The following is a 461373-nucleotide window of genomic DNA, read 5'->3' on the forward strand; positions in this document are numbered from 1 at the left end:
CTTTAAATCCGGCAGGCAACAATTGAGCAACCAATGAAGGGAAAGCTGCATCGGCTGTACTCATTGTGAAAGGAACGCCATTGATGGTCACCCCGTTCTTCTGCATGGCAAAAGCAATCATACCCGGGATAAGGAATAGGAATACCGGAGTTAGTTTCAAGTAAGCACCGAAGATAGTACCACGACGAGCCTGTTGCTCATTTTTACCTGATAATACGCGTTGAACGATGAACTGGTCGGTACACCAGTACCAGAAACCGATGATCGAAGAACCGATCAAAGCTCCCAGCCAGGGGAAATCCGGGTCGCGGTTGTCACGGATCAGATTCACCATCGTATCTCCGTATTCGTTAGCCGGGGTCAGGCTACAAGCTGCCAGGACCTGATCCCATCCGCCAACGGCTTTTAATCCAAGTACAAGAATTACCAAGGAGCCCAGAAGTAAAATAGGAGTTTGTAATACAGAGGTGTAAAGAACCGATTTCATACCTCCTACAACTGTATAAAGGGCTGTCAGTACAACCAATCCGATAGCTGCGATCCAGAAGAAATCGATTCCCCAGAGTTCCTGGATACCGAATACTTCTTTAAACACCAGACCTCCGGCATATACCGTAACGGCCACCTTGGTCAGTACATAACTGACCAGCGAGATAAGCGAGAGGATGGTGCGTGATTCTTTGTTATAACGTTTCTCAAGAAATTCGGGCATGGTCAATACCATACTTCGTTCGTAGAAAGGTACGAATACCCAACCGAGGATAAGGATCATCCACCCCTGGATTTCCCAGTGTGCCATCGCCATACCGCTGGAAGCTCCTGCTCCGGCAAGGCCGATAAGGTGTTCTGAACCGATGTTTGATGCGAAAATGGAAGCTCCGATCGCTAGCCAAGTGGCATCACGACCTGCAAGGAAGTAGTCGCCGGAGCTGTCTTGTTTTTGTTTAAATACCCATACAATAATCCCAATTAGAGCTAAAGCGAATAGCCCTATTACAATATAATCTAATGTTACCATAATAGTGTCTTACATGATATACCCGTTGTTTTTACAACGGGATTTTGTCAATTCTGCGTATGTGCCGACCACCTTCGAACGGGGTGTTCAGAAAGGTTTCGACAGTGTGAGTGGCTTCCTCTTGACTGATAAATCTACCGGGCATGACAAGTATATTGGCATCGTTATGCTCGCGAGCTAGTTTCGCGATATCTTCCTGCCAGCACAATGCGGCCCGTATTCCCTGGTGTTTGTTTAAAGTCATTGCAATACCGTTTCCTGATCCGCAAATAGCTATTCCGGGATATACTTCCCCAGCTTCTAATGCATAAGCCAACGGATGAGCGAAATCCGGATAATCACAACTTTCTGTTGAACAGGTTCCGAAATCTTTATAGGTTATCCCTTTAGAATCCAGTAATTGTTTTACAAACTCTTTTAATTCGTAACCTGCGTGGTCACAACATAAACCTAGTGTTTTCATCTTTATCTGTTAGAGGTTAATAAAAAGGGATATAGAGAATCCCTTTTTATTAATGGTTTCTTATGCTAATAATTCTTTTACCTGATTGTATACATTCTTTCCTGTGAAGCCCAATTTTTCGTCCAGAACCTTGTAAGGAGCGGAGAAGCCGAATGACTCGAGCCCCCATACCTTACCGTTTGCTCCAACCAATCCTTCCAGATTGACAGGCAGACCGGCTGTCAGACCAAATACTTTACTTCCTGTAGGAATAACAGATTCCTGGTATTCCTTGCTCTGGTTGCGGAACAACCCTTCGGAAGGAACGGATACGACGCGAACCTTTACGCCATCGGCACGAAGCAATGCAGCTCCTTCTTCCAACGTAGAGACTTCCGAACCGGAAGCTACCAGAATAACATCTGGGTTTGCGTCGCTTTCTACAATATAGGCACCCTTTTCAGCCTGCAAAGCTTCGTCGTAACGATTTTCTTTGGCGGGCAGGTCAGTAATGTTCTGACGGGAAAGAATCAAAGCGGTAGGAGTGGCTGTGTTTTCCATAGCCATCTTCCATGCAACGGTCGTTTCGATGACATCGGCCGGACGGAGAACCAGCATAGAGTTGTGTCCCTTATGGTTCTTCAGTTTTTCCATCAGGCGGATCTGTGCTTCCTGTTCAACCGGTTCGTGAGTAGGTCCGTCTTCACCAACACGGAAAGCATCGTGCGACCAGATAAACTTAACCGGTTGCTCCATCAATGCTGCCATACGAATTGCAGGCTTCATATAATCGGAGAATACGAAGAAAGTACCGCAAGCTACGATCACGCCACCGTGTAATGACATACCGATACATACACAAGCCATGGTCAGTTCCGAAACACCGGCCTGGAAGAAGGCACCACTGAAATCACCTTTTCTGAATGAATGTGTTTTCTTCAGGAAACCGTCGGTCTTATCCGAGTTGGAAAGGTCGGCAGAAGAACATACCATATTTTCAACCTTTGTTGCCAATACGCCTAATACTGTGGCGGAAGCGGCACGAGTTGCCTGGTTTGCTTTCTGTTCGATAGCTGCCCAGTCCAGTTCCGGAGCTTTACCTGAGAACCAGAATGCCATCTTTTCAGCCAGTTCTGGATTTGCTTTAGCCCATACTTCTTTAGCGGCATAACGTTCGGCTACGATAGCTTCCAGTTCTTTTGCACGTTTTGCATATAGTTCGGCAACATCCGTGAATACGGCGAACGGATTCTTTGGATCACCTCCCAGGTTCTTGATTGTCTCTTCGATAGATGCACCGGCTGCAGACAGAGGCTGACCGTGAGTGGATACTTTATTTTCGTAACTACTGTCGTCGGCTCCGCGGGCACCTTTACCCATAATGGTATTACCGATGATCAAAGTAGGACGGTTGGCTTCTGCTTTTGCTTCATCCAGTGCCTTACGGATTTCATTTACGTCATTTCCGTTGATGCTGATTACTTTCCATCCCCATGCTTCGTACTTCATGGCAACATTTTCAGCTGTTACTTCTTCTACGGTGGTAGAAAGCTGGATGTTGTTGGAGTCGTAAAACATGATCAGGTTATCGAGTCCGAGTGTTCCGGCAACACGTCCGGCACCTTGCGAGATCTCTTCCTGGATGCCACCATCGGATATATATGCATAAATAGTCTGGTTCATTACATCTCCCAGGCGGGCTTTCAGGAACTTGGCGGCAATAGCAGCACCCACTGCGTATGTGTGGCCTTGTCCCAGCGGACCTGAAGTATTTTCGATACCCCGCTTGATGTCTACTTCAGGATGACCCGGAGTAGGGCTTCCCCACTGGCGGAACTGTGACAGTTCTTCCATGGTGAATTTGCCAGTAAGAGCGAGGGCTGAATAAAGCATGGGCGACATATGTCCCGGGTCCTGGAAGTAGCGATCCCTGCCTTCCCATTCCGGGTTCTTAGGATCATAGACCAAATACTCTGAGAATAGTACATTAATAAAATCTGCACCACCCATTGCACCACCCGGATGACCGGAATTAGCCTTTTCTACCATTGACGCTGCCAGGACGCGGATATTGTCCGCTGCTCTGTTCATTACTTTAATATCGTTCATTTTGATGAATTAGTTTAATTTTTGTACAAAGATAGGGAATCTCTTCATATAGACCGCCATATCATACAAACAATTCATTTTCTGTAAAGTTCCCTAACTTGCGATATTTCTCATAGAGAGCTAGATAGGCCTGGTGATTCTCGTGATTCGGATAATATTCTTTCGCGAATCCTTGTCCCATAGCTTGCTGAGCGTCTTCTATTTTAGCGTATACACCGGCAGCTACTGCGGCGAACATAGAGGCACCGAAGGCACAGGCTTGTTCTGCTTTGGCTACTTTGATCGGCATATTCAGTACGTCTGCCAACGTTTGCATGACGAACGGTGATTTCAGGGAGATACCACCAATACCGATCACACTTTCGATCTTGATACCGTTTTCCAGGAAGCGGTCTACAATAGCTTTCGATCCGAATGCGGTTGCTTCAACCAGTGCACGGAAGATAAGCGGAGCAGAGCTTGCCAGATTCAGGCCTGTTATCGTTCCTTTGACCAGTTGGCTGGCATCAGGTGTGCGGCGCCCGTTCATCCAGTCTACAGCTAGAATGGTACTTTCGCTTACCGGAACTTTGGCTGCTTCCTCGGAAAGAATGGGTATAATCTTACCGGCTGTTTCTTCAATCAGCTTAGCTTTTGTCTCTTCGTCGATCAGGCTACTTTTAGACAGGATATTTTCGACTGGCCATGCCAATACATTTTTGAACCAGGCATAGATATCGCCGAATCCGGATTGTCCGGCTTCCAGTCCGATCATACCGGGGATAACGGAACCATCTACCTGTCCGCAGATGCCGGGAACCAGTTTATCGCCCATCTCTTCATAAGAGGATACCATGATGTCACAGGTAGAAGTACCGATTACACGGACAAATGTGCGTGGAGTAATTTCAGCACCTACTGCACCCATATGGCAGTCGAATGCCCCTACGGCTACGGCTACATTGGTTGTTAGCCCCAGGCGTTTAGCCCATTCTTCTGTCAGGTGACCTATGGAAATGTCACTGGTATATGTCTTTTCAAACAGGTGACTGCGGAAACCGGCCAGTAGCGGTTCGAGTGTTGTCAGGAACTCTTCGGAAGGAAGACCATCCCATTTTTCTAACCACATAGCTTTGTGTCCGGCTGCACAACGACTGCGATACACTTCTTCCGGTTTGTTCTTTCCTGTGATCAGGGCCGGTAACCAGTCGCAATGTTCGATCCAGGCATAAGCCGCTTTGCGGATGCTTTCATCTTCACGAAGTACATGTGCCATCTTGGCCCATACCCATTCGGAGGAGTAAATACCTCCTTCATAGGCAGTATAATCGATGCCCCAGCGTTTTGCCAGTTCATTGATTTCTGCAGCTTCTTTAATCGCTGTATGGTCTTTCCAAAGTACGAACATGGCATTCGGATTTTCTGCAAACTCAGGCAGAAGGGCGAGGGGAGTACCTTCTTTATCTGTCAGGACGGGGGTACTACCCGTTGTATCGAAGGCAATACCCACTACTTTTTCAGCAGTACCTGCCGGACATTTAGCCAATGACTCTTTTATGGTAGTTTCCAGTCCTTCAATATAATCCAACGGATGCTGGCGGTAACGATTTTTGAGTGGATCGCAGTATTTGCCTTCCATCCAGCGCGAATAATATTTAACGGCGGAAGCTAACTCTTCACCTGTGGCTGCGTTTACGACTACGGCGCGACAAGAGTCGCTACCGTAATCCAAACCTATTACATATCTTTCGTTAGCCATGATTTAAGATTGTAAAGCGCGGTTCAACATATAATACAGGTCGTTGTACTGCAATTCTTTCTTGAAAGAGGAAATAGTTGTATCCTTGTCGATAACTACCATTTCGATACCGGCTATGTCGGCATAATCTTCCAGGTATTCTACAGTCAGGTCGTATGAGAAACTGGTGTGGTGTGTTCCACCGGCCAGAATCCAGGCAGCAGCTCCAATTTCGAGGTTGGGCTGTGGAATCCACAAAGCACTGGCTACCGGAAGTTTGGGAAGCGGCTTGCTCTTGATGCAGTCAACTTTATTTACGATGAGGCGGAAACGGTTGCCCATGTCTACGATGGTTGCAGCTACTCCTTCACCTGGTTTGCTGGTGAATACAAGGCGTGCTGTTTCGCTATCGATACCGATACTCAGGCGGTGTACTTCCAGTTTCGGCTTCTGTTCTGCGATAAGCGGACAGATTTCCAACATGTGAGCTTGCAGGATAGCACTCTGTTCGCCGTCGAAATTCAGGGTATAGTCTTCAAGGAAAGAACAACCTTTCGGCATACCTTGGCTCATGAACCACATGGTACGGAACAAAGCAGCAGTTTTCCAGTCACCTTCTGCGCCGAAACCATATCCTTCTGCCATCAGACGCTGTGAGGCCAGTCCGGGAATCTGATCAAAATTACCCAGGTCGTCGAAATTGGTGGTAAATGCTTTGGCTCCTTTCTCTTTCAGGATACGACGGATAGCGATTTCTGCTTTAGCTGAATTCCAAATCTTTGTATAGGCTTCTGTTTTTTCATCTTCCAATTCGGGAGCGTGATCGTACTCTGCAAAATATTGCTGAACGAGTGCACGTGTGTCTTTGTCATCTACTGCATTGTAGTATTCCATAACGTCATTGATTGGGCAATAGTCGACGTGATAACCTAACTTTAGTTCGGCTTCTACCTTGTCGCCATCTGTCACGGCTACATTGTTCATCTGGTCGCCAAAGCGGATGATCAGCATATCCTGTGCATCTGCCCATGCAGCAGCAACGCGCATCCATACAGCGATACGAGCCTGTGCTTTTTCATCTTGCCAGTGACCGACTACCACTTTGCGGTTTTTACGCATGCGGCTTACCATATGGCCGAATTCGCGATCACCGTGGGCGGATTGGTTCAGGTTCATGAAGTCCATATCCATGGTTTCCCAGGGAATTTCTTTGTTGAACTGTGTGTGGAAATGCAATAACGGTTTTTTCAGCTCCTGTAATCCGTGTATCCACATTTTAGCCGGAGAGAAAGTGTGCATCCAGGTGATGACACCTACGCACTTATCGTCGTTGTTGGCAGCTTTGAAAGCAGCAGTAACTTCTTTGGCAGAGTTAACAGTGCCTTTGTAGACTACTTTGATGGGAAGGTTTCCGGAATCATTCAATCCCTTTACCATTTCATTGGAATGTGCATCCACTTGTACGACTGCGTCGCCTCCGTACAGAAGCTGGGCTCCTGTAACGAACCATACTTCTAAATCTTTAAAATTCATGGTTTGTTGATTTAATAGTTATAATGATTGATTGTTTATTTTTGTCCGTAGTAAGCATTAGGACCGTGTTTACGGTAAAAATGCTTAGTTATCAGATGTTTGTTCATTGTAAGTCCGGGATTGATGCCATAGGAGATATAAGCCATCTTGGCTACCTGTTCCATTACGACCGCATTATGTACGGCGTCATCGGCATTCTTTCCCCAGGAAAACGGACCGTGGTTCTCAACCAGTACCCCAGGTATGTGAACCGGATTTAAATTGTTAAATCGTTCAACGATCACATTTCCGGTTTCTTTTTCATATTCACCTTCAATCTCTTGCTGTGTCATCTGGCGTGTACAAGGGATTGCATCACTGAAATAGTCAGCATGCGTTGTGCCTATATTAGGAATGTCCCGTCCGGCCTGTGCCCAGGATGTTGCGTAGGTGGAATGTGTATGTACGATGCCTCCGATTTCTGGAAAGGCATTATATAATACTAAATGAGTAGGAGTGTCAGACGACGGTTTTAGAGTTCCCTCCAGAATATTACCCTGTAAATCGAGAACAACCATATCACTGGTTTTCATTGTTTCATAAGAAACCCCAGATGGTTTGATCACAACCAAACCTTTTTCGCGGTCAATTGCGCTCACATTTCCCCAGGTAAAAATGACTAATCCATGTTTTACCAGATCTAAGTTAGCTTTGAAAACCTTTTCTTTTAATTCTTCAACCATTACCGTTATTGTTTTGTGGTTTATTATATACTTAATATATAGTTTGTATATAATAATAAGTATAGATATATACACTTATTATTGATGGTGTAAAAGTAACACCTTATTCGGATAATGGTACAAAAAAAGCTATGTTTTAAAACATAGCTTGTGACTTTTTAAGAGTATACTTAACAAGTAAAGGGAAAAATATTTCTATTCTTCTTTATTATAAGGAGAAATAGAATCCTTGGTCAAGCAACCGATCATATTTTTCTTTGTTGAACATATAATAGAAAGCGCCTCTTTTGGAACTTTTTTTGTCTTTCTCGTCAAGTTTCTCAAGGATATCCATAGAGTTGAGTTTCTTGCGGAAATTACGTTTATCCAGTGGAGTCTGGTAAATAGCTTCATACAAACTTTGAAGCTGGGGTAGGGTGAATTTCTCAGGAAGAAGATTAAAACCGACCGGACGGGTAGCAGCTTTTCTCTTCAGGCGAGCCAGCGTGTCGGTAATCATTTGGTTATGGTCAAAGATCAGATTGGGTACTTCGCTGAGCTTTGTCCATTCGGCATTATGTTCTTTCAATAATTCCGGGTTGAAGTCATTCATATTGACTAATGAATAGTATGCTACGGAGATAACCCGTTCCCCTAAGTCGCGGGTAACATCTCCGTAGGCACCTACCTGTTCCATAAAAAGATTATCGATACCGGAGCATTCGGTAAGTACGCGTGAAGCCGCTTCGCCGATGCTTTCGCCGGATTTGATAAAACCGCCCATCAGAGACCACTGTCCTTGTAGTGGCTCAAAATTCCGTTTGTAAAGTAAAACATTGAGTTCACTATTATTAAACCCCAGGATGATACAATCTACTGAAACAAAAAATTTGACTTCGTTCTGATAAAATGCGGCTGTCATGATTTTATGGATATTGAATTAATTTATTAAGCGAGTTTGCGTGCACCGTCGCTGATTACTACTTCGTATACTTTAGGTTCGTGACCGAATTTCTTTGTATAAGAATCGAAAGCTTCTTTGATAAATGCATCATGCAATTCGTCTTTTACAAGGTTGATAGTACAACCTCCGAAGCCACCACCCATTACACGTGAACCTGTTACGCCACATTTCTTGGCAACATCGTTCAGGAAGTCCAACTCTTCGCAGCTTACTTCGTATAGCTTGCTCATTCCATGATGAGTTTCATACATTTTCAGACCTACAGTTTCGTAGTCACCTTTTTCCAAAGCTTCGCAAACGTCGAGTACGCGCTGTACTTCTTCGATCACGTATTCGGCACGCATATAATCTTCTGCGCTGATATCGCCTTTCACTTCGTTCAGCATGTCCATTGTTGCGTCACGCAGGAATTCTACTTCTGGGTGATTGCGACGGATGGCAGCTGCTGCATTTTCACAAGACTGGCGACGTTTGTTATAAGCAGAAGATGCCAGTTCGTGTTTTACAACAGAGTCCAGCAAAACCAGTTTATAACCAACCGGATTGAATGGGAAATATTTATATTCTAAAGAACGGCAATCTAAACGAATTAAGCTTCCTTCTTTACCGAATACGGAAGCGAACTGGTCCATAATACCGCAGTTAACACCACAATAGTTGTGTTCTGTAGATTGACCGATCTTAGCTAATTCGAATTTGTCAATGCCTAGAGAGAAAAGATCATTCAATGCGAATGCGTAAGTGCTTTCTAAAGCGGCAGATGAAGACATTCCGGCACCCAGAGGTACATCACCGGCAAATACAGTATCGAATCCCTGGATTTGACCGCCACGTTTGATGATCTCACGGCATACACCGAAAATGTATCTAGCCCAGCTTGCTTTTGGTGCATCTTCTTCGTTCAATCCGAATTCAGCATAGTCATTCAGGTCGATAGAGAATGCGCGAACTTTACCTGTGCCGTTCGGCTTGATCTCTGCGATCATACCTTTGTCGATAGCACCAGGAAATACGAAACCGCCATTATAGTCTGTGTGTTCACCGATCAGGTTAATACGACCAGGAGAAGCATATACACTACCTTCTGTATTAAATAACTCTTGAAATTTATCTCTGATTTTTTTCTGCATGATATTATTACTTTTAAAGGTTATATAAAAGATGAAGAAATTATCCGACCACAAATATAGTTAGATAATTTCTTCAATCATAAATTTTACACTTATTTTTTATTTAACAGGAATATCTGTATTTACATTTTTACATCCGATCAATGCATAGAACAACAGGTAAGCCAAGGCAATGATAATTACTACGAAACTTGCCATAAATCCAACAGAGTCGGATACTGCACCCTGAAGTAATGGTAACAAACCACCACCGCAAACCAATACCATAAAGAGACCGGAAGCAGCTTCTGTATATTTACCCAAACCTTCAACTGCCAGGTTAAAAATGCCACCCCACATGATAGAAGTACAAAGTCCGCAAAGCGCAAAGAACATGATGCTGATAGGAACCTGTGCCATACCGAATGAGATATCGCTCATAAATACCGGCATACTTACGTGTGTTGTAATCGGGCAGACGAATGCTAAAGCGATAAAAATTAGTCCTAAGGTAGAAGCAAAAGTAAGCATTTGTTTACTTGAGAACTTAGCACCCAGTGATGCACCTACTAAACGGCCGATCAACATAAGGAACCAGTAAGTACCTACAACAGATCCTGCGATAGTAGAGTCGATAGCCAGACCACCGCCAGCTTCCGGAGTCATCATAAACAGACCTGCGAAGTGAGGGATACCAACTTCAATACCAACATATACGAAAATAGCCAAAGCGCCCAGTTTGAAGTGACGGAATGATAAAGGACTGTGAGTATCTTTCACATCTTTCTTAGCAATAGACAAGTTCGGTTCCGGAATGTTCATGATGAACAATACCAGGAATGCAATAGCGAAGATAGCCATAGCGATATACAATGCCGGCAATGCTTTTGCAATCGTACGTTCTTCTACAACTGTACCCATCAGGTAACCAACCAATACAGGAACGATAGTAGCTGACAAAGAGTTCAGTGAACCACCCATCTGGATCAACTGATTACCTTTCTTACCACCACCACCTAATGTGTTCAACATCGGGTTAACTACTGTATTCAACATACACATAGAGAAGCCTGAAACGAATGCACCGGTTACATAAACGGCAAATCCCATTGTAGAGGAGAGAGCCTGAATACCTACACCTACGAAACCAACAACGATCGCGATCAATGCTGTTTTCTTATAACCGATCTTCTGTAATAACAGACCGGAAGGGATACCCATAAAGGCGTAAGCGATAAAGTTAGCAGCAAAACCCAGCGTAGCTTGCAAGTTAGTTGCTCCGAATTCGCTCTGCACAATTGCACCGAAAGGTGCCGGCAGACCGGTAACGAAAGAGATCATTGCGAATAATGCGAACATCATCGCAATGGGGAGTGCATAATTCTTCTTTTTTGTAGATTCCATTTCTTTTGATTATTTAGATTATTAATGAATCGAGTTTACTATTCAGCAGAGAACTTGTAGATCGTTTTGCTTTTGAATACTTCTCCCGGACGAAGAACTGTCGACGGGTATTCCGAATGATTAGGACTGTCGGGATAATGTTGTGTTTCCAGGCAGAGAGCAGCTCTTGCCGGATAGCGTTGTCCGTTCTTTCCTTCAAAATTGCCGGTCATCCAGTTTCCTGTATATAATTGTACGCCCGGTTCAGTAGTATAGGTTTCCATAATGATACCGGTTTTGGGAGATGAACAGCGGGCGCAGAATCCCAGTTCTCCCTGTTCTTTATTTAATATAAAGGTATGGTCGTAACCTCTTGCCCAGGTTAACTGGTCGATCGGCTCGTCGATACGCGCACCAACCAGATAGGGGGTACGGAAATCCATCGGTGTACCTTCCACTTTCTCCGGGACACCGAAAGGGATTGCTGTATCATCTGTCGGCAGATAATAGTCGGCGTTGATTGTCAGGGTATGATCTGCCACTGAAGGATCACCTGCTCCCGAAAGGTTGAAATAGGAGTGGTTGGTCAGATTCAGAACGGTAGGTTTGTCTGTTACTGCCTGATACATGATAACGACTTCATTGTCATTTGTCAGGTGATAAGTAACGGTGGTCTGAAGTGTTCCGGGGAAACCTTCTTCTCCGTCGACCGAAGTGTATTTCAGTTCAACGGTTTGATCGTCGGTCTGGTTCAGGTCCCAAACAACAGAATTGAATCCTTTAATTCCGCCATGAAGGCTGTTCGGGCCATTATTTATCGCCAGTTTATCGTACACAACACCATCCAGAGTGAATGTACCTTTGGCGATACGGTTTCCGTAACGTCCACAGATAGCTCCGAAATAGGGCTCTTCAGAGACCAGATATTCATCGAGGGAATTGTGTCCGGTGACTACATCGGTTAACTTGCCGGACCGATCCGGTACCATAAGCGATACAATTTTTGCACCGTAGTTGGTAATGGTAAGTTCTGCACCTTTTTTATTGGTCAGGATACATAGCATCGTCTCCTTTCCGTCTATAAGCTTGCTGAAGTTTGCTACAGTCAAGCCAGACAGCGTACTCTTGTTCTTCATGTATGTAATGTTATCAAAATTGCGTGTAAAATTAGCCTACTTCTTCGTAATGTAGACGCATGAAAAGATGTTATAGAGCATAAAATAGCTTTTTATCCACCAAATAGGTGTATTTGTCCACCTTATGTATGGGTAATTAGTGTATATTTGCAACTAAATAAATCTTTTATTTCACAGAAAAACACTTGATATGAGAAGAAGCATGAAAAACGCTATCTCCCTGTTCCTCTTAAGCATGGGGGTAAGCAGTCTGATGGCACAGACTAGTGAGTTCAAAATAGACGTGCAGCAAACGGGTGCGTCTATCCAATCCACCATGTACGGTATCTTTTTTGAAGATATCAACTTCGGAGCGGATGGAGGATTGTATGCAGAGTTGATTAAGAACCGTTCTTTTGAGTTTGAAAATCCTTTCGGGGGCTGGGTTCCTTTTGGAAATGTAACAGTACAGACCAAATCTCCTTGTTTTGACAAGAATCCGCATTATGTACGGCTTTCTTATAATAAAGAATTAACCGGTACCGGACTGGATAACGAAGGTTTTAAAGGTATTGGCATTAAGGCAGGGGAGAAGTATGACTTTTCTTTCTATGCCCGTACGGTAACTAACGGTCCGATCAAGTTTCGTATAAATCTGGTAAATAGTGGGCATGACATTTATGAAACAAAGGAAGTTGAGATAAACGGCAAAGATTGGAAAAAGTATTCCGTTGTCCTGACTCCTGAGGCAACAGAAGCCCATTCCCGTTTACGTATCACGATGCTTACACAGGGAACGGCTGATCTCGAACATATATCTTTATTTCCTCAGAAAACATTCAATAACCGTCCGAACGGTATGCGTGCCGATCTTGCACAGGCATTGAAAGATCTTAAACCGGGTGTATTCCGCTTCCCTGGAGGTTGTATCGTGGAAGGAACGAACCTGGCCACTCGTTATCAGTGGAAAAATACGGTTGGTCCGGTTGAAAACCGACCGATCAATATCAATCGTTGGAATTATACATTTCCTCATAAGAAGTTCTCCGATTATTATCAGTCTTATGGTTTAGGTTTCTTTGAATATTTCCAGTTGAGTGAGGATATCGGTGCCGAGCCACTTCCTGTATTGAACTGCGGTCTTTCTTGTCAGTATGAAAATGATGATCCGAAAGAAAACTGTCCGGTCGATAAATTGCAACCTTATATTGACGATGCACTTGACCTGATCGAGTTTGCCAACGGTCCTGTGACTTCTAAATGGGGAAAACTGCGTGCCGATATGGGACATCCGGTTCCTTTCAACCTGAAGTTTATAGCTATTGGTAATGAGCAGTGGGGTACTTTGTTTACCGAACGCCTGGAACCTTTCGTAAAGGCTATTCGTGCCAAATATCCGGATATCAAAGTTATTGGTAGTTCTGGTCCACAAGCGGAAGGGGAAGATTTCGACTTCTTGTGGCCTGAAATGAAGCGGATGAAAGTCGATTTGGTAGATGAACATTTTTACCGTTCTCCCGAATGGTTTCTGAATGGTGCCAAACGCTATGATTCATACGATCGTAATGGTCCTAAGGTTTTTGCTGGTGAATATGCCTGTCATCCGAACAATCGCGAGAATAGTTTCCTGACAGCATTGGCTGAGGCGGCTTTTATGACTGGTTTTGAGCGTAATGCGGATGTTGTACATATCTGTACTTATGCACCTCTGTTTGCCCATGTGGATGCCTGGCAATGGCGTCCGGATTTGATCTGGTTCGATAATCTTTCTTTGGTGAAGACACCTAATTATTATGTACAGCAACTTTACGGTCATAATGTCGGTACGAATGTTGTGCCTTTGACTATGCAGAACGAACCAGTTACTGGACAAAATGATCTGTATGCAACAGCAGCAGTCGATAAGAAGACAAATGAGTTGATCATTAAGATCGCCAATACTGGCATTCAAAACAGAAAAGTGAAACTGGATTTAAACGGCCTTTCCGGTGGAAAACATAAAGGTACAGTAACCGTACTTCACGCCTCTGACCTGGAAGCTAAAAATACGATCTGCAAACCGGACCAGGTAGTGCCTGTTGTTTCAGAAATTGAACTGGAAGCTCCGGCAGCAGAAGTAGTACTTCGCCCGTTAAGTTTCTCTGTTTATCGCATTGCGTTTTGATATTCCTATTTATATGGTGCAGGTTTCTTCGGATTCCTGTACCATAATTTGATTTGAATAACCTCCAATTAACCTGTCCTTTTTTTGTAAATGCCGATCTTTGTTGCGTACTTTGCGTAAAAGGTATTATTTCAATCAGATAAATTATGGCAAAGCTTTATCCTATCGGTATACAGAATTTTGAGAGTCTTCGTGAGGACGGATATATCTATGTTGACAAAACAGAGCTGGTTTATCAATTAGTGAAAACTGGACGCTATTATTTACTAAATCGCCCACGCCGTTTTGGTAAAAGTTTGCTTATTTCTACCCTGGAAGCTTATTTTCTGGGAAAAAAGGAGTTGTTTAAAGACTTGGCTATCGAAAAGCTGGAAAAGGATTGGTTGGAATATCCTGTACTTCATTTGGATTTGAACGCCGAAAAATTCGGCAGTCCTGAGCGTCTGGATGCTTTGTTAAGTAATCAGTTGACTCAGTGGGAAGAACTTTATGGTCATGGACCGGATGAAACAACACTTTCACTGCGCTTTAAAGGAGTAATTCGCAGAGCAGCCAAGCAGACCGGTCAACGCGTTGTAATCCTGATTGACGAATACGACAAGCCGATGTTGCAGGCATTGGAAAATGATGAACTGCAAGAAAAATTCCGTGATACTTTGATGGCTTTTTATGGTGTGATGAAGAGTATGGACGGGGATATCAAATTTGCTTTTTTGACCGGTGTAACCAAGTTCGGGAAAGTAAGTGTATTTAGTGATCTGAATAATCTGATGGATATATCAATGGACGATCGTAATGCGAACATTTGTGGTATAACGGAACCGGAGATACATGCTTATTTTAAAGATGATTTGCATGAATTAGCTCGCGTACAGAATATGGATTATGATCAGGTTTGTATAGCATTGAGAGAATTTTATGACGGATATCATTTTACGGAGAATTCGAAAGGAATTTATAATCCTTTCAGTTTGCTTAATACCTTTAAGTATTTACAATTCGGTAGCTATTGGTTTGAAACAGGTACACCAACCTATTTGGTGAAATTGTTAAAGCACTCTCATTATAACCTGTATAACATGGCGCATATGGAAACGGATGCCGATGTTTTGAATAGCATTGACTCCACATCAGTTAATCCAATCCCTGTGATTTATCAGAATGGATATCTTACAATCAAAGGATATGATCGTGAATTTGGTATTTATCGTCTGGGATTTCCTAATCGTGAAGTGGAGGAGGGCTTTATGAAATATCTGCTTCCTTTCTATGCTAATACGGATAAAGTCGATTCTTCTTTCCATATTCAGAAGTTTGTTCGTGAGATACGTTCCGGCGATTATAATTCCTTCTTTCGCCGTTTGCAAAGTCTTTTTGCTGATACTCCTTACGAGTTGGTTCGTGATTTGGAGTTACATTACCAAAATGTCCTGTTTATTGTGTTCAAGTTGATTGGCTTCTATGTAAAAGCAGAATATCATACTTCGGAAGGCCGTATTGACTTGGTTTTACAAACGGATCGTTTCATTTACCTGATGGAATTCAAACTGAATGGAACAGCTGACGACGCTCTGCGGCAAATCAATGAAAAAGGCTATGCGCTTCCTTTTGCAGCCGATCCCCGTCAATTATTTAAGATAGGAGTGAATTTTAGTGCAAAGACACGCAATATAGAGGAGTGGAAAATAGAATCTAAATAATGACTTATGAAAGTTGGAATTATCAGATGTATGCAGACAGAAGATTACTGTCCGGGTACAACAGACTTTAAGGTGATCAGAGAAAGAAAAGGGGCGTTTGAAGGTATAACAGAAGATATAGAAATTGTCGGTTTCTGCAATTGTGGAGGGTGTCCTGCAAAGAAATCTGTACTAAGGGCAAGAGAGCTTGTGAAAAGAGGTGCCGATACTATTGCATTTGCCTCGTGTATTCAGAAAGGTACTCCATTAGGTTACCCATGCCCTTTCGCCAAGAAAATGAAAATGTTAATTGAGAATGATTTACCTGAGGGTATTCGTTTTTTAGATTATACTCACTAGGCTTAAAGTTCATAATAAATACGAAACTGACGTTTTGACAAACTGTTAATTCATCTATCTTTTCTTTGCCATGTATAAGGGCTAAAGAGAGTTCAAAAACATTTATTCCCTTAATCCGGAGTTCAGTAATGACGGATTGAGGGAGTTTCTTTTGGGAGGAGATATTTGAGAGGAGAAAAATATAATCATTGCAATGTTTTTAGAGCTAGTGACAGGAAAAAGATAAAATCTGCTGCAATTTGTCAATTGAAAATGAACTGTTCAGAAAAAGTATCTAGCTTTCCGAAAAGCACGTAAACCTGTTTTTAGAGTATAATCTGAAGAAAATCCCCCCCATATTTTGTAGTGTTAAAATTTTCATCACAATGATTGTCCCACTTCATTGTGATGAGTGCGTGAAGTCATTGTGATGACTCTGTCGGGAGATTGTGATGATAGGGAAGAATCATTGCAATGATTTCCGAAAGGAGAGGTTATGAAGGGTGGAAAACAGGGTGATAAGGCGGGTTTTTCTTCCGGAACAGCTGTTTGAGTGAAAACGGCTGTTAGCCTGATCGGTAAAAATCGAACATTCTGAAAGTTATGAATGTTTATCTTTATCTTTTTGATTAATCCGAATAAAATGGAGGAAGAGTTATGAAGAAAAGAGATTTTTATGGACAGATGCTGTTGCAGGAAGAGGATAAACGTTCCTGTGGCGATGAAAGTACGGCTGATCTGTATCGGGCAGTGCGTAATCATTTTATATGTTTCTCGGGTGGTAAGGAATTGTGTCTGAAAGAAGTGACACCGGCTTTGGTTGAGGCGTTTTTGAAATGGTTGCGTGAAAAAGGGTTGCGTGTCAATACGGTGAACAGTTACATGAGTAACCTTCGGGCGATGTATAACCGAGCCCGTCGGGAGTCGAAGGAGAAAAGGGGAGAGTCGCCTTTTGCCGGGATTCACCTCAGACGGGAGGAGACGCACAAGCGTGCTGTGCCGGTGGAAGTGATAAAGGAAATAGCTGCTCTGGATTTGAAGAGTGAGCCGAAGAAACAGCTTGCTATCGATCTGGCACTATTTTCGTTTATGGCTTGCGGTATTCCTTTTGTGGATATCGTGCATCTGACGGGTGAGAATCTGGTGGAGAACGGTACGGTATTGCAATACCACCGGCAGAAGACGGGAGCCTTTATCCAGATGGAAGTGACTTCGGGGATGCAGATGCTGCTCGACCGGTATAAAGACGAAGAGAGGCGTTACCTTTTTCCGGTATTGCCGGAAGATGCGACCCACGAACAGTATAAAAGCTGTCTGGCGACGGAAAACCGTTACCTGAAAGAAATCAGTGTGATGCTGGATTTGCCGGAAACGTTGACGACCTATTCGTTCCGTCATGCCTGGGCTTCGGAGGCGTACCGCCTGCATGTCGCTATCGGCGTGATCAGCCAGGCACTGGGGCATACGTCGGAAAAAACGACCCGTATCTATTTGCAGAAGTTTGACGTATCGGAAATAGCCAAAGCAAACCGGCAGGTTTCCGAAGCGGTCGGCAGCTGTTTGCGGGTGGGGTAAACCTTATTTATATAATAAGGGTAAACATCCTCTTTCTATCTTACAATCAGTGTCTTATAAATAAGAAAAATCCTGAATTGTAATGAAGTACGTAGCAAACGTAAGAAGAAAAAAATGAAAAAACAAGGAGTGTAGGGTGTTTTCTTAAAAAACGCATATTTATTTTACTAAATTTCACAAGTTAACCTATTTTTTAGCCATATAATATGAATTTCATTACAAGATGGTATAAAACAGGCCCGGACTGCCATCGTTTTTAAATCTGTTAAGAGAAAACTGCTATTTCCGCAGTTCCGTTTCTTCCTCCAAAAAGACTCAAAAAGACATCAATCCTTCATTTTTTACCCTAAAAACTCCCAAAGGAGGTTCTTCGGGAAAGGGCTTTTTTTACCCTCTACCCTTATTATATAAATAAGGTGAACATTTACAGAGAGTTAGTGATAATCATAGTCACTGTTCAATATTGAACAAACTGGTATTATATGTTAATATGTATAGGATAAAAGGTCCACACCGGAAAATACAGGTAAGAACAATCTTCCTGTTGCTGCTTTGCTTCCTTTTGAGGATGGAAACGGATGCCCAGACTACGACCTATTATAAGGCTGAATCGTTCCTATTCTCTTTCCGTCAGGACAACGACCTGTTCCTTGCCGACTACGGAGACAACGCTTATCAACTGGAACGGATGGGCGGTTTACTCGATGTATCCCGCGATCAAATCCTGAAAGGTGATTGCCATTTGTTGATCGTCTCGCATGTGAATGCCTATGAATACGAAGATACAGAGGTGGTGAACGAAGCCTCACTGCGTGCAGGTCGTATCCGCGCCTACCTGAAAACCCGTTTCGATATTCCCCACGATTGTGTTGCCTTCTATATCGACCGTAGCGGAAACTATCGCGACCAGGTACATGTCTATAAAGTTTATAAACCACTTCCGTGGTTTGCGAACATTTCGATTCATTACAGTGAAAGCCGTTACCCTGTAGCGGTAGAGGCTGCCATGGGTGAATATGGGGCAGTCCCTTATGTAGACCTGTACCGTCGTGGTGAGACAGGAGGTTACGACCGTGAAGTGTACCGTATCGACGATCCTCTTTTCGACCGAACGGAACTGGAAGATTACCGTCTGGCTTCCGTAACGGATACGGTACGCCATAGTAAACGGATAGAAGAGCCGGACATTGCTTTAGCCACCACTGTAACAACGAGGGAAACTGTGCGGAAGGTGACAAAGTATAAAGAGACAACCGGGAAAACAATTGTTTCCGAGAAAACCGGATTGCAAGCAGATAATAAAGAACAGACGGAGAAAGACCGGAAAAGACAGTCAACTGAATCTGTAAGGACGGAAGAAACTCCGGTGAAACAAAGCCCTGTATATCTGGGGGTAAAAACGAACCTTCTTCCCTGGTGTGGCGTAGCCCCGTCGATTCGTTTAGGAACCGGTGAAACGAAAATAGAAACGGGTGCATTTATGCCGAACCTGGAAGTGGAGTGCAGTTTCGCCGGTCGTTGGTCGGTAGCCTTGTCGGGCATGTATTCCGACTTTGCCTATAAAGACAAGACGCGCGATCACTGGGCTGTATCCGAAATTTCCCTCGAACCCAGCGTCTGGCTATCTCCTTCGGGAAGGTTTACCGGATTGAATACCGGCTTGTTTGCCGAATACGGAGATTTCGATGTACGTGGAAGCGCGATCGACTTGTCGGAAGATATGCTTTACGGGCGGACGGGTTGTTTCTGGTCGGCAGGTCTGTCGATGGGTTATCGCTTCTCTCTGGTTGGTGGTTTTGGAGTAGATATGTGTGTCCGTGCCGGTTACCGCAGTGTTTTCAGTGGGAAGAAATACCGATATGATCCGCTTGATAACCGTAATTATCTGGAAACCCGTTTTGCATCCACCGGATTTATGGTCGGTTTAAAGATCAGTTTATCCTATCGTTTTCAAATCAGATAAAAGGAGGTGAGGATATGGAAAGATATAAAAATAAAAGAGGTATAAGATATAAAGGATATAGGATGATGCAGGTAGCCGTTTGGGTGATCGGTATCGTCTGGATTATGATGATTTCATCCTGTGCCTACCGTATGACGGATGAAGATTGGGAGAAGAACGGAAAGGTACGTTTGCTGCTTCGAAGGTCAAACAGTGGTTGCCCGGATAATATGACCTGGTATTTCTACCCGGAAGATTCGGAAAGTCCGCTCATGCGTACAGGGGACGTTTCGGGATATGAGGGTACGTTGCCTTTGGGGCGTTACCGGGTAGCCGTCTGTAATACGGGTTGTACGGGTGTCACGCTTGAAATGGAGAAGGGGTATGAGGAAGCCTGCGGAAGGGCGAAACAACTCTCTTCCTTAAAATCAAGCTCCGTACAGATCGCCTGTCCGGGTAGTCTGTATGGTACAGGTCTGGAACAGATTGAGGTAGTCGGAGGGGAAACGGTAGCAAAGGAGTTGACTCCGGCAAACCTTGTCCGTACTTTGGAAATGAATATAAAAGTCACAGGAGGGGATAAGGGGGATGTCGTTCCTACGGTATTGTCCGGAAGGTTGACCGGTGTATCGTCACGGGTTCATATACCTTCCGGCAAGCCGCTGTTCGATACGCCTGCTTTTATGACGTTCGAGCCGGAAGAGGTCAGTCCGGGTGTGTATGCCTCTTCCCTGAGCTTATTCGGTTTATCCCCGGGTGAGGAAGAGGAGGGAAGCGACGAACCCGTCGACCTTTCCCTTACGATGACATTGGCAGATGGAAAGGAAATCACTTCATCGACGGATATAACGGAAGAAGTAAAAGATGCGTTCACCGCAACTGTCACGACACATGTGATACTTGACCTGGTTGTCCGCTATGATGAAATAAGCGGTTTGACGATCACGCTGACGGACTGGAAACCGGGCAGTGACGGTTCGGGTGTGGTAACTCCCTGAAACGAAATGAAAATGAGAACAATAGTAACAATAAAAACACTGGTATAAAATGAAAACAGGAAAATTATTGATCATGAGTCTGTTAGTGGCTGCTTTCTTAGGTGGTTGCACGAACACGGAAGAGCCGGTGACGGATGGAACAGCGCAGGCAATAGAAGTGAATGCCGGAATAGCGGAGTCTACCCGTGCAGTGATCAGCGGCGGTTATACGAATGACCTTGAAGTCTCGTTCGCCCGTCTGGATAGCCCCGGAACAACGGGTGCTCAATGGAATACCCCGGTTATCGATGCGGTTCGTACAGGAGGTACAGGTAACACGGTTCTTACATTTGAACCGGAGCAAACCTATCTGACGGAAGAAGGCGAGTCCGTCCTGATCGGTTACTATCCACGCAGGGCATTGAACAGTGGAACCGCCAACCCGGTCAGTGTCACTTACACTATTACCGGTGAGGAGGATATAATGGCAACAGGAGTGCAGACCGGTTCGCTGGTGAATAAGTTCGAGACTTTCACCTTCAGCCATCTGCTTACCCAATTGCAGTTTAAATGTACGGGTTCTACCGGAGCGATCGCAAAATGGACGGCGATAACTTCCATTAAAGTAAAGAATGTAGCAACAGGATTGAAACTATCGCTCGATAAAACCAAGGGGGCTCAACTGACGGCAACAGGAACAGCCGACCAAACGCTAACGGTTAAAAACTGTCCGTCTACAGTTTCGGCTTTGGATGCCGAAAAACCATCGACCGGCTATCTGTTGCTTTACCCGGCAGCGAATATGGGAACAGAAGATTTACCTGTCAGTTTAGAGGTGAAAGGAACTTATGACGGAAATCCCAAAACATTGAACGTCGCCGTCTCCAATATCAGTGAAGGCGTGAAAGCCGGTTATTCGCACCTTATCACGCTCACCTTTACGGAGGACGGCAAAATAGCAGTAGAAACCGGTATCTCCCAGTGGCAACCGGGTAATAACGGCAGTACTATCATTACCCCCAAAGAGTAACCTTTCCCCTCTTCGAGAGGGGGCAGGGGGTATGTAATTTAAAAAACAAGACAACTATCAAAATCATGAATAACTTCATAGTCATAGCATTCATATCCATCGCCATCCTTCCGGGCCTCGCCGCCTGTTCAGACAGCAATCCTACTCCGGAGCCGGTTCCGGAAACAGCGGTCTGCCTGGAAGGGGCGATCGGACAATCAACGCGCGGAGTGATCGGTTCCGGCTATGAACAGGATTTAGAGGTTTGCTTTGCCCGTCAGGATGAAACGGTCGTCACGACAGAAAGTTATGGTATGTGGAACATGTATGAGGCAGTACGAACAGGCGGTAAGGGGAACCGTCCGATCGTGTTTGCCGAGTCCCAGTCATACCCGGAGGATGGTCGTCATATCCGCCTGCACGGCTATTATCCGGCAAAGGGTGAAGCGGAAGCTGTGGCAGGAACGGGCAAAGTAACCTTTAGCGTTGACAGAACAACTGATATTATGTCAACGGGAATACTGACGGGTAGCGGGTATGCACCGATACAAACCTGTACGTTCCGTCATTTACTGACACAGGTACGTTTGGTTTGTTACAGTGACCGATCCGATAGCTGGGGAACGATAAAAACGATCGAAGTGCTAGACGTACATACACGGCAGGAACTGGATTTGAAACAGGGAACTCCCCATTTGGATGATATATCGTCAGATGATGGAATAAAAAATATCCCGGTACAGGATATAGCAAACTTGCCGATCCCGGAGGTAACAGCCGACGAAGACCTTCCCGAACCGCAAGGATATCTCTTGCTCCCGGTTTCCCCGGTGGACGGAACTGCAGAACACCCGTTGCACCTTCGGATAACAACAACGAAAGACGGCAGGGGAACCGAACATGAAACGGTTTCGGAAGTCTCTTTCCATATAGAAGGGGGTTTCCAGACAGGTAAAAGCCATGTCGTAACACTCTTCTTTACGGATAAAAGCCAGATACAGACTACATCTGTCAGTGTGGAAGCCTGGACGGATCATGAACAGGAGGATATGCCGATATAAAATATTACATAGAAACACTTTAAAACGAAGGAAAATGAAAACAACTAAGACAATGTGGGTTATGTTGATAGCCCTTCTGACAGCGACAAGCTGCTCGGAAACAGAAACAGAAATCGACCCTGAACCGGGTAGTGGCGGTCAGGTAGCTTTGGGTATCACTCCCAACCTGAAAGTGGATGCGGGAACCAGGGCGGAAACGAAATCGGTGGTAAGCGGTGGAGCAATCACCTATCCGGTAGACCAATACGCCAGTTCCGATTATGCGCCGGGATTGGGCGTATGGGTTACCAATAGCGGAGCAACCGGTTGGTACACTCCCGACGGAACAGAGTATGAAGGCCACCATGTCTGGTATATGGGTGACGAAACAGGAAAGAACTGGATTTCGGTCAAGGATAAGAAAGATACTTATAAATTAACGAAAGAAGTCCCTTATTATCTGACCAAAACGGTCGGAAAGGTTTATGCTTATTATCCTTATGATGCAACTCTAACAACTACCCTTTCTTCCATAAGTAGTGAATCCGACCTTAAAATCCCAGTAAAGGTCCTTGCCAGCGGTGAGATAGATGCCTCTACAGACAATGCTAAAAGACGTTGGGTAGATGGTAAGTGGTCACCTGTAAGTAATAAAACTCCGGAAAACTTGTCGTTGTCGACCGAGAAGGATTACCTGTATTTTGCCGCAACAGAAGGCCGTTATGTCAACAATGGACGTGCGGACGGACAAACCCCTGTAACACCGGATGCCGATCCGGATAATAACAATGCAGACAACCCCGGTTATAAGATCAATCTGGATATGCATCATGGGATGGCGATGATCTCTTTCCGTGTGTACGATGGCGGGCACTTAAGCGATAACGATGTGAAGTTTACAAAGTTTGAGGTAAAGAACCATACCGGTGGTACGAACCTGTTTAAGACCGGCAACGGAAAGATGGCACTGAAAGACGGGGCAATCACGGAAACGTCTACCACTACCGGTATGGCACGTACGATAACTAATTATATATTGATGAGACAGATAGAAGAAGGAGGGACTGAAGGTGCACATGCTTTCATTGCTGCCGGAAGCGGTTCGTCTGCTATAAAAGGTACATTCGTTTCCAGGACAGTCAGCGCGGTTATTTATCCGATTGAAACTTTTGGAGACAATGAAATCGATGTGGAGATCACGTTGCAGGAAGGGTCGAAAACGGCAGTCGTTTATCCGATCACCTTGCCCGGAAACAGTTGGGATGCCGGAAGCAATTACATCTATACGTTTTCGGCCGGACGTAACAAGCTGACGATAATGGATGTAACGGTAGAAGCCTGGGCTGAAAGTGAGCAGGAAGAAATACCGTTGTAATTAACTTATATTAAAGACAAAGCCCATGAAACAGAACTTATACATATTACCGGTTATACTCCTGTTGCTGTGTATCGGTTGTACCGAGGCGGATATCGTTTCGCCCGGGCCCGGTGGTGGTGAAAGGGAAGAAGGTGTTCCTCTAGGTATCAGGGACCTGGGCTTGTCATTGGAAGTAGAATCCCGGAGTGTCGTTACAGGGGGTCCGGGGGAGGAAGACAAGAATCCGAACCCGCTCACCTCTGTTGCGGTATGCGTTACCAAACAAAATAGCAGCGGTGCTGTCAGTTTCTATGAAAGCAGTGTCCGGGGTCAGTTATTTACATACAATGCCGTGGCTACACCGCCTGTCTGGGAGTTGGCGGAAGGAGAAGAACCGCTTTACCTCTATACGGAAAAAGGGACTGTTTATGCTTATGCCCCGTCCGAGAAAAGCGTTTCGCTTTCGGGAACTCCGAAAGTGCCGTTGATGAGTGGTGTCAAGGTATTGGACAAGCAGAAGTTTTACTTCTATGACGGCGGTCAGCCGGTGGATGCCGCGACCGATGTGCAATGGGAAACCGACCAGGACGATTACCTCTACTGCATGGCGGCGGAGCTATTAATAAAGAACTGGAGGAGGAGATACAACAACTGCCTAATATAGTCTACTCGACTTATGGCATGACAGAAACACTTTCACACATTGCCTTACGAAGATTGAACGGAGCAGAAGCCTCACAGGTTTNTATGCGTGGTATCGGGAGCGTGACAGGAACGGGAGAGAACCCAAAAACACCTGTTCAGGCATTCGGGTTGGTTGTTCCGGTGACGGGTGCCGGTGTCACATTGGAACTGACGCTGGATGACGGGCGTATCTTTACGATGAAGCCGTCTGAGAGTAGCGGAACGGATCCCGGCACGTTTACTGCCAAATGGGAAAAGGGATATAATTATATCTATAATATCCGTATGCAGGCGCAGGGTATCGAACTGACGGATATACAGGTGGCAGGCTGGAATGATGGCGGTGAATATGATATACCGGTAGAATAATGGAACATACATAAAACATTATAACATGAAACGATATTTGATCTATCTGATAGGGTTACTGTTTTGTGGATTGCTGATCGGTTGCACAGCCGGTCCGGTGGAGGATATGCCGGAAACGGCGCAGCTGGTGGCAATCAGTTTCGGGAAGCCCGACCTGGGTATCCCGGTCGTCCTGACCCGTGCAGATGAAACGGTAACGCCAGCCCCGGAACCGGCCTTCTTACCCGCAGGTGCGACCGTGCGTATCAGCGGCTATCTGAGAGGAGAGGCGGGTACGTCTACCTCTCCTGTATCTTTTGCAACGGCTGCCCCTTCGTTTGAAGTGACCTATGTGGTGGAAGCGGACGGTTCTTTATCTCCCTGTGTGGTGGATGATACCGGAACGGAGCTTCCCGGAAATGCCGGAGAACTGATCGTAAGGGGAGGTGTCTATGATTTTTATGCCGTTTCCCCAGCCCGAAAGCCGGTGAAAGATGCCGATAATCGTTATACAATGACCGCTCTTCCTCATAAGGAAGACATAATGACCTCTTTTGCCCGTGAGGTTACGATCTCGCGTACTTCGCGTGTGGTGGAGCTGGAAACCTTCCGCAGGCAATGTGCGCTTCTGGTGTTCAATGTCGCCCCTTCGCCGGGTAACGCACTCGCGTTTGAACAACTATTCGGAACGAAGCTGGTATTGAGCAATATCTCTTCTTCCGGTGCCGGTCTGATCATCGGTGCCGATACGGGAATATCCCCGACCGGCGGTGAAGGCGGTGCGGAGACGGAGGTGTTATTCGGTAGCGACGAGTTTGTTCCTGTGGAAGAAGGTTCCGATCCGAAGAATATGAAACTGAACAAGGCGAAAGGAGTTATCCTTCCTAAAAACGACCTGCCTTTCGAGGTGGAGATCAGCGTACAGAGGGATAACGAGACAGCCACCCTGAAAGCGACCGTCGACAAACGGATCACTTTCGATGCGGGCAAACGGTATGTATTTACCCTGGAAGTAAGGAACGACGAAAGCCGTTTGAATCTGAGGGTATTGGCATGGAACGCCGTTCCTTTTTCCGACGGAAATGTGGGAGGTCCCGATAAACCTTATCCTGACCCCGATATCCATCAGGGGATTGGTGTCGTGATGACTGTGGCAAGTTGGAAGAATATCATCTGGAGCGGAAACGGAGAAGTCGGAAACGGAGAATAATGTAAGAAACAATACGACAATGAAACGGATGAGTGAAATAAAGAACGGACTTCGGTTTAGCCTGTTTGTCTGGGCTGTCTTTTATTTTTTATCAGGTTGCACGCAGACGGAAGTGGTGGATGAACCGCAGTTGCCTAAAGGAGGTAAAGAAGTTCAGGCGACGTTTCACCTGAATGTGCTGGCGAACCGGGACTCTCAGACACGTAGCATCGCGTTTACAGCCGATGGTACGATTGAAACGGACTCCATTCCGGTAAATCCGAAAGATACAGTTAAGACCAAGGCGGCCGACCAGTTGCCCGAAGGGGAGGATAGCCGGATCGCTCATCTATGGATCGGTCAGTATGATGCGGATGGCAATTGTATCTTCAACCAGTATTTTTCTGTAATAACCGGTAACGAGGTGGATGTCCGTTTGAAAGATAGCGGAGGCAAGGAACATCATATCTGGTTTGTAGCGAATACCTGTGACCTGAAAAAGATCGAAACCGAAGCGGCTTTGCAGAAACATGTGTTGACGTATTCATCAGAAGGAGACGGTCTGCCTTCAAACCGATTGTGCGAGATGGTGGGTTCATGGAGTGGTCCTATCGATGTGGGAGGTGTAGAAAATATCCATGTGGATTTGACGCGGTTGGCGGCAAAAATATCATTTGCCTATCTGATCGGAGGAACAGACTTCTCATTTACTCCAACGTCGGTGACATTGAACTCCGTACCGGACAGATATCAGATCAAAGCTCCGGTAAATCAGTTGACGGCCGATATGATTTATAAAACATATAACGGAACTGCCGGTAAGGACGGTGCTACGATGTATTGGTACTTGCCTGAGAATATGGCCGGTACGGTAAGCGGTGAGAATGCTGTCAAGTCAGATAAGAAGAAAACGGGTAAAGGGGTGACGAATGCCACTTATATAGAACTGACCGGTCAGGCGGTGCAGTCCGGAGTGACTTATGAGAATGTCCGTTTCCGTTTTTATCCGGGCAGCAATGAGAATAATTACGATATCGAACGTAACTCTCATTATACGATGAATGTCACATTGGCGGGTATAGATATAACCGACGAACGTATCACGGTGGGTACGATTCCTCCGGTCGAGATCACTCCGGGGAATATGCCTGCGGGGGTAGGCGGTGAAAAGGAGTTACAGATCACGGCTCGTCCGGGACAGCCATGGATGATTAAATTGCCGGACTGGCTGTCGGCACAGGTAAAAGATAAAAATCTTACAGTACCCGTAAGTGGTAGTATTTCCTATCAAGGCCCTGCTCAACTACTGTTTAAGGCGGAAACAGCCAATCCCAAAGCGGAAACCCGTACTTTTTCTTTTCCTCTTACTATAACGGGTGAAGAACAAACGATAGAGATTGTACAGGACGGTTCGACTTTGGAGGCTGGCGGTTCGATATCTCTTGGTGCCGTTTCCGGTTCGGAGGGCAGTTCTACTTTTACGGCAACGAAAGGTTTGCCGTGGCGTGCTGTCCTGTCGGATGGAAGTTGGTTGACCTGGGCATCAACCAATCCGGGAATCGGCGGTGATGCGGCCACAGGTGAAAGCCAGAATTTGATAGTAAAAGCTACGGCCAGTAATCCGTATGCAAAGGGACGCTCGGTAAATATAACGGTGGAAGGAGGGGAGTCGATCGGAAGTGTGGATTATCACAATCTTCAAAAGAATATATCGGTTAAACAGGCAGCTTCTACGATACAAGGGTCAGAAGTAGAGGTGGAGCCGGAAGCGGCCAATGCTCAATCATCATCCTTTATCGCTACCCCCGGCTTAGTTTGGGTAGCAAAGGTGACGAATGGTGATTGGATCTCTTTTTCGGGGGCAACATCAGGCAGTCCCACAACAGGAAGTGCCCAGAGTGTTTCATTTGATGTAATGGTGAATCCGACAGCCTCCCAACGGAGCGGTGCGATCACAGTTCGGGCAGGTGATGAAACCGAAGGTCCGACAGGTGTGATAACGATAAAGCAGAAAGCTTCATCGCTAACAGCTTCCGGTGACAAAACAACATTGGAAGCAACAGCCGATGACAGTGGTGCACTAACGTATCAGGCAACTAAAGGATTACCTTTGTCTATTACCCATCCTGAGTGGTTAACTCTGATAACACCCAAATCGGAAACTGCGACCGGTGGTGAACAGATACTTGAATATAGAACAAGCAATCTGAATTTAAACGGTACAAACAATAAAGGTAACATATCGGTAACAGCCGGAGAAATGACTGCAAATGTGGCGGTCGAACAAGAAGCATCCGTTTTTAGCACTACCAATGGAGCAGCGACAATATCCGCGACCGGAGGAAACACTAGTGGTTCTGTTACTGCTACTACCGGTTTGGCATGGACTATATCTCCAGAAGCACATAATGGCATAACCGTGAGTCCGACCAGTGGTACCGGTAATAAAGATTTAACTTTTACAGGAACTGCTAATACCGGTGCTATACGTACGGGAACATTTAATGTAACGGTTACGGGTGCAAGTCCTGCACGTACGATATCAGTCAGTGCTACACAGGCGGCAGGAGAAGTTTATATCGGAGCTTATATAGGTGATCTTCATGTTTGTAAGACAGATGATGGATATTGTAATTGGGGTACAGCGAATAGTAATTGTAACAATTCGACAAAGGAAGGGTTTGATGATTGGCGTTTGCCTACACTATCGGAGATGCAAACTATGTATACAAATATAGGTAAGTTACAGTCTGTAAAAGGGTTCAAAGCACTAGATACGATCAATTATTATTGGAGTGGCACGTCCGCCGCAAGTGGCAAACACTATATATTGTTTTTCAAAGGGGGAGGCACCTCTAGCTACAGCGACCACGGCAAATATAATGTTCGTTGCGTCAGGGACAAAAAATAGGTGTACCCAGCCAATTTGTCAATAAATGATGGTCTGTATACCGAGGTTTGGAGGGCGATAGAATACCCCTATGACAGAGAGTGCAGAAAATGGTTCATCGGTAAAGAGTGTTCAAGCACATTTACCAAACCGTGCTCCGGTGCTTCCCCGGAATGTGGGAGGTGTAAGAAAGAAGAAAAAAGAAACCCTGCCCGGGGAGCGGTCGGGCGGTTTTAATAAACTAAATAAACTACTATTATGGCAGACATAAAGACAAATTATGTATGGTCGTTCGATCTCATAGAGAACACAATGACCAAAGATGTCAAGGAAGATTTCGTAGCCTCTGTGCGTACGCAGAAGTCGATGACGATAGATGATATCGCCAGTCAGATTGCGTTGGAACGTACGGAGTATCGGATCGACACCATCAAAAATATCCATACGCTGATCGACGAGAAAATCCGTCAATTGGTGTGTTCGGGTTATACGGTGGTGACAAATTCGGCGCAATACGCTCCTTCGCTTCCCGGTGTTTTCACCGGCGATAAAGGGGTAATCGATCCGAATGTAAATAAATGTGCGGTCAACCTCACCCCATCGCAAGCCTTGCGTGCGGAGGTGGCGAAGGTTGAACCGAAGTTCTCCGGCACCGTCCGTCGTATGGGTGGTGCCCGTATCTCGCTGGTGCTCGACGTGGCAACCGGCAAGACCGACGGCACGATCACACCGGGTGGCATGCTGGACGTGACAGGCACCAAGATCCGCAGCATCAATGCCGATGGTACCGGCCTGGGTACGGTGAAACTGCTTAAAGCCTCCGGCCAGTCGGTGGCCGCCAGCTTCACCCAACTGGGTATCAACGACCCGAGCCGCCTGATGTTCACCCTTCCGGCAGACCTTGCCAATGGCGAATACCAGTTGGTCATTGAAACTTGGTTTAGTACCACCAGCACGTTGCTAAAGGAAATGCGCACCTTGGCTTATCCGCTGCCGCTTGTTGTCGGTAGTGGTGGCAGTGGCGGCGACGACCGTCCCGAAATCGAGTAATCCTCCTCATGGAGCATGAGCCGTTCCCCTCATGCTTTGTGAGCCGAGGCACTCATGTTACGTGAGGCGAAGCGCTCATAGGGCATGAGGCTATCGGTTCATATACTATGAGTAGGACGCACTTTTTTATGTCTTCATAAATTTAGTATAACAAACAGATCATTATGAACAAAGCAGATTTTATCAGCAAACTGGCTGTGGAGATGAATACTTCGCAGCAGCAATCACGTGAATTTATGAAAGCTTTTCAGGTAGTGTTAACAAAAGCAATGAAACAAGATACTCCTGTTATGCTTCAAGGTTTCGGTGCTTTTACTCCATGGTCGCAAAAAGAGCGTATCGGCCGTAATCCCCATACCGGTATCTCTTGTGCAATACCGGCACGTACGAGTGTCAAGTTTAAACCAGGAAAGTTTTTACTCAAAGAGTTAAACTCTTGAAAAGGCAAGTACACAGAGGGTAGTGGTACAGGATTTTAATTTGCAGGATTTTAATGTACGATCGAAACGGATTCCATTCCGGCAAGTCCGAAAGATACGGTTAAGACAAAAGCGACCGACTGAAAGGCAGCGGTGAGAGAACCGTGTCAGGTGAATATATAAGAACAGATAAAAGCGATCTTTGATATATTGAGGGTTTGAAGAAAAATAGTAAGGTAAGCTGTAAGTGATATCGATTGGAATTGATTACATTTGCATGTGAACGATTAATCGTATTGCCTTATGAAAGATAATTACATCCGTTTCGACTGGGCCATAAAGAGGCTTCTGCGGCAAAAAGCCAATTTCGGAGTGCTGGAAGGTTTACTGACCGTGCTGCTGGATGAAAAGGTGGAGATCATCGAACTGCTGGAAAGCGAAGGCAACCAGCAAACCCTTGACGACAAATTCAACCGGGTAGACATCAAGGCTAAAAACAGCAAAGGAGAGATCATCATTGTGGAGGTGCAGAACACTCGTGAACTGACTTTCCTGGAACGTATCCTCTATGGTGTGGCAAAAGCCATTACCGAGCATATCTCTTTGGGTGATAGTTATTACGAGGTGAAGAAAATCTACTCCGTAAATATTCTTTACTTCGATATCGGCAAGGGAAACGATTATCTGTATCATGGGCAGAATATCTTTACCGGCGTACATACCGGTGATCGTCTGGAAGTGAGTGTAAAGGAAAAAGATGTCCTGGTGCATAAGCTGCCGGCGGAAATTTTTCCGGAGTACTTTCTGATTCGTGTGAACGAGTTCAACCAGGTGGCTGTCACTCCGTTGGAGGAATGGATAGAATATTTGAAAGACGGAACCATCCGTGCCGATACCACCGCTCCCGGTTTGAAGGAGGCTCGTGAAAAGTTACTCTATCACAATATGAGCGACGAGGAACGCCGCGCCTACGACGAACACCTCAGCGATATCATGATACAAAATGATGCGTTGGACGGAGCCAAGTTGGAAGGCCGGATGGAAGGACGTATGGAAGGTGAACTTCTTAAACAAAGAGAGATCGCAACCAACATGAAGCAGTTAGGTGCGGATATTCAGTTTATTTCGCAGGTAACCGGTTTGACTGCCGAAGAAATAGGTAAACTGTAACATACTGTAGAAGACTATTTATCTTTAAACCCTCAATATCTCAAACAGAGAGATATTGAGGGCTTTTTTATGCCCTCACAAAGAAAGTAAAGTTAAAAACGATAATGATAACATTTTAAACAACTGATTATGAACAAAGTAAAATTAGTAAACGAATTAGCGGAAAAGATGAATATCATGCAAGAGCAGTCGCGCCAATTTGTCAATGTCTTTCAGAAAATATTAATGGAAGTGATCAAGCAGGAGACTCCTGTCATGCCCTAAGTCTGTATTTGATTTCCCTCAATAGATTATTCATTCAACGCCTATCAGAAATACCCATGAAGAAGCAAAACAAATTAGAAGCATTATTCCCCAATGGGAAAGTGCCGGACGCAAAAGCCTTTAACCGAAGCCTCGACAAAATGTCGAAAGAAGGTCGTAACCATTTCCATGAAAAGATCTACAAAATAGCCTTCACCGTCTGGTGCACCTTACCTAAGAAGCATCAGAAATTTATCCGGGAAGTAATCATCCACGACCGCCAGTCATACGTCGATTTTATAATACAAAGAACCGTCATGTCCTGCCTCCGTTGTCCCCTCCGTTACCCTGTTTTGTTTATCCGAATGCTCCACCTAACCGAAATTGTCGAACGTACCGCACAAACCTCTGTAAATCACATCGCAATGTCCGTCCTGATCTGCTTTCAAATTTGTGGCAAGATCGGTACGCTTGCCGGACATCTTGGCAAAGATGAGATTGCCTATGAAGAGGCATTAGTGTTGGTGGGGAAGATGACGATTGTAGAGTTTTGCAGGGGATAGGTAATTATTGAGATTTTCTTTGTCTGATTTTGTATTGATTGTGCTTTTTTCATATATTTACCGCAAAATATACGGAGATTATGAGCGCTATCTATATTTGGCAACAGACAGAATGGCCTAATTTTACTTGGGATGATACAAAGTTATCCTATAAATTAGGGAAGGTACGAGGACTACAAGGTAAGCTTGTTGGCAAAATGAGTGCGTTAGGCTTTGATCTGAAGAATAGTGCGATGCTTGATACATTGACTGCTGATATTACCAAATCTTCAGAAATAGAAGGGGAAATATTGAATAGTGATCAGGTACGTTCTTCTGTTGCTCGTCATTTGGGCATAGAAACTGAAGGGTTACCTGAGGCAGATCGTTATGTCGATGGAGTAGTACAACTAATGATGGATGCTACTCAAAATTATATGAATCCGTTGACTGATGAACGTCTTTTTAATTGGCACGCTGCGTTGTTTCCGACAGGTAGAAGTGGTATATATAAAATTACGGTTGCAGATTGGAGACAAGGGGTAGAACCTATGCAGGTTATATCAGGACCGATGGGTAAAGAGAAAGTTCATTATCAAGCTCCAGATTCGGATAATATACCTTTCCAAATGAAATTGTTTTTGGAGTGGGCGAATGATAATCAGAAGATTGATCCGGTTTTAAAAGCTGCTATTGCTCATTTATGGTTTGTAACTATCCATCCATTCGATGATAGAAACGGACGTATAGCTCGTACAATCATGGATTTATTTTTGGCTCGTGCCGATGAAATGCCACATCGTTTTTATAGTATGTCTACAGAGATACGTAAGCAGCGTAAAGGTTATTATGAGATATTGGAGAAAACACAAAAAGGCGGTTTAGATATAACCGGCTGGCTTGAGTGGTTTCTCGATTGTCTGGAAGCGGCATTGATCAATACAGAAAAATCAATCAGTACAGTTTTACAGAAAGCAGCTTTCTGGGATAAGTATCGATTAGTCCCCATGAATGAACGACAAATAAAAATGGTAAATTTGCTTTGGGATGGTTTTGATGGAAAATTGACATCCTCTAAATGGGGTAAAATCACAAAATGTTCAGCTGATACGGCTTTGCGTGATATACAGGATTTGATAACGAAAGGTGTGTTACGTAAAACGGATGAAGGCGGAAGAAGTACTAATTATGAACTTGTAATATGATAGTTTGCGGGGATTAATATTTGTATTTGCCGTATAGTATGCGGAGATTAGTTGCCGTATTCTCCGCATATGGAATATGACTACCCAAAAGTACATTAGTTAAACTTATTTCGTATCTAACCTGTTCCTATGAAAAACGTTTATCATGGAAAAGTTCAGTTTTGTATTTTTGATTCGTGAAGACACTTGCTGGAATCAGTTGTTTTCACATGTGGATAATTTGAAAAAGTCATCAGACGAAGTTGGGAACATCGCTGTTGTTGCTGTAGGAACTGCTTTACTTTCTTGTTTGCGATTCACGAATTTGGAAACTATCAAAGAAACTATATCACGCCTGTCGTATGAGGGTACACAATTTTATTTATGTATAAATACGATGTCTCGCTATGGTATCCGGGAAGACATGTTACTTCCTCAGATAGCCATTGCCCATGAAGGTGGCCTTTTGAAAGTCGCAAAACTGGAATCAATGGGCTATCATCAGATTGTTTTATAAAAACTCTTGCAATATATCGAAGAGTTTTGTTTTATCGATAGGCTTCATCAGATATTCATTGCAACCGGCGGTCAAAGCTGCTTGGCGGTCTGCATCGAATGCGTGAGCTGTGAGGGCTATAATCGGTAGTTTGGTGTTGAACTGCCGGATCTTCTCTGTTGCTATCAATCCATTCATAATAGGCATTTTCATGTCTATCAGCAGTAAATCGATAGGCTGACTTTTGATAATATCCATAGCTTCCTGCCCGTTTTTAGCCCGGATCAAGTCATAATCTTTCTTTAAGATAGTCGAAACCAATAAGTAATTGCTTTCGATATCCTCTGCTATCAGAATCGTTTTCCGTTCGTTTGAAATGGATGATTTGTTTGAAACCGGGACGGCTTTTTTCTCCGTTTGAAGCTGTTTTTCCTGGTGTATCTCCGTTTCACAAGGCAGAAAGGCCCAAAACAAAGAACCCTGACCAAACGTTGATTCAAAGCCGACGTTACCACCCATCGCTTCGGCAATGGCTTTGCAGATGGATAGTCCTAATCCTGTGCCTTGAGCAAATTCGTCCAACTTTTCGAAACGCTGGAACAGTTTATTCTTCTTTTCATCGGGAATACCGATGCCACTGTCTCTCACATAGAGGCGAATGCCATTCTCTACCACCTCGTATCCCATTTCGATAAATCCTTTTGGGGTATATTTGATCGCATTGGTGACGTAGTTGGTTATGATTTGGGTGACACGGTTCCGGTCCAGATTAACTTTGCAATCCGGGTAGGGATTATGAGAAAGCAATCGTACATATGAATTTGTTATCCGCTGCTTCATCGAGATGACCAGGTCCTCGAAGTAGGTTGAGATATCGAATTTGTCATACTTTAATTCAACAGTTCCGGATTCGATTTTCGATAAGTCCAGGATGTCGCTGATTAGTTTCAGCAACAGTTCGTTGTTGATATTGATGATTTTGATGTATTCGGCTTTCTCTTCCGGCTCGGTTGTCTCCATCAACAGATCGGAAAATCCGACGATAGCGTTCAATGGAGTCCGTATTTCGTGACTCATATTGGCAAGGAATGCAGACTTGAGTTTGTCGGACTGTTCTGCAAGGGTCTTGGCATGTTTCAGTTCCTGTATCATATTTTCCCGTTCGGTTACATCGTCCATGCGGATGACAATACCATCTGCTGTCCCGTCTTCTTTGAAAACGGGGGTACAGAAAATTTCAAGGGTATGTCCGTTTTCAAACGTGTTCTGCATCTGTTCCGTTTGTCGGGAAAGGATTGCTTGTTGCATAACGCAATCCTCGCAAGGGGAAGTAAGCCCGTAAGACTCATAACAGTGGCTTCCTTTTTTGTAAGCTTCGTAGGTGAGGCTGGCCGAACAGTTGGCGACGTTTTCCCATTGTACGATATAGTCCGTGGTGATATAGACCAGGCCGGAGTAGGTATTGTTGAGTATAAGCTCGTTTTGTTGGATGAGGCCGTTCAGTTTCTTTTCGTTTTCCCGCATCATCGTCAATTCATTCTGCTTGTGCTTGTCGATGCTGATGGTCATACCGAACATAAATGTATAAGGACCTTCGTCGCGTTGGGTTGTTTCGACTAATCCTTGTGTCTGCCACCAGTTATAGGTGCCGTTATTATTCAGGTCGGCACGGTACTCTACGTTCCACTTTTCGTTTTCATGGGTTATTGCATGTCGGAAAGAGTCCAGGAAGAGTTTTCGGTCGTCGGGATGGACGAAGCTGATGAATTTTTTTAGAGAATCGTGCAATACGGGGTTAATTATGAGATTATTGGAACCTTCGCCAAAACTGAACTGATCTTTATCCGGCTCGTAGAACCAGGTATGGGCGTTCATTATTTCCATGGACAGGTCGAGCATCTTAGTCCGTCGTTTAAGGTCGTTTTGCAGACTCTGGTCCCAACGGACAGTAAGCAACATACGTTTGCCACTGTCGAATATAACACTTTTACGGACGAGTGTGTCGAAACTCCGGCCGTCCTTCAATTCGATATGTTCCAATCCGTTGTAGGGGTTGCCGGTGGCGAATACTTCCTTGTCGGTCTTTTCGATGCGGCTGACACGTTTAGCCTCCATCACATCGTGAATCGTTTTATCGACACTGATTCCGAACAACCGCTGACTCTCATCATTACAGAATACATAACGCGAATTATCTTCTATATCTTTGATTTGTATGCAAGCCGGAATACTGTTGAGGATGTTGTCCTGTAATTGTTTTTTCTCTTCGAGTTGCCTGGTAGCACGTACTGTCTCGGTTACGTTCTGTACGATAAACAGATAATTTTCGAGTTGTCCGCGAGCATCTGTAATGGGGCGGCCGATACATTCTATGTGAATGTTGCCATCCTGAGCTGTCGTATAGTAACTGGAATCTTTTACTGTTTCAAAACTGTATGGAAAGGAACAGCGGATATCACCACCTTCCATCACTACTTTTTTTACTTTGTCAGGGAGGTTTGGATTGCCATTAATATTTACGCCGCTGATGTCAAAAGTCTCTTTGGGGATACCGAATATCTTGAAATCTGTGTCGTTAAGGAATTGCATCTTACCGTCCGGTGAGTATATCTCAACGCCTACTGGCAACGTATTCACGATGGTGGTCATCTGATTGTATAAGGATTCGTATTTTTGCTGGAGCAACCAGCTTTCGGCTGTATTTTCGAGTTTTCCGTATTCCTTTGTCTCTATCTGGTTTCGTTTGATTACGATATCGGTGATGTCGCGTATTTCGTTGAGTATCTGCCCGTCGGATAATTTGCTGATCGTCGATTCTAGGTAGTTGTCGAGGATTTTGAAATGGTATTTTACCGGAACTCCTGTCGTGGAAACGGATTCGAATGCGTCGTTCAGCATTGAACAAGCCTGATGGAATGGTGAAGTGGGGTCATTGGCATACATGAGAATATTCGTACCGAGGATATCGTCAACCGATTTGCCTGCCAGTATTTTTAGTGAGAGGTTGAAGATACCGATTATATTTTTGTCCTTATCCAGAAGTATCATCGATTGTGGCAAAGCCTTTATTATGGTTTTGTAAAATTTCAACTCTTCTTCTTGGGTGTAATCCTGAATGAATTTCATGGCTTATGTGTATTGTACATGGCAAAGGTAATATAATTCATCATCTTTCAACTAAAAAGTAACCGAAAAGTCATGATATACATTCGACATAGAGAAAACCAACTGAATACGGCTCTTACATTCTCCGGAAATGCTAAAGAAACGATAGTGGGGGATACCAAAAACTGGTTTTGTTTGATGGCATTCGTTAGATACTCCTTGTAATTGACTAAAATGAGCAATAAATCGTTATCTTTGCCCCGAAATTATAAATATTCACGTTTTGGGAGCAATTCTTAAATTTATACTGGCTTAATATTAGCCTCATAAACCGCAGGCTGATAATTCTTTCGTTTGAGTAGTCCTACTCGAACAGGTTTCTTATTTAATTTTTTTCATTCACAGCATTGAACTTTAAGGGCATAGGCCTTTGATGTGGTTGTTTATGGTGACTTCTGAGTTTGCTATAACTGTAATGCTGTGGATCATAATCAAATATTTCAAAGAATATCAAGCACAGTATAAAGAATGGAAACTGAATATATATGGGAGATAAAGCCTAAAAATACTCCTGCCTTAAAAAGAAAATGTAATCACTGTAATTGCGACCGGTTTTATTGTAGTAACAAATTCAGAATGAATGCGCAAAAAAGGAATATCGATGTCTGGTTGATTTATAGATGCATAGAATGTGATAGTACATATAACCTAACGATTTTGTCACGCACAAAACCTGAACAGATAAAGAAAGAGCTATTTCGTAAGTTTTCGGAAAACGATGAAGAACTTGCGTGGGAGTATGCTTTTTCTTCCGAAACAGGGCGAAAAAATAGTGTCGAGTTAGATTATAGCAGTGTCGAATATGAGATATTGCATGACGATATTTCGATAAATGATATCTTGAACGCGGATGATGAGTTTGTAACATTCAAGATTCAAACCCGTTTTGAGTTTGGGTTAAAGTTATCTTCTGTCATTCGAATTTGTTTAGGGTTGTCTGCAAATCAGTTAAATCGGCTGATAGAGGCAAAAGCGATATTCAGTCCTGAGGGTTATCCGCTAAAGAAACATAAAGTAAAGGATGGAGATGTTGTGCTGGTAAACAAACATATTGCGGGAATGTTTTAATTTTGTAGTGATATAGAAAAGTATTTTAATCAAATAAGTCAGCATTATGAATTTAGAAGAAGTCCTCAATTACCGCCGTTCGGTACGGGCATATGATAAAGAAAAACCGATGGATCCGGAAAGGGTGAAGCATTGTCTGGAACTGGCGACATTGGCTCCCAACAGTTCGAATATGCAGTTGTGGGAGTTTTACCATATTACGGAGCCCGAATTGTTGGCGGAAGTTTCAAGAGCTTGTCTCGACCAGAAAGCGGCTTCGACTGCTTCGCAAATCGTTGTTTTCGTTGTACGGCGGGATTTGTACAAGAAACATGCTCGGTTCGTTCTCGATTTCGAACGGGAGAATATTCGCCGGAACAGTCCGAAAGAACGTCAGGATAAACGTATCAAAGACCGGGAATTGTACTACGGGAAATTGATGCCGTTTGTTTATGCCCGGTTTTTCGGGGTTTTGGGGTTGTTCAGGAAGCTGCTGGCTAATACTATCAGTATCTTTCGTCCGATGATGCTCGAAGTATCCGAGAATGATGTGCGTGTGGTTGCCCATAAATCGTGTGCACTTGCTGCCCAGACATTTATGATTGCGATGGCAAACGAAGGGTATGATACTTGTCCTTTAGAAGGACTGGATAACCGGCGGCTGAAAAAGGCACTGAAGTTACCTCACGGGGCTGAAATAAATATGGCTATTCCCTGCGGAATACGAGACGGAAATAAAGGAATCTGGGGAGAACGGTGCAGGCTGCCGTTTGAGGATGTTTATCGGAGGGTTTGAGGTTACTCGTTTACTGATAAACCTCTTTATTTCTAAATAAATACTTGATGGAGACTGTCTTATTCGTTGAATGGATAGTCTTCGTCTTGTCATAACAAAAAACGCTTCATAAGATCTATTAATTCTTTATCTGATATAGTATCCTGATCGGCTTTATCGTAAATATAGAGTAAAGTGATTACTCCGTCTTCTACACTGACAATTGCTGTGTGGGTAATCACTCTGGCTCCATGACTTTTACCTTTTCCTTTGGAGGCAATAGACATACGGACTTTGTGAAGTCCGTTTCCTAAGTCGGCACCGAGGGTGGGATTTTGCTCAAGCTCTTTTACTAGTGCTGCCAGATCGCTTTTTAGTGAATGGTATTTTTTACTCAAGCGTTTGAACTCTTTGTCAAACTCTATATATGTGTCTATCCTATATTTCATTGAGTAACTCATTTACATCTTTGAACATACCCTTAGTCTCTTTTCCATCCTTGCGAGCTTTAATGGCTAATAATCCATTTTTTATACTATCCAGCATCTCTTCCTTGGTTGGCTCCCGGTCTTCCTGGTCAACATTGGAGGCCGCTTGTTTCATACGGCGGATAGAAGTTAAAGCTTTTTTGACGAGTGCTTCATCATCGAGGATAGTGGCAATTTCCTGTAAGAGGGTAAGTCTTAATTCTACTGCTGTCATATATAACTCCTTTCTATTAAATAAATCTTCTCGCAAAGATATACTTTTTTAAGGATGATATATAGGTAAATACAATTAAATTACTTGAACTGCTCCTGATTTAGAGAGTAATATTTTCCTTTTAAGCGGAGAAGTTCTTCATGATTTCCCCGTTCTACGATCTGTCCGTGTTCGAGTACCAGGATCACGTCTGCGTTTCTGATGGTAGAGAGGCGGTGGGCGATGATCAGGCTGGTGCGTCCTTGCATCAGTTGGTCGAGGCCTTTCTGGATGAGTATCTCGCTACGGGTGTCGATATTGCTGGTTGCTTCGTCCAATAATAGGATAGGAGGGTCGGCAATAGCGGCACGGGCGATATTGAGCAACTGACGTTGTCCCTGGCTGAGGTTGGCACCGTCGTTTTCCAGCAGGGTATCATATCCCTGGGGCAGACGTTTGATGAAAGAATGGGCAGCAGTCAGTTTGGCTGCTTGTATAACTTCTTCATCGGTCGCGTCCAGACGTCCGAAGCGGATATTTTCGCGGACAGTTCCTGTGAACAGGTGAGTGTCTTGTAAAACGATCGCCATGGATTGGCGCAGGCTGTTTCGTTTGATCAGTTGTATCGGGTGACCGTCTACGGCAATTTCGCCCGACTGGATATCGAAGAAACGGGGGAGCATGTTCAGTATGGTTGTCTTCCCGGCTCCGGTGGCACCGACTAATGCTATTTTACAACCGGCAGAGGCATGGAGCGAGATACCTTTCAGGATTGTTTTCTCCGGTTTGTAAATAGAAAGTACGAAAAAGGATTAAGTTATTGAAAACCAGCCGTTGAGTTAGGCTGCTTATCGTAATAGGTTACGAATAAGTTATATACAGAATGTTTAGGATTTCTGTGCTTTGCATAACTTCAAATAACTCTATGCAAATATACATCAAAAATCGGATATAGCAAAAAAAATCGCTATATTTCGTGAACCTAAATACGTGATTATATGGAAACTTCGATTTTTGAAGATGCAGTAAAGGCATACGCCAGATATTGCAAGAAGAACGGCTACCTTTTCAGCCAGCCGAACGAAAGTCTGTCCGCCGTAGGACGTAAATACGTCCACTTGGAAAACACGAACGGGAAATTGGGCAAATATGAAATTGCCACAGGAAAGATCATCGCAAAGTAAAAAGTCAGTTTCGATTTTCCGGCTATAACGAAGCCGCAGATATATAATCCCTCGTTTCTATGGAGCGAGGGATTTTTTATGCGCTCCTCAAAGCGCATTTTCAGGATTGGCAGCCCAATCCCTTTTCTTGCAGAATAGCGCTGGGCGCTATCTTTACTTTCTCGAATCTGCCTAATAATTCGTTTACCTCCATTAAAGGCAGTCCTCCAATCGCATCAGTCATTTCGTTCTTCAGGTGCAAAGGTGCTTACGAGGTCTTCACGGACGTACAAGGTCGAGCCTTGAGGTTTGGCAAAAAATCTTCCCTGCGCCCGCTGGTTGCGAGGTATTTTATGCCAAAACCTTGTACGTCCTAACCTCTACACCGAAAAGCCCCTGAAACGAAACGACCGACGCGACCGAAAGACGCATCAAAAAAAATGTCGGATAAACGAGCGGCAGATTAGGATAAGAAACTCACTCCCTCGGCTCTCAAATCCGCATCAAATCGAAAAAAGGAGGTCAAAGATGAAAGCAGTATTGAAAATAGCATTTTGGATGGTTTTGGCGATGTTTGTCAGCAGTATGTTCGGCGGCAGCCTTTGGGCATGGTCGATAGGTCTGTGGCTCTGCAAAGAGGTTGTTTTGGGCATCATCCGCTTTCTGTTCGGGTGCATCATTTTCCTGCTCTCTGCGGTTGCTTTCTTCGGTTTTCTCTTTTGGTTATTAACACTCTAATTACAAAGCATTATGAACGTAACGATTGAAAATTTCTTTTGTCCCTATTGCGACGAAGCAACGGAAGCATATTTCCGGCTGATAAACACCATCCTATTTGCCGAAGACGAAAACAGTTTGCGGCAAGGTATCGAACGACTGAAAGGCCAAATACCGCTCGACGACTATTTCGTGTACGGTTTCGGCGCACATCATCTTTGGGTACACCAGCGCAAGGCCAGCGACCGGACAAAATATTTTGAGTATCGGTTTTTGAAAGCGGAGTTTTAACCCTCAAACGAATAGCACAATGAAAACAGAAATGAATGTAAACGGCGTATCGGTTTGTCCGACAGGAGAAGAACGCCACGAGTATTTTACCCTCACTCTTTCTGCCCGCAAGAAGAAGCGTCTTTGCCAATACGATTACCGGCACACAGACGGCGAATTGTATTCATGCGTGGCTCCGACATTGGAGGATTGCAGGGCTAAACGGGATATATGGTTGAATAATAAATAGACGAAATAATGGAAACTAACGCAGTAAATTACCGGACAATGATAGTAACCTTTGCGGAACCGATCCGCACATTGGATAACTTTTTCGACGACGTGGAAGCATGGGGCGCCGCCTCGCTCAAAGAGTGGATCGACTGCTATGAAAGCACGCGCTTCACGCAGACAGGCGAGCGTATGGCGGTTATCACCTCCGAATACAACATGGAGTGTGTGAAAGAGTGGCTGGAACGCTATATGCCCATCGACAACCTCTTTTCGGCCTAACCCGAAAGAACGCCAACAAAGTATTAACCCACACATTCAGAAGATATGAAACCCATACAGGAATATACCAGAGAAGAGAAATTAGAGGCGATATTGGAATATAGCCCGTGCCGTATAGAGCGTAACGCAGTATTGCGTTACCTCTTGGCCGTGCGTCGGGACAACGCCGAGCAGGTCGCCTATTTCGAGGGCTTCGGCGACAGCGTCCGCAAGATTATCCTTAACGTGCGGACATACGAACGCGGACTGCTTTTCGGCTATACGGCCAAACAATTCGACGAGTACGGATGGATACGCGGGATGCTTCCTATTGTGGAACGTATCGAGTTAGATATACTCAATACAATCCTTATCGGGCAGTCGATAGACGGCACGTATGCCGTAACGGTCAATTGGAGTACGGGCGGCGCAGGCGGCGGCAGTCATCCGTCGGTTTGGGACGAACCGATAACAGACTATAAAGAGGCTGTAAAGCAAGGTATCGCCGAGTTGGAGAAACAGTACGCTTACGCGATGGCGAACAGCTCCGACGGCTGCAACTACAATGCCTCGAAGATACGCAAACTCATGGCGAAACTCAAAGAGGTCAAACGGCAGTATTTAGAACCGAAACAGCTATCCCTGTTCGAGTGTGCATAGCATGACAAAATAAAGACCTCCGACGGCATTGCGCAATCGGAGGTCTTTTTCACGTTTCCCCATCGGGTTATCACAGCTTCAATTTTTCCATATCCGCCCACATCCGGCTCTTTTCCCCTTTGACCGCCGCAAGGTTCTCAAATACGATTTGTTTGGGCAGCACCTTGTGGCAAAAGTAGCTCGAACTGAAATATACGGCGTTCTTTTCCGAGTAGTTTATCCGTTTGTCGAACAGAAGCATCTGCAACTCCCGCTCCTTGAAAAATCGGCACGGTGCGCTGCTGTTCAGCCATAAATTCGTCAGGAGCAGTGCGAACGGCTTGCCCAGCGTGAGGCAGCGTTCCACGATCTGCTGCTTGCGGCTGAACGGCGGATTGGAAACGATGATGTCCCACTGCTGCGGCTCATACTCGAAAAAGTCCTGCCCCGTGAAGATATGCGAATACACGACCTCATATCCGGCCTCTTTCAGTGCGATGACAAATTCGCTGTTTGCGGTATCGAACGGACACCAAATAACCGCATTTCGGGGCAGGTACTTGATAATCGGCAGCACCGCATGACGCGGTGTGTACTGTTCATCACCTTCGGGATTATTCTTACCTCCAGCATATATCATCTACACCTCCTCCTTTTCTTCGTTTTCATTGTTGAAGTCGAACGTGAGCTGCACGCACTGCCCGAAATTGTCCTCGACATAAATGTCGATGGTCTGCTGGTCGGACGATGCGGAGGTATAGTAGAGGCGGAACACCTCGCGGTCGAGCGGATAGCGGTCGTTGGGCAGGAACACCGTGCCGTCGTCCATGCGGAGCGTGCCTTTGCCGTCGGGTTGGAAATAGCGGATTGTGTACCGCGCCTCGTCGTAGCGTCCCTCGCGGCGGAGCGTGCAGCGAATTTCGGCGGTTTCCCCGCGCACGATTTTCGTTTGCACGGGCATCGTTTCGAGGGTGAACGGATATGCCTGCTGAATATCCACCTCGTTATCGCAGGAAGAGAGCAGGCAGGCTATTATCCCGATGAAAAGGGAAAGCCCTAATCTTGAAATATTGATACTTTTGTTCATAACCTAAATTTTACAGTTTTGTTATTCATTGTTTTCTCCTGCACTTTCTTTTGCAGGTGTTCATTGAGGTCTTTGCAGCCTGCATAAACCCCTGAACAGTCTATGACTTTATCTTTGTAGCGGGCACGCAGCGCCTCGATGGTCTTTCGTCCGGCTTCGTCATTGTCCAGATAGCAGTTGATTTTCTTATAGCCGTCCAGATACCGGAATGACTTGGCCAGATTGCCGACCGAATTAAGCACCAGCGCGTCGCTGTCTTTGGTCATTCCGAGCGTCGCGGCGGAGAGGAAGTCGAAGAACCCCTCGAATACGTTGCAGGCATCCGTCGGTGCGTCCTGCCGCGCCACGAGGGAGATGTCCTTCGGGGGTATGCACCCCTTGAACAGCTTGCTGCGGAGTTCCCATCCTCCCGACACGTTCGGAAAGCCGATGGCGAAATAGGGCTTCCCGTGTACACGGTAACTGACCTGCCGACAGTGGCGGGCGGCCACGTCAGCGGGAATGCCCCGCTGCGCGAGATACCCTTTCAACGCATCGTACATCAGTGCCTTTTGTTCGACCTCCTGAAATGCAGGCTCGGCGGCACGCTCCTTTGCTGGTCGCGGCGCGGGGAGCGGCACGAAATTCCCTCCCGTCGTGTCCGAAATATACTTGGCCTGCGTGAGAAAATCCGTGCTGCGGATCAGCTCCCCGGCAAGGGTGAAAATATCCCCTCCACGTCCAGCCCCGAAGTCGAACCAAATATTCCTGTCCGTATTGACCTTGAACGACGGCGTCTTTTCCTCGCGGTAAGGAGCGTTGTACCACAGCTCGTTTCGTTTCTGCGTGGCCGGATGATACCCCAACCGTTGCAGAAAGGTTTCCAAAGGCAACTGCCGCATTTCCTCAATCGTCATAAAAGGCGTCAGTTGATGATGAACTTGACACCAATGCCGTATTGTGTATGGAAATGCCCCGTAGAGCCGCCCCACAAGCAGCGCTCGCGCACGTTCACGAGCAGCGCTATCCGGTCGGTGATGTAGCTTTCCAATTCCAGCGAAATCGCACCCCCGTACACGAAAGCGTCCTTATCCGCGAGGCGCGAGCCGTCGAACAGCACCTTGTCGCCCCAATTCACGGTTTCATATCCGGCGAGCGCCGAACCGCCGAGATAGAGGAAGAAAATCTTTCGCGCGTCGGAGAGGAAATTGTAGTAGAAGCCGCCCTCCGCCGTGAACTGCGCCGAAGGGATGCGGCTCTCCTTATAGGGGTTGTAGCGTTGCAGGTACTCGCCGCCGAACACCCACTTGTTGCCGCCTTTGGTATAGGTCGAGAGCGCCGCCCCGAAATAATACCCCGCGTCGGCACGGTTCGCGTGCGAGTAGAACCCGTCAGCCATGCCCGTTTTCAGCTCGATGCCCCGCATCTTGGGGAGGCATCGTTGGGCGTCTGCCCGCCCCGTAAAGAGGGCGAGCGACGCTACAAGGATGATTAGAAACCGCTTCATCGTTATTTCACTTTGAGTTCGTTAATGACATTCGCCCGCACGAGGTCTTCGTTCTCGACGACGAACGACTGATGACGGCCTCCGTTCTTTTCGTTCAGCTCCACGACCAGACATTTGTCATCGGGGATGGTGAATTTCGCCATTGTGAAGACGGTGCGTTCGTCCGTCTTTCCGGCCACGCGCGTAGCGTAGTTGTGGGCACGCAGCGGGAAGATCACCTGCTCTTGGATTGCCGTGCGCTTGGCGACCTTTTGATCGACGATTTTGAACGTGATAAAGTCCACGTCGAACGGCACATTGGAGCCGTTGCGAATCTGCGTATGGAAATACAGCAGGCCGTTGTGGGTATAGATACCTTTGAGGAGGTACTGAATCCCGAAGCGTTTGCAGCCGATATGCTTCACTTCCCGCTTGTTCTGCTTGTAGATGGACTGCATGATAAGACGCACGAGCATCGGGCTTTCGCTGCCCAGCTCCGAGAGGTAAACCTCCATTGCGTTGTTGGGGCGGTTCACGGCGCTGCCGTCGTGGATGAAGTCGCACATCTCGACATTCAGGAGCAGCGGTTCATCGGCATATTTCACATTGAACGTGTAGAACGAGCCGTCCTCGGTAATGACCGACATGTTGGTTTCCGTCCGGAAATTCCTTACCGTCGCCTTTACGCGGATGACGTTCTCCGCGCCGTCGGCCTTGCCCGCTATCAGGTTGGGCGAACCCAGATCGACGTAGCGCACCGCCGCCGGAAAAATGACGTGGACGGTCTTGTCGTAGGTAACCTCCAGCCCGTGCGGGGGTATCATGCGGTCGAAGGTGAGTTTCTTCGTGAGGCCGTGATAGAGGTCGCCGTCCTGCTCCGAAAGCGGATAGACCTCTTTCTGCAAGGTCAGCCCCTCGGTCGGTTCCGCAGTTTCTTCGGCCTGCACCTGTGCCGCCGCGTTCTGCTCGTTCGTTACTTCCTGCGCGTTTACCGCGCCCATGCCCAGCGTGAGGGCAAACATCATTACAAAATACTTTTTCATTTTACTGTGGATTTAGTGGTTTGTGGGGTTCGGAAACCCCGGTTGTTATTCATTGTTTTTCGTTAATTCTCCGGTTGGTAAAGCATGACTTTATACCCGGCTTTCAGATGCACTTTGACGGTGCGCATCTTCTTTGCGATATATTGGCTCGCGCCCTGAATGACACCTTTCCCCAAATCGGAGGCAAGCTGCGCCCCGGCATCGGTGGAGATGTTGATGCTCGAACCGAGCGACGAACCCATATTGGCGGCCACCTCCTTGACGGCGCTGACCTCCATCGAATTGGGGATGAAGATACCCTCCTGACCGTCGCTGTCGTACACGGCGAGTTCAACGGGAATAATCGTACCCTTATATTCGAGCGAGGTAATCTCCACGCCGAGGCGTTCGCCCTGCACACGTGCCGCTCCCACGACGACCGTATTTCGGGGGATACGTGTTCCGGCTACTTCCATTGGCTCCAGCAGCCGCAGGCGCACGGCCTGCCCGTCGGTGATGGTCTGGTCGGCATGTACGCACGCCGCGATGGTATTCTTATCGTCCGTCTGTACGTTCCCGATAGCCGTGTTGAAACCGTAGTTCCGCTCTCCGCTGTTGGCCGCGATAAACTCCGCGCTGGTCATCGGCTGCGTGAGCGCCGATACTACCTGCGTCGTTACCTGCTGCACGGGCATCGCCAGCGCCTTGCCGTTGCGTGTCGCCCCGTTGCGCTTCTTCTCGGCATACGCCCGCGTGTCATCGCTCGCGGACACCTGTCCCGTGCCGCCCTGTCCTGCGGGCATGTACTTCGCGGCCAGCTCGTAGGACTTTTCCAGCAGGGCGACCTGATCGTCGAGCGACGTGCCGGACGGTTCCGCCTGTCGTGTCATCATTGCCTCCAGCTCCTCGACGCGCTCGCGCAACTCCTCCTTTTCGGGATCGTCGGCGGGCTTCTCGTAGAAACTGCCCAGCGTGCGGTTGATGTCGTGGTAGGCCGACGCGGAAGATTGGATCGTCTGCCGGGAGCTGCCGCCGCCGTGAGAACGGGCGGGCTGCTCCGGTTCGGGGTTCAGCAGGTCGAAGTCGCCGCCCCCGTCCTCCGCGTCTTCCTTGCCGTCCGAAAACAGCGAGGCGAGGTCGTGCATCTGTGAGCGGCGTTCCTGCTGCTTTTCCTCCATCTGCGCCTGCTCGTAGGCGGTACGCTTGTCGGCGATGATGCCCGATTCTGCGGGCAGCGGCATTTCGGTATTGAAGCCGACGCCTTGCTGCTGTTCGGCTTTCTCCTTATCGGAGGGCGCGAAAATCAGCCACATCGACCCCGCGAAAAGCAGCCCCATCAGCGGGTACACGAGCATTTTTTTACGTTTCTGCCGCTGCGCTTCGGTCAGCGGCTTTTCAGGCTTCGCCTCTTTCGGGGAGGCCGTCGGATTTTTGTTCTGTTCCTTCTGTTCCATAATCGTAATACTTATAAAGGTTGATACTGTCCTGCTTTTGGGGCAGGTCTAACTGTTGGATATGTTCGATCTCTATCTGCCGTCCGTTCTCCCTGCCGATTTCGTAGAGCGCCGTCCCGAACGTGAAGAGGGCGCAGGCGGTGAAAAAGGCAAAGATTACGAGGACGACGGCGAGTTTCGTGCGTTGCGGCAGCGCCTCCAGCTTTTGACGCAGCCGTTCGTCCTGCCTGTCCGTCCATGCGTTTACACGCGCGATTATCTTTCTCATGGGCTTATCGTTTCAATGTTTGCAAATCGCGGTTTTCCAGAATGGTGAACCCCTCGATGGTGAACCCGTTGGGGTTGTCGTCCGAACGCGAGGCGTTCAATAGGCGGCACGATGTCCGCAGGCTCCGTTCCGTAACATTACTCTCGCGGATAATCATTTGCCGCGCGTAGGTGCTGACCTCGTAGGGATAGCGGTCGAAATTGCAGACAACAGAATCGACCTGCAACACTTGGTTGATGTTGCCCGCGATGACGCGGTTGTAGTAGCCTTTCTCGGCGAAGTCCACGTAGTAATTGTAGGCGCTTTTGTCCGCCAGCAGCAGGGCACGTTTCACATTGTGTTCGATGGCGCTCTTTTCGGGCGAGAGTGAGAAGAACAACTCGTGAAAGCGGCGGACGTGTTCGCGTGCCTCCGCAGGGCGGTTCTGCGACAAATCCTGCGAGAGCGCGAGCATCAGCGATTTGCCCCCGTCCAGCACATAGATCTTCTCGCGCTGCCGCTCGGCGAAGCGGTAAGCGCTGAAAACCGAATAGACGGAGACGGCGGCGCACAGCGAGATGAAGACGATCCCGAACAGGCGTATCTGCCTGAACGACGTTTCGATATTTTTCAATGACTTAAATTCCATCATGTTACATTTATAGGGTTATTTACGTTTGAATAATTTTCCGGCGGTATGGTTCCATGCAGCCCTGCCCATGCTTGCGCCCGCTCTTCCGGCACGTCCGGCGGCATTACCAACGGCAGCACCCGCCACTCCTCCGGCAAGTCCGGCTCCTCGTCCGGCAAGCTGCGTAACGGCGCGTCCGTAGCTGCCCGAACCTCCGGCTTGGATAATCCACCCGGCGACGGTCGGAATCGTGAAATACCCGATAATGCCGATAATCAGGAACACGATATAGACGCCGTTGGAGGCTTCGAGTGAGAAATTCGGATTGTTCTGCAACTCCGAGATGTCGTTTTGCAGCATCAGCACTTGGATTTTCGCCAATATGGTGCTGAACAGGTCGGCGACGGGAAGCCACAGGTATATCTGCACATAGCGGCATATCCACTGCGTGAGCGTGGAATGAAAGCCGTCCCAGACGGAGATAGCAAAGGCTATCGGGCCGAGGATGGAAAGGACAATCAGAAAGAACGTCCGCAGCGTGTCAATCAGCAGCGCGGCAGCGGCGAACAACAGCTCCAGCACCTCGCGGAAAAAGTCGCGGATGGATTTCTTCATGTTATACATACCGCGTTCGATATACATTCCGGCCATCGTAATCATATCGCCCGGCGACCATCCCAGCTCTTCGAGTTGTCGGTCGAACTCCTCGTTGCTGACAAGGTAGGCCGTTTCGGGGTTGCGCATCATCGCTTCGTATTCGAGCTTGTCTTTCTGTGCCCGGTATTCGTTCATGTCCATCGTCTGCGTTTCGAGCATCCGGTGCGTACCCTGCACGACGGGGCTTAATACCCCGTTAATCGTGCCCAGCACAATGGTCGGAAAGAACATGATACAGAAGCCCACGGCGAAAGGTCGCAACAGGGGATACACGTCGATGGCCTCGGCGCGGGCGAGCGACTGCCACACGCGCACCGCCACATAGAAGAGTGCGCCCAGCCCCGCGATACCTTTTGCCACGCCCGCCATGTCCGCACAGAGGGGCGTCATCTCTTGATAAAGCGAACGCAGGATCGTATGCAGGTTGTCAAATTCGATTGCTAACATCATAATCGTTTCGTTTTGAGGTTACCAATAGCGCTCGCTGCCGTTGCCGTACAAGGCAAGCACCCTGTCCATGTCGTTCTTCTTTTTCGCCCGCAGGTAGCTCACCGAGATATTCTTGTTGGTGTAATAGCTCACGAGGTTGCGGTAACGCTTCATCGAGTTGTAGCACCTGTCCACCACGTCCATGCGCTCCTTGTCGGTCATCGAGAGCGTGGTGATGTTCACCACGTCTTTCATTTCCGTCAGTACGCCGTTGCTTTCCTCCAGCAGTTTGGTATAGCCGAAGGCGATGGCCGAAAGCTCTTCGGGCGTATAATTCTCATCGCGCAGCATTTTCTGGAAGCTGTTCACGTAGATGTCCGATACCTCGCCGACCATCAGGATCACTTCGCGCACCTTGCGGGCGTCTTTGACGAGGTTATTTACCTTTTTCAGTGCGTCGTAATATTTCTTACCCTGTTCGTATATCTTGACGGTTTCCTGAAAATTGCTGACCATATTGGTCGCTGTTTTCGAGGTGTGGATGATGTTCTTCGAGGCATTGATGATGCCCTGCGCAAGATTGCCCGGATCGCTGACAACCCATTGCGCCCGCGCCGTGCCCGCAAGGAGCAGGCACGCGCTGAAAAGTAGGATGATTCTATGTTTCATACTCTTGTGGATTTAGTGGTTTGTTTACTGCTTCTCGCTGGCACGGGTATAGTCGCCGTGCGGCGAGAAGGTCAGCACGTCCGCCGCCTCGTTGTAGGCGATGTCGATGCGGTAGCCCGTGTTGATAAAGAGGTTGCCGTTCTCCTCGCGCAGCAGGTAGGTCGCGGGCTTCAAACGGCGCGAGAGGCCGCTGCGTTTGAATACCGTAACTTTGTAGGCATCGCCCTCGCGGAAAATCAGCACGTCGGGTTTCCCTGCGACGCTTACCCAATTGCCGCACAACTTGCGGCAGTCCGTTTCCTTGACTTCGGTGCAGGCTTGCAGCATCAGAGCCGCCACGCCCACCAGATAGCTGCTCAACGTGAGCAGCCGTTCTTTGCTTATACTCATAACTTTCTTGTTTTAATGATGATTACTGTTTGTTTCTGCGACGCTCGGCCAACTGCCGGATCGCCGCCTCGATGTCCCCGCCCAGCTTCTCGGCCAGCGCGTAAACCTCCATCTTTTCGGTTTCCTCCGTCGTGAACGCCAGATATTCCTCGGCACTCACCTCCGTAGCGTACACCGCCGACTGCGTACCGCCCAGCCCGATCCACACCTCTTTATAGAGCCGCGAGGGGTGGTTGGCCATGTTGATCGAAAGGATTTGCCCCTTTTCCTTGTCGGTCAGTCCCAAAAGCGCCTGTATCGCGTCGAACTTGTTGATATACTTGCGCTGGTCGAGCAGGATTTTGCAATCCGAGTTGTTGATGATACTTTCCTTGACAATCGGCGAGGCGATGATGTCGTCCACCTCCTGCGTAACCACGACGGCCTCGCCGTAGAACTTGCGGACGGTCTTGTACAAATATTTTATGTAGGAGGCCATATTCGCCGAGGCGATGGCCTTCCATGCCTCCTCGATCAATATCATCTTGCGGATGCCTTTAAGCCTGCGCATCTTATTGATGAACAGCTCCATAATGATAATCGTCGTTACCGGAAAGAGGATGGGATGATCCTTAATGGCGTCGATCTCGAAGACGATGAACCGCTTTTGCAGCAGGTCTAACTGCTTGTTGCTGTTCAGCAGGTAGTCGTACTCCCCGCCCCGGTAGTACGGCTCCAGCACATTGAGGAAATTGGCGAGGTCGAAGTCCTTTTCGCGCACCTTTTTCTCCTCCAGCACGGTGCGGTAGTCGCTCCTGACAAATTCGTAAAAGGTGTTGAACGACGGCTCGACGTCCGCCTCCCGCTTGATGCGCTCGATGTAGAGCGCCACAGCATTCGAGAGGGCGACTTCCTCGGAGCGCGTGGCAGGCTCGGTGTCCTTTTTCCACAGCGTGAGCAGCAGCGTTTTGATACTCTCGCGTTTCTCGATGTCGAAGACCTTATCGTCGGTGTAGAACGGATTGAACGCGATGGGGCTTTCGTCCGTATAGGTGAAATAAATCCCGTCCTCGCCTCCGGTCTTGCGGCGGATCATCTCGCACAAACCCTGATAGGAGTTTCCCGTGTCGATCAGTACGACGTGCGTTCCCTGCTCGTAGTATTGCCTTACCATGTGGTTCGTGAAAAAAGACTTTCCCGAACCGCTCGGCCCCAAGATGAACTTGTTGCGGTTGGTTATCACGCCTTTTTTCATCGGCAGGTCGCTGATGTCCAGATGCAGCGGTTTGCCCGTGAGCCTATCGACCATCTTGATGCCGAACGGCGAGAGCGAGGAGCGGTAGTTCGTTTCCTCGGTAAAGAGGCAGACCGCCTGCTCGATGAACGTGTAGAAGCTCTCCTCGGCGGGGAAGTCGCCCGCGCCGCCCGGTATGGCCGCCCAGAACAGCGTCGGGCAGTCCACAGTGTTGTGGCGCGGGGTACATTCCATCGCCGCGAGCTGGCTGCCCGTGTCGTTCTTGATATGCTTCAGCTCCTCGCGGTCGTCTGACCACGCCATGACGTTGAAATGGGCACGCACGGAGGTTAGGCCGAGGCTGTGCGCTTCGTTCAGGTACTCGTCGATCCACTCCTTGTTGATTTGGTTGGAACGCGAGTAGCGCGAAAGCGACTGCATATTGCGGGCGCTTTTCTCGAAACGCTGCAAATTATCCTCGCTGTTGTCGATTAGCAAATACTGATTGTAAATATGGTTACAGGGCAGCAGCAGGCCGACGGGCGAGGCGAACGACAGGCGGCAGTCGCTCCGGTCGGTGGAGAGCTTCTCGTAGCGGGTGTCCGTCGCCACGCCCGACGGCAGGTCTTCCGCGTCGGAAAGCGTGTGCAGGCACAGGATGTTGTCGCCGATGCGCATCTCCTCCGCCGAGAGGGAGATGTCCTGCAAGCAGGCGGTGTTCTCCAATGAAAGAGAAAAGTATTTCTCAACCAATCCCGCACTCGTGGCCGTGCCGGTAATCTCGTCGGAGGTAAGGCGGCGCAGGCGGATGAAGCCGCAGTCGTTCATAATGCGCTCGAACTGCTCCGTCGCCTCGATGAACTTGGCCGCAGCGTCCTTGTCGCGGATCTCCTTCGGAATGATGTGCCCACGGCACAAGGTGCTGAAATTGCTCTGCTGGCGGCTCCGCTCTTTGGTGGTTTTCGTCAGGTACAGGTAGCACGAGTGGTTCAGATACGGGCGCTCGTTGAAATGCCGCTCGAACGAACGCGACAGGAAACTCATGTCGTCCTTTTGCAGCTCCGGGCGGTACTGCTCGCGCACGAACCAATCCTGCTTGTGGACGATGCTGTAATCGGGCAAGACCTTGATGGCCTTGCACCATGCCGAATGGATGGCCTCGTACTCGGCGGAGGTTACGGTGTACAGCTCCGGCAATTCGACCTCGAAGGCCACTGTGATGTCTGCATCTTTCGAGAGGATGCAGCCGTGTTCGACGGCCAGCAGCGGAAATTTCGATTCGAGCGTCGATGCTTTAAGTATGTTTCTCATTCTTCTCTTTTTTACGGGTAAATAATCGGGCGATGCGGCGACGGTTGATCAGGTAGCGCGGGTGGCTGCGCACGGCTCCCAGCTTCATCAGTCCGTGTTCCCCGTACCGGGCGTTCAGGGCGAATGTCTGCCAGACCAGAACGGACGCAGAAATCACCCCGAAGCCGATACAGAACCATTGGTTGATACCAACCATGTACATGATGACGAAGAGGACGAACAGCACGAGCAACCCTCCTGCGAAGATGAAAAGGTATTGTGCCTTTAATCCCTTGAACTCAACCGAGCGGCCGATCCCCTTGTTGATAGGGTACTCTGCCATAACTCGCCGTATTACAGGAAGAATGAACGGAGGATAGTCGCGGCCACGATAAGGAAGATACACGCTCCGAACCACGAAGCGGCGGTTTTCGACGTGTCCGGATCGCCCGACGAAAACTTCCCGTACACCTTGACGCCCCCGATCAGACCGACCACCGCGCCGATGGCGTAGATCAATTTTGTGTCGAGTAGGTCAGCCCCATTGCTGGGGCTTTCCCCTCTAAGAACCGTGCATGAGAGTTTCCCCTCACACGGCTCAAGCAACGCATTACCATTCTTACTGAAGGAATAGTTCTGCCTCATTTCCTACTAATTTTATTAGGGTTAAACTTCTTGTTCTTGCATGAACTGTGTATGAGAATCTTGAACGGTTTGCCGTTGACAGTCTCCTTGATAGTCGTCCATCTTCGTTCATCGTCAATAATCTCTCCACAGATTGGGCAACGCATTTCTTGGTGAATCCAAATCATACGCAGCAGGTCATCAATCTCACGTAGTTGGTTCTCCGTGTTCTTTGACTTGCGCCGTGCATAGTAAGGAGCATCGGCAGGGTCGTATGGATTAGTATTGGTTCTGACACGCACGTACTTCAATATGGGAGTGTCCGCCAGCCTTTTAAGACTTAAAGTCGTTTCCTTACCCGACTTCTTGTTCTTGGTTATAGTGGCGAAGCACCATTCACGTCCATGCAATTGTTTGAAATACCTGTCTTTAATCCAATGTTTGCCCTTTTTCGGATGCCTGCGTCTTGCCCATTGCCAAAGCGTCTTGTACACCTCGTAGTCCACACGTGAGAATGCTTTCGATGATGCCCCGTAACGGTAATAGTTTGCCCATCCGGGAATCATGTGGTTAAGCATCCTTATAAGTGAGGAAGCCTTTGCCGACTTGTTGCTCTTGATTTTCGTACGAACCTTGTCACAGAAATTCTTCATCGCGTCCTTTGACGGCTTAGTCAGAAGTTTTCCGTTTGACTTGTATTCCCTGATGTTGAAGCCGAGGAAATCAAAGCCCTCACTGATATGAGTAATCCTTGTCTTTTCTTCCGACAACATCAGTCCACGTTCTGCCATAAACTGCCGTATAAGGGGCAGGATAACATCCTCAATTGTTTCCTTATCCTTTGCAGTGACAATAAAGTCATCAGCATAGCGCACGAGATTGATTTTGGGCTTAATCCATTTACGTCCGTCTGCGGTAGGTTGCCAATAGGGTTTCACCGCCTTTTGGACAAGGGATTGTAGCCCGTCAAGAGTCATGTTGGCAAGGGTTGGGGAGATTATGCCTCCTTGTGGAGTTCCCTCCTCGGTCGGAAAAAGACTTCCATTGAATACATAACCACTTTTGAGCCATTTTCTCAGCACCCCCTTATCCATAGGGATATTGTTAAGAAGCCATTCATGGCTGATGTGGTCGAAGCATCCTTTGATGTCTCCCTCCAAAATCCATTTGGGGGCAACATCCCTTGAAAGGACATTGTGACACTGGGCTATTGCATCTTGGCAGCTGCGATATTTACGGAAGCCGTAGGAGTGTTGGTCGCCTGTCGTTTCCGCAATAGGGTCGAGAGCCATCAGATAGAGAGCCTGCATCGCACGGTCTTTCATCGTAGGGATTCCCAAGGGGCGTTTCTTCCCGTTCTTCTTCGGTATTTCCACACGGCGCAGGGGCATCGGTTGATAGCCACGGCGTTTGAGTGTGTCAATAGCTTTGACTTTTGCCGCATCGGACGACCACCTTACATGGTCAACTCCTGCGGTGTCTTTACCCTTATTAGTAGTAACCCGGACTACGGCAAGATAGCGACCGTAGAACGAGTGGGTCAACAGCCATTGCAAGGACTTGACCTTGCCGTGTCTGCCTTCCCTTTGAGCCTTTACAATACGTGCTTGCAGCTTCCGAACATACTCCTCTGCCTTGTGTCGGTCAATGCTTTTCCAACGTTCGGTATCAGAGAGGACCATATTTTCAGGCGCACACTTTTCTTTCGATTTGTTCATTTGCTTTCCTTTCTTTAGAAGTTCTATAAGTTTATTGTAAAGAGTTACCTTGTGGAAGTGGGCACACTTTCGTGTCGGATGATGTGGCTCCCTGCCATACATGGCAATGAGGTCAATCCGTATCCGCTCCATTACAGAGCGGCATTCGCTTTTTCCACGTTCCTATACCCGCACCCCATATAGGCTTGCCTTGCGGCTCGCTTACCTCCTCAAAGAGGGGGAGAGATACGGGCTTACCACGTTCCATGCAAGTGACGATAATGGGTTAGGTCTGTCCTATCCACCGGCAGTCATTATGTCCGTGCAACCCCACCTGGACAGGGAGTTGACCGACTGCGCACCTTTTGGTTCAAGCCTACAGCCTCGCTTTTGGAGCGAAGCCCTCAACATCATTTGGCTTGTTCTTCGTAACGATGTTTATCGGACATTCACATTGGTTGACCATACCATCAAGTCTCGCCCCTCGGCAGAACGATGTTATCTGCCTTAACCTCCACTCACGCTTCGGTCTATTCCTTTCGGAAAGGGTACTTTGTCAGAGCAGCTTCGCACAAAGAGATTACTCGCAATGCACGTACTCTCAGACTACTGCAAACGGAATTGCAGGTGTAATCAATGAATTAAATCATAGTCACACAATCACTTACACGGCTTTTACGTGTCACACGGCCGGGTCGAAATAGCTGGTTACCATACTTGTAGCCTCGTTGATACCGCTAAGGCCGTTGCCCTGTGCAAAGGCCGAAGATGCAGCCAGAAGAAGGGCTGCCGAGAAAAGAAGATGTTTCTTATTCATAAATTGTTTCGGATTGTGCCGGACGGTTGGATAGGCCGCCCGGCGGGTTGATACTGATTTTTTACTCTGTGGATTTAGTGGTCTGCATTTTCGGGGGTGCAGCTACCCATACTCTTTTTCTTTCATTGTTCGTTACTCTTTTAATCGTTATACAAAATCCCGAATGTCGAAGCCTGCAAAGCCGTCCGGCATTTCGGCTATGGTTTGGGGCTGGGCTGCCACAGCAGGCGGCGGACTTAAATAGTAGTCCATCAACCCCGAAATTTTCTCCCCGATGTCGGCGGAGCCGCTGACCAATCGGTCGAAAAGCTCCGTACCTCCAATCTGGCCGAAAACCTGTCCCGCCAGCCTGCGTTCGGCATCCGAGGCCGAGGCGTTGCCTGCGGTCTTCACCGCTTCGGCAATCTCCTCGAAGCTCGCACCCGAAGCGTATCCCTGACGGCCTGCGGCCAGCGGCATTTCCTCCTCGTCCTCCGGATAGTCGTCGTCCTCGTATTCGAGCGGAACGTCGGGAATTTCCAGATGCTCGAAAGCCTCGTCCAGCTTCTCGTCGGGAATGCGTGCCGAGGGGCTGTTTGCGGTTTCGGGGGCAAATGTAGGCGCATTTTCCATCGGTTTTTCACTTTCCGATTCCGTGGCAGCGTGTGGCGTCGGAATGGCAGTGTTTGGCGTTTTCGGCATCCGAAAGGTGCTTTTGCCTACAATGTCCATCGGCTCCTGCGGCCTTTCCGTCGGGAGCGCGGACGTACCCGACGGGGACTTTCCCGCCTCGCGTTTCTCCCAGCAGAGGTAGGCGGCCAGCCATACCCCGTAGCCGACAAGAAGGCATACTAACAGCGTTTCCATAGGTCAAAAGATAGATTGGTTATGTTCATTATACAATTCTGTTATCTCACTCTGAAAAGAGGAGAAATGATGCGCCAGCACGTTGTCGATGTAGCTAAATAGCGACACTTCGTCCTTGCCGATTACCCGCAAAATAAGCTGTATGCGTTCGTGATACTCTTTGCGGATATAAACTGTCTTGCCCATCCTTGCAGGTATAGTCGCTTCTTTGAGAAAGAGCGCCCCGTAATCCTGCTCTTTACTTCTGTTTTTTCGGCGGCGAGGCTCCTCCCGCTGCTCTTCCGGCGGCATGGGTTCGGGAACTGCCGTTTCCGCGTCGGTCGAGCTTTCCGTCGCCCGTGCTGCGGGCGGGATTGTCAGGTCGTCCTGCCGGAACGAGTTGATGATGAAATTCTCATCTATCCCTTCGATATTCGTTTTTTTCGCCATGTTCCTATCGCTTTATGATTTTCAGAATTTCATCGACAAGCGCATTGAGGTTACTGCCCCGCACGAGAGTTTTATCCGCCGGAAAGAGCGTCGAGCGGAATACCGCCTTGCGTTCCGTGGCGGCCTCCTTGCGAAACCGCTTGCTGTCCGGCAGGTAAGTTTGCAGGATCGGAAGTGCCAGCTCCGCACAGATTTTCTCGTAGGCAGCGTAAAGCTCCGTTTTCTCCCGTCCGTCCACCATGTTCCACACCAGATACAACCCTTTGATATTGGTTTTCCCCGTGCTTATCATGTGTTCGTTGATAACGGCGGCGAACTGCATGGAGCTTGTCATAACAACACGGTCAGCAGCGATGGGACAGAAGATATAGTCCATCGAGGCGATGGTCTTTACCACACTCGGATTGTTGATCGTTCCCGGCAGGTCGAAAAAAACGAAATCCAGAGGCGCTCCCGAATCGGTAAGCCGTGCTGCGGCATCCGGTGCATCGTCCGGTTTGCTGCACAGCACCGGATAGGCTTTCTTGTCGAGACGCTTGAATTGCTCGTAGGCCAGCGCTTTGTAATGGTCGTCTTTCATCGTCATATCCATATCGCGCTTACGCATATCGTGGATGCTGTACTGCGGAAAGTCGCAATCGACAACTGCCACGTTGTAACCTTTGACATAGTGCAGGTAGCTTGCGACCAGCACCGTGAGCGTTGTTTTTCCGGCTCCTCCTTTCTGCGTGGAGAAAGCTACATAAATTGGTTCGTTCATACTGACATACATTTTAATCGTTATACATTGGTTTATCCGTTGCTTCAAACATTTGTCCTTCCGTCGTTACCAACCGACGGACGTTTCTATCCCTGTACGTTGGTTTGTTTTGCCCAACAGCCCAACATTGGTTGGTTGCGACATTGGTACATCGGTTCTTATTTGCCGCCGCACCGACGTATGCAGGTTGTGCCGTCGGTTCATTCGTTTGTCGGTTCTTTAATACCGACAAACATTTCTACCTACCATCCGCCCGCCATACCTTCCGACGTTGGTTCGTACCGCAAATAAACAAGGAAAAAATATCGCTTGTATCGGCTGCGGCGCAGGTGGCAGCTTGTGGCGTCGAGATGGCAGCCTTTGGCGTTTTCGGCCTCTGAAATCCGGCTCCGAAAGCCTCTACATTTGCACCCAAGCGACAGGGCGCACCACGCGGCTTCATGCTGCGGTCGGATCGGTTCCTCCCGCAATCCGTCTTCGGACGGATTTTTATGTTCTCCAGAACATAGCAAGGTGTGTATCGAGTAACTCGATACTTTTCGGGTTACTCCCGAAAACCTTGCCCTTGCAGGGGGCTGGGCTGTCCCTCCGAAGTCGGGCAGCCAGAAAACGGAACCTGCGGTAGGCATCCGCGTGGTGGCTTATGTCGCGCAACCCACTAAATCCACAGGATATGAAAAGTAAGACAGGAAATGTCGGGGGCAAACCGCCCAAACCCGACAAAGCCGCGCACCCGGTCATGGTGCGCTTCACGGACGAGGAATACGCCCGTTTTCTCGCCTTGTACGAGCAGTCGGGCGTGTATGCGAAAGCGGTTTTTATCAAAGCCCGCGTCTTCGGCGCGGAGTTTCGCGTGCTGAAAGTCGATAAAACGCTCGTCGATTATTACACGAAACTATCCTCCCTGCACGCCCAATACCGTGCCGTCGGGGTGAATTACAACCAGACCGTAAAGGAATTGAAAAGCCGCTTTTCAGAGAAAAAAGCGATGGCGCTGCTTTACAAATTGGAAAAAATGACGGTGGAACTTGCCGATTTAAGCCGCCAAATTCTCGCCTTAACCCACGAATTTCAGCAGCAATGGTTGCCAAAATTAACGTAGGAAGCTCCCTTATCGGGGCGTTGGCATACAACGGCGAAAAGGTGAACGAGGGACAGGGACGACTGCTGGCGACCAACAAAATCTTCGACGAGGGGACGGGCAAGCTCGACATCCGGCAGGCGGCGCAGGATTTTGCCCGTTACCTTCCGGAGCTGGTGCGCACGGCAAAGCCCGTCGTGCATATCTCCCTGAACCCGCATCCCGACGACCGCCTCACCGATGCGGAGTTGACGACCATCGCCGAGGAGTACCTCGCCCGGCTCGGTTACGCCAACCAGCCCTATGCCATATTCAAGCACGAGGACATCGACCGCCACCACCTGCACATCGTAACGCTATGCGTGGACGAAAAGGGGAAGAAGATCGGCGACAGCTTCCTGCACCGCCGCAGCAAGAATATCACCCGCGCGTTGGAACAGCAGTACGGTCTGCACCCCGCCGAACGCAAGCGGCAGACGCAGCACGAACCCCTGCGCCGCGTGGATGCAGCAGCGGGCGACGTGAAGAAGCAGATCGGAAACGTACTGAAAGGCATATCCGGCAGGTATCGGTTTCAGTCGCTCGGCGAATACCGCGCTCTGCTCTCCCTTTACCATGTAACCGTTGAGGAGTGCCGGGGCGAGGTGCTGGGACGTGAATATCACGGTTTCGTGTACTCCGCACTCGACACGCAGGGCGAGAAGGTCGGCACGCCGATTAAAGCCTCCCGCTTCGGCAAGCGGTACGGCTTCGAGGCGTTCGAGCGGTGGTGCGCCGTAAGCAAGGAGCAGATGAAGGAGCGGAAGATCGGCGACATGACAAAGGGGACGGCACTCGCCGTCCTGCGCCGCACGAAAGACCGAACAGAGTTTGTCGCGGCACTCAAAGCCAAAGGCGTGGACGTCATCCTGCGTGAAACCGACACGGGGCGCATATACGGCGCTACATTCATCGACCATCGCACGGGCTGCGTCGTGAACGGCTCGCGCATGGGCAAGGAGCTTTCCGCAAACGCCTTGCAGGAACATTTCGCACCTCCCGCTCCGGGTATTCCTCTGCCTATCGACTTGCCGCAACCCTCGGCAGAAACGACGGACAAGCTCCCGCAGTCCGCAGGCCATGAAGAGCTGCCGGACGCATTGGGGCTGTTCGCGGTGGATACGGGCGGAGCGGATGCCGAAGAGCAGGCATTCATGCGCGAGATGCAGCGACGAAATAAGAAAAAGAAAAAACAACGTAAAATCTAACCATTATGCAACAAGAAGATGACCTTCGGGCATTGGCGAAAATCATGGATTTTCTGCGTGCCGTAAGTATTTTATTAGTAGTAATGAATATCTATTGGTATTGCTACGAAGCAATACTCGCGTGGGGCGTGAACATCGGCGTGGTGGATAAAATTCTGATGAATTTTAACCGTACCGCCCACCTGTTCCACTCCATACTCTATACGAAACTCTTTGCCGTCGTGCTGCTCGCCCTCTCGTGCTTGGGAACGACGGGCATTAAGGACGAAAAAATTACGTGGCCGCGCATCGGCACGGCACTTACGGCGGGCTTCGTGCTGTTCTTCCTGAATTGGTGGCTGCTCGACCTGCCCCTGCCGCTCCTTGCCACGACGCTGCTCTACATCGCAACGATGGCGGCGGGTTATGTCTGCCTGCTGATGGGTGGCTTGTGGGTGAGCCGCCTTTTGAAGAACAACCTGATGGACGATCCGTTCAACAACGAGAACGAATCGTTCCAGCAGGAAACGCGCCTGCTCACGAACGAATATTCGGTGAACCTGCGCACACGCTTTTATTACCGCAAGCGGTGGAACGACGGCTGGATCAATATTCTTTTGCCGCAGCGTGCGTCCATCGTGTTGGGCACGCCCGGCAGCGGGAAAAGTTTCGCAGTGGTCAATTCCTACATCAAGCAGCAGATTGAAAAAGGGTACTCGATGTATATTTACGATTTCAAATTCCCCGATCTCTCAACGATTGCTTACAACCACCTGCTGAACCATCTGGACGGGTATAAGGTGAAGCCGAAATTCTATGTGATAAATTTTGACGACCCGCGCCGCTCGCATCGCTGCAACCCCATCCACCCCGACTTTATGGAGGATATTACGGACGCTTACGAGAGCGCCTATACCATCATGCTCAACCTCAATAAAACGTGGGTGCAGAAGCAGGGCGACTTCTTCGTAGAATCGCCTATAATTCTCTTTGCAGCAATCATTTGGTATCTCAAAATCTACCAGAACGGAAAGTATTGCACCTTCCCGCACGCCATCGAGTTTCTGAACCGCAGGTACGAGGATATTTTCCCGATTTTATCCTCTTATCCCGAACTCGAAAACTACCTCTCGCCCTTTATGGATGCGTGGCTCGGAGGTGCGGCGGAACAGTTGCAAGGCCAGATCGCGTCGGCCAAAATCCCGCTCTCGCGCATGATTTCGCCCCAGCTTTACTGGGTGATGTCGGACAGCGAATTTACGCTCGATATAAACAACCCGCAGGAGCCGAAAATCTTGGTCGTGGGCAACAATCCCGACCGTCAGAACATTTACGGCGCGGCGCTCGGTCTGTACAATTCGCGTATCGTGAAACTCGTCAATAAGAAAGGAAAACTCAAATCCTCCATTATCATCGACGAGCTGCCGACCATCTATTTCAAGGGTTTGGATAACCTGATAGCGACAGCGCGAAGCAACAAGGTCGCCGTGCTGTTAGGCTTTCAGGACTTCTCGCAGTTAGTCCGCGATTACGGGGACAAGGAGGCCAAAGTCGTGATGAACACCGTCGGCAATATCTTCTCCGGTCAGGTGGTCGGCGAAACGGCCAAAACGCTCTCCGAGCGTTTCGGCAAGGTCTTGCAGAAGCGGCAGAGCATAAGCATCAACCGCAACGACAAGTCCACCTCCATCAACACGCAGATGGATTCGCTCATCCCGCCCTCGAAGATTTCGGGACTTACGCAGGGAATGTTCGTCGGCTCCGTAGCCGATACGTTCGACGAGCGTATCGAGCAGAAGATTTTTCACTGCGAGATTGTCGTGGACGCCGAGCAGGTGAAGCGCGAGGAAAAAGCCTACAAGCCCATTCCGGTCATTACGGACTTTACCGATGAAGAGGGCAACGACCGCATGAAGGAGCAGATACAGGAGAACTACAACCGCATCAAAGCCGACGTGCGGCAGATTGTCGCCGACGAGCTGGAGCGCATACAGAACGATCCGGCGCTGGCGCATCTGTTGCAGCAGAAATAGGCGGACACAAAAAGGGCGGTAACTGCAAATTACCGCCCTTTTCATATATATAATGTATAGGCTATCGGCGTTGTTGCTCCCGCACATCGTCCCGCTGCATCCGCAGGTTCAGGCGTTCGCGCAGCTTGTCGAGAAAGTACGTCCGGCTCTCGTTCTTGCGGCGCTTCATATCCAGATAGGCGTCGTAGCAATGTCGGTCTTTAATTTCCCGACCGAGCAGCGAGCCGAAAAAAGCCGCCAGCTCTTTGATGTCGTTCCGTCCGTCGTTGATGCTGCCCATCTCGTCGAGGGCGTAGATAATTTCAATCAGCTCGACAAGGCTGCCCGTCCAGCGGAAAGGGGTTGTTTGGGATTGGGTTTTCGGGGTGGATAGTGGTGGCACTTGGGTGGAAGCGTGTTTCAACATCCGCCGGATAAACGACAGGGCTTTGCGGACATGGTAAACCTGCCCGTCGCCTGCCGAAGACAGTTTTTCATGCAGGCAGCACAGCTCGATCTCCGTGTAGGCGAGCGTTGGAAACAGCCGCCGTCCGTCGGAGGACGCAGCAAAGCAAAAGGTGAGAACCTCGTTTATAAACTCGTTGTAGGCCGCTTGCAGGTCGGGGCATCCGGCATCGTTATTTATCAGTCGGAAAAACTCGGTTTCCGTCAATATAAGGAAATCCATTCTTTTCTGTTTTAGGTCGTTATACTTCATTTAACTCTGTGCGCACGTTAAATAAAGGACAAACCCTATTCCGGCAGAACGGATTTTAAGAGGGCAATAATATATTTAATTGATTGTCTGTAAAATATCTGCCGATATTATTTTTTGCAGGTTTCAGGCAACGCAGGCAAAGTGTAAGGTAATCTTACAGAGTGTAAGGCGGATTTACATATTTACCGCCCTTTACGGCTGTATATCCGGCAGACGGCACGCCCCGATAGGGAATGTTCCGCCTGCATTTCCCACTCTTTCGTATCGACCAATTCGGAAAAAGCGTAGCCTTTGCCGACCTCGGCGGGCGAGGTATAGACAATCAGCTCATCCGCCAGATGGTACAGAAGCAAACCTTTAATCAAATCCGCCGTTTGCGGCGTGGCTTCTGCCAGGTAGATGCTGGCATCGCACGCCTTTCGTTTTTCGGCAAGCAGCAAGAGCAGGGAATCGTTCGTATGCAGCAGCATATCCGCCTTTTTTCGTAGTGCGGAAAGCGAGTGTTTTCCCTCGAAAGGCCAGCGGCGTTTGATTGTATCCGGCGGCAGCAGATAGCCGTCGGACGATACTGTTGCAGTTATTTGTATTTTCATGTTACCTCTTGTCTGATAGTGGAACGTATATAACCAAACAATGTTCCAAGAGGTCAAAAAAGTAGCGTGGTACTCACGCTACTCCAAGCAAGGCTCTGGTATGCCCAAGTAAGAATATACGCGAGCCCACGCTATGTTAAAACATAGCATAAGCCTCACGCAATCTGTTCTTACTTTGCTCAATTTACCAGATTTAGCTTGGAACGTCTTGCGAACTTATGTCTTATATCTTGATAGGAAACCCTGTTTCCCGTCTATTTTTCAATTTCGTTTTCAAAGATACATCTTTCCCTCCAATCTTTCTAAAAAACAGCTATTTTTCCATATCTATCCCGTATTTTTTCATCTTTTCATACAAGGTCGGACGGCTGATTTGCAGCAGCCCCGCCGCCAATGCCTTGTTGTATTTGGCCGCCTCCAGCGCTTTGACGATGCGCTCGCGCTCCTCGCTTTCTTCCCGCAGGGCAAAGCCTTTCGCGGCTGCGGCCTCCGTCAGATACAGCTCATCCAGACCGATGGTGTCCTTTGTGGCGAGCAGCACGGCACTGCGGACGGCATTTTTCAGCTCCCGCACGTTCCCCGGCCAGCCGTAGGCTTGCAGCCTCTTGCGTGCCTCGGCACTGAAACCCGTAATGTTCCGGTTCAGCTCTTCGGCGTATCGTTGCAGAAAGAACTCGGCCAGCGGCAAAATATCCTCCCGGCATTCCCGCAGGGGCGGAACCGCGACCGAAAATTCATTCAGGCGGTGAAACAAATCCTCCCGGAAGCGTCCCTCGCCGATTGCCTTTTCGATGTTCTCGTTCGTCGCGGCGACGATGCGCACGTCGCACGGCATTTCCCGCTTGCCGCCCACAGGACGGTAACAGCGTTCCTGCAACGCCCGAAGCAGAAGCACCTGCACCTCGTAGGGCAGGTTGCCGATTTCGTCCAGAAAGAGCGTGCCGCCCTCCGCTTCGTGGAATACGCCCGTTTTGTTTCCCGTCGCGCCCGTGAATGCGCCTTTGACGTGCCCGAAGAACTCCGAGGCCGCCAGCTCTCTGGAGATAGCCCCGCAATCGACGGCCACGAACGGTTTGTCCGCACGCGGGCTGGCCGTGTGGATCAGTCGGGCGATGTGTTCCTTGCCCGTACCGTTTTCGCCCCGGACAAGCACCGAAAGATCGGTCGCGGCAACCAGCTCCGCACGGCGCACAAGCTCGCGGACGGCCTCGCTCTCGCGGCGGAAAATCTTTTGCCCTCGCCTGCGTGCCGCCTCTTTGCGCCGCAGCAGTCCCTCCAGCATGGTATAGAGCGTTTCGGGCAAGAACGGCTTGGGCAGGTAGTCTTCCGCGCCCAGCTTCATGGCTCGCACGGCGGACGGCACTTCGGCGTGCTGCGTCATGACGATAAAGGGAATGCGGCAGCGCTGTTCGTTCATCCACTCCAGCAGTCCGATCCCGTCGCCGTCGGGCAGGCGCATATCCGAGAGGATTATGTCGGCATCCGTATCGGCAAGGGCTTTGTGGGCGGCGGCAAGCGTGGAAACGCACTCCACCTGCATCCGTTTCCGCTCCAGCCAATTCCGCAGCACCCGGCAGAGTACGAGGTCATCTTCGACAATCAGGATTTTACGCATAGCCGCCCTCCTTCAACTCCGCTTCGATTTGTTCGACCAGCCGTTTGCCCGTGTCGGCAATCCGGTCGGCGATGCTGCGGAGCGTGTCGCACGACGGATTGTCCGAGGATAAGGCGCTGCGCAGTTCGAGCAGCGCACTGTCGATCCGTAACGCCTCCCAAAGCGGCGAGAGGTGGTGCAGCAGTGCGGCGAGGGCTTCGGTGTCGCAATGCTCCGAAGCCGCTGCAAGCGCTTCCATGTTCTTCCGCGTTTCCCGAACCAGCAGCGCGAACATTTCCCGTTTGTCCTGCTCGTTGGTCAGAAGCATCGAGAAGTCGGCCACAGCAGTCTGTTCCGTCGCCTGCCCTGCGGTGCAGCGCGATACCACTGTCGCCAGCTCCGCACGCGAGAACGGTTTGAAAAGGCATCCGGCGAATCCGGCGCGGATGAACTCCTCCTCGCTGCGTTCCGCACGGGCGGTCATCGCCACGACGGGAACGGCTTTCGCCGCCGGGAGGTTCGAGGAGCGCAGCAGCTCCAGCAACCCGAAGCCGCTCATTCCGGGCATGACAATATCCGTCAGGATCAAATCGTAACGGCGGGTACGCATCCCCTCCAGCAGCTCGCGGGCGCTGCGGAAGCCGTCGGCGTAGATCTCGTTCCGGTCGAACATGCGTACCGTCATGGCCAGCAGTACGGCGTCGTTATCCACGACGGCAACCTGCAAATGCCGGACGCACGGCAGCGCCGATGGCGTCTGCGAAGCGTCGCCCGTGTCCTTGCAGAGCGGAAGCGGCAGGCGGACGGTGAAACGGCTCCCTTTGCCGGGACTGCTCGCAACCTCCAGCGTGCCGTTCAGCAGACTGACCAGCGCCAGCGTGATGGACAGTCCCAGCCCGAAGCCCTGCACCTCCGATTTGTCGAGCCGCTCGAAAGGCTGGAAGATGGCCTCCGTTTCCGCTTCGGTCATTCCTGCGCCCGTATCTTCGACCGTTACCGTAAGCTCGTCGGAGGCGTAGTGCATATTCAGGCGCACCGAACCCTGTGCGGTGAACTTGACCGCATTGGAGAGCAGGTTGGCGATGATTTCCAGCGTCCGTTCCCGATCTCCCGTAACGACGATGTCGCCGCCGTCGTAGTCCGTCGAGAACGCCAACTGTTTTTTCGCGGCAAGCGGGGCATATTCGCCCGTCAGGATGTCCGCCAGAGGTTGCAGGCGGAACGGCTTGTTTTCCGGCTGCTCCTTGCCTGTTTCCAGACGGTAGAAGCCCAGCAGCGTATTCAAAAGACCGAGCATCCGTTCGGACGATTGCAGGATGGCGTCGCTGTAACGGCGGCGGTTCTCCTTGTGTCGTTCGTCCGGCAGCAGCTCCGCATAGCCGCTGATAGCGGCCAAAGGCGCACGCAGGTCGTGGCTGATGGTGAGCATCATATTTTTGCGGGCGGAGAGCAGCTCTTCGTTTTCCCGTATGGTACGTTCCAGCCGCCTCCTGTTTTGAAGCCTTTCCCGCAAATCCCGATGAAGCAAATAATAGAAAAGAAAGGCAAACGCAAAGGCCGCCATACTCAACACAGAGATTGTCCGAATGATACGCTCGCGCCCCAGCAGACAGGCCGTTGTTGCCTCCTCTTTCAATTTAAGGTCGGTACGGCTGAACTCGGAAATCAGGCGGCTGATCTCACGGTTGAGATAACGGTTCTTATCGCCCAGACTATCGACGAGTGCAAACAGACGCTCCGTTTGTGCCGATTGCCTCCGGTCTATTTCCGAAGCTAAAGAACGCAGCGAGGCGGTCGTCTGCATTTCGTTTTGCTGCAAAATTTCCTCGCTGCGTTCTTTACTCCGGTTCCCGGCTTTCTTCCGGTTTCGGAACAAACCTCGCAGTCCGCCGCTCTTTTTAAGCTCTTCTTCATAGGCTGTCTGTAACTGTTCCTGCTGTCGGCGCGTTTGCCGAATAAGGCCGGGCAGACGTTCCCGGATAAGGGTATTCGACACCCTTTTGAGTGTGTGCCAGCTTTCCAACATGGAAAGCATGTGCATTTCTTTGACATCCAACAGAGAAAGAACGGCATCTATCCGTTCCTGCTGTTCGTTGGATTGGGATTGCGATTTGAGCTGCTCCAAGTGTACAGCCACCGTATCCTTTTGGGCGCGATAACGGGTTATTTCTTCATCCTCCCACGTGATAAGCTGCTCGCCCAAAAGTGAAAGGTCGAGAATTTCGACGGCTATCGCTTCGGTTTGGCGATGTTGTGCCAGCAATCTTTCCACTTGTGCATCCATTACTGCCATACTATCCTTTTCCCGGTAGGCGAGATAGAGGACAACCAAGAACAGCAGGACAAGCGAAACGTAGCCTGCGATGATCTTTATTCGTATAGTCAGTAATGGGTTATTCATAATAATTTATTGATTGTTGATTTTACCTAATAATGAATTTTTGCTATTTTCGATAACTTCTTCATGATGAAAATAAGCGCCGTAATTCACACCGTGTGTGTCACAATAATTACAGATAGCTTGGTCGTTGGCAATTAACTCTGCACGGACGTACTTCGTGTATATTTTCTCATACATGGGATAAAGAGCAGGATAATTGTCGTGTACATACTGCATGATAACAGGCTTGTATCCGCCACGTAAATTCAAATCCTCGAACCAATACTCGTCGATAAAGTTACTGCTGCGTTCGATAATGGCTTGCCAATCCGTGATTCCGATAAAAATGGGAGACATAAACAGAATTGTATAGATTCCTTCTTCGTGAAATCTGCGCAAGGTATCGAAACGCTCCCCAATCGTACTGCCCGAATCCATATCCGCTCTGAATCGTTCATCGGTAGTATTGACCGACATCGCTACACACAGATGCTTTATGCGTTTAAGCAGGTCGAGGTCGCGCAATATCAGTTTGTTTTTGGTCGAAATCTGTAGATAACAATCGCTATTTACCAACTGCTCCAGTATGGAACGGGTAATACCGTATTGCGCTTCAAAAGGGTTATATGGATCGGTAGCCGTACTCATGAACACATTTTTACCTGATATTTTCTTGAGGTCTATTTTCTTAGCGCATCTTTTCACATCCAGAAACTCACCCCACGGTTCCGGATGATTCGTAAACCGCTTCATGAACGAGGCATAACAATACTTGCAACCGTGAGGGCAACCTATATATGGATTGATGGCATACTGACCGATTTTGGTGGCTGTCAGCAGGCTTTTCGTTTCTTTTTCCGCTACAATCATTCCATTATGATTTATAAATTCAGATAATAAAGCTCTTTTGGCTCCCTTCTTTTACAATATCGCCGGGCTTGACATGTCCTATCATAAGCGGCGAAGACGGATCGTGGAGCTTGTAGTTCTCTATCGCTAACTCCGGTCTTTTGTTGGCATAACAATATTTGCAACCGTTCAGGCAGGTGTTGTAAGCTCCTATGTCGCGGGAAGGCATGCAACTGCATCCGATGCGGGTTCCTTTATGCGCCATTTTCCGGAACTGACACCCCAGCGCATTTCCCAGATTAGCAGTAGTCATACAACCGGAAATTTCGATGCCATATTGACGGTAACTTTCCACTGTTCCGCAGGTTTGTATGCGCAGTCCGTACCGGACGGCTATTTGTCCCATACCCTGCGCCAATGCTTGCTTGTCCTCATCGGTCAGCGGAATCAGCTCCGGCATATTAACATCCAACCTTTTATACATTTCAACGAAGCTAAAAATGCAAAAGCTCACGTAAGGAGCGATTCGGGACGCTATGTAGTCAAAGGTTTCCAAATGTCTGTCTATCGTGTAATACTTTGTAAGCAGCACCGGATCGTAACGCCACGCAATTTTCCCGCATCCCACTTTTTCCGATAATTCTATTAGTGTCCGGACACTTTCGTCGATGTCGGGCACATTGGGTTCGATGTCCTTGCCGTAAGCGGTTATGGTATAATGGCAAAACACATTGAACCGTTCTGTGATGCGGTGAATGCGGGATAATATGGGCTGATAGTTTTTAGAACAAAATACGACACAATCGACTACATCGGGAGCAAGTATGTATTTTGTAATATGATTGGGGAATAAAGGGTTACGCGAAAAGACGTACCCCTCCTCAAAACGCTTCAACAGCCAGTCGCTGTAATAATTGACGGTATCTGTCCGTCCCCCTGTATTTATAATCATGTCTTATGCAATATCTAAATTTTTTATATCTTCTCTTTTCTTACTCTGTGTCACCAGATAGACTCCGACAAATACCAACACTGCCGACAACAGTTTTTGCGTCGAGAATGTGTCCTGACCAATCGCAATTGCAATGATGGAAGCGATAATGGGTTGCACGTAATTGTACATGCTGACTGTGGTCGGGCGAATATATTTCAACGCCATCGGAATAAGCATGAATGCGACGAATGTGGCTCCGAACAGCAGATAGAAAAGTGCGCACAGTTCCGTCCTGTTGAAAGTCGTTCGGTGAAAGGTAGGAACATACTGCACGTACTTGACGCAAAACGGAGCCAATGTCAGTGCCGAGAACAGGAACATCCACTTCATAATCGTCACGGACGAATATCGTCCGGACAACGGTTTGGACAAGACCAAATAAACAGAGTACATCAACTGGTTCAGCAACATCAGCATATCTCCCCACAGACTATTGCCTCCATTGGTCGTTTGCGTAGAACTGAACACCAACATCAGACCGCCGCTTATACCCAAAACTACACCTAATGATTTTTTCTTGGTAATCGGCTCTTTCAGCACGGCGGCGGCCAACAGCAACACGAAAATAGGCACTGCCGTAGCAATAATAGAGGCATCAACAGGTGAAGATTTTTTCAGTCCGACAACGAATAACCATTGGTTGATGCCTACACCGCAAAGGGCGCAAACAAGGAGCAACATTAAATCTTTCGGCAGAACTTTTTCTTTTGGCATGAAAAAGGACACAAGCCAAAACATCACGCAGGCGAAAACCGCCCGCATGATGGTGATTGCTTCCGGTGGCACATTCGATGCCAACAGAAATTTGAAAATCGGCATGCTGACACCGAACAGAATGTTGGCCGACAATATAAAAATGTGTCCTTTCATCCTCATTGTTTACCAGACGTTGTGATGTATCCTGTCCCCGACGTTAATCTCTTTCTGCTTGCAGATGTGCGCGTTCTCGGCAGGATAACCGATTGCGAGAAAGCAAGTGAACTCGTATCCTTCAGGGGCATGGATGGCTTGCTTTACGTGTTCCGGCTCGTTACCGATGGGGATGCGGAATGCGCATGCCAGCCCTTCCGCCGTCGCCGCCAGCAGGATGTTCTCGACTGCCGCCCACGCGGAAGCGAAATAGTTCAGCGAACTCTGATCCACCGGATGGCACAGAGGGGCATTCATTTGCCGGAAAAATGGTAGGACAAGGCAGTCGCTTTCGATAAGCATCCGTTGCTGTTTGGGCAGGGCACTGACGAACATAGCGTGTTCGTCTTTGTCCATTACATCTGCTGCGGCTTCGAGCCCGGCCTGCTGAATATTTTTGGTGTTTTCCGCCACAGGCGAGATGATGCGGGAAATGTTTTCCTGTCCGCGCACCACGATAAACTCGAACTGGCGTAAGTGGTCGTTGGTCGGTGCTTTGAAAGCGGCTGACAGAATCTTGTCCAATACTTCGTCCGATACTTTTCGATTGGAAAAATCACGGATGGTTCTTCTTTTCTCTAATACTTCGTAGAAATCCATAACAATACGTTTTTAAGTTATATTTCTTGTTGTCGATGGCAAAGTTACGGTGCTTTCTTGTTTTGTATTTGTGTTATCATTTCTTATATTTGTCGTATATTTGCATTGAAACAAATTTGAGCTTTACTTTTATGGAAGATACCGCCATTCCTTATGAATTACCCGAAGTGGAGAATCACTCGTTTTTCTTTATCGACCAGCGAGTGGAAACAAGCATTGAAGCAAAATTGCACCGACACGATGCGTGGGAGTTGTATTACGTCGTTCACGGGTACGGTAACCGGATGGCAGGCGATACGTTGCAGCCCTTTGCGGCAGGCGACGTAGCTTTGATCCCGCCGTCCATGCTTCATCGTTGGGAGTATGCGCCCGATTCTGCCGATACGGATGGTTGCGTCCGTTATTTGATGGTGGCTTTCAGTCATTCGTTGGTGGAGCGGTGCATGGAGGTGTTTCCCGAATTGAGGAATAGATTGGTGGGAGTAATATTTCCGACCGATGCGTTGAAGTTCGGAACGGAAAGCTCACGAGTTATTCGTAAGATATTGACCGGAATGAAAGGTATGGACGAGTTAGGACGCTTGAGTGCGATGTTCTGCCTGCTGCCTGTCATCTTTACTTCGTCAGATCATACGTTTGCCGGACGGCCGATGCGTATCGAACGGGACGTGCGGCGGATGCAGCAGATTGCGGCATACGTGATGGCCCACTACGTCCATGCCATTTCTTTGGATGATATTGCAGCAGAAGTGGGAATGAACCGTTCGGCATTCTGTTCTTACTTCAAACGATGCAAAGGGATGACCTTCTCGCAGTTCGTCACCCAGTATCGTCTGAATACCGCTTGCGAGCTACTGAAACATTCGCAAAAGGGGGTATCCGAGATTTGCTATACGGTCGGTTTTAACGACCTGCCTCATTTCGTGCGGGTGTTCACGAATGCAATGGGGATGTCGCCGTCCAAGTATAGGAAGCAATTCAGATAGTTAGACAATCTCGACGGCTTTAACAAGCCTAACCGCACGCATTTATTAGATGTAAAAGCTCCCCCGAAATAATAAGGGAGAGCTTTCGGGCATACGATTTTACATGACGTTATATCTTAAACCCTTTGGATTGATTTTGCCCGCTATCGGATGTTTGCGGCCTGACGAAATGGATATGCTCCCGAATAAATGACGAGGTGTCTGCGGCTTGGGGTATATCCTCCTTCGGTGTCCGCATCCCGGCATTCGGGGATGTTCCCTCCGTGGGCGTAACTCCCTGCTGTCCGCTGACCGTTTGCCTTGTTTGCTCGTCGCCTTGTTCCTGCCCGGCTTCGGGTTTGGGCGGAGTGAGCGTCAGTTGTATTTTCCGCTCCAGCGCTGCGACCTCCGCTTTCAGAGCCTTCAACTCGTCCTCCTTCTTCCATACGCCGCCGACCGTTTCCTGTAAAATCGGAATATCGCGTTCGTATTCCACATTCTTCTCACGGTACTGCTCCACGAGCTTGGGTATGCGTTCCAGCGCGTTCAGAAAGTTCATAGCCGCCGCTTTGGTGTCCGACATGGCTATCAGTCCGTTGTTGTAGGTGTATCTGAATGCGCCCTCCACGAAGAAACGGTTTTGCTTGACCTCCTTGCCGTCTTTCAGGAGCGGTTCGGTCTTGACGAGCAGCGGGAAGCCGTACAGCTCGCCGATACGCACGTACTCGCCGCTCGTCGTGGCGTTCTTGGCTATTTCCTGCAAGCGCGTTCCGACGCTCTTGTGGTCGGTGGCCTCCAGCCCGTCGAGCCGCACGGCGTTGAGCTTGTTGCCCTCCTTGTCCGTCTGTACGCGGGAGAGGAACACATCGTAATCGGCTGACATCTTGGTGATGCAGTCGTTGTTGTGCGCCAGCGTCTTGGTGTACTCCTCCAATTTCCATACGGAGCTGCTCTTGGCCTTGTGGAACGTCTTGCGCTCGCTTTCCAGCGCCGCCACTTTCTTCTCCAGACGGGCTTTGTCGAGCAAATCCGTATTGCCGGAGAGAATCGCCATGTATTCCGAGAAATTCATGCCCGACTTCTCATCCATCGCGCCCTCGTCAATCGTTCTCGCACCCATCGCGCCGCTTTTGAGCTGCGAGATGAACGTCTGCTTGCAGTGCAGCAGGTTGAATTTATAGCTGTCGAGCGACTTTTCCACGGCGTAGATAATCACATCCACCTTGTCGCCCGCGAACAGTTTGGCGATCTCGTTGCCCTTACGCACGGCACGTCCGTCGCGCTGCGCGAGGTCGGAAGGCCGCCACGGGGTGTCGAGGTGATGCACCGCGACGGCTCGCTTCTGGGCGTTTACGCCCGTTCCGAGCATGGACGTGGAGCCGAAGATTACCCGCACCCGTCCGTCGTTCATCGCGTCGATAACGGCTTTGCGGGCGTTCTCGTTCTTGCACTCCTGAATGAAACGTATTTCGGAGGAGGGGATGCCGTAATCCTCCACGAGCTTGCGTTTAATCTCGCTATATACGTTCCATTGTCCCGGCTGGAACGTCCCCAAATCCGAGAAAACGAACTGCGTGCCTTTCTGCGCGTCGTACTTGTGGTAATACTCCGCTATCGTCGCCGCACAGTGGCTCGCCTTGTTGTCGGGGTGGTCTTCATACAGGTCGGGATCAATCAATCGCATGTCGAGCGCCATTTTCCGGGCATAGTCCGTTGCAATCAGCATCTTGGCTTTCTCTTCCGTTTCGGAGAGCGGCTGCCGCCCCAATATCGTCGCGTCGCCAGTTTGCGCGAACTCCATCAACTTCTCAATGAACTCCTCCTGCTGCGGCGTCGGGGGAATATTGTGGAGCTTCTCGTTCTTGTCGGGACGATCCACGCCCACATCCTCCGCCGTGCGGTAGTCGGTAATCTCGGAGTAGAACGCCGCCAGCTCCGGCACTTTGATAAAGTAGCGGAAACGCTCTTTCTGTACGATGTTGTTTGTTACTGAGAACTCGAAGTCCACGCTTTTCTTGGCGAAAATCGCCGCCCACGCATCGAAGCAGTTGATGTTCTGCCGTTCCAGCTCTTGCGGACGCAGGTATTTGAACAGCAGGTACAGCTCCGTGAGCGAGTTGCTGATGGTCGTGCCCGACAGGAACGTCGCGCCCAAATCCTTGCCCGTGCGCTCCTGAATGGTGCGGATGGCGTAAAGCATATTGAGCGCCTTTTGGCTGCCGTCCTGATTGCCCAGCCCGGCCACGCGGTCGTGGCGTGTGTTGAACATCAGGTTCTTGAATTGGTGGCTCTCGTCCACGAAAATATGGTCGATGCCCATTTGCTTGAAGTCCACCACGTCGTCCGTGCGTGTCTTGATGGCGTGCGCGATGTTCTCCAGCTTGACGGAAAGGTTGATTTTCCGCTTTTCCAATCCCCGCAGCATTGCCCGCGAAATATCCTTGCCCTGACTGCGCAGCACCTCCAGATTCTCTTCCACGGTGTCCAGCTCCGCTTGCAGGATGCGCTGCTGCATTTCGGGCGACTGCGGTATCTTGCCGAACTGGTCGTGCGACATGATGACACAGTCGTAATCGTTGTTTTTGATGTTGTTGAAGAACCGCACACGGTTGGCGGGCGAAAAATCCTTTTCCGAAGCGTAGAGAATCTTGGCATTCGGATAGGCCGTGCGGTAACACTCGGCAATCTCCGCGACGTTGGCTTTCAATCCGATTATCATCGGCTTGTGCGCCAGCCCCAACCGCTTCATTTCGTGCGCCGCAACGCACATAATCAGCGTTTTCCCCGTTCCGACCTCGTGATCGCAAATCCCGCCTCCGTTCTGTTTGAGCATCCAGATACAATCCTTTTGGCTCTGATATACGTCCTTGATATTGAAGCGTTTTTCGAGTGCTTTCAGGTCGAGGTCGGGGAACGATTGGTGCGAGCCGTCATACATTGGACGGACGAAGCAGTTGAACTTGCGGTTATACATGTCCGTTAGCCGCTGCTGAAACTCCGGCGACTGCTCCGCGAGCCATTCGACGAAACCGTTTCGTATCTCGTCGATTTTGGCGTTGGCAAGCTGTATGCCCTCGCTGTCGCGTACTTTGATGTCGTTGCCGTGTTCGTCTTTGCCCACGCTCTTGGTCATATCGGGGACGGTATTGACAAGGGCGTGTTTCATCAGGGCGATACCGTCGTAGGAGCGGTAATACCCCTTTACGCAGTATTGGTCGGAGATTTTGGCGTTTTTCACACCGCATTTCACCGAATACTCGTCCATGCTCTCCGAGTAGCCGACGCTGACCTCCGTGTCGAACAGGTAGGAGGCATAGGCCGCATAGATGCCCGTAGGTATCCATCGCTCGCCGAGGTTGAAGTCCAGCTCGTCGAACGATATAGGACGCGGGGCGGCTTCCTGCAAAGCGGTGAGGGCTTCTTTTTCCCGCTCGCCGTGCGGGTTCCCCTGCATCCATCGCTCGATGCGCTCCGCTTTCTCGACGACGTTGCCCGCGATGAAACGGTCTTTGATCTCGTAGCCTCCCGCCAGCGGATTGTAGAAGATGCGGCCTTTCAGCTCGTCGATCAGCTCCTCGCGGCTGTTGTCCGAGAGCGCCTCCATGTAGTCGAGGTTCACCTCGCCGTAGCGGTTGAGCGAAGCGGCGAGCGCTTCTTCGGGCGTATCGACGTGTGTTACCTGATTGAGTGAGAAAGCAACCGGATGGTCGAAAATGTCGGCTTTGACGAACTGCCCGTTTTCCGCCCGCTCCAGCGCGAGGATGTCGCGCCCCGAAGCGTCCATCATCAGGAGCTTCACATTGGCTTTGGCGTTGAGCGGGCCGTACCGCTTCACGAACTCGTCGTAGCGGGCGTTCAGGCTCTCGCGCATCGTCTTGTTTTCCTCGTGCTTGTCCGCTTCGTAGGTATAGAGCCGCTCGTAGATGTCGCGCACGGGAATATAGGCTGCTATTTTCTCCCGTTGCGCCTTTTCCAAATCGAGCGGGTGGAACGTCGCCCCGTAACGGGTAACGTCTTTCAGGTAGCCGATTTGATAACGTGCCCCGACGGTGTTTACTTTGACGAATGCCCCCTCGCGGTGGTGCGGTTCCAACAATCCCTCGAAAGGCCGGGGCTGCATCTCCTCCTCGTGCTTGCGCTGCTGCTCCTCTGCCGTGAGCTTCGCTTCATCCTCGCGTATCTGCCGCTCCACTTGGTCAATGCGTCGGTTCGCCTCCTCGCGGACAGCATTTTCCACAGGATAGACGGATGCGGAAGCATCGGCGGCTGTCTGCTGCTGCGTTTCGCTTTTGGCGGCGGGCATGTCGAACAACGACGGCTGCCGGGGTTGCACCAGCTTGGGGCGGTTATTCCGGCGGCGGGGCTTTCCGCCCGTCTGGGCGATGCGCCGTTCCTCCTCGGTGAAGCCGAACAGGTCGTAAAGGCTCATTACGGGAGGCTCTATTTCGGGTTTTTCTTCTTTCGGCGGTGCGGCAGGTGCGGCATTTTCTGCCGTCGTTTGTGCAGGCCGCGCCGTTTCCTCCACGACGGTCGCCTCCCCGATACGTTCGGTTTGCGCTGGCTGCTCATCCCACAGCGTCCGCTGCCCGCCCGCGAGCATCCCGTTCGCTGCCGATTGCTCCTGCGGTGTCGGCTCCTCCTGCAAGGTCGGCTCCGGGGTTACGGTTTCCGCCTGCCGCCTCCGTCGGATGCTTTCGAGCGTCCCCGTAACATTCATGTAGCGCCCCATGTCGAGGTGTTTGTAGAAATCCTCCGAGAGCATCCGCCGCAGATCTGCCGCGATACCCTCCGCGCCGCCCTCGTGCAGATAGACCATTGCAGGCTTGCCGTAGGGATCGGTGTCCTGCATGGCTTTCGTATGGACGATACGCGCCTTGTCGAGAAAAAGACCATTGACGATGATGCCCGTTTCCTGCCTTACAGAGCCGAAAAATTTGTGATCCTGTTCTGTGAAGCGTTCTTTTCGGGTGTTCTTTTGCAGGATGATAAGGTCGCTGCCGACCTCCGTTCCGGCGTTGTCGGTAAAAAGGTTGTTCGGCAGTCGTATGACCGATACGGGATCGGCATGACGGAGCATCTCGCGGCGTACCTCCTCATTCTGCGGGGAGTTGAGTACCCCTTGCGAGGTGATGAACGCCACGATACCGCCGTCGCGGACGGCATCCAGCCCTTTGAGGAAAAAGTAGTTGTGGATGGTTTTGGCCGCCGTGCGTCGTCCGGGCGCGTCGCTTGCGGAAAACGCCGGATCGAAGACCGCCACATCCCCGAACGGAATGTTGGAGGCCGCCACGTCGAAATAGTCGTTAAAGGGCTTCTCGATGCGCTCGAAGCCCTCCACCCGTATTTTCTTGTCGGGATAGAGGCACGCGAGAATCTTGCCCGTGAGCAGGTCTTTTTCAAAGGCCATCACGTCCGCAGCGGCATTTTTACGGGCAAATGCCTCGACGAACGCCCCATGTCCGGCGGAGGGTTCGAGCATCCGCAGCGGACGGACGTGGTAGTCGTGCAGCACGTCGGCCAAAGCCTCCGTAACCGCTGACGGGGTATAGAACGCCGTCAGCACGGAGCTTTTCAGGCTGTCGATATAACGCTTGTACTCGGTGTCGCTGTTGCTGTTCTCGCGGATCAGTCGGTGCAGCTCCGCCGTCATCGGGAACAGGTCGAGGTCGGATTTCGCCCACTGCACGGCATCGGTCAGGTCGGAGGCCGGGTTGAGAATACATTTCAACCCGCCGAAACCGCAATAGCGGGCAAGCCGCTCCCGCTCTTGGGGAGTGGCCGCCCGCTGTGCCTTGCCTAACTCAAACGCCGTGCGTATCGCCTCGATGTTGTCCCGCAGCTTGGCTTTACGGTTAAATGCCATCTTCTTCCAGCAGGATTTGGATAGCCCCCGTCAGCTCCGTATAGAGCTGCTCGTATTCGGGCGAGTAGGCGAAATCGTCCGAGAGCGGGTATTGGTAGAATATGCCCTCCAGCGAGGGCTGCAATTTCAGGGCGGCGGCAGGGGCTTCGCTCTGCGCCACCTCGTCGGCGAACTCGTTCCAGAGTACCTCGATGATGGTGTCGTACTTGGAAAAGTGAAGCCCCTCCAGCAACGCGGCCATCGCCAGTTCGTGCGCCCCTTCGGGCAGATACCCTTCGAGGCGGGATTGTTCGTACACGTCGGCGGCATGGTCGGCGCGGCTGTCGATAAAGGCCGCGTTCCCCGCCTTGTCGGGGTGGTTCTCTTTCAGGTAGGATAACAGGTAAAGCCCGTAGTAGGACAACTCCGTAGGCTTATCTTTCTTATTCATAAATTCTGTGGATTTAGTGGATTGTAAAAACGGATAGACGAAAAAAGGCACTCAACGTCCCCGTCGAGTGCCACCACTAAATCCACAGAGAATAAATCGGTATCGACGCAGAATCCGCGAGAACAATCTACTTCTGTGAACTTAGTGGCGAATATAGGCATTATTTCTTTCTCTTGGCGCGTTTGTTATCGTTTTTCACCTCCGGGAACTCGAAAACGGTGTTGAAATCCCCGTCGAACGCGACAACAGCCGAGAACGCCTTGCCCTGCTTGCTGTTGAAGCCCTTGATTACTCCGGTGCGCCCTTCGGTCAGCAGCTCCGTAATCTCCGCATCGGTGAGCGTCTTTCCGGCTTTCACGCGGAACACGGGCAGAGCGCACGCGGCGTTGTCGCAGCGCACGACCTTTCCGAAGAACTGCATCCGTCCGGTCTTGCACTTGGGGCAGACACACTCCGAAGCGGTGTGCGTAAAGAGTTTTTCGGAGGTCAGCAGCTCCGAGGTAATCTCGGCGGTGTACTCCTCGATCTCCTTGCGGAACGCTTCGGCACGCAGCTCGCCCCGCTCGATTTTGGCGAGCGCCGCTTCCCATGCCCCCGTCATCTCGACGTCGGCGATACGCATCTGCTTGACGACCGAATAGAGCGCCAGCCCTTTTTCCGTGGGCACGAGCGACTTTTTCTGCCGCACCATGTACTCCCGTGAAAAAAGAGTTTCGATGATGGCAGCGCGGGTGGCAGGTGTACCAATACCGCACTCTTTGAGCGACTGCCGCACCTCTTCGTCCTCGACCTCCTTACCTGCGGTTTCCATCGCCGCGAGCAACGAGGCTTCGGTGTGCAGCGGCTTGGGCTTGGTCTTACCTTCGGTCATCGAGCAGCCTGCGACGGTCAGCGTCGTACCCTCCGTCCATTCGGGCAGCAGGGTATCTTCCAACTCCTCGTTGTACACAGCCCGCCATCCCGCCTGACGGACGATAGCGCCTTTCGTGGTGTATTCCACGCCTGCACACTCCGCCGTAACGGTGGTTACGTCCTTGATGCACCGCTCCGAGAACGCCTCCAGCATACGCCCGACAATCATGTCGTAGATGGTCTGCTCGTCGGCGGAGAGCAGCTTCGGTTTCACCTCCGTCGGCAGCAGGGCGTGGTGGTCGGTAATCTTCGTATCGTCCACGCTCCGGCGTGTCGGGGCTTCGCCCAGCAGGGCAAGACGGCTGCCCCACGTCGGGTTGTTTTTCAGCGTCAGCAGCAGGGCGGGGATTTCCGCGAACACGTCTTCGGGAATGTAGCGGCTTCCTGTGCGGGGATAGGTGATAAGTTTCGCTTCGTAGAGCTTCTGCGCGATGGAGAGCGTCTTGTCCGCCGAGAAGCCGTGCTTGGTGTTCGCCTCCTTTTGCAGCGTTGTCAGGTCGTACAGCAGGGGCGTATCCTGCACCGTTTCCTTGCGTTCGACTTTCGTTACCGTCGCCGCGCCCTGCGCTTTGAGCGACTGATAGGCGGCCTCGGCAGCGGCTTTCTCTTTCCATTTTTCGGCGGAGGAGAATTTCACGACCGCATCGGCCTCGATGCCCGGCGTGGCGAAATGTACCTGAAAGACATCCTCCGGTGTGAAGCGCTTGTTCTCCCAATAACGGGAGCAGACCATCGCCAGCGCGGGTGTCTGCACACGCCCCAGCGAGTACGTGCCGCGTCCGGCGGCCAGCGTGATGGCTTGCGTGGCGTTGATGCCCACCAGCCAATCGGCCTCGCTGCGGGCTTTGGCCGCGTAGTAGAGGTTGTCGTATCGGTTGCCGCTTTCGAGCCGCTCCAGCCCCTCGCGGATGGCCTTGTCCGTGAGCGAGCTGATCCAGAGGCGGTCGAACGGCGTGGCGCAGCCGATGTATTCGTACAGGTAGCGGAAGATCAACTCGCCCTCGCGTCCCGCATCCGTTGCCACGATGATACGCTCGCTCTGGCGGAACAACTGCCCGATAATCTTGATTTGTGCCGCCACGTCGCTGTCCGGCTTGTAGCCCTTTTCGGTCTTGACCTGACGCGGCACGAGCTGGAACACGGGCGGGATAATCGGCAGGTTGTCGCGGTGGAATCCCTTGATGCCGTAGCCCTCCGGCATGGCGGGCTGTACCAGATGCCCGAAAGCCCATGTTACGTTATAGCCGTTTCCCGTGTAGTAGCCGGCCTCTCTTTTCGTCGCTTTCACGATACGGGCGATTTCACGCGCCACGCTCGGTTTTTCTGCAAGAATTGTTTTCATACTGAATGGATTTATTTAATGTGGATTTAGTGGTAGGGGTAAGAACCCCGTTTTTTTATATTTCGCGTTCGTTTTCCCGCTCTATGGCCTGCCAATCGACGCGCCGCCGGATGCAGCCGCCCACGACGGAAATAAGGCAGAAGAGCACAAGGAGGATAAATGCTGCCATAGCTACATGTGCATCCGGGGTTTGTTCGCATTCTGCTGCCTGCGCTGCTGCTCCTCGTTGGCGGGTGCTGCCTGCCCCCGTTGCAGCGGCTCGCCGATATGCTTGGTCGCCTCGTCGGTTTTGCCTTCGGAATTGACGGCAACCTGCGTTCGGGAGGCATTGTCGGGCTTCACCTCGTAGATTTGCGACTGCTCCGGCCTTTTGCGGCTGAAATCGTACTTTGCCTTTTCGTGGTTCGGACGCACGTAGGCGTTGAACTTTTGGCCTTTCTTGTCGGTCATGCCCTCTATGTACACCCATTTGTTCTGCTCCCAGCCTGCTTTATACTCCGGTTTGACCTCCACGCCGAGCAGGGTTTTACCGATCCGCAGACGACGCTGCTGCGGCGCACCGTCAGGCGCTTGCGTCTGCTCCTGTCGCTGCGCTTTCTTCTGACCGCCGAAATGAAAGTCCAGCCCCCGTTTGTCGGCATTGATTTGAAGCGTGGCGTTGAACTTCTTGCCGCTCTTGGCCGTCATGCCCTCCACATAGACGCCTTTTCCTTCGGCCAGCGCCTCTTTCTGTTCTTTGGTAAGCAGCACGCCTTTCACCTCGTCGGGGATGCGGATGGCCTTGACGGGAACGGATACCGTCTCGTTGGTAATCCGGTCGATGCTGATAAAGGAGGGAATAAGCTCACCCGTGGCAGGATCGACGACCTCGGCTATTCGTCCGAGGTTGCCCGTCTTTTTCAGATTTTCCTGATCCTCCGGCGTGAACTTCACATTCCGGTATTCGTCGAGGTTCGGCTCGCGGCGGATCGGGTGCGGAACAATCGACACCGTGCCGTCGGGATTCTCACGCAGCGACAACCGCGCCTGCATCGGCACGCGCACGCCGCCGAAATCGGGGTTGCACTCCACAAGCTGCGACTTGCCGTAATGACGCATACGCTCCAGATCACCCGACTGCTCCAATGCTGCGAGGTCGATGCCCCAGCGTTCGGCAACCTCCGCCCGGTCGAGGCGGCTGTCGTCGATGGGTTTGTAGCCTTTGTCGTTGGCCTGCTCCTCGGCAGGCGACTGTTCGGCCTGCTGCGTCGTTTCGTCGGCCTGTTGTTCCGTTTCTTCGGCGGGGGCAGGTTGCGCCTCGCCCTCCTGCGGCGTCTGTTGCTGCTCGGCGGCCTGCTCGTACTTGGTCGTATCGACCTTGTGCGGGGCGAGCAGCTCTTTGTTCTGCTCCGGGTTCTTCAGCAGCTCTTTCAGCACCTCGATGACCTTGTCCGCTCCCTCCGCCGCGACGCGGTAAAAGCCGAAGCGCTTCGGCTCCTTGCATTGGCGGTAGAAGTTTGCGAAAAAGTTATCCAGCACGTCGCCGTGGCGGTCGAAACGCAGAAAATCCTGCGCGTTCTCCGCTTTGGCGGCTTTCATGTTCGGCGTGCCGTCGCGTTTCAATCCCGCGACAACGCCGATCTCGCCTGTCTTCTCGTCCCTGACGATCAGAACATCCTGTTCTTTCTTTTTTTGTTCCATAATCTGTTGTAATTATATGATTGCATCTATCTGATGCCCTGCGAATTTAAGGATAGGATACGCCGCTGCACCTGTTTCCGCCCTGTGTGGCAGCTTGTGGCGTCCGTTTGGCAGCCTTTGGCGTTCAACCTCCTCTCTTCTCGACCTTGCGGCAGCCCGCGAACTCGTCGAAATGATTTTTCAGGAACTCCTGCACGTCCGATTCCTTGTAATAGATTTTATGCCATAGCATCTGGTAGCGCAGCGTGCCTGAACTCCGGTAGCGTTGCAGCGAGCGTTTGCTCGCCTGCAAGAGCTGGCACAAGTCCTGATTATCCAACAGCCGCTCGCCGTCCAAATATTTCACCTCCTTGACTTCCTTGCCCGTAAGCGAGGCGAGCAGCCGTTCGTGGCGGTCGAAGCGTTCCATGATCCGCTCCATCCACATCTCGAAAATTTCCGTTTCCAGCAATCCCATACGCTTACCCTTTCTTCTTTTGACCGCCCGTGCGCAGCAGGTAGTTTCGTTTGAAGTCCTCGATCCGTTGCGGGTTGCCGTCGATAACCGATTCCTCGACCAGCCGTTCCACTTCCGAGAGGCGGTAGCGGCACGCACCCCGGAAAATCGCGTATTCGATACGCTTGCTGTCCCGAAGCCGTTGCAGCGTGCGGCGGCTGATGCCCAGCAGCGACATGACCTGCTCGCGGTTCAACCACATCTCCGGCATATCCTTCTTTTTCGTGCGCTCACTCTCGCGGACATACCCCGCGATACGGTCTATCTTTTCTACCAGCTCTTTATAAGCGGTGCTTTCCATCGTGATGATTTCCATAACCTTTGCTTTTTGTTACACGGGCAAAGGTGGCGTATTGCGGCGGGGTGCTTTCCATTGTCGTTACCGACACGGGAAAGATTTTCAGCGGATTGAAGAAAGGCGGGGAAGCCAGATTGTGCCAAACGGACGCCACAAGCTGCCACAAAACCGGAAAGGGAAGCACGGGGCACGGCTTTGCTTACATTTGCCCCAAAACCTCAAAAAAGCAAGAATATGGAAATAGTAATTATCGAGAAGAAAACCTTTGAAGCGCTCCTTTCCGGTGTGGAAACACTTACCGGAAAAGTCGGCGCTTTATGCCGCCGATGCAGCGACAAACGGATGCAAAAGTGGCTCGACGGCGAGGACGTATGCCGCCTGCTGCGCATAAGCCCCCGCACCCTGCAAACGCTGCGCGATAACCGGATAATCGGGTGTACGCAGGTAAACCGCAAGTTCTATTACAAGCCGGAGGAGGTCGAACGGGTTTTACCCGTTATCGGTCGTTTCCGCACCGAGAGGGATAACATCCCCTGATTAAAGAAGCAAACCACTAAATCCACAGAAAGATGAATGACAATAATGTAATTACGGCGGATGACGAACGCATCGCAGCGGCGCTGTATGCCTTACAGAAAGGTGCAAAGAATGTGAGTAAACTCATGGAGAACTTTCATCCGCCGCTTGACGGCGAAAGGTATTTAACCGACAAGGAAGTGTCGGAAAGGCTTAAAGTAAGCCGCCGCACCTTGCAGGAGTATCGCAACGAGAGGAAAATACCCTTTATCCTCTTTGGCGGAAAAGTCCTGTACCGTGAAACGGACATCGAAAAAATGCTTGCGGAAAATTACCGCGACGCTATCCGCTAAAAACGACAACGGGCAAGCTCCAAAAGCCTGCCCGTTGTTTATTCGGTTTAGTTGAGAAATCCCTCCTTATATTGAATGATAATCGGAGCGGCTGTCCGAGTGGGGGCGACAGCTTTCCGTGTCAGCCATTTGCGGAAGATAGAAGTATTGCGCGTATCCAACCGGAACGCGAGGGCGGTGATAACCTCCATGTTATAAACGTCTGCACCGTTGCCGTTTTCCAGAGTGATATATTTGCAGACCTCATAATCATTCAAAACATCTATTTTTAGAACCCCTTTTATTCCCGCCATTACCGCTCCGGCGGTCGCTCCGAACAATTCGCTAATTTCCGTTACCGTCATCCAGACCTCGCTGCCCGTTACCGTAACACAATTCTCACTGATTGATATATAATCTCTTTTCATAGCCTTTCCGATTAGATAACTGCGTTTGCATATTCATTTATATTCTCCAGACAAAGCGACAGATTTTCCATATCATGCTTCATCTTTTCTTTGGTTACTTTGGCGTAAATTTGTGTCGTTTTGATGCTCTTGTGCCCCAATATCGAACTGACCGTTTCGATAGGCACATGATTGGAAAGGCAGATTTCCGTTGCCATCGTGTGGCGTGATACGTGCCACGTAAGATGTTTGGTAATGCCGCACCGTTTGGCTATCGGATTTTGGATATTATAAAGGCACACGCTATAACTCGGTACGGGGAAAAGTTTCCCTTCCGGTGCGAGGTCTTTATATTTCTCGATAAGTTTCAACGGAATATCCAGCAAACGGATGTTGGAAACTACTCCTGTTTTTTGTCGGGCGAGGTTTATCCATAAATGCCCGTCGGAAGAGCGGTACAAGTCGTCTTCTGAAAGATTGAATAAATCTATGTAAGCAAGCCCCGTGAATATACAGAACAGGTACAAATCGCGGATTAGCTCTTGGTTGGCGTTTCTCATCGGCGTAGTCAGCAGCAGATGAATTTCATCCTTGTCCAGACACAACGGAAGGGTTTCCTCTTTCTTTACTTCGTAATCGTGAAACGGATCGCGCGTGAGCCAACCGTTATTGATTGCAATAGATACCATTGTACGGAGCGGACATGTATAAATCCATACGGTATTGTTGCAGCAATGCTTATCTACACGCAGGAACATATCGAAGTCCTTAATAAAAGCGGGGGTTAATTCTTTCAGAGCTATATCGCTCAAATGATAACGCTGGTGCAAAAATTCTTTCAGGTGTTTATAAACCGTTTGATACTTTTGGTAACTCGATTTCGATTTCATCCCGGCATTAAAGTATTTCTCATAATCTTCGTTATGCTTCTCGAAGATTTTAAGCAGGGTGTTTTGGCGGTGTTCAAGACCTGAAAACGCATTCTTTACCTTTTCAGCCGTGACGAAATTATCACGATCCATAATTTCCTGATAATGCGCATTGATTTTTACCCGTATCTTATCCAACATACGGTTTGTCTCCAGCGCAGCCGTGCTGCGACCTGTTGCACGTCCGGTCTTCGTGTCCCATAACTTGGCGTCAATGGAAAGTTTACAACTGAATTGGGTTTGCGTACCGTCCACTGTGATGCGTCCCATGATAGGGGTTGTACCGTCTTGCTTTACTGCCTGTCTTTTCAGATAGAAAATCGTTGAAAATGTACTCTTCATAACTCTACTTTTTTTAGGTTTCAAAATAAGTTTATGTAGAGTTATCAGCCGTTACGCAAAATATTGAGAATCACAGAATAAAAATCGGATTTGTAACTTTTTTCAGGCTATTCGCCCAAAATCATTACTTTTGCACCGACTTGGAGCCGCTCCGCTTTGTGAAAACCGCTCATTTTTAACCGCTTCCCTTTGCCTCTTTCACAACCCTGTAACCAGCCATAGGTTACAAATTGGTTACGCAGCTTCGGTTTTACTTGGCTTTTTTGCGGCTTCACTTGGCTTTGCATCCCCTTCACCTAAATCCCTAAACTCGCTGTTATTCAGTTCTATTACTCTAAATTTCTCAATCCCACTTTTTTTATGTACTTTTGTATCCGAAATAAACGTCTTTCATGGAAACATCTCCCTGTACCTGCTGTAAAGCGATGGCTTCGGGGGAGTCCGGTGTTTCCGGTGCTTCGTCGATCACTTCGAAGATACGTTCGGCTCCGGCAATGGCTGCCTGGATACTGTTGTAAAGGCTGGCCAATTCATTGATCGGACGTCCGAACTGGCGGGAATATTGTAGGAAGGCTGCAAGACCGCCGACATCAAAACCACGAAAGATGGCGAGTAGGGCACCTACAATCGTGATAAAGACGTAATTCAATGTGTTCAGGTTTTGCATGACGGGCATCATCATACCGGAATAGAACTGAGCTTTCTCCGATTTGCCTTTCAGGTCGTCATTGAGCGTATCGAAGTCGGACTGTACTTTCTTTTCGTGTCCGAATACTTTGATCACCTTCTGGCCGCTTATCATTTCTTCGATATAACCGTTCAGGGTACCGATAGACTCCTGCTGGGCTTTGAAGTATTTGCGGCTTCGCTGAACGATCCCTTTGGCAAAGAGAAACATAAGTGGAACGGTGATCAGAGTTACCAGAGTAAGTATCGGACTGATATATAACATCAGGCAGAAGATACCGATCAGGGTGAGAGCGCTCGACAACATATCCGACAGGCTGTCGGTCAGTGCATCACTGATCTTGTCTATGTCATTCGTGTAACGGCTCATCAAGTCGCCGTGCTGGTGTGTGTCGAAATATTTGACCGGCAGATGTTCCATCTTTTGGAAAAGGTCGGCACGCATACGGGTAACGGTGCGCTGACCTATTTTATTCAGCAGGATATATTGGATATAGACGGCGGCGACTCCTGTCAGGTAAATGGCGGCAAGGATAGCTAATACCCTGATCAATCCGTGAAAGTCTCCGGGAAGGATATAATCATTGATAATCGGACGCAACATGTATGACCCCAATAGATTAGCCACGATACTGACAATGATCAGAAAGCCGATCACGAACAACAGCCGCTTGTCGCAGGACAGGTACGAAATCAGCCGGAAGAAAGTTTTCTTTCCTTCCCGGGGCTTTGCATTCTCTTTTAAATGATCTCCGTGTGCCATATCCTATAATAATACTTGTTGTGAATGATAGATTTCCTGATAAACGGTAGATGTTTCGATCAATTCATCCGGAGTTCCTATGGCGTTGATCTCGCCGTCTTCGAGTACGATCACCCGGTCGGCCGATTGCATCGTATTGATCCGCTGGGTGATGATAAATACAGTCGTGTCGTGTAACAACGCATTCAGGTTATTCCGTATTTTCAGTTCTGTTTCCGTATCGACAGCACTCGTACTGTCATCCAGGATCAGTATCTTAGGTTTACGGAGCAACGCACGGGCGATGCAGATACGCTGTTTCTGTCCGCCGGAAAGATTGATGCCTCCGCGCCCCAGCAACGTATTGTAACCGTCCGTGAAGGACTGGATAAAATCGTGTGCTTCGGCGGCACGGGTGGCTTCTTCTATCTCTTCCATCGATGCGTCGGGTTTTCCCCATTTGAGGTTCTCGACGATCGTTCCGGTGAATAGTTCGTTTTTTTGAAGGACCATGCCGATCCCCTGGTGAAGTTCATCCAGGTTATAGTCTTTTATCGGGATATTGTCAATCCGGATTTCTCCGGCGGTAACATCGTATAACCGTGGTATCAGTTGTACCAGGGAGCTTTTGGCAGAGCCGGTAGCACCGACCAGCGCAATCGTTTCGCCGGGTTCGGCCCGGAAGCTGATATGCTGTAGAATGTCATTTTCTCCACCGATGTAACGGAAACTGACATCATTAAATGTCACTTCTCCTTTCTCTACCCGGTGTTTGTTTTGAAGTCCTTCCCGGGTGTTTGTCAGGGAGGGTTCCGTATCGAGCACTTCCATGATCCGTTTAGAGGAAGCGGAAGCGCGGGAGTACGACATAATGACCATTGAGAGCATCATCAATGACATCAGTACCTGGAAAACGTAATTGACGAATGAGATCAGTTCGCCTACCTTCAGTTCGCCGTCCATCACCTTTTGTCCGCCCAGCCAGAGGATGGACAGTATGGATAAATTCATGACTAACTGCATGACCGGAAAGATGGAAACGACGATGTTGGAGGCACGGATCACCATATCGCGCAGTTCTTCGCTGCTTTTGACGAATTTATCCGTCTCAAAATCTTCCCTGACAAAAGATTTGACGACACGGATATTGATGAGGTTTTCCCTGACCACGCCATTCAGTTGGTCTACTTTCTGCTGGACTTTCAGGAAATAAGGAAATCCTTTACTCAGGATCAGGTATACACTTCCTCCGAGGATCGGGATAGCTGCTATCAGGACCAATGCCAGTTGTTTATTGATGCTGACGACAAAGAAAACGGCCATAACAAGCATCAGTGGAGAGCGTAATAAAAGTCTCATCGACATCAGTACGATCTGTTGTATGCGGGATATATCGCTAGTAAGCCTTGTGACAAGCGAAGCTGAACTGAATTTGTCGATATCGAAAAAGGATAGTTGTTGTATTTTATTGAAGAGTGTTCCCCGTAGATCTGTACCGAAGCCGATTCCGATGCGGGAGGAAATGTAAGTATTCACAATACTGACTAATAATCCCCCGACGGATACTAACACCATATAGGTCCCGATCCGGGTAATAACCGACAGGTCACGCGGCATGACCCCGTTGTCAATGATTTCAGCCATGAACATCGGCTGAACCGTTTCACACAGCACAGTGATCAGTACAAGAAGCGGGCTGATCAACAATCCCACTTTATATCGTTTAAGAATTTGCCAGTATTTTCCCATATCGTCGTTACAAAGATAGAACATAATTGGGAAATGATATGTTCAACGTGTTAAATACACTTTTATCCACCACAAAAAGCAATATATCCACCTCTTCGTAAAGTGTTCGTTCTACATTTGCTCTCGTTAAACACGATACCAATAATTTAATAGACATGAATACACAACGAAGTTTGTTAGCCGGGTTATTGCTTTTTGCGGCAATCCCATTTATCTCCGCGCAGGAGAAAGCTCAGATGGTTGTTAATGCCGATCTGGGAACTGAAACGATCAGCCGACATATCTACGGACAGTTTTCCGAACATTTGGGAAGATGTATCTATGATGGCCTTTGGGTAGGGGAAGACTCTAAGATTCCTAATACGAACGGAGTGAGGAACGATATTATCGCCGCCCTTAAACATATTAATATACCTAATCTGCGCTGGCCGGGCGGTTGTTTTGCCGACGAATACCACTGGCGTGACGGTATCGGTCCACGTAGCCAGCGTCCGAAAATGGTCAATACCCATTGGGGAGGCGTTACAGAAGATAACAGTTTCGGAACACACGAATTCCTGAATCTTTGTGAGGAACTGGGAACAGAACCTTATATCTGTGGAAACATGGGTAGCGGTTCCGTAGAGGAAATGTCGAAGTGGGTAGAATATATCACTTTCGACGGAGAAAGCCCGATGGCTAAACTACGCAAACAAAACGGACGTGAGAAACCGTGGAAGGTACAGTTCTGGGGTGTAGGAAACGAAAACTGGGGTTGTGGTGGAAATATGTCCCCCGAAGGATATGCTGAAAACTACCGTCGCTATGCCACCTATTGCCGTAATTACGGAACCAATCATCTGTTTAAGATTGCCGGTGGTCCGAATGTGGACGACTATAACTGGACAAGTACTTTAATGAAGAATATCCCCGGTCATATGATGAACGGTATCTCATTACATTATTATACGTTTGCCGATAGCTGGACCAACAAAGGGAATGCCACCGGATTTGATGATAACGAATATTTCCGTACAATCGAAAATGCTGCACATATCGAAGAATTGATCGAACGACATACCGCGATTATGGACCAGTACGATCCGGAAAAACGTTTAGGTCTAGTCATCGACGAATGGGGGGCCTGGTATAATGTAGAACCGGGAACAAACCCGGGCTTCCTTTATCAGCAAAACACATTGCGTGATGCTTTATTGGCTGGTGTTTCCCTGAATATCTTCCATAAACATTGCGACCGGGTGAAGATGGCGAATATCGCCCAGATGGTAAACGTATTGCAGGCAATGATCCTGACAGAAGGCGAAAAGATAGTCTTGACACCGACATACCATGTCTTCGATATGTATAAAGTACATCAGGATGCCACCTTGCTTCCGATCGAAGTAAAATGCAGCGAATATGAACGTCTTGGACGTAGCCTTCCGGCAGTCAGCGCATCCGCTTCAAAAGATAAAAACGGAGCGATCCATATTTCACTCGTTAATATAGACCCGGCAAACGATATCGAACTGTCTTGTGCCGTACGTGGAACGAATGCTGCAAATGTAAGTAATGCACAGATCATTACAGGAGAGAATGTACGTGCGTGCAATACATTCGATAAACCGGAGAATGTGCGTTTGACAAACTTCAAAGGGGCAAAATACAAAAACGGGGAATTGACCGTGAAGATTCCTGCCAAATCGCTGGTAACTATCGAATTGAAATAATTTAAACACGTATAATCTATGTGTAAAACAATTATTAAGGCAGCCATTTTAATGGCTGCTGCAACCCTTGTTGTCTCCGGATGCAACTTCGGCAGGCAGCCGATAACACCGGAAAAGAACCCTAATCCGTGGAAAGACGATTACACATCTGTCTCCGCCATGAAGGATTACCGTTCGTGGGGTACTTATAACGTACACGATCCGGCAGGTCGAAAGATAGGGGATACGTTTTATCTCTATTCGACTGATGCCATTTTCCGGGAGAACAAGGAAGAGGCCAAAGAGGCAGGCGTTCCGCTCGGATACATTCAGGTGCGTAAGTCGACGGACCTGGTGAACTGGGAATTTGCCGGTTGGGCTTTCCCGGAAATTCCGGCAGAGGCGGTAGAACATGTCAGAAGTAACGCCGGGGGAGAAGGGGCAACCAATATCTGGGCACCTTATCTGGTTGAGTATAAAGATAAGTTTCGCCTGTATTACTGTGTCTCGGCTTTTGCCAAATCGGTGTCCTATCTGGGGATGGCTGAGGCATCTTCGCCGGAAGGTCCCTGGGAACTGAAAGGTTGTGTAGTGAAAACAGACTCCACTTCTGTCATGAATGCGATCGACCCAAGCGTCATCATAACTGAGAATGGGGAACATTGGATGGTATACGGCTCCTATTTCGGAGGCCTTTATGAATTGCAACTGGATCCGGAAACCGGACTGGCTATGCGTAGCGGAGATCAGGGACATTGTATCGCCCGCCGGGCAAATGGCAAAAAGGATAATATTGAAGCTCCGGAAATAATCTATAACCCGGAATTGAAAAAGTATTACCTGTTCGTCTCCTACGATCCGTTGATGACAACCTATAATATCCGTGTCGGTCGTTCGGATAAGCCGGAAGGTCCTTTCTTCGACCTGTTTGGCAAAGAGATGAGTGAAGAAACCAATAACTATCCGGTTCTGACGCACCCGTATCGTTTCGACAACCATCCGGGATGGGCAGGTACGGCACATTGTGGTGTCATTAATGATAACGGTCGTTATTTCCTGATGCACCAGGGACGCCTTAGCCCGGCTAACCAGTTGATGGATCTCCACGTTCGTGAAATATTCTGGACCAAAGACGGCTGGCCTGTTGTATCGCCGGAAAGATATGCCGGTATCCCGCAACAGGATTTCATAAAGGACGATTTCGTGGGCGAATGGGAAATGATCCTGATCCGCGACAGCAAATACGAACGTCAGCTCTGGGCCGGGCAGATCCTGTGGGGGGAAGGGGAACTGCACGATAATGAAGTGAATGTCTCTGTCCATTATACTTTTACGCCGGATGGGAAAATTACCGGCGAGCAGGAGGGACGCTGGACATACACGCCGGAAACCGGTCTGAATATCCGCCTGGGAGAAGATGAAATGCAAGGACTTATACCACATATAGGACAAGACTGGGAGAATGAAATGAAAACGATCCTGTTTACGGGATTAGACTCCCACGGCTTCTCTGTCTGGGGGAAACGAGTCGTATCAAATCAGAATGAGTTAAGTATGAAGTAACCTTAAAACAAAAAGTTTTTATGAATTATCAATTTATTAAGAGTAAACAGCTACCCAAGTTACCGGTAGTCCTCTTGTTTTTATTGGCCTTTAGCTTCCGGCTTATGGCGCAGACAAATGTGGTAACAGGAACCGTGACCGATCCGACCGGGGAGCCATTGATCGGTGTGAATGTGGTCGTAAAAGACAATCCGAATGTCGGTACGATTACAGATATGGACGGTGCATTCTCTTTGGAAGTAGGGAATGGTAAAGTCCTTGTATTCTCTTATATCGGTTATGCGCCGCAGGAAGTATCCATTGCAGGAAAGAAAAATATCCAGGTACAATTGAAAGAAGATAGCGAAGCGCTGGAAGAGGTGGTCGTTGTCGGTTACGGTACCCAGAAAAAGGGCTCATTGACCGGGGCTATCAGCAGTGTTAGATCGGAAGAACTGACACGTACTACGACTCCTACGACGGCCGGTGCGCTGGTCGGTAAGACGCCGGGTATTTCCGCCCGCCAGGCCGACGGTCGCCCGGGTGCGAGTGCAGCTATCCAGATCCGTAACATGGGTACACCGTTGTATGTGATCGACGGGATACAATGTGAAGAAGGACAGTTCAACAATATCGACGTAAACGATATCGAAAGCATCACGATCCTGAAGGACGCTTCCGCCGCCATCTACGGTTTGCGTGCAGCCAACGGTGTTGTGTTGGTGACAACCAAATCCGGTAAACGGGGTGAAAAGAACCAGATATCAGCTAATGCCTATTACGGTATCCAGAACTTCATGCGTTATCCGGAAGTGGCCAACGCTTCACAGTTTTACGAAGGACGCATGCAGGCCGACCTGAATACCTATGGATCGACTGCCCGCACTATGGAAGAGCTTAACCTGTGGCGTCAGGGACAGGGCGAATACTCCAGCTTCGACTGGCAGAAATTCATCACCAACAAGAACGCTCCGGTGTGGTATGGTAATGTAAGTGCTACCGGTGGTTCCGAAAGGATCAATTACCATTTTGGTGTATCCCACCTCGACCAGAAAGCTATGATTAACGGGTTTAATTTTGCCCGTACCAACCTTCAGAGCAATATCGAAGCGAACATCACTAAATCATTGAAGATAGGAGCCCGCCTGAGCGGCCGTATCGAAGAACGCCATAACGTAGGTGTGCCGGGGCTGGACGATTACTGGCAGCCATATTACGCCATGTTCCAGAACTGGCCGACACAGCATGCTTATGCCAACGATAATCCGGATTACGTAAACGCCACCCGTAATAATGCTACCGGAGCTGCTATTTTCGACAGAGATATTACCGGTTATACGGATGATATCTGGAAATCGGCCACCGCCAACGTTTATGCGGAATGGCAGAGCCCGATTGAAGGCCTGAAGGCAAAAGTGGCCTATAACTACTGGATTGCCCGCAACGACCAAGAACAGTTCGAGTATACCTATAATGTTTACACCTACGATAAAACGAATGACACGTATAACGAAATCGCCGGTAACCAGAATCCCTGGCGTCGCCGTGTGAAAGACGAAAAGGTAGAACAAACTTTCCAGGCTCAGATGAACTACGACCATACCTTCGCTGAAAAACACCATGTATCCGGTGTGTTAGGTGTGGAAACATTCGAAAAGACCAGAGACTGGTTGCAATATAACACTTTGCCGACCAATAATTATATTCCCCTGACAAACGGTATCGCCGATATGCAGTCGATGGAAACCAAGATGACGACCGCCCGCCGTGCCGGTATGGTGTTCCGTGCCGCTTACGACTATTCCAGCACTTACTTTGCAGAGTTCAGCGGACGTTATGACGGTTCTTATCTCTTCCAGAAAGGCAACCGCTGGGGCTTTTTCCCTGCTGTTTCGGCCGGTTGGAGACTGTCGGAAGAATCTTTTATGGAAGGCGTAAAGGCCGCTACCAAACTGTCAAACCTGAAGATACGTGCTTCCTGGGGACAGATGGGTGATGATAAGTTGGATGTAGATGACGACGGCGACGGATACCTCGACGACATCGTCTCTCCCTATTCTTTCCTGAACGGATACACTTACGGATCGGGCAACGCCGTGTTGAACGGGAACGCCATGACCGGTGTCGTTTACCGCGGTATTCCTATTACTACTTTGTCGTGGATCAAATCGACCTTGATTAATATCGGTGTGGATTACGGATTTCTGAATGACCGCCTGAGCGGTACGTTCGAAGTCTTCCAGCGTAAACGTACGGGATTGCCGGCCTTGCGTTATGATGTACTGGTTCCTACCGAAGTCGGTTTCTCACTGGCTAAGGAGAATTTGAATTCGGATTACCATAAAGGATTGGAGCTGGGTATTACCTGGCGCGACAGAGTGCGCGACCTGAATTATTCTATCGGTGGTAACTTCACCTTGGCTCGTAAAATGACGGGTGAATCTTACAAACCACGTTTCGGTTCAAGTTGGGACGAATACCGTAACTCTACCGAAAACCGTTGGGCAAACACCAACTGGGGATTCGAAGTAGAAGGACGTTTCCAGAGCTACGAACAGATACAAAATTATACAGTCGACAACGACGGACAAGGAAACTCGACCATGCTTCCGGGTGACCTGATCTTTAAAGACCAGAACGGTGACGGTGTGATCAACGACCTCGACCAGCGTCCGATCGGCTACGGTTTGTCGCAGTTGCCTTACATCAACTTCGGTTTGAATACCTCTTTCGAATGGAAAGGTATCGACCTCAAAGCCGACTTTGCCGGGGCTGCCGGACAATCTTATCACATGTGCTGGGAAGTCGCTTACCCGTTCCAGGGGGATGGAAACTCGACTGCTTATCTATTGACAGACTCCTGGCACCGTGCTGATCCGACAGATGCGAACAGCGAATGGATCGCCGGAAAATTCCCGGCTACACGCTATGCCGGAAACAATGTAAGTTTCAACAAATACTCCAGTTTCTGGATGCACAATACCTATTACATCAAATTGCGTACGTTGGAGTTGGGTTATACCTTGCCGAAGTCTATCAGCAACAAGTTCTTTGTTGATCGTCTGCGTATCTATGCAAACGCTTACAACCTGTTCAGCATCGACAACCTGAGTCAGTATCAGTTGGACCCCGAAATCCAGTCTAACAGCGCATTGGTTACACCTAACCTGCGTACGTTCTCATTTGGTTTTAATCTTAACTTCTAATTAATTGAATAGTATGAAAAAGAATTTATTATATCTCTTCGGTTCCGCCCTGTTGGCTTGTTCGATGGCAAGCTGCGACGAATGGCTGGGCAATACGGAACCTTCCGACTTCCTGACCGACGAACAGGTTTGGAATGACAACACAATGGTAAAAGGCGTTCTGGCCAATCTTTATAACGACGTTTATATGAACGGTTCGATGGACAACGATGTGAATTATTCTTTGTTCGACGACATGATGTGGTGCGGCCTGATGAACCAGGACGTGGAAACGGCCCGCAACCAGATGGTGGCCTATCCCTACGACTCCCTGCGTTATTACAATTACGAATATATTTATAAGATCAACCAGGGTATCGAGAAGTTGAAGGCTTCGACTTTGGACGAAAATACGGTAAAGGTCTTCGACGGGGAATTTCGTTTTATCCGTGCCTATACTTATTTCGATATGAACCGCCGTATGGGTGGTGTTCCTCTGGTAACGGAAACGATGGAATATACGCCGGGTATGGATGTTACCGAATTGCAGATCCCGCGTTCTTCGGAAGCTGAGGTCTACAACTATGTCTACGATGAATGTATGGATATTAAGGAAGCGTTGGCAGCCAACAATACCAGTGTACATGTGGCTCAGGCGAACAAGTATGCCGCCCTGGCTTTGGCCAGCCGTTCGATGTTGTACGCCGGTTCCATCGCAAAGTATAATGCATCCATGACGAATCCGATATCTTCTTCTTTACAAAGTGGGGTGGTCGGTATGACAGGGGAGGACCCAACCTCTTATTACCAGAAGGCGTTGGCTACTGCCGAAGAGATCATCAACGACGGAGTATTCCGCCTGCAAAGCGCTTCTTCTGCCGACGATTTTTATAAAGCGGTCTGCAATAAAGACAATAATACGGAAGTGATCTGGAGTAAAGATTATTCGGCCAGCAAATTCCATTCCTTTTCTTTTGCCAATATCGCCCAGTCGATGAATGAGGATAACGATAACGGTTCGGACCTCTGTCCGACGTTGGGACTGGTTGAGACCTACGGGCTCCTCGACGGAACGGAAGCCAAACTGGCCGACAAGGATGCTAACGGAAGATATATTGCTTATGATAAAGTCGGCGATATATTTAAAGGACGCGACTACCGTTTGCAGGGAACTTGCCTGCTGCCGGGTCAGTCTTTCAAAGGGGCTGTTCTGGACGTGCAGGCCGGAGTTGCCATCTATCAGAACGACGGTTCGTATCTCCTGGTTGAAGGTTCGGAGCCTAACAGTACGTATGACGCTGCCGACAACCATCCGAATGCCGACGGAGGTAAATTTGTGGGTAAAGACGGTCCTTTGAACCGTGCCACTTATACGAATACGGGGTTCAACCTGCGTAAGTTTGTAGACGAAACAGTCGGTTCGTCTGCCCGTGGACAGGGGTCGTATATCTGGTATGTTTATTTCCGTATGGGTGAGGTCTATTTGAATGCTGCTGAAGCTGCCATGGAACTGGGACAGACGGATAAGGCTTTGAGATATGCGAATGCCGTTCGCGAACGTGCCGGCCTCGGTAGCAATTCCTGGAAGGCGGAAGACCTGACCATCGACAATATCCTGAAAGAACGCCGGCGTGAAATGGCGATGGAAGATCATCGTGTATGGGATTTGAAGCGTTTGCGTAAGGCACATACCTTATGGAATGGCGTGCAGTCGACGAATACGATGTTGTATGCTTTATATCCTTACCGCGTGATCGGAGGTCCTGATAACGGCAAGTATATTTTCGATCGCCACGTAGCCAACCGTTTCAAGGCCCCGCGTAACTTTCGGGTAGGTAACTATTACTCTTCTTTCTCGCAGGATGCTTTGAACAAAAATCCGAAACTGGTACAAAATCCGAACTACAATTAATTAAAGATGACAATATATATGAAAAAGATAGCTTTATTCCTATTCGCGGCCCTGGCTGCCGTATTCACCTCCTGCGAATACGACAACTTCGATGCCCCAAACACAACGCTGACCGGACGGATGGTTTACGACGGACAGCCTGTCAACGTAAAGAACAACCAGGTGAGTTTCCGCCTTTACGAACCGGGTTGGGAATTGTCGGCCAGCACTTATCTGACGGTGCAGGTGGCACAGGACGGTACGTTTAGTGCCAGTGTTTACACCGGCAAGACGTATAAGTTGATCCGTGTCGAGAATGTCGGCCCGTGGACGAACCCGACGGCTTCCGACACCATCACGGTGGAGAATTGCCGTAGCGGGGAGACGGTAGATATTCCGGTCACACCTTATTATCTGTTGGAGAATGCCGCTATAACCTGCAATAACAAGGTGGTTTCGGCTACTTGCAACGTACGTGAAATCACCGGGGGCAAGGCGATCGAGTTTGTTGGCCTTTACGCCGGCCGCAATGTGATTGTGGACGATACCTACAATTTCGGATCGGGTACCGGCTCGGTTACTACACCGGCCCAGGCTGGTAATCCGGTTTCACTGAGTCTCGACTTAAGTAGTTTGTCTGTCAACTCTACGTCCGGCTCTTTGCCTTCAAGCGGATTTATCTATGCCCGTATGGGGTTGAAGATAGAGGGGATCGATGCGATGGTTTATACGGAACCGTTTAAGGTTGGGATTTAGAAAAAATAGAACCTAAATAACAGACCTCGTAGGGGCGGGTTCTAAACCCGCCCAATATCGACAGGATGTAATCATTGTCACAACGGGCAGGTTTGGAACCTGCCCCTACAAGGACGGTCATACTGGTTCACATCTGAAAGGAACTGAACCCTTCAAAAACAAAAATCCCGGAACAGCCGCAAAAGGCGTTCCGGGATTTTTCATTTATTCAATTACCGGGCGATCATCGTCATCCCCTTTCTTTTTCTTCTCGTTCCGCGTCTGGCGGGCTGCAAGCGTGGAGAGTTGATAGTCGATCAATTTATTCATTTTGCTGATCATGTCTGCATAATCTTCTTCACCGTTCACTTCGACCAGTGCGTTGACGCGGCGTACGAAGTCGCGATATGCCTTGTCGGTAGCATCCCGCGTTGCTTTCGAGGCGCCCGTCTGTATGGCGGCCTGCGCAGCGTTACGGTCGGAGAAAGCGGTGATGAATTGTTTGTTGAGGTTCTCCAGATGGTCGACCCACTCTTTGATACCGATAGCCGACAGGCGGTCGTGAACGATTTCCGCCGACTCGATCACCGGACGGTCGTCGTCGTCCGACGGATTATCGTATGCCTTTAGTTCCTGGACGAGGTTTTCGATCACACCGTTTTCTTCCAGATACCCTAGTGCCGTAGGGTTACCGTATTTTTTGATGATGTCGTACACGGCCTTTGCGATGGCTGCTTTGTCCGGGTCGAAATGGTTCAACATGGCGCGGACGGCAGCAGACATACCGGAGTAGGCCTGGTCACGCAGGGCGTCGAGGTTGGTCAGTCCGGCTGTTGCTGGATCTTTACCGCCGGGTTTGAGGGCTTCGTCAAATTGGGCGAAGGTACTCGTGTAGGCCGTGTTCACCGGGATTACTTTGGCGTCGGTACATTTGCTTGTTTCAATGATCATCAGTTTGTGAAAACCGTAGTCTTCTTCCTGACGGAGGCGGTTAACGTCTAAATACTTAATTGTGCTCATGATATTTTGTTTTATATAAGATTTATAATCTATAGAGAACATCCGAAAGCTTGTCTTTTTTAAAAGTAACGCTCTCGGTGGTAGCCGAAAGCTTGTCTTTTTTAAAAGTAACGCTCTCGGTGGTAGCCGAAAGCTTGTCTTTTTCAAAAGTAACGCTCTCGGTGGTAGCCGGAAGCCTGCTTTTTTCAAAAGTAATGCTCTCGGTGGTAGCCGGAAGCATTAATTATCTTGCTGTCACCGTCAAATGTAGCTATTTTATCAAGAAATAAACCATATTCCTTAATAAATAATCTCCCGACAACGGAAAATAATCATTATTTCCCCTCCAACCGATAGGAATAATCCTCTATATGTGTATATTTGTCATTTAAATAGAATACTGTTAATCAAGAACTACTATATGTATAAACAAAAAACCATCAGCTGCCTGTTATTTCTCCTGTCGTTATTGGCAGTGGAAGGGCATGCCGAGTTAAATCCCGAAGCCTATAATTTCTCCTACCTGACGTCCGACAACGGCCTGGCCCAGAACACGGTCGATTACATCTATAAAGACACCCGCGGCTTCATGTGGTTCGCCACTTGGAACGGGCTGAACCGTTTCGACGGTTACGAATTTGTCCGCTACGATACCCGTTCGGGGAAAAATTCCCTCAACAGCCTTTTCGTCCGCACCCTTATCGAGGACGACCGCCATAACCTTTGGGTCGGCACCGAAGAGGGTGTCAATGTGATCGACCTTAATACCGGCGAAGTCCGCAATTACGATTACTCCCGTTTCGCCTCCAACCCCCTGTTTTCGTCCACTATCAATGCTTTTGTGAAGGATAATGACGGCCGGATATGGGTCGGTTTCGATAAAGGTCTGGCCATCGTCACGCTGAATGAACTGGGTGATCCGGAGGCCATCGAAATGATCCGCGAAGGGCAAGATGAAAACGTAAAAGCCCTCTGCCGCGATGATGAAGGCACCGTCTGGGTCGGCTACGGGAACGGCACAGTCGGCACGGTAAAGAAACTGTCGGAAAACTCTTTCCAACTGGCCCCCGTCTCTTTCCGGCAACCCGCGTCGCCCATCGAGGAGATCCTGTCCCTCTGTCCCGACGGCGACACGATATGGGTGGGGACTGCAACCGGCCTGCTTTGCTACAATAAAAAAACAGCCCGGAGCCGCTTCTACACCAACGACCCTTCCGACCCTCGCTCGCTTATCCAGGATTATGTCATGGATATCATCCCGGACAACGACAACAATATCATCATAGCTACCTACAAAGGCCTCTGCATCTATCAAAAGTCGACCGACGACTTCCTGCAAATTGCCAGCGACCCGGAGAGAAGCAACGGCCTGAACAATAATTTCATCAACTCGCTTTTCCTCGACCCCGGTGGAATCCTCTGGATCGGAACCGAAAAAGGGGGAGTGAATAAGATGATCCGTAAAGAAGTCATGTTCGAACTCTACCGCCACGACCGCAAGCAGCCTGCCTCGCTCTCCGCCAACCCCGTCAATGCCATCTACGAGGACAGTCGTCGTACCCTCTGGGTCGGCACTGTCGAAGGCGGATTGAACAAACGGAACCCGGATAAAAAGACCTTCACCCATTTCCGGCACGAACGCGGCCGGGCGTCTTCGTTGTCGCACGATGCCGTCTGCTTCATCACCGAGGGTGACGGATACCTCTGGATCGCCACCTGGGGAGGAGGTATCAACCGGATGAAGCTGACCGACGAAGGACGTTTCGAACCGGCCGCTTCCTTTGTCAACGAGGGCACGTTCGCCAGCGCCTTTATCTCCTGGATGGAGTACGACGATGTCCTGAACGGCCTGTGGGTAGCCACGCCGAAAGGCCTCGACTATTACGACATGGCCGACCGTAAGGTGATAAACGTATTAAGCTCCTTCGAACCCGACGGCCGGCCGACTCCCGTGTCGGGCATTTGCCTCGACAGTTCCCGCCGCCTGTGGATCGGGACCGAACGCGGCCTCCACTGTTTCGACCTCAACCGCTCGGACGTCAAACTGGGGCGCATCGTCTCGGAACGTTGCCGCGTGATGTCCTCCGAACGCAAACTTCCCCGCAACGAAAAGGTGAACTGCATCTTCGAAGCCGCCGATCAAACCATCTGGATCGGAACCTACGGCAACGGCCTTTTCCGTCTGACCGGCCGCGAAGACAATCGTTACGTCTTCCGCAATTACGGCACCGATACGGGCTTGTCGGACAACGTGATTTACGGTATAGAAGAAGACCGGCTGGGGACGCTTTGGCTGAGTACCAACCGCGGCCTGTCGAGTTTCAGCCCGGAGAAGGAGCGTGCCACGGCCTATTACGTCACCGATGGCCTGCCGAATAACCAGTTCTATTGGGTCGCTTCGGAGCATACCTCGGAGGGGAAGATAATGTTCGGCAATGTAGGTGGTGTCGTGGCATTCGACCCGGTGGTCAGCCAGCCCGATACCTCCAGCCTGGCTGTCACGATCGTGGGCGGACGTCTTTACAACGAGCCGGTCAACCCGCGTGCCTTGTCAGATGTCTGGCGACTGCGCGAACAGGACAAGTCCATCTCCGTTGAGTTCGCCTCCTTATATTATATCTCGTCCGAAAAGATACGTTACGCCTACCGCCTGGAAGGTTTCGATACGGACTGGACCGAGGTGGAGGCAAACCGGCGCTTTGCCAGCTACACGAATCTTCCCGCCGGGAAATATGTCTTTCAGGTGAAATGTACGAATCCCGCCGGCGAATGGTCCGATAAAATAACGGAAATGAAAATCCAGGTCGTCCCGCCTTTCTATAAAGAGAAGTGGTTCCTGGCCGCCATGCTGGTCATCGTGATCCTACTGGTCTACTATTTCAACGAAATGCGTATCAACAACCTTCGCCGCCAGAAAGATGAACTCGAACAGAAGGTGGAAGAAAGAACCCGGCAGATCGCCGCCCAGAAAGATGAGATCCTCGCCCGCACAAAAGACCTGGAAGAGTCGGATCGCCAGCTCCAGCAGGCCACTCAGGACAAGATCAACTTCTTTACCAACATCACCCACGAATTCCGTACCCCGCTGACCCTGATACTCGGCCCCATCGAACAGGCCCTGACCCTGAGCCGGAATCCGAAGGTGATCGACCAGCTGACCCTGGTACGGAAGAACTCGAAATACCTGCTCTCCCTCGTCAACCAACTGATGGATTTCCGTAAAGCAGACGCCGGAAGCATGAAGGTGAACAAGACGCCGGGTAACTTCACGGACTTTATCGAGTCGATCGTCCTGCCTTTCAAGCCTCTCGCTCAATCGCGCAACATACGGATCGATGAGGGATACCGGATCACGCAGCCCTGTTTCAGTTTCGATCCCGACCTGATACAAAAGATCCTGGTCAATCTTCTGTCGAACGCCGTCAAGTTCACTCCTGACAACGGATATATCCGTTTATCGGCTGCTTTACTGTCGAGTAAAGCAGCCGATAAACGGCAAACAATCTGCAAATATCTTTATATCTCGGTAGGGGATACCGGAGCCGGCATTCCGGATGATGTAAAGGAACTGGTTTTTGAACGTTTCTATCAGGCGGACAACCAGAATACATACCCGGTCTACGGGCAAAGCGGTACGGGTATCGGCCTCTTCCTCTGTAAGCAGATCGTGGAGCTACTGAACGGTTCCATCCGGATAAAGGACAACCCGTTGGGTGGAACGACCTTCCGCATCTTATTGCCTCTCTCGGCCGAAGAGATGGATGTCGAGATCAACAGTGAATATTACGTATCCCCGGAAGTCTACGACCGCTCCGTCGAAGCCGAAGACGACTCCGATCCTGTAGACCAGGACAAACCTCTGCTTTTGATTGCCGAGGACAATCCCGATATGCGTGCTTTCATTAAGTCGATCCTGGACGACCGGTTTGCCGTCATCGAAGCCTCTAACGGCGAATCGGCTCTGAAAAAGACACTCAAATATCTGCCCAATTTCATCCTGTCCGATATAATGATGCCTGTCATGGACGGCCTTGAATTCTGTAAAAAGGTGAAGAACAACTTTACCACTTCCCATATCCCGGTCTTGCTGCTTACGGCCAAAACTTCGACGGATGTCCGTATCGAAGGATACAAAGTGGGAGCGGACGGCTATATCGCCAAGCCTTTTGATGCGGAGTTGCTCGTCGCCCGTATCAACAACATGCTCGAAAGTAAGAACCGCCTGCATAAGGCTTTTGGAAGCAGCCTCGATGTAAAGACGCTCGATATCCAGGAAGAGTCGCAAGACCGTAAATTCCTCGACAAGCTGATGGAAGTGATACAGGAAAACTACCAGGATGCCACCTTCGATGTGGCGGAACTGATAGAGAAGATGCACGTAAGTAAAAGCCTGCTTCATAAAAAACTGCAGTCGCTGGTCGGGCAGTCTGCCGTAAAAGTCATTCGTTCCTACCGTCTCACGAAAGCGAAAGAACTGATGGAGTCGAAAGAGAGAGTGCAGGTTTCTATCTCTGAAGTGGCTTACGAGGTTGGCTTCAATGATCCGAAATATTTTACCCGTTGCTTTACCAAGCATTACGGTATGAGCCCAAGTGAGTTTTTGAGTAACTGATCGTTTCGAGTAGCTTTTGTATGGTGATAAAGAAAATATCATTACATTTGTCTTCTAAAATATTATGAACGTTAATTAAAATAACATGCAAAACACAAACTCTTCTTCTAAGGGGTATCTATTTCCCCTGGTGGTAATCGGCATCCTGTTCTTTATGATCGGATTCGCCCTCGGTATTAACGGATTGATCATTCCGTTCCTGCGTACAGCCTTGGATCTGACAACAGCTGAATCTTATCTGGTATTGGCTGCAACCTTCTCTACCTTTATTATATTCGGATATCCAAGTGGTTTGGTGATCAAAGCGATCGGATATAAAAAGACGATGATTCTTTCTTTCCTGTTCTTTGCTGTGGGATTGTATTTGTTTATTCCTTCGGCAGAAAACCAGAGCTTCGCCATGTTCCTGTTGGCTTCTTTCATCAGTGGTATCGGTAATACCATGTTGCAGGCGGCCGTAAATCCTTACATCACGATCTTAGGCCCGTTGGATAGCGCGGCTACCCGTATGAGTATGATGGGTATCGCTAATAAGGCTGCCTGGGCGATCGCTCCGATTTTCCTGGGTATCTTCCTGAACCTGGGTGATGTGAAATTGGAAGATATCAAACTTCCGTTCTACTTCATTTCCGGTATCTTTGTATTGCTGGGTATTCTGGTCGCTTTTGTTCCGCTGCCTGAAGTAAAAGCCGAAGGTGAAGACGAAAACGACGAGGCCGCAGCTTCCTCATATGCCGCTAATAAGACAAGCATCTGGCAGTTCCCGCACTTGCTTCTTGGCTTGGTATCACTACTGTTCTACGTGGGTGTCGAAACCTTGGCGATGGCTAGTATCGTGGACTATGCTACTTCTTTAAACTTGCCCGATCCGCAGGTGTATACATCTTACACAGTGATTGGCATGGTGATCGGTTATCTGGTCGGCGTATTCTTTATCCCTAAATATATTTCACAGGAACGGGCGATGTTTATTTGCGCGATTATCGGTCTGGTCAGTTCTTTACTGATCGTTCTGACTCCGATGAATATATCGATCTGGTTCGTGGCTGTCTTAGGTTTGGCCAACTCGTTGATGTGGCCGGCTTTGTGGCCGATGGCAATGAAAGACCTGGGTAAATTCACCAAGACGGGTTCTTCCCTGTTGGTTATGGCAATCGTGGGTGGAGCCGTATTCCCTCTGTTGTTCGGTTGGTTAGCTGACGAATTTGGAAATATGCAGCAGGCTTACTGGATCTGCTTCCCGGCTTATCTGATGATTTTCTATTATGCTTTGAGTGGACATAAGATTCGCGTTTAAGTCGAATAAGATATAAAGAAGAAGGCCGTTTCGGGATCGTCCGACTACGGCCTTTTCATTATTATATATGGTTCTCCGCCAATACTTCCGCAAATGGCTTGTTTGTCAGCTTGCTTTCTATCCAGGAAAGTATATCGAATGTTTTGAGTAATTGTTTCTCGTATTTATCTTGCTTGATCTTTGTGATTTCTTTCTGGAACTGCATCCATAATTTGCTTTGTGATTTTTGGTAGGCCGGCAACGGATAAGCCATGACAAAGCGAAACAGCAACTTCTCCGTTTGATAGCTTTGCCGTTCATAGCGTATATTCCGTTTGATAGAATTGATTTCGTTCTCAAAGAAGTTATAGTCACCCAACTCTGCCTGTATAAGCAAGTTTATCAATCGGGCTGTCTTATAGGATGGCAATGCATAAAACAATTTCCCGGAACTGAATATTTTCTTCATACTTTTACGTGCCCTGTCGGTATTTCCCAGGCACAGGTGAAGGATGGCTATATTCAGGTACACTTTGAGTTGTGTCTCCAATCTGAGCAGACCGATCTTCTTGACCAGACTGTCTTCATATTTACCGAATAATATCAGGGCAGCTTCAAACTTACCCGTATTTATCAGGCTGGCCTGCTCATATAAATAAATGTAAGCACTTATTTCTAAAAGAAACTCTGTCGCATAGTCGCCTTGCCGTATTTTTTCCAGCCGTTCGATGAAGAAAGGCATCTCTTTATACAGGCCGGCCATGTGAAGGCTGTCCAAGACGCCTAGTATCGCACTGAGGTAGTAAATAGGCGGATTTAAAATCAGGTGCTGGTTGGACTCGAAGAGGGTGATAAGCTCCTGGTAGAAGCGGATCGCAGATTTGTAATTACCGATATTCAGATAGTAGGTGGCCTGAAACAAAAGATGTAGTTTCTTGGCTTCAAAGCCTTTGTAGGAGCTGTTCGCTATTAAATTCAGCTCACTTAATATCAGGTCGTTCAGATTGTCCTTTTGTTTATCGGAGCGGATGTATCCTTTATAAGTGATCCGGTACTTTAGAATATCATACAATTGCAGGTGAAGATTGGTATTTCTTGAATACTTCATTGTATCGTTGATCTTCATCTGTTTGTTAACCAGTTCACGTTCGGACAATCCTTTAAAACCGAGTGTACTGAGATATTTGAGTTCGGTCCGGCGGATCAGGAGCAGGAGAGGGTCATTCTCATAAGTTGTCGCCAGGTTCTTGGCTTTATCCAACTGATTGAAGGCAGCCTCGAAAAGTTCTCTTTCAAAGAGAATCTCCGCCTTGGTGATATGGTTGAAGATGGCTGCCTGTACATTCTCCTTTTTCCGTAAATGAACCAGGCAATCCATGATTACCCGCGAAAGATGCTTGGCTGCCATTTCGAAACTGTTCTTGCCTTGTTGCTGGCAGAAGAGGGGATAGATTTCTTCTGTGGGAGTGCCTTTATTTATCAGGTCAAACAGGAAAAGATAGTTCTTTTCTCCATTCTGTAAATTAGCATATAAGCGGAAATATCGTTTTTCCGCTTTCGTGAGTGATTGGATAAGTAGGATCAGGTGATCCGGATTTGTGTATTTCATATCTGTATCGGATTATCCTTGGTAGAATTCAGTGTTATATCGTACAACGAAATTAAACAAAGTTTTCAAAATGTATGGGAAGATACCTCTTTTTCTGTTATAGTTACTATAATTATAAACATAACATTTGTTAATGATGTTGTTGGTTGTATAGTGCTACTTTATAGCTGTTTATACATTATTGACGGCTAAGAATAATCGATTTGGGTTTATCTGTAGAAAGAAATTATTCATGGTACAATAGAGATTATAAAGTTATATTTGTATCGCTTCATTGCAGACTTTAAATTTTATAGATATGAACACAGAACAGTTAGACCGTCATAATATCCTGGTAGTGGGTAGTAGCAATACGGATATGGTTATTAAAGCCGGACATCTTCCCCGCCCGGGAGAAACCATTCTGGGTGGAACTTTCTTTATGAATCCCGGAGGAAAGGGTGCAAACCAGGCCGTTTCCATTGCCCGTCTGGGAGCTTCCGTTACTTTCATTTGTAAGACGGGCAGTGATATTTTCGGGCATCAGTCCCAGATGCTTTTTGAAGAGGAAGGCATCAATACTTCTTATATCTTTTCTGACTCCGAACATCCTTCCGGAGTCGCTTTAATTACAGTAGACGATCATGCCGAAAACTGTATTGTGGTTGCTTCCGGAGCAAATGCCAATTTGTTGCCTTCCGATCTGGCAAAAGCAGAAGAGGCGATCGACCAGGCCGATATCGTCTTGATGCAACTGGAGATCCCGATGGAAACCGTGGAATATGTGGCGGAAATAGCTTATCGAAAGAATAAAAAAGTAATCCTGAATCCGGCACCTGCACATCCGTTATCTCCCTCGTTGTTGAAGCATCTATATATGATTACCCCGAACGAAACAGAAGCTGAAATGATTTCCGGAGTCAGGATAACCGACCAGGAATCGGCTATTGAGGCAGCCCGTGTACTTTCGGGGATGGGTGTCCAGAATGTTATAATCACCCTGGGTTCAAAAGGAGCTTTAGTGTATTGTAACGAAGGGGTTGAACTTGTGCCGGCCTTGAATGTAGAAGCAGTAGACACCACTGCAGCGGGTGATGTTTTTAACGGGGCTTTGACCGTTGCTTTGTCAGAAGGACGAAACCAGATGGAAGCTGTCCGTTTTGCTTGTAAAGCTTCAGCAATCTCTGTAACCCGGGTTGGGGCACAGTCTTCTGTCCCTTACCGGAGTGAAGTCGATATATTTGAGTAAAATAATAATCTGCTTATTATGAAAAATCTGATTGTACCTATTTTATCCGGCTGTTTGTTCCTGCTAGGGACTGTAGCCTGTTCGGAACGGCCGTCTGCAGGAAAACAAGTCGTTTTACCATCGGAAATATCCATTACGAAAGAGAAATTGATGGATAAGATCAAAGGAGGATGGGCCGGACAAACGATCGGTTGTACGTATGGAGGGCCGACGGAGTTCCGCTATAACGGGACGATGATACAGGATTATGTCCCTATTGTCTGGCCGGACGGTTATATCAAATGGTGGTATGAAAACAGTCCCGGTCTGTATGATGATGTCTATATGGATCTGACCTTTGTAGATGTCTTCGACCGCTTAGGGTTGGATGCACCGGTCGACTCTTTTGCAATGGCATTTGCAAAAGCCGGATATATGTTGTGGCATGCCAACCAGGCTGCACGTTATAACATATTGCATGGAATTATGCCGCCGGCTTCCGGGCATTGGCTGAATAACCCGCATGCAGACGATCTGGATTATCAGATCGAAGCCGATTATGCCGGCCTGATGTCACCGGGAATGCCGAATACCGCATCTGAAATTTCGGATAAGATCGGCCATATTATGAATTATGGCGACGGCTGGTATGGCGGTGTCTATGTGGGTGCCATGTATTCACTTGCATTTATTTCGGATGATATCGGATTTATTGTTACCGAAGCCCTTAAAACGATACCTAAGGAGAGCCGTTACTATCAATGTATGAACGATGTGATCCGTTGGCATAAGGAATTTCCGGATGATTGGAAACGGACTTGGTTCGAATGCGAAAAGAAATGGAGTGAAGATATAGGTTGTCCGGACGGCGTTTTTGTTCCGTTCAATATTGATGCGGTGATCAACAGTGCCTATATTGTGATCGGCCTGTTGTATGGCGAAGGTGACTTCTATAAAACAATGGATATTGCTACCCGTTGCGGGCAGGATTCCGATTGTAATCCGGCTTCTGCCGCAGGTATTTTGGGTACGGTATTGGGATACAGTAAAATTCCTGACTATTGGCTGAAGAATCTGAAAGAAGTAGAAGATATGGATTTCGCCTATACAACGATTTCACTAAATAAAGCTTACCGGATGAGTTTCGATCAGGCTTTGCAGGTAGTTGAACGGAATGGAGGAAAGGTAGAAGGAGACCAGGTTCTCATTTCCTGCCAGCAACCTGTCCCTGTAAAATTAGAGAAAGCTTTTGACGGCATGTATCCCGTAGATCGCATTGGCGTCAATAAGCGTGTTGTTGATGTCGGAAATGTCGCATTTGAAGGAACCGGCATTGTCTTTAAAGGGCATGTGCAGTCGAACAACGATGAATATGTGGCCCGTGTGGAAATGTATATAGATGGAGAGTTGGTAGAAACAGCCAACCTACCAGCCTCGTATATTACCCGCCGTCATGAATTGTTCTGGAAATATCAGTTACCGAAGGAACAACATACTGTTTCTTTTAAGTGGCTGAATCCACAGTCGGATGCATCCGTTAACTTCGGAGAAGCGATCGTTTATTCCGACACCCCATTAAGTATTAACCATCAATAAATCATATCATGAAACAATCTTTTTTGTTAATCTGTTTATTATCCCTGCTGGTTGCCTGTAACGGGACAGCAAAGAAAACAGCGCAAGAAGCCGCTGTGCAACCCGTGAATTTGATCCTGGATACCGATCTGGGACCTGATTATGACGATGTGGGAGCAATGGCTGTTATGCATGCACTGGCCGACAGTGGTTATGTGAACATACTCGCAACCTTATCATCTAATCATGATGAATCGGTTATTCCTTGTATAGATGTATTGAATACGTATTTCAACCGTCCGGATATTATACTCGGGGCACCTAAAAGCGAGGGAGGCGTTACAATGACTTCCGGCCATAAAATAAAATGGACGGAGGTTTTGCCAACCAAGTATCCTCATAAAACAAAGAAAACATCAGACGCTCCGGATGCTGTTCAGGTATACCGGAAGATACTGAGTTCGCAACCGGATAATAGTGTGGTGATTTGTACGGTTGGTTTCTTTACCAACCTGAAAGACCTGTTACTCTCTGCTGGTGACGAGTATAGTCCGTTATCGGGAAAAGAACTGGTGGAGAAAAAGGTAAAACGCCTGGTGTCGATGGCTGGCTTTTTTCCTCAGGGGCGGGAGTTTAACGTGTATTGTGATACACCGGCCTCTAAAGTTGTAGCCGAACAGTGGCCTACGGAAATTGTTTTTAGCGGTTTTGAGATCGGTGATGTTATATTAACCGGGAAGAAGTTGGTGGCTTCCGATATTGATAATAGCCCGGTGAAGGATACTTATGCCCAATGTTTTGCAGAAGGAGATCCGGATGGACGACAGAGTTGGGATCATACTGCTGTGTTAGTGGCAGTGAAAGGTTACGAGCCTTATTTTGATGTGGAAAGAGGTACTTTCAGTATTATCGATAATGAAGGTACTAACTCCTGGACACCGGATGCCGCAGGTAAGCATCTTCGCCTGATTGAAAAGCTGCCTCCTGCACAGATGGTTGGGATAATTGAAAATTATATGATGCATCAACCGTCCTCTAAATAAAATTGTGTTATGTTTATAGTTAATAGTTATTCATTAGCGATCGTCTTCTGTGTGATCACCATGCTTTGCTGGGGTTCATGGGGTAATACGCAGAAGCTCGCATCCCGGACGTGGAGATATGAGTTCTTTTACTGGGATTATGTATTAGGCGTTCTTTTGTTTTCTATCCTTTCTGCTTTTACTTTAGGCAGTTTTGGAGCAGAAGGACGAAGTTTCTTACCGGATCTGGCACAAGCGGATGTTCTCAATATCGGTAGTGCATTTCTTGGTGGTATCATCTTTAACGCGTCCAATATTTTACTGTCTGCCGCTATTGCTATTTGTGGCATGTCGGTAGCGTTTCCTGTCGGGGTCGGTTTGGCACTGGTCCTGGGAGTCTTGATCAATTATTTTGGAGCGGCTAAAGGGGAACCTATGTACATCTTTGCCGGAGTCGCTTTGATAACGGTTGCTATTATACTGAATGGGCTTGCCTATAAAAAGGCATTGGTGGGTTCGAAGAAAGTGTCGGGGAAAGGCTTGTTTATCTCTGTTGCCGCCGGAGTGATTATGGCATTCTTCTATCGTTTTGTAGCCGCTTCAATGGATCTGGATAATTTTGCCAATCCGGCAGCGGGAAAATTAACACCTTATACGGCCGTCTTTATCTTTGCCTTAGGTGTTTTTGCAAGCAACTTCCTGTTCAATACAATTGCAATGAAGAAACCTGTCGAAGGGGATCCCGTTTCTATTTCCGGTTACTTCAAAGGAGATATGAAGACTCACCTGGTAGGTGTTTTAGGCGGTGTTATCTGGTGTATTGGGCAATCATTTAGCCTGATTGCTTCAGGAAAAGCCGGGGCTGCCATATCTTATGGATTAGGGCAAGGAGCTACTTTAGTTTCTGCTTTATGGGGAATTCTGATCTGGCATGAGTTTAAGGGTGCTCCCAAATCTTCGAATTATCTGAATTTGGGTATGTTCATTTTATTTGTCATGGGGTTGGGTTTCCTTATTTACGCGGGAGCTTGATTTATATTCTATCTGTGAATACAGAGGGGATAAAGGGTGTTTTTACAGCCCCTTTATCCCCTTTTTATTAGGGAATACAGAAAATTTCAGGAAAAAGCCGTACATTTGTCTTAGTTTCTTGTTTATTGGGTATAGTATATAACTAAAAAAACAGGTCTATGAAAGAAGAAGGTGATGTATTTAAGAAATTCCGGGACTCTTTTAGTAAGATGGACGGACATTTCCATATATTAGAACAGCGTGTACCGGTCGAACTTCAGATGGAGTATTTCAAATATTCCGAACAGGTTCGAAAAGGCAAAGTGAAGCAGGATTTGGATGATATGGATTATACAGCCTTCCGTGAAAGTCTGTCTGATCCTGAGTCGACAACCGATCATAAGAGATATGTATTATCCATGTTGGCAACTTCCCGCCAGGTAAAAGCATACCGGATGCTGGAAGATTATGTGCAACATCCGGATGAAGATGTAAGTAACTGGGCTTATATGGCTTTAATGGAAAGTCGTATTTCGTTGGAGTCGGAGTTATCGGACGAGAAACAAATATATATTTCTACCGGTTTGGGTGGAAGAGGTGAGAAACTTCGTTTTTATGTTTTGATACTATCGAAGGACAGGACTTCTTTCCTCGATTATCAGCGTAAGGTGATAGAGCGTGAATTTGCCTATTTCTTACCAAAAGAAGATTGTGAGATCGAACGTCTGACAATCGGCGAACAGTATGTTGAACTGGTATTTTTAATACCGGTACGTGCAGACATCAAGTTAACTCTCGACAGGGTTATCAATGAATGTAATCAGTACGGTGATTTCCTTTCGGATATATTTACGATCACAAACGTAAAAGAACTGACGCATCAGGAAATTACTGATATTATAAATAAGAATGGAAACAGTAAAACAAGCCATTAAGTATGGTGTGGTAGGAGTGAGCAACACCTTGATAACAATGGCCGTTATCTGGGTGATGATGAAACTCTTCGGATGTCGGGAAGGTTTATCTAATTTAACGGGATATGTAGCGGGATTGCTGAATAGTTTCATCTGGAACAAGCAATGGACTTTCAAGGGAAGTTCTACCGGATGGACGAAAGGTGCAATCCGCTTTGGTATTGCGTTTGCGGTATGTTATGTCCTGCAATACGGGCTGGTGCTTCTATTAAATTCCCAGTTAACGATCGACCATTACTACAACCATTTAATAGGAATGGTTTTCTATACAGCGATCAATTTTTTAATAAACAAGTTTTATACCTTTAAGGCTTAACGGAAATGAAGAAGCTCGCAGTCATAGTTCCCTGCTACAACGAGGAGTTGGTTATCGGCGAATCATATCGTCGTACGAGAGAGGCTTTACAGTCGCTCCCTATCGCAACAGAGATTATATATATAAATGATGGAAGCCGGGATAGAACCCGTGAGTTGCTGGATGAGATAGCAGCTTCCGATCCTCAGGTAAAAGTGATCCATTTTTCCCGTAATTTCGGTCATCAGCCGGCAGTGACGGCTGGTATAAACCATTGTGATGCAGATCTTGCAGTTATTTTGGATGCCGATATGCAGGACCCTCCCGAGTTGATTGCCGGGATATTAGAGTTGCAGGAAAAGGAGAATGCGAACGTAGTCTATTGTGTCCGTAAGTCACGCGAAGGCGAAAGCTTTTTCAAGAAAGTTACCTCAAAGGCTTTCTACCGTTTGCTGAATTACATGAGCGACGTTAGTTTCCCCTTGGATACTGGTGACTTCCGTATGATCGACCGTAAGATCATGGACCAGTTCGACCGTTTTCAGGAAAGAGGTAAATATATCCGCGGATTGATTAGCTGGCTGGGTTATAAGCAAGTTCCGTTCTATTATGAACGAGAAGCCCGTATAGCCGGTGAAACCAAATATCCTTTCAGCAAAATGTGGAAGTTTGCATCGACCGCCATGCTCTATTTCTCTAAAAAGCCACTTCGACTGGCAACCAGCCTTGGGTTTATAGCAGTGGTAGTCGGAATAGTCCTGGCAGCGTGGTTCACCTTAGGTAAAATATATGGCTTTAGCAATGCTGAAAGCGGTTGGACCTCTATTATGACCTCTGTTATTTTCTTTGGAGGAGTGCAGTTGCTGACAGTAGGCGTATTGGGACAATATGTAGGTATCTTGTTCGATGAGATCAAGGCGCGTCCTGAGTATATTATTGACGAAAAGAAAAACTTCAGATAGATGCTTTTTAGATTTCCTTCGGATGTAATTCTATTTTCATCCGAAGGAAATTTTATTTTCTCCCGGAAGGGTTGAAATCAGTCCATAAACACTTTCCGGTAAATATGACAATAAGGGGTTTCACCTTTCTTGTCGTAATAATGCTGATGATAATCTTCCCCGACCCAGAACCTCTCGGCAGGTTCCAATGCTGTCGCAACCTTGTAACCCATGCCGGATAATTTCCCAATGTATTTATCGGCCATCTCTTTTTGTTCATCGCTGCAATAGAAGATAACAGAACGATACTGGCTTCCTATGTCCGGGCCCTGGCCACCGACCTGCGTGAAATCGTGTGTCTCGAAATAGAGGCGGAGTAGTTGTTCGAAACTGGTCTGTGCAGGATCGAAAATTACTTCAACCGTTTCTACATGTCCGGTAGTTCCGGTTTTCACTTCCGGGTAGGAAGGGTTATTCAGCGTCCCGCCCATATAACCCACGTGGGTGCTTTCTACGCCTTTTACTTTTCCTAGATGATATTGTGTTCCCCAGAAACAACCGGAAGCAAAATATGCTGTTTCTTTATGGAATTTATTCTCTAACATAATTCTTACTTTGGGTTTAAATTATTCTGTTTATATTTGTGCAAATATAATCTTTTATTTTGCAATGGATAGCAAGAAATCACTGAGCCCTGCACAAAAAACCGTGGTGGGTGTTCAATTCCTCTTTGTAGCCTTTGGTGCAACAGTTCTGGTTCCTCTACTGGTCGGTATGGATCCTTCTACTGCCCTTTTTACTGCCGGACTGGGTACATTGATCTTTCATTTGGTAACTAAAGGAAAAGTTCCGATCTTCTTAGGAAGTAGCTTTGCATTCGTTGCTCCGATTATTAAAGCGACCGAACTTTACGGATTGCCGGGAACCATGTCCGGCCTGGTGGCTGTCGGTGCTGTTTATGGACTTATGAGCCTGTTGGTTAAATGGAGAGGGATCGGGTTTATAAAGACTCTTTTTCCTCCCGTTGTAATAGGACCTGTTATCATCCTGATAGGTTTGTCACTGGCCGGCTCCGGTGTCGATATGGCGAAAGAGCATTGGCCGTTGGCGTTGATCGCCTTGTTTACGGCTGTCCTGGCATCATTGTTAGGGCGCGGGATGATTAAACTGATACCCATCTTTTGTGGAATTATTGTCGGATATGTTGCCGCCTGCCTTTTCAAGGTGGTCGACTTTGAGCCGATCATCACTGCTCCCTGGTTTGCTTTACCACAATTCGTAAAGCCGGAGCTGTCATGGGAAGCAGTGATTTTTATGATACCGGTAACAATCGCTCCGATCATAGAACATATAGGTGACGTATATGCCATCAACGAAGTAACCGGTAAAGACTTTGTAAAAGATCCCGGCTTACATAAAACAATGCTTGGCGACGGTTTAGCCTGTATTGCTGCCGGTCTGATCGGTGGCCCACCGGTAACTACCTATTCGGAAGTAACCGGTGCTATCTCGCTGACGAAAATAACAGATCCGACCGTTATCCGTATTGCGGCAGTGGCGGGAATTGTGTTTTCTGTATTTGGAAAGGTAAGTGCATTTCTTAAGTCGATCCCGCCTGCTGTATTGGGTGGTATCATGTTGCTTCTATTTGGGACGATTGCGGCTGTCGGTATAAACAGCCTGATACAGAATCGGATCAATCTGGGCGATACACGCAACCTGATACTTGTTTCTCTGATATTGACATTCGGGATAGGAGGTGCGGCATTTGAGTTTGGTGGATTTACAATGGCCGGGATCGGTTTGTCGGCTTTATTGGGTGTAGTACTGAATTTAGTCTTACCCGGCAGGAGTAAATAAAGTAGGTGGACTTCCATATTATATCCATCTCTTAACGCTTCAAACTCTTTGAATCTTCCTTAAAATGTATACCTTTGTGCCGCTTTTTATGTAAGGAAGCGGTTATATGTTTAACTTGTAAGGAATAAGGGAAAAGTCTATGCAAAAGTCCGACTGCATCATCAGTGTGGAACATGTGTCTAAATTCTTCGGAGACAAGGCTGTACTGAATGATGTGAATTTGTTTGTCCGCAAGGGCGAGTTTGTAACTATATTGGGACCTTCCGGATGTGGTAAGACCACTTTATTGCGTCTGATTGCCGGATTTCAGACTGCTTCAGAGGGAGAGATCTCAATAGCAGGAAAAGAGATTACACAAACACCGCCGCATCAACGTCCGGTAAATACCGTGTTTCAGAAATATGCGCTGTTCCCTCACCTGAACGTTTTTAATAATATCGCTTTCGGCTTGAAACTAAAAAAACTGTCTGCCGCAGTGATTGAAAAGAAGGTAAAACAAGCTCTTAAGATGGTAGGCATGACTGATTACGAATATCGCGATGTAGACTCTCTTTCCGGAGGCCAGCAGCAACGTGTTGCCATTGCCCGCGCCATTGTAAACGAGCCTGAAGTATTGCTGCTTGACGAACCCTTGGCTGCCCTCGACCTGAAAATGCGTAAGGACATGCAGATGGAGTTGAAAGAAATGCATAAATCCCTCGGTATAACCTTCGTCTATGTTACCCACGACCAGGAAGAAGCTTTGACGTTGAGTGATACCATTGTTGTTATGAGTGAAGGTCGCATCCAGCAGATCGGAACTCCTATCGATATCTATAACGAACCTATCAATTCGTTCGTAGCCGACTTCATCGGTGAAAGTAATATCCTGAACGGATTGATGATCAAAGATAAACAAGTTTCCTTTGCCGGTCACGATTTTGAATGTGTCGACGAAGGTTTCGGCGAACAAGCTCCGGTCGACGTCGTGATCCGTCCTGAAGATATTTATATTTTCGACCCCTCGGATGCAGCTATGCTGACCGGAACAGTTACTTCCTCTATCTTTAAAGGCGTCCATTATGAAATGATGGTGCAGACTCCCGAAGGGTATGAATTCATGGTGCAGGATTACCACTGCTTCGATGCAGGCCAGGAAGTAGGTCTACTGGTGAAACCTTTCGATATCCACGTCATGAAGAAAGAACGTGTATGCAATACCTTCGAAGGAAAGCTGGTCGACCCGACCCATGTGGAGTTCTTAGGCAGTACTTTCGAATGCAAGGAAGTGGCCGGTATCGATCCTGATACACCGGTAAAGGTGGAAGTCGATTTCTGTCATGTTATACTGGAAGATAATGAGGAAGACGGTAAACTGACCGGTGAAGTGAAATTTATCCTCTATAAAGGCAACCATTATCATCTGACCGTGTTTACAGACTGGGACGAAGATATTTTTGTCGATACGACAGACGTCTGGGATGACGGCGACCGCGTCGGTATCCGGATTGCCCCTGAGAACATTCGTATTATTCACAACTAAAAGGAAGGGAAGTGATAAATAAAATCTCCGTATTCTTTTTGCGTCGCAGGAACTGGACAATTCCTTACGCATTATTTCTGGCAGTATTCGTAGTTATGCCGTTGCTCCTGATCGTCCTGTATGCTTTTACAGATGCCGAAGGAGCGTTTACTTTTGCTAATTTCCGTAAATTCATGATGCATCCCGAAGCATTGAATACCTTCATTTATTCTATTGGGATCGCTATTATTACCACCTTGGTTTGCCTTATACTGGGTTATCCGGCAGCCTATATACTTAGTCAGGCACGTTTTAACACCTCCCGTACGATGGTGGTATTGTTTATCCTGCCGATGTGGGTAAACATCCTGATCCGTACGCTGGCAACAGTCGCCCTGTTCGACTTCCTGAACCTTCCGTTGGGAGAGGGGGCGTTGATCTTCGGTATGGTGTATAACTTCCTGCCTTTTATGATCTATCCGATTTACAATACGTTGCAGAAGATGGATCGCAGCCTGATTGAAGCCGCCCAGGATTTAGGGGCAAATCCATTTCAGGTCTTTATGAAAACAATCTTTCCTTTGTCTATGCCCGGTGTGATGAGCGGTATCGTGATGGTGTTTATGCCGACCGTATCTACTTTCGCTATCGCCGAGTTGCTGACAATGAACAATATCAAACTGTTCGGTTCGACCGTACAGGAAAGTATCAACAACGGAATGTGGAACTATGGAGCCGCTCTGTCTCTTATCATGCTCTTATTGATCGGAGTTACCATCTTGTTTACCAACGAAGAGGATAATGCTTCTAATGAAGGAGGAGGTGTGATATGATGACGAAAATAATGGCTAAAGCCTATCTGTGGTTACTTCTTTTGCTCCTTTATTCCCCGATCCTGATCATTATGATCTTCTCTTTTACCGAGGCAAAAGTATTGGGTAACTGGACGGGATTTTCAACAAAGTTGTATAGTTCGTTGTTTACCGGAGGTGTGCAACGTTCGCTGGTCGGTGCCTTGTGGAATACATTCGCCATTGCCATGCTGGCCGCGTCTATCTCCACTCTGCTAGGGAGCATTGCAGCAATAGGTATCTTTAATTTGAGAAGCCGCCCGCGTCAGGTCATGAACTTCACGAATGCCATACCGATGATGAATGCGGATATTATAACCGGGGTTTCCCTTTTCCTGCTGTTCGTCAGCTTCGGTGTATCGCAGGGATTTACTACGGTGGTACTGGCACATATCACGTTCTGTACTCCTTATGTGGTATTGAGTGTGATGCCCCGTCTCAAAAAAATGAACCAGAATGTATATGAGGCAGCCCTCGATCTGGGAGCAACCCCGTTCCAGGCTTTACGTAAGGTGATCCTGCCGGAGATCCGTCCGGGAATGATCAGCGGATTTATCCTGGCGTTCACGCTTTCGATCGACGATTTTGCCGTTACGATCTTTACCATTGGTAACGAAGGGCTCGAAACGCTGTCTACGTTCATTTATGCGGATGCCCGGAAGGGAGGTCTTACACCGGAGTTACGCCCGCTTTCCACCATTATCTTCATCACCGTACTGGTGCTATTAATTGTGATTAACAAGCGTGCCGATAAAGCCGGTAAGTAACATCAAAGAGGAATAGAAGAATGAAAAGACTAATTAAAATAGTATGTGTGCTGGTTGCTTTTCTGGGTGTCTTATCTTCTTGTGCCCGGACAGATAAGGAACGCAGTAAGATATTAAAGATATACAACTGGGCCGATTATATCGACGAAGAAATACTGGTCGAATTTCCTGAGTGGTATAAGGAGCAGACCGGAGAAGACATCCGGATCATCTACCAGGTATTCGATATCAATGAGATCATGCTCACCAAGATAGAGCGTGGTCACGAAGATTTTGACCTTATATGCCCTTCTGAATACATCATCGAACGTATGTTGAAAAAGAAGTTGTTGCTTCCTATCGACCGGAACTTTGGTAAGACGCCGGATTATCTGGACAACATATCTCCTTATATCCAGGAGCAGCTGAATAAGCTGAGCCAACCGGGTATGGAAACTACCGATTATGTGGTTCCTTATATGTGGGGTACGGCCGGTTTATTGTATAACAAAAAGTTTGTTACCCAGGATGAGGTGATGACCTGGGATTGCCTCTGGAATCCGAAGTATAAGAACAAGATCCTGATGAAAGACAGTTATCGCGATGCCTACGGTACTGCCATCATCTACGCCCATGCCAAGGAACTGGCTGACGGAACTATTACGGTAGAGCAACTGATGAACGATAACTCACCCGAAGCGATCGCTATCGCCGAGGAGTGGCTGAAACGCATGAAACCCAATATCGCCGGATGGGAAGCCGACTTTGGAAAGGAAATGATGACCAAAAACAAAGCGTGGCTTAATCTGACCTGGAGTGGTGATGCCGTATGGGCAATGGAAGAAGCAGAAGCGGTGGGAGTGGAGCTGGGCTATGAAGTTCCGTTGGAAGGTAGCAATATTTGGTACGATGGCTGGGCGATCCCCAAGTATGCACGCAATGTGAAAGCGGCAAGCTATTTCCTCGATTTCCTTTGTCGTCCCGATATAGCCTTGCGTAATATGGATGCAAATGGGTATGTAAGTGCCGTTGCAACCCCTGAAATACTGGAAGCGAAAATAGATACGACGATCGAAGAGTTCTCCGATCTGAGTTATTTCTTCGGTCCCGGCAACGATAGTATTCAGATCAACCAGGTACAATATCCGGACCGTAAAGTGGTGGAACGTTGCGCCATGATCCGTGATTTCGGTGATGAAACCGAACTTGTACTTGAGATGTGGAGTCGTGTGAAAGGCGATAACCTGAATACAGGTATTGTCTTATTGATTTTTGCGGTATTCGGACTCCTGTTTGTTTGGGTGGTCTATCGCAGGATACGTGATTATAAACAAAAACAGCGTTACCGTCGACGTCGCCGGCGCTGGTAATTATTAGTTGAAGCATGGAAGGAATAAAAAACCTGATTATAGACTTTGGAGGGGTGATTATCAATCTGACCCGCAACCGTTGTGTAGAGGCGTTCGAAAACTTTGGTGTGCCCGACGTCCGCGACCGGATATTGAATAGTAAAGACCTCTTTATGCAGATAGAGATGGGTACAATCTCTTCGGCCGAGTTCCGGGATGGTATTCGCCATCTTACCAGTCAGCATCTTACCGACGAACAGATCGATGCCGCCTGGATTGCTATGCTCGACGATGTACCTGCCTATAAGCTGGATCTATTGATGGAACTCCGCGCTAAGTACAACACGATGCTACTCAGCAATACGAACGAGATTCATTGGCTCTGGGCCGAGAAAAATAGTTTTGCCTACAACGGACATCATGCCAAAGACTTTTTCAATAAGATCTATCTTTCATACGAACTGAATATGGTCAAACCCAATGCCGATATTTTCGAATATGTATTAAAGGATGCCAGTCTCGATCCGGCAGAAACCCTGTTCATAGACGATGCTACAGCCAATTGCCGTACAGCCGAGTCATTAGGTATCCGCACTTATGCTCCCCAGCCTCGGGAAGACTGGTCGCATCTTTTTAAGTAAATAATTCCTGTGCAGTTGCTCGAAAGGCTATGAAGCTTTTTTAGACGGTTCTGACATAGTAGTGATAAGCTGCCAGCACTATTGTATCGGTTGGCTACCATAACTAAGGTAGTAAGCTGGCACAATAGTGCTGGTATTTTATATATCCTTTACTTTTAGGATATTGTATGATGTTCCTATATCATACACATCTGTTCCGTCTACTTTCTTGATATATTTTACTACGCGGATAGTGACAGGCAGGATCAATACTTCATAGAGTGATTTCAGTACGGCTTGTGTCCCTATCATAATAAGTAATTCTGTCGGGGGGATCAGTCCGAGGAAAGCTATCGGGAAGAAAATCAGCGAGTCGGCACTCTCTCCGGCCAGTGTCGATGCGATAGCACGTAGTGAGAAATTTTTTCCTTTTGAAGCGATCTTCATCTTGCTCATCACATACGCGTTCAGGAATGAACCGACCAGGAAAGCGATCAGGCTTGCTATGGCGATACGCGGCGCCATCCCGAAAACGAAGTTGAAGCCTTCTTCTCCTTCCCAGAATGGGGCGGCAGGCAACATTACAGCCAGTTGTGCAAATCCAATAACGAGGAAGTTGGACGCAAAACCACTCCAGATAATCAGACGTGCTTTCTTAAAGCCCCAGACTTCGGCAATACAGTCGTTAATGATGTAGGAAATCGGGAATACTATTAGTCCGGCTGTGGCGGTGATACCAAATACCTGAACAACTTTGGTCTCCAAAAGGTTGGAAGCAACCAGGCATATATTAAACAGGATGCCCAGTAGCATGAAGGGGATTGAAACAGTCGTCTTCTGCATAATTCTTGTTTTTTACGAGGTTTATCAAGCACTCGGGAAAGCATAAACTTTCCTTATCATGTCTCTTTATTATTTCGGCCGCAAAGATAAAGAGAATATTTGAAAGACCGAGGGAAAGATTCTTTTTTTAAAACCGATGGGCATAAGTCAGGCCTATTGCATGCTTGTAGTTTACCGGATCGTACACATTAAATATATGATAACGGTAGTATAATTGCAGCGAATTCTGTTTATCTATCTTGTAATCGCTTCCGGCAGAAAAACGGATACGATCGGTATGCATTTGTCCCTGATAGCCTGTGTCGTTGAATATTTCGGCATAGGCGAAGGGAGATAAACCTGTTTTCCGGATCTTATAAGAGAGTGTAAGCATGGTCCGGAGATAGTTCTTGGGATGCTGTGAACCCGTTTTGTACGTACTTTGAAACCGTTCACGAAGCGACAGGGAGAAGTTGCCGATAGGATAATTGCCCGAAACATAAATGTAATAGCGGTTGCGTAGTTCTTCAGATGCCTTATACTGGCAGAGCAACATATAAGCGATACCGGTTTTCAGATAGCGGTTGAACGTGTAGTTCACTTCTCCGGTGGTCAGGAACCATTCGGCTTGCCGGAAATTACTCTTCGGACGTATATCTTCTTCAAATAAGAAAGAAAAGTGACGGTATATTTTCCCGGACAGGCTGACCTTGAATGCCATCCCTGCTCCGTCCATTGCAGCTAGGGGAGAATATCCTGTCGATATCAATAGAAAGCATAGTATAAAGCAACAATTTCGTTTGAAATAGTTTTTCATGGAACTTAGAATGTGTTTTTAGTTTAGTATCTCTGCAAAGATAATGATAAAACCACTATTTTTGTTGTCATTGTAACTTAATAAAAGAAATTCATAGTATGAAAGACATGAAGAAATGGCTTGTAATAGCCATGTGTACATTGGCGACATCCCCACTTTTTAGCCAGCAGAACGACTGGGCGCAGTTCGGGCGTTATGCAGAAGCGAATAAATCGGTGCAGACACCTACGCGGGTCGTCTTTATGGGAAACTCTATCACGGACGGTTGGTGGAATACCGACTCCTTATTTTTCAAAAACAACCGTTACATAGGCCGGGGAATAGGAGGGCAGACTACTGCACAAATGCTGGTCCGGTTCCGTGCCGATGTAATAAACCTGCAACCTAAAGCAGTGGTAATCCTGGCGGGTACTAATGATATCGCCCAGAATAACGGGTATATCTCACCCGAAAATATCCTGGGTAATATTATCTCGATGGCGGAACTGGCTAAAGCCAATAATATAGATGTAGTTCTCTGTTCCATCTTACCTGCTTACGAATATGGCTGGCGTAAAGGACTTGAACCTGCCGACAAGATCATTGCCCTGAATAAGATGATCAAAGAATATGCCGATAAGAACAATCTGACTTATGTGGATTATCATTCAGCCCTGAAAGATGAGCGTAACGGTCTTCCGGAAAAGTATTCGAAAGATGGCGTGCATCCCACAATGGATGGGTATGTGATTATGGAAAAACTGATCTCGGCCGCTCTTGAAAAGTATTAAAAGTAGTTGGTTACTCTGCCTTTCTTCGGGCAGAGTAACTTGCAAATATACACAGTCGTTTACGATTGCCTGTCGGGGTAATCAAAAACAATCAATCAATGAATAAAAATGATGTTCAGGTCAGGAGAACTACTTCTGACGATTTTAATGATGTAATGCAGGTAGAAACGCTCGCTTTCGGTAGTGCGAAAGAAGCGGAATGGGTTGCGGAAGTCCTGGCTGATGCGAATGAACCTTATCTCTCCTTATTAGCTCTTTATGAGGGAGAAGCAGTCGGTCATATCCTGTTTACACGGGGAATACCGGATGAGGACAAAGAGGCTTCATCGGTATATATACTCGCTCCGCTGGCTATAAAACCGGCATACCAGAAACAAGGAATTGGCGGCCTGCTTATCGAAACGGGACTTCAGTATCTGAGGGAGTCAGGTGTTCGACTTGTCCTGGTTTTGGGACATAAAGAGTATTACCCTCGTCATGGATTTAAAGGAGACGCAGAAGGAGCCGGTTACTTTCCGCCTTATCCGCTTCCCCGTGAGTATGCTGACTATTGGATGTACCAATACCTGACACCCGATGTGGAGAGTATTCCCAAAGGTCGTATCGGGTGTACTGCCGCCCTGGACAAACCGCAACATTGGCGGGAGTAGGAAGAAAGTCGATACCGCCTGCTGGAAAAAGAATATGTATATTTGCCATCCTAATCGGAAATAAATGTATAAGATAGAAAAAGGAACAGCGGCGGATATCGACGAACTGGAGCAGTTGTATAATGAGTTGAACGACCATTTGGAAGCAACAATCAATTATCCCGGCTGGATAAAAGGTATTTATCCGGTCCGGGAGGATGCGGTGAAAGGTATAGGATGCGGGGCACTGTTCGTTCTGCGGATAGAAGGACGGATAGCGGGGAGTATTATTTTAAGTCATGAACCCGAAGAAGCATACACCCAGATCCGTTGGGAGATAGAAGCGGATTATGCAGATATCCTGGTCATCCATACCTTCGTCGTACATCCTTTATTTATGAAACAAGGCGTTGGTTCCGCTTTGCTCCGTTTTGCGGAGCAATACGGAAGACAGGAAGGAATGAAAGCAATCCGTCTGGATGTCTCCATACATAACGCACCCGCTATTGCCGCATATGAAAAGCACGGGTATCGTTATGTGGGAACTGTCGACCTGGGATTGAATTATCCGCACCTGGTATGGTTCAGGCTGTATGAACAGCTTTTATAGTTCAATCTCCAACACCGCCGGACAATGATCCGAGTGCACTGCATCATTCAGGATATAGGCATCCTTCAATAGCGGTTTGACCGGCTCGCTGACCATACAGTAGTCGATGCGCCATCCTTTATTGTTCTTGCGGGCACTGAAGCGGTAGCTCCACCAGGTATATTGCTGCTTATCCGGGTTCAGAAAACGGAATGTGTCGATAAAACCGGCATCCAGAAAACGGGTCATCCATTCACGTTCTTCGGGAAGGAAGCCGCTATTGGTTGCATTACGTACCGGATCGTGAATGTCTATCGGTTCGTGGCAAATATTATAGTCGCCGCAAAGGATCAGTTTCTTTCGTGTTTTTTGCAGTTCGACCACATAGTTCTGAAAATCTTCCAGCCACTCCATCTTGAAAGCCTGGCGTTCATCACCGCTTGTACCCGAAGGATGATAGACACTTACGACAGAGGTGTCGCCATAGTCTGCCCGTATAAAGCGACCTTCATTGTCATACTTTTCGATACCCATACCGATTTCTACATGATCGGGTTCCCGGCGGGTAAGGATGGCAACACCGCTATACCCCTTCTTTTGTGCACTGAACAGATAAGGTGTGTAACCCAGTCCTTCAAATGCTTCGGTAGGAAATTGCTCGGGTTGAAGTTTGGTTTCCTGAATACAGAGCACATCCGGTTGTTCCTGCATTAACCATTCGGGCAGTCCCTTGGTTACGGCTGCGCGAAGTCCGTTTACGTTATATGTGATGATCTTCATATAATCTGTTTTATGATTGTTTATATGAATTCAAAGATACAATTTAACAAGCTGATGTACTAATTTTACCAAATAAATCTCTTGCCGGGTCTATCCTTTTCCCAGAAAATGGGTATCCAGATACTGTGTGAATTTGTCCTTATACTGATTACCGATAGGAATATATACGTCTTTTCCAAAGATAATACGGTTGTTTGCCACAGCTGTGATCTTGGAGAGGTTGACCATATAAGAACGGTGTACCCGCATGAACTTTTCGGGCGGTAGTTTATCCTCCAGTACCTTCATACTAAGGAGAGACATCACCGGTTTCTGGTCTTCTGAGAATATCCGCACATATTCATTCTGGCTTTCTATATACAGGATCTTACTCATATCGATACGTATCATCTTGTAATCCGCTTTGATATACAGATCGTTGTTTACAGAAACAGTCTCTTCGCCCGATGTGGAAACGACCGGAGCCGATTGAACGGGAGCGTTCAGCAATTCCATTTGCCGGAGGGCTTTGTTGGCAGATTTCAGAAAATCGTTGTATCCGAAAGGTTTCAATAGATAGTCGAGCGCATCTACCCGGAAACTTTCAACAGCATATTCCGAATAAGCGGTAGTGAAAATAATAAGCGGCTTTTTGACCAGTGACTTGACAAAGTCCATCCCGTTCAGATCCGGCATATTTATATCTGCAAAGATCAGGTCGACGGGGTGGGTGGCTATCACATCTAATGCTTCAAGTGCACTTGGACAAGCCTTTACAAGTTGCAGGAAAGGTACTTTCCCGATATAACCGGTTATCTGTGCCAGTGCCAGCGGTTCATCGTCGATAGCAATACATCTTATTATCATAATTGTATGGGTATTATCAGTAAGACACGATATTCATTCTCTTCACTTTTGATATCCAGCGTATAGTTATTATCATAAAGCAGGCGAAGGCGTTTTTTGACGTTTTCGAGTCCGATGCCTTTATGTTGTTCGCCGGCATTGTTGAAACTGCTGTTTACTACCAGGCATTCCAGTTCATTCTCTTTTATCTCCATATATAGACGGATAAACGATTTCTGTTGGTAGCTGATGCCATGCTTGAATGCATTTTCAAGGAACGAGATAAATAACAACGGCGGGATCTGTATGTTCGGAACCTCTTCAGGCAGGGATATCCGGATATCGACCTGATCGGTATACCGTAGTTTCATCAGTCCGACATAGTTATTCAGAAAACGGATCTCCTTTTCTAGTGGTAATGTAGGCAAGGCAGCGTCATACAAGACGTAGCGCATCATCTTGGAAAGTTCGAGAACGGTCTCTTTGGCTTTCTCTGTATCCAGGTCGATCAGGGCATGAATATTATTCAACGTATTCATGAAGAAATGCGGGTTGATCTGATGTTTCAGATATTCCAGTTCTGTTTGAAGCGTATGCTTTTCGAGTTCCTTCATCCGGTGTTCGTCACGTATGGATTTAAAGAGGAATTTGATTGCCACATTCAGCCCCAACACCAGGATGGCGATCAGGATGTGGTTGACCATCGGTGAGATCATGCCCGGCATCCGCCACATAGGAGGATGTTCCGGTTGACGGGGCGGTTCTTTCCTGTCGGGGAACTGATGTATCCTTTCGTTCATCGGCGGACGTTCCATCCTGAATTCACGGGGTGGCCATTTATCCGGGTTATCCGGTCGTTTTAACTTCATAAACGGATTCAGGGCAAAGATCAGGCAGACCGTTAATGCAGTAAATAACAGATACAACCACGATTTTTTCCGTATCAATAGGAGAGGGATAAGCACATAGTTGTTGATAATAAAAAGAATGAAGAAAGGAGCGATGATCTTCCAGGCACGAAAAATATCGTTCCAGTTGATCGTCTCTCCGTTATATTTATGTTCCAGTACAGGCGAGCTCCATATCACTACCCATATAATCAGGTAGATCAGGTTCTCCAGGAGCCTTTGCCGTTGTTCTTGTTTTTCCATTCCGGTCAGAATTTATATGAATATCCCAGGCCTATCATGTGTTTACCATTCCCTTCGTCGTCATCTTTAAAGTTAATATACCGGTAATACAGTTGCAGGGAGTTTCGTTTATTCAGTTTATACTTGCTGCCAGCCGTATATCTCAGTTTATTCATTTTATTCCCTTGCGGATCGTTCAGCGTATTATATAATTCGACAGATGCGTAAGGTTCAAATTTGCAATTCCGGATATCGTATTCCACTTCGAGCCGGCTGCGGAGATATAATTTCGGATTGGCCCGCTTATTTGTCTCTTTGATCCCGACACGATATGTACTTTGAAATCGCTCCCGTAAAGATACGGTAAAGCGGTCAAAACGATACGAACCGGTGGCATAAAAATAATAACGGTGACGCACTTCCCAACCTTTCGTCTCATGATTATAATTGATCAGATTATAGGCGCCTCCCAGTTTGAGAAACTTCCAGGGCTTGTAACTTAAGTCGAGTGTGGTAGAGAAGCGGTCTGTTTCGCTCAGGTTGTCACGCAGGCGGAACTCTTCTTCCAGCGACAGATTCAGACCCGGGACAATCTTCTTCGTTACATCGACACTCAGTGACGAACCGAAGTCATTCTGGGCCCGGAGAGAAGAGCCGGCCAGCAGGCATAAAGCGAATAGTTTTACTTTCAGATATTTCATAAGGCAGTAGTTTTAACAGGTTTTATTCCCCTTCCCGCGGGAAACGGGTTAATGTATCGACTGTATTGATCTCCTGTGAATCGGATTCATAATAGACTTTGATAAAAGCGGCATCACGCAGGAAATCGATATGCCCGATCTCTATCTTTTGTATATCCAATCCGGTACGACTGCGGAGGTCGGAGAGGAGTTCATCCCTTTTTTCCGGTACGATCAACTGTATCTTATCGTATAAGATCAGTTTGCAGGAAACATGCTTCAACCAGCGTTCGCTTTCCAGTAGCCAGGTGACGAGAAGAAAGATACAGTTTGTCGCAATAAGCTCTGCGAAACTGATCTGTACAGCCAATGCATTGATAACGGAAAGGGCGATGATGATGAACAGGTAAGTCATCTCCCGGATAGGCACCGACTCTGTGCGGTAGCGTATAATCCCGAAGATGGCAAATATACCCAGTGCAAAACCAATCTTTAGCTTCACACTTCCCATCAGGATAATAAGGAAAAACACACTGACATTGATCAGCGAGAAAGTGAAATAATAATCCCTCCGTCTGCTTTTGGGATAATAAAAGAAATGGATGATCAGACCGACCACCACGAAGTTAAAGAGGAAGCGGAGTATCAGTTGTGTAAATGCATCCGTATCCATGACGGGGCTTCCCATCAACTGTGCTTCTTCTGCAATATCAAAGAATGTATCCATATGAATAATTGGCTAGTTTATTTATTTGAGTTAGTTTCTTCTTGAAGCGGTTCCGCTTAACAGCCGGGTTAGTCAGTAATATACCTAAACAGTATTTGCTGATGCTGACCGGATGAATACGCAACCGGGAAAGATATTCTTTTGCACGGGAGGGTATATTACCATCCTGCTTAAGTTCGATGATGACCAATCCCGGTAGCGATTGTTCTATACCGGTGGCGAGGTTACGGAAACAAAGTCCGGTATCGATCGTAAGCCGTTCTGTCTTCTCCCGGTTTACAAGGGTGATACGGTCGAACTGGTTTTCCACCTGTAATACCAGTTCCTGTAGTTTGAAACAAGCATGTTTGCAAAGGAATTTTTCTGCATCTGCCGTCTGGTAAGGGTTCATCCGGGGAAGAGGCATCCGTACTTTCCGGGTTCTACCTTTGTTGTTCTTATCTTTTATTTCGAGAAAGGTCAGGCTGGAGTCCGTGTAAGACCGCATGCGTATTTTCTCACGGGTACGGCGTCCGTTCTGGTGAGCCAGGTACATGGCCAGTCCGGGAGTATCCAGATAGATCGTTTGGTACGGGCTGATCCGTTTACCATTTATTTCCTGTATATAATAGTCTTTCTGCAACTGTTCCAGAAATAAAACCAACTGTTCGGTGGTAGTTGTGTATTTTGTATCTGTCCGGTTCATCAGCCGGACACCTTCCATCTCGGCCAGCGAGATGGAAGGGAAACCGTTCAGGATGGAGTTGATAACCTTTTCTTTCATTTTGCTTTTCAGACTAATAGATATACTTATTACATTTTGGTTTCAAAAATAGAAAGGCTTTTATTGGATAAGAAAAATAATCAGTGAAATGGGGTTTTTATCCCATGAAGGAGGAGAGTGACATTACTGTATGGGTATGGTGACACTACTATGTAGATGCGATGATACAACTATACGGATGTGGTGACACTACTGTGTGGATATAGTAGCATAAAACAGGGTATCTCTCTTTTCACTGATAAAAACCTCTTGTTTACAGATACTTTTTGGTGAGGCTGGGAAGGGAGGTTATTTTTGGAGATAAAAACGAAAGGATTATGATAAAGTATAATATTGTAAGTAGCTACTTGTTTTTATTTTCCCTGATCATATCGATATTGTCATTACCGTCTTGCAGTACGGATGATATCTCTTCCGGTGAAGAAACAAAGACAGTACCCGATGATGAGAAAGACTCGGTCGATAACTCTTCTTTTTCTACTACGGTCACTATTTCTTTTGACAATATCGTGACGGTTTCCAATCCGATGGCAGATAATGGTGTATCTGTCCAGGTCGACAACGGACAGGTAACAGTCGTTTCGACAGCAGAAGAGATAGAATATATCCTCTCCGGAACAACTGCCAACGGCATGGTAAAGATATATAGTGATTATAAATTCAAGCTGACATTCAACGGTGTCTCCATTACGAATCCTTCCGGCCCGGCTGTCAATATCCAATCACACAAACGTGTATTCGTTCAGTTGAATGATAATACTCAGAATATATTGACCGACGGCTCTTCTTATGATACGAACGGAAGCGAGGACCAAAAAGCTGCCTTCTTCAGTGAAGGGCAACTGATCTTCAACGGCAATGGTTCCCTGACTGTCAACGGTAATAATAAACATGCCATTTGCAGCGACGATTATGTACGGATCTATGAAGGAAACTTCCTGCTGACCAGCAAGGTATCTGATGGCATTCATACAAACGATGCTGTCATAATCGATGGCGGAACACTGGTTATCAATGCAACAAAAGACGCCATAGAATGTGAAGAGGGTTATATCCTTATCCAGGACGGTAATATTACGATTGTCAGCGGCGACGAAGGAATCACCACCTCTTACGAAGGCTCCGACTCTTCCATTAATCCTTATATGGATATCAATGGAGGAACGATCGATATAACCACCACAGGAACTTCCGCGAAAGGAATAAAGAGCCTCGGCAACCTGACTATCAACGGAGGTAACATAAAGGTTAAGACCTCCCTCCGTGAAGCGGAAGGTATCGAAAGCAAACGCGAACTGGTCATTAACGACGGTTATATCATTGTCGAAGCCTACGACGACTGTATCAATGCTGCTACCTCTATCATTATCAATGGCGGAGAAATCTACTGTTATAGTGCTGCAAACGACGGTATAGATTCGAACGGTACATTGACGATTACCGGAGGTACTGTTATCGCCATCGGAACTTCTTCGCCGGAAGATGGATTCGACTGCGACCAGAATACCTTTAAAATTACCGGAGGAACCATTATCGGCGTAGGTGGAGGAACCAGTACACCGACATCCAAGGAATGTACGCAATCTTCTTTAGTCTATGGTGGAAGTGGAACACAGAACACATTGTTACATATCAGCGCAGCCGACGGAACAGACGTCCTGACCTTCCGCATACCACGTACACTTCAGCAAATGACCCTTTTGTTCAGTAGCCCATCACTGGCAAGCGGAGCAAGCTATACTCTGCAAACCGGAGGAACAGCGACAGGTGGAACCGACTTCTACGGACTTTACACCGGTGCCACCTATTCCGGAGGTACCCAGGCCGCTACCTTTACAACGAGTTCGATGATGACAACCGTTGGTTCTGTCTCCGGTGGAATAGGTGGAGGCGGAATGGGTGGTGGAGGAGGCAGACCCGGCGGCTGGTAAAAAAACTTCCGTTTTGTATACTATGAAAGCAAATGAATGATACTTTTGTAGCGGCAAAAAGAAAATAACACTAGAATAGTTCAGAATGGAAGATATCAGTTTTGAAGCCCGCGTGCTTCATACGCCTTACGAAAAGCCGAATGCTTACAACGCTTTATCCATGCCGGTATATAACACAGCCTCTTACGAATTCGATACGGCCTCCCGCGAAGCCTGCTTTGCATTTATGAACCGTCTGCGACTGATCCGCCGTGCAACCAACCTGTTCGATAATAAGACACTGGCTATCCATCCGGCAAGTACCATCTATGGCAGTTTTTCGGAAGAACAGCGTCAGAGCATGGATATCAGCCAGCAGACCATCCGTTTGTCGGTTGGTTTGGAGTCGGTGAACGATCTGTGTAAAGATATCGAACAAGCTTTAGCTACTGGCAAATGAGAACCTTTATTATAGCCGATAACCAGGATATTACTAAAGCCGGCATCTTATACCTGACAGATAAGATGCCGGAGATTGGTCTTGCGACTGAAGCGGCCGATAAGAAAGAACTGCTTCAGCTACTGATCCGGTATCCCGAAGCAATCGTTCTACTCGATTATACCTTATTCGACTTGAACGGGGCAGAAGAGTTGATCATCCTGCAAGCCAGATTCAGGAAAGTCTCCTGGATTCTATTCAGTGATGAATTAAGCGAAGATTTCATCCGCCGGATTGTCTTCAGTAGCGAAGCATTCAATATTTTGTTGAAAGATTCTTCTTTGGAAGAAATCTCCGGGGGTATTCTTTCTGCCTTTCATTCGCAGCAATTTCTTTGTAGCCGGATCAGGAGTTTACTTTCCGATAAACAAGTCGTATATGAACAAAAAGTACATCCGATACTAACCTCCACCGAAAGAGAAGTGCTGAAAGCCATTGCTTTAGGTAAGACAACCAAAGAGATTGCAGCCGAACGTTTTTCAAGTATCCACACCATTACCACCCATCGAAAAAACATTTTTCGCAAGCTGGAAGTCAACAATATACATGAAGCCACACGATATGCTCTCCGCGCCGGAATTATAGATTCTGCCGAATATTATATATAGAGTAATTTATTTCACTATCTTTACACCGTCATTAGTTGTCATACTATGGTTTATAAGTCCTGATGAACATTTTCCTAAATATGGCTGTTAATTTCATATATTATCAATTTTAAATAAGTACTCATGAATAGAGCAGAACTCATTACAGCCCTGGCTGAAAGAAGCGGGTTGCAAAAACAGAAAGCAAGCAAGGTGTTAGAAGCCTACATGGAGATCGTAACAGAAGTATTAACAGAGAATGAAGAACTGACCCTGATTGGTTTTGGAACCTTATCCCCAAGACCACAAACCAGCCGCATGGCTCGTAATCCAAAAACAGGTGAACCTGTTATGATCGAAGCTAGAAGAACCGTTAAGTTCAAACCTGGCAAGTTCTTATTGGAAGCTATGAACGGAAAGAAATGAAATAGCTGAATTAACAGAAAGAGGCTATCTCGGAAGTAAGACATAACGTTTAGCGTGTCAATTTCATCAGGACAATGACACTACAAGCTTACTTTGGGGACAGTCTCTTTTTGTTGACTATCCGTTATCCTGAAATTATACCATATCCTCCCCGGTCTTGACAATCTCTACCTTCAACGTCTTGTGGAAAGGAGTAAAGCGGGCGACCACCATAACGACAATAGCAAAAATCAATACATATCCGATAATCGTTTTCAATGCAAGCAGCAGACTCTGCGATTGCAGGATCGTGTAAAGGCTATTACTTGCCAGTTGGGTTGCATCCGTCATATTATGTCCCTGAGCCAATGCACTGTTCAATGACTGGTTATATTGCTGTGCCGCTAACGGATTCTGCATACTCATATTTTCCGAGAGGATAGCCATCCCTTGCAACTGTACGCGATAAAGCATATTATTAAAGAAAGAAGATGCCAACGCCGGAGCCAGTACAGACCGGCAGGCTATCAGAAAAAAGGCATTATATATCATCAGTTTGGGATTCATATCTTCCACCGCGTAGACACCGAAAGCGATAAACAGAATCATCATACCCATTCCACGGAGGAACATGGGAAGGTACAGCATCTCGTATGTTCCGTTAGGCATGATCCCGAAATAAAGAATACCTAGATAAATTACATAGCATAACATACCTCCGGATATCAGTATCCTGAAACGCCACCGTTGCCAGTGGAACCACCAGAAACAGATCACTGCCCCACATATAAATCCCGGCAACATCCATAGGTTGAGGAAGTTGGCATGTACACTATCCACCCGGATAATACTATTCATATAACTGGTGACCAGCGAACTGGTAGAAGAAAAGAACATGACCAGCATCATATAGAAATACCCGATCAAAGCCTTGCTGCTATTCAGTACTTCCAACCGGATATAAGGATTTTTCTTTGTCTTTTGCCGGAACAGGAATAGCCAGATCAATACCGGAATGGCAATCGCATACACCGTGATTTTTATCGATGAAAACCAGTCGAGCGTTTTGCCGTAAGTAGCAGAGTAAATGGTGAAAAGCAGGATAGAAGCCATCAGTAGGATACTTTTCCAATCGATTTCCCTGAACGGAAAGTTGATAGGACGCCGTGCATACCGGAAAAACATCAAGACAAAAGAGATAGCAACCAGCAACAGTAAAATAACGAAATAGTACATATATTGCCACTGATAATAATAGGCCAGTTGTGCCGTCACCGCCATCGAAACCTGTCCGGCAGAGAATACGATCGGATAGAAGTAAGCATAAAACTCACTACGGACATTCTTCGGACTGAACAGCGGGCGGATCATCAGAATAATTTCCAACATGGCAAAAGCTTTCAGGAAACCGATAAAGAAACTGCATACAATAATAATATCCATCTGGTTGACCTGTGCGCAAATAAAACTGAGTATCACCTGCAATAAGAGGTCGATCAATAGGATCGTCTTGGTCGTCACCACCGGTCGCACCTTCGGTATAAGCGGATAAGCTACCGCCATCCCTGCCGAGGTGGCATAGTATGCCATACTGATATCTTCACTCAACACCCCCAGTGTACCGGATACCTCGGTGATTGTTCCGGTATAGGCACCATTGATAAGGATGATCGGAAGCATCACGACAAAAGCCGTGACAATACCCAACCACCGGGGAACCCAGGGACAGATCGGAACACTGAGAAGGGATTGAGAGGACATATAGTAATTAATAATGAATAATTAATAATTGATGGTGGGGGGCATGGGAGTTTTTAATCCCTTTTCAACGCTTCCGTTTCCACCATCATCCCGGCACGAAGCAAGTTCATATCTTCGGAAGATATATCCATTAGGTCGATCCGTACGGGAATACGCTGCTGTATCTTTACAAAATTACCGGCGGAATTATCTGTCGGCACCAGCGAATATTTCGATCCGGTAGCTTCGGAGATTGCCGTTACTTTCCCGTGAAAGATGCGGTTGTCGACAGCGTCTACCTTGATGCGTACTTCCTGCCCGATATAAATATGGCTGATCTGCGTTTCTTTATAGTTTGCCGTTATCCATTTGTCGTCGCCACGCACCAGGTTACTCAATGTCTGTCCGGCCTGCACCAGTTGACCGGTTTCCAGTGTGCGACGGCCCATATATCCGGTTGCAGGAGCAACGTTTCATCCAGTCCAAGGATGACATCCATTTGCTGGGAGACGATGGCTATATTGTCGTCTGCCTCTCGGTAGGCCAGTTGATCGTTGGTCAGTTGCAGTTCGCTGCGCAACTCGTCATTACGGGTGACGATCCCTTCCTTCTTCAAGCGGCGGATATCCTCCAGGCGGCGTGTCGACTCTTCCACATTCCGGGCAAATACATCCTTTTGTTTATACAAGCTGAAAAGATCCATATACCGGCTGAGCAGAAGCAGCTTAATCTCGGCTTCATTATTGGTCGAGTTCAGGGCGGCGATCTGTTTTTCCAATGAGGAACGTTCGATCGTATAATGTATTTTTCCTCCCCGGTAGATCGGTTGCGTAACTTCTACATTATAATTATGCGACCAATCCGGCATATCCGGATGTACGGGTTGCGAAAGTCCTTTCCGGAAGACGGTCGGCTGTCCGATATATCCTGTAGTTGCCCCGATATGGATGTCCGGTAAGCTCGATGTTTGTGCCGTCTTTTCCTTGTCGGCAGCGATCACCTCCTGCATGCGGGTGGCTTTCAGTTGCAAACTATTCTCTGTGCCCAGCCGGAATAATTCATCGAGGGTAAGAGAATAAGCCTGTTGGGAACGGGTCGCAACAGGCTTCAGAATAAACAGTAACAATAATAAACTATATCTTATCGAATATCTCATTCAGCTTAGTCAATTGCTTCATACACGATTCCATGTGACGGGGATTCATTCGTTCGCCTATCTGGTCATACATATCTTTCAACATCGATTTTATGCGTCTGGCCATTTCTTCTCCTTCGGGAGTGAGGAAGATCAGTTTATTCCTCCGGTCGTTGGAGTCTTCCTGCCGGATCACCCAGTTTTTCTTTTCCAGGTTATTGATCAGGTTGGTCAGGCAGGCTTTATCTTTAGCTGTCTTTTCAGCCAGTGTTTGTTGGCTGACTCCTTGTTCTTTCCACAGGCAGTGCATGATTTGCAGCATTTCGAAAGTCATATCGATATTATTCTGCTTGAGCAACCGTTGGATCGTTTGCCGGAAAGTCATTCGTGTTTTTAGAACCAAAAGGTTGAGTTCGTGGGCTAATTCGCCATTTGCTGTCATACTTGTTCTCTTTGTTGGCGCAAAGGTATGTATTTCTTTTGAAATTGGTTTAATGTTTGACTATTTATTTTTATATGAAGGCCGGAAAACAAAGACTATTTGATGACGTTTCCGAATCAGACCGCAGATAGTCGTCACTACTCGCGCAGGGAATAAAAAATAGCCGCGCAGGGAATTACAACTACCTGCGCGGCTAATGACGACTACTATAAACCGATGATTTACTATTCTTTATTATAAGGGATATTCCTCAAATGCATACAACACCGTCGACAGATACCGTTCCCCTGTGTCTGGCAATAAGGCCACGATTGTCTTGCCTGCATTCTCCGGTAGTTCGGCCAGCTTCAACGCTGCATATACTGCTGCGCCGGAAGAGATTCCGACGAGTAAACCTTCCGTCTGTGCCAACTCACGGCTGGTGCGGATTGCATCGTCATTCTCTACCTGTATGATTTCATCTACAAACTTGCCGTTATAAGTTTTAGGGATGAAGCCGGCACCGATACCCTGTATCTTGTGCGGACCGGGCTTGCCTCCCGAAAGAACCGGTGAGTCGCTGGGTTCTACGGCAACGATCTTTACATTCGGGTTATGTGCTTTCAACCCTTCTCCAACACCACTGACTGTACCGCCTGTGCCTACACCGGCAACGAAGATGTCGACTTTACCATCCGTATCCCGCCAGATCTCCTGTGCAGTTGTCTTTATATGTACAGCAGGGTTTGCCGGATTTTCGAATTGTTGAAGGATAACAGATCCCGGTGTTTCGTCACGCAAGGCTTCCGCTTTGGCAATAGCACCTTTCATGCCTTCTGCTCCGGAGGTGAGGACGAGGTGTGCACCGAGTGCTTTCAGCAGGTTACGTCGTTCCAGGCTCATCGTCTCCGGCATGGTAAGTACCAGTTTGTATCCTTTAGCAGCTGAAACAAAAGCCAGGCCGACACCCGTATTGCCACTGGTCGGTTCGATAATGGTGGCTCCCGGCGTGAGGATGCCTTTTTCTTCGGCATCTTCAATCATTGCCAGGGCGATGCGGTCTTTCACACTGCCTGCCGGGTTGAAGTATTCTAGCTTTCCGATCAGTTTAGCATTTAAACCTTTATTTGCATTGAAATTGGAGAACTCTAACAAGGGAGTATTACCCACTAAGTCAGTTAGTTTTTGTGCTACGTTTGCCATATTCTTTCTAATTTTAGTTGTTCTTTATTTATACAACAAAGATAAGCATTGAATTGGTTGCCGGACATACCATAAAGAGGGTATATTTTATTTTTGTTTATTAACGATAAAAATAATTCTCTTATCTTTGTACTATTCTGAATGAAACAGATGGAAGAAAACGAACTTATTTTATTACTAAAACAGAGTAGCAAGGAGGCTTTCACGACTTTATATAAAAAGTACTGGAAGCAGGTGTACAATTTCAGCCGGCTTTACCTGACGAGTCAGAGTGTGGCGGAAGAAGTTGTACAGGAGGTTTTTATAAAGGTATGGGAATCGCGCGACTTCCTGCGTGAGGAAGAAAATTTCAAAGGATTATTATTCATTATCACCCGTAATCTTATCTTTAATATTCATCGAAAGAATGTAAATGAAGATTTCTATAAAATAACTGTCCTTTCCGCTATGGAAAGTTCGTATGATATAGAAGAAGAGATAGAAGCAAAGAACCTGAGCGAATATATCGATCTATTGATTGCCGAGTTGCCGCCACGTCGCCGTGAAATCTTTAATCTGAGCAGGAAAGAGAATAAAGCTTATAAGGAAATAGCGCTTTTATTGAATATATCGGAGAAGACCGTTGAGAATCAAATAAGCGAGGCACTCAAATATCTTAGGAAGAATATCGTTTTACTATCTCTGTTCGTATAGGACAAAACCATCCCCCTTTTTATTTTCTGAAAAAAAATTGCGACCGGATAGGGGGAACCTATCTGTTCGGGTGTATTTATTATAAAGCGAGTAATAGAGATGGATCAGAAGGATACAAAATATATATTGAAAAAACTTATGCAGGATGCATTGGCTGAGGAAGAGCAGGCTGCCCTGAACGACCGGAAGACCGTGAAGGGACAAATGTTCAGCCAATGGGAAAATGCTCCTGACGCTGTCAGCTCTGATCGGGCCGACGGGCGACAGATATGGTACCATATCTGTCGGAGGCTTTCGAATAAAGCCTCCGACAGGAGATTTTTATACTATAAATTTTATAGTATAGCAGCTTCTTTGTTATTATTGCTGGCAGTAGGAAGCATGGCTTTCTATATAATCGGCAATAAGAAAGAGGTTGCGATGTATATCGTAACTTCAGGTATTCAGAATATGCAGTCGGTTTCTTTGCCTGATGGTACGTTTGTGCAACTGGGTCCCGGTAGCAGATTAACTTATCCCGCCAACTTTACCGGAGAAACCCGCGAAATACAGTTAAGTGGACAGGCTTTCTTTGATGTCTACAGGAATCCAGCCAAGCCGTTCATCGTACATACTTCCAATATGCAGATAGAGGCATTGGGTACAGCCTTCGAAATCTTCGATTACGAAATAGAGAATAAATCGGAAACGGTTCTACTGAACGGTAGTGTTCGTATCAATCTGAATCGTCCCACAGGAGATATGAAGGAATTTATCCTATCGCCGGATGAAAAGATCGTACATGATAGATGGGCCGATTCGACTTACATCCAGCCTGTAGATGCCGACAAATATACCGCCTGGCGTAAGCAGAAGATACTCAGTTTTGAGAATGAAAAACTATCGATGATCATCCCGCGCCTCGAACAATGGTACGGACGCAAGGTCATGTGCCAGCAGGATTTAGCAGATAAATACCGTTTTACGTTCAAAGTGAGGGACGAATCGTTGGAACGTATTTTATATATAATGGGAGAATCTTCTCCTCTGGGACATCAGAAGACCACTAATGGAAATTTTGTAATAAAGCTTAAATAATTAATAACTTAAATTTATCGCCTATGAACACATGAAGGGGTTAACCTAAAAAAATTGGAAGATACCTGCAAGTACCTTCCAATCCGTGAGTTTTCGAAAAATGCATGTCACAAAGGAGTCGAAGCCAAGGACTTGCATTTAGTATTCATCAAAAACAATACAAAGTTATGAAAAAAAACAATGACAGGGATTGTTGTGTCCCGTTATTTAGAAAAACAATTCGTATTATGAAGATCACAACCTTATTTTCACTTGGTGTGGCCTGTTGTATTTCTGCCTCTACCTACGCGCAGAACTACAAAGTGTCGATCAACAAAAAGAACAGTAGTATCATTGAAATCCTGAAGGATATCGAGAAGAACAGTGAGTTCTCGTTTTTCTTTAACGACAATAATGTAAACGTCAACAGGAAAGCTAGTGTGAAAGCCAAGAACGCCTCTTTGGAAGAGGTGCTTGAGCAAGTATTCGAGAATACCGGATATAATTATCAGATCATAGACCGTCAGGTACTGGTAAAAGCAGACAATTCGGTGAAAGCGATGAATGGTGTTGCCGGTGTGGCACAGCAGAACAAGATGGTAAGCGGTGTCGTTACCGATGCCAGTGGAGACCCTATTATCGGGGCGAACGTCATTATCAAAGGAACTACGACCGGTAGTATCACCGACATCGACGGCAAATTTATGCTTGAAGCCAAAAACGGTGATGTGATCCAGGTTTCTTTTATCGGTTATCTGACGCAGGAAGTTCCTTACAGCGGACAGGCTACATTATCGGTTAATTTGGTGGAAGATACACAGAAGCTGGAAGAAATTGTCGTTGTAGGTTACGGTGTACAGAAGAAAGTGAATATGTCGGGAGCCGTTGCGACAGTCGACAGTAAGGTACTGGAAAGCCGTCCCGTGCAGAACGTATCGTCAGCCCTTCAGGGTATCATGCCCGGTGTGATGGTAACCTCCGGACAAGGGCGTCCGGGACAGGACCAGGCAACGATCCGTGTGCGTGGTGTCGGTACATTGAATACCGCCGACCCGTATATCCTGGTGGACGGTGTCGAAACCGGTACGATGAACTCGGTCGATCCGAACGATATCGAAAGTATCTCCGTATTGAAGGATGCTGCTTCGGCTGCCATCTACGGATCGAAAGCCTCTAACGGGGTTATCCTGATCACGACAAAACGGGGTAAGACCGGTAAGCCGCGTATCTCTTATAACGGTTATGTAGGTGTTCAGAAAGCGACTGAAACGATCGACCGCATGAGCTCTTACGATTATGCCCGTCTTTACAATCAATCCTTGATTAACGAAGGCCTGAACCCGCGTTTCACAGATGCAGAGATCAATTTGTTCCAAAGCGGAACAGATCCTAATTATCCGAATACGGACTGGTATGACGAAGCATATCAGACAGGTGTTCAGCACTCTCATAATGTGAGCATAACAGGTGGTACGGAAACAGCCAAGTACATGGGTTCTGTCGGTTACCTGCATCAGACGGGTATCCTGCCGCATGCCGAACGGCAGCAGTTCAACGGTCGTACCAATATGGATATGAAGCTCAATTCGCGCCTGAATGTACGCCTCAATCTGGCTTATATCAAGAATGACTATACCGACCCGAACTCGTCTTATGCGAGCGGTAGCTCCGACCAGATCATCCGTCAGTTGAATCGTATCGCTCCGTGGATCGTGAATCGTTACGATGACGGTACATACGGTACAATCTCCGATGGTAACCCGATTGCCTGGCTGGATGCAGATCAGACGGTCGACCGTAAGAACCAGAACTTCTCCGGAACGTTGGCTGCCGATTATAAGATTATCGACGGACTGGTTGCCACGGTGACAGGTTCGTATGTAAATAACCAGCAGCATTATAAGGCTTTCCAGAAGTTTATTCAATATAACCCGAACAAAGCGACCGAGCCGAACAAGCTGAACGAAGAGTTCCGCGGCTGGCATCGTGCCTCTTTCGACGCTTTATTGAATTACGACAAACAATTCGGTAAACATGGATTGAAAGCTATGGCCGGATGGCACACTGAAAAGTATGACTATACGGAACATAAGATGGAACGTAAGAACTTCCCGACTAACGACCTGAACGACATGAATGCCGGTGATGCGGCTACTCAGAAGAATGAAGGTTTCTCACGCGAACTGGCTATGATCTCCTGGTTTGGACGTATCAACTACGACTTTATGGGTAAATATATCCTGGAAGCCAATATCCGTGCGGATGCTTCTTCTCGTTTTGCCGACGGTAATCGTTGGGGGTATTTCCCTTCTTTCTCCGGTGCATGGCGTATCAGTGAAGAAGGTTTTATGGAGAATACAAAAGACTGGTTGAACAACCTGAAAGTGCGTGCTTCTTGGGGTAAACTGGGTAACCAGGATGCTTTGACCGATTATTATCCATGGATGAATACCTATAATCTGGATGCAAAGTATCCGTTGGGCGGCTCTTTGCAGTCGGGTTATTATCAGAAGTCTTACAAATTGTCTACCATTTCATGGGAAAAGGCTCGTACATGGGGACTCGGTTTAGACGCAACGATCAATAACAAGATCAATTTTACAATCGATTATTACGACAGAAAGACGACCGGTATCATTATGGATGTTCCGGTTCCGCAGGAATTCGGTCTGGAAGCTTATAAAGATAACGTAGGCGAAATGGTCAACAAAGGTATCGAAATCGTGTTGAGCTACAATAATAAATGGGGTGACTGGTCATTCGGTGCAACCGGTAACTTTGCCTACAATAAGAACGAAGTACTGAACCTGGGTGGTGTGACCGATATGGTCGATCCGAATAATGGTAACAAACTCCGTCGTGTAGGTGAGCGTCTGAACTCGTACCGTGTCTATAAAGCTGACGGATTCTTCAACTCTGACGAGGCTGCTCAGGCTTGGATGGATAAGTACTCAAAACAGGAAGGCTATCCGTTCGGTACCCGCAAGTTTAAAGCTGGTGATTTGATTTACCACGATACGAATAATGATGGTAAAATAACTGCCGACGACCGTATCTTAGGCGGATCGACAGATCCTTCTGTTACATTCGGTTTGAGTTTGAACGCTGGTTTTAAAGGTTTCGACCTTTCCATGATGCTTTCAGGTGCTGCCGGTGTACACCGTTTGATTAATCAGGAAGTGACCGGTTATTTCAATGGTGACGATTCTCACCCTGCAACTGTATGGCTGGATGCCTGGACGCCTGATAATATGGATGCGAAAATGCCTCGTATCGCATATTCCACTACCTCTCCCAGCTTATCGTCAAATGTAATGTCGACTTTCTGGTTACAGAACTCTAGTTACCTGCGTATGAAGAACCTGCAGTTTGGGTATACGATTCCGAAGAATATCCTGAAGTCGGCCGGTATCGAGAACCTGCGCGTGTATTATTCTGTGGAAAATCTGTTTACGATCCATAACATGCTTGTCAGCGTCGATCCGGAAATCTCCAGCGAACGTGCTTCCAGCTTCCCGCTGACTCAGACACATGCTTTCGGTGTGAATATAACATTCTAATAGGAACGATTAGTTATGAATAAAATAAAAGAATATAATATGAAACGCTTATTTATATATATGCTGGCCGGTATGACATTGGCCGGGACGTCCTGTTCAGACTTTTTGGACACAGTACCTAAGGATGCACTCTCACCCGCAACTACCTGGAAGACGGAAGCCGATGCTGAAAAGTTCCTGATCGGCTGTTACGACGGCTGGGGTGATGAAACTGGTATCATGTATTGGGATTGCGGTTCCGATTTCGGTTTCAACTACCATATCCATGAAAATTGGAAGAACATCGGTAACGGCAGTATGACAGCCAGCAACCAGGTGGCAGATTATTATAGTTTCTCATTGATCCGCCGCTGCAACGACTTCCTGATCAATATCGAGCCATTAGAATTTGCAGATGCTGCGAAGAAAAACAATATGATCGGCCAGGTGAAAACGATTCGCGCCTTCCAGTATTTCATAAAGAACTGGTGGTATGGTGGTGTGCCTATCATCGAATCTTATGAGACGGCAGAGGAAGCTAAAGTAGCCCGCAATACGGAAGAAGAAGTAAAGAAATTTATTTACGACGAAATCGATGCAGCCATTCCTCTGTTAAACGATGCACCTGCGGCAAGAGGCTATATCGCCAAAGGAACAGCTATGGCTCTCAAAATGCGGTCGGCCTTGTATTATGGCGACTATCAGCGTGCCAAAGAAGCAGCCAAAGCGATTATGGATCTGGGACAATATGAGTTGGATCCTAGCTTCGACAATCTTTTCACCATAGCAGGACAAGGTTCGAAAGAAATTATCGCAGCCTTCCAGCGTGACGAAAACCTGTATGATAACTGGATGATCGGAACGATGTATAACAATGCAGATGGCGGATGGTCGTCGATGGTTCCGACCCAGAACCTGGTAGATGCCTACGAGATGAGTAATGGTTTGACCAAGGAAGAAGCCGGAAGCGGTTACGACGCTACCCATCCGTATGCCAATCGTGACCCGCGTATGGCCATGACCGTTCTTTTCCCCGGTATGGATTGGGAAGGCGGTATCCTGAATACACTGGACGCCACGATCGACGGAAGTAAGAATCCGAATAACCCGGACGATGCCGATAATGCTTCCAAGACAGGATTGACCTGGGGTAAATATTTGTTGGATAAGTCACAGTATGCCGATATGTGGGCTACGAATGCCTCCGTGATTATCTTCCGGTATGCCGAGGTATTACTGAGTTATGCCGAAGCAGAAAATGAGTTGAATGGCCCGTCTGCTGATGTATATACTATGTTGAATCAGGTTCGTAACCGTGTCGGTATGCCGGATGTAGACCGGAGTAAATATGGCACGCAGGCGAAACTACGTGAATTGATCCGCCGCGAGCGTTCTTCTGAACTGGCAGGTGAAGGTCTTCGCCGTGCCGATATCCTTCGTTGGAAGGACGACAGTGGCAAGATGTTGGCCGAAACACTGATGAACGGTCCGTTGACCCGCGTGTCAGGCACAGTAAATATGAGTGAATCCGATCCTTATAAACGTGCAACAGTCTCCGGCACAAGTCTGATCGAGAACCGTTCGTTTGCTACTCATAACCGTTATCTGCCTATCAAGCAGGATTACTTGGATAAGAATCCGAATCTGAAACAGAATACTGGCTATTAATTAGGTATTAACAACTATATTTGGATTAAGTAAAGGGATATATTGGATTATTTCTGATATATCCCTTCTTTTGTATCGAAAAGACTTGAAGACATGAAAAACATAAACATACTCTATTCTTTTTTCCTGCTTGCCTGCCTGCTTTCGGGATCTGGTTGTAGCGCTGCCTCTTCTGGCCGGCAGGTCTTGGATATGAATACTGACTGGGCTTTCTTCCGGGGTGATGTGAGTGACGGCAGCAGGATCGGTTTGGATGATTCCGGCTGGATGCCTGTCGTACTGCCGCATATCATGCAACTGGAGACGAAGCATTGCGGAGGAAACTCGATATATGACGGGGTCGGTTGGTATCGCCGTTATTTTAAGCTCCCGGAAACAGATAAGGATAAACGGATGGTCGTTTCCTTTGAGGGAGTTATGACAAACTGCGATGTTTATTTGAACGGAAAAAAGATAACGGAACATCATGGTGGTTATATGGGGTTTGTAGCTGATCTGACAGAATATGTCGACTGGAACGGTAATAATGTGCTGGCAGTCCGTGTCTCTGCTGAACATGATCCGCTGACTCCTCCGGGAAAGCCGCAGGATAAGATGGACTTCTATTATTATAGCGGTATATACCGGGATGTCAGAATGGTAATTACTGATAAAATATATATAACCGATCCTTTGCAGGAGGAGATAGTGGCCGGTGGCGGTCAGTTCATTACTTTTCCGGAGGTGACAAAAGAAAGGGCAAGAGTTCACGTCTCCACACATATCCGTAATCAATCGGATAAGAATGAAACGTTGACCTTATTCTCTCAGTTAAAAGATTCTACGGGGTATGTGGTTGCCGCAATGAAGACTCCGGTCGATTTGCAGGGACAGTCGGATGAAACAGTAGCGCAGGATTTGATTGTCGACAATCCCGCCTTATGGCATCCTTACACGCCCCATCTTTATACCTTGCAGACACAAATCCTATCCGGTGAAAAAGTACTGGATGAGACAGAGGAAAAAGTCGGTATCCGTACAATCCGTTACACAGCGGAGGAGGGTTTCTTTATCAACGGAGAAAAACTGTATATGCGCGGAGCCAACCGTCACCAGGCTTTTGCCAATGTCGGTGATGCTGCTTCCAATTCGATGCAGGTACGGGATGCGATCGACCTGAAGCAGGGTGGTTATAATGCCGTCCGTGCCGCCCATTATCCGAGTGATCCGGCTTTTCTGGATGCCTGCGATAAGTATGGCCTGTTGGTTGTCGAATGTATTCCCGGCTGGCAGTTTTATAATCCCGATTCTACGTTTATCAAACGGCTCTATGATGTAGGACGCCGGATGATTCGTCGGGATCGGAATCACCCTTCCGTCGTACTTTGGGAAACGGCGTTGAATGAATCCCGTTATCCGGTTTCATTGGCAAAAGAAATTCAAGAACTGTCCCATGCGGAATATCCGGGTGACCAGATGTACACAGCCGGCGATTACTTCGGGCATGCCGATATGGAACCTTATTACGATGTCTTTTACAAACAGGTATCCAAGTTCCCGAAGGATGGCGATGTGATGAGTAATTATCCCGAAGACTTCATCGTGGTCAAACCCTTGTTTACCCGCGAGTGGGGAGACGGTGTAGGAGAGAAGCCCCGTGTCAGTCTGAAAGAGAATGAAGAAGAACAGATGCGTCAGTGTCGCAGCCGTATCGAACAGTTGAATGGCAAAGGGTATTTCGACTGGTGCATGCTGGATGCCAATCCGCATATGGGTGGGCATTTTGTATGGAGTTACAACGATTATGCACGTGGTAGCCAGGATGAAACGATGTACAGCGGCGTGGTCGACATCAACCGTTATCCGAAGTTCAGTTATTTCATGTTGCAGAGTATGCGCGACAAGTCTGTCTCCCAGCCGGGATTGTATGATGGGCCGATGGTCTTTATCGCGTCCTATAATGCATCAGCCGATTTCACATCTTCTACAACAGATATTACGGTCTTTTCCAATTGCGATGAAGTAAAATTATACCGTAACGATCAATTGATCGGAAAACAGATACGCGAGGAAAGGACACCGCTGTATCGTCCGGTCGTTGAAAAAGGAGGTAGCCCCGTATTCATCTTCAATGCCGGAGAATATGAAGCCGGGACATTGAAAGCCGAAGCCCTTGTGGATGGAAAAGTGGTGGCTACACATCATGTGACGACACCCGAACAGCCGGATCATCTGGTAGTAGATATCAAAACGAATGGAATTATTCCCGTGGCAGACGGTTCGGATATGATCCCTGTCTATTTTAAGGTTTGCGATAAGAATGGCTCTGTGGTATATAATTCGCAACAGGAAATCTGCATTAAGGTATCCGGTGAAGGTGTGTTGATTGGCGATACAATCAGCCGTATCGGTATCAATCCGCAAAAAGTCGAAGGCGGTATCGGTTTTGCCTTTATACGTACGACGAAAAAGGCCGGTAAGATCATTGTGGAAGTTACCGCAGACGGTTTATCAGCCGGTAGGGCGGAGGTTGTGTCGGAACCTTTCCGTAACTCTTATTTGCCGGATGGAGAACATGCGGCATTCAAAGGGCAGGAAGAAGATAATGTAGTCGTGAAACCCTCTTCCTGGCAGAAACGTATATTGGAAAGACCCCGTCTGAAGATCGCTTCCGTTCAGGTAGGCGGCAATCAGAGCGGGTATCCGTCCTCGAATATCATAGATAATGATGATCACACCTGGTGGATCGCAGGCGAAGATAAACTTCCGCAGGTAATCACGCTGACGTTGGATCGTCCGGGCTATGTGGCAGCCAGCCGTATTCTTTTCCAGAAAGACAGTTCTTCCTATAAGCACAAAGTGGAGACGTCACAGGATGGCGAACGCTGGGAACTTTTGTATGAACGGGAATGTACAGGCTGGGAATTCAAACCGATGACTGTCGACCGTGAAATAAAATATCTTCGTCTAACAATTGAAAATGTCTCCGAAGGACGTGCCGGTCTGGGAGAAATCTCTCTTTATTAGTATATAGTCAGCCGGCTGGCACTACTGTATCAGTCGGCTGGTTTAGCCATATCACCTCCATAGCATAGTAGTGTCAGATCACTGCAACTACGCAAACCTTTGCGTAGTTTTTTTTCGTATAAGCGGCTGTACCCAATATATAAAAGTTATACATTTGAAGAATTAAAAGCTTAATTCTTAATACCATGAAACTCTATTCTTTATTTTTATGCGCATCAGCCGCGCTTTTATTAAGCACTCAAAATGCGGATGCCCAGATTACGGAAAGACCACGTCCAGCAGAGTGGGATCACCTGGTTGAGGGTGCACGGTTTATGGATCGTTTTCTTCCTATGCCTGCCGGAAAACTAAGTAGTGACGTATGGGGAGCCCGGAACGTCATTCCCCGGTATGTAGACAACGGGATCGAGGATAATGTCCGTTCCTATTGGGGAGGAAATATCATCAAGGATAATACGGGACAATATCATCTATATGTTTGCGGATGGCCAGAGAACTCTCCCCAGGGACATATGTTCTGGCCTAAATCGACCGTTTATCATGCTGTATGCAATAACTCTATCGGTCCGTTCATAATCAAAGATACCATCGGCCCGGGACATAACCCGGAGGCTTTCCGTTTGAAAGACGGACGCGTGGTAGTCTATGTTATCGACGGCTATTACCTGGCAGACGACCTGAACGGTCCGTGGATCCGCAAGACGTTTGATTTCGACAAACGCGACCGTCCTATTATCGAAGGACTGTCCAATCTTACTTTCTCCCGGCGTGAAGACGGTTCCTTCCTCATGGTCTGCCGTGGGGGCGGTGTATGGATCAGTCAGACCGGGCTTTCCCCTTACAACCAGATTACGGACAAACGGGTATATCCCCCGGTGGAGGGTGCTTTCGAAGACCCTGTCGTTTGGCACGACCATATCCAGTATCACCTGATCGTGAACGACTGGTTGGGACGTATTGCTTTCTATCTGCGTTCGAAGGATGGTGTCAATTGGGTGACTGATCCGGGCGAAGCTTACCTGCCGGGCGTCTCCGTCCATGAGGATGGTAAAGTGGAAGACTGGTTTAAATACGAACGTATCAAAATATTGCAGGATAGCTACGGTCGTGCTATCCAGGCCAACTTTGCCGTGATCGATACCCTGAAACATGAAGACCAGCCGAACGATAACCACAGTTCCAAGAATATCAGTATCCCGTTGACCCCAGGTTTGTTACTGACCGTACTCGATACCAAACCGATCACGGATAAGACGCAAACAATACGTGTAAAGATCGCTGCTGAAGAGGGCTTTGACCCGCAGACGGATATCGATTTCAAATCCTTGCGTTTCGGTGCATCTACAGAAGTGAATTTCGGCAAAGGATGTAAAGTACAAAATACAAAGAAAGAGGGAAAAGACCTGATTGTCACCTTCGATGCCAAAGGTAACGGAATAACAGCCGAAGAGTTCGCCCCTAAGTTACTGGGTAAAACAACTTCTGGTAAACTCCTGTACGGATATGCCCGCCTTCCCTGGGTGAGTTATAATGACCCGATCCTTTCTGCCCGGATGCCCGAATTTATCTCAGACGGACAGGATATAAAAATTGTCGTAGAAAACTTTGGCCAGGTAGCTTCCAAACCGGCTGTCCTGACATTGGAACAATTTCAGGATGGAAACAGGAAGGAGATAGGACAGACAAAGGTCGCCTCTCTTACCCCTTACGGCAAAACGAATGTGACACTTTCCGCTAACACGAAGTTCGAGAAAGGAAAAGCATACGACTTCCTGCTGACCATCCGTACGTCGGATAATGTTGTTTCCACTTACAGCTTTCAAACAACCCCGGTGAAGTAAGCCTATTCCTTCAGTTTCTTCCGTAGGGAACGTGAGTTTCCTGCGGAGGGAATTACAGTTCCCTGCCGAGGAAACTCCAGTTTCCAAGGCATGAAATTATATGGAAACGCCAGTTTCCAAACTGCAAAACTACGAGGAAACTGTAATTGGTTGGTTGTTAGTGTTATATTGTTTAATACCTTTTCTTCAGATATGTATGTATTTTCTTATATGCCGTCGCAATATGAGCTTCCACTGTTTTCTGTGATATTTCCAGTAGTGTTGCGATCTCTTTTTGCTTAAGCCTGTCGGATAGAAACAATCTGAATACCTCCCTGCATTTATCCGGTAATGAATTGATTGCCTTCTGAACAAGTTCCCGTTCCTCCTGATCCAGCAGTTTCGACTCAGGGTTATTATTATCTGAAATTACTTCTACATGATACAGTTCCAGTGGATCTTTATCCGGTTCGTTGGTCCGGCGGATATAATGTAGTGCCTGGTTCTTTACAGAAGTATACAGGTAACTTTCTATATTTTCTATTTGATCTAATGTCTCTCTTTTCTTCCATATAATGAAGAAAACGTCGGAGACAGCCTCCTCTGCCTGCTCTTTCGACGACAGGTAGTAAAATGCATGATGGAACAATTGCTGATAGTACATGTCGAAGAGCAGACGAAAAGCTTTTTCGTCCCCCTTGGCGATATTATCAATCAGGGAAGATTTAGTGTATCCTCTTGTCCTAAAATTCATACGTTTAGAGTTCAGTGGTTTACCTCGATACTAAAGAAAAAAAGTAGTTTTTACAGGAGTAAAGATACGTCTTTTCTTTTAAGTGAAGTTTGTTCTCTCTGTTTTTAATGAAATAATTAACAAGGGTATATTCTTGTATATTAAATGCATATAAGGAGAGTTTTGACGGTAAGCTTCTGTAATTCATAAGGCAGTCTTGTTTGTGTTACCCGGAAATTCCCCGTCCGGATAGAACATAAAGAACATGAGCGTTTGTTGCCTATTGCTTTTTAAGCACGAAACAAATGTATATAAAAAAGCCGAAAAGCCGAAAGGTGTATCTTTAAGCCTGTTATTTTATATCCTATTTCTTTAAATGTTAAAAATGAACTTCCTTATTAGGGTTTTTTCTCAGAGCTGTCATCTATATATGTGAGTGAGATAATTATATAAGTAATAAAGATGTCGAATATAAAAAACAGAAAAGACGAAGAGATAAAAAGACGCATTCAGTTCAAGCCGGTAGAAACAGAACCGGATGTCGTCTACAATAAAATGTGGCAACGGATCATGAACTCTGATACGATTATAATGGGCGTATCATCCGTTTGGAAATATGCATCCATTGCAGTATCCATAGCCTTATTGGTCGTTTCTTCTTTTTTATATAAGATACATACCGAACCCAGACCATTGGCCTATATGGAAGTAGCCTCGATGGTCGGTTCTAAAACCCGGGTTCTTTTGCCGGACAGCACAATCGTCTGGTTGAACGGCAATTCGTATATCCGGTATCCCGAAGTTTTTGATGAGAATACACGGCAAATAGAATTGATAGGGGAAGCGTTTTTTGATGTGACTGAGAATAAGGAAAAACCTTTTATCGTAAACCTGGAAGGCATGCATGTACAGGTGTTGGGTACGGAATTCAATATCCTGGCAGATGCAAACTCAGGTGTGATTGAGACCACGCTGATAGAAGGATCGGTTGCATTATTTAACGAACAAAACAGTAGTCCGACGGCCGACAGGATATTAGTTCCCGGCCAGCAGGCACTGTTTGACAAACAGAGTGGAAGTATCGAAGTTCGTCCCGTCAGGACTTCTTCTTATACTTCGTGGATGACAGGTGACTTCTTTTTTGAAAAAATCACATTCGGAGAGATCCTTAGTGTATTGGAGCGTTCTTTTAGTGTGAAGTTTCATTTGAAAAACGAAGCTATAAAAGAGGTATTCCTAACGGCACAATTTACGCATAAGGAGTCACTGGAGGAAATCTTGTCTATTCTGCAAATCTCAATGCGATATAAGTTTGAGATAAAGGATAGGGATGTGTATATCAGATAAATAATTGTTGAACCTTAAAATCAATTGAAGACCATGAACAGTACGTAAACAACGGTAAAAAAATTGGGAATGCTACCAACATCCCCAATTTATGCTCTAAGCGCAGATCATTTAAGTAAACGGCAACTACCAATTGCCATAAATAATCAACTAGATTTTGCAAATGTATGAATAAACATTTAATTAGAGTGTTTCGTGGGGCAAAAAGCTCTATGAATGAGGGAAATATTTCTCATAAGACACGCGATCAAGTTTTAAGAATTACGAAATTAGCCTTATTGTTCCTCTTTGTTTGTTTATGGGAAACCACAGCAGCATCTTCTTATTCCCAGGTAACAAAATTGAACCTTGAAGTGAACGGAACGATCCTCCAGGTATTGAAATCCATTGAGAACCAGTCGGAATTTACCTTTGTCTATAAGCTGGATGAGGTGAACCTCGATGAGAACGTATCCGTCGATATGAAAAATAAATCTATTAATGAAGTATTGGATGCCCTGTTACGTGACAAATCGTTGGGATACAGGATTACGGACAGGCATATTGTTTTATTTAAAAAAGAAAAGGAAGAAGTAAAACAAGTGTCACAAGACAATTCGATCGTGACTGGAACGATTGTCGATGACTTCGGTGAGCCCATAATCGGTGCCAATGTCCTTGTAAAAGGGGAATCGGGTGTGGGTACGACAACAGATATGAGGGGTAAGTTTTCTTTAGACCTGAAAGATGTCAAATCTCCTGTATTGGTTATTTCTTTTATCGGTTATACTACACTGGAAGTGGTAGTCGGCAGTAAAACGACGCTGAATATAACCTTGAAGGAAGACTCAAAAGCATTGGAAGAAGTAATCGTTATTGGTTATGGTACCAATTCCAAACGTAATCTTACTTCCGCTGTATCTACTGTGGATGCCGAGAAAATCAAGAACGTTCCCGTTCCCAATATCACAGACGCATTGGCCGGACGTGCTGCCGGTTTGATCGTTACCCAGGCGGGGGGTGGTCTTGGTAAAAAGTCTACCATCTCTATTCGTGGTGGTGGAGAACCAATTGTAGTTATCGATGGATTTATTTCTAAATATGAAGATTTTGTCAACTTGAATACAGACGATATCGAGTCGATGTCTGTATTGAAGGATGCCGCTGCTGCCGCTGTATACGGTGCCCGTGCAGGGGATGGTGTATTGGTTGTAAAAACAAAGGGAGGTTTGAAAGGACTTCGCGTTGATTACTCTTTCAACCAAAGCTGGAGTGAGCCTACTTATCTGGAAAAGAAGCTGGGCTCGTATGACAGAGCTCTATTCGATAACACCGTACGTGATTTGTATGGTCTTGAAAGACGTTGGACCGATGAGGAACTGGATAAGTATCGTACCGGTTCTGATCCATACAACTATCCGAACGTAGACTGGCAAAAGTTGATGCTTCGCAATTTTGCACCGGAAAGCAAACACTCTCTGGCAGTGCGTGGTGGTTCCGAGTTTAATAAGTATTACGTCTCCTTTCAGGCTTACGATCAGGGATCGATGTATAAGGGGAGTGCCGAAAGTTACAAGCGTTATAACCTTCGTATGAATGAAACTTCTGAGTTTAAAGACCTGGGATTAACCCTGAACTTCGGTTTAGATGGATATATATCCAATATGAAGACTCCTCGTTCCCAATATTCCAGCGGTTATTGGCATACCTGGGGGCATATTCAGAACAAAAGTCCTATGGAATTGGCACAGAATCAAGATGGACAGATTTATATCGGTTATGACAATCCTTTGGCAGAGATCTCATCCGAGTCGGGATATTTAAAATCAGACTTTAAAATGGTAACCGGACTGTTCAATGCAGACTGGAATGTGAAAGGTGTAGAAGGCTTGAAACTGAAAGTAAGCGGTAATTATCGATTTGGAATGTCCGATTCCAAATCATGGACAAAAACCGCACCGCAGTATGACCTGGAAGGAAATAAAGGGCCTGATTACCCGGTTAGCTTACAGTATAGCACATATAGCTATCGCATGTGGACCATGCAGTATTTTGCAGATTATAGCCGTTCCTTTCTGGATGAAACACATAATGTTTCTGCCACAATCGGTTATGAGCAGAGTTATGCATTTGAACGTGGATTTAACGCTTTGCGTAAGAATTATATATTCATGATCGATCAGATGGGGGCAGGACCCTCCGATACGATGGAAAATGGTGGCAGGGAATTTGAAAGCGGCCGTGCCGGTTTGGTAGCTAGAGCCTCCTACAACTATAAAAAGAAATATTACATTGAAGGTTCTATGCGTCATGACGGTAGCGACTTGTTTCCGAAAGATCGTCGCTGGGGTAACTTTTTCGCTGGTTCACTGGCATGGGCTGTATCCGAAGAGTCTTTCTTTCAACCGTTGAAAGATCGTAATATTCTGAACTTCTTTAAGCTGCGTGCTTCTTACGGACAAACAGGTTTGGACTCCGGAGTTGGTGCTTTTAGTTACTTGACCTCTTACGGACTTAACGAAAGAGGCTATGTATTAGATGGAAAGATCGTTCCGACTTTCAGCGAAGGTGCTTTGATCAGCGATGATATTACCTGGTATACCCGTAATACATTTGATATAGGTTTCGACTTCAATTCACTGGGTGAACGTTTAGCTGGTAGTTTCGACTATTTCTATATGAAAACGACCGGTTACCTGACTTCTCCTTCGAACGTGAGTTATGCCGATCCGCTCGGTCTGGCTCTTCCGAAGGTTAAATCGAATGGGGAGCACCGTCGTGCCGGTTATGAGTTCAACCTTTCCTGGAAAGATCATTTCGGAGATTTCAATTATGAAGTAGGAGCAAACTTTACCTATTTCGACCAGTTGGTATCCAGTGCCTGGGACGAAGATTTGGCAAGCCAGAAAAATCCATATAGACGTTCCGTACAGCAGACTGGAAACTGGGGTAACGGATTTACGAACCTGGGATATTATCAGAGCTCGGATCAGACTTTAAATTTACCTCGTCGCGATGGTTCATCGAACCTGGTTGCCGGTGATATTATCTATAAGGATATGAACGGTGACGGTTTTATCGATGACAACGACCAATGGCGTATCGGTAAAAATAGTTTCCCACGTGGTAACTATGGTATTTATGCCAACCTGTCTTATAAAGGTTTTTCTGCCAATATTCTGTTCCAGGGAGCAACTTCCCGCGATATGTATCTGGATGATGTGGTACGTGGACAGTCGACCGGAGGATATACGATGGTTTATCCTTATCAATTGGATTATTGGATGCCGGATAATACGAGTGCAAAATATCCGAGAATAGCAATGAGCTCCAATGTCAATGGAAGTAACAACTATCAAACCTCTGATTTTTGGTTGGTGAATGGCCGTTATATCCGTTTGAAATCATTACAGTTCGCTTACGACTTCCGTACGAAGCTATTGAAGAATGTGAAGTGGCTTTATAAATGCCAGGTCGTGTTAAGCGGACAGAACCTGTTCACGATTTCTCCTGCAACCAAATATGGCTTCGACCCTGAAAACGGTAGTACCAATAACTACGACTACCCCGTGCAACGTGTGTATGCCGTTAGCGTGAACCTTGGATTTTAATCACTAAATTAAAGAATAGACTTATGAAACTAAAAAATATAGTATCATTAGCATCCTTAGCATTTTTACTTGGAGCAGCTTCCTGTAATGTGTTGGATACTCAGCCCTTTGAAAGTTATGATGAAGCAACCGTATGGGGGGCTAAATCGACGGCTGATGCTTTTGTTACCGGGACGATGAGTGATATAATGTATGGTTATATAAACGGAAACCAGACCAATTGGGAAGAACGAACCAGCAATGCCGTACATTCAAACGGTGGTAACGGAATTGTTCGTGAACAGATCGACCGGTATAATGGTGATGGTGGTTTTGGTGATTTCGGAAGCATTCGCCGTTGTAACCTGATTATTGAAAAAGCAACGGAATATGCAGGACAAGGGCTTTCTGATGCAGAGTCTAAAGATCTGGTTGCAAAAGGTAAGCTGTTGCGTGCATTAACGTATTACCGTCAGGCCCGTACGATGGGACGTTTTGTATGGGTAGACCGTGTATTAGCTCCGGCGGATACCGCCAGTAATGGGCTTATGATGTCTACAACAAAAACAACGACCGAGAGTTATACCTATATCCTGAACGATATAGACGCTGCTATTCCGGATCTTCCAACCTCTGTTAAAGCAGGTGAGTTATCCCGTAATATGGCCTATGCATTCAAGTCGGAGATTGCTTTGCAGGCAGCCGCCTACGAAACCGATGCAACTAAGAAGCGTGAGTGGCTGAAAGCCTCTATTGCGGCTGCTGACGCCGTGGAAGGTGCTTCTCTGGGTACGGATTTCGGTAGTATCTTCAATGAAAAAGACCGTTATTCCAGCGAGATCATTTTTGCAGTTTATCGCGATAAAGCGAATACAAATACGGACGCTATTGCTCCGTTACAGAATGTAATGCCGAATACGAACAACGACAACCTGGTCAAGAACGGTTGCGGTCCGTTGTTCCAGACCAATGGCGGACAACCTTTCATCGGTTGGTTATGGTGGGCACCGACACAGAACCTGGTAGACGGTTACGAAGTGCTAGACGAAGCTACCGGTCAGGGTGTTGCCTGGAACGAATCCACTCAATTCAAGAATAACATTACACTCGTTCAGGGATCGGCTCCGGATTGGGCGATCGACCAGGAAAAAGCGGAAGTGTTGTTCTATGGAAATGCAAAGAGTGACAAGTCGGTCAGTGAGATCATGTACAGCAACCGCGATGCCCGTTTCTACGGAACATTTGCCTATGACGGATGTACCTGGTGGAATGAGGATATTTATACGACGGTAAACGGTAACCTATGGCGTAAATCAAACGGTAATCTGGGTCCTCATATGGGCTTGTCGAATTACTATTGGAAAAAGGGTGTATACAACGTTGAACCCCGTGTGCTGGCCGGTACCCCGACAGACTATCATTATGTAGTAACCCGTTACGGTCGTGTGCTACTGAACAAAGCCGAAGCCATCTTATGGCTGGCGGGAATGGGAGAGGGCAATTATTCGGATGCCGTAGCTCTCTGCAACCAGACTCGTACCGTTCACGCTAAATTACCTGCAAAGCAAATCAATAACCTGCAGGAAGCATGGAACTTCTACAAACAGGAGCGCCGTTGCGAACTGCCGATGGAGAACGATTACTACTGGAGCCTCTTACGTTGGGGTAAGCACGGAGGATATGCCAATAACGGTGTAGCACCGGGTGGAAAGATCGCAGGGTTTACAGAACAACCGACTTACGTAGAGATCACGAAAGACCGTAAATCATTCTATATCGGTAAAGTAACGCATGGCGACCATGATGACCGTCAATTCCGTGAAGACCGTCGTTACTTGTTCCCCATCCCACAAGGACAGATCGACCGTAACGCTAATTTAGGTCCTCAGAATCCGGGTTGGTAATAGATGATTAATCATTAATACAAATGAATTATGAAAAAGAATATGATAAAACTGATGAAGAGTAGCCTGTTGTTAATGCTTGTTCTGGTATGTTCATCTTGCCTGAAAGGAAATATGGACGATCTGCCAGCTTTTGAAGAAGCCAATATCACGGATGTGAAGTTTGACTTTCGTTATAAAGATCCGACAGATGAATGGATCAACGGAGAACCGGTCGTGAAAGTTGTCACTCTGACTGTAGCCGACAAGGTGATCAATGCGGAAGCCGGAACAATCACCTGTACGGTCACTGTACCTCCTGCCGACGGTCCTTTTACGGAAGTGATCCGCAGCACGGTAGCTTTGACCAATCTGGTAGGAAAATTCAACCTTTCCACAGCCGCAATCATTGCCCCGCAGGACGGTGCTCCTACGTTGGGATCACCCGGCGACTTCTCTGCTACACGCAGATATTTGGTAACGGCTGCTAACGGTACGAAGAAAGACTGGACTATCCAGGTCACTGCATTAAATAAGTAAGTATATTTATCCCTTAGATCTGAAATCCTGAGGCTGTCCGCTACCTGTATGGGGACGGACAGCCTTTTCTCTGTAAATAAACGAATGTAAAAATGAAGAAGATGAAAAAGACTCAGATTTGGTTCTTGTGTTTGGTCTGTCTGTTTGTCTGTCCGTCCTTGTTCTCCCAGGGGCTATCCCAGGAGTCGTGGCGGAATATCTCCGGTGAAAAATACGACTGGACAAAGACAATGCGTCCCGAACAACCCTACATGCACCCGTATCATCAGATGCAACTGATGAAGATCATGCTGTCCTATCCCGACGAAAAGGGAGATCCCGTTCTATGTTATACCTTCGAACAAGTCCTGTCGTTGGTCAAACAGATGGATGCTGTTACGCGGGGATTACCGAAGACCCTCTATCTGGTCGGTTGGCAATACAAAGGCCATGACGATAAATACCCAGCCTGGTTTGAAGTGAACAACACCTTGAAAAGAGACTGCGACGCTACCGGACGTGAGTCGTTATTGTGGTTGGTAGAAGAGGCCAGAAAGTACAACACCTACATCAGTGTCCACGTGAATATGACGGATGCCTACGACGACAGCCCCCTTTGGGACGAATACCTGTCGAAAGGTTTCATATCCCGCAATACCGACGGAACCCCGATGCAGATCGGTGTATGGAATGGTCGCAAAGCCTATCAGATTTGTTATAAGAACGAGTGGGAGAGCGGCTATGCCGTCAAACGGATCGACGCTTTACTGGAACTGTTGCCCTTTCTGAAGGATGCCGGATCGGTCATGATCGATGCCTTCTTTGTGCGTGACAATCCCTATGAGAAGATTTCATGGGAAGAGGAAGAAAACTACCAGCGCAGGATATTCCGCTATTTCAGGGGAAAAGGAATCGATGTCACCCACGAAAGCTTTAACCGCCTGCGGGAAGGCAAAGACCTGTTTATCGGTGTGAGTCCCTGGTACCTGTGGTTTGAAGCGACCGAAGCCGATTATATGAAATACCCCGCATACCTGACGACCGGTGGAGCCTCCTACTTATTCGCCAGGCAGTTCCCCGACCTGACTAAAGAACAACTCCAACTGGGCTTCCTTTTCGGTATGAGCGGACGGGGAGAGGATTGTTTCGGTAACCTGGAAAACGGTTCGTTACCCGACGTGAACTGGATCGACAAATACCGTTACCAGTTCTACACCGGAACGCTACCTTATTTCTACCTGAACCGTTACAAGCGGGAGAACCTGACCGGAAAAGGAGAAAACCGTATTGCCCATTACAACGACGATCTGACCGTCTCGCTGAAAGACTCGACCATCACCCACCATAAACGGTTGTTGAGGGATCACGACGATCTCTTTATGCCCGTACTCTGGCGTGCCGGCCGTGAATATATGGCCTATTCCGTCAAGGGGTACGCAGATAAGAGTTGGCAACTACCACCCGACTGGTCGGACGTATACAGCGTGGATATTTATAAAATAACCCCTTCCGGTATCTTCTATAAAACAACGGTTACCTGTGGGGACGGAACCCTTCGCCTTTCCTTAGAACCGGATGAAGCCGTATCCGTATTCCCGTCCACCGGACGTTATAAATCCGATTTGTAATACCTTGTAAAACAAAAACCCATGAAACAATCATTGCTATTTATATTGTTGGCCTGGCTGGGACTGTCGTGCATACAGAACAGTCCGCAAGCCCCATATCCTTACGCCGTAGCCGGTAACCCCTGGAACGAGGCGCTAGGGAATCATCGTGCCGTACTCTCTGTCGATAACCCGGATGAAGCCGTGATGCTTTCCTTCGACTGGCGACGTCCGGACCAGGATGTGGAAAACCGTCGTTTCCTGATCGTTCATGCTGAAACCGGCGATACCATCCCCAACATCCGCCGGATAGCGGTCGACAACGAACAATGCCGACTCGTTTTCGGTCCTGTCAAAGCGAAAGGCACTTACTATTTCTACTATCTGCCTTACCGTGTACAGCCGGGATACGGCAACTATCATCGCGGCTATTATCCGGAGGAAGACGCCCCCGATCCCCAATGGTCGGCAGCTTTCTCGTCTGCTGCGTCACTTCCCCAGGCGACAGTGGTCCGTGTAGAATCGCGTACCGAATTCGATAGTTTCTATCCGATGGAAGTTATTGCCACGGAAAATGAGAAAGCGAGTTACCGTGAACAAAACCCCGGACGCTTCCTCGTCTTTCCCGAAGACCGTACCTTCCCGATACGCATGAAAGCCCATCTCCCTTATAAATGGCTGCAAGATGCAGATCACTCTTCCTTTAAAGGAACGGCCATGCCGAACGAATACTACGCTTTCCAACTTGGTGTATGGGCCGGTAAACAGCCTCTCCAAAGCATCGTCTATGAAACCTCCGGCCTGAAAAGTGGCAATAACATCATCCCCGCAACGGCTATCACCTGTTTTAACACGAGCGGTGTAAACCCGGTAGGAAAGCCCTTCACCAAAGAAGTAAGTGTTGATGCAGATGCCGTTCAGCCTCTCTGGTTTGGTGTAGACCTGCAAGCAGATCAACCCGCAGGCACTTACAAAGGAACAATCGTCCTTATCGACGAAACCGGATATGCCGTCCCTGTCGGTATCGAACTGAAGGTCACCGGCAAACCTTTGGCCGACCGGGGAGACAACGAACCCTGGCGTCATAGCCGTCTACGTTGGCTCAACTCTACCTTGGGCATTACCGATAAACCTACCGTCGGTTATACCGATTTATCGCTCGAGGCGAACAAAGTCTCTTGCCTGGGACGTACCGTCGGCCTAGATATGCAAACCGGTCTGCCGTCTTCTATTGATTCCTGGGGACACGAATTATTGGCTTCTCCCGTACGTTTCATCATCCGGACGGATGCCGGCGATAAGAAACTGAACGGGACCCTTGTGCCGTCCGGACAGTCCGGAGGTAAAATCTCTGCCACCTGGAAGGCTGAAGATGCCGACCTGTTGCTGACATGCCAGGGTACGATGGAGTTCGACGGCTGGATCAACTACGTCTACTCCCTGTCCCCGAAAAAAGATTTACAAATCAAAGATATCCGCCTTGAGATACCTATGCTGACCGATGCAGCTCCTTATTTCATGGGGTTAGGACTACCAGGTCAGGAGACTCCGGTTAACTATGCTGGTGGTTGGGAAACACAAGGTAAGACCGTGCACGACTATGCCGTATCCATCCCTACTTCTAAAAGTACCTCCTGGTTATGGCCTTTCGATAGTTTCTGGTGTGGTTCCGAAAAAGCCGGTATCCATTGCGAATTGCGGGGTGCCACCTACACCGGGCCTTTATTGAACCTATACCGTCCGGCTTATCCCGATAGCTGGTACAACAACGGTAAAGGCGGTTTCCGCATCACCCGTAACGGTAACCAGACCATCGCAACCGCTTATAGCGGCGAACGAACCCTGAAGGCTGGCGAGAACCTCGCGTTCGACTTCGCCCTGCTTATCACCCCGGTAAAAGAGATCAATCCCCGCAGTCAGTTCACCGACCGCTATTACCATAACGGCGGAGCGCCTACACCGGCACAAGAGAATCTCGACGCCGGCATAAAGATCATCAACGTACATCATGCCAACGCGCTGAATCCGTTTATCAACTACCCCTTCATCACAGCCGACAAGATAAAAGATTTCGTTGACGAATGGCACGGCAAGGATTGTAAAGTGAAAATCTATTACACTATCCGCGAACTCACCAATGTTGTCCCTGAGATATGGGCCCTGCGTAGCCTCGGAGACGAGATCCTACAAGGAGGCAACGGTGGAGGTTTCCCCTGGTGCCAGGAACATTATGTGACCGGTTATACTCCCCAGTGGTACCAACACCTCGACGATCAGGATCTGGGTATTGCTGCCGATGCCTCTGTCCTGACCGCTACCGGCGACTCCCGTTGGTACAACTATTATGTCGAAGGACTGGCCTGGCTGGTGAAGCATACCGATATTGACGGCCTTTATCTCGATGATGTCGCTTTCGGTCGCGATATGTTGAAGCGTATGCGTCATGCGATGGACGATGTGAAGCCTGGCTGTATCATCGACCTGCATTCGAATACGGGTTTCTCCCGCGGACCTGCTACCCAGTATGCCGAATATTTCCCGTACGTGGATAAGGTGTGGTTTGGCGAGAGCTTTATGTACGATGAGATGTCGCCTGCCAACTGGCTGGTGGAAGTCTCCGGTATCCCGTTCGGCCTGATGGGAGATATGCTGCACGGCGGTGGAAACAAATGGCTGGGCATGCAGTACGGAATGACCGTTCGCCAACCCTGGGTAACGGAAGGTGTCTCCTGCGATCCCCGTTACATCTGGCAACTATGGGACGACTTCAATATCATGGATGCGCAGATGGTCGGCTTCTGGGAAGACACCCCTGCTGTAACCACTTCCGACAAGGATGTAAAAGTGACGGCTTATGTCAACAAAGGCAAAACGCTCCTTTCGATCGGTAATTACTCCGGTACGAAGAAGCAAGTGAAGCTGGCGATCGATTGGAAACAGCTGGGTCTCGATCCTTCTTCCGTCCGTATGGTCGCTCCGGCTGTTACCGACTTCCAGGAAGCACAGGAGTTTGCACCTGGTGATCCGATCCCTGTCGACCCGAAACGCGGCTGGCTGATCGTTGTATCTGAATAAGGTATTAATAGGAATGCTAATTGGCTCAGATATTGTCAGATATGAACTATCTTTCTTTACAAGGCAACGCCTTGTGCCGCAGGCTTTATTTTGCCGTCGGTTTTAACCGACGGATATAAAAGACAGGAGGCAAAGCCTCTTCCTTTGTGGGCTTAAGCCCCTTTAAAACAGAGACTACTATTATATGTCTAAAGGGGTTAAAACCCACAGAGGAATCCGGCAAAGCCGAGGCATTAATTTATCCGTCTGCTGAAGCAAACGGCAAAAGAGAGCCTGCGGCATGAGGCGGAACCTCATAAAAAGACTCCGTTTTTTCTATTTTATCATATTACTCTATGTAAACAAATTATTTTATGAAAACACTTTTCTATATTCTAACCACCCTGTTCTGTCTATCCTGTAGTACACAGAACAAATTGGATGAAATCACTATCCAACTGGATAAGGAAACCCTGAATCCGGTACGTAATCCCGGTGAAAGGGGGACGCTTCGTATTGCAGGCCATTACACCGACGGTAAAACCAAAGATCTTCCCTTGTCCGATGTCGCCTTGTCCGTCCGTACGGTCAGTGCCAGCGGTAACGTCGAAGTGATTGCTTTATCGGGTGACCAGCTGATCCCTAAAGACGGCGGACTAGCTGAGATCAGCGCTGTCTACCAAAACGACGGAGCAACCTACACAGCCACGAAGCAAGTCGTCGTAGCCCCTTACTACCGTGATTATCACCAGACCCTGGTACTGAAACTCTTTGTCGGCTACGACGGTGAACTGAACGAACCCGATCCAAACAACGTGATCTTCCAGCACGAAGACCCGTCACGCTTGTGCACGTTCGGTAAGGCCCTGGATGTCGTGAAGCGGATAGACAACCTGACACGCGGTATCCCCAAGATCATCTACCTGGTCGGTTGGCAACGGGGTGGTCACGACCACCTGTATCCCGACTGGAGTATCGTCAACCCCAAACTGAAGCGGGAAGAAGATGCCACCGCCCTTGAAAGCCTCCGCTGGCTGATCCGGGAAGCGCGTGCCTACAACACGACCGTCAGCCTGCATATCAATATGGTCGATGCTTTCGAGGAAAGCCCCCTGTGGGATACCTACATCAAAAACGATATCATCGCCCGTGATGTCAACGGCAACCTGAAATCCATCTGGGAATACGTCAAAGGCCATAAAGCCTATCACCTGAGCTATACGAAAGAGTGGGAGAAAGGCTTTGCCAAACCGCGTATCGATCATCTTATCGACATGATCCCCGAACTGAAAGACGGCCACACCATCCATATCGACGCTTTCATGGCCTACTGGCAACCGGAGAACCGTCCGTTAAGCCCCTGGCATGCCAAACCCGAGAACGGAGGCATCGACATACATAAGGAAGTCGAAACCCAACGAAAGATCTTCAAATACTGGCGTGAGAAAGGCTTCGACGTAACAGGCGAAGGTATCTTCTGGGCGCATCCTGCAGGTGAGGGTTTTGTCGGTTTACAACCGATGTCCTGGTGGTTCCCGACGGATATAAACTTCCAGATGCAGATACCCGAAAGGCTGTCTGCCCGCGGACGGACCCACCGTGACGGACAAGGCGATTTCCGTTTCGGTTCGAGCATGCAGGGTGAAGAGATCCTACAAAAAGACCTGGAAAACATGCCGGGTTTCCTGTCGCAGTTCTGCACCATGACATTACCCTGGTATTATCTGAGCCGCCTCGATCGGGTCGCCTTTATCGACGAAGCCCTGTATTACAGCAATGGTGTCGTTGCCCATGTGGAGGATGGAAAGAACGTCATCCGTAAAGGTAATTTCATCCTGCGTGAGAACGATAACCTATTCGTCCCTGCCCTCTGGAACGACAACGAGATCATCGCCTATTCCGGTGACGGATACGAAAGCCGTAACTGGCTGATGCCGGAAGGTTGGGAGATGGTAGGGGCAGTAGATATCTATGCCATCTCCATGAACGGATCGACCTTGAAGCAACCGGCTGTCCCTGTACAGAACGGCCTCTTGATATTGACTCTCGGTAAAGAGGAAGCCGTTTCGATTGTTCCGGCAGGACAGTCACTTACTAGATAAACAGATTAAAATGATATAAAGATGAATAGATTATCAGTAATTCTTATTTGTTTGACAGCCTGTACCTCTTGGGTACAGGCTCAGTTCAACCATGATTACTCCCAGACATGGGTGACGAAAATGGCGTTGGCTTCACTTGACGAGCGTGGAGATTGTATAGTGCGCCTCACTTTTGAGCAAGCACTGGAAATGATCCGCCAGTCGGATAACCTTTCATTGGGTGTGCCGAAGATCGTTTATCTCGTTGGCTGGCAATATAACGGCCATGATGATAAATACCCGGCCTTCTTTGAAGTGAATGAGCACCTGAAACGGGATAGCGATGCCTCCGCCCGTGAGAGCCTGCGCTGGCTGATGCGTGAAGCACGGAAATATAACACCACCGTCAGCCTGCATATCAATATGACCGACGCTTATGACGACAGCCCTTTATGGCCTGAATACGTGGCGAACGACCTGATCTCAAAGAATGCCGACGGCAGCCTGAAAGTGATCGGCGTATATAACGGTCGCAATGCCTACCAGATCAACTACCGCAACGAGTGGGAGTCCGGTTATACCCAGATGCGTATCGACCGCCTGTTGGCTTTGCTGCCCGAGTTGGAAGAAAGTGCGACGATCCATGCCGATGCCTGGATTGCACGTCCGAGTGAAGGACACAACGAAACAGTCATTGTAGAAGCCGAATATCAGAAGAAAGCCGCTGCATACTGGCAGGCCAAAGGAATAGATATCACCAGCGAATGGATGATGGATTACATGATCGGTTGCGTCCCTTACGCCTGGCATTTCAATGCTGCGACCCAGGATGACTATCTGCGTATCCCCGCCAATGTCTATACCGGCACGGGTCTTAACCCGGATATCCGCAGCAACGACCATGACCTCGGATTTCTTTTCGGCACTTCCAGCTATGGCGAGCCCATCTGGAAGATTGCAGAGAATTATTCCTGGCAACCTCCCCTTACGGAAGACTTCATGTTGAAATGTCCGCAATATTTCTACCTGAACAGTCTGAAGCGTCTTTCTGTGGAAGGAGAGGGGAAAAACCGTATCTCCCTGTTCAGCGACCGGGTCAGCGTCTCGCTTTCCGACAGCACGGTCCGGCAAAAAGACCGTCTCCTGCGTAATAAAAACACCCTCTGCATCCCGGCCGTATGGCGTGATGATGAAGGTGTGATCGTCTACAGCCGGGACACGAATGGTAAGACCTCTTTCGATATCCCTTATTTATGGGGCAACCCCAAATCGGCAACCGTCTATAAGGTGACGGCCGAAGGTTTGCAGGAACCCCGGAAGATCCATATAGCTAATGCAAAAATGGTCATCGATATAACTCAGGGGATACCTTATTATGTAATACCTGAGTAAGCGTTTCTATGTTCCGAACCGTGACGTATCCACCGTCTTTACCTTCTTTTCCTTGTAGCCGCCGAAGCTGTAACGGATTGTGAGCAAGATCGAACGGTTGTCCTGGAACAGTTCCATGCGGCTCTTCTGACCCTGCAGATCGATGTGGGTGAGCGGCTTTTGACTGTTCAGCAGGTCGTTGCCTTTGAGGGTCAGGCGGAGCTTCTGTTTGGGAAGCGTCCATACCAGGGCGGCATCCAGGCTGTAGAGCGGATCGATATCGTAAAGGCCCTGTATCACCTTCGTACAGTAATAGCCGGTGAGGTCGAGGGAGAGATTTTTGTCGCGGGTCAGGAAGATCGTGTTGGTCAGCATGGCACGCCCGAAGAGCTTCTTCCGGTCGAAACGGATATCGACCAGCGTCCCTTTGTCGTGGATATTGAAGCCCATCAGCGTCAGCCGCGAACTAAGCACCTCGCCGGCACGGAAAGGAACGACCGCCATCAGTCCGAACATATTGTGCGTATCCAGGTTGATCGTATGGAAGACCGATTGCAGGCGGTCGGGCGACTGGTACGACATCTGTTGTATCTTATCCGGCTGGAAATTGGCGAAGGCTCCAAGCACATACTTGTTTTTGAGGATATAGGTCAGTTGCATCGAATAGTTCAGCTCCGGTTTCAGTTCCGGATTGCCTTTGATCACGCTGTAAACATTCATATAATAAGTATTCGGCGTAGTCGCCCAATAAGAAGGATACTTCCGGTTGCTCGATAGGGCGAACTGCAACATGTTGGAAGGATCGATCCGGTAAACGACCGACAGGGCAGGGAAGAGGTCCGCCTTGTCCCATAACGTACTTTTCTTTCCCGCCGAGTCGATCGAAGCCTTGTAATACCGGACGGTCAGCGAAGCATCCAGTGTCAGCTTCTTTCCGAACGAACGCGAGAAACCGCCGAAAGCGCCGACCGAATGTTCCCTCTGTGTCAGGTCGAATGTCCCTTCGCGCTCTTCCGTGTTGTCGAGCAGCGCTTCCGCCTTGTTGTCCGTCCCCGACAACGAAGCCTCCAGCCCGTAGGACAGTTTCCACTTGTTCGCAGTAACGACGAAATGGTTCAGGTAGATATTGGCCCGTTGCGTCTGCTGGCGGCTTTCGTTGCGCCTGTCCTGGTCGGTGTCGTCTTCAAAATTGTTGACCAGTTCCTGCAACGATTTATCTTTGTAGAAGGTATAGTCGATACCTGCGTTCAGGTTCTTATGGCCGTTGTAGTCGATCCGTGCACTGTGCAGGGAGGTCGGCCCGGTCGTCCGGCTGGCGGTGTTTACCGTTTCGATGCCTGTGAACTCCGTCCGTCCTCCCCGGTGGGAAGCGGGGCCATCCTGTACATACCGTCCCGTGTAGGAGATCGAGAGCTTGTCCTTGTTGTCGAAGTCATATTCGAAAGCACCCCGCAAGTTGTGGGCGATGCTTTTGTTTTCCGACCAGTTCTTTTGCAGGATATCGTACCGCTGTCCGTCGACGGTCGGTTCCGCATGCATATCTTCCGTCGAGCGGCTGTGTCGGTAACCCGTCGAGTAGGAGAAGTCCGTCGTATATTTCTTTCCCGTGTACGACAGGTTCACCCTTCCCGAAGGAGAGAAATAGTACCCCTGTTCCCCCGTCAGCGATACTTCCCCTTTCAGGATATCCTTCAGGCTCTTGTCGTTTTCGATGACCAGGTTGATGGAGGCACCCTGTACACCGTATTGTGGCGGAGTACTGTACATCACCTCCACCTTTTTCACCTTATCGGAAGAGGTCGACTTCAGCATGTCGGCCAGCTGTTCCGGTGTCATGCTGCTTTTGCGGCCGTTGATGATGATCGTCGTGCCCGATGTGCCGAGCAGCGAGATATTGTCGCCTTTCTTTTCTACGCCCGGCAGTTCGCCCAGGACATCGAACGCATTGTCCACCGGTTTACTTTTCATCAGGTTGGGAATGTCGTACTGGAGTTTTCCTTCGGTCATCTTCACCAGCGGGCGTTCGGCTTTGACGAATATCTCCGGCAGTTCCAGTGTGATGCTGTCGTTCACCAGGATCGTACCTTTACCGTCAGTCTGCTTTTGCGCCGATAACCGGGTGGGCAGCGGGAGCAAGTTGGCTATCAATAACAGGTAATAGATTCTTTTCATGTTCTTGTGCTTTTCGTGATTTTTATACGAAAGGTAGAAAGGGCGCTGAACAGTTCCAAAAAACGCCTGCATTTGGTAAGACTAAATAACATTCGTCCGAAACTGTGTTATTTTGGTTTAAAGCGGCAGGCGGCAAGCCGGAGAATCCCTATATTTGTTTGCATGAAATCATCCATGAAATATATCATTGCACTGGTGATCGTGTCGTTATCCGGGATATTCGCCTACCAGTTGTTTTGGATCGACCGGCTGTACCATTCCCGCCAGCAGCAGAACAGGGAATATATCATCGAAGCAATCCGCAATGCCGACCATATCGAGCTGTTCAGCCGTGCCGACACCATCAGCCGGTTGGCGAACAAGCGTCGTGAAACTTTCTCGCAGGCCGACGACCGGGGAGGTATCGCCCTGACTACCCGTTTCCGCGATAAGGACTTGATGCCGGAGACCGTCCGGATTGTCGAGAAAAAAGCCGGACTCCCTTATGTGCCCGAAGTGGATGAAGAATTGAAGAAAGTACTCGAAAGTGCCAAGGTCAGGGTAGGTGATGATTTCAGTTCGCTGGGCCAGCTGGGGTTGCAGATGCAACGCAGCCTCCACGAGGTGATCGATACGATCTTTCCCGTCGACCTGGCGAAGTTCGACAGCCTGCTGACGGCCGGTCTCCGGGAGAAAAACCTGCACCTCCGCCATTTCACGGAGATACGGTCGCTTACCGACAGTACGGTGGTCACCTCTTCCGTCCCCACTGGGGAAGACCCGGCGCATTACGACCGTTATACCTGGGAGTATACCACCTATCATCCGAAAGCCTATTATGTCTATGTGGAACCGACCCGGCTGGCTTCGCTGGCGGGAATGACAGGTATTCTGGTCTCTTCGTTCCTGATCCTATTGATCCTGGTATTGTCGTTCGCCTACATGATCTGGTTCCTGATTCATCAGAAGACAGTGGAGCAACTGAAAGACGACTTCACCCATAACGTGACGCATGAGTTGAAGACACCCATCGCCATATCTTATGCCGCCATCGAGTCGATCATCCATTATAACCTCCTGGGAAATAAGGAGAAGGCCGACAAATACCTCCACCTCTGCCACGAGGAACTGGAACGGCTGGGCGGAATGGTCGAACAGATCCTGACCCTTAGCCTGGAGAAACGGAAAGAGATCCGCCTGGTGATGGAGGATATCTCGTTGAATGCCCTGATCGGCAAGATACTGGAACAGCAGAAGATCAAGTCGTCACGCCCTTACCGCATCCGTGTGGAGTCTGTCCCGGAGGAAATAACCCTGAGAGCCGACCGCGTACATTTGTACAGTATCATCAGCAACCTGGTGGATAATGCCGTCAAATATGCGGACAAGGAACCGGAGATAACGATACGGGTGGAGGCTGCCGGAGGAAAGGTACAGCTGCGTGTGCAGGACAATGGCCCCGGTATTCCTGAAGAGTACCGCCGGCATCTTTTCGATAAGTTCTACCGGTTGCCTTCCAGCCGCCATTCGCAGGTGAAGGGCTACGGTATCGGACTCTTTTATGTGAAGACAATGGTGGAGAAGCATGGCGGGACGGTCACCGTAGAGAGCGTGTCCGGCCAGGGTTCCTGTTTTATAGTTACATTACCGCAATAACCCCAAGCTTATGGATATCTTATTAGTAGAAGACGAAGTCTCCCTGGCCATGATCGTCAAAGACGCATTGGAAGAGGAAGGCTACGAAGTGGCGGTAGCCCGCGACGGACTGGATGGNAGTACCGCCGGCATCTTTTCGATAAGTTCTACCGGTTGCCTTCCAGCCGCCATTCGCAGGTGAAGGGCTACGGTATCGGACTCTTTTATGTGAAGACAATGGTGGAGAAGCATGGCGGGACGGTCACCGTAGAGAGCGTGTCCGGCCAGGGTTCCTGTTTTATAGTTACATTACCGCAATAACCCCAAGCTTATGGATATCTTATTAGTAGAAGACGAAGTCTCCCTGGCCATGATCGTCAAAGACGCATTGGAAGAGGAAGGCTACGAAGTGGCGGTAGCCCGCGACGGACTGGATGGGATAGAGCATTATTTCAAAGAGCATCCGGCACTGATTATTGCCGATGTGATGATGCCGGAGGTGGATGGTTTCGAGATGGTGCACCGCATCCGCCGGATGGATAAGGAGGTGCCTGTCCTGTTCCTTAGTGCCCGTTCGTCGGTAGACGATATCGTGCAAGGGTTCGAATTGGGGGCGAACGACTACCTGCGGAAGCCTTTCAGCCTGCGTGAACTGATTGTCCGGGTGAAGGCATTGATCGTTAAAAGTAAAGCTGAGCCTGTCGCTGTCGCGTATCACGAAATCGGGTTGTACACGTTTTATCCGTCTACGCAGACGTTGGAGGCAGGCGGTGAATCGGTCGAGCTTTCCTTCAAGGAGTCGGAGTTGCTCCGGTTGCTTTGCGAGAGCGGGAATCTTCCGGTCAACACCAAGGATATCCTATTGGAACTCTGGGGAAACGATAGTTTCTACAATGCCCGCAGCATGCATGTGTTCGTCACGAAGCTCCGGCATAAACTGGAAAAAGACCCCCGGATCAAGATACTGAATGTCCGGGGGATCGGGTATAAGCTGATCAGATGACAAGCTCTATGGGGGACAGCTAGGATACGAACATCTTATACAGATAACCGATAATAGCCGTTCCGATCAGTGCCTGCCCCATCAGCTTGTCGGAGCGGATGGAGGGGGACGGCTCTTCTTCTTCGGCTGCGCCATCGACAGGATGGCTCCCACTGCTGCCATCGCTACTTCCGTCTCCTTCAGGATCAGGGCTGTCAGGGCGATGAGTGTCAGGAACGGGGTGGCCCGGATGGCAGTGCCTCCCGTTTTTCTTTCCGGGAAAGATGATCTTGACGACGGAAAGGAGGAAATCGAAGATTACTTTGAGTGTTGACATACGCTTGGTGTATTTATGGGTTGATGAATAAGTTGTTTGCAAGCCTGCCGGCTGACTGTCGTTGGTGCGAACAGGTTGTTGTACCATTTGGCTTCGTTTATTTCGACCAGACGTTGAAGGCTGGCGGCGATGGAGCACAGCATTTTACGGTAGGCAGCCCGGTTGTCACCGTTCACCTCGCTGATATAGCGGCTGTAAGCTATCTCGGAGGCATAGGCGTTGGGCTTTTGGCTGACGTTGGCCGCTGCCGGGTAGGCGGTACGGATCAGGCGGGCGAAGTCGAAGATGCTTTCGCGTGTCGAACGGTATTTGCGGAAACAGAGTCCGCCCTCGCTGAGTTCCACCTTGCCACCATGCCAGTATTCGTTTTTAGGGCCGTAGCCGGTGATGCCGAACAGGTTGTTATGTTCCTTGGCGAGTACGCTTTCGCCCCAGCCCGATTCGATGGCCGCCTGTGCCAGGATAACGATGGGGTTGATCTGGTATTTCCCGCCTGCCTTCGAAGCATCGGACAGATAGAGGTGGATAAATTCTTGTTTTGTCATGATCGGATGAATTTGTATGAAGATATTTCTTTTATCCTTTGATTATTAACTTGTAAATGACTATCTTTATGCATCATTGAACAAGTAAAACGAAGAGTTATGTCTGACGAAAAACAAAAGATCGAACGTGTGTGGGGATATCAGGAACTAGCCCTGTTGTACTTCCCCGACAGCAAGCCCGAATGTGCTTCCGTGCAGCTCCGGCGCTGGATCAAATTGAGTGACGAGTTGACTTCCCGGCTGACGGCTTGTGGCTGGAAACCGGGAAGGAAGGTGTTGACCCCCAAACAGGCGACCTGTATTTTCGATCATTTGGGGGAACCTTGACTGCTCTTGGCTATTCGATCACCGGTATGACTACTCGATCACCGGCCTGTCGTCTTCGTCCTCCTTCGGTGTAGTCGTGCCGGAGGAGTAACGTTCCGTCTTGAAGTTTTCAGACAGCTGCACCAGCTGTTTGCCGGGGCGGAACAGGATACGACGACGTTTGATCAGATTGGCGGAAAATTCTTTCTCCGTCATAGCTCCCTGGCTGCCCAACGAAGCCTGGAAATACCCCAGGTCGCCAACCTGTATGGTCTGCCCGTCCGGTAATTTCTCTCTTAACACATGCAACACCCCGTCGAGCACCAGCTTCACGTCACCCGGCGTAGCCGCCGAACGGTCTGCTATGATTTCACACAATTTGTCGGTGTCACACATCCCTGTCGAGCTGCTTACCGCATAAAATAACTTAGCATCTTCTGCCGCATCCTTACTCATGTCCTTTCTCTGGACTAAACGATATTTTACTGCCATGATTAGAAAGTTTTAATGGTGAATAACTTTGTTGTCTGTTGTAATATTACAATACAAAGCTACGACACGCGGCAAGCGGGCAGTTCGCGATTGTCGGCAGAGGTTTGTGAAGGTATGTGGTTGTTTGGATTCTGTTATTTAATGCGTTTAATCAGCTTTTGGGGTTCCCGACGGGTATCCCAGATATCCGCTATTTGTATGATATTTCTGTCTGTTATATAATATATCAGTTTGAAATGATCTTGTATGAGAAGCCCCCGATATCCTCGTTGCCGGTCCTGAAGCAATGGTTCAGGAGGACCTAGTAATGGATTTTTCAATAATAAGGTTTCATATTCACCTATTTTCCGGTAAAAAAGTATCGCAATACGTTCTCCGAACATATCGACGCATTGAATAATAATCCTATCTAATTCCTTTAAGGCTTTGCGTGACCAGTTTATTTGCATAACCAAGCGTATTTCTTTTCCATTATGTCATGCATCTGCTGACTTGTATAAGTCTGGCCTGTGTCAATATCATTTTCAGCTTCATCAATACGGGCGTTAATCGCTTCCATCGTATAAGGAAGAACATCTTCTGCCACACCAGAAACGACGGGCCTGGCTAATCTCCTCAAATAACCAAGTGCTTCATTAAGCAAAGACTTATCTTCAATATGAAGAATTTCGCGTATGAGCTCGGTGCGTAGATCGTTAACGCTTAATCCATAGCTGGCCTGCGGTTCATAGACTGATGAACGGGGAGTTGTTTCATCCGGTTCGGAGTACTTTTTCTTTGTCATAGATTTGGTTCCTTTCTTTATAACGTTATCTTGTTCTACAAAGAAACAATATCTTTTCCTAAAAAGCAAATTCTGTTAGCTTTTACAAATGCACCTTCAGACTGGCCGGATTTTGCCGTGTATCCCAGACTTCTGCAATATATATACGATCTACGTCTATGTAATAGATAAGCTTAAAATGCTTTTCTACTACCAGAGAACGAAAGCTGACGGGAAATCCTTCCAGTGATGGTTCAATAACACCGGCAGTGGGGAATATAGTTAGAGTGCTGGCTGAATGATATAGCCGGTTTATTATTTTTATTGCAATGTATTCGCTTTTTTCTTTGTAAAACTCGAATATACTATCTAATGTAGCCAGCGCCCTTTCTGTCCATATTATTGAAGTTTCCATTGAGGACGCAGGTTAGGAATATCTTCATGATTGTGTATGCGTCCGGCTTTAATATCTTCCAGGGATATAGCCAGATGAGCCTTCAGTTCATCTAAGGAGTATTGGGCAGGCGATGTTTGTCCTATAATTTCACTTAACCCATAAGACGATATAGGTTCATTGACAGATGAACGGGAAGTCGTTTCATCCGGTTCGGAGTACTTTTTCTTTGTCATAGATTTGGTTCCTTTCTTTATAACGTTACCTTGTCCACAAAGGAACTATATCTTTTCCTGAAAAGCAAATTTATTCTTCCATAACCCATTCCTCTATATTTCTGACCTTACTATTGAAGTTCACGCCTATCTTGAACAGCTGGCGTGAATCACTTTGGAAGGGCTGTTCGTAACGGTTCTCTCTGATTTGCTCCAGGGCCTCTGCTGCCGTACCATCTTGTTTGAATTCCATCAGATAGATATATTTATCGGTGGTCAGCACCAGATCCACACGACCACGGTTCGTATGATATTCCACCCGGACATGGAAGCCCATCATCTTGAACACGATATACAATACATTCTGAAAAAACAGTTCTACATTGCGTTGCGGCTCCTGACCAACAATCACCTCATAGGGAGCATCTGCAAAGAAACTCTGCAGGCGGCGGAAAAAGCCGTCTACATTCGCATGCTCTACTTCGGATACAAACTTACGAATTTCAAACGGAGCTTCAGACTCACTTTTATCTGTATAGAAAGGCATCAGATAATTCAAAAAGCCTTCCTCCACTTCCTGATTGGGATAATCCAAAGTATAAAGTCTAAAACGGCTGTCATAATCCTTTATGGTCAGATACCCGCTCTGATAGATGACGGGAATAGGATGGGTACCTTCCGAATCGATGCTGTCGAGTACATCTGCAGTGACTTCTACGCCTTGAATATCTTCCAACCGATAGTTGTGTTTCTTCAGCAGGTAAACCAGATAAGAGGGAGTGCCCGTAGCAAACCAGTAATTGCCGAACGCCATGGAGTCGAACGTATTGAGCAGACTGAACGGATTGTAGATACCGGAGGTGTTGACATTGAAATGATAGCCGTCGTAGCGCTTCTTCATCTCAAGGCATACGGTGTCATAATCCATGCCCTGCGCTTCGGCAAGAAGATGCAGGTCTTTGTCAAAATACTGATATAGTTCCTCGTCTGTGATGCCGCAGATATCGTTATAGTCGCGGCGCATGGATATATCCTTCAGGTTGTTGAGGTCGCTGAACACGCTCACTTTCCCAAACTTCGTAACGCCGGTCAGGAAACCCAGCTTGATATAGCCGTCCATCGTCTTCAATACGCCGTAGAAAGGCTTCAGGGTGTTGCGGAACTCCTTTTGCAGTTCGCTGTTACCGATGGCCTGCAGCATGGGTTTGTCGTATTCGTCCACCAGGATGGCGACACGATGGCCCGTCTTTTCCACCGCCCGCTCTATGACACCGGCAAAACGCAGGGCGATGCTACGTTCCGATTTGTTGGCACCATACAGTTCTTCCCATTTGGCAACGTTCTTTTCCAGTATGTCGTCCAGGCTTCCGGGGGTATCGTATTTACCGATATTCAGGTCGAGGTGAAAGACCGGACGTACCGTCCAGTTCTGTTCCAACTGCTCTATGGCCAAGCCTTCAAACAGTTCACACTTTCCCAGAAAATAAGCTTCGAGGGTAGATATCAGCAGGCTTTTGCCGAAGCGGCGCGGGCGGCTCAGGAAATAGTAACTGCCGGTGGTCACCAACCGATGCACCCATGCTGTCTTGTCCACATAGACATAACCGTCTTTACGCAGTTTCTCGAAGTTCTGTATGCCGATCGGATAGATTCTATTGTCCATATATTCTTATTTTCTGTAAAGCTATAACAAAGGAACAATATCTTTCTCGTAAAAACAAATTAATGTCCTATTTTAGGCGGTAGGCTATCGGTTAAAACCACCTCTCATCCACTGCCGCCGTCCGTTCCGCCTCGCGGGTGATCTGTGAGAGGTGACGGAGCTGACGATGAAGGTCGCGGAAGAGGGTAGGGCGGTCAGCCGGGTCGACGGACTGTATCTGCCGACGCAAACGGCGGCCTTCACCGATGATCTTTTCTTCGTAATACTCCGTGAGAAGTATCCGGAGCATGACCTCGTGCGATAGTGGGATCTGCTCATCCGTCATCCCCTCCGGTACGCCCGGCAATTCGGGGAGGGCCGGAAACAACTCCGGCAGCAACTCTTCCAGGTAACCGGCGAACACCTGCAACTCCTCCGGACACTCCTCCTGCAACGCCAGGCAATGCAGCAAGTCATTGTAATCGCTGTCGGCAAACCGCATATCGTCCGCTTCGAGCATCCCTTCGAGCAAAGGAGCGAGCGACGGCTGTCGCAGGCAATACCCCAGCAGACGGCGTGCCGAATAACAACCCTGTGCGGTCAGATGATGCAGATAGGTACGAAAACCGGCCTTCCCCAGCCGGCGGAACAACTCGTCGGGATCCTCGCCGCCGAGGATGAAGGAAGTACGTACACTGAACTGACGCTGCCGTTCGGCAGCAATCTTTGCGGCAGCCTTCTGTCCGGGCCCGTCGCCGTCGAGCAGAAGATGCAGGCAGGAGGTGTAGCACGAGAGAATCTCCGCCTGCCCGTCGGTCAGCGCTGTCCCACATAAAGCCACCGTGTGACAGAATCCGGCGGCATGCATGGCGAGGACATCCTTATATCCTTCCACCAGAAAAACGAAGCCCTCCTTGCGAATCGCCTCTGTTGCCCGGTGAATCCCATAGAGCGTGCGGCTCTTGTCGAACAGTCCGTTGTTGGCGGTGTTGATGTATTTGGGGGAACTGTCGGCTGCTGCGTCCAGCAGGCCATTGTCGATACGGCGTGCACCGAAACCCGTCAGCACCTTTTCCGCATCGTAGATCGGGAAGACAATGCGGCTGCGCATCGTGCGGAAAGCATCGGGCACAAAGGCCGGAGCCAATCCGACCCCGAAGTCGAGCCAGGTAGGTGACAGCTCACTGTGGCCGGAGGCGCAGGGCCGGAGGGATTGCAGGAATTGTTGGTTGCCGGAGAGAAGATTACACACCCCCTGCCCCCTCTCCAGAGGGGAGGGAGATACTCTTTGTTGATCCTGACTGATAATATTGGAAGCTTTACTGTTAGCCTCCGTTGTAGTGTCAGGAGTAACTTTTCCCCTCTGGGGAGGGGGCAGGGGGTGTGTCACCGATGTAGATCCTGCTGTCGATCCTGCCGTCAAAATCCCTACCGCTTCGGCAAACGAACATTTCTCCATCCCCATCACCAGCGCGATCACATCGCCTCCCGCCCCGCAGGCATGGCATTTGAAAAACTGTTTACCCACATGCAGCATCAGCGACGGATGATGGTCGTCGTGAAACGGGCATAGCATCTTGTAGTTGGCGCCTGCCCGATGCAGGGTGGCATAACGCGCCGCCACGCGTTCGATGGGGTTGGCGGCTTTCAATTGTTCGATATTCATGGTAAATTGTTTAAATAATAAGATAATTGGCCAATAGCCTAATGAAGACAGTGATAAATTCAGTTATTATCAGTTTTGAATGTAGGGGCGTTGGTAGGGGCGGTTCGCGAACCGCCCTTACAGGTGCCGTTGTCTTCAACAAGGCAACGCCTTGTGCCGCAGGCTCTCTTTTGCCGTCTGCTTCAGCTGACGGACTAATAATCAGGAGGCTAAGCCTCTTCCTCTGTGGGCTTAAGCCCCTTTATTAACCGGGGCTTTCTTCCTAAGATGAAAGGGGGTTAAAACCCACAGAGGATCCGGCAAAGCCGGAGCATTTAGATATCCGTTTGCTGAAGCAAACGGCAAAAGAAAGCCTGCGGCATGAGGCTCCGCCTCATAAAAAAGGCTCAAATATGGCTCCTACTTGAAGCTCACCTTTTTCTAAACTGTCCCCTTTTTGTAAGGATAAATCTGCGTCAGGCTGGCGTTATACCGGAAACGCACTTCGCCCGTCGCCCCGTTGCGGTTCTTGGCGATGAACAACTGGCCCACGCCACGCATATCCTCTTTCGTATGCTTGTCGTAATACTCGCGGTACTGCTCCGGACGGTAGACAAACGCGATGCTGTCCGCTATCTGCTCGATCTCGCCCGAGTTACGCAGGTCGCTCATCACCGGGACATGATCCTGACGCGCCTCACAGTTACGGTTCAATTGCGCCAGTACGATACCCGCCACATCCGCCTCCATGATCAGGTTCTTCAGCTTACGGCACACATCGCCCAACGCCAGATCCATCGTGTCCCTCACCTCGCCACGCCCGGCAGGATTCACCTGTATCAGGTTGAGGTAATCCACGATGATCAGGTCGAGCGGCATCCGACGGTGCAGCGCCATCGTCTTCGCCCGGATCTCCTCGAACGTGCAGCCGCTGCAATAGTTCAGGAAAAGCGGCAGGCGATCCAGCTCCTCGGCCGCCGCCTCCAGCTTCGCCCGGTCGTCTTCCGCCAGTTGCTTGAAACGCAGCTTGTCGGGCTCCACGCCGCTCAGCATACAAAGCAGGCGGCTCACCAGTTGCCGTTCCGTCATCTCCAGGCTGAAGAAACAAACCCGCTTCCCTTTGCGTGCCACCGCCAACGCCATGTGGAGCGCCAGCGCCGTCTTCCCCATCGAAGGACGACCCGCCAGCACCAGCTGTTCGCCCCGGTAAAGACCGCCCAGATGACGGTCGAACTCCGCGATGCCCGTCGTCAGTTGCAGCATCTCTCCGGCGGCATGCAAGCTCTGTTCGCGGTAAATCGTATCGAGGATGCGGCGGCTCACCTCCCCGGCGGCATGTGTGGTGCTGCTGACGGCAAAGAAATCCTCCAGCTTCTGAACGCCCTTGTGCACCTGTCCGAGCAGCGACACCACGTCGACCGCCGGTTCGTGCGCCTTGATCGCATGCTCTTTCATATCGGCACATAGCCGGCGCAACACCCAGCAACGCACCACCGCAGCAGCATACGTCCGGATATGCGACGCATTGCGCACCGTCAGCAGATGGTCGGCAATAAATCCCAACCCGTTCAGACGCGCCGCCTGCTCAGGTTCGAGCAGGCGCATTTCGCTTTCGATGCTCAGCATATCGATGTCCGCCTCGCGGTCGTGGAGCGCCGTCATGGCACGGTAGACCAGGCGGTAGTCGGGGTTGGTAAACATATCGGGCAGGAGACGCTCCGCCACGTCGGCAATGGCATTGCTTTGTGCGATAACGGCCAGGATAACGGCACGTTCCATCTCTTCCGTAGCCGGGAGGGGGAGCGGGAACTGTTGTTGTTTGTTTGCTTCTTTTGTCATGATCTGTCTGTTTTTATTTAGGTGAATCGTACGTAAACGGGGCGAAAACTCTCTCTCAGGTAGGCTGGCGGGATGTGCCGGGCCGGTATGGCCGGCGGCAGGTTACCGATGGCAGGTACCTTCATCCAGTCGTCGTAACCCACGATCGTAATGATCGTGAAGCGGGGCAGCCGCTGCACAGCGATCACGCCGTCTGCCACCATATCGTCCAGCAATACACTCAATCGCGACCGCGAGATTTGTGTCTTGTCTTCGATAGTCCGGTAGCTTGTGATCCATTCGCCTCGTTGGCAGTAGACGGTTTGCGAGTGGATGGAGATATCTTCGTCGCGCTTGTTGGCGTGAAACAAGAGGCAGAGGTATAGATTGCCGTACTGGCGGGTGTATGAGTCGTCGGCATACATCTTGCTTAGAATGGTGTTTGGCACTTTGAGGAATCCTCTCAGAAACAGGTCGGTTTTTTTGTTGTTCATGTTTTGCATAACGATATGGTTTTAAAGTTGCTGTTAACAAATATTAGTAGACAATCTTTAAGACAATCTCCGGACGGTCTTTTCTCTTTCTATCGGTTTATATATCAGTCTTTTACAAAGTCGAAAAACGGGCTTCGGAGACAATCGTGAGACGATCTTTGAGACGCTTTTCATTATTATATAAGAATATATATAAGAGAGCAAGATGTTTTTCTAAAATTTTTAACAAATATAACGCCGGTATCCGAAAGCTCGTCTTCCCTGTTTTCAGGAGGTTAAACGCCTTGTTTTCAAAGCGATCCGTAAAAACCGGTCGAAAGGTTTCCTCTCTTCCCGGGATAAATGTTATTTATATTCTTGTTGTTCGTTCTTCTTTTGCTTGATTTCTTTTGTCAGCGCATGGATGGTTCCGTCGACGTATTCCAGTTCCGGCAGGACGGTCTTGAGGCGGCTTCTCATGCCCGAGAGGCTGTATTTCGACAGAAGGATGCAGTTCAGGATTTTTGCCAGTTGTTTGATAGTCATATCTCCCAGCAATCCGCGTCGTCGCAGGGCGCTCATCAGTTCGATCAGTATCTGTGTTTTCTCCGGATTGTCGATGCGTAAATGGGCGGGCAAGACGTCGTGACATCCGCATGGCCCGGCCAGTTCGAGGGCGTAGGTGGCGAAGAAGTTTCTTTTGAAGGCTTCTTCCTGCTCGCTCAACGGTTGGGTTTTGAGCAGGAAGAGGGCGGTTTCGTGCAGCAGTGCGCCGCGGTCGGTGTATGTACTTAAAAAGCGTCGATAGGTTGTGAAGGACTGGATGAGTCTTCGGTTGCAAATACTTTTTTTTCTCATGATTTTTTTATATTGTGGGAAGAGAGGACTACCTATGGTTATTGTGTTTTTTATGAATTATCCCGATGGGTGGTTTCCCTTGCGTGGGCGGGGCTGACATGGTAGTATCACCAGGGTAGCTTGCCTGTGTCGTTACGGTGGGTTAAGCATGCCGTTCGGACGGGATAACCATGCCGGTATCGGGTGGTTGTTTGTTTTGTTAAGTAATAAATCTACGTGTTTGATCAATAAAAACGTGACGACAAATGTATATCGATTTTCCGGAGAGGAAAATCAAGGGGTAGGAGCTGGGGAGGGGGAAGGGGGGAACTAGTCTTTAAAGGACTACGTCATTTTCTTTCTCCTTTAAGCTATGCCTTGAAAAGTAAGCCTGTTTTCTAATATAAAATAAACAATAACAAACAGGTAGATAACAGGTATTTGCTTCACCGGTATTTCCGACCGAAATACGAGTGAGAATCCGTCTGTATGTTACCGAAAAACAACCTTTCAATTCCATATAAAGATAAACGAAAAATGTTTAATTGAAAAATTTTTAAAGCAGAAAATAACTGATGTAGACATTGAATTATGAGACGTTACATCAACAGAAAAAATAATCCGCCATCTCCCTGAAAGGTGAATTAATATTAATATATCAATATATTAGTTTATTAAACCCGATATCTTCTCCATAAAGAAACAGTAATTATCATAGTCCTTTAAAGACTAGGTTCCTGCCCTTTAGAGCATTGAAACTATAAAATGAAACGATAAAACGAATAGCATAAAATGAGAAAACTGATACTTGTATTGAATATATTGGTGATGATGGTTTGCGCCGTTTGGGGGCAAGACGAAGTGTGGAATGGAGAGTCGGCTGATCACCTAAACCCGATCGCGGACAATGAAAATGTCTATCATATTTCTACCGCAGCGCAACTGGCTAAATTGGCGGAGTTGGTGAATGATGGGAACGGTTTTAAAGGCAAGACGGTTATATTGCAAAAGGATATTGTTCTTAATGTGGGCGTGTTGGATAAAGATGGGAATTTGCAAGGCGATGTATCCGAGCTTAATCTTTGGAGGCCGATAGGGAAAAACTATCAAAACTCTTTTAAAGGGACCTTTGATGGGAATAATAAAACGGTGTCGGGGGTTTATATTGATGATGGTGACGATGGAGCTTATCTAGGTTTGTTCGGTTGTCTTGGCGAATACGATGAGCAAGACGGTGAAATAAAGAATGTCGGGGTGGTGGATAGTTATGTGAAGGGGACGGGAAGGTTTCCCTATGTCGGCGGTGTGTGTGGCTATAGCTATGGCTCGATCTCCAATAGCTATAATGCCGGTTCGGTGACGGGAGAGACGGAGAATACGGGGGAGGGGAATACCTCCTCTGCCTATGTCGGCGGTGTGTGTGGCCTTAGCTCTGGTGGCACGATCTCCAATTGTTACAATATCGGTTCGGTGACGGGGGAGGGGAAGGAGGCGAATGGATGGGGCTACGCCTTTGTCGGCGGTGTGTGTGGCTCTAGCTCTGACTATAGTTCAATCTCCAATTGTTATAATGCCGGTTCGGTGACGGGGGAGGCGGAAAGCCTAGTCTCTGTCGGTGGCGTGTGTGGCGATAACAACGGTGAAATCACCGGCTGCTACTATCTTGAGGTGGATGGTGTTCCGGATAAAGGGATTGGGAATGAGGATAATAACGAAGATAAGACTAAGGCAGCTCAACCTCAATCTTTTGCCGAAGCAATGAATGACCTCCTAGTAGGAGATCTAAAGACTCCCTGGATAGGCAAAGCCACAGCAAATGGCGACGATATAACCTTCCCCACCCTTGCACAGGTACCGAAATTAGAGGAAGGCGTTTATCTTATCTCTTCAGCAGAGGAATTGCGCTGGTTTGCAGGGAAAGTGAATGCAAATAATAGCAATCTCGATGGCAAGTTGATACAAGATATTGAGGTGTCGGGGTTGAAGCTAGATGAGGATGGGAAGCCGGATAGTGAGACGATATCTGCTGAGCTGGAGCAGTGGACGCCGATAGGGAAAGACGATGACAAACCTTTTACAGGAACCTTTGATGGGAATGGCTACAAGGTGTTGGGGGTTTATATTAATGATAATACAGATAATGCTTACCTAGGCCTGTTCGGTTATCTTGGCTACGGCGGTAAGATAGAGAATGTCGGGGTGGTGGATAGTTTTGTGAAGGGGACAGGAGCAGAAGCCTCTGTCGGCGGCGTGTGTGGCTTGAACTTTGGCACGATCTCCAATAGCTATAATGCCGGTTCGGTAGAGGGCGGAAATGGTGCCTCTGTGGGCGGTGTGTGTGGCTATAGCGAAGGCTTGATATCAAATAGCTATAATACCGGTTCGATAGAGGGAGGAGAGTCTGCCTCTGTGGGCGGCGTGTGTGGCTATAGCTATGGCTCGATATCAAATAGCTATAATACCGGTTCGATAGAGGGAGGAGAATCTGCCTCTGTCGGCGGCGTGTGTGGCGATAGCGGTGGTTCAGGTAAGATCTCCAATAGCTATAACACCGGTTCAGTAGAGGGTGGAAAGTCTGCCTCTGTCGGCGGTGTGTGTGGCTATGGCGATGACTTTAATTCGATCTCCAATAGCTATAATGTAGGTTCGGTAGAGGGTGGAGAGTCTGCCAAGGTCGGCGGCGTGTGTGGCTATAGCCGTGTCACGATCTCCGATAGCTATAATGTAGGTTCGGTAGAGGGTGGAAAGTCTGCCTTTGTTGGCGGCGTGTGTGGCAGTAGCTTTAGTGGTGCTAACGCTAATGGGAGTGACTGTATCAGCTCGATAACAAATAGCTATAATGCTGGTTCGGTAGAGGGTGGAGACGGTGCCTCTGTCGGCGGCGTGTGTGGCGATAGCGATAGCGGTATATCCTCTTACAACCGCCCCATTATTAGCTTGATAACAAATAGCTATAATGCTGGTTCGGTAACGGGTGGAAGCGAAGCCAAGGTGGGTGGCGTGTGTGGCTATAACGGCGGCGGTATATACGTTGAAGACCTCCCCATTATTAGTTCGATAACAAATAGCTATAATGCTGGTTCGGTAACAGGTGAAGGAGAAGCCAAGGTCGGTGGCGTGTGTGGCTATAACAACGGCGGTGAAATTACCGCCTGCTTCTACCTTGTAGGAACGGCAATGAAAGGGGTTGGGGCTGGCACCGATAGTGGTAATGAGAAAGCCGACCCGAAAACGGCTAAAGATTTGGCTAATGAGATGAATGATAACTTGGAAGACGCTTCTTGGATAGGTTCCGCTAATTATGAAAACGCTACTCTCACTTTGCCATACTTTGAGGGTTGCGAGCCGCCGACAGTGGAGTTGGAGGTTGTGGCTGTGACGGAAGCGATAGACTTCGAAAAGGAGGAAGTGAAGAGTGGCGCAAGTTATGAAGTGGCAACAGACTTATCGTTTTCTTCTCCATTGCCGTCAGGTAAAATTACTTGGGATGACAATTCTACTATCTACGTTCGTAACAAGACTGTTGATCCTAAAGAGATCAGCGATGTCATCGCCCTTTCACGCCCGGCAAGCCCGACACTTTCGGCGGATGAGGAAGAGATAACAGCAACCAGTATTACATTGAAAGCTACTACAGATATAGAAGGTAAGGATATTGAGTATAGGAAAGAGAGTACTGATGAGTCTCCTACCATCGCTTGGCAGCCAAGTCCAACCTTTGGCGATCTTACTCCTGAGACCGAATACATCTTCTATGCCCGTATCCAGGCTACGGAAAGCAGCTTTGCTTCTTTGCCAATCGAGGTGAATATTAAAACAAAAAAAGGCTATACGATCACGATTGATGCTGGTATTACTAATGGTACAGTTAAAACTGATAAGACAATAGCCTCTGAAGGCGAGATTGTCACCCTAACGGTCACCCCTGATAAAGACTACGAGCTGGAAACACTGAATGTGACTGGTACGAATGTTTCCGGTTCCGGCAACGAACGTACTTTTAAGATGCCAGCTAAGGCCGTAACCGTCACGGCTACTTTCAAGGAAGTGAAGCCAGCCCCAGCGCCCGACCCAACTCCCGACCCCGAACCTGTCTACTACACCGTCACGATCCCCGAGTCGATCACCGGAGCCATCATCCACGGCGGCGGTACGCATCAGGTGCGCGAAGGCAGCTACATCGACTTCTCCATCGAGATCGACCCGGCAGGCACAGGCGAGTATCCGACCGTCACCGTCGACGGCTATTGGTGGAACACGCTCAGACCCGACACGCGAGGCAACTACCGCGTCTATGTCTACGACGACGATTGCGACATCCGTATCGGCGAAGTGAGCGGCTACGGCACCTACACCCTGACGCTTCCCGCCGACAGCCTCTTCGAGGGCGACGACCTCTATCGCAGCGGCGTGGGTATCGCAGTTACGCCCGCTTCGTCTTCCCCTTCATCCGACGCGCTCCGTTACCCCTTCGGCACGGAGCTGACGCTCACGGCCGTGAGCGACACCCATCGCACCTTCGTCGAGTGGATGGACGGCAGTCGACGCTCGCCGCTGACCTTCCGTCTGCGTGAAGACACCGAGGCTTACGCCTGGTTCCGTGCGCTTCACCCCGTGGGCAACGAAGAGATCGCCGCCGCCTCCATCCGTATCCGTACGGAACGTGGAGGCACCATCGTGGTCGACACCCCGACGAGGCTCCCGATAGCCATCTATGCGCTATCCGGCCAATGCCTCCGTCGCAGCGAATCGGAAGGCACGACGCGCTTCAGCGGCCTGAGGGAAGGCAGCTACCTGGTGGTAGTGGGAACACATAGCGAGGTGGTTATCGTTCGATAACCACCGTAGGGGCGGGGTCTGCCCGCCCTTTATCCGGGAAGGCATAGCGAGGGCGGTTATACCGGGTATAAGTTATTATTTGGATATCCCTCTGTTTTTTGCCCTGTAAAGGTGCAACAATATTATCCGCGTACTTGGGGCTTGGATTTTGGTGCAGTTGCCTTGAAAATCCATTGAAACTTTTTTGGCATTTTCCGGAGAATCTCTATATTTGCAAAGTCTCGCTATCAGGTCGGTAGTGGGGTATTAAACCAAAAAGTCTTGTCTATGAAATCAAATGAAGTTTTTCCTCCGCAGGAGAAGTTTATCAATCCCTTTACGGATGAGGGTTTTAAAAGGATCTTCGGAAGTGAGATCAACAAGGAAATGATCATCCTCTTCCTGAACAGTCTACTGAATGAGTGTATTACGGATATCAGTTTCCGTAATGTAGAAGCCCTTGGGTTGAGTCGTGGAGACCGCAAAGCTGTATTCGACATTTTCTGCGAAACGAGTAACCATGAGCTGATAATCGTCGAGGTTCAGAAGAACTCCCAGAAATATTTCTCCGACCGGGTATTATATTACGCCTCCTTCGCCATCCAACAGCAGGCCACATACGCCAAAGAAATGCTGGAGCGGGAGCGAAAGGCTCAGAAGGAGATGCAGGAAAAAGGCGAGGGAGATAACCCCCCCTTGAAACGTCTCCGTTGGAATTATTCGGTGAATCGCGTGTATGTAGTCTGTTTTCTGAATTACATCATGGATCGTCGATACCCGGATAAATACCACTGGAACGTTATCCGCATGGATCGTGAACTGAAAGAACCTTTCAGCGACACCCTGACGGAAGTCTATCTGGAGATGCCCAAGTTTCGCTTGAAGCTCTCCGAATGCGATACTTTTTATAAGAAGTTTTTATATGTACTAAACAATATAGAAATCATGGAACGACTACCATTAGAACTAAACGAACAAATCTTCCAGAAGCTGAAAAGCCTGGCCGAAATAGAACGTATGACACCGGACGAACGCCTGGCATACGAACTCAGCCTCTCCACCGAACGCGACCTGTATGCCTGCATGGAAACGAAGTTGGAGGAAGGGATAGAGATCGGGATGGAGAAAGGTCGTGCCGAGGGCCGTGCAGAAGGTGAAGCCAAAGGTCGTGCGGAAGGCGAAGCTAAGGGCCTTGCCGAAGGTCTCCTTGAAGGCGTTAAAAGCGTTGCCATTCGCCTCAAGCAGCTAGGTATGGATGTGGCCTCCATCCAGCAAGCCACCGGTCTTAGTGAAGTGGAGATACAGGCATTGTAACGTTTGCCCCCGTCGCAGCGAAGCGGAAGGCACGACGCGCTTCAGCGGCCTGAGGGAAGGCTGCTATTTGGTGGTGGTCAGCTCACATTCGGAATTGGTCATCGTCCGCTAGGATCGTTTTGAAAATATATGGCTAACAGTATAGAGACAGGCTGTCCGGGTAGAAAATCATTATATCCGGACAGCCTGCCTGTTTTTGGGAGAATGTCGAAGTTTAGGGAGGAAGCAAAACTGTTTCTTCTGTATTTCTATCCGTCGACTGAAGCAAACGGACGGAGATATACTGCGTAATGAGGTACAATCCCCGTAAAAATCAAACATCTTTACAGACTATGAATATCTTTGTTTATATATAGAATATGAGGGAAAAGACAAATGACTGTCAGGAGAGGTCAGACGTTTAAAAAAGAGAGGAAGGGAGGGAAGAGTCTTAGAAGAACTATGTCTATCGTTAAGAAGTAAGCCTTAATAATGAATAGCTTTTAATATATATTCACACCGATGGAGAAGTTTCATTAGAGGCGTATGGTTAGGAGAAATGTTATGAAGTGATATTATTCAATCGANACATTTTTTTATTATACAATAATATATAGATTTAAGTTGTTGATTATGTTAGCTCAATAAATACATACAGAGCCTTGATAAAAAACAAGGTATAATCTAAGTATCTTTTAGTTGGAATATGATCCGGAAATTGATACTTAATCTATCGGTAAATTAGCATATCCTCTCCTGGAATAGCCGATAAAATAACTTTACCGAGGACTTAATATTTTATATAACAATGCAAACATAAGTAAAAATTATAAATTAAACAAGCCTTATAAGAAATAATTTGATATTATTATCGATTGAATAATATCACTTCATAACATTTCTCCTAACCATACGCCTCTAATGAAACTTCTCCATCGGTGTGAATATATATTAAAAGCTATTCATTATTAAGGCTTACTTCTTAACGATAGACATAGTTCTTCTAAGACTATGTCTGCGAGATAAGAAATGGTATAAATATTAAGTTAATCTGAATTAAAACAAGTGTGTCTATGAAGAAGCGATTTACAATTACTATGCTATTCTTCTTTGCTAGTATAAGCATAGTGCTGGCCCAGACAGTAAAGGTAACCGGAACGGTGACCTCGGGCGATGACGGAGAACCGATTATCGGTGCTACTATCCTGGTAAAAGGAACAAGTATCGGAACTATCACCGATCTGGACGGAAATTTCTCCCTCGATGTTCCTGAGAAAAACAAAATCTTGCAAGTCTCCTATGTCGGCATGACAATGCAGGAGATCGCTGTAAAACCTCACGTAACGGTTGTTCTTCAATCGGATGTGAAACACCTTGAAGAAGTTGTCGTAACGGCAATGGGGTTGAACCGTGAAAAAAAATCACTGGGTTATGCTATTCAAGAAGTGAAAGCGGACGAACTGACGAAGGCCGGTGGTGCCAACCTGACCAGTTCGTTGACCGGTAAGGTGGCCGGTGTACAGATCAACCAGTTCGGTGGTACGGTGGGAGCCTCTTCGCGTATCTCTGTGCGTGGAAACTCTTCGTTGGCTAACGACCAGCAGCCGCTTATCGTTGTGGACGGTATTCCTATTTCCAACGATACGCAACGTACGGGCGATAACTATTATAAAGGGGTCGACTACGGGTCGGGGCTGAATGATATTAACCCGGAAGATATAGAGTCTATTTCCGTATTGAAAGGAGGTTCGGCTGCCCTGTACGGTATGCGTGCCGGTAACGGGGTTATCCTGATTACGACCAAATCCGGCAAAAGCGGCAATGGTGTGTCTGTTTCTTATGATATGAACGTGACAATGGACTTTGCTGCCAACCTGCCTAAGTTGCAAAATTCTTATGGCCAGGGACATGACGGTGATGAATACCACTGGAAAAACGGCCCGTATTCTAACCTGAGTTATCAGGACTATGCAACTCGATATGGTTTTGACTATTCAAAAAACGTAAATACAGATTATGATGAATCATGGGGGCCTCGTTTGGATGCAGGGCTGAAAATTAGCCAGTACGACAGTAACGGGGAATATACCGATTGGGTATCCCACCCTAACAATGTAAAAGATTTTTTCCAGACTGGCCTTTCTATGAACCACATGATTTCTGTACAAGCAAAAGGCGAAAAAGTAACTACACGCGCCTCCCTTTCTTATCGCGACCAAAAAGGAACTGTGCCCAATACCGACCAGAAGAAATATTCCGGCCAGGTAAATACGGATATGAAGTTGAATAAATATATCTCCTTTAACCTTTCTGCCAGTTATACCCGCACACAGAGTGATAACCTGATCGGACAGGGATACGGTAGTAATAACCCGATCAACTCGCTGGTAGCATGGACCGGTCGCCAGATCAACATGCAAACCTTGAAAGATAATTGGGATCAACGGGATGCCAATGGCGATTATACTTATTACAACTGGATTGATGCCTACCATATGAACCCGTATTTTACTGTGAATGTAAATACGAACAGTCTCCAGCGTGACCGTATCTTCGGTAAGTCTTCATTGTTTTATCAACCATTCGACTGGTTGAAGTTTGAAGGACGTATCGGTATGGATTACTATAATATGCAGACATTCGAACGTCATTATATCGACCGTGGCGACTGGCCTGACGGTGCATTCTACCAGCAGGCCACTAAGAACACAGAGTTGAATGCAGACTTTCTTGCAACGATAAACAAGACATTCGGCGATTTTAATCTGAGTGGTGTAATAGGGGCCAATTATCGCGATCTTAGTTGGGAGACTAGCAAAATCGGTGCGGACGCATTAACCGTGCGCGGTGTTTATACAATGGCTAATACGAAAGGTACTGCCGTTGCTACAATGGATCATAGCCATATCCGTTCGAACTCTGTCTATGCGAATGCTTCAGTGGGATGGAGGAGCCAGTTATATCTGGATGCCAGTGCGCGTAATGACTGGAGTTCTACCATACACGATTCTTTCTTCTATCCTTCGGTAAGTTTGAGTTGGATCCCGACTGCATCTTTCGAAAACCTGCAAAATGATATTCTTACATTCTGGAAACTGCGCGGAGGTATTGCACAGATCGGTTCGGCTACGTCTGCTTATCGTAATAGTTACTACTATTATGCTGAATCATCTTCTTACAATGGCGTGTCACAGATGTATAAGAGTTACACATATCCTAATTACGACCTGAAACCGGAAAGTATTACGACCTGGGAAGTAGGTACCGAAGTCGGCTTGTTCGATGATCGTTTGCATTTCGACTTGGCTTACTATCAGAAACGGACCAAAGACCAGATCCTGTCGGTTTCAACTTCCAATGTAGTCGGATTTTCTTCTATGCTGGTAAATGCCGGACGAATAGATAATAAAGGTATCGAACTCCAGGTAAGAGGGGATATTTTCCGCAGTAAAGATGATGGCTTTAACTGGTCGACCACATTGAATTTTGCAAAAGACAGAAGCAAGGTCGTGGAACTTTACAATGACCCGGAAACTGGTAAGCCTTTACTTGAATCTTATGGTATGGGTTGGACATGGGGTATCGATACACAGGCACGTGTCGGCGAAAAATGGGGAGCCCTGGTGGGTGAAGGATATGCCCGCGTAAGCGAAGAGGATGTTACTGCCGGTAACGCTACTGCCGACCAGATCGGTGCGATCAAATTATATGCAAACGGAACTCCGCAGAAAGATGCTTCGAAAGTAATTGGGAATGTTACGCCCGACTTCTTGATGGGATGGCGTCATGACTTCACCTACAAGAATTTCGGTTTCGGCTTCCTGCTTGATTTACGTATCGGTGGTGATATCTGGTCACAAAGTATGAATCACTCTTATCAAACTGGTGTAGCCGCTGTGACAGCCGAGAACGGTATTCGTGAACGGGCTATCGTCGCTGGTAAAGATGTAATGACGAACGAACGTTTCGTTATACCTGATGCAAGTGGCAAATATATGGAAAACAATTTTGAAACCGATGCATATACCTGGTTCAATTCGAACGGTTGTGCTGAAACGTATGTGTTCGACGGTTCTTTCCTGAAATTACGCGAAGCATATATCTCTTATGACGTGCCTAAATCGTTCCTGAAGAAAACCAGATATTTCAGCCGTGCAACGGTTTCCCTGATCGGGACAAATCTGGCTTTGCTGTGGGTACATTCTTCCAATACATTGCGTCTTGATCCGGAAACGGGTGGTGTGTCCAGTGATAGCCGTGGTGTAGGTTTCGAACAGGCCTCTACTCCGAATTCACGTAGTATAGGTTTTAAATTAGGTCTGACATTTTAACTGAATAATAAATAGGGTTATGAAGAATAAATATAAAATATGGGCACTCTCGGTTGCGATGATTGCCACAGGATGTACAAGTTCGTTTGATGAAATCAATACCGACCCGGATGCTTACACCAAAGTGCCGTTCACTAATGTGCTGGGGAACATGATTCGCAAGACGGCGGATCAGTATGGAGGTGATCTGGATATAGCCCAGTGGGCCGGTTATGTTTCTGAAATAAAATATTTGAACGATTATAGCGGTTATATTCCTTCCAACAATACGTACGGTAACCGCTGGTACCAATCGTATTATGGGCATGTACAGTTGCAGGATATCCTGGATCAGACAGAAGAGGCCCAGGAAGAAAATAAGAACATGCGCAATGTGTGTATTACATTACAAAACTACCTGATGTTTATGTGTACCGATTGTTTTGGCGATATTCCTTATTCGGAGGCATTCAAAGGTGCTCCGGAGGCCGGAAGCGTACTGAAGACTCCTTATGATGCACAGTCGGAAATTTATCCGCAGATATTGGCAAACCTGAAAACGGCCGCCGATAGTTGGGCTACCGGATTGGGTTCCGACGATCTGGGGGAGGGTGACTTTCTATTTAAAAAGGATGTAACCAAATGGCAGAAGTTCTGTAATTCATTGCGTTTGCGTGTAGCAATGCGTATTTCAGGGGTATATCCTGAATCGCAAGCTGTTGTTGAAGAAATATTCGGTAATCCGACAGCCTATCCTTATATTACGGAATGTGCAGATAATGCTTATTTCTGGTGGCAGGGTTCAGGTGATTATTTTGAACGTTATTACAATAACTTCCGTACACGTGATGACGATGGTATGTCGGAAATTTTTATCGACCATCTGAAGATGAAGGAAGACCCTCGTATTGCTACATTTGCGAAGCCGGCAAAATCTGACGGTGAATACCGTGGTTTTGAAAATGGTGCGAAAAACGATCCAGTATCGGTGGATGCTATCTCCCGTATGGGGGCTAAGTATCGTGAAGATCCGGCAGGTTTCTCTCCGTTCTACCGTGCTTGTGAAAACTATTTCATCATGGCTGAAGCTGCATTAAAAGGTTGGAAAGTCCCGATGACTGCTGCCGATGCTTATGAAAAGGCTGTTCGTCTTTCTATGGAAGATAACGATATCGATACTGCTGCTGCCGATGCTTATCTGGCAGGAAAAGGAAAATGGGACGGTTCGTACGAATGTCTGTATTTCGAATGGTGGGTAGCTTTGTTCAAGCAGAATATCGAAGCCTGGTCACTGTATCGCCGTACAGGCTATCCGACCTATATCCATACAGCGGTGGCTGCGGATGGCGTTACGCCTCAGTATCCGGGTGCACGTTCTGCTTATAAAGGGATTCACAATGATGTGCCTTTCCGGTTCCCGTATCCGCAGAACCAGTATCTGTATAACGAAGCGAATGTAACTACTGCTGCAACAGGTATCCAGGATTATGTCTGGGGTAAACAGATGTGGTGGGATACCCGCACCGGCGTCAACTGATAAACTCACTTTTTTATTTAATCATACATTATTAAAATCAACGAGTAGGTTTGTTAATTAAACCTTTGAAGCCAAAACCTGAAAGAACCTAAACAAGACACATTATTTTAAAACCAGGATGGACAGGGATGTTCGTCCTGGTTGATTTTTCTAACCTTAAAAGAATTTGCTTATGAAAAGTACTTGCCGTGTAATATATTTCATATCCTTTTTAGCAGTATTGAGCTGTGAGAGTCAGTTTATTGATGAAGAGAATAAGCTGCAACAAGAAAACATAGAGGCTCTAACCAAATCTGTCCCGGTCGTTTGTGTCGACCTTTATGTTCGATGGGATGATTCTGACATATATCTCGGAACTGCTTGCAGCGGCGTTGTTGGAGGTGGAGGCAGTGGCTCTATAACAGGAGGGTATGATCCGGATGATATAATAGAGTCGCCTTCTTATACACCGGGAGGTATTCCTGATTTACCTAACACAGGCGGTGGGGGAAGCAGTGGCGGTGGAACTACTCATTATAACCCTTCTACGGGTAAACAAGAGTATGTCTTTACTAATTTGAAGCAAATATATGATATAGGTTCTACGTTGGATATACAACAAAAGTCACGTTTGGATAAAATAATTAATAGTTTCAAAAGTACTCCTACAGGATCGTCGGTGTTAAATTATATGGTTTCACAAAAGGTAAAGATTAAATTTTATAGTGATCCTTTTTCGGAGCATATAGCACATTATGAAACTAGTGATAAATCAATAATAGTTAGAAATTTTGATAGTGTTACTATACAGCAAATGATAGAGGAGTTGTTACATGCTGTTCAACATCAATGTTTTTATGGAAAAGATATGGTTGATAAATATAGAAATTTTGAATTTGAGGTGAAAGTCTATTTTGATTTAGCAGGAATAGCAGATGGAGTGGGTTATAATCTCTTTCCTGTAGCAACTGATAGTAGAGCTGTATTTGTAAATGAATACACGCCTTGGATAGATGATATTTATTATAATAGATATGGCCAATTCAAAGATGTTTGGGGATTCAATAGGCTAGGGAAGATTTGGTAGGGGTATCCTGGCGATTATTTAGACAATTTTGAACCATTATTATTATTGCATTTTTTCAGAAAGCCAGTACCTCCCATGCCTCCTATAGGATATTAACATTTTAAATATTTATGTTTATGAGAACGATTGTTTTGTTTTTGTTGGTTAATTTATACTGCATTTCTATTCGATCACAAGAGTTTACTATGTTCGATGAAAGTTTCTCACATGGTAGAATTGTGTTAACTCCGAAAGATAAAATTAAACCGAATTACGAAGGTAATCGGGAATATTATTTTAGTGATGCTATTGGTCTGGTAAAGGAACTTTCTATTGAGTTTTTTCGAATATTTGAACCTTTAGAAGATGAAGAACGGATGGTAATGATGCAGGTTCTTCTTACGATTAATTTTTCGAAAGAATTTAAAACAGATTATTATGAGGTTCAGTTTCCTGAAAAATATCGAGGTTTTATGATCGAAAAAGAAAAATCTATTTATAAGTGGGTATGTACTTATAATAACATAATGAAGTATAAGAAATATTTTGATTTTGATGAAACTTTTGTTGGTGGAATATATTCTATTGGAGTTCGTTCTTTCTATAGGCATGGAACCGATAAGTTAGATAGACGAATTCCTTGAATCGGGATCTCGTTGTTATATATTGAATTAGGGTATCATGATAAGAATAAATATTATTACTTTAATAATGCTTTTTAGCATTTTCGCGTGTAAAGCTCAAGATTTCCATCTGGTTGATGAAAAAGTATCGGGAAACACTATTTTTCTTACTCCGAAAGGAAAATCAATGCCTGTTCTGAAAGCGGAGGGGCATACGTGGGGATTTGAGTATCCCTTTAAGATTGAGAATGTAAGAAATAAAGCTGTTGTTTTTTTTAGGATATTTGAACCGTTAACATCTTCGGAACGTGACATATTGAGAAGAGTGTATGCGGAGATCATCTTTACAAACGAGCTAAAGATGAGTTATTACAACATTGCTATCCCTAAAGAATATCGTGATTTTTTTCTTGCTAGGGAGCAAAAGTTAGTTCAGTGGGTTGTAGAATCTTTTTCTGATATGTCAAAGGACCGGAAGGAGTTTAATATAGTGAATCCTGATACATTTGAAGGAAGCAGTTTTATGGTACATATACGCGGTTTTTATATACATGCAAGCGACTTGCTTCCGGTGACCGGGAGTAGATAGAACTCCGTAGTGAGAAAGTGCGGAACCTGATCGGTCAGATTCCGCCTTTTCTTGTTCAATGGGAAGTGTTAACATATTTAATCTCTCTCCATTGATAATTATACGTTCGCTAGCTTGTCCGGTAGCAGACGCGTAAGTGGGGGTAAATAGTAGGCAGAACGTAATTAATAAATGTAGAATGACTTTCGTTTTCATGGCCCCGATAGTTTAAATGTCTTTCCCAAAGATAGGTAAATTTATTTACTATCGACCGGTTTCTCTGTATATTTCAACTGTAAATAGAGGAACAAGGCTCCCGGAACCAGGATAATCGCAGCCGATGCCAGTAAAGCGATCCGGAGTGAATACATATCGTTCAACCAGCCGATGAACGGAGCGATGGCAGCAAACATCAGGCGGATGATGAAGTTGCGGATGGAGAGGACGGTGGCACGCATCTCCGAGAAAGTCATCTGGTTGATATATCCTTTTAATATAGGTGTGGCGAATCCCCTGAAGATATAGAATATAAAGAGGATGAACAAGCCGGCATAGGTCAGGTTGAAGGCCAACGCAATATAGCCCCCTACGACAAAGAACAAGATCAGTATCCCCATCTTTTTAGGGCCGAAATAACTGTCTACCCGATCCGAGTAAAGGGCGGCGATACCGACGGTCAGGTTAAGTACCGTCCAGATCACTCCGAACCAGGAGGTAGGTGTTTTCATATACATCAGGTAGGGTTGTACGAACCAGGCCATTGTCAAGGTGGCAGCTCCGATTATTCCCGAAAACATGATGTTATAGCATAACTGGCGGTTGGTGATAAGCGAATATTTGATGATCCGCACAATCTCGCTTACCGGGCTTTGTATTTTGCTTTTTATCTTCAACTCCTGCAGGGCAAAGGCGGCAGGGATACCACTGAAAGCGATCACAGCCTGTGCGTAGAAGGGATAACGGAGGGAATAGGCAGCCAATAGTCCGCCGAAGATTCCGGCAATGGCTTCGGCAAAATTGCCGATCATGGTGATACGCCCTTCATAACGCAGGTAAAGATTTTCTTTTTTGTACTGGACGGTCGTGTCGTACAGTAGGGCGGAGTCGGCCCCGTTGACAAGCGTCTGCCCCGTTCCCAGCAGGATTTCCGCAATGACGAAAGCAGCAAAGGTGGAGGTGAAGGAATAGCACAAATAACCGAAGAAGAAAAGGATACATCCCAATATCAGACATTTGCGACGTCCCCAAACGTCTGCCAGATAGCCCGAAGGTATCTCCAGCGCTACGGCGGCTATGGAATAAACACTTTTCAGGATAAAGACATCCTGCAACCCCAGCCCATGGTCTTCATAGAAGAGCACGATGATCGGCATGACCAGGGTAAACCATTTGGATAACTTAATAATGTAGAGTGCAAGTATATTCCGTTTCATTTGGCTGTTTCTTTTCTTATCGCACCGCAAAGATACAATGTTTTGATTTACCCTTATTATTTATTGCCAGTTAGTAAAAAAGTTCTTACTTTGCGACAGATTTAGACTACTAACATTTAAAAGATAACAAACTGATACCATGATTTGGAATGAGACTATTGAATGTATGGACCGCGAAGAAATGCGGAAATTACAGAGTATCCGGTTGAAACGGGTTGTTGAACACGTTTACCATAACACCCCTTTCTATCGCAGGAAAATGCAGGAAATGGGTATTACCCCGGATGATATTCAATCGATTGAGGATATATCCAAGCTGCCGTTCACGGTAAAGCAGGATTTAAGAGATAATTACCCTTTCGGACTGATGGCTGTGCCGATGTCTGAAATTGTTCGTTTACATGCCTCTTCGGGTACGACAGGAAAACCGATCGTGGTTGGATATACCCGTAAGGATTTGTCTATCTGGTCGGAAGTGGTGGCACGCTGCCTGACGGCCTATGGCATTACAAAAGACGACTCTGTGCAGGTTTCCTACGGCTACGGTTTGTTTACCGGTGGACTGGGGGCTCACGGGGGAGTTGAAAATATCGGTGGAACCGTTATTCCGATGAGTAGCGGTAACACGCAGAAACAGATACAACTGATGCACGACTTCGGAGCAAAAGGGTTGGCTTGTACGCCTTCTTACGCCTTGTATCTGGCGGAAACGATCCACAGTTCCGGTATTCCTCTGGAAGAGTTCCAGTTGAGGGTAGGAGCTTTCGGAGCGGAACCCTGGACGGAAAATATGCGTAAGGAACTGGAACAAAAGCTGAACATCAAAGCATACGATATCTATGGCCTGACAGAAATCTGCGGCCCGGGTGTAGGAGGCGAATGCCAGTGCCAGAACGGTACGCACCTTTGGGAAGACCATTTCTTCCCTGAAATCGTCGATCCGGTGACTTTGCAGCCGGTAGCTCCGGGCGAACAGGGCGAACTGGTGTTTACAACACTGACCAAGGAAGGTATGCCGATGATCCGTTACCGTACGCGCGACCTGACACACTTGATCTATGAAAAGTGCGAATGCGGGCGTACCGCTGTACGTATGGGTCGTATCCTCGGACGTAGTGACGATATGATGATTATCCGTGGTGTAAACGTATTCCCGTCACAGGTAGAGTCTGTATTGCTGGAAATGCCGGAATTCGAACCGCATTACCTGATCGTGGTGGATCGTGTGAACAATACCGATACCTTCCAGATTCAGGTGGAAGTACGCCCGGATTACTATTCGGACGAAATGAACAAGATGATCGCGCTGAAGAAGAAGATCGCCGCCCGTATGCAGAGCGTAATCGGTATTCAGCCTGATATAAAGATTGTGGAACCGCGTAGCCTCGAACGCAGTCAGGGTAAGGCTAAACACGTGATCGACAATCGTAAGTTAGTTTAAACCTAAAAAAATAAAGTGCTATGTTAATTAAACAGTTATCTATCTTTCTTGAGAACAAGAAAGGCCGTTTTACGGAAGTGGCAAAGATTTTGGGTGAAGCGGGAGTGAACATGTCGGCCTTTACGGTGGCAGAGAATTCTGATTTCGGTATCCTGCGTCTGATCGTATCGGATACGGAAAAAGCAATTCAGGTACTTCGCGAAAAATTATATGCGGTGAGTGTGGCGGATGTGGTGTGCCTGCATTGCCCCAATCAACCGGGTGCACTGGCAAAGGCAATGGAAATCATTACCTCGGCTGGCATTTTTGTCGAATATATGTATGCATTCTCACAGGGAGAGGCGGCTAATGTGATCATCCGTCCCGACAATGTGGAGAAGTGTGCGGAGGTTCTGAAAGCCAATAAACTGGAGCTTATTGCTGCCAGCGATTTATATAAGTTGTAAATATTAACGTTATGCGCTTCGTTATTTTGCAATAAAAAATGTAACTTTGCGCGCTAAAAGTATGTGAATGAAAAAGGTTGTATTTTTATTGATGATGATTACGGTCTTGTTATCCTCCTGTGGAGAATATAACAAGATATTGAAAAGTACGGACTATGAACTGAAGTATTCGTATGCAAAGAAGTATTTCAATGCAAAGCAATACAACAAGTCTGCTACCTTGCTGGATGAACTGGTTACAATCTTTAAAGGAACTGCTTATGCCGAAGAATCCCTGTACCTGCTGGCCCAAAGCTATTACGGACAGAAAGATTACCAGACGGCTTCGCAATACTTTAATACGTATTATACTACCTACCCGAAAGGCGAATACACGGAGTTGTCTCGCTACTATTCGGGATATGGTTTGTATCTGGACTCACCCGATCCGCGGTTAGACCAGACACAGACGTATGAAGCTATCAACCAGTTGCAGCTCTATCTGGAGTATTATCCGCAGAGCGAACGTGCAGCCGAAGCCCAGAAGATCATGTTCGAATTGCAGGAGAAGTTGGCTTACAAGGAACTGTTGGCTGTAAGGCTGTATTTTAACCTGGGTACTTACATGCGCGACAATAACTATTTGTCTGCCGTGATTACCGCTGAGAATGCATTGAAGAACTATCCTTACTCGAAATACCGGGAAGAGTTTATGTTCTACATATTGCGTGCGAAGTATGAGCAGGCTATTGCCAGTGTGGAAGAAAAGTTGCAAGGTCGTTATCGTGAGGTAGTAGACGAATACTACACCTACATGAACGAATATCCGGAAGGCAAATACGTAAAACAGGCACAGAAGTTCTACGATTATGCCAGCAAGAGAATAACAGATGTGTATTAACGATATTATTTAATCAATAAAGCAAAGATGGATTACAGAAAGTCTAACGCCCCTTCGAATACGGTTACCCGTGACATGATGAAGTTATCGGCTGACACGGGAAATGTGTATGAAACAGTAATGATCATTGGTAAACGGGCTAACCAGATTGGTGTTGAAATGAAGCAGGACCTGGAAAAGAAACTTCAGGAATTTGCTTCTTATAACGATAACCTGGAAGAAGTTTTCGAAAACAGAGAGCAGATCGAGATCTCCCGTTATTATGAAAAACTTCCGAAGCCGACGCTGATCGCTGCTCAGGAGTATGAAGAAGGTAAGGTTTATTATAAAAACCCTGCTAAGGAGAAGAATAACTTTTAACGAGTTGACGGTTGACAAGTAACGGTTGACAGTGAAATGTTCCAAATATAATGGGCAATTGTAATTAATAAAAATGCAATTGTCCATTTTTATTAGTCTGTTTCCTGTTTTTCTTTACCTGTCACTTGTCAACTGTCAACTGTCAACTTTAAAAATTATGTTACAGAGAATACAAACAGTTTACTTGCTAATTATCGTGGCCTTGATGGTCGCAACATTGTTTTTACCGCTGGCTATGTTTCAGGCCGGCGATCAGTTTTATTCTTTCGATGCGACAGGTATCAGTACGATCGCTGCACAACCGGAACTGATTTATCCTACCTGGGGTCTTTTTGCCCTGACAGCCGTGATCTCTATCCTGTCCCTGATAACTATCTTTTTATTTAAGAAGAGAATCCTGCAGATTCGCCTTTGTATCTTCAATGCTATACTGATGCTGGGTTTCTATGGCCTGTTCGCTTTTTTCGTATGGATACTGAAAGATCAGTTGAACGACGCTGCACTGAGTGTAAAGATCGCTCTCTCTTTCCCTCTGATCTGTCTGATCCTCGATTATCTGGCAATCCGTAATATCGGTGCCGATGAAGCACTGGTTCGTTCGCTCGACCGGTTGAGATAAATATGAGATACCACCTTTAAGGTGGCATAAATACATCAAACGCAGTCATGTTATTTTATAACGTGGCTGCGTTTTTTTATTTGTTAACGTAGTCCCGATTTAACCATAGAAATGTCATTAAATATCCCTGGGTACGCTGTACCGATTGTTTGGTAAGAGATTTATTTAAAAACGAACATTCTTTATACGATATTGGATATCGAATAATGGCTATATAGCTTCTTTTGCTGTGTGAAATAAATAAAAAAATTGCCTATGATTTAAAAAAGAGAACACGGCTATGAAAGGGTATAACCGCCCTTGAGATCTAATCAGAGTTAATAAAGAATTATCCAGGAAAAAACTTAAAGAAAAAATGACATTAAACATGAAGAGAGAGAATTTCCGGGGAATGAAAAACTGGAATGTGGCCTTTGCCCTTCTTTTTTTATTCTCTGCCGCCCAATCGAAGGCGGACACAGGAAAAGGTGAGGAAACCTTAAGTCCTACTATTGAAGAAAGTGCCGGATTACCTATCGCCCAGCAGAATGAACGAATCATAAAAGGTATTGTAAAAGATGCTACAGGTGAAACGGTTATCGGAGCCAACGTGTCTGTCGTTGGCACAACCATTGGAACTGTAACTGATGTGGAAGGTAATTTCTCCTTGAAAGTACCGGCAGGGGCTACCCTGAAGATTTCGTTTATCGGTTATAAAGATGTAAACGTAAAAGTCACCAACCAACAAACATTAGACATTGTTTTGCAGGACGACTCACAAGCTTTGGATGAAGTCGTTGTGGTTGGTTTCGGTTCACAAAAGAAAGTGAATTTGACAGGATCTGTATCTGTCGTCGATGCCAAAGAACTAACTTCCCGTCCGGTTACAAACGTATCCCAGGCCTTACAAGGCTTAGTGCCGGGTATGAACTTCAGCTATGGTTCTGATGGCAATGGTGGTGAAATTGGTCAGGACATGAAAATTAATATCCGCGGCGCCGGTACTATCGGCAATGGTTCCAATGCCTCGCCATTAGTGTTGATTGATGGCATGGAAGGTGATATGAATGTCTTGAATCCGAATGACATTGAAAGCATTTCCGTTTTGAAAGATGCTGCCGCCTCCTCCATCTACGGTTCACGTGCGCCATTCGGTGTCGTTTTGATCACTACCAAGAAAGGTAAGGCTGGTAAAGTCAACATCAGTTATAACGATAATTTCCGTTGGAGCCATGCCATTAACATGCCGCAATTACCGGATTCATATACCTATGCACAATACATGAACCTGGCAGCTGTCAATACTCAAGAGGGTCTCCTTTTCCCGGCTCAGAATTTGGAACTCATGCTCGCTTATCAAAAAGGGGAAATTCCCAGCACGCAGACAACGTTTGCTAATGCAGACGGCAAGACATGGAACTGGCTGGGTAACTCTAATAACGACTGGTATGATATTTTCTTCGGAGGCACTGCTTTTTCACAGGAACATTCATTAAGTATTAATGGAGGTTCTGAAAAGTTCCAGTATTACCTCTCTGGTAACTTTATGGACCAAACGGGTCTGATCAGTTTTAATCCCGATAAACTAAAAAGATACACAGTAACAGCCAAAATCAACGCAGAATTATTCCCATGGCTGCACGTGAATTACAGCACCAAATATATGCGTAAGGATTACAGCAAGCCGTCCACCATGGATAACAACCAGTATTATCACGACATGGCCAAGCGTTTTCCCTCCGAACCCATGTATGATCCGAACGGTTATGCTCAGGTTGGGTTGCTGTCACAGTTACTTTACCAGGGTAAGGATGCCAGTCAGACTGATTGGTTGTACCAGCAATTCCAGGTTGTACTGGAACCCGTTAAAGGATGGAAGGTATTTGGAGAGTTGAATTATAAGACTGTCGATGGATTCCAACACAAGGATGTATTACATCTTCCCAAACATTATGTAGATGGAACAGAATATTTCGAAGATACCAATTCTGTTGCAGAATATGCCGAAAGAACTAATTTCTTTAATCCGAACGTTTATTCTGATTTTATGAAATCACTGGAAAGCGGCCATAATTTTAAGGTCATGGTGGGTTTCCAGGCCGAACTGAATAAATGGCGTAAACTGGGTGCCAGCCGTACAGATCTCATCACAGAGAAAGTACCCGATTTGAATACGGCCACAGGACCTGATAAAATTGAAATTGATAAGGATGCAGGCGACAAGAATCAATGGGCGACAGCCGGTTTCTTCGGACGATTGAACTATGATTATAAAGAACGCTATCTGGTAGAGTTCAATATGCGTTATGACGGCACTTCCCGTTTTGCTTCCGACAAGCGTTGGAACTGGTTCCCTTCTGTATCCGCCGGCTGGAACGTGGCACGTGAGGAATTCATGGAACCGCTGGAAAACACGATCAACACATTAAAGATACGTGGTTCATGGGGTGAACTTGGTAACCAAAATACCAAAGCGCTTTATCCCTATATCCAGACAATGCCATTTGTAGCCAATGATAGCAAAAGTCACTGGCTGTTAAGCAATAGCAAATTTGAGAACACGGCTGCTTCACCCGAATTGATTTCCGCGCTTTTAGGTTGGGAAACCATGCGTTCATGGAATATCGGCTTCGACCTGGGAATGTTCAATAATCGTTTCAACATGAGCTTTGACTGGTTCAACAGAAAGACTGTAAATATGGTAGGGCCAGCTCCTACTTTACCTGCTGTATTAGGTGCCGATGTTCCTAAAACAAATAATGCCGACTTGCAGTCTACCGGTTTCGAGCTTGACCTTTCATGGAGAGACCGTATTGATGCAGTACAATATGGAGTACATGTGCTTCTTTCAGACGACCGACAGAAAGTCTTAAAATATCCGAATGAAAAAGGATTGCTTTCTACATGGAGAACCGGAGAATATATGGGCGAAATCTGGGGATTCGAAACGATTGGAATTGCCAAGAGCGATCAAGAAATGCAGGACCACCTGGCATCCCTGCCCAATGGCGGACAAAGTGAAGTCGGCAAGAATTGGGCTGCCGGTGATATCATGTACAAAGACCTGGACGGAGACGGAACAATCCACAAAGGAACTACCGTAGACAATCCGGGTGACTTGAAGATTATTGGCAACAACACGCCGCGTTACAAGTTCGGCCTTGACCTGGATGCCTCATGGAAAGGCTTTGATATACGCGTATTCCTGCAAGGTGTATTGAAAAGAGACTATTATATAGATGGAAACATGATGTTCGGTGCTACCGGAAACAGATGGCAATCCGGCTTTTTCAAAAGCCAGATGGACTTTTACCGTGACGCTGATGACTTCTGGGGCGAAAATCACGATGCCTACTTGCCGAGGCCATTGTTCAATGATCAGAACCAAAAGAAACAGAGCCGCTACCTGCAGAATGCCGCCTACTGTCGCCTGAAGAACCTGCAAATAGGATATACCATCCCGGCACGTTATACGCAGAAGGCCAGAATCTCTAATCTGAGAATATTCTTCTCTGCCGAGAACCTGTTTACCATAACTTCACTACCCGATGCTTTCGACCCCGAAACTTTGGGTACAGGATACGGAGCAAACTGGAATGACGGGACTTCTACAGCCAAGACACATCCGCTGTCACAGACATTTTCAACAGGACTTAGTGTTAATTTTTAATTGAATAGCAAATGAAAACATTAAATAAATACTTATTTATATTAGCAGGAGGGCTGGTCGGTCTGAGTTCATGCAATGATTTCTTAGACCTTGAGCCTTTGGATAAAGTAACTCCCAATAATTACTTATGGTCCGAAGCCGACCTGGCATCTTATGCCATCAAAGGGTACGACTTTCCTGCACATGAAGAAAAATATACAATCGGGAGTTGGGGCAATGATAATGGCACTGATAACCAGGCAAAATCAAGTTACGACAACAAATGGCTGCCTGGGCAATGGAAAGTTCCTGAATCAATCAAAGAAGATGATGATCCATGGAATTTCAAGAAAATAAGAAATGCCAACTATTTCATCGAGACCGTAATGCCGCGTTATAATTCCAAGAGCATACAAGGTAACGACAATAACATCAGGCATTACATTGGCGAAGTATACTTGCAGCGGGCATGGAATTATTTCTCCAAATTACAAACATTAGGGGATTTTCCCATTATCAAGAATACATTAATAGATGAAGAAGGGCAATTGATAGAAGCCAGTAAACGCAGTCCTCGTAATGAAGTAGCACACTTCATCATCAGCGACCTGGATTCTGCCCTGATGCTTTTGAGTAATACGGCTCCGTCGGGAGGGAAAAACAGGATTACCCGCAATGTTGCGTTATTGGTTAAATCGAGAGTCGCTTTGTTTGAAGCAAGCTGGCTGACCTACCATAAAGGTACGGCTTTAGTACCCGGTGGTCCCGGATGGCCCGGTGGCGAATACACAGGTGCAAACCTGGACAGTGAGATCGCTTTTTTCCTAAAGGAATGTAAAGCGGCATCCAAAGAGCTTGCAGACCAGGGATTGTTGGCTCAAAATACAGATAAAACTAGTGTCAATCAGTCGGATACGACTAATCGTGGTATGAGCAATCCTTATTTCGCACAGTTCGCTTTGGAAGATATGAATTCGGCTCCCGAAATACTTTTGTGGAAACGGTATAGTTTTTCATTAGGTGTAAAACATGGTGCCACTTCTTATATATTAAACGGAGGTAACACCGGATTCACCCGTCAATATGTAGAAACATTCTTGTGCAGAGACGGCTTGCCAATTTACGCTTCCCCCTTGTATAAAGGAGACAAATCCGTTAAAGATGTAGAAACCGATAGGGAGTCGCGCCTTAACCTCTTTATGATGCGTCCTTACGAACATCTGGACAAACAAACCAATGAAGCCGGAGAATATAATGGACTTTCGTGGCCTTATGCTCCTGCCATCATCGACAACCCGGAAGTAAGATCTGTTACAGGTTATGGTCTGCGCAAAGGTCTGGCAGCTGATACTTACTACACTGGCGGCGATCAAAGATCCGTAGAAGGTTCACCTATTTTCCGGGCTGCCGAAGCATATTTGAACTATATCGAGGCTGATTGCATGGAAAAGGGAGGGAACAGTATATCTGCTGAATCCGAGGCTTACTGGAATGCCATCCGTGACAGGGCTAATTTACCGGATTACCGTATTACACTGAATGCCACAAAACTGGATAAAGAGTCTGATTGGGGTGTATACTCTGCAGGAAGACAAGTATCTCCGTTACTATATTGCATCCGTCGCGAACGCCGTTGCGAAATGATAGAAGAAGGTCTGCGTATGATGGATCTGAGACGTTGGAGAGCCCTGGATCAAGTTAATGGTTTTCAGGTGGAAGGCGTAAACCTTTGGGGATCAGATTTGAAAGACGCATATCCCAAATTGGATAAGGATAAAAACCCCACAGGGGAAAGTCTGCTTATTCCTGAAGGACAACCGAATGCAAATGTTTCCAACCTTGCAAACAGCGGCGAATATTTACGTCCTTACAGGGTCATCAGCCAAGGTAACAATCTTATGTGGGATGGATATAAATGGTGTGAAGCACACTATCTTGATCCGATTGCACTGCATCATTTCAAATATACATCCAGCGACCCTAATGATTTGGGATCTTCTGTGATCTACCAAAATCCGGGATGGCCGCTAACCTCATCAGGAGCCATAGGCTACTAGCATAAAACTAATAATTGATGTGTGGAAAGGTTCCCCTCTGTGAAGAGGGGGCCTTTGGTTCATATCTTTTCTGTTGATGGCCTACATTCTTATGATGTTAATTCCAATGTCATGCAAGAATGCCTTCTCATTTCGAAATACGATGTATTTAAATTATAATTTTAAATTTATTAATCATGGCTATATTAATCAAAGCAATCCAGCGTGCTAATCCCAGGGACAAGAACGCTCCGAAGAAATGGTATGCCGTTCAAAACTCTACCGGGTTGGTTTCGGAAACAAAAGTGGCTGAACTTATTGCCGATGAGACGACATTGAATCCTTCGGAAGCGTTGATGTCTATCCGCCAGCTTCGGAAAATAATCCAACGTTTGATGGCAGACGGACATAGTGTGAAACTCGGTGATTGGGGTACATTTTATCCTTCCCTTAATAGTAGCGTAAAGGCGAAGAAAGAAGATTTGAAGGCTACGGATATTAATTGTGTAAATATTAATTTTCAGCCCGGAGAAGAGTTAAAAGCAGCCATGCAGAAAGTGGAATTTGTATGGATTGACAAACTGGTTGAAGGTAAAACGAATACTGGTGGCGGTTCAGGCGAAGACGACCGTCCGGTTATTGAATGATTTTTATTTTCTGAATGACAAAAGATCCCTTTCCGGGTTTCCGGAGGGGATTTTTTATGCCTTATATTTAAGGAGAAGAAGTCAACTCCGACACTTGAAGAAACAATTTCTGAAACTTGAAGAAGTAAGTTCCGACACTTGAAGAAGTTTGCATTGGAACATGAAGAAGTCTACTTTATAAGATGAAGAGCTATAATAGAAAAGCCGGGAATAATATTTACTCCCGGCTTTTTCCCAGTCAGAATATAAACCTATTTCATTGGGCGAATAACAAACTCGAACGTTGTCTCTTCTACCGGAACCAGATACTGCGGCAATACACCCGGCCCGCAGGTAGCTGTACCGACACCGGCCTGTACGGCATCCAGATGGACGGTCACGGTACCGCTTCTTTTCAGTTGGTTGATATGGGTGGAAGCGTCAATGTTACTGTCGGTAAAAGGAACGATACTGAACTGCCAGGGGCGTGATGCCGTGATGTGCAGTCCGTTGCCAGCCTCGTTGCTGATCTCCGCCCAACGCATGTCCGTACGGTTGCCGGTCGACTGCGGCTTGACGTACTGGTGGAACATCCGCTCGGCATCCGTATGATCGATGGCGATGCGGCCACTTTGAATACGGTCGACGTAGGTTTCACCGGTACGTCCCAGGTAAGATACCTCGGCGTATTCGGCAGGCATTTCAAACGTAAGTCCGATACGTGCCAGCGATTTGACGATGGCTGTGTCTGGGGTAAGGGTCGTTGCTACCTTTACCATGCCATCGGGGGTGATATGGTAGTGCTGCGTAGCTGTCGCTACTATCTCGCCTTTGTCACTTAGTAGTGCCAGCGTTGTCTGTACGCTGTTCTTTCCTGTGCGGAAAGCGGTTGTCTGCTGGGTGAGTTTGTCCAGTCCGGCGGCTTTCCACAGACGTGCACCGTTACGGTCGCGGTTGTCGTTGTCGGTGATCGGACGGTAGAGGCTGATCGTCATCGGGGTTGAAAGCAGTTCTTTTCCGTCGAGCTTGTAAGAGGTCATCGCACCTGTTTCCGGTGAGAAGGAGATATTTACACGGTTGTTGCTGAATGTGTTGCCGTTCTGTTTCAGGGCGGAAGCCTGGAATGACGGGTAGTTCGGCTGGTAGTATTTGTTGGCTGTCAGGACGAACTGGTCGTAAGCTACCTCGTGTGTCAACGGGATGAACGGGCGTGCCTGTTTGGGTGTCCAGCTCAGATTGAGGAATACCTCCTTGCAGTTTTTCGGCAGGGAGGTTTTACCCAGTGTGAGCGTGGTCGTTTCGTGCGGGAGACAGTCGACGGTTTCCATTCCCTGGCGTATGATCTGGCCGTTGTCGGTTATCAGTTGCCAGTGGAGGGTATATTCGTTCAGGTTGCTGAAGTCGTACCAGTTTTTGATGGAAAGGGTCAGGTTGCGTTCGTCAGTCAGTTTTGTTTTGATATACTGGTAGACTTTTTTCACTTCGTTCAGATGCGGATGCGGTTCGCGGTCGGCATTTACCAGGCCATTCGTACAGAAGTTGTCGAAGCTGGGGATACCTTTGGGGCCGTAATCGCCACCGTACGACCAGTACCAGTTGCCGTCCTTGTCGATTTCGCGGAACGACTGGTCCACCCAATCCCATACACAGCCGCCTTGTGCCATCGGTTCGTTTTCGAACACGTCCCAGTATTCTTTCAGGCCGCCTACGCTGTTACCCATCGCGTGCACGTATTCGCAGAGGATGAAAGGACGGTAGATTTTCGGTTCCTGCTGGTTCAGATATTCCTTGATAACGTCTACGCTGCGGTACATGCGACAGTAGATGTCGGTGTTGTAGTTCTGTTCGGCACGTTCGTACTGGACGGGGCGTGTCTTTTCGACCGATTTCAACCAGTTGTATGTACGTTCGAAGTTGATACCGTTGCCGGCTTCGTTACCGAGCGACCAGATCACGATGCTGGGGTGGTTCTTGGAACGTTCGTACATGCGTTGCGTACGATCCATGTGTGCCGGCAGCCAGGTGCTGTCTTTTGCCAGCGACTCGGGACCGTATCCCATGCCGTGCGATTCGATATTGGCTTCGTCGATCATATACAAGCCGTATTCGTCGCAGAGGTCGTACCACAACGGATCGGTGGGGTAGTGGGAATTGCGGACGGTGTTGATATTATGCTGTTTCATCAGGCTGATATCTTTCAGCATCAGTTCGCGGCTGACCGTGCGACCCAGTTGCGAATGTTCGTGGCGGTTGGTTCCTTTGACCAATGTCGGAACGCCGTTTACGCAGAAGCGACCGTCTTTGATCTCGGAGGTACGGAAACCTACCCGGCATCCGGTCAGTTCCGTTTCTTTTCCATTGGCATCTTTCAGCGAGAGGACGAGGGTGTAGAGGTTAGGATGTTCCGCGCTCCAGGGGGTGACTCCGGGGAGGGTCGCTTCTTTGAAAGCGATGCGGTTATTTTCTCCGGCAGGAATGTCGGCTTCTTCTTTCAGGACGGTTTTGCCATCGGCATCTTTCAGTTGCCAGGTGATGCGGGAGCCGGGATTGGCTTTGCCTGCAATCTGAACGTCGAGGTTGAAGATACCGTTTTTATAGGTGTCCTTGTCGAGGGTGGAGATTACTTTGTAATCGGCAATATATTGCTTAGGCGTGCTGTATAGGTAGACGCTGCGTTCGATACCGCTCAATCGCCACATGTCCTGGCATTCCAGATACGAGCCGGAACTCCAGCGGTACACTTCCAATGCGACGGTGTTTTCACCCGGTTGCAGCAGGTCGGTGATATCCCATTCGGCGGGTGTTTTCGAACCTTGGTTGTAGCCTATCTTTTCTCCATTGACCCATATATAATAGAAGGAGATAACGCCTTCGCAACAGAGAACGACGCGACGGCCGTCCCATGTCTTCGGAATGGTGAAGGTGCGACGGTAAGAGCCGACTTCGTTCTCGGCATAAGGGACGAGAGGCGGATTTTTCTTGAAGTTGAACATCGGATCGTCGAACTCGTAGGTCTCATTCACATAGATAGCGGTACCGTAGCCCTGGCGTTCCCAGTTGCCGGGAACGTTGATGTCGGCCCAGCCGCCGGTGTAGAATGAGGGTTTGTAGAAATCCTTCGGACGGTTGTCGGGGTTCTTTGTCCAGTGGAATTTCCATTTCCCGTTCAGGGTCTGATACCAGGGGGACGACTCGTGATCGCGTTCGGAGAGGGCTTTCTCGTTCTCGAAAGGCCAGACGTAGGCATGAGGGGCCAGTTTGTTCTGACCGATTGCGTACTGGCTTTGCCATTCAGGCTGGTTGTTGTCTGTTGCGCCTGAAACTGCCTGGGTGAATCCCAAGCAGCACAGAGCAAAAATAGATAACAGAGTCTTTTTCATGTATTTATAGAATTAATTTGTTTCGCTATTTGTCAAATATGAACCAATATGGCCGACCTCGTAGGGGCAGGTTCCAAACCTGCCCGTTGTGACAATGATTACATCCTGTTGATATTGGGCGGGTTTAGAACCCGCCCCTACGAGGTCTGTTATTTAGATTCACCTTTTTCTATTATTTAATAATTACTTCATCTATATAAACCCAGGTACCTTGTCCCGGTCGCGTATGATCTTCGGGGCATTTTCCGGGGTTCTTCAAGTCGACCCTGAGGTAACGGCCGGATGCTTTCAGGTTGTCGAAGAGCTGGTCTTCGATGCGGATACCTTCACGGAAGATCTGTTCCGGGGTGAAGCTGCGTTCGGCTATCCGGGTGAACGTTTGGTTGTCGTCTGAGACGGAGAGGGTAATCTGTTTGGGTAGATGGGCTCCCATACCGTAGTTCGTCATACAACCGATCGTCACTTTGTCGAACGAGTCTGTTTTTCCCAGGTCGATCGTGAAAGAGGCGTCTTTGCCGTACCATCCGCTCCATTCGAAGTCGGACTGTTTGTCGCTACCTCTCAGGCCGTTTGTCAGACGGTAGCTCTGTTCGTTGCCGTTCGTTACGGGACGGGCTGTGGCCTTGTTCCAGTGGAGCGGGAGAGTGAGCGTTTTCCCTTTCTGCTCACCGTTCATGAAGGTAGCAGCCTTGATAGTCATGTCGCCAGTTACGATCAATGAATCCTGGTAGAGCGTGGAGACAGCCTGCGGTTCGCTTTCGTCTGTGGTATAGCGTACTTCCATATCCGGGCGGATGCAGGTGAGGGCAACCTTCAGGGTATCGTTGTTACCGGTCACCAGATGGTCGAGGTTGAACATCGAGCGGGCATAGTTTACACCCAGGTAGTCGTAATGTTGTGTCAATATATCCAACCGTTTCAGGAATCCGGGCCAGTCTTTCCGGTCTTTTCCCGACCAGGCGATTTCGCCAACGGCTGCCAGGCGGGGGAAGAGCAGGTATTCGACATCATCTGCCGAGGTACAAAATTCGGTCCACATACAACCCTGTATGCCGATCAGTTTTTTAGCTACTTCCGGGTCCCACTCGGGTTGTACCGGTTCGTATTTGTAGACATTTTCCAGGGTGTTGTTACCGAAATAGGTACGCGGCTCGAACCATTGCGGTCCCTGGTAGCGTATCAGGTACAAGACGCGGGCCGGTGTCATGATAAAACGGTGTCCCATCTGTCCGGCTTTGTAACCGGCTGTACCGAGTCCCTGCCAGCCCAGTATGATTGCGTCGTCGGGTATTTTGCTGTTGGTCAGTTCGTCCCATCCGATCACTTCACGGCCTTTACTTTTCACGTAACCCGCCATGCGTCCCATGAAGTAACCCTGCAACTCTTCGATGTCGGTAAATCCCTCCGCTTTCATACGGGCCTGGCAAAGCGGACATATTTTCCAGTATCTTTTGGATGCTTCGTCGCCGCCCAGATTGATATAACGGGAGGGGAAGAGAGCCATCACTTCGTCGAGCACATCCTGCAGGAAGGAGAAAACCTTGTCGTTGCCGGCGCAGTAAACGATTTCGGCACCGTGTCCGCCCATTCCGGGGATTACACGGATCGGGTCTTTCACTACCGGGCATGCCAGTTCAGGGAAAGCAGCCAGGGCGGAATTGGTATGTGCGGGCATTTCTATTTCGGGGATGATCTCTACCTGTCGTGCACCGGCATAGGCAATGATCTCTTTCATATCTTCCTGTGTGTAGAAGCCGCCAACGGGTGTCGGTTCGCCGGCTTTTGCGTTTTTGCGTTGGGAGAAATCCTTTTCACGTTCTACGCGCCAGGCTCCCACTTCGGTGAGGCGGGGATATTTCTTTATCTCCAGACGCCATCCGTTGTCGTCCACCAGATGCAGATGAAGTTTGTTCAACTTCAACATCGACATATAATCGATGATTTTAATCACATTCTCTTTCGGGATAAAACAGCGGGACACATCCAATAACAAGCCGCGGTAAGGAAAACGGGGACCGTCCTGCAGGCTTACTGCCGGTATGTTCCATTGAATGCCTTCTGCCGGCGTTTTACTTTCTATTGCCGGAGGAAGAAGCTGGCGGATCGATTGTATGGCGTAAAAGAATCCGGCGGCATCGGCTGCCTTAATTGAAATATGCGAGGGAGTTATTTTCAGTTTATAGTTTTCGTCAGCCAGTGCCGTATCCGTAGAGAAAACAATGGAGGCGGAGGTATTGGACGAACCGATATTGACTGTCGGGGTGAATCCGGCAGAAACGGTAAATAAGTCCGTCAATAATCCGGCAACAGCTTCCTGTTCCTGATTTTCTACTTCAATAGTAGTAGATTTATTAAATGCAAAATGGCCTTTACCGGTTGTTTGTTGTTCCGGTTGCGGGATGATGCCTGCTTCCGGCGAAGTCACGGGCCTACACCCTGTGGTCAACCAAACGATAAAGAAAAAGAGGAGTAGTTTGCTTTTTGTCATTTGATATATTTTTTGAGTTAACATATTCGATGCATGCCATTAGATTTTGTAGTTACAAAATTAGAGGTATGCATGTCGCCCGATGTCCGGTTTTGTACAAAAATGTTCAATATTTGTCCAGAAGAAGGAGAATCGATTGATTTTTGGACGTTACTGGAAGGGGGTGAGTTCCGTAAGAACTCATGTTCTTTGTATTTAGAACAAAGATATAAAAGATTTTTTTACACAATGATTCTTTTCTTAAACTTTCTATAACAAGCCGTTATTTCATCTTTTACCTGACCAGAGGGATAATCCGGTAAAAAGTCAATCCGGAAAAGAAGAGAAAACAATAAGACAAAGGCAGTCCCGTTTCCCAAAATCCACTCCATTTCCAATGATATTTCATGTATGAAATCTACCAATAAAGATACCTGGGGTTAGTCTCATTCCTTAATGTTTTAATACTCTTTTAATTACCATATAATGGCATGAGTTCTTACGGAACACTGGTATTAACTTACTTAACAAACCTTTAAGATGTTAACTATAAATAGATATATCTATTCCTTCTTTTTCATTATTTATTGCCTGACCGTTGCGGAAGCTGCCCCTGAGTACTATTTCAAGCAGATTTCCCTTAGAGAAGGATTATCGGAATCTATGGTGAAGTGTGTACTGACGGATCATAAAGGATTGATTTGGATTGGTACCCGTTTTGGGTTGAACAATTTCGATCGTGAGCGCGTAAAAAGCTACTATCATGATAAAAAAGATCCTTGTTCTCTACCTGGCAACGATATAAAATTTCTGGTAGAAGATTCTTTATGGAATTTATGGGTGGCAACAGAGCATGGACTGGTATTGTATGATCGGGAAAACGACGATTTTATCCCGGTGACAATCGAAGGACGTATTTTGAATGTTTCTTCCTCTGTTTCCCTGGAAGATGGTATCTTATTTTTTGGACGGGGAAAGTTTTTCAAGTATGATTATACAAATAAGGAAATTCTCCCTTTGCCTGTCCATTCGTCGGAGAATATACGAGTCACTTTCGAGAAAGCATGCCTTTATGACAAAGAGAATGATCTGGTTTTACTGGCATCCCGTTGGAATGGTTTGTGGGAATACAATATGCGAACCGGAAGTTTACAACGGGCCTCTTTTATTACAGCATATCAGATAGCAGCGTTGTATGTAGACTCTTCGGGCTGTTTGTGGTTGTCTCCCTACGGTAAAGGGTTGGTTGGGTACGATCGTGACAAGAAACAGATCTGCTGTTTAACAGCTCCCGGAGACTTATCCAATGGAATTATCCTCGACATAAAGGAACGGGACGGAAAACTTTGGCTGGCTACGGATGGGGGAGGTATCAACGTATATGATCCGGCAACAGCTTCGGTTACCGTAATCAACCATATACCGGGAAAGCCGTTTTCGTTACCTGAAAACTCTTTCTGGTGTCTCTATAATGATCCCGATAACAATATCTGGGTAGGAAGTATCAGGGGTGGCCTGATCGGGATGAAAGAGGTATATATACAAACGTATCGGGACGTCCTGTTGAATTCAGCGTATGGCCTGAGTGAGAAAGCGGCTGCCGGTATGTACGAAGATGAGAACAATATGATCTGGCTGGGGACAGACGGAGGAGGAATAAACCGCCTGGATCCTCAGACCGGACGGTTTAAGCATTATCTTTCGACCTATCCGTCGAAAGTCGTCTCCATTATCGAGTATGATGCGGCAACGCTTCTTTATTCCGGTTTCGGGGAAGGCCTGTTTTTGTTTGATAAGAACAGCGGTGCTACAACAGCTTATCCTGTTATGGATAAAGCGAAGCACGACCTGTTGTTCAGGACGGGTAAATCGGTTCATCTGTTGCGCCTGGACGATAACCGTTTCTATTTGTTGGCAGACAGTGTTTACCTGTATGACCAGTCGTCACGTAAACTGAATACTGTACAAAACAGGAATCCCGGATTGACCGTCGCTTCCCTTTGTGTGATAGGAAAAGAAGCGGATGTAAGTTATTTGCGGGGCGAAACGGATCTGTTTGAACTCGATCATACGAGTAATACGATGCATGCCATCTATTCGTCTGTCGATTCGACCGGTATTATTGCAGCAGCCTGCAAGGACGGCCGGGGGCGTTTCTGGATTGGAACTACCGTAGGCCTGTTCTGTTTTGACCCGATAACCGAAACGTTGATGCCGGTAGAAAATAACCGCTTCCCTGGTATCACCTCTCTCGGGTTCGACAAGGCCGGACGCCTGTGGATCGGGACGCATAACGGCTTGTACGCATATATACCGGATAGTAAGAAGATAATGATGTTCGGCGAGTCCGATGGCGTGTATGCCAACGAATACATCTCAAAATCCCCGTTGATAGCCCGGAATGGCGATATTTATATGGCCGGAGTGATGGGCGTGGTACATATAAAAAGTAATATTCCTTTCCCGGAAAATCCGGACCCGGTGATAGGCCTGCTGGATGTGACGTTGAACGGAGCCTCCGCCGGTTCACAGGCAAGCCGGAATGAGAATACGATCTCCGTCCCCTGGAACTATACTTCTTTAATGGCGAAGATCATTGTCCGTGAAAACGACCTGATGAGGAAAAAGCTGTTTCGTTATTATATAAAAGGAACGCAGGAGGAAATGGTAGAGTCGACTAGTCATACGATTGCATTCCATGCCCTGTCTGTCGGAGGGTATGAAGTCTGGGTGTCGTGTAATAAGAAAAACGGGGATTGGAGTGTGCCGGTCAAATTGTTATCCATCGAAGTAACCCCTCCCTGGTGGCGTACGAACTGGTTCCTGTTCTGCTGCACCTTGTTTCTGTTAGCAGGCCTGTCCTTCATCTTCTGGCTGGTGATGAAAAGGCAGGAAACCCGTATGATCTGGGCGATGAAGGAGCACGAACAACGGACTTATGAAGAGAAGATCCGCTTCCTCATTAACCTGAACCATGAACTCCGTACGCCTCTTACCTTGATCTATTCCCCGCTTAAACGCCTGCTGAACTCGGGAGAGATCACCAACACCGGCCATGCCCGGCAGTTGGGGGATATCCTGAAACAGACCCGTCGTATCAAAGATATAATCAATATGGTATTGGATGTCCGGAAAATGGAAACCGGGACGGAGACGCTTAAGATCGGATCGTACGATCTGAACGAATGGATACGGCAGGTGGCAGATACTTTCAAAAGCGAATTGCAGTTCAAGAATATTCGCCTCGAATATCGGTTGGACGACTCGGTTGGCGAAGTCCCCTTCGATGCGGCCAAATGTGAGATCGTCTTGTCTAACCTGGTTATGAATGCATTGAAGTTCAGTAATGGAAACTCCTGCATTACCGTATCCTCCCGGCTCTTACATGATTATGTGCGAATTTCGGTTTCCGACCAGGGGATCGGTTTGAATAATGTCGACCTTTCCCGGTTGTTCGACCGTTTCTATCAGGGGGTGCACGACAGGCAAGGCACAGGGATCGGCTTGTCGTATGCCCGCCTGCTGGTTGAAATGCATAAAGGACGTATCGGTGCAGCCAATAATACGGATAAAGGAGCTGTTTTCTTTTACGAGTTGCCTTTAGATAATACAACCACTTCGATCGTTGCCAAACCTTACCTGAACGAACTGCTTGTCTCGTCTGAAGAGAAAGAAGATGTAAACGTCGACTTCTCCGTCAGAAAATACTCCGTGCTCGTTGTGGAGGACGAACCGGAACTGCGGAATTACCTGAAAACCTCTTTCAAAGAATACTTCAAGCAGGTGTATGTAGCCGAAGATGGTGTCGAGGCTTTCGAGATGGCTGTACGTTATTTGCCGGACATTGTTATCAGTGATGTCATGATGCCCCGGATGGATGGCTTTGAGTTCTGCCGGCAACTGAAAAGCAACCTTGAAGTCAGTCATATCCCGGTGGTACTGTTGACTGCCCGGACCGGTCATGCCAACACGGTACAGGGTTATAAGGAAGGGGCGGACTTTTATCTGCCGAAACCTTTTGACCTGGAATTCCTTCTGGCCATAGTCCGTAACCTGTTGAAGAACCGGGAAGCTGTCAGATTGCGGTATAAAGAGAGTAAAGAAATCGTTTTACCCAAAGAAGATACCGTCAGTAATGCGGACGAAAAGTTTATGGGGAAGCTGAATGAGTTGATAAGCGAACACCTGGATAATCCGGAATTGGATGTGAACTTCGTGGCCTCGCAAATGGCGATGAGCCGTGCTTCGCTGTATAATAAACTGAAAGCCTTGACAGACGTCAGTATCGGCGATTATATCAATAAGTTCAGGATGGCTCGCGTGGTGGAGTTGCTGGCTGATAAGGAGCTCAGTATTATGGAAGTTTCGGAGAAAGCCGGATTTACCAACCAGCGGTATTTCAGTACGGTATTCAAACAGGTCTATGGCATTACCCCGTCTAAATACCGTCAGGAGCATTTCTCCTGATGTATTTATTTACGGATAGGTAGCAGGTAAATGACACGTGCAGAGATTACCTGGCTGGAGGCTTTGCTGAAGTCGTCGCTTTTACGTGTATTGAACATATCTCCTAGTGCGTAATAGTAGCGTCCTTCGAGCAGGAAATAACCGATACCGGTACGCAACTCGATACCCGGACCTCCGCATAATCCCCAGTCGAATTTCTTTTGGATAGGCAGGTTATGCTGATAGTTGGCACCGTCGTTCTGGTTGGGTTCATTTGGATTTGTGCTGGTCTTATCGCTGATGGCATAACCTATCTTTGGCCCCAGGTTGACATAAAACTTAAACCGGTTGCTCCCGAAATAAATATGGGTGAAGAACGGGATTTCAAGGTAGTTGACCGTGCGAGCGTATTTATAAGTCGGATTGTTATCAAACTTTTCTTCCCATCCCTGCTGGCTGAAATTCAACTCGGTCTGTAAGCCCAGGTTCTTTTCCGAATTCCACCGTAATACCAGACCACCGTTGAATCCCTGTTTCATCTTAGTCGACACCTTGGGACTGAAACTGACAGACGAAAAGTTCATACCGAACGAAGCACCGACAGATACTTCCTGCGGGAATTTACTTTGTGCCTTACTTCCGATAATAACGGCCAGGCATAAAGAGGATAGGATTATAATCTTTCTGATCATCTTACTTCACTGCGTGTTACATTGTAGTCGTTCTGGTAGTGAACGATAAATATGTTGGTGTTGATAAAACCTCCCCAGTTATTAACCCGTTCGAAGTCGAAGCAGGTCTGTATACCTTTATAGCGGATGTTACCCAGGTTGTTCTCGAAGTTGGAACCATATTTACGGATGGCATCGAAGAAGAACATACCGGTATCGAAGCCTAATATTCCGTATTTAGGGAAGTAGTTGATCAGGCTCTTGCTGTACCAGGTCTTGTATTTCGAATAAAAGTCCGATACTTCGGGTGCGAGGTTGTCTGCATAGAAGTTACTATATATATAGGTATTCAATGCAAAGAAATCGTCGAGGCACTCGCGGGTATAAGTCTGCCATTCCGGATAACCGAACATGGTGATGTTGTATTCCGGCTTTGTCTCGGAAAGCATGCGCAGGGGTGATTTGAAATTGTTCAGCGCTTCCAGTGTACCGGAAGTGGGAACGATTACACTTCGTTTTTCCTTGCTCAACAGGGCTTCCATCTCAGTTGGGAATGTTTCAGCCGAGTAAGTCAGTTCGCGCCAGGGGATATTCCGTTGTTTCATTTCAGCCTTGAAGGCTTTGATGAAATCTGTTTTCTCTTCCGTCCCGGGAACTTTCAACAGGATCACATTGTCGTTGGCAAACAAATCGCATCCGGCCTGTGATGCTTTGGCATACAGGTAGGAGTGAGGAGTGTTTACCTGGAAAATGTTGGCATTGGATAATACGTCGTCGTTCTTGGATGTGAACGGAATGACGTATTTGATATTGTTCTTCTCTGCAAATTCGGCAACCGGACCGATCTGGTCGTTGTACACGGCTCCAATGATCAGGTTGGCTTCTTTCAAAGCATCGTCTTTCAGCACCTCTTTCAGCTTCTTTGTACCGCTGCCTGTGTCGAATACGGATAGTTCGATCGAACCTCCGCTGTTGCGAAGACTGTCTACTGCGAGCAACATTCCTTCGTAATACTCGATGAAACGCAGGGTATTGGCCGAAGGTGTCTTCTCGTTTGTCATAAACGGCAACAATAGGGCTACCTTGATCATATTTACCCGTTTGATCTCTTTGGGAGCGGTAAGCAGGGCATTCACGTCCCTTTCATGCATGACCGGAGCGGTTTCGGTAACGACATCTTTTGCCTCCACCGGTATTTTGATAACCATGCCGGCTTTTACACCGTCTTTCAGTTTCGGGTTCCGCTTGATGAGTTCTGCACTCGAAATGTTGAACTTACGGCAGATACGATACATGGTTTCTTTCTTCTCGATCGTATATTCGATCTCCTTGGTGACGGTCTTTACCTCTTTGGTAGGTAAAGACTCGATAGGAGTAGCCGGGATACGGATGGTTTTGCCAATCGTAAAAGTGGATGTCGACAACCCCGGGTTTGCTTCGATGATGTCCGGACCGGGTACAGCATACCGGATAGACAATGAGTAAAGCGTTTCCTTCGGTTGGATCGTATGATATAAGAAGTTTTCTTCTGTCTTTTCCAGTGAGGCGGAACCGGCATCCCGTTGTGGGATCTTTAAAGTGGCGCCGGCCTTGATCGACTCGCGGCTTTCGGGGTTCAGACGATAAATATCATCTACCGTCACTCCGTACATAGTAGCGATGGAATAAACGGTCTGTCCCCGCTCTATGGTATGATAAAATATATTATCATTTAGTTCGTTAGTAGTAATAATCCGTGCTCTGTTGTTTTGTGAATGCAAAGAAATACAGGCAAAACTCAGGCATAATGTCAATACGTATATACTAATCTTATTCATTTGCTGATTGGAATATTTACCGCAAAGATAGTGTATGTCCGTATAAAATACTAATTTTGGAAGCTAATTAGGTTATAATATATGCAAAGGAATTGTTTACGAAGAGTGGTCGGGACACTCTGTTTTCTGTTGTTGGTACTTGCAGCACATGCTCAAAAATATACGGTGACAGGGGGGCAAGGGACACCTCTGCTGGTTGATGCGGATGATTCTCAAAACAAGAACCAGCGTTTGGAAGTATATCTTGTATATGGTATGGATAATGTCGAGATTAGTTATACGTCTGCTTCTACTTCTCATCAATGGTACAGGTATAAAACGAAAAAACTGGAAGCAGAGAAGATTGCTTCGGTTCAGAATGGGACAACTTCCGTTATTAGTAATCTGGAAGAAGGTTATGGTTATTTTGTAGAAGAAAGTGGCCTTTCTGAAGCTTATGTCTGGATTATCGATTATAGTAAATATGCTTTTGATGTCACCAATCTATATGTAGATACAGAAAGAAGTAATTGTGATTATATGGCTTTGGGGGGAAGTGTGGATATGAAGGATATGAAATATTACACACCATTGGGCTCTTCCAAAATATTGAATCGGGAGTTTGATATAATCTATCAGACGATGAAGCAGATGGGAGAGGATGGCATTTATACCACGGTGACAGTCGATACAGTTATTAATCCTTTCGAAAAAGTACTTGATCCTCCGCTTTGTGATACGGACGTCACTTTGAAAGGCGACCTCTTTGCCCGTCATTTCGGAGTGGAGAAGGTGATAACGACTGATGTCTATCAAGCCGTAGCGGTAGAGGCTGTAATGAAAATTGATACCTTGTCCTACGCAAGCGATATCCCCAATATGGTAGTGAAAGGAGATAGTCTGTCGGCCCCTGTCGAGTTTAATTTTACAGCAATAGCCAATATTCCCGTAGCTGCTGTATTCAAGTGGTCTATCTTCCAGAAGAATGAGGGTACGGAGAATACAAAGCTATTGGAGCAGAACGGAAATAGAGAAGATATCAATTATACCTTCAACCAGAATGGTACTTATATTGTTTCTTTAGAGGTATCAGACCGAACGTTGCAATGTACGAATATTCTGCCTGAAGTTACCATAAATATCTCAGACACTTATCTCGAAGTCCCTAACGCATTCTCTCCCGGAACGACTCCCGGTATAAACGACGAGTTCAGGGTAGCTTATCGCTCCCTAAACAGTTTCAAATGCTGGATATTCAATCGGTGGGGGGCAGAAATCTATCATTGGACAGACCCGTCGCAAGGTTGGGATGGTAAGAAAGGAGGGAAGTATGTGGCTCCCGGTGTTTATTTTTATGTGATAGAAGCTACCGGCTCGGACGGTAAACGATTAAAGAAAAAAGGTTCAATTAACATTCTTAGATCAAAGAGAATAGATGATGAAATTATCGAAGAATAGTATATTTAGTTTTTTGGCAGGTGGCTTGCTTTGCCTGACGGCCTGCCTGTCAATCAGTTCAAGTGATTCAGAAAAAGTATTGGAAGGAAAGCCTGTCGTTATGGCGATGACGGCTTCACCGGATATCCCTGCGTCTTTGGATTTTTGTGGAGAACCGATAGACCTGACCCGCTACAATATGCGTGAAGGGTTCGATCGCGAGTTGAGTAGTTTTACCTATTTCCATTCTACTACCATGTTGCTGATCAAGCGTGCCAACCGTTACTTTCCGGTTATCGAACCGATATTGAAGGCGAATGGTATCCCTGACGACTTTAAATACCTGGCAGTGATAGAAAGTCACCTCGACCCCCGTGTGTCGTCCCCGGCACGTGCAGTCGGAATGTGGCAGTTCCTGGAAGGAACGGGTAAGCAATATGGCCTGACGGTTACGCCCACGGTCGATGAACGTTGTCATGTAGCCAAAGCAACCGAAGCAGCCTGTAAATACTTGAAGGCTGCCTATGCTAAATACGGAGACTGGCCCAATGTTGCCGCCTCCTACAACGCCGGTATGGGACGTATCTCCGGCGAACTGACCAAGCAGACGGCCGACAGTACGTTCGACCTCTGGCTGGTGGAAGAAACAAGCCGCTACGTTTACCGTATCATGGCTATCAAACAGATATTTGAGAACCCCTACAAATATGGTTTCGTGCTTCGTGCCGAAGACCTGTATAAGCCGATAGAATGTGAAGATGTAACGGTGTCGGCCGATATCCAGGACTTGTCAGACTTTGCACAGAAGAACGGGATCACTTATGCAGACCTGAAACGTTTCAACCCCTGGTTGCGCGACCGTAAGTTGCTGACACTGGGTAAGACCTATACGCTTCAGATCCCCAAACAAAACGAGATGTATTACAAAACTCCCAACACCTATGTCCATCATTCGGGTTGGGTGGTAAGATAAAACGCCGACAGTAAAAAAGTATGAACGATAAGAATGCATTGGAGGGCGGACGTATTTCCGTTTTAGGCGCCCGTGTTCACAATCTGAAGAATATAGATGTAGAGATACCCCGTAACAAACTCACCGTCATCACAGGGATGAGCGGTAGCGGGAAGTCGTCATTGGCTTTCGACACGATCTTTGCGGAAGGACAACGCCGTTACGTGGAGACATTCTCCGCTTATGCCCGTAATTTCCTTGGGAATATGGAACGTCCGGATGTAGACAAGATCACAGGACTGAGCCCGGTTATCTCCATCGAACAGAAAACGACCAACAAGAATCCCCGCTCGACAGTCGGTACGACTACCGAGGTGTACGACTTTTTCCGTCTGCTTTATGCCCGTGCGGGAGAGGCTTACTCGTACCTGAGCGGTGAGAAGATGGTTAAATATACAGAGGAAAAGATACTCGAACTGATCCTGGAGCATTATAGCGGAAAGAAAACTTATCTGTTAGCCCCGTTGGTGCGTAACCGTAAAGGACATTATAAAGAACTGTTCGAGCAGGTTCGTAAGAAAGGTTATCTGAATGTTCGCGTAGACGGTGAACTGAAAGAGATCTTCCACGGGATGAAACTCGACCGTTATAAGATGCACAGTATCGAAGTGGTGATCGATAAAATGATCGTATCCTCTTCCGACGAACGCCGGTTGAAGGAAAGCCTGCGTATTGCCATGAAGCAGGGGGATGGACTGGTATTGATCCTCGATGCCGATACGGACGAGGTGCGCCATTACAGTCGCCAGTTGATGGACCCTGCAACCGGATTGTCATACAGCGAACCGGCTCCCCACAACTTTTCTTTCAACTCCCCCCAGGGAGCTTGCCCGAAGTGTAAGGGACTGGGGCAGGTCAACCTGCTGGATATGGAAAAGATCGTGCCTGATCCTTCTCTCAGTATCTATAATGGTGGTATCGTTGCTCTCGGAAAATATAAGAATTCATTGATATTCTGGCAGATCGAAGCCTTGTGCGAAAAGCATGGGGTAACTATCAAAACCCCGATCAAGGATGTTCCGGAAGAGGCCATGGACGAGATCATGAACGGTACGGACGAGCGCCTGCAAATCAAGAACGAGTCGCTGGGTACTTCCAACTATTTCCTGTCTTACGAAGGGGTTGCCAAATATATCCTGATGCAGCAGGACAGCGAAGCTTCCGCCTCTGCCCAGAAATGGGCCGGACAGTTTATCAAGATGACCACCTGTCCCGAATGTAGCGGTCAGCGGCTGAATAAAGAAGCCTTGCATTACCGGATTGCCGGAAAGAATATTGCGGAACTGTCTGCTATGGATATTGCCGAACTTTACGAATGGCTCGACGGGGTGGAAGAGAAGCTCGACCAGAAACAACTGCAGATCGCCACCGAGATATTGAAAGAGATCCGTTCGCGTCTGAAATTCCTGTTGGATGTGGGACTGGATTATCTTTCCTTGAACCGTGCGTCGGCAAGCCTTTCCGGCGGAGAGAGCCAGCGTATCCGTCTGGCGACTCAGATCGGTAGTCAGCTGGTGAATGTACTTTATATCCTGGATGAACCGAGTATCGGCCTGCATCAGCGGGATAATGTGCGTCTGATCAATTCACTGAAAGAACTTCGTGATACCGGCAACTCGGTCGTTGTGGTGGAACACGATAAAGATATGATGCTGAATGCCGACTATGTGGTCGACATGGGGCCGAAAGCCGGTCGCTTGGGTGGCGAAGTAGTTTACGAAGGAACACCCCAGGATATGCTGAAAGTAAATACACTGACTTCTGCATACCTGAACGGGGAGACTGAGATAGCTGTTCCTGCCGAACGCCGGCAGGGAAACGGTAAGTTCATTACGATAAAGGGGGCCAGCGGCAATAATCTGAAGAATGTCAATGTGACTTTCCCGCTCGGAACGCTAATCTGTGTGACCGGTGTATCCGGTAGTGGAAAATCTACCTTGATCAACCGCACCCTGCAACCGATCCTGAGCCAGCATTTCTATCGTTCGCTGGAAGATCCGTTGCCTTACAAGTCGATCGAAGGTATCGATAATGTAGATAAGATCGTCAATGTCGACCAGTCGCCTATCGGCCGTTCGCCACGAAGCAATCCGGCTACTTATACCGGTGTCTTTTCCGATATCCGTAACCTTTTCGTCGATCTTCCCGAGTCGAAAGTCAGAGGGTACAAACCCGGACGTTTTTCGTTTAATGTATCCGGTGGTCGTTGCGAAACCTGCAAGGGTAACGGCTACAAGACCATCGAAATGAACTTCCTGCCGGATGTATTGGTTCCTTGCGAAGACTGTCATGGCAAGCGATATAACCGTGAAACACTCGAAGTCCGCTTCCGTGGTAAATCCATAGCCGATGTGTTGGATATGACGATCAATATGGCTGTGGAGTTCTTCGAGAATATCCCGACCATCCTCTCCAAGATAAAAGTCCTGCAGGATGTAGGGTTGGGCTATATCAAACTGGGTCAGCCTTCCACCACCTTATCCGGAGGGGAAAGCCAGCGTGTAAAACTGGCTACCGAACTGGCCAAAAAGGATACCGGCAATACTTTATATGTATTGGATGAACCGACTACCGGTCTTCACTTTGAAGATATCCGTGTCCTATTGGGTGTCCTGAACAAGCTGGTGGAAAAAGGTAACACCATCATCGTGATCGAGCATAACCTCGACGTGATCAAATGTGCCGACTATCTGATCGACATGGGGCCCGAAGGCGGACGCAAAGGTGGCCAGGTCTTATTCACCGGCACTCCCGAGGAAATGATCAAGAAGAAAAACAAGAGTTATACGGCTCCGTTCCTGAAAGAGGAGTTGAAACGATAACCTGGCACAGGCAAGCTGGGAATATGACATGCCTATCCCGGTTTGCCGGCATAACTAAGACAGAATAGTAACTAAGTAAAGACAGATATATGAAGAATCCTATCCAAATGATCAAGCAATGCGTAGAGAAGGAAGAACCTTACTTCCTGCTGCGCGGACAAGATATATGTGCTTTGGCGGCGATTGAAACATATTACGCTGAGGTGAAGAAAAAAGTTAAAGATCCTTACTTCATAGAAGAGATCGAAGAGATAATGAAAGACTTCCGGGCCTTCCGGGAAGAACAGCAAACCCATATTCCGGATTGATCGATGGCAGACGACAGTTACAGAACTATTCAGCAAGTAGCAGAGGGCTATTACACAGAGAAGCGTAGCCGCTTTATCTCGTATGCCATCCCCGTGCGTACGGTCGAAGAGGTGAAGGAGCAACTGGATAAATACCGTAAACAATATTACGACGCCCGCCACGTCTGTTGGGCTTATATGCTGGGACCCGATCGCCAGACTTTTCGTGCGAACGATGACGGCGAACCATCCTCCACGGCAGGTAAACCAATACTGGGGCAGATCAATTCCAACGAGTTAACCGATATCTTGATTGTTGTCATTCGTTATTTCGGAGGAATAGAGCTAGGTACCAGCGGTCTGATCGTCGCTTACCGTACAGCAGCAGCCGAGGCGATTGCCGCAGCCAAGATCGAAGAACGCACGGTGGATGAAGATATCACTGTCGCTTTCGAATACCCTTATCTGAACGGAATTATGCGGATAGTGAAAGAGGATAATCCTATGATTGTATCGCAGAAGTTCGAAATGGACTGCGAAATGACCCTCCGTATCCGAAAGGGAGAAGCAGAACGGTTAAAGAATCGATTACTGAAAGTGGAGTCGGCATATCTCAAGTAAATTATTAATAATCTGAAACATGGGTTATCGGCTATTTTCGATTTGAGAGGATTTTCTTAATTTTGTTCTCTCGAAATCTAAACAAAAATAGCTGATAGAATAATGAAGAAGATTCTTTTATTTTCTTTTTTCTTAGTGATTGGTCTGGTCGTGTCGCAGTTTCTTCCTACGATGGTAGGAGAGAGTTATTCGATGGTGAAGACAGTATCCAATACACTATTGTATGTGTGCCTGGCCTTTATTATGATAAATGTTGGCCGGGAGTTTGAAATGGACAAAACCCGGTGGAGATCTTACACGGAGGATTACTTTATAGCAATGGCTACCGCTGCTTTTCCCTGGATATTTGTTGCATTGTATTATATGTTCGTCTTGCTTCCCGATATCTACTGGTCGAGTGGCGAAGCCTGGAAAGAAAACCTGCTGTTAAGTCGTTTTGCCGCGCCTACATCGGCGGGTATCTTATTTACCATGCTTGCTGCTGCCGGATTAAAGGCCTCCTGGGTCTATAAAAAAGTACAGGTGCTGGCTATCTTCGACGACCTCGACACTATTTTATTGATGATCCCGCTTCAGATCATGATGGTGGGGTTACGCTGGCAATTGGGAGTCATCATCCTGATTGTGATGGTATTGCTTATGCTCGGATGGAAGAAGATGGGTGCCTATAATATGCGTCAGGACTGGAAAGCGATCCTGCTTTATGCGGTTATAACGCTGGCCATTACCCAGGGTGTTTATCTGATATCGAAACATTTCTATGGTGAAGAGGCCAGTATTCATATCGAAGTGCTGCTGCCGGCATTCGTACTGGGTATGATTATGAAACATAAGCATATCGATACAAAGGTCGAGCATAATGTGGCTACGGCCATCTCTTTCCTGTTCATGTTCCTGGTGGGGGTCAGTATGCCGGTGTTCTTCGGTATCGACTTTGCGAAACAATCGGCTGAAGCGGCAACGATCACCGGAGCACAACCCATGATGTCGTGGCCGATGATCCTGTTGCATGTTCTTATCGTTTCTTTCCTGTCGAATATCGGAAAGTTATTCCCGTTGTTCTTTTACCGCGACAGACGTAAACGTGAACGTTTGGCACTGTCGATCGGAATGTTCACCCGTGGAGAAGTAGGAGCGGGGATCATTTTTATTGCCCTCGGCTATAATCTTGGTGGGCCGGCCCTGATGATTTCTGTGCTTACTATTGTGTTTAATTTAATTTTAACTGGTATATTTGTAGTCTGGGTGGAGAAACTTACCCGTAGCGCCTATCAGCTCGAAATGGCAGAGAAGCAACAAAAAGAATAAGAGTTAGAATAATAAACGGAGACAGGGCAGCAAGCTGTCTCCGCAAACCTTGAACACAGAATGGATCGTACTATTAATGTTATCCTGAAACCATTGCGCCGATTCGCTACACAAAAATCGAGTGCCAGTTTTCTATTGTTTATGGCCACTATACTGGCTATGATATTGGCAAATTCTCCCTGGGCGCACGCTTATCATCATATCTTGTCTTATCCCATCGATCTTCAGGTCGGTAAATTCGGAATGTTTTCTCACCACGGGGAACCTATGCCGATGCTGGCCTTTGTGAATGATGCCCTGATGGCTGTCTTCTTTTTCGTGATCGGATTGGAGATCAAGCAGGAGGTCTTGATAGGTGAACTTAGTTCGATGCGTAAGGCGATCCTTCCGGTCATAGCTGCTTGCGGCGGTATGATCGTACCGGTTCTTTTCTATATCCTAGTTTGTAACACTTCTCCGGAAATACGTGGTGCTGCTATTCCGATGGCTACCGATATTGCTTTTGCCCTGGCCGTTTTGGGACTGTTGGGTAAACGGGTGCCTCTGGGGATGCGGATTTTCCTGACGGCGCTGGCGGTTGTCGATGATATTGGCGGTATAATTATTATTGCTTTGTTTTATAGCGGGGATATTGCCTATCAGCCGTTGTTGATATCGCTGGCTTTGCTTGCATTATTATATGTAGGAGGGAAGATGCGGATAAATAATAACCTGTTTTATTATATTGTCGGTTTCTTCGTCTGGGTATTGTTCCTTGAATCGGGTATTCATCCGACGATAGCCGGTGTATTGGTGGCATTCACCGTCCCTGCCCGTCCGAAGATCAACCTGAACGACTTCACCTGCGATATGACCGGCTATCTGAATATGCTGGATTATACGGAGGTTCGCCAATCCAAGAAAGCGGCGGTACTGACACCGACACAGATACAGGTTCTGAATAATATACACTCGCTGGCTGATAGGACGATCAGTCCGTTGCAGAGTATTGCCGACAAACTGCATCCGTTGGTAAACTACCTGATCCTTCCGTTGTTTGCGTTTGTCAATGCGGGTGTCACGTTTGGTGATATCCAGCCGGCATCGTTGGTGAATGTTCCGTTGGCTGTTGTTGCCGGTCTGTTTATCGGAAAGACACTGGGGATTTTCTCTTTCACCTATCTTTTTGCCCGTACGAATATGGGCTCTTTACCGACAGGAATGACCCGTATGAATTTATTCGGTGTATCCATGCTGGGTGGTATCGGATTTACAGTAGCGCTATTTATCGCTAACCTCTCCTTTATTGGTATGGGCGATGCCGGGATCGATTTATTGAATCAGGCAAAACTCGGCGTTTTTGCCGGCTCATTCATCTCCGGTCTCTGTGGTTATCTGATTTTGAAGAAGGTGTTGCCGAAGAATGTTGTATAGTTATTCATTATAATGTACATCGAAACGCCCGAACGTCACACGCTCGCCTTCAAAGCGTCCGCTGATGATCTGGGAGTTGCTGTCGTATCGGGTAATAAAGACCTTTCCGTCCGGTAGCTTTTCATTTCCCCATGAGAATGAAGTGTAAGGAATCTCCTGGTTCTCGACCGGGTTTTCTATGCAGAAGCTGATGGCCAGGTCTGGCTTTACCCATACGTTGACATGCATGGTTTCATCATAGGATATATAATCGAAATTAATAGAGGGGCCATTGAAGGTGCTATATCTGCCGCCGACGTATAACCAGCCGTCGACCAGACATCCGAAAGTTTCGGCACCGGTAGTTGTCTCTTCCGGCATCACGGTGACATCCACCGTCTCATCTTCTGTGCAGGAGAAAAGAAAGGACAGAAAGCATAAAAGGAATATATATTTTTTCATGATGTGACGAATTTAATAGTTGCTTATAATTAGAAATGATATCCGAGACCCAACGATATGTTTAGTCTGGAGACTTTCAGACGGTCTTCCGACGGGAACTTGACCTGGATTGTCTCTCCATGATATCTGGAATCTACTTTCCTTAGATTAGTAAATACATACTGTATATCAGCCGAAATACCCCAGCGAGGCGTTAGCATATATTCTGCATTAGCCCCGATATTCCCCGCAATACGTCCCCCGGATACACGACGCTCTTTTTCGTATACCATACTGTTATTTTTATAACGCAGGTAACCGGTACCTAGATTCAGGCGTACATTCATCCGTTCGCTACTTAAACAATAGAAGGCAAACTGCGGTGCGATATAATGTGTATATACATGATCGGAACTATATTCTAAAGAGCCTTTCGAACTATATCCGGAATAAAGAAAACCGAAGCCGATCCATTTGAAAGGATGTAAATAGTATTGTGCATCCCAGGAGATCCCCGAACAGAGATCGCGCTCATAACTATGTGCTGAATTTGTCAAACCGGCTGTCCCACCTAACATATTTGCATATCCCATATGTAGTGATACAGAATGCATCTTTGTTGGTTCTTCAGCATGCAAGTAGCCGGAAATTAGTAATATACAGAATGTGGTCAGGTAAAGAAACTTTTTAGGCTTCATAAGAATTAGAGTTTATATGTGGCACAAATATATAAAAGATTATCGGTTGATCAGATACTCCGTGTAGTTAAAAAACGAAAGGCACAGACCCTTGACAGGGATGGCGCCTTTGTTTTTCAGATATGAGGACTATTATTGCATACGTCTGATCGATGCATAATTAAATTCATCGCTCAGATAATCATTTTCCGTGAATTTATAACCCTGAGGCCCCCAGTTGCCCATTGCCAGCATGGCAATCATTGTCAACGGGTTGAAATTTGTCATATCGCCTCCGGCAGCTTCCAATGGGATTGATTTCATTAGTTTTTTCATATTGTGTTCATAGCTTTTATTGAAAAGCATGTTACGATATAAAGCCAGAACTCCGTCACCATGTTCTTTGCGGTTCCATTCCAATACATAAGTACCGTCGTTGGCATCTGCTTTGGCTTTGATATCTTTCAGTTTAGCAGAGTTGGCATCTGCAATAATGAATGTAACAAAACCATCTTTGTCTACTTTCGGCATTTCTTCATCATAAATAGAGACATAAGAATAAGTCTTTTGTGATCCGAGGCAGACAGACCAGTAACGAACATCCGAGGTTGCATATTCATTTACACCTTTAGGTGCCGTCGGAGGAATAAAGCGGAAAGTAGCTACTTCACCTTCATTCAACTTGATGCGTGAGAATAAGTAATCAGCCGGAGTATTCGGGTACATCAGGCTTAATGGCGCGCGCATAAAAGGAAGCGGTTTCATGTCGGAAGAGAAATCCAACGGAGGCATCTGCAATGCTTCGTGGATATTACATACTTCACGTTTGGGGAAATCCACATCTTTGCCGGTCGTTACATCGAATGCCTGGATTGCCGGCATATCAGTACCACCGTACGTATCACCGTTGTTATATTCCTTTGCCAGATAGAGGCGCATAAATACGGATACCATGTTTAAAGTATCAGGAAATTCACAGATGTTCTTCATGGATGCTCGCATACTTCCCGGGGTACTTTTCGGAATAATGTAAATGGTGTATCCGTTAGCACTATAATCTGCCGTTTCTTTTACATAAGGATTGATAGAATTTTCATCCGGTTGGATGTTAGCATCTTCGATACTGGACATATCGACCTGTGTCTCGTCATTATAGACTGTGAAATTGAAGAAACGTGATTTGGGGTATTTCCCGGTCAGGCGAAGTCCGATATTGGGATTATCCTTGTAGGAGTAGGTATATTCCCAATAATCTGCGAATATATCCGGAAATGCTAATAAGGATTGATCGTCACCTCGAAGTGTTTTGCCCCATTGTTCCTTTGGTGTAGGATTCACAATCGGAGTATCGTTCTCGTCATCGTCATTACATGCGGTAAACAAACCAAAAACAAAGGCTAATGCCACTAAATAAAATGTCTTTTTCATCTCTCGTTAATTAATTTTCAAACGGGGGACAAAAGTAAGTGAATAAAATTACCGGAACGAATATTGCGTAAAGATGGAATGTCGATTATTAAATTTGGAATATTAATAATTGGTATCGGTTACTGAAAACCGGGCAAACGCCGAATTTCCGTCGGTGGAGATGTGTTGTCAAAGAGACCTCTTACCTTTTTTTGTAAGAGGTCTCTTTGATATTCATTATAGTTGATTCTCGTAATCGAAAGAAGAGATTAGTTCGATCAGTCTGTCTTCGGCTTTCTTCAGGGCATCGACGGAACCAATCGAACCGGCGATATAACTGTTGGCAATAGGAGTAACGAAAATATCAGCATGGGCGGTTTCATCTATTACCGGTTTGGCATTCGGTCTTTCGGTGTTATCTTTCAATTCGCCGCGAATGGCATACGCTATCTGATTGGCATCGTTATTGATGGCTATCGCTACTGTTTCCATTAAACTGAAGGTGCGTGCCTGATTGGAAGTGATGCGCCAGTTGATGATCGCTTTTGCTAATGCCGGAATTATTTCATCCCTCTTCTCTTTGGGACAAACCAGGCAGTTACCAAAGATATTTTTACCATCGGTCCAGCCCTGTTCCCGGAGCTTGGTTTCGATTTCAGGGAAAAGTTCCGGTTCGAGTTTGTTGGTGGAAACACAGAACAAAGTTCTCAGATCGATAGCGATGTCATAGACAAAAAGACCGGAAGCCCGGGTTTGATCCCCACACCTCTGCCGGCTCCCGGGTCGACCAGGAAAATCAGGAGAGTGCGGCAAAGGTACGCATCTATCCCTACCGGGTGAAATTAAACGTTACAGGTCCGGCTGTCATCCCAAAGGACTATATGGTAAACACGACTGAATTGGTTTCCTTCGGTACCGGCGAGGCTGCTAAAGCCATGATCCTTCCTTCGGGTGCATTCGAATTTTATGCCATATCGACCAACAGTAGTACGGAAACTGTCCCGGAGTTCGACACGAAGGCGAGTAACGGCATACCGCTTCAGGGAAATGCCGTTGGCGGGGACGGCACGACGAAAGCGAACCTGAAAAATGGTGTCGATTATCTGCATGCAAAGGTTGATAAGACCATACAATTCGGATCGGCCAGTATCGAAGTCCCCCTGCAGTTTTCCCATAAAGGGACACAGGTGCAACTGAAGATCATATTCGGTGGAAATGTAGGGGCAGAGGATACGAGTGCAGCTGGGAACTTTGCCCTCGCCAAAGTCTATGTGCAGCAAACCGATCCGGCAAATTCGTATATGCGTCTGAACTCGGGCGAGATACGTTTCGGTAATTTTCGGGGCGGTTCACCCATCGGATGTAATGTAACTACAATAGATGGCAAAGAACAGTTGACGAACTATACGAATATGGCATCGATGCAGGTGGTCAAACTGGATAACTATCAATCGGGATCGACTACCCCGGCTACACAGGTAGCTACCTATAATATGTTGCCTTTGCTGGAAGCTTCAAACGATGGTGTACAAAAATTGTGGGTAGCGGTCGAAGTAGAAAATATTTGCATAGGAGGTACAACGGCGTTGACGGACGGGGCAAATGTAGCCGTACATGTCTGGAAAGGAACGACACCTTCCGAGACGCAAAAAGCGGCTTACTCCAATACGTACACGGTTCGGAATAACGCTACGGGAAAAGCCGACGAATTAGTACCGACCGGTGGAGCCATGAAAGTGGAGAGTGCCGATGGATATCGTTTCTATGCTTTGTTGACCAATAGTGCCCAAATTGCCGTACCAGGCTTGAGTAGCGATTGTCGTACGGTTTCACTTCGTAATGGTGTCGATTATTTGATGGCGGTAGTGGCTTTTCCATATCAACTACTTCAGATCCGATCCCCCTGGCTTTCCGGCATCTGGCAACTCAAATCGTATTGAAGGTCAGCCCGGCCGGCACGAACGGATATACAACCGCTTCGGGGTTGGTTGTCGGTATTGCGGCTGTCGACAGTACAGACAGTTATATCGACTTGTCCGCCTCCTGGTCGTCGAGCTCCTCTGCACCGTCTACCATGATCTACTGGCCTGCACGTGCCACGACCGACGGAAGCGATCCGGTTCCTGCTACCGGTGGTGTACCGTTGGAACACCCGACGGACAGCAGAAAGAGGCAGTGAAGGGGGATGACAACCTCACTTTTACCGTCTCCTTTATCCTTCTTCCGGTGTCGACGACTGCTCGGGGTATTCCTTTGCAGATGGATTTTACCGGGTTGAGTTTTGACAACGGAATAAATACGTTACCCTCGAAAAGCTATACAGCGCGTATGATGGCGACAGGCGATGCCTCCGAACTGGTTCTGAAAGGAGGATATACATACACTTTCGACGCTACCATCACACGTAACTCCGCCAGCTTCTCGCTACCGAGGATAGATCCCTGGGTGGTAGACGGTGTGAATCTGGATGAGATCGTAGAAGTGGACCCGATATAAAAGACAGACAGGAAAATGAACTGATTATTCCCGGAGTAGGTGAGACGGAGCGTTATACCTCCATCTATATACAAAATACAGCAGGTAATCAAACATTTGATTATTATGCAGATGATCCGGACGGTAGAACCGGTAAGCATTATAATATCCAGAAAAAGCCGTTGATTGTTTATCCGAGAACGAACGGATCGTTTAAAGCCAATATAAGACTTAATATAGCAGAGGGTAGCAATTCACCGGTCGAAACAGACGTATCTGCTAAAATCAACCACCTGGCTTTTGAGCCGGGTAAGCGATATCTGTTCGAGGTGAATTACGGATGGGATTTCGTGAAGTTTACAGTCACTGTTTCTCCCTGGACTACAGTGAACAATGACCAGGGACAGGTCGGTAGCGGTGAACAGGAAGTCAGTACATCTTATTCGGTGGATGAATGGGGAAACCTGGTCGAATTGGGTGGAGATCTGGGAGGTGCGTGATGTCGGACTATACATATTTATATAAGATGAACAAATTGATATATATAGGAGTACTCTTGTTACCGGGCTTGCTTTTTACGATCGGTTGTTCGCAGGAAGAAATGAGGGAGCAGACAGACGGGACAGATGTTGAAGACGGAAGTTTTGTCCCGGTCGCTTTCAGTATCGACCCCGAACCGTTACAGATAATTATGGATATGGAAATCGAGGGGGAAAGTTTACTGTCAACTAAAGTGGGAAATGAAGATGCAACGATCAATAACCTGACGGTACTTCAGTTTAATTGGGATAAGGAAACTGAGGGTGGCGATGGGGTGACTGCCCAATGTGTTACTTCCCGTTATCTGCGTGCTCCGGAGCCGGAAGATGGAACAGTGAATGTCTATTCTATCGGGTTACGTGCGCAAACGACCCAAAAGCAGCATCTTATTTTTTCGCGAATGCAGGTCCCATTTTTCAGCAATATGAAGGGAAAATATTGGCTGATTTCAGAAGAGAGACGGTGGCATTGGATCAGAAAACAACCAGCGGAGATAATGTGCTGATGATCGGTGCTGTCGATGTTCCGGTCGTTTCAGAGGTGAATACAACTCCTTACGGATTAACTTTAAAAAGGTTGGTTGCCTGCGTTCATTTTAGTTGGACCGCGAAACCGACAGTAACGAATACAACATTTACCTCTTCTGTGCTGCAGCTGAAAAATGTCCCGAAGGTTTTGAAGTACATCGATGGAGTAGAGACTGCCGCGGCTGATTACCCGGAAAAAGCAGCAGGTAATTTTAAGAATTATACCCCTATTGTAGATCGTATCGACGACGGTTTTACGTGGTATATTCCGTTGAATCGTCGTGCTGGGAAAGGAACTGCTGCTACCAGCTGGGAAAAAACCGAAGAGAAAGCTCCCGATAATTACTGTACTTATATAGAATTAGCAGGCGTTTACCGTACGCCCAATATGTCTGATCAGTTAGCGGCTTACCGTTTCTATATCGGGGAAAATCAGACGGATGATTATAATGTTTATCAGAATCATACGTATGAAGTCAAAGCGGAGATAACCGGTGTGAATACATTCGATAAGCGGGTTACCCGAAAGATTTTCAGCTACTATCAATCGGCAAATTCTTTTTTGATAGCACCTGTGAAAGATAATGAGTTATCATTCAGTCCGTATACTGCTCCGGGGATAGATGTGAATGGTACAGGGATAATTTATAAGGTTCAGTTGATTGAAGATCGTTACAGTAAAATTTCTGATGTGAAATTGATATGGCAGACATCTACGGATCTGGTATCGGTTTCGCATGGGCAGGGGATGATTTATGTAAAACCAAATGAACAAGGTATTTCCGGCAATGCGTCGATCGGTGCTTATGATGAAGAGGGTAATGTTATATGGAGTTGGCATATCTGGGTGACGGACTATGCCGGTATTATCAATGATAATGAAACGAATGTATTAGTCGGTACACGACAAACGTATAACAATCTCGAATGGATGGATAGGAATTTGAGGGCATTGACTGCAACGCCGGGACAAGCAACAACACTTGGATATGCTTATCAATGGGGTAGAAAAGATCCTTTCCCTATGAGTGGTAACATTTCTACTAGTGTTTTGCGTCCTTTTTATGATGCAAAGGGAGATTATTTGCGGTCGGGAGTTGCAGTAGAAGAGAGAAATTCATCGGGACAACTTATTGTAGACAAGTCAATCTCGGAACCTTGGATTTTTTATACAAATACGATAACAAATCATTCTAAAAGTTCAGGGTATTGGTGGGGTGGTAATTCTATAAATGTTCTATTATGGTCTGATAACTCGAAAACGATGTATGGTCCTTGTCCTGCCGGATGGCGATTGCCATCGGGTGCAATTGCGACTAAGATGGCTGGCTCGACGATGAAAAATTGGAGTGGAACAAATTATGGAGCATATTATAGAGGAGTCTCCTGGTTCCAATATTATGGTTATCTGCTTTATAGTTCCGGAGCAATTGGAGAACCCGGTTCAAGTGGGGTTTATTGGTCTACGACTGTTCGTAGAATGTATCTTGCTTCAAAATAATCATACGGCAATAGGCAGTGATTTACGAGATTGTGATTATGGTTTTATCGGTCGTTGTGTGAAAGAATAAATAGAAGTAGAGCAATATATAAATGATGAAATATGAACAAACAACAACTCTTACAAGGATGTCTGGGTTTCGGTCTGGTATTCACCTCATGCGGTAATCACAAACAGATTGCATCCAGTGATGGTATTCCGGATCGGATCGTTATACCGGTCGAACAGGTGACGGTAAGTGAAGAAACGAATTCCGGTCCTGAAGTACGTAACGTGAAAATTCCGCTGATACAGTTGGAGGCTACTTCCGTTTACCGGCAAATGCTGGTGTACGCCGATCTGGATGAACTGGTGGCACGGGTGTATTCGTCTCCGAAAACCTTGTCGATCGAGGAGTTACTGCAAGTCGCTTCACTCTACCGGCCCGGTACGGAGCAGTACCGCGAAGTGTATGAATTGGCAGCTTATCGTTTCTCGGATTGCCGGGTGGCTCAGTTGAATGCAATGGCTTCGTCACTGGCAATGGGGGATAGGGAGGCTGCCCGTTACTTTTTGTAGCGGTGCGAAGGAGATCCCCGTTCGTATATCAATCAAGGTGTTTTGTTGCTGATGGAAGGCGATGCGGACAGTGCCTGCGAGTATTTCCGTAAAGCGATGCCCGAAAATCCGCGACAGGCAAGGGCAAACCTGTCGGTTGCCCGCGAATTGATGGAGAGACGTTGATCGATAAACAGAAAATAGATAAGCTATGAATAAAAATGAACTGGCCCGTGCTGGAATACACCGCACTCAGTACCTTACGTTTCGACCTTCAGCAACCGGACATCATCCTGCGTTTTATCGCCCAAATGGAAAAACGCAGGCCCGATTACAAACCCTCTTTGGTCCACCTGGCCTTTTCCCTGCTTCTGACCCTCTCTTATAAGGGATCGGTGGAGTACCTGGGCGACAAGCTGCGTGAAGAATGGCTCACCGCTGAAGATCTTAATATGTTGAACGACAAGACCGAAGTCACGGATGAACCGGGACACATGCAGTCTCGTGTGAAATAAGTATAAAACAGCAATGGAATGAACGACGGTAATACGGTCGGATGATTAATAAGGCTGTTGGCGTAACCAGATAGCAAAGAAGCGATCGTAAACGATATAACCGGCTTCTGTCCGGTAGACCATTTCCATTTTCGTAAGTGTACGAAGAGCGGAATTCACACTGCTGGCAGCTTTCAGTTTGTATTTGGAAATGAAAGAACCGGCATTGATCTCCGGTACGATCCGTTCCTTTGCTATCGCTTTGATTAAACGTATAGCACCGGAAGTATAAGCTGCCAGTAAGTTTTGATAACCATATTCATTTTCTGCGACGATTTCACGTATAGCACGACTCACCATTTCCTGATCGGGGTTTACGGAATATCCATACAGACGGTTTAATATGGCTTGGATATACCATGTATGCCCTTCGAACTCATCGTAAATGCTGGAAAAAGTATCTTCATTTATAAGGAGGTTTTGTCTGGCAAACCAAGTAGCGGCGAAATCGTAATAAGCCTTTCTGTCGATACACCCGATGGTTATTGTCTGCGTACTTTGATAAAAAGGACGTTTGGTCGACAAAAACATTTCCTGCATAACATGCTGTTTACTGCCGGCAAAAATAAAACGGACATTAGGTAAAAACTGGATGTAAGAACGTAACAAGGCTTCCACTCCTTTTTCCGGATATTCCGTGATTTGCTGGAATTCGTCAATGGCGATATAGCAACGTTTTTCCGACGATTGCAGGTAATTGAATATCTCTTTTAAGGTAGCTTCTTCTTTATCTGTCGCAATATCGATACTGACTTCCGGCATGCCTGATAGCTCATCCAGCGTAAAAACAGGGCGGCAACTTTTAATGAACCGGTTGATCCGTGATATCGCTTTTTGAGGTATGGAGTCGAGGCTGCCTAATACGGTGCTGGCGAATACCTGTACAAACTCATTCAGGTTTTGTGTCGAATAAATATCGAGATAAAGAGTGATAATGTCGGGTTGTTGTTCATGTAACTTATAGAAAACATGCTTAATCAATCCTGTTTTACCCATACGCCGGGGAGCAACAAGCGTCAAGTTGCGTTCGTTGTATAGAGCATTGATTATTTGCCCGGTTTCCTGTTGTCTGTCACAGAAATAATCGGGGCCGTAATATCCTGCTATCAGGAAAGGATTGTTCGGTTGAATTGTTGGCATATCTTCATTGCGTAAATTACGTAACGCAAATTACGTAATAAAGATCGAAGTGTGCAAATAATAACTAATACATTTGTCAACGACCTACCGGATCGGTTCCTTTTTTATTTGGAAAAGGGGGTAGGGGTAGATATCTTTGGGGGCGTATTTGCTGTTATAAGGATGGTAATGGGTGATTTATAAATAGTATGGAAATGAAAGTAACACAAGAAAACAATCGAAAAAGAAAAGGCCCTTTGTTGTACGACTATATTCGGCAACGGGCGGAAAGTAAACAACAGATGGGTAAAAACAGTACAGCTGACCTTTATTTGGCAGCCGGTCGTCATTTTTACCGATTTCAAAGAAACAAGGATATACCGATTCGTGATCTGACTTCCACCTTGTTAAATGATTTTCAAGCCTATTTGCAGGCAAAAAGATTAAAGATCAATACGATTAATAGTTATCTGAGTAGCCTGAGGGCTGTCTACAATGCGGCTTTCGACGAACAGCCGTTTAAAATGAAGTATCATCCGTTTCATAAGCTGAAACTGAAACGCGATCTGACAGTCAAAAAAACTTTATCTGACCAGCAAGTAAAGAAAATGGCGACAGCTGATTTTCGCGACCGTCCTGATCTGACTCTGGCTACCGATTTGGCACTATTTAGTTTCATGGCTTATGGTATGCCTTTTGCCGATATGGTTCGTCTGACTCGAAAGAATATTCGAGGGCAAGCTATAGTATATAACCGTCATAAAACGGGGATTGAGATATGTATTGAGATTACTTCCGGTATGTGGCAAATTATTCATAAATACGAGTCTTCCGAGAGGGATTATCTTTTTCCTGTGATGTTTGCATCTGCTACTTATCGGCAATACAAGGGGATGCTCTCTAATCATAATTCTGCATTGAAAGAAGTGGGTCGGCTTCTGTCGATTTCTGATAACCTGACCTCTTATGTAATGCGTTATACCTGGGCTTCGGAGGCTCGTCGTTTACATGTGGACATCGCCGTGATCAGCCAAGCATTAGGACATACTAATGAAAAGACAACCCGCGGATATTTTAATCGGATGGAACAGCCGGAACTGAATGAGGCCAATCAAAAGATTACGGATCCCATTAGTAAAATACTGATAAGCAAACAAAAAGGTAGAGGTGTTTTTCGGATGGAAGGAACTTATTTATGAAATAAGAAATAGCTTATTTATGAAATAAGAATAATATCATAAAGTCTTTTGAAAATCACGCATTATCATTTATCTCAAATGATTACTGAATGCAAAGTTAAAATATTAGTTGTTAAAAAAGAAACATTTTCTTACTATTTTATCTACATCTTTAGGTTTGTTTTTAGGTTAGATAAAGACTTCTCGAAATTTATACTATATTTTATATAAATTCAACCGCTAAATCTATACTAATATTAAATGGCAGAATGTTTAGACATAGCCGGTTAACCCCATCATGCTTTAACTTTTCTTTAGTAAAGATATCCTTACCGATTTTTGTAGAATTAAACATGTTTGAGTTTCCATTGTTGGTTTTTTACTCTTCATAATAGCTGTCGTTTCTTCAGAATTTATATTCTAAAATAGACAACCTAAACTTATTTCATAAATAAGTTTAGGTTCATGGTGAGTTTACCTGGTATTAGAACCTTTACTCCGCGATTTTTGAATCAGCGAATAAAATAATTATAATAAAACATAACTAGTATGATGAGAAAACTTATCTTGATGATGTTCCTGTTTGTGATCCCTCTGTCGTTCTACGCACAGGACAGGTTGACCGGAGAAAAAGGTTCGACCGTCGGGATCAAGACCAATATTCCATATTGGGGAGCAATGGTAACTTTCAATGCCGGCGCGGAGTTCCGCTTGGCACGTCACTGGAGCCTGGATATAGAAACCGGCCTCAATCCGTTCGACGGAAAGAAGGGCGACGGGAGCTATAGCAAATCTCTCAAACACTGGAGGCTGCATCCGGAGATGCGCTATTGGTTCTGTGAAACATTCTATAAACATTTCATTGGGTTACATGTCCCGTACATATTATATAATGTATCGGACATCAAGTTGCTCGGTACCGAAAACGAACGCCACCAGGGTTGGGGCGCAGGAGTAGGTGTCAGCTACGGATATTCCTGGTTACTCTCCAAGCACTGGAACCTGGAAGCGACTGTCGGTGTGGGTTACCTCTACCTCGAATCGGAAAAGTACCCTTGTACCAATTGCGGACGCCGCCAGGAGTATGTCAAGAAGCACTATTTCGGTCCCACGCAGGCCGCTATCAACCTGATTTACCAATTCTAAATAGGAGCGCCTTATGAAAATGAACAAACATATACTGATCGTGACAAGCCTGCTGGCGATAGCCACCTTGCAGGCACAAGAAATCAAAGTCAAAGACAAGATTGTAGAGAAGTCGGATGGTACTCTCGTGATCGGCATGACGCTCGACTTCGGAGAAATCAAAGTCCCTTCAGACCGTAGCCTGGTTTGCACACCGGTCATATCGGCAGGAGACAGCATCCGTCCCCTGACACCGGTCATCCTGAGCGGACGCGACCGACATATATTATATGAACGGACGAACCGCACCTATACGACACACGATGAATACGAACTGCGCCGCGAGAACGGCAAGCCGCAGACCTTCGAATACACCACCCGCACACCGATGGCACCGTGGATGAAGAAGTCGGAAGTCGCCCTCGTCATCGACGAATGTGGTTGCGGTTGGGAGGCATTGCAGAACGACCGCTCACCGCTTTTTCCGATTAACATGGCAGAGCCGGTGGTATTGAAACCGCTGCTTGCCTACCGTACGCCCGAAGCCGAAGCAGTCAAGGCGCGTTCGATCGAAGGCAAGGCGTTCCTTGACTTCCCGGTCAATAAGATTACGATCTATCCCGACTACCGCAACAACCCGCGCGAACTGGCCGCCATCCGTGCCACGATCGAGTCGGTGAAGGACGATCCCTACGCCACTATCACGGAGGTGTGGATCAAAGGTTTCGCCTCTCCCGAAGGAACTTACGCCAACAACACTTATCTGGCAGAAAACCGTGCCAAGGCTTTGCGCGACTATGTGAAGAGCCTTTACCGCTTCGAACATGCTACCTTTAGCGTCGACTTCGAGCCGGAAGACTGGGAAGGGCTGGAAAAGCGGCTGGAAGAGATGAACTTGCCTGACAAGGCGGAACTGCTCGCCATCATCCGCAACCCGGAACCGCGCGACTTAGACAAAAAGGAATGGAAGCTAAAGACGCTGAACGGCGGAACCTCTTACAAGATCCTGTTGAGTGACATCTATCCCGCCTTGCGCCACTCGGACTACGTGGTGAAATACAACATCCGCAACTTCACAGCCGAAGAGGCGAAGTCGCTCATCTACACCGACCCGAAGAAGCTCAGCTTGAACGAAATGTTCATGGTGGCGCAGCTTTTCGAAGCCGGCAGCGAGAAGTATAACGAAGTGTTCGAAATCGCGGTCCGCATGTTTCCGGATGATCCGGTATCTAATTTGAATGCCGCCAACACCGCCATTCGGACAGGTCAGCTCGACCGTGCGGAAAGCTACCTTGCGAAAGCTGTCGAAGGCGACGAGAAACAGTTGGCACTTGCCTCCGTCCGGATGCTGCGTGGCGATCTCGACGGTGCGGAAGCGATCCTGAAAGGATTGGAAAACAGCTCGGTAGCAGGCGAAGCCGCCCGTGCGAACCTCGAACAGATCAAGGCGAAGCGCGAAGAATGAGATATTTTCAAAAAACGATAGCGTATGAATATTACACATAAATTATTAGTATATGCCTGTGCTGCGGGCTGTTTTTTGTCTGCCGCATGTTCGGATGAGTACCGGACGGAACGGGACGACGACGGCGACAAGCCGGTGGAGGAGAACTATCTCCGACTGACGCTCCGTTGTCCGGATGCCAAGGCACCGCTCACCCGCTCGAATCCTACAGGAGGCGAGAACGGCGACGGCTACGAGCCGGGGCAGGACTACGAGACGCGCATCGACGACCTGATGTTGCTCTTCTACCAAGGGACAGACGGGGTGAACTCGCCTGCCTTGACCCCGATAGACAAGATTATCTATCTCGACCGCGACGCTATGCAGGGCGACAACCGCACCGAACCGGTGTTGGTGGGATTGCCCGCCGGATGGTACGACCTGCTGGTTATTACCAACACCGGCAATATCCGCCCGCAGCTCAAAGACTTGACGCTCGGAGAAGTACGTGACTTCCTGCAAAAGCGTGCGTGGATGGAAAGAAACGGCGAGTATTCACATTTCGTGATGGCTTCGGACGGCCACCTGGACGAGAAGGTGTATATCTGTGGCGACAACACGATCGATAACCCCGCTTTCGCAACGGTCGAGGTCGAACGCCATGCGGCACGCATCGACTACCTGCCGGTACATGACTATTTCGATGTGATGGACAAGACGGCGGGAGCAGCCCGCGTGTCGATTACCGGTGCCATGATCGTCAACAAGCTGGATGCAGGTTCATTCATGGTCAAACGAGTGGTCGGAGCGGTGGCCAACGATGCGTTCGGACCGGCAAGCGCAGTTGAGTTTTTAGGCTTGGAGTTGCCTGAATGGGGCGACCACCAGACTAACTACGTGCTCGACCCGTGGAGCCGCTACAAGACGATGGCGAATGTGAACAGCGAGATGTTCAACCCTAACTGTCCGGAGCGTCCCGCTTCGGACGGCAAACCGGTCGAAGCACTCTATGAAAACTACTTTATGAGTTTCGGTACTTCGGCAGGTAACTGGCGTTTCACCAACGGCATGGGTGACCGCGTGGGCGAATGGTACCGCGTGGGCTACACGAAAGAAAATACGGTGGCGCGTGCCGACCAGTCGCCTTACTATTGCACAGGCGTGGTGTTTAGGACATTATACGGCCCCAGAAGGTGTCTCTTCTATGATCCCGGCACTGGCACGACCGACTATCGCAAAGGATTGGACGGTTCGCCGTTTACCTTCTTTGCTTTCAAAGGCGTAATTTACGGTTCGCCCGAAGCAGCGATGCTGGCTTTCACCGAAGGGGCACTGGACGTCTCTACCTACGACTTCACGGGCAAGACCTGGGGCGACGTGCGTTCGCTGGCATCGAGCTTGAAGGAGGGCGACCCGACCGGATACCGCCGTTTCCTTTCAAGGCAGTTGAAAGACAAGGATTCGTCAACGGCTCTGACTGCAGCCGAAGCTGCGGCATTGGCGTGGAAGAAATATATGTACACGACGTTCGGATATGCCTCACGCACGGACGGCACGCCGCAAGTTAATCAGGGTGGTAAAGACACGCGTCGTCTGTTGGCACGCTATGGTCTGCATACCTACGTGGACGGTGTTTGCTTCTACACCCACTGGATCCGCCATTCCAACAACAATGCTCCTTCGAAGGGAATCATGGAGTATGCCATCGTGCGCAACAACGTCTACAAGTTGCGCATCCGTGACTTCTACGGCCTGGGCGACGACATTCCCTATGAACCACCGTTCGATCCCGAACCCGATGAACCGATAGATCCGGATAACCCCGATAACCCGGATGATCCGAAAGACCCTGACAATCCGGATGAACCGGACAAACCCGATGAACCGGAAAAAATCGAGATCGAAGTGATTGTCAAGCCTTGGGGACCGCTTCCGGACGAGACGATTTATTTTTAACATGTAAAATTGGAGAACAATGAACTATCATAAAATATTATATCTTTTATTCCCGGTGCTGGCGGTGTTTTGCCTCGCCGGACTGGCTTCATGCGATTATATCCATGACGAACTGTCTCTTTGCCGGCACACGCTCCGTTTCGTCTACCGGCACAACATCAAACACGCCAATGCGTTTGCCTACGAAATGGTGAACCAGGAGCGCGAAAAGAACGTCCTCCTCTACATCTACGACGACAAGGGGGCGTTCCTCTCTTCCCGTCTGATCGAGGGCGAGGAACTGAAAAAGAACGAGATCGACCTCAGCGAACTGGCTCCGGGCGATTACCGCCTGTTGGCTTGGGCGGGGCTGAACGACCGCGACTATACTTGGACGGAACCCGCCGCAGGCTCTACGATCGAAGACTTCCGTATGGCGGTGAAGGCGGCGGAGAACCGTGTGGACCGCGAGTTGTTGGGACTCTTCCAAGGTGAGCTGGACTATACGATCCCGGCGGGCGGCGCGACCGACACCGAGTTTCCGCTCGTGAAAAACACCAACAAAATCCGTTTCATCCTGGTGGATGCCAACCGGGGTACGGAACTGTCGAAAGACGCCTTTGACTTTGTAGTCACCACTACCAACGGCGACCTCGACGCGCACAACCAGCCCATTGCCGACACCCGCATCACCTGGCTGCCCTACCTGCAACAGGTAGAAACGGTCAAGTCGGCTGATATGCAACCGTTGCCTACGATGCCGTCTGCACCGAGCTGAACACCTTACGCCTGATCGACAATGCGACCGGTACGCTGAGTGTCCGTTATGCAAGCGAAAAGACGCCGTTTATCAATGTCGATCTAGCAGGTCTGTTGAAGCTGACGCAGATCGCTTCGCACAAGTTGCCGGGACAGGAGTACCTGGATCGTCAGGACGAATATGTGCTTACAGCCTATGTGGATATCGCCGGTGGACGGGCTCATTGCCTCTATGTAGTAGTGGACGACTGGATCGTCCGTCTCGAAGACGTGACACTTGGTAATGAGGAGATGGGATTATGAAAAACAGATTGAACCAATACAAGAGCTTGCCGCTGCTTGCCAGCCTGTTTGCCTTCATCGCGTTCGGTTGCGTGAGCGGCGAACGGGGTGCGGGGGGCGACCCCGACCTTCCTGACATGCTGGAGGTGGATTTGCAGGTGGGTATCTCTGAGGCTTCGAAGTCGTTGCAGACGAAAGCCGCAGATGCAAATGCGTTGCCCGGTGAACAGATCAACTCTTTGGTCGTGTTTATCGTCAACGCTTCCGGTAAGATAGAAAAGAAATTCCAACCGGATTTGACTGGTGACGAGGAGGCGAAAAAAGGCGAATTGACAAGCTGGAAGTCCGGCTCTTTCGAGATTACCGGTGGTCCGAAGAAGATTTATGCGTTTGCCAACTGGGAGTCGATAAAAGACAATCCGTTGGAAAATGTTGTAAATATACCGGAAGGACAAGATATGCCGTCGCTTCCCGTTTCCGTTTCTTGGGAATCCGGTGTTAATGACGTTTCTAAGACATCAAAATACCTCCCCATGAGCGTACAGGAAGAGTGGATTCCGGCAAAAGGGGTGAAAACGATTTGTTTGGTTCGTTTAGTAAGTCGTTTGAAAGTCAAGATACTCAACAGAACGAGCCATACGATTACTGTTACAAAGTTAACTTTAGGCAAGTTCAACACGGCAGGAAATCTTTTTGAAGCGGATAAGTATTTGGCTCTGACGGAAGGCGGTTATTCGATTGACAAGCCTTTCGAAGATAACAAGCAACTTGCAGTAAGCGAATCCATAGAATCCGATTGGTATTACGTGAACGAATCGGAAGCTACCGACGGTTTTGAGGTGGAGTTGGAAACGAGTAGTGACAAACATTTAACAGGTGATAACCCCCATCAAGGAACAAAGTACACCGCTCTTCGCCAGATCCCCCGCAACCATTTTTGGAATCTGAATATCGAGTTCACGCCTTATAAATTGACGCTTTTAGCCGTAAGTAATGAAAATCCTCCGATCGGCGGGTATCCGGAATCTTCGGTAACAAGCGAAGGTATAACCGATTTGGTTTGCACTGTATATGGCGGTGGTCCGTTTACTATTATAATCGAAAAGTTAGTTTCGCAGGAGGAAAACGGAGATGTAGATCTTTCTGACCAGGTAACTTGGAGTATCGGAAAGGTAGATAAGGGAGATTTGTTGGCAGAAGCTCCTAATAAAATCGAGCAAGCCACAATGGATGGTGCATCACGTTATCAAATAACAGGCGGTCGCATGGTCGGTGCAGCCACTAAGGATCAAAGCTCGACTTTCGAATTGATTGCAAAGAAAGACGGCAGTGTTTTAGCCACTTTCCAAATCCAGTTACGATTTGCGGATCTATTTGAACTGACAACAGATAAAAACTAAATTCAGAATACGATGAAACGAAAAAAAACAATATATGACAAATGGCTCCGAACGTTACTCCTGTCGTTTGCCTTGCTCACAGGCGGAGGTGTCGGGATGGCTTGGGGACAGGAAACGACGACTAGACCGGTGATTAGCCTAATGTTTTCAGAAGATCATGATAAAGTTCATGTGAAAGAAGAGATTATTTATGTTGATCCAACTAAGCCACGTGTATTGTCGATACCAGTGTTGAATGTAAATACGAGGAACAATAATGACCAATCCTACAACTGGTTTGTTCATTGGTATGTGAAAAATGGGGATAATTTTGTCAAAGAAAGAATAGGACATCACTCAGTAACTGTTACTAAAAACATGTCTGCTAATAGAGGTGGATCTTTGAGTATATGTAATGAAAACTCAGTAGGAAATACAGGAAATGCAGATCTGTACATAACACATGATTATTTTATCAAAGTCAAAGAAACCGATGGCTTAATTTGGTCGAATCGATTAAAAGATTCAAATGTTATTCCGGAACAAACCAACGGGATTTTGAGTGAATATAAGCGTGGTTTGGGAATCGACGCCTCTACCATTGTCTATACATTGCCGGAGGACTATGCAGATGGTGATGTTGTGTATTGTGATGTAAGTGTTTATCAGGATGGAACTTGGACACCTTTAAGTTCTTCTGACATCAAAGGAACATATGCAGAACCCACCTTGCTTAAACGATACAAGTATGTAATAAAAAAAGCGGAAGAGTGTCCTTCTTATATTCAGGAGAAAACAATTTATCATATTGATTTTCCGAAAGATGCAGAATCTATAAACTTATCTATGCCTTATACACCGGATAATTATTTTTGGAACGATGGGAAGGTTCACCAAGGATCAAAATTTCAATATCGAATAAATAGTGATGATAATGCCGATTTTAAAGATTTTCATCTTGTAACAAGAAAGGCAGACTTGGATTTGCAACAGACGCAGAAAATAGAAATAAACGATGCGCTTAAAAATGATTTTAAGGTTGATATACGAGCCATTTGTAATGAAAACACTCCCCATCAGAGTGGGGTTATTGCCACTTTCAATTTTCATCCGATTGAGAATGCTAAGTTCATATTGGAAGATGAGATAAATAAGGATAGTGACAGATGGCCCAGAGGGAATATTAAGAAATATAAACAAATAGGGATTGTTGATTTTGACCAAAATTCTATTGTAAATGAGATTCAAGCAGGTGATAATATGTCAAATAATCCTTTGGGTTCTTTCAATCAGTCTGAAACAAGTTACGGATTTATATATAAAAACGGTAAGTCCTTATTAGACCAAAATTCAAAGTGTTATACTTCATATCCTGGAATGTATGGCTTGTTTAGAAGTGCGAATGTTGAAGGTAAGTCTAAACATGATGGTCTTTGTTCTACTGGCGATGTAAATAGATACTATAAGTGGGTAACACCTTATATAGAAAAAGCGTATAATTATGGAAATAAAATTTATGAAAACAGAGAATTGTATGATCGAACTTATACAGTAACCAAGGAAGCAGGTGATACAAAATACGGTTATTTTTGTTATATTGATGCAACTGATGAACCGGGAACTTTGGTTTCCGTACCAATAGAAGGTTCTATTTGTGGAAATACGGAGTTGACCGTAACCGGATGGTTAGCCGATATGACGCGCCCGGGATGTGACGTATGGGCTGATGGTAATCCTCTTCCGTTGGTTCCTAATTTGAATATAATATTAAAAGGAGTAAAAGGTCAAGAAGAAGTTGTACTTCACAGGTTTACAACAGGAGATGCATTAACGGATTATAAAGATAATAAGCTTGGTCATTCAAATGCTTCTAATGTAAATACAGAGACCAGAGATAAATTTAATTATAACCTTATGAAATGGCAACAATTCCATTACAAATTTGTCGTTTCGGAAGATGAGATCGCCGGCTGTACCGAATTTTATTTGGAAGTCCAAAACAACGAGCCCCACACCGATGGAGCCGACTATGCCATTGACGACATCCGTATCTTTAAAAGAAAACCGGAAGTTGAAATTATCCAAGCCGGTGACTTGTGTGATACGGAATTAAAAACAGTCAAATATGCAACAAGTTATAGTAATATAATGAGTGTAATGGGGTTGACTGCGAACACAAAAGTGGAAGGTATAAATAAAGACGTAGAATGGGATGACAAGTTGCCTCAGGAGTTGAAGGATTATATAAGTGAAAAATATCCTAATGGCGAAAGTGATGCAGTAGAATATTTTACAAAAATTTATTATTCCGTTTATGCGGAGGATAATTTAAATAGTCCTATTGAAATCGACTACGATGGTGACGGCATCCCGGAATCATGTCGTGTGTCTTATCTTTCCACTCGTAAGGAAGATATGAAATGGGTGGATTCGTCTTTTGGTTCGGATGGGAAAACTTCGGGAGATAAAATCTATTCTCTTCCTCTTAATATTGGTGAGTCTTTTGATCCCAATAAAAAATATATAGCCAGAATTTCTGCTCAACCGATAGGTCACCCAAGTGTGCCTGTTAAGTGTGATGCTTGTGCTTTAACCGGAGATCCGTTTAGTATTTCTCTTACGGGAGATCGCTTTAAGATATTTGAAGGGGATGATTTGAATACTGAAATCTCATCGCCGGAAAATGCGGAGCAGGGGAAAAGATATAAAATAGCCGGTAATTTCCGTTATTTGGGTGAGAATGGATGGGAAACAGTAGAAAATGCCAAGTTTGATTGGTTTATAGGAGATGTTGTAGAGTTTAATGCATCAACAGTGACTGTGAATAGTCAAACATACACAATAGCACAGGCACTAAGGGAGATTTCTACGAATCCGGATGGGAGTGAGGCTATAAAAAATGCTTTAACAACTTATGGAGAAAAATATAGTAAAGACAATGTGAGGGGAAAATTTGTTTTTAGTCAACCATTCTTTGAATACACAATGGCAAACAAATACCAAACAATTATAGGTTTGCCACAAGCTCAACAAAAAGATGGTAATGGAAATGTGATTGATGACCATTTGTATTGCCCTGACCCTGTCGTAATCCAATTAGGTCCGAATCCTCCGACTATCGAGCCGGGTGATCCCAACGTGCTCGATCCAGTGGACTCGGATGATTCCCAAGACCCTGAAGACCCGGACCCCAAAGATCCGGAGGATCCGAATAATCCGAACCAACCCGATGATTTGGGTGGCAAACATGTCCGGTCTGTCCGTGTCGGATTAGTCCAGATACAAGATATGCAGGAGAATGATGGAACATTGCGTATTCCGGTTCATTTCCGGAAGTCGGCAGAGGGTGAGACATTTGCCAAGGATACAAAGACCGATATAATGGTTTTGAAGACTTCTGACACGAAATGGAATAAATCAAAATCGGTTGCTACTTTGGAGGAACTTGTCGATGATGCTACAACAGTAACCTGGGCTACGAATTATTTCAAAATCAAATTCACCTCAGATGCTGTTAACAACCTCAAAGAAGGTTTTTGGTATATGGTGGATATACCTTATGTTGTAAAGGATAAAGAAGATAAGATTACTTATTCCAGTTCTTTCCAACTCACCCTCAAAATCATCCCCGAATATGTGACGTGGGTAGGAAGTGCCGAAAATATGCACAACTGGAATAACGACGGACCAAAGCATTGGAGACGGTCTACGGATAATGAACTTTATACAATGAACATTGCAAACGAAAACGGTGGGCATACTGAAGCCTACACTCCGATGCGTTTCACGAAAGTGACCATTCACGGGAAAGCGAAAGATAAGAATGGTAGTTATAGTACTGATGGAAACGCTTATGCCGCCTATCCGTATTTGTACAGATTGAATAAACGGACGACAGCTCCAACAGCCTTAGTGGATATGGCTCCGGCAGGCATGGATGCAACTATCGGTGCCGCCACCAAGAATATCGAATACGACTTGCTTGCCGATCCGGATTATGAACGGGAGTTGTTTGGAAGTGTTATGAATCCGGATAAGTCGACTACAGGTGATAATCACAACTACTCTTGTGTCCGCTTCTACGGCAACATCTGCGACGAGATTTACATCAAGCCCGAATCGGAAATCCTGCATACGGAATACCTGACCTACAACACGGCACGGGTAGACTACGAAATGGCTCCGAACCGCTGGTACATGCTCGCTTCACCTTTGAAAGGCGTAGTGTCGGGGGATATGTATTTGCCGACAGGTACAGGAACTCTAAAGGTAGGTAGTTATGCACGCCAGGAGACACCGGCGTTTACGGATATTACCTATGTGGATAATACAAACTATACCCGTTGGAAACCTGCTGTTTATATGCGCGGATGGGATAAGGTTACAGCTACGATTGTTCGCCCGGATGGTACTAAGCCCAATTACGGAATTGAAGCTAGTTGGTCAAACCTCTATAACGATGTAGATGTTCCGTTTACTCCGGGTGCTGGATTCTCGATTGGGACGAAGACGGATAGAACTACTGCATTAACTAACGATAAAGTATTGTTTCGTCTGCCAAAGGCTGATACTGAATATACGTATTATGGTAGTAATAATGGTACAGAAGGAGATAAAACAAAGTTGACAAATCGTGAAGGTAACGGCCGCTTCCATATCAGCCCTGATGAAAAAGGACAGAACGCTGTTAAGTTTTGTGAGGCTTCCTCTACAGGCGGTATGTTCGGTAACCCGTTCATGTCGCATTTGGATATGACAAAGTTCTTAAATGGTAAGTCACCAAATATCTACTATATCATGACCGCTACAGGTACGACTACCAATATCTTGGGTGATGAATATTCCATCTCAACAGGTGATGCAGATCCTAAGTTTGTCGCCCCTCTCCAATCATTCATCGTGAAAGATCTGGCTTCTGCTACTTTCACTACCGACATGATTGCGAAAGCCCCGACAACCGGAAAGCTCGGTTTGCGCTCCGCCACTGTCGCTCCGACCGAAGAATCCCTGCCGCAATTGCGCATCACCGCCACCCGTGACGGAGTACGCAACACCGCCGTCGTTGCCGCTCTTGCTACCGCTTCGGACAGCTATGTGGAGGGTGAAGACGCTGCCTTGCTGATCAACGAGGAAGTCGCCGCACCACAGGTGTATACTCTTGCCGGTAATCAGATGGTAGCCATCAACGTGACATCCGACCTGGCTGAAATCCCTGTCGGTATCCACGGCAAAGACGCGACCCCCGTGGAGCTGAGTTTCAAACTGTCAGGTGCCATGAAGAACGTGAAGCTGGTAGACAAGCAAACCGGCAAGCGCTACGACGTGACCGACGGCCTGACGCTGACCGTCCCGGGTAACACCTACGGACGCTACTTCCTGAACGGCTCCATCGCCACGTCGAACGAGATCATCGCCCAGGGCCGCATCATCTTCTACAACAGTGCCCCCGGACGGATCGACGTCTCTTCGGTCGATGCACTCAACGAAGTGACGGTCTACGACATCGCCGGTCGTACCCTGCGCACCTTACGCAACCTGAACACCCCGACCGTCTCTGTCGACCACCTCGCACCGGGCATCTACGTTGTCCGTGCCGAAAGCGGTTCACAGACTATCAGCGATAAGGTAGAGGTGAAATAACAGTGTAACTCTTATGTAAATGATATGGTGGGTAATAGTTATATTGCTCACCGTATTTTTGTTAATGCTGCTATTTATGATGAAGTTAATACTTTTAATAGTGTTTGGTGTAATCCGTGCCTAAAAACAAGCTGGGGAGGCATGATAGTTAGTCAATGTTAATCCATGCCGCTTCTTCTTCCGGGTGTTCGACAAGCTGGCGTATGATTCGGTGTTCCCAAATTGGGGAATCGATGATGCGCCCGGCGTCCCGGTAGATGCCCGCAAAATTACATCGTGCATGTAAACAGTATCTTGCGCTGATTGCCCCAGTTGTCGATCAGCGTAAGCATGTGTTTGCCTGACGGGACGGAACAGGCGATCTGATGGTCAGGTCCGGTGGTTTCGCCGAGGTAGGTGTCGTCGAGATGCCAGTAGATGGTTGCCTCTTCACGGGCGTGGGCGGCTTTGAAGATAAACTTTTCGCGTTTGCCGGAGAAGCCTTTCGGGAGGTATAAGACGGCATTATGTTCCGGGTAGATCAGTTCGATTTGCCCGGAACTTTTTGTTTGTTCGCATCCCGGTTTGATGGGCGGGAGGGGAACATAGTCGATATGGTAATTGCGGTAATAATATTCCTGGGACGGAGGGAGGACGAACCAGGGGCGGGTGATCATCCGGTCGACCGACTCGCAGGAGCTGTTTACACGGAAACGTCCGTCAGCCGAGAGATGTATCAACTGATGGTAAGGGCAGACGGGGGTATTGATGCCTGAACGGGGAATGTACAAACTATCTACCTGGTCGCATATCTGCGATGCTTTGTGACCGCTGCTACGGCAGATGGCTACCTCTTCCAGTTCATCGTAAGGTATGTCGAACCAATCACCGCCGGGAAGCAAGGAGAACAGATCGAACAAGACAGGGGCGGCATTGCCTACACCGGTCAGTCCCGGGCGGCCTTCGCCCGATGCGTTTCCTACCCATACACCGACCACATAACGGGGAGTTGTACCGATGGCCCAGGCATCGCGTCCTCCGTAGCTGGTCCCTGTTTTCCAGGCAATCTGTTTCATCGATTCGAATTGTTGCCAGTCGGCTTCCTCTTCCGGGCGGTTGAGGGCGGACATTGCTTCGTAGGTGAACCAGATGGAAGCGGCTGAAAGGAGGGGCTTGTCGGTGAGACGCCGGTCTGCGACCGACCGGATCGGTTCCTTTTCTTTATTAATAAAAGGGGTTAGGGGGCGGATATCTTCCGGGTTGTACCGGCCGTTGTAAGGACGGTAATGGGTGAGTACCCGGGAGAGGGAGGCATACATTCCCGAGAGATCCCATAAGGTTCCTTCGGCTCCTCCGAGGATCAGGGAGGCCCCGTAGTGTTCTTCCGAAAAGCGGAGGGTGGTCATCCCCAATGCTTTCAGCAGTGTCATGAAACGTCCGGTGTTGTATTGCGATAACATGCGGACGAGGGGAACATTCAGCGAACGTTCGATAGCCCGGTGGGCAGGGACGGCTCCGTTGAATGTCTTGTTATAGTTTTGCGGCATGAAGCCATTTATATTCAGTGGAACATCGGAAACGAGGGTGGAAGGGAGTATCTGTCCGTCGTGGAGCATCCCGGCATAGAGGAAGGGTTTCAGTATACTTCCCGTGCTGCGGGGAGAGGTGATGACATCTACCTGGTTTCCCCGTTTCTCGTCAGCTTTGAAGCTGGCGTTACCGGCATAGGCCAGCACTTCGCCGGTTTCGACATCGGCGATGATGGCGGCGAGGTTATGGATATGGTTGGAGCTATATTCAAGGGCGTAACGGTTGACCAGTTCCTGTGCCTGTTTTTGCAGGGAGTAGTGTACCGAAGTCGTGATACGTGTTCCGGGGGTAAGGGCGGCAAGCCGTTCCAACAGGTGAGGGGCTTCGTCGGGTAGGGGGACAGGGGCTTCCGGTAGGGGTTCCATGCAGGACAGTTCGTATTCGGTGTTGTCGATGATACCTCTTTCTTTTAGAGTAAATAGGAGGTTGTCGCGTTTGGTTTTCAGTTGTCTGCGGTTTCTCCCCGGATGGATCAGGGCGGGGGAGTTGGGCAGGACGGCGAGTGTGGCGCTCTCCGCCCAGGACAGGTCGGAGGCACTACGTCCGAAATAACGCCAGGCGGCTGTTTCGATGCCGACTACATTGCCGCCGAACGGGGCATGGGAGGCGTATAGGTTGAGTATTTCTTTTTTGCTGTGGGTCGTTTCGAGGAAGAGGGCCCAGCACATTTCGATGCTTTTCTCATAAACGGTACGGTCTTTATTCCCTCTGGCGATACGTGCCAGTTGCATCGTCAGTGTACTTCCTCCGCTGACGACACGGTGATACCGGACATTCAGGTAGGCGGCACGTAAGATAGCTGTCACATCGATCCCGGGATGATAGAAGAAATATCGGTCTTCATAGGTGGTCAGGCAGGTGACAAATTTCTCCGGCAACGAGTCCGTTGCCGGAAACCTCCATTGCCCGTCCGGCGCAATACGTGCTCCCAGCAGGTTACCTTCCGAAGAATAAAGTAAAGTAGAATAGGGAACAGGGAATAAGACACGGGGAACCAATAGGTACATTCCTCCCCACAAAAGAATGACAAACAGCAAAAAGAAAAGAAGTATCTTCTTTCGATTCGCTTTTAGTGAGGTGATGAGTGCAGTATGACGCATTTTATTTAAACAGGACGGTATGGTATCAACTAATACAAAGATAGTTCTTTTTATTATATACATTATTCTCTGAAACGAATAAATGCGTATATTCGTGAATTGTCTCATTGGCTAAGAATAAGTAGTAACCGTTAATTGAATAAAATATGGCAAGGTATCTTTATTGGGTGTGTTTATGCTATTTGCTGTGCTTGTTTAGTAGTTGTAATACAAAAAGTGCCGGGGGAGAGGCGCAGGAGTTGCCTTTTAATCCGCATGTAGAAGCATTTACTTCCGGCAAGATATCTCGGTATACGCCGGTCTATCTGATCTTTAATCAGGATATCGCACAGGATAAACTGAAAAGTGACGGGTTGAGTAAGCTTGTCCGTATAAAGCCCGAGGTGGCCGGTGAGTTTTCTTTTGAGAATAACCGGACTATCGTATTCAAACCGACAAAAGCATTTGAACGGAATACAACCTATAAGCTGACCGCCAACCTCTCCGAATGGTTCGATGTGACAGGTAAAGATAAGGAGTTCGCCTTTGAATTTTCCACCTTCCCGCTGGCACTTCGTGCAAACCTGGAGTCGATGGACATCAATGCAAAAAATGAGAATGGTTATGATATAGTCTGTACCCTATTTACTCCGGATAAGGAAACACCGGAGACGGTCGAGCCACTTGTGCGTTACTCGGAGAAAGCGGATGCGGTATGGCAGCACAGTCCCGACGGCAAGAAACATCAGGTGACCTTGCAGAATGTACAAGCCGGGAATGACGGCACGCGGACATTCACCCTTTCGGTGGCTCCCAATAAATCAGGAGTAGCCGAAGACAAACTGCTTACCGTCCCTATTCCGGATATGAACGATTTCGACGTTTATGACGTGACCTATGTAACAGAGCCTGAGCGCTATGTGGAAGTGACGTTCACCAAAGACCTGGACTCTTCGCAGGACATGCAGGGACTGGCTTTCATCGCAGGAAATACATCCGAGACGGTCAACGTGGAGGGCAACCGCTTGCGTTTATATCCCGACAGCCAACGTAAGGGCGTTATGAATGTACACCTGACTCGTCAGATTCGTAGTAAGAACGGGCTGACGCTGAAAGAAGACGTCACCCGCCAGATCGAGATCAATACCTCTTTGCCCGACGTTAAGTTTATCGGACAGGGAGTAGTCATCCCGCAATCCACCGAACTGCTGGTACCATTCCAGGCCGTTTATCTTCGGGGAGTGGTGGTTCGCGTGATAAAGATACTGGAACAAAATATCGGTCAGTTCCTGCAGGTGAACAACCTGGACGGGACTTCCGACCTGATGCGCGTAGGCCGTCTGGTTGCCCGTAAGACGATCTTCCTGGATGAAGATGGTAGCGACCTTTCCCAATGGAACACATACGCGGTCGACTTGAAGAAACTCATGGAGCCGGAGCCCGGAGCCATCTACCGGGTAGAGCTTTCTTTCAATAAAGACCTGTCGGCCTACCCTTGTGACGACTCGGTAAAAGTATCGCGCGAACAACTTCTGGCTGAAGACGAGATCAAGTTCAAAGAAGAAAGCTCCCGCTTCGATGATGGCGGTTACTATTATTATAACGGCGATTTCAACTGGAACGATTACAACTACAGCGAACGGAATGACCCTTGTTCGAACAGCTACTATTATAATAAGGTAGAAGGCAAGAACGTATTGGCCACCAACCTCGGACTGATGGCAATGGCCGGCGAAGACAACGAAATGACAGTCTTGGTACATAACCTGCTCAGTACGTCTCCCGAAAACGGTGTCAATGTATCCATCTATAATTACCAGAACCAGGTACTGGCATCCGGTACGACCGACGGCAAAGGAGAGGTGAAACTGAAGATCGCTTCCGGCAAACCTTTCTACATTATTGCTTCGCAGGGATATCAACGTTCCTACCTGCGTGTGGATGGAGGTTCGGCATTGTCGTTAAGCTCGTTCGACGTATCCGGTGAAGTGGTACAGAAAGGGATCAAAGGCTTTATCTATGGTGACCGGGGCGTATGGCGTCCGGGCGATACGCTTTTCCTTAGCTTTATGCTGAACGACCGGGCAAAGAAACTTCCGGCGAACCATCCGGTAGTGATGGAACTCTATAATCCGTTGGGACAGCTTTACCTGCGTAAGACACAGACACGCGGCGAACTGGGCGTTTACTCTTTCGCTATGCCGACCGAACCGGATGCTCCGACCGGAGCCTGGAATGTGAATGTAAATGTCGGTGGCGTCAGCTTCACCAAACGCCTGCGCGTGGAATCGATCAAACCGAACCGGCTGAAAATAGATTTAACATTTGCCGGCGGAACCAATAAAGGCAGCATGGATAAGGCCAGCATGGATGATGGCGCTATTGATAGGGCCAGCCTCGGTACGGGCGGTTCGCGAACCGCCCCTACGGTATTGCGGGGCGAACCTCTGAACGGGCGCTTGCATGTGGAATGGTTGCAGGGAGCAACGGCAAGGAACCTGAAGTACGATATCCAGGGAACCTTTATTTCGACCCCGACCACCTTTAAAGGCTATAAGGATTTCTATTTCGATGATCCGTCGAAGACATTCAACAGTGAAGAAAGTAAACTGATCTCCGGCACGACCGACGACAAGGGAGATGCAACCATACAGACCAGGTTCGAGATCGGTACGACCGCTCCGGGCATGTTGATGGCTAACTTCGTGACTCGTGCCTATGAAGAGTCGGGCGATTTCAGTATCGATGCGAACAGGATGCTTTATTCTCCTTACAAGCGGTATGCCGGTATCAAATCGCCGCAGCAGACACGTGAGCAGTTGAATACCGGAAGCAATTATACCTACGAAGTCGCTTCGACCGACTATCAGGGAAATCCGCAGGCCAACACGGAACTGGATGTGCAGGTATATAAAGTATACTGGTACTGGTGGTGGAGTTCGGACAACAGCAGTCTGGCTAACTACGTATCCGACTCTTATAATAAGCCGGTTAAGCAATTAACCGTCCGCACCGGCGAGAACGGCCGGGGCACCTTCCAACTCTCGTTCAGCAACGAAGAATGGGGTACCTATTTTATCTCCGTGAAGGATAAGGAAAGCAAACACTCCACCGGAGTTATGAGCTATTTCGACTGGCCGTATAACGAAGGACGCCGCAATGCCGATGGCAGCGAATCGGCGAATATGTTGAGCTTCAAAACAGATAAAGATAACTATAAACCGGGCGAGAAACTGGTTATCACCATCCCGTCCGCCAAAGGAAGCCGTGCCGTTGTCAGTATCGAGAATGGAACGAAGGTACTATCCGTTACCGAACATACCTGTGACGACCAGCAGACAACGATCAAGCTGGATGTAACCAAAGAGATGCAGCCGAATGCATACGTCTACGTCACGTTATTGCAACCTCATGGGCTTACGCAGAACGACCTGCCGATCCGTATGTACGGTGTCGTACCTTTCACGGTGACTTCTCCCGAAAGCCATCTGTATCCACAGATCAGTGTGCCTGACGAGATCAAGCCGGAAGCCAAATACGAAGTGGTCGTCTCGGAAAAGGACGGTCGCGAAATGGCTTATACGCTGGCTATCGTCGACGAAGGCCTGCTCGACCTTACCCGCTTTCGCACACCCGAACCCTGGAAAGCCTTTAATGCCCGTGAAGCATTGGGCGTAAGTACCTGGGATATGTATAACTATGTAGTCGGTGCTTACGGCGGACGTATCGAGCAACTGTTCAGTATCGGTGGCGACGATGCCCTGAACAAAGGGCCGAAAGCTATCGTCAACCGTTTCAAACCGGTGGTGCAGTTCGAAGGCCCGTTCCTGTTGCGGAAGGGGAAGCAGCAGCGTCATATCTATACAATGCCGAATTATAACGGTCGTGTCAAAGTAATGGTCGTAGCCGGAAACGGTGAGGCTTACGGGCATGCCGACAAGAGCGTATTCGTACGTAAGCCGGTCATGCTATTGGGAACTTTGCCGCGCGTGATCGGTGTGGGAGAGGAGATGGTCGTTCCGGCCACTGTCTTTGCTACTGAAAACGGGGTAGGTAATGTCGATGTCTCCATCACCTGTTCTGCTAATATGGAAGTGATAGGAGCCCCCAGTCAGCAGCTTCACTTTACGGAGAAGAGTGACAAGCAAGCCCTGTTCCGCATTCGGGTAAAAGACCAGCCGGGTGCCGGTCGGGTGACTATTACGGCATCGGGCAAGGGCGACAAGTCCGTCTACACGACCGATATCGAGATACGTTCCGTCAGCCGTCCGCAGGTGAAGGTTCTGCCTGTTACCCTCGAAGCCGGCAAGTCCTGGAAAGAAACCGTTAAGCTCCCCGGCATGGCAGGAACCAATTCCTTGTCGCTGGAAATGTCGGATGTGCCGCCGTTGAATCTTTCTTCCCGCCTGTCATACCTGATCGGGTATCCGCACGGATGTGTGGAACAGATCACATCGAAGGGCTTCCCGCAACTCTATGTGGGTGAATTTGCCGCTTTGACGAAGCAGCAACAGAATACGACCGAAAATGCGGTGAAAGAGGTGATCCGCCGCCTGCGTTCTTACCAGACCGTAGATGGAGCATTCTCTTACTGGCCCGGTGGTACGAGCAGCAACGGATGGGGAACAGTCTATGCAACCCACTTCCTGTTGTCGGCCGAAGCAAAAGGATATCTGGTACCCGACGGAATGAAGCGTAACGTCTTGAACAACCTGCGCCGCGTTGCCCGCGACTGGAAGCCGGTAAGCTCTTACTATTCCCGTTCGGAAGAAATGACACAGGCTTATCGTTTATACGTATTGGCTCTGGGACAGGTGCCCGAAGTAGGGGCGATGAACCGTCTGAAGGAAAACAAATCGCTGGCTCCGATGAGCCGTTGGCTATTGGCTTCCGCCTATGCGTTGGTGGGCCGTACCGATGTGGCGAAAGGCCTGATCGAGAAAACAACGGAAGTGAAAACGGACTATTCCGATTATGACCTGACTTTCGGTAGCGACCTGCGCGATCAATCCATCCGGCTGATGACGTTAACCTTATTGGGTGACGGCAAAGAGGCTGCCATACTGACTCGCGATATCTCGAAAGTGCTTTCTTCGGACGACTGGCTGAGTACACAGTCGACAGCCTTTGCCCTCGTTTCGCTTTCCGAGTATATGACTAAATATAAGGTATCCGGAACGATGGAGTTTACCTATGCTTATGGCAGTACGGCGAGCCAAGTAAGTACAACTAAAAATATCTGGACGGAAGTCCTGCTCGATAAAGCCGGAATATCTGCTTCCCTGGAATTGAAGAATACGGGCAAATCGACCTTGTTCGCCCGTGTCATCACCGAAGGCATTCCGGCACAGGGCAAGGAGGAAGCCTATGCCAACGGTCTGTCGATGGCAGTCAGCTATACCGATCCGAATGGTCGTGCGGTAGATATCACCAAGCTGCCGCAGGGAACGAACTTCGTTGCCGTAGTCACTGTAAAGAACCCGTCTGCACGTGGTTACAACAACCTGGTGTTGACAGAAATCTTCCCTGCCGGCTGGGAAATCCTCAATACCCGCTTCCTCAACGAAGGGGCAGCCGACAGCAAGACTGCCGGTATCAACTATCAGGATATCCGCGATGACAAGGTATATAGTTATATCGATCAGCTGCCTTCCGGTCGCCAGGTGACTGTTAAGGTTAATCTTTGTGCCGTTTATCCGGGACGGTTCTATCTGCCGCCGGTCTATTGTGAAGCGATGTATGATAATCTGATCCGGGCGAATACGGAAGGGAAAGAGGTGGTCGTAGAGTAGGCATAAACTAACTGTTAAGTCGGGACTTATTAGATGAAGAGTCCCGACCTACTATTGCTACCCTGTACACCCTGGCCGGCTACCCTGTACAGGCTGACAAACCAGGGTGTACAGGATAATCGGCCAGGGTGTACAGGCTGGTCTTATTGAGTAGGGACTTTTGTTGTAATAAGTAGGTAGGAATGCATTAGTTTCTCCCTTATTTTGTGTTAGTCGGATAGGTAGCCGCAAGTCTTTGGCATATAGCTTCCAGATAGAAGGCATCCGTTTCATTGAAACTGTTCAACGTATCGCTGTCGATGTCGAGTACGCCCACCACTTTGCCTTCATGGATAATAGGTACCACGATCTCCGACCTGGAGGCGGAGTTGCAGGCGATATGACCGGGGAACTGCTCTACATCCGGTACAACCAATGTACGTGCCTCTTTCCATGCCGTACCGCAAACACCTTTTCCGATGCGGATACGTGTGCAGGCCAGCGGCCCCTGAAAAGGGGAGAGTACCAGTATATCTTCTTTTACTCTGTAAAAACCCACCCAGAAGAAACCGAATGTCTGCCTTAGGGCTGCCGCGATATTGGCCATGTTGGCAATAACATCCGTTTCACCAGCCAGTAACGACTCTATTTGGGGAAGCAGCGTTTGATACTGCTGCTCTTTATTTCCATTGCTTACGATCAAGTTCTCTGCCATCTTTTAAACTATTATAGTAAAGCAAAGGTAAAAATTAATCGGAAATATCCGTACCTTTGCAGATCAATTGATCTTTATGGCAAAACAGAACTCTCCTCTGGTACTGGGTACCGAACGTATTGGAAAACTGCTTACGCAGTATGCTATTCCGGCGATTATCGCCATGACAGCCTCTTCGCTTTATAACATGGCAGACAGTATTTTTATCGGACATGGGGTTGGCCCGTTGGCTATCTCCGGTCTTGCCCTGACCTTCCCGTTGATGAACTTGGCGGCAGCTTTCGGTTCGCTGGTGGGTGTGGGGGCTTCCACGCTGGTGTCGGTGAAGCTGGGGCAGAAGGATTACGACGGTGCCAACAAGGTACTGGGTAATGTGCTTGTCTTGAATGTGTTGCTGGGGCTTGCCTTTACCTTTGCTTTCTTGTTTATGCTCGACCCGATCCTTTATTTCTTCGGGGCAAGCGAGAATACGATCGGGTATGCCCGCGATTATATGGAGATTATCCTGTATGGTAACGTGATTACTCATATGTATCTGGGACTGAATGCCGTGCTGCGTTCGTCCGGTTTCCCGAAACTGGCTATGTATGCCACGCTGGCCTCGGTTGTGATCAACTGCATACTGAACCCGATCTTCATCTTCGGCTTCGACTGGGGAATCAAAGGATCGGCTTGGGCAACGGTCATATCGCAGGTTATATCGTTGACAGGACAGTTTATTCATTTTTCCTGTCCCACGCAGTTGCTTCATTTCAAGAAAGGTATTTATAAATTGAAGAGTGAGATTGTCAAGGGAATACTTTATATCGGAATGTCCCCCTTCCTGATGAATCTTTGTTCCTGCTTGATCGTAATCCTTATCAACCGCGGACTGAAGGAACATGGAGGTGATATGGCGATTGGAGCTTATGGTATCGTCAACCGCATCATCTTCCTCTTTATAATGATTATTATGGGCTTCAACCAGGGAATGCAGCCGATTGCCGGGTATAATTTCGGTGCCCGTTTGTACCCCCGTGTGACGGAGGTAACGAAGCTAACGATGAAGTGGGCTATCGGGGTGGCTACGGTCGGTTTTCTGTTGTGCCAGTTGTTTCCGACACTGATCGTCAATATGTTTACTACGGATGACGAGTTGGTGAAGCCCGCCGTGTTTGGTCTGCATATCGTGTTTGCCGTCTTCCCGATCGTCGGTTTCCAGATGGTAGCAACGAACTTCTTCCTTTCGATCGGTATGTCGAAGAAAGCCATCTTCCTGTCGCTTACCCGGCAGATGCTATTCCTGATCCCCTGCCTGATCATCCTTCCCCGTTTCTTCGGAACCCTGGGTGTCTGGATCAGTATGCCCGTAGCCGATACGATCGCCACAATAGTTACGGCAATTGTACTGGTTAATCAATTCAAGCAGTTTAAACATGCGGCAAACTAAAAAAATATTGTATATTTATCGCAGGATAATCAAATCTGATAATTTATGGATAACAAGATCATATTGACTATTGGCCGTCAGTTTGGCAGCGGTGGTCGTGAGGTAGGGCAGAAGCTGGCTAAGGCATTGGGTATCGCCTATTATGATAAGGAACTGATGGCTGTGGCTGCTAAGGAGAGTGGTTTGAGTGAAGAGTTTTTCGAAAAGGCGGACGAACGTGCTTCGAGCGGATTGTCTTATGCTTTTACGATGGGGTATTCATACATGGGGATGTTTACGCCTTACAACGATATCCTATCCAACGACGGATTGTTTAAGTTCCAGAGCGATGCTATCCGTAAACTTGCTGCCGAGCAATCATGCATACTGGTAGGGCGTTGTGCCGATTATATCTTACGGGACGATCCGGATTGCCTGAGTTTCTTCATCCATAATAATATGGAAAACCGTATCCAGCGTATTCTCGAGTACCAGCCCGTAACGGTGGAACAGGCCAAAGAATTGATGGCGAAAACGGATAAATCGCGTGCCGCCTACTATAATTATTATACCAATAAAGAGTGGGGTGTAGCCTCTTCCTATAATTTCTCTATCGACGTATCCGTGCTGGGTGTAGACGAAACCGTAGAGTTCATGAAAAGCTTTGTTGAACGGAAAATGGAAAAGCGGCCGCCACATTTCGGATAATTTACTATCTTTGTCCCTGACTTATCATAGGGGTGCCTTAATATACAGGCTGAGATTATACCCATAGAACCTGCCCGGGTAATGCCGTGAAGGGAGAATCGGTAGAATTGCTAAATAAAGGAGAGCTTAACCTCTATGTGCTCTCCGATGTTTAAACACTAATTATTATTGTAATGGAACAAATCGTTTCAACAGGGATTATTGACTCTTATTTTGCAAAATTGAAGAGCAACTTATCAATTGACGTGGCTATCGTAGGTGGTGGTCCTTCTGGTATCGTAGCAGCTTATTATCTGGCTAAAGCCGGTAAGAAAGTGGCACTTTTCGACCGTAAACTGGCTCCCGGCGGAGGTATGTGGGGTGGTGCCATGATGTTTAATGATATTGTTGTGCAGGAAGAAGCCATGCCGATTGTAAAGGAACTGGGCGTTACTTATCACGACGCTGGTAACGGAACTTATATTATGGACTCGGTTCATACAACTTCCGCCCTGATTTACCAGGCAACTAAGGCGGGTGCTACTATCTTCAATTGCTATTCGGTGGAAGATGTCGTGTTCCACAACGACGCCGTAGCCGGTGTTGTTGTAAACTGGGCTCCTGTTATCCGTGAGGGTATGCATGTCGATCCATTGACTATTATGGCAAAGGCTGTACTGGAAGGTACAGGACACGATTGTGAAGTAGCACGTACCGTTGCACGCAAAAACGATATCAGACTGAATACTCCGACCGGTGGTGTAATCGGTGAACGTTCACTGAACGTGGAACTGGGTGAGCAGACTACGGTAGAGAATACAAAAGAGATCTACCCGGGATTGTTCGTTTCCGGTATGGCAGCTAATGGAGTAAGCGGTAGTTTCCGTATGGGCCCTATCTTTGGCGGTATGCTGATGAGCGGCAAGAAAGCTGCCGAACTGATCTGCGAAAAGCTCGATAAATAATACGAAGTAAGAAAGTATTATAATAAAGAAGGACGGTTATCCTGTTATCAGGGTTTCCGTCCTTTCTTATTATAGTAACATAAAAACTCATGCCTTAAGTCACATCTTCTCTACGATCTCCCGTTGTTTCTTGAAGAACTGTATTCGTTGCATCTCGCCGCTTTCGGAAATCATAGTTGAGAACTTTCTCAACGACTGTATCCATTCTTTCATGCTTTTACACATGTCTTTATCTCTCGAAGTGATCGAGTTGATCGAGAATATCCGAATCAGGCTTAGTTGCAGGCTCGATGTCTCTACATAACTGTAAGTGGCTTCGAAGTTGATGTTGGATATATATATATGTATATCTTTCCCCGTATCGAATTTCCCTTTGGAGGCTATTGCTTCCAGGTCGTCGAGCAACTGAAGGAGATCTTCCTGCAGCTTTGTTACCTCTTCATCCGTAATAAGATGGATACTGGCGAAATATTTAATATCGTTCACCAGATAGTAAAACATCATACTGTCCCAGATATAGTTGGTTGTCTGTATATACTGGGTAGCCACGACGAAATCTTTCTGCGCTTGCTTTAACTCGTCCGAAATGTTTAGTTCCGAAAAATACTTTACACAATTAACTTTCTCATTTTGATACATCCATTTGAATAGACGGAATTTAGACAAGTTATCATATTTCAGATAAAAAGTCTGTGGAATCATGTTAGACGCTGTGCTCAGTTCCGACACCGGATCGTCGCGCAACGACTCAAATAGTTCGACATAGTGGTCAAGGATAGTATAATACGTTTTGATAGGATCTGAATAATGTAAAAGATTCAGGTCGAACATTGCGTTATTAGTATAGCTTATACCCACGATCTGATCCAGAGAAACTCCCATTTTCTTTGAAATAATCGAAGCTTCGTTGAGTGTGAAAGGTACTTCGCCACGTAACCTGCGGTACACGGCCTCTTTTCCTATGTAAAGAATATCCATCAGAGTATTCGCGAGGTTTACTCCATCGGGTATTTTATCTTTCATCACTTCAATCAGGTTTGTATTTAATACATCTGTATTCATTACCAATTTCTCCCTTTTTAAAATATATATGTTCATTAATTAAACAATCAAGATAACGTATTGTTTCGGAAAACGCAACAAACGTGTTGGCGGCAACGTGTATGTTGCGAATATCTGAGAAATGGGAGGGGTGAATATGTGAATGAGAAATAGCCACAGGGTAAAATACCTTATATACGAAATAAAAGTCCCGCTTTTGCGTAGTAAATTCGCATATCTCAATGAAAGAGAGGTAATGATGGTTTGGATGGATAGTTATTACTTTACTATTAATAATAAGTGATTGTTAAATTGAGATAGCATTAGAATGGATGAACTTTATTTTATTTTAGTCTTAGATTTTTTGTTTATAAATTATTTGACCTAACCAAACATTTGCTTGTATAATCAGAATGAGTAGACCACTAGTGCTAATACCATGAACAGCTGCCCGGCTGAGAGGTGATCTCTCGGCCGGTTTTTTTTATTATATATCTTACATTTGCCATTGTGTTGCAAAATAAACTTCCTATTTTTGCAGCATCAAGTTATGAAAGTGAGAGAAAAGATAATCCGTTATGTTATGTTGCTGGCAAGTATTGTCATGCTGCTGTCGGTGGTGGTGCCTCATCATCACCATAGCAACGGGATGCCTTGCTTCAAGTCGCTGACTACCGATACCCATAGTCATAAAAGTGCTTCATCGCACGACTGCGGATGCAACGGGCATAACCTGGCACTTTTTACTTCACTTCTTTCTCATGCGAGTGATCTCGATGTCAGTCACTTACTTTTCCCTTTGCAAGTTTTATTTGATTATATTAACCCTCCTGAACCAGCCTTCTGCGGACAACTTTTTGATCGTGGTCGAGCCTTTTATATTGAGTCCCTGCATGATACATGGATAACGTGTGCAAGTGGACTGCGAGCCCCTCCTGTGTTATAATTGTTATCAGTTAGAGCGAACCTTATTCGCTTTCCGGTGTTTCTACCTAAACGCCGGACTATTGTCTATTTGCATTAATAATACATTATAATACAATGAGAAAGATATATTTATTGTGGGTCTTATGTGCCTACCTATTAGCAGGCTGTAGCGGTGGAGCTACTAAGCAAGACGAACATGATCATGACCATGAAGCGCATGACCATGAAGAAGGACACGATCATGACCACGAGGGACATGATCACGAACATGAAGGACACGATCACGGCAAGGAAGCAGCCTCAGGAGCACATGCCAATGAGATCATATTTAAAGAAGAACTGGCTAAGGCTGTCGGTTTGCAGACAAAAGTCATGGAACCGGCTCCTTTCACAGATGTAATAAAGACCAGTGGAAGCGTATTGGCAGCACAGGGTGATGAGACGACTGTGGTTGCAACAGTACCCGGTATAGTTACTTTCGGTAGCCTGTCATTTGTAGATGGTGCAGCAGTACGTAAAGGTCAGGCTATCCTGAGCCTGGCGTCCAATACGCTTTCGGATGGAAACGTGGCGGCCCGTGCCAAGTATGCATACGAGAATGCCAAGAAAGAGTACGAGCGTATGGAACAATTGGTGGGTGACAAGATCGTTTCTGCCAAAGACTTCGAACAGGCTCGTTTGAATTATGAGAATGCAAAGGTTGCCTATGAAGCGATTGCCGGCAAACAAACGGCAAATGGGGTATCGGTAGTTTCTCCGATGAATGGTTACCTGAAGAATTTGCAGGTGAAAGAAGGTGATTATGTGGCAGTAGGCCAACCGTTGGCCACTATATCGCAGAACAGCCGTCTGGTGCTTCGTGCAGAAGTTTCGGAAAAGTATTATAAATATCTTCCGGCCGTTCAGTCTGCCAATTTCCGTACGCCTTATGATGAAATGGTCTATAAGCTGTCTGATCTTCACGGACGTATACTTTCTTATGGAAAGGCTTCGGATGCTAATTCATTCTATATTCCTGTCACTTTCGAGTTTGATAACAAGGGAGCGGTAATACCCGGTTCGTTTGTTGAAATTTACCTGTTAGCTTCTCCGATGGAAGATGTGTTGAGCGTTCCTGTTTCCGCTTTGATAGAGGAACAAGGTATTTACTCCGTGTTTATCCGCCTGGATGAAGAAGGCTATCAGAAACGGGAAGTGAAACTGGGGGCCAACAATGGTTCGGAAGTACAGATATTATCCGGGTTGAAGCCTGGTGAAACGGTAGTTACACAGGGTGCTTATCAGATCAAACTGGCATCTGCTTCCAACGCTATTCCTGCTCATACTCATAATCATTAATGGGAGGAGCAGAATATGTTAAATAAAATTATATATTACTCGCTGCATAACAGATTGGTAGTCCTGATCTGTGCTTTGCTGTTGATGATAGCGGGAACATATACAGCCTTTCACACGGATGTAGACGTGTTCCCGGATCTGAATGCTCCTACCGTAGTTATCATGACGGAAGCTAACGGTATGGCTCCTGAAGAGGTGGAACGCCTGGTTACTTTCCCTGTGGAGACTGCCGTGAATGGTGCTATGGACGTACGCCGTGTACGTTCTTCTTCTACTACCGGATTTTCGGTTGTATGGGTGGAGTTCGACTGGGGAACGGATATTTACCGTGCCCGTCAGATCGTATCGGAGAAACTGGCAGTAGTAAGCGAAAGCCTTCCCGAGAATGTGGGGAAACCGACATTGGGCCCGCAGTCTTCTATCCTGGGAGAAATGATGATCATCGGCTTGACGACTAAGGATAATGGAAATGACCCCGTCGGTACGGGCGGTTCGCGAACCGCCCCTACGGAAACCGCCACCACCCAAATGGATCTGCGTACGATTGCCGACTGGACGATCCGTCCGCGTTTGCTGTCGACCGGCGGGGCGGCACAGGTGGCTGTTATCGGTGGTGATATTAAGGAATATCAGATATTACTCGATCCTGCCCGTATGAAACATTACGGAGTGGGACTCAATGAGGTACTGACTGTTTGCCGTAACATGAACCGTAACGCAAATGGTGGTGTACTCTATGAATATGATAACGAATACATTATCCGGGGCGTTCTTTCCACTTCTAAAGCGGATGAACTGGCTAAAGGAGTAATAAAAACGGTAGACGGTTTCCCGGTACTGTTGGAGAATGTGGCAACCGTGAAAGTCGGAAGTAAAAGTCCTAAACTGGGTACGGCTTCCGAACGGGGAAAGCATGCTGTACTAATCACTGTCACCAAGCAACCGAATACCAGTACGATCGACCTGACCAATAAGCTGGACGGTATTGTTGCCGACCTTCAGAAGAGCCTGCCTTCGGATGTGAATGTATCTACCGATATTTTCCGTCAGAGTCGGTTTATCGATAGCTCTATTAATAATGTAAAGAATAGTCTGTTTGAAGGTAGCTTCTTCGTTGTGATCGTATTGTTCCTGTTCCTGATGAATATCCGCACGACGGTGATCTCTTTGGTAGCGTTGCCGTTATCGTTGCTGGTGTCTATACTGGTATTACATTACTTGGGAATGACTATTAATACAATGTCATTAGGTGGTATGGCTATCGCTATCGGTTCGTTGGTGGATGATGCGATTGTCGACGTGGAGAATGTGTATAAGCGGATACGGGAAAACCGGATGCTATCGCCCGACGACAGACGTTCGATACTCGATGTTGTATATGACGCTTCTCGCGAAGTTCGTATGCCTATTCTAAACTCGACGTTGATTATTGTAGTCAGTTTCGTACCCTTGTTTTTCCTGCATGGGATGGAAGGTCGTATGCTCGTTCCGCTGGGTATTGCATTTATTGTGGCCCTGTTCGCTTCGACGATCGTAGCCCTTACATTGACTCCGGTGTTATGTAGTTATCTGTTGAACCGTAAGGCGACTGATAAGAAGATAGATAAAGAAGCATGGGTGGCTCGTAAGCTGAAAGAATGGTATGCCAGTGCGCTGAATGTGGCGTTGGCGCATAAGAAAATGGTACTGGGTTGTACATTTGGCTTGTTTGTTGTGGCACTGGGTATCTTCTTTACGTTAGGGCGTAGCTTCCTGCCTCCTTTCAACGAAGGCTCTTTTACTATCAATGTAAGTTCGTTGCCGGGTATCTCACTGGATGAGTCGGATGAGATGGGACACCGTGCGGAGCAACTGTTGATGCAGGTTCCCGAGATCCAGACTGTAGCCCGTAAGACCGGACGTGCCGAACTGGATGAACATGCTTTGGGTGTGAACGTATCGGAGATAGAGGCTCCTTTCGTCCTGAAGGATCGTAGCCGGGAGACTGTGATGAACGATGTACGTAAGAAATTGTCTACCATCAGCGGTGCCAATATCGAGATCGGTCAACCTATCTCTCACCGTATCGATGCTATGCTTTCGGGTACGGAGGCTAATATTGCTATCAAGCTATTTGGTACGGATTTGAATCGTCTCTTTACGATCGGTAATGATATAAAGAACTCGATCCAAAGTATTCCCGGCCTGGTTGACCTGAAGGTGGAACAACAGATCGAGCGTCCACAGTTGACCATTACGCCCAAACGTGAACTGATGGCTAAGTACGGTATATCGCTGCCGGAGTTTGAAGAGTATATAAATGTCATGTTGGGTGGTGAAGTAGTCAGCCAGGTATATGACGACGGTAAGACTTTCGACTTGACCGTTAAGACTTCGGACGAAAGCCGTGCAACGATGGAGGATATCCGCAACCTGATGATCGATGCAGGAGGGAAGAAGATACCGTTGAGTTATGTAGCGGAAGTACGTTCGGTGACCGGTCCGAATACGATCAACCGGGAGAATGTACAACGTAAGCTGGTTATCAGTGCAAACGTATCAGAACGCGACTTGCGTAGTGTGGTTAATGATATCCAGAATAAGATAGGTGGTTCTATCCAGTTGCCCGAAGGTTATCATATCGAATACGGCGGACAGTTTGAAAGTGAACAGGCGGCCAGTCGTACATTGCTACTTACTTCTTTAATGTCGTTGTTGGTGATCTTCCTGTTGCTTTACAACGAGTTCAAGAACGCCAAAGAAAGCGGTGTGATCCTGTTGAACCTGCCGTTGGCTTTGATCGGAGGTGTGTTTATCCTGTGGATGACTTCCGGAGAGATCAGTATTCCGGCCATTATCGGTTTCATTTCGTTGTTTGGCATCGCTACCCGTAACGGTATGTTGCTGATAAGTCATTATGCACAGTTGCGTAGCGAAGGCTTTTCGGTACGTGATGCCGTGATGCACGGCTCTCTGGATCGTCTGAACCCGATTTTGATGACGGCTTTGAGTTCGGCACTGGCTTTGATACCGCTTGCTTTGAACGGTGATCTGCCGGGTAATGAGATACAAAGCCCGATGGCAACCGTTATTTTGGGTGGTTTATTGACTTCTACCTTCCTCAACGGCTTTATCATTCCTATTGTTTATCTTTTAATGAATAAGGAAAAATGAAACAATTCATAATAATAGCGACATTGGCATCTGCCGTATTTTCGGTTAATGGACAAAACTCCATTGATGCGGTCTTGCGCAGTGTTGAGGCCAATAATAAAGAATTACAGGCTAACAGCCAACTGACTGTTTCGAAGAAACTGGAAGCCAAGCTCGATAATAATCTGGCCGATCCGTCTGTTTCGTATGTTCATCAGTATGGAAACCGGGAAGGAATGGGCTTTCAGGGCGAACTGGTCGCTTCCCAGTCGTTCGATTTCCCTTCGGTGTATGTGCAGAGGAACAAACTGGCGAAGTCGAAAGCTGTTAGTTTCGATAATCAGGGGGCAGAGTTTCGCCAGCAAATCCTGTTACAGGCAAAAGTGCTTTGTTTGGATCTGGTCCTGTTGAACCAGCAGAAAGCGTTACTGGATCAGCGCCGGCACAATGCGGAACAGTTGTCCGAACTGTATGCGATGCGTTTGCAGTCGGGGGATGCTAATATCCTGGAGACAAATAAGATCGACCTGGAACTGTTGAACGCAAAGACCGAAGCCCGTATGAATGAAGCTGCCCGTATCGCCAAATTGCAGGAGCTGGCAACATTGAACGGAGGAATTGCCATCGACTTCACGGATACGACTTACAGGCAGACTGATGAAGTCCTGTCTTTTGAAGAGTTACGTTCGGAAGCGATAACATCCAATCCTCAATTACTGACTTTGAAGAGTGAGCAGGTAGCTGCCCAACGTCAGTTGAGTGTCAATAAAGCGAAAGGGCTGCCGGGCTTTGAACTGGGCTACCGTCTGAATACTGCGGCAGGTGGCGAACGTTTCAATGGTTTCCTGGTGGGTGTAAGTATCCCGTTGTTCTCAAACCGGAATAATGTACGGCAGGCGAAAGCCCAGTCGCTTTACACCGACCTGCAACTGGAAAGTACTACCTCTGCCGTTGAGAGCGAATTACATCAATTGTATAATCAATCGCTGGCGCTGCGAACTTCTATGGACGAATATAATACCGTCCTGAAAAGTCAAAACAGCCTGGCATTGCTGAATAAGGCGATCCAGACCGGGCAGATCAGTATGATCGAATACTTTGTGGATGTAACTACGCTTTATCAAAGTATGCAGAACTATATGCAGTTGCAGAATGAGTATCAGAAGGTGATGGCACAATTATATAAATACAAGTTGTAGACTGGTATTTGTTGTTTTGCAAATTATCAGGTTTGAAACAATATAGCAGACCTTGTAGGGGCAGGTTCCAAACCTGCCCTTTTTTGTATATAGATATATCGTTAGGTATTGTATTTGGAACAATATATCTATCTTTATTCCTTGAAATCAGAAAACAACGAATGAAGATGAAAAACACTACAATCTTATGTTATAGCCTTTCTGCCCTGCTGGCTACAGCTTCCTATGCCCAGGAAAAGAACAGCCTGGGAATGGAGTTCGTACGCATACCGGAGGGAACTTTCCACATGGGTGGTCACGGGCTGGGAGAGGATTATGACGAAGCCCCGATCCATCCGGTAACGATCACAACCCCTTTCCTGATGGGGACTACCGAAGTAACGAATGCCCAATATGAATCCTTCGATCCCACCCACAAAAAGCTAAGAGGTAAATACGGTCTCTCAAAGGGAGACGATGAAGCCGTCATCTTTGTAAACTATCTCGAAGCCCAGGCCTTCTGCGATTGGTTATCGAAGAAAGAAGGAAAAACCTACCGTCTGCCGACAGAAGCAGAATGGGAATATGCCTGCCGTGCCGGTTCTTACTGGAATTTCTGGATGGATGACGGACTGCATGGCGTGTATCATAAAAACCAGCAAAATGTGTGGGGAACGGATTCGACTATCTGCCTCCAGGTTGGCAAAACACCTCCTAATCCTTTCGGTCTCTACGATATGCATGGCAATGTAGAGGAATGGTGCAGTGACTGGTACGGCCCGTACGAAGCCTCTGCACAGACAGACCCGGTCGGTCGTGCTGACGGTTTATACAAGGTGACACGCGGCGGAAGCCATAGCACACCGGAACGCTTCCTGCGTTCGGCAAACCGTATGGCCATGCTGCCGGAGGACAAACACTGGCTGACCGGATTCCGTGTCGTGCAGGCTGACATGCCGCAAGGCCAGCCACTTCCAGCCCTCGAACCAGCTTCGCAGGAAACAGTTTCCCAACAAAAGTATGACTGGGGAACTCCGTCGAAAGCCCCGTTCTTTGCTGAACCTCTTGTTTATGTAAATACTCCGGACTGCTCTTCGGGCGTTCCGTTCTATAAACATAACCATTGTCCGGCTGTCAGCTGGTGCGATAATGGCGATCTGCTGGCTATCTGGTTTACCTGCGACGAGGAGTCAGGTAGGGAAATGGTAATTCTTGAGAGCCGACTGAAGCCGGGGGCAATCGAGTGGACCGAACCGCGTGAATTCTTCCGGGTTCCTGACCGGAATGTGACCGGTTCGTCCCTGCTGAATAATAACGGAACATTGATTCACATGAACGGTATGGAGGCTGCCGGAACCTGGGAAACACTGGCTATGGTCATGCGTACGAGTAAAGATAACGGTGCAACCTGGAGTCGTCCCCGTATGGTTGCCCCCGAACATGCTCGCCGTCACCAGGTGATAGCAGGCTCATCTATTACGAAAGAAGGCTGGTTGGTACAAGCCGCCGATGCAACGCCACGAAGTAACGGAGGGACAGCTTTTCATCTCAGTAAAGATAACGGTCTGACTTGGGAAGATATGGGAAAGACTAATCCCGGTACATTCAAAGCGGGGGCTTCGGGCGGAACCATTGCCGGGATTCATGCCGGTGTAGTGCAATTGTCTGACGGGCGTTTTATGGCTTTGGGACGTGGCGACGGTATTGTCGATAGAAACGGTTTGGAGCGTATGCCCATGAGTATCTCGGAAGACAACGGCCGTACCTGGACATATAGTGCATCCGAGTTTCCTCCGATCGACGGTGGTCAGCGCCTGGTGTTGATGCGTCTGCGTGAAGGACCTCTTTTACTGATCTCGTTTACTAACCATCCTTTCCGCTTGAAAAACGGATTGAACGGAATGACTTTCAAAGATAAGGACGGTAATGAGTACACCGGTTACGGGATGTATGCCGCCCTGTCTTTCGATGAAGGGAAAACATGGCCGGTGAAGAAGCTGCTGACGGATGGTAAACGCCGCTTTATGGACGGTGGCGCCTGGACAGGCTTTTTCGATATGGACAGTACGCATGCCGAACCCCGTGGTTATCTGGCTGCCACACAGTCACCGGATCAGGTCATCCATCTACTGAGTAGCCGGAATCATTACCGGTTTAACCTGCAATGGCTGGTCGAAAATACAGACTTTCAAGGTAAGGTAAAGTAACTTCTTTGGTTTTGTCTAAACGGGTTATCAGTCAGGGACTTGCAGTTTCCTGAATTTTCTTGCTGAGGAAACTATAGTTTCCCGCGCAGGGAACTAGCGTTTCCTGGGCAAGAAACTCCAGTTCCCTAACGAGGAAATTATCAGGACACTGGCTATCCGGTTAGAATAGGTTAGCTTCGTTGTTCAGTCCGGCAAGTGCTTTTCGATAATCGGCAACAAGTTCTTCCATCACTTCGCTGACAGTCTGTTCTTTTCTGAATAAGGCGGCAACCTGTCCGATTTCCAGTTCTCCTTCTTCCAGATTCCCTTCGAATATACCTTTCTTGGCTCTGCCTTTGCCTAGTAAAGCGCGCATATCTTCTACGGATGCACCTTGTGCTTCGGCTTCTTCCACTGCCGTTTTGAAATCGCCTTTAGCCAAGCGGGTAGGAGCAAGCTTTTTCAACAATAGCTTCGTGTCTCCCTCATTGAGACTGAGGCAAAGCTGTTTGAAGTTCTCATGAGCGGAACTTTCTTCCGTCAGGGCAAAACGGGTACCGATCTGTACACCTTCCGCACCGAGGGCAAAAGTAGCCAGCATAGCATCACCGGTACCTATACCTCCGGCGGCTATCAGTGGAAGAGAGGTAGCCCGGCGCACGGCAGGGATCAGGCAGAGCGTCGTCGTCTCTTCGCGTCCGTTATGTCCTCCGGCTTCAAACCCTTCGGCAACAATGGCATCGACACCTGCCTCTTCACATTTGACGGCAAACAGGGAACTGCTTACTACATGGACTACTGTCATACCATGTTCTTTCAGGAAAGGAGTCCATTTCTTAGGACTTCCGGCAGAGGTAAAGACTATTTTTACTTCTTCTTCCACCAGAATATTCATCAGGCTCTCTATTTCCGGGTACATCAGCGGAACGTTCACTCCGAAAGGATTGTCGGTAGCCGCTTTAGATTTGCGGATATGTTCGCGCAGCGTGTCGGGATGCATGGAACCGGCACCGAGCAATCCCAGTCCCCCGGCATTGCTGACAGCCGAAGCCAGTCTCCAACCGCTGCACCAAACCATCCCACCTTGTATAATGGGGTATTTTATACCGAATAAGTTACATATTCTATTCATGGTTACTCTATTTATACTATTAGGGGAACAAAGTAAAATAAAACTTCCCTATCTTTGCACCACCTATTATATAATTAATGTAGACATAAATTAATTCTTACAATATCATAGTTATGAATAAAACGCTTATGGCTGCCAGCCTGGCAGTAGTCTTAGGAGCCTGCAACTCCTCAAAGAAAAGCGATGTAGCCGAGTCTACACCCAATCCGTTTTTTACAGAGTATACGACACCGTTCGGTGTTCCTCCTTTCGATAAGATAGAAGTAGCACATTATAAGCCGGCTTTCGAGAAGGGAATGGCGGAGCATAAGAAAGAGATCGATGCCATAGTGAATAACCCGGAAGAACCGACCTTCGAGAATACGATCGTTGCCCTCGACCAGGCAGGCGAGTTACTGAATAAGGTTATGTATGCCTTCGGGGGACAATCGAGTGTGAACACAACCGACGAGATACAAGAACTCGAGCAAGAGTTATATCCTATCCTCTCTGCCCATTCCGATGATATCAGCTTGAACCCGGCTCTTTTTGCCCGTGTGAAAGCAGTTTACGACAATCAGGCTTCGCTTAACCTGGATAAGGAACAAAAGAAGCTACTGGAAGAAACCTATAAAGGTTTTGTTCGCAGCGGTGCCAATCTCGATGCCGACAAGCAGGCTAAACTGCGTGAACTGAACGAACAGATCTCAGTGCTGGAACTGACCTTCGGACAAAACACCCTGAAAGAAACAAATGCTTTTAAATTGGTTATAGATAACAAAGAAGATCTCTCAGGCCTGCCTGAAACTCTGATCGCCGCTGCTGCCGAGACAGCCGCTGCCGACTCGATGGAAGGCAAGTGGGTTTTCACGCTTCACAACCCGAGTGTAATGCCTTTCCTCCAATATGCAGATAACCGGGCATTGCGCGAAAAGATGTTTAATGCCTATGTTTGCCGGGGAAATAACAATAATGCCAATGACAACAAAGAAGTAATAAAGAAACTGGTTACCGCCCGTCTCGAAAAGGCCAAACTGTTGGGTTACGAAGACTTTGCCGCTTACGTCCTGGAAGAGAACATGGCAAAGAACGAAAAGAATGTATACCAGCTATTGGATCAACTTTGGAAGCCGGCGTTGGCAAAGGCAAATGAAGAATTGGCCGACATCAATGCCGAAATAAAGAAAGAAGGCGGTAACTTCAAGGCGGAAGCATGGGACTGGCGTTATTATGCCGATAAAGCTCGTCAGGCAAAGTTCGACCTGGACGAGAACGAAGTGCGTCCGTATCTGGAGCTGAACCATGTACGTGAAGGTGCCTTTTATGTGGCAAACAAACTGTACGGTATCACCTTTACAGAAATAACAGACATTCCGAAACCAGATCCCGATGCCTATGCATTCGAATGTAAGGACAAAGACGGTTCTCCGCTGGGTGTTCTGTATATGGACTTCTATACCCGTCCCGGCAAGAGTGGCGGAGCATGGTGTGGCGGTTATCGTTCGCAGACTTATAAAGACGGCAAGAAGATCACTCCGGTGGTAACGACTGTCTTTAACTTCAGTAAACCGGCAGCCGGACAACCTGCCCTGCTGAGTGCCGATGAAGCAGAAACCGTTTTCCATGAATTTGGTCATGCATTGCACGGATTGTTTGGCGATGTTCATTATTACGGTGTTGCCGATGTCCCTCGCGATTTCGTGGAATTACCTTCACAGGTCAACGAGCATTGGGCATTTGAACCCGAAGTACTGAAAGTATATGCTAAACATTATAAGACAGGCGAAGTTATTCCACAGGAACTGGTAGATAAGATCGTGAAGAGTGGTAAGTACGGACAAGGTTTTGCCACAGTAGAATATCTGGCTTCCTCCCTGTTGGATATGGATTACCATGTAATGAAAGAAATTCCGGCCGACCTGGATATCGAGAAATATGAAGGGGAGGCGATGTATGGCCGCGGTTTGCCGACTCAGATAGCACCTCGTTACTGGGGAACCTATTTCGGTCATACGATGGAAGGCGGATATACTGCCGGTTATTACAGTTATATCTGGGCGGAAGTATTGGATGCCGATGCTTTTGAAGCTTATAAGGAAACTGGTGATATCTTTAATCAGGAGATAGCTGCTAAGTTCCGTACCTATGTCCTTACTCCGGGCGGTATCGACGATGCCATGGTGATGTATAAGAATTTCCGTGGAAAAGAACCGAGTATCGAACCTTTATTGAAGAACCGGGGATTAAAATAAGCCCAATAAATCAGTATTAGGGAACGCAGACGACACAGAATACGCAGACAGACGCAGATAAATCTTTCTTAACAAAGAAAAGTCTGCGTTCTTCTGCGTATTCTGCGTCGTCTGCGTTCCCTAATATATTTTCATTATCTTTGCGCTAATAAAATACTTAAACAGAACAGCATGAAGAAAATGATTATGGCAGCCGGTATTGCCGTTGCACTTAGTGCCTGCAATTCGTCCGAGAAGAAGTCTGAAACCACAGCTCCCGGGGATATTTTCCTGACGGAGTTCACTACCCCCTTTGGAGTGCCCCCATTTGACAAAATCACACTGGAGGACTATATGCCCGCCTTTAAAGCTGGAATAGCCGAACAGCAAGCCGAAGTTGCAGCTATCACAAACCAGCCCGAAGCACCTGACTTTGAGAATACGATTGTTGCCCTCGACCAGAGCGGTGAGACATTGCGCCGGGTCAGTGCCGTCTTTTATGGCCAAAACAGTGCCAATACGAATGACGATATGCAGGCTGTGAGCCGCGAATTGTCGCCGCTATTGTCGAAGAACAGCGACGATATCCGCATGAACGCAGACCTGTTCAAGCGTATCAAGACGGTTTATGATAACCAGGAAGCGATGAACCTCGACAAGGAGCAGAAAAAACTGTTGGAGGAAACGTATAAGAGTTTCGTTCGTGGCGGTGCAAACCTCGATGCAGAGAAGCAGGCCCGCTTGCGTGAACTGAACAGCGAGATCTCCATGCTTCAGCTTACTTTCGGACAGAATATGCTGAAAGAGACCAATGCATTCCGATTGGTAATAGATAATAAAGCGGATCTTGCCGGATTGCCCGAAAGCCTGGTATTAAATGCCGAAGCGGCCGCCCGTGGTGCCGGAATGGAAGGTAAATGGCTTTTCACCCTGCATAATCCAAGCGTAATGCCTTTCCTGCAATATGCAGACAACCGCGCTTTGCGTGAAAAGATATTCAACGGTTACATCAACCGTGGCAATAATGGTAACGATGCCGATAATAAAGAAGTCGTACGTAAACTGGTCTCCCTTCGTCTGGAAAAAGCCAAACTGATGGGATACGACGATTATGCCTCTTTCGTCCTGGAAGAACGGATGGCAAAGACATCCGATAAGGTGTATGCCCTTTTGGATGAAATCTGGACACCGGCTATAGGTAAGGCTAAATCGGAATTGGCCGACATCAATGCCGAGATAAAGAAAGAAGGCGGTAACTTCCAGGCAGAAGGTTGGGACTGGCGTTATTATTTCGAGAAAGCAAAGAAGGCAAAATTTGACCTGGACGAGAACCAGGTGCGCCCGTATCTGAAACTCGATAACGTACGCGACGGTGCTTTCTACGTCGCTAACAAGTTGTATGGAATTACATTTACTCCGATAAAGAATGTCCCTCTGCCACATCCCGATGCAGAAGCATTCGAATGTAAAGATAAAGATGGCACACATCTGGGCGTATTGTATATGGACTATTTCCCGCGTGCCAGCAAGAAAGGCGGTGCATGGTGCGGTACGTATCGTTCGCAGACCTACCAGGACGGCAAGCGTCAGGGACCTGTTGTTACGATCGTTTGTAACTTCTCGCAACCTTCTCCCGGACAGCCTGCTTTGTTGAGTGCCGATGAAGCGGAAACGCTGTTCCATGAATTCGGACATGGTTTACATAACCTTTTCAAAGATGTACATTATTATGGTGTATCGGGTGTTCCTCGCGACTTCGTGGAGTTACCTTCACAGATCATGGAACATTGGGTATTCGAACCGGAAGTGTTGAAAGTTTATGCCAAGCATTACCAGACAGGTGAAGTGATCCCTGCCGAACTGATTGAAAAGTTGGATAAGAGTGGCAAATATGGACAAGGTTTTGCTACCACCGAATATTTGGCAGCTTCTTTATTGGATATGGATTTCCATGTATTGAAAGAAGTACATGACGGTGCAGACGTAATGAAGTTTGAAGAGACTGTTCTTGGTGAACGTGGCTTATTGAAGCAGATCCCGCCTCGCTACCGCACAACTTATTTCAATCATACGATGGGCGGTGGCTACACAGCCGGTTATTACAGCTACATCTGGGCAGAAGTACTCGACTCGGATGCTTACCAGGCCTTTAAGGAAAGTGGCGATATCTTTAATCCTGAAATTGCCGCTAAATTCCGTACGTATGTCCTGACACCGGGTGGCATCGACGATGCAATGGATATGTATAAAAACTTTCGTGGCAAAGAACCTAATACTGATCCGCTTCTGAAAAACAGAGGACTGAAATAAAAATATTGAGTTTATATTGTAAGAAGCTGTATCAAAAGAGATTTAGATACAGCTTCTTTCTTTTTGAGGGTTTCTTTACTTTTTCAAAGCATACCTTCTCGGATACCCGAAAGCGATAGCTAATAAAGCTCCGAGCCCTAACAGATAAGGGTAGTATAAATACTGCATGATCTCGATAGGGGAAACACCGCCCAGCCCGGCAGCCATCAATAGTTGCGCCCCATAAGGGATAATACCCTGCACGAAACAAGAGAAGATATCGAGCAGGCTGGCACTACGGCGTGGATCTACATGGAAACGGTCGGCTATGTCTTTGGCGATCGGACCGGCCATTATCAGGGCGATCGTATTGTTTGCCGTACAAAGATTGGCGAAGCTGACCAGGGCGGCAATACTCAGTTCGGCTCCTTTGACGGAGCGGATATGTGAAGTCAGTTTCAGGATAATCCAGTCGATACCTCCGTTATAGCGTATCATTTCCAGCATACCGCCGGCGAGCAGAGTAACGATAATCAGTTCGCCCATGTTGGTGATACCGAGTCCCATCGAAGCTGTCCATCCCCATACATCGAAGCCTCCGGTCAACAATCCTACAATACCTGACAACAGGATACCGATAAACAATACCAACATCACATTTACTCCGCAGATAGCCGTAACAAGTACCACCACATAAGGGATTACTTTTGCCCACTCTATGGTTCCGGCTACATAGTTACTGTCTATGCCGCTTCCTATAAATACATATAACAGACCTGTTATGACTGCTATCGGAAGGGCAATACGGATATTCACTTTAAACTTATCGTTCATGTTGCATCCTTGGGTACGGGTTGCAACAATGGTTGTATCTGAAATAAACGACAGATTATCGCCAAACATCGCACCACTGACTACAACACCGAGCATCAGGGCATCGGGCATCCCTGTCTTGGCGGCAATACCTACTGCTACGGGAGCCAGAGCGACAATCGTTCCGACCGAGGTGCCTACGGAGATAGAAATAAAACAAGCTGCCAGGAAAATCCCTGCGGCCAGCAAGTTACCGGGTAGGATCGACATGGCGAGGTTGACGGTTGCATCTACGGCTCCCATCGATTTGGCCGTCTGTGCAAAAGCGCCGGCCAGGATGAAGATAAGCACCATCAACATGATGTTGGTGTTGGCTGCTCCGCGACAGAACTGTTCGATACGGTTGGATAATTTGCCTCCCTTGGATATAGCGATGGCAACTACCGACGAGATAACAAAAGCTACCGTGATAGGCATCTTGTAAAAGTCGCCGGCCAATATCGAAACTACCAGATAGGTAAGTAGAAAGACCAATAGCGGTATCAGTGCCCACGCATTCGGTGCATGATTTAATAGAGAACTTGTATCTTTTATATCTTTTTCCATATCTGTCACTTGTCAACTGTCATCTGTCAACTAGAAAGAGAATCGTAGCGCAATACGCACCCCGCCTTTCTTTATATTCGGTTCGTTCAGGTAAGTCAGACGACGGTAATAGTCGATACGCAGTATCTTGAAGATATTTTCAAGACCGACACTTGCTTCCATGTAAGGTGTATTGCCCAGAGGACGTGTGCCGTCGGGCAATACGAATAGGCCGGGAGTCATTGTCGGGTTATTCTTGTCGGTCAGACCACCATAGATCCCATTGAAAGAGATTACTTCACGAAGGCGTAACCACTTGACGCCGGGGATGCGGTTCAGTATCCATCCTTTCATATAGTAAGTGGCATTGAATGACACGTATTGGTCGGTCACGAATTCCAAAGCATTCATCATGTGGAATGCTTCCGGCTGAATGGTGATCGACTGGTTGGTATTCGGTAGTATCAATAGAGGGAAAGGTACTTTGTTCCATACTTTTCCGGCTTTCAACTGTGTATCGATATGGCCGAATGAGGATAGCCAGATACGCTTTTCAGCGCTGAGTTCCGTATGATTGTAGTTATATTCTCCGCCTAATACCCCTTTCAGACCCAGTTGATGGGACAGTTTGAATATAGGGGCGTCCTTCGAAAGGTTAAATACCGACTCTTTGCCGGAACGACCATCATAAGAACGTTCTCCGGGGGCAAAACGAAGTTGTGTCCCGATTTCAGAGGTGGTGATACTTTTCTTATGGATCAGAGTACCATTTGCATCCTGTTCTATATATTTCAGTGTTCCTGCTGCCTGGTTATTCTGGTTATATACCCACGATCTCCAGGTCAGGCCGTTCAGCCATTCCTTCTCATACTGGAACATCGACTTGCGGATATATTGCATCTTGGTCACAGGTTCACCCACTTTCCAGGCAACGAAGATGTTATCTTTACTGGTAAAGAGGAAGTCCTGTCCCGGAGTATATACATCGTATTCCTGAATGAAGGAGAGATTGTTTACCGGGCTTTCTCCTTCATGGTAGAGTTTTTTATTGAAGCTGTGGGTCAGTTTGACGTTATACTTCAGTTTACGGTCGTTCGTTCCGTAGGCCAGATAGCCGCTGGCGAACCAATACGGGTTGAGGTTGGCTGTTGTCATACCTCCGACACGCAGGCGTACACCTTCCAGTCTGTTACCGCTGATGGTCGTGTTCATTGGCCCGAAGTCGAACTTTGTCGATTTCTTGTCGCCAGCCGTAGGAATATACCCTGAGATAAGTATCTCTGCCGTTTTGATGATTACGTTGAATGCCGGAACTTTGCGGAGTTGTGCCAACAAGTCGTCGAGTGCATTCTCCTTTTCTTTCAGAGGGACATGCCGGTTGTTGACCCAGAACGTATCGGGTTGTTCGATTGCTACGGGCAAAGTATGGAGCGGCCCCAACAGGTTAAAGACGGAGTCTGCTTTTTCGACGTTGAAATTATATTTCTCGTAATTCCTTAATTGGTGTGCATAGAGTTGTTGCGCTCCTTTCACAATATAGAAATTAACGTACGTGTTTTCGTTCTTGACAACCCAGGTACTGTCGGGCATACGTTCGAACTCCTGTTCGATACGAAGTTTATCCACCCAGTTGAGGTTGATATTGACCGGCGTGTTAAGCAGGAATTTCTTTACCGCATAGTTGCCATCCAGCGTAATATACAATCTTCCGGTAAAACCGTAACTCTGGCTGTTGACCGGAACAAAGCCCAGATCGACACATTTATCGCCTCCTATATCCAGCGTATCCATGATATAATACTTGTAATAGCTGGTGGCCAGGGTAGAGGATAGCGGGCTGACAAAACGGTTCAGCAGGATATTGATGTTATTGTCGAAGATGTTGATTCCCTGAAATATTTCTTCCAGATTGGAGGTGATGCCACCACCATCGTCCAGCGTCTGGTCGACACCCTGCATACGCTTCCCTTTGACGATTGTCTTTTCGGCTTTCGGTTGCTTCCGGTAGTACTTATCCGCAATCGTTTCCCGTACGGAAAGGGTCAGGATCGGTTTTCCGTTGAACTCGGATGTGTCGAGATAGTTTCGGATGAACTTGAATTTCTTCATGAATTTGTTCTTCTCGAAGTCCGGGTTGAAGTCGTCCAGCGAGAGGGATAGTTTCTCGTAAACTTCCGTTTGGTATTCGTCTTTTGCTTCGATACGGTTATCGTTTTTATGCTCGATCACCTTCTTGATAAGTTCGACAGCCGGATTATCTTTGCGGGTGTATTTTTCCCTCTTGGGCTTTACCACGACTTCCGAAATCTCGAAAGCGGTAGGACGTATCTTTATATCGAGACCATCGTTCTTCTGGCCTTTTTTCAGGTCGATCACCTTGGTGTCGTATCCCAGTGATGCAAAGGCCAGCTTATTATACCCTTTATCATTTTGCAGGGTAAACTTTCCGTTATCGTCGGTCATAGCACCGATCGTGGAACCGTCGAAATAGACGGATACGAAGGCCAGAGGCTCTCCGGTAATTGAATCTTTCACAATACCGGATGCAGATGTAATGCTTTGAGCATATAAAACAGAGATGCCAGTCACTGCCTGCAATAGAACCAACAGCAATATAAAGCGAATTCTTTTTACCATGAAACTAACGTTATTCCTTCTCGGATAATGCAGTTGGCAAAGGTACTCTTTTTCTTTGGAGCAGCAGTCTGAGCGTTATTAATAATCTTTAATCAAGAAGCGTGAGAATGAAGAGGAATTTTGTTTGGGGTGTTAATTAATTAGTTAACTTTGCAAGTGTAATAATAAAATCTTAATTATGAAAAATAGGAGAGAGATTCTTTGGTATAAGAACTATTTTACAGAGTTTTATGTACCTCTACCTACTGGGGTCAGAAGCAAAATAAAGTATGTTTTAGAATTGGTGCGGACAGAAGAGAATATTCCTGTCAGGTTTTTTAAGCATCTGGAAGATGTGAAAGGGCTATATGAGATACGGATTGAATATGAAAGTAATATATATCGTATTTTCTGTTGTCTGGATAAAGGTAAAATCGTAGTTCTTTTTAATGGTATTCAAAAGAAGTCTCGAAGAACTCCATTGAAAGATATTCAGTTGGCAGCTAGGATTATGAAAGAATATTTTAAGGAAAAGAAAGGTGAATGATTATGAAAGATAAATATTTAAGTGAAGAGAAAAAGCAGCAGATAATGCAGTGTCATACATTTGACGAATTGTTGGATATAGAATATGGTCCGGAAGGAACTCCCGAACGTAATCAGTTTGAAGAAGAAGCACAAGCTTTTATCCTGGCCGAACGTCTGAAGGAAGAACGTCTTAAAGCCGGTCTTACTCAGGAACAACTTGCTGAAAAGATCGGAACAAAGAAAAGCTATATCTCCCGTATTGAGAATGGCAAATGTGATGTGCAACTATCCACCTTATATAAGATATTCCGTGGATTAGGAAAGCAGATAAGCGTAACAGTTCTGTAAAGAAAAACAAGGGCTCTGATTGGAAGATCAGAGCCCTTGTCGTATCAACTAGTAAGCATCTACAATGCTTTGGCTTTTCAGTTGTTTGTCGAATGAAGCTTTATCGAGCTGGGTGGTTACATGGATCGTAACAGGTTCGTTCGGTAACAGGTCGAAATAATTGTCGGAGAAGAAATTGTCGATGCCGTCGATACTGAGGAATACAGCACGGGCAAAGACGTTGCTCTCGACAGTTACATCGTAGCCATCGCCAGCGGGAACGGAAGTCATCTGTATATCCGCTTTTGGGAAGTCGATGTCTTTGAAGCGGGTGAAGAAATAGTTATTGGAGATCACTTCTGCCTCTTTACCGCTCTCGCTGAAACGGGCATTAACTACGACTTCGTTCGGTTGCTTTCCGCCAAGCACGCTTTCAACCGGAGCTGAGAACTGTATTTTGCTGGTATTGGCAGGCAATGTTACGTTACTTTTCTTTTCAAATAAGACATTCCCTTTCAGATCCATCACACGGATATCCAGTTTCCCTTTGACGGCTTTCAGACGATCGGAAATCATCCAGATGTTCAATTGGCTGTCTTCTGCTATCGGAGAAACCAGGATGTCCCGGAATGCCTTCTTGGTAAAGTAATGCTGGGCTTTCCAACGGCCGTAATAATCGCGGCTCGACCAGGAAGCCACAGGCCAGCAGTCGTTGTGCTGCCAGTAGAGCGATCCCATATTGTACGGCATCATGCGACGATGTGCTTCCATAGCAGTCTTCATGGCATCACCCTGCAACAGGATACTCATATAGAGCGTAGATGGGAAGTCCTTCGGTTTGTGATATTCCTCCAGAGTGATGTTTTCAATGCGTGAGTTGGCAATCTGGCCTCCCCGTTGGTGTGCCATCATCACATCCGAATAAATATCATGGTCGCGTTCCTCCGGTGCATATTTTAATACGGATTGGTATTCGGGGAATGACTGGAAACCATATTCGGAGAAGAAACGGGCTCTTACTTTGTTGAAGTGAGACACAGAATCGACGCCTTGCCATACACCCCAGTAATGCGCATCACCGTTCGGGTTCCAGTTCGGTTTTCCGCTTTCACATTTGGCATCCGGATCACCTCCATAGGGAGAGGAAGGCCAGTAGAAGATCTCGGGATCATACTCTTTTACAACATCGGCCAGGATAGTATTAAAGAGTTTTTTAGTATCGTTGCGTAACTGTTCCGTCACACCGTATTGATCGAACTTCTTCATCCATCCCCAGTTGAACCAGGCCGTGTGTATTTCGTTATTACCGCACCAGATAGCCAGGCTCGGATGATTACGCAGGCGGATCACATTGTCGATTGCTTCCTGGCGGATATTCTCTTCCAGTTCAGGTGTCAACGGATAAACGCTGCAGGCGAACATAAAGTCCTGCCATACGAGGATACCGTATTTATCGCACAGGTCATAGAAAAGATCCTCCTCATAGATACCGCCTCCCCATACACGAAGCATGTTCATATTTACATCGACAGCGTCCTTGATTGTCTTTTCATACTGTTCGGCTGTTACGCGCGGCAGGAAGTTATCCTGTGGAATATAGTTGGCCCCTTTCATAAAGACAGGTACACCGTTCAGTTCGAAATAGAAGGTATGGCCATCCTTATCCGGCTGGTTGATTACACGGATGCTACGGAGTCCGAGGTTGGTCTTGTGGGTATCGACTATCTTGTTGTCCATACGGATCGTTGCCGTGAACGGATACAGATGCGCTTCCCCCAGTCCGTGCGACCACCAGAGTTTCGGGTTGTTTACTGTCAGGTTGGTTTCGATCAGGTTGATTCCTTTCTTCACCTGAGCTTTCTTTGTCCAGGTTGTCTTGATACCATCCGCCTTGATATCCAGGGTTACTTCCCCGTCTTTGTCGGCAATTACCTGTACGCTGGTTTTGATGTCGGCACGTTTGGCCGTCACGCTGGTCTGGTCGTAGAAGATATTGTCGATGCGGGCATCATTCCAACCGATCAGGTAAGCCGGACGCCAGATACCGCTGGTCACGATACGTGGACCCCAGTCCCAGCCGTAATGGTAACCAGCTTTACGGGCGAATATGCTGACCTTTTTATCGAAGATACCACCGTTCTCGGACTGGTCGTTGCCGGCTTCTACCGGAAACTTCAGTGCTTCGAATTTCGGCAGGTCTACTTTGATAGGAGAGTGGAAGTAAACGCGCAACTCATTACCGTCTTTCTTCAACAATCCTTTGACGGGGACACTCCATTCACGGAACATATTGTCGGCTTTCAGTATGCAGGAGTCATTCAGATAAACATCTGCGTATGTATCCAGTCCCTTGAAGTCAAGCTCGATATTATCTTTGTCGAATACATCCGCAGACACGTTCAGTGTCGTTTTGTATTCCCAGTCTTCTTTGTCTACCCATTGTATGCTCCGTTCGTTGAGGCGGTAGAACGGATCTTCGATAATCTTGTTATCCATCAGGTCGGTTTGCACTGTACCCGGTACGGTAGCCGGGTACCAGTTATTGCCGCGCACCTGCTTAAAGGTCCAGCCTTTGTCGATGTTTTGTTTAGCTACACCGTCTGCCAGGGCCGGCGAGGTCGTTGCCAAAGCGGCCAGGGCGACAGCGGATATTACAGTTTTGTAACGCATAGTTGTTGTGTTTAGTAATTCTTTATAGCGACTTCAAATTCTCAGCATTTACCGGGTTCTTGCCTTCCGGTGTGTATAGATGGTCGATGCGGTCGGCATACGTCTTTTCCACTTTACCGCGTACGATCTTCATGGTGCTGTTTACCAAACCGTTCTGTTCGGTAAAAGGTTCGGGAAGGACAGCGAATGTTGTCGGTAGCCAGCGGTCAGGGAATAGGGTAGACAAGTCGCCACCTTTACGGAAACGGTCTATCTGGCTTTGAAGGATACGGATGGCTTCTTCTTTGCCTTTTTCCGAGTTGAGATCCAGTTGGTGATGTGCCAGATGCTTCTTCAGACGATCCTTGTTGGGGACGAGCAAGGCAACGGTATAAGGATTCTGGTTATTATAAAGCAGAAGCTGGTCGATACAGGACGAATGTTCGACCAACGCCTCCTCGATGCCTTCCGGGCTGTATTTCTCACCGTCGCTACCGATCAATAGGCTTTTGAAACGGCCTAATACATACAATAGCCCGTCTTTGCCCATATATCCCATATCGCCGGTATAAAGCCAACCATCTCTGACGGTATCGGCTGTCGAAGACGGGTTCTTCCAGTATCCGGCCATTACGTTTTCTCCGCGGATAACGATTTCACCTTTTTCACCTGACGGAAGTTCTTTGCCGTCCAGGTCGCATATTTTGAGATCGAGCGGCTGTACGAGTACCCCGCTGCTTCCGAACTTATGATGACGCGGTCCGTTGGTGGAAATAACCGGGGTTGCTTCACTCAATCCATACCCCTGGTACATCGGCAGACCGATGGCATAGTAGAATTTCTGCAGGTCTTTATCCAGCAGTGCACCGCCGCCGATAAAGAACTTCAACTCTCCGCCGAAGTTCTCGCGAACCTTCGAGAAGATAATACTGTCGAACAGGCTGACAACCGGTTTCAAAAGGAACCGCCAGCCGCGACCTTTATCATCCCCACCGTCTCCGTTGTAAGTATAGGCCACATCCAGTCCCATGTGAAACAGGCGGTTGACCATATTACCCTGCGCACGGATGCCTTGCTCGATGTTTTTCTTGAAGTTCTTGGCCAGTGCCGGGACACTCAATATCAGGTAAGGCTTGAACTCCTTGATATTTATCGGGATATTCTTCAATGTCTCCATTCCCGTCTTTCCAACCTGTACCGTGGCAACGGAGGCTCCCTTATACATAAATATATAGAAACCGACCACATGCGCGAAACAATGGTCGAGCGGTAGAATAACCAGTGTACGCCAGGTGTCGTCGATATCCACGCAGGTAAGCGATTGTTCGACATTGGCAGTATAATTACGGTGCGTCAGGATCACCCCTTTCGGATCGGCAGTCGTACCGGAGGTGTAGGTGATCGTTGCATAGTCGTCATTTGTAAGCGATCGGCCGATAGCCAGAAATTCCTCCAGCGGATGTGCCTGAAGATATTCCGTCCCCATTTCCATCACTTTCGAAAGCGGTATCTCTTTTTCTTTGTATTCCGGTTGGTCGTCAAAAACAATTACCTGGCGGATCAGGGGCAACTTATCCATAATGGCCCGTATCTTTTTCAGTTGGTTGCCTGAGACCATGATGTATTTCACATCGGCATGCGTCAGGCGAAACAACAGGTCGTTGGCCTCTTCCAGTTTAATGGAGAGGGGCACGTTGGTGGCTCCGGCATAGAACATGGCCAGTTCGCCTATAATCCAGGCATTGCGGCCTTCACTGAGCAAGGCCATATTGTCACCTTTATTTACTCCCAGGGCAACCAGTCCGGCTCCCAGGGCGTATACCTGATCCCTGACCTGTGTGTAGGTGGTAGGCTCAAATTTGTCCTTTGTCTTTTCCCATAGGAACGGGTTGTCGGGATATTGTTTCACCGAACTCTCAAAAAGGTCTACCAATGTTTTTTTCATGACATCTTTGTTTTAGGATTTCTCAATTTCTTCAAGCAGTGCGCAGGCGGTTTCTACTGTACTGACATTCTTTACGACGATACTGCGCTTACCGTTCACATCCCGGATCATACATTCGCGGGGATGTTTTTGTATGAATGCTAATAATTTATCGAATGCTTCGCTCTGGTAATACGGGCTGTCCTGGTTAGCTACCAGGAAGATACTCATCTGTCCTTTTTTCATGACCAGCTTCTCCATACCCAGTTTCCTGGCTATGCGGCGAAGGCGTACGATACGGATCAATTCTTTTCCTTCCTTCGGTATTTTACCGAAACGGTCTTTCAGGCGTTCGGTAAAGGCAAGGATATCGCGTTCCTCTTCCATCTTGTCCAGTTCGCGATAGAGCGAGATACGCTCCGAGTCGTTGGGGATATACGTAGGAGGGAACATCAGTTCCAGATCACTTTCGATATGTGTTTCGCGGATATATTCGCTGCCCGAATCCCGTTTGCTATCGTCTGCATCGGCATAGAGATCGGCGAACTCGTCGCTCTTTAGTTCGTCTACTGCTTCTTCCAGTATCTTCTGGTATGTCTCGTAACCGAGGTCGGCAATGAAACCGCTTTGTTCGGCTCCCAGCATATTTCCGGCACCGCGTATATCGAGGTCTTGCATGGCGATATGGATACCACTTCCCAGCTCGGAGAAGTTCTCGATAGCTTGCAGGCGGCGACGTGCTTCCTGAGTCAGCGAAGAGAGAGGAGGGGAGAGCAGGTAACAGAAGGCTTTGCGGTTGCTTCGTCCCACACGTCCGCGCAACTGGTGCAGATCGGACAAACCGAACTGCTGTGCATTATTGATAATGATGGTGTTGGCATTCGGTACGTCGATGCCGCTTTCCACGATACTGGTGGCGATCAGTACATCGTATTCGTAGTTCACGAAGTCGAGGATGATCTTTTCCAGTTTATCCGGCTCCATCTGTCCGTGGCCGACAGCTATGCGGGCATCGGGGACTTCCCGGCGTACAAGCTGTTCTATTTCGTAAATGTTCTGAATGCGGTTGTTGATAAAGAACACCTGCCCATTACGGCTCATTTCGAAATTGATCGCTTCGCGGATAATGTCCGGGTTAAAACGTTCCACTTCCGTTTGTACCGGATAACGGTTGGGCGGCGGAGTCGTAATGCTGCTCAGGTCGCGCGCACCCATCAGTGAGAACTGCAACGTTCGCGGAATAGGCGTAGCCGTCATGGTCAATGTGTCTACATTCACCTTCATCTGGCGAAGCTTTTCTTTGACGGAGACACCGAACTTCTGCTCTTCGTCGATAACCAGTAATCCCAGGTCTTTGAACTTCACGTCTTTGCTGACGATACGGTGTGTGCCGATCAGTATATTCACTTTTCCATCCGCCACATCATTCAATGTCGCTTTGATTTGTGCCGATGTCCGGGCCCGGCTGATATAATCGATCCGGCAGGGGAAATCTTTCAGGCGTTCCGAGAAGGTCTGGAAATGCTGGAAAGCCAGTACCGTAGTCGGCACTAACACAGCTACCTGTTTATTGTCGGAAACCGCTTTGAAAGCGGCACGGATAGCTACTTCGGTCTTTCCGAAGCCCACATCACCGCAGATCAGACGATCCATCGGGCGTGAGTTTTCCATATCCTCCTTAACATCGGCCGTCGCTTTCATCTGGTCGGGCGTATCTTCGTAGATGAAGCTTGCTTCCAGTTCGTGCTGCATGAAACTGTCGGGCGAGTAGGAGAAACCTTTCTCCTGTTTGCGCTGGGAGTAGAGGATGATAAGGTCGCGGGCAATATCTTTGACCTTTTTCTTCGTTTTCTCCTTCATCTTTTCCCAGGCTCCTGTTCCCAGTTTGTTCAGTTTGGGAGCTTCACCGCTGTCTTTCCCTTTATATTTGGAGAGTTTGTGAAGCGAATGGATGCTGACGAAGATGATATCGTTGTTCTGGTAGATCAGTTTGATCGCTTCCTGTATCTTGCCGTTCACTTCGGTGCGCACCAGTCCGCCGAACTGTCCGACGCCGTGATCGATATGTACGATGTAATCGCCTGTGCTGAACTGGTTCAGTTCCTTGAGCGACAGTGTGAGCTTTCCGCTTCGTGCCTTTTCACTTTTCAGGTTGAATTTATGGAAACGGTCGAAGAGTTGGTGATCGGTGAAAAGACAGATGCGCAGGGTCTCGTCGGCAAAACCTTCGTGTATAGTCTTGTTGACCGGCGTGAAGGGGATATTCTCTCCCCGGTCTTCGAAGATGGCCCGGATGCGGGTAGCCTGTTTTTCTACGTCGCTTAATATATATAATGTATAGCCGTTCTCCAGATAACTCTGGAAAGAACTGCTTACCATATCGAAATTCTTATGATAGATAGGCTGTGCCTGTGTATTGAAGGACAGTGTTGCATCGGCAACGCCTGTGGGTCGTACCCCGAAATGCATCCGGCGGAAGTTTAATGCTGCCCGTAGGAAATCCTTCCCGGTCACCAGCTTGGCACGCATCTTGTCGATGTCGGCAAACGACTCTTCGTCTCCTACGACCGGCTCTTCGTTCCAAAGGCTGTCGATCCGTTCCTTTGTCCAGGCCAGGTCTTTAGCCGCCAGGATCGTTTGGGCTGGCAGTGAGTCGAGTAGCAGGGTATTGGTACGGTTGCTCTTGTTCATTTCCGGAACGATATAGATACTTTCCAGTTTCTCTTTGGATAGCTGCGTTTCCACATCGAACGTACGGATCGTTTCCACCTCTTTTCCGAAGAAGTCGATACGGTAGGGAAACTCGTACGAGAACGAGAATACGTCGAGGATACTCCCGCGGAGGGCGTATTGTCCGGGCTCGTATACATAATCAACCTGCTCGAAACCGTATTCGTCGAGTACATCGGAAACAAACATGTTGTCCAGCTTCTCGCCGACGCTGATCTTTAGTGTGTTCTTTTTCAGCTCGTCGCGCGATATAACCTTTTCAGCCAGTGCGTCGGGATAAGAGACGATAACGAACGGTGCTTTCGGGTCTTGCAGGACGCTGAGCACTTCGGTACGCAGGATCTCGTTGGCCGGATCGACGTGTCCATATTTGATTGCCCGGCGATAGGCGGAAGGGAAGAAGTAAATATCGCTGCTGCCGGTCAACTGAATCAGGTCGTGATAAAAGTAGCCGGCTTCTTCCTGGTCGTTAAGTATGCACACATAGCTTCCCCTTCTTTTTAAAAAAAGAGAAGCGATTGTCATTGCTGCGCCCGATCCGTTTAACCCTTTGAGGAATATATTGTTTGACGTATTATCGTTCAAAAGGGCATCTAAAGCAGTTATCTGTGGGTGGGCGCCAAATATCTTAAGTAATTCTTGTACCTCCATTAAAATAGTTGACAGTTGACAAGTGACAGTTTACAGATGCAAATGTCACTGTAATGTTTTACAAAGGTAGACTTTTTGTTCAAAATAGTATAGACTAATAAGCTTAAATCAACTAAAATATGTACCTTCGCGCTTAAGTTAACAGTTGACAGTGGATAGTTGACGCTTAAATAGATGCTTGGGGCAACTGTCCACTGTCACTTGTCAACTGTCAACTAATAGAATTGTAGATTATGTCAGACAGTATTGTTATTATTCCTACCTACAACGAGAAAGAGAATGTTGAGAATATTATCCGTGCGGTATTCGGGTTGGAAAAGAACTTTGATATTTTGATTATAGATGATGGATCGCCCGACGGTACGGCCGATATTGTGAAGCGTTTGCAAAAGGAGTTCCCGGAACGTCTATTCATGGTGGAGAGACAAGGAAAACTAGGATTGGGAACAGCTTATATCTGCGGTTTCAAGTGGGCGATCGAACATAAGTACGATTTCATCTTCGAAATGGATGCCGACTTCAGTCATAACCCGAATGATCTTCCTAAATTATATGCTGCCTGCACGGAGCAGGGAGGCGATGTCGCTATCGGTTCGCGTTACAGCAATGGCGTAAACGTGGTGAACTGGCCGCTCGGTCGCGTTCTGATGTCTTATTATGCATCTGTATATGTCCGTTTCGTTACCGGGATGAAGGTGCAGGATACGACAGCCGGTTTCAAATGTTATCGTCGCGAAGTGCTTGAAACGATCGATCTCGATCATATTCATTTTAAAGGATATGCTTTCCAGATCGAGATGAAGTTTACTGCTTATAAGTGCGGCTTTAAATTGGTGGAAGTACCTATTATCTTCATTAACCGTGTATTGGGAACGTCGAAAATGAACTCTTCCATCTTCGGAGAGGCGTTGTTCGGTGTGCTTAAGCTGAAGTGGTGGAGCCTGTTCCGTAAGTATCCGCAGAAGAAGTAGGAGGATACTTATGAAACTCTTTAGAAATACCTTATTGTTATCCGCACTTTTGTTTCTGTCTGTGAATGTGTTTTCGCAGACACCCGGTGAAGAGCTAGAGCATATCCGGCAAAACTATATCCAATCTTTAATCGACTCCAACGATGATTCCGACCTGTTGAACCGTATTCTGTCGGGTATTCCGCCCGAAACGGAAATGTCGGATCAGATGGTCGTCGAGTTGCATCAGCGGTATCCCTTCAACATGGAGGAGATAAAAGGTTATATGGAACAGATCAATGAAGACGGTTCCTGGCCGGATATCAATTATGCGGATACCAAACGCAGCGGATGGGATGCGAAAAAGCATGCCGACCGTGTGTTGGAACTGGCTAAATTATATCATGCCGAGGGACCGTCCTGCACCTGGTCGCCCCGCTTCTCGACCGTGATCCATCAGGCACTCGATTATTGGTTTCGTACGAAGCCGGTCTGCAAGAACTGGTGGTATAACGAGATCGGCATTCCCAAGACTTTCGGTCCGGCTTTTATCCTGCTCCGTACACAGATGACGCCAGCCGAACAGAAGGAGGCCGTGAAGGTGATGGACAACGCACATTTCGGTATGACAGGACAAAATAAAGTATGGCTGGCCGGAAACGTATTGATGAAAGGGCTTTTACTAGACGATTATGAATTGGTGAAGGCTGCCCGCGACACGATCGTTTCCGAAATAACCACCGGACGCGAGGAGGGAATCAAGGGAGACTGGAGTTTCCACCAGCACGGGCCGCAGCAGCAATTCGGCAACTATGGACTGGCTTATCTTTCGGAGATGAGTTTTTACTCGGGATTGTTTGCCGGAACATCATTTGCCTTGAATACCGAACAGCAATCTATCCTGAATAACCTGTTGACGGAAGGTTACCGCTGGATCATCTGGCGTGGCTATATGGATGTAAATGCACTCGACCGCCAGTTGTTCCATAATGCTCCCATCCACAAGGCTCTTGCTATGGGAAATGCTGCGAACTCGCTCCGAAGAGGAAGTTCTCCTGCCGATGCCGGGAAGCTACAAGCTTTCCTCGACGATAATTACCCACCGCAACAACCCCGGGGAACTGCCTTTACCGGACAGAAACATTTCTGGGACTCGGACCAGACCATTCACCGTGCGCCGAAGTGGATGGCTTCCATAAAGATGGCTTCCGAGCGGGTGATTGGTACGGAACTTGTCAACGAAGACAATCTGAAAGGTTTTTATATGGGCGACGGTGCCACTTATATCTATCGTAACGGGGACGAATATATGAATGTTTTCCCTTTCTGGGATTGGCGTAAAATACCAGGTATAACTTCTTACGAGAGTGATGCACCGGTTCCGTCTCCACGTAGTTATGGTGCACATACCCGCAATGAAACGGCTTTTGTCGGAGGCGTGACCGATGGTCGCACAGGTATGACAGCTATGATCTTGAACCGTGACGGCCTTAACGCCCGTAAATCGTGGGTGATTACCGATGATTTCATGTTATGCCTGGGAGCCGGTATCCAGTCGGACAGTACGCTGAATATAACAACTTCCATCGATCAGCGGAAGAAGCGGAGCGAATTGTCTTACTTCGAGAACAACCGCTGGAATCCGGTGAACGGTACGTTTACCGCCACTGGAAAGGCGTTGCGTTTCTTCCACGATAGTATTGGTTATATCCTGATGCAACCGGAGAACTGTGTGGCAATCTCAGAAAAGCGTTCCGGACGCTGGTCTGACTTTATGGGCTCATACACGCCGCAGACGGTGGAAGGAGAGGTGATATCTCTGTATATCCGTCACCAAAAGCAGGCTCCGGCCTCTTACCAATACCTTATCCTGCCGGCTTCTACCGCCGAACGAACGGCTTCTTTCCGCACGGAAGATATCCGTATACTTCGTAATGATGCCTCTATGCAGGCGGTGGCAATACCTGGTTCTTATTATATTACCGCTTACGAAGAAGGAACGATCCGTCTGGCAACCGATCTGTCGCTGGAGATAAAAACGCCGGGTATTTACAAGATCGAAGAGAAAGACGGTAATATTCGTATCGATGCCGCCGATCCTACTCATACACAATCTTCTTTATCTATGAAGATCAACGATTATGACCTGAAGATAATCGTACCATCCGATCATGCTCCGGGGCAAAGTCTTTCTGCCGTTTGTGCCGCAATATAGATTCAGACCTGTCAGATTTGAAAGATATACTGTCATTTTTATAAGCAGTCAGGGAGGATATAAGGTTTATTTTTGTCTGTATAAAAGCTCTCCGGAGTTTATTGTTATCTGTAAATTGATAGACTATGACGAAAATAACACTTCTATCCTCCCTTGCCATTGGGGCTTGTCTGAGTTTCCTTTCCTGTAATAAAGGAGATATATCGGAGAACGATGCTTCTTTTGCCGATATCGAACAAGGTTTCCGTATGATCCCCGACAGTACACAGATTGGTGTTTACTGGTACTGGATTTCCGACAATATATCAAAAGAAGGTGTCGAACGGGATCTGGAAGCGATGAAGGTAGCCGGGATAAACCGTGCGTTTATCGGTAACATCGGTATAGACGGTATTGATTATGGCGATAATAAATTGTTAAGCCCTGAGTGGTGGGAGATATTGCATGCCGCATTGAAGAAGGCCACGGAGCTGGATATCGAGATCGGAATATTTAATAGCCCGGGATGGAGCCAGTCCGGAGGTCCTTGGGTGAAAAGTTCACAAGCCATGCGTTATCTGACCTCTGCCGATACGATTGTAACCGGGCCTAAGCGTATGCAACTGGTTTTACCCTCTGTGGGAAAAGACGAACAGGATGTATGCGTTATCGCTTATCCTTCGCCGGGTAAGGCAGTAGCGGAAAAGAGTTGGACCATAAATAAGAAGTCCGGGCAGCCGGCTTCCTCCGTCTTGATCTTCGATGGAGAAGAAACTATACGTACATTAATCTATCAGGCTAACACTCCTTTTAAAACAACTGCAAAACTGTGGGTTAAAAAGGGAGGGCAGGAAAAACTGGTACGGCAGTTCACTATCGACCGGAGTAATCCGGCTCTTAATGTGGGCTTTATTCCTTACGCTCCGGTTGTTATCTCTCTACCGGAAACCACTGCTTCGCAGTTTCGTCTGGAGATGTCCGCCGAGGGAGACGGTGTAGGGGAAGTGACACTTTCTTCTTCTCCGATGGTAGAGCGCTATCCTGAAAAGTCGTTAGCCAAGATGTTCCAGACTCCGTTGCCTATGTGGGATGATTATCTCTGGGAGAAACAGCCGGCCGTGAACGATGCTTCTTTACTGGTCTCTCCGGAGGCGATTAAAGACCTGACGGTTTTCTCCCGAGAAGGGGTGTTGGACTGGGAAGTGCCTGAAGGAGACTGGGTGATCCGCCGGATGGTTATGTTGCCGACAGGTGTAACGAACTCCCCGGCAGCGCCCGAAGCAACCGGGCCTGAGATCGATAAGATGAGCCGGGAACATGTGGCTTTCCATTTCGATGCCTTTATCGGCGAGATATTGAAACGTATCCCGGAAGCCGACAGGAAAAGCTTTAAAGTCGTAGTACAGGATAGTTATGAAACCGGAGGACAAAACTGGACGGATGATATGATTGCTGTTTTCAGAGAACGCTACGGATATGATCCGGTTCCTTACCTTCCGGCCTTGAATGGGGTTGTAGTGGGAAGTCCAGATCTGTCAGACCGTTTCCTATGGGACTTGCGGCGGTTGGTGGCCGACCGGGTTTCTTACGATTATGTAGGTGGCTTGCGGGATGTTTGCCATCAGTACGGATTGACAACCTGGCTGGAGAATTACGGGCATTGGGGATTTCCGGGTGAATTTCTGCAATATGGCGGACAGTCTGACGAGATAGCCGGAGAGTTCTGGAGTGAAGGTTCGCTGGGAGATATCGAGAACCGGGCTGCCTCTTCCTGCGGACATATCTATGGGAAGAAACGGATCTGGGCCGAGTCGTTTACCAGCGGTGGACCTGCTTTCAGCCGTTATCCTTACCTGATGAAGCAACGTGGGGACCGCTTCTTTACGGAAGGGATAAACAGCACTTTATTACATTTGTTTATTCATCAGCCGTTTGAAGACCGTGAACCGGGATTGGATGCCTGGTTCGGAAACGAATTCAACCGGAAGAATACCTGGTTCAGCCAGATGGATGTTTTCATCGAATATCTGAAAAGATGTAATTTCATGCTGCAACAAGGCCAATATGTAGCAGATGTTGCCTATTTCATCGGAGAAGATGCTCCCAAGATGACCGGTGTCTGTACACCGGAACTCCCGACAGGGTATTCTTTCGACTATATCAATGGAGAAGTTCTGCTGGAACATGCAACAGTGGAAGGTGGCAACATCGTTTTATCGAGTGGAATGAAATATCGTCTGCTTGTTTTGCCCCAGTTGGAAACAATGCGTCCGGAAGTACTGCGGAAGATAAAGGAGTTGTTGTTGGCTGGTGCCTGCATTATGGGACCTGCCCCTGTCTGTTCTCCCAGCCTGAGCAATTATCCGGCAGCCGACCAGGAAGTAAACTCTTTGGCTGCTGAACTTTGGGGCAATCAAACGGAACCAATGCGTACTATCGGAAAGGGACGTTTATTTATGCCGTCCACCTCTTTGCAGCCTGTATTGGATGCTCTGGATATAAAAGCCGATTTAAGCGTTGCTTCGGATAGTCCTGTTTTGTTTATTCATCGTGCGACACAGGAAGGTGATATTTATTTCATTTCTAACCAGAGTGAAACACCGATTGAGATAACTCCTTCTTTCCGTGTGACTGGTAAAATACCGGAACTTTGGAATCCGTTGACGGCAGAGATACGTAGCTTGCCCGAGTTTACGTGTTCCGGTGGAGCAACAACCGTCCCTATACGTCTGGAAGGTTATGAAAGTTCATTTATTATTTTCCGTAAGAAAGGTGCTCCCAAGGGAACGACTGCCCGGAATTATCCGCGTAAAGAGATACTTGCCGCAATAACTTCTCCCTGGCAAGTCACTTTTGAAAAGGGGAAAAGAGGGCCTGAGGGAACCGTTGCTTTTCCGGAGCTAAAGGACTGGACAAAGCATGCCGATCCTTCTATCCGTTATTTCTCAGGAAAGGCAGTTTACACCAATCGGATCACACTGGATGAATTACCGCAGAAAGCACTTTACCTGGATCTGGGAAAAGTTATGGTGATGGCGAAAGTAAAGATCAACGGACAATATGCCGGTGGTGTCTGGACAACGCCTTACCGCCTGCCTGTCGGGGAGTTCCTGCAAAAAGGAGAAAACCTGATCGAAGTGGAAGTAGTGAATAACTGGATGAATCGTTTGATCGGCGATGAAGCATTACCCGAAAATGAACGGGCTACCTGGACAAACGTGAATCCCTGGAAATCCGACTCGCCTCTGCAATCGTCCGGTTTGCTCGGTCCGGTAGAAATTCAGGCTTATTCTTATGAATAACCGCTCCGGCTTGTGTTGTTTTTGAATAGAATCATGTACATTTGTGACAATAAACACAAAATATATGAATAAAATTCTGATAAAAAACGCTTGCATCATTAACGAGGGACGTATGTTTAAGGGATCAGTCCTCATTGATGGAGATAAGATAGCCGAAGTTATTGAAGGAACCGTTCCTGAAACGACAGGAAACGTACAGGTAATCGATGCCGAAGGTAAACTCCTGTTGCCGGGAGCCATCGACGACCAGGTGCATTTCCGCGAACCGGGCCTGACGCATAAGGGAGACATAGCCAGTGAAAGCCGTGCCGCCGTAGCCGGTGGTATAACGACCTTTATGGATATGCCGAACACCAAGCCGCAGACAACTACCGTCACCGATCTGGAATGGAAGTTACAACGAGGTGCGGAAACCTCTGCTGCCAACTATTCTTTCTTTTTCGGAGGAACGAACGATAACATGGATGAGATCCGTAAACTGGATCGTAGCCGTGTGCCGGGCTTGAAGCTCTTTCTCGGTTCTTCAACGGGAAATATGCTGGTAGATAAAAAAGAAAGTCTCGAACGTATCTTCGGCGAAGCAGATATGCTGATTGCCATCCATGCGGAAAAAGAAGAAGTGATCAAACGTAACCTGGCCTATTACACCGGACTGTATGGCGAGAATCTCGATATTTCCTACCATAGCAAGATCAGAAGTGAAGAGGCTTGTTATGCATCCTCTTCGGAAGCGGTAGAATTGGCAACGCGCCTGAACTCCCGTTTACATATTCTCCATCTGTCTACCGCCAAAGAGTTGACATTGCTGAGTAACGCAATCCCTTTGAGCGAAAAGAAAATTACAGGCGAGGTATGTGTGCACCATCTCTGGTTCCACGATGGCGATTATGCTAAGTACGGCAACCGGATCAAATGGAACCCTTCCATCAAGACGCTGGCCGACCGTATCGCTTTGCGTGATGCGGTTAAAAATAATACGATCGATATCGTGGCTACCGACCATGCTCCGCACTTATTGTCGGAGAAGGAGGGAAGCTGCCTAAAGGCTGCTTCGGGTGGTCCGTTGGTACAACATTCATTGGTGGCTATGCTCGAAATGGTCGCTGAAGGTTGTTTTACGTATGAAAAGGTGGTGGAAAAGATGGCACATATGCCGGCAGAACTATTCCATATCGACCGTCGCGGATATATCCGTCCGGGTTATTATGCCGACCTTGTACTGGTCGATCCGGAAAAGAGCTGGACAGTTGCTCCCGAAAATATAATGTATAAATGCGGCTGGTCGCCTTTTGAAGGAACGACCTTCCATCACAGTGTCTCCCAAACATTCGTGAACGGAGAGCTGGTTTATGATAATGGCAACATCAATGATACCGTTCGGGGAATGGAAGTCCGGTATATTTGATTCATGAATAATATATACGAAGAGCGGCTGGGTACCGATAGGATGTTGCCGCTTGTTTTCCGGATGGCACTTCCTGCGGTAGTTGCCCAGATGGTCAATTTGCTTTATAATATAGTAGACCGCATTTATATCGGCCATATTCCCGGAATAGGAACTCCGGCGTTGGCCGGTATCGGTGTAGCAGGTTCTATTATTATCCTGATCTCCGCTTTTTCTGCTATCGTGGCCGGTGGAGGTGCTCCGCTTGCTGCTATTGCACTCGGGCAGGGTAACCGTCAGCAGGCCGGAAGGATACTTGGGAATGGTTTTGTCCTGTTATTATTATTCACGGTCCTGACATCCAGCCTGTCATATATATTCATGGAGCCGATATTGTTGTTTACCGGCGCATCCGAACAAACGCTGGGGTATGCGACAGACTATCTTTCGATCTATCTTATCGGAACCTTGTTTGTGGAGATATCGGTCGGTTTGAATACTTTTATCAATACGCAGGGACGTCCTGCCATAGCGATGTGGTCGGTGGTGATTGGTGCCATACTCAATATCCTGCTCGATCCGCTTTTCATTTTTGTATTCAATATGGGGGTGAAAGGTGCGGCCTTGGCCACTATTATCTCGCAGGCCGCCACTGCTATCTGGGTGTTGTCGTTCCTGACTTCTTCCCGTGCTTCCCTGCGGCTCGAAGTCAATTATATGAAACCGGATAAAAAGGTGATCGGGGCTATACTGGCACTTGGCGCTTCACCTTTTATTATGGCAAGTACCGAAAGCCTGGTCGGTTTCGTTCTGAACGGGACATTGAAGACGTTTGGGGACATTTATGTGAGTGCATTGACTGTCATGCAGAGCGCCATGCTTTTTGTGAGTGTGCCGCTTACCGGGTTTGCCTTGGGTTTTGTACCCATAGTGAGTTATAATTACGGACATGGAAACAAGAAACGGGTAAAGGAATGTTTCAAGATAGCGATGACCTTTATGTTCCTGTTCAACTTAATTTTGATGTTGTTGATGATCTTGTTCCCGTCGGTTATCGCTTCTGCTTTTACGTCAGACCAGGAACTGATACAAACAGTAACGGAAGTGATGCCTGTCTTTTTAGCGGGAATGACCATTTTCGGTTTGCAACGTGCCTGCCAGAATATGTTCGTTGCTCTCGGGCAGGCCAAGATATCTATCTTTATCGCATTGCTTCGTAAGGTCTTTCTACTTGTCCCGCTGGCCCTGATCTTGCCGCGTTTCATGGGGATGATCGGCGTTTATTCAGCGGAGGCTATATCAGATGCGACGGCAGCCATTTGTTGTACGATTATTTTTGCCATACAGTTTCCGAAGATCTTGAATAAAATGACTGCATTGTAAGAAAATGTTTTGAATTTGTTTTTGTCAGAAGGGAATGTTTCACATATTGTCAGTTTTGAATGTAGTTTCGTTGGTAGGGGCGGTTCGCGAACCGCCCTTACAGGCGCCGTCATAATGGAACAGGCAGGTTCAATATTTTCTATATTAGAATACCCTTTTATATATGTAACCGATCAAGGTATATCGATCAACTTATGGGTTTGCAGGCTGAGTTGCCATTCCGGATGCTGCAGGATGTATTTTACAATCTCTGCCGTATTCCTGCATGAACAAGGTTGTATGTAATGATGTTTTGCCGGCAGGTCGATGTAGGCCGATAGATCCTGGCCCAGATAGACTACCTTTACTTCATCCATCCTGTCGATACGGATTGGTGCACCTTCTTTCGGCGAACAAGTCACCCAGTCGATACCTTCCGGTAACTTCCGGGTCCCATTTGTCTCTATACATATATACTTGCCTGCTTTGTGGAGCAGGTCGATGAACTCTTCATCGATCCATAAAGAAGGTTCTCCACCGGTCAGAACGACCAGGTTGGACGGATAGACAGAGATAGCCTTGATGATTTCTTCATCGGACATCAATGTTCCTTCCTCATGTTCTGTATCGCAAAAACTACACTTTAGGTTACATCCTGAAAAACGGATAAAGATTGCTGCTTTTCCTGTGTGATAACCTTCGCCTTGCAGGCTGTAAAAAATCTCATTAATCTTTCTCATAGATCGCTGTGTTTGATTCTGATTCTTTTATTTCTACTCTGTAGCAGGTGGGTAGCTGGTCACAGATCCACCGTGCAATGTTCTCTGCCGTCGGGTTAAAGGGGAGAACTTCATTTAAATTTTGATGATCGAGTTTGCTCTTGATAGTCTCTTTGATATGGCTGAAATCGATTACCATACCATCGGCGTTCAATTCTTTCGAGCGACAATAAACTGTGATGATCCAGTTGTGACCATGCAGGTTCTCACATTTACTGGAATAGGAAAGTTTCAGGCTATGTGCTGCTGAAACCTCCATTCGCTTAATTACGGTATACATGGAAAAAAGATAATTTAAACGTTTATACTCTGTACCTGATGTCACCTTGATACGGGTGCAAAAATACACAAAATACACATGCAACCATCGGTTCCCTACCTGTCGTATTTATTAAAAAAACATTTGTATATTTGCAAGTATTAGAATGTTAACTCCCTTTCTTTGCGAGAAGGAAAATAGATATAAAGTAGCAATAAGTAAAAATACTTGCGTTATTTTGCTTGCTATTCGATGAAATATGTGTGCATTTGTGTTGGTAAACCAATATTTAAGCAACGGGAGAAAATGTTAAAAAAAAGAAGAAGCTGCAAATAAGTTTCGATAATTTTAAAAATGTGTTTTATAATATCTTTTTTTATTTGCGCAGTAACATAAAATCCCGCATCTTTGCATGCAGATAACCTAAACAATCTTTTTGCCTTAAAGACTAATACCTATTAAAAACCTATAAAGAGGGCCTTTGAGAAAAGGCCCTCTTTATGATTTTTAAGCCCTTAGTAACCTGTTTCTTCTATCTTCGACGATATTTTACCTATTGCTTCATTCAGTTTTTCTTCCGGTGGAATGACATTAAAGTTTCCCCAAAAACCTTCATCATAGCTAAATTTTGTTTCAGAAAAGACGGTTCGGGTCGATAATGTTTCTTTTCGTGTAAAACGGTTAACATTAACAGTGTCTGTTTTACATATAACCATTTCGAACCAGACGTGCAGGGGAGTGCTACCGAATATTTGCTTCTTTCGCTTTATTTTGAAATGCAAGTCACCCCTTACATGATTAATATAATAAGTTCCGTTCCAGGGTTTGTAAGTAACGGTGTAAATAACCTTTTGAGGTGTGATTTTCAAGTTGCGGCTCTTCTTTTCAACCAGCATGCCGGCAGCTTCTTTCACGTATTTGGGATGCAACTCGAATTCGGCACGAAGCAGTGCACTGTTCTCTGCGTCGATATATAAGTTTCCTTTGTAGAGCGGCAAAGTGATGAAGTCGCGTTGCTCGAAAGAGATCACGTTGGCCATCCGGTTATCTATGACCGTTATATCTGAATGGGCAAAGACATAAGGATAGTTTATCTCGCTTTCAGGCATCAGGAAATCAGGCATATCTTTCATTACATCCAGCATAAGACTGGCATTGAGTCCTGATTTCATTTTAGCAATTACCGTGTCTTTATCCTGGTTGCTGGAGATACGTCGCATCTTTAACAGTTTTAACTGATCGGTCCCAGGACGGTTCGTGTAAGCCGTTTTATAAATTTTAAAAATGCCTTCCGTCAGGCTGACGAACTTATTTTTCCGTTCGATCCCTTCCCGGTAGAACGAGGTCATATAGACCGGTTGTTGTGAATAGTTTTCCTCCTTTTTATCCTGCATTTCGCGTAATAATCGTAGAGGATTCGCGATGCGGACCACTACTTCCTGCAGGGAAATGACTTTGGGCTCCAGGGTAAGCATACTGTAACGCTCTGCTAGCAACGATGCTGACATTTCGAGCGGCTGATAACCTAAATGAGAAAAAGTGATTTGGGATTGGCGTAAAGAGTCCGGCAGACGGAGTCTGAATTCTCCTCCCTGGTTGGTGATGCTTCCGATAGCCTCCTCACTGATACCGACAGTGGCGAAGGGGATAGGCTCGTTCGTATATTTGTCGCGCAGCAGACCTTCCAGTGTGAAATAACGAATACTGTCCGGAAGGACCGGTTCCGCTTCTGCCGGAGTCGTTTTTATGGGGGGCGAGATCAGTATGTGATTTCCTATCACCCGGAGCCCAAGTTCTTTATTGCCTGTGATCAGGTAGATTGCTTCCCTGACGGAATATTTCCCGCCTGGTATTTTGACTATCTGTTCGTTATTGATAATTTTACTGTCGTAGATGAAAAGGTAACCGGATTGTTCGGACACTTCTCCCAACAGATGGTAAATCGTTTCCTTGTTTTTGGAAAGGTGAATGACACGGTCGAGAATATCGTTATCGTCCGCCTGCAAAGGAACTGCTACGGCTAATAGCAGTCCGATGAGGAAGTAGAGTGTGCGATATGTGATGGTCCGTTTCACCTCGTGTTGTTTTTATCCTGTTAGTTCTCATGCAGCGTAAATACATTCTTATCACGTGTATATTTCAAGTTCAAGGCTGCGCAGATCAGTTCCGCTATGCTCTCCGGCGAATTGTTGGAGAAAGTAACGGTGAGTGTCCGGCTTTCTAAAGCAGGTATGGCCTGCAAACGTATATCACCCGTGTTGAGGTTGATAATACGGAGTATGTCGGCCAGTCGTTCGTCTTTGAAACGTATTTGCTGCGTTATCTCGGAAAATTGATCCGGGTTTTCCGTCTGGCTTACCTGAAGCTTACGTGAAGAGAGAGTTGCCGTTTCACCGGCTTTTACATAGACATCCTGCCCGCTCTTTTTCAGCGTCACCTTCACCATTCCCCGCTGTACGGAGAGTTCGAAAGGTTGCGAGCCGTCGCTTTTCACATTAAAAGCCGTTCCGAGTACTTCGATACGTGTATCTTCCGTTTCGATCAGGAAAGGCCGGGCACGGTTTCCTGCTATATCGAAAAGAGCATTCCCCTGCAGGGATATTTCTCTTTTATCCGGCTGGAAATGTTCCGGGTAATGGATCGCTGCGTTCCCTGCCAGATATACGATGGAACCGTCTTCAAGTGTGGTAGCCAGCGTTATTGTTTCTTTATTCTGCCGGGTAAGCAGGTTACGGTCGATAACCTTTTCTGTCTGATTGAAATAGTTAATTGATAAATAGGTGCAAAGTAATATGACAGCCGCTGCTGTCCATTTGAATGCAGTCAGACGAAGCGATGGACGAGGTGTCTCCGCTTGGGTGATCAGACCGTCCTTCTCCAGGCGATTGTAAAGTGTTGTCCACGCCTGGTCCGTTTTTCTGTTGTTCTTTTCTTTCCGAGTCATACTGTTTGTGTATAATTCTCAATTTCTTTTCTGAGCATTTGAAGTGCCTTTGTCATTTCGGCTTCCACTGTTTTGACCGACAAGGAGAGGGTAGAGGCTATCTCTGCATATTTCTTCCCTTCGAAGCGGTGCATCCGGAAGATGCGAAGCCGGCGTTCCGGCAGCTTTTTGAGTGTGCTGTTTATCAGCGTTTCCAACTCTTTGTATTCCAGTTGATCCTGTGGGTCGGAAGGTTTACTTTCCTGATCTCCTGAAAGTACGTTTTCCCGGTACCGGTTGCGTACTTCCAGATGTTCACAGTATTGGAGAGCCTGGTTGCGTACCGCCCCGTACAAGTAACTTTTCAGGGAGAGGAACACTTGCAGTTTCTCTTTTTCTTTCCAGAATACATAAAACAACTCTTGAACAATTTCCTCGGCCACGTCCCTGTTACCCGTGATACCCGCGGCATACAGGCAAAGAGGAGAGTAATAGAGCCGGAAGATACCTTCAAAAGCTTTGACGTCCCCCTCTTTAATCTTAGTAAGTACGAATAAATCGTTCAGCATGCCGTGGATCTTAATGATTAGAGTCCTTCAAATGTACGAAAAGATATTGAAATTTATTTCTGTTGCTTTTTTAATTTGTTTACAGCACTGTCCAGCGATTCCGTAGGTTCGATGATATTGTAAGCACCCCAGAAATCTTCATCCATAAAGTTTTCCACCTTGTCGGACAGCGACTGCGATTCTTTAAATGCCATCTTGAACGGGATACCGCCTACGTTGTCCTCTCTACCGTCTGTCACGACCATTTCCGAAATGATGGTGTAATTGGTAGAGAACAGTTTACGTTTCCAGTCACATTTAAATCGTACCCCGTTGCGTACATAGTTCAGATAAGTTACGCCGTTCCTTTCCTTATAAGTAACCAGGTAGGCCACTTCAAGCGGGCGGAAGCGTAATCCGAACGGTTTCTTTTTGAGGATAGCCTGGGTCGCTTTGTTGCGGTCGTCCATACTCAGGTTGAATTCTGCACGGGTAAATGAGAGTCGTTCCTTGTCGATGTAGAGTTTTCCGTAATACAGGGCATACGGCATGATGACCTGGGGCTGGAAACTGATTACATACTGCGGACGGTTATCTATATTGGTTGATTCTTCCATTTTGAAAGTATAATAAGGCAGGCATTCCAGGTCGAGCATTACATCCGGGTTCTTCACAATATCGACATAGATCGACATGTTTGGGCCACCGAGCAGCTTAACGGCCAGTGTGTCGCTTTTCTTCTGGCTCAACAGCTTACGACCTTTATAGATCTGTACCCGGTCGCGGTCTGCCGACTCGTTATACGGAGTTTTGTAGACATCGATCACAGCTTCCGATATGTTGATATATCTTTTTCCCTTTTGGGCCGTTTCACGATAGAAGCCGGTCAGCATATTTGTTTTCTTGCTGTAATTTGCCGGGATCTTCCGGATCGCTTGCTCCACGATGAGGCGAGGGTCGCTGGCATGGATGATGATCTCGTCGAGCATATTCTCGTAAGGAGTCATCCAGACAGTCAGGTCGGAGATATTGTTGCCGTTGACTTCTACCTTATTATTATAGTATCCGATATGCGATACTTCTACCGCTTTTACATGAGAAGCATCTTTGATCTTGAAAGAGAATTCCCCTTCCTCGTTGGTGATGGTTCCTGAGTTACTACCTGGGATGGAGATATTTACATATTCCAGCCGTTTCTTGTTTTGCTTATCTTTTACGACTCCGCTTACGGTGATATATTCGGCGTTGGCATCGTCGCGCTCCAACTCTTGTGCCTGTAGCGGACTTATCCCTACTACTAATAATATGATCAGCAAAAACCGGACGGATTGTCTATACTGCGTTTTCATCTCTGTATTGTTTTAAAGGTGAATATTACTCGTTTGTATTACTAAGATCGTTCAGGAAGTAAATACCCTATGGAAAAAACGAATTATTTTGATAAATCTTTCTATATTTGTGAGGCACAGGCGGATAAATACACACATATAATTATATATCCTATGAAAACCAAACGTGTTAATCGAAGAGATTTTTTCAGGCTTTCAGCCACTGCAGGTGTTAGTGCCATCCTTGTTCCGGGGGCTGCTGCAGTTTCCCGTACAGGTTTGTTACCCGATAATGAGAATGAAATCCCTGTCCGTACGCTTGGTAGGACGGGTGTAAAACTTCCTATCCTGAGTATGGGAGTGATGCGTGCCGATAATCCGAATGTGGTAAGGGCGGCCTACAATTCCGGTATATTCCATTTCGATACGGCTCATGGCTACCAGAATGGAAAGAATGAAGAAATGCTGGGGAAGTTCTTTACCGGCAAACCTCGCGACAGTTTCTTTATTGCGACAAAGGGGAAATTCGATTATCCGTTGAGCGAAGATTTCGAGCAAACATATACTGACCTGATCGATCTGAGCCTGCAACGCCTGAATATGGATCATGTAGACCTGTTCTATACACATGCATTGGATAAAGTGGAAGAGGTGAAAGACGAACGTGTGATTGCCGTCCTGAAGAAGTTTAAGGAAGAAGGCAAAACCCGTTTCATCGGATTTTCTGCACATGCCGGTAAGCCGGAACTGCTGGATGCCGCTGTCGAAACCGGAATTTATGATGTGATATTGCTGAGTTACAATTTTAAACTCTCTAACCTGAAAGAAACGGAAGAAGCGATTGCCCGTGCCGCTAAAGCCGGGATCGGCCTGGTTGCCATGAAGACCATGACCGGAGGAACCGAAGATGCCGAAGGCAAAAAGAAGATTAATGCCGAGGCCTGTTTGAAATGGGCCTGGAAAAATGAACATATTACGACTGCCATCCCCGGTTTTTCCAATTACGACGAACTGGAGGAATGTCTGGCAGCCGCTCGCAACCCGCAGCTGACTTCCGGCGAGCAGGAATATCTGGCCTCCCTTTGCGGACAGGAAATGTTGTATTGCCAGCAATGCGGAAAGTGCCAAACGCAATGTCCCGAGCATCTTCCTATTCCCGATATTATGCGGGCTTATATGTATGCCTATGGCTATAAATATTCGAGAATGTCGAAAGAGACACTGGCGGAATTGGAGCTTTCGCCGGATATCTGTTCCAACTGTGAGACCTGTCAGGTGATTTGTCCGTCCGGTTTCGATGTATCGGCAAAGATTGCCGCTATCACGCCGGTTATGCAGGTGCCGAATGAATTTCTGACTTAATAATACCGACTTATGAGATACATTAATTATTTGTTGCTCTTGTTTCTTTTGCCTTTTTGTCCACTGAGTGCGCAGACGCCTGACGAACTGAAATCATGGCTGCCTGCAGTGGATGGTTGGACCCTATCGGAAGAGGTGGAAGTCTTCAATCCCGATAACCTGTTTGACCGGATCAATGGAGCTGCTCCGCTTTTTATCGAGAATAATTTCAGGGAAATGACTTCAATGGAGTATAAGAAGGGCTCCGACTATATAACTATACAGGCTTACCGGCATGCAACACCGGAAGATGCATTCGGCATGTATTCTTCGGAGCGTTCGTCCGATCTCGCATACCTTCCGATCGGGGGAGAAGCACAAGGGGATAAGACCAATCTTTATTTCTTTGCAGGGAATATGTATTTAAAGATATGGAGTAATGCCACCGGGGACGTATCCGGGGAATTGCAAACAATAGGAAATGGGTTGGCTGAAAAGATAGACCCGAATGCCGCTTATCCGTTGGCAGTCCGTTTGTTCCCTGAAGAAGGTAAAGTACCTTATTCAGCCAGTTATATAACTTCCAATTTTATCGGTCACGAGTTTCTGCGTGCTGTTTACACCGCGAAATACGAATGTGACGGACAAAGTTTCCAGTTATTTATACTGGATGGAAGTAGTCCGGAAGGAGTAAAAGAGGTATTGACGCAATATATGGCTTTCACCAAGCAGTCACAGGAATTAAAAGAGGGTGAACTGCTTATAAAAGACCGGTATAACGGAGACATCCCGTCTATCTGGAAAGGACGTTACCTGATCGGTGTCTTCAATGAGAATGGAGATACGATAACCGGCGGGGATAAACTATTGAATGAAGTGGCGGGAAAACTTTAATGATTTTGTAAATGTCAAACTTTGATAAGGCAGACTTTATACAGGCTGTCTACCAGATGGTAAAAACGGTTCCGCACGGGCGTGCCACCAGTTACGGGGCAATAGCCCGTTCCATCGGTTATCCGAATATGTCGCGGATGGTCGGGACTGTATTAGGTAATTGCAATAGTGAGGAAACGGGCATCCCTGCTTATCGGGTAGTAAACAGCCAGGGGATTTTATCCGGCAAAGAAGCTTTCGGCACTCCGACGGAAATGCAGGAGAAGCTGGCAGAAGAAGGTATTATGGTTGAGAATAACCGTATTAAGGACTGGAAGCATGTGTTCTGGGATCCGATGAAAGAGATTGATACCTATTAATAATAAGCTCGGGAGAAATTAGGTAATAGCATATTACCCTTTAGTTGTTAAGTCAGGACTTATTATAATTACGGTGTACAGGCTAGACTACCAGGGTGTACACCATAATCGATTACCCTGTACACCCTGGTTGACTATCCTGTACAGGATGGAAATAAAAGGTCGTGATTTAGTACTTAGTTGTTCATGATCAATGTGCTAGTTGTATGGCATAAAAGGATTAGTAGTATGGGATACTTTCTATTATAGAAAAAGTTGAAGCTCGAACCTGATAAACAACAAACTTAAATTTCTTCTTTTTGCCTTCATGCCTTCAGCGCGCTTTTATAGAGCTGATACTTATAGCTTTAAACTATGAACCCACCTTTCAGATTGCCTTCATATGCTGAAGGCAATCTGAAAGGTGGGTTCATTTGTAACTATCTGAATACTAGTAGTTAAATGCCGATATGAATGATATGAATGCAAATTCCTGAAAAACTTATTTTACAGTTACTTGCAACGGCTGCTTAACCTTCTGAGCAAATTCCTGCACATACTTAAACCATTCGGCAGAGTTCCGGAAACCCCATTTACTCCATCCGGCTCCGGTGTAATATGTATATTCGCTTCCCGGTGCATAAGTCGTATATGCCAGTACGTGGCCGTCTGCTCCGCGTTGTTTCTTTTCAGCATCGGAGAAGTTGACAGCTTTTGCATCACTGAGCTTTTCCGGGAATACTGCGCCAACGAAGATTTGTCCGTTTGTAGCATCTTCCGGGTCTGCATAAGCGATATAACCATTGGTTGCGTCAGCCTGATAATCTGTGCTCGGTTCATGTAGAACGATACCGGTTACCAACGGGGTCGGTTCGTTCAGGTTGGCAAACGAAAGTGCTATTTTATTCATCTGTGAACCGGCATCCAGGGAAAGTATACGAGTTTCGATAACATTGTCATTCCCTTTTACAGTCAGCGGATTGTAAACCAGCTTGACAGTGAAGCGCAATGGGCCGTTATCCAGAATCTCATACTCTTTATAGCAGTACGGATAAACAATAGAGTCGTTAGCCAAAAGGGCGGAAGTACCTGCACCCAATGTCGGGCCTACCTTGTAGTAATCCAGTCCGTTGCCATGATCGATGTGATAAGAGATGGAGTTTGCCAATTCCTGCGCCGCCTTCTTGTCTGTCTTTTGCAATTCGGCGATTTTGGCTCTTGACTCCGGATTCAACTCTGTCTTGTAACGCATGTCGACTACTGGCTCCGATACACATTTTACCCAGATATCATATCCGAAAGCCTGTTCGCCGGTAGCCTGTAAAGCCGGACCATAGGTACGGAAAGCGATGCGGTCGTTTTCCCAGGCAATATCATCCACACGTTCCGGATAGAACTTACCGCAAGCTACAATGGCCGGCTTGTCTGGTGTACCCGGTTTGATTTGATAAGTAACGTTGCTGTTTGCGTTCACATCGACGGGGAAAATAATTTTATTGTCATAGGTGATCTGGTAAGGGATCTGCCTGCCGTTGTTGTCGGAGATGATGAAAGACTCACCATTCAGCTTGGCTACTGCGTCCATTGAAATCTCTGTGATTTCGTTTGAACGGGCAATGGAAGAGGGGTTTGTAACCGTGATGTCCACGCTCTTTTCCTGTGTACAGGCAAAAGCGCTGGCAGCCAGAAATAGGGAAATAATCTTTTTCATACAATATTATAGTGTTAGTTCATAAATATTTCGCTACTGGTAATCTTAGAATGAAACCGGCAGTAAAAGTAGGAATATTCGACAAGTTTACAAAGCTGATTTATGGTAAACGAAATTATTTCTGTTCGATGGTGCTTCCGGTCATGCAGTATACTGTTGTTTTCAACGTTTCTATTATATGATGTTGAAGCAATGTTTACTTATTCTGATGTTGATGGGAGTCCCCTATGTCCGGTTGTATGCGCAGGATTGGAGTGAAGAGGACTCAGTGTGGTTGTCGGGTATTCTGTCGGGAAAAGATACGATCCGTATCAACCCCGAATTTCAGAAAGCGATCCGTAGCGGTACGTTTATTCATCTGGAAGACGAACCCGGCCAGCAAATACTGGAAGCACCGGCGGAGTTGCCTATCCTGAAAGACTTTTCCGAATATCTGCGGGCGGATACGGACAGCATACATAAAAATCTGGATTACAAATCGATGCCTCCGAGCGTTTTTCGCCTGTATGTGATAGAGTTAGACACCGGCATGAAAATAAACAAAGAAGCTTATACACCGCCTCCCACACGTCCTATTGATAAAAAAGAAATACAGGTCGGAAAGCTTCCGGTGACGGCTGCGGCAGGAGGGAGGAATCTTTATTCGTCGGATGTAGTGAAGGATGGGCAGAAACGTGGTACGGTGGGTGGATCGGTGAAACTTTATTTCTCTCTGGACGACATACTGACATGGATTTTCTCAAAAAAGGAAAGAAACAAACGGAAGAACCGTAAACGGGATGATACGTGGCGTTATTATAATTCAATGCCCTGACGGCCGTATGTTTTCTCGGACAATAAAAAAACTCCCGCCGGTATGTGAACAAATCCGGCGGGAGTCTGAAATTAAGTTATAGCTATTCTTTTTTATGTTTCTATTCTTTTTTATTAAGCCTGTAACTAAGTGCTCCCGACGGACATTTGTTGATCTGTGCGATCAGTTCCTCCGTAGTTGCATTTTCAATTTTTATCCAGGGTCTTTCCTTGGGGTTGTATACCTGTGGTAATGTTTTTACACAAATACCTGCATGCTTGCACAATTCGGGCTGCCAGATAATGGTCAGCTCGCCATTTGAATATTCAATTTTCTTTCCCATACTCTATATCGCTTTATCCTATATTAATACCCTTCATAACTATACGTCGCCAGTCAGGATGCTTTTTAATATATCCTGCTACAAAAGGACATAGCGGCACCAGGCGTAACTCCTGCTTTTCGATATCCTTCAGTACTTTTTCGACCAGTTGGCTCCCTACACCTTTTCCTTCCAGTTGAACCGGAACCTCCGTATGTGTGAGATAGATTTCGCCGGTTTTATTTTTGATATACTCGATCTTTGGAACCAGTTTGCCAATATGAAATTCGTATTGGTGATCCTCCCTGTTATCAATTAATTCGTAATCGTCCATTTTATACTCTTTTATTAATGTTCTGTTATATTTCAAACATTTTATGGAGATGCTTTGTTTTGGATATTTTCGGTTTTCTTTAGCCAAGTCTCCGATAACGAAATGATGTCAGATGTTCGTTTCTGATTGTAAGTTGGAATTCGTTTATTCTTACGAATTAATATGAATATATGCTGTTTGGTGAAACTTTTATTACTCGTAATCTGTTTTATAACTATAAAACAAAGTCATTTTGTTTTTAAAGAGGGAATATTTGATGAATAATGGTATAATTGACTAATAAGGAAGTAAAATGGAACATCTCTGTTTTATTTTTTATTGTTAGTTTTAAGTCACATATCAAAAATGGAGTGTTATGAATAAGAATGACGTTGGTTCAGATGCCGGTAAGATCTGGCGTTTGCTTGCAGAGAGGGGCAACATGTCCATCAGAAAAATCGGAGAAATGACTCATTGCAGAGAGTCTGTTATTTTTCTGGCTTTGGGTTGGTTAGCCCGGGAGAATAAAATACGTTTCCGGAGCGACGGTAACGATATGCTGTTCGTTGAAATAAATATTCCGCTAACAGAAACGTATTATTAAATAGGACACTAAAATTTTAGGCGCAACGAGTAAAGGGATACAAATGATTTGTAGCCCTTTTTTTGTTTGCGCCTATCTGTGTTTCTATTTCCGGTAATGACAGCAGGCCGGAAGCTTGTCGTAAACATTTTGGTCTGCCTTGTACTTGTCATTGTCGTGTCCTGCGGCGGCAATAGCTTTGGCTATGGCATCGACAGAGGTTTGTTTAGGGTCAAACTGTAAATGTATCGTCTGGGTATTTTTGTCCCAGATGGCGGACGAGACTCCTTTAATACTCTTGGCTGTATCTTCGATACGTTGTTTACACATATCGCAGGCACCTTTTACTCCGAACATGGCATGTTCGCCTTGTGCATTGGAGGCTTGCATAGAATGTCCGGCATGTCCGGCGTGCCCGGTCATCGGTTGTGCGACGTTTCCGTCATTGTTCATCATAGAAGGTTTTCCTTCCAGCTGGGCACTGGCATCGATTGAAAAGACCCCGTTTGTTACAATTTCTTCTCCATCGGATAATCCTTTCAGTATGACATAAGCATTGCCTAACGACGGACCCAATTCTACTTCCCGCATCTGGAAAGTGGGTGTGGAGATATCCGGCTGTTTGACATATACTATTGCACGTTTACCGGTCCAAAGTACGGCTGTCTGTGGAACGACAATCTGATCCTTGTATCCTTTTAAAGCTGCATTGACGGTAGCTGTCGCATACATTTCCGGTTTCAGTTCCATCTGAGGGTTGGATACCTCGACACGTACGCGGGAAGTACGGCTGGTAGCGTTTACAATGGGGTCGATAAATGCAATCTTACCTTTGTATACTTTGCCGGGAAGAGCCTGCAAGGTGAATTCCACCGGATCGCCTTTACTTAAGAAAGGCAGGTCGACTTCGTAAGCATCGAACATAGCCCATACCTTGGAAAGGTTGGCTACATCGAATAGGATAGCTCCTTGTGATACATAATCTCCCTGGCTGACCTTTTTCGATATGACGATACCGCTGGTGTTTGATTTGATTTCTACTAACGGGGAAGTAGTACCCGATTGCTCGATGGCTGTTATTTGTGCATCGGTCATTTTCCAGAGTTGCAGTTTTTCTTTGGCCGCCTGGATCAATGCCGGTTGTTGCATTTTTATCGCTTCCAGTAATTCCTGCTGGGCTGTAAATAGTTCCGGCGAGTATAAAGTGGCAAGTGTTTGTCCGCTATGTACGGTTTCTCCTGTAAAATCGACGGCAAGGTTTTCGATGCGGCCTCCTACATGAGCTGTCTGTGATTGAAGACTCCGTTCGTCCGGTGCTATTTTGCCATAGAGACGTACTTGTTTTACCGGATTTTCCTTACTGACGCGCGATGTCTGTACATCGGCCAGTGCCATTGCTTCTTCCGATAACTGGATAGACGAAGGATCGATGTTTTCGTTATTGTTACCGCTTTTGCGTACTGGTATCAGGTCCATACCGCAGATAGGGCATTTTCCCGGTTTATCCTGTCGGATCTGAGGATGCATGGAACAGGTCCAGACCCCGTTTTCATCCTGTTGCAGATCGTGGCTATGGGAATGCCCGGCTATGCTGTCATGGGAATGATCGTGATGGCTGCTGTCTGCCTGCGGGGTGGAGGAAGGGCTGAATAATAACCAGCCGACTAATAATCCTGCGAGTGCGAATATTATATATTGAACTTGCTTTGTCTTGATCCATTCTTTTATCTTTTTCATACGATTAATCATTTAATGAGGTTGCTACTAACTTTTCCATGCCGGCTACCATTGTGTTGTATTCGGCAACTGCTTCACTTTTTTTGAGACTGTAATCCAGTAACTGGCGTTCGACTTGTATAATGTCGGTGAGGCTGGTCACTCCGGCTGAAAATTCCCGCACCATCAGTTGCCAGGTAGATAAAGCCAGGTTCTGCTGCTTCTTATATAAGCTGACTTTACGGGCTGCATCTGCCAGTTGTTGTTTGACTGTCTGATACTCGGCCTGCAACTGGTTCAGCGTATTTTCGTATTTCAGCTCACTTGCCTGGCGGTAATGTTTACTTTCCCGTTGTTGTGCGTTATATTTCTTTCGGAAAATGGGAATACTTATCTTGAACATAGGCATGACCATATCCATTCCGTTCATGTCAGGCATGACCATTGCATTGTCTGATTTACCGACTACCGAATATTGCAGGCCGATTCCGAACATTGGATAACTCATCTTCTTATCCATTATTGCTTTGGCCTTATAGGCATTCGCTTCTGCTTCCAGCATCGATAACATCGGGTTGGCCAGGATAATGCTGTCGGTCATCGTTTTGTCATCTGCCAGGAAACGAATTTGTATCAGTGAGTCGGGTACAGCCACTCTTGTCTGTTGATCGCGGTTCAATAAGGCGTTGAAACGAGCTTCGGCTGCGGTACGGTTGGAGACAATTACTTCCAGATTATTCTCAAGTTCTGCTTTTTCTATCTGGATACGCAATACATCTGACATACCTCCGGAAGAATTTCCTGTACCCATAGGGCTTCCTCCCATGCCAGACATTCCGCTATTATTGGATGCAGGCATGGCTGTTGGCGAAGTATTTCCTGCTCCTCCCATATTGTCCATACTGTTTCCGGGTGAGGCAGGTACAGCCTGGGAGGTATTGGCTACAGGTGGAGCTACTGTCGGTGTGGGGTTTACGCCGGGTGCGGAGAAACGCTTAAGTGCCAACTGTTCCAATTGCTCCAGTAAAATAAGATTTGCCTGTGTATTTTTATACTGTTCATTCAGATTACATAGTCGATACCATTGGCTTTTGACCTCATAGAACAGGTTGTTTCTTGCATCACGGAATTGCTCGTAGGCCATACGCGACATTTCAGTCGCTTCGTTACGTGCTGCTTTTTGTGTTCCGAACCAGGGAAACATCTGCATGAGTGTGAAGTCTGCAACCTGTTTTCCTCCCAGTGTTTCCATGGGTTTGACAAAAAGGCCTATATCCAATTCCGGATCAGAGTAGGCTCCCGCCTGTGGAATTTTTTCCAGCGCTGCTTTATAAAGGGCGAAGTTGGAGTTGATCAGCGGATTATTGCGTGCGGCTGTTTCCAGATAGTAAGCGAGGCTATCTGCCTGCTGTGAATATCCGGATAAAGTACCGAGCAGTAAGGCGATTCCGATCAGATATAGTTGTATTTTGAGATTATTCTTCATCGTTTTTATCATTTTCAATGTTTTGTTTCTTTTGTTCTTTCTTAATTATGCTTTCACGCCACCAGCATTGCAGGACGGGTACGACAAACATAGTCATAGACTGTATCAGCATTCCCCCGAAGGTGGGTATTGCCATCGGCACCATGATATCGGCTCCTTTTCCTGTCGAGGTCAATACAGGAAGTAAGGCAATCAATGTTGTTGCCGTTGTCATGGCGGCCGGTCGTACACGTTTTAATCCGGCAGCAACTACGGCTTCCCGTATAGCCTCTTTCGTACGGGGATTTTGCCGGAGGAATGTTTGGTGGATGTAAGTACCCATCAATACACCGTCGTCGGTAGCAACACCGAACAAAGCAATAAACCCGACCCAGACGGCAACACTCAGGTTGATGGTATGCATCTGGAAAAGATCCCTCATATTCTCTCCGCCGACAGAAAAGTTCATAAACCAATCCTGTCCATACAGCCAAAGCAGGATAAACCCTCCGGCAAAGGCAACAAATACACCGGAGAAGTGGATAAGAGAGGCTGTGACCGACTTGAACTGGAAATATAAGACCAATAGAACAATCAGTAATGCCAGAGGCACTACAATTGCCAGCCGTTGGGTAGCCCGTTCCTGTTGTTCATAGTTCCCTGCAAACTTGTAAGATACTCCTTTGGCCAGTGTCAGTTCCCCGTCTTTTATTTTTTGTTCAAGTACGCGAGTGGCTTCTTTAACCACGTCGACCTCTGCTTTACCGGATATTTTGTCGAATATGACATAACCGACCAGGAAGGTGTTTTCACTTTGTATCATCTGGGCTCCACGTGTATAATCTATATCGGCCAGTTCTTTCAATGGTACCTGGGCTCCTGTTGCCGTAGGAACTAGTAACATAGACAATGCTTCCGGATTATCCCGCAATTCGCGGGCATAACGTAGGCGGACCGGAAAACGCTCTCTTCCTTCGACTGTTGTCGTTAATACCATTCCACCGACAGCAGCACTTAATATTTCCTGTAAATCTTCTACGTTTACTCCATAACGCGCCATGTTGTCCCTGTTTAAATTGATCTCGAGATAAGGAGCTCCTACCGCTCTGTCATAGAATACAGAGGAGGGGATCACGGAAGGTACTTCTTTTAATGCCTGCTCGATAACCTTACCGCTCTGTTCGATCGTTTCCAGGTCGGGACCGTATATTTTCAATCCCATCGGGGCACGCATACCGGTCGACAACATAACAAGACGGGCCTCGATTGGTTGCAACTTGGGAGCTGAAGTTAGGCCCGGCAGATGGGTGACATTTACTATCTGTTGCCAGATATCATCCGTATTTTTGATTTCCGGACGCCATTGACGGAAATAGTCTCCTTTGCTGTCGGCTATCAGGCTGTCTTTGGGAATGAGCCGGAAACCGTCAGCCGGATTGTATGTATCGCCGTTCTTCAGAATGTAGGCACCCTGTTTATTAACCTTGAAACGTTCCCTTTGTCCGTCTTCATTCAGAATGTATTCAGGACGATAGTTTATCGTATTTTCAAACATTTGTGCCGGAGCAGGGTCGAGGGCTGAGTTGACACGTCCCCATTTTCCGATGGCTGTCTCCACTTCCGGAATGGCAGCCAGGCGTTTGTCGAGCGCTTCGATATAATCGAGGTTTTGTGCAATCCCGGTATGAGGCATGCTGGTGGGCATCAGGAGGAAGGAACCCTCATTCAAGCTGGGCATAAACTCTTCGCCTATACCGGGAAATTCAGCGGATGCTTTTTCCCAGAAAGTTGTCTGGCGGAAATCTTTCCATCCCAGCGTTTCCATACCTGATGCAACGAAGCCGAATGTTTTATTAAATCCTATCCATATAATGAAACCGAACAGGATCGTTGTCGCAGGAATAATCATGAACTGCCAACGGTGGCTAAGACACCATCTTAATATCTGTTCGTAGTAGATCACCAGTAACCATAATAGGGTTAAGATGACAACGATACAAGCCGCAACAAAAAGTATGTTGGAGAATAATCCGGCCTGAGGCCCCATCGGTAGCCATTCTTCCGATAGATAATAAACTGCCACTAGCAACGTGATACCTATATTTATATAGTTGCTCATCTTGGGATTTTTCCAGTAGAAAGCAAACAGGTTGTTCAGTCCGACAGCTGTAAGGCCAAGTGCCGGAATACTGCTGTAAATGATCGATAATAGAATGCCTGATACAATAAGGATATAATTGGCTATCTTTCGTATCGACTTGGATTTGATCCGGACAGAGAACAGTAAATAAGAAAGTGTCGGCAGCAGGATCAGCCCTAGTATGAAAGCGGATGCCAGTGCATACGTTTTAGTATAGGCGAGGGGAGAGAACATTTTCCCTTCCTGAGCTTCCATGGCAAATACGGGTAAAAAACTGACTATTGTGGTGATCATTGCTGTTGCAATAGCTCCGGATACTTCACTGACAGCCTTGTAGATAAGGTTGACCAATGCTTTCCCGCCTTTGATATCCTTGTTCTCCGGCATTTCCATATAACGAATGATGCTTTCTACAAATACGACCCCTACATCGACCATAACTCCGATAGCAATGGCAATACCGGACAAAGCAACAATGTTTGCTTCTATTCCGGTGTATTTCATAATGATGAATGTAGCCAGTACGGCCACAGGGAGCATACTTGCTATTACTACGGATGCACGCAGGTTAAGGACTAATACAATAATCACGATGATACAGATCAGTATTTCGTGTGAGAGCGAAGTTTCAAGTGTTCCAATCGTTTCTTTGATCAGGCCGGTCCGGTCGTAAAAAGGTATGACACTAACCTTCGACACTGTGCCGTCCGCCAACGTTTTCTGAGGAAGGCCGGCTTCTATCTCTTTAATCTTAGCCTTAACATTGTCTATCACTTCCAACGGATTCGCTCCGTACCGGGCGATAACAACTCCCCCCACGGCTTCTACGCCTTCCTTATCCAATCCGCCACGGCGGGTACCCGGGCCGATATTCACGAAAGCGACATCCGATATACGTACCGGTACACCGTCTCTGACGGTTACGACAGCTTTTTCCAGGTCAGATACATCTTTAATATAGCCAAGCCCACGGATCAGGTATTCAACCTTGTTGATCTCCATCGTTTCGGCACCGATATCGAGATTACTTTTCTTTACGGCATTCATGATATCCATGACGGAAACGTTGAAGGCGCGCATGGCATCCGGGTTCAGTTCTATCTGATATTCTTTTACAAAACCTCCGGCAGAAGCCACTTCCGATACTCCTTCGGCCGCGGAAAGGGAGTATTTTACATAGAAATCTTGTATGGTGCGCAATTCTTCTGCGTTCCAACCACCGGTAGGTTTCCCTGTCTCCGGGTTTCTGCCTTCCAGGGTGTACCAGTATATTTGACCCAGAGCTGTGGCGTCCGGACCTAATGCCGGTTGAACACCTTCCGGCAAGGTACCGGATGGCAGCGAATTCAGTTTTTCCAGAATCCTTGAACGACTCCAGTAGAATTCGATATCATCGTCGAAGATAATGTAGATGAACGACATCCCGAACATGGAGCTACTTCGGATGCTTTTTACTCCCGGAATCCCTAATAGGGAAGTGGTCAGTGGATAAGTGATTTGATCTTGTATATCTTTTGGCGATCGTCCCATCCATTCGGTTGCGACGATCTGTTGGTTATCACCGATATCCGGTATTGCGTCTACCGGGATTGGATTACGCGGAATAATACCTCCGTGCCAGTTGAAAGGAGAGGTCGATATACCCCAGACAACGACTAATATTAATAATAGAATGGTTACAACCCTGTTATCAAGGAAATAACGGATTATTTTATTTAACATAGGATGATGTTTTAATCAAAATGATTTAATTAGTGCATAAAATCTTGTTGCAATAGGTAGGCTTTGTTTTCCAAAGAATACCTATGCATGTGAACTTTCCTCTTGTGCTATACAAAAGGAACAGATAATTCTTATTTATTGTTTATTGAAGTATAAACAAAAGTAGGTATGTCCGGTCTGTAAACCGGTATTAATTAAATCAGAAAGGAGCAATTGCGAATGCATAGTTCTGCGCCACTACATTCGGGTGGGGATTTAAAAAAGGAAAAGGACGAAATTGATTCATCTGTCTCAGACAAAACCAAAAGTTCCCTTATATCGAATAATAAAGATAGAGTGACCGGTGTATAATCGAAAGTCGGCACCTGGTCGACATTCTGGTCGACGGTCATCTTAATAAACTGCGTCTCTGTCGAGCAGCAATGATGTGATTGCTTCTTCTCCTTGCAGGAAGGGCATATATCTGTCAGCCATAAATCCACTTCTACCAATTTACCCATACAATGATGGATATTCAGAGCTATTCCACTGGAGACTCCGACATATAGAATTGTTAATATGACTAAGAGATATTTTTTCATAACTGCAAAGATATAACTGTTTTTCCGGATTAAAATATAAAATGTATGGAGAGCTTATTAAAGAATGTTTCATCTTGCTGTCAGTCACATTTTCTTGTTGTATCTTCACGGCGTAAATAAAGAATATATTTTGCATATTCAGAATATTAAGAGGTAATTTTTTTATGGTAATAGCTTATTTAAGAGTAACTATAGGCAAGCAGCATCTTGAAACACAAAAAGATGAAATTGAACGCTATGCAGCAGCAAATGGTTTTGAGGTCAATAAATGGATAACGGATATTATTGATGAGAAAAGAAAGGAGAAAGAGTCGTCATTAAGTCGTATCATAGACCGGATGAAACAAGGGGATAAGGTGATCATTACTGATATCGCCCGGTTTGGCCGTACTTTATCCGAAGTGATGAATCTTTTAGGTAAATGTATGGCGAAAGGTATTCATGTATGTAGTATAAACGATCGCTATATTCTGGATGACGGTTTGAATACGACGGTAGTATCGGATACCTGCAATCTGATTTCTGAGATCGAACATAACCTGATGTCGATCCGGACAAAAGAAGCATTGAATCATAAGAAGGATAAAGGACTTCAATTAGGGCGTCCGAAGGGTACCGATGCCAAACAGTCTTTGTTGGATGCCAATAAAGAAGAAGTGATGAATATGCTCGAGAGAGGTGATACGGTCGTGATGATCTGTAAGCATTTTAATGTATCCAGAAATACTTACTATCAGTTTAAGAGGAATTACGGACTTTAAAACCAGTCCTTTTTCCTCATATATATCCAGGTGAGTAAACCTGTAAGGAACATGACTCCCCAGGCTATTCCGTAGCCGTATTTCCAGTCGAGCTCAGGCATCAGTTTAAAATTCATTCCCCATACGCCGACAAGGAATGTCAATGGAATGAACAGGGTAGACACAACTGTCAGGCGTTTCATGATTGCATTCATACGCAAGTCGTTGTTTGAGATATAGAGGTCTACTAATGACGATATGATTTCCCTGCAACTTTCGGTTGTTTGTATCACAAACTGCAACTGGTCGGATAAATCTGTATAGACCGGTTGCATATCCGGGCTGATTATTCCGTTCTCCGTGCGTAATAATTTGGGGAATTGTTCTTTCAAAGGCTGGCTGTTCTTTTTTATGATCATGTATTCATGACGGCGCTGTTGTATCAGTGAACCCATATTTCCCTGGTCGTTTTTTATGTCGAGCAAGGTCTCTTCAATATCTTCCAGCATTTCTTCTACTTTGGATGCTGTTTCTACCAGATTAGCGATAATCGTATTTAAAAGGAAAGCCAGCAACAATCCGCTACCTTTCTTCCGCAGACTCAGCATATTCGATTCCAGTGCTTTCATTGTATTGGCAAATACCGGATTGTTGGTTTCAGTAAAAGATATGACAACATTATCTGTGACCAGTATACTGATATGCTCGGAATGCATTTCCATATTGGCATCGTAGTAGCTGGAGTTTAAGATAATCAGCATGTGATTGGCATACTCTTCTATCTTTACTACATGTTGAGGAGTCAGGATATCTTTGGCATCCAGGTTATGGAGCCCGAAATCGTTTACGATACGCGTGATCGTTTCCGAATCGGTCAGCCCGCTTACCTGAAACCAATTGACTTTGTTGGGATCGGTCAGTTTATTGAACGAAGTCGTTCCTTTCTTGACTTCTGCAGTGTGGATTCCATCAGCATTGTATTGTGTGAGACGAATGTCGGTTACAGTTTCATGTTCACCGGCATAATAATATTTATCCGACAGGTGACGGTTTGAAATATGTCTGTGCCTATGCAAATGCATTCCCTCTTTTCGTCTCATAACTACAATTGTTTTAATCCAGTTCTACAACAGTGATACCTGCACCGCCAAACTGAACATGTTCATCGTGGTACTGCCGGACTCCCGGAACCGAATGCAGATAATCGCGTATCAGTTGCCGTAGAATACCCGTACCCGTGCCGTGCAGGATACGTACCCGCTCTGCCCCGACCTGGATAGCATCGTCAATGAAATAGGTGACAGTTTGCAGTGCTTCATCGCCTCTCATACCTCTAACATCTATCTCTTGCTTAAAGTTCAGTTTTTTATCGTGCATATGGTCTGTCGTTCCCACACTGATAAAGGTACTTTTCTGAATTTCCTTTTTGATCTGGCCTTTGCTGACCTTTTCCAGTTGTTCGAGTTTCACAGTACTTTTTATCATACCGAATGCTACAACAGCTTGTTTTCCCTGAAGTTCCATAACCGTTCCGGCAGAAACCTGTCCTTTTAAACGGACATTATCGCCAACCTCGATCACATCACGGTTGAATGTTTGCTTGGCGGTAGGGGCATTCTGCTTTTGTTTTTTACGCTCTTTCCGCTCCTGCAGTTTCGCCATCTTACGTGCAATCTTATCGTCTTCCTCTCCGGTCGATTCGATGGATGCTTTGAACTCTTCCAGGGCTTTACGGGCAAGCTTGGTTTGTTCTTTTTCTGCTTGCGCTTCTTTGATTTCGCGAACAGTATTCTCGATTTTGGCATTTGCTTCGGCCAGTATTCGCTGTGCTTCGGCTTTTGCTTCGCGAATGATCTCTTTACGTTGCTTGTTTACCTCTTCCAGATCCTTTTCGTAGCGTGACGTGATATCTTCCAGCTTTTTCTCTTGCTGGCGGATATTCTGCCGTTTGCTTTCCCAGTAGCGTTTGTCGCGAACGATATCCTGGAGATATTTATCCATATCGATATAATCGGAACCGACCTTGGCTGAAGCATCGGCAATGACATCTTCCGGCAACCCGATCTTTCGTGCAATCTCTACGGCGAACGAACTACCCGGGTTTCCAATGGACAGTTTGAACAGCGGTTGCATCAGATGACGGTCGTATAACATGGCTCCGTTTACAATACCTTCGGTATCTTCCGCGAAATGCTTCAGGTTCTGATAGTGGGTAGTAATCACTCCGAAACTATGGTTCCGGTTGAACCGGTCTAACAATGCTTCAGCAATGGCTCCTCCAATCTGTGGTTCCGTTCCGCTACCGAATTCGTCGATCAGGATGATCGTCTTTTCATTACAGTTCCTGACGAAATATTTCATATTGGTCAGGTGTGAACTGTATGTACTTAAATCATTCTCGATACTCTGTTCGTCACCGATATCAATAAATATACTGGCAAAAATCCCTGTACGCGAACTTTCATGCAAAGGAATTAATAACCCGCATTGCAACATATATTGTAGCAAACCTACTGTTTTCAGACAAACCGATTTACCTCCGGCGTTCGGGCCGGATATGATCAACAGGCGTTTCTTTTCATCGAGTGTGATGTCAAGAGGAATCACTTGCTTGTTTTGTTTCTGAAGCGACAGGTACAGGAGAGGATGGACGGCACGTGCCCAATCGACCTGTTGTACGTTTTCCACTACCGGTTTGATCCCTTTCATTTGTTCGGCAAAAAGAGCTTTGGCACGGATAAAATCGATGTCTGCCATAAACTCATACGATTGCAGGATATCTGGAACCATCGGACGGACTATATTGGTGAAATCCGTCAATATCTTCATGATCTCACGGCGCTCGTCACCTTCCAGTTCCCTGACACGGTTGTTGGCTTCAACAACTACTTCCGGTTCAATGAAAACCGTCTTACCACTGGCCGATTCATCATGTACAATTCCTTTTATCTTTCTTTTGAAAGCCGGAGCTACAGGAATCATTAAACGTCCGTCACGCATGGTAGGAGTTACGTCTTTGTCGACTACTCCTTCCGACTGCGCACTTCGTAAGATCGATTGGAGACTACGGGAAATACCGCTCATCGTAGATGTTATCTCCTTCCTGATCTGTGCCAGTGTAGGAGAGGCATTGTCTTTTACTTTCCCGAACTTATCCAGGATGGAGTCTATTTTTCCGATCAGTTGTGGAAAAACGAGTATGTCTCCGGCCAGTGCCGTAAGTGCAGGATAAGCAATTTCCTCATCCTCTACAGGACGGAAGAAACGAATGATATCGTTGATTGTTTGTAAAGAACGTTTCAGGTCGAACAATTCTTTTTCATCCAGCCAGGTTCCTTCCGGCCGTATCCGCTTCAGCGAATAACGTACATCAAAGAAATAGGCAGCAGGAAATTCCTGTTCTCCATGTAAAATACGGACAAACTCATCGGTTTGTTCCAGACGTTCAATAACGGTTGAATAATCTGCCGAAAAATCCATTTCGGCTACCCGCTCTTGTCCCAGCGGGCTTAAACATTTATCGGAAATTAAACGGCGAACTTTATCGAACCCCGTTTTTTGTTCAAAGTTTTGTGGATATATCACGTTAGTTAATATGCTTTATTTTATCTCCACCGTAATCTCCCTGCGGATAGTAGGGCGGACGATGATTTCCATTTTGTTCTTACCCCTTTTGATGTCGAACGTACAGGCGTTGTTACCTGCCGGATTGACATATGGAGCATAATAATACAGGTAGGAGAAGGCTCCTACATTGCCAGAGCTTTGCAAGGCGTCGGCAACCTGAGAGTATTTGAATGTATCCCAGAACATACAACGTTTGAATCCGTTAGCATCCGTAAACTGTGTTTTTGGATCGCGGTATTTCATTGTTTTTGATATGAAGTTCTTATAGCCAGCTGTAAATTCTTCAGCGGAATAATTCATTTTGTTTCCATTGATCTTTTCGATCACATCACGCGGACGAAGGCCGGAGGTATAAGCCGGTGAATTACGGTCGACATCCGTAATCAGCTCCAGACGGTCGATATCATAGCTGATACCCGTATAATTATAGGTTTTCTGACTAACCTTGTATTGTACGTTGCGACCATATTTTACATACGGATACTGCATCAGCATTAACGGCGCATGGATACGGGCGTATTCTTCCAGACGGTAAGAGTCTTCCAGTAATTCGTTAGCCTCACATTCCCAGATGATACGTCCGGGTACAAATGCCTGGTCGATCATACGAAAACCGAACTGCAACAGATATTCAGCTTCCGCTTCCGCTGCGGAATTACCCAGGAACGGGAAAGATTCCATCTTGCTTTGAGTGAAATTATAGCGGTAGATGGGTTCTTTGTTTACCAGGATTACATTCGTTCCTTTGAAATTTGGGTTTTTGTCAAAGAAATAAAATGTCTGTATCAGGATATCCGGTTGAGCTATATCAAGCACCATCCCTTTTTTTGTCAGTTCTTTTTCGATGCATTCGTTAATCACTGTTTCCAGTTTGCGGTTGTTTTCGTCGATCGCAGCAAAAGCAAATGTTTTGAATTTACTGAAATTGACAGAGTCGGGTGTAACTACTGTTTTGAAAGGGCATGTAAAAGTCCGTTCGCCGGTTGTCTCCAGGCTATACATTGAGAAGGCGGATGCCAGCTGATCTTCCATTATTGAATTGATCTTTTTACAGTCTTTCTTTACCATTACCTGTTTGGTCGGAACGGAAAGATTACTGATCGTGAGGATCACTTCATTTTTACCTGCCGGATTGAATAGTTCGGCAATCTCCTGAGGGGATACTTCCGTTGTGGCTACTCCGTCTATCGCTTCTATCACATCACCTTGTTTTACCCCGGCCAACTCTGCAGAAGAATAGGGTATTATTCCCGTTATTACGGGTTTATCTTTCCCCCAGTTTTTACTTTGGCTGATATCATATGTAAATCCTAATCTGCAAATGGATGCATTCCGGTTCTGGGCATAGCCGGTCATAAATACAAACAACAGTAATATGGATAAAATAATTCTCTTCATAACGTCAGAAATTCTATTATTAGTATTAATAATGCCTGTTTAAATCTAAATATACAGGCAAAGGTAAAGATATTTTTGTTGTCTATGAATAGTTGGCAGCATATTTGATGTTATTCCAGTGCATGACAACAGGAATAACTTTATCGATACACCTCGTGTTGGTAGATAAGGTGAGTTGTATATGGCTGACAATTAGGTAATAATAAAAATATTAAGATAGTTATGAGCAAGATGAATTTTAACGGAAAGAAAGAAACATCTGAAAAAGATGAGCGTTTGAATCAGGAAGATGCGACAAATTTGCAGCACGAACAGGAAAATGCGGCAGAAGAAACTGCACAGACTGACAATGTGACCGAAGAACTGGATGAGTTGAAGAAGAAGTATAACGAACTGAATGACTCTCACCTGCGTCTGATGGCTGAATTTGACAATTATCGTAAACGCACATTGCGTGAAAAGGCCGATCTGATCAAGAATGGTGCTGAAGCTGCTTTGAAAGGATTGCTTCCAGTTGTCGATGATTTTGAACGTGCATTACAAAATATCCGTAACTCAGACGATGTTGAAGCTGTAAAGGAAGGAGTAGAACTTATCTATTCGAAGTTTATGGCTTATCTGGCCCAGCAGGGTGTAAAAGCCATAGAGGCGGTAGGACAACCTTTCGATACCGAAATGTTTGAAGCTGTGGCTACTATTCCTGCTCCGGAACCTGGCCTGAAAGGAAAAATCCTCGATTGTATCCAGACCGGTTATACTTTAAATGACAGAGTGCTGCGTCACGCTAAAGTAGTAGTAGGAGAATAAGCAACGTGCTAACGGGCAAATAACAACAATACAAAGATGGCTAAAAGAGATTATTATGAAGTGCTGGAGGTAGAAAGAACTGCCACAGTAGAAGAAATTAAGAAATCATATCGGAAAAAAGCGATTCAGTTCCACCCTGACAAGAACCCTGGTGACAAGGAGGCTGAGGAGAAATTCAAGGAAGCAGCCGAAGCATATGATGTATTGAGCGATCCTCAGAAACGTCAACGCTACGACCAGTTCGGACATGCCGGAGTAGGAGGTGCTTCTCAGGGAGGTGGCTTTGGTGGAGCCGGAATGTCAATGGAAGATATCTTCTCTCAGTTTGGAGACATCTTTGGTGGACATTTCGGTGGCTTTGGCGGTTTCGGTGGTTTTGGAGGAGGTTCTCGTGGAGGCCGCCGGGTGAACCGTGGATCGGATTTGCGTGTGAAGGTAAAACTGAACCTGAAAGAGATTGCTAACGGAGTTGAAAAGAAGATAAAGGTTAAGAAATATGTTCCTTGTAGCAAATGCCACGGGAGTGGTGCTGAGGATGATCATAGCAGCAAAACCTGTGATACATGCCATGGTAGTGGTGTAGTAACACGTGTTGCCAATACGATCCTGGGGCAGATGAAGACGCAGTCTACTTGTCCGACTTGTGGGGGTGAAGGAAAGATCATCACAAAGAAATGTAGTGAATGTAACGGTGAAGGTATCATGCGTGATGACGACATCATTACAATCAATATTCCGGCTGGTGTTGCAGAAGGAATGCAACTGTCGATGAGCGGTAAAGGAAATGCTGCCCGTCATGGAGGTGTAAACGGTGACCTGTTGATCCTGATCGAAGAAGAGCCGCATCCGGAATTGATCCGTGATGAGAACGATTTATTATATAATCTGTTACTCAGCGTACCTCAGGCTGCCTTGGGAGGAAATGTTGAAGTTCCAACTATTGATGGTAAGGCGAAGGTGAAAATCGAACCGGGTACACAACCGGGTAAGGTACTTCGTTTGCGGAACAAAGGACTTCCTTCGGTGAACAGTTACGGGACAGGCGACTTGTTGGTTAATGTAAGTGTATATATCCCGGAAACGTTGTCCGCATCAGAAAAAGAAACATTGACCGGTTTGGAAAACTCACCTAACTTCCAGCCGAACCGTACGATGAAAGAGAAGATATTCAGCAAATTTAGACATATGTTCGATTGATTTCTTTCAAAATAAAATGAAGAATGCCCCTTTACCATCCGGTATCGTGGGCATTCTTTTTTTGAACAGAGCTTATCAAGGGGTTGCTTAAACTATCTTGTTTCTTTCAAAGCATCTTCCAGGCTGATGCCGAGTGCATCGGCAATACCTTTTCCATAGGCCGGATCGGCTTTGTAACAGTTGCGAACGTGACGTTGCTGGATGAACAATTCGGCTCCACCGATCTGACGGGCAGTGTTTTCGAACAGGAGCTGCTGTTCGTCGGCAGGCATCAGACGGAAGAGGTCGCCCGGCTGGCTGTAATAATCGTCATCGTATTCGCGTTCGTTGTAATTGTAGATATCGCCGTTGGCTTTCAAAGGCGGTTCTTTCTTTTCGGGAGAATCCTGCCATTCGCCGTAGCTATTCGGTTCATATCCTTTTGCAGAACCGTAGTTACCGTCTACGCGCATAGCTCCGTCGCGATGGTAAGCATGAAAAGGACAACGAGGTCTGTTTACCGGTATTTGCTCAGAGTTTACACCCAAGCGATAACGCTGTGCGTCACCATAAGAGAACAGGCGGCCCTGAAGCATTTTATCCGGAGAGAAACCGATACCTTCTATCGTATTGATCGGGTTGAAGGCTGCTTGTTCCACATCTGCGAAATAGTTTTCCGGGTTACGGTTCAGTTCGAGAATACCCACGTCATGCAGCGGGAAGTCGCCGTGCGGCCATACCTTTGTCAGGTCGAACGGATTGATACGGTAGTTTTCTGCCTGTTCTTCCGTCATCAGCTGGATCTGGAATTTCCATCTGGGGAAATCACCTTTTTCAATGCTTTCAAACAGGTCACGCTGGTGCGATTCACGGTCTTTTGCGATGATCGCTTCCGCTTCCTGGTCGGTCAGGTTCTTGATTCCCTGTAATGTTTTCAGGTGGAACTTCACCCAGATACGTTCGTTCTTGGCATTGATAAAGCTATATGTATGGCTACCGAAACCGTGCATGTGGCGATAAGAATAAGGGATACCGCGAGAACTCATGGTAATGGTAACCTGGTGTAATGCTTCCGGAAGCAATGTCCAGAAATCCCAGTTGTTGTTTGCACTGCGCATGTTTGTTTTCGGATCTCTTTTGACGGCGTGATTAAGGTCGGGGAACTTTAACGGATCGCGCAGGAAAAATACCGGTGTATTGTTTCCGACTAAATCCCAGTTACCTTCTTCTGTGTAAAACTTCATGGCGAAACCACGAATATCGCGTTCTGCATCTGCAGCTCCGCGTTCGCCGGCAACGGTAGAGAAGCGAACGAAACAGTCTGTCTTTTTACCGACTTCACTAAAAATTACAGCCTTTGTGTATTTAGTAATGTCGTGTGTCACGGTAAAGGTTCCGAATGCTCCGGAGCCTTTGGCATGCATACGTCTTTCAGGAATGACTTCGCGGTCGAAGTGAGCTAGTTTTTCCAGGAACCAGGGATCTTGTATCACCATTTGTCCGCGCGGACCCACTGTCTGTGAGTTCTGATTGTCTGCAACGGGGCGACCGTTGGCAGCTGTTAGTTTTTTGTTTTCCATAAATAATTTTTTTATTAGTATAAAGCCGACAACATCTTACCTTGAATATTCATGTAACCAACCTTATACGTGATTTGTTTTAGATTACTCAACAAAAGTAAAATGTTATTAAACAGAAGTCAAATAGGTAATTTTGATAGGTACATAGGGGCTATTTATTAATGGTTTGTATTAGGGGACGCAGAAAACGCAGAAAACGCAGAGTAACGCAGATAAATTATTGTTTAAAAGAAAATAAAAAGTCTGCGAGCGTCTGCGTTTTCTGCGTCATCTGCGTCCCCTAATACGATCTGAAAGGATCACTTCTTCCCCCCGGAGCTGTTGGGCGACGCTTTATCCAGCCACTTTTCCTGGATGGTTTGCATCCATTCGTAAAAGCTCGGGATGAAAGCGGTGGCGAAGATTGTATTGATCGCCATACCGAATACAACGGCTGCACCCAATGAAACACGACTGGCTGCTCCGGCTCCGGTAGCGAACAGCAACGGCATAACACCCAACACGAAAGCAAACGAAGTCATCAGGATCGGGCGCAAGCGGACGTGTCCGGCTTCGAGAGCCGATTCGCGGATGGAATTACCGGCGGCACGGTAGTCGCGGGCAAACTCGACGATCAGGATACCGTTCTTTGCGGAGAGGGCTATCAATAGAATAATACCGATCTGGGTGTAGACGCTGACAGGTACGCCCATAATAAAGCAACCCAGGATAGCACCCAGTAACGCAATCGGCAATCCCAGGATGGCCGCCAGCGGGCTTGTCCAACTTTCGTACTGTGCCGAAAGAACAAGGAAGGCAACCAGTAATGCCATACCGAAGATCAGGATCGTAGTCGATCCGGCTTTCGTTTCCTGATAGGCGACGGAGGTCCATTCGTAACCGAAGTTATCGCCCAGTTGTTCCTGTATCAGTTCTTCCATGGCCTGTATGGCTTCTCCGGAACTGTATTTCGGGTTGGCGATACAGGTGATGGAGGCAGAGGAATACATATTATACAGGTTGATCTGGTCCAGTCCCAACTGTTGTACGGCTTCTGTAAAGGCGGAGAAAGGAACCATTTTACCTGCGCTGTTCTCCAGGCTTAACCGCATGACATCGTCGATCACTTTCTGAGCCTGTCCGCTGGCTTCGATCTTTACCTGGTAGATGCGTCCGAACTCGACAAAGTCATTTACATAAGCGGCTCCCATATAATAACTCAACGTCGAGAAAACATCACTCAATTGTAATCCCAGCAACTGTACTTTATCGCGGTCTATGTTCAGTCGGTATTGCGGCACATTGGCCTGATACATACTGGATAAACTCAGGAGTTGAGGCTTGGTATGATAGGTTTCCAGCAGCGTTTCGATGGCATGCTGCATTTCGGTCGGTCCCAGATTCTTGCGGTCTTCCAGTTGCAGTTGCAGGCCGCCGGAAGCACCCAGGCCAGGGATGGCAGGAGGGACCAGGGCAAATATCTGTGCTTCCTGGATACCGTAGGCTTCCCGGTTGAAGCGGGTAACGACATCTTGTGCCGTATGGCCTTTCCCTTTCCGCTCATTCCAGTTTTTCAGTACGACGAAATAGGTTCCGGCATTCGATAATTCGCCGCCTCCCATCACGGAGAAACCGCTGATACCCATATAGGTTTTGACTTCCGGATAACCGTCGAGTATCTTGTTGATCTTCCGGCTTACTTCCTGTGTACGGGGCAGACTGGCTGCCGGAGGCAACTGGGTTGAAACCAGGAAGTAACCGTCATCTTCTTCCGGAATGAAAGTAGACGGCCAGCGTATGAACATAATAGCTGCTGCGGCTGAGACGATCAGGAAGATAACCAGTGTGACGATCTGATGTTTCAGCATGCGGTCGACTACATCGTCGTAAACCTTTTGTGTCTTATCATATACTTTATTGAACGCTTTGAATACGAAAAAGGTCGGATCTTTGGTGACTTGCAGGAACAAGGCACAGAGAGCCGGCGTCAACGTCAGTGAGTTGATACCGCTCAATACGGTTGCGGCTGCGATGGTCAGGGCGAATTGTTTGTAAAGCTGCCCGGAGATACCGCCTATAAAGGTCGTCGGGATGAATACCGCCAATAAGACCAGTACGACACCGACGATCGGTCCGACAATCTCGCCCATCGCTTTGGTCACTGCTTCGCGTGCCGTATATTTTCCCGTGTCCATGTATCGCGACGAGTTCTCGACGACTACGATCGCATCATCCACCACAATGGCAATAGCCAGGATCAACCCGAACAATGTCAGGGTGTTGACCGAGAATCCCAGCGCCCCCATTACAGCCAGTGTTCCTATCAATGAAACAGGGATGGTGAGGCAAGGTATGATTACTGCCCGGAAGTTCTGGAGGAACAGGAAGATAACCAGGACGACCAATGCAGTTGTCTCCAGGAAGGTTACTAATACTTCGTCGATGGAGGCGTTTATGACTTCCGTCGTGTCGAGTGTTACATTATACTCAACACCTTGCGGCAGGGTAGCGGCTATTTCTTCCATTTTCGCCCGTACGGCTTTGGATACTTCCAGCGAGTTGGAACCCGGTAACTGGTAGATGGCAATCGCTGCCGCCTGTTGTCCTTTTAGCTGGGAGGTCACATTGTAAGAGGAACTGCCTAGCTCAGTACGGGCGATATCTTTCAGGCGGAGTATTTTGCCGCCTTGTTCAGTCCGTATAATGATATTTCCGAACTCTTCCGGAGTAGTCAGGCGACCTTTTACCGTTAGGGTATATTGGTAAGGATTGTTTGCCTGTGCAATCGGTTGTCCGACATAACCGGCGGATACCTGCCTGTTCTGCGTAGAGATGGCCTGAAAGACCATATCAGGCGTCAGGTTACGGATACGCATGACTTCGGGATCGAGCCAGATACGCATACTGTAACTACCGGCTCCCATGACATTAACCGAACCGACTCCCGGCAGACGGGCCAATTGGTCGGTCAGGTTCAAGCTGGCATAGTTACTCAGGTAGAGCCCGTCATAGAGGGGATCTTTAGAGGTCAGTGAAAGCATCATCACAATGTTCGACGATTGTTTGCGGGTTGTGATACCTTGTACGATCACGGCTTCCGGAAGGCTGCTTTGCGCAATGCTGACACGGTTCTGTACCATGACGGTCGCCATGTCGATATCCGTACCGACCGCGAATGTGATGGTCAGTGAATAGGCTCCTGAACTGGAGGAATTGGAACTCATATAGAGCATTCCGTCCACCCCGTTCACCTGTTGTTCGATCGGTAATCCGACGGTCTGTGAGACCGTTTGTGCATCCGCCCCCGGATAAACTGCCGAGACCTGTACGGTAGGCGGCGTGATATCCGGATATTGGGCGATGGGTAATACGTTGAGTGTAACCAATCCCGCTACCACAATAATCAGGGCAAGAACGGTGGCAAAGATCGGTCTGTTTATAAAGAATTTTACCATGACGTTCTTATTTTATGGGGGTAATACTCATTCCGTCCCTAACTTTCAATAAAGCGGTGGTGACGTAACGTTCGTTCGGTTCGATCCCGCTGATGACCTGCCGCAGCGTGTCGTCCACCAGTTGTCCCGGTTCTATATGGCGGTATCGTACGATATTGGAATCATTGACAATATAAAGGTATTTTCCCAGCTGGTCGGTACCGATGGAGGCATCGCGCACCAGGACGGCGTCTTTCTTCTCGCTGTAAGGGAGGGTGATGGTGACGTATAATCCGCTTTTCAATTCCCCGTTCTTATTATCGAGATTGGCACGGACATTCAGTGTTCCGGTCGAGAGGTCTACGTTAGGCGAAAGGTAATCCAGCCGGCCTGTGTAGTTCTGCCGTCCGTTATCTCCCAGATGTACGGAGATTGTTTCGGGAAGTTTCACGGTGGAGTCGTTCTGGGCGGCTGTGATCATCATCTTCATAAACTGGTTGTCCTCGATGTTGAAGTTTACATACATCAGGTCGTCTTTATACAAAGTGGCCAGTGTGACAGGTTGGGCCGCTCCGTTTATATAGTTGCCGATATCGTAGCTGGCGCGGGTGATCCGTCCGTCGAACGGGGCGCGGATATAGCAATATCCCAGATTGGTGCGGGCAGTATTCAGTTCGGCTTCCGAATTACGTACGGAGGCTTCCATCTCTGCCACGGTCGATTGAGCCTGCAAGACCTGGATCTGGCTGACGGCCCCGCTTTTGGCTGCTTCTTTCATTCGCTCATAATTACTCTGGGCATAGTCCAGTTGAGCTTTAGAAGTTTTCAGTGCAGCTTCCGCCTGGGTGACATTATCTTTGTAGGTATCCGGTTCGATCACGAAGATGAGGTCTCCTTTCCTGACTTTACTGCCTGGTTTGAGATGTGAAGTCTGAAGGTATCCGTTTACGCGGGATACGAGGTTTACCATCAACTCGGAGCTTAAATAACCCGGATAATCTTTAGTCAATGTAATATCTTTAATCTCCGGTGTTGTTACGCTGATGGACGGGGCAGGCATTTCTGTCGGCTGCTTTTTCCCTTTGCAGGATGCCAGCAGAAGGAGAGACAGGGAGACTAGGGCGATTTTAGTTGTTGTATTCATATTTATAATTATTAGTTTTGTGGATGATCTCTTCATCCCGGCGTTATTGGATAACTGACTTTGTGTTTTGCCATACCTATGGCAGAACTCTGCCAAGCCTGTGGCAAGACTCTGCCAAGCTGATGGCAGGGCTCTGCCATGCCTGTGGCAAAATCATTTGATGCAGGATCTCAATCACTACTCCAGCCTCCGCCGAGCGCCTGATATAGCATTATCAGGTTGAGCAGCGAGGAGCCTTTCGCTTGCGTCAATTGATTCTCGTAGGAGAGCAGGGAGCGTTGCGCGTCCAGTACGTTCTGGAAAGGCGTCAGTCCCTGTTTATAGAGGTCGAGTGACAGGTCGAGCGTCTGCTGTCCCTGGTTGACTACTTCGCGGAGGGCAACGATCTGTTTGACCGAGTTCTTATAGGCATTCATTGCATTGTCGACTTCCTGTACGGAGGTGAGCACCGTCTGGTTGAATTGGCGTATCGTCTCATCCAGCTGGGCTTTGGCAAGCCGCGTGGATTGTGCCAGTTTCCCTCCCTGGAAGAAATTCCAAGAGATAGCCGGGGCGATCTCGTAAGTCAGGCTGTTGTGATTAGCAATCTTATCGATATCATGCGATGCAAACCCGATCGAACCTTTGACAAAGACCTGAGGCCACCAGTCAGATTTAGATGCTCCCAAAGTGGCAGCCTGTGCATTTACCTGGCGTTCGGCAGAACGGATATCCGGCCGGCGGAGAAGCAGATTGGCGGGGATACCGATGCCGACCGTCTCGATGTAATTGGGCAATGGGCGAGGTGTATCCATCAGGTGTTTTACATCCTGGGGATATAATCCCATCAATACGGCGAGCGAATTGGTATATTGGATAATGCCTGCTTCCAGTGCCGGCAATGACGCCTTGGTGCTGTAATAGACCGATTGCGCCTGTGCCACATCCAGCTTGGAGACAAGCCCGGTTTCATATCTTTTCTTTGTGATCTCTACGACGGCTTGCTGAGACAGGCAGTTTTGTGTCACTACCTCCATTTCCTGCTGCATCTCCCTCAGATTGATATAAGCCGTAGCCACCTGGGCACAAAGGGAAACCATCACGGCATTATACTCTTCTTTCGACGCAGCAAAGTTTTCTTTTTGTGCTTTCACCCGGTTACGGATACTGCCGAATACATCCAGTTCCCAGCTCATGGAGAGTGCAGCATCGGCATATTGGCTCGTTGTCTGTGGCAGGCTACTGGTGTTGCCGCTGGTCTGCTGTCGGTTCCATCCGGCAGAAAGTCCGAGGGTAGGTGCGTAGCTACCTTGCTGTATACGAAGATTGGCTTTCGCCATCGCGATACGATCGGCCGCCATTTGCACAGAATAGTTCTGTTTCACGGCTACGTCGATCAGGGAGTCCAATACCGGATCATTAAAGTTTCTCCACCAGTTATCTTCAACGGGGAGAGTCTGTTGGAAATTACTGTCGTTCTCCTGCCACGCTTCCGGCAATGCGTGATCGAGGTACTTATGCTCCGTCTGTGCCATTAGCGTCATTGGGAAAAAAAGACAGAGCATAGCATAACACCATGTACTTATGTGCATAATTTTTTGTTTAGATTTAATTCATAACAGCAAAAGGAAGGGATTGGTTTTAAATGAAATGGGTTATCTTTGCCGACAAAGTGAAATTAACAGGAAGGAAATATGGCCAAAAATAAGAAGGAAGAGTATAAAGAAAAGAATATTCAATTCCTAACGGAGATTGCTTTGCAGGAAGGCGTTGTAAAGTTACCGGGAGGTGTGTTATATAAAGTGGTGGAGCAGGGGACAGGTACTGTTTCTCCACAACCGAGCAGTGTCGTTTCCGTTCATTACCGCGGAACGTTGATCGATGGTCGTGAGTTCGATAACTCCCGGCAGCGCAATTGTCCTGAGGCATTTCGCCTGAATCAGGTGATAGATGGATGGCAACAGGCGCTTCAACAAATGCATGTGGGAGATAAGTGGATCATATATATTCCTTATACATTGGGATATGGTAATCGCCCGTCGGGTCCGATTCCTGCTTTCTCCACATTGATCTTCGAGGTGGAATTACTGGGTATATCTTAATTACCGCCGTAATAGCTACGGCGGTAACAAGAATTCATCGATCTGTCATTTCAGATAGTTGTTGAAGAATATTTCTATCTTGTCGAAAGGGATTATATCCATACGGTCGTATAAATCTACATGACTTGCTCCGGGGATAATCATTAGTTCTTTATTGTCGCCCTGTAACTTTTTGAAAGCATCTTCACTGAAATAGCGAGAGTGAGCTTTCTCTCCATGCATTACAAGTACGGCACTGCGGATCTCATCGCTGTATGAAAGCAGCGGCATGTTGATGAACGGCAAAGCCGATGTTTTGTTCCAGCCATTATTCGAGTTGAGTGAGCGGGGATGATAACCGCGTTCGGTCTTGTAGTAGTCGTAGTAGTCCTTCACAAACTGTGGAGCATCGGCGGGTAGCGGATCGATTACACCACCGGCAAGCGCATACGTACCGTTCTTTGCATCCTCTGTCCGTTGAGCGTTGAGTTGTTTGCGGAGTTCGTAACGGGCATCGGCATCCATCGAGTCGAAATAACCGTTGGCATTGACGCGACTCATGTCGTACATTGTCGAAGTTACCGTTGCTTTGATGCGGGTATCGATAGCCGCCGCATTGAGGGCTAAGCCACCCCAACCACAGATCCCGAGGATACCGATACGTTCGGTATCGACGTCGTCGCGTGTCGATAGGTAATCGACTGCCGCACTGAAATCCTCGGTATTGATGTCGGGAGAAGCTACATATCGGGGTTCACCTCCACTTTCGCCTGTATACGAAGGATCGAAAGCGATGGTCAGGAATCCACGCTCGGCAAGCGTCTGCGCATAAAGACCCGACGACTGTTCCTTTACTGCACCGAACGGGCCTGAGACAGCGATGGCAGCTAGTTTGCCGACTGCATTTTTCGGTACATACAAATCTGCTGTAAGCGTGATGCCGTAGCGGTTGCGAAAGGATACTTTACTGTGATTTACATTGTTGCTTTGTGGGAATACTTTGTCCCATACCTGCGTTAAATTCTGATTTTCGTCCATCGTTATATCTGTATTAAAATTGTTACTTGCTGTTTCGGATGCATCCATCGTTGCAACAATATAAAAGCATGCGACCATTGCTATGCGTAGTTTCCTGAATGAATTTCTTGCCATACTTTTAATGTTTAATTGTGTAAAGTCATTCTTTATAAGTTTCATGTTACAAAATTAAAGGATTAAAGCAAGCGGCTTTGTACCAAAATCAATGATAGATTTACCTGATTTACGGATTTATTACATCTAGCGAATACAGACGGGTGAACTGGTGGAGAATAGTAGTAGAAAAGGAGTAAATATCGGTAAAAAGAAAAAGTACGGAGTAAATGTCTTACCCCGTACTTTCTTATGTTTTAGTAAAATAGAAACCTATTGTTACTTTATTTATTCTCCTTTCTCAATCTGCTCCTGTACAATAGCATCTACAACAGCAACCGTTGTCAGGTTGACGATGTCGCGTGTAGAGCTTTCTACGTCGGTGAAGTGGATAGGTTTGTTCAGACCCATCTGGATCGGGCCGATTGTTTCGGTAATGCCCAGTGTATCCAATAATTTGTAAGCACTGTTGGCAGAGCTTAAGTTGGGGAATACCAAAACGTTTACGTCTTTTCCTTTCAGCTTATTGAACGGATACATATCGTCACGCAGCTTCTTATCGAGAGCGAAGTTAACCTGCATTTCTCCATCGATCATGATCTCCGGATGGTTTTTGTGCAGATAATCGATCGCATCGTGTACTTTCAGCGGACTGCCTTGCTTATCGGAACCGAAGTTGGAGTAAGACAACATAGCCATCACCGGATCGTGTGCAAAGAACTTAACTGCATCATGTGTAAGACGGGCGATGTCGATCAATACTTCGGTGGAAGGATGGCGGTTGATCAATGTGTCGGATATAAAGAAAGTACCTTTCTTGCAAGTCATAATGTTCATAGCTCCGAAATGCTTGTACGACGGTCGTATACCGATAATCTCTTCTGCAAGTTTAGTCACTTCCGAGTAGCGGCTATAAACACCAGTTACAAATGCATCAGCATCACCGGTTGCCACCATCATCATACCGAATGCGTTACGGCCGACCATCTTTTCGCGTGCTTCGGAGAAAGTGACGCCTTCGCGTGCTCTCTTTTCCGATAGGATGCGGGCATAACGGTCGCGACGTTCTTCTTCGCGGTCGTGACGCAAGTTTACGATCTCGATACCTTCCAAGCTCAGGTTCTCTTCTGCTGCAATCTTAGCCAGACGTTCTTCGTTGCCTAGGAGGATCGGGTAGCAGATACCTTCGGCTTTTGCCTCTACGGCAGCTTTCAACATATTGACATGGTTGGCTTCGGCGAATACCACGCGTTTCGGATTGGCTTTTGCCATATCGGTAAAGGAACGAAGCATCTTGTTGTCGTATCCCATCATTTCACGCAGATGGTTGGCATAGCCATCCCAGTCGGTGATTGTTTTGCGGGATACACCCGATTCGATAGCGGCTTTGGCCACGGCTACTGATACACGTGTCAATAAACGGGGATCAAGTGGCTTCGGCAGGATATAATCGCGTCCGAAAGAAGTCCGTTTCAGTTTGTAGGCTGCATTGACAACATCGGGTACCGGCTCTTTCGCCAGTTCGGCAATAGCGTGAACTGCAGCCAGCTTCATCTCTTCATTGATCGCTTTGGCATGTACATCCAATGCTCCGCGGAAGATATACGGGAATCCCAGTACATTATTGATCTGGTTCGGATAATCGGAACGTCCGGTTGCAAAGATGATATCCTTGCGGGAGGCCATTGCGTCGGCATAGGAGATTTCCGGATTCGGATTAGCCAAAGCGAATACGATCGGATTTTCATTCATGCTGCGAACCATATCCTGAGTCAATACATCGGCGACAGACAATCCCAGGAACACATCACAACCAGCAACTGCTTCCTGTAATGTTTTAATGTCCCGGTCAGTTGCAAATTCCTTTTTAGCTGCATTCAGGTCGGTACGGTGAGTAGAGATAACCCCTTTACTGTCGCACATGATGATGTTCTCTTTGCGGGCTCCCAGCAGTACATATAATTTTGTACAGGAGATAGAGGCAGCTCCGGCACCGTTGACAACGATCTTAACCTCTTCGATTTTCTTTCCTGTCAGTTCCAGTGCATTCAACAATCCGGCTGCTGAAATGATGGCGGTACCATGCTGGTCATCATGCATCACCGGGATATCCAGTTCTGCTTTCAGGCGGGTTTCGATCTCGAAACATTCGGGTGCTTTGATATCTTCCAAGTTGATTCCTCCGAATGTGGGAGCAATGGCTTTCACTGTCTGGATGAATTTCTCCGGATCTTTTTCGTTTACTTCGATATCGAATACATCGATTCCAGCGAAGATCTTAAACAGTAATCCTTTTCCTTCCATAACCGGTTTGCCGGCAAGCGGACCGATATCACCTAATCCTAAAACGGCTGTACCATTGGATATTACAGCAACTAAATTTCCTTTTGACGTATATTTATAAGCATCAAGCGGATTCTTTTCTATTTCCAGACAGGGTTCGGCAACTCCGGGGGAGTAGGCGAGCGACAAATCTGTTTGTGTACTATAAGGTTTTGTCGGTATTACTTCAATCTTTCCGGGTTTACCTTCCGAATGATACCGTAGTGCTTCTTCTTTTGTAATCTTTGCCATAGACTTATGATATTAGTAGATTTAATACATGTTTTGAAAACGACTGCAAAAGTAACAAATTATTAGATATCTAGTACTGATTGCTTACAATTAGTTGGTGTTAAATTCGTATAATCATACACTCACAAAACAAAAGCTTTGACTAATACATCGAGTAAACTACTGATGAATCGTTCCGGAATGGAGGAGATCGGTATTCTCTCGTCTTCGGGTAGTTCGATCGTGTCCGGATCGGCCCCTTCTTTGTAAGGAGAAAACGATAACTCTTTTATAGTGCAGGTATTTTCTTCATATTCGAAAGGAAGCCGTGCGGCGATATCCAACGACTTGTCTATGATATAAAGAGTTTGTTCCTCTATCCGGGAAGTCAGATCTCTCGATTCAAATTCGTATATACTACTCAATCGAACCGTTCTTCCGGCATAACGGGAGATTTCATCGCCTTGTTTTTCCGCATCGTTTAACCGATGAACCGGAACGGATAGTTGCGACAACAATGGCTCGATCTTATTTTCATGCAATTGTTTTTGCCATTGGGCAGTAAGGTTGTCGTCCAGCTCTACCGGATGAACGAGTGAAACAACAGCATTTGCAGGAAGGATGAATTCTTTTTGATCTACCGTTATCAGGTTTCCGTTTTCCAGATAGCGGAAAGATTCCTGTAACCGGCCTTCTTTATATACACCCCAGATCAAGCCGTTTGTTATATAACGGAATATGGGGTTTTCGACAAAAATGGTCTGCCACGTCTCTGCAGGCCAGGTTCGTCCGTTTTTCAGGACTTGTTCGAGCCGTCTCCTTTGAAGGGTTGTTTGTGTTTTGACCTGCTTTTTCAGTCTTGCCAGTTCTTCCTTCGCTTCTTCTGCTTTTTCCTTGTCGTCCATTTTCAAAGCGGCGGGAAGGGATTTGCTTGTTTTCTGTTTGGAAGTGTCGAAAACGGATATGGAAAAGTCCGGCAATAGTGTCAGGCGTAAAATACGGGGACCGTAATCGATCTCTTTTTCTCCTGAACGGTTGAGTCCGAATGTGGGAACAAGCTGATCTGCCAATTCATCCATAGTGAGCCCCCGATGGATGGCAACCTGACGGAATGCTTTCAGGGCTTCACGCCTGTATGCACCCTCCGGCATCAATTCTATCCATTCATTGAGAACTGTTAGCGCAGTGGGAGTAGCCTTTAATCCGAGTAATCCGAGTGTATATCCGACAAGACCTTTGCGGCCTTTCTTCAACCAACCCTTTAATAGGGTATGTAGGCGTTCGAATTGCCATTCTGCACCATAAAAACAATATGGGGCCAGGATGCCTTTCCTGTTGGCTTCTGCTCCATCATCCAACCAGAACTGTAAAAGTTGTTCCAGTGAGGCATACCATTCCGGCTGATTGAAAAATGGAACGATCGAGTCGCAGTCTTTTAATCGGATAGCCTGAGGGAATGCCATATATTCACTTAATATGTAGCGGACAACCGGACGTGGCACAAAATCGGAACCGTCTGACCACGGGATCATCGTGTAGGGCTTTAACGGTAACCAGGCTATTTGCATGGTACGGTAAAGCTCGATGTGTTTACTGCAGTAATCGATAACTTCCTTTTTGTTCTTGAATTTGATTTTAGCTTTGCTATGTGTATTATCCCAGAACCTGAACAGTTGTTTGGCCCAGTTTTGAGCTTCTTCGCTGAGTTCCGGGTATTTCTGTTCTATCGATTCACGGGTTTTTTTCTCTTTGTTACTTATGACTCTCTCAATGTATCTCCGAATTAGTTTGGAGTCTTCAGTGAGCAGGTTCAGTAATGGTTCGTAGTCCGTCAGGTTACAATCGGAATAAAGCTTGTTTATCCAGATCAATTTTTTCTTCTGGGATATATCACTCCCTAGAAAGTCGTATGCTATTTTTTTGTGCTTACGGATCAATTCGTCTAACGGCATCTCCTGAAGGGATTCAATCAGACTGATATTGGAAGTACTATGAGCTTCGCAATAGGTATCGAACAACATATAAAGAGATTCATGCTTTTTACTCAAATTATCTTTAGGGGTGCTATCCGGCTTTTCTCTTTTCGTCATACTATTTCTATTTGTAAATCATCCTGTTATTATGGACAAGAACAAAAGTATAAAAATTATTTGTAACTTTGCACCTTCTCAAAAGAATATGGGTGTGGGAGAAAGGATGGTTAAATATATGAAATGGCTGCTACCGGTGATCTTCATCGCGTATTATAGCAGCATTACTTTATTTATCCATGTCCATATAGAGAATGGTACGACAATTGTCCATTCGCATCCTTTCGGAAAGGTGAATGGCGGTGTTTGCCATCATCATGCATCCTTATCTGAAATACAATTATTCCACATACTGACAACTATCAGTGTGGAAGATGGTGCAGTTTATGCCTACCATCTTGATTTCCATGCATTACAAATTGCCGAAATAGTAGAAATACCGGTCTGTCCGGATTATCTGGTCCCTGTTAAAGGGAAGCTTTCTCTCCGTGCCCCTCCTGTTGTCTGATAAAATATCTGTTACTTCGTTATCGTAAGGATGCTTGTTGTTAATACAAACGTCCCTTACTTTTAATTATTTGACCTTGGTAGTAAACATTTTCGACCTAGGTGATAATTGTTTTCGATCTGGGTGGTAAAGCTTTTCTACCTAGGTCAAAAATATAAAACGTCGGGTACTTTCAATTAAAAGGTGCCTGGTCGTAGATTAGTACATTATATATTTATCAGAACAAATTGCAATGAATAAGATTTTTATACTTATACTATGCCTGTATTGTGTCGTTACATCAGCATGGGGAGATGATGCTCCTGCCCTGAACCCTTCGGATGCCAATATCGTAGGGCACATACTGGATAAGGAAACGGGAGAGCATCTGGCTTTTATCACTGTCTTTTTAAAAGGTACGACCATCGGTACAACGACTGATGCTACCGGGCATTATTATCTAAAGAACCTGCCTGAAGGAAAGTTTACATTGGTGATGAAAACGTTGGGGTATAAAACGATAGAGAAACCGGTTACCTTGAAGAAAGGTAAAACATTGGAAGTAAATCTCGAAGTGGAAGAGGATGCCGTCTCTTTGGATGGTGTCGTTGTCTCTGCCAACCGGAATGAGACGACCCGCCGGTTGGCTCCTTCTCTGGTGAATGTGCTGGATTCGAAGACATTCGAGACTACACATGCGACTTCTCTGGCTGACGGTTTGAACTTTCAGCCAGGTGTACGTGTGGAAAACAACTGTCAGAACTGTGGTTTCCAGCAGGTACGTATCAATGGTCTGGAAGGCCCTTATACGCAGATATTGGTAGACAGTCGGCCTATCTTCAGTGCGTTGACCGGCGTATATGGTCTGGAACAGATTCCGGCTAATATGATTGAGCGTGTGGAGATTATGCGTGGGGGAGGATCGGCTCTGTTCGGTTCTTCCGCTATTGCCGGAACAATCAATATTATCACTAAAGAACCGTTGAGAAACTCGGCACAGATCGCCCACTCGTTGACAATGGTAGGTGGCGACCGTCCGGATAACAATACGACGATAAATGCTTCGCTGGTGACGGACGATCATAAAGCCGGTATCTATATGTTCGGGCAGAACCGTTATCGTGGTGCTTATGACCATGATGGCGACGGATATACCGAACTCGGAAAACTGAATGCCCGTACACTTGGTTTTCGTTCCTATCTGAAAACAAGTACCTATTCGAAGCTGACTTTCGAGTACCATAACATCAACGAATACCGTCGTGGTGGTGACCTGTTGGATTTACCTCCTCATGAAGCGAATATCGCCGAGCAGACGGAACATAATATTAATGGTGGCGGCTTGAAGTTCGACCTGTTTTCGAAAGATTACAAACATCGCCTGAATGTGTATACCTCAGCCCAGCATACGCAGAGAAGTAGTTATTACGGTGCCGGAAAGAACCCGAATGCCTATGGTAGCACAACGGATATGACCTTTGTAGGTGGTGCGCAATATTCCTATGAGTGGGAAAAATGTCTTTTTATGCCAGCCGAGTTTACCGGGGGAGCCGAGTATAACTATGATGATTTGCAGGATAAGATGTTGGGCTATCATCGTACGATCGAACAGACGGTGCATATCGGTAGTGTCTTCCTGCAGAACGAATGGAAGAATGAAAAATGGAGTTTTCTTGTCGGTGCGCGTATGGACAAACATAACCTGATCGACCATGCGATATTCAGTCCGCGTGCCAATGTCCGTTTTAATCCGAGCAGCGATATTAACCTGCGTATGTCTTATTCAAGTGGTTTCCGTGCTCCTCAGGCATTTGATGAAGATTTACATATAACGGCTGTTGGTGGTGATGTGGCAATCATACAGATATCCCCGGATCTGAAAGAAGAAAATTCGCAGAGTGTGAGTGTGTCTGCTGACTTTTACCGCCGCTTCGGTCCGGTGCAGACAAACTTCCTTGTAGAAGGTTTCTACACAGACCTGCGGAATGTTTTCATTCTCGAAGAAATAGGACGTGATGAAGACAACAATCTGTTGATGGAACGTCGTAACGGAAAAGGTGCCCGTGTGATGGGTATTAACCTGGAAGCGAAAGCTGTCTATTCATGGTTACAGTTACAAGCGGGTACAACCGTTCAGCGCAGTCGTTATAAAGAGCCGGAAACTTGGAGTGAGAATGAGAATATCGCACCTCAGAAGAAAATGTTCCGTTCGCCGGATGTATACGGTTATTTTACATCTTCATTTACTCCGATAAAGCGGCTGACCGCTTCGTTGACGGGTACTTATACCGGTAGTATGCTGGTTCAGCACCTGGCTGGTTATATTCCGGAGGATAAGGAAGAAAAGACAAAGGATTTCTTTGACCTGAATGTGAAGGTAGCTTATGATTTCCCTCTTTACAAATCAGTTACATTACAGGTAAATGCTGGTGTTCAGAATATCTTTAACTCTTATCAGGATGACTTTGATAAGGGACCGGAACGGGATGCGGGATATATTTATGGCCCGGGTATTCCGCGTAGTTATTTCATCGGTTGTAAGATTAGTTACTAAAATTATCCTATTGTATGTATAAAAGCCCGGTAAAAGTTTCTTGCTTTTACCGGGCTTTATGTTTACTTTCGCGGGAATTATAAATGAAATCTGATATAATATGAAATTAAGTGATCCCAAGGATTGTTTGTATTGCACGAACAATCAGACTTTGCATGATCTGATGATCGAGATAGCTCCATTATCTGTCTCCACGTTGTTCCTTTTTAAAGAACAGACATATTATGGGCGTTGTCTTGTTGCCTATAAAGAGCATGTACATGATCTGAATATGTTGAGCGATGATGAACGCAATGCGTTTATGGCGGATGTGGTGAAGGTGACACGTGCTATGCAGAAAGTATTTAACCCACAGAAGATAAATTACGGAGCTTATTCCGACAAACTCTCGCATCTTCATTTTCACCTGGCTCCTAAATATGAGGATGGTCCCGACTTTGGCGGTACATTTACAATGAACCCTCAAAAAGTTTATTTGTCGGATCAGGAGTATGAAGAGATGATTGCGAAACTAAAGGAGGCAATTGGAGGCTGAGGTCGCACGGCAATTATACTTGGCGAGGCGCAACCTTACGGAGTGGACACTATCCACTCCGGCATAATTGTGGCGATATCCATGCAACCTGATACCATCTCGCTCCCGGATAAGTTTAACCTTTTAAACTTTTATTTATATCATCAATATAATTGAGAATTTCTTCGCGTCCTTCTTTTTTCTCGGAAGAGGATAAGAGAATGGGAGGGAGTTCTTCCCAGGTTTCCAGTAATTTGTCCTGATAAGCTTTCAGGTTCTCTTTCAAACGTCCTTTGCTTATTTTGTCGATCTTGGTGAAGATGATTGAGAAAGGTACGCCATTCTCTCCTAGCCATTCCATAAACTCCAGGTCTATTTTTTGTGCTTCATGGCGACAGTCGAGCAACACAAAGAGATTGGTCAGTTGTTCACGTTCCAGGATATAATCTTCGATAATTCGCTGGATATTCTCCCGTCCTTCTTTTCCGCGCTGGGCAAAGCCATAACCGGGAAGGTCGACCAGGAACCAGTTGTTATTAATCATGAAATGATTGATAAGCAATGTTTTTCCCGGCTTCTGTGAAGTCATTGCCAAGCCTTTTTTGCCGGTCAGCATATTGATAAGGGAGGATTTGCCTACATTACTTCGCCCTATAAAGGCATACTCCGGAAAGTTTCCTGCGGGGCATTTCTTTACGTCTGTGTTGCTGATAACAAATTCTGCACTTTTAATTTCCATATTAATTAATCTTTTGTTGATTTATACTTAACTGAGGCTGCCCATAGTCCGAAGAAGGTGATGGCGCCGTTTACCATCAACATTTCGTAACCGAAGGTATAACCTGTCTGCTGTTTCACCAGATAATCCATCGCAAAGCAGATTAGCGGTGAGAGAATACATATATAAGGAACATATTTGTCACGTGGTTGTTTTTTAGTGAACAGGCCAAAGACAAATAATCCGAGTAAAGGACCATACGTATAAGATGCAATCATGTAGATGGCGTCAATCACACTACGGCTGTTTACGGCCTTAAAGATAAGGATAATTATTGCAAACAGCACCGAGATAAGTAAATGAGTCATCAACCGGGTACGCTTGGCCTTGTGTGCTTCCTCCTTTTCTACTCCCAGAATATCAACGCAAAAGGAAGTGGTAAGTGCCGTCAGGGCAGAGTCGGCGCTACTGAATGCTGCTGCGATGATCCCGATGGTAAAGAAGATCAGGATAGAATGTCCCAGAATTCCGGAAGTACAGAACATCGGTAAGATGTCGTCATTCAGTGCGGGCAATGCAATGTTTTTCTGAGCTGCCAGTGATAATAACAGGACACCCAGCGCGAGAAACAGGAAGTTGACCGGTGTAAAGGCAAATCCATAGGTGTACATATTCTTTTGCGCATCTTTCAGGCTTTTGCAGGATAGGTTCTTTTGCATCATATCCTGATCCAGTCCGGTCATTACGATGGTGATAAAGATACCACTGAAGAACTGCTTAACGAAATGTTGCGTGCTGTGCCAGTCATCAAATTCAAAAATACGGAAATGAGGATTGGCTACCAGTGTTTGTACCATGCCATTCATATCCAGTTCCATCGCATCTTTCACCTTCCAGATGATAACGATCAGCATGGCAATCAGGCAAAGGGCCTGGAGCGTATCGGTCCAGATAATAGTTTTAATGCCACTGCGATAAGTGTAGAGCCAGACAAGGAATATACTTATCACAACAGTTACCCAGAAAGGTATGTTCCAGGTACTGAATACATAATGTTGCAAAATAAGGACAACCAGATAAAGCCTTGCCGCTGCTCCCACGATCTTGGATAGAAGGAAAAAAGAGGCCCCTGTCTTATAACTCCGTCGTCCGATACGGTCGCCCAGATAGGCGTAGATGGAAGTCAGTTGCAGTTTATAGTAAAGCGGCAGAAGAACTTTGGCAATCAATATATATCCGAAGAAAAATCCCAGAACCGTCTGCATATAAGTCATATCTATACTACGCACCATTCCAGGAACAGAAACAAAAGTTACTCCCGAAAGCGATGTCCCGATCATTCCGATAGAAACTATGTACCAAGGGGATTTACGGTTACCAAGAAAAAAAGCATCATTGCTGGTGCTCTTTCTTCCTGTGATCCATGCGATGAGTAATAGGATACCAAAATAAATAGCAATGATCGAGAGAATTATATAGCTGTTCATTTATCGGGACTTATTAAGTAGAGCAGGAGGGCATCCCCCTGTCAAATGTTCGGAGACAAAGATAGCTATTTTTATATAAATGTAAGCTCTTTATCCGGATTCTCCTGGTTGGAGTCAGGTTCATTTTATCGGCATAATAACCCTTTTCGTGGGGAAATTACACCCGTTAATCTATTTTGTTTGCCACCTTGTAGCTTTGTTTGTTCCTTTGTAACCGTTAGAGCTCGTGAGAGTCAAGACAAACCGGCTACAACTCGTAGCCGATAAGATAGGTAAACACAAAAAAAAAGGCCGCTATCGTGAGATCAGCGGCCTTTTTAGTATATCAGTTTAATATCTTTTTTCTATCTGTGATCCTCGGAAGTAATGTGCCAATATTTCCGTATAAGAATATCCTTGTGCTCCCATTACCGCAGCTCCGATCTGGCAAAGCCCCACTCCATGACCCCATCCGGCCCCTGTTAATACAAAACGTTGAGGGATGTTGATACGGATATCTTCTTTGTCTATCACGAATGCCGAACTGTAAAGATGCGTTTCTGATAATGTACGCCGTATCTCCAGTTCCTTACCGATCGTATATATCCGGCGTGTTCCTATAATTTTCAGTTTCTCTATCCGACCGGAAGTTCCCCTTTCCTGTGGGATAAGGTCTTGTATCTCGCCGAAATCGATACCGCTTTTACGGTGGATCAGTTCGGCCAACTCAGTTTGAGTATAAGATATTTGCCAACGGTAGAAATTGGTTGTTTCCTGGTCGTAGTTATTTAACACCTGGCTTAGTATCTCTTTGTCAGTTGTGTTACAGAATGCTTCCGGTGAATTGCGTATCCACATTTCTGCTTCGATTGGATCGGTCAGGTCCGGAAAAGAGGCTTTTTTACTGTCACGTATAGCTGTCAGATAAGAGTGAGGCACCGGTTCCCAGCAATGTTCGAACTGTTCGGTTACACCTCCGCAACATTTCGAGAAGCGAGCGTCACAAATAGATTCACCATCTGTCAGGATCTCACCACGGGTTTCGTGAATCACTTCCCGGACAATTGGTGTCGAGGCCCGGGTGATGCCCTGATAACGTTGACAATGATCGTCGGCACATACATCGAACATCGTATGGTCTTCACGGTCGTACCAACGGATCAACTGATCATGTTCACGATGACAACTCCGGTATTTCTCCGAAGTATTGCCCAGGCGGAAATTCTTTTCTATCTGGGCTAATAGCCAGCTGCGTGAGATGACGGCGTGTGCTTTCAGCAACTCCTTCGACGCGGTAGCACTCATCTCTGACGAGATAACACTGGTAAGGTATTCTTCAACATCGATACTGTTGATCACAACAATGCCTTCATTTCCTGCTACCAGATTCAAAGACCCTTTGAAGCGTTGATCCTCCTGGCGCTGCCAGTGGAAATCAACTCCGATCGTAACGGCCTTCAGGTCGAATGAGGAGTCTGGTGAAGCCGGTTCAAAGAAAAGTTCTTTGTACAGCTTGCCGTTGTATACAATATTCCCGTTTACGAACAACGCTCGTTGTTCCCCGGTCAGGAAGGCACTATTCTCCGTATGGATATACTCTCCGTTGAATACGAAAGAGACAGCCTTCTGCGTCATAATCCCAACATTAACTACCGGTGCATCCATTATTTATCTTATTCTTTTTTTGCTTTCAGTGAACTTATCGCCAGGTAAGCCATCAATGCTATATACATTACAACAGCTAACGGTTCTGCAAAGTTCCCTTCCAGCCATTTCTCATTAACAAGGTTGATACCGCCGAATCGTAAGGCAGCGCTGATAACTCCCATCAAAGCACCTCCGGCAATGAATCCGGAAGCAAGCAGCGTCCCTTTCTCTAAACGTACTGTATTCAGTGCCTGGTCTTTACTACGGCTTCCTACATACCAGCTGATGGCTCCCCCAATCAACAACGGAGTGTTCAACTCCATCGGGATAAACATACCTAGTGCGAAAGCCAATGCCGGAATCTTACAGAAATTCAGGATAATAGCCAAAACGGCTCCAATACCGTAAAGCACCCAGGGTGCTCCCGAGCCACTCATCAGTGGCTCGATAACAGCTGCCATAGCGTTGGCTTGTGGTGCAGCCAGTTGTCCGGTTGTAAAACCGTATGTCTGGTTCAGAATCAGAATTACACCACCTACGGTAGCAGCTGAAACAAGTGTGCCGAGGAACTTCCAGGTCTGTTGCTTGGCCGGTGTACTTCCTATCCAGTAACCGATTTTCAGGTCGGTGATAAAACCGCCGGCCATAGACAGCGCTGTACAAACAACACCTCCGATAATCAGTGCCGATACCATACCGGCAGTTCCTTTCAGACCTGCAGCAACCAGGATAATTGACGATAAGATCAGTGTCATCAATGTCATGCCGGAAACCGGGTTGGTTCCTACGATAGCAATGGCATTGGCTGCAACAGTCGTAAACAGGAAAGCTATAATACCGACGATCAACAGACCGATCAGGGCATAATACCAGTTATCCAATACGCCGAAGTGGAAGAACAGATAAGTAACGATCAGCGTAGCAAAAATACCGATCGTGATGATCTTCATCGATAAATCTTTCTGGGTACGTATCGTTTCCGTATCAACTTCCGTATTTTTACCTTTCAATTCTTTGGCAGCCAGGCCGACAGCTCCACGAATAATACCCCATGAATTGATAATACCGATTACACCGGCAGTTGCAATACCTCCGATACCGATATGGCGGGCGTAAGTAGTAAATATCTGTTCTGCACTCATACTGCCAACTGTTGCTGTGATTGCGTCATTTCCTAAAGTCAGTACATCTGAGCCGAAGAAGGCAGACATTAACGGAATAATCACTAACCATACCAGGAATGAGCCGGCACAGATAATTGCGGAATATTTCAAACCGATGATATAACCGAGTCCCAGTACGGCTGCTCCGGTATTTACTTTCATTACCACCTTTGCCTTGTCTGCCAGCATTTCACCGACTCCGACAATACGGGTGCTTATTGTTTCGCTCCACCAACCGAAGGTGGCTATAATGAAATCGTACAGACCGCCGATCAGACCAGCCAGAATAAGAGGTTTAGCCTGACTGCCGCCTTTTTCACCGGAAACCAGCACCTGCGTAGTGGCTGTAGCTTCCGGGAACGGATATTTACCGTGCATATCTGAAACAAAGTATTTCCGGAATGGGATCAATAATAGGATACCGAGAATACCTCCCAGCAGTGAACTCATGAATACTTCGAAAAAGTTGATAGTGATTTCCGGATATTTATCCTGTAAGATATAAAGGGCAGGGAGGGTGAAGATGGCTCCGGCTACAATTACGCCGCTACAAGCTCCGATAGATTGGATAATAACGTTTTCCCCCAATGCATTTTTTCGTTTAAGTCCACTTGATAAACCTACGGCAATGATGGCGATAGGAATAGCTGCTTCGAATACCTGTCCGACTTTTAAGCCCAGATAGGCTGCGGCAGCACTGAATATCACGGCCATTACCAGCCCCCAGAATACAGACCACGGAGTCACTTCCTTATATTGCTTGTCGGGTGACATAATGGGGTTATAAACTTCTCCTTCTTTGAGTTCCCTGTAGGCATTTTCCGGTAGCCCGATTACCTTTTCTTCATCTTCCTTCTTCACGGTGACTATTATTTTTAGTTAGATTTAATCTGAAATGTGTTTTCCCGTTTTTTATAGCGTTACAAAACTACGTTATTTTTTCAATTGAACAAATGATTATAACAGGTAAGAGCGGCAGATGATTAGATATTTTTTTGTTTTTCAATGAAGACGAGATGTTTATTATGCCTATATTCGTGATATGATAATAAGTGCAAGTAGGCGGACAGACATCCCGGCCTTTTATTCGGAATGGTTCTTTAATCGGATTAAAGAAAAATATGTGTTGGTTCCCAATCCGTATAATCCCAAAATGATCAGCAGGATAGAGTTAAATCCGGCTGTTGTTGATTGTTTTGTCTTTTGGACAAAGAATCCAAGTCCCATGATAGATCGATTGGATGGATTGAAGGATTATAAGTATTATTTTCAGTTTACACTGAATCCTTATGGTGAAGAAATAGAAAATCATATACCTTCTATAGAAAAACGTATTGAAATATTTAAACGGCTCTCTGATAAAATAGGAAAAGAAAAAGTTGTCTGGCGATACGATCCTTTATTCACAAATAAGAAATATGATGTTTCTTTTCATAAGAATACATTTGCTGAAATTGCTTATAAGCTAAAGGAGCATACAGGTCGGTGTATGCTTGGTTTCATAGATCATTATCAGCATATTCGTAGTGAAGTAGGTAAATTGGAAATTTATCCTTTAAAGAAAGAAGAAATTGAAGAAATGGCTGTATCTTTTAAACAGATGATGGATCAATATCCTTCGATTGAATTTGATACCTGCACAAAGAAAGTTGATCTGACTCATTTGGGAATTCCAAGCGGGTCGTGTGTCGATAGAAAGCTGATAGAAACCATTATCGGTTATCCTATTTCTGCCAGGAAAGATAAAAACCAGCGGGATATCTGCAATTGTATAGAGAGTATCGACATAGGGACTTACGAGAGTTGTCTTAATGGATGCATCTATTGTTATGCGATCAAAGGAAATTATAATACAGCCGAGTTTAATAGTAGAAAGCACGATAAGAATTCACCTATGCTGATTGGGAATGTGAAGGATGGAGATATTATAAAGGATAGAGAGATGAAAAGCCTTATTGATAATCAGCTTTCTTTCTTTTGATGTTACTATCATCACCATACTTTGATATTATGCATAATATCTGTACATATATAAACGAGAGAGCAATCTAATGTGAAAGTTTGCTGAAGCGTCTTTAGTTTCTTTCGGACGAAACTATTGTTTCCTCCGGACGAAACTAAAGTTTCACCTAGGTGAAACTTTAGTTCTATTCTTTCTCGTATTTCTTATGTAAGCTTCTTAGTTCAAAAGATAGCATAACCCGGAAGATACCGATGATAAGCAGTGCGTAGGCAATCATATAAACCAGTGTGAAAACTCCTAATCCCGGTTGCCAGATAATTGCAATACTGCAAATAATAGCCAAGATACCGAAAGCCATATACCAACCCCAGTTACCGGTCCCGAACCGTTTCAGATCCATAGCATAACCGGTAGAGGAGAAGCCTCTAAACATTAGCCAGAAAGCCAGGATGAAAGGAAGGACAGTCATACTTAGACCCGGACTAGCCATCAGATAAATACCAAGTATCAGATCAATGATACCGCCAGCCAGATACCAACCCCAGCTGGAAATATGCTTCCGATTCGATACGGCAAACAGTATCTCGAGCGTACCGCTAACGAACATGGCAACACTGAAAAGAATACTTAAAGCAACATAACTGGCCAGTGGTGTGAACATTAGGCATATAGCAATCAGGATATAGAGTAATCCCAGGAGAAGTGAAACCCACCAGTTCTGTACGGCGGAACTAATTTTTTCGTTAAATGCATTCATATTGAGTAACTTTTAAAAATTAAAGAATTTATACTGTAACAAAGCTTAGGAAAGAAAGGTTTTAAGGTAAAGGCAAACCGGAATATTTTATATACATTTGTCCTCTGTTAAAATAAATTATACACAAGAAAAAGTCTGCTCTTATGAAAGGTATTGTACTGGCAGGAGGTTCGGGTACCCGTTTGTATCCAATCACCAAGGGTGTTTCCAAACAATTGTTGCCAATTTATGACAAGCCGATGATCTATTATCCTATATCCGTTCTTATGCTGGCCGGAATACGGGAAATATTGATCATTTCTACTCCGTTGGATTTGCCGGGATTTCGTCGGTTACTGGGAGATGGTTCGGATTATGGTGTCCGTTTTGAGTATGCTGAGCAACCTTCGCCCGATGGTTTGGCACAAGCTTTTATTATTGGGGAGAAATTTATTGGAAATGACTCGGCTTGCCTGGTTTTAGGCGACAATATTTTCTATGGACAAAGCTTTACGGCTATGTTAAAAGAGGCCGTTAACAATGTTGAGAACGAACAAAAAGCAACCGTGTTCGGTTACTACGTGAACGATCCGGAACGCTATGGAGTAGCCGAATTCGACAAAGACGGGAACGTGTTGAGCATCGAAGAAAAACCGGAAATTCCGAAATCGAACTATGCTGTGGTAGGACTCTATTTCTATCCGAATAGAGTGGTTGAAGTGGCAAAGAATATTAAGCCGTCATCACGTGGAGAACTGGAGATCACAACAGTCAATCAGGAGTTCCTGAATGATGGAGGACTAAAAGTACAACTGTTAGGGCGTGGTTTTGCCTGGCTTGATACAGGTACGCACGACTCGCTTTCGGAAGCTTCTACCTTTGTCGAAGTGATTGAAAAACGTCAGGGATTGAAAGTCGCTTGTTTGGAGGAAATCGCTTTCCGGAAAGGCTGGATCGACGCGGTTAAACTGAAAGAGCTTGCTGCCCCAATGATCAAAAATCAATATGGTCAATATTTATTGAAACTGATAAAGGAATGAATAAAGATAGTAAAATATTCGTAGCCGGACATCGTGGCCTGGTTGGATCGGCAATTTTGAAGAACCTGCAACAGAAGGGGTATACGAACTTTGTTTTGCGTACGCATGCAGAATTAGACCTGACCGATCAGTTGGCAGTAAATGAATTTTTTGTTGCTGAGAAGCCTGAATATGTGTTCCTTTCGGCTGCTCATGTCGGAGGCATTATGGCAAACAGTGTGTATCGTGCGGATTTTATTTATATCAATCTGATGATACAGAATAATGTGATCCATGCCTCCTATATTAATAAGGTAAAGAAGCTTTTGTTTTTGGGGAGCACCTGTATTTATCCGTGTGAAGCTCCCCAGCCAATGCCGGAAGACTGTCTGTTGACATCACCTCTGGAATATACCAATGAACCATATGCTATTGCAAAGATCGCAGGGATAAAAATGTGCGAAAGCTATAACCTGCAATATGGAACCAATTATATCGCTGTGATGCCGACGAATTTGTACGGTCCAAACGATAATTTTAACCTGGAAACTTCTCATGTCCTTCCGGCTATGATCCGTAAGATCCATCTGGCAAAATGTTTGCATACAGCCGACTGGGAAGCGTTACGCAAGGATTTGAACGCACGTCCGGTGGAAGGAGTATCAGGAGATTCTTCTGAAAAAGATATTTTGGCTATCCTTGAAAAGTATGGAATTTATCCGGGTAGAGTGGAGCTTTGGGGAACAGGAAAACCGCTTCGTGAATTCCTTTGGAGTGAGGAAATGGCGGATGCTTCCGTTTATATAATGGAGCATATCGATTTCGCAGATGTCCGTCCTGACGGTAATGAAGTCCGTAACACACATATTAATATAGGTACGGGAAAAGAATTATCCATTAAAGATGTGGCTACCCTGATCCGGGAAAAGATCGGTTTTGAAGGTGAACTTACCTTTAATTTATCCAAGCCCGATGGAACTTTGCGAAAGTTAACCGATGTAAGCAAACTCCATGCCCTGGGCTGGCGCCACCGGATAGAAATTGCCGAAGGAGTAGAACTTTTGTATAACTGGTATTTGAACAAACAATAATAAACTTAGTATAATGAGTAAAGTAGCTTTAATAACAGGTATAACAGGACAGGATGGAGCCTATTTGGCTGAATATCTTGTAAAGAAAGGGTATACCGTACATGGTATCAAACGTCGTTCGTCTATGTTTAATACAGATCGTATCGACCATCTCTATCAGGACCCGCATATCGAGAACAGAAACCTGATCCTTCATTACGGTGACCTGACCGATAGCTTGAATCTTACTCGCATTATCGGTGAAGTACAACCGGATGAAATATACAATCTGGCAGCAATGAGCCATGTGAAAGTAAGTTTCGATACCCCCGAATATACCGCCAATGCCGATGGTTTAGGTGTTTTGCGTATTCTGGAAGCTGTCCGTTTGTTGAATCTGACACAGAAAACCCGTATTTATCAGGCGTCAACATCTGAATTATACGGTTTGGTGCAGGAAGTTCCTCAGAAGGAAACTACACCTTTCTACCCGAGAAGTCCGTACGCCGTAGCAAAACTTTATGGTTACTGGATAACTGTCAACTATCGTGAAGCATATAAAATGCATGCATCCAACGGTATTTTGTTCAATCATGAATCGCCGTTACGCGGTGAGACTTTTGTTACTCGTAAAGTAACCCGTGCCGTATCGCGCATAGCATTGGGAATGCAGAAAAAAGTTTATATGGGGAATTTATCCTCTAAACGTGACTGGGGGCATGCGAAAGATTATGTTCGTGCCATGTATGCCATTCTTCAACAAGACGAACCTTCTGATTATGTAATTGCTACAGGAATAACCACGACTATTCGTGATTTTGTCAGCAAAGCATTTAAAGAAATAGGTGTAGAAATTATTTTCAAAGGAGAAAATGTTAATGAGGTTGCATCATTAAACTATATTGACGAAAAAATGTTTATAGAGAAAGTGGGTGAGTCTTACCTCGAAAGTTTTAAAGAACGAATAGGAGAGGAAGTTGTTGGTGTTGATCCGCAATACTTTCGTCCGACTGAGGTAGATTTACTTATCGGGGATGCTACAAAGGCCCGTACTCGGTTGGGATGGGAGCCAAAATACAGCCTCGATGCTCTTATTCAGGATATGATGCAGAATGATGTCAAGCTTATGAAAAAAGAGTCTTACCTACGTGAAGGCGGGTACAAAATTCTGAATTATTTTGAATAAATTAAGAACAAAATGTAGATTTAATTTGTTTTAGTTAAAAAAAGAGTTAATTTTGCTCTAAATTTGAGCGTTATTTGAGGTAATTGATTGTTTAATTAAAATGTTGATGAATATGAAGACTAAAGTATTACTTTTGGCTTTGTTGTCAGGTTTCGTTTTTTCTGTGTCTGCACAGGAATTTAAACCACAAGTTGGTTTTAGTACTGAAAAAGGGTATAAGACAAATTTCAAGAAAAACAAAGCTGGCGACAATTGGTTTATTTCTGTTGCTGGTGGTGCAAGTATTTTATTAGGTGACCAGAATAATAAAGCAGATTTTGGTAACCGTTTGAATTTTGCTCCTCAGTTCTCATTTGGTAAATGGTTTAATCCGTATCTGGCTTTCCGTGCTCAGTTGAACGGTGGTGTTTTACATGGATTTTATCAGAATGAAGCCGATGCTACTTTGATGCAGCATAATAAATATGCAGCTGCTCACGTAGATTTGTTATGGGATGTAACTAATTTCTGGGGCGTTTATAACGAAAAAAGAGTATTCCGTTTGATCCCTTGGGTTGGTTTTGGTTATGCGCAGCGTTTCAAAACTACAGAATCTGCTGAATTTGCAAGAACTGAATCTCCTACATTGAATGCCGGTATCCTTACTGCTTTCCGTTTGAGCAAACGTGTTGATTTGAACGTGGAAGTTCAGGCTTCTTTATTGAACGAACAGTTTAACCGTATTTCTATGTATCACCTGACTGACGGTATTGCTCAGGTAAGTGCAGGTTTGACATTCAAATTGGGTAAAACTGATTTCGAAGTATTGGAACCGATGGATTACGCTTTGTTGAACGACCTGAACAATCAGATCAACTCTCTGCGTGCTGCTAACGACGAATTAAGCAAGCGCCCGGAATCTTGTCCGGAATGCGAAGAAGTAGTAACAACTGTTGTAAACAATTACGTTGACAATGTAGTATACTTCCGTCTGAATAGCTCTAAGATCGACAAGAACCAGCAGATCAATATTTACAATACTGCTGAATTCATGAAGGGTAACAATACTCCGATCAAGGTTATCGGTTATGCTGATAAGAATACAGGTAACTCTAAGTATAACATGGGTCTTTCTGAAAAACGTGCTAAAGCCGTTGCTAAAGAATTGATCGAAAAATACGGTATCAACTCTAACCAGATAACTATCGAATGGAGAGGTTCAGACGAACAGCCATATAGCGAAAACAACTGGAACCGTGTTGTTATCATGTCTGCAAATAATTAATTATTTTTTAATTATATCTGAAAAAGGCTGCACATTATGTTGTGCGGCCTTTTTTTTGCACGGATTTATGATTACTTTTGTGGAATTTTAGAATATAATTATGGAATTCGACAAAAAACATGGTTACCTTATCCAATGGTGCATAGGAATGGGCGATTTGCTTGTGATAAATCTGCTGTTCTTTGCTGTCTATTATGGTTTGGGGGAGTTTTATACGAAAGCGATATCTTATAGCCTGAGAGAGGTGATTCTTCTATTGAATTTTTGTTACTTTTTCTCTCTTTATTTTATCCCCATGCAATTGCATGTGGCGGTCGTTTTTATCGATAAGATCGTTCAGCGTGCTTTTGCCCTGATATCTATACTGGTCTTTTTGTTTGCAACCTGTCTTATATTCTTGAATATCGGTGATGTCTTGGCGACATTCCTGTTGGTTTATTATGTAATTACGGTTGTGGTCTTTTCGCTTTGGCGTGTTTTGGTTCGTGTTACTCTGAAAATGTACCGAAGGAAGGGATACAACTTTAAGAAAATTATTATTGTCGGAGCTGGAAAGAATGGTATGGAATTGTATCGGGTCATGAAAGATGATCTGTCATACGGTTTTAATGTAATGGGCTTTTTCGATGATAACTTATCCTTGCAAAGTGCATTGCCAAACTATCTGGGAATGACACACGAAGTGGAAGATTATGTTCTGGCAAACGATATAGACGAGGTGTATTGTACATTGCCGGGAACACAGGATGAAAAGATATTGCGGATAATGAATTTTGCTGAAAAGCACATGATCCGCTTCTATATTGTTCCGGAATTTTACAGGAATATAAAGAAGAGCCTTGTTATGGAAATAATGGAGTCGATTCCATTGCTGGCTATCCGCCGTGAACCATTGCAGGCAGCTTATAACCGGGCTTTAAAACGGTCGTTTGATATTGTTTTTTCTTTGGGCGTTTTATTGACGATCTACCCAGTACTGTATATTATTATCGGAACTCTGATAAAGATAACTTCTCCGGGACCAATCTTTTTCAAACAAAAACGTACAGGTCTGTATGGGCAGGAATTTGAGTGTTATAAATTCCGTACAATGCGTGTGAATGCTGATGCCGATAAATTGCAGGCTGCAAAAGACGATCCCCGTAAAACCCGTGTCGGTGATTTTCTTCGCCGTACGAACTTGGATGAATTTCCCCAGTTTATTAATGTATTGAAAGGGGAAATGTCGGTAGTAGGTCCTCGTCCTCATATGCTGAAACATACTGAGCAATATTCAGCCCTTATCGATAAATATATGGTGCGTCACCTGGTAAAACCGGGAGTTACAGGATGGGCGCAGGTAACCGGCTACCGCGGAGAAACAAAAACATTGGAACAGATGGAAGGCCGTGTAAAGAGAGATGTGTGGTACATCGAAAACTGGTCGTTTTTCCTGGATTTGAAGATTATTGTGGTAACGGTTTTGAATATGTCAAAAGGTGAAAAGAATGCCTATTAAACTTATAAATTGCACACTTTTTATGTATTTGTGTAATACGAATGCATATTTGTGCTATCTTTGCAGCCGATGGGAAGGATACTAGCAATTGATTATGGCCGGAAGCGTACCGGAATTGCTGTTACGGATACTTTGCAAATGATTGCAAACGGTCTGACGACAGTGCCAAGTGGTGAACTTGTTGCCTGGTTATCCGGTTATGTATCTAAGGAGCCGGTTGATCTGTTTGTTGTCGGTCAACCTAAGCAGATGAATAATGAACCCTCCGAGAATATGAAATATGTAGAGGCTTTTGTTACACATCTGAAACGAACTATCCCGGATATTCCGGTAGAATATTATGATGAGCGTTTTACTTCTGTTCTGGCACATAAGGCAATGCTTGACGGTGGTTTAAAGAAGAAGAAAAGACAGGATAAAGGCCTGGTAGATGAGATCAGCGCCGTTATTATCCTACAATCATATTTAGAAAATAAAAAATATCAGTTTTAGTTTATGATTTTACCAGTATACTTATATGGTCAGCCCGTATTAAGAAAAGAGGCTGAAGATGTTCCTAAAGATTATCCCGATTTAAAACAATTAGTGGCTAACATGTTTGATACCATGTACAATGCCGACGGAGTTGGATTAGCAGCTCCCCAGGTGGGATTGTCGCTTCGTCTGTTGGTGATCGATGCCGATGTGATGGGGGACGATTTTCCGGAATGTAAAGGTTTCAAGCGTGCGATGATCAATCCGGATATCGTGGAACGTAGCGAAGAAGAAATTTCAATGGAAGAAGGCTGTCTCAGTCTTCCGGGAGTACATGAAAAGGTGTCTCGTGCTAAAAAGATCCGGGTGAAATATCTGGATGCGGATCTGGTGGAGCACGATGAAGTTGTGGACGGTTTCGCAGCCCGTGTAGTACAGCACGAATGTGAGCATTTGGATGGCCATGTGTTCATAGACAATGTGTCACCCATCCGTCGCCAATTGAATAAAGGAAAACTAAATAGTATTATTAAAGGGACTGCTCGTTGTTCATACAGGGCAAAAGCTGTCGGTAAATAATAAAACTCTATTAAATAATCAGTATGACAGATTTAAGTAAAAACATTCAGGCCCTCAGGGAGAAGAAAGCCGTCGTAGAGATGGGTGGAGGCGAAGCAGCTATCGAAAAGCAGGTTGCTATGGGTAAACTTACTGCCCGTGAACGTATTCTTTCCTTGCTGGACAAGAACTCTTTTCATGAGTACGATTTGTTTGTTAAGCATGATGGTCGCGATTTCGGGATGGACAAGAAAGACTTTCCGGGTGACGGTGTAGTTACAGGTACAGGTACTATCTTCGGTGCTCCGGTTTGTATCTATGCACAGGACTTTACGGTTGCCGGTGGTTCATTAGGCTTGCAGCATGCCCGTAAGATCACGAAGATCATGGACCATGCACTGAAAATGAAATGTCCGATTATCGGTATCAACGACTCGGGAGGTGCTCGTATTCAGGAAGGTGTTGGCGCTTTGGCCGGATATGGTGAAATATTCTATAGAAATACAATTGCATCAGGTGTTATTCCTCAGATCTCTTTGATCCTGGGTCCGTGTGCCGGTGGTGCTGTTTATTCTCCTGCATTGACAGACTTCGTGTTTGTAGTGGAAAACATATCTAAGATGTTTATCACCGGTCCGAATGTAATCAAAACTGTGTTAGGTGAAGATATCTCTATGGAAGACCTGGGTGGTGCCCGTGTTCATGCAGAAACAACAGGTAATGCTCACTTCTATGCCCTGAGTGAACAGGAATGTTTCGATCAGGTAAAACGTTTGGTAAGCTTTATCCCTTGGAATAATGCAGACCGTGCTAAAACGATAGAAGCTAAGGAACCGTCTGCAATGTTGAACATAGAACAGGTTGTTCCTGCTGATCCGAAGCAACCGTATGATGTTCGCGATGTTATTAAATGTATTGTCGATGATTCAGACTTCTTGGAAGTGCAGGAATTGTGGGCTGCCAATATCGTAGTCGGCTTCGGTCGTATGGGTGGCGAAACTGTCGGTTTCGTAGCTAACCAGCCGATGGTGCTGGCAGGTGTATTGGATTGCGACAGTGCAGACAAAGCAGCTCGTTTTATCCGCTTCTGCGACTCATTTAATATTCCTATCATCACATTGGAAGATATGCCGGGTTATCTGCCGGGCGTAGACCAGGAACATGCCGGTGTGATCCGTCACGGAGCTAAAGTATTGTATGCTTATTCTGAAGCAACTGTGCCTAAGATCACCGTTATCTTACGTAAAGCCTATGGTGGTGGTTATATTGCAATGAACTCTCGTCACCTGGGTGCCGACTTTATGTTTGCATGGCCGAGTGCAGAAATCGCTGTAATGGGACCGGAAGGTGCAGCAAACATTATCTTCCGTAAGGAGATCATGGAGGCTGAAGACCAGAATGCAATGCGTCAGGAAAAGGTAAAAGAGTATATTGAGAAGTTCGCTAATCCTTATGTGGCAGCTTCAAAAGGATTTATCGATTCTGTTATCGAACCGAAAGAAACACGTGCGTTGTTGCTTCACGCTTTGAAACTTTCTGTTTTGAAAGAGGAATACAGACCGGCTAAAAAGCACGGAATTCCTCCGTTCTAATTGAATCCGTAATATACTTTTGGAATATGGAAAATAAAGAAAATGAATATGTAGATTTTGTAGTTACTGCCCGTAAATACAAAACACTGCTAACAGACAAATATAAGAACCGTAAGATGTGGCATAAGCCCTTCGTTGGTGATGTGATTTCTACTCTTCCGGGTACAATTGTGAAGATTCATGTGGAAAAGGGACAACAGGTTGAAGCCGGTGAGTTACTTCTTATCCACCAAGCGATGAAAATGTACAATCGTATCGTTGCTCCGGTGTCCGGAGTGATCGCCGAATTGGATGTAAAAGAGGGAGATAAAATTACAAAAGATCATTTGATGGTAAAAATAGAGCCTAAGTAAGATAATTTACTTATTTTTGCCTCACTCAAGTTGATATTTAGAATAGATGAAGAAGGCAATACTCTTTTTTATATTACAAATATGTTCACTTTCGCTGGTAGCACAGATCAATACGGACCGTGTACTGGCCATAGGACGTAATGCTTTGTATTTTGAGGACTATGTCCTGTCAATACAGTATTTCAATCAGGTAATCAAAGCAAAACCCTGGTTGGCGGAACCGTATTTTTACCGTGCAGTAGCAAAAGTGAACTTAGATGATTACAAGGGTGCCGAGGAAGACTGTACATTATGTCTTCAGCGGAACCCTTTTTTAGTGCAGGCTTATTATGCCCGCGGAATAGCTCGTCAGAGCCAGGAAAAATATGCAGAGGCCATAACTGACTATGATAAAGGTCTTGAGTTTAGACCCGAAGACCGGCAGATGCTCGTCAACAAAGCTGTTGCCAATATCCAGCGGAAAGATTATGACGAAGCGGAAAAGACATTTGATGTGCTGATGAAAGCACATCCTAAATACTCGATGAATTATCTGACACGTGGTGCTATGTACAGCGAGAAAGGAGATACCGTAAAAGCGCTTGCCGATTACAATAAGGCAATCGAGATGGATCCTTATTATGCTCCGGCTTACGGGAACCGCGCTATTTTGCTTTATCAGACAAACAACCTGAAAGATGCACTCGCCGATTTGAATGAGGCGATTAAATTAAATACCCGTGAAGGCGGATATTATATTAACCGTGGTCTGGTGCGTTATCAGATGAACGATCTTCGTGGAGCTATGGCTGATTATGACCAGGTTATCAATATGGATAAGAATAACCTGATTGCTCGTTTTAATCGTGGTTTGCTTCGCTATCAGGTAGGAGACAACAACCGGGCTATTGAAGATTTCGATGTAGTCATCCAGTTGGAGCCGGATAACTATATGGCTTATTACAACCGAGCTTTGCTCCGTTTTGAAACCGGTGATTACCGCGGTGCCATACGCGACTTCGATGTGGTGCTCGGACAGTATCCCAACTTTACCCCCGGATATTTCAGTCGCTCTGATGCCAAACGTAAGATCAATGATGCGGTAGGTGCCGACCGTGACTACTGGACTGCTGTCGAAATGGAAAATAACGCCAAGAAAAACCAGCAGACAGGAGGACAATCCGGAACAGCTACAGCTTCAAACAGTGGAACAGGGCAGGGGAATAATTCTTCCTCTTCGGGTAATAAAGACGAAAATACCCGTGAAAAATCGGATAAGAATATCAGCAAGTTTAATCGCCTGGTGGTATATGATAAAGATGAAGAACGGAGAAATAAATATCAGAGCGATGTTCGTGGACGTGTACAGGATCGTAATGTCCGTGTGGATCTCGAACCTCAGTTTGTCCTGACATATTACGAAAAAATTGATCCGATCAAAAAGATTGTCTATTATGATAAGATGATTGAAGAGTTCAATGCCCGTATGGTTCTGTCGCGTAAACTTCGGATCACCAATGAAGAAGCAGCTCTTACAGAAGATCAGATTGCTGTACATTTTGCATCGATCAATGATTTTTCTGCTAAAATAGAGGCCAGGCCTACCAGTGCGGATGCATATTTCGGCCGTGCTGTCGATTATATGCTGGTGCAGGACTTTTCCGAAGCAATCAAAGACTTCAATAAAGTAGTAGAACTTGATCCTACCTATACAATGGCTTATTTCAACCGTGCAGTAGTACGCTATAAGCAATTGGTTTACGATATGTCTCAGGCGTCGACAACAGATGACCTGTCTGCTTCCATGGGAAGTATGAACTTCAATATTGGTAAGAATCAGTCCTTGTCGAGAACACCGGCCGATCCTTCATCGGCAAGCGTGAAAGAGAACAAGAGAGCCTACGAGCATGAAATGATCACACGCGATTATGATATGGTTATCCGTTTAAATCCGGGCTTTGTTTATGCCTACTTCAACCGGGGAAACCTGCGTTGTGTACAGCGTGACTTCAGAGCCGCTATTCAGGACTATAACGAAGCAATCAAGCGCGACCCCGACTTTGCTGAAGCTTACTTCAACCGGGGACTGGCACGTTTATCTCTGGGCGATGCCAATCAGGGGATTGCCGACTTGAGCAAGGCTGGCGAACTCGGTATTATTAATGCTTATAGTATCATTAAGCGCATGACAAGTAACTAATGTATTGCTTATTTAAGTTCAAAACAGATATGGTTTGCCAACAAAACATGTCTGTTTTGGGTTTAAAGCATATATCTTTTGGCTCAAAAGGATTATTTTACGAAAAAGAATGCTAAATTTGCATCCTAATTATAAAGAATTATAGAGAACAGATTATGATAAAGATTACATTTCCGGATAATTCCGTAAGAGAGTATGCCGAAGGAACTACTGCAATGCAGATTGCAGAAAGTATCAGTTCCCGTTTGGCTCAGGAAGTTTTGGCCGCAAGTGTGAATGGAGAAACATGGGATTTGACTCGCCCTATTATGCAGGATTCGACAGTGAATCTGTTAAAATGGGATGACGAAGAAGGTAAACATGCATTCTGGCACTCAAGTGCCCACCTGATGGCAGAAGCCCTGCAGGAACTTTATCCTGGCATCAAATTCGGTATCGGTCCGGCTATCGAGAATGGATTCTACTACGATGTGGATCCGGGTGAAGCTACAATTAAAGAAGGCGATTTTGCAGCTATTGAAGCAAAAATGCTTGAACTGGTAGCCAGAAAAGAAGAAATCAAACGTCAGGACATTACCAAGGCAGATGCCATGAAAATGTTCGGTGACAGAGGTGAAGAATATAAAACTGAGTTGATCAGTGAATTGGAAGATGGCAAGATTACCACCTATACACAAGGCTCTTTTACCGACCTGTGTCGTGGTCCGCATTTGCCTAACACTTCTTACCTGAAAGCTGTTAAGATTCTGAGTGTAGCTGGTGCTTACTGGCGTGGTGATGAAAAACGTAAACAGCTGGTACGTCTGTATGGTATCACTTTCCCGAAAAAGAAAATGTTGGATGAATATCTGGCATTATTGGAAGAAGCGAAGAAACGTGACCACCGTAAAATCGGTAAGGAACTGGAATTGTTTACATTCTCTACTGCAGTAGGAGCAGGTTTACCTTTGTGGTTACCTCGCGGTACTCAGTTGCGTTTGAAACTGGAAGATTTCCTGAAACGCATTCAGAAGAAATACGGTTACCAGCAAGTGATGACTCCGCATATTGGAGCCAAGCAGTTGTATGTAACATCAGGTCACTATGCAAAATACGGTAAGGATTCATTCCAGCCGATCCATACTCCGCAGGAAGGTGAAGAGTTCCTGTTGAAACCGATGAACTGTCCTCACCACTGTGAGATTTTCAAATCGTTCCCACGTTCATACAAAGATCTGCCTCTTCGTTTTGCAGAGTTCGGTACCGTATACCGTTATGAACAAAGTGGCGAGTTGCACGGTTTGACAAGGGTGCGTGGATTTACCCAGGACGATGCTCACTTGTTCTGCCGTCCGGATCAGTTGAAGGATGAATTCCTGAAAGTAATGGATATTATCTTTATTATCTTTAAGGCTCTTGATTTTGAAAACTTCGAAGCACAGATCTCTTTACGTGATAAAGTAAACAGAGATAAATATATCGGCTCGGAAGATAATTGGGAAAAGGCTGAAACCGCTATCATCGAAGCTTGTCAGGAAAAAGGCCTGAAAGCGAAGATCGAATATGGTGAAGCTGCATTCTATGGTCCGAAGCTCGACTTTATGGTGAAAGATGCTATCGGCCGTCGTTGGCAGCTGGGAACAATCCAGGTGGACTATAATCTACCGGAACGTTTCGAACTGGAATATACCGGAGAAGATAATAAAAAGCATCGTCCCGTAATGATTCACCGTGCACCGTTCGGATCTATGGAACGTTTTGTTGCCGTATTGATCGAACATACCGGCGGTAAGTTCCCGTTGTGGTTGACTCCGGATCAGGTATGTATCATGCCTATCAGCGAAAAGTTCAATGATTATGCATGGGATATTGCCCGTCAATTGGAAGAACAGGATATCCGTGTATTGGTAGATGATAGAAATGAAAAAATTGGCCGTAAAATTCGTGATAACGAATTGAAACGTATTCCTTATATGCTCATTGTCGGAGAAAAAGAAGCAGAAAATAATGAAGTTTCTGTAAGAAAACAAGGTGAAGGTGATAAAGGTTCGATGAAAATTGCTACCTTTGCAGCGCTTTTGAACGATGAAGTAGAGGACATGATGAATCGTTGGCAGAAAAATAATAAGTAAATAACTAATAACGAGGAGAATAAATCTTTTTGAATGAAGAATGACAATCTGAAAGAACAGTACAGAATCAACGAACGTATTCGTGTTCGTGAAGTTCGTTTAGTAGGTGACAATGTAGAACCGGGTGTGTACCCGATCTCTCAGGCATTAAAAATTGCCGAAGATCTGGGACTTGATCTGGTAGAAATTTCACCCAATGCTGCGCCCCCCGTTTGTAGAGTAACCGATTACCAGAAATTCCTCTATCAGCAGAAAAAAAGACAGAAAGAGCAGAAAGCCAAGTCAGTTAAGGTTGTAGTGAAGGAGATTCGTTTCGGACCTCAGACTGACGATCATGATTATAACTTTAAGTTGAAGCATGCCAAAGGATTTCTGGAAGAAGGAGCAAAGGTTAAAGCGTATGTGTTCTTTAAAGGACGTTCCATTCTTTTCAAAGAGCAGGGAGAAGTATTATTACTTCGTTTTGCCAATGATCTGGAAGAGTTTGGTAAGGTTGAGCAATTACCGGTATTGGAAGGGAAGCGTATGATTATCATGCTGACACCTAAAAAGGCCGGAGCTCCGGCAGCTGCACCGAAACCGGCAAATGCAGCAGGACCTGCAAAACCTGTGGTGAAGAAAGTTATAACTCTGAAGCCTAAGACTGAGTCTGAGGCTAACGAAAATAAAGAATAAGAAAAACCACCCGTTAGAGGGTGTCAAGTTTAATAATTAAAACAAAATTGGAAAATGCCTAAGATGAAGACTAATTCCGGTGCCAAAAAGAGGTTCGCCCTTACCGGAACAGGAAAGATCAAAAGAAAACACGCTTTTAAAAGTCATATTTTGACTAAGAAGACTAAAAAAGCTAAGAGAAACCTTACTCACACAGGCCTTGTTGCTTCTGTTGATGTAAACAGTGTTAAGCTAATGCTTGGCATGAAGTAATCTTCTTAAATTAAGCGAGTTTTACAAAGATTTTTATTAACCGAATGTTTTTAGCAAGTAAGATCATCAAAAATTAAGATGGCGCTAACATTCAAAACAGATTAGAATTATGCCTAGATCAGTAAATCATGTTGCTTCAAGAGCAAAAAGAAAACGGATTTTAAAACTTACCAGAGGTTATTATGGTGCACGTAAGAATGTGTGGACCGTAGCTAAGAATACTTGGGAAAAAGGTTTGACTTATGCTTTCCGTGACCGTCGTAACAAGAAACGTAACTTCCGCGCATTGTGGATTCAGCGTATCAACGCAGCTGCACGTTTGGAAGGAATGTCTTACTCTCGTTTGATGGGAGCTTTACACGCTGCAGGTATTGAAATCAACCGTAAAGTGTTGGCCGACCTGGCTGTAAACCATCCGGAAGCTTTCAAAGCAATCGTTGCTAAAGTAAAGTAATTGATATATCATAATGTCAATAGGAGAAGAGTCCTCATTTGGGGACTCTTTTTTTGTTTACTTTTTACAATTCATACGTTCTGAAACACTGTAAGTTCACTTTTTTATTTAATATTTAAGGGGAAAAACTCTACATTTTGTTTGGAAAAGTCAAAGCCTTTACTTATCTTTGTAATAAGAAAAATGAGTTAGCCGCACTGTTCGATTGGGAAACTCATCAGTTTATTTTAATTCCGAGACACAGCTCTTGTCGCTAATGGCGGGCCGCACCCTTCGGGGATGCATCGCACAGCGGATTACAAAGGTGGCAAAGCACTCAAATCCTGTCATACGGAGTTTGTTCATATCTAAGGTGCGGCTTTCTTTTCATATAAAGGGAAAATCTCTTACGGGATTTTCCCTTTTTTCTTTGTATATTTACCGCACCAAGAATAAATACACAAAAACTGATTATTATGTTACTGCCAAAACAATCGCTCATGACGATGACAGGTGTCGCCGTAGCGTGTTCTTTGTTTCTTTTTGCTTGCTCTCCGAAAGAGACAGTGCAACTGAACGTAATCCCGCTGCCTGCACAGGTCAGCGCATCGGGAGGTTTCTTTAAAGCTGATAGTGCTGCAGTCTTCTCTTTTGAAAAACCTGCAAATGTCCATTTTATTGTGGATGAATCATTAGGTGGAAATCCGGAAGGATATCAACTTACAGTCAATGAAAAGGGTATCGACTTGAAAGCGGCTACCGAAGCGGGCCTGTTCTATGGTGAACAGACACTCCGCCAGTTGTTCTCACCGCAGGGTTTTCCTTATGTTACCATACAGGATGAACCCCGTTTCAAGTATCGTGGGATGCACCTGGATGTGTCGCGCCATTTCTTCCCGAAAGAAGAGGTCTTTAAATTGTTGGATGTAATGTCTTTTTATAAATTGAATAACCTTCACCTTCACCTTACGGATGCCGGTGGCTGGCGTATCCAGATGGATAAATATCCTAAACTGACAACAGAAACCGCTTTCCGTACAGAATCCGACTGGAGGAAGTGGTGGGATGGAAAAGATCGTAAATACCTGCCGGAAGGAACTCCGGGAGCTTATGGAGGCTACTATACCAAAGACGATATCCGTGCGATTGTTGCCTATGCCGCCTCCAAACATATTAATATAATACCCGAGATCGAGTTTCCGGGTCACTCGGAAGAGGTCCTGTTTGCATATCCGGAATTGAGTTGTTCGGGTATACCTTATAAGAATGGTGATTTCTGTATCGGTAATCCCCAGTCATTTACTTTTATGGAGAATGTACTGGATGAAGTGATCGAGCTATTCCCTTCCGAATATATTCATATCGGTGGTGATGAAGCGGGTAAAGGTGCCTGGAAGACCTGCCCGAAATGTCAGGCTTTGATGAAAAAGAACGGAATGAAGAGTGTCGACGAACTTCAGAGTTATATGATCCATAAGGCTGAAGATTATCTGATTTCTAAAAATCGTAAACTGATCGGTTGGGATGAAATCCTTGAAGGCGGTCTGGCTCCTGAGGCAACCGTTATGTCCTGGCGCGGTGAAAGTGGTGGAATTAAATCAGCCCGTATGGGACATGATGTAATCATGACGCCTGGTAACTATATGTATTTCGATTTCTATCAGGCAGATCCTAAAACGCAACCGTATGCCATTGGCGGATATACTCCGATTAAAAAAGTATATAGCTATAACCCGGTTCCGGCGGATTCGCTTACGGCTGAAGAGAGCAAACATATTATGGGAGTTCAAGCCAATACCTGGACGGAATATATTCAGGATGAAAAGCATTTGGAATATATGATGTATCCGCGTGCCCTGGCTTTGGCTGAGATAGCCTGGTCACCTCAGGAAAAGCGTGAATGGGAAGACTTCAAGCCACGCATGAATGCCCATATCGGAAAATTACAACAAATGGGTATTAATACATTTACCCTTTCTGACGAACTTGAAGTAACGATGAAGGTCGACACGGTCAATAGACAGATCGAAGTCTTTCTGGATGCAGAAAAGTATCCGGCTGAAATTCGTTACACAACAGACGGAACTGTTCCGACTGCTTCTTCCATCCTTTACGATGGTATGATTATGGTAAAAGATTCAGCTTATATCAAAGCGGCTATCTTTAAAAATGGAGAGTTAAAAGGTTCTCCGACCGAAAAGAAAGTCGATTATCATCGCGGTATCAACAAACCTATACATTATAATAGTAAGCTATACCCCGGTTATATGGCCGGTGGCATGAATGCCCTGCTTGACGGATACCGTGGTGGACTAACCTATCTGGACGGTCGTTGGCAAGGCTATCTGAACGATTTGGACTGTGTGATCGATATGGAAGAGACAACCGATATCCATAAAGTTTCAGCCCGCTTCATGCAACTGATCGGTCCGGGAGTGTATCAACCGGCCAGTGTGGAGCTGCTTACATCTGAAGATGGAACCAATTTCACCTCTCAGGGCATTATTCCGACAACAGCATCTAACAAAGATCCGGAGCTATCTTTCCAGGAATATACTTTTAATGGTGAATGGAAAGCTCGTTATGTCCGCCTGAAGGCTGTCGAAGCCAACAATGGATTTATTTTTGTTGACGAGATCGTCGTTTGGTAAATCAATACGCATATATTTAAATTATTAACTAAATAAATCAAGAATGAAGAAGCAAGTAATGAGCCTCCTATTGTGTGGAAGCCTGATGGCAGCAGCACAACAGCCGGTAGATTATGTAAACCCCTTTATCGGGACCAGCAACTACGGGACAACCAATCCCGGAGCCATCTGTCCCCAGGGTATGATGAGTGTCACTCCATTCAATGTGATGGGGTCGGAGAGTAACCGCTTCGATAAAGATAGCCAGTGGTGGTCGACTCCCTACTCATCCGACAACGATTTCTTTACAGGTTTTGCTCATGTAAACCTGAGTGGAGTCGGTTGCCCTGAACTGGGGAGTCTTTTACTGATGCCTACAGCCGGCGAACTGAATGTAGACTATAAGCAATACGGTAGTAAGTACAAAGACGAAACCGCCCATCCGGGATACTATGGTAACGTCCTGACCAAATACAATATTAAAGCTGAAGCAACTGCCAGTATGCGTACAGGCCTGAGTCGTTTCACTTTCCCGAAAGGGCAAGGCAACATTCTCCTGAACCTGGGTGAAGGACTTACAAACGAAACCGGAGCAACTGTCCGTATGGTCAGTGATACGGAGATCGAAGGAAGCAAACTGCTGGGAACATTCTGTTATAACCCCCAGGCTGTTTTCCCTATCTATTTCGTTATGAAGGTGAGTAAAGCTCCCAAACAAGTAGGTTACTGGAAAAAACAGCGTGAAATGAAGGGGGTAGAGGCCGAATGGGATATCTATTCAGGCAAGTATAAACTCTATACCAAATACGACCGTGAAATGAGCGGTGACGATATCGGTGTATGGTTCACCTATGACACAGAGGAAAACGAAGCTATCGAAGTAAAGATGGGTGTCTCTTTCGTCAGTATAGAAAATGCCCGTTTGAATATGAATACGGAGCAACCCGATTTTAATTTCGACAAGGTAAGAAATGCCGCAAGCACTATGTGGAACAACGACCTGTCTCGCGTTAAAGTAGAAGGAGGCTCTAAAGATGATAAGACGATTTTCTATACAGCACTCTATCACCTGTTGATCCATCCGAATATTATCCAGGATGTAAACGGTGAATATCCGATGATGGAAAGCCTGAAGGTCGGTCATACAACTGGCAACCGCTACACTGTATTCTCTTTGTGGGATACGTATCGCAATGTTAGTACCTTGATGACTTTACTTTTCCCCGAACGTCAGTTGGATATTATTCGTACCATGATCGATATGTATAAGGAAAGCGGTTGGCTGCCTAAATGGGAGCTCTATGGACGTGAGACTCTGACTATGGAAGGCGATCCTTCTATACCTTATATAGTAGATGCCTGGATGCGTGGTTTACGTGACTTCGATGTAGAAACAGCTTACGAAGCGATGCGTAAGGGAGCTACTACTCCCGGCGAGTTCAACCTGCTTCGTCCGGACAATAATGATTATATGAGTAAAGGATATGTTCCTCTTCGTGAACAGTACGATAACTCTGTTTCACACGCTCTGGAATATTATATCGCCGACTGGAACCTATCCCAGTTTGCTAAGGCATTAGGCAAGAAAGAAGATGCTAAATTGTTCCATGACCGTTCAATGGGTTATAAACACTATTACAGTAAGGAGTTCGGAACACTTCGTCCGATCCTGCCTGACGGAACATTCTATTCACCTTTCGACCCGAAACAAGGTGAAAACTTCGAACCTAATCCCGGTTTCCATGAAGGAAGTGCCTGGAACTATACATTCTATGTTCCTCACGATATCCCCGGTTTGGTTAAGTTGATGGGAGGGCAGAAGAAATTTGTCGATAAGCTACAAATGGTATTTGATGAAGGTCACTACGATATGGCTAATGAACCGGATATTGCCTATCCGTATCTGTTCAGCTATTTCAAAGGCGAAGCTTGGCGTACACAGAAACTTGTTCGTGAATTGTTGAATAAGTATTACCATAATGCACCGAACGGTCTCCCCGGTAATGATGATACCGGAACAATGTCGACCTGGGCTGTATTCTCTATGATGGGATTTTATCCTGCCTGTCCGGGAGATATGGATTATGTGCTTACTTCACCAACCTTCAATAAAGTTACTATCGACTTGGATAAGAAATTCTATCCGAAGGGAGAGTTGGTAATCGAATCCATGCATCAGACTCCGGAGGATATCTATATAAAGGAAGTGACGGCCGGAGGAAAGAAGTTGAAAGGTTATACCATTTCTCAGGAAGAACTGATAAACGCCGGTACACTTAAATTTATTTTGGAAGATACACATAAGTAAAAGAAAGAGATTTTTAATAAGAAAACCCTGGGAAGTTATAATACTTCTCAGGGTTTTTTATGTTCAAAAAAGACTATGTTATGTATAAATATAGGAGATTGAAGTGTTTCAGAATGTAAATTAAGCAAAACTTTGAAAAGCTCTAAAAATCAAAATGACTAGAAAAAACGATCGTTTTTTCTAGTCATTTTTTTTGTGCTGCAAATGTAAGTGATATTTGTTGAAAAACAAAGAGTTTCGAGAAGTTTATCTGTTTGTTTTCCAATGTTTTAATTTGATTTTTTCAAAATACCGCATCAATCATGGGTTAACAAAAATTTGCCAAGCTGGAGTGACTAAAAAAAACGATCGTTTTTTTTAGTCACTCCAGTTGCCTTTAACTATAAGAACATCAGTAGTTTATGTAAGTTAGCCGTTTGGGACTGACGAACCTTTTTACATAATATCCCTAATTTATAACTTATGAATATCAATAGTTTTGCACTAGTATTATCACGTGTTAAATTCTTTAACCGTTGGATCGTCTTATTTATTGATTTATTTTTATCAATTCTGGCTACTGCGACTTCCCTGTCATTCCTATGGTATATCCTGGGGACGGAGCTTGTAGACGATTCTCTTTTTCATATATTATTCATTTCTTTTTGTGCCAGTCTGGTTAGTTTCTTTTTATGCCAGACTTATAAAGGTGTGATCCGTCACTCAGCTTTTACTGAAGCAGGGCGTCTGGCTTTATCTTCCTTACTGAAGGTTCTCTTCATTGTCGTTTTGGTTTATCTGACCACGACGATTCAATCTCCTCGTGAATTAGCGTTGGGAGCCGTTGTCGACTTGTTCCTGACATTCTTCCTTTTGACTATCCTCCGTGTTTTCATGATTGTTTTCTATACGATTATAGTCGATAGTGTATCCTCAAATCAAGGGAAACTATTGATCTATCAAGGGGATAAACCCGGGCCTTTCTTGTTTGATGCTTCTATAAATGATAAGCTACTATATAAGGTATGTGGATTCCTTCGTTTTGGAGATTACAAACGCTTGCGTGTAGGTAAATGTAGTGTTTATTCAATCAAAGAACAGGTAGGCTTTAACCATTTGGTTAACCGAAAAAATATCAAAGCGGTCTTGTTCACCGACTATCATCTGGTTAAAGAGGAGAGTGAACGTCTGGTCCGCTACTGTGAGAAGAAAAAAGTTCGTATGTTGATACTTCCTTCGGTCGACGAACTGAAAAAAGGAAAAATCAACTTTCATAACCTGCCTGAAGTACATATAGAAGATTTGCTGGGTCGTGAGGAGATTTGTATCAATATGACAGAGATCGTCGCTTCCCTGAAAGGAAAAGTCGTACTAGTCACCGGAGCAGCCGGTTCTATAGGCAGCGAACTTTGCCGCCAGTTATGTACCTTCGACCTGAAGCAGCTGGTCTTGTTCGACAGTGCCGAAACCCCCATGCACAATATACGTCTGGAACTAGAAGAAAAATTTCCTCAGGTAGAATTTACTCCTGTAATGGGAGATATCCGGATGCTCGATCGTGTTGAATCTGTTTTCCGTCGTTTTCAGCCTCAGTATGTATTTCATGCTGCCGCCTATAAGCATGTACCTCTGATGGAGGAGAATCCCTGTGAAGCCGTTCATACGAATGTATACGGTACGCGTAATGTAGCGGATATGGCAGTCAGGTATAATGTCGATAAGTTCATTATGGTTTCTACCGACAAAGCTGTCAATCCGACGAATGTGATGGGAGCTTCCAAGCGTCTGGCAGAAATCTATGTACAAAGTCTGAGCATCGCTATCAGCAAAGGTTTGCATCCTGGTAAAACCCATTTTATCACCACCCGTTTTGGAAATGTATTAGGCAGTAACGGCTCCGTTATTCCTCGTTTCCGTGAGCAATTAGCGAAAGGTGGTCCTTTAACAGTCACCCATCCGGACATTATCCGTTATTTCATGACGATCCCGGAGGCATGTCGTCTGGTACTGGAAGCAGCCTTTATGGGTAAGGGAAATGAGATATTTGTCTTTGATATGGGTTCTCCTGTAAAGATCGCCGATCTGGCTCGCCGTATGATTGAACTGGCAGGTCTTATCCCCGATGAAGATATAGAAATCCAGTACACCGGTCTTCGTCCCGGCGAGAAACTATATGAAGAACTTCTGGCAACGAAAGAAAATACCCTTCCTACGAATAACGCCAAAATATACCGTGCCCAGGTGAGAGAATATGACTACGAAGACATTTGTAAGGTCATGAATCCGTTGATCGAATTGGCGATCAAAGTGGATAAAATGGGTACAGTTAAGTATATGAAAGGGATTGTACCGGAGTTCAAGAGTAAGAATTCGGAGTATGAGGTGTTGGATAAGGTTGAATAATATCCTGTTGATATTCTTGGTCATCTTATCCATCCTTTGTTTGATTGGAGGACGTTGTGTTGAGGGAATTTTTATCTGGCTTTCTCTTCTGACATTAGCTGTTTGGCCAATATTGGTGGGTAATCTGTTGATGGGAATAATCCAATTGTTTACAAAGAAGAAGTGGAGAAGTCTCATTTCTCTGTTTGCCATTTTGCTTCATACAGATTATTTATTGGCGGTTTATCAGCCGCTATATTGGAACAAATCAGTCGTATCGGAACAAGAAGGAACTCCTCTGACTGTTGTCACTTACAATACCAGCCATTTTAGTTGGAATAAGAAGTACACAATGAATGAAGCTGCCGCTTATATAAAGGAACTTCAGCCGGATATTGTCTGTTTCCAGGAAGCACCCAGTGCCAATGACGGGTATTATCATCCGGACAGTATTCGATATGCATTTGATTATGTTTTGTATAAATATATAAGCAAACGTACAGATCATTTGTCGGCAACGATTTACAGCCGTTATCCGATTCATTCGGTGAAAGCCCTTTATTATGAAAACTCTCGGAATATGTCATTGATAGCTGATGTAAAAGTGAAAAATCAGTATATCCGAGTCATAAACAATCATTTGGAGACAACAAGTGTCAATGCTTATTTAGGAAGAATCATTGCACCTGGCAAGGATTTAAAAACTAGGTTAGATGCAGTTAAGGATTTAATTCTTCAGATGAATAGTAATAATCGGAAACGAGCTGAACAAGCGGACATGATACGTGCAGAGATTGAGGAATCTCCTTATCCTGTATTAGTTTGTGGTGATTTTAATGATACACCGGCTTCTTATGCTTATCATCGAATTCAGAAAAGCTTGGTGGATGGTTTTCGTGATTGTGGAAGGGGTTACCAATATACATTCCGGCAGTTGTATAAGTTATGGCGGATTGATTATATTTTGTATTCGAAATCGTTAGAAGGCAAGGAGTCTTATTCTCCAGAAACATCTTATAGTGATCATAATATGGTGATTTGGAAAGGTCTAATAAATAAATCTCAATAAAATCAATGAAAGTTTTAGTCACTGGAGGTGCCGGTTTTATCGGTTCCAATCTCTGTGAGTACCTTTTAGTAGAAGGGCACACAGTTCGTTGTTTGGATAATTTCGCAACAGGAAAATCTGAAAATATTTTTCCGTTGCTAGAAAAGTATCCACAAACATTTAGTTTACAAGTAGGAGATATTCGCAATATTGAAGACTGTCGAAAGGCTATGGAAGATATGGAATATGTTTTGCATGAAGCTGCCTTAGGTTCTGTTCCGCGTTCTATTAAAGATCCGATTACGACAAATGATGTCAATATTGGTGGTTTTATGAATATGTTAGTAGCTTCTCGTGATGCAGGAGTCAAACGTTTTGTTTTTGCTGCTAGTTCTTCTACATACGGGGATAGTAAATCCTTGCCAAAAGTGGAAGATGTGATTGGTAAACCATTGTCTCCATATGCGATTACTAAGTATGTTGATGAACTTTATGCCGATGTTTTTGCACGAACTTACGGAATCGAATATATCGGATTGCGCTATTTTAATGTTTTCGGTCGTCGTCAAGATCCCTTTGGGGCTTATGCAGCAGTAATACCACTGTTTGTTAAAAAGTTCATGAAGCATGAAGCTCCCAACATCAATGGAGATGGAGAATATAGCCGTGATTTTACTTATATAGACAATGTGATTCAAATGAATATGCTGGCATTGACAACTACAAATCCTGAAACAGTCAATCAGATATACAATACAGCATTTGGAGAACGTACTACTTTAAATCAATTGGTAACTTATTTGCGTGAATATCTTTCAGAATTTGATGCTGAAATAGCTGACATCGAGCCTACATACGGTCCGAATCGTGCTGGAGACATTCCACATTCTTTGGCTTGTGTAGATAAGGCTCGAAATTTGTTAGGCTATGATCCTCAATTTAGTATGAAACAAGGTTTAAAAGAATCTGTAAAGTGGTATTGGGAAAATATTTAAAAACGATAAATTGCAAAAATCAATGAATGCTGAAGTAAAAATTGCCGTAATAGGCTTAGGTTATGTAGGTTTACCCCTAGCACGATTGTTTTCTACGAAGTATAAAACTATCGGTTTTGATATGAATCAAGCACGTGTAGATACTCTAATGGCTGGACATGATACGACGCTTGAAGTTTCTGATGATTTGTTACAATCGGCTATTGCTAATGGATTCATATGTACTGCTAATATTGAAAATATCCGTGATTGTAATTTTTATGTAGTTGCAGTTCCTACACCTGTAGATGAGAATCATAATCCTGACCTGACTCCATTGTATAGTGCTAGTACGACAGTAGGAAAAGTAATATCTAAAGGTGATATTGTAGTTTACGAGTCAACTGTATATCCTGGAGTTACAGAGGACGAATGTATTCCTGTTGTCGAAAAAATATCAGGTTTGAAGTTTAATGAAGATTTTTTTGCGGGTTATTCTCCTGAACGTATCAATCCAGGTGATAAACTTCATACAGTAGAAAAAATTAAAAAAGTAACTTCGGGTTCTACTCCTCGGATTGGTGAAATAGTAAATGATATATATTCATCTGTAATTACTGCTGGAACACATTTAGCCCCTACCATTAAGGTCGCTGAAGCTGCTAAGGTTATTGAGAACTCTCAACGTGATATCAATATTGCTTTCGTGAATGAGTTAGCGAAAATTTTCAATCTAATGGATATTGATACACAAGCAGTTCTTGAGGCTGCAGGTACAAAATGGAATTTTTTACCTTTCCGTCCTGGTTTAGTTGGTGGGCATTGTATCGGTGTTGATCCATACTATCTCGCGCAGTGTGCTCAGCGTTATGGTTACAATCCAGAAATTATTCTCTCTGGTCGTCGTATGAACGATGGTATGGGTGAGTATGTTGCAACCGAGGTTGTTAAACTTATGCTCAAGAAAGGTATCGTTGTGCTCAATTCAGAAGTACTAATTTTTGGCTTTACCTTTAAAGAAAACTGCCCAGATTGTCGAAATACTAAGATTGTTGATATCGTAAAAGCTCTCAAAGAATATAATCTCAATATCTCTATCTACGATCCATGGGTAAATTCTGCAATTGCAAGAAACGAATATGGTATAGAAATAACTAATGAACTACCGAAAGAAAAATTTGATGCAGTCATTCTCGGTGTAGCTCACAATGAGTTTAAGGAGGTTGATATTCGTTCATTTTGTAAGAAAAATGGTGTAGTTTACGATGTTAAATGGTTGTTGCCTTATGAACAGGCAGATGGACGCCTCTAATGAAATAAACTCTTATTATACGATTAGCTGCAGGGGAGTCAACTCTCTCTGTAGCTATAATTTATTAAATTATTGATACCGCATTTTAGTTAATATGAAAACAATACTTCTTCTAGTTCCTACAATAGTTGGGCATGGACAAGAGCGTCAAGCTGTATTAGCTGCTGAGATTTTGAAATCAATATACGATGTCAAATTGGTAGTTTTCGATAATAGAGAAATAGAGTATTCTGTTAATGTTGATTTAATTTCATTAGATTTGCCAGCTTTGTTAGGGATAAAGAAAATAGTAAGATTAGCTAAAAGAGTGTATAAGTTAAAAAAACTAAGAAATAAACTTAATGTTTATGCTGTAATATCTTTTGGAACGAGTGCAAATCTTGTTAATTCTCTTTCAAGAGGGAGAGGAAAAACTATAATATCATATCGTGGTTTTGCAGCTTTACAACTGAGCTATGAACTTAAACTATGTTGTAATATGGCAGATAAGATATTCTGTATTAGTGAGGGTATGAGTAATCGTATCGCTCAGTTGTATCCTCAAAATAGTTCAAAAATATCAACTATTTATAATGGATTGGATATTGATGGAATAAAAAAGTTGATGAATGAGAAGATTGATTATAAACCAACTTCTCCTTCTTTTGTGACAATAGGCCGGTTGGAACCAGTAAAAGGTCACAAACATATATTAAAAGCTTTTAAAGAAGTTCTTGTTAATGAGCCTATGGCTTCTTTAACTATTATTGGAGAAGGTTCGTTGAGTGGAAATCTTGAATGCTTAGCTAAGGAATTGGGTATTGCTGAAAATGTGTTTTTTGTTGGTAAGAAAACTAATCCATTCCCTTGGATTAAGCAATGTGATATTTGTGTACAAGCTTCTATTACTGAAGGTTTTCTTAATGTAATAACAGAGGCTGGCGTTTGTGGTGTTCCTACTATTTCTACAGATTGCCCATCTGGACCTCGTGAGATTCTTAATGAGAAACTAACTGACAAAGAAATAGAAGATGTTGAAGTCTGTCGATATGGTGTATTAGTTCCTTCTTTCCTTACTTCAGATTCTGATGAACCACAGAAAGAATCAATTCTAGCAAAAGCCATGCTTTCTTTATGGCGTGATAAAATTTTATATAAAAGCCTTCAAGTAGCTATGACTGATAGAGTTAATGATTTTTCTTTGGCTGTTTACAAATCGAATCTCTTGGATATTATTAGATAATGCATTCATCAATATACTCAATTCGGACTTCAGGCTATAACTATTTGGTTGCGATAATAATATTGATCCTAAGTATTATTACCTCAGGGCTAATATTATTTGATGTAGCTAGACCTCCGCAATATGGGATGACTTGTTTGTTGCCTTTGGCCTTTGCTTTTACTGCCATTCCTTTATTGTTGCAAAATAAACCATTTGAATATATCTATAGTACTATTATACTTCTCACCTATTTTGGACGAAACGTTATAACACCATTATTTATGGTTTTAGGAGGATATCAGTCTGCATTATTAGGTAATGTAATATTGGAGACAATTCCAGAAGCCTCATTAATCATGGTGTTTGATACTATTGTGGTTCTGGCATTTTTATCTCGTACCTTGAGTCGACATCCTATAAATGAAATTAAGTATAATATAAACATAGCTAATTGTAAGCTATCAAAGAAGTTGGCTTTATTTATTGTTATTCTAATAGTTCTTGGTATATTGATATTAAGGATAGATAGTTCAATAGGTCAACATACGTTTCTTTATTTGCTAGACACAGAAAAAGAATATTTTGCATTGTCAGACCCTTCAAAGGGTATTGGAACACTAAGTATGTATGTCCAATTAATTAGTACAATATTTGTAATAATACAAATTTTTCTACCACCAATGCTCTTATATTATATTTCTAAAATAAAATTAGTATTTATTCGAACATTATTGTATGTTACATTGGTAGTTATTGTTTGTGTAGTTGCTACAGAAGATCGACTAAACTCTTTGCTTGCAGGTATTGCTTTGCTTCTAACTATGAGAGATGTCTTAGGTGATGAATTTCGTAATAAGTTTAAAGTCTTGTTGACATCATTTTTGATTTTAAGTATGATTGCATTATTGATTAAAACCAATGCTTTTTCTGGAAATGGAGATGTGAATTATGTAGATGTTTATACAACTTTTGCAGCTTACTTTAGTTATATACCAACTGTTGCTGATGGTGTTTTATTTTTGGAAAATGATGGAAGATTTCAAATATTTAGCATAATACCTGATTTTATATCAAAGATACCATATGCATCATATATATTGAATATGTTTGCTGATGTACATTTGCAAAATAGTAATCAATCTTTTAATATATTTATATCCAATCAAATAGGCCATTCAATAGGTCAAATATTGCCAACAACAATGGTTGGTGTTAGATATTTTGGATATTTATTAGCTCCTTTATTTCCTTGTATATTGGTCTCTATTTCTAATCGATTTGAAACAAAAATTAACGAGCAAAAAAACATTGTTTCCAGAATGCTATATATTTGGATAACTGTTTGTTGTTCTATGTCATTAGTGGTTGCAAGCGGTCTGTTGGTAATGGGTAAAATTGCATGGTTCTATATTTTGAAAATTATTTTTAAATTATTCGATAGGAATAAATCTATCTAAATATTTTTACTTTTAAGATTTACTTGATAACTAACCTGGCTTATTTCAATGACTAATAAGAAAAAACTATTTTTGAACATATTGGCATCCTATGCTTTTGAATTTGTAAGTATAATTTCAGGTTTTATTATACCAAGATTGATGCTTGTTGCTTACGGATCTGATGTAAATGGTCTAGTTAGTTCAATAACCCAATTTTTAGGTTTTATAAGTTTTCTGGAGGCTGGAATAGGAGCTGTTATTAAAGCCAATTTATATAAACCATTAGCTTGTAAAGACTCTATAGCATTAAGTCGAGTGTTAAAATCAGCAAGAAATTTTTTTAGAGTGATTGCTATAATACTATTGATTTATACAGCAGTATTAATAGTTGTTTATCCTTCTATAGTAAGTTCTAATTTTGATTTTGTTTTTGTTGCATCTTTAATAATAATTATATCTGCAAGTTCTTTCGCTCAGTATTTTTTTGGTATAACAAATCAAATATTACTAAATGCTGATAAGTTGGTATATGTTCAATTATTCATTACAATAATTGCTGTGTTGTTAAACACTGTATTGTCTTGGGGGTTAATAACGATGGGTTGTTCAATACATATAGTAAAATTATCAACAGCAATTATTTTTATATTGAAACCTATAGCTCTTGATTTGTTTGTAAAGAGGAACTATGTTATCGATTATACTATTAGATTATCAGATGAGCCAATAAAACAAAAGTGGAATGGTATGGCTCAACATATGGCAACAATAGTTCAAGACAATGCAAATATAATAATCCTAACAGTTTTTTCTACGCTGAGCAATGTTTCTATATATGCCGTGTATTGTCTTGTTACAAACGGAGTTAAACAACTAGTTGCGACTATAAGTTTGGGTGTTTCTCCTATTATTGGGGAATTGATTGCTAAAAACGAAAAATTAGAATTGAATAATATTTTCTCATATTATGAGTGGAGTACTCATATTCTTTCTACTTTTCTGTTCTCAATAACATCTGTATTAATAGTTCCTTTTGTGATGGTTTATACTTTAGGTGTAGAGGATGCAAATTATTGTGTTCCATTGTTTGCTACGTTATTGTGTATCACTGCTGCATTGCGCTGTATTCAGCAATGCTACAATGTTGTAGTCCAATCAGCTGGGCATTTTAAGCAAACACAAAATGCAGCTATTATTGAACCTGTTATAAATTTAATTCTTTCAGTTTTTTTAGTAAAGTCTTATGGCTTGATAGGAGTTACTATTGCAATGATAGTATCATTGTTTTACAGAATGTTGTACCTTGTATATTATTTAAGACGACAAATACTAAATAGAACTTTTAGATCTTTCATATATCAAATGTTTGTTGATATAATAAATATAAGTTCTATAGTTTCATTTGGCAGTTTGTATACTTCTACTCAAAATTGTGATGGTTACATTGATTGGATAATAATGGCGATTGTGGTTTTTTGTATAGCTTTTATTATCACATCGGTTGTTAATATTTTGTTTTTTCGAGATAATTGTAGAATAGTATTAAATTTAATTATAAGGAAATTTTATGCAAAATAGAAAAGAAATTGATAGAAATATTTCTATTGATATTCTAAAAGGAATAGGAATATTGTCTATGATTATTGGACATTCTAATTTTGGCTCTATAACTGAAATTTATATTGCTGGTTTTCATATGCAATTGTTTTTCATTATATCAGGTTTATTTTTTTCTCCTGATAAATATTTACTTGTCGATTTTCTAAAAAGAAAAGCCAAAAGTCTTTTGTTGCCATATTTTTCTTTCGCTTTGATAACAATATTTCTTTGTTTAATAGTGAATTGGATAAGGGGAGAGGAATTATATCCTATCGAAAATATATTGAAAGGCATAGTTTTTAGTAATAGAGCAATATTTCCGATAACTGGAGCTTTATGGTTTTTACAATGTTTGTTTTTTGCAGAGTTATTTTTTTTCTTTATTGTAAAAATTAAAAATAAAGTTATATTGATGATACTTTTAGGTTTTATTGCTTCATTATCATATTGGCAGAGTATTTCTAATGTGTGGTTCCCGTTTGCAATTGATTCTGCTTTATCAGCTGTGGTATTTATAGGAGTCGGTTATTTATTTAAGTCTTATATGAACAAAATAAATATTTCTAAGAATCAAATATTGTCTTGGGCTATAATTATTCTATTTATTTCTTTAATAACAATTTTTTATAATGGTCAAGTTAATCCTAGAATATGTACATATGGTAATATATATTTATTTTTTTTTAATGCTATTATTGGAACTATTGGTTGGTATTTATTTTCTGCATATTTATTTAAATCAAAATTTGAATATTACTCTTTTTTGTCTTATATAGGTAGGAATTCTATTATCTATTTAGGACTAAATCAACTAATAATATTAGCTTTATATCATATTTTTAATTTGATGTATAATTTTGATTATTTTATTCTGAAAGCGGTTAGAAATATTGCTATTTGTTTTTTGACAACAATAATGTTGTATTATATATCTATTCTATTTAATAAATCAAGATTAAAAATTTTAATTGGTAAATTTTAATTTGCATAATATGTTTGATTTGAAAGAAAGATTTGTTGCTTTTAAAAAGAAATTGAGAGGAAGTCCATCATTAATACCAGAGTTGTATGATGCTATATTAAGAGAGGAATGGTCGCGTTATGATTTATTGAAATATAGTTTTATAAGGCGAAAAGAAATAGTTACTTATGCTTATAACCATTGTTCTTTTTATAAAAAATATTATGACGATAATGGTTTTCATCCTACACAGTTAATTACAGAATCGGATTGGGAAAAAGTTCCGATAATTATCAAAAAAGATATAAAAGATAATTATGATAAATTAATTTCTGATGATGTTCCGCAAGGAATTGGTAGAATAAAATCAACAGGAGGATCAACAGGTACACCTTTGAAAGTTTTGTCAGATACCAGAGTGTCATACTATCCTATTTTGTATAGATCATTAAGGTGGTATAATGTGTCATTTGCATCAAATTATGCAGATGTAGGTAGAAATGTAAAGCCTATAAATTTCAGGCATCGATTTTTTCGATTTCTAAACAGTTTTCCTGTTCGAAAGATGGTTCTTGATGCTTCATCTATCACAGAGAAAGATTTGAGTAATTTTTGTAAAAAAATTGATAGAGTAAAACCTAAATATATTTGTGGTTATGCAGGTACTATACTAAATATAGCACGGTATATTGTAGAGAATAATATTCAAGTTCACAAAATAGATCTCATATGGACTACCTCTTCACCTATTAGTAACTTAGACAGACATATCTTAAAAAAAGCATTTGGTGGTGAGATAATGGATCAATATGGATCTGTAGAGGTTTCTGCTATAGCAATGGAGTCTCCAGAACATATAGGACTATATGTTCCAGATGATTATCGATATGTGGAAATCGTAGATGACGAATATAAGTTAGTTGAGGATGGGGTCTATGGAAATATTGTTGTAACTGATTTTTGTAATAGAGTCTTTCCTTTAATAAGATATAAAAATAATGATGTGTCAAGAAAGCTAACTAATAAGGGAATATATCCATTTACACTTATTGATTCTATAAAAGGTAGAGTTTCGGACTATATAATTACGCCTTCTGGACGTCAAGTAAGTGGAGAATATCTTACGACAATATTTGATGATTATCCTGATATAATATCGGCATTTCAGGTTATACAGCATAAAGACTATTCTTTGACAATAAAGTATATTCCATTGTCAGAAGGCGAGATTCTTACAAACTCTATTGAAAATGTAAATAATAGCCTGAAGAAAGTAACAAATGAAGAGGTACTTATAGATATGATTGCAGTTTCAGAAATAAAAGATGAACTTGGAAAGTTTCGATTTGTAATAAATGAACTAACGGGAAATTTAAAATCCATACAAAATAAAATAGATGCAAGCTAAATACCTTATTAGATTAGATGACGCTTGTCCAACAATGGATAAGATAAAATGGTTTCGTATGGAATCTTTACTTGATAAATATAATATCAAACCTATGGTTGGTCTTATACCTAATAATCAAGATCCTAAAATGATGATATATCCAGAAGATATGACCTTTTACGAAAAAAAAGGAGTAATAGATAGGTGGAAGAAGAAAGAGTGGTCCTTTGCTTTACATGGATTTAATCATACTTATACATCTTTCAATGGTTTACAAGGAATAAATCCTGTTTGGAAAAAATCGGAATATGCAGGATTATCGCTTGAAGAGCAACGATTTAAGATTCGTGCTGGTTTATCAATTTTAAAAGAAAAAGGAATCACTCCGAGATATTTTTTTGCACCTAGTCATACTTTTGACGAAAATACTCTTCAAGCATTAAAATTGGAAAGTGAAATACGTGTTATAAGTGACACAATTGCCAGAAAGCCTTATAAATCAAATGGGTTTGTTTTTATTCCTCAAATAAGTGGGCATTGTTGTGAAATGCCGATAAGTGGTGTTTGGACATTTTGTTTTCATCCCAATACAATGAAAGATACTGATTTTGTAAATGCAGAAGAGTTTTTTTCTAAACATAAAAATGAATTTATTTCTTTTGAGGATATAAATATATATAATATAAAAGAAAAAGATTTAGTTAGTAAATTGATGTCTTGGGCATATTTTTCTTATAGAAAAATATGCAGGTTTTATTAAATAATGTGTGCTTCTTGATTTCATTACTTATTTACTATTGTTTATTATACGCTTAAGATCAGCTGGATAGTTTTTTCTGATGAATGGTCTTAGGGCTGTGTAAGTTTAAAAAAGACAATCTATATGCCGTATAAATGTAAAAAATGTTATTGTTTTAGTCCTATCAGTATTGTAATGGTGGGTAAAGCTGATGGGAAATATGAAGGATGTGAAATTTTAATAGATAGATAGTTTTTGATTATTCTCCACTGGTTTGTAACTTTGAAATGAGATAATAAGAATGAAGAAAGCTTTAATAGTAGTACAAGCAGATACAAGGAAGGGGGGGGCAGAAGAGGTTTCATATCAAGTATGTAAAGAGTTGTATTCTCAAGGATACTTGATGGATGTATGCTTCTTATTGAATCAAAAAATGGGAGATTGGGACGATATAAAACAGAGAGGTATAACATTTCATTATACAAAAGCGTCTAACACTCTTGGACAGTTTGTTCAGTTGATACAAAATTGTATCAGTCTTCGAAAGAATAAATATACTTTGGCTTTTTGTTCTTTATCTCGTTTAATCCTTATAGTAGGGCTGTTACGTAGATTGAAAGTACTAAACATTGAGAAATTTGTAGGAAGAGAATCAACGAATGTATTTCTGCGTTTTAGAGGTGTTAAATTGACTTATAAAAAGATTATTTATAAAATAGGTTATCCAGCACTGGACACTCTGGTATGTCAGACCTCATTGATGAAACAACAGTTAATTGAAAATATCCCTTGGCTTAGTAAATCAGCCAATGTAATTGTTGTTCATAATCCTTTTAACAATTCAACGCGTGAGATGATGAAAGATTCTATGGCGGACATACAAGTGCCTAAGCCTTATATTGTAACGGCTGGAAGATTTATTCCAGAAAAAGGATATGATATACTTATTGCTGCTTTTAAGAGACTTCGAGACGATTTTCCTAACCTTAATCTTCTTATTTTGGGAGATGGAAAACTGAGGTGTGAAATTCAATCGCAGATTAATGCATTAGAACTTGGACAAAACGTAATATTGGCAGGACGGGTAAATAACGTCTATCCTTATTTTAGAGACGCAGAAATGTGTGTTGTTTCATCTCGTCAAGAAGGATTTCCTAATGTTTTATTACAAATGATGTCGCAAAACAAGAGAGTTGTATCAACACTTTGTGCTGGTGATATAGATTGTATTGAAGGTTTGTTTCTTTGTAAACCATGTGATGAAGATGCTTTGTTACATGCTTTAAGAACTTGTTTAGAATGCGAATGTACAGAGTGTAAAGTGAAATTTGAGAAAGAACTTGAAAAAAGAAATATCCAAAGTTTTGTAAATAAGGTGTTTTTTTAAAAAATGAAAAAAAGAAAAAAATTAATCCGTATAACAACAGTTCCTATATCGCTTAAGACTCTGCTGAAAGAACAGTTAAAGTTTATGAGGGACTACTATGATGTTATTGCCATATCTTCAGATGGGGATTGTTTTAACCAGATGTTGGAGGAACAAGGTAATCCTCGCAGTTACAGAGTGGAGATGTCGCGTAAGATAACTCCATTCAAGGACTTAGTATCACTCTTTAAATTGATATGCATCTTTGTGAAAGAACGCCCTGACATAGTGCATACGCATACGCCTAAGGCTGGGTTTCTTGGTATGTTAGCTGCTTGGATAACAAGAGTACCTAACCGTTTCCATACTGTTGCAGGTTTACCTTTATTGATTGCAACAGGTAATAAACGTAAGGTGTTGAATTGTATAGAGCGTTTGACTAATGGTTGTGCCACCAGAGTATATCCTAACTCTTTTGTAATGCGTGACATAATGGAAAAGGAGCGTTTAGCAAATCCCTGTAAAATGAAGGTGATTGGTAATGGTAGCTCTAATGGTATTGATACATTATTTTTCTCTCCTGATGCTGTTACAAAAGCAAAAGAAGAATTGCGTAAGGAATTGGGCATAGCAGATGATGAAGTTGCATTCATATTCGTAGGTCGTGTAGTACAAGATAAGGGTATGAATGAAACTTGTGAGTCTATGCGCGAACTAGTGAATGAAGGTAAGAAGTGCAAACTAATTGTAGTGGGTAACTTTGAGAATGAATTGAACTCTCTAAAACCGGAGAACGAGGCATTTATAAGGAATAACTCTTCTGTGAAATTCTTGGATTTTCAGACGGATGTGCGTTCATTTCTGAAAGCGGCTGATGTTCTGATACTAGATAGTTATCGTGAAGGTTTTCCGAATGTAGTGATGCAGGCAGGTGCCATGGGATTGCCTTGTATCGTAAGTGATATCAACGGTTGTAATGAAATTGTAGTAGAAGGCAAGAATGGCTTAATTGTTTCCCCGCAACAAACAAAATCTTTGTATGAAGCAATGAAGAAGTTGATAGATAATCCAGATATACTTGTGACAATGGCAAAGGAGGCAAGAGTAATGATAACCAGTCGTTATGAACGGAAAATTTTATGGGAAGCGTTGTTGGAGGAGTATAAAACTGTAGAATAACATACTTATAGATGTAAGTCTTCGCTTGTAAAAAATATCAATAGGATATGTGTTGGTGTCCGATTTTGATATATTATATTTCAAGAAAAAAGTGGAATTATAAATAAATTATGAAAAATTTAAAAGCAAATGTTATTTAATTCACTTAATTTTATGTTGTTTCTCGTAATGGTAGTATTTATTTACTATTCTATAACTGTGAATCGGTGGAGAAAAATATTCCTATTATTGGCATCATACTATTTTTATGCATGCTGGAATGTGGTATTCGTGGGCATCCTGTTTTTTGTTACAATGATAAGCTATGTGTTTGGACTGTATCTGTATAGAAGGAAATCAAAGTTAGTACTGACTGCAGGGATAATAACCTTATTGTTGCCACTTGTGACATTCAAGTATCTAAACTTCTTGTTATCCTCAGCCAACGATGTGTTTAAGGCTTTTAGTTTTGATATATCTATACGATTGGTAAATTTGATGTTGCCTGTGGGGATATCATTTTTCACATTTATGGCTATAGGCTATGTTGTCGATGTGTTTAAGCAAAAGGTGGAGGTGGAACGGAATCTGATGGACTATGCTCTTTTTTTAGGTTTTTTCCCCCAGATAACAAGTGGTCCTATTGGAAGAGCCGGACAACTGATTCCTCAGTTCAAAGAGAAACAAATCCTCATTTATGAGAATTTCGCAATTGGTGCTCGGATGATGTTGTGGGGATTCTTTATGAAACTTGTTGTTGGTGATAGAGCTGGTATTTATGTTGATACTGTTTTTGGTGCATTTGAGCATCATTCAGGTATATCTCTCATGCTTGCTTCTGTCTTGTATTCAATTCAAATATATTGTGATTTTGCAGGCTATTCATTTATTGCGATTGGGTGTGCTCGTATTATGGGATATCAATTGATGGTAAACTTTATGCGTCCTTATTTCGCAATTTCTGTAGGTGATTTTTGGCGTAGATGGCATATTTCGTTATCTACTTGGTTTAGAGATTATGTATATATACCCCTTGGAGGTAATCGATGTAGTAAGTTTAGACAGTTTCTGAATCTGATGATAACGTTCCTAGTGTCTGGTTTATGGCATGGTGCAGCATGGAATTTTGTCTTGTGGGGAGGGCTTCATTCTGTTTGTCAGATAGTTGTAAAGTTGACAAGTAAAGGTAGAGAAAAAATATGGAAGGATTGTACAAGTTTGTGGATAAAGAGACTACGTACAATAGGCAATATGACTTTCACCTTTGTAACTGTTACATACCTTTGGATGATATTTAGAATACCTTCTTTTTCGCAAGCTATTGAGATTACAAAAGGATATTTACAGGAGGGTTCATTGTATCTGCATCCAACAACAATTTTCTTTTTGGGAGTTGGATTTGTTATTTTGTTGATAAAAGACTTAAAAGATGAGTATTTACCAGAGAAACATTTTTTCTTGGAGAGTAAATATGCAGTGGTACGTTATGGTTCATTTGCAACCTTACTTGCTATAATAATTTTCATTGGTATTTTGGGTGATGGTCAGTTTATCTATTTCCAATTTTAAATAATGAAAATGATGAAACAAATTCTTTATTCAATCACTGGAGTAATTATAGCTTTTTGTATAATAGACTCTACTGGTGGTTTTGTATGTGGACAACTATATCATAATGCAAAATATAGTTTGTTTGCAAGACAAAATTATGTATTAAACGAATCGGAAGATGATATTCTAATTATAGGTTCTTCACGAGCTGCACATCATTATATTCCTTCGATAATTGAGGATTCTTTAGGTTTGAGTTGCTATAATGCTGGTAGTGATGGTATGTGTATCTATTATCATTATGCCTTATTATCTTCTATGATAGAGAGAGGGCACATGCCAAAGATGGTAGTTTGTGAGGTTATGGAGACTGATATTGTATCTTCTAATAGTGCTACATTTTCGTTGGATGCTGCTGTATCAAGATTGGCTCCAGAGTTTGGTAAGTATGCAGCGGTAGATTCTCTCATAGCGTTGAAAGGGTATACTGAAATGGTTTATATGCATTCTGCTTTGTATAGATATAATTCTCAAATTGTGCAATTATTACGTTGTAATTATTCTCCTCAAGCAGATGATAAAGGATATGAACGTCTTGATGGTATTTTTTTACAAAAAAATAATATAGCAAAGAATTCTGTTTCAGATGAGACATTAAGAATCGAGAAGGGAAAACTTGAATGTATCAAACAATTGATAAAGCTCTGCAAGAATAATGGAATAGCTTTGATGTTTGTTTATTCACCTACAAATATTGATGTAAATAAAGAAGCTGTTAAAGTGGTAATGAAGATTGCTCAATTGGAGTACATCCCCTTTCATAATTTTTATAATAATGTGGTATTTTGTTCTAATGAATTATTCAAGGATGGTTCTCACTTAAATCATTCTGGTGCAACCTTGTTTACGAAATTGATAGTAAAAAAAATCAAAGATATATATAATTAAATATAATTTATATTTGTGTGATTTTACTCCCCCTTTGAGTTTTTGAATTAGTAGAGAAAGGTGTTGTTTTTTCTTTGAAAATAGATGTGCTTTACGATGCAATAATTTGTATAGTAGAGAGGATTACTACAATTCTCAGTCAAAGAATACCCATGTGTAAATCATTTCATGTATAGAGTTTTGTGTGTAATTAATTATATGATTTTTCAACAAGATAGTATGTATAAACACTTTTTCAAACGATTGATAGACTTTATCATCGTTTTTAGTGTACTAGTCGTGATTTGGCCGGTACTATTGTGTATTGCCCTTTGGTTACATTTTGCCAATAAAGGGGCAGGAGCTTTCTTTATGCAGGAGCGTCCAGGGAAAGATAAAAAGATTTTCAAAGTAGTTAAATTTAAGACAATGACGGACGAGCGAGATGTGGAAGGCAATCTACTTCCAGATGCGGAGCGTCTCACAAAAGTTGGTCGCTTTGTCCGCTCTACATCTATGGATGAACTGCCCCAGTTGATTAATGTCCTGAAAGGAGATATGGCATTGATTGGTCCGCGCCCTCTGCTGGTTCAATATTTGCCTTTGTACAATGAGGAACAAGCTCGTCGGCATAATGTTCGTCCCGGCATTACCGGATGGGCACAGGTAAATGGACGCAATGCAATCAGTTGGACAAAGAAGTTTGAATTGGATGTTTGGTATGTGGATCATTGTTCACTTCTGTTGGATATAAAGATAATTTTTTTGACGATAAAGAAAGTCTTTGTTCGGGAAGGTATATTCCAGGAAGGACAGGCTACGATGGAGTATTTTACCGGTAATAATTAATAATCATGTATTTATACGGGGCAAGCGGTCATGCTAAAGTGATCATTGACATATTGAAAGCAAATGAAGTAGATGTTGATGGGTTGATTGATGACAATCCGGAGATAAATGACCTTTTAGGATATCCAGTTTTTCATGGAAAAGAAAATCTTTTTCCTTTGATTATAAGTATTGGTAATAACAATATTCGTCGGAAAATAGCCGAAAAATTAAGGGGAGAATTTGGTATAGCCATTCATCCTTCGGCTTTGCTTTCTCCGTACGCTTCAGTTGGTGAGGGGAGTGTAATAATGCAGGGAACAATATTGCAATCATGTGTACAAGTTGGGCGACATTGTATTATAAACACAGGAACTTCTATCGACCATGAATGTATAATTGAAGATTATGTACATGTTTCACCACACTCTACTTTATGTGGAAATGTTTTTGTTGGAGAAGGTACTTGGATTGGAGCTGGAACAACGATTATTCCAGGTGTAAAGATAGGTAGATGGTCGATAATTGGTGCTGGCTCAGTGGTCACAAAAGATATTCCAGATAGAGTTTTAGCTGTAGGAAATAGGTGTAAAGTATTAAAAAATATATAATATCAATGAACAAACGAATCTACCTTTGCCTCGCCCACATGAGTGGCAAAGAACAAGCATTCATAAAAGAAGCCTTCGATACCAACTGGGTAGTTCCACTCGGTCCGAATGTGAATGGCTTTGAGAAAGATTTGGAAATATTTGTAGGGGAGGACAAACACGTCGTTGCCCTCTCAGCCGGTACAGCCGCTGTACACCTTGCTCTCTTAGCCTGTGGTGTCGGCCCGGGTGATGAAGTAATTGTACAAAGCTTTACCTTTTGTGCATCTTCACATCCTGTGACTTATTTGGGAGCTACTCCGGTCTTTGTCGACTCAGAGGCAGAGACTTGGAATATGGACTCGGAACTATTGGAGAAAGCAATTGTTGACCGAATAGCGGTTACAGGTAAGAAGCCGAAGGCTATTGTCCCTGTTTATCTGTATGGTATGCCAGCTAAAATTGAAGATATTATGGCTGTGGCAAACAAATATGATATTCCGGTTATCGAAGATGCTGCTGAAGGATTAGGTAGTCGCTATGATGGCCAGGTTTGTGGTACATTTGGACAGTATGGAGTACTCTCTTTTAATGGGAACAAGATGATAACCACTTCCGGTGGCGGCGCATTGATCTGCCCGGATGAAGAATCGAAAAAGAAGATTATGTTCTATGCAACCCAGGCTCGCGAGTCCTATCCTTATTACCAGCATGAAGAGATAGGTTACAACTATCGCATGTCGAATATCTGTGCCGGTATCGGACGCGGACAGATGACAGTACTGGATGAACATATTGCTCATCATAAACATATATGTCAGCTTTATAAGGAACTGCTTGCTGGAGTAGAAGGAATTAGATTGCATGAAAATCCCTCTTCCCGGTTTGATAGTAACTATTGGCTGAATACAATTTTGCTTGATCCATTTTTGCATGTGAAAGGCGAAGAACATGCTTATGAAGAGACTATACAGGGAGCCGTAGGAGGTGCAGCCGGTGTGACGCATGAGGCTTCTTCCTTGCATACTGCCTCCGAGCCGAACCGAAATGTAGAAGCTATGCGTATGGCATTGGATGCTGCCGGTATCGAATCTCGTCCGTTATGGAAACCGATGCACTTGCAACCCGTTTATAAGAATAATCCTTGTTATGTGAACGGTGTAAGCGAATCTTTGTTCAAACAAGGTCTTTGTTTGCCGAGTGGACCTTGTGTGACGGATGAAGATGTGGTTTATATTGTGCAAGAGATCAAGAAGGCGATTATGTGACTTATGGTGACTACTTTGAAGAAAAATAAGTTATGATAAAGTCTGATACATGGCGAGTTGATATATCCAAAGATGTAATGACTTTGCGGGAATATAAACTTCAAGAGTTACACCGGATTACCAAATCTTTGGTAGTTGTGTATGATACAGAGAAAAGTGAGTGTGTGATGCTTAAAGATTTGTTGGAAAAGGTGACAGCATATACAATGGAAGCCATAAAAAACGGAGGACCATTCTATACTACATCTGAAGTTTTTGATTCTATTGACTGGAAATTTGGATGGAAGTAATTTGGTTGGCTTCGGGAGGCGGGGAGAGAGACAAAGGCAACTTCATCTTAGCCGGCATTACGATAGAACAGGTATTACAAGCTGTGGATGTAGCTGTTGAGATGAATAAAGACGGTACTTTAGGAATCCCTGTTCCTAATTATGTGGATGAGAATGTATCGGTGAATGTAGTCAAGCTAATACAAAGCTATACCGGAGTCATTAATAAAATGGTTTGGAGGAAATATTGAAACAAACGTACCTGTTGTTGCGGGGAAAGATTCGGATTATGTTTTATTCTGATGAGAAAGAAGAAATCGAATCAACCCTATTGGGTCCGTTGGCTGGATGCTATGGTGTACATATACCGGCTACCAGTGGCATACATTGGAAGTACTGGAAGCCGGTTCTGTATTGTTTGAAGTAAAAGACGGTCCTTATACTCCATTAGGGGAAAACGATGTATTGAAATAAGAATTTTTTTATTGGATTCCGATCGTATAAAAGTTGATTAAAAAAAGCTGTGGTTCCGGAAATAGTTCATACATTTGCCCGTATATTCTAAATAATATATGACTATGAAGAAAAAGAACGTAGAATACCAACATTCAGAAAGTGAAGGATCTTCACTGCAGGAACCTGTAGCTGTATACCAGCGAGATATTTCATTAAGACAAATACCTGAACATATTGTAAAAGATATAGAGGTAAGTAAAGAAGAATATCAAAAAGGACTGGCTGTTCCTGTCTCAGAGTTTATGAGGAAATATAGGAATGTATAATCTTGTAATTACTCCTAGGGCACAATGGCTATTGACAATACATGTAATATAATTTTAAATGCGTGGGGAGTTAAATGCTATAATAACCTGATAGATGAATTGGAACGTTGTTTTAAAATAATACAATGTTATCCGTTGGCATTTCAGGAAAGTTCCCGATATTCTGGAATTAGACAGTGTGTCGTTACTTCCTTGAATATCTTATATTATATGATTGAAGGAGATGATGTAGTTATTTTAGCATTTGAAGATACACGAATGGACCCTGATAAAGTTTTTGATTTATAAGAACAGGGAGTGCATCACCTGACACACCCCCTGTCTCCCTTAAAAGGGAAGGATCGCTTACGCAATAAACCATTTATACAAACACCCAACCCCGCCCATCAGCATCAGGCTATATCCCGACATTCCGAGCCAGTCGGCTCCGGATGGCAGAGCTTTTTGCCGGTTTCCCCAGTCTCCCTGGGCGAGAGCGAGAGTATCGCCCCGATGCAGGTCAGGGTCACTTCCGTTTCCCTCATCAGGAGGGAGAGGAGGCTCAGCAGGAGCAGGCAGAGGATGAGGACAGGGGCAGTCACCGGCTGCCGGTCTTTGCTTGCGGGGGAAGATGATCCGGGCAAGGCGGGTGAGGAAGTTGAGAATTGTTTCAAGGACATTCATGGAATTTGAAAATTATAAATTGAAAATTAATTGGCCGGTAACCGCTCGATTGACCGGCAGATCGACACCAGCATCCGCTGATAAGCAGCGCGGTTGTCGCCATTTACTTCGCTGATGTATTTGCTGTAAGCGATCTCCTTGGCGTAGGCTTCGGGATGGAAGGTGAGGGTTGCGGCTATGGGATAAGCCGAGTGGATCAAACGGGCAAAGTCGAGGAAGCTATCTTCGGCAGTGAGATACCGGCGGAACCAGAGAGCCGGACGGTCTCCTGTGGCAGACAAGTCTGTGCGGCCACCATCCCAGAAAGGATTCGGACGGCCGTAGGCAGTGATACCGAAAAAGTTGTTATACTCCACGGCCAGCGAGCTTTCGCCCCAACCCGTTTCAATGGCCGACTGGGCCAGGAGGATGATCGGATTCATCCCGAACCGCTCTCCCGCCTTTTGGGCGAGAGGCAGATACTGTTTGATGTAATTTTGCTTTGTCATAACATTATTCGATTACCGGACGGTCGTCTTCCCCGCCTGAGGGAGGAGTCACTGAACCGGGAAGAGTCCATTTTTCAAAACTGGCATCGCGAACAAGATTCATCAACATCGTTCCCGGATAGAAAACGATATGAGCACGGTTGAACAAAGAGGTCTTAAACTCTTCTTCTGTAGTAGCCCCTTTACTGCCGGCTACCATACGGAAGCTGCCGAAATCGCCCAGATGGATCGATTCGCCATCGGCAAGGGATTCATTCATGACGGTGATAAAACCGTCTAAAACAAGTAGGATATCACCGCGGCTGGCTGTGCTGTATTTGCTGATACGGGCGCAGATACGGTTGAGATCTACTTTTTTGGTAATACTGGTCTGGGCAAAGTAGAGCTCGGTTCCTTCGGCAGCCCCCTTACTCATGTCCTTGCGTTTTACAAGTCTGTACTTTAATGGCATAGTCGGGAAATTAAAAATTAATAATTGAAAATTGTTGGTTATCGATAACATTACAAAGGTACGGCGGCCTGAAAACCCACAGACAGATAGGTGCAGCAAGAGTGGGATAGGAGCAGATAACGACAGTTAATTAACAGGCTTCAGAACACGGGTGTTTCAACGTTAAAACATATATGTTTTAAACGCGAAACATGTATGTTTTACATATAAAGGATATATCATTTCACAATCTCGCAGGCTATATGGATGCCTAATTGGAGAATGAATATGATTAACAAAATAAACAAGCAAATTGAACAACGGATAATCGCTTTTTTAAAAAGACCGTCCGTGAAATAACAGGGAAATATTTGTCGTATCCTTCCCTGGAGGAATCGATTGGAAGAGTGAAGAATAACAGCCATTATATTTTATTGCTGGCTTTATTGTTGGGTGATCCGGAGATAAGGGAAAAGAAAACATGGAACGTTTTGGCTAAATCGTTTTTTACGAATTACAGGGAGATGATATTGCTGTATTGCGGATATGATATCGGGCCGGCTAATCTGGAGCGTATTCGGGTAATGGAACCGAAATTATTTATCGAGTATATGTCGGGAATGTTTCGAAACGGCATGTTTGAAGAGAGTTCGTATGAGGAATTGGCTGAATTTATCAATCTGGTGTTTGATACGGGTTACGAACAGAGTTCTGTTCGCAACCTGCTGAAAGTGGCTCATGAGGATTATCAGCATATCCATGATGGGATCAGGATGGAAATAAAGCGGGAACCTGCCAGGAGAGAAGGAATTTAAATAATTAACCGGTTGATATATTGCCTGTTGGATTGTGAAATATACGCGAAAAACAGTTTTTTATATACGAAAGCTACTGTCTACCTTTGTTTTAGTCGTTGATATACGGTCTTGTTTTCCGAAAAAATGGAAAAATCTTGTATTTATAAATTTCTTATAAAAAGAAATACTTCTTACTATATTAAAGAGGAACCGCTTCCGGTCGGATAGAAAGCAAATAGCGTGTAAGGAAGAAGCAAGATAATTCAATGATTTTTGCAAATAGAAATCGTATAACAACGTAAATACTAATAGATATTAATATTTACGGTTATGAACAAAGATCTTCAAAACAGTAGCCGGGTAACAGATTTCCTGGGAAAAGCGTTTGTCAAAATGCCGTGCAAGTTATTAAACCTGTCATTGCATCCGGAGAAAAAAAAGCGTCAGTTGGCCTGTATGTATATGGCGCTGATCACATTGAGTTTCTTTCGTGATGGAACTGTGATGCTGGGAAAAAACAAACATGTTTGCCGCAGGGGAGAATATGTGGGTACTCATTCGGAACTGGCTCGTTTCACGGCTATCAGTCTCGGTTCGGTAGGTTATTATCTGAAGATGCTTGAAATGGACAAACTGATCGTGTTGAACGTCGTAAAGGGAGGTACCCGTATCGGGATTTGCAATTATGATCTTTTTTCCGGGCACGAACCGGAAATGAATGGCTGGCAGGATGCTTTGGCCGGAGAAGCCGGGCGCAGGATGGCCGACGTGGAACGTGCGATGGGAGGTCGGAACATGCAGGATTTGAATCCGGAGGAAAGGGGGAATGCCTGATGGATGCGGATAAGACGAATAATATGGGAATGGGTGGTATGACCATTGTCGAACTGGAAAGTACGCTGGTTTGTTGCCTGATGACTTCATTGGATGCTCCGATGCAGGTCTCCACGATGTTACGTAAGGAGATGTTTTCGGATAAATCGCTGAGATTTGTCTTCGGTGTAATCATGGATTTGTACGATCAGGGCGTGCAGCCGGATATGGTGACGGTAGAAACCGGAATGCGCCGGCAGGATGAAGCCCGCTGGAAGGAACTGAATGGACTGTCGTTCCTGCTTCCGGCGATGCTGAATGTGCGCAATGCGGAGAATGTAATACGTTATGCCGAAGAGGTGAAACGGCAATATAAGTTACGCTGCCTGATGCAGTTGTTCGTGACGTTAAATTTTAGTTCCGGGAAATTCGATGCCGATCCCGACAAGCTGATTGCGGAAGCGGAACAGTCGTTGCAGGAGCTTCGGCGCGACACAGCCGGTGGAAAAGCGATGCGTACGGTAGGAGAATTGGCGGAAGAAGCTTTGCAATGGCATAGCAGGCGTGCCGGGGCATCGGAGGATGTGACCCGTTTGTTGACCGGGATAGAGGAGCTCGACTATGTAACGGGAGGTTTGCACAGAGGCGAAATTATCATTCTAGGGGGCCGTCCGAGTGATGGGAAGACTGCGGTGGCACTTCATATAGCCGTCAATGCAGCGAAGGAAGGGAAGCATGTCTGTTTGTTCAGCCTCGAAATGTCGGATTTGCAGATGCTGAACCGTATCCTGGCCGGTATGACGGATGTGGATCCGGACCATTTGCGGATCAGCGGATTGACCGGGAAGGAACTGGAGCAATTGAAAGAGGCAAGCCGCAAACTGGAACATCTTCCTCTCTATATGGATTATACGCCTTGCAACACCGTCAGCGATATACGTGCCAAGGTGATGCTGAAAAGCAAACAAGGGGAATGTGATTTGGTGGTGATCGATTATTTGCACCTGCTGTCGTCTGTCCGACAGAAGAATGAAACACAGGATCAGGTCGTGGGGCGTAATGTGGTAGCCCTGAAACAGCTGGCCCTGGAGGCCGATTGTCCGGTACTGCTTGTTTCGCAGATGAACCGGGCCTGTGATACACGTGCCGACAGGGCACATATCCCGGTGATGAGCGACCTGAGAGATTCGGGTACGATCGAGCAGGTGGCGGATTGTGTCGTGTTTGTTTACCGTCCCGAGAAGCATGGCATTACGAAAGATGAACGGACGGGTGAAAACCTGGTAGGAGTAGGCAAACTCTATATTGTGAAGAATAGGAACGGGGCGACCGGCATTGCACGGTTCCGTTATAATCCTTCGTATACAAAAATCACAAACTATTGTAATACCGTAACATCATGACGCATCAGGAAATAAACCATATAAAACAGTCGGCTCCGCAGATCGAAGAGGTCATCGGACGATATGTGCAGCTGACACGGAAAGGCAAAAGCCTGCTGGGGCTTTGTCCGTTCCATGAAGACCACCATCCTTCTTTGGTTGTTAACCAGGAGAAGCAATATTTTACCTGTTTTGCATGCGGGGAGAAAGGGGATGTGATCCATTTTTTACAGAAGATAGAAGGGCTGTCGTTTAAGGAAGCGGTTAAGAAATTAAAAATTGAAAATGGAACATTGAAAATTAAATCCGAAGTCAAACCCGGAGTCAAATTGACAAACCCTGTTTGTGAAACAGAAAAATTTTCAATTTTCAATTCTCAATTTTCAATTGAAAAAAACCTTCAGTTTTTTTCGTCTCTCCTTCCTGCCGCTTCCGGAGATTCGGACCTGACTCCGACCTGGCTTGATTTTGAGGTAGGAACTTCCCCGGCTATGGTTGCCGGGGAATGGAAAGCGATGCGTAACCGGCTGGTATTCCCGATACGGGATGAAGAAGGCATACTGGTAGGATTTGGGGCGCGTCGACTGACGGAAGTACCGGGCTCTCCCAAATATATCAATTCGCCGACCAGTGAACTTTATCGTAAGAACGAGCTTCTTTACGGATTGAATATCGCCCGCAAGGCAATTAGGGAAAAAGGATATGCCATACTGGTGGAAGGCTACAAAGACGTGCTGGCGATGCATGCAGCGGGATTCGGAAATACAGTGGCGCTTTGTGGAACGGCTTTATGCGACGGCCATATTGCGCTGCTGAAGAAATATACATCGCGGGTATTGGTGATGCTGGATGCGGATACGGCTGGAAGAAATGCTTCGGAAAAGGCCGTTTCGCTTCTAAGGATGCAGGGTATACGGGCTTACGGGGTAGAATTGCCGGAGGGGGAAGATCCCGACTCGTTGTTCCGGCTTTGGGGAAAAGAGCGGTTTACCGGTTATCTCCGGAAAAAGCTTGCAGAGGACTCGCCCTCGGAAGAGGCTTTGTTATTGGAACGTATCCGGATAGGGATACAGACGTTGTCTGGCATTACGGATATGACGGAAAGGATGCAGGCGCTTCGTCGCCTGAATACCGGGATTGCTCACCTGACCGGTCTGTCGCAGAGGCAGAAACGTCCGGCCACTATGGATTGGAGGTGGGCATGAAACGGGAAGATGAAAAAGACAAGAAAAAATCTGTGGAAGAAGAAGAGGAAAAGAAGTGGAAGAACCGCAGTTTTACCTGGATGGAACTAGGCGTGTTGTATAGTCCGACACTGACTCCCGCGGCAGCTTCCCGCCGGTTGAAAGCCTGGGTGATAGCGAATGGTGGTCTGATCCGTAGCTTGACAAAGACAGGCTGGAACCGTACGCAACGTATTCTGACACCACGCCAGGTAGGGTGTATTGTGGAGGTGCTCGGGGAACCTTAAAAAATGTGTTTATGATGAATATATCGATCCGGTTTAAGAAACTGATTCTGTCTGCCTGTTGGTTGCTGATGGCAGTCGGCCTTCACGCCCAGCACTCAATGGGAGTGACAGGCTTGCTGAATATCCCGACGGCGGATATGCAGGCGGACGGGACATTTATGGTGGGGGTGAATTACCTGCCGGAGCAGATGCTTCCCGAGCATTGGGATTATAATTCGGGGAATTATTTCCTGAATATGACTTTTCTGCCTTGCCTGGAAATAGGGTATCGTTGTACGCTGCTGAAACTTAAGACTGGGAAGTGGAACCAGGACCGTTCGGTGTCGCTTAGGATACGTCCGCTGAAAGAGGGGAAATACTGGCCGTCGGTGGTCGTAGGGAGCAATGACGCTTTGACGACCGGGCAGCTGAATACATTCAGTGAAGTTACCGGTAACCGTTATTTCTCATCGGTGTACGGAGTAGCGACGAAGCATTTCCTGCCCGGCGGTCATGACCTGGCATTCACGTTCGGATGGAATATCCCGTTCCGCAAACATGCCGTTCGTGACGGGGTTTTCGGAGGGATGAGTTATTCACCGGCTTTCTGCCGTCCGCTTTCCCTGATGGCGGAATATGACGGAAACGTGGTGAATATGGGCGGGAGTGTCCGGCTTTTCAATCATTTTACGGTACATGTGTTTTGCTATGACCTGGAAGCGGTGTCGTGCGGGGTACGGTACGAACTGGTGTTACTGGGTAAGAAAGGGGGTAGACCATGAGGCGGAGGTGTTGGATGACGAGTCTCCTGCTGTTGTGGGGGATGGCTGTGGCTGTACAGGGGCAGCATTCGCGAAATCATCTGCCTACGGGCAGGTCGGTGGAGGAAGCGGCAGAGCAGGTGTTGTTGTCGCTGGGCATGGAGGAAGTGAGGGTGGCACGGACCGATTCGGTTTGCACTGTCGCTTACGAGGATAATATTTACCGGGGGACTTACCGGGGACTGGCTGCGGTGGCGGAGAGCTTGCGGAAACTGCCGGAGGCGGAACAGGCTGTCCGATATGAGCTGGTGGTGCTGGATGACCGGATACCGCGGTTGTTGCTGACATTGCCCCGGGAGGTGGAGGCTCTGGAGGTTAGCTACGATACGGATGAGGCGATGCGCCGGTTGAAAGGCAAGGAGAGCCGGAACCGGATGGCGGGACGGGTCGATGTGGTCTTGTATCCGGAGTTGTTTTTGCAAAATTCGTGGCTCGACAAGTTGTATGGGGTGGCTGTCAATTTCTCGCCTGCCATCGAGATGGACCTCTGGAAAGGGGCGGTACTGACAGGGCAGGTGATATTGCCGCTTTATACGAATATGACGGATTATCGGAAATACATACGTCCGGGAGTGATCACGCTCCGGCAGGAGTTCCGTTTGCCGGGCGGTGTGCTGGGACGGCTGACAGCGGGAAACTTTACGGGTAACCGGATGGGGGTGGACGCCGCTTTGCGTTATCAGCCTGCCCGGGGACGGTGGATGGTCGGGGCGAATGTTGGACTGACCGGATCGAGTACCTGCTATGGCGGGGAATGGGTGGTGTCAACCTGGAGGAAGGTGACGGGATCGGTATGGGGACGGTATAATGAACCGCGGTATGATTTGCAGATCGACCTGGCGGCTGTGCGGCTGGTGTACGGAGATATGGGGGCACGGCTGGATTGCCGCCGTCATTTCGGAGAGGTGACGGTCGGTGTGTATGGGCTGCTGACCGGCGGGGAAGTGAATGGCGGTTTCCATTTTGCTATTCCCATTCCGGGGACGAAGCGGGGGAAACGCCGGGCGGTCCGTTTCCGTTTACCGGAATACTTCGCCCATGAATACAGGGCACGGCATGGTGGTTCCTACGGCGATGAGCTGCTGGGTTACAGCTATGAGGTCCGTCCCGATGAGAACGGCAGCCGGGGGTATGATGCACCGGAGTTCGTTCGAAAAGAGGTTTTAAAGATCATTACAAGATAATAAAACCAACTAAACTTAAAATATATACTAAATATTAATATTAAACTTATCAAGTATGAAAACAACTAATTATTGTTCGTTGGGCCTGTTGGCTGCAACGCTGGTGTTTGGCGGATTATTTTTTAATTCCTGTAAAGACGATGAAGTGGAACCCGTTCCGGAAATCGTGGAAAACCCGCTGGAGAAAGATGCCTATTTCATCACCGGTAAGGTGACGGACGGGGCAAATGCCCTGGCTGATGTAGCTGTATCGGCCGGAAGTGTATCGGCGAAAACCGATGCTGCAGGTACTTATCTGATAGAAGTGACCAAGAAAGGTACATTTGAACTGAGCTTCGCAAAAGACGGCTATATCACGATCGGGAATGAAGTAACCATCGACAACGATGCCGATAAAGGAACCATCGTCTCTTATTCACAGGTATTGACAAAGAAAGCGGATGCTGTCAAAGTCGATCCGGAGAAAGATACGCAGGTGACTGCTTCGGAGGATGTCGATGTGGCTATCCCTGCCGGGGCTGTGAAGACGGAAACAGATGTGACGATTACTCCGTTTGTGCCTGCTGCCGATAAGAAGGTGAAAGAGGCTGCCGATAAGGCGATCGCTACTTCTACTCCGGTGGAAACATCGTCTGCCCTCTCTTTGACCAGCCTGAGTTGTGAACCGGACGGTCTGACCTTCGACAAGCCTGTGGAGATAAAGGTGAAGGCGGAAGAGGCTGAGAACGGCGTTTATTTCACGAAAGCGAAACATTATGTAAACGGTACGGAAGAAGGGGAAGCCGATTTCGATGCGGAAAATAAATCGTATGTGATTCGCCTGAATGGTTTCTCCGTGCATGAAGTGAAGGTCGCTACCGACTTTTCTGCCGAACCGGGTAGTGAATCCGTTTTCTCCGAAGTGATAGATAACCTGGGAAAGACGACTGCCGTATCGAAGACGTTCTCTTTCAAGATGAAAGACGGCTGGAGGATCGTATCCAAGAGCGCAGGTGTGACAGGCGGTATCGAGGCAAAGCTGATGGCAGCTCTGACCAATACGTTATCCAGCAGCGAAGGTATCTCTGAAACGGAAATATCCAAAGAGGTGGCAGTATGCGGGGATATGAAGATGTCGGTTGCTTTCAAGCAGGCATTGGTGAAGTATACTTTCCAGGTAGAGACAAGTGCAGGGACTGAAAGCATTACTGCCGAAAAATACGGAACCGTGTCACAAAGCATCGAAAAGGAACAGGGTAATATGAAACCCGAACATAACTAAAACCTCGTAAATGAATATGATGAGAAAATATGTGACCTATCTGTTGGTGTGTGTGGCGGTATTTTTTACCGCCTGCACATCGACAAAAAAGATACTCTATTTACAGGATGTCGTCCCGTTGAAGCAGCAGGAGATCGAGCAGAAATACGAAGTGATTATCCATAGCGATGACCTGCTGGCTATCATGGTGAACAGCCGCGATCCGGAACTGGCACTGCCTTTCAATATGCCGATGGTGACCTATCAGCTGGGATCGAACAGTACCGGACAACAGCGCGTCTTGGGATACCTGGTCGATACGAACGGGGATATCGATTTCCCGATCCTTGGAAAGATCCATGTGGAGGGGCTGACCCGTATGCAGTTGACGGAGCTGGTGAAGAACAAGCTGATAGAAGGGGATCTGATCAAGGATCCGATCGTGACGGTACAGTTCCTGAACTTTAAGGTGTCCGTCATGGGAGAGGTGGGCCGTCCGGGTAGTTTTACTATCTCCGGCGACCGTATTACGCTGCTGGAAGCGTTGAGTATGGCGGGCGACCTGACCATCTACGGACGACGTGACCGGGTAGGCGTGATCCGTGAAAACAACGGAAAGCGTACGATCCTTTTCCACGACCTGCGCTCGGCGGAGATATTTAATTCGCCCTGTTATTATCTGCAGCAGAACGATATCGTGTATGTGGAACCGAATAAAGCGAAGTCGGGACAGAGCGGCATCAACCAGAATAACACAATCGGAGTCTGGGTTTCCGTCATCTCCCTCCTGACGACCATCGCAGTATTAATCTTTAAATAACCGGATGATCCAATGAATTCTGAACAAGAAACAACTTATCTGCGTGAAGAAGAAAACGAACTGAATCTAAGGGATCTTTTCAATATTGTCCGGGCTAACTGGTATTGGTTTCTCTTGTCTGTCCTGCTCTGTAGCGGGGCGGCATTCCTGTATCTGAAATGGGCACCGAAAGTGTATACGCGTACGGCTTCCGTTCTGATCAAGGATAATGCAAAGGGGGGTGGTCTCAGTGAGTCGGCTGCTTTTGAAGAGCTGAACATGTTCAATGTAAAAAGTAATGTGGACAACGAGGTACTGGTATTCAAGTCGAAGCGTTTGATGAATATTGTTGCCGAACGGCTGAATCTGGATGTCAGCTATACGGTGAAGGAGGGATTGCGTACGGTGGAGCTGTATACGCAGTCGCCCGTTGCCGTACAGTTTCCGGAAACGGAGGCGGTACAGGCGTTTTCTTTGACGGTGACCCCCTTGTCGGAAAAGGAGGTGATGCTGTCGGACTTCTCCACGGACGAAGGAAAGATGCAGAAGATCGCGCTGAACGATACGGTAACTACCCCTGTCGGCAAGCTGGTGGTGACTCCGACGCTGTATTACTCGGATAAATACTTCGGCAAGCCGGTCGCTGTCGGCAAGAAGAACCGGGAGGATGTCACTTTGAGCTATAGCAATGCGCTGCAGGTGGCACTGGCCAGTAAGACGGCGACGATCATTAACCTGACTTTGCAGGATGTCTCTATCCCGCGTGCGGAAGATGTACTGAACATGCTGATTGCCGTTTACAACGAGGATGCGATCAACGACAAGAACCAGGTGACGGTGAACACGTCCAACTTCATCAATGACCGTCTGATCATTATTGAGAAGGAGCTGGGGAGCGTGGATGCCGATATCGAGACTTACAAGCGTGAAAACCAGTTGACGGACATCAGTTCGGAAACGGGCATGTATCTGCAGGAAAGCAGCCAGTACAGCAAAGAGGGGTTGGGGCTGGAGAACCAGCGGACGCTTGCCAAATATATCCGCGATTACCTGACCGATCCGCATAAAAGTTCGGATCTGATACCTGCCAATACGGGTATCGCCGATGTGAATATCGAGGGACAGATCAGCGAGTACAACAACCTGTTGCTGAAACGGGATAAACTGATCAGCAACAGCAGTAACAAGAATCCGGTGGTGATGGACCTGAACAATTCGCTGAATGCGATGAAACAGACCATTATCCGGGCGGTGGACAACCTGATTGTCGGTCTGAATATCAAGATCAAGAATATCAAGGAGCGGGAGGTGCAGACGTCACGCCGTATCTCGGCAGTTCCGACGCAGCAGAAATATGTGCTGTCGGTCGAACGCCAGCAGAAGATCAAGGAAGAGCTGTATCTTTACCTGTTGAACAAGCGGGAAGAGAATGCCTTGTCACAGGCGATTACGGAAAGTAATGCCCGTGTGATCGATGCGGCACAGGGAAGCCGGCTTCCGGTGGCTCCGAAGTCGATGATGATCCTGTTGGCGGCTATGGTGTTGGGGCTGGCTATTCCGGCGGGCGTGATCTGGCTGCAGGTGGTCATGAATACGACTGTGCGTACGCGTAAGGATGTGGAGGATGCCGTATCGATTCCGTTTTTGGGAGAGATCCCTTTGCGCGACAAGAAGAATAAGGATGAGATAGTCGTGCGTGAAAACGGTCGCGACAGTATTTCGGAGGCTTTCCGTATCGTGCGTACGAATATGGATTTCATGCGTGTGAAAGCGAAAGAGATGAAAGTGGTGATGTTCACTTCTTTCAATCCGAATGCGGGTAAGACCTTTGTGTCGATGAACCTCGCCATGAGCTTTGCACTGACCAGCAAGAAGGTGATACTGATCGACCTCGATATCCGTAAGGGTACCCTTACAAGCCATGTTAGCGGCGCCGCTAACATGGGGGTAACTAATTATTTATCCGGGAAGGTGGATGATATAGATGCCATCATTCAGAAAGGGGAACTTGCGGAAAACCTGGATATTATCCATACAGGACCGGTTCCTCCCAATCCTTCGGAACTTTTGTTGAGTAACCGTCTGGATACTTTAATGGAGGCGCTGAAGGAACGGTATGACTATATCATTCTGGATAATGTGCCTGCCGGTATGGTTGCCGATGCTGCCATTGTGAATCGGGTGGCCGACCTGACTATTTATATTCTGCGTGCCGGATTGATGGACCGTCGTCAGCTACCGGAACTGGAAAAGCTGTACAGACAGGAGAAATTCAAAAATATGTGTCTGATCCTGAATGGTGTACGCTATGGCCATTCCGGTTATGGCTATGGATACGGATATGGTTACGGGTATGGTTATGGGTACGGATATGGAAATGAGAAGAAAAAATAATAGGTTTTCGTCATGTTGACCTGGATTGTACCGAAGAGAAACATTCTTTATACCACATTGCTTGAGGGAATGACAGATGTGCATGCACATCTGCTTCCCGGTGTGGACGGAGGATCGGAGTCTTTGATGGACTCGATGGCTGCCTTGAAGAGAATGAAGGAGGTGGGGGTGAAACGCATCTTCCTTACTCCCCATATCGCAGATGAGTGCAAGAATAATTCGCCGGAACTTTTACAGGCTAAATATTCTATTCTGAAAGAGTGTTGTCCGCCGGATATGGAATTATACCTGGCTGGCGAATATATGCTGGATAGTGGGTTTGATGCCCGTAAAAGGGGAGAAATACTGACTTTCCCCGGAAAGCAGATATTGGTGGAGACTTCCTGTTCGTCGGCTCCGGAGAGATTCCTGACATTTTTATTTGATCTGGTCCTGGAGGGATATAAACCTGTTATCGCGCATCCGGAGCTGTATCGGTACATGACACAGAATGATTATTATTTTCTGAAAGACAAGGGGTATAAATTCCAGTTGAATTTGTTCTCGTTGGCCGGATTGTATGGAAAACAGCCCCGATCAGTTGCACGGAATCTGTTGGATAAAGGATATTATGATTATGTGGGTTCGGATTTTAGGCGGCTGGGGGATTACGAGAAAGGTCTGAAAAAACTGTACTTGTCAGCGAACCGGATACGGCAGGTCGGTGAACTGTTTGAAAATAACGATTCGCTCTGGCACAGCGGATCGCTGCCAAAACAAATATTTTAATTTATAAGAGATATGATGAACAAAAGAGAGTTGATATATTCTATTGCAGAGCAGACGGGATATACGCAGACTGAAGTAACATATTGAACACATTTATAAATACTATCTTCGAAGAGGTGAAGTCGGATAATAAGGTGAGGATCGGAGGACTCGGGGTCTTTTCTCTTCTGTACCAGAAGTCGCGCCCTGTACGTAACCCACAAACTATGGAGCCGATCGTACTTGCACCCAGAAATTCGGTGAAATTCCGACCGGCAGATGATCTGGTCCGAAAGCTGAACGGAGAAGAAAAGTAAATGTTTTCATAGAAACAGGCCAGGTAGCCACGGTTTATTCCGTGGCTATTTTTTTTCTATAGGCCATCGGTGATATGTCCTTGTATTTCTTGAAGAATTTACAAAAAGCCGCCTGGTCTGAAAAATGCAGTATCTCTGCGATCTGGCGAACCGGGATTCTGTCGTCTTCCAATAGGGTCATAGCCATGTGGAAGATTTCTTCGGAGATGACGGCATGAGGTGTCTTTCCCATCTGGTCTTTGATGATTCGTGAGAGGTGTTTGGTCGAGATACAGAGTTTGTCGGCATAGAAATCCACATTGTGTTCTGTCTTGAAGTGCTGCCATACCAGTTTCATGAAATCCAGCATGACCAGTTCTTTCTTTTCGATCGTGGAAGGGGTTTCATCTGCTGGTGCTCTGTGTTTGAAAAGCAGGTTGCCCAGCTCCAGCATTAAACTTTTGAAGTAAGTCCTGGCCAGCTCTGTCCGGTAATAGTTGTCTGTATTCCGGAGGCAGTCTTGCAGCAGAAGCATTTGGTTTTCCAGAATATGGTTCTCTTCGGGAGAAAAAGAGAGGATGGGAGCGTCCATGATGTCCAACATATAAGTCAGTGGTCCGGGCTTCAGGTTCTTCAGGGATTCACTGGCAAACTTGTAGTTGATGAACAGGCAGTAAGCTCTTATATCCGTGCTGGTATTGAGAATCTGGATGGTGATCCCGTCCAGCATATCCAGGAGTGTATGTTCCCTCATTTCGTATCGCCTTCCATTGAGTTGCAGTACCAGGCAACCTTTACATACCAGGATGAAGGCACGGGTACGTTCGATATAATGCTCCTTTAACCGTCCGAATTCGGATGAAGGAACCAATAACACCCTGTCGGTTAAAACACAGGCAGGCGGAAACATCGGGAATAGTTCTTCCAGGCTTAGTGGATTCATGGCTGTTTTTTTCGCGAATGTAATTATATCATGTCTAAAATGAGCAAATCTATGCGCTAAATAGACAAACGTTTTGCTAATAATCTATAATGATGGGCAAAATGGACAAATATGAGAGCGGATTGTACAAATGACGCTTGTAGGATAGCTTCTATTTTTGCCTTCGAGAAAAACAAATGCAAGAAAATGAAGGCAAGAAGTGTTATTACGATTGGTTTAGGTTTGCTGCTGTTTGTGGCTTGTAAACAACAGGAGCAACAACAGGTTGAAGGTGAAAATTACCCTTTATTGACCTTGAAGCCGGAGAACAGGCAGTTGTCTGTCAAATATTCGGCAGTGATAGAAGGAAAGCAGGATGTGGAAGTTCGTCCGCAGGTTTCAGGAACGATCACACAAGTGTGTGTGGAAGAAGGGGCACATGTCCAAAAGGGACAAGTATTGTTTGTGATCGATCAGGTTCCCTATGAAGCTGCCTTGCAGAAGGCGGAAGCGGCTGTGGCTACGGCAGAGGCGAATGAGGCAACTGCCAAACAGACGCTGGAAGGAAAACAGTTGCTGTATGAGGATCGTGTGATTTCCGATTTCGAACTCCGTACGGCACAAAATTCTTATAAGAGTGCCAAGGCTGCTTTGCTTCAGGCACAGGCGGAAAAGCGGGATGCGGAGAATAATTTGTCTTATACGCTGGTGAAGAGTCCGGTGGATGGGTTTGCCGGTATGACCTCTTACCGTATCGGGGCGCTGGTGAGTGCTTCGATGACCGATCCCTTGATCCGTGTATCGGACAATTCGGATATGTATGTTTATTTTTCGCTGACGGAAAAACAGGTTCTTTCACTGACCGCCCAATATGGTTCGCTGGATAAGGCGTTGGAGTCGTTCCCGGAAGTTTCTCTGGAGCTGAATGACGGAACGGTCTATGAGCAAAAGGGAAAAGTGGATGTGATCAGCGGGATTATAGACAAGACGACCGGGACTGTCAGTATGCGTGCGGTATTCGGTAATGAGGGAAAGCGTCTGATGAGCGGAGGTTCGGCCAATGTGATCGTGCCTTACGACCGGGAGAAATGTATCGTGATTCCTCAGGGCGGTACTTACGAGATACAGAACCGTATTTTCGCTTATAAGGTGGTGGACGGTAAAGCGGTGTCGACACCTATCCGGGTATTTGAGGTCAATGACGGTAAAGAATATATTGTGGAGGACGGACTGAAGGCCGGTGACGTGATCGTATCGGAAGGTGCCGGCTTGTTGAAAGACGGTACAGTCGTGTCGGGTACTAAAACAGAGGAGAACTGACTATGAAACTACAACAATTTATAGACCGGCCGATTTTATCGATGGTTATTTCGGTCGTTATCACGGTGGCCGGATTGATCGGGCTGTATGCTTTGTCTGTGGAACAGTATCCGGACATCGCACCGCCTACGATCCGTGTGTCTACCACTTATAGCGGAGCTAATGCGGAAGCAGTACAGAAGAGTGTGATCGTCCCGCTGGAAGAGGCGATCAACGGGGTGGAGAATATGACCTATATGACTTCTACCGCCAGCAATACCGGTAGCGCGGAAATCACGGTTTATTTTAAACAGGGTAGCGATGCGGATATGGCTGCCGTGAATGTACAGAATAAAGTATCTACCGCCACATCGCTGTTACCGGCAGAGGTGACCAAAGTCGGTGTGACAACGATGAAGCGGCAGAGCAGTATGCTGAAGATTTTCGGTTTGTACAGTCCGAACGGTACATACGACGAGACCTTCCTGACCAATTACCTGAGCATTAATGTGAAACCCCAGATACAACGTATCTCCGGTGTCGGTGAAGTGAATGTGATGGGAGGGGACTATGCGATGCGTATCTGGTTGAAGCCGGATGTGATGGCGCAGTACGAACTGGAACCGAGCGATGTGGAAACAGCACTTTCCAGCCAGAATATAGAAGCCTCCACGGGGGCTATCGGCGAGGACTCCAAGAATGTCTATCAATATACGCTGAAATATCGCGGACGGTTGGAAAAGGAGCAGGAGTTCGAGGAGATCGTGATCCGTGCTTATGACGACGGGCGTGTACTTCGCCTGAAAGATATTGCTACGGTGGAGCTGGGAGCGCAAAGCTATTCCTATACCGGTACGGTGAACGGTGCGCCGGGAAGTACCTGTATGATCAACCAGACCGCCGGTACGAATGCGAATGAAATCATCCAGGAAATAGATAAGTATCTGGAAGAACTGAAAGGAAGCCTGCCGGAAGATGTGGAAGTGGTGGAACTGATGAGTACCAAGAACTTCCTCGACGCTTCCATCAACGAGGTGATAAAGACCTTGCTGGAGGCGATTATCCTGGTGGTGCTGGTGGTGTATGTCTTTTTGCAGAATCCGCGTTCTACGCTGATCCCTACCATCAGTATCTTCGTGTCGCTGATCGGTACGTTCGCCGTCCTGTATATTGCGGGATTTACCATTAACTTGCTGACCTTGTTTGCGCTGGTACTTGCCATCGGTACGATTGTGGACGATGCCATTATCGTGGTGGAAGCGGTGCAGGTGCGGTTCGATGAAGGGTATCGTTCGCCTTACAAAGCGTCGGTGGATGCGATGAGCGGCATCTCTTCTGCAATCGTTACTTCTACACTGGTATTCATGGCGGTGTTTATCCCTGTTTCTTTTATGGGAGGGACTTCCGGGGTGTTTTATACCCAGTTCGGTATAACCATGGCCGTTGCCGTAGGTATTTCGGCTATCAATGCGTTGACGCTTTCACCGGCACTCTGTGCACTGATCCTGCGACCGAACGAGATACTGGTGGATGGTAAGAAGCCGGAGTTTTCCACCCGTTTCCGTTTGGCTTTCGATTCGGCTTTCAAACAACTGGTTCTTAAATATAAGAGTGGCGTTAAGTTCTTCGTTAAGCGGAAATGGATGGCCTGGGGTGCCTGGGGGATTGCTGTCGTTGCACTTTTTTATCTGATGAGTACTACCAAGACGGGGTTGGTTCCTTCGGAAGATACAGGTTCTATCTTTGTCAGCCTGGATGCGCCTGCCGGAAGTACGCTGGCGGAAACGGCTAGTATCATGGACGAGGTGGAAAAAGAGTTGAAGGATCTGCCCCAGATAGACAATTTCAATAAGGTAGCCGGTTTCGGTATGGGATCGGGTAGCGGGGCTTCGCATGGGATGTTTATCATCAAGCTGAAACATTGGGATGAACGTCAGGGTGAAGAGAACAGTGTGGATGCTGTTTCCGCCGAGATCTATAAACGTACGGCACATATCAAGAATGCGAAACTATTTGTCTTTTCCCCGCCTATGATTTCCGGATATGGTACGGGAAACAGTTTCGAGCTTTATCTGCAGGATCGTTCGGGAAAAGGGATCGAGGCGTTGAGTAATGTGACTAATGATTTTCTGGAAGCACTGAATAAACGTCCGGAGGTGCAGATGGCTTATACCTCTTTCAGTGAGAACTTCCCACAGTACCGGGTGGATGTAGACGAGGCACAATGCCAGCGTGCAGGGACATCGACCGATCAGGTATTGTCGGTGTTGTCCGGGTATTTCGGGAGTATTTATGCCTCTAACTTCAACCGTTTTACGAAGATATACCGGGTGATCGTGCAGGCACCGTCCGATTACCGTAAAGATATGCAGTCGTTGAACAATATCTTTGTGAAGACGACCGATGGGATGGCTCCGGTAAGCCAGTTCGTAAAACTGACCAAGACATACGGGGCGGAGTCGCTGACACGGTTCAATATGTTTTCATCCATCAATGTGCAGGGGATGCCTGCCGAAGGATATAGTTCGGGTGATGTGATCAATGCGGTATCGGAAGTGGCTGCCCAGACATTGCCGACCGGTTATGGTTATGAATTTTCCGGTATGACGCGGGAAGAGGAACAGATGGCGAACTCGCATGATACGGTGATTATTTACGGGGTATGTATCCTGTTCATTTACCTGATACTTTGTGCCTTGTATGAGAGCTTGTTTATTCCGATGGCTGTCATCTTATCCGTTCCTTTCGGCTTGATGGGTAGTTTCCTGTTTGCCCGGATGTGGGGGATAGAGAATAATATTTATCTACAGACGGGGTTGATCATGCTGATCGGATTACTTTCAAAGACGGCTATTTTGTTGACGGAATATGCTACGGAACGCCGTCAGGCCGGTATGTCGCTGACACAGGCGGCGATGGCTGCAGCTTCTGTCCGCCTGCGTCCGATCCTTATGACGGCGTTGACGATGGTGTTCGGTTTGTTGCCGCTGATGGTTGCTTCGGGTGTGGGGGCCAATGGTAACCGTTCGCTGGGTGTGGGAACGGTCGGAGGGATGGTTATCGGAACCGTTGCTTTATTATTTGTGACGCCTGCTTTCTTTATCGTATTCCAATATATTGAAGAGCGGGTGATGGGTAAACGAAAAGAAGATAGAAAATGAAAAAGATCATATATAGTATTATAATATGTACGGCTTTGCTGAGCGGTTGTTCGGTTTACCGGAATTATCACCGGCCGGACAATCTGCCGGTCGACAGCCTGTACCGTGATAACCCGGCTGTCGGGGAAGATTCCCTGACGCTGGGGGATCTTCCTTGGGAAGAGATGTTTCAGGATTCGTTATTGCAAAACCTGATCCGTTACGGATTGGAGAACAATACGGATATGCAGGTTGCTTTCCTGCGGGTAGATGAGGCGAAGGCCCAGTTGATGGCTGCCCGTCTTTCTTTCCTTCCGTCGCTGACCTTGTCGCCGCAAGGGACTATCAGCCGTACGGACGGGGCGAAGAGTGTGAAAACGTATGAGTTGCCTTTGCAGGCCAGTTGGGAAGTCGACCTGTTCGGTAGCCTGCGTAATGCGAAGAAGGGGACACAGGCCACTCTTTTACAGCAGGAGGCTTACCGGCAGGCGGTTCGTTCGGAACTGATCGCGACTGTCGCCAACAATTACTATTCTTTGTTGATGTTGGATGAGCAGATCGGGATCAGCCAGTCTACGCTCGATATCTGGAATGAGCAGGTGCGGACTATGGAGGCAAAGCTACGGGTAGGTGAGGAGACGGAGAATGCCGTAACACAGGCGCGTGCCAGTCTGTATGAGCTGGAAGCTACTCATAACGACTTATTGAGACAGCAGCGTGAGGCAGAGAATACGCTTTGTACGCTGTTAGGGATGACTTCGCAATCCATCTCCCGGAGTACGCTGGCGGAACAGACCTTGCCGGAGGAGGTTAATGCCGGTGTTCCTCTCCGCTTGTTGTCCAAACGTCCGGATGTGGTACAGGCTGAAATGGAACTGGCGAATGCTTACTATGCCACGAACCAGTCACGGGCTGCCTTTTATCCGAATCTGACACTGACGGGAAGTGTGGGCTGGACCAATTCGTTGGGGCAGGTAGTGACAAATCCCGGCGGATGGATACTATCGGCTATCGGTTCGCTGACACAGCCTATATTCAATAGGGGGAAGCTGATCTCGAATCTTCGTGTATCGAAAGATGAAGAACAGATCGCACAGCTTAATTATAAACAGGCTTTGCTGGATGCCGGGCAGGAGGTGAATAATGCGCTGTATGCCGTAGAATCGGTGAAGCGGACACTCGACAGCCATCAACGGCAATGTAAAGAGTTGGAACGTACGGTACAAACATCCGAATCGCTGTACCGGACAGGGAATGCAACTTATCTGGAGTTGCTTACCGCACGGCAGTCGCTGTTGAGTGCCCGTCTGAATGTGGTTTCCGATCGTTTTTCACAGTTACAATCTGTTGTTAGTCTATATAATGCGTTAGGAGGAGGTTGCGAATGAGAGTCCTGGTTCAAAATAGAATAAACTATAAAGTTTTCTTGTTATTATTCCTCGGTATGCTGACGGCTTTCGGGCCGTTCGCTACCGATATGTATCTGCCGTCTTTTCCGTCGATGGCCGAATGGTTCGGGACCTCTTCGTCGATGGTGCAGCTGAGTCTGACATCCTGTATGATCGGGTTGGCGGTAGGACAGTTGTTTTTTGGTCCTTTGAGCGATAAATACGGGCGGAAGATCGTGTTGTTGTGGTCGCTTCTGCTCTTTATCGTAGCTACTTTCTGGTGTATATATTCATCCGATATATATCAGTTCGTTGTTTTCCGGTTACTGCAAGGCATTGCTGCGTCGGGAGGGATTGTTATTTCGCGTTCTGTTTCTACGGATATGTTCGAAGGGCATGAACTGGCGAAGATGTTGGCGGTTATCGGTTCGATCAATGGGGTGGCACCCGTACTCGCACCGGTCGTTGGTGGTACAATGACGGGGATAGCCGGTTGGAAAGGTATTTTCGGCGTTTTGCTGTTGATCGGCACGCTGATTTTATTCGCAGCTTTTTATTATCAGGAGTCATTACCCCGCGAAAGGCGTGTTTCATCCAGTTTTCTACATGCTTTCCGGAACTTCAAACCTTTATTTGGAAACCGTCCTTACATGGGGTACATGTTGCAGCTTGGGTTCGCCCAGGCTGCACTCTTTGCCAATATTGCTTCTGCACCGTTTATTATGCAGGAACATTATGGGTTTACACCGCTCGATTTCAGTATCTGTTTCGGGGTTAATGCGCTGGCGGTGGTGATAGCTGCTGCGTTGGCTGTGAAATTTAAGCGGGTGGAGAACGGGACGCTTGCCGGGAGTATCGGGTTGCTGGTCTTTTCCGTGTGTGAGATGGTTGCTTTGTTTGCCGGATGCAGTTTCTGGGTGTATGAGGTGTTTATGCTTTGTATCCTTTTTTCGTTGGGGCTTTGCTTCACTTCTTCCACGACACTGGCTATGGATGAGGGACGGATGTATTCGGGGAGTGCGTCTGCATTGCTGGGATCGGTTTCTTTCGCTTTCGGCGGGGTTGTTTCTCCTTTGGTCGGCATGGGAAACCTGATGCATTCGACGGGGATCGTCTTTGTTGTCTGTGCCGTATGTTCTCTCCTTTGCATATATGTGGCGAAGGAGCATTAAATATCTTTTTCTGTCAAACAAATGAAACGGGGCTGTAGTATATATCTTACTGCAGCCCCTAATCTTATCTGTTTTGGAGATGTATCAGAACCATTTGATCCTCCTGAAGATGAAGAATGCCAGTGCCGACAAGGTGATGGAAAAGAGTACGATCACGACAAATCCGTGCGGTAGTTCTTCTACATAGTTGATCACATTCATGCCGTAGAAGCTGGCTATCAGTGTCGGAACCATCAGGATGATCGATATGGAGGTCATGCGTTTCATGATGGTGTTCACATTGTTGGAGATGATGGAGGCGAAGGCATCCATCGTTCCGGTAAGGATATCGCTGTAGATGTTCACTGTGAGATGCGCCTGCTTCAATTCGGTTTCCACATCTTCCACCAGTTCGGCATCCATATACATCGGCTCCTGGAAAATACTTTGCAGCTTCGAGAGCATCACTTCATTTCCACGGATGGACGTATTGAAATAAACCATACTTTTCTCCAGCTTCATCAACCGCAGCAGGTCTTCGTTACGGATACTTTTCTCCAGCGCTTTTTCGGCACGTGCCACTTCGTTGTTGATCTGTTTCAGATATTTCAGGAACCAGACGGCAGACGAATGGATCAGTCGCAGGATCAGGTCGTATTTATGACGTACGACGAGCTCCTTACGCCGGCTGTAACGAATGAAATCGGGCAATAACTCCGTCTTATGATAACAGACGGAGATAATGATCTCGTTATTCGTGATGATGCCGATCGGGACAGTTGTAAAAGGAATACCGCTTTCGGTGCTCTGTACCGGGATACGCAGGATCGTCAGCAACCAGTTCCCTTCATACTCGATACGCGGACGTTCGTCGGTATCTTCGATATCGCTCAAGAATGATTGGGGTACGTGAAACTGGTTTAAAAGGTATTGGATATCTTCGGGGGTAGGGCATTCTACATTTACCCAGCAGTCGGGAAGCCACTTGTCTTTTTCCACAAAGCCGGCTTCACAATAAAGAAACGATCTCATTATTGCCTCCTTTCGTTGTTGATACGAACAGAGGTAATAAGAAACCTCCGTCCGCTAATTTTTACTTGTTAATGTTTCTCGCGGAATACTGTCGTCCATAATTAGTTAATTACTTTTTACGGCTGCAAAGGTAGAAAAAAGGAATGAATACCAAATAAAAATCGTATTTTTGGCATTCGAAAATTACTAAAGAGAATGGCAGAAGGAACTAAAAATACCGGAAGAGGAAACTCCGGAAAGGGGAAACAAAAACCTGTTGTAGTGTCTGATATGGGACGTCTGCAGCCACAGGCTCGTGAGTTGGAAGAGGCCGTTTTAGGTGCCTTGATGCTTGAAAAAGATGCTTATTCGATCATCAGTGAGATCTTGAAGCCGGAATGCTTTTACGAAAAGTCGCACGAGATGATCTATGCGGCTATTGTGGATCTGGCAGCCAGCCAGCGGCCGGTCGACATGCTGACGGTGACGGAGCAGTTGAGGAAACGCGGCGAACTGGATCAGGTGGGCGGACCGTTTTATATCTCGCAGCTGACCAGCAAGGTTGCCAGTAGTGCGCATATCGAATATCATGCCCGTATCATCGCCCAGAAATACCTGGCGAGAGAGTTGATCTCTTTCACTGCGATGATCCAGGGAAAGGCTTTTGACGAGACGATCGACGTGGAAGACCTGATGCAGGAAGCGGAAGGTAAACTGTTTGAGATATCCCAGCGGAATGTAAAGAAGGACGTAACCCAGATCAATCCCGTTATCAAGGATGCGATGGATTTGTTGCAGAAAGCGGCGAACCAGAAGGAAGGTCTGAGCGGTACGCGTACCGGTTTCGATGCACTGGACAAGATCACTTCGGGATGGCAGAATTCCGACTTGATCATTATCGCTGCTCGTCCTGCGATGGGTAAGACGGCGTTCGTACTTTCCATGGCGAAGAATATGGCGGTGAATCATAATGTGCCGGTTGCTTTGTTCTCGCTTGAAATGAGTAACGTCCAGTTGGTAAACCGCCTGATCGTAAACGTATGTGAGATCCCGGGCGAGAAGATCAAGAGCGGACGTTTGGAAAGTTATGAGTGGGAACAACTGGACTTCAAGATCAAGGAGTTGTATGACGCACCTATCTATGTGGACGATACGCCGAGTCTTTCGGTGTTTGAGTTGCGTACCAAGGCTCGCCGTCTGGTGCGTGAGCATGGGGTACGATGTATCATCATCGACTACCTTCAGTTGATGAATGCGAGTGGTATGAGTTTCGGTAGCCGTGAGCAGGAGGTAAGTACGATCTCCCGTTCATTGAAAGGGTTGGCGAAGGAGTTGAACATACCGATCATCGCACTGTCGCAGTTGAACCGTGGTGTGGAAAGCCGTCAGGGAGCCGAAGGAAAGCGTCCGCAGTTGGCCGACCTTCGTGAGTCAGGAGCGATCGAGCAGGATGCGGATATGGTTTGCTTTATCCACCGTCCGGAATATTATAAGATCACGGAAGATGAGCGTGGTAACTCGCTGGTCGGCCTGGCAGAGATCATTATCGCCAAGCATCGTAACGGTGCGACAGGTGATGTGCGTCTGCGGTTTAAAGGCGATTATGCGAAGTTTATGAATATAGATGAGGATGTTGCCGTGCGCGAGTTCTCATCGAATATGAACAGTGAGGATCCGTTACCTCCGATACCGCCTGCCGGTGCAGATTTCCTGAACCAGGGCAGCAGCAGCGAGGTTCCGTTCTGATCAGTCGAGGATAAGATCATGTGCGGCCTGTTCCCGGATTTGCGAAGGGGACAGGCCGCATTGTTTATATCATTTGTATTTCTTATCTTTGCTTCTGTTTAATTAAAACATGAATAACTATGAAAATACAGATTAAAAGCCCTCCGTACCCTAAAATCTCACGAATATATGTTTCGATGACTACTGAATGGCAGTTTGAAATACTTTCAGCTGTAACCCCTCTGGATTATATGAAATCGTGGTAATATTTCTATTATTATTGTTGTATCAATAGAAATATTGCTACATTTGTAATGTAAAACAATAAGTGATAGTTATGAAATCAACAGAACTTCACAGACGTTTTATTGCGGCAGGATGGAAATTCCTTTATGCCGAGGGTTCTCACTATTTCTATGAAAAGAACGGGATTAAGTCAGAACCGATTCCTTACCATGGAGCAAAAGAAATGGGTAAGGGATTAGCGAACAAGATTATTAAAAAGTATGGAATTTAAGCCCTATACTTCAGTAAGGATAAACAATTAAATGAAAGATATGGAAACGATTAAGATTGTTATTGAGAAGACTTCCGATTATTTCAGTGGCTATTCTGATAACTGTGATGGCATCTATGGAGCCGGCGACAGTATCCAGGCTGTGAAAGATAATATACTGGAAGCGATACGACTTATCAAGTCCGATCTGCCGGTTTCACAGTGGCCGGATCAAATAAAAGGGGAGTATAAGTTGGAATTTAAACTGGATGTACAAAGCTTTCTGGAATATTATTCCGGTATTCTTTCCTTGTCGGGTCTTGAAAAGATCACAGGTATAAATCAAAAACAATTATCCAATTATTTGAACCATAAGAGCAAACCTCGCCGTGAACAAGTCGAACGTATCTCCAACGGGTTGCATAAGTTCGCGAACGAACTTCTTAGTATAACTCTATAGCTTATTTTTTGACGGTTTTAGCGTAGAAATATAAACCCCGGCCAAACGTCGGGGTTTTCTTTTGGGAAAATATGAATAATTCCCTATAATTTCCCCCGAAGAAAAGTTAACTTAGTTCACGTAGGACTATTTTTTTCTGTGCTCAAAGATATATATTTATTTTAAAAGAATTGATTCTTAGGCTTTATTTTGTAAAGACCTGCCTGAAATAGCTTCTGGTGCTGATTGTTCCTTTTTTTCGCCTGTCTCACAGAGGACGGTACACATTCGGTATCCGGAAATTTTGCCGGAGCCGTTCTGCTTTCATGTACACTTTGCCTCATTTTGGTGAAATGTGAGTCCGCATGCGACAAAATCTCTTGTTTATCATCTATAAAAAGTCTGTCCTCTTATCGTGACATAGTCCTACGTGAACTATGATTCTAGCACTTTTATCCCCTGGCAATCGTCCGAACTAAGCCTCTGCGTAGCCTAACGAATACAGTGGCTCTTGCAACAGGAAAACGATCACCGGATAAAAGCGATAAAATCAGGGTAAATAGTACTGTTTTTCTACTAAAAACGAACATGGTACGAATTTCACAAACAATCTCTCGAAAAACAACCAACTTATGACACAGGTAACAGACATAGACTTGATTTATTTTAATGAAGTAGATAACGACAAATACGTCTACCTTTATCTGGAAGACGATTGTTGGTGTGCTTATGAGCGTTCGGCATACTATCTGGTAGCAAAGGATTTTCCGGTGACCCTCGCCAAAGAGGCTGTCTACGACGGTTGTGAAATCATCATGAAAGCCTCTTTCCACGTAGACCACATGCGTCTCCCTCTGATTCCCTCCGCCGTCCTGATAACCGTTGCTGATGACCGTCTCCTTTTCCAACTCGACAAACCCATCGACGGCTTCGTCAAATGGAAAAGGGCACAGATAGGTAGTCAGCCTGCTTAATTCGTTTTCGTCTCTTCTTCCTTGGGGATCGTAGAAGCATTACCATTCCGGAACGCCGTGTAATGGGGCGACATGATCTCTATACCTGCCTTATCGAAATAATCCTGGATATTCTGGTGAAGGGCGGAATAGATGGTCGTCATATTGTTCGCCTCCTGGATATAAGCGTTGATCTGGTAGACAGGGTAGAAGTCGCTCAGGGCCGTTTCGAGAACGAAGGGAGCCGGTTCAGGCATCACTCCGGGTGTTGCTTTGGCGGCATCTATCAGAAGTTGATGCACCTTGCGCCAGGGGGCATCATAACCGATTGTTACCTCCGAGTGGATGATCAGCCCGTAGGTGCGTGCCGACGATGTATAGTTGACTGTTTGTGATGACATGATGAAGGAGTTCGGTATCGTCACGATCTCATTCTTGATGGTGCGCAGACGGGTGACGAAGGCGGTCTTTTCGATCACATTGCCCACCGTATCGTTCAGTTTGATCCGGTCGCCCTGCTTGAAGGCTCGCATATAAGTAATCACGAACCCGGCAATAATATTCCCGATTACCGTGCTGGAGCCGAGCGAGACTATCAACCCGACAAAAACAGATACTCCCTGAAAGACTCCCGAATTGGCTCCCGGCAGATAAGGATAGATCATCGCGATCATAAAAGCATACAACAGGAACCGGATAATATGATAGGTCGGCATCGCCCAGTCCGAATAAAAACCATTAATCTTCAATCTTCCCGCATCTATCTCTGTGGCAAGATACCGGATGCCCTTAATGACGTATTTTATAACCAGGCAGATCACGATGATCGTGAAAAGATTAGGGATATAGCCGAGGATGCCTTCCAGAATATCCTTTACGGGATTCCAGATATAATAGGCGATCTTATATGCCAGTTCCTTCGTCTGCGGGAAGATAGAGAAAAGGATCGGTATCGTTAAAACCAGCAGGATGAACAATAGGAGATAGCGAAAGATATTCGCCAGGAAGATCAACAGGGAGACCTGTTTCTGCGTATCCAGTATCTCATAATTCTGTATGGAGATCGGTTTCAGCTTGGTATCTTTCAACTGCTGGATACGGTTTTTCAGTTTCTTGTAAAGCCAGGAAGATAGGCGGAACAGCAGGAATTGCCCCAGCAATACCAATACGAAATAAAGGATATGTTTCCCCGTCTGCCACCAGCTGTCGTGATATTTCATCTCTTTCTCTTTGGCAACCGACTCTTTCCGCAGCGAGTCGAGTTTCTGTATCTGTCCGCTTTTCAGCTTGAAAGTCGCATCGTATTTTTGTAACCCGGACGAATCGATAGAGTCGGAGTCGGTATGCTCCGTCGTTATTTCGTCAGCCGAAAAAATATCCTTGATAACCTTTTGTAATTGCGCCTGCCCCGTTATATGCATAACCAATAGTAGCAGAAGAAGATATAATGATCTGTACAGTCTCATGTTGGCGTTCGTTTTTATTGTTGACTTAGATACAACAATGAAGAAGCTAAATTGTTACGTTAGATTTGTGGAGTTGATCAATAACTTCAAACGTGGAGAGCTTATCGAAGACAATCTTTACGGGTGGTTTTGGCTGGACTGTTGGTGAGACTTTGGTCGTAGTTGCTACGTTGAGAAACCTGCTTTACTTTTATTGACCGGCGGATCTTAAACTCTAAGATCCGCCGGTTATTTTTTCAGACTGATTCGGAATTGTTTATTCAACCCGCACTTCCCCTGTAATCCCTTTCAGGCTGCCGGGGACTAACTCGTATCCCATGACATATTCCGCCGGAATGCTCTTGTGTGTCAGTCCGAAATCAGCGATCGACTTAAAGCCGAGCCGGTGATAGTAATTCGGATCGCCGCACAGGAATGCCGCCTTATATCCCATCTCTTTGCCGAGTTTCAGACCTTCCCGCATAAGTGCGCCGCCGATACCCTTGCTTCGATATTCCAGGGCGACCGAAAGCGGAGCAACCAATAGGACATCGAACCGGTTGCCGTCCGGTTGGGTGATATACGTATTGGTCAACATGATATGACCGATCAGCTTGCCACCTTCTTCGGCTACCAGCGCCAGTTCGGGAATGTATAATTTACTGTTATTCCTTAGATTGACAGCGAAATCCTGTTCATCCCCGTCACTGACTTTCGCCGTTTCGAAGGCCGTCCGGATCAGGTCGTAGATAGCCGGGTGATCTTGCTCCGTCTCTTGTCTGATGATGTATTCCATAAATTACCAGGGAGTGAGCGTCACATTACGGAACTCCACTTCTTTCCCTTCGCTCTGCAAGCCGATGTAGCCTTCTTTCTGCTTGTTCCATCCCGTGTTCTGGTAAACGCCGTTGATGTAGACGTTGATCTTTCCGTCTTTCACGTAGATGTTGGCTTCGTTCCACTCTCCGGCAGGCTTCTCGCTGCTGGGAGCGTTCTTTTTCACTACCGGGAAACCAGGGCGAGGTTCGCCGGGCTTGCCTTGATACTGTGCCAGGTCGGAACCGCCCAACAGGACGAAATCACCGGCACTGCCTAACATCAGGTTACATTCGATGCCGTTCGGGAACGGATTCTTCGGTTCGGCGATCAACAGGAAAATACCGCTGTTCGCACCCTGGTCACCATTCGGCCAACGCCATTCCACATGCAACTTATAGTTGTCGTATTTCTCTTTCGTGTACATGTAACCGAAAGGCTGTCCTTTGATCTTGATCACACCGTCGCCTACGGAATAAACCTGTTCGGCCGGAACGGAATTTTTGTCGACGACAAAGTTCCAGTTGGAAAGGTCTTTCCCGTTGAACAACTTGATCGTTTTCTGTGCGTTTGCATCGTTTCCGAAACAGAGGAAAGCAGCAGCGATAGCCGCCATGCAGAGCATTCTTTTTTTCATGGTTCTAAATGAATTATATAGTAATTAATCAACAATAAGTTTACGGTAACGTACGCGTTTAGGCTCTGTATCACCTCCCTGTTTGCGCTTGTATTCTTCATATTCGGAATACGTTCCTTCATAGAAGACCACATTCGAATCGCCTTCGAACGACAGGATATGTGTACAGATACGGTCGAGGAACCAACGGTCGTGAGAAACGACAACGGCACAACCGGCGAAGTTTTCCAAACCTTCTTCCAGTGCACGCAGCGTGTTTACGTCGATATCATTGGTCGGTTCGTCCAGCAGCAACACGTTGGCTTCAGCCTTCAGCGTGATGGCGAGATGCAGGCGGTTGCGTTCTCCACCTGACAGGACACCGCAAAGTTTTTCCTGGTCGGCACCTGCAAAGTTGAACCGTGACAGGTAAGCACGCGAGTTGATCTCTTTTCCACCTACGCGGATAAATTCCTGTCCTCCGGAAACAACCTGGAAAACGGTCTTTTTCGGATCGATATCTTTATGTGTCTGGTCGGCATAACCTACTTTCACGGTTTCGCCCACTTCGAATGTACCTTTGTCGATGCTTTCCATGCCCATGATCATCTTGAACAGCGTTGTCTTACCGGCACCGTTCGGACCGATCACACCGACAATACCGTTCGGAGGAAGCATGAAGTTGAGGTCGTCGAACAACAGTTTCTCACCGAAAGCCTTCGCTACATGCTGTGCTTCGATTACCTTATTACCCAGACGCGGACCGTTCGGGATAAAGATTTCCAGCTTGGCTTCGCGTTCTTTCTGGTCCTCGTTCAGCAACGCTTCGTATGAGTTCAGACGAGCTTTACCTTTGGCTTGACGGGCTTTGGGTGCCATGTTGATCCATTCCAGCTCGCGTTCCAGGGTTTTACGGCGTTTGCTGACCTGCTTTTCTTCCATAGCCATCTTCTTCGTCTTCTGATCCAGCCAGGAAGAGTAATTGCCTTTCCAGGGAATACCTTCGCCACGGTCGAGTTCCAGAATCCAGCCTGCCACATGGTCGAGGAAGTAACGGTCGTGTGTGATACAGATCACAGTTCCGGCATATTGCTGCAGGTGTTGTTCCAGCCAGTCGATCGACTCGGCATCCAGGTGGTTGGTCGGCTCATCGAGCAGCAACACATCCGGCTGCTGAAGCAACAGGCGGCAAAGGGCAACACGGCGGCGTTCACCTCCTGACAGCGTATCGACTATCTGATCTTCGGGCGGACAGCGCAGGGCATCCATCGCACGTTCCAGGCGGCTATCGAGGTTCCAGGCATCGGTTGCGTCGATCTTATCCTGCAATTCTGCCTGACGGGCGATCAGTGCATCCATCTTGTCGGGATCATCCAGCACTTCCGGATCACCGAATTTTTCGTTTACTTCTTCGTATTCTTTTAATGTGTCTACAATATCCTGTACACCTTCCTGTACGATTTCTTTCACAGTCTTGCCAGCTTCCAGTTTAGGGTCCTGTTCCAGGTAACCAACCGAATAGCCGGGTGAAAACACCACTTCTCCCTGGTATTCTTTTTCAATGCCTGCGATGATCTTCAGCAAGGTTGACTTACCGGAACCGTTCAAACCGATAATACCGATCTTGGCTCCATAGAAGAAAGACAGATAAATATTCTTCAATACTTGTTTCTGGGGCGGGAAAGTCTTGCTCACGCCAACCATCGAGAAAATAATTTTCTTATCGTCTGCCATATTAATTAAAGTATGTTTATTAATTTTTTTCCAGGACAAACTTACGGAAATATCTTCAGATTCGAAAATAGCTTTATATATCTCTTTATATTTTCTTCTTTCGCTGAATTTTCTGTTTTAAGATAAGATGTTAAATAATAAAACAACGTTCAAATCCTGACTCTATATGTATTCAAAGATTTTCATTCGCTTTTGTTTTTGTCCCGCCAAAAACTTCAGACATATTTATTCTGTTGAGCGTATCGTCTATTTGTTTCGCTTCTTCCGCTGTCAGTATAATATCGGATGCACCGGCATTCTCTTGTAAACGGCTCAGTTTGCGTGTTCCGGGTATAGGAGCGATCCAGGGTTTCTTGCAAAGCATCCAGGCAAGTGATATCTGGGCCGGTGTGGCGCTTTTTGTTTCAGCAAGATTTCTTATCATGTCTAACAGTTGTTGATTGGCTGCAAAACTTTCGGGTCTGAATTGTGGCATGGAACTGCGATAATCCGTATCCGGTTCAAACTTGGAATCCTGATTGTATCTGTCGGAAAGCAATCCGTTGGCAAGTGGTGAGAAAGGAACAAATCCGATGCCAAGCTCTTCCAAAACCGGAAACAGGGTTTCATAATGACGCGCCATCATCGAATAACGGTTTTCCACAGCTGTTAACGGACAGACGCTATGCGCACGCCTGATGACATTCTCTGTCGCTTCGGAAATACCCCAATGGATGATTTTGCCTTCATTAATCAAGTCCTGCATGGTACCTGCCACTTCTTCCGGAGCGATACCGGGATCGACACGGTGCTGGTAATAGAGGTCGATACGATCAGTTTGTAAGCGGCGGAGGGAACCTTCTACTGATTTTCGGATTGTTTCAGGGCGCGAGTCTGTAATAAGCGGGTAGGGGACTTTGCCGCTTTCCGTGTCGAAACGGATACCGAATTTAGTGGCAATTACAATTTTATTCCGGAAAGATTTTAATGCGTCTCCTAATAACTCTTCATTATCGTGCGGATTATCCGGTGTCCCGTATGACTCGGCGGTATCGAAAAAGGTATATCCTAGATCGATTGCCTGAGCCAATAGCTCTGTCATTTCTTTTCTGTTGGGGACTGTTCCATAAGCATGGCTCATTCCCATGCAACCTAAACCGATGGCGGATACTTTCAGTCCGCTGCTTCCTAATTCTCTGTACTTCATGATTCTGTTTCCTTTGTTATTTATGAACTCTTTAATGAGATCCAACAGCATTTTTCTACTGCAGCAAGTAGTGTAACGGGGTTAGGTGCTATATTTATGTATACGTATGCTTTCAGCCAGCTGTTTGTCGGTTTGTTTGTCGATCGCTTCAGTGGAGCGCGTGTGATGGCATGGGGCGGATTGCTTTTGGTTGTAGGAAGTATCCTTTCGGCATTAGCTCCTTCGTTGTGGATGCTCTATGCTGCACGTATCATGGTAGGAATGGGGTCTGCCAGTGTCTACCTGAGTATAACCAAAGAGACGAACCGTATCTTTCCCGGTAATTTTGCTTTGATGCTTGGTTTTGTGATGGTACTTGGTTATTTGGGTGGTGTGGCAGGAAATGCTCCTTTTATTGCAGGTGTACAAGCGTGGGGATGGCAATCGACGTTGATCCTGGCCGGGATCGTTTCGGGTGTGGCTTATGCCGGATTTCTTTTGACGAAGGTTTCTCTTCCGATGCCTGTTGTTGCCCAGAGTGCCCGCTTCGACTTTCGTCGTTTTCTGGATGTGTTGAAAAAGCAACATAATATATATGTGATTGTCTGTGGTTCATTTACGTTCGGGCTCTATTTTGTGGTGCAAAGTATGATTGGGAAGAAGTTTCTGGAAGACTATTCGGGGATGAGTGCAGAAGGGGCAGGGTGGGTACTGACTGTTCTTATGATAATAGGTGCGGCCAATAGTCTGTTGGCTCCGGGGTTGAGTCGTTTGCTGGGCGATCGTCGACGGATATTCATGCTTTTTTCCGGAATCGGTACGGCGTTGTCTTTTCTATTGCTTGTTTTGGCTATCTCTTTTGGAATACATAGTCCATGGCTTACCGGTGGAAGTTTCGTGCTGATGGCATTTGCTGCTAATATATCTCCAATAATAGTTGCACTTATCAAAGAAACGAATTATTCGGATATCTGGGGTGTTGCACTGAGTTTATACACTTTTATTGCATATATGGTGATTGCTGCTTTAGGTAATGTTGTCGGTTTCCTGATGGACAGGTTTGAGCCGGAACATATCGACGGCGTGCAGATATATGGCCGCGATTCTTATTTGCTTTCGTTCGGTGTATTGCTGGTTATCTCATTGTTTGCGGTATATAGTGCATTCCGGATACGGGAAACATATGGTAAAGATATTTGAGTGTCAGTTCTGCATCCGATATTCATTGGGAGTTATTCCAACTACCCGTTTGAACATGCGGCTGAGATGTTGAGGATACTGAAAGCCGAGGTCGTAGGCTATTTCACTCATCGTTTTGTCGGATGAGAGTAGTTTTTCCTTTGCCACTCCTATTACTCGGTCCTGTATATACTCAGAGGCGGTACGTCCTGTTTGTTTACGTATCATATCGCCAAAATAGTTGGGGGAAAGGAAGACTTTGTCGGCGAAATATTTCACGGATGGCAATCCCTCTTTTTGTGGTGCGTCTCCCTCGAAGTAATCATTCAGTAACTGTTCGAAGCGGACGATGATGTCATTATTTACCTCACCCCGTGTTTGGAATTGACGTTCATAGTAACGCATACAGTAGTCGAGTAATAATCCGATATTGGCACAGATCAGCCGACGACTATGTTTATCGATGGCATGTTTCAGTTCGTTTGAAATCTTCTGTAAGCAGTCCATGACAGTTTGCCGCTCTTCTTCGGAAAGATGGAGTGCCTCGTTGGTCTCGTAAGAGAAGAAAGAGTAGTTTCTGATTTCCTGACCGAGGGCGGTACCATGTATCAGGTCAGGATGAAAGAGAATACCGTGTGCATGAGGCTGTATGTTCGGTAGCATTTCCAGGTCGGTTACCTGTCCCGGAGCGAAGCAGACGATAGTCCCATCCTGATAGTCATAATATTGACGACCATATTTGATGTTACCGCATTTGACATCTTTCAGGAATAGTGCATACACCCCATATCGGAACCAGGCTCTTTCAGGCCATTGTGTGGACTGGGTCAAATCGACGACACTCACCAAAGGATGCTGGGTTTCAAGTCCGAAGATTTTGTTGTAACGATCTACGCTGTCTAGTTCGATAATTTCATCTTTATTGATCTCTTCCATATCTCTTTCTATTTTTATACATTACAAATGTAGTTCTTTTCTTCATACGATTTCTATCGTTGTTTCAGAATCCATGATTAGGGTACAATTATCAGTAAAATGTATAAAGTCCCGGTGTTTCTGAGACTCTATTTTTGTATCAGAATAATTAAAACAAAGATAATCTGATAAATAGTAGTGATATGAAAAAGTTTTTATTAATTCCATTGATGCTGTTGACCGTTATGTCGATGGCTGCCTGCGGAGGATCGGACGATGATCCGGTGATGCCTGAAACACCTGAAACATCTGAACAACCCGAAGCTCCTACAACATCTATGAAACTAAATATTACAGTCGGCAGCCGGACGATTACGGCTACGATGGAAGACAATGCTGCTGCACGGGATTTCCTCTCGCGTTTGCCTTTGGAGGTGACTCTGAATGATTATAACAATATTACTGAAAAGATTTTTTATCCGTCGCCTGCGCTGACGACGGCTGGTGTGACACGGGGCTGCTCACCCACACCCGGTGATATTACGATTTATGTACCGTGGGGTAATGTAGCTATTTTCTGTAAAAACTGGTCGCGAAGCAACGATCTGATTAAGATCGGTCGTATTGACGGTGATGGTATCGGGGTTTTGAATGTGGCGGGTGATATAGCGGTAAAATTTGAAAGACAATAAAACCTGCGAAGTTTGGTTTAATATAAGAAACAAAATAAATAAAGCAAATGAAGAAGTTACTAATCGTTTTATTGCTGACCACCGTGATTATTCCGGTGATCGCACAAGAAACTGAAAATATGGTACGTCTGTCGAAAATTACAGTCGATCCGGAACGGTTGGCTGAATATAATGCTTATCTGAAGGAAGAGATAGAAGCCTCCATGCGGTTGGAACCGGGTGTACTGCTACTTTATGCAATGGCTGAAAAGGATCATCCGAATGAGGTGACTATACTTGAAATCTATGCGGATGAAACTGCCTATAAAAGCCACATCGAAACTCCTCATTTCCAGAAATACAAACAGGGAACGCTCGATATGGTAAAACATCTGGAACTGATCGATACTACTCCGTTGATTCCCGGGTTAAAGATGAAATCTCCTTCAACAGCCGTGAATACGGTTCGACCGAGGCCTTTCTGATCAGGACTCCTTTTTCTCCATGAAGTTCCCCTGAAGCCGGTAGGCAAAGACTAAGACAAGGGAGAGGAGGAAAAGTGCCTTCAATACCTTTGCCGTAATCCCAGGTTTCATCCGGTTCGGCTTGATGAACCAGCGTGCAAGGTTGTTCTGAAGACTGGAGTAGTTGAATGATATGATAACCTGTCAGTATATCGAATCCGCGGTCATTCTCTATGGAAAAGGCCGCTTCGTCTTCCCATCCCTCTTCGGTTACGTCCAGTATGATGCCGAGGGTGAGGTGGACTTTGTCTTTGTGCAACACATTCATCACTTCGACGGCGCCACCCGAATGGATTTCTTCATCCCCGGTAAATGCTATAACTACATCGTTATTCAGTTCATCACGCAGCATCAGGTCGATGATTACGGCATTCGTCGCACTGTTGTCGAAAGTCCCTTTCCAACAATCACCGGCCTCTTCCATAAAGCAATTCTGATAGACACAATCGATATGAGAGGATATGAGCGTGTTCCATTCGGCCGGATCTGTTAGTCGGGCATAGATAAGTGAAAGAGGCCCTTCGTGAATTAACCGGTAATTACTTGATTGCAGCAGTCTTTTTATTTCATTTACCCGATTACAGATCGTAAATTTATTCCCATCATCTTTGCTGTCGATAGTGAGACGTTGGAGCAGGGTGGGATATGATAGAGAGTTATGTTGCATGAATATTATGGAATGTTTTTCGAATACAAAAGTAGGAAGTTTTTTTAAGAGTAGGATATGATTATCGTGTAATCGCTATCTTTGTAAAATCTATTAATCAACAGAAAGAGATTATGCTTGCATATACATATATTGAACATGGTAAATTCGAACTGCGCGAGAAGCCGGAGCCGGAAATAAAAGATTCACGTGATGCTATCGTACGTGTGACGCTGGGTAGTATCTGTACGAGTGACCTGCATATTAAACATGGTAGTGTGCCACGTGCCGTACCCGGAATAACGGTAGGGCATGAGATGGTCGGTATTGTGGAGCAGGTAGGTCCTGATGTTATTTCCGTCAAACCGGGGGATAGGGTAACCGTAAATGTAGAGACATTCTGTGGGGAATGCTTCTTTTGCAAACATGGGTATGTCAATAACTGCACGGACCCTAATGGCGGTTGGGCTTTAGGATGTCGTATAGACGGCGGTCAGGCAGAATATGTCAGGGTTCCTTATGCCGACAGTGGGTTAAACCGTATTCCGGAGACGGTTAGCGACGAGCAAGCTCTATTTGTTGGTGATGTGTTGGCCACAGGTTTTTGGGCAGCCCGCATTTCAGAGATTTCCAATGATGATACAGTGCTTATCATTGGTGCCGGTCCTACCGGTATCTGTACATTGCTTTGTGTGATGCTGAAGAAGCCACGACGTATCATTGTCTGTGAAAAGTCCCCTGAAAGAATCCGGTTTGTCCGTGAACATTACCCTGATGTGCTGGTGACGGAACCTGAAAACTGCAAGGATTTCGTACTTCGTAACAGCGATCATGGCGGTGCAGATGTAGTCCTGGAGGTAGCGGGTAGCGAAGATACTTTCCGTTTGGCTTGGGATTGTGCCCGACCCAATGCGATTGTCACCGTTGTTGCCCTCTATGATAAACCCCAACTTCTTCCTTTACCAGATATGTATGGAAAGAATCTGACCTTTAAAACAGGGGGTGTGGACGGTTGTGACTGTGCCGAGATTCTCGAATTGATCGAGCAAGGTAAGATAGACACCACTCCGCTTATCACTCACAAATTTCCGTTGAATGAGATTGAAGAGGCTTATCGTGTCTTTGAAAATCGTTTGGATGGGGTTGTGAAGGTGGCTATTTCGGTTTAGTGATACAATAAAAAGTTTTCAAGATAAATCCTTCATTCCTTCATCTTATTGTATTAACTATTTGATTATGCTGTTTTTATATATGAAGGATGTTTGTCAGGATGAAGGAATGTTTTTTGAATTGTCGTTTTTTCATTCACTAATGATGATTCCGAAACGATAAAAAGAGGGAGTATCCATCGAAAGGTTATTTGTATGCTAATGTTATTTTAGTGCTAGGATTACTGGGGCTTAGCCTGGTTGTCCTTTCTTTTTTCCTATTTGTTATCTGTCGAACGCTTGTTTGTCAGTTATCAAACGCTTGTTCGATAGTTGTATTATAAGCGTTTGACAATTGACAAACAATAAAAAGATAGTAACTCTCATAATAATAAGTAATTATAGATACCCTTACTGCTTATTATTTAAACCTTACTCCCTACCTGGCATATAAAGTTGAATCAGGTAGGAATTTTAGGTAGGAATATGAAGATTTCAGCCCCCAATAAATCTGTTTCCTTCATGTTGTCAAAATTCCTTCATGTACAAAATATCAATAACCAGCTTGTTAGATCAAGGATGAAGGAATGAAGGATTTATTTTATGAAATTTTTGTTGAGAAATTTTTGAAGATGTGATGCTTCGTTTTATATTTCTATGTTCCGGATGAACTTTGCCGGAACACCGCCAACTACCGTGTTTGCAGCCACGTCTTTTGTTACGACAGCTCCTGCTGCAACGATGGCATTGTCGCCAATGGTTACGCCTTGTAAAATAGTGGCATTCGAACCGATCCAGACATTTTTGCCAAGTACAATAGGGGCAGGATAGGTTATTTTACGGTCTTTCGGTGCAAGGCCATGGTTGAGAGTAGCGAACACGACGTTGTGTCCGATTTGACAATCATCACCGATCGTAACACCGCCGTGATCCTGAAAGTGACAGCAGGCGTTGATAAAAACGTTTTTACCAACCTGGATATTTTTCCCGAAATCAGTGTAGAACGGAGGAAATACACGCAGTGTCGGATCGACTTCGTATCCGAACAATCGCGAAAGTAATACCCGAACCTCGTCGGGGGTATGATATGAACTGTTCAGTTCGAAGGTTATACGCCGTGCCTCGTTGCTCATTTCGTCCATGAAACGATGGATCTCCGGCGTATTGAGTGGCTCCCGTGTTCGGATAACCTGTAAAAAATCATTGAGTATCATAAGCTTAATTTTAGATGTATATTTTCATAATGCAAAATTACAAGAAATATACATCCTGTTCTATACCCAAATCAGGGGAAAGATTACCCTTTTTACGGTTTTTACATCATTCTACTATTCCTTTTTACGTTTACCATAAAATTCCAAATATTTCTCTATATTGGATTTTATATATTCAATACTATGATGGCCAGGGAATACGTGGTTTTGAGAATTAATAGCTCTCTTTTTTAATATATCCTGTAAAATTGAGCAACCTTTATAGAATTCACTTTCATCTTTGTCTCCTGCATCCAGATAAACCTCAAGGTCGAGGAGTATTTTGTTGTTACGGGCAATAGATATAGGATCATATTTTTCCCAAGTATCCATATCCTGAAAATAAGGCATATCTTCTTTTTCTAGAGTTAATTCTAATGCGGGCATATGACCTCCCACTTTTGAAAAAAGATCCTGATGCCGGAATGCATTATGAAGAGCAGCGTATCCTCCAGCCGATGCACCGCCAACAAATCTGCTTTTTCTATCTCGTATTGTGTTGAAGGTATTGTCTATGAAAGGAATTATTTCATGTATAAAGTAATCTTCATACATTCCAAGGTTGATAATTCTTTCATTGTAAATGGAATCAGGAATATCTTGACTGTTAAAAGAAGAGTTTATACCACGACTATTTTCAATTCTTGGACAAACAATAATTAGTGGCTCGATATTTCTGTTATGTATAAGTAAATCTGCTTTCGTTTGTATATCAACTTCAAACATTATATTCTCATTGCCACTTCTTCCATGTAGAAAATATAATACAGGAAGAGGAAGGGAAGTTTCATAGTTTTTGGGTAAGTATACACAAACTTGCATTTCTTTTCTAAGAATATTACTATAAAAGATTATTTTCTCGATTTTAGATATATCCATATTATATAAGTTTATCTAGTTTAGGTGTTATCTTGTGAACCAATATTAAATTAGCAATAGCAACCAATAATCCTATGGAGAAACAGATTACAATTTCTTTGAAGGAAAATGAATGAACGATGTAATCTATCCCGATAATAATATAGGGAATAGATAAAATAGAGGTTATTATGACAGGAATATATTTTCTGATAATTATAAATTGAATGATATGTATGCCTATATGAAAAGCAAATGAAGTAAAAAAGGCTAGCCATGCATAAGGCCATTCAAAAAGTAAATAAATTATTGTGGCTATACTAATCAGTATGAATTCTTCTGCGACTGCTAATGCGAAAGAAGATACGGACATTGTTTCTAAATGGTTGATTTGTTCTCTAAATCGGGGATATTTAGCTTGTAACCATGTACCATTTTTTGTAAACCAAGCTTTGAAGCCTATTATCTCTTCAAAGTCATGTGCCATAAAGACGAGAGGTAATAGATATATAATGATTTCAGAATTGCCCATTTACTTTGATTTTGAATTGCAAAGTTATTGAAATTTCAATAAGAATGTTGATATTCCAAAATTCATTTGTATGAAGGGTGTACCATCTTGTAGTCCTTTATACGGACATTTGGCACACCCTTAAGATCTCTTTTAGTGATTGGTTCCTTCAAACAGATCCCGGTTATCCCGTGAGTTTTGTGAACCTCTCTTGAAGTTATTGAATGTATAACTGATAGACAAGGTTATAACCGGATAATCCGGTCGTATGCGTGTAATGGACTGTAGGTCTGCTGTTGTAATATCGCTTCTGTAACGGGCAGAGTTGAATATGTCCCGGAAAGAAAGTGTCGATTGCAGGTTGGGGCTGAACAGTTGCTGACGGATTGCCAGGTTGACAAACCAGAAAGCATCCGACCGTCCCTGCGTCGTAACCGACGGGCCTACGAAGTTTCCGTCCAACTGGATGCGAGTGTTCTTAAATATACGGAACATATTATTTAATGTAATATCATAATTAGTACTGGTCTCTTTCTTTCCACCCGATTGAATATCGTTCACTATCTTATAGTAGTAAATGTTTCCGTTTACATTCAGGTTCCACCATTTGTTAATCGTTAGTTGTCCGTTTAATTCGAGACCCAGAGCATGGTCGTTTCCGACATTTGCCATAGAGTCGAGGGTTACTCCGGCTTGATACGGGACACGCAAGCGTTCGATCTTATCTTTTCGCGACCTGTAAAACAAGCTGGATTGTAATAATTGTTCTCCGAAGTTCTTTTTGTAATTCAGTTCAAAGGAATGTATATATTCAGGCCGGATGTCTGGATTTCCGATCTCGGCTGTGTAATAATCGCGATACGTGATATATGGCTCCATGTAAAAGAGTTCCGGACGGTTGGTTCGGTACGAATAGGCAAATGTCAGTTTCTGTTCATGGGGAAGTGTATATCCGATATGTACGGAAGGAAAAACTTCGAAACGGTTTACTTTCCGATTTGCACCTTCGATGGAGCTGCGTAATACCTGGTGTGTATGTTCGCCCCGGACGCCGACCTGTGCATCGAATGCCTTATAACTGTCGCTGCCTATCAGATAAACCGAATGGATACCACGTTGAAAATAGAATGTGTTGTAAATATCTTCGCGCCAGTAGAACTCCTTTTTCTCCGGGTTCCAGAACTGCATACTGTAATCGCCGTCTTCCAGGTAAGAATGATACTGATAGCCGCTCTCCAAATGACCGGTCTTGCTGTAAGGATATTTATAGTCGACATTACCGCGTACCGTCCAACGTATTTCATCCTCCCAGGCACGATGTCCCTGTTGACGTTGGTCACTTTTATCAAACAGGTCGCTTTGGAAATACTCCATAGGATTTCCTTCATATCCTAACATGAAACTACCGGAAAGTGCATGTCCATCGTCATTGAACTTATGAGAAAATCCGGCTTTCCCGATATTGACAGTCGAATGCAGATCGAATTCATCGCGGCTGTTGAAGTTGTGTGGGGCGGATTCGCCGGTAGCGTCTTTGCGGGTTTCCGTGTAGTCCAGGTTTCCGTCACGGGTGAATTTGTCGTAGACAACCTGCAACTCTGCGTTGACGGATGTTTTCGGAGAGAAAGAATAATCGATGCCTCCGCGCAATCCGTAATGGTAGTTCTTCCCTTTTCTGGGACCATGAGAGATGGATGTTGTTGTTACATCATCGACAATAGTTGTTTTTTGCTGATCGAAGTGGCTTTCCCGGATCGGTTGGTTCCAATGCCCGGCAAAATGCCATTGCAATTTATTCAATTGCTGGGAGATAAGGAAGTCGACTCCATTGGAAAGGGCTGTACTGCCATACATATTCGCCATACCATTAATACCCTGGTGTTTATGCTTTTTAGTGACAATGTTAATCATGCCGACTTCACCATCCGTATCATAACGAGCCGATGGGGTAGTGATGATTTCCACATTTTCTATCTGTCCGGCCGGTATCTGTTGCAATGCCTGTGTACCAGAATAGAAGCTCGGCTTTCCATCGATATATACTTTAAAGCCGCTACTCCCTCTGAATGTTACGTCACCATTGACATCGACCCGTATGGAAGGAGTGTTTTCAAGAATATCGACAGCCGTACCGCCGCTTCCCATCAGGTTGTTGGAGGCATCGATGATCTTTTTATCCAGTTTATAGATGATCTGCCTTTTCGTACCTTCCACTACGACTTCGGATAATCCGACTTCCAGTGGCTGCAATTCGATAATACCCAGATCCAATACAGGCTGGGAGGGACGAAGCGCAATCGTTTCACGGGTATAGACATCATATCCGATCAACCTGACCAATAATGAATATTCCCCGTCGTTAATATCCGTTATCCGGAAAGACCCATCTGTCCCGGATAACGTACTGGAAACAGCTGCCGTTTCCCCTTTCTTTAATACTATGACATCCGCAAATTCGATCGGATTGCCTGTGCTTTTATCCCGGATCATCCCTTTTATCCGGGGAGAAACAGCCATAACGGAATGGAAGCTGAATACTAAAAGAATAAGAATTAAAGTACCTTTCATGATGATATGTTTATGATTGATGTCGCAAAACTAATCAAGTGATTTCTATACGGAGAAGAGATAATGGGAGATTTGATCGGTGTGTCATGGAGAGAGATATATTTGTCACTGTCAGACATAGCGGAGACAGGAAATAAGACTATATTTGTCTATGATTTCATTCTTCGATATCGCTATTGGGAAGAGAACTTTTTATTGTTTTCTTTTCTTATCGGCCCTTTTACTGATCGCTCCGTCGGTGAAGGGTTTCAACCTGCGGAAAATAAATAACGCGGAAAACCTTTCCAGTAGCAACATCTTTTCATTCTATCAGGACGAAAAAGGATTTATGTGGATAGGTACGAGCCGTGGGGTAGATATCTATGATGGAAAACGTATTATAAAGTACAGCCCCAGGGACGGCGAGAAATATTTTGCCGGTAGCCGGATTGAGAAGATAGAACAGACCGGTGGGAAGGTCTGGCTTCAGACTTATCACGGATTATATAAGATTGACTTGAAAACATCTGTCACCCAGTCGTTCGATATGTTTAACCGGATAGCTTTTCTCGATAAAGACAGCCGGGGAAATATCTTCCTGATACAGGGTAACAATAGTATTTATTATACACTTAAGGATCAGGAACAATTTGAGCAAAAGTTCATTCCTGATCTGGCAGCAAACGATATAGCCGATTTCTTTATCGATGACTCCGATCGATTGTGGATATTCCAGAAGAACGGCGACAACATTTGTTTTTCCATTCAGATAGACGAGCAAGGTAATGCGAACCTTTTCCCTTTGCCCGGTTATAAGCATCCCGTCGGTATCGTCTATTGTGCGAACGAAGATAACATCTCGTATTTCGTGGATAACACATATACGTTGTATGAATTCGATACATCCAGTCGTAAAGCTTTTCCCGTATATCCTTTAAAGGATTATCTTGCCGGAAAAGACGACATCACATCCCTTCTGAAATTCCATGACGACTATTTCATCGGCTTTAAGACGAAAGGATTATCCTTGCTTAGGAAAGGTGAATATGGTTATTATTTCGATACATTGGAGATTACCGGTGGAATCAACTGTCTGCGTAAGGATAATTATCAGGATATGATTTGGGTAGGAACTTCTGGACACGGTGTATTTACCTGTTCGGAAGACTTGTATTCCATCCGGTCTGTTCACCTGAATGATCTTCCGTTAAAATTACGGCAACCTGTAAATGCTTTGTTCGTAGACAAAGAGAATACTTTATGGTTGGGTAGCCGGGGAGACGGCATTCTTCGTGTCTTTGATTTCCAACCGGATAAAAAGGTAGAAGATCACCGTATGGAATTGATCTCTACTTCAAATAGTGGGTTACGGGATAATACGATCCTTTCTTTTTCATCCAGTCGACAGGATAACCTCTGGATCGGAAGTGAACACGGACTCAGCTATTTTAACCGGAAAGAGAAACGTATCATTCCTATTCCTGTATTATGTGGGAATAGAAATGTAGAATTTATATCCGATATATATGAACGAGATTCCCTATTGTGGATATCTACGCTTGGCATGGGGATCATACAGGCAACATTTGAATGGCGGAACAGCCATCCTGTAGTAACGGTTGTAAAACAATTCACTGTCCGTGAAGATGACGAGTTTACCAATCGTTTTCAATATATCTATCCGGAAAACGATTCTATTTTATGGTGCATGAATAAGGGAGAAGGTTTCTTCCGGCTGAATATCGCAACATCAACCTGGGAAAATATCCGTTTTGAAGGAAATACGATCAATGAAACCAATGTTATACAGAAAGATTATCACGGAAACTACCTGATCGGAACCAATTACGGGTTGGTAAAGTATGGCCCGGACGATTATAAATTATTGAATGAGATCAATAAATACTCAACCAACAGCATTTATAGTATTCTTCCTGATACTATTGCCGGTTATTGGTTAAGTACTAACCGGGGGTTGATCTTGTATAATACAGACCAGGAATTGTTCCGCACTTACGATCATCATGACGGTCTTTCGATACTCGAATTTAATGAAGGTTCCTCCTTCAAAAACGAAAATGACGGGACGCTTTTCTTCGGGGGAACCAATGGCTTTGTTACTATCCGTCGCAATTATTATGATGAAGGGCAACACTATATGCCGCCAGTCTATTTCAGGACGATCACTATACGGGATAGGCAGTATCCTGTTGAGGAATTTCTGTCGCAGAAGGGAAAAAAGACGATTCTGAAACTCTCGCATGACGAGAATTTCTTTACGCTCTCTTTCTCTGCGACCGACTATCTGAACGGTAATGGTTATTCCTATTATTATAAGTTGGATAGCGGTGAAAAGGAATGGACTTCCAACGGAAGTTCCGATATAATCACTTTCGCTGATCTTCATCCGGGGAATTATACATTGTATATAAAGTATTATAATAAAGTACTGGGAAAAGAAAGTTATATCTATAAACTAAATATCGAAGTTTTACCTCCGTGGTATGCTTCATCCTGGGCCCGATGCATTTATTTTTTACTATTATTGGTTGTGACAGGGCTTGTCACTCGGATATGGATTGTTTACAATAGAAAGAAAAAAGCGGATCGTCTGCAGAAGATGGAACAGAAACATAAAGAGGAAATATACGAGTCCAAGCTCCAGTTCTTCACAAATATATCCCATGAGTTCTGTACGCCGTTAACGCTTATCTACGGCCCTTGCAACCGTTTGATGGAGCAGAAGAACTTGAGTGAACCCGCCCGGAAATACACTTCCATCATTAAGCAGAATGCCGAGAGGCTGAATTCGCTGATACAGGATCTGATCGAATTCAACCGGATCGAGTCGGGTTATAAGAAACCTGTGATAATACCTGTCGATATAACTGCTTTAGCCAATAAACTGGTGGATTCATTCACCGATATGGCGGAGTCGCATGCTGTAAGACTTGAAAAAGAGATATCCCTTTTTATTCAATGGAATTCCGACAAGGATTTTATTGTCACCATCCTTCTCAATCTTTTATCCAATGCATTCAAATACGCGGAAAACGAGAAGAAAGTAATTGTCAGGATCGGAACCGATTCCAATAATTTATATATCACCGTCTCCAATACCGGAAAGGGGATAGCAGCAAAAGATATTCCTACTCTGTTTGACAGATACCGCATTCTGCAGAACATTGAACAAAGTGACAATACTTCATTCTGGTCGCGTAACGGGTTAGGTCTGGCAATCTCTTACAATATGGTACATTTGCTCGGCGGAACGATTGAAGTAGAGAGTATCCCGGATGAATGGACACATTTCAGGATCAAACTGCCTTACCTCGAAGCTTCTCTTGCCGGATCAAACGAAGAGACGGCTGTATCATTGCCTGATTATAATTCGGAACGTACACCTGTCTGGCAAATCCCTGAAAGTCCTATCGACAGATCGAAACCGACACTGCTTGTTGTGGATGATGAAATAGAAATCCGCTGGCTTATCTTCGATATATTCAGGGACGATTATAATGTATTGACAGCTGCAGGTCCCATTGAGGCCTCTGAAATATTAAAAGATATACACCCCGACCTTATTATTTGTGACGTGATTATGCCGGGAACAGATGGCCTGACTTTCTCACGGCAGGTAAAAGAGGATGAAACAACTGCTCATATCCCTTTTATTCTGTTATCGGCTCGACAGGATATTGAAGGGCAGACTGCGGGGCTGAATGCCGGAGCAGAACTTTATATAACCAAGCCGTTTAATGTGGATTTCCTGAAATCTTCCGTCCAACGCCTGTTGGAGAGAAAAGAAAGTCTCCGTGAATATTTCTCGTCTCCATTAAGTTCATACACGTTAGAGAACGGAAAGCTATCCCATAAAGAGCATAAAAAATTCGTCAATGATATATTGAAGATCATTAATAAAAATCTAAGGAACAAAGACCTGTCTGCGCAATTGATCGCTGAGAAAATGAACATAGGTCTTCGTACCTTTTACCGTAAGCTGGAAGAGATTGAAGAGATCACTCTAGCTGAACTGATCAATAACTGTCGGTTACTGAAAGCTGCCGATTTGCTTATAAAAACAAAACTGACCATCGATGAAATAGTCTTTCAATCCGGCTTCACCAACCGCTCCACTTTTTATCGGGCATTCTCAAAGAAATATAATTGTACCCCGACGGAGTATAGAAAACAACAGGATGGTTCGATGAGCAAATAAGCCGGAGGATAGAACCGACGGGGATATTGTATAGATGATTTTTGCTGGAGGAAAGGAGGGTGTTGCTGACGATTAAGATGAAAGAGAAGTTACCATATCCACAAATGCCATGAAAAATAAGTTGTAAAAAACAACTCTAAGCATTGAAATCAATAAAAAACAACTATCTTTGTCCTGTTACCTGCTAGTAGGTAACAGACCATTAAAACCATTGACATATGGAAAAGTACGTTAACATTATGTTAGACAAAGCTTTTAAATCCGTTTTCGGAGTAAAGCAAGTAGCCATCGACTTTATCAATGCTGCCCTCGAAGGCGAGCGCCAGGTCAAAGACTTGACCTATCTTGATAAAGAAATCCAACCCGAAGTGATAGAACAGCGCACGGTGATCTTCGATCTCCTATGCGAAGATGTGGACGGGAGTAGATTTATTTTGGAGATGCAGAATTGTCCGCAACGTTGTTTCTTTAATCGGGGATTCTATTATCTTTGCCGGATGGTCTCTCGTCAGGGAGAGTCTGGTGATGACTGGAAGTATAGCCTGCTTCCGGTGTATGGTATCTATCTGTTGAACTTTAGTCTGCCGGAATTTCGGAGCTGGCGTACGGACGTAGTCCTCGCCGACGAGGCAACAGGTAAAACATTTGGCGAGGTCAAGCTGAAACAGATCTATCTGTCGTTCGACCTGTTCAATTTGAGTGAAGAGAAATGTAAGACGCCTCTTGAAAACACGATTTATATATTGAAGAATATGAATTTATTTGATATGTCTCCGTTCAAGGAGAAAAATGATGCTTTCAAGCGCTTGCTCGATGTGGCAAACCTGGAAACAATGACTGCTCACGAACGTGCTGTCTATGAGGAGAATCTGAAGATCTACCGTGACTGGCGTGCTACGCTGGAATATGCTGTGGAGGAAGCCGAGGAAAAAGGTTTAAAGAAAGGCAAGAAAGAAGAACAACGCCTTATCGCAACAAACTTAAAAAAGCAGGGAGTTTCAGTCGAAACAATAGCCCAAGGCACTGGGTTGTCGGCTGAAGAAATAGACGAATTATAATTTCTATTGTTTGTCAATTGAATCAGCCAGATTGTTATATATTGAACAGTCTGGCTGATTTTGTGATTATATATAAGCATCGGTATCGGCAATCCTAAGAGAGCGCAAAGCACTCTATGAAAGGCCTCAGCGGGTGAGCGTCCGTGGAGGGAGAAGACGAAGCGACCCGGAAAAATCCGCTGTTTGAGCGCAGCGAGTTTCGGATTTTTCAAGCGAAGTCTTCTCCCGGAGCAGCGAAGCCGGTGCAGCCTTGATCTTTTGCCTACTTTTGGATCAAGCCAAAAGTAGGAGCCTAATTTTGTTTCAACTGTTCCGTATATTTATCTATACGTAATAACTCTTTCGGAATATCGATGTTCTGCGGACAATGCGGATTGCACTGGTTGCAGCCGACACAATGATTGGCCTGACGCAGCCGGGGAACACTACGGTCGTATCCGACAAGGAAAGCACGACGCGCTTTCGCATAATTTTCATCCTGTTGGCTTTCGGGAATATTTCCGGCATTGATACAACGGTTGTAATGCAAGAGGATCTCAGGAATATCCAAACCATACGGACAAGGCATACAATATTTACAATCATTGCAGGGGATGGTTGGATAGCGGAGCATTTGTACGGCAGTCTCTTCCAGAAAAGCCAGATCGTTATCCGTCAGCGGTTCCAGTGGGGAATAGGTGCGGAGATTATCCTGCAGATGTTCCATATAAGTCATTCCGCTTAACACAGTCAATACACCCGGGAATGTTCCGGCGAAACGGAAAGCCCATGATGCGACACTCGACTCGGGACTGCGTTGTTTCAGTTTCGCTGCAATATGGTCGTGTACGTTCGAGAGACGGCCTCCCAGTAACGGCTCCATGATGATGGCGGGGATGTTCCGTTTCTGTAATTCGCCGTATAGATATTCAGCATCGGTATTCCGGGTGTTGACCTCTTTCGCATGTTTCCAGTCAACATAGTTGAGCTGTATCTGGACAAAGTCCCACTTGATCTCGTCCTGACGGGAGAGGAGGTAGTCGAATACTTTGATATCTCCATGATAAGAGAAACCCAGGTTGCGGATACGGCCTGCCTGTCGTTCTTCAAGCAGAAAATCGAGTATACCGTTGTTTATATAACGTCCTTCGAAATCTTCCATACCGTTTCCCATACCGATACCGTGCAACAGGTAATAGTCGATATAGTCGACTTGCAGCTCTTTCATAGAGTTACGATACATAGCCATCGAGTTTTCACGGCTCCATGTCTGGGGCGCGAAGTTGGATAATTTGGTGGCAATATAATAGGTATCGCGCGGATAACGGCTGAGAGCGATACCTGTGGCATGCTCCGAACGTCCTTTACAATATGCAGGCGATGTGTCGAAATAGTTGATACCATGTGCAATGGCATAGTCGACCAGGCGGTTGACCATTTCCTGGTCGATCTCGTCGCCACTGTCTCTTGCACTGCTGTTGGAAACTGTTGGCCAACGCATACAGCCATATCCTAACAAGGATACTTTATCGCCTGTCGTGGGCGTGGTGCGATAGGTCATTTCGGCAGGAATATCACCGGAACCGTTTCCCCGGAAGGATGCGTTTTTATCCGGTTTACAACTATAAAGTGAGGCTGTCGATGCCAGTGTGCTGCCGCCTAAGACTTTCAGGAATCTCCGTCGGTCTATATTCTTTTTATTCTTTTCTTCCATGATGCTTTGTTTTGATGATTTTCAGGTATATTAAATGGTCCGGTGCATTTCGTGTCCTTCCACATAGATGGCACTCAGTGGGCGGGAGGGACAAAGATGTTCGCAGGCTCCGCAACCGATACAACGTTCGGTATTGATAACCGGTATTTTCGGTGAGTCGAGTGCTTCGGGATCTTTGGGAACCATCTGTATAGCAGCTGTCGGACAATGACGGGCACAGTTGCCGCAATCGACACCGTCGGTATTGACTACGCAAAGGTCTTTGATCCATACGGCATGTCCGATCTGAATGGCTGATTTGTCGGCTACGTTGATCGGCTGTATGGCGCTGGTAGGACACACGTCCGCACATTTGGTACATTCCGGCCGGCAATACCCGAGTTCATAGGACATTTCCGGTTGCATGAGGGTCATAAGGTTGCCGGACGGACGCAGCACCTGGTTGGTACAGACGGATACACATAATTGGCAGGCAGTACAATGTCCGGTAAAGTTTCGTGCGCTTAATGATCCGGGAGGAGTGATAGGAGTGAGGCGTTCCGGCTTTTGTTTGTCTTCTATCGGAGCTAAACCGCCATCTACATTCTTTTCGGGTTTGACTTGTGCCTTCAATGTGGCTGATACGGCAAACAGGGTGGCAGCCGATAAAAAGTGACGGCGTGAAGCAGCGGATTTTTCCGTGGCAGGAGCCGATGCCGATGGCAATACTGACGCCGAAGCCGATGGTGAAGTGGTTGCTTCAACCTGTTTTTTAGGCAGCGATTGTCCCGGTACATATTTCAGAGCATTCCGGCGACATTTCCCGATGCAATCCATACAGGTTACACAACGGCTGTAATCGATCCGGTGTTCTTTGGTGTCGATGCATGCAGCTTTACAATTCCGGGCACATAATCCGCAACCGTTACATTTTTCGGTATCGATAACCGGTTTGAAATAAGAATACCGGGCAAGGAAACCGAGGATAGTTCCTACCGGACAAATGGTATTGCAGTAGGTTCGTCCGTTACGCCACGCTAATATAGCCAGTACGATAAATGTTATGATGGCTATGCTGAAAGTGGCTATTCCTTTCATCCAAACATCTACCGTATAAAAGGCATAGCTATCCATCCGTTCAGCGAGATAGGCGAGTCCATTGTTTGCCCATTGATAGAAAGGAGCGAACAGATTGGAGGCGATCCGCCCATAGGCACTGTATGGAGCCAGCAAAGCCAATAGCGAACCGAAACCTCCAATCATCGCAAGTATAAACATAGCAAGTATCCCATAACGCAACCAGCTAACCGCCGGGGAATACGAAAAACGGTTCTTCTTTTGTTTTCCGGCTATCCATGAAACAACATCCTGAAATACTCCCAGCGGACAAATAACCGAACAGTAGATCCGTCCGAACAGTAATGTCAGGACAATAAGCCCTATCACTATTCCTATATTCACCGCCAGCAATGCCGGAAGGAATTGTATCTTCGCCATCCAACCGAACCACTGATGTATTGTCCCCGTGAAGTCGAGGAACAACAAGGTGATCAGGGTAAAGAAAATGACGGCAGCAGTTAGTCTGATTTTTCTTAACATATACGTCTCTGAATATTTTGTTGATTATTACTGATGCAAAATTATTCTTGTTTTTCCCGTTAACGATTACACATATTACAGGTATATCTACCATTATTACTGATTTGCTTTAACAGATGAAAAAATGACGCAAAAAACATCTAACTTTGTGAAAACAAAACAGAAAGCATATGATGGAAATTAGAGAAATGGATCACATTTATCAGTATAATGACCGGATGGGGCTGGAAACATTGCATCCGCTGATCAGTATTGTCGACTTTTCAAAATGTGAGGTACAGGTAGAAAGTGCACGTTTGAGATATGGCTTTTACTCAGTCTTTTTGAAAGATGTGAAATGCGGTGACCTGCAATACGGGCGTAATTACTATGACTATCAGGAGGGCACGATGGTTTTCACTGCTCCCGGACAAGTGGTAGGTGTTGCCCGGAAAGGAGAGTATATCCAGCCGAAAGGATGGGCGCTGCTTTTCCATCCCGATTTGATCCGTGGTACTTCTCTCGGTCGTAACATTAAGAATTACCGTTTCTTTTCTTATGAAGTGTATGAGGCACTTCATCTTTCGGAACAGGAACGGCAGATAGTAATCGATTGCCTGAAAAATATAGAACTGGAACTACATCATGGAATAGATAAGCATAGTAAAATGCTGATCGTTTCGAATATCGAACTGCTATTGAACTATTGCGTCCGTTTTTACGACCGTCAGTTTATTACCCGCGAAGAAGCAAATAAGGATACACTGGCTAAGTTCGAGAAGATCATGAACGACTATTTTCAGTCGGATAAACCGCAGGATATCGGGCTGCCATCTGTTCAGTATTGTGCCGACCAGTTACATCTTTCGGCAAATTATCTGGGTGATCTGATAAAAAAGGAAACGGGTAAATCTGCGCAGGAGCAAATCCAGCTATATCTTATCGATATGGCAAAAGAGAAAGTGCTCGATACCAGCCGTTCCATCAGTGAGATCGCTTATGAATTAGGCTTTAAATATCCGCAGCACTTTACCCGTTTGTTTAAAAAGTGTGTGGGAACTTCTCCGAATGAGTATCGGATGCAGAATTAAGTTTTATTTCTTTTTACGGGTTGCGAAAACTTTAGCTAAAGTGATCCATTCCCCGTCTTCGTTGATGGCGGTACTTCGCCAGGTGAAAGAATTGTCTGTAATATCAGAGAATATCCACTTCATACCTTGCGAAGTTATCTCCGTCAGGACAATTTCGTCCCCTTCTTTCCGGGCTTCCAACCGGGCACATTCTTCCGGGCATCCGTAGAAGATTTCCCAAAGACATTTTTCCTGATTAAATAACCTGAGAGTAGTCCCGTAAGCTGCGTCCGGTTGGATATCGATCAATCTTTCTGTTCGCGACGGAACAATAAAGACATCTTGTACTGCCATTCCGTCGAGTACCCATGAAAAGATCCATTCTCCTTTTACACGTCTGGGAGTAGGTGTGTTGAGGTGGTCGTTCCAGTCAAGATCCCATTCACCGATCACTTTACCAAAGAAATTGTATTCTTCCGGTATTCTTTCACTCTTTTCTTCGCTGACTAGTGCTGCTTCAAATTCTTTCATGATTTCTTATTTAATTTGATTCAAGGTTTAATATTTAACAAAGATAAGCGAAAATCAACAAATAAGAACAGTGATAAAGGTAAAAATATCAGTAATCTATCTACCAGACTTCTGATAAAAGGGATGTACTTTTGTTTTATATAAAAGGATTTGATATGAAAATAAAAAATAGATGGTATATGATAACAGGACTTATAATAGGTATAGTGATCGTTTTGGGAGTGGCAGTAGTTGCTTTTATCAATCAACCGGCTTTCGGACGTCTGCCGCAAGGGGAACGACTGGAAAAAATAGAACATTCTCCCCACTATAAAAACGGAGAGTTTCAGAATATACATCCGACAACGTTAATGACTTCCGATAAAGGACGTTTGCGCACCATGTGGGATTTCCTGATCTCCAGACCTGACGGACTGAATCCGGATGTCCCGGTTCCGGCGATCAAATCTGATCTGAAAAACTTGGCAGACGATTCGAATGTAATGGTCTGGTTCGGTCATTCTTCCTATCTGCTTCAATTGTCCGGTAAACGAATTTTAGTCGATCCGGTGTTCTGTATGGCTTCTCCGGTTTCCTTTGTCAATAAGCCTTTTAAAGGAACGGATATATATAAACCGGAAGATATGCCGGATATCGATTATCTGGTTATTAGCCATGACCATTGGGATCATTTGGATTATCAGACGGTAATCCGGCTGAAAGATCGCATCCGTAAAGTAATCTGCCCTTTGGGTGTGGGCGAACATTTTGAATATTGGGGCTTCGATAAAGGGAATATTATTGAACTGGACTGGTACGAAAGTGCGTTGCCGGACGAAAACTTTACGGTCCGTTGTCTGCCAGCCCGTCATTTCTCTGGCCGCGGACTGACATCGAATAAGACTTTGTGGGCTTCTTTCCTTCTGGAAACTCCTTCGTATAAAGTTTATATGGGAGGGGACAGCGGTTACGATACTCATTTTGAAGAAATAGGCAAACAGTATCCGGATATCGATCTGGCTATTCTGGAAAACGGACAGTACAATGAGGGATGGCGTAATATCCATACGATGCCTCAGTATTTGGGGCAGGCAGCCAAAGATTTGAAAGCCCGTAAGGTCGTGACTGTCCATCATTCGAAATACGCATTAGCCAGGCACCGTTGGGACGAACCGTTGAAAAACGAAATTGAGATGGCAAAAGAAAACTCTTTGGAGTTGATCGTTCCAGTGATCGGACAGGTGGTTGATATCTCTGGTACACATTACTGATAAATCAACTTTAATACTCAGGCTTTTGTAAACTTTTTAAATATAGCATTTGAACATTATACTTTTCGCCATCTGCAATGACATCTTCAAGCATTCTTTTTATTTCATCGGGAGCATGCTGCGTATGTCCATCAAACATGATGCATAAAGTTTCGTTACTATAAATTTTCATTAGAACGGGCACGAGAAAGAACAAAGGAAGATAATAGGGGCGGTTTGCCTTTTCAACCTTTGGATCGAATCCTTTTCTGTAACAGATTTCAAAGCCTTCGCGGATTGATTTGACGGTATTCTTAAGTAGCTGAGAGTTACCGGCGAAATTTTTTCCTCCTCCGGCCTTTATAATCCCGGCAGATAAACTGGCTGCAATAGCGTAATGGGTTATAAGCCAGGTTTTAATATGTTTGGAGACAAGCGGTTTTAAATTCGCTTTCTCCAATGCATTTGACATTTTTACTATACGGGGTGTTATTTCTCCGTTAACTTCTCCAAGAAGTGTGGCAGAATTCTTCATTCCTGAAATTGCACAATGAATGCAATGTTCATCTCTACCACCACCTACTTTAAAAGGAAAGCCGAAGAAATACTGTTCGGGAGAAAGGAACCTGGCTATTGTCTCAAAGTCATTCCATATATTTTGGAAAAAAAGAATATGTGCCTTTCCTGCCGATTCGGCCAATACCGGCAAGATATCTTTCAGATAAATACAATTGGTCGCTACGATAATATATTCAAAATCATTATCGGGAGAGAGACTGTCAATGACTTTTGGACGGAATGTAACTTGTTCTGTTTGTTTTTGTTTTCCTCTGAAGTCGGAACAAAAGATATCGATACCGTCTTTTTCTATTCTCGACTTTTTCCCTTGCCGTACCAGAACGGTTATGTCATGTCCTGCTTTAGTTAATTGCCAACCGTAAGTGCAACCTATTACGCCAGCTCCATAGATTAGAATTTTCATGATCACTCTATTTTATATTATTATTTTATGTCTATCATAGCCGACCTGAATAAAGAATGATATTCGGAATAAGGGTCACAAACCGAAAGGAAATCTTTAGGCGTATAACCGGAAAATTCTTTAAACTCTCTGATCAGATGCGATTTATCGTAATAGGCACATTCCTCGGCTAATTGTGTTAATGAGATCTGTGGAATGATTTGTAAAATGTGCGCTGCTTTTTGATAACGTTTGATTCGTGTAAAATCTTTAGGATTTATGCCGATACGTTCAGCGAAAACACGCTTGAACTGTTTGTATCCGAGGCAAGCTGTTTGTGCAAGTAAGGATACATCGTATTGTCCGAGACTGATGGAGTCGATAACCGGTAACAAACGTTTATAATTGCATTGTTCAGTTTGATAGATACGTCTTAGTAGAAAATTTTCGATCAGTTGAACGCATCTTTTATTATCCGAGGTCTCTTTTATTCTTTTTTCCAGTTCCAGGATCTGAGGATCATTCAACGTATCGAGAGGTATGTTTTGATTGTTCAATTCAACCATTGGCATTTTGAAAATGCCCATAGCGCCTGTTGGCTGGAAAACGATCGAAATGAAATCTATGTTTCCGGAATAAACAATGTTGGAAAAACTTGTTTGTTGTCCGGATAAACTGGATTCGATTTGGCCTCCACGTTGAAAAGTCAGTATTATACATCCGTTAGGGATATAACGTTGTGCGCCCTGCATTACATCTTCCAGTGTTAAGAACCAATATTGCTTCACATAGGGAGTAAGCAATATGGAGGGGTATATGACTTGAAACTTATCCATCTCGGATGCAAATCTATCGATATTGTTTTGTTTTTGAGGTGTAAAAAAAGGACATTTAGTTAAGCAGGTGAAGCAGACAAACAAAAATCCGCTAACTTTGTGTCGGATCGATTAAAAAGGAAAGAAATATTTCAAGCGTATATTAAATATGTCATCATCTAAAGAAACACTCGGGGAAATGTGGGCCCGTCAGCAGATATCGGATCAGGATGTTGATTATGGTTTGTGGACGGCGAGGAGAGAGGCTTTGCGACAGATGGCAGAGATTAGTCATAGTTGCCTGTTTACTGTAGACGTTTATAAGGAACAATACGATTTTGCATCAGATAGTTTTGCAGATATTTTTGGTTACAATCAATCTCATATAAGAACGATAGAAAGGCAGGGTGATCTTTTGGAAGAAAGAATACATCCGGATGACCGCGACAGAATGCTAGAATTGCAGATCAGGCATAGTCGGTTCATTTATTCTCTACCTGTGGAAAGAAGAAATGATTTCCGGAATGTTTATCAATTTCGTATGCTTAATGCAAGTGGTAAATATATAAATGTAACCAGTCGTACTCAGGTTACCCAGCAAGACCGGAATGGTAAAGCCTGGATTGTAATGGGAATAATGGATATCGCTCCCGATCAAACACCATTGGAAACGGTTAAATATTCAGTACTGGATTTGAAGAACGGGGAGTTGATCTCTGTTCCGGTGATTGATAATGATGATCCGTTATTGACGAAAAGAGAAATGGAAATATTGAAACTGATCCGTCAGGGGCTGTTGAGTAAAGAAATAGCCGACCAGTTGAATATAAGCATATATACAGTGAATAATCACCGTAAAAATATCCTGACAAAACTCAAAGCTAACAATATTCTAGAAGCAATCAATCTACTTCATTCCTCTATTGCTTCGCGATAACGGGCCGGCGGCATACCCAGATGTGCCTTGACATACTTACCGAAGAAAGACTGATTGGGAAAGTTGAATTCCTCCGCAATCTCTTTAATAGACTTGTCTGAGTGTTTCAACCGGTATTTGATATGTTCGATAGCACTTTCGTTGATCAGATCCAACGGGGTTCTGCCACATGTGTTCTTAACGACCTTCGACAAGTATTTGGGGCTGTAAAAAAGCGAATCGGCAAAATAGGACACCGAACGGTGCATACCGTTGTCTGCCGACAGTTTTTCAATGAATCTCCTAAGAATATAATCGGCCTGTTTGAGTCCTTCCTTCGATTGGTCGGAGTCTTCCTGGTGAGCTTCCTTACCGAGAGCTCCCAGCATTTCGCAGAAAAGTGCAGAAAACAGATGCATCATTACTTCCCTATGATAATGATGGGGAGCATCGTTTATTTTCTCGATGAGTAGATTCTTGTAACAGTTGAAAATCTCATTTTTATCTTCACCTACGTGTTTTACCGGATTATTATGGATATAGATGGCGGTATTCCAGGTCACTTTCTCCATTTTAACAATGCGTTGCAGGAAACGGGTAGAAAAACCGGCCAGCCTGATCTTATTCTTAGGGCTTATCATCGTATGGCTGATGACAGTATTAGGAAGACCGAGTAGTAAATCGCCATCTCCCAACTGAAAGGTTCTGTTGTTTATATCGAGTTGAATATATCCTTCTATGCAAAAAGCCAGTAGAAAACATCCCAGTCTTACCGTATCGTTACCGGTGGGAGCATCTTCCAGACTGTTTATTATTGCAAAGTCATCATCCACATAATCGATGATATGTTTGTTCGTTTTAAAGTCTTCGATGTCGACTGTTTTGATGTTCTTCTTTTCCATATTCTCTTTTTTGTTTCTGCAAATTTGGCGAATAACAGGATAAGTAATATGTTCTATTTCACATCTTTACTGTTCCATATTGCTTTGTGGTATATAAAAAAGGAGTTAAGAAATCGGAAAAGGGGAAAATGAAACATTCTTGAGGGAAAATGGGGCACTATGGCTGTGTTCCTTTCGTCTACATTTGCCTCAGTTTTTAATAGCAAACATATGAATAAAGTAAGCAAAAAATGGATACGGCTGATAGGGATTGTCGGTTGTACAGTGTGGATGGCATCCTGTAAACAAGCTCCGGATGCACAGGTAAAAGCCTCTTATGCAATTATGAAAGTGGCGCCTACGGATAAAGAACTTTCTACCCCTTATTCGGCGACGATACGTGGGCGACAGGATATCGACATATATCCACAGGTATCGGGGACTATCGAAAAACTTTATGTGACGGAAGGTGAAAAAGTACGTCGTGGGCAATTACTTTTTATCATCGATCAAGTGCCTTATAAAGCGGCACTTAAAACGGCTACCGCCAACGTGGAAGCAGCACGTGCTGCACTGGCTACTGCCGAACTGACCTACAACAGTAACAAAGAGCTGAATGCCCAGAAGGTAGTTTCGGATTTCAGCCTGAAGACAGCGGAAAACTCTTTCCTTACAGCCAAAGCACAATTGGCACAGGCGGAAGCCCAGGAACTGAGCGCACGTAATAATCTCTCTTATACAGAGGTAAAAAGTCCCTGCGACGGTGTTGTAGGAGCATTACCTTATCGTGCCGGTGCTTTGGTGAGTCCCAGCATGATGCAAGCATTGACTACGGTCAGCGACAATTCGGATATGTATGTTTATTTCTCTATGACAGAAAATCAGTTGTTGTCACTGACACGCGAATACGGTAGTATGGATGATGCGTTGAAGAGCATGCCGGATGCGGAGTTGAAGCTGAACGATAATTCGGTTTATGACAAGAAAGGTATTATAGAATCCATCAGCGGAGTGATCGACCGCCAGACAGGTACGGTTGTAGCACGTGTGGTATTCCCTAATGAATCGCGGTTGCTTCATAGCGGAGCATCGGGCACGGTAGTGATACCGAGCATTTATAAAGACTGCATCGTGATCCCGCAGGGAGCTACCGTTCGTTTGCAGGATAAAACCATTGTATATAAAGTTGTAGACGGCAAGGCTGTCTCTACCCTGATAACGGTATCCGGGATTAACGACGGACGCGAATATGTAGTATTGAGCGGACTGAAAGCCGGTGATGAAATTATATCGGAAGGTGCCGGATTGATACGTGAAGGAACTGTCGTAAAATAAAACAAGGAGAAAAAGAGTATGAAAGGTAACATATTTATAAAACGGCCGGTGATGGCTATATCCATCTCCGTGCTGATCCTGGTCATTGGGCTTATTTCGCTCTTTACGCTGCCGGTGGAACAATATCCCGACATTGCACCTCCTACGGTATATGTCACTGCTTCTTATACCGGAGCCGATGCTGAAGCTGTGATGAACAGTGTTGTCATGCCATTGGAAGAGAGTATCAATGGGGTAGAAGATATGATGTATATCACTTCTACTGCCACTAATGCAGGTTCAGCAATCATACAGGTTTATTTTAAGCAAGGAACTGATCCTGATATGGCGGCTGTCAATGTACAGAACCGTGTATCTAAGGCACAGGGACTTTTACCGGCAGAGGTGACAAGAATCGGTGTGGCAACACAAAAACGCCAGACCAGTTTCCTGCAGATCGGAGCTTTGGTTTGTAACGATGAACGCTACGACCAGACCTTTTTGGCCAATTATCTCGATATCAATGTTATTCCACAGATTAAACGTATAGAAGGCGTTGGAGATGTAATGGAATTGGGTGATACTTATAGTATGCGTATCTGGTTGAAACCGGAACGGATGGCGCAATATGGCCTTGTCCCTTCGGACGTAACGGCTATATTGGGCGAACAGAATATCGAAGCACCCACCGGTTCATTAGGAGAGAATTCGGAAAATGTTTTCCAGTTCACTATGAAATACCGTGGACGCCTGAAGAGTGTTGAAGAGTTTCAGAACACAGTGATCCGTTCACAAAGCGATGGTTCCGTACTTCGCCTGAAAGATGTGGCCAGTGTGGAACTGGGTACATTAATGTATAGCTTCCGCAGTGAGATGGACGGTAAACCCGCCGTTATGTTTATGATTTTCCAGGTAGCAGGATCAAATGCAACTGCTGTCAACAAAGAGATAACCGCTCAGATAGATAGAATGGGAGAAAGCCTGCCGGAAGGTACGGAATTTGTAACGATGATGAGTTCGAACGACTTCCTTTTCGCCTCTATTCATAATGTGGTGGAGACACTTGTCATTGCTATCCTTTTAGTAATCCTGGTCGTGTATTTCTTCTTGCAGGACTTTAAGAGTACACTTATTCCGTCTATCTCTATTATAGTTTCATTAGTCGGAACGTTTGCTTGCCTGGTGGCGGCAGGATTCAGTCTCAATATCCTGACACTATTTGCTCTGGTGCTTGCCATCGGTACGGTAGTGGATGATGCCATTGTAGTGGTGGAGGCCGTGCAGTCTAAGTTTGATGCCGGGTATAAATCCTCCTATCTTGCTACGAAAGATGCGATGGGGGATGTGACAATGGCTATTGTCTCTTGTACCTGTGTATTTATGGCCGTATTTATTCCTGTGACATTCATGGGAGGAACATCGGGCGTGTTTTATACACAATTTGGTATTACGATGGCCACCGCCGTAGGTATTTCTATGATTTCGGCTTTGACACTTTGTCCGGCTTTATGTGCTATAATGATGCGTCCATCGGATGGAACAAAGAGTGAGAAGAGTATTAACGGGCGGGTACGTGCCGCTTATAATGCTTCGTTCAATGCTGTATTGGGCAAATATAAAAAAGGTGTCATGTTTTTTATTCATCACCGTTGGATGGTATGGACGTCATTGGCAGCAGCCGTTGTTCTGCTGGTTTATCTGATGAGTACTACCAAGACCGGGCTTGTACCGCAGGAAGACCAGGGCGTTATCATGGTCAATGTCAGTACCTCACCGGGAAGCACGTTGGATGAAACGAATAAGGTAATGAATAAACTGGAGAATATCCTGAGCGGAACACCTGAGATAGAACATTATGCCCGCGTGGCAGGTTATGGGCTTATATCCGGTCAGGGAACATCTTACGGTACCATCATTATCCGTTTAAAAGATTGGAGCGAGCGAAAAGGAGAGGAACATAGTTCCGATGCTATCACGGCACGCCTTAACGCACAATTTTATGAGATCAAAGATGCACAGATATTCAGTTTCCAGCCTGCTATGATTCCGGGATACGGTATGGGTAACTCTCTTGAACTAAATCTTCAGGATAAGACAGGCGGTGATATGACGGTATTCTATAATTCGGTAATGGAGTTCCTCGGAGCATTAAATCAACGGCCGGAAGTTGCTATGGCCTATACTTCTTATGCAATGAACTTCCCGCAGGTAACAGTAGATATCGATGCCGCCAAATGTAAACGGGCAGGTATCTCTCCCAGCAGCGTACTCGATGCATTGGGAAGCTATTGTGGAGGTGCTTATATCTCCAACTTCAACCAGTTTGGTAAAGTATATCGTGTAATGATGCAGGCTTCTCCCGAATATCGACTGGACGAACAGTCGCTGGACAATATGTTTGTTCGTAGCGGTACGGAAATGGCTCCGATAAGCCAGTTTGTGACACTGACGAAAGTACTTGGACCGGAATCAGCCAATCGTTTTAACCTGTATAGTACCATTACAGCAAATGTAAATCCGGCTGAAGGCTATTCATCCGGGGAAGTGCAAAAGGTTATCGAAGAGGTAGCTGCACAGACTTTACCGACAGGTTATGGTTACGAATACGGCGGTATGGCACGTGAAGAAGCCGGCAACAGCGGTGCACAGACTGTTTTTATTTATGCTATATGTATATTCCTTATCTATCTGATCCTGGCTTGTCTTTATGAGAGCTTCCTGGTTCCGTTTGCCGTTATCTTCTCCGTACCGTTCGGGTTGATGGGTAGCTTCCTGTTTGCCAGAATATTCGGACTGGAGAATAACATCTATCTTCAGACAGGTGTGATCATGTTGATCGGTTTATTGGCAAAGACGGCTATCCTGATTACAGAGTATGCGATAGAACGTCGCCGCAAAGGAATGGGTATTGTAGAATCTGCCTACTCGGCAGCCCAGGTTCGTCTGCGTCCTATCCTGATGACCGTATTGACGATGATTTTCGGTATGCTTCCATTGATGTTCACTACTGGTGCGGGAGCAAACGGTAACAGTTCGTTGGGAACAGGTGTCGTAGGCGGTATGGCTGTAGGAACACTGGCATTATTGTTCGTGGTTCCTGTGTTCTATATCATTTTCGAATATTTGCAGGAGAAGATCCGCAAACCGATGGAAGAAGAAGCCGACGTACAGGTGCTGCTGGAACAGGAAAAGAGCGCTATTGAACGTGGTGATATTGAATAATCAATAAATAAAAGGAATATGAAAAAGATAATTCTGCTAACAACTGTATCTGCTCTACTGAGTAGTTGCGGCATATACAGTAAATATAAACCCGCTACCACCGTCCCCGACCAATTGTATGGCGAGGAAGTGATGGTAGAAGATACCGTCAGCTTCGGCAATATGGACTGGCGTGAGCTCTTTACGGATCCGAAACTGCAACAACTTATCGAACAAGGACTGCAGAATAATACGGATTACCAGTCGGCACAACTCCGCGTAGAACAGGCCGAAGCTACGCTGATGTCGGCTAAATTGGCATTCCTCCCTTCTTTCGCCTTTACTCCGCAAGGATCGGTGAGCAGCTTCGACGGGCATAAAGCAACGCAAACTTATTCGTTGCCTATCACCGCCAGCTGGGAACTTGATATTTTCGGACGTATGCGTAATGCAAAACAGCAGGCAAAAGCACTTTACGCCCAGAGTCAGGATTATCAGCAGGCCGTACGTACGCAGCTGATAGCCGGGATAGCCAATACCTATTATACATTATTGATGTTGGACGAACAGCTTTATATCACCCGGCAGACGGAAGAAGCATGGCAGGAGACTGTCGCTTCTACCCGTGCCCTGATGAAAGCCGGCCTGACTAACGAATCGGCCGTATCACAGATGGAAGCTACATATTATCAGGTGCAAACCTCTGTTCTTGACCTGAAGGAGCAAATCAACCAGGTGGAAAACAGTCTTGCCCTTTTATTGGCTGAGACTCCACGGTATTACGAACGTGGAGTATTGGAAAGTCAGCAGTTCCCGGAAAGTATCTCTACCGGTATTCCTGTACAGATGTTGGCTAACCGCCCTGATGTACGTATGGCTGAACGCACATTGGAAGCTGCCTTCTACGGAACCAATCAGGCTCGTTCCGCTTTCTATCCTTCGATAACCCTGAGTGGTAGCGCCGGATGGACAAACAATGCCGGATCGATGATAGTCAACCCCGGTAAATTCCTCGCATCGGCAGTCGGTTCGCTTACACAGCCACTGTTTGCCCGCGGGGAGATTATCGCCCAACATCGTATAGCCAAAGCGCAGCAGGAAGAAGCTGCCCTCTCATTCCAGCAATCGTTATTGAACGCCGGAAGCGAGGTAAACGATGCCCTGACAGCTTGCCAGACCAGTAAGGAGAAGAGTCTCCTCCTGGAAAAGCAGATTGCTTCACTGGAAGTAGCCCTGAAAAGTACTTCCCTGTTGATGGAGCATAGTAATACAACCTATCTGGAAGTGTTGACTGCCCGGCAAAGTTTATTAAGTGCACAACTGACCCACACCGCCAATCGGTTCACAGAGATACAAAGTATAATTAATCTCTATCGGGCTTTAGGCGGTGGACGAGAATAGGCCCACTGTTTTTATTTTTTTCTTACAATAAGAAGGGCTGCCTGGAAAGTGATTTTAGGGCAGTCCGTTTTTTATTTTGATCCCCAATGGCGAATGGGAGAAGGCAAAAACGTATCTCGATAGATCTGATCTGGATATGGTAAAATGGCTGATTAATCAGGGAAAAAGCAATAGTGCTTGAGATTAGTCTACTGTTTGATTGTTAGTTGATTACAGTTTCCTCGTAGTTCCTTGCTTTGGAAACTGTAGTTCCCTGCGCAGGGAACTGTGATTTCCATAGGGGGAAACTGTAGTTTCCTGCATAGGAAATCAGCGTTTCCTCCTATGGAAACTGAAATATCTTTATGAAGAAACAGAAAAGGGATTACTATCCCCAATCATACGACTCTACGTATCCATCGAAATATTCGTCCAGAATAACTCCCAGTTCTTTGGCAAGAATTACAATATGTTGTTGTTCGGCAGGTGATAAAGGTGATCCTCCTCTACGTTTTAGATAGTAATTTTTCCGGCCGAGATAGGAGATCATCCGTAATCGGAAGGTATCTGCCACGCGAAGGGTCAGTGCATTCACGGTACGCATGAATCCTATTGCATTCTGTATTTTGGTATTGGGACGGTAGAATTTACACGTCCCTTTCATCTTCTTTAATGTGTTTGGGTTCATTATCCGCAGGAAAGTTATATTTTCCGGAGCATGTTTTAAAGCGATCTGGCGTAGACAGGTTGTTGCTTTCGGGCAGTTCTCGGCTGCACACAGACCAAAATCATAAGGTACTTTTGAGTAATCGAACGATTCTTTCATGATTGTAAAATTCAAGGTTTATTAATTCCGATAAAGGTACGATATATATCGGGTAAATGCCAAACATCAATGCATGAAAAGAATATTCTTTTTACATTAACTTTTTGTTCTGCTCCAATAACCCGACTATTTTCTCTAATCTTTTCAGCCGGGTGTCTTCTCTTTTTGCTTCAAAATAGAAACCAACAAAATTATTTTGAGTCGACTTTGCTGTCGTAAGATAATTAGTATAAGCCAGATCGTAGTCTTTTATCAGGGATTCAAATTCAGACTTTTGAATATCGGTAACATTTCTGTCCCGTACCTTTTCCCATTCTCCGCTTCTTTTGGCTTCTTCGATGGCCTGCATTCCGAACCCGGTCATTCTTCCTTCTTTGATAAGCTTTTCCACAATCTTTTTATTCTTTTCCGACCATTTACTTCCTTTTCTTCTTTTGGAAAAGTACTTTTTGTATTTGTGTTCGTCGATAGAGTTGATCAGCCCGTCGATCCAACCGAAACACAATGCTTCTTCCAACGCCTCTTCTGCGGATAATGTTTTTAATGTTTTTGTTTTCCCGAATAGTAACCAGACACCCTCGTTTGTCTGGCCGTAATTCTTTAACCACTCCTGAAAATCTTCTCTTGTCGCGAAAATTAATTCTGTTTCCATTTTTAATTGGTTTTATTTCGTGAGTATTATTTTAAGTAGATATTCCGGTATTCTGTCGGCGACGACCCGGTATGTCTCCGGAAGAAACGGCACATATATGACGGATCTTCGAAATTCATCTCAGCTGCAATGTTTTTAATAGACAAATTAGTATTGGAAAGATAAGTTTTGATCTCTACGATGATCATTTGTTCGATTATCTCTTTGGGGCTTTGCTCCATTCCTTTATAAGCCAATTTGTAAAGATAATCAGGTGTTATGCAGAGTTTGTCTGCATAAAAGCTTACTTCCCGGTGTTGATGGCAATGCTCAGCTAACAGGCTGGCGAACTTTCCCAGGATAGCCCATGTCTGATCTCTTTTATAGTGATCGTTGATTCCTATATTTTTTTCTTTCGCTTCACTGTCGATAGCCATAAAAAGACTGTGGATGTTGTTACGTAACAGCGTCAGTTTATATTCTTGTGCACATTCGTCAATAATCCATTTTGTTTGCTGATACCACGTATGTAGTAGCATGGATTGATTTTCCGATAGATGGAGAATGACGTGGTCATATATGAAATTCCAAAACGAAGTGGGAGTGATTTTATAAAAGACTTCTTCCATCACTTCTTCGGAAAGCGAAACATACAGGGCGGAAAATGTATCTGAAACTTCGATCGTAACGAATACTATATCGGTAAAGATAAAGACTGCATCTCCTTTTTTCAATATCCGCTTTTGGAAATTGGTAGAGACAGTAGCCATCCCCGCCGTACATAACAGGATTGTGCAACAGTTTGGATCCAACGGATGTCCTATGCTCTCTTTCAGGTCGGTTATTCCGGCTGCATTTTCGTTTCCAGGTCGGTGTAAAGCGTATTTTATATTTGTCATATTTTATTCGGATCTTCTCCGCGAAGATAGTATGTTTTTTTAGAATCCCTCTTTGATTTGTATTGAAAAGTACCCGATATGGCAGGATTATGATATGTGATCAGGTTACGACAAACTATATCTTTGCGCTCCGGTAAAATCAGTTGTTACCGGAGATAGTTCCAGATAATGAAAGATTGTTCAAATTAGTAACCGTATGAAAAATTTATCTCAATTTATTACCATTCTCTGCTTTATGTTTCTGATATCTTGTAAGAATAAACAAGAAGGGGAGTTTCATCAGGCTTATCCAGTATTAACCGTGACGTCTGCTCCGGCGGAAATCAAAGAATCTTATTCAGCCTCTATCCGGGGGCGACAGGATATTGAAATTTATCCGCAAGTGTCGGGTACGATATTCCGGCTTTGTGTTCAGGAAGGCGAAAAAGTGAAGAAGGGCGAAACTCTTTTTGTTATCGATCCGGTTCCTTACCAGGCTGCTTTGAGAACAGCGACGGCAAATGTACATGCAGCACAAGCGCAAGTGGAAACAGCCCGGCTGACTTACGAAAGCAAACAGGAATTGTTCCGTGAAAACGTTATTTCAGAATATGAGCTATCAACCGCTCGGAATGCACTGTCTATTGCGACCGCAGGATTGGAGCAATCTCGGGCGCAAGAGGTGAATGCCCGCAACAGCCTCTCCTACACAGAAGTAAAAAGTCCGTCGGACGGTATTGTCGGGATACTTCCTTACCGGACAGGTGCTTTGGTTAATCCGTCGATGGCTCAACCGCTGACCACTGTATCGGACAATTCACAAATGTATGTCTATTTCTCTATGACGGAAAATCGCCTCCGGGCATTGATCCGGCAGTATGGTTCGCCGGACGAAACGATAAAGCAGATGCCGTCGATCAAACTGCAGTTGAATGATGGAAGCATCTATGAGGAAAACGGACATATCGAAAGTATCAGCGGGGTTATCAACCAGCAGACGGGAACAGTATCGGTACGAAGCGTATTTCCGAACGAGAACCGTATGTTATTCAGTGGCGGGATCGGTAATGTCGTTATTCCTTATAAAATGGATGATGTGATTGTTATTCCTCAGTCTGCTACCTATGAATTACAGGATAAAGTATTTGCTTACAAAGTGCAGGAAAACGGAAAACTTTCCGCTGTTCAGCTACAGATAGAAAAGCTGAACGACGGTACTGACTATATTGTTCGCTCAGGTCTTCAGCCGGGCGACCGGATTGTCAGCGAAGGTGTCGGATTGTTGCAAGACGGAATGGAGATACTTGTCAAAGAAACCGAAAAACAATAAAATAAAAAAGTATGAACCTAAGATATTTTATAGACCGTCCCGTCTTATCGATTGTTATTTCCATAACAATTGTTCTGATGGGTATTATTTCTTTGTTTACACTACCTGTCGAGCAGTATCCCGATATTGCCCCTCCTACGATCCAGGTCTTTACCAATTATCCGGGAGCCAATGCTGAAACTGTTCAGAAAAGTGTCATTGTTCCGTTGGAGGAAGCAATCAATGGGGTGGAGAATATGAACTATATCACTTCCACGGCCTCAAATAGTGGCGATGTGTTCCTCAATATCTTTTTCAAACAAGGAAGCGACGCAGATATGGCGGCAGTGAATGTACAGAACCGTGTTTCTACGGCGTTGAGTTTGCTGCCTGCCGAAGTAACCAAGATCGGTGTCACGACCATGAAGCAGCAGAACGCTGAGTTGAAGACTTTTGCTCTTTACTCACCGGACGATGCTTACGATCGCCAGTTTCTCAATAATTATATGAAGATTAATGTGGAACCTCGTATCAAGCGTAT

General features: G+C 45.9%; 368 protein-coding genes and 10 pseudogenes (2 of these 378 only partly in view). 224 read left to right on the top strand and 154 right to left on the bottom strand.

Translation table 11 applies throughout. The features are described 5' to 3' along the window. The 10 genes from BQ7394_RS08270 to BQ7394_RS08315 all read right to left on the bottom strand — a co-directional run. Positions 1-1018 carry the 5' portion of a sodium:solute symporter gene (locus BQ7394_RS08270; protein ID WP_075557019.1) on the bottom strand. The gene continues 662 nt to the left of window position 1, outside the view, so only the first 1018 of its 1680 coding nucleotides appear in the window; the start codon lies at positions 1016-1018; the stop codon falls past the left edge of the window. A gap of 31 nt (positions 1019-1049) precedes the next feature. Continuing rightward, on the bottom strand, positions 1050-1481 hold the full coding sequence (gene rpiB, locus BQ7394_RS08275; RefSeq protein ID WP_075557020.1) for a ribose 5-phosphate isomerase B: 432 nt from the start codon (positions 1479-1481) through the stop codon (positions 1050-1052). A gap of 60 nt (positions 1482-1541) precedes the next feature. Beyond that, positions 1542-3569, bottom strand: coding sequence for a transketolase family protein (locus BQ7394_RS08280; RefSeq protein ID WP_075557021.1), 2028 nt, complete (start codon positions 3567-3569; stop codon positions 1542-1544). Between the two features lie 61 nt (positions 3570-3630). Beyond that, complete coding sequence (locus BQ7394_RS08285; RefSeq protein WP_075557022.1) at positions 3631-5307, bottom strand: ribulokinase; 1677 nt, start codon at positions 5305-5307, stop codon at positions 3631-3633. A 3-nt stretch (positions 5308-5310) separates the two neighbouring features. Beyond that, the gene (gene araA, locus BQ7394_RS08290; RefSeq protein ID WP_075557023.1) at positions 5311-6819 is read right to left on the bottom strand and encodes an L-arabinose isomerase; all 1509 of its coding nucleotides are present in this window, start codon (positions 6817-6819) and stop codon (positions 5311-5313) included. A 35-nt stretch (positions 6820-6854) separates the two neighbouring features. Beyond that, a complete protein-coding gene (gene araD, locus BQ7394_RS08295) occupies positions 6855-7541 on the bottom strand; it encodes an L-ribulose-5-phosphate 4-epimerase (protein WP_075557024.1) in 687 nt (228 codons plus the stop codon). Positions 7542-7749: 208 nt separating this feature from the next. Next, positions 7750-8442, bottom strand: a complete 693-nt coding sequence (locus BQ7394_RS08300; RefSeq protein ID WP_075557025.1) for an NUDIX hydrolase — start codon at positions 8440-8442, stop codon at positions 7750-7752. A 26-nt stretch (positions 8443-8468) separates the two neighbouring features. Further along, positions 8469-9614, bottom strand: coding sequence for a galactokinase (gene galK, locus BQ7394_RS08305; protein ID WP_075559930.1), 1146 nt, complete (start codon positions 9612-9614; stop codon positions 8469-8471). 99 nt (positions 9615-9713) lie between these two features. Continuing rightward, positions 9714-10997: an MFS transporter gene (locus BQ7394_RS08310; protein WP_075557026.1), complete on the bottom strand. Its 1284-nt coding sequence runs from the start codon at positions 10995-10997 to the stop codon at positions 9714-9716. Positions 10998-11035: 38 nt separating this feature from the next. Beyond that, on the bottom strand, positions 11036-12112 hold the full coding sequence (locus BQ7394_RS08315; RefSeq protein WP_075557027.1) for an aldose epimerase family protein: 1077 nt from the start codon (positions 12110-12112) through the stop codon (positions 11036-11038). Between the two features lie 190 nt (positions 12113-12302). On the opposite strand from BQ7394_RS08315, the gene BQ7394_RS08320 reads away from it, so the two are divergent. From BQ7394_RS08320 to BQ7394_RS08415, 21 genes and pseudogenes are all read left to right on the top strand, one after another. Next, positions 12303-14255, top strand: coding sequence for an alpha-L-arabinofuranosidase C-terminal domain-containing protein (locus BQ7394_RS08320; RefSeq protein ID WP_075557028.1), 1953 nt, complete (start codon positions 12303-12305; stop codon positions 14253-14255). Positions 14256-14398: 143 nt separating this feature from the next. Beyond that, a complete protein-coding gene (locus tag BQ7394_RS08325) occupies positions 14399-15955 on the top strand; it encodes an ATP-binding protein (RefSeq protein ID WP_210436544.1) in 1557 nt (518 codons plus the stop codon). A 6-nt stretch (positions 15956-15961) separates the two neighbouring features. Then, entirely contained in the window at positions 15962-16294 is a 333-nt protein-coding gene (locus tag BQ7394_RS08330; protein ID WP_075557030.1) for a CGGC domain-containing protein, read from the top strand. A gap of 636 nt (positions 16295-16930) precedes the next feature. Continuing rightward, positions 16931-17848 (top strand): tyrosine-type recombinase/integrase, encoded by a 918-nt coding sequence (locus BQ7394_RS08335; protein ID WP_075557031.1) that lies wholly within the window; start codon positions 16931-16933, stop codon positions 17846-17848. A 490-nt stretch (positions 17849-18338) separates the two neighbouring features. Beyond that, positions 18339-19811 (top strand): DUF3575 domain-containing protein, encoded by a 1473-nt coding sequence (locus tag BQ7394_RS08340; protein WP_075557032.1) that lies wholly within the window; start codon positions 18339-18341, stop codon positions 19809-19811. 14 nt (positions 19812-19825) lie between these two features. Continuing rightward, positions 19826-20788 (top strand): DUF5119 domain-containing protein, encoded by a 963-nt coding sequence (locus BQ7394_RS08345; RefSeq protein WP_235848710.1) that lies wholly within the window; start codon positions 19826-19828, stop codon positions 20786-20788. A 49-nt stretch (positions 20789-20837) separates the two neighbouring features. Beyond that, a complete protein-coding gene (locus BQ7394_RS08350) occupies positions 20838-21797 on the top strand; it encodes a fimbrillin family protein (RefSeq protein ID WP_075557034.1) in 960 nt (319 codons plus the stop codon). Positions 21798-21862: 65 nt separating this feature from the next. Then, positions 21863-22837 (top strand): fimbrillin family protein, encoded by a 975-nt coding sequence (locus BQ7394_RS08355; protein ID WP_075557035.1) that lies wholly within the window; start codon positions 21863-21865, stop codon positions 22835-22837. 34 nt (positions 22838-22871) lie between these two features. Further along, on the top strand, positions 22872-24191 hold the full coding sequence (locus BQ7394_RS08360) for a fimbrillin family protein (protein ID WP_075557036.1): 1320 nt from the start codon (positions 22872-22874) through the stop codon (positions 24189-24191). Positions 24192-24216: 25 nt separating this feature from the next. Beyond that, a complete protein-coding gene (locus BQ7394_RS08365; protein WP_210436528.1) occupies positions 24217-24837 on the top strand; it encodes a hypothetical protein in 621 nt (206 codons plus the stop codon). Continuing rightward, positions 24771-24911, top strand: a pseudogene (locus BQ7394_RS26245) (AMP-binding protein); the annotation flags it as partial. The gene BQ7394_RS08365 and the pseudogene BQ7394_RS26245, both read left to right, overlap by 67 nt. A 340-nt stretch (positions 24912-25251) precedes the next feature. After that, complete coding sequence (locus BQ7394_RS08375) at positions 25252-26415, top strand: BF2992 family fimbrillin-A clan protein (protein ID WP_075557038.1); 1164 nt, start codon at positions 25252-25254, stop codon at positions 26413-26415. 19 nt (positions 26416-26434) lie between these two features. Further along, positions 26435-29305 (top strand): BACON domain-containing protein, encoded by a 2871-nt coding sequence (locus tag BQ7394_RS08380; RefSeq protein ID WP_075557039.1) that lies wholly within the window; start codon positions 26435-26437, stop codon positions 29303-29305. Positions 29306-29375: 70 nt separating this feature from the next. Beyond that, positions 29376-29555 carry a hypothetical protein gene (locus tag BQ7394_RS08385; RefSeq protein WP_075557040.1) on the top strand — a complete coding sequence of 60 codons (180 nt, stop codon included), beginning with the start codon at positions 29376-29378 and terminating at the stop codon, positions 29553-29555. Then, on the top strand, positions 29543-30334 hold the full coding sequence (locus tag BQ7394_RS08390; RefSeq protein ID WP_075557041.1) for a DNA-binding domain-containing protein: 792 nt from the start codon (positions 29543-29545) through the stop codon (positions 30332-30334). The genes BQ7394_RS08385 and BQ7394_RS08390 overlap by 13 nt, the downstream gene beginning before the upstream one ends. A gap of 164 nt (positions 30335-30498) precedes the next feature. Next, positions 30499-30774, top strand: a complete 276-nt coding sequence (locus tag BQ7394_RS08395) for an HU family DNA-binding protein (protein ID WP_075557042.1) — start codon at positions 30499-30501, stop codon at positions 30772-30774. Between the two features lie 282 nt (positions 30775-31056). After that, the gene (locus BQ7394_RS08400; protein WP_075557043.1) at positions 31057-31923 is read left to right on the top strand and encodes an Rpn family recombination-promoting nuclease/putative transposase; all 867 of its coding nucleotides are present in this window, start codon (positions 31057-31059) and stop codon (positions 31921-31923) included. 129 nt (positions 31924-32052) lie between these two features. Then, the gene (locus tag BQ7394_RS26445; protein ID WP_262497536.1) at positions 32053-32187 is read left to right on the top strand and encodes an HU family DNA-binding protein; all 135 of its coding nucleotides are present in this window, start codon (positions 32053-32055) and stop codon (positions 32185-32187) included. Between the two features lie 56 nt (positions 32188-32243). Then, positions 32244-32729 carry a hypothetical protein gene (locus tag BQ7394_RS08405; protein ID WP_075557044.1) on the top strand — a complete coding sequence of 162 codons (486 nt, stop codon included), beginning with the start codon at positions 32244-32246 and terminating at the stop codon, positions 32727-32729. Positions 32730-32809: 80 nt separating this feature from the next. Beyond that, positions 32810-33913, top strand: coding sequence for a Fic family protein (locus BQ7394_RS08410; protein WP_075557045.1), 1104 nt, complete (start codon positions 32810-32812; stop codon positions 33911-33913). Between the two features lie 145 nt (positions 33914-34058). Beyond that, positions 34059-34409, top strand: coding sequence for a DsrE family protein (locus BQ7394_RS08415; RefSeq protein ID WP_075557046.1), 351 nt, complete (start codon positions 34059-34061; stop codon positions 34407-34409). On the opposite strand, the gene BQ7394_RS08420 is transcribed toward BQ7394_RS08415, so the two are convergent. Continuing rightward, entirely contained in the window at positions 34404-37037 is a 2634-nt protein-coding gene (locus BQ7394_RS08420; RefSeq protein ID WP_075559931.1) for a response regulator, read from the bottom strand. The genes BQ7394_RS08415 and BQ7394_RS08420 overlap by 6 nt on opposite strands. Positions 37038-38021: 984 nt before the next feature. On the opposite strand from BQ7394_RS08420, the gene BQ7394_RS08425 reads away from it, so the two are divergent. Both BQ7394_RS08425 and BQ7394_RS08430 read left to right on the top strand, forming a co-directional pair. Further along, entirely contained in the window at positions 38022-38621 is a 600-nt protein-coding gene (locus BQ7394_RS08425; RefSeq protein WP_075557047.1) for a DUF1062 domain-containing protein, read from the top strand. Between the two features lie 46 nt (positions 38622-38667). After that, positions 38668-39396: a nitroreductase family protein gene (locus tag BQ7394_RS08430; protein WP_075557048.1), complete on the top strand. Its 729-nt coding sequence runs from the start codon at positions 38668-38670 to the stop codon at positions 39394-39396. An 89-nt stretch (positions 39397-39485) separates the two neighbouring features. Here the strand turns inward: BQ7394_RS08430 and BQ7394_RS08435 are convergent, their stop codons facing one another. From BQ7394_RS08435 to BQ7394_RS08445, 3 genes and pseudogenes are all read right to left on the bottom strand, one after another. Next, positions 39486-39824, bottom strand: a complete 339-nt coding sequence (locus BQ7394_RS08435; protein ID WP_075557049.1) for a type II toxin-antitoxin system RelE/ParE family toxin — start codon at positions 39822-39824, stop codon at positions 39486-39488. Further along, positions 39814-40077, bottom strand: coding sequence for a hypothetical protein (locus tag BQ7394_RS08440; RefSeq protein ID WP_075559932.1), 264 nt, complete (start codon positions 40075-40077; stop codon positions 39814-39816). The genes BQ7394_RS08435 and BQ7394_RS08440 overlap by 11 nt, the downstream gene beginning before the upstream one ends. Positions 40078-40157: 80 nt before the next feature. Further along, a pseudogene (locus BQ7394_RS08445) lies at positions 40158-40847 on the bottom strand (ABC transporter ATP-binding protein); the annotation flags it as partial. A gap of 207 nt (positions 40848-41054) precedes the next feature. Between BQ7394_RS08445 and BQ7394_RS08450 the strand changes: the two are divergent. The 6 genes from BQ7394_RS08450 to BQ7394_RS08475 all read left to right on the top strand — a co-directional run bounded on the left by BQ7394_RS08450 (position 41055) and on the right by BQ7394_RS08475 (position 43358). Beyond that, entirely contained in the window at positions 41055-41240 is a 186-nt protein-coding gene (locus BQ7394_RS08450) for a hypothetical protein (protein WP_075557050.1), read from the top strand. A 507-nt stretch (positions 41241-41747) separates the two neighbouring features. Continuing rightward, positions 41748-41957: a hypothetical protein gene (locus tag BQ7394_RS08455; RefSeq protein WP_075557051.1), complete on the top strand. Its 210-nt coding sequence runs from the start codon at positions 41748-41750 to the stop codon at positions 41955-41957. A 12-nt stretch (positions 41958-41969) separates the two neighbouring features. Continuing rightward, positions 41970-42227, top strand: a complete 258-nt coding sequence (locus BQ7394_RS08460; RefSeq protein ID WP_075557052.1) for a hypothetical protein — start codon at positions 41970-41972, stop codon at positions 42225-42227. Between the two features lie 19 nt (positions 42228-42246). Continuing rightward, positions 42247-42456, top strand: a complete 210-nt coding sequence (locus BQ7394_RS08465; RefSeq protein WP_075557053.1) for a DUF3873 family protein — start codon at positions 42247-42249, stop codon at positions 42454-42456. Positions 42457-42464: 8 nt separating this feature from the next. Then, positions 42465-42719, top strand: coding sequence for a DUF6956 domain-containing protein (locus tag BQ7394_RS08470; RefSeq protein ID WP_075557054.1), 255 nt, complete (start codon positions 42465-42467; stop codon positions 42717-42719). 45 nt (positions 42720-42764) lie between these two features. After that, complete coding sequence (locus BQ7394_RS08475) at positions 42765-43358, top strand: hypothetical protein (RefSeq protein ID WP_075557055.1); 594 nt, start codon at positions 42765-42767, stop codon at positions 43356-43358. Between the two features lie 70 nt (positions 43359-43428). Here the strand turns inward: BQ7394_RS08475 and BQ7394_RS08480 are convergent, their stop codons facing one another. The 20 genes and pseudogenes from BQ7394_RS08480 to BQ7394_RS08575 form a co-directional block, all read right to left on the bottom strand. After that, a complete protein-coding gene (locus tag BQ7394_RS08480; protein ID WP_075557056.1) occupies positions 43429-43977 on the bottom strand; it encodes a tRNA (adenine-N(6)-)-methyltransferase in 549 nt (182 codons plus the stop codon). Further along, positions 43978-44424 (bottom strand): DUF3872 domain-containing protein, encoded by a 447-nt coding sequence (locus BQ7394_RS08485; RefSeq protein ID WP_075557057.1) that lies wholly within the window; start codon positions 44422-44424, stop codon positions 43978-43980. It abuts the gene before it with no gap. After that, positions 44421-45320, bottom strand: coding sequence for a toprim domain-containing protein (locus tag BQ7394_RS08490; RefSeq protein ID WP_075557058.1), 900 nt, complete (start codon positions 45318-45320; stop codon positions 44421-44423). The genes BQ7394_RS08485 and BQ7394_RS08490 overlap by 4 nt, the downstream gene beginning before the upstream one ends. 8 nt (positions 45321-45328) lie before the next feature. Beyond that, positions 45329-45910, bottom strand: a complete 582-nt coding sequence (locus BQ7394_RS08495) for a conjugal transfer protein TraO (protein ID WP_075557059.1) — start codon at positions 45908-45910, stop codon at positions 45329-45331. A gap of 2 nt (positions 45911-45912) precedes the next feature. Continuing rightward, entirely contained in the window at positions 45913-46932 is a 1020-nt protein-coding gene (gene traN, locus BQ7394_RS08500; RefSeq protein ID WP_075557060.1) for a conjugative transposon protein TraN, read from the bottom strand. A gap of 62 nt (positions 46933-46994) precedes the next feature. Further along, positions 46995-48365 carry a conjugative transposon protein TraM gene (traM, locus tag BQ7394_RS08505; RefSeq protein ID WP_075557061.1) on the bottom strand — a complete coding sequence of 457 codons (1371 nt, stop codon included), beginning with the start codon at positions 48363-48365 and terminating at the stop codon, positions 46995-46997. Further along, complete coding sequence (locus BQ7394_RS08510) at positions 48307-48633, bottom strand: TraL conjugative transposon family protein (protein ID WP_075557062.1); 327 nt, start codon at positions 48631-48633, stop codon at positions 48307-48309. The genes traM and BQ7394_RS08510 overlap by 59 nt, the downstream gene beginning before the upstream one ends. A 4-nt stretch (positions 48634-48637) precedes the next feature. Beyond that, positions 48638-49261 (bottom strand): conjugative transposon protein TraK, encoded by a 624-nt coding sequence (traK, locus tag BQ7394_RS08515; protein ID WP_075559933.1) that lies wholly within the window; start codon positions 49259-49261, stop codon positions 48638-48640. 18 nt (positions 49262-49279) lie between these two features. Next, positions 49280-50338, bottom strand: coding sequence for a conjugative transposon protein TraJ (gene traJ / locus BQ7394_RS08520; protein ID WP_075559934.1), 1059 nt, complete (start codon positions 50336-50338; stop codon positions 49280-49282). A gap of 30 nt (positions 50339-50368) precedes the next feature. Next, complete coding sequence (locus BQ7394_RS08525; protein WP_075557063.1) at positions 50369-50998, bottom strand: DUF4141 domain-containing protein; 630 nt, start codon at positions 50996-50998, stop codon at positions 50369-50371. Positions 50999-51022: 24 nt separating this feature from the next. After that, complete coding sequence (locus BQ7394_RS08530; RefSeq protein ID WP_075557064.1) at positions 51023-51388, bottom strand: DUF3876 domain-containing protein; 366 nt, start codon at positions 51386-51388, stop codon at positions 51023-51025. A 22-nt stretch (positions 51389-51410) separates the two neighbouring features. Next, the gene (locus BQ7394_RS08535; RefSeq protein WP_075557065.1) at positions 51411-53912 is read right to left on the bottom strand and encodes a TraG family conjugative transposon ATPase; all 2502 of its coding nucleotides are present in this window, start codon (positions 53910-53912) and stop codon (positions 51411-51413) included. Then, positions 53896-54234 (bottom strand): DUF4133 domain-containing protein, encoded by a 339-nt coding sequence (locus tag BQ7394_RS08540; protein WP_075557066.1) that lies wholly within the window; start codon positions 54232-54234, stop codon positions 53896-53898. The genes BQ7394_RS08535 and BQ7394_RS08540 overlap by 17 nt, the downstream gene beginning before the upstream one ends. Before the next feature lie 11 nt (positions 54235-54245). Continuing rightward, positions 54246-54416 (bottom strand): annotated as a pseudogene (locus tag BQ7394_RS26080) (DUF4134 domain-containing protein); the annotation flags it as partial. Between the two features lie 116 nt (positions 54417-54532). Further along, on the bottom strand, positions 54533-56233 hold the full coding sequence (ltrA, locus tag BQ7394_RS08550) for a group II intron reverse transcriptase/maturase (protein WP_075555540.1): 1701 nt from the start codon (positions 56231-56233) through the stop codon (positions 54533-54535). Between the two features lie 112 nt (positions 56234-56345). Then, on the bottom strand, positions 56346-56480 hold the full coding sequence (locus BQ7394_RS26450) for a hypothetical protein (protein ID WP_262497509.1): 135 nt from the start codon (positions 56478-56480) through the stop codon (positions 56346-56348). A 420-nt stretch (positions 56481-56900) separates the two neighbouring features. Continuing rightward, a pseudogene (locus BQ7394_RS08560) lies at positions 56901-57029 on the bottom strand (DUF4134 family protein); the annotation flags it as partial. A 147-nt stretch (positions 57030-57176) separates the two neighbouring features. Further along, entirely contained in the window at positions 57177-57875 is a 699-nt protein-coding gene (locus BQ7394_RS08565; RefSeq protein WP_075557067.1) for a conjugal transfer protein TraD, read from the bottom strand. Between the two features lie 3 nt (positions 57876-57878). Beyond that, positions 57879-58304: a DUF3408 domain-containing protein gene (locus tag BQ7394_RS08570; RefSeq protein ID WP_075557068.1), complete on the bottom strand. Its 426-nt coding sequence runs from the start codon at positions 58302-58304 to the stop codon at positions 57879-57881. Positions 58305-58308: 4 nt separating this feature from the next. Continuing rightward, positions 58309-59064: a ParA family protein gene (locus tag BQ7394_RS08575; RefSeq protein WP_075559936.1), complete on the bottom strand. Its 756-nt coding sequence runs from the start codon at positions 59062-59064 to the stop codon at positions 58309-58311. A gap of 143 nt (positions 59065-59207) precedes the next feature. Here BQ7394_RS08575 and BQ7394_RS25665 point away from each other — a divergent pair, with 143 nt between their 5' ends. From BQ7394_RS25665 to mobC, 4 genes are all read left to right on the top strand, one after another. Beyond that, positions 59208-59444 (top strand): hypothetical protein, encoded by a 237-nt coding sequence (locus BQ7394_RS25665; RefSeq protein ID WP_161951786.1) that lies wholly within the window; start codon positions 59208-59210, stop codon positions 59442-59444. A 293-nt stretch (positions 59445-59737) separates the two neighbouring features. Next, entirely contained in the window at positions 59738-60166 is a 429-nt protein-coding gene (gene mobA / locus BQ7394_RS08585) for a conjugal transfer protein MobA (protein WP_075559937.1), read from the top strand. After that, positions 60145-61392, top strand: a complete 1248-nt coding sequence (gene mobB / locus BQ7394_RS08590; RefSeq protein ID WP_075557070.1) for a conjugal transfer protein MobB — start codon at positions 60145-60147, stop codon at positions 61390-61392. Before mobA ends, mobB begins: the two co-directional genes overlap by 22 nt. A 2-nt stretch (positions 61393-61394) precedes the next feature. Further along, the gene (gene mobC, locus BQ7394_RS08595; RefSeq protein WP_075557071.1) at positions 61395-63404 is read left to right on the top strand and encodes a conjugal transfer protein MobC; all 2010 of its coding nucleotides are present in this window, start codon (positions 61395-61397) and stop codon (positions 63402-63404) included. 61 nt (positions 63405-63465) lie between these two features. Here mobC and BQ7394_RS08600 read toward each other — a convergent pair whose 3' ends face one another. The 8 genes from BQ7394_RS08600 to BQ7394_RS08635 all read right to left on the bottom strand — a co-directional run bounded on the left by BQ7394_RS08600 (position 63466) and on the right by BQ7394_RS08635 (position 72020). Further along, entirely contained in the window at positions 63466-64071 is a 606-nt protein-coding gene (locus tag BQ7394_RS08600; RefSeq protein WP_075557072.1) for an RteC domain-containing protein, read from the bottom strand. A 212-nt stretch (positions 64072-64283) separates the two neighbouring features. After that, entirely contained in the window at positions 64284-64694 is a 411-nt protein-coding gene (locus tag BQ7394_RS08605; RefSeq protein ID WP_075557073.1) for a dihydrofolate reductase family protein, read from the bottom strand. A gap of 313 nt (positions 64695-65007) precedes the next feature. Further along, complete coding sequence (locus tag BQ7394_RS08610; RefSeq protein ID WP_075557074.1) at positions 65008-66309, bottom strand: sigma-54-dependent transcriptional regulator; 1302 nt, start codon at positions 66307-66309, stop codon at positions 65008-65010. Continuing rightward, positions 66302-68689, bottom strand: coding sequence for an ATP-binding response regulator (locus tag BQ7394_RS08615; RefSeq protein WP_075557075.1), 2388 nt, complete (start codon positions 68687-68689; stop codon positions 66302-66304). The genes BQ7394_RS08610 and BQ7394_RS08615 overlap by 8 nt, the downstream gene beginning before the upstream one ends. Before the next feature lie 6 nt (positions 68690-68695). Then, a complete protein-coding gene (locus BQ7394_RS08620; protein ID WP_075557076.1) occupies positions 68696-69538 on the bottom strand; it encodes a radical SAM protein in 843 nt (280 codons plus the stop codon). A 19-nt stretch (positions 69539-69557) separates the two neighbouring features. Continuing rightward, positions 69558-70469, bottom strand: a complete 912-nt coding sequence (locus BQ7394_RS08625) for a DUF1848 domain-containing protein (protein ID WP_075557077.1) — start codon at positions 70467-70469, stop codon at positions 69558-69560. Positions 70470-70472: 3 nt separating this feature from the next. Next, complete coding sequence (locus tag BQ7394_RS08630) at positions 70473-71381, bottom strand: DMT family transporter (RefSeq protein ID WP_075557078.1); 909 nt, start codon at positions 71379-71381, stop codon at positions 70473-70475. A 9-nt stretch (positions 71382-71390) separates the two neighbouring features. Next, positions 71391-72020, bottom strand: coding sequence for a nitroreductase family protein (locus BQ7394_RS08635; protein ID WP_075557079.1), 630 nt, complete (start codon positions 72018-72020; stop codon positions 71391-71393). Between the two features lie 131 nt (positions 72021-72151). Between BQ7394_RS08635 and BQ7394_RS08640 the strand changes: the two genes are divergently transcribed. Next, positions 72152-73006: an AraC family transcriptional regulator gene (locus BQ7394_RS08640; RefSeq protein WP_075557080.1), complete on the top strand. Its 855-nt coding sequence runs from the start codon at positions 72152-72154 to the stop codon at positions 73004-73006. A 109-nt stretch (positions 73007-73115) separates the two neighbouring features. On the opposite strand, the gene BQ7394_RS08645 is transcribed toward BQ7394_RS08640, so the two are convergent. The 6 genes from BQ7394_RS08645 to BQ7394_RS08670 all read right to left on the bottom strand — a co-directional run bounded on the left by BQ7394_RS08645 (position 73116) and on the right by BQ7394_RS08670 (position 84024). Then, positions 73116-78848, bottom strand: a complete 5733-nt coding sequence (locus BQ7394_RS08645) for an N-6 DNA methylase (RefSeq protein ID WP_075557081.1) — start codon at positions 78846-78848, stop codon at positions 73116-73118. Continuing rightward, positions 78838-79278, bottom strand: coding sequence for a DUF1896 family protein (locus tag BQ7394_RS08650; protein WP_075557082.1), 441 nt, complete (start codon positions 79276-79278; stop codon positions 78838-78840). Before BQ7394_RS08650 ends, BQ7394_RS08645 begins: the two co-directional genes overlap by 11 nt. A gap of 160 nt (positions 79279-79438) precedes the next feature. Continuing rightward, the gene (locus tag BQ7394_RS08655) at positions 79439-81532 is read right to left on the bottom strand and encodes a type IA DNA topoisomerase (protein ID WP_075557083.1); all 2094 of its coding nucleotides are present in this window, start codon (positions 81530-81532) and stop codon (positions 79439-79441) included. Between the two features lie 171 nt (positions 81533-81703). Beyond that, a complete protein-coding gene (locus BQ7394_RS08660; protein ID WP_075557084.1) occupies positions 81704-83212 on the bottom strand; it encodes a DUF3945 domain-containing protein in 1509 nt (502 codons plus the stop codon). Positions 83213-83336: 124 nt separating this feature from the next. Next, positions 83337-83669 (bottom strand): helix-turn-helix domain-containing protein, encoded by a 333-nt coding sequence (locus BQ7394_RS08665; RefSeq protein ID WP_075557085.1) that lies wholly within the window; start codon positions 83667-83669, stop codon positions 83337-83339. A gap of 4 nt (positions 83670-83673) precedes the next feature. Then, the gene (locus BQ7394_RS08670) at positions 83674-84024 is read right to left on the bottom strand and encodes a helix-turn-helix domain-containing protein (RefSeq protein ID WP_075557086.1); all 351 of its coding nucleotides are present in this window, start codon (positions 84022-84024) and stop codon (positions 83674-83676) included. 216 nt (positions 84025-84240) lie between these two features. Between BQ7394_RS08670 and BQ7394_RS08675 the strand changes: the two genes are divergently transcribed. Together BQ7394_RS08675 and BQ7394_RS08680 are read left to right on the top strand one after the other, a co-directional pair. Then, positions 84241-84543, top strand: coding sequence for a helix-turn-helix domain-containing protein (locus BQ7394_RS08675; RefSeq protein ID WP_075557087.1), 303 nt, complete (start codon positions 84241-84243; stop codon positions 84541-84543). Between the two features lie 32 nt (positions 84544-84575). Then, positions 84576-84875: a helix-turn-helix domain-containing protein gene (locus tag BQ7394_RS08680; protein ID WP_075557088.1), complete on the top strand. Its 300-nt coding sequence runs from the start codon at positions 84576-84578 to the stop codon at positions 84873-84875. Between the two features lie 47 nt (positions 84876-84922). On the opposite strand, the gene BQ7394_RS08685 is transcribed toward BQ7394_RS08680, so the two are convergent. From BQ7394_RS08685 to BQ7394_RS08705, 4 genes and pseudogenes are all read right to left on the bottom strand, one after another. Continuing rightward, the gene (locus BQ7394_RS08685; protein WP_075557089.1) at positions 84923-85282 is read right to left on the bottom strand and encodes a virulence RhuM family protein; all 360 of its coding nucleotides are present in this window, start codon (positions 85280-85282) and stop codon (positions 84923-84925) included. 11 nt (positions 85283-85293) lie between these two features. After that, positions 85294-86532 carry a site-specific integrase gene (locus BQ7394_RS08690; RefSeq protein WP_075557090.1) on the bottom strand — a complete coding sequence of 413 codons (1239 nt, stop codon included), beginning with the start codon at positions 86530-86532 and terminating at the stop codon, positions 85294-85296. A 367-nt stretch (positions 86533-86899) separates the two neighbouring features. Next, positions 86900-87982, bottom strand: a pseudogene (locus BQ7394_RS08700) (ABC transporter permease); the annotation flags it as partial. Positions 87983-87985: 3 nt separating this feature from the next. Beyond that, the gene (locus BQ7394_RS08705) at positions 87986-89710 is read right to left on the bottom strand and encodes an ABC transporter ATP-binding protein (RefSeq protein WP_075559938.1); all 1725 of its coding nucleotides are present in this window, start codon (positions 89708-89710) and stop codon (positions 87986-87988) included. Positions 89711-89865: 155 nt separating this feature from the next. Here BQ7394_RS08705 and BQ7394_RS08710 point away from each other — a divergent pair, with 155 nt between their 5' ends. Genes BQ7394_RS08710 through BQ7394_RS08730 form a run of 5 tightly spaced genes read left to right on the top strand, consistent with a single transcriptional unit; the run spans position 89866 to position 98772 of the window. Continuing rightward, complete coding sequence (locus tag BQ7394_RS08710; protein WP_082211807.1) at positions 89866-91419, top strand: alpha-N-arabinofuranosidase; 1554 nt, start codon at positions 89866-89868, stop codon at positions 91417-91419. Positions 91420-91470: 51 nt separating this feature from the next. Then, positions 91471-92961, top strand: a complete 1491-nt coding sequence (locus BQ7394_RS08715) for an arabinan endo-1,5-alpha-L-arabinosidase (RefSeq protein ID WP_087880597.1) — start codon at positions 91471-91473, stop codon at positions 92959-92961. 20 nt (positions 92962-92981) lie between these two features. Next, positions 92982-96146 carry a SusC/RagA family TonB-linked outer membrane protein gene (locus tag BQ7394_RS08720; RefSeq protein WP_082211810.1) on the top strand — a complete coding sequence of 1055 codons (3165 nt, stop codon included), beginning with the start codon at positions 92982-92984 and terminating at the stop codon, positions 96144-96146. A gap of 13 nt (positions 96147-96159) precedes the next feature. After that, positions 96160-98037, top strand: a complete 1878-nt coding sequence (locus BQ7394_RS08725) for a RagB/SusD family nutrient uptake outer membrane protein (RefSeq protein WP_075557093.1) — start codon at positions 96160-96162, stop codon at positions 98035-98037. 18 nt (positions 98038-98055) lie between these two features. Beyond that, complete coding sequence (locus BQ7394_RS08730; protein WP_161951787.1) at positions 98056-98772, top strand: DUF3823 domain-containing protein; 717 nt, start codon at positions 98056-98058, stop codon at positions 98770-98772. 204 nt (positions 98773-98976) lie between these two features. On the opposite strand, the gene BQ7394_RS08735 is transcribed toward BQ7394_RS08730, so the two are convergent. After that, positions 98977-99771: a DUF6261 family protein gene (locus tag BQ7394_RS08735; protein WP_075559941.1), complete on the bottom strand. Its 795-nt coding sequence runs from the start codon at positions 99769-99771 to the stop codon at positions 98977-98979. A 50-nt stretch (positions 99772-99821) separates the two neighbouring features. Here BQ7394_RS08735 and BQ7394_RS25675 point away from each other — a divergent pair, with 50 nt between their 5' ends. The 3 genes from BQ7394_RS25675 (at position 99822) to gluP (ending at position 105659) form a co-directional block, all read left to right on the top strand. Continuing rightward, positions 99822-100040: a hypothetical protein gene (locus BQ7394_RS25675; RefSeq protein ID WP_139317691.1), complete on the top strand. Its 219-nt coding sequence runs from the start codon at positions 99822-99824 to the stop codon at positions 100038-100040. 131 nt (positions 100041-100171) lie between these two features. Next, on the top strand, positions 100172-104362 hold the full coding sequence (locus tag BQ7394_RS08745; protein ID WP_075557096.1) for a hybrid sensor histidine kinase/response regulator transcription factor: 4191 nt from the start codon (positions 100172-100174) through the stop codon (positions 104360-104362). A gap of 85 nt (positions 104363-104447) precedes the next feature. Further along, positions 104448-105659: a glucose/galactose MFS transporter gene (gluP, locus tag BQ7394_RS08750; RefSeq protein WP_075557097.1), complete on the top strand. Its 1212-nt coding sequence runs from the start codon at positions 104448-104450 to the stop codon at positions 105657-105659. Positions 105660-105720: 61 nt separating this feature from the next. Here gluP and BQ7394_RS08755 read toward each other — a convergent pair whose 3' ends face one another. Continuing rightward, positions 105721-107247, bottom strand: coding sequence for a hypothetical protein (locus tag BQ7394_RS08755; protein ID WP_075557098.1), 1527 nt, complete (start codon positions 107245-107247; stop codon positions 105721-105723). Between the two features lie 298 nt (positions 107248-107545). Here BQ7394_RS08755 and rbsK point away from each other — a divergent pair, with 298 nt between their 5' ends. The 7 genes from rbsK (at position 107546) to BQ7394_RS08790 (ending at position 114293) form a co-directional block, all read left to right on the top strand. After that, positions 107546-108475: a ribokinase gene (rbsK, locus tag BQ7394_RS08760; RefSeq protein WP_075559942.1), complete on the top strand. Its 930-nt coding sequence runs from the start codon at positions 107546-107548 to the stop codon at positions 108473-108475. A gap of 18 nt (positions 108476-108493) precedes the next feature. After that, a complete protein-coding gene (locus BQ7394_RS08765; RefSeq protein ID WP_075557099.1) occupies positions 108494-110050 on the top strand; it encodes an ADP-ribosylglycohydrolase family protein in 1557 nt (518 codons plus the stop codon). Positions 110051-110058: 8 nt separating this feature from the next. Continuing rightward, positions 110059-111072, top strand: a complete 1014-nt coding sequence (locus tag BQ7394_RS08770) for a nucleoside hydrolase (RefSeq protein ID WP_075557100.1) — start codon at positions 110059-110061, stop codon at positions 111070-111072. 9 nt (positions 111073-111081) lie between these two features. Beyond that, positions 111082-112083, top strand: coding sequence for a GRP family sugar transporter (locus tag BQ7394_RS08775; RefSeq protein WP_075557101.1), 1002 nt, complete (start codon positions 111082-111084; stop codon positions 112081-112083). 158 nt (positions 112084-112241) lie between these two features. Beyond that, positions 112242-112997, top strand: coding sequence for a hypothetical protein (locus BQ7394_RS08780; RefSeq protein ID WP_075557102.1), 756 nt, complete (start codon positions 112242-112244; stop codon positions 112995-112997). Further along, complete coding sequence (locus BQ7394_RS08785) at positions 112972-113352, top strand: GtrA family protein (RefSeq protein ID WP_075557103.1); 381 nt, start codon at positions 112972-112974, stop codon at positions 113350-113352. The genes BQ7394_RS08780 and BQ7394_RS08785 overlap by 26 nt, the downstream gene beginning before the upstream one ends. A 5-nt stretch (positions 113353-113357) precedes the next feature. Next, on the top strand, positions 113358-114293 hold the full coding sequence (locus BQ7394_RS08790; protein ID WP_075557104.1) for a glycosyltransferase family 2 protein: 936 nt from the start codon (positions 113358-113360) through the stop codon (positions 114291-114293). A 77-nt stretch (positions 114294-114370) separates the two neighbouring features. Here BQ7394_RS08790 and msrA read toward each other — a convergent pair whose 3' ends face one another. After that, a complete protein-coding gene (gene msrA, locus BQ7394_RS08795; RefSeq protein ID WP_075557105.1) occupies positions 114371-114877 on the bottom strand; it encodes a peptide-methionine (S)-S-oxide reductase MsrA in 507 nt (168 codons plus the stop codon). Positions 114878-114941: 64 nt separating this feature from the next. On the opposite strand from msrA, the gene BQ7394_RS08800 reads away from it, so the two are divergent. The 6 genes from BQ7394_RS08800 (at position 114942) to BQ7394_RS08825 (ending at position 121220) form a co-directional block, all read left to right on the top strand. After that, entirely contained in the window at positions 114942-116132 is a 1191-nt protein-coding gene (locus BQ7394_RS08800; protein WP_075559943.1) for a uracil-xanthine permease family protein, read from the top strand. Positions 116133-116271: 139 nt separating this feature from the next. Further along, positions 116272-117654, top strand: coding sequence for a polyamine ABC transporter ATP-binding protein (gene potA / locus BQ7394_RS08805; RefSeq protein WP_075557106.1), 1383 nt, complete (start codon positions 116272-116274; stop codon positions 117652-117654). Between the two features lie 11 nt (positions 117655-117665). Further along, positions 117666-118466 (top strand): ABC transporter permease, encoded by an 801-nt coding sequence (locus BQ7394_RS08810; RefSeq protein WP_075557107.1) that lies wholly within the window; start codon positions 117666-117668, stop codon positions 118464-118466. Further along, complete coding sequence (locus BQ7394_RS08815) at positions 118463-119251, top strand: ABC transporter permease (protein WP_075557108.1); 789 nt, start codon at positions 118463-118465, stop codon at positions 119249-119251. Before BQ7394_RS08810 ends, BQ7394_RS08815 begins: the two co-directional genes overlap by 4 nt. Positions 119252-119271: 20 nt before the next feature. Continuing rightward, positions 119272-120600 (top strand): ABC transporter substrate-binding protein, encoded by a 1329-nt coding sequence (locus BQ7394_RS08820; RefSeq protein WP_075557109.1) that lies wholly within the window; start codon positions 119272-119274, stop codon positions 120598-120600. 14 nt (positions 120601-120614) lie between these two features. After that, the gene (locus tag BQ7394_RS08825) at positions 120615-121220 is read left to right on the top strand and encodes an HAD family hydrolase (RefSeq protein WP_075557110.1); all 606 of its coding nucleotides are present in this window, start codon (positions 120615-120617) and stop codon (positions 121218-121220) included. A 138-nt stretch (positions 121221-121358) separates the two neighbouring features. Here the strand turns inward: BQ7394_RS08825 and BQ7394_RS08830 are convergent, their stop codons facing one another. Both BQ7394_RS08830 and BQ7394_RS08835 read right to left on the bottom strand, forming a co-directional pair. Next, positions 121359-122042, bottom strand: a complete 684-nt coding sequence (locus tag BQ7394_RS08830) for a queuosine precursor transporter (RefSeq protein ID WP_075557111.1) — start codon at positions 122040-122042, stop codon at positions 121359-121361. A gap of 127 nt (positions 122043-122169) precedes the next feature. Next, complete coding sequence (locus BQ7394_RS08835; protein ID WP_075557112.1) at positions 122170-122838, bottom strand: DUF2490 domain-containing protein; 669 nt, start codon at positions 122836-122838, stop codon at positions 122170-122172. 98 nt (positions 122839-122936) lie between these two features. On the opposite strand from BQ7394_RS08835, the gene BQ7394_RS08840 reads away from it, so the two are divergent. From BQ7394_RS08840 to BQ7394_RS08850, 3 genes are all read left to right on the top strand, one after another. Further along, on the top strand, positions 122937-123608 hold the full coding sequence (locus BQ7394_RS08840) for an SGNH/GDSL hydrolase family protein (protein WP_075557113.1): 672 nt from the start codon (positions 122937-122939) through the stop codon (positions 123606-123608). 98 nt (positions 123609-123706) lie between these two features. After that, positions 123707-124258, top strand: a complete 552-nt coding sequence (locus BQ7394_RS08845; protein ID WP_075557114.1) for a GNAT family N-acetyltransferase — start codon at positions 123707-123709, stop codon at positions 124256-124258. A 64-nt stretch (positions 124259-124322) separates the two neighbouring features. Then, entirely contained in the window at positions 124323-124847 is a 525-nt protein-coding gene (locus tag BQ7394_RS08850) for a GNAT family N-acetyltransferase (RefSeq protein ID WP_075557115.1), read from the top strand. Here BQ7394_RS08850 and BQ7394_RS08855 read toward each other — a convergent pair. The 6 genes from BQ7394_RS08855 to BQ7394_RS08880 all read right to left on the bottom strand — a co-directional run bounded on the left by BQ7394_RS08855 (position 124842) and on the right by BQ7394_RS08880 (position 129731). After that, the gene (locus BQ7394_RS08855; RefSeq protein WP_075557116.1) at positions 124842-125606 is read right to left on the bottom strand and encodes an exodeoxyribonuclease III; all 765 of its coding nucleotides are present in this window, start codon (positions 125604-125606) and stop codon (positions 124842-124844) included. The two genes, BQ7394_RS08850 and BQ7394_RS08855, sit on opposite strands and share 6 nt — an antisense overlap. A gap of 90 nt (positions 125607-125696) precedes the next feature. Next, positions 125697-126449 carry a LytR/AlgR family response regulator transcription factor gene (locus BQ7394_RS08860; RefSeq protein WP_075559944.1) on the bottom strand — a complete coding sequence of 251 codons (753 nt, stop codon included), beginning with the start codon at positions 126447-126449 and terminating at the stop codon, positions 125697-125699. After that, on the bottom strand, positions 126449-127582 hold the full coding sequence (locus BQ7394_RS08865; RefSeq protein WP_075557117.1) for a sensor histidine kinase: 1134 nt from the start codon (positions 127580-127582) through the stop codon (positions 126449-126451). Before BQ7394_RS08865 ends, BQ7394_RS08860 begins: the two co-directional genes overlap by 1 nt. Before the next feature lie 5 nt (positions 127583-127587). Further along, positions 127588-128262: a DUF2490 domain-containing protein gene (locus tag BQ7394_RS08870; protein ID WP_075557118.1), complete on the bottom strand. Its 675-nt coding sequence runs from the start codon at positions 128260-128262 to the stop codon at positions 127588-127590. 22 nt (positions 128263-128284) lie between these two features. Further along, positions 128285-128968, bottom strand: coding sequence for a DUF4956 domain-containing protein (locus tag BQ7394_RS08875; protein WP_075557119.1), 684 nt, complete (start codon positions 128966-128968; stop codon positions 128285-128287). Further along, positions 128952-129731: a polyphosphate polymerase domain-containing protein gene (locus BQ7394_RS08880; RefSeq protein ID WP_075557120.1), complete on the bottom strand. Its 780-nt coding sequence runs from the start codon at positions 129729-129731 to the stop codon at positions 128952-128954. Before BQ7394_RS08880 ends, BQ7394_RS08875 begins: the two co-directional genes overlap by 17 nt. 317 nt (positions 129732-130048) lie before the next feature. Between BQ7394_RS08880 and BQ7394_RS08885 the strand changes: the two genes are divergently transcribed. The 4 genes and pseudogenes from BQ7394_RS08885 to BQ7394_RS08900 all read left to right on the top strand — a co-directional run bounded on the left by BQ7394_RS08885 (position 130049) and on the right by BQ7394_RS08900 (position 133153). Beyond that, positions 130049-131662 carry a carbohydrate-binding domain-containing protein gene (locus tag BQ7394_RS08885; RefSeq protein ID WP_075557121.1) on the top strand — a complete coding sequence of 538 codons (1614 nt, stop codon included), beginning with the start codon at positions 130049-130051 and terminating at the stop codon, positions 131660-131662. 178 nt (positions 131663-131840) lie between these two features. Then, positions 131841-132101 (top strand): annotated as a pseudogene (locus BQ7394_RS08890) (PLP-dependent transferase); the annotation flags it as partial. After that, positions 132098-132748 (top strand): response regulator transcription factor, encoded by a 651-nt coding sequence (locus tag BQ7394_RS08895; RefSeq protein WP_075557123.1) that lies wholly within the window; start codon positions 132098-132100, stop codon positions 132746-132748. The pseudogene BQ7394_RS08890 and the gene BQ7394_RS08895, both read left to right, overlap by 4 nt. 123 nt (positions 132749-132871) lie before the next feature. Then, the gene (locus BQ7394_RS08900) at positions 132872-133153 is read left to right on the top strand and encodes an HU family DNA-binding protein (protein WP_075557124.1); all 282 of its coding nucleotides are present in this window, start codon (positions 132872-132874) and stop codon (positions 133151-133153) included. Positions 133154-133288: 135 nt separating this feature from the next. Here the strand turns inward: BQ7394_RS08900 and BQ7394_RS08905 are convergent, their stop codons facing one another. The 5 genes and pseudogenes from BQ7394_RS08905 to cysK all read right to left on the bottom strand — a co-directional run bounded on the left by BQ7394_RS08905 (position 133289) and on the right by cysK (position 137631). After that, entirely contained in the window at positions 133289-134893 is a 1605-nt protein-coding gene (locus tag BQ7394_RS08905) for an MFS transporter (protein WP_075557125.1), read from the bottom strand. A 53-nt stretch (positions 134894-134946) separates the two neighbouring features. Beyond that, a pseudogene (locus tag BQ7394_RS08910) lies at positions 134947-135339 on the bottom strand (efflux RND transporter periplasmic adaptor subunit); the annotation flags it as partial. After that, positions 135267-136028 (bottom strand): TolC family protein, encoded by a 762-nt coding sequence (locus tag BQ7394_RS08915; RefSeq protein ID WP_262497537.1) that lies wholly within the window; start codon positions 136026-136028, stop codon positions 135267-135269. The pseudogene BQ7394_RS08910 and the gene BQ7394_RS08915, both read right to left, overlap by 73 nt. Continuing rightward, on the bottom strand, positions 136006-136449 hold the full coding sequence (locus tag BQ7394_RS08920) for a MarR family winged helix-turn-helix transcriptional regulator (RefSeq protein ID WP_075557126.1): 444 nt from the start codon (positions 136447-136449) through the stop codon (positions 136006-136008). Before BQ7394_RS08920 ends, BQ7394_RS08915 begins: the two co-directional genes overlap by 23 nt. Before the next feature lie 234 nt (positions 136450-136683). Continuing rightward, positions 136684-137631 carry a cysteine synthase A gene (gene cysK / locus BQ7394_RS08925; RefSeq protein ID WP_075557127.1) on the bottom strand — a complete coding sequence of 316 codons (948 nt, stop codon included), beginning with the start codon at positions 137629-137631 and terminating at the stop codon, positions 136684-136686. A gap of 150 nt (positions 137632-137781) precedes the next feature. Here cysK and BQ7394_RS08930 point away from each other — a divergent pair, with 150 nt between their 5' ends. From BQ7394_RS08930 to BQ7394_RS08955, 6 genes are all read left to right on the top strand, one after another. Next, complete coding sequence (locus BQ7394_RS08930) at positions 137782-138324, top strand: RNA polymerase sigma-70 factor (RefSeq protein ID WP_075559945.1); 543 nt, start codon at positions 137782-137784, stop codon at positions 138322-138324. A gap of 99 nt (positions 138325-138423) precedes the next feature. Next, positions 138424-139401 carry a FecR family protein gene (locus tag BQ7394_RS08935; RefSeq protein ID WP_075557128.1) on the top strand — a complete coding sequence of 326 codons (978 nt, stop codon included), beginning with the start codon at positions 138424-138426 and terminating at the stop codon, positions 139399-139401. A gap of 227 nt (positions 139402-139628) precedes the next feature. Continuing rightward, the gene (locus BQ7394_RS08940) at positions 139629-142940 is read left to right on the top strand and encodes a TonB-dependent receptor (RefSeq protein WP_075557129.1); all 3312 of its coding nucleotides are present in this window, start codon (positions 139629-139631) and stop codon (positions 142938-142940) included. Positions 142941-142979: 39 nt separating this feature from the next. Beyond that, positions 142980-144587, top strand: a complete 1608-nt coding sequence (locus BQ7394_RS08945) for a RagB/SusD family nutrient uptake outer membrane protein (protein ID WP_075559946.1) — start codon at positions 142980-142982, stop codon at positions 144585-144587. Positions 144588-144680: 93 nt separating this feature from the next. Continuing rightward, complete coding sequence (locus BQ7394_RS08950; RefSeq protein ID WP_075557130.1) at positions 144681-147593, top strand: glycoside hydrolase family 2 protein; 2913 nt, start codon at positions 144681-144683, stop codon at positions 147591-147593. Positions 147594-147778: 185 nt separating this feature from the next. Continuing rightward, positions 147779-149434: a glycoside hydrolase family protein gene (locus BQ7394_RS08955; RefSeq protein ID WP_075557131.1), complete on the top strand. Its 1656-nt coding sequence runs from the start codon at positions 147779-147781 to the stop codon at positions 149432-149434. Between the two features lie 172 nt (positions 149435-149606). Here BQ7394_RS08955 and BQ7394_RS08960 read toward each other — a convergent pair whose 3' ends face one another. Beyond that, entirely contained in the window at positions 149607-150167 is a 561-nt protein-coding gene (locus BQ7394_RS08960; protein WP_075557132.1) for an RNA polymerase sigma-70 factor, read from the bottom strand. A gap of 441 nt (positions 150168-150608) precedes the next feature. Between BQ7394_RS08960 and BQ7394_RS08965 the strand changes: the two genes are divergently transcribed. The 8 genes from BQ7394_RS08965 (at position 150609) to BQ7394_RS09000 (ending at position 165598) form a co-directional block, all read left to right on the top strand. Next, positions 150609-151493: a FecR family protein gene (locus tag BQ7394_RS08965; RefSeq protein WP_075557133.1), complete on the top strand. Its 885-nt coding sequence runs from the start codon at positions 150609-150611 to the stop codon at positions 151491-151493. A 212-nt stretch (positions 151494-151705) separates the two neighbouring features. Further along, complete coding sequence (locus BQ7394_RS08970; protein ID WP_235848712.1) at positions 151706-155083, top strand: TonB-dependent receptor; 3378 nt, start codon at positions 151706-151708, stop codon at positions 155081-155083. A 23-nt stretch (positions 155084-155106) separates the two neighbouring features. After that, positions 155107-156966 (top strand): RagB/SusD family nutrient uptake outer membrane protein, encoded by a 1860-nt coding sequence (locus BQ7394_RS08975; protein WP_075557135.1) that lies wholly within the window; start codon positions 155107-155109, stop codon positions 156964-156966. Between the two features lie 30 nt (positions 156967-156996). Next, entirely contained in the window at positions 156997-157485 is a 489-nt protein-coding gene (locus tag BQ7394_RS08980) for a DUF5018-related domain-containing protein (protein WP_075557136.1), read from the top strand. A 92-nt stretch (positions 157486-157577) separates the two neighbouring features. After that, complete coding sequence (locus BQ7394_RS08985) at positions 157578-159092, top strand: endo-alpha-N-acetylgalactosaminidase family protein (RefSeq protein WP_235848713.1); 1515 nt, start codon at positions 157578-157580, stop codon at positions 159090-159092. 21 nt (positions 159093-159113) lie between these two features. After that, positions 159114-162146 (top strand): glycoside hydrolase domain-containing protein, encoded by a 3033-nt coding sequence (locus BQ7394_RS08990; protein WP_075557137.1) that lies wholly within the window; start codon positions 159114-159116, stop codon positions 162144-162146. A 353-nt stretch (positions 162147-162499) separates the two neighbouring features. After that, entirely contained in the window at positions 162500-164227 is a 1728-nt protein-coding gene (locus tag BQ7394_RS08995) for an endo-alpha-N-acetylgalactosaminidase family protein (protein WP_075557138.1), read from the top strand. Between the two features lie 21 nt (positions 164228-164248). After that, positions 164249-165598, top strand: a complete 1350-nt coding sequence (locus BQ7394_RS09000; protein ID WP_075557139.1) for an endo-alpha-N-acetylgalactosaminidase family protein — start codon at positions 164249-164251, stop codon at positions 165596-165598. Between the two features lie 6 nt (positions 165599-165604). Here the strand turns inward: BQ7394_RS09000 and BQ7394_RS09005 are convergent, their stop codons facing one another. Then, complete coding sequence (locus BQ7394_RS09005) at positions 165605-167749, bottom strand: outer membrane beta-barrel family protein (protein WP_075557140.1); 2145 nt, start codon at positions 167747-167749, stop codon at positions 165605-165607. A 174-nt stretch (positions 167750-167923) separates the two neighbouring features. On the opposite strand from BQ7394_RS09005, the gene BQ7394_RS09010 reads away from it, so the two are divergent. The 3 genes and pseudogenes from BQ7394_RS09010 (at position 167924) to BQ7394_RS09020 (ending at position 170366) form a co-directional block, all read left to right on the top strand. Continuing rightward, on the top strand, positions 167924-169384 hold the full coding sequence (locus BQ7394_RS09010; RefSeq protein ID WP_235848714.1) for a sensor histidine kinase: 1461 nt from the start codon (positions 167924-167926) through the stop codon (positions 169382-169384). Positions 169385-169507: 123 nt separating this feature from the next. Continuing rightward, positions 169508-169684 (top strand): annotated as a pseudogene (locus tag BQ7394_RS26250) (sensor histidine kinase); the annotation flags it as partial. A 10-nt stretch (positions 169685-169694) separates the two neighbouring features. Then, entirely contained in the window at positions 169695-170366 is a 672-nt protein-coding gene (locus BQ7394_RS09020) for a response regulator transcription factor (protein ID WP_075557142.1), read from the top strand. Positions 170367-170385: 19 nt separating this feature from the next. On the opposite strand, the gene BQ7394_RS09025 is transcribed toward BQ7394_RS09020, so the two are convergent. Beyond that, positions 170386-170682 carry a hypothetical protein gene (locus BQ7394_RS09025; RefSeq protein WP_075557143.1) on the bottom strand — a complete coding sequence of 99 codons (297 nt, stop codon included), beginning with the start codon at positions 170680-170682 and terminating at the stop codon, positions 170386-170388. 104 nt (positions 170683-170786) lie between these two features. Continuing rightward, positions 170787-171227 (bottom strand): annotated as a pseudogene (locus BQ7394_RS09030) (glucosaminidase domain-containing protein); the annotation flags it as partial. Positions 171228-171326: 99 nt separating this feature from the next. Between BQ7394_RS09030 and BQ7394_RS09035 the strand changes: the two are divergent. Continuing rightward, positions 171327-171554, top strand: coding sequence for a DUF4248 domain-containing protein (locus BQ7394_RS09035; RefSeq protein ID WP_075557144.1), 228 nt, complete (start codon positions 171327-171329; stop codon positions 171552-171554). Between the two features lie 30 nt (positions 171555-171584). Here the strand turns inward: BQ7394_RS09035 and BQ7394_RS09040 are convergent, their stop codons facing one another. The 10 genes from BQ7394_RS09040 to BQ7394_RS09085 form a co-directional block, all read right to left on the bottom strand. Beyond that, positions 171585-172025, bottom strand: a complete 441-nt coding sequence (locus tag BQ7394_RS09040) for an HU family DNA-binding protein (protein WP_075557145.1) — start codon at positions 172023-172025, stop codon at positions 171585-171587. Positions 172026-172159: 134 nt separating this feature from the next. Further along, positions 172160-172474 (bottom strand): type II toxin-antitoxin system RelE/ParE family toxin, encoded by a 315-nt coding sequence (locus BQ7394_RS09045; RefSeq protein WP_075557146.1) that lies wholly within the window; start codon positions 172472-172474, stop codon positions 172160-172162. Continuing rightward, entirely contained in the window at positions 172465-172809 is a 345-nt protein-coding gene (locus BQ7394_RS09050) for a hypothetical protein (protein WP_075557147.1), read from the bottom strand. The genes BQ7394_RS09045 and BQ7394_RS09050 overlap by 10 nt, the downstream gene beginning before the upstream one ends. Before the next feature lie 82 nt (positions 172810-172891). Next, positions 172892-173203: a type II toxin-antitoxin system RelE/ParE family toxin gene (locus BQ7394_RS09055; RefSeq protein WP_075557148.1), complete on the bottom strand. Its 312-nt coding sequence runs from the start codon at positions 173201-173203 to the stop codon at positions 172892-172894. After that, on the bottom strand, positions 173188-173418 hold the full coding sequence (locus tag BQ7394_RS09060) for a hypothetical protein (protein WP_075557149.1): 231 nt from the start codon (positions 173416-173418) through the stop codon (positions 173188-173190). The genes BQ7394_RS09055 and BQ7394_RS09060 overlap by 16 nt, the downstream gene beginning before the upstream one ends. 70 nt (positions 173419-173488) lie before the next feature. Beyond that, positions 173489-175060 carry an ATP-binding protein gene (locus BQ7394_RS09065; protein ID WP_075557150.1) on the bottom strand — a complete coding sequence of 524 codons (1572 nt, stop codon included), beginning with the start codon at positions 175058-175060 and terminating at the stop codon, positions 173489-173491. A 91-nt stretch (positions 175061-175151) separates the two neighbouring features. Then, positions 175152-176705 (bottom strand): CHC2 zinc finger domain-containing protein, encoded by a 1554-nt coding sequence (locus tag BQ7394_RS09070; RefSeq protein ID WP_075557151.1) that lies wholly within the window; start codon positions 176703-176705, stop codon positions 175152-175154. A gap of 420 nt (positions 176706-177125) precedes the next feature. Continuing rightward, positions 177126-178523 (bottom strand): replicative DNA helicase, encoded by a 1398-nt coding sequence (locus BQ7394_RS09075; protein ID WP_075557152.1) that lies wholly within the window; start codon positions 178521-178523, stop codon positions 177126-177128. Between the two features lie 17 nt (positions 178524-178540). Next, positions 178541-179005, bottom strand: a complete 465-nt coding sequence (locus BQ7394_RS09080; RefSeq protein WP_075557153.1) for a hypothetical protein — start codon at positions 179003-179005, stop codon at positions 178541-178543. 336 nt (positions 179006-179341) lie between these two features. Next, positions 179342-179701 (bottom strand): hypothetical protein, encoded by a 360-nt coding sequence (locus tag BQ7394_RS09085; protein WP_139317692.1) that lies wholly within the window; start codon positions 179699-179701, stop codon positions 179342-179344. Between the two features lie 903 nt (positions 179702-180604). Here BQ7394_RS09085 and BQ7394_RS09090 point away from each other — a divergent pair. The 7 genes from BQ7394_RS09090 (at position 180605) to BQ7394_RS09120 (ending at position 194027) form a co-directional block, all read left to right on the top strand. Beyond that, the gene (locus BQ7394_RS09090; protein ID WP_075557155.1) at positions 180605-184651 is read left to right on the top strand and encodes a GLUG motif-containing protein; all 4047 of its coding nucleotides are present in this window, start codon (positions 180605-180607) and stop codon (positions 184649-184651) included. 267 nt (positions 184652-184918) lie between these two features. Beyond that, positions 184919-185944: an Rpn family recombination-promoting nuclease/putative transposase gene (locus BQ7394_RS09095; RefSeq protein ID WP_075557156.1), complete on the top strand. Its 1026-nt coding sequence runs from the start codon at positions 184919-184921 to the stop codon at positions 185942-185944. Positions 185945-186996: 1052 nt separating this feature from the next. Next, positions 186997-190254: a SusC/RagA family TonB-linked outer membrane protein gene (locus tag BQ7394_RS09100; RefSeq protein WP_075557157.1), complete on the top strand. Its 3258-nt coding sequence runs from the start codon at positions 186997-186999 to the stop codon at positions 190252-190254. A 19-nt stretch (positions 190255-190273) separates the two neighbouring features. Beyond that, positions 190274-191770, top strand: a complete 1497-nt coding sequence (locus BQ7394_RS09105; RefSeq protein ID WP_075557158.1) for a SusD/RagB family nutrient-binding outer membrane lipoprotein — start codon at positions 190274-190276, stop codon at positions 191768-191770. Positions 191771-191942: 172 nt separating this feature from the next. Beyond that, on the top strand, positions 191943-192836 hold the full coding sequence (locus BQ7394_RS09110) for a hypothetical protein (protein ID WP_075557159.1): 894 nt from the start codon (positions 191943-191945) through the stop codon (positions 192834-192836). A gap of 116 nt (positions 192837-192952) precedes the next feature. Beyond that, positions 192953-193459, top strand: a complete 507-nt coding sequence (locus BQ7394_RS09115) for a hypothetical protein (RefSeq protein WP_129734157.1) — start codon at positions 192953-192955, stop codon at positions 193457-193459. A 37-nt stretch (positions 193460-193496) separates the two neighbouring features. Next, positions 193497-194027 (top strand): hypothetical protein, encoded by a 531-nt coding sequence (locus BQ7394_RS09120; RefSeq protein ID WP_139317693.1) that lies wholly within the window; start codon positions 193497-193499, stop codon positions 194025-194027. Positions 194028-194263: 236 nt separating this feature from the next. Here the strand turns inward: BQ7394_RS09120 and BQ7394_RS09125 are convergent, their stop codons facing one another. Further along, positions 194264-195439: an MFS transporter gene (locus BQ7394_RS09125; RefSeq protein ID WP_075557162.1), complete on the bottom strand. Its 1176-nt coding sequence runs from the start codon at positions 195437-195439 to the stop codon at positions 194264-194266. Positions 195440-195578: 139 nt separating this feature from the next. Here BQ7394_RS09125 and BQ7394_RS09130 point away from each other — a divergent pair, with 139 nt between their 5' ends. The 8 genes from BQ7394_RS09130 (at position 195579) to BQ7394_RS09165 (ending at position 205496) form a co-directional block, all read left to right on the top strand. Further along, entirely contained in the window at positions 195579-196880 is a 1302-nt protein-coding gene (locus tag BQ7394_RS09130) for a phenylacetate--CoA ligase family protein (protein WP_075557163.1), read from the top strand. Positions 196881-196900: 20 nt separating this feature from the next. Beyond that, positions 196901-197326: an amino acid-binding protein gene (locus tag BQ7394_RS09135; RefSeq protein WP_028726750.1), complete on the top strand. Its 426-nt coding sequence runs from the start codon at positions 196901-196903 to the stop codon at positions 197324-197326. 67 nt (positions 197327-197393) lie between these two features. Beyond that, complete coding sequence (locus tag BQ7394_RS09140) at positions 197394-198206, top strand: outer membrane protein assembly factor BamD (RefSeq protein WP_075557164.1); 813 nt, start codon at positions 197394-197396, stop codon at positions 198204-198206. Between the two features lie 27 nt (positions 198207-198233). After that, positions 198234-198566, top strand: a complete 333-nt coding sequence (locus BQ7394_RS09145) for a DNA-directed RNA polymerase subunit omega (protein ID WP_075557165.1) — start codon at positions 198234-198236, stop codon at positions 198564-198566. A gap of 157 nt (positions 198567-198723) precedes the next feature. Further along, complete coding sequence (locus tag BQ7394_RS09150; protein WP_075557166.1) at positions 198724-199185, top strand: DUF4293 domain-containing protein; 462 nt, start codon at positions 198724-198726, stop codon at positions 199183-199185. 367 nt (positions 199186-199552) lie between these two features. Beyond that, complete coding sequence (locus tag BQ7394_RS09155) at positions 199553-202834, top strand: SusC/RagA family TonB-linked outer membrane protein (RefSeq protein WP_235848715.1); 3282 nt, start codon at positions 199553-199555, stop codon at positions 202832-202834. An 11-nt stretch (positions 202835-202845) separates the two neighbouring features. Beyond that, a complete protein-coding gene (locus BQ7394_RS09160) occupies positions 202846-204870 on the top strand; it encodes a RagB/SusD family nutrient uptake outer membrane protein (RefSeq protein ID WP_075557168.1) in 2025 nt (674 codons plus the stop codon). A 176-nt stretch (positions 204871-205046) separates the two neighbouring features. Beyond that, positions 205047-205496, top strand: a complete 450-nt coding sequence (locus BQ7394_RS09165; RefSeq protein WP_075557169.1) for an HU family DNA-binding protein — start codon at positions 205047-205049, stop codon at positions 205494-205496. Between the two features lie 251 nt (positions 205497-205747). Here BQ7394_RS09165 and BQ7394_RS09170 read toward each other — a convergent pair whose 3' ends face one another. Together BQ7394_RS09170 and BQ7394_RS09175 are read right to left on the bottom strand one after the other, a co-directional pair. Further along, complete coding sequence (locus BQ7394_RS09170; protein ID WP_075557170.1) at positions 205748-208855, bottom strand: glycoside hydrolase family 2 TIM barrel-domain containing protein; 3108 nt, start codon at positions 208853-208855, stop codon at positions 205748-205750. A 172-nt stretch (positions 208856-209027) separates the two neighbouring features. Continuing rightward, positions 209028-211343: a family 20 glycosylhydrolase gene (locus BQ7394_RS09175; protein ID WP_075557171.1), complete on the bottom strand. Its 2316-nt coding sequence runs from the start codon at positions 211341-211343 to the stop codon at positions 209028-209030. Positions 211344-211862: 519 nt separating this feature from the next. On the opposite strand from BQ7394_RS09175, the gene BQ7394_RS09180 reads away from it, so the two are divergent. Further along, a complete protein-coding gene (locus BQ7394_RS09180) occupies positions 211863-215789 on the top strand; it encodes a hybrid sensor histidine kinase/response regulator transcription factor (protein WP_075557172.1) in 3927 nt (1308 codons plus the stop codon). A gap of 5 nt (positions 215790-215794) precedes the next feature. Here BQ7394_RS09180 and BQ7394_RS09185 read toward each other — a convergent pair whose 3' ends face one another. Together BQ7394_RS09185 and BQ7394_RS09190 are read right to left on the bottom strand one after the other, a co-directional pair. Further along, positions 215795-216460, bottom strand: coding sequence for a porin family protein (locus tag BQ7394_RS09185; RefSeq protein WP_075557173.1), 666 nt, complete (start codon positions 216458-216460; stop codon positions 215795-215797). Then, positions 216457-218256: a LysM peptidoglycan-binding domain-containing protein gene (locus BQ7394_RS09190; protein ID WP_075557174.1), complete on the bottom strand. Its 1800-nt coding sequence runs from the start codon at positions 218254-218256 to the stop codon at positions 216457-216459. The genes BQ7394_RS09185 and BQ7394_RS09190 overlap by 4 nt, the downstream gene beginning before the upstream one ends. Before the next feature lie 81 nt (positions 218257-218337). Here BQ7394_RS09190 and BQ7394_RS09195 point away from each other — a divergent pair, with 81 nt between their 5' ends. From BQ7394_RS09195 to nhaA, 7 genes are all read left to right on the top strand, one after another. Next, positions 218338-219693, top strand: a complete 1356-nt coding sequence (locus tag BQ7394_RS09195; RefSeq protein WP_075557175.1) for a T9SS type B sorting domain-containing protein — start codon at positions 218338-218340, stop codon at positions 219691-219693. Next, positions 219671-220645, top strand: coding sequence for a lytic transglycosylase domain-containing protein (locus BQ7394_RS09200; protein WP_075557176.1), 975 nt, complete (start codon positions 219671-219673; stop codon positions 220643-220645). Before BQ7394_RS09195 ends, BQ7394_RS09200 begins: the two co-directional genes overlap by 23 nt. Positions 220646-220665: 20 nt before the next feature. Continuing rightward, positions 220666-223506: an excinuclease ABC subunit UvrA gene (uvrA, locus tag BQ7394_RS09205; protein WP_075557177.1), complete on the top strand. Its 2841-nt coding sequence runs from the start codon at positions 220666-220668 to the stop codon at positions 223504-223506. A gap of 89 nt (positions 223507-223595) precedes the next feature. Then, positions 223596-223814: a hypothetical protein gene (locus tag BQ7394_RS09210; protein ID WP_075557178.1), complete on the top strand. Its 219-nt coding sequence runs from the start codon at positions 223596-223598 to the stop codon at positions 223812-223814. 3 nt (positions 223815-223817) lie between these two features. Continuing rightward, positions 223818-224414, top strand: coding sequence for an IMPACT family protein (locus BQ7394_RS09215; protein WP_075557179.1), 597 nt, complete (start codon positions 223818-223820; stop codon positions 224412-224414). Between the two features lie 102 nt (positions 224415-224516). Next, positions 224517-225722, top strand: coding sequence for a cation:proton antiporter family protein (locus BQ7394_RS09220; RefSeq protein ID WP_075557180.1), 1206 nt, complete (start codon positions 224517-224519; stop codon positions 225720-225722). A gap of 60 nt (positions 225723-225782) precedes the next feature. Continuing rightward, positions 225783-227135, top strand: a complete 1353-nt coding sequence (gene nhaA / locus BQ7394_RS09225; RefSeq protein WP_075557181.1) for a Na+/H+ antiporter NhaA — start codon at positions 225783-225785, stop codon at positions 227133-227135. Here the strand turns inward: nhaA and BQ7394_RS09230 are convergent, their stop codons facing one another. The 4 genes from BQ7394_RS09230 to BQ7394_RS09245 all read right to left on the bottom strand — a co-directional run bounded on the left by BQ7394_RS09230 (position 227136) and on the right by BQ7394_RS09245 (position 230452). Then, a complete protein-coding gene (locus BQ7394_RS09230) occupies positions 227136-227576 on the bottom strand; it encodes a Riean_0653 family protein (protein WP_075557182.1) in 441 nt (146 codons plus the stop codon). Positions 227577-227605: 29 nt separating this feature from the next. Continuing rightward, positions 227606-228253, bottom strand: coding sequence for an outer membrane beta-barrel protein (locus tag BQ7394_RS09235; RefSeq protein ID WP_075557183.1), 648 nt, complete (start codon positions 228251-228253; stop codon positions 227606-227608). Positions 228254-228385: 132 nt separating this feature from the next. Continuing rightward, positions 228386-229660, bottom strand: a complete 1275-nt coding sequence (locus BQ7394_RS09240; protein ID WP_075557184.1) for a hypothetical protein — start codon at positions 229658-229660, stop codon at positions 228386-228388. A 216-nt stretch (positions 229661-229876) separates the two neighbouring features. After that, complete coding sequence (locus tag BQ7394_RS09245; protein ID WP_139317694.1) at positions 229877-230452, bottom strand: hypothetical protein; 576 nt, start codon at positions 230450-230452, stop codon at positions 229877-229879. 23 nt (positions 230453-230475) lie between these two features. On the opposite strand from BQ7394_RS09245, the gene BQ7394_RS09250 reads away from it, so the two are divergent. The 9 genes from BQ7394_RS09250 to BQ7394_RS09280 all read left to right on the top strand — a co-directional run bounded on the left by BQ7394_RS09250 (position 230476) and on the right by BQ7394_RS09280 (position 235734). Then, a complete protein-coding gene (locus tag BQ7394_RS09250; protein WP_139317695.1) occupies positions 230476-231579 on the top strand; it encodes a fimbrillin family protein in 1104 nt (367 codons plus the stop codon). Further along, complete coding sequence (locus BQ7394_RS09255; RefSeq protein WP_075557187.1) at positions 231576-231818, top strand: hypothetical protein; 243 nt, start codon at positions 231576-231578, stop codon at positions 231816-231818. Before BQ7394_RS09250 ends, BQ7394_RS09255 begins: the two co-directional genes overlap by 4 nt. Further along, the gene (locus BQ7394_RS09260; protein ID WP_075557188.1) at positions 231815-232135 is read left to right on the top strand and encodes a hypothetical protein; all 321 of its coding nucleotides are present in this window, start codon (positions 231815-231817) and stop codon (positions 232133-232135) included. The genes BQ7394_RS09255 and BQ7394_RS09260 overlap by 4 nt, the downstream gene beginning before the upstream one ends. A 161-nt stretch (positions 232136-232296) precedes the next feature. Continuing rightward, entirely contained in the window at positions 232297-232614 is a 318-nt protein-coding gene (locus BQ7394_RS09265) for a hypothetical protein (RefSeq protein WP_075557189.1), read from the top strand. A gap of 26 nt (positions 232615-232640) precedes the next feature. After that, positions 232641-233159 (top strand): hypothetical protein, encoded by a 519-nt coding sequence (locus BQ7394_RS26255; protein ID WP_235848716.1) that lies wholly within the window; start codon positions 232641-232643, stop codon positions 233157-233159. Then, positions 233093-234682, top strand: a complete 1590-nt coding sequence (locus BQ7394_RS09270) for a DUF4906 domain-containing protein (RefSeq protein ID WP_235848717.1) — start codon at positions 233093-233095, stop codon at positions 234680-234682. The genes BQ7394_RS26255 and BQ7394_RS09270 overlap by 67 nt, the downstream gene beginning before the upstream one ends. Positions 234683-234784: 102 nt before the next feature. Next, positions 234785-235240 carry a hypothetical protein gene (locus tag BQ7394_RS09275; protein WP_075557191.1) on the top strand — a complete coding sequence of 152 codons (456 nt, stop codon included), beginning with the start codon at positions 234785-234787 and terminating at the stop codon, positions 235238-235240. A 42-nt stretch (positions 235241-235282) separates the two neighbouring features. Further along, on the top strand, positions 235283-235405 hold the full coding sequence (locus tag BQ7394_RS26455; protein ID WP_262497538.1) for a hypothetical protein: 123 nt from the start codon (positions 235283-235285) through the stop codon (positions 235403-235405). Between the two features lie 35 nt (positions 235406-235440). Continuing rightward, on the top strand, positions 235441-235734 hold the full coding sequence (locus tag BQ7394_RS09280) for a hypothetical protein (protein ID WP_075557192.1): 294 nt from the start codon (positions 235441-235443) through the stop codon (positions 235732-235734). 45 nt (positions 235735-235779) lie between these two features. On the opposite strand, the gene BQ7394_RS09285 is transcribed toward BQ7394_RS09280, so the two are convergent. Beyond that, entirely contained in the window at positions 235780-236913 is a 1134-nt protein-coding gene (locus BQ7394_RS09285) for an AAA family ATPase (protein WP_075557193.1), read from the bottom strand. 194 nt (positions 236914-237107) lie between these two features. Here BQ7394_RS09285 and BQ7394_RS09290 point away from each other — a divergent pair, with 194 nt between their 5' ends. The 8 genes from BQ7394_RS09290 (at position 237108) to BQ7394_RS09320 (ending at position 250634) form a co-directional block, all read left to right on the top strand. Then, positions 237108-238091 (top strand): tyrosine-type recombinase/integrase, encoded by a 984-nt coding sequence (locus BQ7394_RS09290; RefSeq protein WP_235848718.1) that lies wholly within the window; start codon positions 237108-237110, stop codon positions 238089-238091. Positions 238092-238622: 531 nt separating this feature from the next. After that, positions 238623-239216: a DUF3575 domain-containing protein gene (locus BQ7394_RS09295; RefSeq protein WP_075559948.1), complete on the top strand. Its 594-nt coding sequence runs from the start codon at positions 238623-238625 to the stop codon at positions 239214-239216. A gap of 13 nt (positions 239217-239229) precedes the next feature. After that, the gene (locus BQ7394_RS09300; protein WP_075557195.1) at positions 239230-240660 is read left to right on the top strand and encodes a DUF3868 domain-containing protein; all 1431 of its coding nucleotides are present in this window, start codon (positions 239230-239232) and stop codon (positions 240658-240660) included. A 24-nt stretch (positions 240661-240684) separates the two neighbouring features. Next, complete coding sequence (locus BQ7394_RS09305; protein ID WP_075557196.1) at positions 240685-242595, top strand: Mfa1 family fimbria major subunit; 1911 nt, start codon at positions 240685-240687, stop codon at positions 242593-242595. A gap of 19 nt (positions 242596-242614) precedes the next feature. Continuing rightward, complete coding sequence (locus BQ7394_RS26460) at positions 242615-243352, top strand: FimB/Mfa2 family fimbrial subunit (protein WP_262497539.1); 738 nt, start codon at positions 242615-242617, stop codon at positions 243350-243352. A 35-nt stretch (positions 243353-243387) separates the two neighbouring features. After that, positions 243388-243636 (top strand): FimB/Mfa2 family fimbrial subunit, encoded by a 249-nt coding sequence (locus BQ7394_RS26465; RefSeq protein WP_262497552.1) that lies wholly within the window; start codon positions 243388-243390, stop codon positions 243634-243636. Continuing rightward, the gene (locus tag BQ7394_RS09315) at positions 243633-245015 is read left to right on the top strand and encodes a fimbrial protein (protein ID WP_075557197.1); all 1383 of its coding nucleotides are present in this window, start codon (positions 243633-243635) and stop codon (positions 245013-245015) included. The genes BQ7394_RS26465 and BQ7394_RS09315 overlap by 4 nt, the downstream gene beginning before the upstream one ends. A gap of 12 nt (positions 245016-245027) precedes the next feature. Beyond that, positions 245028-250634 (top strand): T9SS type A sorting domain-containing protein, encoded by a 5607-nt coding sequence (locus BQ7394_RS09320; RefSeq protein ID WP_075557198.1) that lies wholly within the window; start codon positions 245028-245030, stop codon positions 250632-250634. 269 nt (positions 250635-250903) lie between these two features. Here the strand turns inward: BQ7394_RS09320 and pbpC are convergent, their stop codons facing one another. Next, positions 250904-253210 (bottom strand): penicillin-binding protein 1C, encoded by a 2307-nt coding sequence (gene pbpC, locus BQ7394_RS09325; protein WP_075559949.1) that lies wholly within the window; start codon positions 253208-253210, stop codon positions 250904-250906. 239 nt (positions 253211-253449) lie between these two features. On the opposite strand from pbpC, the gene BQ7394_RS26260 reads away from it, so the two are divergent. After that, positions 253450-259074: an alpha-2-macroglobulin family protein gene (locus BQ7394_RS26260; RefSeq protein ID WP_235848719.1), complete on the top strand. Its 5625-nt coding sequence runs from the start codon at positions 253450-253452 to the stop codon at positions 259072-259074. 199 nt (positions 259075-259273) lie between these two features. Here the strand turns inward: BQ7394_RS26260 and BQ7394_RS09340 are convergent, their stop codons facing one another. Next, positions 259274-259768, bottom strand: a complete 495-nt coding sequence (locus tag BQ7394_RS09340) for a GAF domain-containing protein (RefSeq protein WP_075557199.1) — start codon at positions 259766-259768, stop codon at positions 259274-259276. Between the two features lie 76 nt (positions 259769-259844). Between BQ7394_RS09340 and BQ7394_RS09345 the strand changes: the two genes are divergently transcribed. The 3 genes from BQ7394_RS09345 (at position 259845) to BQ7394_RS09355 (ending at position 262828) form a co-directional block, all read left to right on the top strand. Next, a complete protein-coding gene (locus BQ7394_RS09345) occupies positions 259845-261197 on the top strand; it encodes an MATE family efflux transporter (RefSeq protein ID WP_075557200.1) in 1353 nt (450 codons plus the stop codon). 45 nt (positions 261198-261242) lie between these two features. After that, the gene (locus tag BQ7394_RS09350; protein ID WP_028726701.1) at positions 261243-261884 is read left to right on the top strand and encodes a cytidylate kinase-like family protein; all 642 of its coding nucleotides are present in this window, start codon (positions 261243-261245) and stop codon (positions 261882-261884) included. 173 nt (positions 261885-262057) lie between these two features. Beyond that, on the top strand, positions 262058-262828 hold the full coding sequence (locus tag BQ7394_RS09355) for a sulfide-dependent adenosine diphosphate thiazole synthase (protein WP_028726700.1): 771 nt from the start codon (positions 262058-262060) through the stop codon (positions 262826-262828). Positions 262829-262927: 99 nt separating this feature from the next. On the opposite strand, the gene BQ7394_RS09360 is transcribed toward BQ7394_RS09355, so the two are convergent. After that, positions 262928-263890, bottom strand: a complete 963-nt coding sequence (locus BQ7394_RS09360; RefSeq protein WP_075559950.1) for a hypothetical protein — start codon at positions 263888-263890, stop codon at positions 262928-262930. A gap of 529 nt (positions 263891-264419) precedes the next feature. Between BQ7394_RS09360 and BQ7394_RS09365 the strand changes: the two genes are divergently transcribed. From BQ7394_RS09365 to BQ7394_RS09385, 5 genes are all read left to right on the top strand, one after another. Then, on the top strand, positions 264420-264815 hold the full coding sequence (locus BQ7394_RS09365; RefSeq protein ID WP_235848720.1) for a DUF6769 family protein: 396 nt from the start codon (positions 264420-264422) through the stop codon (positions 264813-264815). 95 nt (positions 264816-264910) lie between these two features. Then, complete coding sequence (locus BQ7394_RS09370) at positions 264911-266134, top strand: efflux RND transporter periplasmic adaptor subunit (RefSeq protein ID WP_075557201.1); 1224 nt, start codon at positions 264911-264913, stop codon at positions 266132-266134. A gap of 15 nt (positions 266135-266149) precedes the next feature. Further along, complete coding sequence (locus BQ7394_RS09375) at positions 266150-269287, top strand: efflux RND transporter permease subunit (protein WP_075557202.1); 3138 nt, start codon at positions 266150-266152, stop codon at positions 269285-269287. Continuing rightward, positions 269284-270465, top strand: coding sequence for a TolC family protein (locus BQ7394_RS09380; protein WP_075557203.1), 1182 nt, complete (start codon positions 269284-269286; stop codon positions 270463-270465). The genes BQ7394_RS09375 and BQ7394_RS09380 overlap by 4 nt, the downstream gene beginning before the upstream one ends. A gap of 167 nt (positions 270466-270632) precedes the next feature. Further along, positions 270633-272651, top strand: coding sequence for an SUMF1/EgtB/PvdO family nonheme iron enzyme (locus tag BQ7394_RS09385; protein ID WP_075559952.1), 2019 nt, complete (start codon positions 270633-270635; stop codon positions 272649-272651). A 160-nt stretch (positions 272652-272811) separates the two neighbouring features. Here BQ7394_RS09385 and BQ7394_RS09390 read toward each other — a convergent pair whose 3' ends face one another. After that, positions 272812-273762 carry an NAD(P)H-dependent flavin oxidoreductase gene (locus BQ7394_RS09390; RefSeq protein ID WP_075557204.1) on the bottom strand — a complete coding sequence of 317 codons (951 nt, stop codon included), beginning with the start codon at positions 273760-273762 and terminating at the stop codon, positions 272812-272814. Between the two features lie 113 nt (positions 273763-273875). On the opposite strand from BQ7394_RS09390, the gene BQ7394_RS09395 reads away from it, so the two are divergent. Next, positions 273876-275993: a M3 family metallopeptidase gene (locus tag BQ7394_RS09395; RefSeq protein WP_075557205.1), complete on the top strand. Its 2118-nt coding sequence runs from the start codon at positions 273876-273878 to the stop codon at positions 275991-275993. Positions 275994-276164: 171 nt separating this feature from the next. After that, on the top strand, positions 276165-278282 hold the full coding sequence (locus BQ7394_RS09400) for a M3 family metallopeptidase (RefSeq protein ID WP_075557206.1): 2118 nt from the start codon (positions 276165-276167) through the stop codon (positions 278280-278282). Between the two features lie 75 nt (positions 278283-278357). Here BQ7394_RS09400 and BQ7394_RS09405 read toward each other — a convergent pair whose 3' ends face one another. Together BQ7394_RS09405 and BQ7394_RS09410 are read right to left on the bottom strand one after the other, a co-directional pair. Continuing rightward, positions 278358-279680, bottom strand: a complete 1323-nt coding sequence (locus BQ7394_RS09405) for a Na+/H+ antiporter NhaC family protein (protein WP_075557207.1) — start codon at positions 279678-279680, stop codon at positions 278358-278360. 30 nt (positions 279681-279710) lie between these two features. After that, a complete protein-coding gene (locus BQ7394_RS09410) occupies positions 279711-282296 on the bottom strand; it encodes a DUF5686 and carboxypeptidase-like regulatory domain-containing protein (protein ID WP_075557208.1) in 2586 nt (861 codons plus the stop codon). Between the two features lie 178 nt (positions 282297-282474). Here BQ7394_RS09410 and BQ7394_RS09415 point away from each other — a divergent pair, with 178 nt between their 5' ends. Beyond that, a complete protein-coding gene (locus BQ7394_RS09415; RefSeq protein ID WP_075557209.1) occupies positions 282475-282822 on the top strand; it encodes a type II toxin-antitoxin system RelE/ParE family toxin in 348 nt (115 codons plus the stop codon). Between the two features lie 2 nt (positions 282823-282824). Further along, positions 282825-283151, top strand: coding sequence for a helix-turn-helix domain-containing protein (locus BQ7394_RS09420; protein ID WP_210436529.1), 327 nt, complete (start codon positions 282825-282827; stop codon positions 283149-283151). A gap of 48 nt (positions 283152-283199) precedes the next feature. Here BQ7394_RS09420 and BQ7394_RS09425 read toward each other — a convergent pair whose 3' ends face one another. From BQ7394_RS09425 to mfd, 3 genes are read right to left on the bottom strand one after another with little or no spacing between them, the layout of a single operon-like run. Further along, positions 283200-285800: a beta-mannosidase gene (locus tag BQ7394_RS09425; protein WP_075557210.1), complete on the bottom strand. Its 2601-nt coding sequence runs from the start codon at positions 285798-285800 to the stop codon at positions 283200-283202. A 22-nt stretch (positions 285801-285822) separates the two neighbouring features. After that, the gene (locus BQ7394_RS09430) at positions 285823-287724 is read right to left on the bottom strand and encodes an AMP-dependent synthetase/ligase (RefSeq protein ID WP_075557211.1); all 1902 of its coding nucleotides are present in this window, start codon (positions 287722-287724) and stop codon (positions 285823-285825) included. 12 nt (positions 287725-287736) lie between these two features. Further along, a complete protein-coding gene (gene mfd, locus BQ7394_RS09435; RefSeq protein ID WP_075557212.1) occupies positions 287737-291084 on the bottom strand; it encodes a transcription-repair coupling factor in 3348 nt (1115 codons plus the stop codon). Between the two features lie 233 nt (positions 291085-291317). On the opposite strand from mfd, the gene BQ7394_RS09440 reads away from it, so the two are divergent. From BQ7394_RS09440 to BQ7394_RS09460, 5 genes are all read left to right on the top strand, one after another. Further along, positions 291318-292055 (top strand): polyprenol monophosphomannose synthase, encoded by a 738-nt coding sequence (locus tag BQ7394_RS09440; protein WP_075557213.1) that lies wholly within the window; start codon positions 291318-291320, stop codon positions 292053-292055. A 10-nt stretch (positions 292056-292065) separates the two neighbouring features. Further along, the gene (locus tag BQ7394_RS09445) at positions 292066-294249 is read left to right on the top strand and encodes a polysaccharide lyase 8 family protein (RefSeq protein WP_075557214.1); all 2184 of its coding nucleotides are present in this window, start codon (positions 292066-292068) and stop codon (positions 294247-294249) included. Positions 294250-294374: 125 nt separating this feature from the next. Further along, positions 294375-297530 carry a glycosyl hydrolase gene (locus tag BQ7394_RS09450; protein WP_075557215.1) on the top strand — a complete coding sequence of 1052 codons (3156 nt, stop codon included), beginning with the start codon at positions 294375-294377 and terminating at the stop codon, positions 297528-297530. Positions 297531-297594: 64 nt separating this feature from the next. Beyond that, on the top strand, positions 297595-298935 hold the full coding sequence (locus BQ7394_RS09455) for a dihydroorotase (protein ID WP_075557216.1): 1341 nt from the start codon (positions 297595-297597) through the stop codon (positions 298933-298935). Between the two features lie 3 nt (positions 298936-298938). After that, complete coding sequence (locus tag BQ7394_RS09460; RefSeq protein WP_075557217.1) at positions 298939-300297, top strand: MATE family efflux transporter; 1359 nt, start codon at positions 298939-298941, stop codon at positions 300295-300297. Positions 300298-300470: 173 nt separating this feature from the next. On the opposite strand, the gene BQ7394_RS09465 is transcribed toward BQ7394_RS09460, so the two are convergent. The 6 genes from BQ7394_RS09465 to BQ7394_RS09490 all read right to left on the bottom strand — a co-directional run bounded on the left by BQ7394_RS09465 (position 300471) and on the right by BQ7394_RS09490 (position 306134). Continuing rightward, complete coding sequence (locus BQ7394_RS09465) at positions 300471-301016, bottom strand: 7-carboxy-7-deazaguanine synthase QueE (protein WP_075557218.1); 546 nt, start codon at positions 301014-301016, stop codon at positions 300471-300473. Further along, positions 301003-301335 (bottom strand): 6-carboxytetrahydropterin synthase QueD, encoded by a 333-nt coding sequence (gene queD / locus BQ7394_RS09470; protein ID WP_075559954.1) that lies wholly within the window; start codon positions 301333-301335, stop codon positions 301003-301005. Before queD ends, BQ7394_RS09465 begins: the two co-directional genes overlap by 14 nt. Before the next feature lie 494 nt (positions 301336-301829). Then, positions 301830-303389 carry an STN and carboxypeptidase regulatory-like domain-containing protein gene (locus BQ7394_RS09475; protein ID WP_075557219.1) on the bottom strand — a complete coding sequence of 520 codons (1560 nt, stop codon included), beginning with the start codon at positions 303387-303389 and terminating at the stop codon, positions 301830-301832. Between the two features lie 20 nt (positions 303390-303409). Further along, the gene (locus BQ7394_RS09480) at positions 303410-304258 is read right to left on the bottom strand and encodes a FecR family protein (RefSeq protein WP_075557220.1); all 849 of its coding nucleotides are present in this window, start codon (positions 304256-304258) and stop codon (positions 303410-303412) included. Then, entirely contained in the window at positions 304255-304806 is a 552-nt protein-coding gene (locus tag BQ7394_RS09485) for an RNA polymerase sigma-70 factor (RefSeq protein ID WP_075557221.1), read from the bottom strand. The genes BQ7394_RS09480 and BQ7394_RS09485 overlap by 4 nt, the downstream gene beginning before the upstream one ends. A 53-nt stretch (positions 304807-304859) precedes the next feature. Continuing rightward, positions 304860-306134, bottom strand: a complete 1275-nt coding sequence (locus BQ7394_RS09490) for a carboxypeptidase-like regulatory domain-containing protein (RefSeq protein ID WP_075557222.1) — start codon at positions 306132-306134, stop codon at positions 304860-304862. 153 nt (positions 306135-306287) lie between these two features. Here BQ7394_RS09490 and BQ7394_RS09495 point away from each other — a divergent pair, with 153 nt between their 5' ends. The 3 genes from BQ7394_RS09495 to BQ7394_RS09505 are packed head-to-tail and all read left to right on the top strand — an operon-like array spanning position 306288 to position 308707. Further along, on the top strand, positions 306288-307475 hold the full coding sequence (locus BQ7394_RS09495; RefSeq protein ID WP_075559955.1) for an aldo/keto reductase: 1188 nt from the start codon (positions 306288-306290) through the stop codon (positions 307473-307475). Positions 307476-307487: 12 nt separating this feature from the next. Beyond that, positions 307488-308348, top strand: coding sequence for a DUF6599 family protein (locus BQ7394_RS09500; RefSeq protein ID WP_075557223.1), 861 nt, complete (start codon positions 307488-307490; stop codon positions 308346-308348). A gap of 11 nt (positions 308349-308359) precedes the next feature. After that, positions 308360-308707 carry an MGMT family protein gene (locus tag BQ7394_RS09505; protein WP_075557224.1) on the top strand — a complete coding sequence of 116 codons (348 nt, stop codon included), beginning with the start codon at positions 308360-308362 and terminating at the stop codon, positions 308705-308707. Between the two features lie 481 nt (positions 308708-309188). On the opposite strand, the gene BQ7394_RS09510 is transcribed toward BQ7394_RS09505, so the two are convergent. Continuing rightward, positions 309189-310397, bottom strand: a complete 1209-nt coding sequence (locus BQ7394_RS09510; protein WP_075557225.1) for a DUF4861 domain-containing protein — start codon at positions 310395-310397, stop codon at positions 309189-309191. 178 nt (positions 310398-310575) lie between these two features. Between BQ7394_RS09510 and BQ7394_RS09515 the strand changes: the two genes are divergently transcribed. Next, positions 310576-311211 carry a hypothetical protein gene (locus BQ7394_RS09515; RefSeq protein ID WP_075557226.1) on the top strand — a complete coding sequence of 212 codons (636 nt, stop codon included), beginning with the start codon at positions 310576-310578 and terminating at the stop codon, positions 311209-311211. A 100-nt stretch (positions 311212-311311) separates the two neighbouring features. On the opposite strand, the gene BQ7394_RS09520 is transcribed toward BQ7394_RS09515, so the two are convergent. After that, entirely contained in the window at positions 311312-311533 is a 222-nt protein-coding gene (locus tag BQ7394_RS09520) for a (4Fe-4S)-binding protein (RefSeq protein WP_075557227.1), read from the bottom strand. 13 nt (positions 311534-311546) lie between these two features. Further along, positions 311547-311846: a GNAT family N-acetyltransferase gene (locus tag BQ7394_RS09525; RefSeq protein ID WP_075557228.1), complete on the bottom strand. Its 300-nt coding sequence runs from the start codon at positions 311844-311846 to the stop codon at positions 311547-311549. A 355-nt stretch (positions 311847-312201) separates the two neighbouring features. Here BQ7394_RS09525 and BQ7394_RS09530 point away from each other — a divergent pair, with 355 nt between their 5' ends. Next, a complete protein-coding gene (locus BQ7394_RS09530; protein ID WP_075557229.1) occupies positions 312202-312429 on the top strand; it encodes a winged helix-turn-helix domain-containing protein in 228 nt (75 codons plus the stop codon). An 84-nt stretch (positions 312430-312513) separates the two neighbouring features. On the opposite strand, the gene BQ7394_RS09535 is transcribed toward BQ7394_RS09530, so the two are convergent. The 4 genes from BQ7394_RS09535 to BQ7394_RS25505 all read right to left on the bottom strand — a co-directional run bounded on the left by BQ7394_RS09535 (position 312514) and on the right by BQ7394_RS25505 (position 320032). Then, complete coding sequence (locus BQ7394_RS09535; RefSeq protein ID WP_075559956.1) at positions 312514-314145, bottom strand: efflux RND transporter periplasmic adaptor subunit; 1632 nt, start codon at positions 314143-314145, stop codon at positions 312514-312516. A gap of 4 nt (positions 314146-314149) precedes the next feature. Beyond that, the gene (locus BQ7394_RS09540; RefSeq protein ID WP_075559957.1) at positions 314150-315610 is read right to left on the bottom strand and encodes a TolC family protein; all 1461 of its coding nucleotides are present in this window, start codon (positions 315608-315610) and stop codon (positions 314150-314152) included. Next, positions 315600-319451: an efflux RND transporter permease subunit gene (locus BQ7394_RS09545; RefSeq protein ID WP_075557230.1), complete on the bottom strand. Its 3852-nt coding sequence runs from the start codon at positions 319449-319451 to the stop codon at positions 315600-315602. The genes BQ7394_RS09540 and BQ7394_RS09545 overlap by 11 nt, the downstream gene beginning before the upstream one ends. Positions 319452-319645: 194 nt before the next feature. Beyond that, positions 319646-320032, bottom strand: coding sequence for an HYC_CC_PP family protein (locus tag BQ7394_RS25505; RefSeq protein WP_075557231.1), 387 nt, complete (start codon positions 320030-320032; stop codon positions 319646-319648). A 164-nt stretch (positions 320033-320196) separates the two neighbouring features. On the opposite strand from BQ7394_RS25505, the gene BQ7394_RS09555 reads away from it, so the two are divergent. Then, the gene (locus BQ7394_RS09555; RefSeq protein WP_075557232.1) at positions 320197-320793 is read left to right on the top strand and encodes a recombinase family protein; all 597 of its coding nucleotides are present in this window, start codon (positions 320197-320199) and stop codon (positions 320791-320793) included. Here the strand turns inward: BQ7394_RS09555 and corA are convergent. The 3 genes from corA to BQ7394_RS09570 are packed head-to-tail and all read right to left on the bottom strand — an operon-like array spanning position 320790 to position 325797. Then, positions 320790-321872 (bottom strand): magnesium/cobalt transporter CorA, encoded by a 1083-nt coding sequence (gene corA / locus BQ7394_RS09560; RefSeq protein WP_075557233.1) that lies wholly within the window; start codon positions 321870-321872, stop codon positions 320790-320792. The two genes, BQ7394_RS09555 and corA, sit on opposite strands and share 4 nt — an antisense overlap. A gap of 13 nt (positions 321873-321885) precedes the next feature. Continuing rightward, positions 321886-324357 carry an endonuclease MutS2 gene (locus BQ7394_RS09565; RefSeq protein WP_075557234.1) on the bottom strand — a complete coding sequence of 824 codons (2472 nt, stop codon included), beginning with the start codon at positions 324355-324357 and terminating at the stop codon, positions 321886-321888. A gap of 15 nt (positions 324358-324372) precedes the next feature. Beyond that, the gene (locus tag BQ7394_RS09570) at positions 324373-325797 is read right to left on the bottom strand and encodes a DUF4136 domain-containing protein (protein ID WP_075557235.1); all 1425 of its coding nucleotides are present in this window, start codon (positions 325795-325797) and stop codon (positions 324373-324375) included. Between the two features lie 222 nt (positions 325798-326019). Here BQ7394_RS09570 and BQ7394_RS09575 point away from each other — a divergent pair, with 222 nt between their 5' ends. Together BQ7394_RS09575 and dnaJ are read left to right on the top strand one after the other, a co-directional pair. Then, on the top strand, positions 326020-326604 hold the full coding sequence (locus BQ7394_RS09575; protein WP_075557236.1) for a nucleotide exchange factor GrpE: 585 nt from the start codon (positions 326020-326022) through the stop codon (positions 326602-326604). Positions 326605-326640: 36 nt separating this feature from the next. After that, on the top strand, positions 326641-327801 hold the full coding sequence (gene dnaJ, locus BQ7394_RS09580) for a molecular chaperone DnaJ (RefSeq protein WP_075557237.1): 1161 nt from the start codon (positions 326641-326643) through the stop codon (positions 327799-327801). Positions 327802-327893: 92 nt separating this feature from the next. On the opposite strand, the gene BQ7394_RS09585 is transcribed toward dnaJ, so the two are convergent. From BQ7394_RS09585 to BQ7394_RS09600, 4 genes are all read right to left on the bottom strand, one after another. Continuing rightward, the gene (locus BQ7394_RS09585; RefSeq protein ID WP_075557238.1) at positions 327894-329360 is read right to left on the bottom strand and encodes a catalase; all 1467 of its coding nucleotides are present in this window, start codon (positions 329358-329360) and stop codon (positions 327894-327896) included. Between the two features lie 299 nt (positions 329361-329659). After that, on the bottom strand, positions 329660-332794 hold the full coding sequence (locus BQ7394_RS09590) for an efflux RND transporter permease subunit (protein WP_075557239.1): 3135 nt from the start codon (positions 332792-332794) through the stop codon (positions 329660-329662). A 7-nt stretch (positions 332795-332801) separates the two neighbouring features. Continuing rightward, entirely contained in the window at positions 332802-333917 is a 1116-nt protein-coding gene (locus BQ7394_RS09595) for an efflux RND transporter periplasmic adaptor subunit (RefSeq protein ID WP_075557240.1), read from the bottom strand. A 170-nt stretch (positions 333918-334087) separates the two neighbouring features. Further along, on the bottom strand, positions 334088-335488 hold the full coding sequence (locus BQ7394_RS09600; RefSeq protein WP_075557241.1) for an efflux transporter outer membrane subunit: 1401 nt from the start codon (positions 335486-335488) through the stop codon (positions 334088-334090). Between the two features lie 102 nt (positions 335489-335590). Here BQ7394_RS09600 and BQ7394_RS09605 point away from each other — a divergent pair, with 102 nt between their 5' ends. Beyond that, positions 335591-335998 carry a BamJ family beta-barrel-assembly machinery protein gene (locus BQ7394_RS09605; RefSeq protein WP_075557242.1) on the top strand — a complete coding sequence of 136 codons (408 nt, stop codon included), beginning with the start codon at positions 335591-335593 and terminating at the stop codon, positions 335996-335998. Positions 335999-336043: 45 nt separating this feature from the next. Here the strand turns inward: BQ7394_RS09605 and BQ7394_RS09610 are convergent, their stop codons facing one another. The 3 genes from BQ7394_RS09610 to BQ7394_RS09620 all read right to left on the bottom strand — a co-directional run bounded on the left by BQ7394_RS09610 (position 336044) and on the right by BQ7394_RS09620 (position 341751). Beyond that, on the bottom strand, positions 336044-337063 hold the full coding sequence (locus tag BQ7394_RS09610; protein WP_235848825.1) for an alpha/beta hydrolase: 1020 nt from the start codon (positions 337061-337063) through the stop codon (positions 336044-336046). Positions 337064-337396: 333 nt separating this feature from the next. After that, complete coding sequence (locus BQ7394_RS09615; protein ID WP_075557244.1) at positions 337397-339682, bottom strand: NADP-dependent malic enzyme; 2286 nt, start codon at positions 339680-339682, stop codon at positions 337397-337399. 122 nt (positions 339683-339804) lie between these two features. Continuing rightward, positions 339805-341751 (bottom strand): DUF4132 domain-containing protein, encoded by a 1947-nt coding sequence (locus tag BQ7394_RS09620; RefSeq protein WP_075557245.1) that lies wholly within the window; start codon positions 341749-341751, stop codon positions 339805-339807. A 94-nt stretch (positions 341752-341845) separates the two neighbouring features. On the opposite strand from BQ7394_RS09620, the gene BQ7394_RS09625 reads away from it, so the two are divergent. From BQ7394_RS09625 to BQ7394_RS09635, 3 genes are all read left to right on the top strand, one after another. Next, positions 341846-342199 (top strand): hypothetical protein, encoded by a 354-nt coding sequence (locus BQ7394_RS09625; RefSeq protein WP_082212206.1) that lies wholly within the window; start codon positions 341846-341848, stop codon positions 342197-342199. Between the two features lie 232 nt (positions 342200-342431). Further along, positions 342432-344732, top strand: coding sequence for a TonB-dependent receptor (locus BQ7394_RS09630; protein ID WP_075557247.1), 2301 nt, complete (start codon positions 342432-342434; stop codon positions 344730-344732). Positions 344733-344832: 100 nt separating this feature from the next. Then, the gene (locus BQ7394_RS09635; protein ID WP_075557248.1) at positions 344833-345267 is read left to right on the top strand and encodes an HIT family protein; all 435 of its coding nucleotides are present in this window, start codon (positions 344833-344835) and stop codon (positions 345265-345267) included. Positions 345268-345382: 115 nt separating this feature from the next. On the opposite strand, the gene yihA is transcribed toward BQ7394_RS09635, so the two are convergent. The 4 genes from yihA to BQ7394_RS09655 all read right to left on the bottom strand — a co-directional run bounded on the left by yihA (position 345383) and on the right by BQ7394_RS09655 (position 351101). Next, positions 345383-345985, bottom strand: a complete 603-nt coding sequence (gene yihA / locus BQ7394_RS09640; protein WP_075557249.1) for a ribosome biogenesis GTP-binding protein YihA/YsxC — start codon at positions 345983-345985, stop codon at positions 345383-345385. Positions 345986-345990: 5 nt separating this feature from the next. Further along, positions 345991-347451: a sodium:solute symporter gene (locus tag BQ7394_RS09645; protein WP_075557250.1), complete on the bottom strand. Its 1461-nt coding sequence runs from the start codon at positions 347449-347451 to the stop codon at positions 345991-345993. Positions 347452-347781: 330 nt separating this feature from the next. Then, on the bottom strand, positions 347782-349095 hold the full coding sequence (locus tag BQ7394_RS09650; RefSeq protein ID WP_075557251.1) for a SpoIID/LytB domain-containing protein: 1314 nt from the start codon (positions 349093-349095) through the stop codon (positions 347782-347784). Between the two features lie 8 nt (positions 349096-349103). Further along, on the bottom strand, positions 349104-351101 hold the full coding sequence (locus tag BQ7394_RS09655; protein WP_075557252.1) for an OPT family oligopeptide transporter: 1998 nt from the start codon (positions 351099-351101) through the stop codon (positions 349104-349106). Positions 351102-351282: 181 nt separating this feature from the next. On the opposite strand from BQ7394_RS09655, the gene BQ7394_RS09660 reads away from it, so the two are divergent. Next, entirely contained in the window at positions 351283-352221 is a 939-nt protein-coding gene (locus BQ7394_RS09660) for a DUF1848 domain-containing protein (protein ID WP_075557253.1), read from the top strand. A 166-nt stretch (positions 352222-352387) separates the two neighbouring features. Here BQ7394_RS09660 and BQ7394_RS09665 read toward each other — a convergent pair whose 3' ends face one another. Continuing rightward, the gene (locus tag BQ7394_RS09665) at positions 352388-352960 is read right to left on the bottom strand and encodes an HdeD family acid-resistance protein (protein ID WP_075557254.1); all 573 of its coding nucleotides are present in this window, start codon (positions 352958-352960) and stop codon (positions 352388-352390) included. 143 nt (positions 352961-353103) lie between these two features. Between BQ7394_RS09665 and rfbA the strand changes: the two genes are divergently transcribed. The 37 genes and pseudogenes from rfbA to BQ7394_RS09855 all read left to right on the top strand — a co-directional run bounded on the left by rfbA (position 353104) and on the right by BQ7394_RS09855 (position 394307). Next, positions 353104-353979, top strand: coding sequence for a glucose-1-phosphate thymidylyltransferase RfbA (gene rfbA, locus BQ7394_RS09670; RefSeq protein WP_075557255.1), 876 nt, complete (start codon positions 353104-353106; stop codon positions 353977-353979). Beyond that, on the top strand, positions 353976-355049 hold the full coding sequence (locus BQ7394_RS09675) for a GDP-L-fucose synthase family protein (RefSeq protein ID WP_075557256.1): 1074 nt from the start codon (positions 353976-353978) through the stop codon (positions 355047-355049). The genes rfbA and BQ7394_RS09675 overlap by 4 nt, the downstream gene beginning before the upstream one ends. Before the next feature lie 13 nt (positions 355050-355062). After that, positions 355063-356214, top strand: a complete 1152-nt coding sequence (gene gmd / locus BQ7394_RS09680) for a GDP-mannose 4,6-dehydratase (protein WP_075557257.1) — start codon at positions 355063-355065, stop codon at positions 356212-356214. A 112-nt stretch (positions 356215-356326) separates the two neighbouring features. Then, on the top strand, positions 356327-357478 hold the full coding sequence (locus BQ7394_RS09685; protein ID WP_075559958.1) for an OmpA family protein: 1152 nt from the start codon (positions 356327-356329) through the stop codon (positions 357476-357478). A gap of 100 nt (positions 357479-357578) precedes the next feature. Beyond that, positions 357579-358976 carry an undecaprenyl-phosphate glucose phosphotransferase gene (locus BQ7394_RS09690; RefSeq protein WP_075557258.1) on the top strand — a complete coding sequence of 466 codons (1398 nt, stop codon included), beginning with the start codon at positions 357579-357581 and terminating at the stop codon, positions 358974-358976. A 69-nt stretch (positions 358977-359045) separates the two neighbouring features. Then, complete coding sequence (gene ruvX / locus BQ7394_RS09695; RefSeq protein ID WP_028728202.1) at positions 359046-359468, top strand: Holliday junction resolvase RuvX; 423 nt, start codon at positions 359046-359048, stop codon at positions 359466-359468. A 3-nt stretch (positions 359469-359471) separates the two neighbouring features. After that, positions 359472-360029: a peptide deformylase gene (def, locus tag BQ7394_RS09700; protein ID WP_075557259.1), complete on the top strand. Its 558-nt coding sequence runs from the start codon at positions 359472-359474 to the stop codon at positions 360027-360029. Positions 360030-360052: 23 nt separating this feature from the next. Next, on the top strand, positions 360053-361600 hold the full coding sequence (locus BQ7394_RS09705; protein WP_075557260.1) for an acyl-CoA carboxylase subunit beta: 1548 nt from the start codon (positions 360053-360055) through the stop codon (positions 361598-361600). A 26-nt stretch (positions 361601-361626) separates the two neighbouring features. Next, positions 361627-361953 (top strand): acyl-CoA carboxylase biotin carboxyl carrier protein subunit, encoded by a 327-nt coding sequence (locus BQ7394_RS09710; protein ID WP_075557261.1) that lies wholly within the window; start codon positions 361627-361629, stop codon positions 361951-361953. Between the two features lie 46 nt (positions 361954-361999). Next, positions 362000-364132 (top strand): tetratricopeptide repeat protein, encoded by a 2133-nt coding sequence (locus BQ7394_RS09715; RefSeq protein ID WP_075557262.1) that lies wholly within the window; start codon positions 362000-362002, stop codon positions 364130-364132. A gap of 155 nt (positions 364133-364287) precedes the next feature. Next, positions 364288-366243, top strand: coding sequence for a threonine--tRNA ligase (gene thrS, locus BQ7394_RS09720; protein ID WP_075557263.1), 1956 nt, complete (start codon positions 364288-364290; stop codon positions 366241-366243). A 33-nt stretch (positions 366244-366276) separates the two neighbouring features. Then, complete coding sequence (gene infC / locus BQ7394_RS09725) at positions 366277-366918, top strand: translation initiation factor IF-3 (RefSeq protein WP_075557264.1); 642 nt, start codon at positions 366277-366279, stop codon at positions 366916-366918. 54 nt (positions 366919-366972) lie between these two features. After that, positions 366973-367170, top strand: a complete 198-nt coding sequence (gene rpmI / locus BQ7394_RS09730; protein ID WP_075557265.1) for a 50S ribosomal protein L35 — start codon at positions 366973-366975, stop codon at positions 367168-367170. Positions 367171-367279: 109 nt separating this feature from the next. Further along, a complete protein-coding gene (gene rplT / locus BQ7394_RS09735; RefSeq protein ID WP_022455800.1) occupies positions 367280-367624 on the top strand; it encodes a 50S ribosomal protein L20 in 345 nt (114 codons plus the stop codon). Positions 367625-368079: 455 nt separating this feature from the next. Continuing rightward, positions 368080-370254, top strand: a complete 2175-nt coding sequence (locus tag BQ7394_RS09745; protein ID WP_075557266.1) for a glycoside hydrolase family 20 protein — start codon at positions 368080-368082, stop codon at positions 370252-370254. A 43-nt stretch (positions 370255-370297) separates the two neighbouring features. Further along, the gene (locus tag BQ7394_RS09750; protein ID WP_075557267.1) at positions 370298-372541 is read left to right on the top strand and encodes a GH92 family glycosyl hydrolase; all 2244 of its coding nucleotides are present in this window, start codon (positions 370298-370300) and stop codon (positions 372539-372541) included. Between the two features lie 462 nt (positions 372542-373003). After that, positions 373004-374923 carry a UDP-N-acetylglucosamine 4,6-dehydratase family protein gene (locus BQ7394_RS09755; protein WP_075557268.1) on the top strand — a complete coding sequence of 640 codons (1920 nt, stop codon included), beginning with the start codon at positions 373004-373006 and terminating at the stop codon, positions 374921-374923. A 40-nt stretch (positions 374924-374963) separates the two neighbouring features. Further along, positions 374964-375971, top strand: a complete 1008-nt coding sequence (locus BQ7394_RS09760; protein ID WP_235848722.1) for an endonuclease/exonuclease/phosphatase family protein — start codon at positions 374964-374966, stop codon at positions 375969-375971. Between the two features lie 5 nt (positions 375972-375976). Continuing rightward, a complete protein-coding gene (locus BQ7394_RS09765; RefSeq protein ID WP_075557270.1) occupies positions 375977-376945 on the top strand; it encodes an SDR family oxidoreductase in 969 nt (322 codons plus the stop codon). A gap of 22 nt (positions 376946-376967) precedes the next feature. Continuing rightward, positions 376968-378236, top strand: coding sequence for a nucleotide sugar dehydrogenase (locus BQ7394_RS09770; RefSeq protein WP_075557271.1), 1269 nt, complete (start codon positions 376968-376970; stop codon positions 378234-378236). 94 nt (positions 378237-378330) lie between these two features. Then, positions 378331-379458 (top strand): glycosyltransferase, encoded by a 1128-nt coding sequence (locus BQ7394_RS09775; protein ID WP_075557272.1) that lies wholly within the window; start codon positions 378331-378333, stop codon positions 379456-379458. Positions 379459-379502: 44 nt separating this feature from the next. Next, positions 379503-380897 (top strand): hypothetical protein, encoded by a 1395-nt coding sequence (locus BQ7394_RS09780; RefSeq protein ID WP_139317696.1) that lies wholly within the window; start codon positions 379503-379505, stop codon positions 380895-380897. Between the two features lie 48 nt (positions 380898-380945). After that, complete coding sequence (locus BQ7394_RS09785; RefSeq protein WP_075557274.1) at positions 380946-382457, top strand: lipopolysaccharide biosynthesis protein; 1512 nt, start codon at positions 380946-380948, stop codon at positions 382455-382457. Beyond that, entirely contained in the window at positions 382447-383460 is a 1014-nt protein-coding gene (locus BQ7394_RS09790; protein ID WP_075557275.1) for an acyltransferase family protein, read from the top strand. The genes BQ7394_RS09785 and BQ7394_RS09790 overlap by 11 nt, the downstream gene beginning before the upstream one ends. A 10-nt stretch (positions 383461-383470) precedes the next feature. Continuing rightward, positions 383471-384847, top strand: a complete 1377-nt coding sequence (locus tag BQ7394_RS09795; protein ID WP_139317697.1) for a phenylacetate--CoA ligase family protein — start codon at positions 383471-383473, stop codon at positions 384845-384847. After that, the gene (locus BQ7394_RS09800) at positions 384837-385589 is read left to right on the top strand and encodes a DUF2334 domain-containing protein (RefSeq protein ID WP_075557277.1); all 753 of its coding nucleotides are present in this window, start codon (positions 384837-384839) and stop codon (positions 385587-385589) included. The genes BQ7394_RS09795 and BQ7394_RS09800 overlap by 11 nt, the downstream gene beginning before the upstream one ends. 280 nt (positions 385590-385869) lie before the next feature. Then, positions 385870-386955, top strand: coding sequence for a glycosyltransferase (locus BQ7394_RS09805; protein WP_075557278.1), 1086 nt, complete (start codon positions 385870-385872; stop codon positions 386953-386955). A 3-nt stretch (positions 386956-386958) separates the two neighbouring features. After that, complete coding sequence (locus tag BQ7394_RS09810; protein ID WP_075557279.1) at positions 386959-388113, top strand: glycosyltransferase family 4 protein; 1155 nt, start codon at positions 386959-386961, stop codon at positions 388111-388113. A 168-nt stretch (positions 388114-388281) separates the two neighbouring features. Continuing rightward, positions 388282-389661: an MBOAT family O-acyltransferase gene (locus BQ7394_RS09815; RefSeq protein WP_394333711.1), complete on the top strand. Its 1380-nt coding sequence runs from the start codon at positions 388282-388284 to the stop codon at positions 389659-389661. Between the two features lie 9 nt (positions 389662-389670). Then, complete coding sequence (locus BQ7394_RS09820) at positions 389671-390591, top strand: hypothetical protein (RefSeq protein WP_075557281.1); 921 nt, start codon at positions 389671-389673, stop codon at positions 390589-390591. Between the two features lie 219 nt (positions 390592-390810). Then, entirely contained in the window at positions 390811-391419 is a 609-nt protein-coding gene (locus tag BQ7394_RS09825; protein WP_075559959.1) for a sugar transferase, read from the top strand. A 5-nt stretch (positions 391420-391424) separates the two neighbouring features. Further along, the gene (locus tag BQ7394_RS09830) at positions 391425-392009 is read left to right on the top strand and encodes an acetyltransferase (protein ID WP_075557282.1); all 585 of its coding nucleotides are present in this window, start codon (positions 391425-391427) and stop codon (positions 392007-392009) included. A gap of 5 nt (positions 392010-392014) precedes the next feature. Beyond that, entirely contained in the window at positions 392015-393256 is a 1242-nt protein-coding gene (locus tag BQ7394_RS09835; protein ID WP_075557283.1) for a DegT/DnrJ/EryC1/StrS family aminotransferase, read from the top strand. Positions 393257-393288: 32 nt separating this feature from the next. Then, a complete protein-coding gene (locus tag BQ7394_RS09840) occupies positions 393289-393546 on the top strand; it encodes a hypothetical protein (RefSeq protein ID WP_075557284.1) in 258 nt (85 codons plus the stop codon). A 29-nt stretch (positions 393547-393575) separates the two neighbouring features. Next, a pseudogene (locus tag BQ7394_RS09845) lies at positions 393576-393776 on the top strand (UDP-N-acetylglucosamine 2-epimerase (non-hydrolyzing)); the annotation flags it as partial. Positions 393777-393873: 97 nt separating this feature from the next. Further along, a complete protein-coding gene (locus BQ7394_RS26470; protein WP_262497542.1) occupies positions 393874-393999 on the top strand; it encodes a cupin domain-containing protein in 126 nt (41 codons plus the stop codon). A 104-nt stretch (positions 394000-394103) separates the two neighbouring features. After that, a complete protein-coding gene (locus BQ7394_RS09855; protein ID WP_075557285.1) occupies positions 394104-394307 on the top strand; it encodes a hypothetical protein in 204 nt (67 codons plus the stop codon). 345 nt (positions 394308-394652) lie between these two features. Here BQ7394_RS09855 and BQ7394_RS09860 read toward each other — a convergent pair whose 3' ends face one another. Genes BQ7394_RS09860 through BQ7394_RS09870 form a run of 3 tightly spaced genes read right to left on the bottom strand, consistent with a single transcriptional unit; the run spans position 394653 to position 395960 of the window. After that, the gene (locus BQ7394_RS09860; RefSeq protein WP_075557286.1) at positions 394653-394970 is read right to left on the bottom strand and encodes a hypothetical protein; all 318 of its coding nucleotides are present in this window, start codon (positions 394968-394970) and stop codon (positions 394653-394655) included. 26 nt (positions 394971-394996) lie between these two features. After that, positions 394997-395458 (bottom strand): glucosaminidase domain-containing protein, encoded by a 462-nt coding sequence (locus tag BQ7394_RS09865; RefSeq protein ID WP_075557287.1) that lies wholly within the window; start codon positions 395456-395458, stop codon positions 394997-394999. A gap of 4 nt (positions 395459-395462) precedes the next feature. After that, on the bottom strand, positions 395463-395960 hold the full coding sequence (locus BQ7394_RS09870) for an HU family DNA-binding protein (RefSeq protein WP_308587619.1): 498 nt from the start codon (positions 395958-395960) through the stop codon (positions 395463-395465). 299 nt (positions 395961-396259) lie between these two features. Between BQ7394_RS09870 and BQ7394_RS09875 the strand changes: the two genes are divergently transcribed. From BQ7394_RS09875 to BQ7394_RS09930, 12 genes are all read left to right on the top strand, one after another. Beyond that, entirely contained in the window at positions 396260-396703 is a 444-nt protein-coding gene (locus BQ7394_RS09875) for a hypothetical protein (protein ID WP_075557289.1), read from the top strand. 312 nt (positions 396704-397015) lie between these two features. Beyond that, on the top strand, positions 397016-397519 hold the full coding sequence (locus BQ7394_RS09880) for a hypothetical protein (protein WP_075557290.1): 504 nt from the start codon (positions 397016-397018) through the stop codon (positions 397517-397519). Then, positions 397519-398901, top strand: a complete 1383-nt coding sequence (locus BQ7394_RS09885) for a replicative DNA helicase (protein WP_082211830.1) — start codon at positions 397519-397521, stop codon at positions 398899-398901. The genes BQ7394_RS09880 and BQ7394_RS09885 overlap by 1 nt, the downstream gene beginning before the upstream one ends. Beyond that, on the top strand, positions 398898-400085 hold the full coding sequence (locus BQ7394_RS09890) for a DNA primase (RefSeq protein WP_075557292.1): 1188 nt from the start codon (positions 398898-398900) through the stop codon (positions 400083-400085). Before BQ7394_RS09885 ends, BQ7394_RS09890 begins: the two co-directional genes overlap by 4 nt. After that, positions 400082-400351, top strand: a complete 270-nt coding sequence (locus tag BQ7394_RS09895) for a DUF4248 domain-containing protein (RefSeq protein WP_075557293.1) — start codon at positions 400082-400084, stop codon at positions 400349-400351. The genes BQ7394_RS09890 and BQ7394_RS09895 overlap by 4 nt, the downstream gene beginning before the upstream one ends. An 11-nt stretch (positions 400352-400362) precedes the next feature. After that, entirely contained in the window at positions 400363-401112 is a 750-nt protein-coding gene (locus BQ7394_RS09900; protein WP_394333694.1) for a YjbH domain-containing protein, read from the top strand. Beyond that, positions 401109-402335: a YjbH domain-containing protein gene (locus tag BQ7394_RS09905; RefSeq protein ID WP_075557294.1), complete on the top strand. Its 1227-nt coding sequence runs from the start codon at positions 401109-401111 to the stop codon at positions 402333-402335. Before BQ7394_RS09900 ends, BQ7394_RS09905 begins: the two co-directional genes overlap by 4 nt. 55 nt (positions 402336-402390) lie before the next feature. Next, positions 402391-403596 (top strand): carboxypeptidase-like regulatory domain-containing protein, encoded by a 1206-nt coding sequence (locus BQ7394_RS09910; RefSeq protein WP_075557295.1) that lies wholly within the window; start codon positions 402391-402393, stop codon positions 403594-403596. 16 nt (positions 403597-403612) lie between these two features. Then, on the top strand, positions 403613-404395 hold the full coding sequence (locus BQ7394_RS09915) for a polysaccharide biosynthesis/export family protein (RefSeq protein ID WP_075559961.1): 783 nt from the start codon (positions 403613-403615) through the stop codon (positions 404393-404395). A gap of 12 nt (positions 404396-404407) precedes the next feature. Beyond that, on the top strand, positions 404408-406768 hold the full coding sequence (locus BQ7394_RS09920) for a GumC family protein (protein WP_075557296.1): 2361 nt from the start codon (positions 404408-404410) through the stop codon (positions 406766-406768). A gap of 12 nt (positions 406769-406780) precedes the next feature. Further along, positions 406781-407536, top strand: coding sequence for a tyrosine-protein phosphatase (locus BQ7394_RS09925; protein WP_075557297.1), 756 nt, complete (start codon positions 406781-406783; stop codon positions 407534-407536). Between the two features lie 83 nt (positions 407537-407619). Beyond that, on the top strand, positions 407620-407832 hold the full coding sequence (locus BQ7394_RS09930) for an HU family DNA-binding protein (protein ID WP_235848724.1): 213 nt from the start codon (positions 407620-407622) through the stop codon (positions 407830-407832). 34 nt (positions 407833-407866) lie between these two features. Here BQ7394_RS09930 and BQ7394_RS09935 read toward each other — a convergent pair whose 3' ends face one another. Then, positions 407867-408754 carry a helix-turn-helix domain-containing protein gene (locus tag BQ7394_RS09935; protein ID WP_075557298.1) on the bottom strand — a complete coding sequence of 296 codons (888 nt, stop codon included), beginning with the start codon at positions 408752-408754 and terminating at the stop codon, positions 407867-407869. 186 nt (positions 408755-408940) lie between these two features. Here BQ7394_RS09935 and BQ7394_RS09940 point away from each other — a divergent pair, with 186 nt between their 5' ends. Genes BQ7394_RS09940 through BQ7394_RS09955 form a run of 4 tightly spaced genes read left to right on the top strand, consistent with a single transcriptional unit; the run spans position 408941 to position 415732 of the window. Then, positions 408941-410053: an efflux RND transporter periplasmic adaptor subunit gene (locus BQ7394_RS09940; protein WP_075557299.1), complete on the top strand. Its 1113-nt coding sequence runs from the start codon at positions 408941-408943 to the stop codon at positions 410051-410053. A gap of 2 nt (positions 410054-410055) precedes the next feature. After that, complete coding sequence (locus tag BQ7394_RS09945) at positions 410056-413193, top strand: efflux RND transporter permease subunit (protein ID WP_075557300.1); 3138 nt, start codon at positions 410056-410058, stop codon at positions 413191-413193. Further along, positions 413190-414560 (top strand): efflux transporter outer membrane subunit, encoded by a 1371-nt coding sequence (locus BQ7394_RS09950; RefSeq protein ID WP_075557301.1) that lies wholly within the window; start codon positions 413190-413192, stop codon positions 414558-414560. The genes BQ7394_RS09945 and BQ7394_RS09950 overlap by 4 nt, the downstream gene beginning before the upstream one ends. Beyond that, positions 414557-415732, top strand: coding sequence for a multidrug effflux MFS transporter (locus tag BQ7394_RS09955; protein ID WP_075557302.1), 1176 nt, complete (start codon positions 414557-414559; stop codon positions 415730-415732). Before BQ7394_RS09950 ends, BQ7394_RS09955 begins: the two co-directional genes overlap by 4 nt. An 84-nt stretch (positions 415733-415816) precedes the next feature. Here BQ7394_RS09955 and BQ7394_RS09960 read toward each other — a convergent pair whose 3' ends face one another. Beyond that, on the bottom strand, positions 415817-416743 hold the full coding sequence (locus tag BQ7394_RS09960; RefSeq protein WP_075557303.1) for a magnesium transporter CorA family protein: 927 nt from the start codon (positions 416741-416743) through the stop codon (positions 415817-415819). 195 nt (positions 416744-416938) lie between these two features. Here BQ7394_RS09960 and dnaB point away from each other — a divergent pair, with 195 nt between their 5' ends. The 4 genes from dnaB (at position 416939) to BQ7394_RS09985 (ending at position 420356) form a co-directional block, all read left to right on the top strand. Beyond that, positions 416939-418468: a replicative DNA helicase gene (gene dnaB, locus BQ7394_RS09965; protein WP_075557304.1), complete on the top strand. Its 1530-nt coding sequence runs from the start codon at positions 416939-416941 to the stop codon at positions 418466-418468. A 316-nt stretch (positions 418469-418784) separates the two neighbouring features. Further along, a complete protein-coding gene (locus BQ7394_RS09970; protein ID WP_075557305.1) occupies positions 418785-418964 on the top strand; it encodes a type II toxin-antitoxin system HicA family toxin in 180 nt (59 codons plus the stop codon). 40 nt (positions 418965-419004) lie between these two features. Next, positions 419005-419403, top strand: coding sequence for a type II toxin-antitoxin system HicB family antitoxin (locus BQ7394_RS09975; protein WP_075559962.1), 399 nt, complete (start codon positions 419005-419007; stop codon positions 419401-419403). Positions 419404-420014: 611 nt separating this feature from the next. Then, positions 420015-420356: a hypothetical protein gene (locus BQ7394_RS09985; protein ID WP_075557307.1), complete on the top strand. Its 342-nt coding sequence runs from the start codon at positions 420015-420017 to the stop codon at positions 420354-420356. On the opposite strand, the gene BQ7394_RS09990 is transcribed toward BQ7394_RS09985, so the two are convergent. The 5 genes from BQ7394_RS09990 to BQ7394_RS10010 all read right to left on the bottom strand — a co-directional run bounded on the left by BQ7394_RS09990 (position 420353) and on the right by BQ7394_RS10010 (position 426132). After that, positions 420353-421801: a mechanosensitive ion channel family protein gene (locus BQ7394_RS09990; protein WP_075557308.1), complete on the bottom strand. Its 1449-nt coding sequence runs from the start codon at positions 421799-421801 to the stop codon at positions 420353-420355. The genes BQ7394_RS09985 and BQ7394_RS09990 overlap by 4 nt on opposite strands. Positions 421802-422057: 256 nt before the next feature. Next, positions 422058-422576, bottom strand: coding sequence for a GNAT family N-acetyltransferase (locus tag BQ7394_RS09995; RefSeq protein ID WP_075557309.1), 519 nt, complete (start codon positions 422574-422576; stop codon positions 422058-422060). Positions 422577-422579: 3 nt separating this feature from the next. Next, positions 422580-423233: a 3-keto-disaccharide hydrolase gene (locus BQ7394_RS10000; RefSeq protein ID WP_075557310.1), complete on the bottom strand. Its 654-nt coding sequence runs from the start codon at positions 423231-423233 to the stop codon at positions 422580-422582. A gap of 24 nt (positions 423234-423257) precedes the next feature. Then, complete coding sequence (gene ettA / locus BQ7394_RS10005) at positions 423258-424946, bottom strand: energy-dependent translational throttle protein EttA (RefSeq protein ID WP_075557311.1); 1689 nt, start codon at positions 424944-424946, stop codon at positions 423258-423260. Positions 424947-425118: 172 nt separating this feature from the next. Continuing rightward, positions 425119-426132: an aldo/keto reductase gene (locus BQ7394_RS10010; RefSeq protein ID WP_075559963.1), complete on the bottom strand. Its 1014-nt coding sequence runs from the start codon at positions 426130-426132 to the stop codon at positions 425119-425121. A 39-nt stretch (positions 426133-426171) separates the two neighbouring features. On the opposite strand from BQ7394_RS10010, the gene BQ7394_RS10015 reads away from it, so the two are divergent. Further along, positions 426172-427311, top strand: a complete 1140-nt coding sequence (locus BQ7394_RS10015; protein ID WP_262497553.1) for an MFS transporter — start codon at positions 426172-426174, stop codon at positions 427309-427311. Between the two features lie 3 nt (positions 427312-427314). Here BQ7394_RS10015 and BQ7394_RS10020 read toward each other — a convergent pair whose 3' ends face one another. Continuing rightward, positions 427315-428226 (bottom strand): helix-turn-helix domain-containing protein, encoded by a 912-nt coding sequence (locus BQ7394_RS10020; RefSeq protein WP_075557313.1) that lies wholly within the window; start codon positions 428224-428226, stop codon positions 427315-427317. A 182-nt stretch (positions 428227-428408) separates the two neighbouring features. Between BQ7394_RS10020 and BQ7394_RS10025 the strand changes: the two genes are divergently transcribed. Next, positions 428409-428897, top strand: a complete 489-nt coding sequence (locus tag BQ7394_RS10025; protein WP_075557314.1) for a cyclophilin-like fold protein — start codon at positions 428409-428411, stop codon at positions 428895-428897. A gap of 47 nt (positions 428898-428944) precedes the next feature. Continuing rightward, positions 428945-429361 (top strand): putative quinol monooxygenase, encoded by a 417-nt coding sequence (locus BQ7394_RS10030; protein ID WP_075557315.1) that lies wholly within the window; start codon positions 428945-428947, stop codon positions 429359-429361. Here the strand turns inward: BQ7394_RS10030 and BQ7394_RS10035 are convergent. Then, complete coding sequence (locus BQ7394_RS10035; protein ID WP_075557316.1) at positions 429285-430067, bottom strand: zinc-binding metallopeptidase family protein; 783 nt, start codon at positions 430065-430067, stop codon at positions 429285-429287. The genes BQ7394_RS10030 and BQ7394_RS10035 overlap by 77 nt on opposite strands. A gap of 113 nt (positions 430068-430180) precedes the next feature. Here BQ7394_RS10035 and BQ7394_RS10040 point away from each other — a divergent pair, with 113 nt between their 5' ends. After that, the gene (locus tag BQ7394_RS10040) at positions 430181-431215 is read left to right on the top strand and encodes an alcohol dehydrogenase (protein ID WP_075557317.1); all 1035 of its coding nucleotides are present in this window, start codon (positions 430181-430183) and stop codon (positions 431213-431215) included. Positions 431216-431841: 626 nt separating this feature from the next. On the opposite strand, the gene BQ7394_RS10045 is transcribed toward BQ7394_RS10040, so the two are convergent. From BQ7394_RS10045 to BQ7394_RS10060, 4 genes are all read right to left on the bottom strand, one after another. Continuing rightward, positions 431842-432408: a sugar O-acetyltransferase gene (locus tag BQ7394_RS10045; RefSeq protein ID WP_075557318.1), complete on the bottom strand. Its 567-nt coding sequence runs from the start codon at positions 432406-432408 to the stop codon at positions 431842-431844. Between the two features lie 114 nt (positions 432409-432522). Further along, positions 432523-433326 carry an alpha/beta hydrolase gene (locus BQ7394_RS10050; RefSeq protein WP_075557319.1) on the bottom strand — a complete coding sequence of 268 codons (804 nt, stop codon included), beginning with the start codon at positions 433324-433326 and terminating at the stop codon, positions 432523-432525. A gap of 1 nt (position 433327) precedes the next feature. After that, positions 433328-433837: an HXXEE domain-containing protein gene (locus tag BQ7394_RS10055; protein ID WP_075557320.1), complete on the bottom strand. Its 510-nt coding sequence runs from the start codon at positions 433835-433837 to the stop codon at positions 433328-433330. 132 nt (positions 433838-433969) lie between these two features. Then, positions 433970-436384: a TonB-dependent receptor gene (locus tag BQ7394_RS10060; protein WP_075557321.1), complete on the bottom strand. Its 2415-nt coding sequence runs from the start codon at positions 436382-436384 to the stop codon at positions 433970-433972. A 151-nt stretch (positions 436385-436535) separates the two neighbouring features. Here BQ7394_RS10060 and BQ7394_RS10065 point away from each other — a divergent pair, with 151 nt between their 5' ends. Together BQ7394_RS10065 and BQ7394_RS10070 are read left to right on the top strand one after the other, a co-directional pair. After that, entirely contained in the window at positions 436536-440582 is a 4047-nt protein-coding gene (locus tag BQ7394_RS10065; protein ID WP_075557322.1) for a hybrid sensor histidine kinase/response regulator transcription factor, read from the top strand. Between the two features lie 218 nt (positions 440583-440800). After that, entirely contained in the window at positions 440801-441640 is an 840-nt protein-coding gene (locus BQ7394_RS10070) for an Rpn family recombination-promoting nuclease/putative transposase (protein WP_075557323.1), read from the top strand. 292 nt (positions 441641-441932) lie between these two features. Here the strand turns inward: BQ7394_RS10070 and BQ7394_RS10075 are convergent, their stop codons facing one another. Together BQ7394_RS10075 and BQ7394_RS10080 are read right to left on the bottom strand one after the other, a co-directional pair. Continuing rightward, the gene (locus tag BQ7394_RS10075) at positions 441933-443333 is read right to left on the bottom strand and encodes an aldo/keto reductase (protein ID WP_075557324.1); all 1401 of its coding nucleotides are present in this window, start codon (positions 443331-443333) and stop codon (positions 441933-441935) included. Positions 443334-443363: 30 nt separating this feature from the next. Continuing rightward, positions 443364-444911 carry a 4Fe-4S binding protein gene (locus BQ7394_RS10080; protein WP_075557325.1) on the bottom strand — a complete coding sequence of 516 codons (1548 nt, stop codon included), beginning with the start codon at positions 444909-444911 and terminating at the stop codon, positions 443364-443366. A gap of 170 nt (positions 444912-445081) precedes the next feature. Here BQ7394_RS10080 and BQ7394_RS10085 point away from each other — a divergent pair, with 170 nt between their 5' ends. Continuing rightward, on the top strand, positions 445082-445981 hold the full coding sequence (locus tag BQ7394_RS10085) for a helix-turn-helix domain-containing protein (protein ID WP_075557326.1): 900 nt from the start codon (positions 445082-445084) through the stop codon (positions 445979-445981). 3 nt (positions 445982-445984) lie between these two features. On the opposite strand, the gene BQ7394_RS10090 is transcribed toward BQ7394_RS10085, so the two are convergent. Further along, positions 445985-446491, bottom strand: a complete 507-nt coding sequence (locus BQ7394_RS10090) for a hypothetical protein (RefSeq protein WP_075557327.1) — start codon at positions 446489-446491, stop codon at positions 445985-445987. A 155-nt stretch (positions 446492-446646) separates the two neighbouring features. On the opposite strand from BQ7394_RS10090, the gene BQ7394_RS10095 reads away from it, so the two are divergent. After that, positions 446647-447741 (top strand): MBL fold metallo-hydrolase, encoded by a 1095-nt coding sequence (locus BQ7394_RS10095; RefSeq protein ID WP_317043288.1) that lies wholly within the window; start codon positions 446647-446649, stop codon positions 447739-447741. Between the two features lie 10 nt (positions 447742-447751). Here the strand turns inward: BQ7394_RS10095 and BQ7394_RS10100 are convergent, their stop codons facing one another. Together BQ7394_RS10100 and BQ7394_RS10105 are read right to left on the bottom strand one after the other, a co-directional pair. Beyond that, entirely contained in the window at positions 447752-448702 is a 951-nt protein-coding gene (locus BQ7394_RS10100) for a ketopantoate reductase family protein (RefSeq protein WP_075557329.1), read from the bottom strand. 20 nt (positions 448703-448722) lie between these two features. Further along, the gene (locus BQ7394_RS10105; RefSeq protein WP_075557330.1) at positions 448723-449517 is read right to left on the bottom strand and encodes a helix-turn-helix domain-containing protein; all 795 of its coding nucleotides are present in this window, start codon (positions 449515-449517) and stop codon (positions 448723-448725) included. Positions 449518-449665: 148 nt separating this feature from the next. Here BQ7394_RS10105 and BQ7394_RS10110 point away from each other — a divergent pair, with 148 nt between their 5' ends. Next, entirely contained in the window at positions 449666-450433 is a 768-nt protein-coding gene (locus tag BQ7394_RS10110) for a LuxR C-terminal-related transcriptional regulator (RefSeq protein WP_075557331.1), read from the top strand. Here BQ7394_RS10110 and BQ7394_RS10115 read toward each other — a convergent pair. Continuing rightward, complete coding sequence (locus tag BQ7394_RS10115; protein ID WP_075557332.1) at positions 450409-451314, bottom strand: helix-turn-helix domain-containing protein; 906 nt, start codon at positions 451312-451314, stop codon at positions 450409-450411. The two genes, BQ7394_RS10110 and BQ7394_RS10115, sit on opposite strands and share 25 nt — an antisense overlap. A 210-nt stretch (positions 451315-451524) precedes the next feature. On the opposite strand from BQ7394_RS10115, the gene BQ7394_RS10120 reads away from it, so the two are divergent. From BQ7394_RS10120 to BQ7394_RS10130, 3 genes are read left to right on the top strand one after another with little or no spacing between them, the layout of a single operon-like run. Then, a complete protein-coding gene (locus BQ7394_RS10120) occupies positions 451525-452628 on the top strand; it encodes an efflux RND transporter periplasmic adaptor subunit (protein WP_075559964.1) in 1104 nt (367 codons plus the stop codon). Between the two features lie 18 nt (positions 452629-452646). Continuing rightward, on the top strand, positions 452647-455829 hold the full coding sequence (locus BQ7394_RS10125) for an efflux RND transporter permease subunit (RefSeq protein WP_075557333.1): 3183 nt from the start codon (positions 452647-452649) through the stop codon (positions 455827-455829). 18 nt (positions 455830-455847) lie between these two features. Beyond that, positions 455848-457209: a TolC family protein gene (locus tag BQ7394_RS10130; RefSeq protein WP_075557334.1), complete on the top strand. Its 1362-nt coding sequence runs from the start codon at positions 455848-455850 to the stop codon at positions 457207-457209. Between the two features lie 367 nt (positions 457210-457576). Here BQ7394_RS10130 and BQ7394_RS10135 read toward each other — a convergent pair whose 3' ends face one another. The 3 genes from BQ7394_RS10135 to BQ7394_RS10145 all read right to left on the bottom strand — a co-directional run bounded on the left by BQ7394_RS10135 (position 457577) and on the right by BQ7394_RS10145 (position 459544). Next, positions 457577-458014: a DUF6078 family protein gene (locus BQ7394_RS10135; RefSeq protein WP_075557335.1), complete on the bottom strand. Its 438-nt coding sequence runs from the start codon at positions 458012-458014 to the stop codon at positions 457577-457579. Between the two features lie 91 nt (positions 458015-458105). Continuing rightward, on the bottom strand, positions 458106-458666 hold the full coding sequence (locus BQ7394_RS10140) for a YdeI/OmpD-associated family protein (RefSeq protein WP_075557336.1): 561 nt from the start codon (positions 458664-458666) through the stop codon (positions 458106-458108). A 26-nt stretch (positions 458667-458692) separates the two neighbouring features. Further along, entirely contained in the window at positions 458693-459544 is an 852-nt protein-coding gene (locus BQ7394_RS10145) for a helix-turn-helix domain-containing protein (protein WP_075557337.1), read from the bottom strand. A 184-nt stretch (positions 459545-459728) separates the two neighbouring features. On the opposite strand from BQ7394_RS10145, the gene BQ7394_RS10150 reads away from it, so the two are divergent. Together BQ7394_RS10150 and BQ7394_RS10155 are read left to right on the top strand one after the other, a co-directional pair. Next, on the top strand, positions 459729-460853 hold the full coding sequence (locus BQ7394_RS10150; RefSeq protein WP_394333712.1) for an efflux RND transporter periplasmic adaptor subunit: 1125 nt from the start codon (positions 459729-459731) through the stop codon (positions 460851-460853). 11 nt (positions 460854-460864) lie between these two features. Continuing rightward, positions 460865-461373: the 5' portion of an efflux RND transporter permease subunit gene (locus BQ7394_RS10155; protein WP_075557339.1), read on the top strand. Its footprint extends 2668 nt past the window's final position; only the first 509 of its 3177 coding nucleotides appear in the window; the start codon lies at positions 460865-460867; the stop codon falls past the right edge of the window.

The sequence above is a fragment of the Parabacteroides timonensis genome (genome assembly GCF_900128505.1).
GTDB lineage: Bacteria > Bacteroidota > Bacteroidia > Bacteroidales > Tannerellaceae > Parabacteroides > Parabacteroides timonensis.

Bases quoted from the DNA above. Each gene is read 5' to 3' on its own strand.
- BQ7394_RS09200 (WP_075557176.1), top strand. From the start codon at position 219,671: ATGATGAAATTATCGAAGAATAGTATATTTAGTTTTTTGGCAGGTGGC.
- BQ7394_RS09110 (WP_075557159.1), top strand. From the start codon at position 191,943: ATGAAAAGTACTTGCCGTGTAATATATTTCATATCCTTTTTAGCAGTA.
- BQ7394_RS08460 (WP_075557052.1), top strand. From the start codon at position 41,970: ATGAACGTAACGATTGAAAATTTCTTTTGTCCCTATTGCGACGAAGCA.
- BQ7394_RS10135 (WP_075557335.1), bottom strand. From the start codon at position 458,014: ATGAAAGAATCGTTCGATTACTCAAAAGTACCTTATGATTTTGGTCTG.
- ruvX (WP_028728202.1), top strand. From the start codon at position 359,046: ATGGGAAGGATACTAGCAATTGATTATGGCCGGAAGCGTACCGGAATT.
- BQ7394_RS08395 (WP_075557042.1), top strand. From the start codon at position 30,499: ATGAACAAAGCAGATTTTATCAGCAAACTGGCTGTGGAGATGAATACT.
- BQ7394_RS09525 (WP_075557228.1), bottom strand. From the start codon at position 311,846: ATGGACGATTACGAATTAATTGATAACAGGGAGGATCACCAATACGAA.
- BQ7394_RS09970 (WP_075557305.1), top strand. From the start codon at position 418,785: ATGAAATCAACAGAACTTCACAGACGTTTTATTGCGGCAGGATGGAAA.
- BQ7394_RS09590 (WP_075557239.1), bottom strand. From the start codon at position 332,794: ATGGTAAAATTCTTTATAAACAGACCGATCTTTGCCACCGTTCTTGCC.
- BQ7394_RS10045 (WP_075557318.1), bottom strand. From the start codon at position 432,408: ATGATACTCAATGATTTTTTACAGGTTATCCGAACACGGGAGCCACTC.
- BQ7394_RS09635 (WP_075557248.1), top strand. From the start codon at position 344,833: ATGAAATTAAGTGATCCCAAGGATTGTTTGTATTGCACGAACAATCAG.
- BQ7394_RS09175 (WP_075557171.1), bottom strand. From the start codon at position 211,343: ATGACAAAAAGCAAACTACTCCTCTTTTTCTTTATCGTTTGGTTGACC.
- BQ7394_RS08400 (WP_075557043.1), top strand. From the start codon at position 31,057: ATGAAAGATAATTACATCCGTTTCGACTGGGCCATAAAGAGGCTTCTG.
- BQ7394_RS09370 (WP_075557201.1), top strand. From the start codon at position 264,911: ATGAGAAAGATATATTTATTGTGGGTCTTATGTGCCTACCTATTAGCA.
- BQ7394_RS09840 (WP_075557284.1), top strand. From the start codon at position 393,289: ATGATAAAGTCTGATACATGGCGAGTTGATATATCCAAAGATGTAATG.
- BQ7394_RS09540 (WP_075559957.1), bottom strand. From the start codon at position 315,610: ATGAAGAATAATCTCAAAATACAACTATATCTGATCGGAATCGCCTTA.
- BQ7394_RS09240 (WP_075557184.1), bottom strand. From the start codon at position 229,660: ATGAAAAAGACATTTTATTTAGTGGCATTAGCCTTTGTTTTTGGTTTG.
- BQ7394_RS09660 (WP_075557253.1), top strand. From the start codon at position 351,283: ATGATAATAAGTGCAAGTAGGCGGACAGACATCCCGGCCTTTTATTCG.
- BQ7394_RS08530 (WP_075557064.1), bottom strand. From the start codon at position 51,388: ATGAGTATAAGCAAAGAACGGCTGCTCACGTTGAGCAGCTATCTGGTG.
- BQ7394_RS08455 (WP_075557051.1), top strand. From the start codon at position 41,748: ATGAAAGCAGTATTGAAAATAGCATTTTGGATGGTTTTGGCGATGTTT.
- BQ7394_RS08850 (WP_075557115.1), top strand. From the start codon at position 124,323: ATGTATAAGATAGAAAAAGGAACAGCGGCGGATATCGACGAACTGGAG.
- BQ7394_RS10070 (WP_075557323.1), top strand. From the start codon at position 440,801: ATGGAAAAGTACGTTAACATTATGTTAGACAAAGCTTTTAAATCCGTT.
- BQ7394_RS09280 (WP_075557192.1), top strand. From the start codon at position 235,441: ATGAACTGGCCCGTGCTGGAATACACCGCACTCAGTACCTTACGTTTC.
- BQ7394_RS08875 (WP_075557119.1), bottom strand. From the start codon at position 128,968: ATGGATACATTCTTTGATATTGCAGAAGAAGCACAGTTGATGGGAAGC.
- BQ7394_RS09520 (WP_075557227.1), bottom strand. From the start codon at position 311,533: ATGGGAAAGAAAATTGAATATTCAAATGGCGAGCTGACCATTATCTGG.
- BQ7394_RS08735 (WP_075559941.1), bottom strand. From the start codon at position 99,771: ATGAGCACAATTAAGTATTTAGACGTTAACCGCCTCCGTCAGGAAGAA.
- BQ7394_RS09195 (WP_075557175.1), top strand. From the start codon at position 218,338: ATGCAAAGGAATTGTTTACGAAGAGTGGTCGGGACACTCTGTTTTCTG.
- BQ7394_RS09960 (WP_075557303.1), bottom strand. From the start codon at position 416,743: ATGAGATCGTTTCTTTATTGTGAAGCCGGCTTTGTGGAAAAAGACAAG.
- BQ7394_RS08950 (WP_075557130.1), top strand. From the start codon at position 144,681: ATGAAAAACATAAACATACTCTATTCTTTTTTCCTGCTTGCCTGCCTG.
- BQ7394_RS08815 (WP_075557108.1), top strand. From the start codon at position 118,463: ATGATGACGAAAATAATGGCTAAAGCCTATCTGTGGTTACTTCTTTTG.
- BQ7394_RS08425 (WP_075557047.1), top strand. From the start codon at position 38,022: ATGGAAACTGAATATATATGGGAGATAAAGCCTAAAAATACTCCTGCC.
- BQ7394_RS08900 (WP_075557124.1), top strand. From the start codon at position 132,872: ATGAATAGAGCAGAACTCATTACAGCCCTGGCTGAAAGAAGCGGGTTG.
- BQ7394_RS09360 (WP_075559950.1), bottom strand. From the start codon at position 263,890: ATGAATACAGATGTATTAAATACAAACCTGATTGAAGTGATGAAAGAT.
- BQ7394_RS08280 (WP_075557021.1), bottom strand. From the start codon at position 3,569: ATGAACGATATTAAAGTAATGAACAGAGCAGCGGACAATATCCGCGTC.
- BQ7394_RS08565 (WP_075557067.1), bottom strand. From the start codon at position 57,875: ATGGAAACGCTGTTAGTATGCCTTCTTGTCGGCTACGGGGTATGGCTG.
- BQ7394_RS26255 (WP_235848716.1), top strand. From the start codon at position 232,641: ATGAACAAATTGATATATATAGGAGTACTCTTGTTACCGGGCTTGCTT.
- BQ7394_RS08345 (WP_235848710.1), top strand. From the start codon at position 19,826: ATGGAAAGATATAAAAATAAAAGAGGTATAAGATATAAAGGATATAGG.
- BQ7394_RS26445 (WP_262497536.1), top strand. From the start codon at position 32,053: ATGAACAAAGTAAAATTAGTAAACGAATTAGCGGAAAAGATGAATATC.
- rpiB (WP_075557020.1), bottom strand. From the start codon at position 1,481: ATGAAAACACTAGGTTTATGTTGTGACCACGCAGGTTACGAATTAAAA.
- BQ7394_RS09885 (WP_082211830.1), top strand. From the start codon at position 397,519: ATGGATGCGGATAAGACGAATAATATGGGAATGGGTGGTATGACCATT.
- BQ7394_RS09345 (WP_075557200.1), top strand. From the start codon at position 259,845: ATGGCAAAACAGAACTCTCCTCTGGTACTGGGTACCGAACGTATTGGA.
- BQ7394_RS08645 (WP_075557081.1), bottom strand. From the start codon at position 78,848: ATGGCATTTAACCGTAAAGCCAAGCTGCGGGACAACATCGAGGCGATA.
- BQ7394_RS09385 (WP_075559952.1), top strand. From the start codon at position 270,633: ATGAAAAACACTACAATCTTATGTTATAGCCTTTCTGCCCTGCTGGCT.
- BQ7394_RS08725 (WP_075557093.1), top strand. From the start codon at position 96,160: ATGAAAAAGAATTTATTATATCTCTTCGGTTCCGCCCTGTTGGCTTGT.
- BQ7394_RS09155 (WP_235848715.1), top strand. From the start codon at position 199,553: ATGAAGAGAGAGAATTTCCGGGGAATGAAAAACTGGAATGTGGCCTTT.
- BQ7394_RS09505 (WP_075557224.1), top strand. From the start codon at position 308,360: ATGTCAAACTTTGATAAGGCAGACTTTATACAGGCTGTCTACCAGATG.
- BQ7394_RS09290 (WP_235848718.1), top strand. From the start codon at position 237,108: ATGAAAGTAACACAAGAAAACAATCGAAAAAGAAAAGGCCCTTTGTTG.
- def (WP_075557259.1), top strand. From the start codon at position 359,472: ATGATTTTACCAGTATACTTATATGGTCAGCCCGTATTAAGAAAAGAG.
- BQ7394_RS08990 (WP_075557137.1), top strand. From the start codon at position 159,114: ATGAAACAATCATTGCTATTTATATTGTTGGCCTGGCTGGGACTGTCG.
- BQ7394_RS08970 (WP_235848712.1), top strand. From the start codon at position 151,706: ATGAATGAGGGAAATATTTCTCATAAGACACGCGATCAAGTTTTAAGA.
- mfd (WP_075557212.1), bottom strand. From the start codon at position 291,084: ATGGAGGTACAAGAATTACTTAAGATATTTGGCGCCCACCCACAGATA.
- BQ7394_RS09820 (WP_075557281.1), top strand. From the start codon at position 389,671: ATGATGAAACAAATTCTTTATTCAATCACTGGAGTAATTATAGCTTTT.
- BQ7394_RS08410 (WP_075557045.1), top strand. From the start codon at position 32,810: ATGAGCGCTATCTATATTTGGCAACAGACAGAATGGCCTAATTTTACT.
- BQ7394_RS09070 (WP_075557151.1), bottom strand. From the start codon at position 176,705: ATGAATATCGAACAATTGAAAGCCGCCAACCCCATCGAACGCGTGGCG.
- BQ7394_RS09380 (WP_075557203.1), top strand. From the start codon at position 269,284: ATGAAACAATTCATAATAATAGCGACATTGGCATCTGCCGTATTTTCG.
- BQ7394_RS08420 (WP_075559931.1), bottom strand. From the start codon at position 37,037: ATGACCACCATCGTGAATACGTTGCCAGTAGGCGTTGAGATATACTCA.
- BQ7394_RS08880 (WP_075557120.1), bottom strand. From the start codon at position 129,731: ATGAAAGAAAAGGTTATCAACTCCATCCTGAACGGTTTCCCTTCCATC.
- corA (WP_075557233.1), bottom strand. From the start codon at position 321,872: ATGAGACGAAAAGAGGGAATGCATTTGCATAGGCACAGACATATTTCA.
- BQ7394_RS09415 (WP_075557209.1), top strand. From the start codon at position 282,475: ATGAAAAATAGGAGAGAGATTCTTTGGTATAAGAACTATTTTACAGAG.
- mobA (WP_075559937.1), top strand. From the start codon at position 59,738: ATGAAAAGTAAGACAGGAAATGTCGGGGGCAAACCGCCCAAACCCGAC.
- BQ7394_RS09500 (WP_075557223.1), top strand. From the start codon at position 307,488: ATGAGATACATTAATTATTTGTTGCTCTTGTTTCTTTTGCCTTTTTGT.
- BQ7394_RS09340 (WP_075557199.1), bottom strand. From the start codon at position 259,768: ATGGCAGAGAACTTGATCGTAAGCAATGGAAATAAAGAGCAGCAGTAT.
- BQ7394_RS09790 (WP_075557275.1), top strand. From the start codon at position 382,447: ATGCAAAATAGAAAAGAAATTGATAGAAATATTTCTATTGATATTCTA.
- BQ7394_RS09285 (WP_075557193.1), bottom strand. From the start codon at position 236,913: ATGCCAACAATTCAACCGAACAATCCTTTCCTGATAGCAGGATATTAC.
- BQ7394_RS08675 (WP_075557087.1), top strand. From the start codon at position 84,241: ATGGAAATAGTAATTATCGAGAAGAAAACCTTTGAAGCGCTCCTTTCC.
- BQ7394_RS08835 (WP_075557112.1), bottom strand. From the start codon at position 122,838: ATGAAAAACTATTTCAAACGAAATTGTTGCTTTATACTATGCTTTCTA.
- BQ7394_RS08650 (WP_075557082.1), bottom strand. From the start codon at position 79,278: ATGAATAAGAAAGATAAGCCTACGGAGTTGTCCTACTACGGGCTTTAC.
- BQ7394_RS10090 (WP_075557327.1), bottom strand. From the start codon at position 446,491: ATGAAAGAATTTGAAGCAGCACTAGTCAGCGAAGAAAAGAGTGAAAGA.
- BQ7394_RS09425 (WP_075557210.1), bottom strand. From the start codon at position 285,800: ATGCGTTACAAAACTGTAATATCCGCTGTCGCCCTGGCCGCTTTGGCA.
- gluP (WP_075557097.1), top strand. From the start codon at position 104,448: ATGCAAAACACAAACTCTTCTTCTAAGGGGTATCTATTTCCCCTGGTG.
- thrS (WP_075557263.1), top strand. From the start codon at position 364,288: ATGATAAAGATTACATTTCCGGATAATTCCGTAAGAGAGTATGCCGAA.
- BQ7394_RS09815 (WP_394333711.1), top strand. From the start codon at position 388,282: ATGGTAGTATTTATTTACTATTCTATAACTGTGAATCGGTGGAGAAAA.
- BQ7394_RS08375 (WP_075557038.1), top strand. From the start codon at position 25,252: ATGAAACGATATTTGATCTATCTGATAGGGTTACTGTTTTGTGGATTG.
- BQ7394_RS08630 (WP_075557078.1), bottom strand. From the start codon at position 71,381: ATGAAAGGACACATTTTTATATTGTCGGCCAACATTCTGTTCGGTGTC.
- BQ7394_RS09000 (WP_075557139.1), top strand. From the start codon at position 164,249: ATGAATAGATTATCAGTAATTCTTATTTGTTTGACAGCCTGTACCTCT.
- BQ7394_RS08625 (WP_075557077.1), bottom strand. From the start codon at position 70,469: ATGATTATAAATACAGGGGGACGGACAGATACCGTCAATTATTACAGC.
- BQ7394_RS09390 (WP_075557204.1), bottom strand. From the start codon at position 273,762: ATGAATAGAATATGTAACTTATTCGGTATAAAATACCCCATTATACAA.
- BQ7394_RS08840 (WP_075557113.1), top strand. From the start codon at position 122,937: ATGAAAGACATGAAGAAATGGCTTGTAATAGCCATGTGTACATTGGCG.
- BQ7394_RS08575 (WP_075559936.1), bottom strand. From the start codon at position 59,064: ATGAACGAACCAATTTATGTAGCTTTCTCCACGCAGAAAGGAGGAGCC.
- BQ7394_RS09275 (WP_075557191.1), top strand. From the start codon at position 234,785: ATGAACAAACAACAACTCTTACAAGGATGTCTGGGTTTCGGTCTGGTA.
- BQ7394_RS08690 (WP_075557090.1), bottom strand. From the start codon at position 86,532: ATGAAGAGTACATTTTCAACGATTTTCTATCTGAAAAGACAGGCAGTA.
- BQ7394_RS09305 (WP_075557196.1), top strand. From the start codon at position 240,685: ATGAATATTACACATAAATTATTAGTATATGCCTGTGCTGCGGGCTGT.
- BQ7394_RS09300 (WP_075557195.1), top strand. From the start codon at position 239,230: ATGAAAATGAACAAACATATACTGATCGTGACAAGCCTGCTGGCGATA.
- BQ7394_RS10095 (WP_317043288.1), top strand. From the start codon at position 446,647: ATGAAAATAAAAAATAGATGGTATATGATAACAGGACTTATAATAGGT.
- BQ7394_RS10085 (WP_075557326.1), top strand. From the start codon at position 445,082: ATGATGGAAATTAGAGAAATGGATCACATTTATCAGTATAATGACCGG.
- BQ7394_RS26450 (WP_262497509.1), bottom strand. From the start codon at position 56,480: ATGGAACGTGGTAAGCCCGTATCTCTCCCCCTCTTTGAGGAGGTAAGC.
- BQ7394_RS08430 (WP_075557048.1), top strand. From the start codon at position 38,668: ATGAATTTAGAAGAAGTCCTCAATTACCGCCGTTCGGTACGGGCATAT.
- BQ7394_RS09135 (WP_028726750.1), top strand. From the start codon at position 196,901: ATGTTAATTAAACAGTTATCTATCTTTCTTGAGAACAAGAAAGGCCGT.
- BQ7394_RS09055 (WP_075557148.1), bottom strand. From the start codon at position 173,203: ATGGAAACTTCAATAATATGGACAGAAAGGGCGCTGGCTACATTAGAT.
- BQ7394_RS08980 (WP_075557136.1), top strand. From the start codon at position 156,997: ATGAAAAAGAATATGATAAAACTGATGAAGAGTAGCCTGTTGTTAATG.
- BQ7394_RS10060 (WP_075557321.1), bottom strand. From the start codon at position 436,384: ATGAAAGGTACTTTAATTCTTATTCTTTTAGTATTCAGCTTCCATTCC.
- BQ7394_RS08605 (WP_075557073.1), bottom strand. From the start codon at position 64,694: ATGAAAATACAAATAACTGCAACAGTATCGTCCGACGGCTATCTGCTG.
- BQ7394_RS09555 (WP_075557232.1), top strand. From the start codon at position 320,197: ATGGTAATAGCTTATTTAAGAGTAACTATAGGCAAGCAGCATCTTGAA.
- BQ7394_RS10075 (WP_075557324.1), bottom strand. From the start codon at position 443,333: ATGGAAGAAAAGAATAAAAAGAATATAGACCGACGGAGATTCCTGAAA.
- rplT (WP_022455800.1), top strand. From the start codon at position 367,280: ATGCCTAGATCAGTAAATCATGTTGCTTCAAGAGCAAAAAGAAAACGG.
- BQ7394_RS09585 (WP_075557238.1), bottom strand. From the start codon at position 329,360: ATGGAAAACAAAAAACTAACAGCTGCCAACGGTCGCCCCGTTGCAGAC.
- BQ7394_RS09570 (WP_075557235.1), bottom strand. From the start codon at position 325,797: ATGAAGAGAATTATTTTATCCATATTACTGTTGTTTGTATTTATGACC.
- BQ7394_RS08945 (WP_075559946.1), top strand. From the start codon at position 142,980: ATGAAACGCTTATTTATATATATGCTGGCCGGTATGACATTGGCCGGG.
- BQ7394_RS26470 (WP_262497542.1), top strand. From the start codon at position 393,874: ATGCTATGGTGTACATATACCGGCTACCAGTGGCATACATTGGAAGTA.
- BQ7394_RS10000 (WP_075557310.1), bottom strand. From the start codon at position 423,233: ATGAAAAAAAGAATGCTCTGCATGGCGGCTATCGCTGCTGCTTTCCTC.
- BQ7394_RS26260 (WP_235848719.1), top strand. From the start codon at position 253,450: ATGGCAAGGTATCTTTATTGGGTGTGTTTATGCTATTTGCTGTGCTTG.
- BQ7394_RS08995 (WP_075557138.1), top strand. From the start codon at position 162,500: ATGAAAACACTTTTCTATATTCTAACCACCCTGTTCTGTCTATCCTGT.
- rfbA (WP_075557255.1), top strand. From the start codon at position 353,104: ATGAAAGGTATTGTACTGGCAGGAGGTTCGGGTACCCGTTTGTATCCA.
- BQ7394_RS09745 (WP_075557266.1), top strand. From the start codon at position 368,080: ATGTTACTGCCAAAACAATCGCTCATGACGATGACAGGTGTCGCCGTA.
- BQ7394_RS09675 (WP_075557256.1), top strand. From the start codon at position 353,976: ATGAATAAAGATAGTAAAATATTCGTAGCCGGACATCGTGGCCTGGTT.
- BQ7394_RS10065 (WP_075557322.1), top strand. From the start codon at position 436,536: ATGATTTCATTCTTCGATATCGCTATTGGGAAGAGAACTTTTTATTGT.
- BQ7394_RS09860 (WP_075557286.1), bottom strand. From the start codon at position 394,970: ATGAATGTCCTTGAAACAATTCTCAACTTCCTCACCCGCCTTGCCCGG.
- BQ7394_RS08855 (WP_075557116.1), bottom strand. From the start codon at position 125,606: ATGAAGATCATCACATATAACGTAAACGGACTTCGCGCAGCCGTAACC.
- BQ7394_RS08845 (WP_075557114.1), top strand. From the start codon at position 123,707: ATGAATAAAAATGATGTTCAGGTCAGGAGAACTACTTCTGACGATTTT.
- BQ7394_RS10030 (WP_075557315.1), top strand. From the start codon at position 428,945: ATGAAGAAGTTACTAATCGTTTTATTGCTGACCACCGTGATTATTCCG.
- BQ7394_RS08380 (WP_075557039.1), top strand. From the start codon at position 26,435: ATGAAACGGATGAGTGAAATAAAGAACGGACTTCGGTTTAGCCTGTTT.
- BQ7394_RS09575 (WP_075557236.1), top strand. From the start codon at position 326,020: ATGAGCAAGATGAATTTTAACGGAAAGAAAGAAACATCTGAAAAAGAT.
- BQ7394_RS09945 (WP_075557300.1), top strand. From the start codon at position 410,056: ATGAAACTACAACAATTTATAGACCGGCCGATTTTATCGATGGTTATT.
- BQ7394_RS09315 (WP_075557197.1), top strand. From the start codon at position 243,633: ATGAAAAACAGATTGAACCAATACAAGAGCTTGCCGCTGCTTGCCAGC.
- BQ7394_RS08495 (WP_075557059.1), bottom strand. From the start codon at position 45,910: ATGAAGCGGTTTCTAATCATCCTTGTAGCGTCGCTCGCCCTCTTTACG.
- BQ7394_RS08830 (WP_075557111.1), bottom strand. From the start codon at position 122,042: ATGCAGAAGACGACTGTTTCAATCCCCTTCATGCTACTGGGCATCCTG.
- BQ7394_RS09460 (WP_075557217.1), top strand. From the start codon at position 298,939: ATGAATAATATATACGAAGAGCGGCTGGGTACCGATAGGATGTTGCCG.
- BQ7394_RS09185 (WP_075557173.1), bottom strand. From the start codon at position 216,460: ATGATCAGAAAGATTATAATCCTATCCTCTTTATGCCTGGCCGTTATT.
- BQ7394_RS09395 (WP_075557205.1), top strand. From the start codon at position 273,876: ATGAATAAAACGCTTATGGCTGCCAGCCTGGCAGTAGTCTTAGGAGCC.
- BQ7394_RS08600 (WP_075557072.1), bottom strand. From the start codon at position 64,071: ATGGATTTCCTTATATTGACGGAAACCGAGTTTTTCCGACTGATAAAT.
- BQ7394_RS09950 (WP_075557301.1), top strand. From the start codon at position 413,190: ATGAAAAAGATCATATATAGTATTATAATATGTACGGCTTTGCTGAGC.
- BQ7394_RS08895 (WP_075557123.1), top strand. From the start codon at position 132,098: ATGAGAACCTTTATTATAGCCGATAACCAGGATATTACTAAAGCCGGC.
- BQ7394_RS09295 (WP_075559948.1), top strand. From the start codon at position 238,623: ATGAGAAAACTTATCTTGATGATGTTCCTGTTTGTGATCCCTCTGTCG.
- BQ7394_RS09440 (WP_075557213.1), top strand. From the start codon at position 291,318: ATGTCAGACAGTATTGTTATTATTCCTACCTACAACGAGAAAGAGAAT.
- BQ7394_RS08930 (WP_075559945.1), top strand. From the start codon at position 137,782: ATGGAAGAAAACGAACTTATTTTATTACTAAAACAGAGTAGCAAGGAG.
- BQ7394_RS08720 (WP_082211810.1), top strand. From the start codon at position 92,982: ATGAATTATCAATTTATTAAGAGTAAACAGCTACCCAAGTTACCGGTA.
- BQ7394_RS08480 (WP_075557056.1), bottom strand. From the start codon at position 43,977: ATGATATATGCTGGAGGTAAGAATAATCCCGAAGGTGATGAACAGTAC.
- BQ7394_RS10110 (WP_075557331.1), top strand. From the start codon at position 449,666: ATGTCATCATCTAAAGAAACACTCGGGGAAATGTGGGCCCGTCAGCAG.
- BQ7394_RS08485 (WP_075557057.1), bottom strand. From the start codon at position 44,424: ATGAACAAAAGTATCAATATTTCAAGATTAGGGCTTTCCCTTTTCATC.
- BQ7394_RS09810 (WP_075557279.1), top strand. From the start codon at position 386,959: ATGAAAAAAAGAAAAAAATTAATCCGTATAACAACAGTTCCTATATCG.
- BQ7394_RS08765 (WP_075557099.1), top strand. From the start codon at position 108,494: ATGAAAAATCTGATTGTACCTATTTTATCCGGCTGTTTGTTCCTGCTA.
- BQ7394_RS08780 (WP_075557102.1), top strand. From the start codon at position 112,242: ATGAAAGAAGAAGGTGATGTATTTAAGAAATTCCGGGACTCTTTTAGT.
- BQ7394_RS08330 (WP_075557030.1), top strand. From the start codon at position 15,962: ATGAAAGTTGGAATTATCAGATGTATGCAGACAGAAGATTACTGTCCG.
- BQ7394_RS08870 (WP_075557118.1), bottom strand. From the start codon at position 128,262: ATGAAATATCTGAAAGTAAAACTATTCGCTTTATGCCTGCTGGCCGGC.
- BQ7394_RS09890 (WP_075557292.1), top strand. From the start codon at position 398,898: ATGACGCATCAGGAAATAAACCATATAAAACAGTCGGCTCCGCAGATC.
- BQ7394_RS09115 (WP_129734157.1), top strand. From the start codon at position 192,953: ATGAGAACGATTGTTTTGTTTTTGTTGGTTAATTTATACTGCATTTCT.
- BQ7394_RS09865 (WP_075557287.1), bottom strand. From the start codon at position 395,458: ATGACAAAGCAAAATTACATCAAACAGTATCTGCCTCTCGCCCAAAAG.
- araD (WP_075557024.1), bottom strand. From the start codon at position 7,541: ATGGTTGAAGAATTAAAAGAAAAGGTTTTCAAAGCTAACTTAGATCTG.
- BQ7394_RS08510 (WP_075557062.1), bottom strand. From the start codon at position 48,633: ATGAGAAAGATAATCGCGCGTGTAAACGCATGGACGGACAGGCAGGAC.
- BQ7394_RS09750 (WP_075557267.1), top strand. From the start codon at position 370,298: ATGAAGAAGCAAGTAATGAGCCTCCTATTGTGTGGAAGCCTGATGGCA.
- BQ7394_RS10035 (WP_075557316.1), bottom strand. From the start codon at position 430,067: ATGCAACATAACTCTCTATCATATCCCACCCTGCTCCAACGTCTCACT.
- BQ7394_RS08315 (WP_075557027.1), bottom strand. From the start codon at position 12,112: ATGAAGAACAAGAGTACGCTGTCTGGCTTGACTGTAGCAAACTTCAGC.
- BQ7394_RS09925 (WP_075557297.1), top strand. From the start codon at position 406,781: ATGTTGACCTGGATTGTACCGAAGAGAAACATTCTTTATACCACATTG.
- BQ7394_RS08885 (WP_075557121.1), top strand. From the start codon at position 130,049: ATGATAAAGTATAATATTGTAAGTAGCTACTTGTTTTTATTTTCCCTG.
- BQ7394_RS08705 (WP_075559938.1), bottom strand. From the start codon at position 89,710: ATGGGAAAATACTGGCAAATTCTTAAACGATATAAAGTGGGATTGTTG.
- mobB (WP_075557070.1), top strand. From the start codon at position 60,145: ATGGTTGCCAAAATTAACGTAGGAAGCTCCCTTATCGGGGCGTTGGCA.
- BQ7394_RS09365 (WP_235848720.1), top strand. From the start codon at position 264,420: ATGAAAGTGAGAGAAAAGATAATCCGTTATGTTATGTTGCTGGCAAGT.
- BQ7394_RS09770 (WP_075557271.1), top strand. From the start codon at position 376,968: ATGAATGCTGAAGTAAAAATTGCCGTAATAGGCTTAGGTTATGTAGGT.
- BQ7394_RS09955 (WP_075557302.1), top strand. From the start codon at position 414,557: ATGAGAGTCCTGGTTCAAAATAGAATAAACTATAAAGTTTTCTTGTTA.
- BQ7394_RS08655 (WP_075557083.1), bottom strand. From the start codon at position 81,532: ATGAAAACAATTCTTGCAGAAAAACCGAGCGTGGCGCGTGAAATCGCC.
- BQ7394_RS09620 (WP_075557245.1), bottom strand. From the start codon at position 341,751: ATGACGAAAAGAGAAAAGCCGGATAGCACCCCTAAAGATAATTTGAGT.
- BQ7394_RS10145 (WP_075557337.1), bottom strand. From the start codon at position 459,544: ATGACAAATATAAAATACGCTTTACACCGACCTGGAAACGAAAATGCA.
- BQ7394_RS08665 (WP_075557085.1), bottom strand. From the start codon at position 83,669: ATGGGATTGCTGGAAACGGAAATTTTCGAGATGTGGATGGAGCGGATC.
- BQ7394_RS10010 (WP_075559963.1), bottom strand. From the start codon at position 426,132: ATGAAGTACAGAGAATTAGGAAGCAGCGGACTGAAAGTATCCGCCATC.
- BQ7394_RS09870 (WP_308587619.1), bottom strand. From the start codon at position 395,960: ATGTTATCGATAACCAACAATTTTCAATTATTAATTTTTAATTTCCCG.
- BQ7394_RS08715 (WP_087880597.1), top strand. From the start codon at position 91,471: ATGGCTGCTGCAACCCTTGTTGTCTCCGGATGCAACTTCGGCAGGCAG.
- BQ7394_RS08440 (WP_075559932.1), bottom strand. From the start codon at position 40,077: ATGACAGCAGTAGAATTAAGACTTACCCTCTTACAGGAAATTGCCACT.
- BQ7394_RS09785 (WP_075557274.1), top strand. From the start codon at position 380,946: ATGACTAATAAGAAAAAACTATTTTTGAACATATTGGCATCCTATGCT.
- BQ7394_RS09490 (WP_075557222.1), bottom strand. From the start codon at position 306,134: ATGAAAACGCAGTATAGACAATCCGTCCGGTTTTTGCTGATCATATTA.
- BQ7394_RS09180 (WP_075557172.1), top strand. From the start codon at position 211,863: ATGTTAACTATAAATAGATATATCTATTCCTTCTTTTTCATTATTTAT.
- BQ7394_RS09775 (WP_075557272.1), top strand. From the start codon at position 378,331: ATGAAAACAATACTTCTTCTAGTTCCTACAATAGTTGGGCATGGACAA.
- BQ7394_RS08915 (WP_262497537.1), bottom strand. From the start codon at position 136,028: ATGAGATATTCGATAAGATATAGTTTATTATTGTTACTGTTTATTCTG.
- BQ7394_RS09170 (WP_075557170.1), bottom strand. From the start codon at position 208,855: ATGAAAAAGACTCTGTTATCTATTTTTGCTCTGTGCTGCTTGGGATTC.
- BQ7394_RS09995 (WP_075557309.1), bottom strand. From the start codon at position 422,576: ATGGAATACATCATCAGACAAGAGACGGAGCAAGATCACCCGGCTATC.
- BQ7394_RS10080 (WP_075557325.1), bottom strand. From the start codon at position 444,911: ATGTTAAGAAAAATCAGACTAACTGCTGCCGTCATTTTCTTTACCCTG.
- BQ7394_RS09480 (WP_075557220.1), bottom strand. From the start codon at position 304,258: ATGACTCGGAAAGAAAAGAACAACAGAAAAACGGACCAGGCGTGGACA.
- BQ7394_RS08360 (WP_075557036.1), top strand. From the start codon at position 22,872: ATGAAAACAACTAAGACAATGTGGGTTATGTTGATAGCCCTTCTGACA.
- BQ7394_RS09230 (WP_075557182.1), bottom strand. From the start codon at position 227,576: ATGAAAAAATATATATTCCTTTTATGCTTTCTGTCCTTTCTTTTCTCC.
- BQ7394_RS09630 (WP_075557247.1), top strand. From the start codon at position 342,432: ATGAATAAGATTTTTATACTTATACTATGCCTGTATTGTGTCGTTACA.
- BQ7394_RS08610 (WP_075557074.1), bottom strand. From the start codon at position 66,309: ATGCGTAAAATCCTGATTGTCGAAGATGACCTCGTACTCTGCCGGGTG.
- BQ7394_RS25505 (WP_075557231.1), bottom strand. From the start codon at position 320,032: ATGAAAAAATATCTCTTAGTCATATTAACAATTCTATATGTCGGAGTC.
- BQ7394_RS09050 (WP_075557147.1), bottom strand. From the start codon at position 172,809: ATGACAAAGAAAAAGTACTCCGAACCGGATGAAACAACTCCCCGTTCA.
- BQ7394_RS09465 (WP_075557218.1), bottom strand. From the start codon at position 301,016: ATGAGAAAGATTAATGAGATTTTTTACAGCCTGCAAGGCGAAGGTTAT.
- BQ7394_RS09120 (WP_139317693.1), top strand. From the start codon at position 193,497: ATGATAAGAATAAATATTATTACTTTAATAATGCTTTTTAGCATTTTC.
- BQ7394_RS09430 (WP_075557211.1), bottom strand. From the start codon at position 287,724: ATGAAAAAAACATTGGTAGACCTTTTTGAGAGTTCGGTGAAACAATAT.
- BQ7394_RS09140 (WP_075557164.1), top strand. From the start codon at position 197,394: ATGAAAAAGGTTGTATTTTTATTGATGATGATTACGGTCTTGTTATCC.
- BQ7394_RS09855 (WP_075557285.1), top strand. From the start codon at position 394,104: ATGAAGAAAAAGAACGTAGAATACCAACATTCAGAAAGTGAAGGATCT.
- BQ7394_RS09705 (WP_075557260.1), top strand. From the start codon at position 360,053: ATGACAGATTTAAGTAAAAACATTCAGGCCCTCAGGGAGAAGAAAGCC.
- BQ7394_RS08310 (WP_075557026.1), bottom strand. From the start codon at position 10,997: ATGGAATCTACAAAAAAGAAGAATTATGCACTCCCCATTGCGATGATG.
- BQ7394_RS10100 (WP_075557329.1), bottom strand. From the start codon at position 448,702: ATGAAAATTCTAATCTATGGAGCTGGCGTAATAGGTTGCACTTACGGT.
- BQ7394_RS08465 (WP_075557053.1), top strand. From the start codon at position 42,247: ATGAAAACAGAAATGAATGTAAACGGCGTATCGGTTTGTCCGACAGGA.
- BQ7394_RS08355 (WP_075557035.1), top strand. From the start codon at position 21,863: ATGAATAACTTCATAGTCATAGCATTCATATCCATCGCCATCCTTCCG.
- BQ7394_RS09215 (WP_075557179.1), top strand. From the start codon at position 223,818: ATGGCAGACGACAGTTACAGAACTATTCAGCAAGTAGCAGAGGGCTAT.
- gmd (WP_075557257.1), top strand. From the start codon at position 355,063: ATGAGTAAAGTAGCTTTAATAACAGGTATAACAGGACAGGATGGAGCC.
- BQ7394_RS09545 (WP_075557230.1), bottom strand. From the start codon at position 319,451: ATGTTAAATAAAATAATCCGTTATTTCCTTGATAACAGGGTTGTAACC.
- dnaB (WP_075557304.1), top strand. From the start codon at position 416,939: ATGGCAGAAGGAACTAAAAATACCGGAAGAGGAAACTCCGGAAAGGGG.
- BQ7394_RS09825 (WP_075559959.1), top strand. From the start codon at position 390,811: ATGTATAAACACTTTTTCAAACGATTGATAGACTTTATCATCGTTTTT.
- BQ7394_RS09940 (WP_075557299.1), top strand. From the start codon at position 408,941: ATGAAGGCAAGAAGTGTTATTACGATTGGTTTAGGTTTGCTGCTGTTT.
- BQ7394_RS09095 (WP_075557156.1), top strand. From the start codon at position 184,919: ATGAAATCAAATGAAGTTTTTCCTCCGCAGGAGAAGTTTATCAATCCC.
- BQ7394_RS09715 (WP_075557262.1), top strand. From the start codon at position 362,000: ATGAAGAAGGCAATACTCTTTTTTATATTACAAATATGTTCACTTTCG.
- BQ7394_RS08525 (WP_075557063.1), bottom strand. From the start codon at position 50,998: ATGAAACATAGAATCATCCTACTTTTCAGCGCGTGCCTGCTCCTTGCG.
- BQ7394_RS09685 (WP_075559958.1), top strand. From the start codon at position 356,327: ATGAAGACTAAAGTATTACTTTTGGCTTTGTTGTCAGGTTTCGTTTTT.
- BQ7394_RS09665 (WP_075557254.1), bottom strand. From the start codon at position 352,960: ATGAATGCATTTAACGAAAAAATTAGTTCCGCCGTACAGAACTGGTGG.
- BQ7394_RS09045 (WP_075557146.1), bottom strand. From the start codon at position 172,474: ATGCAAATAAACTGGTCACGCAAAGCCTTAAAGGAATTAGATAGGATT.
- uvrA (WP_075557177.1), top strand. From the start codon at position 220,666: ATGAACGATAAGAATGCATTGGAGGGCGGACGTATTTCCGTTTTAGGC.
- BQ7394_RS08635 (WP_075557079.1), bottom strand. From the start codon at position 72,020: ATGGATTTCTACGAAGTATTAGAGAAAAGAAGAACCATCCGTGATTTT.
- BQ7394_RS09935 (WP_075557298.1), bottom strand. From the start codon at position 408,754: ATGAATCCACTAAGCCTGGAAGAACTATTCCCGATGTTTCCGCCTGCC.
- BQ7394_RS08285 (WP_075557022.1), bottom strand. From the start codon at position 5,307: ATGGCTAACGAAAGATATGTAATAGGTTTGGATTACGGTAGCGACTCT.
- BQ7394_RS08920 (WP_075557126.1), bottom strand. From the start codon at position 136,449: ATGACAGCAAATGGCGAATTAGCCCACGAACTCAACCTTTTGGTTCTA.
- BQ7394_RS10140 (WP_075557336.1), bottom strand. From the start codon at position 458,666: ATGGAAACAGAATTAATTTTCGCGACAAGAGAAGATTTTCAGGAGTGG.
- BQ7394_RS08335 (WP_075557031.1), top strand. From the start codon at position 16,931: ATGAAGAAAAGAGATTTTTATGGACAGATGCTGTTGCAGGAAGAGGAT.
- BQ7394_RS26460 (WP_262497539.1), top strand. From the start codon at position 242,615: ATGAACTATCATAAAATATTATATCTTTTATTCCCGGTGCTGGCGGTG.
- BQ7394_RS09235 (WP_075557183.1), bottom strand. From the start codon at position 228,253: ATGAAGCCTAAAAAGTTTCTTTACCTGACCACATTCTGTATATTACTA.
- BQ7394_RS09090 (WP_075557155.1), top strand. From the start codon at position 180,605: ATGAGAAAACTGATACTTGTATTGAATATATTGGTGATGATGGTTTGC.
- BQ7394_RS08960 (WP_075557132.1), bottom strand. From the start codon at position 150,167: ATGAATTTTAGGACAAGAGGATACACTAAATCTTCCCTGATTGATAAT.
- BQ7394_RS09025 (WP_075557143.1), bottom strand. From the start codon at position 170,682: ATGTCAACACTCAAAGTAATCTTCGATTTCCTCCTTTCCGTCGTCAAG.
- BQ7394_RS09020 (WP_075557142.1), top strand. From the start codon at position 169,695: ATGGATATCTTATTAGTAGAAGACGAAGTCTCCCTGGCCATGATCGTC.
- BQ7394_RS09375 (WP_075557202.1), top strand. From the start codon at position 266,150: ATGTTAAATAAAATTATATATTACTCGCTGCATAACAGATTGGTAGTC.
- pbpC (WP_075559949.1), bottom strand. From the start codon at position 253,210: ATGTACCTATTGGTTCCCCGTGTCTTATTCCCTGTTCCCTATTCTACT.
- BQ7394_RS08820 (WP_075557109.1), top strand. From the start codon at position 119,272: ATGAAAAGACTAATTAAAATAGTATGTGTGCTGGTTGCTTTTCTGGGT.
- BQ7394_RS09895 (WP_075557293.1), top strand. From the start codon at position 400,082: ATGAAACGGGAAGATGAAAAAGACAAGAAAAAATCTGTGGAAGAAGAA.
- BQ7394_RS08415 (WP_075557046.1), top strand. From the start codon at position 34,059: ATGGAAAAGTTCAGTTTTGTATTTTTGATTCGTGAAGACACTTGCTGG.
- BQ7394_RS09145 (WP_075557165.1), top strand. From the start codon at position 198,234: ATGGATTACAGAAAGTCTAACGCCCCTTCGAATACGGTTACCCGTGAC.
- araA (WP_075557023.1), bottom strand. From the start codon at position 6,819: ATGAATTTTAAAGATTTAGAAGTATGGTTCGTTACAGGAGCCCAGCTT.
- BQ7394_RS09420 (WP_210436529.1), top strand. From the start codon at position 282,825: ATGAAAGATAAATATTTAAGTGAAGAGAAAAAGCAGCAGATAATGCAG.
- rpmI (WP_075557265.1), top strand. From the start codon at position 366,973: ATGCCTAAGATGAAGACTAATTCCGGTGCCAAAAAGAGGTTCGCCCTT.
- BQ7394_RS09445 (WP_075557214.1), top strand. From the start codon at position 292,066: ATGAAACTCTTTAGAAATACCTTATTGTTATCCGCACTTTTGTTTCTG.
- BQ7394_RS09710 (WP_075557261.1), top strand. From the start codon at position 361,627: ATGGAAAATAAAGAAAATGAATATGTAGATTTTGTAGTTACTGCCCGT.
- BQ7394_RS10025 (WP_075557314.1), top strand. From the start codon at position 428,409: ATGAAAAAGTTTTTATTAATTCCATTGATGCTGTTGACCGTTATGTCG.
- BQ7394_RS09610 (WP_235848825.1), bottom strand. From the start codon at position 337,063: ATGGATGCATCCGAAACAGCAAGTAACAATTTTAATACAGATATAACG.
- BQ7394_RS08755 (WP_075557098.1), bottom strand. From the start codon at position 107,247: ATGAAATACACAAATCCGGATCACCTGATCCTACTTATCCAATCACTC.
- BQ7394_RS08955 (WP_075557131.1), top strand. From the start codon at position 147,779: ATGAAACTCTATTCTTTATTTTTATGCGCATCAGCCGCGCTTTTATTA.
- BQ7394_RS08975 (WP_075557135.1), top strand. From the start codon at position 155,107: ATGAAACTAAAAAATATAGTATCATTAGCATCCTTAGCATTTTTACTT.
- BQ7394_RS09600 (WP_075557241.1), bottom strand. From the start codon at position 335,488: ATGCACATAAGTACATGGTGTTATGCTATGCTCTGTCTTTTTTTCCCA.
- BQ7394_RS09900 (WP_394333694.1), top strand. From the start codon at position 400,363: ATGATGAATATATCGATCCGGTTTAAGAAACTGATTCTGTCTGCCTGT.
- BQ7394_RS08660 (WP_075557084.1), bottom strand. From the start codon at position 83,212: ATGGAACAAAAAAAGAAAGAACAGGATGTTCTGATCGTCAGGGACGAG.
- BQ7394_RS09320 (WP_075557198.1), top strand. From the start codon at position 245,028: ATGAAACGAAAAAAAACAATATATGACAAATGGCTCCGAACGTTACTC.
- BQ7394_RS08730 (WP_161951787.1), top strand. From the start codon at position 98,056: ATGAAAAAGATAGCTTTATTCCTATTCGCGGCCCTGGCTGCCGTATTC.
- BQ7394_RS09355 (WP_028726700.1), top strand. From the start codon at position 262,058: ATGGAACAAATCGTTTCAACAGGGATTATTGACTCTTATTTTGCAAAA.
- BQ7394_RS09485 (WP_075557221.1), bottom strand. From the start codon at position 304,806: ATGCTGAACGATTTATTCGTACTTACTAAGATTAAAGAGGGGGACGTC.
- BQ7394_RS08320 (WP_075557028.1), top strand. From the start codon at position 12,303: ATGAGAAGAAGCATGAAAAACGCTATCTCCCTGTTCCTCTTAAGCATG.
- BQ7394_RS08615 (WP_075557075.1), bottom strand. From the start codon at position 68,689: ATGAATAACCCATTACTGACTATACGAATAAAGATCATCGCAGGCTAC.
- BQ7394_RS09100 (WP_075557157.1), top strand. From the start codon at position 186,997: ATGAAGAAGCGATTTACAATTACTATGCTATTCTTCTTTGCTAGTATA.
- BQ7394_RS09075 (WP_075557152.1), bottom strand. From the start codon at position 178,523: ATGACAAAAGAAGCAAACAAACAACAACAGTTCCCGCTCCCCCTCCCG.
- BQ7394_RS08470 (WP_075557054.1), top strand. From the start codon at position 42,465: ATGGAAACTAACGCAGTAAATTACCGGACAATGATAGTAACCTTTGCG.
- BQ7394_RS09880 (WP_075557290.1), top strand. From the start codon at position 397,016: ATGAACAAAGATCTTCAAAACAGTAGCCGGGTAACAGATTTCCTGGGA.
- BQ7394_RS09350 (WP_028726701.1), top strand. From the start codon at position 261,243: ATGGATAACAAGATCATATTGACTATTGGCCGTCAGTTTGGCAGCGGT.
- BQ7394_RS09210 (WP_075557178.1), top strand. From the start codon at position 223,596: ATGAAGAATCCTATCCAAATGATCAAGCAATGCGTAGAGAAGGAAGAA.
- BQ7394_RS09400 (WP_075557206.1), top strand. From the start codon at position 276,165: ATGAAGAAAATGATTATGGCAGCCGGTATTGCCGTTGCACTTAGTGCC.
- BQ7394_RS10020 (WP_075557313.1), bottom strand. From the start codon at position 428,226: ATGGAAGAGATCAATAAAGATGAAATTATCGAACTAGACAGCGTAGAT.
- BQ7394_RS09765 (WP_075557270.1), top strand. From the start codon at position 375,977: ATGAAAGTTTTAGTCACTGGAGGTGCCGGTTTTATCGGTTCCAATCTC.
- BQ7394_RS09830 (WP_075557282.1), top strand. From the start codon at position 391,425: ATGTATTTATACGGGGCAAGCGGTCATGCTAAAGTGATCATTGACATA.
- BQ7394_RS09535 (WP_075559956.1), bottom strand. From the start codon at position 314,145: ATGAAAAAGATAAAAGAATGGATCAAGACAAAGCAAGTTCAATATATA.
- cysK (WP_075557127.1), bottom strand. From the start codon at position 137,631: ATGGCAAACGTAGCACAAAAACTAACTGACTTAGTGGGTAATACTCCC.
- BQ7394_RS08365 (WP_210436528.1), top strand. From the start codon at position 24,217: ATGAAACAGAACTTATACATATTACCGGTTATACTCCTGTTGCTGTGT.
- BQ7394_RS10125 (WP_075557333.1), top strand. From the start codon at position 452,647: ATGAAAGGTAACATATTTATAAAACGGCCGGTGATGGCTATATCCATC.
- BQ7394_RS08770 (WP_075557100.1), top strand. From the start codon at position 110,059: ATGAAACAATCTTTTTTGTTAATCTGTTTATTATCCCTGCTGGTTGCC.
- BQ7394_RS09455 (WP_075557216.1), top strand. From the start codon at position 297,595: ATGAATAAAATTCTGATAAAAAACGCTTGCATCATTAACGAGGGACGT.
- queD (WP_075559954.1), bottom strand. From the start codon at position 301,335: ATGTATACCGTAATTAAGCGAATGGAGGTTTCAGCAGCACATAGCCTG.
- BQ7394_RS09985 (WP_075557307.1), top strand. From the start codon at position 420,015: ATGACACAGGTAACAGACATAGACTTGATTTATTTTAATGAAGTAGAT.
- BQ7394_RS09690 (WP_075557258.1), top strand. From the start codon at position 357,579: ATGGAATTCGACAAAAAACATGGTTACCTTATCCAATGGTGCATAGGA.
- traN (WP_075557060.1), bottom strand. From the start codon at position 46,932: ATGAAAAAGTATTTTGTAATGATGTTTGCCCTCACGCTGGGCATGGGC.
- BQ7394_RS09130 (WP_075557163.1), top strand. From the start codon at position 195,579: ATGATTTGGAATGAGACTATTGAATGTATGGACCGCGAAGAAATGCGG.
- infC (WP_075557264.1), top strand. From the start codon at position 366,277: ATGAAGAATGACAATCTGAAAGAACAGTACAGAATCAACGAACGTATT.
- BQ7394_RS08475 (WP_075557055.1), top strand. From the start codon at position 42,765: ATGAAACCCATACAGGAATATACCAGAGAAGAGAAATTAGAGGCGATA.
- BQ7394_RS08435 (WP_075557049.1), bottom strand. From the start codon at position 39,824: ATGAAATATAGGATAGACACATATATAGAGTTTGACAAAGAGTTCAAA.
- BQ7394_RS10120 (WP_075559964.1), top strand. From the start codon at position 451,525: ATGAATAAAGTAAGCAAAAAATGGATACGGCTGATAGGGATTGTCGGT.
- BQ7394_RS08490 (WP_075557058.1), bottom strand. From the start codon at position 45,320: ATGACGATTGAGGAAATGCGGCAGTTGCCTTTGGAAACCTTTCTGCAA.
- traM (WP_075557061.1), bottom strand. From the start codon at position 48,365: ATGGAACAGAAGGAACAGAACAAAAATCCGACGGCCTCCCCGAAAGAG.
- BQ7394_RS08300 (WP_075557025.1), bottom strand. From the start codon at position 8,442: ATGACAGCCGCATTTTATCAGAACGAAGTCAAATTTTTTGTTTCAGTA.
- BQ7394_RS08540 (WP_075557066.1), bottom strand. From the start codon at position 54,234: ATGGCAGAGTACCCTATCAACAAGGGGATCGGCCGCTCGGTTGAGTTC.
- BQ7394_RS09800 (WP_075557277.1), top strand. From the start codon at position 384,837: ATGCAAGCTAAATACCTTATTAGATTAGATGACGCTTGTCCAACAATG.
- BQ7394_RS09405 (WP_075557207.1), bottom strand. From the start codon at position 279,680: ATGGAAAAAGATATAAAAGATACAAGTTCTCTATTAAATCATGCACCG.
- BQ7394_RS09905 (WP_075557294.1), top strand. From the start codon at position 401,109: ATGAGGCGGAGGTGTTGGATGACGAGTCTCCTGCTGTTGTGGGGGATG.
- BQ7394_RS09040 (WP_075557145.1), bottom strand. From the start codon at position 172,025: ATGGCAGTAAAATATCGTTTAGTCCAGAGAAAGGACATGAGTAAGGAT.
- BQ7394_RS09650 (WP_075557251.1), bottom strand. From the start codon at position 349,095: ATGGATGCACCGGTAGTTAATGTTGGGATTATGACGCAGAAGGCTGTC.
- BQ7394_RS08865 (WP_075557117.1), bottom strand. From the start codon at position 127,582: ATGGAAAAACAAGAACAACGGCAAAGGCTCCTGGAGAACCTGATCTAC.
- BQ7394_RS09615 (WP_075557244.1), bottom strand. From the start codon at position 339,682: ATGGCAAAGATTACAAAAGAAGAAGCACTACGGTATCATTCGGAAGGT.
- BQ7394_RS08390 (WP_075557041.1), top strand. From the start codon at position 29,543: ATGGCAGACATAAAGACAAATTATGTATGGTCGTTCGATCTCATAGAG.
- BQ7394_RS09220 (WP_075557180.1), top strand. From the start codon at position 224,517: ATGAAGAAGATTCTTTTATTTTCTTTTTTCTTAGTGATTGGTCTGGTC.
- BQ7394_RS09035 (WP_075557144.1), top strand. From the start codon at position 171,327: ATGTCTGACGAAAAACAAAAGATCGAACGTGTGTGGGGATATCAGGAA.
- BQ7394_RS09150 (WP_075557166.1), top strand. From the start codon at position 198,724: ATGTTACAGAGAATACAAACAGTTTACTTGCTAATTATCGTGGCCTTG.
- BQ7394_RS08670 (WP_075557086.1), bottom strand. From the start codon at position 84,024: ATGGAAATCATCACGATGGAAAGCACCGCTTATAAAGAGCTGGTAGAA.
- BQ7394_RS08775 (WP_075557101.1), top strand. From the start codon at position 111,082: ATGTTTATAGTTAATAGTTATTCATTAGCGATCGTCTTCTGTGTGATC.
- BQ7394_RS10130 (WP_075557334.1), top strand. From the start codon at position 455,848: ATGAAAAAGATAATTCTGCTAACAACTGTATCTGCTCTACTGAGTAGT.
- BQ7394_RS08535 (WP_075557065.1), bottom strand. From the start codon at position 53,912: ATGAGAAACATACTTAAAGCATCGACGCTCGAATCGAAATTTCCGCTG.
- BQ7394_RS08350 (WP_075557034.1), top strand. From the start codon at position 20,838: ATGAAAACAGGAAAATTATTGATCATGAGTCTGTTAGTGGCTGCTTTC.
- BQ7394_RS09645 (WP_075557250.1), bottom strand. From the start codon at position 347,451: ATGAACAGCTATATAATTCTCTCGATCATTGCTATTTATTTTGGTATC.
- BQ7394_RS08905 (WP_075557125.1), bottom strand. From the start codon at position 134,893: ATGTCCTCTCAATCCCTTCTCAGTGTTCCGATCTGTCCCTGGGTTCCC.
- BQ7394_RS09450 (WP_075557215.1), top strand. From the start codon at position 294,375: ATGACGAAAATAACACTTCTATCCTCCCTTGCCATTGGGGCTTGTCTG.
- BQ7394_RS08450 (WP_075557050.1), top strand. From the start codon at position 41,055: ATGGAAACTTCGATTTTTGAAGATGCAGTAAAGGCATACGCCAGATAT.
- galK (WP_075559930.1), bottom strand. From the start codon at position 9,614: ATGCAGAAAAAAATCAGAGATAAATTTCAAGAGTTATTTAATACAGAA.
- BQ7394_RS08570 (WP_075557068.1), bottom strand. From the start codon at position 58,304: ATGGCGAAAAAAACGAATATCGAAGGGATAGATGAGAATTTCATCATC.
- BQ7394_RS09160 (WP_075557168.1), top strand. From the start codon at position 202,846: ATGAAAACATTAAATAAATACTTATTTATATTAGCAGGAGGGCTGGTC.
- BQ7394_RS08965 (WP_075557133.1), top strand. From the start codon at position 150,609: ATGTCGAATATAAAAAACAGAAAAGACGAAGAGATAAAAAGACGCATT.
- BQ7394_RS09920 (WP_075557296.1), top strand. From the start codon at position 404,408: ATGAATTCTGAACAAGAAACAACTTATCTGCGTGAAGAAGAAAACGAA.
- BQ7394_RS10040 (WP_075557317.1), top strand. From the start codon at position 430,181: ATGCTTGCATATACATATATTGAACATGGTAAATTCGAACTGCGCGAG.
- BQ7394_RS08640 (WP_075557080.1), top strand. From the start codon at position 72,152: ATGGAAGATACCGCCATTCCTTATGAATTACCCGAAGTGGAGAATCAC.
- BQ7394_RS10115 (WP_075557332.1), bottom strand. From the start codon at position 451,314: ATGGAAAAGAAGAACATCAAAACAGTCGACATCGAAGACTTTAAAACG.
- ettA (WP_075557311.1), bottom strand. From the start codon at position 424,946: ATGGCAGACGATAAGAAAATTATTTTCTCGATGGTTGGCGTGAGCAAG.
- ltrA (WP_075555540.1), bottom strand. From the start codon at position 56,233: ATGAACAAATCGAAAGAAAAGTGTGCGCCTGAAAATATGGTCCTCTCT.
- BQ7394_RS08800 (WP_075559943.1), top strand. From the start codon at position 114,942: ATGGATAGCAAGAAATCACTGAGCCCTGCACAAAAAACCGTGGTGGGT.
- BQ7394_RS09495 (WP_075559955.1), top strand. From the start codon at position 306,288: ATGAAAACCAAACGTGTTAATCGAAGAGATTTTTTCAGGCTTTCAGCC.
- BQ7394_RS09125 (WP_075557162.1), bottom strand. From the start codon at position 195,439: ATGAAACGGAATATACTTGCACTCTACATTATTAAGTTATCCAAATGG.
- BQ7394_RS09910 (WP_075557295.1), top strand. From the start codon at position 402,391: ATGAAAACAACTAATTATTGTTCGTTGGGCCTGTTGGCTGCAACGCTG.
- nhaA (WP_075557181.1), top strand. From the start codon at position 225,783: ATGGATCGTACTATTAATGTTATCCTGAAACCATTGCGCCGATTCGCT.
- BQ7394_RS09990 (WP_075557308.1), bottom strand. From the start codon at position 421,801: ATGAGACTGTACAGATCATTATATCTTCTTCTGCTACTATTGGTTATG.
- BQ7394_RS08825 (WP_075557110.1), top strand. From the start codon at position 120,615: ATGGAAGGAATAAAAAACCTGATTATAGACTTTGGAGGGGTGATTATC.
- BQ7394_RS08405 (WP_075557044.1), top strand. From the start codon at position 32,244: ATGAAGAAGCAAAACAAATTAGAAGCATTATTCCCCAATGGGAAAGTG.
- BQ7394_RS08680 (WP_075557088.1), top strand. From the start codon at position 84,576: ATGAATGACAATAATGTAATTACGGCGGATGACGAACGCATCGCAGCG.
- BQ7394_RS09165 (WP_075557169.1), top strand. From the start codon at position 205,047: ATGGCTATATTAATCAAAGCAATCCAGCGTGCTAATCCCAGGGACAAG.
- BQ7394_RS08790 (WP_075557104.1), top strand. From the start codon at position 113,358: ATGAAGAAGCTCGCAGTCATAGTTCCCTGCTACAACGAGGAGTTGGTT.
- BQ7394_RS08385 (WP_075557040.1), top strand. From the start codon at position 29,376: ATGACAGAGAGTGCAGAAAATGGTTCATCGGTAAAGAGTGTTCAAGCA.
- BQ7394_RS09805 (WP_075557278.1), top strand. From the start codon at position 385,870: ATGAAGAAAGCTTTAATAGTAGTACAAGCAGATACAAGGAAGGGGGGG.
- BQ7394_RS08710 (WP_082211807.1), top strand. From the start codon at position 89,866: ATGAATACACAACGAAGTTTGTTAGCCGGGTTATTGCTTTTTGCGGCA.
- BQ7394_RS09080 (WP_075557153.1), bottom strand. From the start codon at position 179,005: ATGCAAAACATGAACAACAAAAAAACCGACCTGTTTCTGAGAGGATTC.
- BQ7394_RS08685 (WP_075557089.1), bottom strand. From the start codon at position 85,282: ATGAAAAGAGATTATATATCAATCAGTGAGAATTGTGTTACGGTAACG.
- BQ7394_RS09005 (WP_075557140.1), bottom strand. From the start codon at position 167,749: ATGAAAAGAATCTATTACCTGTTATTGATAGCCAACTTGCTCCCGCTG.
- BQ7394_RS09060 (WP_075557149.1), bottom strand. From the start codon at position 173,418: ATGACAAAGAAAAAGTACTCCGAACCGGATGAAACGACTTCCCGTTCA.
- BQ7394_RS10055 (WP_075557320.1), bottom strand. From the start codon at position 433,837: ATGGGCAATTCTGAAATCATTATATATCTATTACCTCTCGTCTTTATG.
- BQ7394_RS08745 (WP_075557096.1), top strand. From the start codon at position 100,172: ATGTATAAACAAAAAACCATCAGCTGCCTGTTATTTCTCCTGTCGTTA.
- BQ7394_RS09105 (WP_075557158.1), top strand. From the start codon at position 190,274: ATGAAGAATAAATATAAAATATGGGCACTCTCGGTTGCGATGATTGCC.
- rbsK (WP_075559942.1), top strand. From the start codon at position 107,546: ATGAACACAGAACAGTTAGACCGTCATAATATCCTGGTAGTGGGTAGT.
- BQ7394_RS09975 (WP_075559962.1), top strand. From the start codon at position 419,005: ATGGAAACGATTAAGATTGTTATTGAGAAGACTTCCGATTATTTCAGT.
- BQ7394_RS09010 (WP_235848714.1), top strand. From the start codon at position 167,924: ATGAAATATATCATTGCACTGGTGATCGTGTCGTTATCCGGGATATTC.
- BQ7394_RS08340 (WP_075557032.1), top strand. From the start codon at position 18,339: ATGTATAGGATAAAAGGTCCACACCGGAAAATACAGGTAAGAACAATC.
- dnaJ (WP_075557237.1), top strand. From the start codon at position 326,641: ATGGCTAAAAGAGATTATTATGAAGTGCTGGAGGTAGAAAGAACTGCC.
- BQ7394_RS09835 (WP_075557283.1), top strand. From the start codon at position 392,015: ATGAACAAACGAATCTACCTTTGCCTCGCCCACATGAGTGGCAAAGAA.
- BQ7394_RS09595 (WP_075557240.1), bottom strand. From the start codon at position 333,917: ATGAATACAACAACTAAAATCGCCCTAGTCTCCCTGTCTCTCCTTCTG.
- BQ7394_RS09410 (WP_075557208.1), bottom strand. From the start codon at position 282,296: ATGGTAAAAAGAATTCGCTTTATATTGCTGTTGGTTCTATTGCAGGCA.
- msrA (WP_075557105.1), bottom strand. From the start codon at position 114,877: ATGTTAGAGAATAAATTCCATAAAGAAACAGCATATTTTGCTTCCGGT.
- BQ7394_RS09510 (WP_075557225.1), bottom strand. From the start codon at position 310,397: ATGAAAAAGATTATTTCCCTATTTCTGGCTGCCAGCGCTTTTGCCTGT.
- BQ7394_RS09065 (WP_075557150.1), bottom strand. From the start codon at position 175,060: ATGGACAATAGAATCTATCCGATCGGCATACAGAACTTCGAGAAACTG.
- BQ7394_RS09755 (WP_075557268.1), top strand. From the start codon at position 373,004: ATGAATATCAATAGTTTTGCACTAGTATTATCACGTGTTAAATTCTTT.
- BQ7394_RS08620 (WP_075557076.1), bottom strand. From the start codon at position 69,538: ATGATTGTAGCGGAAAAAGAAACGAAAAGCCTGCTGACAGCCACCAAA.
- BQ7394_RS09190 (WP_075557174.1), bottom strand. From the start codon at position 218,256: ATGAATAAGATTAGTATATACGTATTGACATTATGCCTGAGTTTTGCC.
- potA (WP_075557106.1), top strand. From the start codon at position 116,272: ATGCAAAAGTCCGACTGCATCATCAGTGTGGAACATGTGTCTAAATTC.
- BQ7394_RS08785 (WP_075557103.1), top strand. From the start codon at position 112,972: ATGGAAACAGTAAAACAAGCCATTAAGTATGGTGTGGTAGGAGTGAGC.
- BQ7394_RS08985 (WP_235848713.1), top strand. From the start codon at position 157,578: ATGAAGAAGATGAAAAAGACTCAGATTTGGTTCTTGTGTTTGGTCTGT.
- BQ7394_RS10050 (WP_075557319.1), bottom strand. From the start codon at position 433,326: ATGGATATATCTAAAATCGAGAAAATAATCTTTTATAGTAATATTCTT.
- BQ7394_RS08940 (WP_075557129.1), top strand. From the start codon at position 139,629: ATGAAGATCACAACCTTATTTTCACTTGGTGTGGCCTGTTGTATTTCT.
- BQ7394_RS08935 (WP_075557128.1), top strand. From the start codon at position 138,424: ATGGATCAGAAGGATACAAAATATATATTGAAAAAACTTATGCAGGAT.
- BQ7394_RS09515 (WP_075557226.1), top strand. From the start codon at position 310,576: ATGATGTTGAAGCAATGTTTACTTATTCTGATGTTGATGGGAGTCCCC.
- BQ7394_RS09530 (WP_075557229.1), top strand. From the start codon at position 312,202: ATGAATAAGAATGACGTTGGTTCAGATGCCGGTAAGATCTGGCGTTTG.
- traK (WP_075559933.1), bottom strand. From the start codon at position 49,261: ATGGAATTTAAGTCATTGAAAAATATCGAAACGTCGTTCAGGCAGATA.
- BQ7394_RS09605 (WP_075557242.1), top strand. From the start codon at position 335,591: ATGGCCAAAAATAAGAAGGAAGAGTATAAAGAAAAGAATATTCAATTC.
- yihA (WP_075557249.1), bottom strand. From the start codon at position 345,985: ATGGAAATTAAAAGTGCAGAATTTGTTATCAGCAACACAGACGTAAAG.
- BQ7394_RS09915 (WP_075559961.1), top strand. From the start codon at position 403,613: ATGATGAGAAAATATGTGACCTATCTGTTGGTGTGTGTGGCGGTATTT.
- BQ7394_RS09795 (WP_139317697.1), top strand. From the start codon at position 383,471: ATGTTTGATTTGAAAGAAAGATTTGTTGCTTTTAAAAAGAAATTGAGA.
- BQ7394_RS10105 (WP_075557330.1), bottom strand. From the start codon at position 449,517: ATGGATAAGTTTCAAGTCATATACCCCTCCATATTGCTTACTCCCTAT.